The following is a 461,373-nucleotide window of genomic DNA, read 5'->3' as shown; positions in this document are numbered from 1 at the left end:
TTGATAAGCAGTCTTCACCACGGTATAGAATTCTTTTGCATATTGGCCTTGCTCACGCGGACCAAAGCTTGACTCTTTACGGCCACCAAACGGCACATGGTAATCCGTACCAGCAGTCGGTAAGTTAACCATCACACAACCGGTTTGTGCTTGCTGTTTAAACAGCGTACTCGTACGTAGACTTTGGGTGATAATGCCGCTGGTTAAACCAAAGCGGGTATCGTTTGTTGTCGCAATCGCTTCTTCTAAATCAGCAACACGGATCACACTCGCCATCGGCGCAAATACTTCTTCTTGATTCACCGACCAATCATTTTTAGTATTAATAAACAGTGTAGGCGACATGTAGAAACCTTCATGTTCCATGCTTAAACGTTCACCACCAAAGGCCAGTTCGCCGCCACTTTGACGTGCTGTATCAATCCAAGCGAGGTTAGCGTCTAATTGCTTGCCATCAACAACAGGGCCCATAAACACGCCGTCTTCAAGTGCATGACCCACTTTCAGTTGACTCATGCGCTTAATTAACGCTTCTACGTACGCATCGTGAATACCATCCATCACCACAAGACGAGAAGACGCTGTACATTTTTGACCTGCGCCCGAGAATGAACCGGCAATAGTCGCTTCAACAGCAATATTAATGTCGGCATCATCAGCAACAATCAAGGCGTTTTTACTGCCCATTTCTAACTGGCAACGCACAAAGTTTGGCGCTGTTGCAGCAGCAATTTTACGACCTGTATCAACAGAACCGGTGAAGCTCACGCCGTTTACTTCCGTTGAATTAATTAATACATTACCGACTTCAGAACCGCTACCCAGTACCAGGTTAAACGTACCTGCTGGTAAACCTTGGCGATGAATGATTTCTGTTAATGCCACTGCACTGGCTGGCGTTAGGTTGGCCGGTTTCCAGATAACACTGTTACCAAAGGCTAATGCTGGGGCGATCTTCCACGCCGCAGTTGCCGTTGGGAAGTTCCACGGGGAAATAATAGCAACAACACCCACAGCTTCACGCGTTACTTCAACCGTCACACCAGGTCTAACTGACGCGGCGCTATCACCGATTTGGCGTAATACCTCAGCTGCAAAGTACTGGAAGAATTGGCCAGCACGATAAATCTCACCACGGCCTTCTAGGAATGGTTTACCTTCTTCACTTGATAGTAAGCGACCCAGTTCATCACAACGTGCAATCAGCTCATCACCGATACCTTGTAGTACCGCTTGTTTTTGTTCTAGTGGGGTCTTTTCCCATGTTGGTTGAGCATGTTTTGCCGCCGAAATAGCCTGATGTACTTGCGCCGTACTTGCTTGTGCAAAATTACCCAGGTTTTGGCTGATATCTGACGGGTTAATGTTAGCGACAGTGCTAACACCAGCTTGCCATTCGCCGCCAATATAAAGTGAGCTTTCTGCTTGAATGCGTTGAGTTTGAGTTGTCATGTGACTTTCCTTGTTTCGGCGATACATTAAGTAATTTAGATTACATTCGTGAGTATAGTTGATCTTTTATTTTGCTTTAATTTTGCTTTAATACTGCGTTCACGATTCACTGACCGCAGCATAAACGACGAACTCGACCAGCATCTCTTCACGTGCCAGTCCCGCAACGACCATGGCAGCGCGATTGGGATAAGGTGCATCAAAATATTCGGCATATACTTTATTCACCGTTGCTAGATATTCACGGTCAGTGACATAGATTAAGACTTGCAGTACTGAACTAAGCGACTCGCCTGCACATTCTAATGTGTGGACCAGGTTATCAAAGGTTTGGCGAGTTTGTGCTTCAATGCCACCCGCAACAACTGCCCCAGTTTGATCAATCGGGATCTGCGCAGTATATAAAGTGCCATTATTTACAATCGCCCATTCGAGTGGCGCTTTAGACGCAAATAATTCAGTTTTTACCGGGTAGCTTTGAGTTGTCATGTTTATATCCATTTGTAGCTGCTTTGTTTCAATGTTGTGAATATTGCCATTTGACTCTTGATAAATCTAACGGTAAATTCTGTACGATTGATAAGAAAAACTTATCACCCCATAAAAGCGTGATCACGACATACTTTTTATCAAGACAGGCTTTATCACAACATACTTCATAGGCTATTAAAGATGGATATTAAAATACAACAATTGCGACATTTCGTTTTAGTGGTCGAAGAAGGTGGGTTCCGCGCAGCATCAAGCAGAGCGAATCGCTCTCAAGCGGCATTATCAACCTCTATCAAAGAGCTTGAACGTACCTTAGAGCAACCGCTATTTGAATCGGGCAACAAGTCAACGCTCACGCCCTTTGGTCAAATATGCTTACCCAAAGTCACCCAATTTCTGCATATTTATAAAACATTAGATAATGACTTACGGGCAGCAGCAGCAGGCCAACAAGGTCGCGTGCGTATTGCTAGTGTGCCCTCGGTAGCGGCGAAGCTCATTCCTAACGTACTGGGACGGTTTTGTAAGGACTACCCCAATGTCGAGGTCAGTTTAATTGATGATAACGCGGCTGGCGTCGAAGCCAGATTATTGTCAGGCGAAGTAGATTTAGCGTTGGGGAATTGTGCCAATTTAGACGCTGCAGCAGTTGATTTTACACCACTGATTTCAGACCCAATTGGGGTGGTATGCTTAAAGGATAATCCCATTGCACGTAATATTAACGGTATTGAATGGCGGGCATTATTGGATCAGCCATTTATTCATAACGGCACCTGTACACTGCTAGAACCAACCGCAGCAAGGGTGCTTATTGATAAAGCGCTTTACTCGGTAGAGAATATCACCTCTTTATTCTCTGTATTAAAACTGGGAATTGGCATAACCACACTGCCTAAATTGGCCTTTCCCAATAATGAAACAGACCTAGTGTGGTTACCCCTTATCGACCCACTGCTAGAACGAAAGATGGGCATCTTTCGACTTGCAGAACATACTATCTCTCCTCAAGCACAAGCGTTTTATGAACTGTGTATTAAACATCTCATCTGCTCGGATGAGTTAAGTCGCTGATAAATGCATCGAGCTTTTACTCTAGGCATTATCTAGCTCATGTTATAAATAATCTCTAGTCACTACTCAACGATTAGAATGTTGCCATCGACTGCAACGATCTTAACCCGTAGACCAACGTCAAGGAGTTCAACCGTTGCGGTTTCACTTAACCGCGCATTCCAATTAATACCGGAATGACGAACCTTACCGCCGTTCATCGTGACAACTTCGCTCACCGGTACGGTTTGTCCTATCATGTCGCTACTGGTATCTTGTACCAACCGATTGCCCTGAAATCGCTTAAGCGGTTGCCATAATAATAGAGCTACCACGCCAGACAATAGGCCTACCGATAATACTTCAAACTCCCAGCCTTGGACTATGCCAGTACTAACCAATACCCCAGTGATCAGACAACTAAGACCAAAAAACAGTAATGGCCCGCTTAACCCCGTCACACTCAACTCAACAATCAATGCTATCGCACCAATAATATAAAGTAATTGATCGTGATGGTTCTGTAAGTAGTTAATTAATGTATCCATTTAGTAAACTCCATTGATAGAAGACAAACTCACTATTCAGATAACTTCAGTGCGCTTGAAACGGCAATCGCTTGAGCAACCGTATTACCAATATTATCGCCCGTTTTACCATCGGTTAAAATCACAGAACCTTCAGATGCAATGGCTTTATGCGCAGCAATGGTATCTTGTGCTAATGTCAAACGCACCGCTTGCTGACCTTCAGCAGTGATAGCTGCAGCACCAATTACATTTAGCGCATTAGAATCCGCGTCGGCCACTAATCGAATCGCTTCGGCTTTACCCGTCGCTTCTAATATTTGTGATTCTTTACTTGCTTCAGCCGCCAGTACTTGCTCTGCTTTAGCCGCTTCTGCATCTAATACACGGGCTTGTTTCAAACCTTCAGCTTGCGTGATCGCAGCAGTCTTAACACCTTCAGCCGTGAGGATCACAGAACGTTTTTCACGTTCTGCCGCCATTTGTTTTTCCATGTCTTCTTTAATTGAAATAGGCGGTGTAATGTCTTTAATCTCGTAACGTGTTACCTGCACACCCCAAGGTTGAGTCGCTTCTGTCATCGACGCTAAGATAGATGCGTTAATGTTATCTCTGTTTTGGAAACACTGATCGAGTTCCATCGAACCAATAGCATTACGCATTGTTGTTGTCGCCAGCTGTACTACCGCTAATTTATAGTCGGTAATATTATTAGTCGCAGCCGCCGCATCAGTCACTTTCATGAATAAAATACCATCAAGTTCCAACGTAATATTATCTTTGGTGATAGCCAGTTGTGACGAAATATCTAACGACTGTTCTTTTAAGTTACGATCTGCAGCAACGCGCTGTACAAAAGGCACAATAAAGTTAAGCCCAGCTTGCAATGTGCCGCTGTAACGTCCGAAGGTATAGATGACGTAACCTCGGTTTTGCGGAATGAATAATATGCTTCTTTGAATAGTAAAGATGACGACAATAGCAATCCAAAGCCACGGGGTTAAGAGTATATCAATTGCAGTATTCATAAATGCGCTTCCTTAATGATTAAAATAAAAAATACTTTTTAAGTAATGGCTTACATCGAATTTAAATAAAAAATATATAACTGATCATAGAATAAATGATTACTGACGAGGAGACAGTGTTTATATTAAATTATCGTTGTGGTTTCAATATTTACCTCAAAAGTGTGACTTGAAACCATCGTATGTTTTATGTATTAGCCGTAACTGCTCCGACCTTTAGGCGTATACGCTCATTTTATTCGTTATGCGATAGTTTAATATTGAGTAGTCTGAGGCTGAACAGTAGTATAGGGACTCTATTTTTCGCACATCACTGTTTAGGAAGTATCATGTCATTTGTACGAGGCTGCTTAGCGTTTGTATTGTGGTTTATAAATTTATTGTTTTGGGTCATCCCAATCATTGTTTTAAGCCCTATTAAATTACTGCCAATTAAAAAACTACAATCAATTTGCTCTGCATTGTTAGTTTTCTGTGCCAGTAGTTGGATCCGCGTTAACGTAATAATCGAACGCCTTATACACCCAGTTAATATTCATCTTCACAGTGCTGATATCGAACTGTCTGAAAAAGAATGGTACATGGTACTTGCTAACCATCAATCTTGGGTTGATATCTTGATCTTACAACGGGTATTAAATAAAAAGATCCCCTTCTTAAAATTCTTCTTAAAGAAAGAGCTTATCTTTGTGCCTTTTTTAGGCATGGCTTGGTGGGCGTTAGATTTCCCATTCATGCGTCGTTATACCAGCGCACAATTAAAGAAAAACCCCAAATTACGCGGTAAAGATATCGAAGTAACCCGTAAAGCCTGTGCTAAATTCAAATCAAGCCCAGTTAGTGTGATGAATTTTGTTGAAGGCACGCGCTTAACCGCCGCGAAACATGGCAAACAAAGCTCGCCGTTCAAACATCTGTTAAAACCAAAAGCGGGAGGACTCGCGTTTGCACTTTCTGCATTAGGCGAGCATATTCACAAAATCGTTGATGTTTCGATTTATTACTCAGGCCAGACGCCAAGCTTTTGGCAATATCTGTGTGGTGAAGTAAAAGATGTTCACGTACATATCCGCGTGGCTGATATTGATGTCAAAATGCGTGGTGATTATCAAAAAGACCGTGCATTCAAAATTGGTTTTCAGCAGCACTTAACGCAAATGTGGACAGAAAAAGATGCCATTCTAGAATCAATGGCACAGAGTGACAGCACAATCACCAATAAAAGTGCTCCTGTAGTAAACAGTACCAGTAGTTAATTTTGCTCACTACAGTTTAAAAAATTCGTAGAGAACACTGATTTGTAAAAGATATAAAAGCCGCCTCATTTATTTATATATAATAAAAGAGGCGGCTTTTTTATATCCTCTATTAATCTAAACCCCGCTGTGAACTTTATGAACAAAACGACCACAACGTCGTTAATTGCCATTATTTACAGTTTCCATCCCGTCACAACAACACCGCCAACATTAACGTAACATCACTCCCCATTGGTGTTAACCATTAATACCAAACATTAGCTATTTAACTAATAACAATAAACACAAGGAATGGATACCATGCTAAAGCAATTTAGGAAGCGTGTAGCCTCATCACTTATCGTGGCAAGTATTGCAACACTCTCATCAGCAGCTTGGGCTGCTGATTTAGAGAAAATTCACTTTATTGTACCTGGCGGTGCTGGCGGTGGTTGGGACATGACAGCCCGAGGCACTGGCGATGTATTAATGAAGGCTGACTTAGTGAACAAAGTCTCTTATCAAAATCTTTCTGGTGGCGGTGGCGGTAAAGCGATTGCTCACATGATTGAGACTGCGGCTCGTCAGCAAGACACTTTAATGGTTAACTCGACACCGATTGTGATCCGTTCTTTGACTGGTATTTTCCCACAGTCGTTCCGTGACCTAACGCCCGTTGCAACAACGATTGCCGATTATGGCGCAATTGTTGTTGCAGCAGATTCTAAATTTGAAAACTGGTCACAAGTTGTTGCCGCATTTAAAGAAAACCCACGAAAAGTAAAAATTGCCGGCGGTTCTGCGCGCGGTAGCATGGATCATCTGATTGCAGCAGCGGCATTTAAAGGCGAAGGTTTTGATGCCCGTAAAGTGCGCTACATCGCTTATGACGCTGGCGGTAAAGCAATGGCAGCAGTATTGTCAGGTGAAACACCACTACTTTCAACCGGTCTAGGTGAAGTACTGGAAATGTCTAAAAGTGGTCAAGTACGTATTCTTGCTATCACAGCACCAGAACGTCTAGCTGCAGCGCCAAATGTACCAACGCTTACCGAGATGGGTAACGACACCGTATTTGCTAACTGGCGTGGATTCTTTGCTTCACCGGGTATCAGTGATGCGAAAGTTGCAGAGTGGAACAAAGTATTAAGTGAAATGTATAAGACTGACCAGTGGGCTACAGTACGTGACCGTAATGGTTGGATTGATAACTACAAAGCAGATAAAGACTTTTATGCATTCTTAGAACAACAAGAACTGCAAATGGGTGCCTTGATGCGTGAGTTAGGTTTCTTAAAATAAACTAATTCATCCCCATGATACAGCCACAGTAATCACATTCACTGTGGCTTTCTTTTAAATCGGAGCATCCATGCAATCAACACCTTTACCACGCTTAAACCGAGACCGAGTCAGTGGATTAATATTCCTCCTGGTCTGCTTAATCTACGGATACCAAGCTACCCAAATTCAGCTTTTCCCTGGTGACGAATACGAGGCCTTTACGGCACGTACTTTACCTTATTTACTTACCGCCGGTGGCATCATCATGTCACTGCTGCTTATCGTCATGTCACCCGTGACAGCTTCGAGTACTAATGCTTGCGCACAACAAGCTGCTGATGAAAGCAGTTTAGATTGGCGTCTACTCGGCGCATTCGTTGCCTTAATGACCGCGTATGGGATCGGCTTAACTTGGCTCGGATTCGTCTTGGCAACCAGCTTATTCTTATTAGTCGGTTTTTGGCTACTTGGCGAACGCCGCAAAGCGGTATTGTTTGGTGCATCTTTCCCTTTTGTAACTGTGTTTTGGTTACTACTGACCAAAGTTCTGGATATTTATCTTGAACCTGGTTACCTCTTTTTAAGCTTGTAGGACGATAATTATGTTAGATGGAATTTTAGCAGGCTTATCCACAGCAATCATGCCAACCAACTTAATGATGGTTATGGTCGGTTGTTTTGTTGGTACATTTATTGGTATGCTACCCGGTCTTGGGCCGATTTCCGCGATTGCGTTAATGATCCCCATTACTTATGGTTTAGACCCTTCTTCGGGCATGATCTTAATGGCTGGCGTTTACTATGGTGCCATTTTTGGTGGTTCAACATCATCGATTCTCATCAATGCGCCCGGTTGTTCGTCCACCGTGGTCACCGCATTTGATGGTTACCCCTTGGCTAAAAAAGGCCAAGCCGGTAAAGCATTAGCACTTGCCGCCTATGCATCATTTACTGGCGGTACTCTGTCTGCAATCATGCTATTAATCGCCGCACCCGCGTTAGCCAAAGTATCATTAAGTTTTCAATCATCGGATTATTTTTCCTTAATGCTAGTTGGTCTATCTGCCGTTGCTGCATTTGCGGGTAAAGGTCAGGTATTAAAAGCCTGGATGATGACGATTTTTGGTTTAATGCTATCAACAGTCGGTATTGATAAAGGCATTGGCGTTGAACGTTTCACCTTTGGCTTAACTGATTTGATGGATGGTTTTAGTTTCTTATTATTAGCGATGGCTACTTTTGCCCTCGGGGAAATATTATTCAGTATTTTAAAACCTGAACCAGATACATCAGCAGAAGAAAACAGTGCCCTATCTGAAATAGGTAGCATGAAGGTAACTAAAGAAGAATTCAAAGAAGTCGCCCCCGTGGCAATTCGTTCTTCTATTCTGGGTTTCTTTGTCGGGGTATTACCGGGTGCAGGCGCAACGATTGCGGCATTCCTAAGTTATGGCTTAGAGCGTAACCTTGCCCCTAAAGATAAACGTGATGAATTTGGTAAAGGTAGTATTCGTGGTCTAGTAGCGCCGGAAGCCGCGAACAATGCCGCATCAAGTGGTTCATTTGTACCACTATTAACCTTAGGTATTCCAGGTTCTGGTACCACAGCGATTATGCTGGGTGCAATGATCTCTTACGGCATCCAACCTGGCCCACGCTTGTTTGTCGATAACCCAGAGATTTTCTGGTCAGTGATCATCTCAATGTACTTCGGTAACCTAGTATTGATGGTGTTGAATCTACCGCTGATCCCGTATATTGCGAAACTATTAGCCGTGCCAAGAACAGTGTTACTGCCGATGATTATTTTCTTCTCAATCACTGGCGTGTATCTGGTTTCGTTTAATACTGTTGATGTGTTTATCATGATCTTAGTGGCGGTGATAGCGATATTCCTCAGGCTCGCGACCTTCCCCTTAGCACCGTTATTACTGGGCTTTATTCTGGGTGGTTTGATGGAAGAAAACCTACGCCGTTCATTAATGATCAGTGATGGTGAGTTAAGCTTCTTATGGGAACGTCCAATAACACTGACTTTCACTGTCATTTCAGCCTTAGTACTGATCACACCTTTACTACTGACCGCGTTTAACCGTCGCAGAGCAAAGAAGTCAGAATTTGTCGATGACTGTGATTAACAATACGGTTTGATCGGTAACGGAAACAAAAACAGCGCTCTAAGCGCTGTTTTTTTTCATCAATAAAATAGTCATTCACTAACTAATGGTTTGCATAAACAAGCATTATCTCGCTTGTTTTTTATAAGTTCGTTCTGGACGCCCGACTGTACCGTAGTTTAAATCAGCAACCAGTTCACCAGTGCTAATGAGGTGCTCTAAATAACGTCTTGCCGTAGTCCTACTTGCACCAATCAATACCCCCGCATTATCCGCAGTGATATCCTCATGGTCAGTAAACAAGCTACGTACTTTATCCAAGGTGACACTATCAATGCCTTTAGGTAGACGTGATGCAGCTGGGTTTTTAACGCTAACAGAGATCATCGAATCAACCAAATGCTGATCTAAATCATCTAGGTTACCAAATTGATTTTTCTGTTTGAGGTACTTATTTAACGATTCTTCTAAGCGCGCAAAGATCACTGGTTTTAAAATATAATCAACCACCCCACCGCGCATTGCCGCTTGTAATGTATCCGCGTCACGGTCTGCAGTAATCAAAATCACATCACATTGATGCTGCTGTTGACGTAAATCACGCAGAATATCTAAACCATTACCATCGGGTAAATACACATCCAACAAGATTAAATCGGGTGTTAATACATCGAGCAAGGTTTCAGCTTCTGCTTTCGAAGTGGCGATACCGATAACCTCTAAGCCATCTATTTTCATTAAATTACGGCGGTGGATCTCAGCGATACCCACATCATCCTCAATGATTAAGACTTTAATCGCCTTAGTTGATGTCATTTTCAATATCCTTATCAGCATGCTGTTTTGGTAAATACACCGTCATTCTTGTTCCTTTATTATCTATGCTTTCCATCATTAATTGCCCGTTATATTGGCTAATAATTTGATTAACAAGATGAAGTCCTACGCCTCGATTATTTTCTGATTTGCTCGATACGCCTTGCTTAATCAACTCTTCTTGGGCAATGTTTTTTGGTAAGCCACAACCATTGTCTTCTACTTCAATAATGATTTCATCGCCAAAATCAGAAATACTCACCGTTACTTTTTTTTCTGACTTGCTAGTATGACTGCTGTTGCAAGCATCAAAACCATTATCAATAAAATTACCTAATACCGTCACCATATCCTCTGCACGAATATGCTCAGGCAAGGCTAATAGCTGCGAGCCTTCATCAATCTCTAATAACAGCCCTAACTCTCGGGCTCTTTCACTTTTACCCAACAATACCCCGGCAATCATAGGCTCGTGGATCGCTTCGCGTAAGAACTGGATGAGATGCTGATAGCGCTCTGTTTCTTGTCCAATTAAACTCAGCACTTCTTCATTTTTACCCAAATGTATAAGCCCGCTGATGGTATTTAATTTATTGCTATGCTCATGGGTTTGCGAGCGTAATAGATCCGAATATTCGCGTACTTGCGATAACTGTTTGGTCAGTTCGCTTATTTCATCTTTAAGCCGAAAACTGGATACTGCACCAACAACTTGACCATCAACAATGAGGATCTGCCTGTTCGCCACAATTGCTTGGCCTTTAATCATCATTTCAACATTATACTCACTGACTTTACTGGTCAAAATTTCGGTCAAATTATTCTCGGGTAATACTTCATCCATTTTGCGGTTCAGTACATCTTCCGCTTGCACTTTAAAAATATCACAGGCACTACGGTTAATAGAACGTAAGTAACCATTAGCATCAATACTCACCACCCCTTCTTTAATGGTGCTGAGTGTGACTTCAAGTTCCATATACAAACGGCCGAATTCTTCCGGTTCAAAGCCAAATATCGCATTTTGAAATTTCTTGGCGGTAAAATTAGAGATCAACGCATTAGTGAGTACCACGAGCGCAATCATAATTAGCAGGAAGATAAGAAAGTGATCGGCTTTACTTTCAATGCTCGTCAATAAATAACCAACCGACACGACGCCGATAATATTACCTTTGCGATCAATAATCGGGGTTTTCCCTCTGACAGACCTGCCTAATGAACCGTTAGCAACGGAAACATAAGATAAGCCTTGTTTTAAGGCTCTATAATTATCATCACCCTTCATCGGCTTACCGACCCGCTCATTAATAGGATGAGATAACCGAATACCGTCTTTATTACCCACAACAATAAACGCCGCATTGACCGACGCGCGTAAATATTCAATTTTAGCTCGGATGAGTTCAGGATTATTGGTTTCTATCGCTTTAATGACACATGGCGATGTAGACAAAAATTTAGCGATACCAAGGGCATTATTACCACTATCTTGTTCTTCCCAGTGCTTTAAATAAGCAAATCCAGCAATCGACAAGATCAATAATTTAACAATACCGGACAAAGTCATGATCAATAATAACCGTCGTCTAAAGCTTAATTTCTGCCAATTAAACAAGGCGTTATTTTTTAAGATTGCAATCATGCCAGTAAAACCGATGATAAAGAGGAGGTAATGATAACATTAATCCGCATTTATAACTCGGTATTAGCATAAAGTCTGCTTAACCCCCTGTTCAGTAAAATAGTATTAACATGACTATAGATAGCATTCAGCTAACGCTTTGATAAGAATATAGTTAAGAATAATATAGTTAGTAATAAAACATTTACACTAATTTAACTTTTCGCGCCCTATTATCAAAAAATTTAAGGTATCATGCACCCATTAAGAGGCATATTAAATACCAATTAAAATACCTATGACAATTTAGTGCTATAGCGGCTACAGCGGAGATAAACAAGTAATGAATAAAAGAAACACTCAGGTCATTAATGAAGAAGTTTCATTTGATGTGCAAGATGAATTAGTTTCTACCACCGATACTCGGGGGGTTATTACGTACGCTAACGCCGTTTTCTGCCAAGTCGCCGGTTTTTCACTTGATGAATTAGTCGGTAAAAACCATAACATTGTCCGTCATCCCGATATGCCGGCAGCTGCTTTTAAAGACCTTTGGAGCAATTTAGAGGCCGGAAAACCGTGGCGTGGCGCGGTTAAAAACCGTTGTAAAGATGGTCGCTATTATTGGGTTGATGCGTTTGTTACGCCAATTCATGAGCAGGGTAAATTAGTTGGTTATCAATCGGTACGTAAAAACCTCGCGTTGCAAGACAAGCAAGCAGCTCAGGCGGCTTACACGACCATTAATAACGGCAAGAGCTTATTCCAATGGTACCAACGTCCGCTGTTAAAACCGTTAACCTTCTTTACGCTAAGCGCATTAATACTGTTCTTCAGTCAAACTATGCCTTACCTGAGTATGCTATTACCACTACTGCCTTTTATCATTTTCTACAATGAATTGATCACGGTACCGCGTTATTTTGCTAGTCTAAAACAGCGTTATGACAGTGTTTCTCGTTATGTATTCTCAGGGTTGAAACCACAAGGTATTGTCGATTTCCAACTGAAAATAGAAGAAGGCAAGATCCAGACTATTTTAGGCCGTGTGGTTGATAGTAGCCGCTCACTCGAAACTGGTGCTGACAACCTTACCTCTGCAGCCCACAAAGCTAAAGCAGGGGTTGAGCAAGAAACAGCGGAATTACATCAAGTCGCAACCGCAATCACCGAAATGGCATCGACAATTGCAGAAGTCTCGCAAAGTACGCTATTAACGTCGGAAAAAGTGCAACTCGCCCATGATGATTGTGAAAGCGCAACCAAAGCCATGTCAGGTACTATGGTTCAAGTGGGTCAACTCGCGATTGATGTAGCACAGTCAGCCGCATCAGCAAGCATGCTGTCGGAGGAAGCCCAAAAGATCAGCTCGATCATGTTAGAAATTCGCGGTATTGCCGATCAAACTAATCTGCTGGCACTGAATGCGGCTATTGAAGCCGCTCGCGCTGGTGAACATGGTCGTGGATTCTCAGTGGTGGCTGATGAGGTGAGAGCGTTATCAACCCGTAGCCATAAAGCGACAGAGCAAATTCAAACCTCGATTAACGAGATCCAACACACTTTAGTGCAATGGTCGGCAACCATGCAACAAGGTAAAGAGTCTGCCGAACTCTGTGTCAATGAATCACAACGCACTCAAACCATGATGCAAAATGTCTATGGCGCGATCACCGATATTTCCGATCTCGCGATTCAAATATCCAGTGCATCAGAAGAGCAGAATATGGTGTCACAAGAAATTAGCCGCAATATCGTTAATATCAGTGATGCTTCACAACACAACCTGCAACAAACTGAGTTAGTAGAACGTGAAGCAGCTGATATTAACAGTAATTCTAAATCGTTAGCCGCGTTAGGCTTAACCTTCTAACAAGTCCTTAACGGGATCATAAATGTTGTTTTATATAATCTAAAAACACCCTGATTTTAGGGGAAATAAGATCCCGTTTTAAGTACAGCGCATAGGTTGAACTCAGTCGCTCGTAAGGACTGAAGCTATGTTGCGCAAGCACATGGACCAATTCACCATTATTAAGCTGACGCCTGACAGCCCAACCAGGCATTAATGCCAAACCGGCATGGTTTAATACCAATTGCTTTTGACCATTGACCGAATTCACAATCAGTCCTTCTTTAATGGCTAGTTTACGCGGCTTATTGCCCATTAAATACCAATCACGCCAGCCACTATAACCATAACAAATACAGTTGAAATCACTCAAATCATCCGGTGTTTCCGGGGTGCTATGTTCAGCCAAGTATTGTGGTGTGGCACAGAGTAAAAAGTCATTATCCGCTAACTTAGTCGCAATTAAATTCGAGTCAGATAAACGGCCACTTCGTATGGCAATATCAACGTTGTCTTCAACGATATCGACAACCCTTTCAGTCAGCTCTAATTCAATATTTACATCTGGATAGGCTTTCATAAAACCGGGTACTAGCGGTAATACACACGACTCACCAAAACCCACGGTCATATTGATTTTTAAATTACCTTTAGGGCTTTGCTGTAAATCATTCACCGCACGATTAGCCTCATCGAGATCGGCAACAATACGCTGAGAATAATGATAATAAGTCGAACCAGCTTCAGTTAAACCAATATTACGCGTGGTTCGATTGAGTAAACGAATGCCTAACTCCGCCTCAAGTGCAGCGAGTTGCCGGGATATTGAAGAGGGTTGCACATCGAAAGCACGACTTGCTGCAGAGATACTGCCTGTTTCCACAACACAATTAAAATAGTGTAATCGCGTGATCATACTCATCTATTTATTTACCCAATGTCGTCACCGTCCCTAAATGGGTATGGTGATAAATTTAAATTGACGGTTTATTATCAACACTAAATCCGCTGTAAAACTTCTTTTGCACTATGCCACAAAATTAATTTTTATCGTTGATGCAAATTTGATCCAAATCAACCAAGGGACATATTATGTCTAAGTGGAAGTCATAATATGTCACAGTTAAAGTCATAACATGCCACTATAGGGGTAGTTACATGTCACCATTGGGGTCGGGATATCCACTGTTGGGATGGCCATAATCCAGCCCAATAATCGCTTTAATAATCATTTTATTATTTTGGAGAAAATATGAAAATTTTTGTACCTACTGAACATTTCAGTTCAGTGAGTAAAGTCGTACACATCGTTTCAGCAATCGCATTTATTGCCGCATTGTTGCTGATGTTCGTTAACCCAACCGCAGACTCTGCTGCTTTTAATCTACATCAGTCTTTGGGTCTATTAGTACTGGTACTTTATTTGGTACGTATTACCTGGATGAACTGGGCGGGTAAACCTAAAGCTCTGGGCAATAATATGGAGAAATTTGCAGCGCATATGGCGCATATGGCGCTATATGGCATCCTAGTATTCATGCCACTTAGTGGTTTACTCATCGCTTTAGCTAAAGCAAAAGATACTGTGGTATTTGGTCTATTTTCTATCCCTGGTTTTTCTGAGCGTAATTCAGGACTGATTGACTTTGCATACAGCGCACACTCGATTCTTGAAATCGTTTGTTATCTTTTAGTGGCGGCACACGTTGGTGCAGCATTATACCATCACTTTATATTAAAAGATGAAACCTTAAGCCGTATGATGGGGAAAAAATAATAATGAAAAAATTTATAAATGTAACAAAGAATGTTGCACTGGTTTTAGCTGCGAGTTTAACAACGACAGTGAGTGCTTATGATATGACTGACGGTCGTGTTAAATCAGACGTTAACTGGGAAAATGTACCAGTAGTACAAAAAACATTATTTTTCCCGGGTATGATCACTTTTGATTGGATCAATTCGCCAGCGCATAAAGGTACAACAAAACCAAGTTTTGAAACTAAAACTTGTTCTAATTGCCACCAAGGTGAAGAGGAAGGATTAGGTAATCTATTAATTAAAAATGATCGCCTAGATAAAGTTGCAGGTAAGCCCGGCTCAATAGCAGCAGAATTCCAATTTGCTAACGATTCAGAATATCTTTATGTAAAAGGTACTTGGGAAACTGAATCGCCGTTCCCGGGGCGTATGCATGATATGATCATACTTGAAGATGGTAAGTGGACCATTATTGGTGGTGATAAAGGTAAAAACCCATACACTCCCATCTACGAAGATCGTTTCTCATTAATGATTGATGACGGCAGTGTCGACCAATTTGCCCAACAAGGTTGTTGGATGTCTTGTCACCGTGGTGAGCGTGATATTGGTCAAGCAACTAAACGTGATGTATCAGCGCTACCCGTAATTGGCAAAGATGGTTTAGGTAAAAATGATATTCGTAAATATCTTCCCGATACGCGTACCGAACGTTATGGTCTAAACTGGGATAAACTTAAAACCCAAAAAGAGATCGATCAACTTAAAGCAGATGGTAAATTTGTTGATTTGATGCAATGGCGCTCAGCACGTAGTGCTCCAACAGGCGCTGCCGATGATGGTTACGTACTTGAATACCGCCTGAATGATTCCGGCAAAACAGTATTTACATGGAACTTTGACAAAAAGAAAGGCGTGCCGAAGTACATGTTCGATAAATCTGTGACTGGTTTCTATGCACTTGACGAAGCTGATTTCACTGACTTAAGCAAAAGCATTGCGCTAATCGAAGGTGTGAACACTATGCCATACGATGCAAGCAAAATTAAAGACGGTCAGTACCTACAAGGTCGTATAAATCGTGAAGGCGGCGGCTCTGCTAGTGACAACAACGAAATTGCATCTTCATGGACAGATGGTAAATACACAGTTATCTTTAAGCGTAAGCTAGATACTGGTTCTCCAGAAGACGATAAAATAATGAAAGTAGGCGGTACTTACGATTTCAATATCGCGATTCATGATGGCATGGCAACAACGCGTTATCACTTCGTTACACTTCCGTTCACTGTGGGCATTGGTGAAAACTCTGAAGGTAGTGTATTAAGTACAACGGTTAAGTAAAAATAATTAATGAGGTAAGCCAAATGTGCTTATTAATTTAATATAAACATAAACAGCGATTTTACGAAAAGTAAAATCGCTGTTTTTTACTGCTTATAAATCATTCTTACCTAAGACAGATCTTTATGCTGTTTACTGTATAAATTAGCAAAAGGTTGTGCGCTAAGCCCATGGGCAAAGATACTCATTAAAATAGTTAAGGTAACAACGGCATAAACAGTATCGAAACCGACAGTATCACCGACTTCATGCGCCACAATCAGCACATATAAAATAGACGCAATACCACGCGGCCCAAACCAAGCAATAAACACGCAGCTAGCCATGTCTAACTTGGTGCCGATTAATGAAATAATCACCGGTAACATACGTAATACAGTGAGGCTTAACAACGCATAGATAACCACGTTTAAGCTAATATCATGTAATGTTAACGGCACAAACGCTAAACCAAATAAGAAGAAACTAATAAGAATAAATAACTCGCCTTCACTTTCGGCAAACTCTTCAATATGTATTCGCGCTTGCGCACTGGTATTACCAATATATAAACCAGCAAAAAATGCAGCAATAAAGCCATTACCTAAGAATGCTTCAGCAAGATAAAATGCCAGAATAGCTAGGGCGATTGGGATCAGGTTTTGATAACTTTCTTCAATCCAATTGTACTGTATGGCTTTATTGAGCAATTTTGCCCCAAGGTAACCAATAATACCACCGACTAACATGCCAAACACGATCTGCTCGGCGACATACCAAACCCAGCTATAATCATCCGCTCTGGTTAGCCCGCTGGTTATCAACGCCACGACTGTGAGTATAATTGGTAAAACAATACCATCATTTAAGCCACTTTCGACATTGATACTCGAGCGGATCATTTTCGGTACTTTGGGATCAGATACCACCGCTTTACCTAAGGCGGCATCTGTGGGCGTAAGCAGTAGCGCCAGCAATATCATGTAAGTAACAGGTTGATCAGGGAATAGCCATATAGCCACCGCAGTACTGAAGATGATCGTCAAAGGTAGACCAATAAACAGTAATCTTGCGGGTATCTGCCACGAACGGCGCAGTAACTTAAGATCGAGCAATGCAGCATCACTAAATAATACCAACACTAACGCGATTTCCACCAGCACAGTGACAAATTCAGCGTCAATCTCAACGGCGGTAATATGTAAAGCAAACGGTGAACAAATAAGCCCTAATACGGTAAACACCATAGGACCGGATACATCAAACTGAGCGAGCTTTTTTGAGATAAAACCATAAAACAACACGATTAAGGCAATAATTAAAATAACGACATGATCGTCCATGACTAAAACTCCGACCTAAAGTGCATTGATTTCTTTTACCATCGCAATCACTTGCTGGTGGGTCTTGGCATTTATCTTTGCAGAACAACAATAATTTTCAATAACCGCATGTTGACGAACTAATTCGACAAATTCGGGCACCGAGATCTGGGCATCTAAAGCCACAAACGCGGTAGTATTAACAGTTGCTGAGACGCTCGGTAGCGAAAATAACGCCCCACTCATATCGATTAAGCGGTCTTCTAGTTCATAACACGATTGGCATAAGTCGGCGTCATTCAACCAATCGCTTAACGATGCAATGTAGATGAGTTCATCTTCACCTTGATATTTGATCACTGCGGGCCACTTTATCATTGACGTATCCTATCGAAACTAGTTTATATTACTCACTGTAACATCTTGTTATTATTATTTCATTTAACAACTTCAATCACTTAAATTTTGCTGTTAGTGATTATTCACTCACGCCTTATCTTTAATCATATTTAAATGGATCAAACAGCGTATACTCACCTTCTCATTTACCCATATAACGAAATCAAGTGGACACAGTTCCCATTACGTTAAAAAATAATTTTCGTGCCACCATGGATACAATTTTAGATAATATTCATGAGTATGGTTATGCAGTCATCGAAGATGCACTACCTGAAGGTGTTATTGAACGATTACTGACTGATTGCCTTGAAAACCAACCAGACTTTAAAGCCGCAGGAATTGGCCGTCGCCAAGACTCACAACTAAACGAACAAATACGTAAAGATAAGACCCTATGGTTAACAGGTGCAAGTACTGCGCAAGCTGACTTTATGGCACTAACGGATGAGTTGAGATTAGAAGTGAATCGCAACTTTTTCTTAGGTTTATTCGATTATGAATGTCATTACGCAAAATATGAAGTGGGTGATTTTTATAAAAAGCACCTTGATGCCTTTAAAGGTAAATCCAACCGTGTGTTTACTACCGTCTGTTATCTCAATACGCCCGATGCTGGTGGTGAATTACTCATCTATGCTCAAGACTCTGATGATGTGATCGCACGTGTAGCACCAAAAGCAGGTTCTTTAGTGGTATTTGAAAGTGAGCGCTTCCCCCATGAAGTACTTATGGCTAAATCAACACGCTACTCGATAGCTGGTTGGTTTAGAACGAACAACTCTATTGCTGGTACGATAGACCCGACGTTATAAAAAAAAAGGACGAGTGATATTACCATCGCTCGTCCTTTGCTATTCATCAACAACGCAGCTTAGCGCTCGCCTTGCACTTCAAAATCATCAGCCGCTAATAACGCACTACCATCCGCTTGAATACGCCATTGTTCGTGATGCACTACGCCGAATGCTTTATTCATAGTCCATTTAGCGGTTAATACATAGCTATCATCATTCATTGCAGTCCATTCAACTTCGGTATAATCAACGTAGCTAAAACCTTGGTCGATGATACCTTGCCAAAATGTTTGGATCTCTTCACGACCAGTGAATGTGCCAAACGGACGCGCGTGCATCACAGTGCCTTCTTCATATTGCGCTGCACAAGCTGCTGCATCTTGATTATTAAAGGCTGTCTGCCATGCTGCGATACCGGCTTTACATGCTAATAGAGTTTGTTCTTGTGTCATCGTCTTGCTCCATGAATTGTATGGCTGTTATATAAGTGTATGGCGTTACTTTAGCGTTATAATTAACAAACAAAAACAGACTAATAAGAAAACACTGTTAAGATAAACAGAACAATGGCCATAACCAACAACCAACAACGCTAGATGACATTAGGTAAGCATAAATCATGAGTAAATTGAAACAAATGACGGTATTCATGTATGTCGTCAAACTCGGTTCGATAACCAAAGCAGCGGAACAACTCGATGTGTCTAAATCTGTTGTCAGCCAGCACCTTAAACAACTTGAGTCCGAGCTTGCAGTCACCTTGCTTAAGCGAACTACGCGAAAACAGAGCCTAACGTCAGCAGGTGAGCACTTTTATCAACAATGTTGCACCATGCATGAACTGGCAGAGCAAGCATGGCAAGATGCGCAAAAATTACAGCTTACGCCACAAGGTCTAATCAAGATAACCGCACCGCATGCGTTGATGGATCATCTAGTTTTACCCGCACTGCACGAAGTATTTCATGTCTACCCAGACGTTGAACTCGAATTGATTAGTCATGATGGTCGCTCAGATTTAATGCAAGAAGGTATTGATATTGCGATACGGGTTGGGGAGTCGAAGATGAGTAACCTCAAACAAAAGCGCATTGGTGATTTTAGGGATGTGCTGTGTGGTTCAGTCGAGACGATTAACAACCACCAAACAGATATTGCGGCATTAAAATTGGCTGATAATACGAATACTAATACTGATGCTGGCAAGCAGGTTAACTCATTAGCTAAAATCCCCTACGTCGCTAACCATTGGCAAGAAAAGTCGATTCATCACCGCTTTAGCAGTAAGAAAAGTCGTAGTAATAAACTAAGCACGCCACGCTTTGAACTGAATTTTAAAACCCATCATAAGGCCAACACCCTACCCACTTGCTTAAGCATGCTAGAGCAAGGTTTCGGTGTTGGTATTATTCCGGATTTTATCTTTGCGAAACATAACAATGCGTTGGCCGAGCTGTTACCAGAGCATCAGCTCGATAAGGTCAATGTCTATGCATTGCACGCTTATCAAGCTGCGGTACCGATTAGTGTGACGATGGCAATAGAGGCTATTGCCAAGCGACTTGGGTAATTGCTAACGGATTTACAATGCTATTTACAGCGTTAGGTTTTAGCTTTTTTGCGTAGTTCAGTCACGACTTCGCCGCCTATTCCCCAGTTGTCAGTATTCACTTCGTCGATAACAACAACGGTGGTTTTCGGATTCTTCCCTAAGACATCCACCAGCAATTGCGTTGCACCAGCGATTAACTGCGCTTTTTGCTCTTTCGTTACTTGTTCATCTGTGATTTTAATATTGATATACGGCATAATTTTAATCTCCTGCATTCCTTTACAAATGAATACCTTACCTGAGCTATGTTATTAATGCTATTGCTAGTGATGGGTTTTGAGGAAATTTGGCTTAGTGTTTTCCCAAGCCACAACTGGACAAAACTGGCTTAGGCTTTAAAAATACAGTTCGCATTACATAAAGTATAATAACATTGAGATTAACGCCTTGTTATATGCACTATTTATTACTACTTAAAGCTATTTTGGCACTTAAACCAATTAAGATAGTTCCAGATACACCTTCAAGTACCCTTGAGTATTTCTGTGCTTTAGGACTGCTGAATAAAATACTTCCTAAACTGGCATAGAACAAGTTGCAACCTGTTGCCAACACACTAAATAACAAACCTAAGGTCAGTAGCTCACTTGTAGCATTAAGTCCAGTAGGGTCAATAAACTGCGGTAGAAATGCTAAAAAGAACATTGCAACCTTAGGGTTTAATACGCTAACAATAACGCCTTGCTTGAAAACATTACTTTGTTTTTCATTTGTATTTTCAACACAAATTTTAGATTCATTTCTATAGCAATTAATCAGCGATTGCACACCGAGGTAAAGCAAGTAGATTGCGCCTAAATATTTGATGATTGTAAATAAAAATGAAGAACTCAAAATTAATGCAGAAAGCCCTAAAACAGCAGCTAAAGTATGAATCAAATAGCCAACACCTAAACCCAGTGAAGCTTTAATACCAGACTTCATTTTTCCTTTCATGGTATTTGTCACAATGTAGATCACGTCAGGACCAGGAATCAGGTTTATAGATAGCGCTGCAATTACAAACAGTATTAATGTATTCATTTCCATTACGACAATACTCCAAGGGGCATATAACCGTTAATTATACGAAATTCCGTATAACGTGAATTACATTCCAATTTAATTACCATCAACAATATCAAATTAATAAGTAATTAAAAATGATTAATAAAAAATAGCCCATTTCTATCAAATAAAGGCTATTTGGCGTTATAACGCCTTACACAGAGGAAAGTAAAAGTTGAGACCGAAAGTCGATGCTTCTAGCTTCCCCATAATACCGCCCCTTTGCCTTCCTGAGCTAATATGTCTTGTGGGTTTCTTAGCTTACATTTATTAATGGATAGGCAACCACAACCAATACATTCATCAAGTTCATCCCTTAAAGCTTGTAAGCTGTTAATACGTTCGTTTAACTGTAACTTCCACGTATTTGCCATCGCCCTCCACTGTTCTTCTGTGGGTGCACTTTCTTTGGGTAAGTGATAAAGCGCAATTGTCACTTCTTGTAAAGACACGCCTAACTTTTGAGCCATTTTAATTACAGATATTCGCCTTAATACGCTGCGGTCATAGCGACGCTGATTTCCAGTATTACGCCAACTTTGAATAAGCCCTTTCTTCTCATAAAAATGCAAGGTTGATACTTTAACACCAGCCCTTTCTGCCACTTTCCCAACGCTCATTTCCATCTGATGTCCTATCTGATTTTATATTTTAATCTATGAAAGATATCACTTTACCTCAACATAGGTTGAGGTATTAGACTAGCAGCAATATAAATAAAAAGCATGGAGCATTAAATGAAAAATAGAACTATCCCCTATCTATTTGCCCGGTTTTTTGATGGTATCTCATCTGGCATGTTTATGATGGCGTTACCTTGGAGCATGCTTTTAGAAGAAGGTATGGGCTTTTTTGTGGCGATTACGGCATTAGTTTGCACTTCTTTATCCTTTGTTTTCACCCCATTTTTTGCCACTTTGATAGATCGCCATTCAAGAAAGACAATTTTGATATTGATGCAGTTAATACAAGCTACGACCGCGTTAATCGTGTTTATTACTTACTACAACGATCTTCAATCTCACTGGGTTTTGGCTTTCGCTCAGTTAATTTTTTGGTTAAGTAATGATTTAGCTTGGAGTTGTAATAATGCTTTTACACAAGAAAACTATCGTCAGGATGAATACGCTAAAATATCAAGTTATCAAGAAGTGGTGATGCAAGTAACAACGCTTGGCGCCGGCGCTCTTGGGATTGTTTTACTTGAACACTGGTCAATGCTTGAGTTTTCCTTTTTAGCTACATTCGCTTCATTCCTGTCTGGATTATGCTATATCGTGACGCCTTATCAGCGTCAGTTCAGTCCATCATTAAAAGAAGCATTCTTTAGACAGCTTGTAGCAAGTAAAGACATATTTTCTAAACAAAAACGTTTCTATACATTCCTAGCATTGTCTTGCTTATCTTATCCAGTATTAACCTTTCTGGTAAAACTTGTGCCTATCTATTTTGCTGAGCAAGATATTAGCGGTAGTTGGTTTGCGACATGGAAAATGAGCTATGGCCTAGGTGCGTTATTAAGTGGGCTCCTTATTGCTCGCCTGTTAACGCGTTATGACCATGAAAATGCGATGGTTGTTTCGATTCTAGCGATGGCGATAATACTTATTTTGATGGGATCTTACCTTTCCCCTACTTTGATTATATTACTCACTATTGTCCTTGGGTTTTTCAATTCATATAATCGTATTGCGAGAACCAATAAAATGCATCATGTTATCGTGATGGAAGAAAGAGGACGAGTTGAAGGTGGGTTAAAACTGTTTTCTACACTGGCACAAAGTTTGAGTTACGTCGTTATTGCACTGTTAAGTCACTTACAACTAACAGCCTTGGGGTTTATTATTATTGGGATAGTATTGTTGATCGCTGGAATGATGATGCTGTATTTAAAACAAAGTTTAAATATTGAAACACCTCTAAATCAAGATGGCATTATCGGTCATTAATCAGTACTCATGGGGTATTGTTGATGGGTACGTCATTCTAAACATGGTTTGTATCCCTAAAAATTAGCCTCCAACTAGCAAGCTTGAGGCTTTTTATGAACCAGCTACCAAGCTAATTTTTTAAGTGATTAACAGCGTTAACACGTAATAGAGGCATAAATGTGTTAACTGATAAACCCCACATTCTACTTACGATTAAAATACTGGGTATTTGCAAACCAGACACCAATACTCACTGCCATCATGGCAATAATGAGGCTTAACTTAACTGGTTCATCAAACACAAATAACGCGCTGATACCGGCAATAACTGGCACCATTGCCATCATAGTGCCCATGTTCGCGGCGCCAATAATCTGCACCGCGCGCACGTACAACAGCATTTGCACTATGGTCGCCATGAAACCCTGATAAAAGCTTTGTAGTAACATATCGCGCCATAATCCAGCATTAATCAATTCCAAGCTGATGTGACTCGGTAACCAAAGCAAGTAAATCGGCATGTAAATACTGCAGGTGATCATCGCTAGACTCGCTGTCGCTTGCCAAGGCGTGACTTGCCAGCGGCTTAATAATACCGAAAATATCCCCCAGCAGAATGCTGCGCCTGTCAGGCTTAAGTGGCCTATCGACAACGTCCCTTGCGCGAGAAATTCTTGTAGAAACAGCACGACAATACCCAATGTGATAATGCCAACACCTAGCCACTTACTCCAAGGATGCTTTTGCTTATTTATCACCACAGACAACACAATAATCATCACAGGGATCAAGCCAGGTAACAATACTGCAGACTGTGAACCAGGGGTGGTTTCAAAACCTTGAAAGGCGAATAACGCATACCCTAAGCCGCCAAATAGGCTGCAGATAATAAACTTGGGCTGCCATAATTTGAATCGAAATCTAAGTAACCAGAAAGGGAATACTAAAGCCGCACACGTTACATAACGAATAGCAATAACATCGTATGACAGCAAGGGGCTGATCCCGCCCATGCGTGACACTAATATAAATCCCGACCAGATCATTACCGCGCCAAATGCAGCTAAATATCCCTGTCGTGTTGAATCGTCCATAATCTATTCCTAACTAAGTTCATGTAGAACAATATAAAAGCAATGTGTGTATATTAATATTAAATTTCAGTTGTTTATAAGCATCCGACCAGAAGCTTAAACAATGATATATTATTTTATTGCTTTATACTCTGGTGAAATACTCTGTTATTCGTACTTCAATAAGGACAATCAATGAGCCTGCTGCTTATCTCTTTACTTATCATTATCTTTCTAGTACTGCGCGTCTTTAACTGTCATCGCGCCAAATCAGTCTTATTATGCTGCACCGTTTTACTCACTTTACTTATCAGCACCGGCGTCATCCCTAAATACTTATTGGATAAACTTCAGCAAGATTATGCGCAAAAACCAACAATACAGTGGCAGGATAATAACGCCATTATCGTGCTCGGCGCTGGTTTAGAAAAGGTCGGTGATAGTATTGATAATGTTGATACTATTAATAATATAGAACCGCCTTTCCATGCTTTTGGACGTATCTACGAAGCGGCAAAGCTTTACAACGAATGTATCGGTACAGAGCAGCAATGTAAGATCATTGTCAGTGGTGGTGACACGCATAAATTGGGTACTACAGAAGCCGCGGTATATAAACAACGTTTAGTGCAAATTGGTATTAATACTGCTGATATTATTACCGAAGCAAACAGCCTTAACACATGGCAGAATGCCCAATTTACCAGTGCAATACTCAGCAAAGGTGATTTCGACAATAGCGTGTTGGTTTCATCTGGATTACACATCAAACGTAGCCAGCTGTATTTCGAGCATTTTGGTGTGCGTGCAACGCCAATCAGAGCCGATTATATGTCGGCAACAGTATCATGGCTGCCACTAGGTTATAACTTTGCACTAACTGATTTTGCATTGCACGAATGGATAGGTTTTATTCGATATGATATTTACAACATGCTAGGCGCAAATCAAAAGCGTGTTCATGCTGGCGATGCCTAGTAAGGAAGGAATTACGAGTTAGGAAAGGTAACGAGCAATTCACCATGCCCATTACCTTCATCTCATTACCTTATGACTTATCTGCAACCTGCGGCGTTGGAATGTTTAACTCAGTCCAAACATGGTGGGCGAAACCGGCGCCCGCTTCTTGGTACATGTTATAAACAGGGTTAACCCCAAGTGCTCTGAGCTCATCTTCATCACTCTTAAAATGAGCCAGTGCTGCCACTTGGAAGCTACAGCGTTCCAGCTTATGTAACTGCTCTGCGGCATAATGATTACCATGATGATCTGGCATCGCTAATAACACCAATTTAATGTTGTCGGTCATTTCCAATTTATTCCAAAAATCGGTATCGAGCGCATCGGCAGTGATAACGCGGCGACCCAATTCACAATGATCTAAGGTTTTCTGATTATTATAATCAAGGCCTAACACTTTATCACCGTATTGGCTTTTCAATTCATCATAGGCACCAGCGCCAATACGCCCCATACCCATAACCAAGATCTCCGCATCACCCAGTGAAACCGGACGATCGTCAATGTGTAGATCTTTAGCCTGAAAACGTGCTAACTTATCGGTGAAACGGTTATAAATATCATCGGCATACTTATTCAATAACGAGGCAATAACAAAGCTCAGCGATACCGCCAGCGCCGTAATAATCAACCAGTCCTGCGATAACCAACCTTTATAAGTCGCTAGCGCTGCGACAATCAAACCAAACTCGCTGTAATTAGCTAGCGAGAATGCGGCAAACAGTGACGTACGCGCACGTAATTTAAATTTCGCTAAGGTCACGAAGTACAAAGCGATTTTACCAAACAATACCACAGCTAAAATAGCCGCGACGAACAAGTGATCAACGGTCGGTAATCCACCCAAACCAATACTGAGGAAGAAGCAAACAAGTAACATCTCTTTCATGTTAAACAAGGCTTTTGCCATCTGTTTGGCACTGGCATGACCCGCTAATAACATACCCGCAATCAAGGCACCAAGATCGGCTTTCATGCCTACCGATTCAAACAGTCCAGCACCAAGTACCAGAGCAAGGAAAATACCGTATAAGACCAGTAACTCACCATGACCGACTCGGTCTAACAGTTTAAACAACAGCGGTCGAATTAACGGTAATGCTAATAAAATAACTGCAAACAACGAGGGGATCTTACCGACTGATACTGTTAAAAAAACCACAGCAAAGATATCTTGCATGATCAGGATACCAATCGCGATACGGCCATATAACGAGTTGGTTTCACTCTTTTCTTCAAGAATTTTTACCGCAAATACCGTACTTGAAAAACTTAATGCAAAGGCAACCAGTACCAGCGAGAAGGTATCTAGGTTGGTAAAGAAGGTTAAACCAACTTGTTTTAAGATGAATAACACCACCGCATAGAAAGCAATGCTGGCAAAGATATGCACACTTGCCCCGCCCCATACTTCTGCTTTAAACAAGGTGCGTATATCTAGCTTTAAGCCAATCGAGAACAACAGTAAGGTAACACCCAGATCTGCAAATGTTTGCAAACCAGCAGTCGCTTCAAAGCCGTAAAAATTAAGCGCAAAACCCGCCAGTAGGAAACCAACCATAGGTGGCAACCCCGTAAGATTAACGATCATACCAAAACTGAATGCAGTGGCGATAAAGAGTAAAAGAGTACTATCCATTTACGATGGCCTATTTAAGGTGAACTAAGTGCTGATACCCTCGACATGAGAACCCTGAGCATGATTAGCGATAAACTTTTTAGAATTAAGACGTGATGTAATTTACTAATTTTAAGATAGTTTATGGATTAGAACAATCCCTTTATACTACTTAGGTATTAAATTTATATTATGTATAACCAATATTTATATTCAGCTTGTTGATTCATCATAAGCCACCAGCATTAATTTAAATACACGGTAAACAGATAATATAACAAGGTTCAAATAGCACAATTAGTGAATATAACAAATTTCACATATAACATTTGACGTATATGACAATTTACACATATACTGAACATAACAAAAAACAGATGTATGACTGAGGCTATATGCAACCAGTACAACTTTTCAAAACCTTATCTGACGAAACACGACTCAGAATTATCTTGCTCATCAATCAAGAAAAAGAGCTGTGTGTATGTGAATTAATCTCGGCGCTGACTGCAAGCCAGCCAAGTATCTCACGCAATTTAGCGCAGCTGCGTAAAGCAGAATTACTGGTTATTAGAAAATACAAACAGTGGGTTTTTTATGCCATCAACCCAGTATTAGCACCTTGGATAACATCTATTATCACACTCAGTGCTAAACAAAATAATAGCTTAATTGGCGCAGATATACAGCGCCTAAACGACATGGGCAAACGTCCTGAACGCACACAACAACACTGCGAGTAAATGATCATGGGTATATTTGAACGGTATTTATCGGTATGGGTAGCACTTGCTATCGCCGCAGGCGTTATTTTAGGGGTTTGGCAACCTGATGTATTTCAGCTAATAGCAGGTTTAGAAATTGCACACGTTAACTTGGTTGTCGCTATCTTTATCTGGATCATGATTTATCCAATGATGGTGCAAATCGACTTCTCAGCGATTAAAGATGTCGGCAAAAATCCCAAGGGATTATTCCTCACTGTATTCATTAACTGGATCATTAAACCTTTCACTATGGCTGCTTTTGCTTGGCTATTTTTCAAAGTATTCTTCGCTGATATGGTTGATCCCAGCTCTGCACAAGAATATATCGCTGGTATGATTTTACTTGGCGTTGCACCCTGTACGGCAATGGTATTTGTGTGGTCGCAATTGACCAAAGGTGACGCTAACTATACTTTAGTACAAGTGTCTGTGAACGATATCATCATGGTATTTGCATTTGCGCCTATTGCAGCATTCTTACTGGAAGTCAGCGATATCAACGTGCCTTGGGAAACCTTACTTCTCTCTGTTGTACTCTATGTGGTATTACCCTTGCTTGCAGGCATTCTGACGCGTAGGAAGTTAAACAAAGCCAATGACAAAGAAGCCATTCAGCATGTGCTCGCCAAGTTAAAACCTTGGTCTATATTAGGATTATTAGCCACCGTTGTTTTATTGTTTGGTTTTCAGGCTAACACCTTAATTAACGATCCCAAGACCATTGTACTTATTGCCATTCCGTTGGCGTTACAAACCTACATGATCTTTGCTATTACGTTTTTTGCGGCTAAAAAGCTAAAACTACCGCATAACATTGCCGGTCCAGCATGCTTGATTGGTACCTCAAATTTCTTTGAGTTGGCAGTCGCGGTTGCAATCTCATTATTTGGTCTACATTCTGGTGCCGCACTCGCTACGGTGGTGGGGGTACTTGTTGAAGTGCCGATCATGCTGTCACTCGTCGCTATTATTAATCGTAGCCAAAATGTTTTTAATTATTCAAAACCTTAATGACTACACTTTAATTAAGCTACTTTAATTACGGCACTTAAAGTAGCTTAATTTAAAAACATTATTCAAACATAAATTTAAATTATCTGTATTTTGGAGAATAAAATGACTATTAAAATCGGTATCAATGGCTTTGGCCGCATGGGTCGTCTGGCAATGCGTGCTGCGTTTAATTGGGATGATGTTGAAATCGTAAAAATTAATGATCCTGCCGGTAATGCTGAAACACTAGCGCATTTAATTAATTTCGATTCAATTCATGGCCGCTGGGAGCACCAAGCAGATTACCTAGGCGATCAAATGGTTATCGCTGATCGTTTTATTCCTTGCACACGTAATACCGCCGTTGCAGATACTGATTGGTCTGGCTGTGATGTGGTGCTCGAAGCTTCTGGTAAAATCAAAACCACAGAGCTACTACAAGCTTATTTAGACCAAGGCGTTAAACGTGTTGTCGTCACAGCGCCAGTGAAAGAAAACGGTGTGTTAAATGTGGTCATGGGTGTGAATGATGACCTTTACAATAAAGATATTCATCCGATTGTAACGGCTGCGTCTTGTACCACTAACTGTTTAGCGCCAGTGGTGAAAGTATTAAAAGAAAAGATCGGCATTAAACATGGTTCAATGACGACTATCCACAACATTACCAATACCCAAACCATTCTGGATGCGCCCCATGCAGATTTGCGCCGTGCGCGCGCATGTGGCACCTCTTTGATCCCAACAACTACGGGCTCTGCAACAGCGATCACCAATATCTTCCCTGAGTTAATCGGTAAATTAAATGGTCATGCTATTCGTGTACCACTGGCGAATGCATCGTTAACCGATTGTGTTTTTGAAGTAGAACGTGAAACCACCGCGGAAGAAGTTAACCGTTACTTCAAACAAGCTTCTAAACAAGAGCTGAAAGACATATTGGGTTATGAAGAACGCCCATTAGTATCTGTTGATTACAAAACAGACCCACGTTCGTGCATCATTGATGCCTTATCTACTATGGTCGTTAATGGTACACAAGTAAAAGTATATGCTTGGTATGACAATGAATGGGGCTATGCAAACCGCGCAGCTGAACTCGTTCGTATGGTAGGTCGCTTAGACAAATGATTAAAGCGTTAGCGGGTATTTCCCCACAAATAAAACAATATCTCATCATTACCGGTAATTATTGGGCATTCACTTTAACTGATGGTGCATTGCGCATGCTGGTTGTGCTGTATTTCCACCAGCTTGGCTACAGCCCAATTAATATCGCCATGTTGTTTGTGTTTTATGAAGTATTTGGGGTCATCACTAATTTGATTGGTGGCTGGTTAGGCGCGCGTTTAGGGTTAAACAAAACCATGAACATTGGCTTGGCCATGCAAATTATAGCATTGATGATGTTAACCGTACCCGCTGACATGCTGACTGTCGTTTATGTCATGATCGCCCAGGCCTTATCCGGTATTGCCAAAGACTTGAATAAAATGAGCGCCAAAAGTGCCATTAAATTACTGGTGCCAACAGGCAGTGACGATGCTAATGACGATAATGGTAATAATAAACTCTACCACTGGGTAGCGGTCTTAACGGGTTCTAAAAATGCGTTAAAAGGCGTCGGCTTTTTCTTAGGTGGTGTACTACTCACTACATTTGGTTTTAGAGACGCCATTATGCTCATGGCAGCCATGTTATTACTGGTGTGGATGTGGAGTTTATTCAGTTTAAAAGCCGAACTAGGCAAAGCCAAAAACAAACCTAAGTTTACCGAGATATTTTCTAAAAGTAGTTCGATAAACTTACTCTCAGCAGCGCGATTATTTTTATTCGGCGCCCGCGATGTGTGGTTTGTGGTTGCCCTGCCGGTGTTCTTAGCAACGACCTTTCATTGGGACCATTGGTGGGTTGGCGGCTTTATGGCAAGCTGGGTTATCGGCTATGGCATGGTGCAATCAATCGCGCCACGCTTCACCGGGAAAAACCCTTCGCCACGTTCAGCGGCGCTTTGGGCTGGCTATCTCGCGGTGGTGCCAGTGTTGATCGCCATCGCCCTGCATTATCAATTCTATGTGCAGTTTTCAATTATCGTCGGTTTACTTATTTTCGGTGGTTTGTTTGCCATTAACTCATCGTTACACAGCTACTTAATCGTCAGTTTGGCTGACAGTGATGGCGTGTCTATGGATGTTGGCTTTTATTATATGGCTAACGCGATGGGTCGATTAATTGGCACGGTATTATCAGGCTGGGTATTTCAAATTTATGGTTTGGAAATGTGCTTATGGATCTCGGCGCTATTTATCGCTATTTCAGCGGTGATAGCCTTAAAACTCAAAGGCTCATCATAACGTTTAGTGGGTAATAACGATTGTTATTAACAAAAGCACCGAGAAATGCTCTTAAGGATGTTGTTTGATGTAGTCAGGCTGAACGACACTTTCGACGTACAAGGTTAATGCGGCTAGCTCTTTTGAATCCCATGCAAAAATATCCGATTGCATTGGTTTTAACATACAGAATTGGACCATTTGCTCTGCAGTTATAGACATGAGTCCGGTTTGAGCTTCGACCATAGCAACATGGTGGGGATAAGGTTGTTTAAAGGTCGCGTTTAATGCCGCGCCGCCGGTATGACAAGTTTCGCAAGCAAGTCCACTTTTACCAATACTTGGGTCTTGCCATAATTGTTCGCCATAGCTTAATAAACCTTCCTGGCTACCACTATAAACGGGATCATTCGCTTGTCTCACGACACTGTTCAGTTGCTCATCGTTACAGGCTGTTAAGGTAAACACGGCCACTATCGCTAATATTATTATTCTCATAAAGTATCATTCCCTCTGTTAGACTCACCCTTAAAGATAGATGAAGTTAAACATATCGGAGTCCTAATAGCATAATAACTAAAACAATTAAGCAGCAGCACCATGTACAACCTGAAAATGCTCTAATATTAACATCATATCTTCGTTCGCTTCGATCTCAGCAGCCTGACATTCATTGGAAAAAAAGTCCCAATGAGCAGCTCGCCACCAATCAAGTGAGCGGTCGCCCTCACCTTCAGAACAAGCAAATTCAGCGGTTACATCAGCATACTTGCATTCACTCACCGCCGTTATCTCAACAATCGATGTAGGTTCACCATTCCAATCTGTTACAACTAATAAATGCCCTGCTATTGGCATAGGTTCAGCACCCTATTCATACCAATGCTTCATACTAGAAGTCGCGGTTTTAATGCCTTTACTGATGAGATCTGCACAACGGTTGGCATTCACTTCATCATTACAAAAATAATCTGCACTAAATGATTGGTAACGTTGGCGATCTATTTCTGTCAACGTGGCTAAATATTCATTCAGATATTGCTGAGTTCTCTGTTCCATACTCACTCCAAAATACAATATTTCATTTATTATCAGTATCTTAAATATTGCATTTTTAATCTTAACGCTAGTAAAAATTAACCTCGAGTATATTAACCTTCATATTCGGACACAAGTACCGAGATCAAATAAAACAAACCTAATTGTATATTCTAAAATATAACTCTATCTTCATCCTTATCCCTTAAGACTTGAGTTAACGACATGATTATTGATTTTGGATTGAAGAGTTTAGTAGTTGCGAACAGATATCTGCGCCTTGGTAATACCATCCAGCTGCCAAAATCACTGGCGACAGTCACCACAGTCAATCGTGAAGAAGAAGTTGAACCAGCATCAGTGGGTATGACGCAAGAGGGGGTCGATGTGATCTGGACAGCGGTTGAAGACATTTATAAAACAGCCACCCACCCTGCTATTTCATTATGCTTTCGCCGTCAGGGTAAAATTATTATTAGCCGTTCCATTGGTTATGCTAATGGTCACAAACCAAATCAAAAACCAGATACCCATGCTCGATTAATGCAACCTGAAACGCCTATTTGTTATTTTTCAGGCTCAAAAGCGGTGACGGCATTTTTAATCCATCTATTGAATGAAGATAAGCTCATCGACTTGGACGATGCGGTTAGCGCTCACCTGCCTGAATTTAGCCAACACGGTAAGCAAGATATCACTATCCATCAAGTCTTATCACACCGCAGTGGTATGTCGACAATGCCAAGTTCATTGGGTATTGATGCGCTTGCCAATAATGACGAAATTTGGCAACAGCTTTGTGCTAAACCGCTACCGAATTCAGAAACAGGTAAGCTCGCTTATCACGCAATAAGTAGCGGTTATATTTTAGAAAATATAATCAAGCAAGTAAGTGGGATGAGCATACAACAATTCCTTGATTTAAGAGTACGTAAACCAATGAAGATGAAATACTTTAGTTATGGGTTAGATGAAACTAAAGCCACTGATTTAGCGGATAATTATGCAACTGGTATCAATGCTATGTATCCTATTTCATACTTTATTAAGCGGGCATTAGGTGGTTCATTTTCACGTATCGCACAAGTGAGCAATACTCCCGTTTTTCAACAAGCGGTTATCCCCTCAGCAAACCTAATGGGGACAGCAGAAGAAATGGGACGTTTCTATCAAATGCTATTAAACAATGGGGTTTGGGAAGGAAAACAGATATGCCAGCCAATAACAGTACGACGCTTAACGCGAGAAAATGGCTCGTTCGAATTTGATCGTACGCTGATGATACCAATGCGTTATAGCGCAGGCATGATGCTCGGCGCAAGCCCTGTCGGTTTATGGGGCATTAATAGCGCCCAAGCATTTGGCCATATTGGTTTAATTAATAAACTATTATGGGCAGATCCAGAACGTGATATATCTGTTTCCTTAGTCAATACTGGGCTGCCTTTTCTGGCGAATCACGTACCGTCATTAATCAACTTTATGACGAGTATCAATAAGCATTGCTCACGCTAAACACTATTATTCTACTATTCTATTATTCGACAAGCTGGGTAATACGCTCACTGGCCCAGCTTTCAAACTTCCAGTTTTTAATAAACGCACAGTGCCCGCCTTTCGCTTGCAGGTCTATACTCAGCCATTTCGATTGGTGTAAGTGTTTGAGGTGGCGAGCGGGGATCATAGGATCATCTTCAGAGGTAATTATGGTTGTCGGGATCGCCAATTGACGTAAGCCGTCCTCCACCACAGAGTAAGCCTCAAAATATTCATCACGACTGGTAAAGTCGGTATAACGTTCGACAAAAAACAGGTTCATATCATCAAGCGTTTTTAATTTTTTCAATGCATTGCCATAACCTAATTGCGGATGATAGCGCAGTTTTTTGATTAACGAACGTTTCCACTTCGCGACAAAGTATTGTTCATATAATGGAAAACCAGCACTTAATTCAGCCATTGTGGTTGGCGGGTGTAATACTGGACAAATCGCAATAGCTTGATGTAATTGAATGCCTGCAACTTTAGCAATATTCGCCACACGGAGACAAAAGTTACCACCGAGTGAATAACCACATAACACATTATGCTGACCACCAAATTCTGCGCAAAGATATTTAACCGCTTCGGCTACTTCTTCTAGGCGTGATGAATTAAACAGTTCAGAGTTTAAATGATGCGTATCGCCATGATCACGAAAGTTAAGGCGAAATACATCATAACCAACATCCAGTAATTTTTGGCCACTGGATAATACATACAGTGAATCAGCACAGCCTTCCCAACCATGCAGGATAACAGCAAGCCCTTTCGATGGCGTAGTGGTGTTATTCCTGCTTAGAAAACCTTCTAACCTAACCCCTTGTGGCGTGGTGATAATATGCTGTTTTGCCAAACAGAGTAATTGGTTAGCACGTCGTTTTTCGAAATATTTTCGAGGGCCAGAGCTAGACAACATAGATTGCAGGTGGTTATTACTCAGGCCCAGTGCCGGTTTAAATTTAGTCATGCTTTTCGCTGCTACGCTCTTAACCCAAAATGAAGCCTTAACTGTACAGCATTATTCAGCGTAGGTAATTCTGTTATTTTTATATCTATATGCCGAGACGACTAAGATGAGTATATGAATATAAATACAATCAGTTATAATTAAATTTATAAACATTACAGGTTGTAGTGTGCATTCACTAAGAAAAGGATATTTCATGCGTAAATTATTCGTCGGTCTTGGCTTATTACTTGTCAGTACCTTCAGTCAAGCCGTAGCACTCGATTGGCAAGCTGTTGAAGGCAAAGCTAAAGGGCAAACGGTCTATTTTTATGCATGGGGCGGCAGTCCTGAAATAAATAACTATTTACGCTGGGCTGATAAGCGTTTAAACAGTGAATACGGCGTGCGCCTTAAACACGTTAAAGTCGGCGATATTGCCGAGGCCATCACCCGCTTAGCGGCAGAGAAAACCGCAAAAAAGAACACCAATGGCAGTGTTGATATGGTTTGGGTTAACGGTGAAAACTTCAAATCAATGAAACGTTATGACCTGATCACTGATTCATTCGCAACGCAATTACCAAACTGGCAATATGTGGATAAAACCTTGCCTGTTGATAACGATTTTTCTGAGCCAACGTTAGGCCTCGAAGCACCTTGGGGTGTCGGCCAACTGGTGTTTATTTACGATACCGAAACTCTCAGTAATCCACCAGCAAGCTTCAACGACTTACTCGCTTACGCGGTTAAGAACCCAAATAAACTCAGCTATCCAAAACCACCGTCATTCCATGGCACCAGTTTCCTCAAAGCCGCATTATTAGAATTAGCCAGCGACAATGCGCCATTATATAAATCTGTAGATACTCAGACGTTTGCTACTATATCAGCACCATTGTGGGATTATCTCGACAAATTTCATGCTGTTGCTTGGCGTCAAGGTAAGCAATTTCCAGCCAGTGCGGCTGAAACAATTCAGTTATTAGATGATGGTGAGCTCGATATAGCCATCTCGTTTAACCCTAACGAAGCGACGACATCACAGCAAAGCGGTAAGCTTAGCGAAACCACTGTTGCTTATGCTATGCAAGCGGGAGCATTATCAAACATCCATTTTCTATCAATACCTTGGAATGCTTCAGCTAAAGAAGGCGCGTTAGTGGCGATTAACTTCTTGTTAAGCCCTGAAGCCCAATCACGCAAAGGTGATTTAGCCATTTGGGGCGACCCAACAGTATTAACATCATCACATATCACCGGTTCAGCAAAAAATACTAAGTTGTTTAAATCAATTCCAGAACCACATCCAAGCTGGCAAACTGCGCTTGAAGCGGAATGGCAAAAACGCTACGGGCACTAATTGAACGCTATATTCACCACATTAAAAAAACGGTCAGTCGCCGCATTCACTTTTAACTTGATCGTGTTACTGACTGTTCTTATTAGTTTTTTACCGCTATTACCAGGGCTAGTTGGCTTGCTACTCGCTGCATTTGGCTATATTCCTGCCATCGACCAATACGCGCTATCCCTTGGTGGATTTACGCAATTACTGGCTTGGCCGGGGTTATCACAATCCGTTGTGCTGACGTTATTTGTGAGTGTGGCCAGTACTTTACTATCCGCGTTATGCTGCTTTGCGATCCTACAATCCTGCTGGCATAGCCGTTGGTGGAAGCAAATAGAAACCTTACTCGCACCGATTATGGCGCTGCCACATGTGGCTTTTGCGGTTGGTTTTGCGTTTTTGTTTACCCCGAGTGGCTTTATCGCGCGGCTACTTGGCGAGCAAATCAATTGGCAACTGATACATGACCAATATGGACTCGGCCTTATTGCGGCACTAACACTGAAAGAGATACCGTTTTTGTTGTTCATGAGTATCCCACTGTTGAAACAATTAAATATAAATACCACACTTATCACCGCACAAAGTCTGGGTTACAACAATGCTCAGGCATGGCAAAAGATAATTCTGCCACAATGGTTACCGAAGATCCGCTTCTCCTTGTTCGCCGTCATGGCATACAGTATTTCCGTTGTTGATGTCGCTTTGATCATAGGTCCAACTCAGCCACCGACTCTTGCGGTACTGGTTTGGCAATGGTTGAATGATGCTGACCTTGCAACGCTACCTAAAGCTTCAGCTGGCGCCTTACTGCTGCTATTGTTGTGTCTGGTGGTATTACTGGGGATACGCTTAACTGAATGGATAATAACGGTAAAATGTCGAACTTGGCAGTCAAGTGGACGCTTTTCGCTGCCGATTGGTGGCAAGAGTATCATTACCATCACCTATCTCATCACGCTGACGACATTGCCAATACTACTATTGTGGTCGGTGGCTCAACGCTGGCGATTTCCTGATATTACGCCGTCGACCTGGTCGTTGCGTTTTTGGCAACAAGAATGGTATTACTTATTAGACATCATCACCAATAGCATCACGATTGCGTTAGTTAGCGCCACAATCGCATTATTTTTTGCCATTGTGATACACGAGCACAGTATCAAGGCCAGCCTAAACAAGGGTAAATTTAAAGTACCCAGATTACTGATTTCAATCCCGATGCTTGCACCGCAGTTATCCTTGCTGTTTGGCATGCAAGTCGCAACTTTATATATCGCTCATCAATATTATTATTTCTGGGTCACGTGGGCGCATACTTTCTTTGTATTCCCTTACGTATTCCTTGCCCTCGATGGCCCTTGGCGCAGTTATGATCAACGTTTAGATAAAGTTGGTGCCAGTCTAGGCATGTCGCCTTTCAAAGTATGGTGGCAAATAAAGCGCCCGTTATTACTGCCCGCTATTTGGATCGCTTGGGCTGTTGGTATTAGCGTTAGTCTAGCGCAATATTTACCGACATTAATGTTAGGCGCAGGGCGGATATCAACCCTGACAACAGAAGCGGTTGCGTTATCTAGCGGACAAGATCGCCGAATCAGCGCCATCTATGCGTTACTACAATCAATAACACCATTCATATTTTATATTATCGCGATCGTGGCAAGCCGTAAAACAGGCTCTCTCGAACAGCAACGCGCTAATGCTAATTCGGCTTCATTAACATCAATCAATAGAGTAAGAACACACAATGCCTCTATCAGTAAATAATCTTAGCATTCTTGATCGTAGTGAGCGGCCGTTGTTTGCCCCCATCTCTTTCACTGTTTCACCCGGTGAAATATTAACCTTAATGGGACCCAGTGGTTGTGGCAAGTCGAGTTTGTTAAGTGCCATCGCAGGGCATAAGTCCGCTGACTTTAGCTATCAAGGTGAATGCTATTATCAACAACGATTATTAAATGAGTTACCGCCAGAAAAGCGTAATATCGGCATCTTATTTCAAGATGATTTATTATTCCCGCATTTAAATATTTGGGAAAACTTGGCTATCGCCCTGCCCAACCACATAAAAAAAACGCAACGTAAAGCACAGGCATTAAAAACACTGGCCGAGCTCAACTTAGTCGAGCTTGCGGATAAGTCGCCAATGCAAATATCAGGCGGTCAGCGCGCGCGTATCAGTATGATGCGCTTGTTGCTGGCTGAACCTGCTGTGGTATTACTCGATGAACCCTTTAGCAAGTTAGACAAATCATTACGTAGTGAATTTAGAAACTGGGTATTTACCCAGACACTCAGCAGGCAATTACCAGTATTAATGGTAACGCACGATGCTGACGATGTCCCTAACGGGAGTAGATGCCTACACTGGCCATGGAATAAGGAAACTCAAGATGCTTGACCGTTATGTGATAAAAATTATCCGCTGGCCGATTAATACCACAGCCAAACTGGTACATAAGACAGGCATAAAAGCCGATCAGGTTACCCTGTTGGGTTTTGTCCTTGGGTTAATGTGCTTTCCAGCATTGGCACAGCAAGAATACAATATTGCTTTGATATTCATACTTTTAAACCGCATACTTGACGCCGTAGATGGCGCCGTAGCGCGTATACAGGGGATTAGTGACAGTGGCGGTTTCTTAGATATAACCTTAGATTTTTTGTTTTATTCACTGGTACCGTTTGGTTTTGTGGTTGCAGACCCTAACGCGAATGCAGTAGCTGGTGCATTTTTGATTTTCGCCTTTATTGGCACAGGTACAAGTTTCTTAGCCTTTGCCATCATGGCGAGTAAACAAAATATTGAAAATCCCGTTTATAAAAATAAATCTATGTACTACATAGGCGGGTTAACGGAGGGTACAGAAACAATATTCTGCTTTATCTTGCTATGCTTGTTTCCACAGTACTTTGCTCATATCGCTTATAGTTTTGCCGCTTTATGCTGGATAACCACAGCAACCCGTATTTGGGCAGGTTATCACACCTTAAAGACAGCCAATACTGAACGACCATAGCCAGAAAGCATTGTCACTCTCATAGGGGGTTACTTAATCGTTTTCCCCAATGATTTAAGATTTTCTCTAGGTCTTTTAATTGATAAGGTTTATTGACGATAGCATCCATACCGCATGCTAAGCATTCTTCACATTCAATATTTGTGGTGCCTGCGGTTAATGCAATAATGGGTTTAGTATACCCTTGTTGACGTAATATTCGCGTTGCTTCGAAACCATCCATTATCGGCATGCGACAATCCATTAAAATAATATCCACATTGTGCTGTTCCAGGTATCTAAGCGCTTCTTCGCCATTATTTTTGATATCACAATTCAAGCCTAATTTTTTCAACATCATTTCAATGACAACTTGATTCATTTTTATATCTTCAACAACAAGTAATGTTAACTCATGAATAGGATAATCAATCTCTTCTTCAACTTGCGTCGTTTGCATATTCTTAGCGGGTATAGCCAAAGGTAGACATACCTTGAATTCAGAGCCTTTATCCAACTCACTCGTGAGTATCAATTCGCCCTGCATTTCTTGAATTAAATGCAAACAAATTGACAGCCCTAACCCTGTACCTTCATGCTTTCGATTACTAGAATTATCAACCTGTACAAAAGGTTCGAATAGATTACTTTGTTTATCGAGTGAAATACCACAGCCAGTATCGACGATATTAAATACCAACTGTTCGTTTTCCCATAAAAAATACACCGATACTTTACCTTCACTGGTAAATTTCAGGGCATTACCAATCAAGTTAACTAAAATTTGTTTTATCCGTTCGGCATCACCGAGTAACTCTAGCGGGATCTGTTCTGAAAAAAACAGCTCAAACTGTAATCCTTTATCTTCAGCACGAATAGAAAAAATATCGTCGATAACACGGCTAACACTGACAACCTCAAAAGGCTTAATCAGGAGCTCAAGCATACCGGCGCTCATTTTACTAAAGTCTAACAAGTCATTAATAATGACACGTAATAGTTCGCCTGATTGATGAATAGTGGTGAGAAGTCTTGCTTGCTGCGTATCGATCTTAGTATCAGCCATTAAGTCCGCAGAACCAAGTAAGCCATTTAACGGGGTACGTAACTCGTGATTAATCATAGCAACGAAATCACGTGTCGATTTTTCGGAGTTTTCAGCTCTGTGCATTTCTAAAATAGTACGGTCGAGCAGATATTTTCGTTGGTAGGCAACACTAATCACTTCTGAAAATAATGATAATTGTTTTTCAATCGTGTGTTGCCATTCTTTTTTAGTCTCAAGAGCAACAGAGAACACACCAAGTTTAGACTCTTCACCATCAATAATTATGTGTAACTGCCGATGATCGCTGCTCCAACGGCACGATGAAGTTTGTTCAGCGGACTCTTGCCATTGCGTCCAGCCCCCTGCATTCAATACTGTTATTTTATCAGCAACATTTATGGATTGGATCTTTAATTGCACTGCACTTATGCTATCAACATGGGAGATATGATTTAAAAGTCGTTGTAATAATGTATCTGAGATTGAGTTTTTAAGAAATAACTGGCTGAAGTCGAGAAGAATAGAATCAAGGTAAATTTTAAAGGTCAAAAATGCCATATCTTGCTCCGCTTTTTGTTGCACGTGCACTAATGTATCTTCAACCATTTTTTTGGCCAAAAACAGTTCATTACTTTTATCTTCAAGTAATTGCTCTGCCGATTTCCGACAGGCTTTTTCACGCGCAACTTTCTGCTTTAATAAAACAATTTGCCGCTCTAAATCCATTTGTTAACTCCGACCATCAAAATACCCATTGCTAGGCTATATAAATTACAGATAGCGTAATGTGAATCGAACTTCTGATTGATCTTGTTTCAATGGTTCCATTTTAATATCTACTTGTTGATTAAAATGTTGACTACAGCCTTTAATTAAGCCGAAACAAACATGCGACATGCAGCGGGCTGAAATGTAGTCCATGACCATTTCTACTTCAGTCACGGAAATAAATTTAAACTTAGGAGGGTTCGAATCGGGATACAACTTTTTCACTTCAATGTGAATGAAATCTTCGACCTTTTCGATAAAATCAAAGGTCGATAACGCTTTCCCCTCTAATCCAGGCATACTGTTATAGAGCGTCTTAAAGACAGACTCACCATACACAGCTTGTAAGTCTTCAGGCGAGATCCCTGTCAATTTACTTAATGCCATGATCAGCTTTATTAACGCTTTGTGGTCATAAGAGCCAACCGTCGTATAAACGCCTTCGTCATCGCTATCATCGAGCATGTTCTGACAAACGTCTAGACCAAACTTATCTTCCACTAACTCTAAAAACTCAGAAAAGATTATCCCTTTCATTTCTGCTACCCAGTTATTTAAAAGATACCTTTAAATATAGTGATAGATTGATTAAACCGCTAATAATGAAAGTAAAGTTTTGAGCTATAGGTACTAAATATCAGATGCTAAATATCAGTCACTAATTTTTTCAACAAACTGATCATCTGTTGCTGCTCTTGCGCATCTAACGAGCTTAATAAATTGTTATTAATAGCCAGCGGAATAGGTAATAACTGCTCTTTTAATGATCTGCCAGCATCGGTTAGATAGATACGAAAAGAACGGCGGCTATTTGGATCATCCCTACGTTCCACCAGCGCTAAAGCTACTAACTTATCAAGTGTCCGTGTCGTTGTTGAACTCTCAACTTTGGACTTCAAGGCTATTTCACGTTGAGTAACCCCCTCTTCTTCCCATAAACACATTAGCGTAGGCCATAATGCTAATGACAATCCGTGTTTTTTTAACTCAGTATCAAAGTCTTTAGACGCTTTATTGGCAACTACATTGAGTAACCAACCAAAACTATTCTGACGATCAAATTTTGTTTCCATTCTGTACCTAATATGATTATGAAAGCGCAACTATTGCCATGGTAACTAATACCGCAACAATAAGCACCAATAAGGCTTTTAAATTTGAGCCAAAATACAAAGGCAGAGTGACCGACTTGGCTTGATAGCCTGTGATCATCGCCAATACTAGCGGCTTATCACGTAACTTATAACCAATAATAGCTGCAACATGGAAAAATATAAGAGCCGGTAATAGATAAAAAAGTGCATCATGGATAATATAAAAGCCATCATATAACCAATCAGTTAACCAAACTTCTGCTAGTGGCAAATTATCAGCAAAGCCAGCAATAGCTAAGCCAGAGATGCATTGCAAAAATAAACAAAGCAACAAACCGACGACCATCCAACCTCCAGCAGGATTGTGACCGGGTGTCTCATCGCTCTGCCCACGTAAGTACTGCATAATCACTTTTGGTGAGCGAATAAATTGTTTAAATCGACTGGTATCACTGCCAATAAACCCCCATGTTATCCGCCAAGTAATCAATGATAATAACCCTAAACCTAATTGTATATGCGGTCCCTCGCCATTATAGCCGGTAATAATTAATCCTATAAATAATCCTGCTTGTAACCAATGATATAAACGTGTTGGTAAATCCCAAATTTTCATTTTCAAATGTCCGAATAAAATAAAGAGACAACAATTTACAACAAAACAATTGCACAAGCAACAGTTGCAGTGTAAATTAAATGGCAAGTCCACAAGGGCATACCTAAACATTTAATCAGGAGTAAACCATGTCAGTATCAAAACGCGTTAATGCAATAATCACAGCATTGTCACTTACCTTTAGTCTTGTTATCACATCAGTTGCAGCATCAGAAAACATATTAACCGCGTCATTAATACAAGATGTGGAACAACGCCAAGCAGCCTTTTCACAAATTGAAACACAACAAAAACAGATAGATAAAGCACTCGGTAAATCGTCACCAAACTGGCAACAACTCGAAGTATTAAGTTCAGAACTAGCAGCTAACTCTGCGTCATTACAACACTTATTCGTATCAGGGAGTCAATTTGACAGTAAAGCCAAGGGTAAAGTGTGGGATGACAATATGCAGTTTAAAGCGGCATTAGAGAAAATGAATAATAGCTTTATAAAAATGGATACGGCAATACAACAACAAGATAAGCGCACTGCAAAAGATGCATTGAAACAAGCAAATAATACTTGTCGTAACTGTCATCGCCAATATCGTTCTCGCTGGTAATTTAGTTTATCTCATCATTATCGTAATAACTTTATCACTCAATTCGGATGTAACCATGAAGACTCAAACATTAAAAAGCATACACAAAGCAGCGGCTATACTGGCATTTCTATTAATCACCTCGTTTCTAAGCAGCACCATCATTGCTGATGTGTTAGCTACGCCCGCACAAATAGCACAAGTGAAACATACTATCCTACTGTTCATTCCAGGACTCATTGCTGCCATGATGGTCACAGGTAAATCGGCAAAAATACTGTATCCGGGTGCAATGACTGGCGTATTTAAAATCAAGCAACGCCGAATGAAGCTAGCGGCAATTAATGGCACGTTAATTTTATTACCTGCCGCGATAGTGTTAGCTAAATGGTCTGCACTGGATCAATTTGATGAGCTATATTGGGCAGTGCAAATTCTAGAAATAATCGCAGGTACGACAAATTTGACTATGATTGGTTTAAATATTCGCGACGGGATACGTTTAGGCCACAATGCTAAAAAGGCGCTGTAAAGGAGGGCCAATGGGAGATGGTAGTGATATGACGGTATAAAAGTGCTCAAGGAATATGAGAGAGCACTTTTATGCATTAGGTCATGTTATAAACTAAGATTCAACTCAGTCTTTTACTTCGTTACTAACATCTTTAGCAATATCACGAGAAGCGTGGCCGATTGATGTCGTCACATCTCTTGTTGCATGACCGATGTCACGACCGACTGTTTTTAACTCTGCGCAGGCTGTTAATCCAAGTGTTAATGTTAATGCCGTTATTGTTACAACTAATTTTTTCATTTAAGGTAAATCCATCTATCAATTAAATACTACGATTAACTAAATATTACTATTAACTAAATATTACTATTAGTTAGATACTACTAAATTAGCTAAATACTAAGCTAGTTGGCGATTATATCTCGTTTAATAGCATAACGTAATCTTGCTATTTCAATAAATAAGGGTTAATAAACTCACTGACTTCACGCTGGCAAACACCCATTTCCACATCAACACCCGCATCGGTTAGTACTTTAAGACCCTTACCGCTATTGCGAGGATCTGGGTCGACAGTAGCGACAACTACACGTTTTATGTTACGACCGACGAGACTATGCGCGCAAGATGGCGTACGACCAACAAACGAACAAGGTTCTAACGTAACATAAGCAGTTACCTCTTCCAGTGAGTGCGCATATTTAGCAATAGCTTGTGCTTCCGCATGGTGTTGGCCAGGTGCTTGTGTATAACCCTCACTCACAATGACATTATCTTTCACTAAGACGCAGCCGACAGGTGGATTAGGACGGCAATTTGGTAGGGCTAGTTTAGAAAGCGCTAATGCGCGCAGCATAAACTTTTCATCATTTAATAAATCCACAACTTATCCTTATAACGTGATGATTAACCATGTAGCCATGGTTCACGTCATATCATTACAATATATACAGCGGCAGTGCGTAAACACTGATTAGCCTTTGATGGTAATCGTTTTACCAACAAAGGTCGAATCGTGTATAAAATTACAACAATTTTGGTTAAGAATAGGCTCATAAAAGCGTACTGCGGCTATTTATAATTTCTTGAATCTAGTTATGTTGGCTTATTAGGTAGTCAAGACCACTGGTGATAGCCGTAACCTGAGCTTGAATACAGTTTTCATCATCTGCTGAGGGACTATCTGGGTATACTTCGGTTGTGGTCCCATAAAGACAATCACTGAATCCAGAGCATAAACCTAATGCTTTAGTGGCATAGTTAATCACACCGAACTGAGCCAGCTTTTCACCAATAATACGCCCACTTTCATCAGCAGGGGCAATGTGCGTTACTTTACTCACGGCATTAATGATATGAGTTTGAAATTCGGTATTTGGATTAAGGGTATCACCGACTAAATAAAAACCATCGGGAATGTTCCAGTTATCATGCACAACGGCATCACGCGCTGCTAATGCAGGTCTGAACTCGCTATTATCGGTATCAGTGGTTTCATGTAAATCGATATGCGCGGTGATCTTCACATCAAGCTTAGCAATGCACTGCATTAATGCTGCTGATTCCTCTGCGGGACTGTTGTCAACGAAAGACCTGTTTGGATCAACAGCATTCGGGTTCCAGCGGTTAATCGTTTCATAACCCCAAGGGCTGACACAAGGTGCGACAATAATATTAAACTCTGCACTGTAATTTAGTGCTTGAGTTGCTATAAAACGAATTGCGCCTTGGACACCACTGGTTTCATAACCGTGGACGCCACCCGTCACCAAAATCGTCGGTTTAGTATTATCCCAATCACGTGTTTTCACCACAAATAATGGAAAACGAGCAGGATCATAAGACAAGGCACCATACTGCTCAATATCAAAATTTTGCTGTAGCGGTGTTAACTTAGCCAGCACCTCTTGTTGATAAGTGCGTACCACAGTTTGCTTGGCTAACCATGCGGCTTTATCTTCCACTGTCCATTCTTGACCTGGTGTACCAATCTCATATGCTTGTTCGTGATCCATCTTGTAACCTTCCTTAAGGATAATAATGTTGTATTTATGCATCATTATAATGCGCTATTAAGCGATGGATTAACAAGAGAAAGTTTTACGATGGGGAAATTGAATGAAATGATCACCTTGCTAAAATAAAATGCCCACCAGTTAACTGATGGGCATTACATTATCACTCTTTAATTATCAGATATAAGCACTTTAAACACTCATTATTCCGTATCAGGTACGCTCATGACTGTACTCCATAAATCACCACCAGCAGCATCACCGAGGCCTTCAAGGTCAGTACTTCGACTAAAGACTTTAACACTATAATTAATACCGTTCGTTTCAACAATCGCGAGATAGTCATTCGCGGTTTGAGCTGCATCATTTTCATCTATATAAGTCAACGCAACTTTAATAACGCCTTCTTCGAAGATTGTCCAAGTTATATCGATACTAATATCACCCGCGCCTTCGTTATAAGTGAATGTACCAGTACCGTCTTCATTGAATTGATATGTTTCAACATCATCGGCTTGGCTTAACGCATTACCTGTGGTTAATATCATACCCTTGTTAATAAAATCAGAACTGAATGCAGTAACTAATTTACCACTCTGACAAGATGTTACGGCGCTTTTGAATTCAGCGTAACTACGAGACACTAGCGGCGCATCGCCAGAGTCAAGCTCTGCACATGCAAGCACATCAATTGAGAGATCAATATCAACAAAACCGCCCCAAGAGTAAATAGATTGACTGCCATTCGCATATACTGCGAATTTAGACTGTCCATCTACATTGTCAATTAAACGAATGACATATTCTAGTGTTTGATCACCATAGTAAAGCTCTACATTGCCTTCGGCATCAGTATTCCATAGGCGGTAATATTGCACGCCATTTTGATAAAAATCAGCAGTTTTATCGATATTAAAGGTATAAGTACGCGTTTGACCTGAGTCTGGGATAATACGTGTGATCGTATTGCCCTCTAAATTCATTCCAGGTAATACATCACAGGTTGCAAGCTGAGCATTGAAATCATCAATAGAAGCGGGCTTCGCATAGCTAACGTCACAATCTTCATATTCGCCAACCAGTGGATCAAGAGGATCTTTATCATCACCATCATCAAAACCATCATTATCATCATCAGGATCGGCTATATTACCAATATTATCACCATCAGTGTCTAACCAGTCACTTGCATCATCAGGCAGATCATCAAATGCATTGGGGATCCCATCAGCATCGTTGTCAGTAACTAAATCTAAATCATTAACGCTATCAAAAACCCCGCCTATTCCCGCAAAGTCTTCTTCAGCCGTGACTTTAACTATATTTTCAATCCTATCGCTAACTACGCCCACCAGTTTATTAAACGTTGTGGCATCATCCGATCCATCGGCAATAACAAGAGTAAATTCATTCTCGTCATCAGGGAGTATTTTAGAGCTAACAATATTTTCTGCTACATAAGTAGTTGTTGCACTAATATTTGCAATGTAATCACTTAAAACATCCCCTTCAGCAATACCAAAATCATTGGCCACCTTAGCTACTGCGGCTTGTTTAGCCGCAGCTAATTGTTCATCCGTTTCACTACCATCAGTATTTTGTTCAATTTCAATACTCACTAATGTCGATAATGGTGTGATCTCTTGCTCACCGGGTGGGGCTGACATCATATAATCGAAGGCAACAGGGATGCCGCTATCTTCGTCTACGGTTTGACCACTAATGATTTGTGCGTAAATAGAATATTGTTCAGGATCCACTACATTAGTGACATCCAGTTTAGCTACGCCACCATCACCAGACAGTGCCGATGGTTCATCCACATCAAGCTGTTTATTACCGTTAGTATCAAGCCAGACTTGCGCATTTTTTAAATAACCATCAATTACTTTCACATTATAAAAAACGGACACGGGAGCCCTTACTTCACCCGAACTGCCATCGCCGCCGCCACTGTCACCGCCGCCGCCGCCGCCGCCACAACCGGCTAATAAAATAGAACTGGAAAATCCGAGAGCTATAACTAATAATTTTTTCTTCATGTTTTTATCCTTAACACTTAATAACAAGAGTCAAATGCAAACAAGAAAATGGTAAATACATACAAGATTAAAAGATCATACCATCAACACATCCTAACTATACTAGACATCGAACCAGAATCTGGCACGATACATAAGCAATACCATAGATCAAAAACCAGTGTTTAATGTTGCAGCATGGTTAATGATAGAGTTAATACGATGTGATCGTTATTAAATTTACTATATTTAACAACAGCAAGGATTACTGTAAATAACTGAACATTCGGGCCATAAGTTAACAAAAAAAAGATGAAAAAAAACCCGCTACAAGAGCGGGTTTCATTATTATTTAAATTAAAATGATTATTTACAGTAGTTCAACCGACTGCTGAGCAATAACGAATTCTTCGTTGGTTGGGATAACCATCACAGCAGGTGTACCCGCTACAGTGATCAAGCCACCATTACCAAATCGAGCGGCTTTATTTGCTTCCAGATCTTCTTTATAACCAAAGATCTTCAAGTAAGCTAATACTTCACTACGGATCGGTAGTGCATTTTCACCAATACCGCCAGTAAAGATAATGCCGTCAAGTGATTCAAGCGATACCATGTATGACGCAATATATTTAGCTACGCGATACGTAAATACTTGGAATGCTAATGTCGCGCCTTTATGGCCCTGTTCCATTGCTTCGATAATACCGCGGCAATCACTGGTTAAGCCTGATACGCCCATAAAGCCTGAATTAGTATTCAGCTCTTTAAACACTTCATCTTGTGACCAACCTTTTTTCAGCAAGAACTCAATGATACTTGGGTCTAAATCACCACAACGTGTACCCATCATTAGACCGGCAAGTGGTGTAAAGCCCATGCTTGTATCAACACTTTGACCATCACGAATCGCGCATACAGAAGCACCGTTACCTAAATGCACGGAAATGAAGCTGCTTTCTTCAATAGGTTTATTAATCATCTTAGCGGCTTCACGGCTCACGAAATAATGGCTTGTACCGTGGAAACCATAGCGACGAATACCATAGTCTTTGTAAAGCTTGTGAGAAATTGCACCGGTAAATGCTTTCGCTGGCATAGTTTGGTGGAATGCGGTATCAAATACTGCAAATTGTGGCAACACAGGGAAGGCATGCATTGCCGCTTCAATACCTTTGGCAGCTGCAGGATTATGCAATGGCGCAAGGTCTGACAGGTTACGAATTTCGTTTAAGACAGATTCATCAATTTTTACTGTGCTAGTAAACTTCTCTCCACCGTGTACAACACGATGACCAACAGCCACAATCTGTGACGTAAGACCTAGGCTTTCGAGTAGTACAACGATACGTTTAATAGCCAGCTCATGGTGATCACCTTCAGCTGTGATTGCTTCTTCAGATTTTTGCCCTTCATATTTCCAGCTAACAGCCGCTTCAGGAAGGCCAAAACACTCTCCTAATCCATTAAGAACAGTATCCCCGGTATTGGAATCGATAAGTGCGAATTTTAACGATGAGCTACCAGAGTTGATCACGAGTACAAATGAGTTAGACATGTGAGTATTGTTCCTGTTTCAGACTATTGTTGTGACTTGAGTCACTTATATTGTGACCCTATTATTCAACATTTTTTGAATAATTCAACTTTATTTTCACTTCAATGCATTAACAACTGCATTTGCGTTGATCTGAGACAGCTATAGCGCGACTAAATCAATACTCCAACTCAGGTTAATATCATCAAACATCTGTTGTAGAAAGTCTCGATATGTAGTGTTATATCCGTTACTCTGTGGATACATACATAATTCTATATACTTATTATAATAATGAAATTGACCCAACTTAATGCCTTTAAAGCTGTCATTGAATGCCAAACGGTAACAGCCGCCGCTGAACGCCTAAATTTAAGTCAACCCGCCGTTAGCCGCCTAATTTCTGGGCTGGAACAACGTATTGGTTTTAAATTATTCATCCGTAAAGGTAATCGTTTAGTACTAAGCTGTGAAGGAGAAGCATTCTATTTCGAAGTCACCAAGGTATTTGATGCGATTACGGGGTTGGATAATGCTGCAGAATCTATTCGAGCCAACCATTTTGGTAGTCTCAATATAGCAACAATGCCATTATTATCGCATGCTTTTTTGCCTCGTATATTAGCGACCGTAGTCAAACAATCACCACGCATGAAAATAGCCGTAAAAACCGACCGCTCAGAAGGCGTTGTACGACAAGTTCAGAGCCAAACCACTGATATTGGTTTTGCCTTTGTAACTCAAGCTTACCCCGGAGTAATGGCACAACAGGTAATCAGTGAATGTGTTTGCTTGATTCCAGCAACATCGCCATTAGCAGAGCTCACTGCAATCGATATTCAAGATATCGCAGGACAAGTACTCATTCGCCATGAAAAAGACTCCGCACAATTAAAAATAGATCTGTTATTACGCCGATACAACTTAACCACAATTGAATGTATAGAAGTTTCACTTGCAAGCACCGCGGCGGCATTAGTACGCGAAGGTATAGGTATTGCCATCACAGATCCTTTTACCGCTCATATGGCAAGTGAACATGATCATGTCGTCATGCGACCACTAAAATTTTCGTTACCCTTTGAATTAGAGATTTTATATCCAGCATTAAAACCCCTGCATCATCATGCCGAGTTATTTATTGAACAATTTATGTTACAGGCTGATGAGATGGGTATTCATTTAAATATTGGTGCGATGCGTGACCTACATGACAGTAATATCGACTAAGATCACAGTTAACGGTAGCAGTGAAACAAGCGTAAAATTAGATAAACCCTATTTTAATCAACATCATAATAATAAAACCATGTCGTAGCATTACATTTTTGCATACAACCAAAACCATTCGACATTGTTCAAAGCAGATGACTCTTCCTTACACTGATGACGAAATTTAATCATCGTAAAAAGGAATAATTATGTCCACTCGAGTATCTGTTATTGGTTCCGGTAACGCAGGGTTAACTGCGGCTTATCACTTTTCGTTGCAAGGTGCACAAGTATGTCTATACGGTTCAAGCGGTTTTGATCAACCGCTTAGCGATATTGAACAGCATGCTGGTATTACCGCATTAGCTGAGTTTAATAATGTTACTTTAACTTATGCCGGTTTCCAACCGATAACGAAGGTAAGTCGAGACTTGGCTGAAACTATCGCATTTTCTGAACTGCTCATTTTACCTGTACCTTCATTTGCTCAAGAACCATTATTTATTGATATGTTACCGCACCTAAGGGATGGGCAAATTATCATGCTAATGCCAGGTAACTATGGTTCATTGGTGCTCAACCGCATAAAAAAAGAACAAGGTTATCAAGATCTCGATATTACCTTTGTCGATGCGATCTCAATTCCATGGGCAACCCGTATTGTCGGACCTGCACAGTTGGCGATTTTAGGCATGAAAGAATTTTTACCTGTCGCCGCTTTACCTGCACACAAAACTGCAGAAGCAATAGCAAAACTACAGCCAATCATGCCATTATCATTAACAGCTCTGGCTAACGTGATCAGCGTCGGACTTGAAAATATTAACTTTGGTGGTCACCCATTATTAACAACCTTAAACATGGGTTTATTAGAAAACTTCGACGGTCAGTTTAACTATTACAAAGACTGCTGCTCACCATCAACGGCTAAAGCTGCTGCCGTAATGGAAAATGAGCGCATGCAAATTGGTAATGCATTAGGCTTAGCATTGGTTCCGGAGTTAGAGTCAATGAATGCATTATATGCAATGCAGTGTGAGGATGTTTACCAAGTTAACCGCACTTCCGAAACCCACGGTAAGCTAAATAGTGCGCCAAATTCAGCATCTAACCGCTATATCACCGAAGATGCGGCCTATTTATTAGTGCCTTGCCATGAGTTTGGGCGCTTAACCAATATTGAAACACCTATTGTTACGGCTTGCTTACACCTAGACAATGCTTATAACGATACAGATTATTTTACTGCAGGACGCACACTCGAAAAAATGGGTTTAGCAGGTATGTCTATAGCAGAAATCATGCACTTCGTAGCTTAATATAAAGACATACCTGTAAACTTAATATAAGGACATACCAGTAATGAAACTTAAATTTCCCTCTACCTATACGATCTTATTTCTACTCACGGTATTGATGGCTGCGTTGACTTGGGTGATCCCAGCAGGTAAATATCAAATGGAAATGAATGACACCTTGGGTAAAAAAGTACCGCAAGTAGGTTCATACCAAACCGTAGAAGCAAATCCACAAGGTATCGTTGAAGTATTAATGGCACCAGTGCAAGGTTTTTATGATCCATCAAGTTATGCAGCTCGCGCTGTCGATGTCGCCTTATTTGTTTTGATCATTGGTGGTTTTATTGCCGTTGTGACCAGTACTGGCGCTATCGATGCTGGCATAGCAGCAACAATGACACGCCTTAATGGCCATGAAAAATGGATGATCCCAATCTTAATGGGATTATTTGCACTGGGTGGTACGGTATATGGTATGGCGGAAGAAACGCTACCGTTTTATACCTTATTAATTCCAGTAATGATTGCCGCAGGTTATGACAGTATTGTCGGGGTGGCTATTATTATGATCGGTGCAGGTATTGGTTGTTTAGGTTCCACTATTAACCCTTTTGCAACAGTAATCGCTTCTAATGCAGCAGAAATCAGCTTCATGGACGGCTTTGCCTTACGCGCCATCATTTTGGTATTCGGCTGGTTGCTTTGCGTGATTTATGTCATGCGTTACGCAGCAAAAGTAAAAGCAGATCCGTCAGCGTCGTTAGTTTTCCATCAAAAAACAGATAACGAACAGCACTTTCTACACAGTAAAAGCCAACAAGTATTGACATTAACAGGTACGCGAAAAGCAGTATTAGTTATTTTCACACTATCATTTGCTATCATGGTTTGGGGTGTATCTGCAGCAGGCTGGTGGATGGGTGAATTGTCCGCGTTATTTATTGGTGCGACTATTGTCACGGGTATTGTAGGTCGTTTAACCGAAAGTGAAACAACTGATAGTTTCATTACCGGTGCTCGAGATCTGTTAGGTGTGGCATTAATCATAGCCATCGCACGCGGTTTAGTTGTGGTGATGGACAACGGTAATATAACCCATACTATTTTAAATTTTGCCGAAGGTTTACTCGGTGGTTTAAGTGATATAGCCTTCATTAATGCAATTTATTGGATTGAAGCGGTACTTTGTTTAGTCGTACCATCTTCTTCTGGCCTTGCTGTGTTGACGATGCCTATCATGGCACCGTTAGCGGACTTCGCTGGTGTAAGTCGTGAATTAGTGGTAACCGCTTATCAATCTGCATCAGGTTTACCAAACATGATTACGCCAACATCAGGTGTCGTAATGGGTGCTTTGGCAATTGGCCGTGTTGGTTATTCGTCATGGCTTAAGTTTACCCTGCCGTTAATGGGTATGCTCTCAGTGTTAGTCATGATCTTGCTCAGTCTCGCGGTCACATTTAGTTAATCGCCATCATGACCATCAACAAATCGCAGGTGCTGACTGCATGGTAAAAGGGTTATTACCCAACTTTACTAGTATCACTATTTGATTATAAAGCAACCTCCATACGAACCAATAGAATAAATTGTTTCCGCCCCTGCAGGGTAAAGCCATGACGAGTTTTCTTCGTTATGGCTTTTTATATTTATTAATATCTAAAATTCAATCATTTAAATATTAATAACTCAAAACCAGCCCAGCAATAAAACATATTAAAAATAAACAGTTCTTTATATGCTAAAAAGTAATATCTAATGATTTTTAATTCCTTTGGACAAGCTAATCACTAGTGTAATCTGCTGAAATATTCATAAATCATTGTTATTAAATAGCTTAAAAACACGGCACAAGGTAGTGCTATCCGGTTGTTTAAGCTAAACCATCCATAGGAATTTATCATGTCATTAGTTGTTATCGCTAACTTAGCGGTATTCGGTATCCTCATTTATTTATTAAATGGCCAACAACGAAAGGGTCACACTCTTTCACGTCTGGTTTTATTAGGTCTTGTTTCAGGTAGTGTATTTGGCTTAATACTTCAAGTCGGTTATGGCGAAGGCAGTAGCGTGATTAAAGAAACCCTCGCATGGGTTGATATTGTCGGTAAAGGCTACGTTGGTTTACTGAAAATGGTGATCATGCCATTAGTATTAGTATCAATGATTTCAGCTGTTGTTAAACTTGATCGCTCAGGCTCGCTGGGACAAATTAGTGGTTTAACAATTGGTGTTTTATTATTTACAACTATGCTATCAGCGCTTGTTGGTATTGGTATCGCCCAACTGTTTGGTTTATCGGCTGAAGGTCTAACAGAAGGCTCTCGTGAAATAGCCCGTGTCGCTGTGATTGAATCACGAGCAGGTCAAGTAAGTGACTTAAGTATTCCGCAAATGTTAGTGAGTTTCATCCCAACTAACCCGTTTGCTGACTTAACAGGTTCACGCTCAACATCGATTATTGCCGTAGTTATCTTTGGTATTCTAGTGGGTATTGCGGCGCTAAAAGTCAGTGCCGAAAATGCTGAATTAGCAAAACCAATTAATACCTTTGTCGATGTATCGCAAGCCATCGTCATGCGTTTAGTGAAAATGATCATGGCGATCACACCTTACGGTATCTTAGCGCTAATGATGAAAGTGGTCGCAACATCAAGCCCGACTGACATTCTTAACTTACTCGGTTTTATCGTCGCATCTTACGTGGCTATCTTATTGATGTTTGTTGTACACGGCGTATTAGTTTCATTCGTTGGTGTTAAACCAACAGAATATTTCAAAAAAATCTGGCCTGTTCTCACATTTGCCTTTAGTTCTCGTAGCAGTGCAGCAACTATTCCACTAAATGTTGAAGCGCAAATTAACGAGCTAAACGTGCCACCAGCGATTGCCAACCTATCTGCATCATTTGGGGCAACGATTGGTCAAAATGGTTGTGCGGGTATCTACCCTGCTATGCTAGCGGTAATGGTAGCGCCAAGTGTGGGCATTGACCCAATGGACTTTAGCTTCATCTTATCGCTAGTCGCAATTATCATGGTGAGCTCGTTTGGTATTGCCGGTGTCGGTGGTGGTGCAACATTTGCGGCGCTTATCGTATTACCTGCGATGGGTTTACCTGTCACTATCGCCGCACTGCTTATTTCGATTGAACCATTAATCGATATGGCACGTACTGCACTGAATGTCAGTGGCTCAATGGCAGCTGGTACTATTACCAGTCGATTGTTGAAGTCAAAACAGGACAAATCAGCAGACACGCCGATAGAACAAACAACGGCTTAATCGATAGCTATTCTAGAAAAATAGAGTAATAAAAAATGCCTATTAGTTAACGCTAATAGGCATTTTTGTATATCACTTAAAAATCTTACATTTTTCTCATTGAGCTATAAAATACAATATCTTAGTATATGGATAATGAGCCAATACAGATTAAATTAACATCGAAAATAAGGTATCACATGAAAAAGTTCCTACTCACGTTATTATTATCAACTAATGTTTATGCCAACACAGATATTGCTGATAATTTTACCTATGTCGGCTTTGGTTATAAAGCAACGAATTATTCATCAGATGCAATGACGCCGTATTTTGGCGATAAATACAATAACTCAGAAAATAAAGGGTTAGCAGGACTATATCTTGATGTGAATGCCAATATTATTGGCGATATATTTGTTGAAGGTGATGCTAATTTCCAAACCCGATTTAGCTCTGAAATAAATACCTGGTCAGCAGGGATGGGTTATGTCATTAAACGCTCATCAACATTTTCAGTGCCTGTGTCTTGCGGGGTCGTTAACCACAGTGCGAATAGAGATGAGCGGCATTATGCTGAGACCTCGGGCTACTGCAAAGCAGGGATCAAAGCTCAAATTGCTAGACATTGGATGACAGATCTTTCGTACCAATATGAAGCAGTTGAAGAACATAAGAATATGGTCAGATTAAAGAACGTTTTCCAACTCGGTTCTACCTTTGGACTCGTAGCAGGCCTTGAGTATGCGAATCGCACCCAAAGCGAGTTTAGTTATAATTTAGGGGTACAGTTCTCATTTGTATAATGAGTTCACATGACCTCACTAGCTTGTTTGTAGTGCTTAGCTCAGTATAGAAATAAAAATGCCTATTAGTTAATCCTAATAGGCATTTTTGTATATATCGCTTTATTTCTAATTTCTAATTAATATTTATATAATTTTATTTACGTATCGCGCTTATGTAAATAATGTAGTGACACTAAAAATGACGAGCGAATAACGAAAACGGAATAAATATACCATACTGGAATTAACAATATAAAATGGATTGGATACGATGAAACGGACTTTAATTGCAGGCGCTTTAATTATCACTATCGCCACGGCGGGATATCTACTCACGAAAAAACAAACATCAAATGAGCACGCAATATTAGACTACATTCCTGCAAATACAGCACTGTTTTCAGGACAATTAACCCCCTTCCCTATCAGAGCATACATTAATTCGATAAGTTACAATTATAGCCAATCACCCGATGATCTGATTACAGCTTTATACTCAAGTGAGAGTTACGACCCTGCAGATACTAAGATCAATTTTTTCTTACATTTAGTTAAAAGTTATCTAGAAAGTATGCAAGATGCAGATACTTTCATGGCTACGTTTGGTATTGCAGAGGAGGTACAAGGTTATCTGTACACCTTAGGTATGATCCCGGTATTCAAAATAGATGTCACCGACCCAGATGCGATATGGGCATTATTGGATAAGGCTGAAGCTGAAAGTGGATTTAGCCATGAGCAAAGTCAAATAAAACAGCGTGATTATCGCAGCTACCAACTTACTGACGAAACAGATCCAGAACAGTTAGCGTTAATTATTAGTCAACATAATAATATCTTAACCGTCACTTTTAATAGCAGTTTAAACCAACCATTATTATTGGAAAATGCACTGGGAATAACGCCGGTAGAGAACTCTTTAGCAAATTCAAACCTGCTCAATGATATTATTAGCACACACGGTTTTACCGAAGATGCGATCAGCTATATAAATCACCAAGCCCTAGTTCAAGCTATAACATCACCAGATAAGAACTTACTTGGTCAGCATATTGCTAAGTTAATGGTATTACAGGAGCAAGATCACCTGCAAGTCTACCAGCAACCTGCATGTAAAAAGGAACTCACCAGTATTGCCAGAAACTGGCCACGAACTGTGTTTGGTTTCCATCAATTTGACATTAATGACGATAATACAACGCTTGAGATGGCGATGGTGATCGAGAGTCACAATCAAACCATTTTAACAGCCCTAACACAGTTGGCTGGGTTTATACCTGAATACGTCAACGATCTAAATAATACCGTGTTAGCTCTTGGTATTGGCGTTGATGTCGGCAACCTATCACCCGCAATCAGTCGCGTTTGGAATGAATTACAACAACCAAGTTATATCTGCCCTCCATTACAAAAGATGCAATCCGAAATTCAGCAGAACAATCCCGCAATGCTTGGTGTAATGACGGCAATGGCTAATGGTATTAAAGGTGTTTCGGGCGCGGTACTTGATTACAGTTTAGATGAAAGTCAGAGTGAAGTGGTCATCAAAAATTTAGATACCATCATCAGTTTATCAGCCAGCGACCCAAGAACATTATTTAATATTATGGCGACGTTTAGACCAGAGCTGGCAGACGTTAAATTACCTGCAAACGGTAAAGTAGTTCCACTATCATCACTGATTCCATTTTCATCACTACCTGGCATTAATCCCCAAGTAGTCATGCATAAAGAGCATATGGTTATTTTTAGCGGTGATAAAGCCAAAAAAATCGCCATTGAACTGGGTGATAAACCAATAACAGCAACAGGGATTTACAGCCTATCAATCAATTACCGCAAAGCTTTTACGCCCTTGGTGACAGCAGCAGAACTCAGCGGTCAGGAAGTACCGCAGGAACTGAAAGATATGCAAAATTATAATTTACGCTTGAACACTGGTTTACAGATAAATGAACAGGGTATTGAGGCAAGGTCGTATATGGATTTGAAAAATAATAACTAAATGAGTTTAACCATTGTGCAGTGTTCGCATTAAACGAACATTGCATTATTATGACTGACCTTAAGTGGCAATTAACTCATACAAGCAACAATAGTTTGAGTTGATGAAAATACCGCATAATACTCACCGCCGCTCACAAGTTTTAGCTCATTTGCTAATTGCGTATCAATAGACGCATATATGAGTTGCGGGGCAAGGTTGTTATCTTGCAAACCGTTATCGATAAGCCTCATGCTAACTTCTGTTGTGTGACGATTACTGTGAATTTCATGCACAACGCCACGCAGTTGATTTTCAGGACTATTCGATGTTTTGTTTTCCTTAAGCGTAACTGCAGGCGCTTTAAATAATAATAAAATCGGCTTGCCAACAATTAAAGACAATCGAGCACAACTGCTTTGAGTTACATTGGCATTGAGTCGTAAGCCATTCGTCAGTTCGACTTGCAAACGTACATTCAAATCATCATGATTAGAATCTGTATTCGTTAGGCTATTGTCTAATGATAAGATGGTACCTGATAATTGATTACGGGCACTGGTTTTCAATGACAGGTGGGCCATCACATCCAATAGATTATTCATGGGGATCGTTTGGTCTTGTAAGGCTGCTAATACCATATCTTGCATTTGATCAGTCAGCGCATACATTTGTAATAAGCGTTCACCAAAAACGGTTAGCTTAGCGCCACCACCACCTTTCCCCCCTTTCTCACTATGCACCACGGGTTCAGGCAAGCGGGTATTCATATCTTTCACCGAATCCCACGCGGTCTTGTAACTCATACCAGCGAGCTTTGCGCCCTGACTAATCGAACCACAGACTTGTATCTGCTGTAACAATGCGATCCGTTTGGGGTTAGCAAACACTTTATCTGCAACGGAAATGGTCAATAAGGCTTTTAAATCCATGGTATATCATCTGCTTAAGAATGAGATTTGTATTGTGCGTCATCAGAAAAATAATAACAACTCTGTCGACTACGACAACCCTATGCATATGACTCTGATTAAAATCGCCCTGAAAAATAAACCTCATTAAATTACATAACAAAGAATAAACACGGTCAATAACTGTGAACCGCTCCACAAATGAGGAGTATCAGTGTCAAATAGGAGAAATTTATTCTCTTTAATCGTATAAACACTCCCATATATGAAAAAATATTCTCTCAACATAGGCGTAGAGTAAGTGTTGAAATGTAAGTAAGTGTAAGACAGCGTACGTTAACGTCAAGCACTGACGCTGCTGAGGGTATGCTTCAGCATCAATGAGGAATACCTATGACTAAGCAATGGCAGCAATATAAACAACTACTTAATACTTTTGTAAAGCCAGCGTTAGGCTGCACTGAACCTATCTCAGCCGCGTACGCCTCCGCCGTTGCGGCCAGCATGCTACCAGCAACAGCAGAACAGCTCACCGTTCACGTTTCCGATAACCTGTATAAAAATTCAATGGGTGTGTTTGTACCCGGTACCGGTAAAATTGGCTTAGCTATTGCTGCGGCAGTCGGTGCAATTGCCGGTGATCCAGAAGCAGGGCTAGAAGTATTAGCACAAATAACCCCGCCTCAAGTGACACAAGCACAAGCCCTAATCGATACCGGTAATGTCATTGTTAAACGTACCGACTCAAAAGAGTTCATTTACTGCCATGTCGAAGCAAAATGTCGAGATTATATTGCCGTTGTCGAGATCAGTGGTGGTCATACGCAAATAACCAAGACAACACTAAACGGTAAATTGGTCTTCAGTAATAACAGCTGCGCAGACCTAAATAATTCGATTGTCATGCGTACTTCAGCTGCATCCGATGCCCGTATGGGTGGTGCAACATTACCTGCGATGAGTAATTATGGCAGTGGCAATCAGGGTATTGCTGCAACGGTTCCTGTCGAGATGATTGCCAAGCATTATAAAGCCAGTGATGAACAACTCGCTCGCGCGCTTATACTAAGTCATCTCGGCGCAATTTATATTAAGCAACACTATCCACCGCTATCAGCATTCTGTGGGAATACGGTCACGAGTGCCTCGGCTGCAATGGCGATGGTTTACCTTGCTGGCGGTAATTATGAACAGTCATGTTATGCCATCCAAAATGTATTAAGCGACTGCTCAGGTATGGTCTGTGATGGCGCAAAATCAACCTGTGCAATGAAAGTAAAAACCTCAACAAGTAGCGCAGTTACCGCCTTTATGTTGGCTATGAATGATACCCAAGCATTTGACCAAGGTATTATTGCCCATGACATTGAATCAAGTATCCGTAATATCGGCCTGCTCGTCACCAATGGTATGGCTAACACCGATACAACGATCATTAATATTATGTCTGCATAGCGCTGACTCAATACGTGAAAAACTAATACAGTAGTGCAATTCGCGCTACTGTACTGCCATCATTCAAGTTACCGCTAACTTTAATAGTGAAATATGTAAATCAATGGTAAAAAAACGCGCCAATGAAGCAATAAACATATATAATCGCGCATTCATTTTCCACCTGCATATTGATATCAAACAGCTATTTTGTCTTTCGTTGGGAGTAACAATGCACAATTTATCTCCAAAGTCGTACCGACTACCACTCCAAAATAAATTGGTTGGCCTGTCTGCAATGATTATCATCGGGATAGTTGCCTTTGTATTGTTTTTTTACCACTCTTTTTCCACTAGTCTTGAAGAAGAAAAAAAAGCCCAATCCAAAAATTTCATTGAATCAGCGCTTGGTATTATCCAACATTTCCACCAATTAGAATTATCAGCAAAGTTGTCCACTTCTGATGCACAACAAATGGCGATGCGCACACTTGAATCGGCAACGTATGGTGATGATGGTTATTTTTGGATCAACGATAATAAAGGTAAGATCCTGATACAGCCTTACATGCCTAATTTAGTCGGTCTTAATATGACCAATTGGGCAGATAGTAATGGCAAATATATTTTTCAAGAATTTGACCGAGAGGCAAGGAATGGCGGTGGCTGGGTTTCATATACTTGGCCTAAACTAAATACCGCAGAAGAGTTCCCGAAAATATCTTATGTAGCCCACTATGCGGCTTGGGACTGGCTAATTGGTACAGGACTTTATCTTGATGATATGAAATCGAATATTTTCTGGGCTGTATTAAGAACCTCAGGGGTTTTACTGTTTGGTTTCCTCATCTTCATCTTTACAATTATTGTCATTATTAACTATTTCGTACATCAATTAAGTGAATTATCGGTACGCGACGCGCTCACTAATTTATATACAAAACGCTTTTTAAAAGAGATTTCACCTGCGCTGCTTAATCACAGCAAGGTAACCGATTATCACCTTACGGCAATATTCATCGATCTTGACCATTTTAAATTGGTCAACGATATACACGGCCATGACCATGGCGACAAGGTGCTAAAACAAGTCGCAACAGTAATGCGCCACAATGCCAAACAAAGCGACTACTGCATGCGTTACGGCGGCGAAGAATTTGTCCTCATAGGCTTCTTTAAAAATGAAATTTCGGCAGTGAATATGGCTGAAATGATCCGTCATCAAGTGTCTGAAATATGTTTTATAAATGACGATAATGAATTTAGTGTCACATTAAGTGCCGGTATAGCATTACATAATAGTCAGAGCGAAGAGAGTTTTGAGAACACATTAAAACGTGCAGATGTAAAACTCTATGAGGCAAAAACAGCAGGTCGGAATAGAGTCGTTATCTAACTCCCACCAAGAAAATAACATTTAGCCTTGTTAATCGACCTTAACAGGGCTAAAATTTTCCAATCGTTATATAGTCAACTATATAACGTAATGCTATTTATCATACGTCAAATAAAATAGAAATGAGAGGTTGTTAATGCCACCAAGATATCGCAATAAATTCAAGCAACTCGCGACCCTTATTTTACTTACACTCAGCTGTAACGTAATAGCTGAAGAACGCGTGCTGATCTTTGCCGCGGCATCTCTCACCAATGCCCTAACTGAAGTTGGCGATACATTCAAAGCAGACTCAATAATAAACCCAACAAACATAAACCCAGTATTTTCTTTTGCTTCATCCTCAACCTTAGCAAGACAAATCGCCCAAGGTGCGCCCGCACAGCTTTATTTGTCTGCGAACCAAAAATGGATGGATTACTTAGTCTCGCAGAATGCCGTCGCTGCTGAGTCAAGAGTGACCTTATTACGCAATTCACTGGTGCTCATCGCGCCAACCTCAAGCCCAATAAATAGCATCGCATTAACCAAAAATTGGGATATAACCCAAGCAGTTGGTGATAGTCGCATTGCGGTTGGTGATCCCGATCATGTACCCGCGGGACGTTATGCCAAACAAGCGTTAGAGAGTCTTGATTTATGGTCGCAAGCGATGCCGTTATTAGCCCGTGCCAATAACGTGCGTGGTGCGCTAGCGCTTGTTGAGCGTGGTGAATCACCGTTTGGTATTGTCTATGCCACTGACGCTCAAGTTGCTAAAAAAGTAAAAACGGTAGCGACCTTCCCTGCTACGACTCATAAGACCATTGAATATCCATTAGTCATAGTCGAACGTAATGCTAATAGCGCAACCACAGCCTTCTATCAATACTTGCAAACAGACGTTGCACAAGCAATATTTGTTAAATACGGTTTTAAGGTAGATAGCTTTGTTAAGTGATTATGAAATTGCAGCCTTGCTGCTGAGTTTAAAAGTATCTAGCGTAGCGGTATTATTCAGCCTACCTTTTGGCATCGTTTGTGCGTGGATACTCGCCCGTTGTGAATTCCCAGGGAAGTCGTTATTTGATAGTCTTATCCACCTGCCTTTGGTGTTACCGCCGGTGGTGATTGGCTACATACTATTAATCTCTATGGGCCGTCAAGGCAGTATTGGCGCGGTACTTTATGATTGGTTTGGTTGGAGTTTCAGCTTTAGTTGGCGTGGGGCAGCATTAGCCGCGGCTATAGTGTCGTTTCCGCTCATGGTACGCGCCATCCGTTTGTCGTTTGAAAGTGTTGATATACGTTTAGAACAAGCTGCGCGTACACTTGGTAGTAATCGCTTACGGGTATTTTTTACCATTACCCTGCCATTGACCTTACCCGGTATTGTGTCAGGCATGGTGCTCGCTTTTGCTCGGAGTTTAGGCGAGTTTGGTTCAACCATTACCTTTGTATCGAATATTCCCGGCGAAACTCGCACCATTCCACTGGCGATGTACTCGTTTATCCAAACACCAGGTGCCGAACATGAAGCCGCACGTCTGTGTGTGATTGCGATTGTCATTGCGGTATTGTCATTAACTGCATCACAGTGGTTAGCCAAAAAAGCCCAACAGCGAGTCGCATCATAATGTTAACCATTGATATAAACAAACAGCTCGGCGACTTAGATTTACAAGTTAATGCGCAAATTCCGATGCAAGGTATCTGCGCGATCTTCGGGCGTTCTGGTGCAGGTAAAACATCGTTGGTGAATATTCTCGGCGGTCTATCAACCCCGGATAATGGTCAGCTGACCTTAGGTGATACGCATCTTTACCATCAGCAGCAAAAGATCAATCTTGCTCCTGAACGACGTCGTATAGGCTACGTGTTTCAAGAGGCGCGGTTATTCCCCCACTACAGCGTGCGCGGCAATCTTAATTACGGCAATAAAGATAAAGACCAAGTGCATTTTGATACCGTGGTAAAACTGCTTGGTTTAGATGAATTACTGAGCCGTTATCCAGCAACCCTTTCTGGCGGTGAGAAACAACGTGTAGCCATTGGTCGCGCCTTGTTAACACGTCCACAGATGTTATTAATGGATGAGCCGCTGGCTGCGTTAGACCTCCCGCGTAAACGGGAACTAATCCCTTATTTATTACAGCTAGCCAAAACCCTCAACTTACCTATTATTTATGTTAGCCATAGCTTAGATGAGATCTTACAACTCGCTGATAGCATGCTGGTATTAGATAAAGGCAAGGTCTTGGTGAATGGTCCTTTACAAGCAGTCTGGGACAGCGCTGAAATGCGCCCCTGGTTACCCGCCAAAGAGCAAAGCTCACTGTTAATGGCTACAATCACAGAGCTGAATCAGCGCTATCGCATGAGTAAGTTATCACTCGCAGACGGTACCTACCTGTGGATTAATGGCATGCCTTTAATGATAGACAGTAAACTGCGCGTACGTATTCATGCTAATCATGTCTCACTGTGCCTGGCTCGTCCACAAGACAGCAGTATTCGTAATATTCTACCGACGACGATCGCAGAGATCATCCATTCAGAAACCAGTGATAATGTACAAGTAAAATTAGCGTTTGGTCAGGAGCATATATGGGCGAACATCACCCCGTGGGCATGTGATGATTTGGCGCTAACGGTTGGGCAAACAGTGTATGCTCAGATTAAAGGCGTGAGCATGACGGAGAGTGAATTAGCGCAGTCGTTTTGATGACTGAACTTCAGTCTTTTCTACCATAATGGTATTTTTATATTTTAGGGCGATGTTAAAAAATACCTCCTAGCGAAAACTTTCCACTATTACTCATTTCAATGATGATATTGTGGAGAATTTCCTTTTTCAGTTCAAGCTGATTTTGATTGAATTTTATACCTACCTTAAATTGACCAGAGTCTGCTAGAACACTTGTTACATCCCCCTCAAGTTCGGCTTTAATATCTGAAGATATCGATAAGTTAATGGTTATACTGTTTCCCTTAAGTATATATATGTCTTTATTTTCAAGTACTAAACCACAGCCTGAAATAGAAAAGTTTATCATTTTAGCTAGGCATTTTTTTCCATTACACTTAATATCGACAGTATATACGGCGTCAACCCGAGGCTCTTCGCGGATCTTATGGGTAGCTATATTTATCGGCATATCAAGCGAAAGCATTTTAACAGGGCGATAAATGATGGTATTAATCTTCGTTTTAAACGCAACAATATCTCGAAAGCTTGTATCTGTAATTGCCCGAACAATGATGCTAGCATTTTCTAGAAAAACTTGATCAAACCCAGAGTCTCGTCCCATCGGATATTCCAGCAGAATGAAATCATCTTTTTTATAACCGATTAAGCGAGACGTAGCTTGTGATTTAATCCCATTAGGGAGAATAACTTCAATTAGCAAGCGCATACCAATATGCATTAATTTAAGTGCACCAATATCCGGTTCAGGTTTGGTAATTTTCATATTTAACAGCTTTTTACAGAGTTTAACTTCAAGACAAGGATAATAGCTTTTATGGCTATACTTTTCAAAATAGTTAGCATAAATAATACAATAACTAATTATAAATTATAGTTTTATGTGGCAAATGACGAAAAATGGAGTGATTAATACATTTTAAACATCCTAGTGGCTGTAATAAGTTAACAACATAATTGTTTGGCAGGACGTTTATGTCCAGATCAAAGGTGTGAGCATGACAGAAAGTGAATTAGCGCAGTCGTTTTGATTTTATATTTCGCTGGAAGAAAATGATATTTTGCTATAATTAAGCTCTAGAACATATCTAATTCGTTCTTAAAATTGGTCGACTAAATCAGCCAAATGATTCAATGTCGACTCGACAATTTAACAGGCTTAAGAGGTACATGATTATGGCTAGGTATTATATTGATTGTCGCGATTATCCCGGTGATGTGAAATGCTCTGTGGCACTTGCTGCTGATTCTAAAGAAGAACTACTGAAAGCTGTTGTCGAGCATGGCACCAAAGTACACGGTTATGAAGATACGCCGGAATTCAGGGACAGTATAACTAAAGAGTTTAAACAAGGTACGCCACCCATGTAAGTGGTGGGCTTTCTGTTTGGAATAAAATGGGAATATTATATAAAACCAAGTGACTCAGGTTCAATATTGAGTCACTTGGTAGCGTCCACTAAACTTTAGCTAAGCACTCTAGATATTACCTTACTGCAATTTTTGTTCACGAAAACTTGCTAAGCAAACCACATTATCAGGTATCGTTTTCGGCTCTTGTTTGCTATCTGAAATCGACTTTGGGTAAGGGCTGGGAAAGTGGCCATTAGGTGTTTCGGGATAACTATCGCGGGATAAGCCTTTGGCAAAACGAAATAAAGCATCTTCAAGCAAACGTTTGACCGGAACAAAACGGCTATTACGCCCTTCTTTAGCAATACGTTTACGCATTTCATTAATGTGCATAGACAAACCATACGCTTCATCATCGCTATAAGCCGTTACGTCATTGTTATCACAACTTTGACGGATCCAAGACTCGGCATCACTAACATGGCCATTTACACTCAAGTCGGTATTTTTAAACCAACAAAATCCCTTATTCTGCGCGGTAAACTCAGAGGCAACGATGTCAGCAACAGACTCTTCAATCGCCCTACTGTGTAGCATCAAATTAGCCACTTCAATAAACAGTCGCCCTAAAAACAGCGCTTCGAATTCCGCTTGCGTTGGAGGAGATAAATTAGGGAAGATCATCACATACCGGCTACGGGATTCAACCGCGATAACCGTACCCTCGTGAGACTGGGGATTGTTTTTTATTACCTGACATTGCCAGGCAAGTGTTTCTGCATCTGTAGTGATCGTTTGTGTACCAATACGTTTACCGTCGACACTGATTATTCTATCTAAATCTAGTTTCATCCATTTACACAGCGCATTACTTGCCGATATTTGAATCTTCATATAAAGCCTTATGCAACACTAAATAATTCTTTCGCGAATTAACATAATAACACCGTAAATCACTTCGTATACCCCAACCATATGGTTTAATCGTTGCCATCAAGTTCCTCAAGTTTTTGACGACGAAATTGGTCTCTTAAAAGTTAAAAATACCACGCTAATTCAGCAAAAAAAGTCCATTCAGTTGACAAATATTTCGGTTCTCCATATTGAGTTACCGTCACGCCACCGTATTCAGTGCCATCAGGGCCAATTGGTACACTAAATACCATTGTTAACTGGGTATTTTGAGTGAGATTGTGTGAACTAATCAGTTGCAGCAACGCTGAAGTATCAGACAAATTAATAAGTACATTCGGGGTAAACATCCACAGTGGCGTCATTTCAATATTCACTGATGTGGTGACGTATCGTTGTCCTAACGTATAAAGCTCACCGCGTTCAAGCCGTTGCCACAATGCAGGATTACCCGCCAATGCACCTGGACTGTAATCACCGTTTTTTTGACCAAAGCCATTATAAAAATACTCCACAAAAGCAAACATATTTTTATCCAATAAAACCCAAGAATAAGATGCGTTTAGTACTGCACTCACGACATTGTCAGTATCCAGATACGTGTAAACCACATCACTACTTAATACTGTGCCTGCCACATTAGTGACATTGCTAATTGCCACAATTTGATCGCGATAATGATTAGCGATTAATAGATCCCATTCAGATTGCGCTTGAAAAAAATGATATTTAATCGCACTCGAATCAACATCGTCGGTGACATTGCCATGTTCATCTCTTCGTACAACCCATACCAACTGCACGTCATTGCCGCTATCAAACAGGTACTGACTGTAAACCATGTCGTCACCAGTTTTATATTCAGTATCAATCAGAGCCGGATCAAACGGGTTGAATAGATCCATCGGCGTATACACTAATCCATTACCCCAACTAATCGCTTGCCGCCCTATTTTTAATACCAGCGCATCTTTGCTGTAATTAACACTGACTCTATCTAAGCGCTGCGTTAAAGCAAGTTTCTCATCATCAACAAAGGTCTGGGTTAAATTAAACAAACGCTTATCATCATTGATCGGTTTGCTCCCCAAATAAACACCAAGCGGCGCATGACGCAATGCTTGTATATCACCGTAAGTCAGCAACAATTGATAATCGAGTTCCATCTGCCATGGTCCCCAATACCCATCGATGTTGAACCTTGCATCACTGTCGGCATCTTTTAGTTCAGAGTAACCAATTGCATCATAGACACTGGTTTTATCGGTATCTGATAACGCGCCGCTAAATTTCAAATGCCCTTGCACTTCAACATGCTCCGCTAGCGTCGACACCAGTGCACTGTCGTTTGCATAAACCGAAAAATTTAAAATCACGGTAAAACCGGTAAGCTGTAATATTAACTGCAAGCCTTTCACTGAATTGGCTTCGTATCAGTGCGATAATCTTGCATGATACGGCCATCTTCCATTTTTATTTGGCGGGGTGCATAATCCATCACTCTCGCATCGTGAGTAGCTAAAACAAGCGTCACCTCATGTTTCTGATTTAAACGCACCAGCAGCGCCATTAATGCAATCGCCGATTTAGAATCTAAATTTGCGGTCGGTTCATCCGCTAAAATCATCGCTGGATTACTCACAATCGCACGCGCAACGGCAACACGCTGCTGCTGACCACCAGATAGCTCAGACGGACGGCGATTGACCATATCCGCCAAACCGACCTCAGTTAAAATAGCAATGGCTTTGGCTCGACGCTCTTTGGCTGGCACGCCTTGAACCTGCATTACAAACTCAACATTCTCAACCGCACTCAGCACCGGAATTAAATTATAAGCTTGAAACACAAAACCTATTTTCTCCAAGCGTAAGTCTGCTAACGCGTTATTATCAAGCTGCATAATATCCAGCTGATCAATAAACACTTCTCCGCTATCTGGCGTAAGTAAGCCACCTAAAGTATTTAATAATGTTGTTTTACCCGAGCCAGAAGGTCCTGATAAACATAAAAAATCACCTTTTTCGATAGTCAGCTGGATATTGTCTAAGCCTTTTATTTCACTCTCACCTTGAATAAAAGTCTTACATACATTTCTACATATGATATTGCTCATCGCGCCCTCAACCTTATTGGCAATAAATTATTGCCTGTTCAATATTTAGTTAACGCGACATCATATTTATTTAATGCAACATCAATATTTATTTAACGCGACAACGGGGTCATACCGAGACGCTTTCCACGCTGGATACAAACAAATTAGTAAGCCCAGCGTAATAACCACACCGTTTGCCAGTAACATATCGGAAAAAATAAATTGTGCATGTAACACAGCGCCATAACCAAACATAGCCATGCCATCAGCCACAGCCGAAAGGTCGATACCATCGCGAATCAAATACAGCATCAATAAAGACAACGCATTACCAATTATTAGCCCCAATACCAATAGCATAGATGACTCCAACAGCAGTATTTTAATAATACCGGTACCGCGCATTCCCAACGCTCGCATTAAACCAATCTCACGGATACGCTCAAATACGGCCATCATCAAAGTATTGATAAGACCAAACGAAAGCGCTAAAAATATCACCAATATCCACACTAATGCATAACTGTCCATGACCTTAGACATCATACTTAAATAGGTATCAAGCTCTAACCAATTGAGCGTTTCCAACGATATAGGGGCATGGCTTTTTACATAGGCAGTTAACGCCGTAACATCATGATAGTTCGAGCCAAGAATCGAGATCTCTGAGATCTGATTGGGGATATGCAACATCTTTTCGATATACTGTCTATCTGCGTACACATGATGCTCTTCAAAACCCGGTATGCTCGAGCTATAAATACCGCTAATAATAAAACCTCGATCGACAAGGTTGTTATCCGGATCTTGTGACATGATCACAATACGGCGGCCGAGTTTGGTTTCCAGTTTTTCAAGCAATTTTTGACCAATAACAATACCCTTTCGATCCTGTTCTTGTGCTGTTGGCTCTGCCAAATAATGGCCAGCGATTATTTGTTCTTTGGTAAAACCAAAAGCCTGTTCTTTGTCCGCATCAATACCCAGTAAGGTCACACCACGAGTATCTCGCTCACTGGCGATCACAGCGGGCACTTTTATCCTCACCGCCCAATCGGTGACAGGTAACGCCGACATCGCCTTTCTAAACGCAGCATCAGGCATAGCAAAACTGTTAACCACGCTCGGGTCATCTCGATATGCACTGTGATGCACTTGCACAAAACCTGGCAGCGCTTTTAAGCCAGATACAACCATGTCATTAGTCATCCCTCGCATCAATGCGGTCATAAATATCATCGCCCAAACAGCCACAACAATCGCAACTAACATAATTAATGTGCGGCGATAGTTACGCCATAGATTACGCCAGGCTAATTTAAATCCACCGATTGCGGCTAATGGCATTACACAGCCCTCATCGCATTAAGCGCTGTTAACCGGCGGATCTTCCATACTGGATATAGGGTGGCAAAGCATGAGAAAAGCATCACCACTAATGGACCAGCAAAAGCACCGAACAAGGAGATCTGCGGATAAATTCTATCTGCCATATTGAATTTTTCCGTCATCTCTTCCATGCCTTCATAGGTCAATCCATTGAAATACAAGTAGACCGTAATAGCCATACCAATCGCCACGCCAAGCACCAAACCAATCAGCGCCATCACACTGGTTTCCAACATAATTAAGCGGCTAATATTGGACGGTCTTAACCCTAGCGCCATCATAGTGCCAAACTCACGAGTACGCTCTAGCACAGACATCAACTGGGTATTCATGACCGAAAAGGAAACCAATAAAATCAAGATGAAATACATAAAGATAGCCCCACCAATATCGGCTTGAATGGCTTGCTTGATACCCGGTTGCAGTGCATCCCAATCCCGTAATACCAGTTGCTGCTGAGGGTCTTTTGTCGCTATCGCATCAAGCAAAGGAGCAATTATATTTTTGGCATGGCTAAGTGCTAAAGGATCTGCTGTCTTGATCACTATGTAGTTAGCCCTGTTTTCACTATAAAAAAGCGATTGAAAATAGGGTAATGATATTTGCGCGATATTACGGTCTAACGCTGGCATTCCCGAGCTAAAGATACCAACCACAGTAACAACGCCTGCAGCGATAGAACCTTCTCGATCAGAGCCCAACAATGTCACTGTATCACCGACCGTCAATTTAAGGTTTTTGGCTAAAATACGCCCTAAAATAATAGCATCAGTATCACTCGAGGTTAAATAACGCCCCTGCTTAACGACTCCCGATATTGTTGAGGTATATTGATCAAAGGCAGGCTGTACACCTATAACTTGAGCACCAAAAGAACGGGATTCACTCGATAACAACGAAAATGCGCTACCACGTATACTCACCGCATCAGATGATAACGCTTGACGAATTTGCATGGCCAATTGGCTCACATGATTAATATCATAACGCTGCTTAGGCTGATCGAGATAACGTCGATCTTGAAGTTGTAAATGGCCACTAAACACATCCAATGAATTGTTTATCATCATATTATAGGTACCCGATTGCAGCGAAAACATAAATACCAGTAACACATTTGAAAAAACCATCGCGGAGATCGTTAACCAAGTACGGGTTTTATGACGCCATAAATTTCGCCAAGCAAACGTCAATATCATTGGCGTGGATTCCTTAAATTTGACAAGGTAAACATGCCCGCACTGATATCAATATTAAACTTGATATCCAGCGTAATAATCTCCGTCCATTCATCCGTATTATCGGCTTTAAACATCCGCATTTTGCTGGCGACAGGGCGACCATCAAAGGTTTTAATTTCAGTGGTTTTTAAGGTTTTGACAAGTCTGTCATCTTGATCCCAAAACTGCTCTTCAAGTAACACATAATCATCTCTGACTTTAAACACTTCCTTACCCCAAACCACGGGCGCATCATCATGAGGGATAGACGTGATGGTATACACTTTATGCCCATCTATCATGGCTATTTCTGTTAACAAATGTTGATAATTGTCAATCACATCGGTTGATTTACTGATATCATTATTTGAAAAATCGCCCCCCATCCATGACTGGCTCATCATTGAAGAAGGAATACGAATAACACGATTTATTTTCGGTGAAAAGGTCCACATCTGATTATCATTCGTTAACGTAGCGCTACCTTTATCTTTATGAGGTGACTCAATACGCACTAATGATTTTTTATCACCTAACGTCCAGGCCAACATGGTCATTTCACGTTGCCAATCAGCGCGATGGATAATCATGGTCATTTTAGACATAGAATTATCACCTCGCCAAAAGTCCATTGCAGATTTTATGATTTGTTGTGCAGACGGCACGGAAGGTAAAACATCCGCTGGAGTTTCACTTGCATTGACCAAGGTAAAATATGAAGAAATAGCGATAACAAGATAAACAAATCGTTTATACATAGGAATTCCTAAACGGCTCTGTACAACCAGATTTATAAGTATAGCCAACATCTTGATGAAACAAAGTATCCTAAATGTAGCAGGCGATGATGGCTTATATAGCGGTATTGTTAACCTACTCATCGAAGCGAATTGCAGTGTTTAAATCAGGCTGCTAAACTACGCCGTTAAATTACTTCGTATAATCCCAATAATATGGTTTGGGAGTTTCTACCAAGACCCTTAAATTCTTGATTATGAAGTCTGTAACTTTAAAACCTAAAATAATAGATAAAGGTAGAGACTCATGAATTACTTTAACTTGCCGAAGATTGACTTACATTGCCATTTAGACGGCAGCGTTCGCCCAGAAACGATCATTGCACTTGCTGCTGAACAAAACATTACCCTGCCAAGTAATGACATTGAAGAAATCAGAACCTTAATGATCGCCCCTGAAACATGTACAGACCTTGGTGAGTATCTACAACGCTTTGATTTACCATTATCAGTGATGCAAACAGCAGAAGGTATCGAGCGCATCTCTTTCGAAGTATTTGAAGATGCAGCACAAGAAAACGTAAAATACCTAGAACTACGTTTTGGTCCAATGCTGCACCTTGAGCAAGGTCTGACTCTTGAGCAAGTATTTGATAGTGTTGTAGCGGGGATGAAACGTGCAGAAGCAATGTATGACATCAAAGGTAACTACATTTTATCTATCTTACGCCACATGCCAAAAGATAGAATTAAAGAAGTATTGGATACCGCGGCTAAGCACTTAAACAAGGGTATTGTGGCGTTCGATTTAGCCGGTGGTGAAGCACCAGGTTTCTGCGCTGAATTTGTACCTTACGCACAATACGCCATTGAAAAAGGTTACCGTGTAACCATTCATGCTGGTGAACAAGGTGTCGGTCAAAACGTATTTGATGCAGTATCATTATTAGGCGCCGAGCGTGTTGGTCATGGTATTCATATCACTGGCCATGAAGATGCTTACGATTTGGTTAAGAACCAAAATATAGCCTTAGAAACCTGCCCAAGCAGTAATGTACAAACTAAAGCGGTTGAAAACTTAGCAAGTCATCCTGTCAAAGCCTTCTACCACGACGGTATTCAAATCACTATTAATACCGATAACCGTACAGTATCAAATACCACGATGACAGATGAAGTGCGTAAAGTGATGGAAGAGTTTAATTTAAGCCGTGAAGACTACTTCAATATTTACAAAATCAGCATTCAACATGCGTTCGCATCTGACGAAGTAAAACAGCATTTATCAACGTTTGCTGAATAATAGTAGCGTGTAATAACAAGGCGGGTGTTGCTGCCCGCCTTACAATTAATACCCACTGCTTTATACATTCCAAACTAGCATACCCCTACCCAATTACATTATGACTAACCTCTACCGTTTGTACTTAAATATCAACAACAATCAATAAACATGTCCATTGCTATCGTCTGTAATTACCGTTAAATTAAATATAAAAAAGAAGCACATCATGGAAATCGTATTTTTAGGCACCTCTGCAGGAATGCCAACCAAAAATCGTAATGTATCTGGTTTAGCTATTCGCCGAGCCAATTCTAAGCAATGGTGCTTAGTTGATTGTGGTGAAGGTACACAACATCAATTACTGCATACCAAACTGTCGCTAACTCGTTTACAAGCCATCTTTATTACACATGTGCATGGCGACCATTGTTATGGTTTACCTGGGCTGCTCGCCAGTGCAGCAATGTCAGGCAGAACCGAGCCATTGTGGATTGTGGGGCCTGCGGCCATTCAAACCTTCATCGAAGTAATGCAAACAGCCACAGATCTGCATTTAAGCTATGAACTAAAATATAAGCGTATTGATGATGCCAATTGCTCACTGGCTGATTTAACGATTGAGTTTGATATCGAAGCCGTTCAGCTCTCGCACCGCGTACCTTCTTTTGCTTATCGCTTTAGTGAAAACCGATTAAGTAATAAGCTCGATACTGACAAATTAGCGCAAGACAAGGTCACACGCGGCAAACTGTGGGGAGAATTGCAACAAGGCTTAAATGTACAACTCGATAACGGCCGAATTGTTTATGCGCAAGATTACTTATTACCGATGCAAAATCCGCGTAACATCATCGTCTCTGGTGATAACGATGATCCATCACTGCTTAATAAGATCGCTAAAACAGCCAACGTGCTGGTGCATGAAGCCACCTATACCCAAGATATAGCCATCAAAGTTGGTCCAGGCCCTCAGCATTGTTACGCTAAACTGGTCGCTCAATTTGCCAATGATGTCGGACTCGATAACTTAGTATTGACCCACTTTAGCCCGCGTTACCAAAATACAATACACAGCAGCCCTTCAATTTTCGATATCGAAAACGAAGCGCGCACTGTTTATAGTAAAAACCTTTTTTTAGCCAACGACCTTGATTGCTATAGCTTAAATAAACAAGGACAACTCACTAAGACTGCATACAAGGGCTAATAACAAATGCCTTTTCTCGTTGCTTTATATCGTGCCAAACTAACGGTGCAACAATAACAAACAACACAATGTTAGATAAAGGTAAGGCTAACCAGATACCATCAACCCCTAACCATTGTGGTAAGAAATATAAAAACGGCAGTTGAATGAGCATATTACCCACCGATATCGCTAACGCTTTTGCGCCCTTGCCTATCGCCATAAAATACACTGATGACAACACAATAATACCATCTAAAAACATCGCAAACAGGTGCAAGTGTATGCCATTTTTAGCCGCTGCAGTCAGTTCCGCACTCTCATTGGTTAAATAGTCGCTGGTGAACAAACTAATAATCAAATTAGGCATCACGTTTAAAATAACAATAAAACTAACACCCGCAATAACGGTTACTTTTACCGACAATAACAGCATTTTTTTAATATTTTCATATTGCTGTGAACCAAAGTAATAACTTACTGGCGGTTGCATACCCTCTGCAATACCTTCCGCAACCAAGTAATACAGCGTCATGATATAACCGACAATAGCAAACGCGCCGACCGTCACCGATGTACCATATTGCATGAACAAACGGTTATGCAGTGCAAATACAAAACTGGTATACAAATACATGACTAATGATGAGGCACCTAAGTTAATAATCCGAGCCGCCATACGTGGGTTAACTTTAACCAAACTGCTGTCTAATTTTAAACTTGAGTACTTAGAAAAAAAGTAAATAATACCGAGAACAGCAACCACCGACTGGGCGATAATCGTCGCCAATGCGGCGCCTTCAAGTTGCCACTGCCACAAACCAATAAACACATAATCGAGCACAATATTTAATAACGCGCCAAGGATCATTAACGCCGTCGCCACGTTGGGATTTTCATCATTGCGCACTAACATAGGGATAGCAGCAGCCATAATCGTGGCAATAGTACCGTAACCAAAGACATTAACGTAATCAAAACCAAGCGTAAAAGTAGTGCCCTCACCACCTTGAGCACGCAGTAAGTCCGCGCCCCATAGTAATAGGCCAGCAGAAGAAAAAATGGCGAATATGAGCATTAATACAAAACTGGTATTCAATGCTTGTTGCGCTGAAACCTTATCGTCTTCACCCCGCTTTATCGAAATAAGACTGCCACCGCCCATACCAATCATGATCCCGAGCCCAGAGACCACAAAGGTGATCGGCCACGCCATGTTGATCCCCGCAAGTCCTTCAACACCGACATAATGACCGACAAAAATACCATCGATAATTTGATACAGACCACTGACGAGCATTGCCGCAATCGATGGGATCGCATATCGCCAGAACGACGCTTTAATCTCTGTATCGGATGCTATGTGACGCATGTTTTTCGTTAATGGACCTGTTTGTAACTGTGATGAACTCACAAAAACCTCTTGTTGATATTGAATAGTTATTTATTTAATGGATTATGCTTGTTTTTGATAATGATGAAAGTTAGCATCCATCCGAATTACGGATAGTTAGATGCGTTTTATAACTTATCTGACCGCACTTAGATAAAGCGAGAAATAAAGTGAATTGGACTGTCGATCAATTAGAAGCATTTGTCACCGCTGTAAAACTCGGTTCCTTCTCTGCTGCAGCCCGGCATTTAGGCAAGGCTCAATCACGTGTCAGCACCGCCATCGCCAATTTAGAGGCCGATCTTGATATCATCTTGTTTGATCGCAGCGCACGATTACCGGTACTGACCCTCGCAGGTGAAGATATGTATGCCGAAGCCGAAGCGGTTTTACTGCAATGCCAACGCTTGCAATCTCGTGCGTTAACCGTATCTGGCGGTGAAGAAATATCTTTAACAATAGCGATGGATGAAGCCTCACCAATAATGGCTTTTCAGAACTTATTTGAAGACATAGCTAAGCAATTTCCATTACTTAAGATCAACATAATCACAGGTTCTCAAGCCGATATTGCCAAATGGGTTGATGAAAAAAAAGCCGACCTAGGTATTTTATTCCACTTACAAACATTATTAGAGTCGTTAGAATTTTTTTCTATCGATAAATTCACCCAGACTTTAATCGTTGCCCCCCAGCATCCACTTGCCCACATCCCCACCCCAAAAATAGAACAATTAAATCAATTTAGGCAACTCGTTATTCGCGATCGCATGGGCATAACACAGGCAAAAGCAACCTCACCTAATCATTGGCACATTGACAGTTATTATTACATCACCGAACTGGTTATCCGTGGCCTCGGCTGGGCATTAGTACCAGCGCATGTCGCTAGCATGCATTGGTATAAAGATGCTCTAACAGAACTTTCGACCAAACACATTACCGACCCATTGCTGATTGAAATGGGTCTTGTTAAACGTCGAGATCAAGCCAGTGGACCGGTCATTAACTGGATTTACCAAGCGTTAAGCAAGGATGTTACAAAATAGTTCACATATTACTTATTGGTTAATTTTACGTAAATAATCTATAATTACCCACTTAAGTATTTTTGATAAATCTAAATAAACTGTAGATAACCTGCGTTTTAGTGCAATAAACTTGCTGAATCTAGATTTTTATACCTTTTATGTTGCTTTATTGCAGTTTATTTGTCAGATTAATACTCACGTAACATATCAGTGACATTTTCTGCTGGTAATGAATGGAATCAATTTTTCAGACTGGATGTAGAATCATCGAGTTATAAGGGTCTGGTAATGTCTTTATTAGAAGTAAAAAATCTTCGCATCGAATATCCATCTCGACATGGTGTTCACGCAGCAGTGAAATCATTGTCTTTTTCTATCGAACGCGGTGAAATAGTTGGTGTGGTCGGCGAATCTGGTGCAGGTAAATCAACTGTGGGTAATGCCATTATTGATCTATTAAGCCCACCGGGTGTGATCGCAAGCGGTGAAGTATTCCTCGAAGGTAAAAAAATATCAGGATTAACACCGCAAGAAATGCGTTCAGTTCGTGGCTCTAAAATCGGCTTTATCTTCCAAGATCCAATGACATCGCTAAACCCACTGTTCACTATCGAACAGCAAATGACGGAAACCATCCTTGCTAATTTAAACGTAAGCAAAGCAGAAGCGGTTAGCCGTTCACTTAGCTTGATGGAACAAGTGGGTATCCCAGAACCTAAATTACGTATTAAACAATATCCTCACCAATTTTCTGGTGGTATGAGACAGCGTGTGGTTATCGCTATTGCCCTGTCTTGTGAACCTGATTTAATCATTGCAGATGAACCAACCACTGCACTTGACGTATCAATTCAAGATCAAATTCTAACGCTAATCCGCGAACTGTGTATCAAGAAAAACGTCGGCTGTATGCTCGTTACTCATGATATGGGCGTCGTATCCAACGTTACCGATAAAATTGCCGTGATGTACCGTGGTGACCTTGTTGAATTTGGCCCAACTAAGCAAGTGCTTAGCGACCCAGAGCATGACTATACACGCAGTCTTATTTCTGCCGTACCACGTTCAGATGTCAAACTAGATCGTTTCCCGCTAGTTAGCTACATCGAAGAAGCGGTAGAAATGAAGCAAATCGATATTAAAAACCACTGGTTAGGTCAGAGCGAAGATCAACGTGAATACACAGGTCCACTACTGAGTGTTGACGATGTAAGTCTGCGCTTTGTGACTAAAGATTCATTCTTTGAAAAGAATCGTGAATACGTACAAGCATCAAACAAAGTAAGCTTCGAGATCAATGAAGGTGAAACCTTCGGTCTAGTAGGTGAATCAGGTTCAGGTAAATCAACAATCGCTCGTATTATCGCCGGTCTGTATGCACCAAACGAAGGTAAAATCACCTTTGAAGGTATTGATTTAACTGCATTGAAATCTGAAAAAGAGCGTCGCCCAATTCGTCGTCAGATGCAAATGGTATTCCAAAACCCATACACATCGATGAACCCAAGAATGAAAGTTTATGACATCATTTCAGAACCCATTCGTTTCCATAAACTGGCCTCGTCTGAAACTGAAATTCGCCAAATTGTTCATGACCTCCTTGATCACGTAGGACTGGGTCGAATGGCTGGGGTTAAATATCCACATGAATTCTCAGGCGGTCAACGTCAACGTATTTCGATTGCCCGTGCACTCGCAACGCGTCCACGTTTATTGATTTGTGATGAACCAACATCAGCACTTGATGTATCGGTACAGGCACAGATCCTAAATTTGCTTAAAGATTTACAAGACGAGCTAAATCTAACCATGTTATTCATCAGTCATGATTTACCGGTTATTCGTCAAATAAGTGATCGTGTGGGCGTAATGCAAAAAGGTAAACTACTTGAAGTGGCACCGACTGAAGTATTGTTTACTAATCCACAACATGAATATAGCAAGCATCTTGTTTCGTTAATGCCTGAATTTAAAGGTCTACGAGACAAATTAGCTAGCTAGTTAATATTAGTCATCTGAAAAAACAACAGTTAAATAATAACAAAAATAAACACAACATATACGGGAGTCACATCCCAGCATGAAGGAGTTATGCAAATGAAAACCTTAAAGACCAAACTAGCCATTGCCCTAATGGCCGCAGGCCTAAGCTTTAGCGCTGCTGCAGCAGATATCACTGTTGCTTATGATGCAGATCCAGTATCGCTTGACCCACATGAGCAACTATCTGGTGGTACACTACAGATGTCGCACATGTTGTTTGATCCTCTAGTTCGTTTTACCAAAGATTTTGATTTTGAAGGCCGTATTGCTGAAAAATGGGAACGTGTGAATGACACAACTTTCCGCTTTCACCTACGTAAAGGCGTAAAATTCCACTCAGGTAACCAACTAACAGCTGATGATGTTGTTTGGACATTCAACCGTCTACAATCATCAGTTGATTTCAAAAACGTTTTCTCTCCATACGAAAAAATGACCAAGGTTGATGACTACACTGTAGAGATCATATCTTCAGAACCGTACCCACTAGTGCTACAAACCGCGACTTATATCTTCCCAATGGATAAGAAGTTCTACACTGGTAAAACTGACGGTAAAGATAAGTCTGAAATCGTTAAACACGGTAGCTCTTACGCTTCAACACACGTTTCAGGTACTGGTCCGTTCACTGTTACTTCTCGTGAGCAAGGTGTCAAAGTTGTATTCGAACGTTTCAACGATTACTGGGACAAGAAATCACCAGGTAACGTTGACAAGCTAACACTTGTGCCAATTAAAGAAGATGCGACACGTGTTGCTGCACTTCTTTCTGGTGACGTAGATATGATCCACCCTGTTGCACCAAACGATCAAAAACGTGTTAAAAGCGCGAATAATATTGATCTAGTAACTGTATCTGGTACCCGTATCATCTCGTTCCAAATGAACCAAGGCAGTAATCCTGCACTTAAAGATGTGCGCGTACGTCAAGCTATCGTACATGCTATCAATAACGAAGCAATTGTTAAGAAGATCATGAAAGGCTTCGGTACAACAGCTGGCCAACAAGGTCCTGCTGGTTACTCAGGCTATGACGCTGACCTAGTGCCACGTTATGACTTGAAAAAAGCAAAACAATTGATGAAAGATGCTGGTTATGAAAAAGGCTTCAAACTTTCAATGATGGCACCAAACAACCGTTATGTTAACGATGCAAAAATCGCCCAAGCGACTGCTTCAATGCTATCTAAAATTGGCATTAAAGTTGACCTTAAAACAATGCCAAAAGCACAATACTGGCCTGAGTTTGATCTTTGTTCTGCAGACATGATGATGATTGGTTGGCATTCAGATACTGAAGATTCAGCTAACTTCTCTGAATTCTTAACTATGACTAAAGATGCAGAAACTGGTCGTGGTGCTTACAACTGTGGCCAATATTCAAATGCTGAAGTTGATAAGTTAGTAAACAGCGCAAATGCTGAAACAGACACAGCTAAACGTGGCGTTATGCTACAACGTGTTGAAAATATCTTGTACGACGAAGCTGCTTTCGTGCCACTACATTGGCAAGATCTAGCTTGGGGCGCAAAATCGAATCTACAAATTGATCCGATTGTAAACGCACTAAACTTCCCGTACTTCGGTGACTTAGTAGTTAAGTAATAATTACGATTAATAAGTTGTTATTCAGTATCGGCTTATGGGTATTTAATACCTGACTATGCGGTGTTTTTATCAAGTCATAACGATAAAAACACCGATTATTTTTACAAAATATAGCTATAAAAGTTATAAATTTAATAATACTTTGGGAGACAAGGAATGTTCACATTTCTGATCAAACGCCTATTTCAGGCCTTGGTAGTAATGTTCGTGATCAGTTTGGTAGCATTTTCCATTCAAGATAATCTAGGCGATCCATTACGTGAATTAGTTGGTCAATCTGTATCAGAAGACGAACGACAAGCACTGCGTGATGAACTAGGTCTAAACGATCCGTACATGACTAAATATAGCCGTTTTCTTGTTAATGCATTACAAGGTGATTTAGGTACCTCGTATTTCTTTAAAAGACCTGCTGCAGAAGTTATTTTTGATAAGCTTCAAGCAACGCTAGAACTCGTGTTCGGCGCCGCGGTCATTATTGTATTCGTGTCGATCCCTTTAGGTGTCTACTCCGCAATTCATCCCAAAAGTGCCATCACAAAATTAATCATGGCAGTAAGTAGTATTGGTATTTCTGTACCGGTATTCTTAACTGCAATCATGCTGATGTACATCTTTTCTATCGAGCTTAATTGGCTACCGTCCTATGGACGTGGTGAAACCGTTAATGTCATGGGTTGGGAAACAGGTTTCCTCACTATGGATGGTTTCTTACACTTAATTTTACCAAGCATCTCACTGGCCTCTATCATGTTGCCGCTCTTCATCCGCTTGGTTCGCTCTGAAATGCTCGAAGCGTTAAGTTCTGAATACGTCAAATTTGCCAAAGCCAAAGGTTTATCATTAAACAAGATTTACTACGTACACGCCCTTAAAAATACCATGTTACCTGTGATCACCGTTGGTGGTGTACAGATCGGTACTATGATTGCTTATACAATTTTGACCGAGACAGTATTCCAGTGGCCAGGAACAGGTTTCTTATTCTTAGAAGCGATTAACCGTGTTGATACACCCTTAATTACGGCGTATGTGATCTTTGTAGGTTTAATCTTTGTAGTAACAAATACCATTGTAGATCTGTTATACGGGTTCGTTAACCCAACAGTAAACATTACCGGTAAAGGATAATGAGTATGAATACAGTAACATCTTCTCATGTCCCGACTCGTTGGGAACGCTTTAAAAACTCAGACCTTATCTATTATTTTTTAAGAGATAAGGTAGCAATGTTCAGCTTTGCGATCTTTTTAACATTCTTGATTGGCGCATTCGCAGCACCATTAATTGCACCTACAGACCCGTATGATATTACCAGTATTGATATCATGGATTCTGAGTTACCGCCTTCTTGGTTAGAAGACGGTGACGAACGTTTCCTATTAGGTACTGATGATCAAGGCCGTGATATTTTATCAACCATGCTTTATGGTTCACGTTTATCACTGACTATCGGTTTCTTAGCCGTTGGTGTGCAATTAATCTTAGGTATCGTGATTGGTCTATCAGCAGGTTACTTCGGTGGTCGTATTGATAGCTTCTTGATGCGCTTTGCTGACGTTCAGCTATCGTTCTCGACGATGATGGTAGCGATTATTGTCTCAGCTATCTTTAAAGCCAGTTTCGGTAGTGAGTTCTTTAGTCAATATGCCGTCATCATGCTAGTGGTGATCATCGGTGTGGCAGAATGGCCACAGTATGCACGTACTATTCGTGCGTCGGTATTGGCTGAAAAGCAAAAAGAATACGTTGAAGCAGCACAAGTGATGGGCTTAAAGTCGATGCGCATTATGTTTAGACACATACTGCCAAACTGTCTGTCCCCTATCCTAGTGATTTCAACAGTACAGATAGCCAATGCTATTATGTCTGAAGCAGCGCTGTCATTCCTAGGCTTAGGCTTACCGGTTGACCAACCTTCATTGGGTGCGTTAATCAGTACTGGCTTTAAATACATCTTCTCTGGTGCTTGGTGGATCACAGCCTTCCCGGGTGTATTGCTAGTAACACTAGTACTCGTAATCAACTTGCTTGGTGACTGGTTACGTGATGCATTTAACCCGAAGATTTATAAAGGTTAAGCAAATAAGCTTCATTGTTTATATGTAAGTAAATGATGGTAATAAAAAAGCACTGAGCGTGAATGCGTTCAGTGCTTTTTTGTATCATGGAAATAACCTTTCCTCCATCTCCATCTCCATCTCCATCTCCATCTCCATCTCCATCAATCGTAAATTGACGATACACAATAGTCCTATTAACGAAGCCTTTACGACGATGATATTGGCAATTCCAATTGAAGAAAGTACTGGTTAGATTAATGACATAACAGTATTTGATTAAACGAGATAGATGTTGGCGTTGATATTATCAGAGGGAACATAGGGAACATAGGGATAAAAAAAAAGAAGGCTCCTAATATGAATTTAGGAGCCTTCTATTCTAGGTCAATAATTTATATCGTGGTCATAGCCCTAGCGTATTATTTCAAACCATGCGTGATTACGCTTCAGCTGGAGTCATGCCTTCAGCTTCTTTACTCTTCTCAAGCATCTTACGAATAACGAATGAAGCCATGAATGCCACAATAACCATGACTACAGCCAAACCTGTTAATAGGCTAAAGTAGTCACCGTAAACTGTTTGCACAATTTCTTGAGTAATTTTTTGGCCTTTCTCTAATGCAATTGATGTTGAGAATACCGCACCAACGATACCACTCATGGCAATAGCAACTGAAAATAGACTTACCGAGAAGTTTTCAATGTGCTTAGGTGCAACAGACAAGATAAATGCTACCACCATACTACCAACAATTACTTCAGCAAATGCTTGGAAGAAGTGAATAGCTAAGAATACTTCAGGGCGGATAATAACGTCTTCACCAACGTTCAATACAGCCATTGTTAAGATACCAAATGCAATCGCCGTTAGAATGAATGAGAAACCGACTTTGGTTGCTGTGGTGAAGTTAATGTTACGTTTCTCAAGTGCTGAGAACACATAGGCGATCACTGGACCACCAACGATACACCAAAGAGGGTTCATCGCCATTGCCGCTTCAGGTGCAATTGGAATGAAACCAAATAGATCACCACGCATGGTATTGATTGTTACCATGGTCATTGATGTCATCATTTGACCGTAGTACACGAAGAAAGCTGTAGTTAATACCGTCATGATAAGGATAGTACCCATCTTTAATGCATCCGCACGTTCCGATTTAACCATCAATGAGATGAAGTAAAGGATCGCTGCAGCACCAATTGCATAAACGATATTCTGACCGATATCCATGTTTGAGAACATGAAAAATACTAAACCTATCATACCTAACGATAGCACTGTAAATGCAATCCAGTTTTTAGTACTAACCGACGCTTGATCTATCTCAGCACCCACAACTAATAAAGGTTTACGTGATACCACGAGAATAACGAAAGCAATGAAAGCCATCGCAGCTGACAACATGAAGCTACCATTAAAACCAACGATAAGTACCAACATTGGGAACAAGTACTGGCCTAAAAATGCACCGATATTATTGACCGAATAGTTAACAGGGTAACCATTTTCAAAATCTTCCTGACTGGCAAAGGTACGTTTGTATAGACTAGGGTATGACGGCGACATAAGACCACGCGCATAACTTGCCAGCGCAATACCCGCTAAGCTCAGCGGTACGTTGCCTGACGATGCCCCTAAAACGAGTAAGGTATAACCAATAGCAAAACCAAGGTAAGCAATCGTTAAAGAGCGATAGGCACCTAAGAACTTATCTGCAATGAAACCACCCGCAATTGCAAACAACGGGCCAATAGAAGAAAACGCACCTACTACCATCATGGTATCAGCTTCGCTATACCCTAAATCTTCTAAAAAGAAGCGGGTTAAAATAATCATTACACCATAGAAAGATAAGCCAAATAACATTTGGCAACACATCATAGATTTATTCAGTCGATTCCACATAACTAATCTCTTTTATTATCGATAAGTAAAGAAAGGTAAATATGACGAGATATTAACACTTAAGGAGTAACCAGTAAGAGGCGAAGATCTCATAAATAAACACAAGTTCGCTATATTTTCCTACCCAAACACTGATTAAGCCAAATATATGTAATAGCTCGACGCTATTTTGCGGATTATTATATTGCAGACGGACCATAATTAATATTATATAATGTGAGGGAATCACTAAGAAAAAATACCGATCAAGTTGATAACAATGAATGCACCAACCGCTTCCCCCTTGTTAACCAATGAGTTACATTTAAGGCGAGCAAGTATAAAATAGCCGCGATTTGGCATCTAGATTAAAAATTGCAAAGGGGTTTTCGGACGATAATGTCGAACAATGATGATTTAGAGACGGGACGTGTTGCAGCTCTATTTCAAGATTAATGAAGAAGTGATACTGGATTAAAGAAGTGGCTTAACTTTTATTATTGTAAAACCAAAAAAGCACCGAACATTTATATGTTCGGTGCTTTTTAATATGGGGCGACTGAAGGGGATTGAACCCTCGACAACCGGAATCACAATCCGGGGCTCTACCAACTGAGCTACAACCGCCATTAACTTTTCGACTTATCCCGCTAAACATTGTTAGCCAGACAGTCTATTGTTTCGACGGAGAGATTATGCAGCAGTTAGTGAGCACATGCAAGTCAGCTTATGCCACATGAACACTTTACACACCCTTCGTTTTAAATTTAAACAACACAGTTAAAGTAACGCGATAAGAGTCATTAATATCAATACGAGGAATTAGATATATACACCTAATTTCTTGTGCTATTGCTACTATCACAGTGGTCATCATAAATAGCGACCTTATAGTAAAAACGAAGCTGGTATTGAGGTAATAAAGAACATGAGTGAACAAATACTAAATATTGCGGATAACTTTTGGAACATACGCGGCGATTTTAAGATTGGCGGGATCTTAAATATAGGCACTCATGCATCAATTGTACGCTGCGAGAATGGTAAATTTGTCCTGCTTGATGCTTACACATTAACAGGCAAACTAAAAAACCAAGTCGATGCATTAACAAACAAAGGTGCGGATCTGGAAGCCATCATTAATTTACACCCTTTCCATACCGTCCATGTGCAAAAAGTACATGCGTTATACCCTAATGCTAAACTCTATGGGACTCAGCGTCACCTTGATAAATTCCCCAACTTGCCTTGGCAATCACAGCGCACTGAAACAAGTGAGTTTGCCGCGTTATTTGCTGACGATTTTGAATTCTCAGTACCGGCGGGGGTTGATTTCATTTCCAGCAACGAAAACCTACACTTTTCATCGGTACTTGCCTACCACAAAGCGTCTAAAACGATCCACGTCGATGATACTTTAATGTACTTGAAGTTTCCGAGTATCATTGGCGTGCTGAAAAAGCCAGAAGTCGCATTTCACATGACATTGCCACAGACTCTCGCAAAAAGAGCTGGTGCAGCAGCTGAGTTCCGGGATTGGACAACACAATTAATGACACAATGGCAAGATGCTGAAAACCTATGCGCTGCGCATTCGGCTACTTTTTTAGGTGATAAACATGCGTCACCAGCTATCGCCGCTAAAATAGCATTAGCGTTAAAAAAAGTAGAAAGAACACTGCAAGCCCATGAGCACAAGTTTGGCTAATACGCTTAAAACATATTATTCAGCGCTATACCAATACCAAAGCGCGTCTGACTGTGATTGTAATCAATTAGGCTTTCGCCATAGCCATTAAACACAGTGATATAACCTTTCAACTTGCCATATAAAGGTGTTGTTAGGTTTATCTGCACCGAGCCATTATTAGTAGAAAAGTTTTGGCGCATCTCCGCGCTCAGTTCATATTTACCAAATGCGTAACCGATACCATATTCGACATTACCCATATAATCTGCAATATCAGGGTTATCGTCCCCTTTTGGACTGGTACCAACTTTCTCATCTTCAGCTAGACGATACCAAGGTCTCACACTCCAAACTAAATTGCCTTGTTCATAGATAAACTCAGCGTAAACTCGATTCCATGAGCGAGAAAGGCTACCAGAACGTCCATTTGATTGATGCTCAAAACCAACCATTACTCCGGTATTAGCATCATTAGGGTGCCAATCAAGTGGTGCTACATAGAACACCTCAGGACGGTAATTTGTTTCTCGGAAGGGACTCGATATATCCTTAGCATAAACTTGCCACCAAGCTTCGATAGTGAATGCTGCATAGATACGATCGCCGTCAACAAGCAAAGAGCTGTAACTTAACGGTAACTTAAGACTTAATTGAAATTTGGATTCGACCGTCTTGTAACCATCGTCCAAGGCTTCTGCGTCTTTATAAGCTTCGGGATTAACTTCATTCGTACTGTAAACAGGTAGAATGTAATTCATTCGATGAGGAGTAAGCACAAATTCCGACGAATCATTCTGGCGTTCCTCAACAATACGTCTTGTTAATACCCCTGCTTTTACTTTTTTACCGCGGATGATGACAGTGCCATCTTCATCAAGGCTGCTTTGTGCTGCACATATCCCTCTTATTTCACCTAATGTCATTTCTGCTGGGCTGGCTGCGACTTGCTTGTCAATACACTCGCTTTCCGTGGCAGCCTGTACTTGAGCGCTCACGCCAAAAAGTAGCGGTAATAAACCCAATATTTTGTAATTTAATCGTCGCAAAATTGATTCCATTCATGGTTAATTTAAACTCTAAATATCCACTTAGAGTACACTGTTATCGATAAGATACTACCTTATTGATGCGGGTCAATCTACCCAAGACTAAACCCAAAGTTAAGCCCCCTAATCGCTCGCTATCGATTGGTATTTACAAACAAACACATAAAATTGATGAACTGTAAAAATTGTTTAAAAACGATGTTTCGTACTAAATGTGCACTGCAATTTATTTAAAATCGACCAAAATGCTGATAAAACGCTCAACTCCAGCTGAGGGTAATGATAAAACAACAAAGCATGATATATTCTACCACTGTTTTTATTTAACCTATCAATCACAGATAGCCAAACTACAAACCTTACAATGAATAGAAGTAACGTTTGTCTACATACTTAAGCTCCGCGCTTAACGCAATTTAAGAAAGCTTAAAAACCAGTATGGAAGACCCAGCCATCAATAATGATGCTGTGCACTTCTATCTGCCAGGATCCATTCATTCTGCAGCAACAGTCTGTCAATTTTTAAGTTTAATTTTAATCACACCATCAGCTTTATTATCTGTTCATTCAGATCCGCTTTAGATTGAGCGTGTTATGTAAGACTGTATAAAGACCAAGAGGTAATATGAATACTATTTATTCAATTGGTGAACTAGAATCTTTTTTGATCGCTTTTTTAGTGCTGTTTTTAGGGCATGTCTTTAATAAAAAAATATCGCTACTGCAACGATTTAATATCCCAGAACCGATAGTTGGTGGGTTAATCGTCGCAATTATCATCACCATTTTACACTTTCAAAATATCACACTAGAATTTTCTCTGCCCCTACAAAGCACATTAATGCTTATGTTCTTTAGTACCGTAGGCCTGGCAGCCAGTTACACTCAACTATTAAAAGGCGGCTCAAAGGTTTTCCTTTTCTTAGCGGTTGCCTCGCTTTACATTATTATTCAAAACGGTATTGGAGTTAGCTTAGCCACTATGCTTGGGCTAGAGCCTATCTACGGCTTAATTGCAGGCTCAATCACCTTATCTGGTGGTCACGGTACTGGTGCAGCTTGGTCGCAAACATTTTATGACCTGTACGGGATAAACACCCTTGAATTAGCAATGGCAGCGGCCACTTTTGGCTTAGTTATTGGTGGTATTATCGGTGGTCCAGTTGCCCAACGTCTGATTGCTAAAAACAACTTAGAGTCCGACTATGGTATTGGTACCAACCATCATGAACAATTTCCTGAGCTAGTCACTTACAATGAATTAGAAGAAGACCGCATCACAGGTAAAAGTATCATTGAAACACTGTTCATTTTGCTCACCTGCGTGGTAGGTGCTGGTTATGTCGAACAAGCTGTTTCGCTGCTCAACATCACTTGGTTACGCATTCCTGACTTTGTATACGCGCTATTTTTAGGTGTGATCTTTACCAATACAACGGAAGTAACCAAAAGTTATAAAGTGAATACTGAAGCGGTTGATATTCTAGGTACTGTAGCTTTATCTTTATTCTTAGCCATGGCATTAATGAATCTAAAATTATGGAATATTTTTGATTTAGCTTTACCGCTATTGGTGATTTTATCGGTGCAAGCTGTGGTATTAGCGCTATTCTCATATTTTGTGACATTTAAACTAATGGGTTCAAACTACGATGCTGCGATTATTGCCGGCGGTCACTGTGGTTTTGGTCTTGGTGCGACACCAACAGCGGTAATGAACATGGGCTCGCTCGTATCGCGTTATGGCCCTTCACCGCAAGCATTTATGGTTGTGCCTATTGTTGGCGCATTCTTCATTGATATTGTGAATTTAATTATCCTACAAGGTTATATCAGCTTTATAGGCTAAGCCAAGTGCTTATCTGGTCTGTCTATCGAGCAGATCAGATAAGTACAGCTTCACCAGTAACCTCTTTCTTAACGCTCAAATCTCACACCTAAACGCCTAATGAACAACATCGTACGCCTGCTCTGTTAGTCATCTGAGATTACTTCACTCTATAGACACGTCGAATACAAATAACGACGTAAACTACAGCTAGAATAACCGGTAAAACCCACAGTAATTTGGCTAAAGAAGGTAGAGACACTGCGCTAACTTGCTCCGCGTAAGCCAAGTTATAGGGATGAGTCAAAGAGAATATAAATACTAAGAATACTGTTTTAATAGCTGATATCAATTGCATAACCACGTCCTATTAATGAACAGTAACATTAGGCTCAGCAAGCCACTCGGGGGATATTTGCAAAGCATCAAAACAAGATTCACAGATAGGATGGCGACGACTAAAATTTAATAGTGGCATTAAAGTGACTTTTATCGCTTGGGTTGCTAATGCTTTCAAGGTGTCAGATACATACTTACCGCCCAATAATGACATCATCCATTGGTGAGGTAGCGTTAAATAGCGTAGCGCAGTATAAGGCTGGTCTTGTGCTTCATAAAGCGCGGCTAAGTTATGCTGAACAGATATCCAAGCCATCAATAAAGTTTTGTCCTCAGGCTTGTCTTTCCATTGTTGCTGTATCTGCTCAACGGCATGTTGATAATACAGCTCTGCATCTTGCCATGATTTATCATTAAAACAACGATGACCATCCGCCATCAGCACTTTCCAAGTTTTCATAACCACACCCTTAATAATAATGATTCTCATTTATATTTGATAATCATTATCGTGTAAAGGTAAATCGACATAACAATACAATTTAAACTCGAATCAATTTACGTTACTGCCTGAAGCTTGCGCCCAGATCTGGCGTTTACGATAGATAGTCGATGCACTAATATCAAGCCGTGCAGCAGCCTTGGGGATATTGCCGTGACAATGGGCGATTGCGTTTTCAATAATACTCTTTTCACTTTTCCACAAAGGCATAATATCGTCATCAACACTGTTAACGAGCATCGCTTTTCCCGGCAGGTTATTATCAGTCAGACTTGGTGATAACGTAGGTAAAGCTTCGTACGTATTATGTGTATTAGTATAATCATCGAACGTTAATAGAGACGGGTTGATTTTTTTTTCATCAGAAAGACTCATTTGCTTGATCTCGATAGGCAGCATATTACTCGTTACCAATTCACCCGTGTTTAATACCACAATTTGACGGATCACATTTTGCAACATACGTACGTTACCAGGCCAAGAATAATGTGTAATTATCTCAATAGCGCGCTGATCAAACCCAGTGAATGCTTTCCCCTCTTCCATGCCGTAATCAATGAGTAACTGTTTGGCAATCAATAAACAATCATTATTACGCATACGCAAAGGCGGCAGTTCAATCGGGATCACGTGCAAGCGATAAAAAAGATCTTCGCGGAATCGCCCTGCACTCACTTCATTCCAAGGGTGACGATTAGTCGCGCTAATAAACCGCACATCGACACACTCTTCTTGTGAACCACCGACACGCTGAAATACACCGGTTTGAATAAAGCGTAATAACTTACTCTGTAAATCTAAGTCCATTTCGCATATTTCATCCAGAAATAATGTACCGCCATGCGCCCGTGTTGCCGCACCATCGCGGTTGGATGTAGCCCCCGTAAATGCGCCTTTTACATGGCCAAATATCTCACTTTCAATTAACTCTTTGGGGATTGCGGCGCAGTTAAGCGCGACAAACGGTTTGCTTTTACGTACCCCACAATCATGCACTGCTTGGGCGCATACTTCTTTACCGGTACCACTTTCTCCGACAATGAACACCGAAGCTTTACTACTGGCAACACAATCAATAGTCTTATACACAGCTTGCATAGCTAGCGACTCACCAATAAAACCCTGGTAATTATGTTTAGGTAAGCTACTTTCATAATTAGCGACTAAATTGAGCAATTGTCTTTGTTTAAGTGCGTTACGCAAGGTAATAGATAGGCGTTTGGCATCGAAAGGTTTGACTAAAAAATCAAATGCCCCTGCACGCATCGCATCGACAGCAAGGTCAATGGAGGCATGTGCGGTGATCATGATGATACTAATGTCGGGATGACGTTGCTGTACTGTCATTAAAATATCCATCCCAGACATATCAGGTAACTGGATATCTAAAATAAGTAAATCAGGCTGCCAACGCGTAAGCTCAGCTAATGCATCTCGACCAGACTGAACATAGGTAACAGTTGCACCTTCATTGCGTAAATAAGCACTATAAATAGCGCCAATCGACGCGCTGTCTTCGACTAATAATGCAGTAAACTCCATATAATTATTCCTTGTCACCGCTATCGAGCATATTTTATCTTTAATCCTTTAACTTTAGTGATGAATAAAATATTAGTGGGAAATGTATCTGCGCCATGCTGAAAACTGTAAACCGCGCCACAAATCTCGATAAAAATAGAGTAATAACAAGGTATTTATCACCAGCAGAATAAATTCAATGACTCGATAACCACTGATCTTGGTTATATTCACGGTTAATAAGAGCATAAAAATCCCCCATGATGTCAGTAAATATGATTTACAATATGGTAAATAAACCAAGCGCTGACTCATCACATAGAAGAGTATTCCTCGTATCAATACCGTTAACACCATGGTGACCAATAAACCAGTCAGGCCATATTCACCAATTGCCCAATAACCAACAGCCACTAAATGCACCGCACAAACGCCATCAATGATCGATGCCCATCTCGCACTTTGTTTCAAAAAACAACCTATATTCAATAACTCAGAGTGAAAACGTAACGCCATAATCAGGCACATCCAAGGAATTAAACTGATGCTGTCACGGTAACTTTCAGGCAGCATAATAACCATCAAAATAGGGGCAAAAAACAGCATACTACCAGCCAATAGCATACCGATTTGCACACCGAGCACAGCATATTTAGCACCTTGTTCAGGAGCTGTTTCATGTACCTGAAAACGCCTTGCATACCACCACATCCGAAATGGTTCGAAGGCCACCGAGATCATTAAAGCAAATTGCCCCGCAGCAAAAAATATCGCTAATTGTTGTTTGCCTAAATGAATAACCACCAGCCAATTCTCGGCACCATTAAGACAGTAGACAAAGATACCGGAACAAACAATAAAGGCGATATAACGATAATGCGCCAATGAAAACTGAGCGCGCGTACCTTGTAGATGTGAACGAAAATAAATTAACACCGCAATTGCGACTGCAGAACTACTAATAGCACTCGATAGCATCATACCTGTAACGCCATAACCAGATAGCAGTAAACCAATCGAAAGCAGCGTTTGCAGCCCGCCTTGGGCAATAGAAAAGACCATAAAAGGCACAGCGCGGTGGGTCATTCTAAAATAACAATAAGGAACGGTGAGTAACGACGACAGCGATAAACTAATCAGTAATAGTTGCAGATCTAACAGCCCTAAACTAACCGGTAACCAACTCATGATTAATCCACTTAGTGGTAATGCCAGACATAAAAATGTCGCTGCGCACAATAATGACAGTCGAAAGCATTGACGCATCACCGCTTCGTTATCTGCTTTAACCTGACCACTGGCAAAACGAAATAAGATATCCCCTAAACCTAACGTCAGAAATAAACTCACCATTGAAGCAATACTGACTAAAAAATTAAGCTCTCCATAGTCAACTTGCGTCAACATACGAGTCACGATGGGCATCATGATAAAGCCCAAGCCTTTTAATACAAAAATACCAATTCCATATATAAACATCTCCCTCAAACTATTCATCTAATACAGGCTCCTTCAATTAAATGAGATAGTCGATGCGCTTGCACTTGGGCATTAAAGTATTGCTCTACTCGCTGGCGAGCAAGGATCCGCATTTGTTCACGCACGTTATTCTGGCATTGTATAAGCGCTTCAATCGCCAGCTTTAATGCCAGCACATCTTTAGAGGCCACTATGTATCCAGTATCTTCAGTCACAATTTCGCTGCACCCCATCACATCACTGGTAATAACCGGTAATCCCATCGCCATTGCTTCTTTTAATACCACAGGTCCGCTATCACGGTCACCATCTTCAGAGATGCAAAATGGCGCAACAAACCCATCATAATTAGCACCTTCCTGTGCGATCCAGTGCGGAGAACGGTAACCTAATAAGCGCACAAATGTTTTCAAGTTAAGTTTTTTGATTAAGTCGTAGAGTTTTTTTTGTGCAGGGCCTTGGCCAACAATATCAAGGTGCGGACGTTGGTTTTCAGCAATCAACGCCAACGCTTCTAACGCATAGTCGATGCCTTTTTTCTCAACTAAATGACCAAAAAATAACAATTCAAGCTGCTTATGTGGCGGTGCAGGATGCGCAAGAAAGCCTGATATATCGACACCACTGTGCAATAAATGTAAATGTGTGGCACCAAGTTGCTGATATTTATCCAGCACATCTTGGCACTCGGCGATATTGAAACTACACGCCGTTAATTTAAACTGGATATCATCATTATTTTCATAAATATCACGTCCATGCTCCACGCTCGATGTGGTGATCTTAAGCCAACTAGCGGCAACGAGTGTATACGCTAGACTGCAATGCATAAAATGGCAGTGGAAGTGCTCGCAATGATATTTATCGGCAAGATAAGCTAATTTAGTACCATAAATAAGTAAGGCGCATGTTGTCAGAGCATGTTGATGCTTGGCACAATTAAACGCCTTTGTCATCTCGAACGGGTGCTTTGCAACAAATGCCGATACCTGTTTATTTGATGCCGTGTTGACATCAATCACGGCGACATTACTGGGCAATGTCACTGCAGACTCACGTTTGATAAAGCAAAATACGGTGACTTGATGCCCCGCCTTTGCTAATGCACGTATTTCCGTTACAACAAATGTTTCAGCGGCGATAGGAAATTCAGGAACAACAATTGCGATATGTTTCATTGCTATACCCCTAAGCAAGAGAGTTAACCTAAGTATAGAAATAATAACGATAATGGCATTGTAGAAGTGAAATTATCGCTGCGCTACCGTATAATATCCTGCTCTATAGTATTAATGAGTTTCTTTGACCATGCATATTGATCCCAACTGGCGCATTCTCACGATTGGCGATGGTGATTTATCATTTTCTAATGCCTTACTTCAGCACTATGCTCCAACGCAATTAACAGCAACGATTTACGATCCCCTTGCGACCTTGGAAAATAAGTATGGTGATGATTTTTATCGACAATTAATCGCTAATAATTGCCAAGTATTAACCGGATTTGATATCACCCAACCAGAAACCTGGTCTGAAATAAACCGACATAGTTTTGATTTGGTCATTTTCCAGTTTCCATTAGTACCAGGGTTTACCTCTAAAACAGAATTTAATGACAAATGCGCAGGTGTTGGTATTAACACGCTAAATCGTCGTCTGTTACGCCAGTTTTTAATTAATAGCAGTGAGCAGTTACTCGACCCCGCCGGTCCACAACTGTGTTATATCACCAGCAAAGACGTAAAACCTTATTCTGAATGGAATATTGAACACTCGTTGATACTCAATACCGATATAAATTACCTCGGTGAAATGAAATTCGATATTGCCAACTTCCCTGGATACCGAATTCGTAATGTCGATCGTGATAAACACGTTAAAGATACCAAAGGTATTACCTATGTATGGAGTCCGCGTCCTGAATCGCAAGTAGTACAAGCGCTTAGTTCGCAGTTAGTCCAGCCGCCCATATTAGGTGATGATTGTTGTCATTATTGCCAAGCAGGTCCATTTACCTCAGAGCAACATAAACAAGCCCATGAAAGTTCACGTAAGCACTTAAGAATGAAAGATTTCGAAGCGCAGTGGCTTGCTGATTTAAACATAACTTAAGACAGAGCTAACTTAAGGCAGAATTAACACAGAAGGCCGTTATGCAAACAACAAACAAGCCCAGCATTGCCGAGAAAATAAAGCACCTAGCAAGTATTCCGGCATTATTAGACTTCTTTGAGATTGGTTTTGACAGTGGCTTAATACATGAATGGCAGGATGATTTACTCAAACGCTTCAACGGCTATGTGCTCTTAACAAAACCGCAAGACTGGTTTGATTATCGCCGTTGTTTAAAAAACGCTTACTGTAAAGTGCAACGAGGTCGGCTAGACCGTAGCAGTAAGACTCGCGCAGCTTGCCGCGGATGTACCTCTTGTGAAAGGCGCTAATGTGGTCGCTAAAACTTAACAAACACTAATAAACGGTTATTGGCTGGCATTGTATGATCATTCATCAAGGTCAGGCCTTGCGCATTCGCCAGCTGATTAATCGCCTCAATATCGCGAATACCACGCTCAACATCGATATCTTTTAACCACACATCGAAATCAGCATTACTCTGGCAGGTAAATTGTCCCAGATAGTTGAACGGACCATAGATACACAACTTGCCTCCAGATGACAAATGCTTACCAACCCCGTGAAAGAAATTGCTCACTAAAGGCCAGCTGACGATGTGCAAAGTGTTCGCAGTAAAAATACCATCCACTTTTTCAATCGGCCAAGGTTGATTAAGGTCTAATAGTAAAGGGCGTTTTAAGTTATCTAAAGACACACTATCTAACCAATGGTGTATTCCCGCATGATTACAAGCCAAGTCGCTCGTTTGCCAGGTTAAATGCGCCAGCTTATCAGCAAAATACACAGCGTGTTGAGCAGTGCCCGTACCCACTTCCAGTATTCGCTGGGATTGCATCAACTCACGCGTTAATACAGTTAAAATCGCGTGTTTATTATTTTCACAAGATTGCGAGAATGGTTTAGTCATATTACACCTACATTACGGGTTCATTAGCACCAGCAGTTTAACTGATAATCAAAATAAAAGGTGAGCGCAAGCTATACTATCACTAATAGAAAACAGTAAGTGAGTGGGGTTCATTATGTTTTTCAAACACAGAATCAATAACGATATGATAGAAGTGATAGGACAAGATGATCTAACTAATCTATTCCATAATACGGTAATAGGTCGTTATCAGGTTGGTGAAGAACAACAAGATCCTGAATCATTTAAAAAATCAGATTTACTTTTCCTATCAGGTGAAGAGTTACCACTTTGCTGGACAGACCCGCATTACCGAACACATCAGCAATAACGAAAACGGGAACATCCCTGTTCCCACTGTATGACTTTATAAGCTAGAAGCACTCTCTTATAAACTAAGAGTATTATTTTATAAGCTAGGAGTCATTGCAGCATCACTCGCAAAGCGACGACGCACCCACAGTATGCTAATAACCACTAAGATCGCAGCCACCAGCATCACAGTGCCAAGATTAAATTGATCTTTTGCGCCCATCAAAGATGCAGATAATGTCACCAGACCAGCACCTAAATTTTGCATACCACCTAATATAGCACCGGCAGTTCCGGCATGGTGTGGGAAAGGTTGAATTGCCGCTGTCGTTGCTGCTGGGAATATAATGCCAGCACCAATAAACGAAATAAAACCACCACCAATCAAGGAAACTACTGTGACGAGTCCGCTCATACCTGGAATAACAATAACCACCGCACCAATGATTAACGTCGCCATACCGATATTGAACAAATTACGTTGACCGATACGTACCGACAATGTTGCCGATAACCAGGCACCCAACAAATAACCAGGTAAAGGTAATACAAATAACCAACTGATCGTTGTAGGGTCTAGTTTTAGCACACTACCGAGTAATACACCCGCCGCCGCTTCAAATACCGCAATACCAGCAAATGTTGCGATCAAACAAAATACATAACCTTGGAATTGGCGGTTACTCAGCACATAACTATAGCTAGTCCAAACGCGCTCATTACGGCGATTTTCTTTCGGCAATGTTTCATCAAATAGCGTAAACATAGCTAACGTCACTAACGCACCAAAAACCAGTAAGAACACATAACTTGCATGCCAATCAAACGCCATTGAAAGGTAGCCACCAACAACTGGCGCCAATAACGGTGAAAATATCACCCCCATGCTAACTAAGCTATTGGCTTTATGCAGATCAGCACCATCGTAACAGTCACGCGTGACCGTTCGCGACATTGCGCCCGCGCAACCCGTTCCTGAACCTTGGATAAAACTAGCTAATAGGAACCATTCAAAAGACGGTGCAAACAGCGCCCCTAATGTACCCAGTAAAAATATCAGCATACCTACCATGATCACAGGACGTCTGCCAATGCGATCTGATAATGGCCCATAAATAAACTGTGATAAGCCATAAGGGATCAAATAAGCAGCCATAACAGCTTGTAAATACGTGGGTTGAACAGCAAAATCTGTGGCCATCGCCGCAATTGATGGCACATACATCGTTTGCGTCATTTGGCCAACAGCAGTCAGAATAATAATTAGAAATAGTAATTTTGCCATATTGGCAGAAGACGATTGTTGTAGCACAACCATACCCTCATAATAATATACGAATATAAAACGGTGATTAAGGCTAAAAACCGCAATAATTAGAGATAAACTCTAGTTGGATTGATAATGTAAAGATTGGTGACAGGCTAAATCCATATACGCAATATCTTACTCTTCATTTCAGGCGGCATAATAGTCCTGACCATCGTGTTAGGCAAGCGAAAAAGGTCGGGTATTCAGTATATTTTTAATTTTTTCGGATTAGTTTTTGTAATGTGTTTACAGGGTGTTAAAATATCGTTTAATAATATAAATAATCAGCTTTTATTCGGCATAACATACCTAAAGTAAAAATATATATTAAACTAATAATAATAAGGATAATGAAACGAACAAGTACAGTGCGGCACTCGCTGAGGAGAGAATATGAATAATAGTGATCTTATTTTTATCGCGTTTTCAATGATTACTCTAATTAATGTGGCGCGTGCAGTATCTTCGTTGCGCTGCCTACTCTATCGCATGAGAGATATAGACCCGTTACTTTATCAACGAGTAAATGGGCGAGTATTCTTTAAAACAGAAGGTAACTACTCAAAACAGATGCAATTATTTCATTACATCCATCGTAATGAGCATTTACGGCATTTTGATGAATACTTTATTTATCGCTGTAGCAAGGTCAAAAAAATATTTACATTGGCCAGCTCTCTTGTCATTTGTAATATTATTCTGATTCCAATATTAATGTATCTAGACTTGTAAAAGCGATTGCTTAAACAAGACTTCAACAAGAACGGCCTCCGAAGCGAGTATATTTAAAAGCCTATTTTTATACCGACGCTCGCTTCTAGTTTCATGTCCACATCCTCTAGCACATACAAGCTAGGACCAAGCTCTGCATACAATATTATTTTTTCGAATGGTTGCTGAAAGCCGATACCAGAGCGAACTGCTACTTTATGTTTATGGTCGTCGACAACTTGTGCCCCCAGATACACATACAGAGGCTCCAAGTTAGGTTTCTGCAATAATGTTGCGACACTAAACATCTGATCAAACGCAAAGCCGAAATCTTTAACGCCCAAAGAAAATCGCAAATCATCTTGCTGGTACTGGAACCCAGACATAGGACTACCCAAAAAGATAGCCCCTTGCTGTTTTGCAAAACTATTAAAGGGATAAATCAAAAATGAAATAAACATGATAGTTATCTTAATCTTAGCCATAAATTCCGCCTCTTATAAATCATGATTTAGTATATGCTACGTGAATAAAATTAAAACGATATATAAAAGCCTAGCTGCTAACAGCTCAACCTGCTATTACGCTGATATTTAAATCCGCAACAAACTAAACCGACCAGTTAATCTATATGCAAAAATAACGTATTGATCGCTGCAATCAATAAATTCCACAGTATGATAATAAATCATACGACCGTTTAAATTTATCGTTCAAAAAAAACCGGTCAACAACCTATTTGTAACAAGTATGTTGCAACTACTACTGTTATCTGCTGTCACTTAATATACACCACACAACTTAATGGATAGGAATAATTTATGTTATCGAATACTGCTGTAGAAAAAATCGAATTGAACGGACTCAATTGTATTGCTGATTTGATACAAGACACGTGTGAAAAATATGCCAATAGACCTGCTTATACTTGCTTAGGTAAAACCCTTACTTTTAAAGAGATCGATGAACTCTCTGCCGCATTTGCATCTTACTTACAAAACCACACTGACCTAAAACCTGGTGATAAGATTGCAATTCAATTACCCAGTATTACCCAATTTCCGATTGTAGCTTATGGTGCAACGCGCGCAGGGTTAGTCCTAGTTAATACCAACCCGCTGTATACGCCAAGAGAGATGCTACATCAATTTAATAACTCAGAAGCCACTGCGTTAGTCATTTTATCTGATCTATTACCCGTTGCAGAAAAAGTACTGCCTGATACCAACATCAAGACGGTTATTACTACTCATGCAGCAGACTTACTAGCCCCACAAGCACAAGGCTCAACACAGCTAGACACCATTTCATTACTAGATGCTATAGCACTCGGTGAGCAGAACCCTTACCTGCCAGTTGCTTGTCATATCGATGATTTAGCCGTTTTACAATACACTGGCGGCACCACGGGCTTATCCAAAGGCGCAATGCTGAGCCACAGCAATGTATTAAGTAATACCATCCAAACTAAGCACCGTTTAACTAACGAGATCACTGAAGGTGAAGAAATACTAATATCACCACTGCCGCTGTATCATATTTACGCATTTAACATCACCCTATTACTGTACTTCAGTACGGGTGCCCACACAGTATTAATCCCAAACCCACGTGATATGCCGAGCTTTGTCAACGCAATTAAAACCGTTAAATTCACGGCGTTCTCAGGTCTGAACACTTTATTTGTTGGCTTATGCACCCAACCTGAATTTAAAGCATTGGATTTCAGCCAACTAAAAATAACCACCTCAGGTGGCACTGCACTCACAAGTTCAACCGCTAAGTTATGGAAAGAAGTGACTGGCTGCGATATTTGTGAAGGTTATGGTTTATCTGAAACCGCGCCAGTAGTGACGTTTAACCGCCCAGGAGAAACCTTAATAGGCTCGATTGGTGCTGCCCTGCCCGGCACTGAGATTAAGCTACTGGATGACAATAACAATGAAGTAGCGGCAGGTCTTGCCGGTGAATTATCCGTTCGCGGCCCGCAAGTGATGCAAGGTTACTGGCATAGTGAAGCCGCTACCGCTGAAGTCATGACCAGCGATGGTTTCTTCAAAACAGGGGATATTGCGGAACAACTAGAAAATGGCTATTACAAGATTGTCGATCGTAAAAAAGACATGATCATCGTTTCAGGGTTTAATGTTTATCCCAACGAAGTCGAAGAGATTTTAGCTAACCACTCAGGTATTCTAGAAGCGGCAGTGATTGGTGTTCCACTAGAAAAAACCGGTGAAGCGGTTAAAGCATTCATCGTTAAATCAAAACAAAACCCAGATCTTGCTGAAGAAGATGTCATTTCACACTGTAAAGAATTTTTAACTGCATACAAAGTACCGAAACAAATCGTGTTTATGGATGAGTTACCAAAAACCGCCGTAGGTAAGATTCTACGTCGTGAACTACGCACTGTATAACAAGAATTACGCACGGTATAACGCGATGAGATTAAATGACGACAAGCACCAGCGGTCGTCATTTTATTTTACTGTTCGTATTCGTGTTCATGTTCATGTTCATGTTTAAACTCAATAATAAACAGTGCACCACCAAGATCACTGGTTTCAATCAGTATGTTACCGTGCATGGTTTTAACAATCGTATTTACAATCGCTAAACCTAAACCAAATCCGCCAGTTTGCCGACTTCGGCTGTTATCTAAACGGGTAAACGCATCAAGTACTTGCTCGCGCTGCTGTAAGGAAATCCCATCACCATCATCCTCGACGATAATTCGATAATACTCACCATGACTTTGGAGGCTAATTTTGACGACTGAATCTGCATATAAACAGGCATTTTTCACCAAGTTATCTACAATGAGTTGAAGGTAGCGAGGGTTACCATCCACACTAACCAAATCTATGTCGGATGAAATACATATCTGTGGATATTGACGCTGAAATTCACTTTCACGTGACTTTATTAAACAGCTTAAATCAACACTCTGATTTATGGATGATGGATTATGTTCGATCGTTTGCAACATCAAAATATCATTAGCCAAGGCTTCCATTTCGACCGAATATCGGCTCAAGTCACTATGTAATGCGGTGGTATATTCACTATGCTCTTCATCACTTAATAACCCCATCACTAACTGAATGCGTGTTAACGGCGTACGTAATTCATGCGCAATGGCATTTGCCATGACTCGTTGTTGATGCTCTGAATGTTGCAACGACTCTGCCATTTTATTGAAACTTGTTGCCATTTGATTCAAAGGCGCGGGAATTTTATTGTTTACCCGAGTATCTAGATCGCCCTTTGCCAGCGCTAAACTAGCATCACTTAACCGATAGACGTGATTGGATATATTTCTGACTGTCGAATACAGTACTAAGGCAATACTTAAAAAGATAAAACCTAATAAAAATAGCTCAGCATCATAACCCTCCCAATCTTCAGGTCCATCTATCGGTAAATTAACGCCTGTACTGTCAATAATCAGTAATAGCCCATCATTATGCGGTAGGATCACTGCAAGAAGGCCACTTTCGTCATTATGTTTATAGACGAAAACTCCCCATTTACCGACACCAACAGGCAGAGGCGGATAGTTTTTATTGGGCTCGATGTCAACAACATCTAACAATTCATGTTTGTTGTGATATTGCAGTGCATTTTTCATCGAAATATTTTCAATCGTAAAACCAGTAAACCGGCTTAGTAAGTCGACTTCCATGTTCCAAACATCTGTATCTTCAACAAAATCATCGAGTAATCTTGCCGCAAAACTAGCATCGTGAACAAATGTCACATCATCAAGGTTTTCGTAGTAATAATCCATCGACAGACTAACCACGACAATACTACCTACGATCACGGCAGTCACACTGATATACAACTTGAAAAACAGCGTATTCGGCGAATTATAACTGATGAATTCCTTCAGCTTGGTAAACATATTATTGCTTAACAAATAGGTAGCCCTTACAGCGAATTGTTTTGATTATTTGATACGGTGCAACATCATCTTTTATCTTTTTACGTAGACTTGATAAACGCATATCCAACGCTCTATCTAGGCCATCAAATTCAACGCCTTTAAGTGCGCGATAACATTCGTCTCGGCTGACAATCATCCCAGCTTGTTTAGCTAAATAGGCTAACATTTCATATTCTGCGCCAGTTAAAATTATCTCTTCATTATTACGCGTAACGAGACGTTTCAAGGTATCTATAGTTAAGCAGCCAGTATGACTTAGCGCGTTAATATTTTGATTACTTCTATTTTCACGACGCAAAAACGCTTCGATATGCGATAACAAGATATGTGGTCGCAGCGGTTTGTGCAAATAGCCATCAGCGCCAGTATCTAATGCTGACATTTCAGATATCTCTTCGCTACAAGCGGTGAGCATAATAATAGGTCCGCTATAGAACTCACGACTTTGCTTACATACTTCAATACCGTCCAAGCCTGGCATCATTATATCTAATACCACTAGGTCGGGTTGTAATCGGGCAATATCAGCGAGTCCATCTGTACCGTTATTACTCAGTGATACTTGGTATCCTTTACTGCGTAAGAACATATCGAGAAGTCGACAAATCTCTAAATCATCTTCAACAATTAAAATGTGTTTTTTGTCATCTGCTAACATATTTAAGGAAACCTTATGCCGTTATTAATTAAGTAAAGCACTATTTCTACAAAGTTCTTTATGGAGGCAATATACCACTGTGCTACTAGCAAGCCTATGCATATACCGTTCTTTGTTTGATGATGTGTAAACAGCTACACCATAATATAAAACTCAAGGTCAGCTTTCAGTCTCTAATTTGTCAGTTTTGTAAGCTTTGTCAGTGGTGAATAAGCGCTCACCCGGTATTTTTATAAACTACTGTAAATTTATCAGTGTTCACCGACGTAATATCTATACAGATTTTATAATTGCGCTAAAATAGAGTGATTATAAAAGTACTAACGACCTTTCTTCAGATTAAGAGTAACCATGCTTTCAGATAAGAGTAAAAAAGCGATTCGTGATGTTTATCAAAATATCCGAGATTCACTACCTGACTTCGCAGTCCGTCGCTCACAAAATATCCTTGTGGCAGAAATGGCAAAAACCCTCGCCGGTAATTTTGATAAAAACCGCCGTTTGATTATTGCTGAAGCTGGCACCGGTACAGGCAAGTCATTAGCTTATCTGATTGCAGGGATCCCACTGGCAACCGAAGCCAAGCAGACGTTAGTCATATCGACCGCCACCGTTGCCTTACAAGAGCAGTTAATAAATAAAGAGTTACCTTTCTTTCGCCGTCAATCGGGACTGAAATTTGAGTTTGCCTTGGTGAAAGGTCGCCAGCGTTATTGCTGTGAACAAAAATTAGCGATGCTTGCTCAAGCAGATGACCAAATAGAGCTGCTTGCTGACTTAGCTACTATCCCTAAAAAACGTGACTTCCAGCTTATTAAGCGCTTATTTACCGCCTACGCAGCTGGTAAATGGCAAGGTGACATAGACAGCTGGCCAACCCAGATCCCCGATGACATTTGGCAATTAATCGTTTCTGACCGTCACAGTTGCAGCAAATCATTTAGTGCTCATAGAAATTGCCCATTTCATAAAGCCCGTGAAGCTTTAGATCAGTGTGACGTACTCATTGTTAACCACGCATTATTATTGGCCGATTTAGAGCTCGGTGGCGGTATTATTTTACCTAAACCAGAAGACTGCTATTACGTCATCGATGAAGCGCATCACTTACCGCGCATTACTCGTGACTTTTCGTCAGCGCATGCATCGGTATTAGGGGCTAAAGCCTGGCTACAAACTATGGCAGTATCAATGCGCCAACTCACGCAGACAATTGCATCAAGTGATATTTCAGATCCTGTCACCAAACTGCTCAGTTCAATCAACAGCATCAATAAAGAATTGACTAAGATCCACAGTTTAATGTCAGCCAATGACGCGCAGTTTAGTGATGATTCTTGGCGCTTTACCGATGGTCAATTACCCGAAGCATTAGCAGAGTTAGCGGCCAACATGAATCACGAAACCAAACGTGGCGTCTCACAAACAGCAAAAATTGTGGATGTGCTTGCCGAACAATTAAAACAAGATCAACTACCGCAAGCCAAAGCCAACAAACTCATTGCTGAAGTCGGTTTCTATTTACAACGCATCGAAAACCTCCACCAAGTGTGGAATATGCTGATTAAAGAAACCAAAGGCACGCCACTGGCAAAATGGGTAGAGAAAAGCGGCAATCGCCAAGACGACCATATTTTTGCGGCCAGTTTGATTGATGTGGACAGTAAACTTGAACATATGTTGTGGTCACAGTGTGGCGCGGCGATCCTAACATCAGCAACGTTAACCTCTCTCGGCAACTTTGATTATTTCCGTCGCCAAGTTGGTCTATTCAATGATGAGTCGACACAGCATCTGCAACTCAATTCACCGTTTGAGTTTGAACAAGCAGAGCTGTATATACCGAACTTAGCCCTCGCGCCCAATGAACAAGGCTTCACTGAATTATTAGGGCAAAAACTACCGAGCTTATTACCTGACAAAAAAGCATCATTAGTGTTATTCAGCTCGTACCGTCAAATGAATCAAGTGGCTGAAATTATCCGTAGCACCACTAAACTAGAGCTATTGGTGCAAAAAGAAAGCTCACGTTCAGAACAACTACAAAAACACAGCGACAACGTCAAAGCCAATAAAACCAGTATCTTATTTGGCACCAGCAGCTTGTCCGAGGGTCTGGATTTACCCGGTGACTTATTAACTAATTTAATTATCACTAAGATCCCGTTCTCAGTACCCACTTCGCCTGTTGAAGAAGCGCAGTCAGAATGGATAACTAAATCAGGGGGCAATCCGTTTATGCAAGTGTCGGTACCCGAAGCCAGTAAAAAATTGATCCAATCTTGTGGCCGATTGCTGAGAAAAGAAAAAGATTCTGGTAGAATTACGCTACTTGATCGTCGAGTTATCAGTAAACGCTACGGACCAGCATTGCTTAATTCGCTCCCCCCTTATAAAAGAAATATAGAATTTTGATGTTAGAACTTGGTTTAGAACCTTCGGTTTTTATAATTTTATGCAGTGTCGCACTGGTTGCTGGTTTCATTGATGCCATTGCCGGTGGTGGTGGTCTATTAACAGTACCCGCACTACTCAGTGCTGGTCTACCGCCACACCTGGCATTAGGTACCAATAAATTAGCCGCGAGCTTTGGTTCCAGTGCCGCCGCAATTACGTTTTATAAAAAACGTTTATTTAATCCCAAATTTTGGTGGCGATCATTTCTGTTCACTGCCGTTGGTGCGATATGCGGTACCTTAATGGTCAACGTCATCAGCAACGCTTGGTTAGACAAATTATTACCCGTCATTATCATCTTTACCGCTATCTATTCTATTTTTAGCAAAACCCAAGAACACACAGGTGAAACCTTACCCGATGATAATCCGGCACTGCATAAGAAACAGGGCATACAAGGTTATATTATTGGTTTCTATGATGGTGTAGCGGGTCCAGGCACTGGTGCATTTTGGACTGTGTCGACAATGGCACTCTACAAACTGAATATTTTGTTTGCCTCTGGCGTTGCTAAAGCAATGAATTTCACCAGTAACTTCACATCCTTACTGACCTTTATTTATCTTGGTCATATCAACTGGTATCTGGGCTTAAGCATGGGGCTATGTATTATGATTGGCGCGATTGTTGGTGCGCATACCGCTATTCATTTTGGCGCTAAATTCATTCGCCCATTATTTATTACAGTGGTGATCATCATTGCCTGTAAACTGGCGTACCAAGCATGGCTACAATAAACCGCCAGCAGCAACAGTTAAACCAACTCGCTCAGCGTATTCAACAGCTGAGTGCGTTGAGTAAGCAAGTTAACTCCAGTCACACCACGACGATAAACTATAAATTACGTGATCGTGCGTTGTTCTATCCGGGTTTATTCATCTATAACAATCAAGATATTCATCAATACGTGGTTGAGTTAGAAAAGAGCATGACGCGTCTACAAGTCTATTTTGATAAACAAGCGGCAAAAGATAATAAGCCAAGCACATCGCGAGACAATTTATTAGTTATAAAAGATACATTAGCTATAAACAATACATTATCGATAGAAGAAGTGTTATTAGAGAAAGTAGCACATCAATTTAGGGCGATTAACGGCGTATTACAGAAGTGTCATTTTAGACGTGGTGAAGTCCAAGAACAGCAAATCAATTATGATGTTATGGCGAAGAAGTTACTGCAGAAATCACACTATTTATATGATAAATTAGCGCAACAAGTAGAGTTTGAACGCCGTTTGCAAGCAATGATAGATCAACAAAGCGATCCACTTCAATTGCAGCAAACGAAACAAAGGTTACAGCGTTGTCAGGCCGCGACAGCAAAAGTGCGACAACAACTACAACGCTATGAACAAAAGAAAGATGTTAGTTAGTTTAGATTTAATGTTACTGCTAATGTTAAACATAAACCAATTAAATACTGAGCAATTGAACGATAACCGCATGAATTAAGCTTCTACTTGTAGAAGATCCATTACCATTAACTTACGAATTACACTTACATACATTACGTTGATTTTTGCCATTTTAGTAATGTTAGTTAATGAATGACCTTCGCGTAATAACTGGATAACGTGGTGTACTTGTTCTTTGTTCATAATAGCCTCGGCATTAAATTGTTAATCAATGAATATGGGCTAATAATATCAGTTTGATTGTAATAAAATATATCGTTCTAAATTAAAAATCTTAATACGTAATATTTCATTAAAATAATCTACTAAAATAATTAAGGATTCTTTATCATGTCGTTAGAAAACGCACCAAAACATATAAAATTAGCAGTGGATCTTATTCAATTACTAGAAGAAAACCAGATGCCGACAGAAACAGTCGTTAAAGCATTAACGATCGTGCAACAAGACTTCCAACGTAAACTTGACGCAGAAACAACCAGTCTTGCCAGTTAATAAGGCGATTTCATCACATTTACCGAGCATATCCACGACTACTTAGTTACGGTGACGGCGTAATCTCCAGCCAGTAGTTCTTCCACAAAATCTGATGGTTTATCTTTATTACACAGTAAACTGACCTGCTGACGCGCCCGTGTTAAGGCCACATAAAACAAGCGGCGCTCTTCTGCATCAGGGAATCCAGACAGATCCGGTTGTAATATTTCCGCAAACGGATGGCGACGTTTATGACAAGGGAAACCATGCTCACCCGCCTCCATCGCTAAAACAATGACATTATCAGCTTCTTGGCCTTTCGCGCTATGCACCGTCATGGCTTTAATCTCCAACTGCGGATATTGCAAAGATAATGCAGCCTGTGACTTGGCATCCGGTAATTGAAAATTAAATCGCGCTAGCAATAACACTGATTTTTGTTTCCCCTCACCTTTCTGTTTCCCTGTATTGTTCGCCGCTAATTGAGCTAATTTCTTTTCTAACAACAATTCATTTGCTGGTAACAACTTATTTACTGGTAACAATTCATTTTCTGGTAATAATGTGTTCGCCTTCTTATCACTTTGCTTATTACTATTTTTCTGGTCGTTACCAAGCTGATAATAACTTATCTGCACACAGGCTTTTTTGGCTTTGCTCTGTGTGGTGATCTGCTTATCCATCTGTTCTGCATTGGCCATCACGAATTTACTGGCAACCGCGCTAATCTGATCATTGAATCGGAATGTGGTATCGAGTGGTAAGGTACAGGTTATACCAAAATAATCACTGAAACGCGTTGTCACTGCAATGTCACTGCCAGCGAATTGATAAATAGCCTGCCAATCATCGCCAACACAGAACAGCTTACTGTCGTCGTGCTGAGTTTGTAACTGTCTTACTAAGCTAGCGCGCGCTTGCGAGATATCTTGAAATTCATCAACAAGTATATGCAACCAAGGCGAGTTGAACTGGCCATTACTAACATAGTCACAGGCTTTAGTGATCATCCCATCAAAGTCTAACTCATTGTTTTCGTGTAAATCAGCCTCATAAAAGCCAAGTAGTATCTCCACAATTTCATGTGTTAACGCCGCGAAATGTGTATCAGATAAGGCATTTAACTTTTGTTTCGATTTGTCTGTCAGGGTATTTTTATACTGCATAGTCAATTCGACAAGTTGACTTAACAATTTCTTATAACCGCCCTTACCTGCTAATAACCGCTGCACTTCGGCGTCATGCTTATTCTCAGGTAACTTACCTAACCAAGCCACATAAGCGTAACAGTACTCACTAAATAAGGCCTTAAAGTCTTCATCCCGCAGATCTTTATCAAGTACTTCATTATCAAGTAAAAGCGCCGCGATGCTTTGCTTAAAGAATTGCTGCTTGGCACTATCACTACTGGCAAGCTTACTGATTTTGGGCTTACCTCCATCAACTTGTTTAATGATATCTAGCGCTAACGCATGGAAGGTCTTTACGGTGATCTTGGCATTGGGTAATCGTTCCGCGAGTCTTGTTTTCATCTCTTGCGCTGCATCTTTTGCAAACGCCAAAATCAATATCGAATCTGCAGTGGCTTGTTGAGACTCGAGTAAATAAGCACAACGCCCCAGCATGACACTGGTTTTGCCACAGCCAGCACCCGCTAGCACCAAGTTGGCGTCATTGGCAACAACACAGGCATCTCGTTGTTTTTCAGTCAGAGGATGGCTTTCAAGGTTATCAAACAAGATTTTATGGCTTTGTTTGTGCTTATTCATCACAGCTTGATTGTATTTATCCAGATTATCATCCTGACTTTGCTGCCAAAAACGCAAGTGAGCTAAAGGTAGCTTGAGTGTCGGGGGGATGTGATTAATCTGCGGCAATATTTCTAACCAATCAGCCCAAGGTGATAATTTCTGCTTTAAACTCAGCCATTTGGAATGGGGAATATAACCTTGTTCGATCACTTGTGTGAGCTGTTGATACTGTTCGAGTATCGCTGTTTCTTGGCCCGTTAGCGCATGAAAGTACAAGTCATCAATCAGTCCGGTAACATCCGCCTTGGTCACACCATTTAAACGTACGCGTTGGTCTTCCCAATTAAGAACGATGGTATCAAAGAAGGATCCCCGATAATGCTTTAATTTAGGTTCAAAGCTTGCCCACGGATAATGGTAAATTTGTTGTCGCTTAGTGGTAAAAACAGCCCCTTCAGGACGAAATGATAAGGTACGGCAGTTAGCACCAAATAATTGAGCAACATTAGAAAAAGAATAGTCAGGCAATGCAGATGTACTCAAGAATAAACAGTAGACAAAACATAGCACAATCCCCAGTATTATTTAATACATGAGGTGCAATTTATCGCTTCTTTATCGACTTTAACAAGATCTTCAACTGCCAGTCTTTCCGATAATATTTTAGCTAAGGCCACGGTCATCGACAATAAGATATACAAAGGCCAGGTAAAACCCTGAGTCAAAAATGTTCCGGCGACACAAAACGCCAACAATCCAGCAAAAATACCATCGTTACAGGTTACGATAGCATTTCGCTCACTCGTTGGTAACACCCTGCTATCAACTTCGGTGCGCCATAACCGCCTAAACAACATAGTAATAAGTGTAATAAGTAGTGCCAATCCGACAAAGCCCGTTTCAGCTAATACCTGAAACCAAGTACTGTGAACAGCATGATTTTTACCATCCCAATGTGGGCTAAACAAGTAATAATTAAGGTAGAAATTATTGATACCTACGCCGGTAAAAGGGTTTGCTACAGCCATTCCCCATGCCGCCATCCATGCATAAATACGACCCATCGCAGACTCATCAACCCCACCTTCTGCGGCACCGCCTGAGGAACGGTCAGAAACCCCCGCCATCACTAATAAAATCGGCAATAACATAGCAGCTCCCGCTACTATGTATAGCTTGTTTTTGATGCGTTTAAAGGCAAAGTAACCGGTCACAGTCATGATCCCCATCAGTCCACCACGACTCTGCGTAGCGATAATGGCCCAAAATAAAATAACATACGCAACCGCCAATAATAATCGGTGTAACTTGCCAATGTTCGGCTGCAGTAGATTAGATAAGGTAAATGACATCGGAAACATCAGTACTAGCGACAAATCATTCGGATCGCCAATTAAGGAACCTAAGTTTCGGGAAATAGTGACCCGAGTCCCCTCTACAAGGCCAATTCCTTCTAATTTATTGCTAATGGCTTTTAAGCCAATCATTGCACCTGCAACCACGTATAAATAAGTGGCAATACGAAAGTGATGGATACTGCGTACCAGCCAACAGATCGCGATCGTCATTACCCAAACTTTACTTAACACGCCGCTGAAAGTGCTAAACGCGGCATTTTTATTATAAGCGAACATGATACCAAACGTCGCCCAGCCGAGAAATAAACAGACTAAGGTGAGCTCTGTCGACCAGTATATTTTAATATTATTGCTTAAGAATATATGCCAGCCCAGTACAAAAAAAGACGCTAGCGAAAACGCCAAGGGAATACGTAAGGGCATCATCATAGGAAAGGCTTCATGAATACGAAAATAAGAAAAAATAATGAAGGTAATGACAATATAAAACGGGATCCTTAACAAGCCTATCAACACCAGTGGCGTAAGTACAAATACCACAGGTACTAACCACATTTTGGTTTTATACCACAATAAGCCAACCACCAGGGTTAGTATCACACTGAATAGTATTTGCAAACGTGGGTTAAAGGTATTGATATCTATCATTAAACATCCCTGCTTATTGACCTAATACTGAAGCGACATAATAAGTAAAGCAGGAATACAGCAAAGTGAGGTTAGCGTAGTAGAAAAATATGCTTTATTTGTAGTAAGTTAGATGTAACGAGCCAACTTCAACGTTTATCACCTAATATTAGATATACTATCGTTAACTTGGTTATATTTTAATGTCAAAAAAAGTACCACTTAGCTCATCTAAAAATATACTCTATTTATCGGCGTCTATTATTTTAATTTATATATATTATATTTTCATTCTGGTCGATGTGGAGTCTTTAGGCAGTGCTTTCAATTTTGCTAACATAAAATATATTGCAGGCGTTGCACTTAAAGCCAGTATTAGTACACTGTTTATTTTGCTTCTATCCACCATTTTCAAATCAAAGTATCTGAACTTATTATTGTTCATTATGATCAGTGTGATGTCATCCATCATGCTCTTCATTAGTATCCAATATGGGCGTTTTGAACTGGGTATTTTTATCAGTCTCATGGAAACGAATACCAAAGAAAGTATGGAAATGCTTAACTCTTTTGATATTCCATTAGTGGTACTATTACAACTTATTATCACACCCTTGCTTTTATTCAGCATAAACCTACGTCTCGTTGGTTTTAAAACCAATGTTATTATCGTGTCTACTCTGGTGTTATTAGTTGGTTTATCGTCATCACAAGCTAAAAATAATGCCGTATTTTCAGTATCCCCCGCAGGGGAAGTAGTCCTAGTTCCGATGAGTAGAGCCTATTACATTTTATTTAACATGCCTTTATTGAAAGCAATTCCGTTATCACAATCATATGCTCAATTGAAAAAAATTGAGAATAGTCCGATCACATCGGAATGGGAAAACATCACAGTTTCAACGTCATCTGATAAGAAAAATTACGTGGTTATCATTGGAGAATCAGTACAAAAGTCATCGTTATTCTCATACGGATACCATAGGCAGACAACCGAATCACTGCAAGACACAAATGGTATCACTTTAATTTCAGATCCAATTGCACCAGCCCCACAAACCGGCATGGCCTTGAGTCGAATTTTAGCCATCAATAATAAGCTCAATATTAATAATAATTTAAACATTATCGACTTAGCCAATCAGTCTGGTTTCAATACCTACTGGTTTTCCAATCAAGGTCAGATTGGCATATATGATAGTCCCATCACTAACATTGCGAATAGAACTAACTTCACCATATTTCATAATCAAAATTATCAGCAGGCAAATTCTGATTTCGTCTTAATCGAGGATTTAAAAGCGCATTTAGACAGTGATGCAAATAACGTTTATTTTCTGCATATGATCGGCTCTCATGCCGATTTCTGTGAACGGACCAAAGACTTGGTAAAACTGGAGGACTCCTATAGAGCACAGTTGAGTAATGACCAAAACTGTTATGATGATAGTATCTTAAACACCAGCCTCTTTATGAACAAGGTGGTATCGTTGCTAAAATCAACATCTTCAGATTATGAAGTGATATATTTTTCAGATCACGGCCTCGTGGATATAGCAAGAAAGCCGTATAAATCTCATGGTGTCGGTAGTTTATTTCAAAGAGAGGCGCTTGAGGTTCCGTTTATATTTATTTCCAGTAGTAAAACCAACAGTAACGTACAAAATACGACTTATTTCATGCGCGATTTCCCACATACTTTCGCAGAATGGCTAGGCGTAACCGCGACACAGATTGATTATACTAAATCAGTGTTCCACCCTGACATCAAACAAGATAAATACGTCGTGAATGACTCTTCAGAAATAATCTATTTCACAGAATAGCAGTATTGTAACCTGACGAGTCGTTATAGTGGTGGTGTTGGTAGTTGTAGCCGTGTGATGGTCGTTGTGTTAGTAATTGTGATAATTCGGTGTTCGAGTACGGTGTAAGTGCCGCCATTGCTTAAGCTGTGCAGCATAAAACAAGGTTGTATTATTCATACAGCAGGTGTGTATTCAAAACAGCTGGCATCACCCGAGTAGCTATTTACCTTTTTAATAAACCATGTAAGTTATTATTAAGTCTCAACAAAAAGAGCGAATAAAGTGATGCAATGGCCAAGCACAGTAAGCACAATAAAATAGTGATGAATTCATTGTTAAACTCATGCGCCATACCTTCCCAAGGCGTTCTTAAAAATCCATTGACCAAAAATAACGGCATGGAGATTGAGCCAAAAAACATGCAGGTTTTAAAAACGAAACTGCCCACTTTAATGTGCTTCAATATCGCGCTAAACAAAAACAGCAAGATGATAGCAAAGAAGAAATGACTAACTAAGAAAGCATATTCACTAAAATTACCGATAGTGAATGCTGCAATTGAAATACCAAGCAACCAATTTGGTAAGTTTACCGGTTTATCTTGCGCTAAATAAATGCCTAAACACAATACAGGCATGTGGCCAATCACGGTAATAAAAACGCTAACATTGCTATATAGGTAACCGTTAGTCAGCATGGATATAGCGATGCAAAGTAAACTTATAGCGATTAAAAATGCATTTCCAAAGCGCTTGAACATAACCAATATTAATGGAAATACTAAGTAAAATTGAAATATAAACGATAAAAACCACCATGGTCCAACTATCGATAAGCCTTGGTGCGGATAAAAGTTATATAACAGAGATAATTTAAAGATAAGCGGCTTGGACAGCGGGAGCAACCACTCCATCAAGCCCATTCCGCCATAAATCACATTATAGGTAAACATAAAAATAAGATAAGACAAGATTGCGAGTAAAAACATCGGATAAATTTTAACTGCGCGATCGAAAATAAACTTTATATATAATAACTTACTGTCACTTTTAGCGTACTTTTTCATTAATCCATAAGCACTTAAAAAGATAAATATTTGCACGCCAAAATGACCAAAGTAGCTAAATAATGCGCGAATAATACCGGCTGGTTCGGTCAATAAAATATCAAAAAAATTGAAGATCTTTACCGCCGTGAACTCCATTTCATTTTCGCTAGGCGTTGGGAAACGATGCATGAAGTTATGAATAACGATCATTAAGATACCCAAACCTTTAAAAACATTCGTTTCAATCTTAGTAATGCCATTCCAAATCATGTATTCCCTTAATTATGATAACCAATAGCGTTAATATTGGTTTAAGGTCGGTATAACCTGATTTATCATTACGCTATATTAAAATGATAGATCATATCTGTTATTACAACATAATAAATACAGAGACTTGCTTTATCAATAATAGATATATCGGTTATGCTATCAGCTTAAGATATGGCAAACAGTGACAATAAGGGAAGAGGCGTTGAAGGAATATTGAAAGAGCATCTTAGTATTTCTGCTCATTTTCGATTTAACAGAAGCCAGTACGTGAACGGGTTCATCTTATTCAGATCTATCATTAAACATCCTGCTTATTGATAACCTTACCTAAGTAACAGGCTAAAGAGCCTTAAACATAGATGAACACGAAACACTCCGTAATACTAAGTACTACTCATACTTATAATAACGGTAGTCTGTTTTAGAATGTGGTACTAGTTCGTAGTATGGCTGTAAAAATGTCACGACATCGACAAGTTCTGTCACTGTCATCACATCATTATAAACTTTCATTTTTGATACGCCATCAATTTGAACCATTGAATGAGGGTAACCTCGAGCTATTTTATGCGACGGATTAATAATTGAAGTCACTAAGTCTGCATACGTTTTAACAACAGTAGATGTCCCGCCAAGTCTCACAGATAGCTCGGGATTATCCATAATATCCGGTTGTTCAATACCTTTCAGCTTATGACATGATAGGCATTCATATTTTAAAAATACCGTTTTTCCATTACTTACATCACCTTTAGGCAAACTGAAACCTTTAGATGATTCAGGCCCTGATTCACAACCAACTAGAATGGTAGTTCCCAGAACTAACATATATAACGATAAATATTTCATACAATAACTCCCACATAACTTTGTTAGGTGTTGCTGCAGCTCTAGATATAATTTTAGGCTAGCATATGAACAACACCTCACTCTAAATCTTAGAAGTCGATTCTATTTTTGCATATGTTTGAGTCAAATTATTCCAGTAAGAATATGGGGAATTAAGCCTCTAGAACACCTTATTTACTCTCAATCGCTAACGGGATCTCGTCTAACAACATAGTGCCTTTAGTCACACCATCCGCCAATTTCAAGTATTCGCGGGTAAAAATAGGTCTAAATTTATCTGCATCCATCGCCATGTAACGGTTTAATTTACGATATAGCGTATAAACAAAGTTATCTCCAGTTTCGGCACGTTCCGCTGGGCTTTTACGTTTAAACTTAAACAAGCGGTCGTAAGCTTTATCATGATCTGAGTGACCCATTAATACAATCGATTCACGCATGATCATATCAGCTACCACAGGTAGGCTTGGCGGAAAATCATAAGGCAAACCATTGCTACGACGCAGTGTTGGTATCTGCTCTGCGACCTTGATAATGGCTTCAGGTGGATATTTGGTGAATGTTAGTTTCCAGATATTAAATTGCGCCGAATCGTAGTCATAATTAAATGACGGGAAGCTGCTTGCAAGCATGGTATACATAGTTGCAATGGCTTCTGTTTGTGGCTGAGTTAAACTAATTGTTTGTTCCATACACCCTACTATCAAAATTTGAAATTTCTATTTACCGCACTATTTACAGCAATAGTTATCGTACTACTTACAGTAATAGCTACCGCACTAGTGACTGCACAAGTTACCGCACTCGCACAATTATCTAGCTCTTATCTAACTAATAGCCCGTTAATCATCGTCGCCATCAAAGAAGCCCGGATCAATAAATCGAGGTGGTAATGTTTTCAATGGTGCTGTGGTTACCGTACGCTCATGCGCCATAGGCTTCACGACACCGCCGTTTTCTCCGGTCATACCGACGGTTAACTTACTAATACCCATATCAGCTAAGGCTTTATTTAAGTTACTGTCTTTACGACTCGCTCGCGATACATCTTGCTTACCATTCAGTGCTAACGATATCAGACTATGCACGCTAGTATCATCTTTGAATAATAGACCAAAAGCAAAGTTAACAGATTGATAATACGGGTCTACTTGCGCACCATCAATGGCTAATTTCAGATCGGCTTCGGTAAATACTTCCAAACGCAGTATCAGTCGGTCACGTTGCTCAGCCGTCATGCGTAAATTAATACCCACCGCAGTTTGGGTTCGTTCAAGCCAATAATTAAAGATTCGTAACGCCGGAGAATCCGCCTGGCTTACTTCCATGCTGTCCGCTAAGCTAACCAGGCTTTCGATATTGCCCGAGTTAGTAAAGATATCATTAAAGTTACGACCTTTATTGACTAAGTCACGACGGTGATCAACACCATCAACCGCACGCTTGAGCTCGGCAATCGAATGTAACATTAACAGACTGTGTAGCTTTTCAAAGTGTGCTTGTTTCGGCGCAATATATTGCGACTGCTGCAAACGTTTCGAGCTAAACCAATAATCATAAACCTGCTTAATATCCGCCATCTTTTGCGGATCTTGCCTGATTTGATGATAGTTCGGCATAAATCCACTTTGGTTTTGGATATGACGTACACCTTGACGATTTATTGTCGGCTGAAAAGGCTGACGCGCTTCAGAATTAGGATTGTGAGTAGATTGAATACTGGCTGGTGCATTGACCCTGTTCACCGCTGATACATCTTTAATATGCTGTAATTCAGTGCCATCAAGCTCATACCAATCAAACGCTGGATTACGACTGTTCAGCTGAATACATAACACTTTAATATGTTCAATAGTAAAACCTTGGCGCATGAACTCGTCACAGCGCACGCGGAATTTACCGTTATTAAAATTCAAGCGTTTTTGCGAATACTCAGCGACTAAATCAAACACTTGCTGAAAATACTGCAGACTTGGATCCGGCGCTGATACGGGGCTAGCAACCTGCTCTTTAAAGTCTTCATACATAATGGCGTTATTGATGTACAGACCAGAGTCATCTTGCTGAAGATAGTTTTTATTAATCAGTTCAGTAATGCTATGCTGTTTGTCAGATTGCAACGAGAAACGCGAAAAATCCGCAATGCGGTCTTTATTCTTTTTGCATAACATCCATACTAATAAGCGAAATGCAGCATCAGAAAGTGATGATGATTGCGCGATATGATCAGGCACGATAAAGTACGTGCTCTCCATTTTTCTATTCATAACTGTTTAACACCACAATGCCATATTTAATTACAACTGAGCAATACGCTAACCTAAAGTCTACCATAGAAGACTTACTTGCACCTTTTGATTCCTTTGCTTTTTCAGACTTTGTTACTGTTAACCCGGTATCGGCGCTAACAGTAAAAAAAGCAGATCAACTAGTGACAGCTCAAGGTTATGAAATTACATTAGATCTATTAGAACAAAGCGACGAGCGATACATTATCGAAGCCTATTATGATATCACTGATAACAGCAATATCTATGCGATAAATGAATACGCACAACCGATAAATTTATTAAAAAACCCCAGTTTCACACGTACTTGTACTATCTGTAATACCAGTACAAACCGTAGCCAAGGGCTGATATTTAACCATCCGCAACAAGGTGACTTTTGTGCGCATCTCGCTTGTGTCAAAAAGCGCTTGCCGGAATTAATGCCATTTGTAAACTATTTGCAAAAGCTACCCGCATTAGTTGCGCAGCTTGAACAACTGCAAAACAGTGTATTTAATCAAACTTATGCATCGGGTGCCCCGCTGCGTCTGTATCTAGCAATAGTCGAAGATGAAATTCGCCAACACGGTTTTGTTAGCAAACAAGACGCGATCCAGTTTCATCATGACTTTAAGCATGCGAGTTACAATAAAGCCGCGCAGTGCTATCAAACATCATCGTATCCTAAAAACCTAAGTTTTGAGTTTGTTGAAAAAGCTATTTTGTATACCAAGCAAATGAAATCAACCAGCCTAAATGACAAGTTAAAACAGCTGTGTGAGCAAAGTGTATTAGCTGAAAATGAACTTGCAACTGCAGCATTAATTATCTCTAACTACATCGTTAATAACCAAGGTTTGTTAAGCCATCAATCACCACTGGCAACCGATAAAAAACTAGCACTGCATAATGATGGCAGCCAGATCAGTGAGACATTACGGTTAAAAGGCAAACTCGGTGATTATGTACGTTGTCGTATTACTGTGAATAGCTGTAAATATCAAATAGTCACCAAGCGTTACGATATTCGCGGTAAAGATGATACCGGCCGCGTGGTGCAATTCAATCACAGCCTAGCAATTACCGAAAAATCATATATTTATATCAGTGGCTTTATCTCTAAGTTTTATCAAAACCAGTACGGCTATACCATTTCGGTATTAAAAGGCGTAAAAGTCCTCTCTTCATAACCAGATCAATACGCGTATTGCACTTACTTACTTTAATCCAGTAACGGTTAATCACGCGTAGTTCTGAATAAATACCTCTTTTTATAGATCTAGCTCGCACTTATCTGTTTTCTATGATTAAAACCACTCCAATTACCAATTTGTAGCTAGGTTTGTTCATAGGAACTTACTCAGCTGGAGGCTATGGCAATGAAAATCAACATGCCAATTACGGATACAGAACAATTTATGAAAGAAGGAGATATTCTTGTCTCCAAGACAGATCTAAAAGGTTCTATTACCTTTGTGAATAGAGCATTTATTGAATTAAGTGGCTTCACCGAAGAGGAGCTATTACGCAAAAGCCACAGTATCGTTCGACATCCGGATATGCCACCAGCCGCCTTTAAAGACCTTTGGGAAACCATACAAAAAGGTTGTCCTTGGACTGGCATCATTAAGAACAGAGTTAAAAATGGTGACTTTTACTGGGTTGTAGCAAATGTCATCCCGATTAAGAAAAATGGCCAAGTTATCGAATTCATGTCGGTAAGAACGAAGCCAACATTGCAAGAAATAAAAGAAGCTGAGCTAACCTACCAAGCGATGAATACTGATAGTCAACCACGAAAAAACCCGCTCGTTACACTCAAGAAAGTATTTACTAACGCAGGACTAAAAACCAAATTCACCATCTTAACTGCCTTTGTCGCCTTTATCTTGGTGGCCGGAGCGCTGGTTCAATATGATAAAGTCCATAAAATTGATACTGCTTGGGATAGCTATCAAGCCAACGTTTCCGCACGTGGTACAGTTATCAATGAGATAGCAACATCATTAGGCTATGGCGGGGCTGTCCATCAATTCAAAAATTATATCCTCCGTCAAGATGAAAATTACAGACAACAATTCATTCAAAGCTATACCGACTTACAGAGTCAGGTCAGTCACTACCAAGCGTTAGCTGGAATTAGTGCACAAGAACAGAGTGCATTAAAACAGATTGTCAATGTTGCAGACCAATACCGCCAGCAGCTAGATAACGTCCAATCTCTCATCGCCAATGGCGTTGGGATAAACCAGATTGACGCCAGTGTGAAGGTCGATGACACACCCGCGCTCAATGCCTTGGTACAATTACAACAAAATTATGCATCACTCACACAACAGGCCACTGATACCCTACACACCCAAATCAATGATTCATTTGTCAGCTTAGGGACAGAGAGACTCGCTACATTCCTGCTTTTAGCCTTTCTTGCTGTCATGGTGCTAAACCGCGCAATAATGAAACCAATCAAGCAGTTAATTGGTGTTTTAAATCATATTAATGAAGGTAAATACGAAAACAAGTTTGAAATTCGCAACAACAGTGAATTTGGTAAATTATTCCAAGCCATTTACATTACCCAAACCAAGCTTAACTTCGATATTCAAGAGTCTCGCTTAACCGCTGAAGAAGCATTGCGTATCAAAAATGCGCTCGACAATGTGACCGCTAATGTCATGGTGGCCGATGGTCAGCGTAATATTATCTACATGAATGAGTCGGTGAATCAATTACTGTCTCACGCAGAAAAAGACATCCAAAAAGACTTGCCTAATTTTAGTGTGGCTAAGTTAATGGGTGCCAATATCGACATATTCCACAAACGCCCACAACATCAACAACAAATGTTACAAGGGCTGTCATCAACCCACCAAGCAAATATCAGCATTGGCGGCAGAACGATGCAATTAACCCTTAATCCTGTCACCAACGCAGCTAATGAACGCCTCGGTACGGTAGTTGAATGGAATGATAAAACCGCTGAACTGGCCATTGAACAGGAGATTGATGAAATTGTGGCAGCCGCTGCCAACGGTGATTTATCCAAACGTATTAACCTTGAAGGTAAGAATGAATTCTTTACTAAGTTAAGCAGTGGCTTAAATGAATTACTGGAAAGTTCATCATTGTTTGTCAGTGATGTCGGCAGCTTGTTCTCGCGTATGTCGGAAGGTGATTTAACCCAATCCATTGAGCAAGAGTACAACGGTGAATTTCAACAAATCAAAAATGATGCAAACAACACGATAGATAAATTAACCTCCATTATCAGCCAGATCCGCGAATCTGCAAATACAGTGAGTACTGCATCACACGAGATCGCTTTGGGTAATACAGATCTGAGCCAACGCACCGAGGAACAAGCTTGTTCATTAGAAGAAACAGCCTCGAGCATGGAAGAGATCACCGCGACCGTGAAACAAAGTGCAGCGAATACCGATGAAGCGAATAAACTCGCAACAGAGGCCAAAAACAAAGCTCAAAATGGCGGTAAAACGGTACAAGACGCTGTCTCCGCAATGAAAGAGATCTTGACTGCGAGTAACCGTATTAATGACATTATTGGTGTCATTGATGAAATTGCTTTCCAAACCAACCTACTGGCATTGAATGCCGCTGTAGAAGCAGCGCGTGCCGGTGAACAAGGCCGTGGCTTTGCGGTGGTGGCAGGTGAAGTGCGTAACTTATCACAACGCTCTGCCGACGCAGCAAAAGAAATCAAAGACCTTATTCGTGACAGTGTTGAAAAAGTAAAAGTAGGTTCATCGTTAGTCAATGATTCGGGTGAGACATTACAAGAAATCGTGCATTCGGTTGAACACGTAGCGAATATGATATCTGAAGTCAGTAACGCGGCAACAGAGCAATCTAGCGGTATTGAGCAAGTGAATCTAGCCGTCAATCAGATGGATGAAGTGACGCAACAAAATGCCGCACTGGTAGAGCAAGCCTCTGTAGCAAGCTCCGCGATGTCAGAACAGGTCAATCACATGACCCAGTTAATCCAATTCTTTAAGCTAATTCAGTCAGAGCAAGAAGAACGTCAAATGCAAAATACACAACATCCTGCATCAGGACAGGGGCAACACAATCAAGGCGTACCCCGTCAACAAGGTACCCAACGTCGTTCAACAAATGCGAACTACAACCAACGCAGTGGACAGCAATCGACTGCACAGCCAGTAACGGCGCAACAGCAGCAATCCAATAACAAGGCTATAGCCGCATTATCTAATAATGACAGTTGGGATGAATTTTAACTCATCATTAAGCGCCACCAGATCCCAGGTAAACTGGTAAATCCGGTGGTTAACCATTTAACCTCACCATCTTTGATAACTAAGATGGTTGGGGTAACTTTTACTTTCCAGTCCTTACCCAAATCATAATTTTCATCGTTAAGTACAGCAAAGTTATAGCCATTGTGTTGTAAGTATTTTTTAACCCTCAAGTCTTCACCTGAGCTTAATGCCACCGTCACCACCGGATAATATACCGATAGCGTATCAACAGCAGGACTAACAAAATTACACACAGGACACCATGTTGCCCAAAAATAGACAACCACAGCTTGATCTTTACTTAACTCAGCAAGATCAACACTCTCTCCCGTCAGTGTCGTGCCTGCTAGTGCAGGTACGTTCTCTTTAGGAAAATCTTTGCCACGCCATACGTCTACAGCAGTGGTAATAACCAATGCCAGTAGTAAAAAAATACCTAATTGCTTAACCCATCCCAGCAGTCGTTGCTTCATGTAATCGTTTCCGTTGTGAATACGCATACCAATTACATTCAATAACGAATGACTTATTCAATATAATTGGAAACAGAATTTTTATTTATTACGTTTAGCCGCGAGTGCAGCTTTAACTTGTTGCTCTAATTGACCATAAGGAACCAGACCACCGACGATTTGATCGGCAAAGATTAATGCAGGCGTACCAGATAAACCAAACTCACGCATTAATTCCATATTACCGCCAATTGTTTTTTCAACGCTGTCAGCAGTATCATCTAGCCACTCATTAGTGTCGGTAATGTTACTCACTTTCTCAATTGCACTGCTGTCCAAACGGCTCGGACGTGACATTAATTTTTTATGTAACTCGGCAAATTTAGCTGGCTCATTTGCCCATACTGTTAATGCGAAGTCCGTTGCTTCTTTCGAGCTTGGACCTAAAATCGGTACCAATTTATACACAACACGTACTTCAGGGTATTCTTTAACTAATCGCTCTAACAGCGGCTCAATTTTTTTACAGTAAGAGCAATTAAAATCACTAAAGTAAGCAATGGTTAACTCTGGATTTTCAGCACCCATCCACGGGTCCATTTTGTTATTAAACAAGGCAGTATGATTGTTGTCTAGGCTTTGATATTGCTGTTCTTTCACCTTGTTCTGCTCATTTTCTTGCAGGGCAATAATGGCTGCTTTTAAGATATCAGGATTATTCACCAAGGCTTCTTTTAACATTTGGTTGAACTCTGCTTGTGGCATTGCAGTCACTTCTGTTTTTGCTGGTGCAGCCCATGCCATCTGCGTTGCTAAAATACCAATTGAAAGTGCAGCAGAGATAGACTTTGAGAGCGTTAATAATTTCGTTTTCATGGTTTTTCCTATTATCAAATTTGTTTGACCCATTGCTACAAGCATGGAGCCATTGTTTTATATTAGAGCAATTCTTTTTAAATCGTCCACCCCGCGCCAAAGCACAGGATGGAATAGAATGATTAGTCACCGCTAGCTTGCTTAATTGCATTCATCACAGCATCGTCGGTTAAGATGACCGGCAGTGGAATACCGTTTGGCGCGTTCGGGCCATAAACGATATTAAAGGGCACACCAAAACGACCATTACTTTGTAAATAATCCGTCACTTTTTCAGATCTAACGGTCCAATCACCTTTCATCGTCACCATATTTTCGGTTTGTAGTTTACTATAAACAGGATCTTGTAATACCACGCCTATTTTATTGGCTTTACAAGTAATGCACCAATCCGCTGTCACATCCACAAAGACTGTTTTACCTGCATTCACTTGCTGTTCGATTGCGGCAGTATCAAGTGTTTGCCAGACTAAATCATCCGGCAGTCCTTGCGACCATTTACTGGTTGTTAACGATGCAGCTAACATACCAGCACTACCCAGTAACAAGCCAATACTGACGCTGATAAGTACAGCCCGCTTACCTTTTAGCTTTATCATAAAGCCAATAAATACCAGACTAACAACACTAAATAGTACATAAATAACAAGTGCGGGTAAGAAACTAGATAGTAAGGTAACGAGCCACAAGCAAGTAAGCATTAACAGACCAGAAAATACGGTTTTAACCGACCCCATCCAGCGACCCGGCTTAGGTAATAGACCAACAAGGCTTGGAAAAGTTGCCACTAACAACCATGGCAACGCCATACCAATCGCCAGCGCAGTAAAGATAACAAATAAGCTAAGCGTATCAGCACCGAGTGCATAAGCAACTGCAGTCCCCAAGAATGGCGCACTACAGGGTGTAGCGAGTAACGTCGCGAACATACCTTGTAAGAAGTGTCCACGGTTACTGTCATCACCTGCGGTAGCTAGTTTGGTTTGTACATTTGACGATAAGCTAAATTCAAATGCGCCGAGCATGTTTAATGAGAACACCGCGGTAATCACCACCATGACGGCGATAAACCAAGGACTCTGGAATTGAATACCCCAACCAATCGCTTGGCCTGTTGCTTTTAATGTAAATATAAAGCCCGCAAGTAACCAGAATGACACGATAATACCGGCCGCAGAAGCGAAGAATTGCTGCCTAATCTTACCTTTCTCAACACGTGGTGCATCGATAATCGTGCTTAATTTCATGCCTAACACAGGTAAAACGCAAGGCATAATATTAAGTATCAAACCACCTAATAACGCGAATAGTACAATTCCAATTAAAGATTCACCTGTAACAGTAACGAACCCAGCAGTAACAGGCGTCGAGAATTCCAATGCTTGCTCTGTGTCTATTACTGTTAGATTTAATGGTTTGTCAATTAACTCCACCTCACCTAACCAGCTACTGGCATCAAACACCGCCGTTATTGTGTCAGTAACTTGCTCAACAGACGCTAACTTAAAGCTAGTATCAAGATCACCGTCAATTAATAATGTCGGCGTTCCAGCCCAGTCATAACCTGATACTTTTGCTTGCAACTGACTTTTTTCTTGATCCCATAGCAACTCAATCGCATTATTATCATCTACTTTTTTAGGTACTTGGACGATACTTTTATTATATAAAAACATCGCTTCTGCATCGGCTTGTAGATTTTGAGCATCAACCAACATATCGATGTTGTAATCCGTTAACACGCAAATAGTCGTACACGAAGATAAGGTTAATTTACCGGCTAATATCAGCGGTTTATTAATATCTTCTAGCTGTAACTGAATGGGGAAACTGACTGAATCCTTATAACCATAAGTATCTAAACCAAGTAATGTAAAGTGCTTTGGTACTGGCCACTGCCAATCACTGTTAACCAGATTACTCGAATCTTGCCAATCAATACTGGGGGCAATACCGCCATCACCAGGTGATCGCCAATAGGTTTTCCAATCGTCAGCAAGCTTTACTTCAAGTACAGCGGGCACGGTATTATTGGTTTTATCCACTTGCCCAGTTAGCATAAAGCGTAACTGGATCGGTGGGTGTGATGGGTCTTGTAACCAGCCCGTTGTCTGCGCCGAAATACTCGCCGAGATAAACAGTAAGCAAGTTACCAATAAGGTTTTTATTATTTTCAAATCATGTCTCCAAAAAGCACTTAAAGTCATCATAGCGATACCTCAATGCCAATTGTATTTAGTCGGTGTCAATAAACAGATAATGTCGAGTGCTATTCTAGTAACATAATAGTTATGCAGAATACAATTCTCATCAGTAATGTCTAAAGATAAGCATAATAGTTCGTTAATATACCTGAGTTACAGAAAAAGACTTAAACATTTAATATCAAATAGTTAATATCAAACAGTTAGTATAAAACGGGAATTGCTTAATCGTTTCTTTCGCTATATCTAAGGTCGAGTGGAATATTACTCGTCGAATTTACACAAAATGAGATGACGGCGTTGCGAAGGGACAAATCGAGTGGAGAGAGAAATAACATTAGGCGTCTGGCGCATAAAGTAATGGCTAAACATGATGATCATTAAAATGACCATGACCAGTTCATCCATGTGGGTACTGGCTTTCTGCAATAATTTTTCAGTCAACTTACAAACGCCATTACTGTTATCAACATAACTGGCATCGTAAAGTTCAATCTGCGCAGATGTACTGGAATTAGCTGCAGTGCTATTATTTTGATTAGCGCTTACATTGGCAGTAGCCTGACGATTTAGTTGCTTATCACTAAGCGAATCAGCATTAACAACGGGCTGGTTAAACGCATAAGCATTGTTAACCATACAAGCAATCAAAAACGTGACTATTAATAGCAAGCTTATATTGGCATTGTTTGTTGGTTTAGTTACGCGCATACATTCTTATGGTTAAGTTCATAGTTGAAAAAATAATTGAAAAAATAGCAGAATTCGTCATAGCGTTCATTTTTACCGATAATCATCAAATATGACAAGTCAGGCTTATTAAAATTACCCTTCTTTACCAAAAATAGCTATAAATCGCTGCTATATACTAAAATCTAGTGATGAATTTAATTAACTGCTGGTATTTTTGTCATTTTAGCCTAGAATCCCGCCCTCTAGTTCATTTCTCTTTATCCAGTGTTGATAACAAAACCTATCGCGATAATTAAGTAGAATGAAAAAGCACAAACAAGATACTCAAACTCGTTCTCTGATAAAATATCTTCAAGCAGTTTGAGTATATAACACTGAATAATTGCTAGGAAATAGACACATGGCTAAAGGTAAAAAGTACGATTTTAATTTGGTATTAGTAGACGGTTCTTGGACTGCTGAAATCGTTAGAAAGATCACATCTAAAAAAACAGTTGTATCAAAAAGCCAAGCTGGTTTTGCTTCAGAAGCAGAAGCACAGGTTTGGGCTGAAACTGAATTAAAAGGTTTCTTACAAAACCAAATCGACCGTAACGCACGCCGCATTCGTTTAGTTTCAGAAAGCGTTGAAGACAATGCAGAAGAGAGTGCTAAAGATAGCGCTGAAGAGTCTGACGAATCAGAAGACGACGCTTAATATCACGCTGATATAAGCAAGGTCTTAGCCATCGCTAATTATCTTAATTAGCGATGGCTATTTATATAGACAATTGCCTAAATCCACAATTTCCCCGCACTACTCCACCCTAGATCGTTTATTTCGCCATATTGAGCGAACATATGCAGCAAAGGGAAATCAAAATATAACTCTACTTACAGAGACTGTTAACAGCCTCTTATTTACGCTAAATAATGTTATTTATCAGCGTAAGTCAAAACTAAATTGCTACCGTCGATTCTAACGTCTTTGTAGCCCTTTAAATTTTCAGCAAGTACATCAAGCCCTTTTTCAGTAAGCGCTTCATCTGATAGCGTATAAGTCGTTGTGTTTTTACCAGACGTTGCATCATTATTGACTGCAGATTGAATGTTGTTTAACAGTTCTTTAAGGTCATCATTGTGCATATGTATACTCTCTATAAATGTATATTGTTTAAGTTTACTTAACATTTTTGATGGTAGGCTGTTTGCTGTTTGGTTTCAATATATTGTTTTAAATATCAATTATAAATAGACCAAGTAATAAGCGTAAATGAACATTTTCTTTCAACGGCTAATACGATATTAGAAATAGCGTTATCATCATGAAGATATTTTTACCTGCAACGATTCAATAGTGTTAAACAGAGTTTTAATATACTATTCCGCTATATTTTATATGGATAATGAATAGCAGGAAGTTGTAATAGTATGTCGGAAAAAATTGAAATACAGAATAAGCCCGCATTAATCTCTTTTATGGTGATGATGGCAGCGGTCTATTTTTTTGTTTTTAGTGGCACAGATGATTGGACACCATCAAACGCCATTGTGATCAGCCAAGAATATGATGATTACAATGATGTGCTCATTGATATTGCTTATTCATACGAGCATAAACTTTACAATGGCACCCTAGATCAAGATGATATTTATCCTAGTGCTGGACTAGAACCAAGACTTGCTCCAAAAAAAGCATTTCCAATCAAAATTAACCCTGAAGATCCAACCGAGATCTTAGTTGATTTAGAAGGCCCGAAACATATTTCAGGCATCAACTGGTTAGTGCAGAAATAACCTCAGTGTTCACCGATATTAAAAGGTCTATATTCAAAGATCGGTATTAAAAGGCCTATATTAAAAGCCAGACAGATCAAGTTTAATCTGTGTTCCTAACCAATGAACATGCTCGGTATGATCAATTAAATCATCGCCTGTCACCGCATGTATCAGCACACTCAGCTCCTGTCTATTGGCTTTAACCCAAGGTACGAAAGTAGCAAAATCATCGTGACTAAACGTAGCAGAAAAGCTCCATTGGGGATGCGGCCCCACCAAGCGAGTATTTAAATTACCGACTTCTAAGCCAAGCTCATCACGAATAGTCGTTTGTAATGCTGTGGCCAACGCCAATGATGACTCATCAAAATAGAAATGGGCATGATAACTGTCGTGGCGATTGCTTAGATCATTGCTCAGTGCATTCGTTAAATCATTGATTCGAGTATGGGTGATAGAACTCATAAATACCTCATAAAATTAAAGCGTTAAAAACAACGCAGCCAAGATAACACAGTTATTATAGCCTTAATACGTCCTTTACTTTCTTCACATTATAGTTAACAACACGTCTCTAAAACCAATATATTAAAACACTAAATGACGTTAATTTACAGTGCTTTACATTATCTTTTCGATTTACATTCTTTACCTATAATTTGCTGGTCATTGGGGTTTGTTTTACTATATGATACAGGAATACGAACAATTATCATTTGGATTTATAGTAATATGAAACTATCAGTTGTAGCTACTTTCTTTGGGTTATTATTCTCAGCCAACGCTTTATCAGAAACCATTACCGTTACCCATCAATTAGGTAAAACCACATTAGAGACTAAACCTCAGCGTGTTGTGGTGATTGGCACCGGTACATTAGATGCGTTAGATTATTTTGGTATTAAGCCCGTAGCATTAAGCAAAGCGACAACGATGCCTGATTACTTATTGAAATATAAAAGCAAAGAATTCGCCTCTTCAGGTAGTTTAAACGAACCTGACTTTGAAACTATTTACATACAAAAACCAGACGTAATCATTATTGGCTCTCGCGCTGTCGAATCTTATAAAGAACTATCAAAAATAGCCCCAACAATAATGTTCGCACCAGAATCAAATGGCTATTGGCAAAGTACCCAACAACAATGGCGTATGCTTGGTGATATCTTTGAAATTCAGCCAAAAGTTGAAGCTAAAATTGCCAGTGTTGACGCTAAAATCACTGAAATTGCCGATTACAATAAAACCAACGACGTTAAAGCATTAACGGTAATGAGCGCTGGCGGTAATATCACCACGTTTGGTGCCCAGTCTCGTTTCTCTGCAATTTATCGTGATTTTGGTTTCCAAGAAGCCGTGCCAAACATTAAAGAGTCTCGTCATGGTGATCTGATTTCGTATGAATTTATTAGTAACGTTAATCCAGCCAACCTCTTCATCATCGACAAAGACAAACTGATTAATAAAGACAAGAGCCGTACCCGCGAAGAATTTGCTAATCCCTTGGTTAAATCAACCCAGGCTTATAAAGACGATAAGCTAAATTACCTTGATATTAACGCTTGGTATATTGCACTGTCAGGTGTCACGGCAACCGACCAAATGATTGCAGATATGCAGCAATCACGCACACTGTAATTGAGGCTTACCTTGAAAAAGTTATTTTTTGTACTCGTCATTCTCAGTATCGCATCAGTGTTTATCGGTGTAGCAGATCTTTCTTTCGCGGCAATTTTAAGTGGCGATACTGATGCGATAGAACTGCTGTTAATCAGTCGATTACCCCGCCTATTGGCAATCTTATTATCTGGCGCAGGGCTGAGTATTGCAGGTTTGATCATGCAGCAGATCAGCCAAAATAGATTTGCATCACCATCAACCTCTGGCACGATTGAATGTGCCATGCTCGGCTATGTCTTAAGTCTGGTATTCCTTGGGCATGGTGATAGCTTATTACTGATATTTGGTATGGCGATTGCGGGTACCCTGCTATTCATTCAATTTATCCACCGGATTCAATTTAAAAACGCCATTTACGTTCCACTCATCGGTATCATATTTGGTAATGTGGTGTCTTCCGCTGCCACTTTCGTCGCTTATAAATATGATGCAGTGCAAAACCTATCAGCATGGACAGTGGCTAACTTTGCCAGCATTTTACAGGGTAATTACGAGCTACTTTATATTGCCCTGCCTATCTCGGTGATCAGCTACTGGTATGCCACCCGCTTGTCTGCAGTGGGCATGGGCAAAGACTTTGCCACCAACATAGGCCTGAATTATAAACAGGTGCTCTTCATCGGTATCATTCTAGTGTCTGTGATGTCTGCATCCGTGGTAATGATTGTCGGACAATTACCTTTCTTAGGTTTGATAGTACCCAATTTAGTCGCGCAATTTTATGGTGATAATTTACGTAAAAACATTCCAATTACCGCAATTGTCGGTGCTATTTTGATTTTGCTGTGTGATGTGGTTGGCCGCGTGATCATTTTCCCTTACGAGATCCCGATTTCAATGATCATCAGCATGCTCGGTGGTGTGGTATTTATCTTCTTCATTGTAAAGGGGAAGCAAAATGTCTGATTCAATGAAACTCACCGGACTGGCTGTTATCACGGTACTCTTTACGTTTCTATTCATCGGTGTTGGTTTAGACGCATCAAATTATGAATACTTTCTATCACGACGTGTACCGAAAGTATTGGCCATGATTATCGCCAGTATCGCCATTGCCCAATCATCATTGGTATTTCAAACCATCACCCATAATCGTATTTTAACACCCAGTATTATGGGCTTTGATGCCTTGTATTTACTGACTCAAGTATTGGTCGTGGTTATCTTTGGCGGCTTTAGTGTATTGCTATTAAATCCGTTTATTAACTTTGCCTTGTCGGTTTCCATCATGGTGGGCTTTTCGTTATTGCTGTTTGGTTTTTACTTCGCCAGCAATGATGGCAAGAGTAACGTCATCACCTTATTATTACTTGGCGTTATCTTCGGCCAGTTATTCAACAATGTATCTTCATTCTTTATGATGCTAGTTGATCCCAATGACTTCTTAACGATTCAAGCAAGCATGTTTGCCAGTTTCAACAACGTCAACCAAGAGTTAGTTTACTTATGCGTTGTGCCATTGCTTGTGGTCAGCGCCCTGCTATTTAAATTAGCGCCGGTATTGGATGTATTTTGGTTAGACAATGACAATGCTATCAGCCTAGGCATTGATACTCGCCACGTCACTAAACAAGTATTGATACTGGTCGCTATCATGATCTCGTTATCAACAGCCTTGGTGGGCCCAGTGATGTTCTTCGGTTTACTGGTGGCAAATTTAACCAAAGAGTTTTTTCATACCTATCGTCATAAAACATTGCTCATCGCGAGTAGTTTAATGGCTATGTCGATGCTGCTACCAGGACAGTGGATCATCGAGAATATCTTTAGCTTTTCAACCACCCTGAGTGTGGTGATCAATTTTGTTGGCGGTTTGTACTTCTTATCACTGCTTGTTCGCCAAAAAATTCAATAGATTGGCGATTAAACAATCGCAATTAGGATACATAAATCATGATTTCATTAACCAATTTATCTAAAGCCTTTGGTCAGCACAAAGTTGTCGATCAAGCATCAGCCTCATTCATTAAAGGTCAAGTCACTTCTATTATTGGCCCCAATGGCGCAGGTAAAAGTACCGTATTGTCGATGGCATGCCGTTTATTAAATAAAGACAGTGGTACAGTGATTATCGACAATCAAGACGTATTAGATTGGGATACCAAAGCATTGGCGAAAAAATTAGCGGTACTGCGTCAATCTAACAATCTCAATATGCGCTTTACAGTGCGAGAGTTAGTGGCTTTTGGGCGCTATCCTTATAGTCAGGGCAAACTGACCGCTAACGATAATGAGGTCATAGACAAGGCGATTGGCTATTTAGATTTAACCCCGATTGAAAACAACTATCTTGATGAACTCAGTGGCGGTCAACGTCAGTTAGCCTTTATCGCCATGGTGGTGGCACAAGATACTGATTATGTGTTTTTAGATGAACCACTGAATAACTTAGATATTAAACATTCATTGCAAATAATGCAGAACATTAAAACCTTAGCCCATGAGTTAGGTAAAGCAGTGGTGATCGTGATCCATGACATTAACTTTGCCTCTTGTTATTCCGATAACATTGTTGCGCTAAAGAAAGGCAAAGTTGTTGCCAACGGCACAGTCTCCGAAATCATTACCAAAGATGTATTGTCGGCTATTTACGATACCGAGTTTGATATTCACGAAATCAACGGTAAGCGTATTTGCATGTACTATGGGCAATAACGGGTTAACGGATTAACGGATTAACGGATTAACGATGAAGCACTAAAATTAAGAATGTAAGCACTAAAAATTAAAAGTTAAGGACTAGCCATGAGTAAGAAACCAAATAACAGATTATTAACGGTAATAGACAGCCAGCAGTTAACGCCAAACATGCAACGTATTAGCTTTCAAGCTGACGATTTATCGAGCTTCCCCGCAGATGCTGAAGGTGGCTACATTAAACTGCTGTTTACTGAAAATGGTGATACCGACATTTCACAATTATCACCAGACACCCGCCCCAAAATGCGTACTTATACCATCCGCCATTTACGCCAATCGCTCGATCAATTGGATGTCGACTTTGTACGTCATGAGCATGGTAAGATTGATCAAACAGTTAGTGAACACTGTGGTTTTGCCGCTGCATGGTCGCAATCAGCACGCACTGGCGATACCATCTCAATTGCAGGTCCAGGGGAAATCAAACCCATAAATCTGCACGTTGATTGGTATTTTTTAGTGGCCGATATGACAGCGCTACCGGCATTAGCGGCGCAACTCAATAAGCTCCCAGCGACAGCCACAGGTTATGCCGTCATTGAAATTAACCATGCCGATGACAAGCAAACCTTAATTAAACCAGCTGGCATAGAAGTTGTTTGGGTTGTCGCAAATTCAACTGAGACAGATCTAGCCAACCAAGTACAAAGCTTAAGCTGGTTATCAGGTGAACCTTCAGTGTGGTGTGCTTGTGAATTTTCAACCATGCGTACATTACGCCAATACTTTAGAAATGAAAAATCTGTCGATAAAGACAATCTCTATATCAGTAGCTATTGGAAATCGGGGTGCACTGAAGATGGCCATAAAATAGCGAAACGCAATGATAATGAAGCGCAGCTAAGTACTTAATAGTTGCATTTTAAGCCAAAAAAAATCAAACAGGGTTAATAGGAATGTGTTGTTAATCCCCCTTTTCACTTCATTTTCGCGTAAACTAGCCCGGTTTTGTATCATTCTAACAACGGGCTAAATCATTTTGCATACTCTATCTCAGCTAAAATCTGGTGAATTAACAGGTATTAAGCGTTTAACATTATCAGAAAAACTAACCGCTTTCCCACTCGAGATCTTGTCACTGGCTGACAGTTTAGAGATCCTCGATTTATCTAATAACCAGTTAACCACGCTACCAGCAGAGATTGCCCAGTTAACAAATTTGAAGATCTTGTTTGCATCAAACAATCAATTTGTAACACTGCCAGAAGTGCTTGGTCAATGCCCAAACTTAGAAATGGTTGGCTTTAAATCAAACCAAATTAACCAAGTACCGGAAGCTTCATTACCAGTGAAATTACGCTGGTTGATCTTAACGGATAACCGCCTTGAAGTATTACCTGACTCATTAGGTGAGCGCCCGCGTTTACAGAAGTTAGCACTCGCAGGCAACTGTTTAACTGAGTTACCTCAAACTATGTCTCAGTGTCACAACCTTGAATTGGTCCGTATTTCAGCTAACCGCTTAACAGCATGTCCTGAACAGCTGTTCGGTTTACCAAAACTGGCTTGGTTTGCCTTCTCGGGGAATCCATTTAGCCAAACTAATGTATCAATTGATAGCGTGCCGCAGTTAGCATCATCAAGCTATACACTGCAAAACGTACTTGGCCAAGGCGCATCAGGCGTGATCTCAAAAGCCGTTTGGAATGCACCACAAACCCAGTTCCCAGATGAGATTGCTGTAAAAGTATTTAAAGGCGAAGTAACCAGTGATGGTTATCCAGAAGATGAGTTACAAGCTTGTTTGAAAGTAGGTAACCACCCGAGCTTAGTACAATCATTAGCACAGGTGAAAGAAGACGGTTACTTAGCGCTGATCATGAACTTGATCCCAGCTCACTACGCTAACTTAGGGCTACCACCGTGCTTTAACAGCTGTACGCGTGATACCTTCCCTACAGACTTTACTTTGTCTATTGCGCGAATAGACAAGATGGTTTCACAGATGGATGACGTATTTGGCCATTTACACGACAACCAAGTTTGTCACGGTGATTTGTATGCGCACAATACCTTGTTTGATGTCGATGCGAATATCATCTTTGGTGATTTTGGTGCTGCGACTATGTACCACATGCTTACTGACACACAGAAAGCGCAAGTGAAGCAAATTGAGAACCGTGCATTACTGCATTTTATTGATGACTTACTAAGTGTATGTGTTGAAGCAGATCAAGACAGTGAAGTATTTAAACGCCTGAAACAGCGTGTCGGCTAATGATTGATTCAAGCACCTGTTTAACTCAGCCTAAGTAGCTAGATGTTAAACGGGTGCAGCTTTCTATTTATAATCAGCGCTTCTACTATCTACTAATGTCGACTAATCGTTTCTATTACAATTTGAATTTATTGTTTTTATAACGCGCCATTGCAGCAACGTCTTTATCAACAATCGTTTGTCCTATTGGGGCAAGCGAAATAACCGCTAACTTCAAATGTTGCAACGCAAATGGAATACCAATAATCGTCACGAAACAGGCAATCGCAGACGCCACATGACCTAGCGCTAACCAAACACCAGCAAAGATAAACCACAGCGCATTACCAACAAAACCAAAGCTGCTTGTACCGATATCTTCTGCGCGAGTTAACTCATCACGAAATATAGCTTCTTTACCAAAAGGAAAAAATGAGAAACCAGCGATAACAAAGCAAGAGCGTCCCCACGGAATGCCGACAATACTAATAAAGGCAAGTATACCAAATAACACCCACGCCAACCCCATGATCGCACCACCAAACAGAAACCAAATTATATTGCCAAGTGTTCTCATGTTATCGCCTCATCTCATTTAATCTTAATTCAATCATTTAAATACCCATAGCACATTACGTTTTAGACTACAGAAACACGCGAAGATTCAAAATTATTTATGATCAAAAATAAGAATCACAGGGTATGTAACCCTATCTTTATTTTGACCATCCATTTTAGTTACCACAACGTACCACAACATAGTTTATAAGAGTACGCTGACGCTCAATATAATTGTGCTGTCCGTCACCCTATCTCTAATCTATTCGATAATTTACCGCTGGATCTATTACCATCCCTGCGTAAACAAATAACCTTAATCTTGATACTGGTATTGAAATGAAGATAACCCAAACTCACGCTATCGCTTTTTTCAGTGTTATCTTTATGCTCATGGCCAGTATTTCATTATTTGCCGTTCAAAAATTTCAGAACTCGACCACAACTCTATTGGCGAGTCGTACAGCAGAAGTCATCGCCACAACAGTTAATCAAGCTCGTGTATCGTATAGCGCGGATATAGCACAAATCAGCTCGCACCCAGATATTACCGTCGAAACTTTATATCATGATAAACCACTATCAATACCAAACCCTGCAACATTCGCAATTGAACTCGGCCAAGCAGTATCAAACCGTGCAGCGGGGCTTATTATCCATACCTACAGTAAATACCCGTTTAAAAGCAGAACGCTAACTGGCGGCCCACAAGACCAATTTCAACATGATGCACTTGCACACTTAACCACATCATCCCCGGTATTTGAACGTACAGAAAAACTTAGAGGCAAGCCGGTTCTGCGCCATGCTGAAGCTATTTTTATGGAACAAAGCTGTGTGGATTGCCATAATCATCACCCCAACAGTCCTAAAACAGATTGGCAAGTCGGCGATATACGTGGCGCAATAGATGTGACGGTGCCTTTAGAGGGTGGTAATGATGATCTGGCCGCTATCGTTCGCTACTCTTACATCATCTTCATGGCATTTTCAGTCATTAGTTTGTTAGGTATGTTTATAACCCTTAAACGTACCCACCAGCATTCTAGAGAACTAGACAAAAAAGTAAAAATACGCACCACCATATTAAATGAGATGGCGTATACAGATTCACTCACATTAATTGCCAACCGTCGTTCATATGAAGAATTCAGTGATAACATCATTAATCAAAAATGTCCGAATAGCCTGCCGCTAGCGATCATCATTTATGATTTAGACCACTTTAAACAAATCAATGATCAGTATGGCCACGACATAGGGGATGAATGTTTAATTGCAGCTGTAAAGGCGGTTTCAGCAATACTACCCAAAGATAACAATTTTCATGCTCGCATTGGCGGGGAAGAATTTGCGATTATTTTAAAGCATGTATCAAACGATGAATTAGAACAAATAATACAGCGCGTATTAGAGAGTGTCAGGAAAGTAAAAATACCCAAACAGGCTGATATCAAGATAACCTGCAGTATTGGCGCTACGCTGGCTACAGAGCTTAATGAGCCAACGATTAAAAACATAGTTAAAACCGCTGATGATGCCCTCTATGAAGCGAAATCTTTAGGTCGTGATCAATGGATTAATAAGCCTTATGCTGTAAGTAAAAAGCTATAAGTTAGCATAATCGTATGCGCTGCAGTATTACACCAGGGTTAACACTGCAACGTTAGTCTCATATCATCAAGGCTTTTCTCGGGTCAACCACCAGCATATTAACGAAGCGACAGTCACCATCACCACACCTTGCCAAAATTTAGTTGTCAGTTCGATATTGAGTATCATTGCCGAAAAAAATGTCGATAAAATAGGGGTGAAATACGATAACGTCGCCAAAAAAACCATGTTGCCACCAAGAATACCAATATTCCAAAGTGCATAACCACTGCCCATGACAATGCCAGCAAGTAACAAATCAAACGTCGCTTCGGTAGTAAATTCCATCGCTGGTTCATTACTGATTAAATACTTGATCCACAGAGCAATCGCAGTGCCGATAAAGAACCACGTAATGCCATTCATACCGTTAGCGAGTTTTTTGGTGATATTGCAATAAAATGCCCAAATAAAGGCACCAAAGAAGGCCATCGAATAGCTAGCGGGATTGGTGGCGATATTACTGCTTAGCTGACTAATCGAAATGCCTTCATCACCGCCAACCGTCCAAGCAACGCCAAAGAACGACAAAGCGATGGCAGGATACAAGAGTTTATTCACGGGTTTGTGACTCATAAACACCGCCATTAACACAGTTAACGAAGGCCATAAATAGTTAATCACCCCCATCTCTACCGCTTGGGTGCGATCGTTCGCCATGCCTAACGCTAAGGATAAACAAATTTCATAACTCACAAACAAACCACCACCAATCAGGAGATAGCGAGTCGGGAAAAGCTTCAGTTTTGGCGCACCTAAAAACACCCATAAAAATACCGAACTAACGGTATAGATCATGGCTGCGCCACCAATTGGGCCTAACTGCTCCGCAACATTACGAATAAGCCCAACAATAGTGCTCCATAATAAAATAGCTAAACAGCCTGCGAGGGTAAATTTATGGGTGTTAATCAAGCGATAACCTTTTGCTTAGCAATCAATGAATCGTCATCGATTGTCGGAAGATAAATACTTCGAATACTTTCAATATCAACAACATTAATCTGCTGCGGTGTTAAATATTCGGTTGCGTATTGACTGTATACGCCAGTCGTTAAGAACAAGTCAAACAATTCTCTATCCAGATGGCTATCTTTTACCATATTAGCCATAATTTTCAGCGCTAAGCTTAATGATTTCGCTTCTTTGTAAGGACGATCCGATGCGGTTAATGCTTCAAACACATCAGCGACGGCAATGATACGGCCTTGCAACGGAATATCGTCACCAGCCAATTCTAATGGATAGCCTTTACCGTCAATACGTTCGTGATGACTACCTGCAATAATCGGCACATTCTTTAAATGCTCTGGGTATGGCAATTGATCCAGCATGATATACGTTTGCACTACGTGCTCATTAATATTGTAACGATCTTCAGCCGTTAACGTGCCCGCTTTAATACCCAGATTATATAATTCACCGCGATTATATTGATATTCAGGCTGCTTAATCTTAAAGTCACGTAAACCATTAGCTTGTAATTTTTTCTTCTCGTCCCAGGCATACAAATGCTCAATTTTATCGCTCAGTATGGTTTCCATTATTGGCAGCGATTGTGCGGTCTTTTTCACTTTCTCTTGGTGCGAGATACCAATGTCATCGGGTAAAGTGCGTGACCAAGTACGCTGAGCTATTTGGGCTAAACGCGTCATTTTGTCGTCTGCCATAAATTCGCTTCCCAGATTACAATCCGCCACAAAGGCAAATTCATTATCCAGAGTTTGCTTCAACTGCTCACACTCAGCTTGTGCTCGCTCTTGATCACCGCCAGCAAGCAAGGCTTGTAAATAACAGATGTCAGCATCACGTTTAAGTACTTCATAACGCATTCTTACCTCATGAATACGATCATACACAGTTTCCAGTTTGGTCGATTTATCCATGATAAAGTCAGGTGTTGATACCTTGCCGCAGTCATGTAACCAAGCCGCCAGCAACAACTCTTCCCACTGTTTCTTATCCATATCAAATTCAGAAAATGAGCCTTTATCAAGCACGACTTGCTCTGTCAACATTCTGGTTAACTCGGGAACACGCTTACAATGTTCACCGGTATAAGCTGATTTAACGTCAACCGCACTGGCTGTCATCATCACAAAGGCATGGAACAAATTAGTTTGTTCTTCTATTGCTTCCAAGTGTTCTAAGACCAGTTCGTTAAAACCGATAAACTCCTGCACAAATGCTAGGCGACCACGAATATCAGCAGTAACACCCAGATTAAAACAGATCAATAACGCGCCAGTATTTTGCTTGTTACGGTTAAACAACGGTATTATAAAACCAGAATGGTGCTGCGTTGATAGCAATCGCACCTCACCTTGGCTTAACTCATATACCGATTGCTCAAAAGCAGCAGGGTTAATATCGAACAACGCTTGTAAATTCATGTCTCCATGCTGACCAATATTTGCCGCTAATGAAAACTCAGAGCGAGACTGACGCGAATTAGTAAACAGCAAGCAATCATCTGATTTCAAAATGTCTTGAACCTGTGATACCAAAGATGATGACATCTCTTCGGGCGCCGTTGAACGCGCAACCTGTTTTAGATTTTGAATAAAGTTAAATAATACTTCTTCCATCAACAACATCGTTTCGTTTATTTGATCAATTTCGGTGATACCTGAGCTTCTATACGGGCGCCTTTTAAAACTAAAACGTTGAATATCTTCCAGTGATTTAACCAAAAATGTCAGTGGACGTACCACGTGACGAGTGGCACTGACAACAATAAACAGTGATAACACCACTACGGTTAAAGAGATAAGCAGTAAATCATTATAAAAGTCATTCGAATCAGCCAGCACCGCCTCTAACGAAACCACATTAACTAAGTACAGAATTTCATCTTCGCTCATCACCATAGGGGTAATGATTAACTGCCACTCTTGGCCTTGCCATTCAATCCGACGACTTTCACCATCATTGATATTCACCTTACTTAAGTTTGGAATCAACGTTTTTAACCCCAGATCCTGTAATGCTATTTTTTTGCTCGGGTCATCGGCTTTAATAATTTGATTACTGGCTAATAGGCTCCCTTTCGCCGTAAACAGGTATATTTTAGAATCCACTGAGTAGGCCATTTCTGCCATTACATCGTTCAGTGAATCAAGGGTGAAATCAGCGGCAATGACACTCTTACCATCGAGAGAGCGACGAGAGAAGGTAATACCAAAATGTTGGAAAAAATAAAAATAATACGGTTCGCTAACATTAATATCACCACCTTGCTTAGTTTCAATAAACCAAGGTCTTACCCGTGGGTCATAGTTTTGATTATCGTAAGGATACGCGGTAATTACCGACATATTTTTATCAAAGAAAATACGCTTTTGCTCACCATTAAACTGATTATAATCGACCATGATCACCGAGTGTTCAGGGGCGCTTAATCCCAGACGATCGCTAGTATCATAGATAGGTCGAACAACAAAGGAATTACCTTGTTCATCACCAAAGTATAACGTCGATAAATGCGGGCTTTTAGCCAAGATTTTAGCTAATGTCCCTAACCAAATAGGATCGTGTACATCTAATTTAGAGTGTACAAAATCTGTAAACGCTAAGGTATCAAGCAAGGTAGCCAAAGGTGTTCCCAGCAAGCCAATACGGCCTGTGAGCTCTTCAGCATGACTCGCAACGATGTCTTCAGAAAGGCTGGTCGTGACTTCTCGTGAATGATTAATACTGACTCGAATTAGAACGATGCTCAACAATAAGATGATAGAGATACACACAGAGGTGATAAAGGCTCTAAAAGAGAGTGATTTTTTCATTGTTAAACGCTCAATAATTGTGAATTAACGATATTAAATAAGGGGTAATTTAAATTAGCAGAATAATGCACAGCTAAGATTAACTAAGGTCAGTATTTGAGGATTGTCAGGTTAATTATCTAGCAAAGGTGCCGTATTCATACATACAGCACCTTTAAATCGCGACTTTAACGATTAAGCGAGCCAGATAAATCCAACAAACGTAATAGCGGCAGCGATTAACGTATAAGGCAATTGCGTTAATGCATGACTCATCAAGTTGCAATCAGAACCTTGCGCAGCCAACACCGTCGAGTCAGAGTAAAAACACGCCTGACTACCAAATGATGATGCTGATAATAACGCCCCTATCACTAACGGAATATCTGCATTCAGAGATTGCGCTAACGGCATTACAATTGGAATGGACACGGCAAAAATACCCCAGCTAGAACCCGTTACAAACGCTAATATAGACATAGATAAAAACACCACTGCTGGTAATAATTTCGGTGTCATAAATGGCGTTAAATGTTCAATAACATATTGTGACAACAGTAATTGATCGCTCACATCTTTAAAAATAAAAGCGGCTATAACGGTACAAATCGCCGGTAACATCGATTTAAAACCATCAATCATTTGTTCCATCATGTCGGCCAGTGGCATAATTTTTTGCACGGCATAAAACGGCAATGTAATGGCTAATGTAGCTAATAGCCCCATCAACACATCGATGTCAAAATACACCGTAAAACCGACTAATAACAAGATCGGCACAACAAAGTTATGTAACTTACCCGTGTCGTCAGCATGCTTAAATTCATCTTCAATGGCTTTAAGCGCGTATTCATCAGAGGTTTGGATCTCTTCTAAATCAACTTGAACCAAAGCTGGTACACCTTGCGCAGCCGCTAACTGTGCTTTTTTCATTGGACCAAATGTTGGCACGATACCAACAATCACTAATACCACCATGATCACCGAAAGCCAGGCGTATAACATATAGGGAATTGCTTCCATGTATACCGCGATACCCTGCCCTTCAGCAGCAATACCATTGTCGACAAGTAAACCGCCGAAAAATACCGCCCATGTCGATAATGGTACTAACACACAAATTGGTGCGGCAGTAGAATCAACAACATAAGCAAGCATTTCGCGAGACACTTTAAACTTATCAGTCACGCGCTTCATCGTCGAACCAACCGTTAATGCATTTAAATAGTCGTCGATAAAAATAGCGACGCCTAATAAAAATGTCATTAACAAAGACGATTTAGGCCCTTTGGCAAATTTCATCGCATAGCGGCCAAATGCCATCGAACCACCCGTTTTCACGAGTAACGCAATTAAGGCACCAAAACCACCGCAGACTAAAATAAGCCAACCGATAGTCTCATCTGTCATTACAGAGAGGGATATCGCAGAAAAATTGGTTAGCGCACTATGAGACTCAATTAACATGAGTCCGACAAATGAACCAATAACCAACGAAAGGATAGGACGTCGTAATACAACGGCTAACACCAAAACCACCACAGGTGGAATAAGACTTAAGGCTGTCGCTTCTGACATGCTTTAAGATCCTTCTAAAATAGAGCCAAAACGGCTAAGTAAATTAAAAGACTCAAATGGAACAGGTGTTTTTATCTGAGTTTAATGCTGCTTTACATGAGCAAAACACCAGCTGGGTAGGAGGTTGCTGGCGCTTGTTTACACTGCTTGGGACAGGGTCGTTAAAACATCGAGCGGAATTTAATCCCGTTTTGATTTGGAGTCAACAAAAAAATATATTAATTTGTAGATTATCTTATTGTTTCAGATATATGTTTATTGTTATGACTATTTATTAAAAGTATTGTTACAGATTGAAATTAGATTTGAATACAGCGGTATTCCTCACATCACAAAGGATGCGAGAAACATAAAATGATAATTAGCTACGGCTAGTTACTTCTAATAAATGATAACCAAATTGTGTTTTTACTGGGCCTTGTACTGTATTTACAGGTGCTGAAAATACAACTTTATCGAACTCTGGTACCATCATCCCTGGACCAAACTGACCTAAATCACCGCCTCTAGAGCCTGAAGGACAATTTGAATTTTGCTTCGCAACGTCAGCAAAATCAGCACCGGCTTCGATTTGTGCTTTTAGTTCATTACACTTTGCTTCGTCGTCTACTAAAATGTGTCGTGCAGTTGCTTGAGCCATGTTTTTTTCCTTTATTTTACGAGGGGATATAAATTTAAAATAAGTGTAAGGCAAAAAAATAAAAAAGGCGAGTAATGCTGAAGGTTTATAAGTTAAGCAATTGGGCTTGACTAACTTATGATCAAGATCACTTTTATCCAGAGAAAACTTACTAAGCCACTTCTCGCCATTGGTAATACTTGGTATGTGCCAATTCCAGCATGGGGTGATCTTCTGCAGTATCACCGTAGGCAAAAATGATATCAAACAAGGTTAAATCAAAGCGTTGATTGATGAACCTAACCTTGTTGTCACCGCCACAATCCCCCTGTACATAGTTACCAGTGAGTAGTGAAGACTTTGATTCCAACTCACTGCATATCAAGTCTAAATCGTGTGTTTTACACCAATAGGAAAGGTACGGATTGAGTGACGCGGACACCACAACGACTTTGTCACCGCGCGCTTTGTGCCAGCTAATCTTTTCCATTGCCGTTGGTCTTAATACAGAAGGTAAATAGTCCGCAGCAAACCTTGCACCTAGCTCAAAGATCTGCGGTTCACTACGATTACAAAAAGCGAACTTAGCCAAGAGAGGTCTGATTTTCGCCGCCGGATATAAGCCTAACTTGTGTAACAAGATAACCGGTGATAGCAGTACCATACCTGCAATTAAGCGATGTTGGGGGGTGGCGTAAAAGATGAATTTGGTAAACGCATCTTCGTGGGTAATCGTGCCGTCAAAATCAAAAAATGCGATATTCACTCTAAATACCTTTTTAGTTCAGCCAGTATCGGCGGGATTGTCGGAGCACAGACGTGAGGTATAGCTTCTAGAGCGAACCAACGAACTTCACGACATAAATGCGGTTCGGCGTTTATTAGTTCACCTTGCCAATCATCACACACGTAAACATAATGCTGACAATCCACATTAGGATCCGACAGCTGAGCTAAAAAACAAAGGTTGATAGGTTCAACACCTACCTCTTCTAATGATTCACGAAGCGCACTGACTTGCGGGTGCTCACCAAGTTCAATTCGACCACCAGGAAGGCTCCACTGCTGATCGAGAAACTCGGTATTTTGACGATAAGCAAGCAGTACTTGAGAGCCTTTAATGAAGATAATTTGGACGACATCCTGAAACATTGCTTATCCTTAAAATCGTATTTTTTTAAAATTTAAGGTTTAACGTCTAAGGCTTACAATGAAAATTCAACTTGTTACCATCGAGATCTCTAAAATAAGCACAATAGTAACCACCAGAGCGCAAGCCTGGATCACCTTCATTTTGTCCACCTAAAGCTAATGCTTTTTTATGCAGCTTATCTACGTCTTCGACCGAAGAAACACTTAAAGCGACCATGGTGCCATTGCCGTAACTAGCATCTTCACCATCGAACGGGTTTCCAATTGCGAGCATAGGTTTACCTTCACCAAAACTCCAGGCTAAAAATATTTTCGAATCTGCTACTTTTTCCGCACCCATCATCTTCATTAACGAGCTGTAAAAATAACGCGAAACATCGATATTTTGTGAGCCTAATATTACATATCCAATCATTTGTATTCTCCTATACGGAATTGAGTTCACCTTACCTTGCGATAAACAATGCAGGCGCAATAGCGGTTGTTACATACTCGCATTATTACTTAGCGACCAAGTATGTCAATATCTCCACAATTTGACTTGGCGTAGTAGCCCAAGATTGCGCCGAACCATCAACTTCTTTTAACGCATGGATCAGACTTTCATCATGTAGCGTGATGTAAGGTTTACCTAAAGCGGCGCAGTAACCTGCGTCGAAGGCTGCATTCCACTGTTTGTACTTTTCACCGAAACGTATGACCGCAAGATCACAACTTTTAATAGCCGCTTGAGTACGAATTGCATTCACTTTTGCTGATTTATGGTCTCGCCAAAATGCAGTATTTTCTTCACCTAAGCAATCGCCAGCAGCATCACTTGCTTCATGATTTGTTACCGCTGAAGTAAATTGAATATCGAGCCCTTTCTGCTTGCAGCCATTAATAATTTGTTCGCGCCAATCACTGTGAATTTCACCTGACAAATAAACAACATATTTCATAAAGCTAACCTCTTATATTCTGGTATAAAAATCTATATAGAAAAACCAACGCCCTAATATCGAGCAAGCACCTTATTGTAATCGTTAATAGAAAAGACTCATAACCAACGACGAACTTTTTCCTGATAACGGATAAATTCTGGACCGAATATATCTTTAAGCGCTCGCTCTTCAGGTTCAATCTGAAAGTGGTTCATATAAAGCACGAAGCCTACAATGCCTATACTTACCCAAGGGGATGATAAATACACAGTCCATGCGAGTAACAATAAAGCGAAACCAACATACATAGGGTTACGAGATATAGCGTAAACACCCGAGCTTACCAGCGCCGTTGTGGTTTCAGGTTTAAAAGGGTTAACTGTTGTTTTAGCTCTGCGGAAAGAAATGACACCAGTAAGGCAAAAAAATATACCAGCAGCGATAATTAGTATTGATAACATCAAACGTACTGCGGTATCCATTTCGACCGCTGGGACTATAAATGAAATGGACCACATCGCGAACGAAAATAGTCCCGCGACAAGTGGTGGCGGGACTCTATTTTTAAGTAACGTATGTTTAAGTGACGCATTCTTAAGTGCCGTATTTTTAGGTGCTTTGTTTTTAGGCTCTGGCATATTACTCTCCTTGCTTATATGTTTGGTGCTTAACCTCTACAGCCCGTCTTGGATCATCTTTTTAATGATCATTGCTTTAACGAAGTGGTCTAATTTATGGGTTTGGATCCACCAAGTAGCGACTTCCATCAGTAACTCTGGATTATCATTTTTGTTGGCAAAAAAGGCATAAAATGACAGGCCAACATTATCGCCTTTACTGTCTATTTTCTTATTACAAACGTCGATTATTTTGTTTCTTAATTGTTGTTTCATGATCTACTCATAGCTAGAAATCAATCGTCATGTTTAAGGTTTTAGAGCGCTGTTCTATTTCAAATAGTTTGATATCAAACGATCTATATCAGATGATGCAATATCAAATAAACAAGTTTTGCTCTAATTCTAACAGGCGTTTTTTTAACGACAAACCACCACCATAACCAACGAGTTCACCCTTACTGCCAATAATACGATGGCAAGGAATAATAATTGCCAATCCATTTGCGCCATTGGCACTTCCAACCGCTCTCACTGCACTTTCATTGCCAATGGATAATGCTAAATCCAGATAAGTAGCGGTTTCACCATATTTAACGTCTGCTAATCTATTCCATACTGCCTTTTGGAAATCAGTACCAACCAGCAGTAATGGAATATCAAAAACACTACGATCTCCAAAAAAGTACTCTTCAAGCTGTATCTTCGCACGCGTCAAAATCGCATCATTTTGCTCGACAAATGACGCGTTAAGGCCACGTTGAATGCGGTTATCAACAGACTCTCTCATTTTTCGGTAGCGAAAATCACACAGGCAAAGTTTGCCGCCATATGAACCAAGCACAAATTCTGCATAAGGATGTTTAAAGTATTGGATATTAATTTGAGTCAAAATGATGTCCCTATTTAGAATGACTTATCTGTATTGATAACGTTCTGCTCACTTGATTAAACGGTTACTTACCGCCTGCTATATCCATAAACGAACCTGTTACGTAAGAGGCTTCATCAGATAACAACCAAACGATGGCATTAGCGACTTCTTCTGGCCTACCACCCCGTTGTAACGGGATTTGTGAACTTAACCTTGCAACACGGTTTGGTTCGCCACCATCGGCGTGCATTTCGGTATGAATAAAACCAGGTCGAACACAGTTAACGCGAATACCACTGGCTGCGACTTCGAGTGACAAGCCTTTAGTTAAGGTATCCATTGCACCTTTAGATGCGGCGTAATCTATGTATTCGTTTGGCGCACCACTTCTTGATGCAGCAGAGGACACATTCACAATCGCACCACCACTATCCATACGTTTGATAGCTTCCCTACAACACAAAAAGCAACTTGTTACGTTGGTAGTCATGACTTTATTGAAGCGTTCTAAGCTTAAATCAACTAGACGTGATTGCGTAAATAAAATACCGGCATTGTTGACCAGATGGGTGATCTGACCAAAGCGTTGTTCGGTGGCATCAAACAATTTAACGACATCATCTTCATTGGATACGTCAGCAGCAAAGGCAAAGGCTTTACCGCCAAGTTCGGTGATTTTAGTAACTAAAGATTCAGCGTCAGCAGTGCGGGAATGGTAATTAACACAGACCGCGTAACCTTTTGAGGCTAACAGCATTGAAGTGGCGGCGCCAATACCTCGGCTACCACCAGTTACTATTACGACTTTATTCATAGCACTTACAACTCCATTTTAAGTGATGCCTACCAGCGCCTTTGTAGGGTAATCTTCTACGCAGATATTGCTAGGATATTGTTTATATTATGCAATATTCCCTATCGCTTGCTGAAGCGTACTATCCAAATTATCTAGTTCAATCTCATTTTTCAGCAATAAATAATTCAAATGACTCACAAGCAGTACCTTGATGATACTTCAATTGCCATTGTGTTCCATTTAATACCCAAATTGATGAACGTTTAGCGAAGTGACTGCTTTTACCTAACTCATCAACTGACGCTGATTTATACAGCAGTAACTGAACCGACTCTTCGAGCTGAATACATTCATAATGTTGAGAATGAATAAAACCATTCGATGGTTGCTCATTTTCCATCATTTCAATAATCGATTGGTAGTCGTAACTTATACCTGATTCACCAACCTCTCTAAAATTACAGTGAATTAACCGAGCTATATCAGCCTTACTCTGTCGGGTTTCATACTGATGTAACGCGATTTCTTGTTCGATCAAAACATCCATTTTTACCCCTAGATCAAAGTAATACAGTTATAAACTATCAATCTCGACTTACAATAACAATATGTTAAATAAACAATATCAGCCCCAAGACAAAAAAGGCGATAGTACCAATCCTATCGCCATTCAATTCATCACTCACAGATACAAGCTAAAACTAGCTCACGACTTCAAACGAACTCAGCCCTAGTCCACTACCCTTATTCACTTTAACTTGTACTGGAATACGTTCTTTCAAGGCTTCAACGTGACTAATAACGCCAATCATCTTACCTGAGGCATTCAAGTTATCCAGCGCATCCAAAGCGATATCTAACGTCTCAGCATCGAGCGTACCAAAGCCTTCATCAAGGAATAACGAGTCAATGCTGGTCTTGTGACTAACTAAGTCAGATAAGCCTAGTGCCAACGCCAAGCTCACTAAGAAGCTTTCGCCGCCTGATAAGGTTTTGGTATCACGTACTGCATCGGCTAACCAAGTGTCCACTACCTGTAAAGCCAGCGCTTCACTGCCAGACGCCAGTTTACGTTGCAGTTGATAACGGCTGTGTAAACGATCTAACTGTTGATTGGCTAAGGTAACAAGGTGATCGAGCGTTAAGCCCTGCGCAAAGCGGCGGAACTTGCTGCCGTCTTTCGAGCCAATCAAACTTTGCAGATAAGCTTTGTCATCATAGTCCGCTTCACAGTCTTTAATTTGTTGATAGAAATCAGCTAAATCGGCGCTACGTGCGGCATCATCAGCAAGGCGCTGTTTCAATTCACCTTGACGTTGTAAAACTTGATTTAGTTCGACAGTCATCACATCTAACTGCGCAATAATCGCTGCGAGTTCAAATTCCGTAACCTGCGCCTGTTGCAGTGTTAATAAACGTTCATTAGCTTGCTCAAACAATGCCTGACAACGGGTTAAGTTAGCTGTCAGTTGCGACTTAAGCGCCAATAATCGCTGCTTTTCTTCTGCAGGTAATAACGCTTGGTAAAACTCAACGTCAGTGGCGAATGGACTCGCTGCTAGCGCGTGTTGCCATGTCGCTAAGCAATCCACCGACTCTTGCTGTTGTTGTGCTAAACCTTGTTGTAACGTGGTTAACTCGCCTTGCTGCGCGTGTAACTGATTCGATAATGCAGTCGCTTGCGCTGTACTTGCTTGCTGCGCTTGTTCAGCGCTGCTTAATTGCTGCTGCATAGCCAGTCTTGCATCCACCACACTGCGTTGACCAAATAACTGCTGACGTTGCTGCTGTTTATCAGTCAAAGTCGCCGACAGGTTAGTTAACGCAATCAGAGTTTGAGCAATAACCGCATCCAGCTTAACTTGCTGCTCACGTAACGGCGTCAATTGACTGTCTGCAGCAAGGAACTGTTCGCTTGCAGTCTGCAATAACTGTGCTTGTTGTGTCCATGTTTGCATGGCTTGCTTGCATTGCGCTAACCAGTTGTCGAGTTGACTCCATTCCGGCAGTGATAAACCTAACTCAGTCACGCTATTAGCTAATGCTTGTTGTAACTCGTTTAGCACCAGCCCTTGTTGCTGCGTTCCGCTTATTAGCTTTTGCTCAACATCTTGAGCTGCTTGTAAGTCACGGTTCACTAGCTCAATTTGATGTTGCAGTTGTGCACTGTGTTTATCAAATTCAACCAATGCTTGCTGCGTTTGCTGTAATTGCACTGTTGCTGCTTTTAAACCTTGGATGCGTTGTGACAATTGCTCTAATTGCAGTGCTTGCTGCTGCACAAATGCCTGCGTACTCGCGCTATCCGCGATCATCAAATTGGCATTCAACTGCTGAGTATAATCTTGCCATTGTGCAATTAAAGATTCTAGTTGCAGCTGTAATGTCGCATTACGGCTGTTGAAGCTATCTAATTTTGTTTTTGCTACTTCCAACTGACTTCTAAGTTCGCCGCCCTCAGTTTTAATTTGCTCTAACGTTAAGTCTAATTGCGCTTTACGCTGCGCCGTTAGCGAATCGCTAATGTGCTGATATTCCGCGATCAGTGGGTGTTCTGTCGAGCCACATAACTGACACGCTTGTCCCGCTTCAAGTTGGCTGCGTAATTGTTCTAAGCTGGCAATCTTTTGTTCTTGCTCTAATAAACGCTGAACATCGTTGAATTCTTGTTTCTTAACTTTAAACAGGTCGATTTTTGCTGCGATCTCAACATTAACGCCAGTTAGCTTTTGCTCTAATGTGCCAATGCTCGCTTGATTGGCTGTAAACTCTTGCGACTCGCTAATATAACGTTGCTCTAAACCAGACAACTGCTCAACAATGCTTTGCGCGCGTGATTTCTGGCTAAACACATTCTCAAGCATAGTTAAATCATCACCCGCTAACAAGTTAGCTACTTGCTGCTGCGCCTGATTAACCGCATCGTTCACCGACTGCTGACGCTCAGAGTTTGCCATAACAGAAGTCGACAATTGCTGTTGCGAAGTTTGGCTTTGCTTTAACAGCGCTTGGTTGTCAGCCACTTGCTGATTTAATACCGTTAAGCTTTGTTGCTGTTGATTACATTGCTGGATCTGGCTTTGCCATAACGGTAAGCGTGTATTCAGCTCTGCATCTTTGCTGTGCTGCTGTTGATATGCCTGACAATCATTGACCGTTTTTTGGGCTTGCAGCGCGGTTTGCGTTAACTTAGCTAATTGCTGCTGCGTTGTTTGCTGTTCGCTATTCTGCTGCTGTTGTAGCGACTGACATTGTTGCAACTCTTTGCTTAGCTGGGCGCAATCATTATCCAATGGCATTATTTGGTCATTGATTAAAGTTTCTTGCGCTTGGCTTTGCTGCTTAACGTCATCTAATTGTGCTTGAGTGACTTTGCTTTGGTCTTGATTAGCTGTAACCGCACTTTGCGCTGATGCCACAGATAGCTGCAATGCCTGTTGCTGTTTATCTAATTCCGCAAGCTTACTGTTAGCTTGGTTTAAATGCGTAAACGGCAGATGTAATGCTTCAGCTGGCTCTGCTTTTTCTAACTTATCTAACTCAGGTTGTTGTCTTGTAGTGTCCTGCTCTGCAGTGGTTAAACTACTTTGCGACTGGCTAACACCTTGCTGTGCTTGTTCAAGCTGTTCACGCCATTGCTTTTGTTGCTGTAGCGCTGTTTGCTGCTTGGTTAAATCAGTAACTAAGGTTTCGACACCCGTTTGTTCAGTGGCAATCTCGCTGCGTTGTTCGTCATTCAGCAGATTAACGCCATCGGCTTTGGCACGTAATTTATCTAATTCTGCTTTCGCGACATTATGGCTTTCAAATACCGCTTGCGAGATCTGGCCGTAAATTTCAGTGCCTGTCAGTTCTTCTAATAATTCCGCGCGATCGTTAGCTGGGGCATTCAAAAACGCCGCAAATTCGCCTTGGGATAACAACATCGATTTACGGAATCGCGAAAAGTCTAACCCCGTAATTTCCGCCACCAGCTGTTTTTTCAATTTTACTTGGCTAGCAAGAATGTCACCCGACACCACTTCCGCCAATTCCACTTTCATTTCTTGTAAGTTGCCCTGCGCACTATTTTTAGCACGGCGTTGACTCCAGCTCGCACGGTAACCTTTACCTTGAACTTCAAATTCAACTTCGGCGGCACACTCTGCGGTATTACGCGTCATAACCTCATTTTGAGATTTCGATATCGCCAGACGCGGAGTCTCGTGATACAAGGCCAAACAAATCGCATCAAGAATGGTGGTTTTACCCGCGCCTGTAGGCCCTGTAATAGCAAACAAGCCATTACTCAAAAACGGTTCTTGGTCGAAGTTAAGCTGCCACTCGCCTTTTAACGAGTTAATATTTTTAAAGGAAAGACGTTTGATCTTCATTATTTTTCCTCCTGCGTTGCATGCTCGACTTGCTCTACAATCTGTTTAAAGGCTAATTCGATACGTGATTTACGCGCAATTTCTGCATCCGTGGTAAACTCAACGCCTTGTAAACAACGTGCAAACACATCATTCACCGACAGTTCTGATAAGGTTTCTTTCACTTGGCTATGCAAATGTTGCTCTCTGTCTTTACGTGCTCGGCGCACTTGTAATACTTCCACTGGCAAGTCTGTGGTCATAGCTTCAATACGGGTTTGTAAATCGGTAAGGTAGTCTTGCTCTTGCACTTCAATGCTTAACCACACAGGTAATGGATCGGTATGGGTTTTGAAATCGGCTAATTGCGCTTCAATACTTTCCAGATTACCTTTAATTGCCTGCATAGGTTGAAAGCGTGGAATCGCTAATTCGGTGACAGAATCGAACTTACCTTCAACAAAATTCACTAAGTTAACGCTCTTTTGCTGTTTCACTTCATCAAAGCTTAATGGGATTGGCGAGCCGCTGTAACGGATATGTTCTGATTTAGCGACTTTTTGTGCGCGATGAATATGACCAAGGGCAATATAATCTGCCGCAGGGAATTGATTCGCAGGGAATGCCTCTAATGTACCGATGTAAATATCACGTACTGATTCTGTAACCGAAACACCGAGTGCAGTTAAATGACCAGTAACGATAATCGGTACCGCGCTATTGTCTTTATCATTATGCTGCTCACGCTTTTTCTCGGCCAGTTTATACAAATTGGCGTAATGCTCTGTAATTGCCGCACCTAAGCGTTGCTGTTTTTCACTACCTGACTGCCATGCTTCACTTTGCATTACATCACGAGGCCGTACAAACGGCACGGCACACAATAATGCCCCCAGTTGACCTTGGCGGTTTTTAAGCTCTAACACTTGCTGGTCTAAATCAAGCGATACACTCGAAATAACTTGGGTATTAAGTTGTGACAATAATTGCTTTGATTCATTGAGCGTTGCTACCGAATCATGATTACCCGCTAGAATAATTAACTGACAGTTCACCTTGCTCATGGCAACAACAAAACTGTTATATAACTCACGCGCATAACTTGGCGGCGTGCCAGTATCAAAAATATCACCAGCGACAATAACCGCATCCACTTGGTGTAATTCGACCTGTTCAAGTAACCAAGCCATAAAGCAGCTGTGTTCGTTGACGCGACTTTTAGTAATGAAATGCTGGCCAAGATGCCAATCTGAGGTATGTAATATTTTCATGAAACGTGGGGTTCCTAGCGTTAAAGGTAAGCTATCGCTAGTGTAGATAAATACTGGTTTTACTGCCAGTAGTTTTGCTTAAATTTGCTTAAGTTACAAAAATTTAACATCTCATGGGTTTTATCGACGCAAAACTGTGCGAGAATGATTGAACAACTAGATACTTTAAAAGAAGTCGCGTGCATGCAGATACACCACATCAAAGGTTATATTCAAACGATTTTGTTAGTCGAATATCCCGACAAGTTAATGTTACTTGATGGTGGCTGTCGATGTGATGTGCCGGTGATTAAAACCTTCATTACCGATACCCTGCAACGTGACATCGGCGATTTAAAACTGGTATTGGTATCGCATATGCACCCTGACCATGCTGGCGGTGCACACTTATTACGTAAACAGTTTGGCTGTCAAATTGCTTCGGTAGGCTTTGAAAAACAGTGGTATCAAGGTTTCAAAGGCCGTATTGCACACAGCATAGATGTGATGCTGGCGTTATATGTGGCACGTCGTAAGGGTAAAAAATGGCAGAATATTTATTATCACCCGCATCTTAAACCCGATGTTATTTTACAAGACCAAGCACTAGTGCCTGAGTTTGATGAGTGGATGGTACATTTTACCCCTGGTCATACCGACCGTGATTTATCATTCTTGCATCAACCGACTCAACTTATGTATGTCGGCGATATGATTTTAAAACTGCGGAATAAATTTACCTCCCCCTTCCCTATCTATCAGCCCGATGCCTACAAGCAATCATTAAACAAATTATTACAACTTAACATCACCAAGATATTAATGGCTCACGACGGTTACAGTGATATTAACGCCGCAGACATCCAGCTGTTAATCAATAAGAGCACAAATCACCCGTTAACCGTCGCAAATGTAATTAAATACAAACTGGCCAAGCGCAAGACCAATCATAGCTAAGTATTATTATCGCCACTCTAAAATTCTTAGTGGTGTAATGAGAGTCGGCGAGACTATCTGACGATCTATTCTTAAGGTACGGTGTTGGTTATGGTTATCGCGATCAAACGAGATAATAACTTACATAGGTTAATATTAAGCTGAATAAGCCTACAGTTAGTACGCGCAGCTCAGCTCTCTCGGCTGGAGGTTGATTGTCCCCTGAAGCCGCGGCCATATTCTGCCATAACGTCACACTTCCCTGTGGATCAAAACACGCTTTCGCCATCAATTGAGACGGTGTTTTAGCCACTTTTCATAATCCGGTATACACGCCAATATGACCACCCGGTAATGCAAACTATTTGCTCAATATTAAAAACTTTTAAACTGATTAGTTTTGGTATCGTAATGATAACCCAATGTATCGAGTTTATTGGCGAGGGCTTCGGTAGGCATGTCATAAGACGCCGACAGATCATGCAGGTCGGGACATTCTAGTCGTAGTTTTTCGTTAACAATACCCAGTAAGATCGCGGTATCCATTTGTTCAAAATTACTTAAATCCATCTTCATCACCTATCAATAATATGTTGATAAGTTAAGTTTAGAAGAGTGCTGATAATTTTACAGGTAGTGTTAACGTATTATATTATTCTTTACTATTTATCGATGTCTTATTAAGACTTTTTAAACCAATTACTGATGAAAGAAAAACGGGTTTTCTTACGTAGCGCGAGCTTTTCCAAAATCGCTTCATCAATCCACTGTTCTGACATTTTACGGGCATTATCCAGTGCTTTACGATCCATTTTAGCTTCGATCATTTTCAGCACTTTCTTAATTTCTTTATTATCTTCGCCATTAAGTTGTGCCGCATTCAACCAAGCATAACCTAAACCGTAATGCTGCTGAATACCTTCGGCGTATACATACATCATACCTAGCTGTAATTGTGCTTTAACATAACGCTTACGCGCCGCTTCTGCGTACAGTCTAAACGCTTGGATCTTGTCCGTGTCAGTACCAAGTCCATTAAAGAACATACCTGCAAGGTTACACTCTGCCGCAGATACTTCATATTTAATCACTTCAGCTGAGTACGCATCAGGATTGCTGGTAAATGAACGCACCGCAATGCTGTACCAATAAAAAGCATCATCAAAATGGCTTCGCGCATAGCACATATCAGCCGCGGCAAGTTGAGAAAAAGGACTGCCCTGCTCTGCTTCTGAGATAATTTGTAAACCGGGATCCTTCGGCTTTAATTGCGTATTTTCAGTATTATTTGACATGCTTATACTTACCAATAAAACAAAAAGCCAGCAAACGCTAACTTATACATAAACGTGATCGCTATATACTATGTTTATATACAGCAGTTATACATTCTACCGAAACAAATCAATCCTGCCTAGTTGCTATTTCGACGTTTTTTTTTAACCAGTGACAGGCAATTGTTTAAGCGACTTTAACCACCGATTTAGCCGTGTTTGAATATACTTGTGCTATTATCGCCTAATTAAAGCTTGGTAATATCGATATAAGGACAAAAAATGTCACAGCAGACAGCAAACAAAGCCGTATTAGTATTTAGTGGTGGTCAGGATAGCACTACTTGTTTAGTCGATGCACTGCAACGTTATGACAGTGTAGACTGCATTACCTTTGATTATGGCCAACGTCATAGCCAAGAGATCGAGGTAGCGAAGAAAACAGCGGCTTATTTCGGTGTTAAAAATCATAAAATCATTAATGCTGATGTGCTTGGTGAACTAGCAATTAGCTCATTAACACGTGACGATATCTCGGTATCTCACGAGTTAATGGACAACGGTTTACCGAATTCTTTTGTCCCTGGTCGTAATATCATATTCATGACGCTGGCGAGTATCTATGCTTACCAAGTTGGTGCTAACACGGTTATCACCGGTGTATGTGAAACAGATTTCTCTGGCTACCCTGATTGTCGTGATGAATTTATCAAATCGATTAACCAAGCTTGTAACTTAGGCATGGCGAAAGAGTTTAAATTTGAAACGCCATTAATGTGGTTAAACAAAGCAGAAACATGGGCACTTGCAGACTTGCATGATGAACTTGATTTTGTGACACACCAATCTCTGACTTGTTATAACGGTGTCGTCGGTAAAGGTTGTGGCGATTGCCCTGCGTGTCTATTACGTAACAATGGTTTGAATGATTATCTGTCTAACAAGACATTGCATATTACCGCACTAAAAGGCAAATTGCCTCGCTTAGCAAGTATTCAAACTACGTCATAATAGCGCTTATAATAAGTAGCTAAACCTCAATTGCATGTTCGATTTAACTACATGCAATTGAGCCTTTCTTCAGAAACTAACAGTCCCTATTTTATCCCGTACGCTTAGACTGCAATCTAATTACACAATCTTATTAAGAGTCTTATAGGAATACGTTAAACACTAGCGCAGAGATTGCTATCAATCCCATGATGGCGACGAAGATATTACTTAAAGCACCACGGTATTTAGCCAATGCTTCAACTTTATGTACCGCATACATAGGCATCACAAACAAAATCATCGCAATAACCGGTCCAGAAAACATTTCCATCATATTCAAAATACTTGGATTCATTACTGACACAATCCAGATAGTGATAAACAGTATAAAGATAGTCAGCTTATTGATAGCCGCAGGTTTCATATTTACCTGTTTACGTATCAGACCATTTAAACCTTCTCGCGCACCTAAGAAATGCCCAAAGAATGACGATGTAATGGCAATGAAAGCGATTAAAGGACCCAAAGAAGCAATTAAGGCATTATCTTTCGCATTGGCAAGATACGATAACACCGATATGTTTTGTATTTTAGCTTCCAACAACTGCGCAGGAGTGAGGCTAAACACGCATGAAAACACAAAAAATACCACAAACGAAATAAGCATGATTGACGTACGTTTCAGGATTTGTTCTGATTTACCCACTGCTTGTTTACCATAATGGCGCTTTTGTGCCATCGAAAAGCTGGAAATCGCCGCAGCATGGCTAAACGCAAATACTGTGACGGGCACGGCCAACCATAATGTACGCGAAAACTCAGCCATATCCGTAGTCAGTGATATGTCAGGCACTTGCCAATCTTGGATCATGTAGATTGATAGTCCGGCAAGAATAAGCACCAATGGATACACTATGATCTCAAACGCTTTGAGAACTAGTTTTTCTCCCCCCATCATCACACCGACCATACCAGCAACCAATATGCCGGATAACAACACACGCGACGGTGATTCGAAACCAAGTTGATTAACGATAAAGCTATCTACCGTATTGGTTAAGCCAACACCATAAATAAGTAAGATAGGATAAATAGATAGGAAATAAAGCACAGAGATAATGCGACCGGCATTATGACCGAAATGTTCTTCAACGACATCGGTAAAATCAGCCTCGGGGTTTTTCGATGAAAGTACAAATCGAGATAAACCTCTATGCGCCCAAAAAGTCATCGGCCCCGCGAGCAGTGCCATAATGATAAGCGGCCAAAATCCACCAGCGCCTATATTAATAGGCAAAAACAATATACCAGCCCCTACAGCAGTACCAAATAAACTAAGGGTCCACTTGGTATCATGGGCATTCCAACTTTCACTAGCTGATTGAGATTGAGACTGACTACTTTTAATATTTAACACGTATTAATCCTTGATATATCGAATGCAGTTTATTTAACCAGATTTTAACTTTAAAATGGATAGCTTAACTGCTTGCACCTTAAAAATCAGTGGTATGGACAATACACAGGCTTAATATCGATGTAAAGTATTGTTAACCACAATGCAACATAGGTCACATCCAATTTACATCTTTATGGGTAGTGCTACATATATGGCCATGAAATAACGTCAGAATAGTGATAGCATCATTATATACTTTGCTATGTCCCGTTGTTCTCCAGGTAATTATTTATGTCACTAAGTACTACATCACTATCTCACGAGCAAGCCGCACGTTTTTTATCTCGGGCAACATTCGGGGCTAAAGGCAATGATATTAACAACCTAGTCAATACTAATATTACCGATTGGTTTACTACACAGTTTACGTTTCCAATAGAGAGTCATCTAACTAAAATGCGTGAGTTTGCAGACGCGACAGGCGATGCTTACAACGAAAATCCTCGTATGAGCGCTTGGTGGGATTTTACCGTCAATAGCCAAGATACCCTACGCCAGCGCCTTGCGTTTGCACTAAGTCAAATAGTGGTAGTGTCAAAAATGGCGGGCCTAATTCAGAAGGACTTGCCGAGTATTATGACCTGTTATTAACCCACGTTTTTGGTAATTTCAAAGACTTACTCAAAGCAGTTACCCTCAGCCCTGCAATGGGTAAATTCTTAACACTCTCTGGAAGTCGTAAAGCCAATCCCGCGAAGAATACTTTTCCCGATGAGAATTATGCGCGTGAAGTAATGCAACTATTTAGCCTTGGCCTATGGCAACTAACTAGCGATGGTATGATTGCGGTTGATGGCAATGGGAATCGTATTCCGAACTACACTCAGACCGATATTGAAGAACTTGCACGTGTCTTCACTGGTTGGAAAACAACTAATTACCACCACCCCATGTATGCTGATGAAAATCAACACGACAGCGATGAAAAACAAGTGTTAGGCCATCTGTTTCCTGCGGGACAAAACGCATTACAGGACGTAGAACAAGCCGTTGAAGTATTATTTCAACATGCTAACACTCCTATATTTATTGCAACATTACTGATCAAACGCCTAACAATAAGTAATCCACGTCGAGAATATATTCAACGCGTGGCCGATATTTTTAAAGATAATGGCTCAGGCATACGCGGTGATATGCAAACCATCATCAAGGCTATTTTGCTAGACGACGATTTACTCGCAGGTATTGCAATGCAAGATCACCTGCAACAAGGTGGCAGCCAACGTAACTTTGGTAAAATTAAAGAACCGCTCATTGCAATGGCAAACTTAGCTCGCGCTTTAAATGTACAAAGCAATCACCCTGCCCGTTGGTACGACTGGATCGGAACACGTAATAACTTTGGCCAAGCACCTTTGTGCGCACCGAGCGTGTTTAATTTCTATGATCCAGACTATGCCCCTAATGGCGAAATAACGGATGTCGAACTTGTGGCTCCTGAGTTTGCGATCTTAAATACCGATATTATGCGCCGAATTAACAATGCGATGTGGAACACGGTTTTATCGTATCGTAATACCAAAGAGACACAGTGGACATGGGACGAAAGCGAATTCATCAACAATATTGAGGACGTCGATGCTTATATTAATATCGTTAATCAACGCCTCTTTTCAGGTTTAATGTCAGCTGAAACCACAACAGAAATAACCCGTATATTTCTTAGTTATGAACCATCAAAAAGCACCAATCGCCTTCATGACACCTTATTTGTCGCCCAATGTTGTCCTGAATTTCGCTGCCAAGAGTAGATAATATGAAAGTAAGTAGACGTAATTTTATTAAAGGCAGTTTGGCGCTAAGTGCCGCTCCAGCCCTCAGTGCTTGTAACAGTGAAACAGACAACTCACCAGAGAATAACAATACCGGTCCCAAGGCATTGGTTGGCATTTTTCTATTCAGCGGTAATGATGCGTATAATATGGTGATGCCAATGTGATTGTTAACTCAGGTCAACTCGTTCAACCATTGATCGGTCATAATAAGAGTGATGCTTTATATCCAGAATTCCTCATGGCACACAACCTTCAGCAAACCATGTGGCAGTCTGGCGCATTAAATATGGCAGAGCGTCAAGGCTGGGCTGGACGCATGGTGGATCGAATGAATATTGCCGGTATGTACTCCCCACTGATCTCGATCAATGGGGATAAAAAATGGTTACGCAGTGATAGCCATGAACAAATGCAAATGGCGTCATCAGGTCCTGGCGATTACAAAGGTATTAACACCCAAACGTTTGAATCGATGACGACTCTGTGGGACCAAAGTTATAGTAACTTATATCCCGATAATTACGGTCCGCATATGCGTAGCCGTTATTTAGAAAATGAGAACCTGAAAGATATATTATCTACCATCGATGCTGACAAATATGTTTATCCTGATTCTAAGCTCGGTGGGCAACTAAATATGGTGGGTAGCTTATTGCGTGCTCGCGATCAGCTTGATCACACGCGACAAGTATTCATGGTCGGTATAGGTGGTTTTGATACTCATAATAATCAACTCGCAGATCATGCGGGGTTATTAACACATCTAGCAGAAGCCATGGCAGCATTTCAACTTGAGTTAGAACAAGAAGGTATTGCCGAACAAGTCACTACGTTCACTATGTCAGATTTTGGCCGCCGTATTATGGCGAATAATTCAGGTACTGATCATGGTTGGGCTGGACACCAACTCATTATGGGTGGCGCAGTCAAAGGCACTCAACAAGATAACTTCGCGATAGGTCGATGGCCTGATCTTGCGCCGAACAGTGAATACGATCATAACAAGGGGCGCTTAATACCGGAAATAGCCGCTGATCAAGTCAATGCAGAATTAGCTAAATGGTTTGGTTATCCAGCTGATTCAATCGCAGATCTATTTCCCAATTTACCGTATTTTAGCAATGAAGATAATCTGAGTTTGTTTCGATAATGTATAATGATTAGCGAGACATTATAAATACGCCAATCTAAAGTAGTGTGGAGAGAAAAAACTATAACCACTCTACTGTTGGCGTGAACATATAACCCGCGCCATACACCGTTTTAATAATTTTCGGGTCTTTATGATCAATCTCTATTTTTTTTCTCAATCGCGACATTCGCACATCAATACTACGATCAAAGCTCATTGCATTTTCACTTAACAATCGTTCTCGACTTAATATTTGCTGAGGTGCAGCGAGAAATAATTGTAAAATATCCGCTTCAGCAACACTTAGCATATAGGTTTCAGCATTACTGTGGGTCAGCGTCAAGGTTGATGTATCAAAAGACCAATCTGAAAATTTCGCACAAGACTTTTCAATACTCACCGTCTCCGCCACAATTAAGCGCCGAACAATACTTTTAACTCGGGCAACCAGCTCTCGTAAGTCAAAAGGCTTAGCAATATAATCGTCAGCTCCCAACTCTAAACCCAGTATTTTATCTGGTAAACTATCACGACCAGATAAGATCATAACACCCATTTTTTGATTGTTGAATAACTCTCTAACTAAGGTCAATCCGTCCATATCTGGCAACCCTAAATCAATAATACACAATGCCGGTGTTTTGGCTTTTACCGCTTGTAATGCTGTTTCTCCCGAGGTGAAAAATGCAGTTTCAAAATTGTATTGATCTAACTCTTGGCAGACCAGTTTACAAATATCCACCTCATCATCAATTACATAAACTAATGGTTTAGTTTGCACGTTAGGCGTCCTTATCTATCGTATTAGTTGATTCTTTCACTGCATTATCAAGTGCACAGCGCAGCTCACTCGCAGAAAATGGTTTCCGTAAAAGCACAATGCTCTCGACATTATTCAAACGTTTATCATTTTCGAAAACATAACCACTCATTAATATCACTTTACTTGCGGGCGCTTGGCGTAATAGTCCATCAGCCAATTCAAAACCAGTTTTCGAACCCGGCATACTAATATCAGACAACATGCCAAACAGGTTCGGTATCGCGGTTATCAGTTGCTCTGCTTCATCACTATCTGTCGCTTCTATCACGTTAAATCCAAAAGAGATAAGCTGTTCACGCACTACAGCACGAACATCAAAATCATCTTCAACCAGTAACATTAATTTATCTGTAAAATTACTGTCATTCGTACTGTTATCATCTTTATCCTCTCGTTTCGGCAACTTTTTATAAGCTAACAAAGGTAACAATAACGTAATTTTAGCGCCGCCATTGGTCCTATTACTCAAGTGAATAAATCCACGTGATTGTTTGATAAAACCAAATACCATACTTAAACCTAAACCAGAGCCTTGGCCCGATGATTTGGTGGTATAAAAAGGCTCAAATGCCATATGCATCGCATCAACCGTAAAACCACAACCACGATCAATTACATCAATCAGTACATATTTTCCGGGTACGACAGGCTCATCAAAATTGGTACCGGATTCGATATCGATACAACTGAGATTAATACCAATTTCTCCGCCTTCAGGCATCGCATCTTTAGCATTTAACATTAAATTAATAAGACAGTTTTCTAGCTGGCTCGGGTCAACGTTAGCTTGTAATAAACGACTAGAAAAGTACGTATCGATGACAACAGTGCTCGGTAATGAGTCTTTAATCAGTTCCACCGTGCCATCAATCAAATCAGCAATGTTAATGCGGCAAGGTTGTAACGGTTGACGACGAGAAAAGGCTAACAAGCGATTGGTAATATCACTACCTCTACGGGAGGCGCGTATAGCAGGCTCTAATTTTTTCAGCAGTATATCATTCTCTGAAAAGCGCCGTTCAGCAGCAACCAAATTACCGAGTATAATAGTCAAAATATTATTAAAATCATGAGCTAAACCACCAGCAAGCTGACCCACAGCATTCATCCGCTGAGCCTGCATTAATTGCTGCTGTACACGTTTACTCTCTAACATACTCAATTGCAATTGCTGATTACTTTTCACTAACGCTTCGGTTCGGGATGCGATGGTTAAATCCAAGTTAGTAATATTATCGCGCAACTGCGTGACCATTTGATCAAACGCGATCCCCAAAACACCAAACTCATCTTGACGTTTTATGCCACTGGTTAACGTTAAATCACCACGACTCACTTTTTTTGCCACAGCTGCAAGTTGTGTGATCGGGTATGTCACCCAATTAGAAAATAGTAACGCAAGAATAATCGCGACAAACAATGCTAACAAACCGATCAACATAATACGTTGGCTAAGTAGTTTACCGCTACTTTGCAATTCATCGACATATACTGAAGAGCAAATGTACCAGCCTAATCCTTTGATATAACGAACCAAAGATAATTTTTCATAAATATAATTACTCGGTTCAGTCGGTCTATCCCATTGGTAAATCAGTTCATTTCCAGTATCAGCGACATCGATGAGTTCTTGTAATATAGATTGCCCTGTCATTGGATTTTTTAATAATAATGCATTCGTCGCTTCAATATTATCATTAGGATGAACTAACATATTACCTTGCTCATCAAAAATAAATAAATACCCTGTTTCGGCAATAACAATATCTTCTATTGACTGCCGTAAATCAGTAATTACTTCCGCTCTACGCGATTCAGTGCCTTGTTTAACGTCATCAATATAAACACCAGTGCCAATAAAAAAGTCCCATTCCGGAAAATATTTTACATAAGATATTTTCTCAACATCTTTACTCTCACCCAGCCGTCGCCAAGGATATTGATAAAATCCAGCGCCCTCTGAACGTGCTTTTAATATTACTGTTGGGAACACCAACTCGCCATTCGAATCTCTTAAATTCGAGGCATCCATACCATAAAAATGTGGGTCGGGATGAGATAGAATTGTCGATTTTTGGTCTGCAATCCAAATATAACTTCCATTACCATAAGTAAAACTGCGGAGTCCTTCATATAGATTAGTATAGGCTTGTTGCGGGGTGAGTTGATTTAATTGAGACTCCGCGAGTGAACCAGCCACGTAAACCTCAGCAAGATCGATTACCGATTTCATATTGCGCTTATGGCCGTCAAGAGCTTCACGTTGATAAGCGGCTAAGCTAAGCTTCATTTTATTAGCCAGATCAACAACATTATTTAGTACCATACGACTAGAATTTCTTTCTGTTTCGTAAACTTTTGCATTAATTAGCGGAACTGAATAAAAATAAATGACCGCGAATAAAACCAGAAGAATGGTGACGATAGAAGAGAAGAAAACACGGGATAATTTATATTTTAACAACACTTGCTTCCTAGATATGCGTTGACTTATAAATAATTTTAACATAACGGTAACTAAATTGAGTGATTCAAGATCAAGTTAGCAACTAAAAATGACTGGTTGCCACACCAGCCAAAAGTAACAGGTAAAAATAGCAAACTAACGGTTAATATCATATATTTTGAGTTATTAACCGCCTGCAACATCCTATACAAGGCTAAGTACTAGGTTAAATCATTGGCGCGTTGACGCAGTAGAAATTTTTGGATCTTACCCGTTGAGGTTTTCGGTAACTCACCAAATACAATTGTTTTTGGGGTTTTAAAGTGCGCCATATTATCTCGGCAAAAACTCATAACTTCTTGTTCAGTAATATCCGTATTCGGCATTGGCGTAATAAATGCGCACGGCGTTTCACCCCATTTTTCATCCTTTTTCGCAACAACTGCGACATCTTGAATTTTTGGATATCGGTAAAGAATATCCTCCACTTCAACACTCGATATATTTTCTCCCCCAGAAATAATTACATCTTTTGAGCGGTCTTTTATCTCGACATAACCATCTTCATGCCAGACAGCCAAATCACCGGAATGAAACCACCCCCCAGCAAACGCTGCTTGTGTAGTCGAGGGGTTTTTCAAGTATCCTTTCATGATTAAATTACCGCGCATAAAAATTTCCCCAATTGACACGCCATCTTTTGCTACAGGTTCCATCGAGATCGGATCGGCAACCATTAATTGATCAAGCAACGGAGAACGTACACCTTGACGTGATTTCAAACGCGCTTGTTGTTCACAGGTTTTATCATTCCATTCATCGTGCCATGCACAAACGACAGATGGGCCATAGGTTTCTGTTAAACCATATACGTGGGTGACCTTAAAACCAGACGCCTCCATACCTTGAATAACGGAAGCTGGAGGTGGAGCACCTGCAGTCATTACTTTGACTTCTTGAACGATGCCAGATTTTATTGATTCATCAACACTATTAAGCATATTTAATACAATGGGCGCACCACAAAAATGCGTCACTTTTTCTGTCCGAATTAAATCATAAATGGCTTCTGCACGAACATGACGAGAACTCACACTGATCCCCGCAGTAGCGGCAATTGCCCATGGAAAACACCAACCGTTACAGTGGAACATTGGTAAAGTCCACAGGTACACGGGATGATTACCCATTTCCCATGATAAAATATTGCTAACCGCGTTTAAATAAGCACCACGATAATGATAAACGACCCCTTTTGGATCGCCAGTTGTACCCGAAGTATAATTGAGTGAAATGGCATCCCATTCATCGTCAGGCCGAACCCAAATAAAGTCGTCATTGCCTTCCGCTAAAAATTGATCATAAGTTAAATGTCCAATGAACTTACCGCCATCAAACGAAGGATCGTCAATATCAATAACAAGTGGCTTATTGGCTAACATTTTCACCGCTTTTTGAACTACCGCACTAAACTCTCGATCGGTGATCAATACCTTAGTTTCTGCGTGCATAAGAATAAATGCAATGGACTCAGAATCTAAACGCGTATTAATAGAATTCAATACGGCCCCCGCCATTGGTACCGCAAAATGCGCTTCAAAGTGCTCACTAATATTTGGTGCTATAATCGAAACGGTATCACCTTTACCAATTCCACGTTTTATCAATGCGCTAGCAAAACGGCGACAACGTTTATACACTTCTGACCACGTATGATGAATTTCCCCATTAATAGTGGCCGTTTTATTTGGGTAAACAAATGCAGCGCGTTCTAAAAAAGAGATGGGAGTTAACGCCACATAATTTGCATCCGTGGCTGGTAAATACTGATCAAAGATATTCGTTGGCTGCATATTCCCTTGCAGTTCATTTCGATTCATTGTTGATATTGACATAAATCCAATTCCTTTATTATTTATGATTATTTAGTATCAGCAGATAACGATATTTTGGCGTCTAATTCCTTTATATCGTCACTATCTTCAAACAACACATTCTCTTTACGTTTATCCGCTCCTAATAATGACGGCCTTTCAATGAGAAAATACAATACGAGGCCAACAATCACCGCATATACTGTCGATTTTGGATCTGGCATCGCTAATGTCACCGCTACAATCCCTGCCACACCACGTTCAACTGAATCTTTTAGCTGTTCCATACCAACCATGATGCAAATATAAGCTGTTAGGATCAGCGTTAACGACAGCGCAATAGGTAACACAGGTTTAAATAAAGTCACCAGTGGTAAAGCAAAAAGAGCCACTAAGCCACTGACCCAAAATGTGCCACCACCGCTATAAATAGATTCCATAGATTTACGTCCCATCGCATAACGCTCAGCAACTGTCGCATGTGCAGCGGTCCATAATGGACCAGCTAAACCAGGCCAGGGAGCAAAAAATGCATGAATCAAATTTCGTAAGCCTGTTACTAAATGTACTCGATCAACGCTTTCTTCGATCTTTTCATCAACCCGAATATGATCAACTCGTTTTACTAAAGAAAAACCAACAATGATGTCACCAAATGCAATCACATAAGCAATTAATGCCGTCGGAATGGCGAGTAAAAATACCTCTATGTTAGGAAAACCAACGGTAAAAGGTAAGTATTTAACCATTAAAGAGAAGTCTGGCTGGGTAATACCCCATTGGATATCAGGTAATGGATATTCTCCGACAGCCCAACCCACTAACATTGCGATAATCATACCGGGAACCATGCCGAAATTAGCTACTTTCTTGGCAAATGAATTACCATCAACAACGTTCTTAAAGGATAACGAGAACAGCACATACGCAGAAATAATTGCGCCGACAATCAAAGATATTGGCGTAGCGTCAATACGACCACCCAATTTTAACTCGCCCATAAGCGCTGCCATACCGGCACCAATAATGACACCAGATTTCAACGAATTAGGTATAACATCAACCAGTTTCGAACCCCATCCTGTAACACCCAAAATAAAGAAAATAATCGCGACTTCAATTTGTAGAGCAAACAGAGCTTGGATTGCTTCAGGTCCTGGTTCAAAACCTTTTAAATACAATAGTACTACCGGAATAGCGGGTGTTATCCAACCAGGGACAAGAGGCACACCAAGCATGGCAGGCAAGATATAACAAAGTCCTGCCACAAAAGTAAAAGCCAATGCCGCTTCATAAGGCATGCCAAGGTAAGTTTCTAACAATGGGATCATTGCTAATCCCACCACGAACATGAAAAAACCTTGGACCATTTCCGGCATTTCCCAGCGATAATGCACAAACGGCAATCTAATTTTAAATGGGCCCGCAGGCCAATACGGTTGCTCATGTCCATGAGTTCTGTGCTTAAGTTGCATAAATTATCCTTATTTTCCATTTCGTTTAAATATGTATAAACTGTTGGCGTTTAATGACGCTATAAACGTTGTAAAGTAAGTTAACTATGAAACTATGTCAGAAGTTTTGCTAAAATGTTACGAAATATTACGAAAGTGTATCAGTGGACAGGTCGTTTCCATAAATCAATAATGACAGGAAATAAAATGATTACATAACAACAGTTTAAATAATCACAAAACAATGATAAGCAAAATTAGACTCACCCCACAAAAACAACATAAAGAAAACAAGCTGGTAACATACAATGTTCAAGCCACATCACGCGTAAAATGATTATCTGCGATGCAATTATTTACTATAACTAGTTAACGACCAGCTGTTAATATGCTGAATTAAGGTAAGATGGGTAAGCGTTATGCAACATGAAAAAATTGAATATTGGCTTAACCCTATCTTGCCTAATATTGAGCTCAGTTCTGCGAATGTTGAAAAGTTTTCTTTCGAGCGTCATGTTCATCTTGATTACCACATTGGCATTGTCACCAGCGGCTGCCAGCAATATAGCCATCAAGGTAAGGTATATCACCTTGCGCCCGGTTTTATCTCAACCTTAAATCCAGATGAAGCGCATAACGGTGACAATATCACCCTCGGCGGTTATCAATCACATGTCATGGCATTACCTGTCGATTATGTTAATGATATAAGCCGCGAGATGGGTCAGGCGGAAACCTTCTTTAATGCACCTTTGATTAATAACCCTGCGTTATCTAATGCATTCTTACATTTACATCAATTGTTAACGACTGAACAAGATAGCGCGGCACAACTGCATATCGAAACAACGATGATGGCGTTTATCACCGAGCTCTTTATCCAAAATAGCGATGTTCACAATGGTCAAATGTCGTCACAGCAGCACACATCTACAAAAAAATTATCGGTACTGCAATTAAACTACATTAGAACCTTGTTTCATGATGAACCTGGACAAGCATTCCAATTAGATGCATTAGCGCTACAGCTTGATTTAAGTAAATTTCAGTTTTTACGCCAATTCAAGCAATCAATGGGCATGACTCCACACGCTTATTTAAAACGAGTGCGCTTAGAATATGCCAAAAAAGCCTTGATGAAGGGCGGTAATCTGTCTGACATCGCCTACCAAGTTGGTTTCTTTGACCAAAGCCATTTTAATAAAGCATTCAAAAATGCCTACCTGATCACCCCTTCACACTTTCAGCGCCGTGTGCTTTAGTCCGACATCCTGCAATTTTTTCCTATAAGCAACGCCTTTTCCGCTGCAATATAGCGGCATAATTATTATTGAAGGTTTATCCATGAACATCGAATTACTGTTATCTCTCGCTATTATCCACGCTGTCGCATTAGCGAGTCCTGGTCCTGACTTTGCGTTAGTGGTCAAACTCGCGAGCCAAGAATCAAGAAAGACCGCCATTGCCTCAGCTGTCGGTATCTCAATTGCTATTTTAATTCATACTATTTTGAGTTTGACTGGGGTGAGTCTGATAATTAAGAGCTCACAAACCTTGTATATGATCGTACAAATGCTGGGGGCAAGTTACCTAGCATGGATGGGCTTTGGCGCCGTAAAAGGCGCGCTACAACACTGGAAGGCAAGAGTATCAGTCGACAGTAATACGCCAAAGCTTAATCAATTGACGCCAACTCAAGGCTTCATGCAAGGACTGTGGACTAATCTGTTAAACCCGAAAGCCATGGTGTTTTTCATTATTCTATTTTCAGCCATGATCACACCCGATGTCAGCCTTATGACTAAATTGATGGCAACGGTTATCATGTTAGTACTTTCACTCATTTGGTTTGTATTTATTGCGTTAATTTTATCGAAACCTATCATTCAGCAGCGTGTAATAAAAGCCGCACCAGCAATAAACCTCTGCACCGGTCTGCTGTTTATGCTGGTATCAAGCGCCATCATGTATAACTTACTTGCAACTGCAATGGTATTTAGTGAAAGTACTATTTAGCAAAAACAGCAGTTAGCTTGTAGCACATACTTAAGCGATTTTTTTAGTCATATACAAGCTGTATGGATCTACGCTGTAATCAGCAAACGGTGCGCACTCATTAAAACCAAAGTCGCGATATAACTTTTGCGCAGGTATAAATGAATCAGGCGTGCCGGTTTCTAAACTGACGGTGGTAATACCTTGGTCTTTGGCTGCCGTTAAAATATGCGTGAGTAACCGCTGAGCAACCCCTTGTCGTAAATGCGTACTCGATGTGCGCATTGATTTTAACTCTGCATGTCCTGCTTCAATCACTTTTATCGCGCCACAGCCAGCAAGTTCACCCTCTATCCAGGCACTCCAAAAGGTTACATCTGGCGCTTGTAGTCCGCTAATATCTAACGAGTGCACACTTTCAGCAGGCGTATGATCAAGCATGTCTTGATGATGATCTTGTAATAACTGCGCGACTTCTTTACCTGTTAAATCATCAATTCGAATTTCCATTTCAGTTCCCTTTGCTAGTGTTCCATCTAATTAACTAATAACAACGTAATCCTTCAATAATGCACTGCTAACCAGATGGTTTCAACATTTGGATCTGTCCACGCCACTTTGTGTTTTTGGTGCGCAGGAATATTAAGGTAATCACCCGCTTTCAAGGTCACGGACGGTTTATCATCAAAGCCGATAATGGCACTACCTGCAACAACAATAACCCACTCATGTTGCTCTTGATCATACCAACCAAAATCTGGCGATGTATGTCCTTTAGAGATAATACGTTCTATTTTGACCTTGTCACTGCTAACGAGATCTTCAAATACCTCGTTACTTAGATCTTCGGGGATCGAATCAAAAATATTATGCATGTTTAATCATCCTTTAAAACAAATTTAACCCAAAGGCATTTTTCACCTGACGTAATACCTCATTAGACTCATCTTGAGAGCGTTCTGTTCCTGCTTTCAAGATCGCAATTAGCTGTGAGCGATCTGCGATGAATTCTTCTCGGCGCTGACGAATTGGCTTTAGTAGATCTTGTAAACATTCTTCTAAGATCTTCTTAACGCTGCCATCACCTAAACCACCAGCAGAATATTGCGCTTTTAAATTAGCCACATAGTCTTGATCTTGATGGAATGCATCTAAATACGTAAATACCACATTGCCTTCGATCTTCCCTGGATCACACACACGTAAATGATTCGGATCTGTATACATGGCTTTCACCGCTTTGCGGATATCTTTTTCACTTGAACTTAGCATGATGGTATTGCCCATCGATTTAGACATTTTACTTTTACCGTCGACACTCGGTAAACGTGAAACCTTACTTAATAATGGCTTACATTCAACTAAAATGTCTTGCTGGGCAATATGGTTTAATCTTCTGACGATCTCATTGGTCTGTTCCAACATGGGTAACTGATCTTCACCCACAGGTACTAACGTAGCTTTAAATGCCGTAATGTCCGCCGCCTGACTAATTGGATATGTTAAGAAACCTGCTGGGATAGAGCGGCCAAATGATTTACTTTTGATCTCAGTTTTAACCGTTGGATTACGTTCTAAACGGGAAATAGACACTAAGTTTGAATAATACATCGTTAGCTCTGCGAGTGCAGGGATCCCTGATTGTAAACAGATCGTGGTTTTTAATGGATCGATGCCTGCGGCAAGATAGTCCGCGACAACATTGAGAATATTTGATGATACTTTTTGCGGATTATGGCCGTTATCAGTAAGCCCCTGCATGTCAGCAACTAAGATCGTTTGCTGATACTGATGCTGTAGCTTAACGCGTTGTTGTAAAGAACCGACATAATGGCCGAGGTGCAAAGAGCCAGTAGCGCGATCGCCAGTGAGAATTTTTTCTTTAATATCGGTATTTAGGGCTAAATGAGATGCTTGGTTTAAAGCTATTGATTGATTGTTTTTCATTGTATATCTCCAAAATAAATTACCGGAGACATACTTACGTTTTATTCATCAGCTGCCATCCGGCGATCTGTGAACAAAAGTATTCAACACCGCTCTTATAGAAGAGAGTGCCACCAAGATGTTGTGATAAGCGTAAAAATAAGGTTTAATTTCATCTATTCAAAGTATCAGCCTGTTAAAATTATCGCAAGCGATATTTAGGCCTACTTTCAGCATTAACTTAAAAGATGGATTTACTTGCATGGAAACTATCGTCTTTCTCGACCGCGCTACAATCCCAGAACACATCACGATTCCTCAACCTAACGTTGAATGTCAATGGCAAGAATATGTGACAACGACACCAGAACAAGTGATTGAGCGACTGCAAACGGCAAGTATTGTCATTACCAATAAAGTTATTTTAGATGCGCAGATATTAAGCCAATGCCCGCAGTTAAAAATGATTGCGGTGGCAGCAACAGGCACCAACAATGTCGATTTAGACTATTGCCGCCAACACCATATTACCGTCAGTAATATCCAAGGTTATGCCACTAACTCTGTGCCAGAGCATGTATTAGCGATGATGTTTGCATTAAAGCGTAATCTCGTTGGCTATCATCAAGATATTCAAGCGGGTGTGTGGCAGCAGCAAAAACAGTTCTGTTTCTTTAGCCACCCTATTTCTGATATCGCCGGTTCAACATTAGGCGTTATAGGTAAAGGCGGTTTAGGTAATGCCGTGGCAGTTTTGGCTAAAGCCTTGGGTATGAAAGTCATTTTTTCAGAACGTAAAAATGCCGAAGAATGCCGAGCAGGTTACAGCCCATTTGCAGACGTTTTAGCACAAGCAGATGTACTGACACTACATTGCCCACTTGCAGAGCAGACGCATAATCTCATTGGTAGTGAAGAATTTAAGCTGATGAAAAATACCAGCATATTAATTAACGCAGGTCGTGGTGGATTGGTTGATGAGGAAGCATTGGTTGATGCATTACATGATCAACAAATTGCCGGTGCAGGTGTTGATGTATTTACCCAAGAGCCTGCGGATGACAGTAATCCATTGATCGCGAATGCCCACTTACCAAATCTGATTTTAACACCGCATGTAGCTTGGGGGTCGGACTCGGCAATTCAGACTTTAGCGGAGCAGTTGATTAATAATATTGAGCAGTTCGTGGCTGGCACACCACAAAACCAAGTTTAACTTTCTCGTTATAAATAGCCTAATTATAAAGAGTCTAGTTATAAATAATCTTGTGATAAATAGTCTTGTTATAAATAATCTCATTGGAATTAAGCTATAACCAATAGCGGCAATCTTGCGCTTTCAAGAAGTCTTCAGCGAATTCACCTTGTAATAGCGCTATGGTTGCCAACATCCCCGCTTGCACACAGTTTTGCGCGTAGACAGTGACTTGAGCAGGTCCACCAGCAATAGGGTAGCCGGTTTTAGGGTTCAAAATATGGCTATAACGCTGGCCATCAACCTCAATAAAACGCTGGCTGTCACCACTACTCGCTAAACCACCTTGGGCTAAGCTCACCATGAGTTTACTTGCGCCAAGATGTTGCGGATCTTCAATAGCCACTTGCCAAGCAGCCCCATTACGACGTAATTTATTAGCGTAAATGTCACCACCAAAATTAACCAAAAATGCACTGCCAATTTGTTGCAATCGCATTTCATTTTCTAATAGCTGTGCAACCTTATCAACCGCATATTCTTTACCAATACCACCAAGGTCAATTTGCATGCCTGCTGGTAGCGTTAATAACGGGGCTTGCCACTGTGCTTGTTGCCAACCAATATTGGGTAATAAAGCGTTAATTTCAGCATCACTCGGCAGCTGTATTTGCTGTTTAAAGTGCCATAACTTACCCAGCACGCCAGAGCTGATATCAAATAAACCGCCACTCAATTGAAAACATAAATCCGCCAAATTAATCAATGTCACCGTTTCGCCATCAAGTGTTACTCCCCTACCCTTAGCACGATTAAGGCGGGCAATAATATTGTCATCACGAAAGCGACTGTATTTAACTTCAATGCGTTTTGCTTCTGCATAGGCTAGCGCAGTAAGACTATCCGCTTGCGCTGCATTCACATCATCCAACAATACCTGACAGGTGCTCGCCATTACCGCGAATTCACCGAGCCAATAATCAGCTTGTCGCGTTAAGCTATAATGTTTTTTTAAAAGACGGCCTTTTTTCAAACCAGCTCCCTGCTTGTATTCACATTTACACTTATATTCAAAGCGATATTAGAATCGATATTAAAAACGATAGAAGCTCTGTAACATAACAGCGCTTTTGTCTGGATACAGATCAACACCTGACATACCCGCGCCTTTGGCCAATGATTCATCACCCGATACCTGAGTCAGGTAATATTCAAGTCGCACGCTGAACTCATTACCGGCAATCGGGAAGCCATATTTCAGACCTATGGTATAGGTTTGTAATTCACCTAATCGATAGTCAGCAGTCATGTATTCCGGTATTGGCTGGCCTTCATCAAGATAAACCTGATAGAAGTCTACGGCTTGTTGATTATAATAACGGATATGCGGTTCGATAAAGTGGCTGTTCGCCAGCGGCATCCGCCATTTGCTGTCTATGGTGTGTGAAGCCATGCCCCAGTCATCCCAAAAATAGCGATAACTGACATCGAATACTTGCCCAGACGGTTGCAGGTTATATTTGGTGCGCCAAAATAGGCTTTGCTTAGTACGCTGATCAGGGCGGCTTTCATACACATAATCATTTGCCCAACCGTCGCTATCAACCACAGACAATATTTTAAACGGATCGGTTTGATAACCACTGACATCACTAATCGAATAGTTCAATTGCATTAGCGTCTGGCGGTTAATGACTTGGGTTAATCCAAACAGTAGATCTAGGGTTTGCTTGGTCTCACTGTCTTCTAAGCGATTATCTGGATCGTCGACAGAAACACCTGGATTAGGTACGCCACCTTCCGGCTCAATAGTATCGTAGGCATAAGAAAAACCGAACGATGCTGTGGTATTACGATTATTAAAATCGCGCGCCAGTGCACTGTTAATCGACAACGCAAGGTAATCGTATTCTTTAGACACGTTTGCGCCACCAGAATATAACCACAGGCGATTTAGTTGTTGTTGATATTGAGTGCTGAGGGCAACGCGGGTATCTTGAAAAGTATCATCAAGTGGGGTTTCACCTGCGGCGGTGGTGTAAGAGCCATTACCTGAAGGACGGGTAAATGTTTGTGCTCTGTTTTGAGCAACAGCGCCATTGGGTGAAGCACCACTAAGTACATCAACCACAGCTTTAACATTAATACTACGCTCGTCATCGATTCGCTTAGTGATAGACAGTGCACCCTCATAGGCTTGAACTTGATCATCACTTTCGGCATAAATCAATAACCCAGCATCAATGTCCCAGCTATCAGGTTCTGATGTTGCAGCCATCGCTGGGGTGGCAAGTACACATGTAGCTGCAGCCAGTGTCAGCGAAATATTAGTAAAGGTTTTGTTTTTTAGTTGCATCCACAACCTCCACCCGCAAAACTACCGCCGCCACTAGAGCCTTCTTTACTGAAGTAAGTATGGTCGTCAAACCCCAGTTCCATCGGGTTCTCAGCAAGCTGCATTTCAGGTTTAGCTAACAAGTCACGTTCCCAAGGCTTTACCCCGAGTGACGAACAAGCCGTTAAACTCAATATACAGGCTAATAATAAAATCCGTCTCATAAGCCACTCCAAAAATTAACTACATTATTTTATATCAGTTATTTATATAAATTGTTTCTACTTATTTATTTCTACTCGTTTTTTTCTATCAATTCTGTTCTATCTGCTCTCATCATTACGGTAATAACGATGATATCTCGGCTTCGTATTTATCTAACTCTGATAATCTAAAGCCGACGTGTTTATACACAATCTCGCCCTTTTTATTAAGTATAAATGAATTAGGCAATCCCATGATTTTATATTGCTCAGCCACGGTACCTTGCGGATCAAATGCTATGGTTAAGTTATTCGGGTAACGTTGTAAGAATTTTTTTGCTAAAACAGCTTCTTGATCCATATTAATAGCAATAATTTCAAACCCTTGTTCGCCATATTTCGCCACCATTTCATCCATCCACGGAAATGAACGAATACAAGGCGTACACCAAGATGCCCAAAAATCCACTAACACCACCTTGCCACGATAATCAGCAAGATTAACTTGCGTGTTATCGACACCAGGTAAATTAAATGTCGGCGCTTGGATAACCTTGTTCTCAGCAAAGGTGAGAGTAGAGAAAATCAAACTGATAACAACAGAGGTAGTAATAAAGAAAGGACGAATACAGTTAAAGATAAATGAGTTCATAAGCTAATGTCTCAACAAAAATGAAGAATACCAATCACATGTGCACACGGATGTTAATGCTGTGGGTATAAACGTTCAGGTATAATAATGAAGTTAGCAGAGGATTAGTGAAAAAAATGTGGAATATGTGAAAAATAGATATAAAAAAACGCTAAGCGGTTACTGTTATCTAGTAATCGGTTAGCGTTCTCTTGAATGGATGGCGGAGGAGGAGAGATTTGAACTCTCGAGGAGCTATTAACCCCTGCTGGTTTTCAAGACCAGTGCATTCGGCCACTCTGCCACCCCTCCGCAGCAATGAGCGAATATTAGAGCAAGCTCTAGACGTTGTAAAGTTTTATTCATTACAAACACTTCGCTGTTCAGTTTACGTTTAAATATCGTTCAAAAATAAACTTACAAGCATAATAGCGCCATTTATTGATCGAGAATACGTCCCTTATCAATCCCTTATTTTGGCGTGATAATTATTGATCAAAATCAATGCACCAAAAACAAACTTCAAGCCTAATACACTACATATTGTGTCACTGATTAAAATAACATCTATATATGGTGTCACATAATAATGTCAATTTTAAACTGAAGGAGTATTTTGTGGATCTATTTGTCATAAAACGAGATGGTTGTCGTGTACCGTTTAACATTCAATGCATACAAGACGCCATTTTCGCTGCAGCTAAATCAGTGCAACAAGAAAACCGTGGTTATGCGGTCGACATGGCAAATAAAGTACATCAAATATTGATTCAACAAGATGTATCTAGCGAACATGCCATTGAGATCCATACCATCCAAAACACCGTTGAAGATGTGTTAATGCAAGAAAGCAACAAGCTCATTGCTCGCGCTTACATCGAATACCGTCATCAACGTGATATTGCTCGTGAAACACAAAGCATTCTAACCAACGAGATCAAAGGCCTTATTGAGCAAAGTAACGAATCACTGCTTAACGAAAATGCCAATAAAGACAGTAAAGTGATACCAACTCAGCGAGATTTACTGGCCGGTATTGTCGCTAAACATTATGCCAAACAACATATCTTGCCACGCGATATTGTCCATGCCCATGAAGCTGGCGACATTCATTATCACGATCTTGACTACGCCCCGTTCTTCCCGATGTTTAACTGTATGCTGATCGACCTTGATGGCATGCTAACCCACGGCTTTAAAATGGGTAACGCTGAAATTGAAACGCCAAAATCAATCACCACAGCAACCGCGGTGACAGCACAAATCATAGCTCAGGTAGCTAGCCATATTTATGGTGGTACCACAATTAACCGTATTGATGAGATCTTAGCGCCTTACGTAACAGCGAGCTTTGATAAAAATACTTTATTAGCGGAAGAATGGTCGATCCCAAATAAAGCGGAATTTGCACGTTCACGCACCGAAAAAGAATGTTTCGATGCATTCCAGTCATTGGAATATGAAGTAAATACCTTGCACACTGCGAACGGCCAAACGCCTTTTGTGACCTTTGGTTTTGGTTTGGGCACCAACTGGGAAGCGCGTTTAATTCAGCAATCGATTCTCAAAAACCGCATTGCTGGTTTAGGCCGAAACCATAAAACCGCAGTATTTCCAAAACTGGTATTTGCAATTAAAGATGGCCTAAACCATAAGCCAGAAGATCCAAGTTACGATATTAAACAACTGGCTCTGGAATGTTCAACTAAGCGCATGTATCCAGATATTTTAAATTATGACCAAGTAGTAAAAGTCACAGGTTCATTTAAAACACCTATGGGTTGTCGCAGTTTCTTAGGAACATATGAAGAACAAGGTGAGTTAATTCACGAAGGCCGTAATAACTTAGGTGTCGTTAGTCTTAATTTACCGCGTATCGCCATTCAAGCAAAAGGCGATGAGTCACGCTTCTATCAATTACTTGATGAACGTTTAGTGCTATGTAAACGCGCACTGCAAACCCGTATTTCACGTCTTAAAGGTGTTAAAGCACGTGTTGCTCCGATCCTTTATATGGAAGGTGCTTGCGGCGTTAGATTAAATGCAGATGATGACGTATTAGATATCTTCAAGCATGGTCGAGCCTCAATTTCTTTGGGTTATATAGGTTTACACGAAGCCATCAATGCGCTATTTGGTAATAATACTCACCCTTATGATAGTAAAGCGCTACAACAAAAAGCGATTGCTATGCTTAACCACATGAAAGTGGCTACTGAGCAATGGACCACAGCAACCGGTTACGCATTCAGCTTGTATGCAACGCCAAGTGAGAACCTGTGTAGCCGTTTTGCTAAATTAGATAAAACCACCTTTGGTGATATCAAAGATGTGACCGACAAAGGCTACTACACTAACAGTTTCCATCTCGATGTTGAGAAGCAGGTTAACCCATACGATAAAATTGATTTTGAAATGCCCTACCCTGCTATTAGTAACGGCGGTTTTATCTGTTATGGCGAATACCCGAATATGCAGCACAACATTGAAGCATTGGAAGATGTGTGGGACTACAGTTATACACGTGTACCTTATTACGGCACCAACACACCGATTGATGAGTGTTATGAGTGTGGTTATACCGGTGAGTTTGAATGTACCAGTAAAGGTTTTACTTGCCCTAAGTGCGATAACCACGATATCGCCAAGGTATCTGTGACCCGTAGAGTCTGTGGTTATTTAGGCAGTCCAGACGCGCGACCTTTTAATGAAGGCAAGCAAGAAGAAGTCAAACGCCGCGTTAAACATTTATAATGATTTATTAACGCTATGTAAATAGTTATAACTCATCCGACCTCAGGTTAATTAACTGGCTAGTCAATTCGTTATTGGCTAGCGTTTAAGAAGTAATTATGCATTATTCTCAATATTACCCGCTTGATGTGATCAATGGCACAGGTACACGTGTAACCTTGTTTGTCAGCGGTTGCGAGCATCAATGCAAGGGCTGCTACAACCAATCAACCTGGTCACCAGGTAATGGTTCTGTTTTCACTCAAGAGATTGAAGACAAAATAATCAAGGATTTAAACGATACCCGAATACGCCGTCGCGGATTAAGCTTAAGCGGTGGAGATCCCCTCTATCCAAGTAACTTAGAAAGTATATTAAGACTCGTAAAAAGAGTTAAAAAAGAATGTGTTGGAAAAGATATATGGTTATGGAGTGGTTATACGATAGAACAATTAACACCACAACAAAAAATGGTCGTGCAATACATAGATTATCTAGTGGATGGTAAATTTGAACAGCCGCTATTTGATCCGGCACTAAAATTTCGAGGCAGTAGTAATCAACGTATCATCGCCATTACAAAAAATGATGGCATTGCTGGATTTGAATATGCAATCTCACCAATCAACGCTTATTAAGCATCATTAAATAAGCCCTGATACCGCTATCACAAGCAAAAACAGAATTTAAAAATTATAAATTGTAAAAAGGCTTAATTCAGAATTTAATACTTTAGAGATACAAATTAACTATGGAACAAATATTCTAATCTTAAAGTCCTACAACGCACGATTAGTTACTTAATTACATATGTTGAAGCACTAAAATACCCTCCCTAGATAAGTCATTAAAAATTTAATTTTTTTGACTTTAATCACATCAAATTCATCAATGATATCGCTAAGAAACAATTATATTTTATAGAACTTAACACTAAAGTATTAATCCTTATTGTTAACAGCTTCACTAAAAATCAATCAGAAGCATAAGATTAAACTTAAGCAATTGATAAAAATAACATTAAATGATTTCATATTGAGATTAAACTTAATGATCACCCCAGCTGAAACCACCTTAAATAATATTTAGAATTAAACACTCAAATTAAGCATTATTTTGAACGATGGGCTTCAACACTTGTTAATGCAATGTAAATAAGTACACTTTGAGCTTGTAAAACATCAACGTCGTTATAATTTACTGAAATGAAGTATTTACACTAGCCGTTGATTATTTGTTAACAGGATTAACAATCAAATTAAACCAACAACTCGTCACATAATACTGACTAAGTGTTGTAAAACATGCCTATTTACAAGTTACGTTAAGGGCACATCATTGACATTCATTTTGATTTCGATGATATTACTACTACAAAAGTGATACGCAGTCATTTTGATTAACAAAAATTAAACATAGCTTAGTTGAGGATAATGGAATGAAATACTTAGTTACCGGTGGTACAGGATTTATTGGTCGTTTTTTAATTGAACGTCTAGTTGAAAGAGAAGATGCGCAAGTTTATGTATTAACTCGCCCAGGCTCAGAACACAAATTCAATGCATTACAGGATAGAGTGCATAAAAGTGTTAAAAGTCGTATCAAAATGGTTACAGGTGATATCACTAAAGCTAATTTAGGGATTGATGAACAATGGTTAGAAACACATACTGACCAAATTGATAATGTTTACCACCTTGCTGCAATCTACGATATGAAAGCTGATGCAGAATCACAAGAAACGGCAAATGTTGTTGGTACACGTAACGCTGTTGAAGCATCCGTTAACATTAAAGCAAAAAGCTTCCACCATGTAAGCTCTATCGCTGCAGCAGGTTTGTTCAACGGTACTTTTTACGAAGACATGTTTGAAGAAGCTGAAAATATGGACAACCCATATCTTCGCACCAAACATATTTCAGAAAAAGTAGTACGTGATGAATGTTCAATTCCTTTCCGTATTTATCGTCCAGGTATGGTTGTCGGCCATTCTAAAACCGGTGAAATTGATAAAGTTGACGGTCCATACTACTTCTTCAAATTATTGAAAAAAATCCGTGAAACAATTCCAACATGGATGCCTATGATCGGTGTTGAAGGCCGTCGTCTTAATATCGTACCGGTTGATTATGTTGCTGATGCCATTGATCATATCAGCCATAAAGTAGACGTTCATAGCAACTGCTTCCACCTTGTCGATCCAAAACCATTCAAGGTTGGTGAAGTACTTAATATCTTCGCTACTGCCGGTAATGCACCAAAAACAGCATTCCGTATTGATTCGCGTATTGCCAACTTCTTACCATCATCAGTGCGTCAAGCCGTTGCCCATTTACCAGCAGTAAAACAACTTACTGAAGGGGTATTAAATGACCTTGGTATTCCAAAAGACGTATTGAACTTCCTTAACTACCCAACTAGCTTCGATGACCGTGAAACTGCACGTGCATTAGAAGGTTCTAACATCAAAGTGCCACGCTTAGATGCATATGCACCAGCGGTATGGGATTATTGGGAACGTAACCTAAATGATGACCTAATCAATGACATGACCCTGAAAGGTAATGTCTGTGGTAAAACGATTGTCATTACAGGTGCAAGCTCTGGTATTGGTGAAGCGACAGCATTAAAACTAGCACCAACAGGCGCTAAGTTAATCCTTGTCGCACGTGATGTGACGAAACTAGAAGCAACACAAGCTCAAATCCAAGAACTTGGTGGCGAAGCGCACATCTATTCATGTGATATTTCTAATATGGAATCATGTGATGAGCTAGTGAAGAATGTACTTGCAGAACACAATTTTGTTGATGTGTTAATCAATAACGCCGGTCGTTCAATCCGTCGTTCAATTGATTTATCGTTTGACCGTTTCCACGATTACGAAAGAACGATGCAGTTAAACTACTTTGGTTCAATTCGTTTAATCATGGGCTTCTCGCCTAGTATGTTAGAGAAAAAGCAAGGGCATGTAATCAACATCTCTTCAATTGGTGTATTAACAAATGCGCCACGTTTCTCTGCTTATGTAGCATCAAAAGCTGCACTTGATGCATTCACACGCTGTGCTGCATCAGAGTTCTCTGACCGTAACGTCAACATGACGACGATTAATATGCCTCTTGTGCGTACGCCAATGATTGGTCCAACAAAAGTATATGACAATGTACCAACATTGGCACCATCAGAAGCGGCTGATTTAATTGCTCAAGCGATTATCCGTAAGCCTAAGCGTATCGCGACTAAAGTCGGTATTATGTCTGAAGTGCTTTACTCGCTATTTCCTAAAGTAAGCGAAATCATCATGAACACGGGTTACCGTATGTTTAATGATTCAGCTGCTGCGAAAGGTAAGCTAGAAGACAAAGATGCACCAACACAAGCAAGCACTGAGCAAGTTGCATTTGCAGCTATCATGCGCGGCGTACATTGGTAATCTGACCAGTCATAAATAGACGCTAATAAGATAATGTTGAAGGGACCATACTATATACTCAAGTGTGGTCCCTTTTTTACTCGATAATTCAATTCAGCTCGCAATAACCTAACGTCGCGTTAAAACCACCAATACAAACAGCCTTAGCATGTTAATCTATTGTTTTCTTTACAAGGATGTACAAGAATGAACAAGTCTGTCGGTTTTACCCTCATCGAATTAATGATCACTATTTCTATCTTCGCGATACTCATTGGTATCGGCGTACCCAGTTACCAAAAAACCGTGCAGCAAAGCCGTATGGATGATGCAACCACGCTAATTAATAACGCACTTAGCTACGCTAAAAATACTGCAATCGCCCATAACCGCACTTTATATATGGCAACAGCAGGGACTGTTCTGACCTTAACCACATCTGACGCTGATGTAGTCAACAAAACAACTATCACAACTGACAGTAACTCAACCTTATCTTTTATCGCTCCTGGCGTACCGATGATAATCTTCCGAGCAAATGGCACAGTCGCTGCAGGTAATATTATTCGTTATTGTAGTGGAGACTCAGGCATTGAAGTGGTGGTTGGAATTAATGGTGACCCCGTGATCACATCTGTTAGCTGCTAGTTATGTCTATTGTTAAATAGCCCTTGTTTTATTTGGTATAAATGGTAAGGCTAAATAACGACGGGACAGTTCCAGTCCAAAATTAGTTTGGGGCGATAAATGTGTTAACCAAAGTGATTAAAAGCAATTTTATTACCATCTAAATCACGGAAGTAAGCGCCATAAAAGACGTCAGGGATTCGTTGTCCAGGTTCACCATCACAGGTTGCACCCAAAGCGATTGCCTTATGATACAGTTCTTCACACTTTTCTTTTGAGCCAGGCGCAATAGCTAACATGTTACCATTACCAGAGTGTTGTTCTTCTTTATCGTACGGAATACAAATAGCAAGCATAGGCTCTTTCATACTCTTACCAATGAATATAATTCGCTCCATTTTCATTAATGTTTTAGCGCCTATTGGTGCCAATAATGCATTATAAAAAGCTTCTGACTTTTCTAAATCCGTTACACCTATTGTTGCATAGCTGAGCATAGTAATTCCTTTTTCATTATGACAAATTTCGTTATGTTAGATAGACATTTGACTACAACAGCTTAGTTAAACTAAGTCAATATACATCTGTAAAGTAAGAAATTGAACGACTAGTGGGGATTCCAGTAATGTTAACTGAAAGAGTGAGCGACGGTACGACAAAGTCCCTTGGTGTTCACACTTAATGAATAGACACTTAATGAATAGACTGCTCTAAGCCATATTTGGACAGGAATGGCTTAGAGCTATTATTCTATCGATAGCTATACACATTAGTTTTGTAGGGAAAATGAAGAGATCTAGCAGACCCCCTTCATTCTAACTAACCATAACATGCGTTATGCGCAGTGGTATTGGCCTTTTAGTTTATGGCCCAATTAGCTATACCACTACACCTGTAGTTCTTTCAGAGAACTCCTTAATAATCATTTCCATTTTGGTAATAAGCTGTTCAATATCTTGCTTTTCAATTTTAGATTTTGCCGATTTTTTGTCAAAATCACAAAGCATCAACTTGGTGGTATTTACCATTTTCCATTGAGCTAAAACCACCTCACTAGTTATCAACTTTTTCGATGGTTTTTCTATATATGCTCTAGTTTTGTTAATCATTACTGTACTCATCGTGTTAATTAATCAATTTGCTCTGCCTGTGTGATATTGAGAACCACATAAGTTCACTTGCTTATTTTAGAGCTTTTACGTTAAAAGTAATACATGTATAAACTTATGTGGTAAGAAATATGAGAAGTTTGCCGTGGGACGTTTAATTTACCCGCATGCTTGGAAGATTTTCAATTCCAGGCTGGATTCAGCGATATGCGGGCTATTGAACATGAAGGTGATAATACGCATAAAAAACTATGATCTAGTATTAACAGGATTTTAGTCTTCCACAACGGCTAAATGTGATTGAATAAACCTATGTTTTATAAGTTGTATTTAGTATATTCATATCGAAAGTATAGATGTGGAAATTATAATGTTATTCTTATTTAAAATGTTTAAAAAGAAAAGTACATCAGTCGATTTAAGTGAAAAGCTAAAATACGCGATGCTTGAAAACCCAAGCAGATAAAAATGTGAAAAGGCCTCCCAACAGGAGGCTTTTTAGATCTAGGGCTAAAATCGTCCCTGTACGGCCTATTGAACATAAAGGTGATACTACACAGGACACCTCAGTGTATTTAAATACGCGATAAAGCCTCTTAACTACCCTGTAAGGCCGCTTAATCCTTAATTCAACCATTCTATAACGCAGGTGAGTTGAACGCGTGTAGCCGTTGCAATGTGGTTCTCATTCCGTTGTTAGCTACGCGCCTAAAATCATTTCTAGTGGGAGTTACATTATCTTATTCAGCTCTTACATAGCATGCGTTATGCGCAGTGGTGCTAGCCTCTTGCTTTGGGCCAAATTCACCCTACAACTACACTGTCCCCCTTTAAGTAGTTGTAGAGTGCATTTTCATCATTTAAAATATAACAGATTATTTATTTTATCCTTAAGTTACATATATTTATAGTAGGCTTCAACTCATATGACCATGGCTAATAAAAAAAACGAAGGTTTTACGCTTGCCGAATTAGTGATTGTAATCGTTATACTCGGTATCTTAGCGGCTACTGCGCTCCCCAAATTTATTAATTTAGGATCAGAAGCGCGCGCTGCTAATTTAATTGCATTGAATGGTGCACTAAAGGAAGGCGCAACTATGGTGTATGCTAAAACGGTGATCGAAGGTTTGGATTCTGGCAACCAAACCCTGACGGTCAACGGCGGTAATATAATACTACGAGGTGGCTATCCGCGTGTTGCTAGCTCCTGCGTAAATTTTACCAGTGGTTTGAAGTACTGGATGACAGTGGAGCTAGATGACTCGATCTGTAGTGGCGGTAGTGACTCCGAGTGGTATGGTGTTGTTGATCAAAACAAGTTTCATTTTATGCCTTCCGGTTACACCAGTACTGACGAGAATTGTTATGTAACATATACAACAGCTTCTGAATTTATTAATGGTGTATGGGAAGATGCTGACTCTGCAACTGTGAGTGCGACAACTGATGGGTGTTAGTGTAGTGATTCATTGAGTTTGGCCTCCTAGTTGGAGGCTTTTTAGATCTAAGGCTAAAATCGCCCCTGAGCGGCCTATTGAATATAAAGGCGATAACGCGCAGTGTCATTTAACCACTCAAGCAAAAAGTCCCCTCTAACGCTTATTTCTAATGCTTTTGTAATATGGGATACAAGTCATTATAGGAAGGAGAGCTCCTTTGCCAGGCTAGGCTCACAATTGAACTCGCAATAGGGTTCGCGTGTGCTGTAGTGAGATGACAAATGCCTCACATGAGACTATGTATGGAAAATAAATATGAATACATTGCAGTAGAGTAGTTAAACTAATTCATAAAGGGGCAAAAATAAGTTACAAAAAAACCGCGTTAGATTCACATCTAACGCGGTTTGTTAATTATATAAGCTAGTGCATGACGCGATTAGTTATAGAATTTCTGACCTTCTTTCGCCATTGCTTTAAGCAAGTCACACGGCGCAAAACGCTCACCGTATTTATCTTGATGACGTTCTAACTTGTCAACAAGTTCAGCAATACCGATTGAATCCATGTAGTGGAATGGACCGCCTAGGAATGGTGGGAAACCAATACCGAAGATTGCACCGATGTCACCATCACGTGCGCTACGTAGGATGCCTTCATCGAGACAACGTGCCGCTTCGTTCAGCATTAATAATACTGCACGTTCAGCAAGTGCTTTAGGAGCCATTGAAGCTTGAGGTTTTAGGTTCAGTAGCTTGTAGATTGATTCATCAACTTGCTTCTTACCTTTCTTGGCTTTCTTACCGTATAGGTAGAAACCTTTCTCGTTCTTACGACCTTTACGATCATCAGCTAATAGCTTATCGAACGCAGCAGGTGCTTCAAAACGGCTACCTAGCTCTTTAGTTAAGATTGGACCGATCTTAGCACCAACATCGATACCAACTTCATCAAGAAGCGTAACAGGACCAACAGGGAAACCAAAATCAACCAAGGCTTTATCAACCGCTTCGATAGGTTCTTGTTCTAGTACCAAACGTGCAGCTTCATTCATGTAAGGCGCAAGAATACGGTTTACATAGAAACCCGCTCCATCTTTAACAACGATTGGCGTTTTACCTTGCTTACGGGCAAATTCAACCGTTGTAGAAATAGTTTGGTCAGACGTGCCTTCATGCGTAATGATCTCAGCCAGTGGCATTTTGTCCACAGGGCTGAAGTAATGCAAACCAATTACATTTTCAGGACGTTTCGCTTCAGATGCAATTTGCGTGATAGGTAAAGAAGACGTGTTTGATGCGAAAATAGTATTTTCGTTACAGTTAGCTTCAATATCAGCAACCATTTGGTGCTTCAATTTAAGATCTTCAAATACCGCTTCAATAACAATGTCAGCACTTTTCACGCCAGTGTACTCAGTCGTACCAGTGATCATAGCAAGTTGACTTTGCATTTCAGCTTTAGACATAAAGCGACGTTTAACTTTCTTGTTTAGAATGTCATACGTGTATTTTTGTGCGTTTAGCAGACCTTGTGGTGCAATATCTTTAATGCGCACAGGTACTTTCGCTTTAGTTGCAGTAACGTTAGCGATACCGCCACCCATTAAACCACCACCAAGTACGATTGCTTTTTTGACTTTCTTCGGTGCAACACCTGCAACGCCGTCTTCTTTCTTCATCTCTGTTGTAGCAAAGAAAATGCCACGTAGACATGCAGATTCAGATGTCATTGCTAATTCAGCAAAACGTTTTGCTTCAAGTTTTAAACCTGCTGCAAAACCTTTTTCTTGGCCTACTTTAACCACTTCTAAAATGGCTTCTGGTGCTGGATAGTTGCCACGGGTTTTAGATAACGTTTGCTTAGTCGCTTGATCGAACATGATGTTACGACCAAATTTATTTGTTTCAAGCAGCTTGCTAGTAAGATCACGTTTCAGTTTACGCTCTATCTTACCTTTTTTAGCTAACTTAACAGCGACTTCAAGCAATACAGTTTCCGGTACAACTTCATCAACAAGACCCATTTTCAGCGCCTGTTTACCACGAACTTGTTTACCAGTAAGCATAAGATCAAGCGACTTAGCAACACCGATTAAACGCGGTAAACGTTGAGTACCACCACTACCAGGTAATAGACCTAGCATGACTTCTGGTACACCTAATACTGTTTTAGTGCTTTCTGTACATACACGGATATGACAAGCAAGTGCTAGCTCTAAACCACCACCTAAACAAGGACCGTGAATAGCAGCAACAACAGGGATATTTAATGCTTCCAGTTCACCCATAACGCGGTGACCTTCAAGTGATAACTGTTCTGCATCTGCAGCCGTTTCACATGCATCAATCATAGTCACGTCTGCACCAGCAACAAAGCTGTCTTTCTTGCCACTGATCAGTACTAGACCTTGTAGATCTGAATTTGATTTGATCTCTTTCATCAAATCAGAAATTTCATCAGCGAACTCAGCACGTAAAGTGTTCATCGTTTCGCCGGGTACGTCCATTGTTAAGACGCCAATTTTATCTTCACGGATCTCAAGTGAAAATGTTTTATCTTGCTGACTCATTACGCACTCTCCACAATCATTGCTACACCTAAACCACCAGCAGCACATGCAGCTGTTAAGCCTAGACCACCACCACGACGTTTCAATTCATGCAATGTTTGCGTGATCATACGTGCACCAGTTGCTGCAAATGGGTGACCATACGCAAGTGAACCACCAAGTACATTGAACTTACTTTCATCAATATTAGCAACGCGCTCTGGACGACCTAATTTTTCTTGGGCAAACGTATCTGACTCTAGACATTTTAGGTTTGCTAATGTCTGTGCGGCAAATGCTTCATGCATATCAAATAATGCTAAATCATCAAAGGTAATACCAGCACGGTCTAACGCTTCAGGTATCGCATATGATGGGCCAATTAGACCATCAATATCAGCTGGTACTGCAGCATAAGCATAACTACGAATATAACCGAGTACTTCTAAGCCAAGTTCTTTCGCACGACCTTCGCTCATTAATAGTACCGCAGCAGCGCCATCTGTTAGTGGCGTACTTGTTGCAGCCGTTACAGTACCGTGTTTACGGTCAAATGCAGGACGCAATTTAGCGTAACCTTCAACTGTCGAGTTTTTACGAATGTTGTTATCTTCAGCAATAAATGACTTCATTGGCTCTGGATAAGCCGTCATTACTTCATCTTTTAACTTACCTTCTTCCCATGCTTTAGCTGCAAGAGAGTGAGAACGGTGAGCAAATTCATCTTGCGCTTGACGCGTAATGCTATAAGACTTAGCCATCTGCTCTGCAGTTTGACCCATCGTGATACCGGTACTGTATTCTGAAACCGCTGGCGCGACAGGCAGTAAATCTTTTAAGCTTAACTGACGAGCAATCTTTAATTTATCGCCAGTCGTCTTCGCTTTGCTCAAGTTAATTAACTGATGAGCCAATTTTTTAGATACGCCAATTGGCACAACTGAAGATGAATCAGCACCACCGGCAACACCACAGTCAATCGAACCAGCCATAATAGACTCGGTCACGTTTGAAATAGCTTGGAAACTTGTCGCACATGCACGCGATACACTGTATGCATCGGTACCGATGTCCATACCAGTACCTAATACGATTTCACGCGCGATGTTTGGCGCTTCTGGCATTTGCACTACTTGTCCAAATACAACTTGCTGAACAATTTTAGGGTCAATGTCGTTACGAGTAAGCATCTCATTAACAACCATTTTCCCTAAATCTAATGCTGGAACCCCATGAAACGCTGTTGCTTGTTTAGCAAACGGGGTACGTAATCCAGTGACCACCGCGATACGATCGCCGTTGCGGGTGGTTAGGCTTTGTGGTTTAGCCATCACTTATCCTCATTCCGTTAAGTAAGAGAGGTCAGACCTCATAAAATTAAGTCAATATTAACCTTTTGGTCACAATATTCAAACATTAGTTTGAAAATTGAGTATTTCATCTTAGAACTGTGACCTAAAAAAATATTGTGTGAAAAAGTAATCCTAAATAGTAGTCATATCAACCTAAACAGCTTTATCTGTCATATATATTGATATATTACTCATCATTTACATTACAAAATAGTGATTACCAGTAAAGTACTGTAAAACGTTTTTTAAAAGCTGGTTATAAAGCTTTCTATAAAATAAGTTTGAACTTTTATCGTCAACCGATTGTCGGTAAACTAGTGTTTATATTAACTTTATGCGATAGATAATTATGCCAAAATCGAACTTTAATCAATTAAGAGGCTATCTTAACAGCCAAATTCTTGGACAAGAAAAACTTGTCGACAATTTATTAATCGCGCTACTCGCCGATGGCCATATCTTAGTCGAAGGTCCACCTGGATTGGCCAAAACCCGTGCAGTCAAAGCACTTGCTGAGAGCTTGGAAGCCAACTTCCATCGTATTCAGTTCACACCTGATTTACTGCCAGCCGATTTAACCGGTACTGATATCTATCGCGCCGAAACCGGTACCTTTGATTTTCAACCCGGTCCCCTGTTCCACAATATTGTACTTGCGGACGAGATTAACCGTGCACCAGCTAAGGTACAGTCTGCGTTATTAGAAGCTATGGCCGAACAGCAGATAACGGTTGGCAACAAAACCATGTTATTACCAAAACTGTTTATGGTAATGGCAACGCAGAACCCCATTGAGCAAGAAGGTACCTATCCGTTACCAGAAGCGCAGCTAGATCGCTTTATGTTACATCTGGAAATTGACTACCCAGATAAAGCCACTGAATTAAAGATTTTACGTTTAACAACCCAAGAAGCGCTGCAACATGCCAGCGCAGCAATTGCCAAGATTAGCCAACAAGCGATCATGCAAGCAAGAACAGAAGTGCTGAACATACACCTTGCCCCTGCGCTTGAGCATTATCTTGTCGATTTGATCATGGCAACACGAAACCCTGCGACCTTGGATCCAGAACTTGCCAGTTGGATCACCTTCGGCGCAAGTCCGCGTGCCACGATCTCACTGGCTCGTTGTGTACGTGCTCGCGCTTGGTTACACGGCCGTGATCATGTACTCCCGGAAGATATCCAAACTTGCCTTTATCCGATCCTACGTCATCGCTTGTTACTGAGCTTTGAAGCTGAAGCTGACGGTATTACCGCAAACCAAGTTATTGACCGTATCCTGTCATTAATTGCATTTTCGTAAACTGAGTTAGTCTATGTCAGCAATCGAAGTTACGCTAAAAGAGCTACAACAATACAGCTACCAAACCAACAGTGTATTGGCGAATAAGACCTTAGCAAGAGCACAACTTGCTGGCGGTCACCTGTCGCCAATCAAAGGTCGCGGTATGGAATTTAGTGAATGTCGTCAATACCAACCCGGTGATGACATCCGCAGTATTGACTGGCGTATTACCGCCCGTACCGGCAAAACTTACTGCAAGTTATTCAGTGAAGAAAAAGAGCGCCCTGTATATGTATTACTTGATCTATCATCGAGCATGTATTTTGGTAGTCAGTATCGACTAAAGTCAGTACAAGCCTGCCATCTAACGGCTTTACTTGCTTGGGCGACAAAACATAAAAGTGATCGTGTCGGTGGCATTATTATCGGCGCATTCGGTCATAAAGAACTAAAACCGCAACGTCAACAGCGCGGTATTATGCAATTACTCAGTGAGACAGTGACCTTACATAATGCGCAACTCTCGCTATCTCCAGCGCAACGCATTACCGCGAGTACAGCACCACAAGACACGCTTGCCAGTGCCCTCACTCGTTTGCGCTTACTGTGTAAAACCGGTAGCCATATCATGATCATCAGTGATTTTCTTAACCTAGATGACAAAGCGCAAAAGCAATTAGCATTATTAAAACGCCACAATGAAGTTGAAGCGTGGCAAATTTTTGATCCTTTAGAGCTCGCGCTTCCTAACATTAACGCCAATGTGCGTCTTGCCGTGTCAGACGGTCAACAACAAGGCTTCGTTAGCCCAGGTAACGCTGACAGTCGTCTTAAATATCAACAACATGCTGATGTTAAGCAACAAGCCTTAAGACAAGTAATGAATCGATACGGTATTCGTCATCACAGGATCAGCAGTGGTGAATCATTACTTAGCCAGATTAAAAATAAGGGTAAATAAAGCGCATGGATCCGTTAGCACAATTAAAAGATATTCATTTACCTGCGCCAGTGTCAGCTTGGCCGTTATCACTGTATTGGTGGCTAGTTATTATCGCGCTGTTATTAATCGTTGGATTAGCGGTTTACACTGTGTTTCGCTACATCAAAAAAACACGGTTAACCCGCTTAGCCTTAGCTGAACTAGCCCTATTACAACAGCAAGGTTGTGAGGTAAACGATTTACATCATCTGCTTAAACGCATCGTATTATCGAGTTTCCCCCGTGAAATAGCCGCATCATTGCATGGTGATGCATGGTTGAGTTTCCTCGATCAACAAGCCAGTACTCATAAGCGTGTTTTCAGTGCGTTCTCAAATAACGCCGCGATATGGAGCTTGGATTTATATAGTGCCAAGCCAAACATGCTCGCTGAATTATCACACTTTAAAACGTGCCAAGACTGGATCAAGAAAACCCCGCTTATGTCTTTAGATTGCAAAATGAAGAGCAGAGTTACGAAGATAGTGAAGAACAGAGTGGAGAACAGAGTGGAGAACAGTAATGTTTGAATTTAACTGGCCTTGGCTGTTAATCCTATTACCCTTACCCGCACTGATTCGCTTTTTTAGTCAGGCTGGTCAAGCACAAGCCCCATTAGTATTACCAAATCTACCTTACATTGAGACCGCGGCAAGCACAGCAAGTAAAAAGCCGCGTGCCATCTGGCCATTAACCTTAATGTGGTTGTGCCTAGTGATCGCAGCGGCACGCCCGATGTGGATCGGTGAGCCGCAGTCCATTCCCCAGCAAGGTCGTGAAATGATGCTCGCGGTAGATCTGTCAGGTTCGATGCAGGTTGAAGATATGCAAATCAATAACCGCATGGTTGACCGCTTATCATTGGTGAAAACCGTGGTTGCTGATTTTATCCAACAACGTAAAGGCGACCGTGTCGGGCTTATTTTCTTCGCTGATAATGCCTACTTACAAGCACCACTGACGTTCGATTTGAAAACAGTAAGTGGCTACATGCAACAAGCGGTACTCGGCCTTGTCGGTGAGCAGACCGCCATAGGTGAAGGTATTGGCTTAGCCTTAAAACGTTTTGATCAAGCTGACAATCCGCAAAAGGTATTGATCTTGCTTACTGATGGCCAGAATAATGCCGGTGAAGTGAAACCACTTGAAGCGGCTAAATTTGCTCAAGAGCAAGGTGTTAAAATCTACACTATCGGTGTCGGAGCTGATGCTTATTACCAACGCACGTTATTCGGTAATCAGAAAGTCGACCCATCTCGAGATTTGGATGAGACAACGTTAAAGACCATCGCAGCACAAACTGGTGGCCAATACTTCCGTGCGCGTGATGCCGAGAGCTTAGTGGCGATCTATGCCGAACTCGACAAACTAGAGCCTGTTGAACAAGCGCAACAGCAATTTAGACCACAAACCGATCTATTCCATTGGCCACTAGCAATCGCATTATTGCTGTCAATTTTCGCCTGCTGTCTACGTCAAGGAGCGCGCCATGACTGATTTTATGTTATTACGTCCATTGTGGCTGTTGGCGTTATTGCCACTCATTGCCCTTGCTTGGTATTTCCGCAAAAACGATCAAGCGAAAGGCTGGCATGCAGTGCTGTCGCCTGAGATAGCTAAATTTTTATTGGCTCAGCATCAACCAGCAACAAAATCTAATAATTTATTTATACCGCTAGTCTGCATTTGGGTACTGACCACAATCGCATTATCAGGCCCGAGCTTTAGCTATACCGAACGCCCTGTTGCCAGTATCTCGCAAGCTAAAGTCATGGTATTAGACATGTCGCTATCTATGCGCGCAACCGATCTAAAACCCAATCGTTTGGCACAATTACGTTTTAAAAGCACCGATATTCTTAATGCCATTAAAGAAGGTGAAATAGGCTTAGTCGCCTATGCCGGTGATGCCTTTGTTATCTCGCCATTAACAACAGATACCAGCACCCTACTGAATTTGTTGCCAAATTTGTCACCAGAAATTATGCCGGTGAAAGGCTCTAAGCCAGAAGCAGGTATCCGTCAGGCAATCGAATTGTTAACCAACGCAGGTTATCAGCAAGGCCAAATATTACTGGTGACTGATGGTATAAATGCAGTTCAGGCTGATAGCATCAACGCGTTATTGGCAGATACAGACTACAGCTTATCGATTCTTGGCTTAGGCACAACGCAAGGCGCGCCGATTAAACTTATTGATGGCCAATTGCTTAAAAACAATCAAGGTACTATTGTCGTGCCGCAACTTGACGCCCGTCTATTAAAAGAAACTGCACAAACAAATTCAGGAAAAGTACAAGTGATCACCCACGGTAGCCAGCCACTCAATGATTTGTTTAATCATTCGCTCCTTTTTAAGAATAATCAGAAGACGGAACTCACCACAGAGCAACGTAATGATGATGGAATTTGGTTACTGCCTTTGATCGCGTTATTAGCGGCATTTAGTTTTCGTAAACAGCTATTTTTCAGTTTCTTCCTGGTATTTTTGCTACAACCAGAACCAAGCTATGCGACGGACACGTCGATATGGAAAAACAGTAACGAAAATGGCGCAATACTGTATCAAGATAAACAGTACCAACAATCTGCAGACACTTTCTCGGATCCAAACTGGCAAGCTAGCGCCTTGTATAAGGCTGGAGAATATCAGCAAGCTATCGATCTGTGGGCGGATGATAACAGCAGTAACGCTTTATATAATCAAGGTAACGCCTTAATGCAACTGGGTAATATTGATGACGCCACCAAAGCTTATGAGCAAGCGTTAAAATTAGATCCTGAAAATAACGATGCCAAAGGTAATCTTGAAATCGCCAAGCAAATGAAAAAGCAGCAAGACAGTCAGAGCCAGCAAGACAGTCAGAGCCAGCAAGACAGTCAGAGCCAGCAAGACAGTCAGAGCCAGCAAGACAGTCAGAGCCAGCAAGACAGTCAGAGCCAGCAAGATAGTCAGAGCCAGCAAGATAGTCAGAGCCAGCAAGACAGTCAGAACCAGCAAGACAGTCAGAACCAGCAAGACAGTCAGAACCAGCAAGACAGTCAGAACCAGCAAGACAGTCAGAACCAGCAAGACAGTCAGAACCAGCAAGACAGTCAGAACCAACAAGACAGTCAGGACCAGCAAGACAGTCAGAACCAGCAAGACAGTCAGAACCAGCAAGACAGTCAGAGCCAGCAAGATGATCAAGATAAAACGGGTTTAGCAGGTCAACAAGATGAAAGTAATGAAAATGTAGAGGAGGCTAGCAGCCAGGGGTTATCAGCAGCACAACAAACGCCATTAGAAAAAGAGCAGCAACAACGCTTACAAAAATGGCTGCGGAATATCCCTGATGATCCATCGTTATTATTAAGAAACAAAATGTATATAGAAAGTCAGCAACGTAACGCTGAATCAAATCAGCAAAACAGTTCGGAGCAAATATGGTAAAGGCAATACAAACACATCGCCGTGATTCTAAATTCTCACTCATGGCGAGCATGCTCGTTATTGCAAGCTTGCTATTTACGTTTAGCTTTCAGGCTAATGCGGCATTAAAAATGATTGCATCTGTTAATAAGAATCCGATCGTGCAAGGCAATAGTTTCATTCTTGAGATCCGTGCGAATGAAAGTATCAGTGCCAGTGATTGGGATAATTCAGCACTGCTGGCAAATTTTGTCGTAGGTAGAACATCGACAAGCAGCCAAACCTCTTATATCAATGGCAAGAAATCTCATATAACAACGTTCACTACGGTATTAATGGCTCGCACTGTTGGTCATTATACCATTCCTGCATTTAGCATTAATAACGCGACAACAAAACCAATTAACATCAGCGTTATTTCATCATCAACAGCGAATGAACGTGGCCTTAATAATCGTAATATAGAATTGAAGGTCAATGTAGCCGATAAGGCCGTCTATGTAGGGCAGCAGTTTATTTACACCACCACTTTATACATCGCCCAGAATACCGAGATGCAAGCCGGTAACATCACCGAGCCAGAAGTTGCTGATGGTACAGTGAAACAAATAGGCAAAGATGAAAATAGCAGTGAAATAATTAACGGCCGACGTTTTCAAACCATCACGCGTCAGTTTGCTATCACGATCAATACCGCTGGCGTTAGTGCGATCACACCTAGTCGCTTTGAAGGTCAGGTAAGCACCGCTAAGCGTGGCTATCGTTCTGGACCAGCAACGCCAGTCATTATCCAAGCAGACACCTTAAATTTAAATATACAGGCACAACCCAATACGTATAAAGGCGAATGGTTAGTCAGCGATTTTGTACAGCTAGACGAAGAACTGCAGCCATTGCAAGACACTTATCAACAAGGTGAGCCTATCACTCGTACCATTACATTAACCGCTGCGAACGTAAATAAATCAGCCCTTCCCGATTTAGCAATCACCTGGCCTAAAAAAGTCAAGATCTACCCTGATAAACCGCAGTTAACCAGCTTTGCACAACAAGGTAATTATTTCGCGCAACAAGTACTCAGCTTTGCCATCATTCCAAATCAAGTTGGCGAACTGACATTACCGGAGATATCTGTACCTTGGTTTAATAGCAAAAGCCAAAAACAAGAATGGGCAACACTACCAGCTAAAACAGTCACTATCGTAGCAAATGAAAATAGTGCAGCCATTATCAACAATTCTAACAGCATAGATGCTCAAGCAAGCTCAGTAACTAACAGTGACAAGCTAAATATACAAGCACCAGCAGCAACTGAATCACCAATATGGCGTTGGTTAACCTTTATCTTTGCTGGACTATGGTTATTGACCTGCGTTACTTGGTTTATGTTACGTAAAGGTCGCCAGCAGACCGTTAAACCGCAGGTAGCAGACACAGCTAAGCTCGATAATGTCTGGCCGCAATTAAAATCTGCACTGAAAAACAATGATGCGCAGCAAAGTAGCCAGCTATTACATGCTTGGTGTAAACAACAATGGCCCGAGATCAAAAATCCACGTCTAGCCTCACTACCAATGAGTCAAGAATGTCAGCAGGCTTGCCAAGATCTACTTAGCTTTAATTATGCTAAAACGACTGCGTCATCGAATTGGAATGGCCAAGAATTATTGGCGCAATTAACCAAGTTAAGAAGCTCAAAACAAGCCATAACAAAATCGCAACAATCTGGTATTAAAACCCAGCTCAATCCATAATTTTTTATCCATAATAAGACCAACTGGCGTCTATCGATGGCGCCAATTTCGTTTATGAAGATAACAACACGCCCAAAATGCTCGAAATCGAACATTCAAAACCCGACAATAAATGCTCGAACATTAAACAACCTCTCTCGAATATGAAAATGAAAGATTCATATGAGCAATTAAGCCTTTCACCTGAAAGCTTACTTGCATTAACTGAAAGTTAACAAGTGAATCTACAAATTACATACATTTATCTATTGCCCGCACTAGATATCCACCTTAAAAAAGCGCAAAATGGATTCAGTTATCGGATTTAATTATTGCTTTATTAGGGAATTGAAATGTCTATACATAAAACACTTGGTGAGTTCATCGTTGAGAATCAATCTGATTTTCCTCATGCAAAAGGTGAATTAACAGCATTATTAAGTTCAATCAAACTTGCGGCTAAAATTGTAAACCGCGAAATCAATAAAGCTGGTTTAGTTGATATAACGGGTGCAAGTGGCATTGAAAACATCCAAGGCGAAGAACAGCAAAAACTCGATATGTATGCAAACGAAGTATTTAAAAATGCTTTAATGGCACGTGGCGAAGTTTGTGGTATTGCTTCTGAAGAAGAAGATCATTATGTATTTTTCGACAATCAAAACAGCCGTAATGCTAACTATGTAGTATTAATGGATCCCCTAGACGGCTCATCAAACATCGATGTTAACGTTTCTGTTGGTACAATTTTCTCTATCTACCGTCGTATATCACCAGTTGGCGGTCCAGTATCAATGGATGACTTCTTACAAGTTGGCCGTAAACAAGTAGCTGCAGGTTATGTGGTATATGGTTCATCAACCATGCTGGTATTTACAACCGGTAATGGCGTTCATGGTTTCACTTACGATCCATCTATTGGCGTATTCTGCTTGTCACATGAAGCATTGTCCTTCCCTAAATCTGGTAAAATCTATTCGATCAATGAAGGTAACTACAGCAAATTCCCAATGGGCGTGAAAAAATACATTAAGTATTGCCAAGAAGAAGATGACACTACGAACCGTCCTTATACATCTCGTTACATCGGTTCTTTAGTTTCTGACTTCCATCGTAACCTGCTTAAAGGCGGCATCTACATTTACCCACAAACGGCACAAGCACCAACGGGTAAACTACGCTTATTATACGAGTGCAACCCAATGGCTTTCCTTGCTGAACAAGCCGGTGCATTAGCGACAGATGGTTACACACCAATCTTAGATCTAAAACCAAAAGAATTACATCAACGTGTACCTTTCTTCACTGGTTCTGTAGACATGATGGATACCGCACATCAGTTTATGGCCGAGTATAAAGATAAATAGAAAGAAGAAGCTTAGTTTCTTCTTTAAGTAATACTTTTAAGCCACGTCATCCTCTATTAAGAAGATGACGTGGCTTTTTTTGTTATAAGCCTTTGTATGTATTATAAACAATAATAAAGTAAAACGTGACAGACGTGACACTTACCAAAAATTAGTCTCAAAAAAGATTGACACGATTACTTGATCTTGATCACAAATTTAAACATTAACTTTGACTTAGCAAGTATCAGAATAAGTACTCTAATCAAACTGCCGATTGATAACAATTTAATAACAACACGTGTACCCTCAAATTAAATCATTATTTTCAAACACTTAACGCGAGCACGCCGGTTAACTATTTTTCACTAGAAACGTCAAGCCTTAATAACAAAACAACACACCCTGTAATTATTATTAATTACAAAGCATGAACAAGCAGTTACTATTTACTCATACTATCGACAACTGGTCTGACCTGAACTCTTTAGCGATAAACAAAAGGAACTTTGTTTTTCTATTCAGTGGGCTACCAGTAGCGAGTTAAACAAAATAAAACTTATAAAAATGAGTAATTAATCATGTCTAAATTTCAAAAAACAACGCTTGCTACAGCCCTACTGCTGGTAACTGCGCAATCTTCCGCTGCTGGTTTCCAAGTAAGCGAACATTCAGCATCTGGTCTTGGACGAGCTTTTGCTGGTGAAGCAGCCGTTGCCGATAACGCTTCTGTTCTTGCACGTAACCCTGCTGCAATGTCACTATTTAAACAAGCTGAGTTCACTATTGTCGGTTCTTATGTAGCACCAGATGTAAATATTGAGGGTGTCAAAGATGGTTCGCCTTACCATGGTAACAATCCAAGTCGTTTAGATGCTGATGATATCGTACATAGCGCTTTTGTGCCTGCTACGTACTTCATCCAACCAATCAATGATAAATTTGCAGTTGGTCTTGGTTTATTTTCGACTTACGGTGTAGCGACAGAGTTTGAAAAAGACTACGCAGCAGGTACGGGCGCTGGTACAACAGACTTAATGACGTTTAACATTAACCCAAGCATCTCATTTAAAGCGACTGAGCAACTAAGCTTAGGCCTCGGTTTAAATGCAACATACGGCACAGCAACAGTAGATCGTTATTTAGGTGACGTATCTGTAGGTGGTGGTAACCCTGATGATTCATACTTTGCAATGGAAGGTGATACTTGGGGCTTCGGCTGGAACGCTGGTGTGTTATTTGAATTCAATGAAGCAAACCGTATTGGCCTAGCGTATCGTTCTCAAGTCGATATGGACTTTGAAGGTACATTTACAGGTGCTACAAGTAATAATGCACCTGTAGATGCAGGTCTTGACCTACCATTACCAGCAACAGCCGAATTTTCTGGCTATCATGCATTAACAGAAAAATTTGCAGTTACATACAGCGTACTTTGGACACAGTGGAGTAAATTCGAAGAGTTGAAAGCAGTACAATCTAGTGATGAAAAAGCGTTGTTCATAAAAGATGAAACCTTTGATGATAATATCCGTTACTCAGTTGGTGCAGAATACACCATAGATCAAATCGTATTACGTGCTGGTTTCGCTTATGATGAATCAGCAGGTGAAACAACGCTGAGCATCCCTGAATCTGACCGTTTCTGGTACACAGCTGGTGCGACTTACAACGTAAATCCAGCTCTAAGCCTTGATTTTGGTGTGGCTTATATCTACTCAACGGAAGTTGATTTTACTGAATCTGCGGGTCCATTAACTTACGACTTTAAATCTTCTGGTGATGCAATTATTGCTTCGGCACAAGCCAACTACCGTTTCTAAGCTTATTTAGTTAAGCCGACTTTCTAAACGGAAGTAGTTAAATACAATAATAAAAATAGCGTCATCAGGCGCTATTTTTATTTTCTACTAACCTTAAAATAAAGCATCATTTTAAGGGAATAAATATGAGAAAAAGTTGTAGCCGTGATTCGCCTATCGTCTATCTAAGTGCTCTTCTGTGTCTCATAACTTATTACAGCCCTTTAACTTACGCAGCAAGCTATCAATCTTCAACAACCTCAGCTATCGAACTTGGCAATGCAGGTGCAGGCGGCGCGGCTGATACCACTAACCTCGCCAATATCGCCGTCAACCCTGCGATCACTGCTGCATTTAAATACCCGAGTATCGCGATTGCGGCTATTTTTGTTAAATCTGAGAAAGACATTAATGGTGAGTATTATTCAAATGGCGCGTCAGAAGCATTAGATAACACCAGTATTGGTGATAACTACGTTGTACCATCGGCCTATTTCGCCTTTCCGCTCAATAAAAAGTGGTCATTTGGCTTTGCTACTTTTTCAAATTATAACGTACGTAATAACTATGATAGTGGATACCCTGCCGGTATAGTCACCGGGCAACGTTCTTTGTTCACTTATGAAATAAATCCAAATGTCGCAGTCAAATTGACAGACAAACTTTACCTCGGCATTGGCGTTAGTGCTATCCATGGTAATTATAAACTTGCGACTAATTATGGCGCACAAAATCCAGCTAACCCAAGTCAAATATATCAAGACTTTCATGGTTCTGGGCTCGGATTTAGATATGATATTGGTGTGTTATATAAAATAAATAAACGCCATCAATTCGGTTTATCTTACCGCTCAGCAGCGGACATTGAAACTGAAGGCGATTTCACCACCCTAGCAAATAATAATGACCTCGTATTTCAAGATACCACCACACTTTCAATGGCAGTGCCAAGTGAAACAACCCTATCGGGTGTCCACCAACTTGACCCTAGATTAGCAATACAATATTCACTCGCTTGGTATGGCTGGGAAAATCTAGATTCCATTTCAGTCGCACATCCCGACTGCCCTGCTAACGCTGGATTTAACTTACCGCAAGGACAATGTTTAACTGAATCAGTAAATGCGGAAGATAGTTGGAAATTTGCGTTTGCGGTCAGTTATAAACTAAACGATGTCATCTTGCTACGTGGTGGTGCTTCAACAGAAAAATCCACCGAAAGCGCGACCTTCTCGATACCCTTTGATCAAAAAACCAACTTCAGTGTTGGATTAACCTATTTTGCGAGTCGGTCATTAAGTTTTGATATGGGCCTTACTTATGCGAGATACGAAACTACCAGAATTAAAGATACTATTGGTCTTGATGACTTCGATGTAAGTACTAAAGGCAATAGCACCATGCTTGGACTACAGCTAAATTATCAATTGATTGATTAACCAAGATAAATAGAGCATTAACTCATATTGATTATGCCTTAAAATACAGTTAACACTATTATCACTAAAACACATTAGATTGCATTAGTACTTCAAAATCACTTGAAATAAAGCCACTCATAAATAGTAAACACTAACTTCAAACGCCCATTCTAATTCGAATGGTATTACTAATAGCATGCGTCTTGCCCTCACATAAAGATCTCGCTAAATCCCTATAATGTCTCCTACCCAAGTAGCAAGCGCGTATAGACGCGTTTCGGGAAATCGTAATCGACACGGATGTATGTGCATTACCTTTATTATATAAGACAGGGATTAGTCATGAAAAAAACCAATGTGTTCAAAAAGAATGTCATATCTACATTGATAACTAAATCGATAGCTCAATCAATCGTTAAAGCAACAATAACAGCAACAATGCTAGCCAGCGCTCAAGCATCAGCAGCCGGATTCCAAGTTAATGTACAATCAGCATCAGCACTCGGTAACGCCAATGCTGGTTTTGCTGCCAATACCGATAATGCCGCTGTAATCGGGACAAACCCGGCAGCTGCAGCATCGTTTGACAAGTTTGCCTTTTCATTTGGCGGTGCATATATAGAACCGAGCGTTGAGACCACAGGTGAAAATGCTCCACTAGACCCTTATTACTCTAATTTTAATGCCGGGTTCGGTACTAATTACAGTGGAGAAAATGAGTCTGATTACGATGTCGAAGACTCCGTAAATCCTGCCGCAGTCCCTTCTGTTTATGCCGTTATCCCCGTAAGTAGCAAGCTTGCGATCGGTTTAGCTGGCTATACTAATTATGGTACCAATACTGAGTTTCCTGAAGATTACGCCGCAGGATTACTCGGAGGGTCGACACAGTTAACCACATTTAACTTGAATCCGAGCTTAGCGTTTAAATTAGGCAGTAAAATACGCTTTGGTGTCGGTGCTCAAATTGTTTATGGCTCAGCAGAACTAGAGAGAAATCTCGGTGATGCGGCAGCATTGGGGGTGATGAGTAACGTTGCTGCTTATGCTAAAACTGGTGCGAGTGCAGCTCAAATTGGTGGCGCGATTGCAGCAAACAATGCGCAGCTATCAGGTCAAGCAGCAGGCACTCAAGCATTTATCATGGAAGGTGATGATATTGGTTTTGGTTGGAATGCAGGTGTGCTATTCGATTTAAGTGATAACCATAAAATTGGTGCTAGTTATCGCTCTGAAGTCGAATTGACATTTGAAGGTGAATACTCCAACTATCAAGGGGCTGATTTAACTGGGCAATTAGATTTATCACTACCCGCTATGGCTGAACTAGGTGGCTTTCACCGCGTTGGTAATATAGCCCTGCAATACGGCGTAGTTTGGACTGAATGGAGCAGCTTCGATGGACTAAAAGGTGTAGCAACTGAAAACACTGATTTAGTATTATTCGAAAAAGCTTATAACTACGAAGACAATATTCGTTATTCAGCAGGTCTATCATATTACTTAGGCGAAACAATAATATTACGGGCCGGTTACGCATTAGATGAAGCTGCAGGCGATACTACCATTAGTATTCCAGATTCAGAACGTCAATGGTATACAGCTGGCCTCACATTCAAGGTAACTAAAACGCTTTCGCTTGATTTAGCAGCCGCCTACATCATAGGTGAAGATACATCATTTGAAGAAACAGATACTAATACCGGTTTGACGTATGCGTTTACGAATAAAGCTGAGGCGGTTGTTGCTTCTGCACAGATGAATTTAGTTTTCTAAGACCGCTTTGAGCTTATAAGATAACTGACTGTTCATAAAAATAATAATTTAGATCACTATTAATAACTCAGAACACTATTAATAATAACGAATTGGCTCTTATTACAGAGTAAGAGCTAATTCGACAATATCCACTTATAACGGGATGTTAAGCTCGCCAATAGACCAGCGGCCTTGCTCAAAACAAAAATGCTGCGCACAATAAAAATCAATTTTATGCAGAGGCTTAGCTAGCATATTCCAATCTGTAGCGCAGGCATAAATAGCTCGGATAATGCCTTTATGGCTAACACAACCCATATGCTTTACGGTATTATCATTATCCAACGAGCCTAGCCAATCGCTGACACGTTCAGCAACCAATCGAGGAGATTCCCCCCCTGCCGGTCTCAAGTCTAAGCCTAGCGCTTCTTGTTTTGCAACATTAATTGGGTCTTGCGCTCTTAATTGCGCCAATGTTTTACCTTCCCATTCCCCCCAACTCATTTCGATCAACGCAGTTTCAGACTGTGAGTCTACGCCAAGTAATTGCGCAGTTTGTTGTGCTCTTAATAATGGGCTATGAAACCACTGTAGAGATGACAAACCTGAAGGTAACTGATAAGCGCAGATTTGTTGTCTGCCAGCGTCATTCAATGGAATATCAGTACGACCTTGTAAACGTTTTTCACAGTTCCATTGGGTTTGCCCATGGCGAATAAAATATACGTTGATCATAACGACTCCGTTTTATTTGTTATAGCGTCTTGGATAACATGATAAAGCTGGTGCGCGCTGGCCTCGATGGAGTGATTCTGACTAACGTAATGGCTTGCCGCTTGTTGCATGATATTTAATTGTGCAGGTTTCCCAAGTAAAGCATCAATGGTTTCAGACATTTCCTTGGCGTTATAGGCATCTACCAAGAGCCCTGTGACGTTATCTTTGATAATTGAACTCACGCCACCCTGATTACCTGCAACAACTGCGACGCCAGATTGCTGCGCTTCTAAGAAAATCATGCCAAGGGCTTCATTAATCGCTGGCCAAACCAGCAAGTCAAAATGTGGTAATAGTTGTCGTATCTGGTTATTTTCCAGCGCGCCAGCAAATTTAACCTGCTGGTACGGCGTAAAAAGAGCACTAATTGGTGCTTGCATCACACCATCACCAACAATCAATAACTGGTAAGGCTGTTGTAACAATTCAACGACCCGGCTTAACTGCTGATAGGAGGCAAACTTATCTCCTCTGCGCATCATGGCAATAGTGATAACCCAAGGTAACTTGATGTCTAAGCCATATTTATCCGCTAAATCTTGCCTCGTTAAATTAGAAGGCATTAACTTATTTGTTGTCGCAGCAGTATTATGATTAACAAGCAGATCATCATTATTAACAGGTAAATCATCAATAAAAGCATTGAGGGTAACAAGCGGTGAAGCTGACTTTACCAGTCTATCTACATAGAAGTCGGTCAGCGCAATTTTATCCCTTGGATTAATACATACAACTTTACTCGCGAGTTTCAAGCCATCAGCCACTTGCTGGTGATACAAGGCCCAAGGACCATCAGCGCGTTTTTCAGCCCATGATGCTTCAGCAACTATGTAAGGAATATTCAGAGTTTGACAGATGATAGGACCAATTAGATCTGGCGCTTTGTAATATAAGTGATAAGTAAACCAAGCTTGAGGACTAAAGCCTTGTTGTTGCCAGCGCCGCATGACTCTGTGTGCTTCTTTTTTAGCAAGAGTAATAAGACGTTGCTGACGCTGAACATCTCCCGCTTTATCAAAAGAGCGCAACTGACTAGCAAGGTCAACATGATAACCGGCCTGCTCTAGTGCGCGGATAAATAATCGGGCGATCTTACGATCGCCCGATGGGTTTGGGTGTAAGGGCGATTTAAGCGGCGCATAAAATGCGACGCCTGTTTTTGCGCTGGTATTAGCCACGATTATCAAACAGCTTTTCTAATTGGTCGATACCAATCTTGACATCAAAACGTCGGTGCAATTGCTTTTGCCCTTCTGCGCCTAAACGTTCACGTTTTTCACCATCACGGAGTAAATCTATTAAGGCGGCTGCTAACTCGTCAACGTGATTGGATTGCACTAATACGCCATTCTCACCACTGTCAATCAGCTCTGGAATACCAGAAATATCCGTAGCGAGGCAACATACCGATTGGCTCTGCGCTTCCATTAATACGTTGGGCATACCATCGCGGTCACCATCGGCAACAATCTTACTCGCTAGGACAAATAAATCACTTTCACGATAAGCTTCAAGTACGGTTAATTGCGGCTGTGCGCCTTGCCACTCAATGTGTTGCTCAATACCGAGTTCTTTAGCCTGCTGACGTAACGCTTTTAAAATACCGCCACCACCAATATGGGTTAACTGCCAGTGTAAATCTTTTGGTAGTTTAGCCAGCGCATTCAATAAATCATCATAACCTTTCTTCGGTACCGCGCGGCCAACACTGATAATTTTTACCGGATTATCGGCAGAGCTGCCATTCACATCAGCACGGGAAACACGATCTACATGTTGAAAGCGTGTGAAGTCTAAGCCGTGATAAACCAAATGCACCTTGCTTGGATCTTTAGCGAGGGATTGTAAGTATTCATGATTAGCTGCTGTACAAGTCGATAACCATTGTAACTCTGCAAGCTTTTCTGATAAGTCCCATTGCTCAGTTGTCCAAATATCTTTGGCATGCGCGGAACAAGACCAAGGTAGAGCATTGATTAATGATGCATAGCGCGTCACTGACGCTGGCGTATGCAGAAAGTGTGCATACATTTGCTCAACACCCTCTGGCATTTCTGCGGCTAATACTAGGCTTTGACCAAAGCGACGAATGCGGCCACGGCTAGTATCACGTTTTAAATCGCGGAAAAATTGCTTAAATACTTTAATCAGTGAGAATTGAGTTCCCAACTTCCAAAATGCTTTTAAAACCCGTAATGGTTCATCATGCAAATACTCGGGTAAATACAGCACATCAGCTTCAATTTGTTGATGTATCGGGTGCGTGCTGGTATCTGTCGGATGACGTAGGGAAACTAAAGTAATATCAAATCCGCGCAATTCTAATGCGCGAATTTCTTGTGCAATAAATGTTTCTGATAGGCGTGGATAGCCTTTAAGTACTAATGCAATTTTCTTCACTACAGACTGACCTTAAACTTTTGTGATTTACAACAATAACGAGACGACTAATGCCTCGCGCCTGCCCACTCAATAAGTAATTTGGCGCTTTGTGGCGCGCCCTGATTATCGATATTAACCGTTTTAGCTGTACTGGCTAATGCATTATTAATGGCTGCTTTTAATGTGCCGATACTCAACTCGTCATTTTTAACGAATTGTAATACCTTCGCTTGTGCCAATACTTCGCTTCGCGCTAATTGCTCAGTTTCACCTTCACCTTCAAACGGTATGACTACAGCGGGTACGGCAGTCAATAACAGATCCATCACAGTGTTATAACCGGCTCTTGAGATAGACACATAAGCATTACTCAACTCTTTTAAGAAGTCATCAGCAAGATCAACAACTTGTAAGTTAGGCTGTTGCTGCGCCTTGAAAAAGGTTTTGTCGGCAGAGTCCATGTTTGGGCCCGTGATCAATAACCACTTTTTATCCGTTGCAAATCCGCTGTTATATAACGCCATCACCGCGACTAAAATATCTTTGCCTATGCTACCGCCGCCGACAGACACGACTATGGTATCTCGTGTTTTATGATCAGCTTCATCGGCATCGGTAAGCGTTGGGCAAACATAACCAGAATAACTGACTTTATCAGCGATCATGCCGGCCACAGGGAAACTTCTTTCTAATGGGTAAAATTTTTCATCACCATGCACTAATACATGTTGATAATAGGTCTGCACTAGGTTGACGTATTCTTGTTCCCTTACCGTTGAACGTCGCTGTAAAATATCGCGGATCGACGAAACAAGAACGGGCGGGTTATCCTGAGATTTAGCCCAATCAAGCAAAGGTAATAACTCAAAGCGCATTTGCCTGCGGCCAAACGGATACGTCTCTGTAACAATTAAATCAGGTTGTAGTGCTTCACAAAGCGCTAACAGTGCTTGTGTCCGCTGCTGCTGATCATCATCACTAACTGGACTGCCATCGGCTTTAACTAAACCGCTAAAGCCGGAATCGGCACTTTTAACCGCGGTCAACTGATGCATAGTCGCAGTACCAAAAGACATGCTCGGCACAGGCATGCCACCAAAGATAACATCGACATGTGCGCCCTGTTCACACAAGGCTTGAACAATAAGAGAAGAGCGACGAACGTGACCAATACCTAATAAATATTGCACATAATACATAATACGCGGAGCTGACATATACAGGATCCCTTGCGATAAACACAAATTAAAAAGAAAAAGGATTAGCTTATTTTGATACCAGCTCACCAAATCGATCTGCAATCGAATCTAAACCGTTAAGCAAGTTGTCAAGTTTATGCTTACTCGGTTTATCTTGTAGTAATAACTTATGAATACTGTCGACCATGGTTTCAGCGCAACGTTCTGAATCCAAATCAAGCATAGATAACAGCCCTACTTTAGCTGCATTACGTGCACGAATAAGTTGTTCTTCTCTTGGTTTCGTTCGTGGAAGAATCAATGCTGGTTTATCAAATGACAATATTTCACAAAATGTATTGTAGCCACCCATCGCAATAACAGCTTCAGCCTCGAACATCAAATGCTCAAGATGATTACTAAATGTAATCGCTTCAACATGTGGTAATAACTCCGCTCTGTGCAAGAATTCATTACGCTCTGTGGTTGGCATAAACGGACCTAGCACAAACAAGGCTGGCATCAATGTTGAGCAGGTCTCATAGGCACGTAATACCCAATCAATCATCTCAATACCGTCACCGCCACCACCAGGAGTAACCAGAATGTAAGGCTTATCAGGAAAGTGTATAGAATCGGTATCTACTTGCTGTGGTACCTGCCTTGGTAAATATCCCGTAAATAAGGTCTTATCTTTAACTATTTGCTTTATATCTAAGCCTTGTAACGGATCTGATACTTCAGCAGGGCCATATACCCACAGCTCATCGTAGAGACCTTCAAGTAATGGCATTACATTCTTCTTCTGCCATTCCTTTTTTAATAGTTCCGGAGAATCCATCACATCACGTAAACCGAGAATACATTTGGTATCGGTATCTTTAAAATGCGCTAACGTGCTAATGACTTCATCTTTTAAGCCACCCGGTTCTTTATCTACTAGAAAGATATCCGGTTGAAACACTTTTGAAGTATTTAAAATAATTGCTTCACGTAATGCCAATGTATCCGCTAAATCGATCAGTAAGCCGAGTGAGGTGTATTGGCCATTATGCAGTTTAATCACTCCAGGTATACGAATGAAATCCACTCGGGCTTTAAAATCAAAACGGCCAATGATCGGCGAACCAGTAATGATGAGAACAGACAAGCCCTTATAGCGGTCAACAAGCTCATGTGCGATAGTTCTGCAGCGACGCAAATGCCCAAGACCGAAAGAGTCATGACTATAGATGAGTAAACGGCTATTATTTAATTTACTGCGCACTTGAACTCTCTTTAACTAAATACAACTAAGACAAACAAGATTACCAAAAAAGAACAGCCTAAGATAGCGTACTGCTCACTTAACAACCCGTTAATAATATTAAAAATAAATCGCGAATTAATTATAATCCGAATCTATTCTATCGTTCCTTTTAATATCCGCAGACGCGCTTAATGCCGCTGCAGCACCTATTTTTTCAGCCAGTTCAGCATTTTTTTCTATGCTGTCCTTAAGGTCTTCTTTACCTTCATGTTGCGTCAACACATGTACCGAACGATGCGCAAATTCAATACCGTTGTCCTGTAATGATTCTTGTACCAGTCTAAATGCTTCACGGCGAATAACCCATTGTTCACCGGGTACACAGGTAAACTTCATTCGGAAGATAAGCGCAGACTCTTCAACTCTGGTTACCCCTTGCGATTTTAACGGCAATAAAAAATGCTGACCATATTCAGGATGCAATAACATTTTCTGTCCGACCTTCTTGATCAGCTTCCGCACTTTTTCAACGTCGGTTCGATAATCTAATCTGAACTCCAATTTCTTGGTGATCCAATCTCGAGATAAGTTTCGCACAGTCGCCATCTCACCAAAGGGTATGGTTTGCACGGCACCAAGGTGATGACGCAATGTAATCGAACGAATAGAAATACGTTCAACCGTACCGCGTAAACTCGCAGCTTCAATATACTCACCACGACGGAATGCATCATCAAGTAAAAAGAAAATACCTGAAATGACATCCTGCACCAATTTCTGAGCGCCAAAACCGACGGCGATACCGACGATACCAGCACCAGCTAACAACGGCGCAATCTCAACACCGACAATACTTAAGATCATTAGTAGCACACTGGAAAATAAGAACACCATTAAAAATGAACGCACCAATGGCAGTAAGGTTTCAGAACGAGAGGCACCACCGCCACCGCCTTCACCTTCCAGTGTCGATGTGCCACTGTCATCCATCTCAACCGGTAAATGGCGTTCTATCGCAGATTGAATAACTTCCCAAATAGCATAAGCGACAATGATAACGATAATAATATCAACAAACATTTGGATGAAGCTGCCAAAACTATTCGCTAATTTTTCCCACGCATTATGATCAAAACTAGCATCAATATGATAAAAAATCACCGCGGCAAAGATCACACGAAGCGCTATAATCACGCGATTAATAAATTTATCACAACGCTGTTCAAACGAATGACTTTGTAGCCAAGAGATGCGTTTAAGCTGACCAAGCGCGACAAAAATGAAACGGTCTAATATAGGGTAAGTAAACGTCAACCACCAAATCGGTGTGAAGTTATCAGCTTGCTTGTAATACCCCAAAAACTCATACATAGCCCAGAATGCCCAAGCCAGGAATAACCAGATGGTGAATACACTGGTCCATGTTTGGCGTAAAAATCGAGTAAAGGCAGAGCTAGTCTGTTTGCTACTTGCAAACATAGCTTCAATCGTTCTGCGATTAAACCAAATAAAGCTGATGGACAGTACATTCAGGATCATACCGGTAGAAGGGATAACCAAAGCAAACAGAATTGGATCTAACGAGAACACCACGAGAATACGCCAGAAGGTGGTAATAGTCAGATAAACAGCCATGAAGGCAAGAATTGACCAATATAGACGACTTGCCGATTCACAATCTATTTTAAATAATCGATTACCGCGAGCATAAGGCGCAAAAATCAGTCTTAATAAGACCTTAAGCGATCTTATTTTCACCACCAAGCCTAAAGCATGCAGGCTGAGTAGTCGAAATGGGTCTGTTTCTGCATAGTTATAAATAGCAATAAACGCGGCTGTTAAAGCAAAAATGGCAATACCGACATATTGAAAAAAACCACGCATTAATAAGTAATCAAGATTTTCCTTGAAACTAGTATCTTTTTCTTTGGCAACCCCCTCAGAAAAAGAGTCCATTTTGACACTGGCAATACGTTCAACAATAAAACCACAAACCAGCATCAATATAAAAATGGTAAACAAAGATGAAAAACGATCTGCGCCTTGACCATCGGTCAGATTATTAACTAATTTTTCTTGATGTTCAGGCCACAGAGCCAAGCTAGCTAATAGCTTATTTTTACGATCTCTGGCATCCATTAAGAAAATAAATCGCGCCATATCATCATTTTTATAATGATACTCTTTATTACGCTCGCGTTGTTTTGAAGGACCTAAAACACGCCAACTTCTATCTTCATCGGTTATTTTATTCTCGCGTCTATCCCGATTATTACTTGTGGGCTGACTAGCTGGTCGTTGGTCTACCGATGAATTACCTGTTATGGCATTACTTGCTGGTGCATTATTTTCAGGTACATAGTCTGCTGATAAATAAACGGCATCATTTGCATGCACTAATGGCATATTACTTAGCATTAACAACATGCCAATAAATAATGTCGCAACAATACGGCTGGAGACACTTAAACGAATAATCTTGTGCATGGCAATACCAATTATTTTTTATAAGAATGGGATAAGAATAACTATAGTATCAAAAGTTTACGTTCTAGCAACATAACTAACTAATATGTGATCACTAAAGCACTGTAAAGCAATATCCGAAATACGATAAAAAAGTATAATTAAGAAGTAAAACTAATTTAAAATATAAAAATACTACCTATATCTAATTTTTAATTAACAAACCATAAACCTAAGCGAATTTACAATAAACGCATGTTATATTTATAGAAGTAAGTTTACATATAAAAACATATTTTACAATCACACAACACTTGTGGTAAAGAAGTGTAAATGTTAATCTACCTAAAAATGTACATATTTTACAGTATACCTAACGTTACCAGCTTTGGTGTTTTGGGAAACTCTTGCAAAAATTATAATTAAAGGAATAAACAGTGAAAATTAAACTTCTAGCGATCGCAGTTGCCGGTATTCTATTATCAGGCTGTAACGATGATAACGTTGATGCATCATCTAAATCAGTTCAAGCATTCGATCCTGCAGTACAGAACATGACAGCTGTTGCAGCTTGCGATGACGGAACAACTGAAACAAGTAAAACAGATTTCACTGGTAACGCTAAATTTTTTAATCTAGCACCACAATTTTCACCAGAAACATGTTCATTCCAATTTACTGGTCTACCTGGTTCAAATGCTGTTGACGTATCAAATGGTAAGTCAATGGTAGGCGTAACGTACTCTATTCCTAAAGGAATGGCTCAAGCTAATAGTCCAATAACAGCATCTCCGATGACAACTCTGATTGCTAAAGAGTTAGCAGCAACTGGTGCAGTATATTCAGAAGCAACAGCAACAACTGTATTAACATCATTAGGCTTAGGTTCGTTACTTAATAATGGCGTGTCTGTAACTAAATTACTTTCAAATACAGAAGCAGTTTTAAAAGAATTAACTACTACTAATCCAACTGATGCGAGTCTTCTTGCAGCGACAACAGCAGTATTATCTGATGTATTAACAGCAAGCCCAGATGCAACAGCTGAAGCTCTAACAACTACAGCCTCTACACTATCTGAAAATGTAATAGCAGCAAATCCAGCTTACCCAACAAGCGCAACAGGCGATACTGTTTACGTAGATTTTGATGAAACTGAAGTTAAAGACTATGTTCAAGATGTAGAGGACAAAATAGCAGATCCATCACTTCCTGAACCTACACCACCAACACCAGATTTACCTAAAGCTAAACCAGTAGATCCACCGACTCCTCCAGCGACTGGTGGCGGCACTGGTGGCGGTACTGGTGGTAGTGGCGGTGGTAGTGGCGATTAATCGCTTTCGCTAATTAACATTTTAAGGCTCCTAAGTTAGGAGCCTTTTTTCTAACTTAAAAAATTGAAGTGATTTATGTCTATCAAAGCAAGCTTATTCACAAGCCTTAGCTTAGCAATTTCCTATTCTGCTATCGCTGAAGTTGAGAACTTACTTTCCGCCCAGAGTTTTACCGGTGCGCTATTAACGCCTAATGCACAAGTTATCGATTACGGTGATTTTTCACTATTATATGGCCAAGGTGTACCTTTTCAAAATCACATCGCTGACTTAGATAATCTATTCTTCGCCGCTGGTTTTGCGCCAGGGTTTGAAGCCGGTGGTCGTATCGTTACCCAAACTTATTCTTGTAACCTATACACAGAATCAGGTTGTGGTATACGAGACCTTTCAGCTTCTGCTAAATATCAACTGCCTTTTGTATATGATTACACAGGTTTCAATGTTGCAATTGGCGGTCAGGATATCGGTGGTGCAGCAAACAATTTTGCAACCTATTATGCCGTAGCGGATTATGAATTTGATGCGTTACCAGTGCGTTTTAGTGCTGGTTATGGTAAATCAGACATGACAATGGGTATCATGGATGGTCCTTTTGGCTCTATCGAATTACAACCCCTGTCTTTCGTACAATTTATTGGTGAATATGATTCAACAGAGTTCAATGGCGCCGTAAAAGTATTTACCCCCGAAGACTTATTACCATATGGCGCACAGGTGGCATTACAATATCAAGTGTATAACGGCCATGAGTCAGCCAATGTAAATAAAGAAAATGAAACAATGTGGGCGTTAAACGCCAGCATGCCATTTATGAACTACAACTTCACTCAAGCTGATGCGTACGCTAAAGATAAAACATTAGCCTTAAGTGACACTATACACATAGCACAAGCACAAAGTTCATCAGCTAGTCTGACAGAGCTTAAAAAGGCTTTAGTCGATGAAGGTTTTATCAACGTACAGCTCGGTAGTAAAGACGCTAAAGTTATTGTATCGCTAGAAAACCGTCGCTATAACCATAACCAAATGGATGGTGTCGGGGTCGCATTAGGAATTATTAGTAGCCACTTAGGCAATGATATTTATAACGATTTAGGTATCGAAGCTGGCAACCAAGCGTTTGAACTATTTACCTTGGTTAATGATATTCCCATGATGCAAGTGAGCACCTCAGCGGTTTGTTATCGCGCCTTTGTAAAAACTGGTGAATCTTGCACTGATATCAAGTTCTCAACTTCCATGCTAACCGAAGTAATCAAAGAAGGTAATTGGCTAGAAAGCAATAATGAGTCAGGCTTTGGTCGTACTCAAATTATTTTATCTCCAGCGTTACAACATAGAGATGCCACTGAATACGGTGTATTTGATTATTCACTCGCACTAGCAACCAACGTATATACTACATTATGGTCTGGTGCAGCGGTTGATGTTCGTCATTTACTGCCAGTTTCAAATAGTGATGATTTTGAAGATGGTGAAATCTGGGCTGACAGCCGCTATGAAAGTGAGATAGATCGGGTCTTAATTCATCAAACATTCCGTTTGCCTTTTGATGTAACTAACCAAACATCTGTTGGTATTATCAGGACCAACTACCAAGGTTTAATGAATGAAACTAACTGGACATCACCCGAGGGGCGACATAGCTTCGATTTCCAAATTAGCCAGTTTTCACATGCCGATGAGCGTGATAAAAATGGCTATTATATAGAAGACCGAGATACAGCATTATCAAGCTATACCTTATCTGTCCCCGAGTTTAGTTGGCAAGGAACTGTCGAAGGCGGTAACTATTGGGGTGGTGACTCTGGCTACAAGATCACATCAACACACTGGCTAGGTGATGCTAAGCTACAAGCTACCTATCAATCAACAACAGCTGTAAATTCGAATGAAGCGGAGGAGTTTATCTCGTTAGGTGTTTCAATACCGCTGACGTTATGGCGTGATATGAAACCCGGTTATGTGCAGCTACGCGGTACGGATCAATTTACTTATGCACTGCAAACTAGGATTGGTAAATCACATAACAATTTAAATACTGGAATGGGATCATCAATTAATCTACAACACAACTTAGCTCGTCAATATTATAATGATGACAGAATGTCGCCAAAATATTTCGAATCAAACGTATATAGATTGCGTAATGCTTATTTAAAATATTTAACACTGTAATTAGTAAAAAAAACAAGTCGATTTAAAATGTGTGCTATTTACTAACTCGATAGCACACATTCGCTTTACTCTTCAATAATAAAAATTCAAATTTATATCAGCTAACAATTTACCTATGCTTATGCCTATCATTGATTAAAGGTATATCATTATGAGAAATTATTACCTATCACACCTCTACACCTCATTATTACTATCAATATTATTCTTTCCATGTAATGCAAACCCGCCTCCCGATAACATCAATTTAATCGAATTAGTTAAACAAGGAAAATCCATTTTTTTTATTCAGCCATTTCAAATAATAAAAATCAATCAAAATCAAACGTCTAACAACTGGCAGGTGATGCTTGGAAGAAAGGATTTTAAGCAAGCAGAATTCACTTATTTTAACGACCTCGTGCAGAAGTCCATGCTGTTTACTACATTTGGTAAGTATGAAATGACAATAATATCGCAAAACATGGACGGTTGTAAGAATATTATACGTTACTCAATTATTGCTAATGTACAATAACAAGCAGGCGTTTCTATGCAAGTGTCAAAGAGTATTGTTACTAAACTAACGATTATATCAATCTTAATAATGAGCGGATTTATTTATTCTATCCAAACCCCCTATTGCGGTACTGTATTTGACGCTGCCCGTAGGAATATACTGAACGACCTTTCTATCGATAAAGTTGAAAACCTGATGGAAAAACGTAGTTTGACACTTCCCGCTTTATGTCAAATGCCAATCTCCAAATTAAACCGTTCACTAACCAAGTTAGCCATGCCTAAGCCTGATCATCCTGGTGAAGCAAAAGCTTTCCGCCACCAACAAAAATTAAGTCAGGATAAAAAGATAAATGTAGGCCAATTACAAAAAGTTCAAGCACAAATGCATAATCTTCGTCGCCAAAATTATGCCGATGCGGGAATTAACTCGATGTCATGGCAAGCTTTAGGGCCTGGTAACGTAGGTGGGCGAATTCGTTCTATCGCATTTGATCCTGATAATTCAGCTAATATTTATGTCGGTTCGGTATCAGGTGGTATTTGGTCAAGTAAAAATAGTGGTAATAATTGGCAACCTCTTGATGATTTTATGGCAAACCTTTCAGTAAGCAGCATCATTTTTGATGCAAATGATAACAATGTAATGTACGCAGGTACAGGTGAAGGCATTTTTAATATGGATCAAATTCGTGGACTAGGCATTTTCAAATCAAATAATAAAGGTCAAACATGGAGTTCATTAATTTCAACACAAAATAACACCGACTTTTACTGGGTTAATCGGCTTACTAGTCGCCGTAATAACTCCGCTATTATTGCGGCAACTCACACCGGTATTTTCATTTCTAATGATGGCGGGCTAAATTGGAACAATACCTTTCAAGGAAGAAGTAATGATGTTGATGTTAATCCCAATGACGATAATAAACTTATTGCTGGTACTTGGTCAGGGCTACTCTACTCTCAAGATAAGGGCTTAAGCTGGTCTATTGCACAAGGACTGAGTCACATCAATAATGTCCGTATAGAAACTGCGTATGCGCATTCAAACACCAATACTGTTTTTGCATCCGTCGATTATAATGGCGGAGAACTATGGAAAAGCACCAATGGTGGACAATCATATCAGTTAATTAATACTGGCTTATCCTATTTAGGCGCTCAAGGCTGGTATGATAATGCATTGTGGGTAGACCCATTAAATGAAAACCATATTATCATTGGTGGTATTGATCTATGGCGTAGCCTTGATGGAGGTATTAGTTTCAATAAAATAAGCACTTGGTGGCAAGCCCCTCTATCAGCACACGCTGACCATCATTTTATTATTCATCATCCCGATTATGACGGTATCAATAATCAGCGTTTATTCTTTGCCAATGACGGTGGCATTTATGAAACCCCTAATATTTCTCTTGCTCAAGGTGCTACTGGCTGGAAAGAACTTAATAACAACTTGTCCATCACCCAATTCTATAGCGTGGCGGTTAGCAATCACGGTAAGCTTGTAGGTGGAACTCAGGATAATGGCACTTTAGTGTATAACGGTGATAGTGAGAATTGGACCAGTACATACGGTGGTGATGGTGGCTTCTCAGCCGCAGATCCAACAGACGATAATTATTTATATGGTGAGTATGTTTATTTACGTCTTCATCGCAGTAGCAATGGTGGTATTAGCTCAAAAAGCATTTATACAAATGATATGATCAATGATAGTCCTAATTTCATTGCTCCTTTTATCCTCGACCCTAACAACCCTAGTAGGATGCTTGCAGGCTCTCGTCAACTCTGGCTAAGTGATGATATCAAAGCAGTAACTCCTACATGGAAAAGCATTAAAGTAATAACAGAAAATTTCTCCCCGATTAGTGCTATCGCAATCCCCTCCAATGACAGTAATACAGTCTATATTGGACATAACGACGGCTCAATTTTTAAAACTAATAATGCAATGGCGCTGCAACCTGAATGGGTAAATATTAGTGGGGCTAATCTACCACAACGATATTTGACACGCATAACAGTTAGTCCTGTGAATAAAGATATTCTGTTTATATCATTTGGTGGTTATGAAGAAGATAATCTATGGCGTTCTACAGATGGTGGGATAACCTGGAATAATAGTGCTGGTTCTGAGTCAGGGGCATTACCACCCGCGCCAATCAGAGCTATCGCGATACACCCAATCCAACATAATTGGATATATATTGGCAACGAAGTGGGTATATTTACCAGTAATAATAATGGTGATAGCTGGAGTTTAGAGCATCATGGTCCGGCTAATGTGTCTATAGATGAACTAACTTGGGGAGATAACTCAATGCTCTATGCTGCTACACATGGGCGGGGTATTTTTAGCGCAAATACAAACTTAGCTATTCCCAATGCTTTTTATTTTCCCGATAAATTAGATGTAGCCCTAAACAGTTTAATAGAAAGTGAAGAAAAAATCATAAGGGGATTAGCGGAAAACGCATCGATTACTATCGTCAATGGCGAGTATTCAAAGAATTGCACTGGCGATTATACTGATAGTACAGGTTATATAAATAACGGTAATACGCTTTGCTTAAGGCATATCAGTGCAGCAGACAACGGAATTAAAGTAACCACAGAACTAAAACTTGGTCCTTTAAGGTTCACGTTTCAATCACAGACCATAGCCAAGGTTGAAGATGTTAATATTTCAAAGAGTAAAAAGGGAGGTAATATTAGTCTTCTATTTTTAATGTTACTTATTATCATACTTGCTATAAAAACAAAAAACCCAGTCAATTGACTGGGTTTCATTGGTATTATATATTCAACTAATCAAGTGATTAGAAGTATACACGAGCACCTAACCAAAGAGTGTTATCAGAACCTGTAACTTCATTGTCTGAAGTATTAAATTCAGCATATGTTTTTACGTCTTTAGCGATTTCGTAATCAGCACCAACAACTAGCTCAGAACCTTCATCAGATTTTGCATCGCCGTCTAAGATGTCATACATAGCGTATACGCCAGCTTGACCTATAGCGTAATGAGCACCAAAACCGTATGCAGAAATATCAGCACTATTAACTTCTAATGCTTGGTATTGAACACCTAACGTTAATGCGTCAAGTGAGTATTGTGCGCCTACGATTAAAGCAGAGTTGTCTGATGTAGCATTAGTTGCACCAACTTTTGCATCATTTTTAATGTTGTAAGCAACACCAAGAGATAGACCAGCAACTTCGTATGTACCACCGATAGAGTAAGTATCTTGGTCGATTAGACCAACAACTACTGATGCGCCGCCGAATGCTTTAGTATATTCAAGTTGGTCTTGAGTATCAGAACCTGCGTCAGCAGATTGGTGGTTATAAACGCCATTCTCGTATGAGAAATCGTTCATTACTAGATCATCATTCAGACCCAGTTTTTTACCTAGAATCAGTTTACCATATACGTCATGTTCTAAACCAAGGAAAGCATTGTTTACATATAAAGTGTCAAGAGAATCAACGTCTTTATATTTAATTTCCATTTGACCGAATGCTTTAAGACCATTGTCTAGTTCTTTAGCTGCTTTAATATCGAAACGTGAACCAGCATCTTCAAAATTAACTTCATCAGAGCTGTCAATAGCAACGTGACCACGGAAAGAACCACCTAAAGAAACTGTAGTACCTTCGTTGTTATAAACTTCAGCAGCGTTTGCAGCGCCAGCTAGTAAAATTGCAGTAGCAAGAATAGTCTTTTTCATTTTAAAAATCCTTTATGATTTATAAGTTAACTCATTCATTACTTGAATATCTCGGTGAGATAATTCCATCTGGTAATGATTGGTTAGTCCAAGAGTTAATGTATTCTAACAAGTAGTCGTTAATCCGATATTTCATCTGAAGTAATTCAAATCAATTAAGGTTTAACAACTACGCTTAAAACTTGGTATAGATTATAGTCATAATAATTTCATGAAAACTATAAGGAAAATCAAGAAGAGGTCAAAACTAAGATCGCGGGCACATAAAGAGGTATGACAAGAAGAAATCACTTGACAATGACGAGTTCAAACACTGGTTGAAGGGTTTTATTACCAACTAAACGTTTAAAAAAGCAGCATTTATGACTATTTTATGACAGAAGCGCTAGTTTGCATTTATTCAGCTATTAGTAAGAACAGCAAAACAATCAAAAGTTCAATTTAATCTAATCTAATTCTTTAGGGTTAGCTTCTAATCCTAAAGAATAGTATAGATTTTTAACAAGGTTTGTTTCTGCTATATATAGATAAAATAATATCCGCAGTATTTAGACCCTGATCACGAAACTAAAATAGTGAGTTTTAAAATTGCTAACGTCCAGTTCCTCATTATCACAGACAAAAAAATACCCCAGCCATGCTGAGGTATTTTATAAACACAGATAGTCTATGAAGGCATAGCGTAAACGCTAAACAGAAAAGCTAACTACTTTTCAGTTGCAGGCTTTTTCTTCTTCACAACTTTCTTTTTCTCTTCTTCAACCCATTTACCAGCAATGTAATGCGCTGTCCAACCCGTGGCTTTCTTCTCCACTTCGGTCATCACATATTGCTCTTTGGTTTTACGACTAAAGCGTACAATGGCTTTATTACCGGCAGGGTCTTGCGCTGGCGCATCTGCTAAGTAATAAAACTTCTCTGAAATACGGTCTCTAAAGCGTACTAACTCTTCAATCAAGGGAGCACGGGTCTCTCGAGATTTAGGGAAAGTATTCGCCGCTAAGAAGATACCTGCAGCACCGTCACGTAGCACAAAGTAAGCATCCGACTTTTCACATTCCAATTCAGGAAGGAAAACAGGATCTTCTTTTGGCGGCGCAACTTCACCACTTTTCAGGATCTTACGTGTATTCTTACATTCTTCGTTAGTACAGCCCATGTATTTGCCGAAACGGCCATTTTTAAGCTGCATATCATACATACAACGGTCACACTCAACCACAGGGCCATCATAGCCTTTCAGCTTGAATTCACCTTTCTCTATTTCGTAACCAGTACATTCAGGGTTATTACCACAAACGTGCAGTTTACGGGTTTCGTCAATCAGGTAGCTATCCATTGCAGTGCTACATTTAGGACAGCGACGTTTTGCCATAAGCGCTTCAGTTTCAGCATTCTCATTAAGCAAATCAATCGCTTCTTCACCAGAAACTAGATTGATCGTTGTCTTACAGCGCTCTTTTGGAGGTAAATTGTAACCAGTACAACCCAGGAATACACCTGTTGTAGCAGTACGGATACCCATCTCACGTTGGCATGTTGGACATTCAATATCCGTAATAACCATTTCGTTAGAGCGCATACCGCCTTCAGCTACTTCAGCGCCAGCTGTTATCAACTGTTTCTTAAAGTCACCGAAGAATTCATTAAGTACATCAATCCAATTAAGCTTGCCTTCGGCAACACCATCAAGTTGCGACTCCATGCTTGCAGTGAAATCAAAGTTCATCAATTCTTCAAAACTTTCGGTTAGACGTTCAGTAACAATCTCACCCATTTTTTCAGCAAAGAAACGACGGTTTTCAGATTTCACATAACCACGATCTTGAATTGTCGTGATAATCGACGCATACGTCGATGGACGACCAATGCCACGTTTCTCTAATTCTTTAACCAACGACGCTTCATTAAAACGCGCTGGCGGTTTAGTAAAGTGTTGTAGTGGATCAACCGTAATCAACTCAAGCGCTTCACCGGCTTCAAGCACAGGTAAATTACTTTCATCTTCAGACTTCTTGCTCATTGGTGGCAGCGCTTTAGTCCAACCAGGGAAACGCATAGTACGTCCCTTCGCGGTAAGCTGATACTCGCCAGCAGCAATAGTCAATTTAGTTGAATCATATTGCGCAGGCATCATTTGACAAGCAACAAACTGACGCCAAATTAATTCATATAATTTCTTCGCATCATCATCCATGCCGTTCAGATCGCCTGACATAATATTTACATCAGAAGGTCGGATCGCTTCATGGGCTTCTTGTGCGCCTTTTTTAGAACCGTATACATTCGGTTCTTCAGGTAAATAATCTTTACCATATTTTGTTTCAATAAAACCGCGAGCACTTTCTACAGCGTCTTTACTCAAGTTTGTTGAGTCAGTACGCATGTAAGTAATGTAACCACCTTCATATAAACGCTGCGCTAAACCCATCGTACGTTTAACACCATAGCTATGGCGCGTACTTGCAGCCTGCTGTAGCGTTGACGTGATGAATGGTGCTTTTGGCTTACTGCTTGTTGCTCTATCATCACGTTTTAATAACGAATAACTGGCATTTTGTAAGTCAGTAACCGCTTTAGTCGCTTGCGCTTCATTAACGGGTTTAAACGCTTCACCGGCATATTTAACCGCTTCAACACGTAATGGTTCACCAAGTGAAGTCACTAAGTCTGTATGAATATCCCAAAACTCTTCTGGGATGAACGCTTTAATATCGCGTTCTTTGTCTACGATTAAACGCACTGCTACCGACTGAACTCGCCCAGCAGATAAACCACGGGCAATCTTTTGCCAAAGTAACGGCGACACCATGTAGCCAACAACACGATCTAAGAAACGACGCGCTTGTTGTGCATTAACACAATCAATGTTCAGTTCTGACGGTTGTTCAAATGCTTCTTGGATCGCGGTCTTGGTAATTTCGTTAAACGTAACACGTTGAAAACGAGAATCATCACCACCAATAATTTCCCGCAGGTGCCATGCAATAGCTTCCCCCTCGCGGTCTAAATCGGTTGCGAGATAGATAACATCTGCTTTTTCAGCCAGTTGTTGTAATTCGGCAACTACTTTTTCTTTACCAGGCAAAATCTGATACGTTGCTGCCCAATCATTTTCTGGGTCGATGCCCATACGTGAGTATAATGCTTTCTTATCACGTTTTTGCTTAAATTTCTCTTTCGCTTCAGGCGTCATGCCTTTAGTTTGTTGAGCAAGCGTCGGTGCACCCGCTCGTTTTTTGGCTGCGCCACCACTTGTCGGTAAATCACGCACGTGACCAACACTTGATTTAACAATGTAGTCTTTGCCAAGGTATTTATTGATGGTCTTCGCTTTTGCTGGCGATTCCACAATTACTAGAGATCTTCCCATACAGACGGATTCTTTTAATTTATGAATAATATGAAATTGATGAATGCTATTGATATCACATCACTTAATAATAACCAAAAAGTGATATTGAATAACTGCGTTCTATTTATATATATACATTGAATATACTTATAGTAGTCAATATTTTTTTAATTATTTTTCTAATGCTTAGAATTCATACAAAAACATACCACTAACGTAGCAATGAAAATGCAGACTAAAGCACCTAAAATAATTAAAAATCAAATAAATAAACTATCAGCCATCAAAATATCAGTTTTATACATCAATCTATTTTTTGCAATTAAGTACTTACAATTTTATAAATGTGGGTACTTACTTTGCTGTAAAAACTTATTTAAGCTTATCGACATAGCCATTGACGCAGCTTGAGCTAGTTTTTCAGCTAATTTTTTACGCACTACGTATTTTACTGTGTAAATGGTTTGCGACTTGTTGGCTTTTAATAAGTAATCATCACTGGTTTGTAAAGTATCCACTAACCCACGTTCGTGTGCATGGGTACCAAACCAATGCTCGCCTGTTGCAATCTTTTCAATATCCATCCCAGGTCGGTGAGCACTTACAAAATCTTTAAATAATACGTGCGTTTCTTCAAGCTCTTGCTGGAATTTTTCACGTCCAGACTCATCATTCTCGCCAAACATTGTTAGTGTGCGTTTAAACTCACCAGCGGTAAGCTGTTCAACATCAATATTGTTCTTTTTCAATAGACGATTGAAGTTTGGAATTTGCGCCACAACGCCGATAGAACCAACAATAGCAAACGGGGCTGCAATAATACGGTCAGCAATACATGCCATCATGTAACCACCACTCGCAGCGACTTTATCAACCGCGATGGTTAGCTTAATGTTAGCTTGTTTTAAACGTTCTAGTTGCGAACTTGCAAGGCCGTAACCATGCACAACACCGCCACCACTTTCTAAACGTACCAAGACTTCATCGTGCTCGTTGGCAACGAATAAAATAGCGGTAATTTCTTCACGCAGCGAGGCAACTTCTTTAGCATCAATACCGGCGGTAAAATCGAGTACAAATAAACGCGATTCAACATCTTCCGTTTTAACCGCCTCTTTATCTTTGGCTTTTTCTTTGTGCGCTTTTTTAAGCGCTTTCAACTCAGCTTTATGTTTTTTCTTTTCTGCCTTGTGCTGTTCTTTCTCTAATAATTTAGCTTCATCTTCAGACACAAGATGTAATCGTAACTCATCTTCAACATCTTGAAATTGTTCTGATAAATTGGTGATCTCTAAACGCCCGTTGCTCTTTTTCTGCTTAGACGAAAGATTGATAATGCTGACCACTACAAATAATAATGCTAGAACGAATGTTAGCGTTTTCGCTAAGAAAATTCCGTATTCACTTAAAAATTCCAAATCTTAATCCTCGGTCGGTTATATCTATTTTTGCTCTTTATAGCATTTACAGCATCGCATCTACAAGCTTTGCAGGTTACAATATTGTCAGATATGTCGATATGGAACCCAAAAAATGGATTATCAAGCAGAAAAAAATCTATTAGAAAACAAAACTATTTTAGTGACAGGTGCCGGTGACGGTATTGGACGTCAAGCAGCATTAACCTATGCAGCACACGGTGCGACAGTAATATTACTGGGTAAAACAGTGGCAAAACTTGAAGCTGTTTATGATGAAATCGAAGCACTTGGCGCCCCAACACCTGCGATAATTCCGCTTGATATGAAAGGCGCAACGGTTGAAAACTATAAAGACATGGCAGACACCATTGACACACAATTCGGTAAACTAGACGGTTTATTGAACAATGCGGGTCAATTAGGCGTATTAGGTCCATTTCATCAAATCGATGAAAAGAGCTATGACGAAGTAATGCAGGTCAATGTTAAAGCACAGTTATTTATGACCAGCGCGCTATTACCGGTACTTAAAAAAGCAGACAAAGCGTCTATTCTTTTCACTTCATCAAGTGTTGGCGTAAAAGGCCGTGCTTACTGGGCTGAATATGCAATTTCAAAATTCGCTACTGAAGGTATGATGCAAACCCTTGCTGACGAATTTGAAAATACCAATGTCCGTGCTAACTGTATCAACCCAGGTGCAACACGTACTGGTATGCGTTCTAAAGCCTTCCCTGGTGAAGATGAAAAAGTACTGCTCACACCTGAACAGATTATGCCGCTTTACCTTTATTTAATGGGTAACGACAGCGTAGCTGAAACAGGTAAAACATTTAAAGCACAACCAAACAGATAGTTTGCTAGCCGCAGACTGACGAATGTATTAAATGCTCAAATCCCTAACTCATGATAATGTCATTGTTAGGGATTTTTTTCTGATCTGGTCTACTCCCCCGCCGTTTATGCTAGCAGTTGTGTTAATTCCTCAATAAGATCCTTCATCTATATAAAATACTTGCCATAATAATTAATTGCTGCAATAACTAATGCTTACACTTTCTGTAAATAAACCAGAATTATCACAAAATGCCAAACAGAATTGATCATGGGGACAGGTATAAGGTTCATAGTCACCGAGGTCATAATTCTCCAAGGTTATAGTGCACCGAAGTCATAGCACACAGTTATATATAGAAAGAATTTGTTAATAAGGATATTAACCAGTGAAATTAAATTGTGATATGGGTGAAAGCTTTGGTCATTGGCAGCTTGGTATAGATGAAGCCGTCATGCCACATATTGATATGGCGAATATCGCCTGTGGTTTTCATGCCTCAGATCCACTTATTATGCAGCAAACGGTTGCACTGGCGAAACAATATAATGTAGCAGTAGGCGCACATCCTGGTTATCCCGATCTTGTTGGTTTTGGCCGTCGTCATATGCAATGTACAGCCGATGAGATACAAGCATTAATACTCTATCAAGTCGGTGCCCTCACCGCTTTTTGCCAGCAACAAAACATTCTTCTCAGTTACGTCAAACCGCACGGCGCACTTTATAACGATATGATGCAAGATGAGGCTATATTAATCGCCATTCTTAAAGGCTTAGCTGCATTTAGCGCTAACTTGCCGCTAATGCTAATGGCACAAGCAGATAATAGCCGCAGTGAAGCCCTCGCGGCTCAATTTGAGGTGCCATTACTGTTCGAGGCTTTTGCCGATCGTCGCTATACAGATTCAGGATCACTACAAGATAGACGCCAAGCTGGTGCCGTCTTTACCCAACAGAGTCAAATTGTTCATCAAGCCATACAAATTGCTGAGCAAGGTTTTGTAACAAGTAATACCGGGAAGTTAATCCCGTTGAATGCTGATACGCTCTGTGTGCATGGCGATAACGCCCAATCCATTGCCGCTATCGCCCAAATAAAATCAGCAATAGCTGTAAGTAAGGGGTGAGCGATGCAGTACCATCTCGAGATGATTGGTTATGATGCTATTCTGATCCGTTTTACAGGTGCTGATAATGCCCAGCTATTACCTGTGATCTACAACTTAAATCAGCAGCTAACAAATGCCGTGGATTTAGAAACTGTTATCACTGATGTCATCCCCTCGTACCAAACCTTACTCATTAGCTTTAACATAATGCTAATAGAGCCTCATCAGCTCATAAATAAAATTCATACTTACGTTAAGCAAGTATTACAAGCCTCTCTTCATAAATTACCCATGGCTGTTGATTTGCTCACGCTACCGGTTTGTTACCACCAAAGCCTCGCCCCTGATCTCGAGCCCTTGTCACGTCATGCAGCATTATCCATTGATGACATCATCCACATTCATTCTTCGACTGTATATAGTTGTTATGCGATTGGCTTCATGCCGAACTTTGGCTACTTGGGTGATGTTGATAAACGTATTCAAATACCCAGACACAAAGCGCCAAAGTCGCACGTAGCAGCAGGCAGTGTTGGTATTGCTGATAATCAAACCGCCATTTATCCAAAGGCGAGTCCAGGCGGTTGGCAAATCATAGGTCAAAGCCCTCTGGTACTCAGTAGAGATAATACAGTGACACTCGATAGCCTTGTGGTTGGCTGCCAAGTTAAATTTAAGCCAATATCGCTGGATGACTTTCACCAGTATCAGCACACTCACCAGCAAGAGATTCTTCTATAATGACAAACGTTTCTGCATTTGAAGTTATCAAGCCGGGAATTCACAGCTTAATTCAAGACCTAGGTCGGTTTGGCTATCAACATTTAGGTATTACGCCGGGTGGGCCTGCAGATCTTCACGCGTATCTTTGGGCAAATAAAATACTCAGCAATAGCAGTAATATGGCCAGCATTGAAATCCATTATGGATTAATGACGTTAAAAATATTGGTTGATACTCAAATGGCGATTTGTGGCGCCGAATTTGGCGTGACGATTAATAATAAGCCAGCATTTAATTGGCAAACCCATCATGTTAAATCCGGTGATGTGATCCAGTATGGTGGCGCAAAGACAGGTAAATGTGGTTATCTCGCCATTGTAGGTGGCCTGCAAACAGAAAAGATCTACCAAAGTCGTAGCACAGTAATCAGAGATGAATTGAGTCAAGTAACCAGCTCTCCACTATATCAAGGGCAGCTCTTACCAATAACAACAATGCGATGTGCCAAAACAGCAGGATTACAAACAGAAATAGCAGTGCCTCGACATTATATCCCCAATTACGCAACGCCCCTTAGTTTGGGCTTATCACCTTGCTATCAATGGCCGCTGCTGACGTCAAAACAGCAGCATCAACTGCTATCCAATAAATATCAAATCAGCACACAAGCAAATCGGATGGGTTATCAACTAATAGGTGATGTGATAACTGACCTACCAACATCATTAATTTCAGAAGGCATTGCATTAGGCTCTGTGCAGCTTCCCGCAAATGGATTGCCAATTATCTTACTTCAAGACAGACAAACCATAGGTGGTTATCCGAAAGCTGGGGTTATTTCAGCGTTAGATTGCGGTAAATTATCACAACGCCAACAAGGGTCAGAAATTACGTTTAGACTCGATAACCCGCTTGTTTCACGTTATAAAATGCAAGCTTTCAAGCGTTTTTTCGATTTTTAACCATGTCTATTTCCATTTTATAAGCTTAATATTTTAATAAACGAACACAAAACAGTCAATCAGTTCAGTGATGGAGTTCACGTATTTAGCTTTAAATAAAAATAATTACGTTATGTTATGAACATTTAACAAAATATAATATCACTCAAAAAATACGTATCTCAAATTTACAAATCCCTCGTTTTATTAAAAAAAATCCATCTAAGAGCCCAGTCTGTACTAGAATTTAGCTTAAATCTCCTCAAAACTGTAGGTTGTGTTACTTTTGTTAACTTAGTGTCACAAAGTATGGTCCAAACAGATAATAACGGGTTATTTTGCTGTATCATAAGTATTGCATTATTTATTTTTGCTGATTTAATACACCAACTTGAATTTACGGATTCAATTTCATGGCCACAGAATGCCCTGAAGTAAACAAGCGACTAATGACTTATAAAAAGGAACACAACATGTCTATTACAAAAACAATTGCAAAATCACTTGCTATAGCAGGTTTAACAGTAGCAGCTGCGGTACCAAGTATTGCAACAGCAAATACAAGTGACTTTATTACAATCGGTACTGGTGGTGTTACAGGGGTTTATTATCCTGCCGGTGGTGCAATTTGTAAATTTGTAAACCGCAACCGTAAAGAGCACAACATTCGTTGTTCAGTAGAAAGTACTGGTGGTTCAGCTTATAACATCAACACTATGCGAGCTGGTGAACTTGATTTCGGTGTAGCACAATCTGATCAACAGTTTTATGCTTACAAAGGTTTAAACCAATACGCAAAACAAGGCGCTTACACTGACTTACGTGCAGTATTTTCACTACACGCTGAAGCACTAACTATTGTTGCTCGTAAAGATTCAGGCATTAAAGACTTTAAAGACCTTAAAGGTAAACGTGTAAACGTAGGTAACCCAGGTTCAGGCCAACGCAGCACAATGGATGTTGTAATGAAAGCTTATAACTGGGACAACAGTGCGTTCTCACTAACATCAGAACTTAAAGCAAACGAACAATCTCAAGCTCTGTGTGATAATAAAATCGACGCATTTGTATTCTTCGCTGGTTTCCCAAATGGTTCAATCAAAGAAGCAACAACAACGTGTGACGCGGTACTGGTAACGGTTAACGATTCTACAGTTGAAAAACTAATTGCAGAAAACCCTTACTACAGCCAAGTGGTTATCCCTGGTGGCACTTACACTGGTACGCCGAAAGACACAGTAACATTTGGTGCGCGTGCAACAATCGTTACACCAAAATCAATGCCTAACAAAACGGTATATGAATTAACTAAAGCTGTATTCGAGAACTTCAATACATTTAAACGTTTACACCCATCATTTGCATCGCTAACAAAAGAAGACATGGCGACTGCAGCACTTAGCGCACCCGTACACCCTGGCGCAGCGCAATATTACAAAGAAGTTGGCCTAAAATAAGCTAACTTTTAGTTAAAAATAGTAAGGGGACATTGTCCCCTTACTATTTTATATAAGATGATTTTACCCAGCTTTATAATCATAATTTAATTTTACTACTCTTACTCACGTTACTGGCTATTCTTATACTATGGATTAGTTAAGATCATTAGCAGTATCGCCTTTCTTACATTAAGAGTTCTGTAACTATTAATTATTCTACTAACGAATAACCGAGCCACTTCGTGTGATAAAAAATCACAGAATGATGGAGGACAGATGTCTAAAACAGAAAATCAAACCACTAGCATGGATGCTGAACTGCAGGAAATGCTTGCACAATCAGATACTGGTGCACGCGATCCTAAAGGTATTGCTAAAAATATATTGTTAATAGTGCCATTTATATGGGCGTTATTTCAATTATGGTATGCTTCTCCTCTGCCGTTCATATTAAACTTTGGTATTATTAACGATACTGAGGCACGCTCGATTCACTTAGCTTTTGCTATATTTTTAGCGTTTACAGCTTACCCAGCAATGAAATCGTCACCGCGTGACCATGTGCCGTTGACCGATTGGGTTTTTGCATTCGTAGGCGCGTTCTGTGCTGCTTATCTTTTCCTATTTTATAATCAACTGGCTGATCGTGCTGGTGCACCTACTTTCTTTGATACTGCAGTTGCAACAACGGGCATGTTATTACTGCTTGAAGCAACCCGCCGTTCTTTAGGTCCACCACTGATGATCGTGGCAGCGGTATTTTTAACTTATACCTTTGCCGGTCCATATATGCCCGACATTATTGCCCATAAAGGTGCAAGTTTAAATAAAACCATGTCTCACCAATGGTTAACAACCGAAGGTGTATTTGGTGTGGCAGTTGGTGTATCAACCTCATTTGTCTTCTTGTTTGTATTGTTTGGTTCATTACTCGATAAAGCAGGTGCCGGTAACTACTTCATTAAAGTGGCATTCTCATTACTTGGTCACATGCGTGGCGGTCCTGCAAAAGCAGCCGTTGTGGCATCTGGTTTAAGTGGTTTAGTATCAGGTTCTTCAATTGCAAACGTAGTAACAACAGGTACCTTTACAATTCCACTGATGAAACGTGTTGGTTTCCCTGCAACAAAAGCGGGGGCAGTCGAAGTTGCAGCATCAACCAATGGTCAGTTAACACCACCGATTATGGGTGCCGCTGCATTCTTGATGGTGGAATACGTTGGTATCCCTTACATCGAAGTAATTAAAGCAGCTATTTTACCCGCGCTTATTTCTTACATCGCGTTAATTTACATCGTGCATTTAGAAGCATGTAAAGCCGGTATGGAAGGTTTACCGCGTCGCCACAAACCTACACTAGCGCAGAGCTTATTCTCGTTTATGTCTGTCGTGGTACTCATCATCGTCCTCAGCTTTGCGGTTTATTACGGTATCGGTTGGACTAAAGAAATATTTGGTGCTGGCGCAACTTGGATTGTCGGTATTGCCACTGTAGCGATTTATGTTGCGCTGGTTAAATACTCAACAAAGTTCCCTGAACTGGCCATTGATGATCCAGACAGTGAACTACTTGAGCTACCAGAACCGGGACCAACTGCAAAAGCAGGTTTATATTTCCTACTACCAATTGTGGTATTAGTCTGGTGTTTAACGGTAGAACGTTTCTCTCCAGGTCTGTCGGCATTCTGGGCAACGGTATTCATGATCTTTATTGTGATAACCCAACGTCCATTACAAGCTTACTTCAAACAAAGCCAACCAATACCAAGTGCGGTTAAAGCCGGTTTTGTTGAGTTGTTTGATGGCATGGTATCGGGTTCTCGTAACATGATCGGTATCGGTGTGGCGACAGCTGCAGCGGGTATTGTTGTTGGTACGGTAACGCTGACCGGTATTGGTCTAGTGATGACTGAGTTTGTTGAGTACATCTCAGGCGGTAACATTATGCTGATGCTGGGCTTTACAGCACTCATTAGTTTGATCTTAGGCATGGGTTTACCGACAACAGCAAACTATATCGTGGTATCAACATTGATGGCACCCGTGATTGTTGAATTAGGTGCTCAAAATGGCTTGATCGTACCCTTGATCGCAGTGCATTTATTTGTATTCTACTTTGGTATTCTGGCTGATGATACTCCGCCTGTTGGTCTCGCAGCGTTCGCCGCAGCCGCCATTGCAAAAGCAGATCCAATTAAGACTGGTATCCAAGGTTTCATGTACGACATTCGTACCGCGATCTTACCTTTCATGTTTATCTTTAACACCCAGTTATTATTGATTGGTGTGGACTCTGTGGGTCATTTACTACTGACCATCTTCTCGGCTACAACCGCGATGCTGGTGTTCTCAGCTGCGACCCAAGGTTACTGGTTAACAAAATCAAAATGGTATGAAACCATCGGATTATTATTAATCACGTTTACATTATTCCGCCCAGGCTTCTGGTGGGATATGGTGTACCCGCCAATCGAAGAAGTAGGTCCACAGCATATCGAGCAAGTACTTGCTGAGTTACCTAACGGTGCCGGTATACGTTTACGTGTTGAAGGTGAAACACTAGACGGCGCGTTCCAAACTAAGATTGTCCAGCTACCTTTTGCTGAAGATGCGATCTCTGGTGCAGAACGTCTATTGAGTACTGGTTTAGAATTACGCTTTGAAGAAGACAAAACGATTGTTGATATGGTTGGTTTTGATTCTCCAGCTGAAAAATCAGGCATTGATTTTGATTGGAACATCCTAATGGTGGAACGTCCATTAGACCGCCCAGCTAAAGAGTTCCTGTTCATTCCAGCATTATTGCTACTTGCAGGTATTGCATTTGGTCAGCGTCGTCGTATTGCTACCAATAAGTAATTATCATCCATAACATGAAATGCGGTGAATTTTCTGACACTGCATTTCATTTATGATGAACTGCTATTAGTACTAATTACATAACTCATTTTAAATAAGTAACTTATTATGTATAAAACTATTTTATTACCGGTTGATCTTAACGAAGAAGGCTTTAGTCACGTCGCTGCGAAGCACGCTTGTGCTCTGGCAAAGATGTCTGGCGCAACAATACATTTATTAAATGTATTGCCAACGTCGCAATTACCTATGGTATCGGCACACTTCCCTGCTTCCGTTTTGCAAGAGATCCGTAAGTCAGCCTATGCGTCATTACAAGATTTTGCCAAAAATCACATTGATGACAGTATTGCAACACAGGTACATATGGCGGAGGGCAAGCCATCAAAAGAAATTATTAAAGCTGCCAATAAATATAATGCCGATTTAATTGTCATGCCGAGTCATAAACGCGCTAAGTTAGAACTTGCCGTTATTGGTTCTGTAGCAGCAAGAGTTGTCAGTTCAGCATCAATGAGTGTAATGGTTGTTAAACCACAATAAACATGTTTATGAGCAGTATTATCTACTGCTCATGATTTCAAGCCCCCTATGTTTCACTGTCATTATTTATTAGTTAATCCCTTCTAATTCTTTCACTTCCTCTGTTTTTTAGTTACTATTACGCAATAATTTTTTGCTACTTCACTGAAATTGAAAAAGGATATTCATGTCAGTTTCTGTATTAATCTGTGATGATTCAAACCTAGCTCGTAAACAAATGGCCAGAACACTTCCTCCTTATTGGGATGTGGACGTTAGTTTTGCATCCAACGGTGCCGAAGGTATTGATGTAATCAGAGCAGGTAAAGGTAGCATCGTATTTCTCGATCTCAATATGCCGGTAATGGATGGTTACCAAGTTTTAGAAGCCATCCAAAAAGAGCAATTGAACGCACTTGTCATTGTTGTATCTGGTGATATTCAAGCCGAAGCTCATCAACGCGTTACCACATTAGGTGCATTAGCATTTATCCAGAAGCCGGTAACAAGTCAGCAAATAGAAACCATCCTAATCAACTATGGCATTGTCGAAAAAGACGAGTTTGCCCAAGCTGAAGCACAGTTGATGGCGAAACAAATAGCAGAAAAAAGACAACTAGATTTAATACAATCAATTCCAGAGACATTACCTGCACTCGGCGCTGAGCTAGACCTTTCACCTGAGTTCCGTGATGCACTGCAAGAAGTCGCCAATGTGGCGATGGGCCAAGCAGCAGAATTGTTAGCGCGCTTACTCGATGTGTTTGTACTATTACCGGTACCAAATGTAAATATCTTGGAAGCCAGTGAATTAACCATGGCGTTGTCGGCGGCATCAGAACAGGCATCAATATCAACAGTATGCCAAGGCTTTATTTGTGCCGGTATTTCTGGTGAAGCGTTACTGTTATTTCATGATTCAAGCTTCGGTGACATGGCCAAATTGATGGGCATTGAAAATCAAGATTCAAACTTCCAAGAGAAAGAAATTCTCATGGATACCGCCAATATCCTCATTGGTGCATTCTTACAAGGCTTTAGCCAGCAGTTGAATGTGAGTTTCAGTCAAGGTCACCCTTCTGTTCTTGGTCAGCACAGTACAGTGCAAGAAATGATTAACGCCAACAACTTCCGTAAACAAAAAACCGTTGCGATTGAAATTAACTATCAAATTGAACATCATAATGTGCAATGCGACCTGTTATTGCTTTTTACGGAGAAATCATTGCCAAGTTTGCTTAATAGCCTTTCTTACCTCATCGATTAACTGAGCTTATCTTGATGATTTATTTAAATACAAAGCGATCAAATAACCAGACAGTTACAAGGAATTGTTAACATGGATAATCAAAGTTCATTGAGTGAGTTTCATTGGATCATGAATATGGTGCAAACCATTGACGCTGGTCTTGTGGTGCTAGATAAAGACTTCAAAGTTCAACTTTGGAATGACTTTATGAGTAACCACAGTGGATTAAGTGCAAGGGATATGCAAGATTCACCGCTGTTTTCACACTTCTCTGAACTACCTGAAACATGGTTACGCAGCAAGATTGAATCGGTATTTTTACTCAAAAATAACGCCTTTACCAGTTGGGAACAACGTCCGTATATTTTCCGTTTTAGTAACTACCGTCCAGTCACCGGTATTTCTGAATTTATGTTTCAGAATATGACGATCATACCATTAGCCTCATTAACTGGTGAAGTCACACACGTCAGTTTGATTATTTATGATGTAACCGATATTGCTATTAACCGATTACAACTTGATAAAGCCAATGAGAAATTAGCACGCCTAAGTCAAACGGACTCGCTCACCCAGTTAAATAACCGTCACAACTGGAATACCCTCATTGCTAACGAATTTAAGCGTGTTAAACGTTACGAACAAGTATCGACGTTAATGATGCTAGATATAGATCACTTTAAAAAAGTAAATGATACCTACGGCCACGTGGCTGGCGACAAGGTGATTGCTGAAGTATCAAGAGTGATCCGAGAAAGTGTTAGGGAAACAGATTTTGCCGCGCGGTACGGTGGTGAAGAATTTGCGATTTGCTTGACGAATACATCAGCCGACAAGGCTATCATACTCGCTGAACGCCTGTGTAAAGCGATAGAAAGCGCTTTAGTCATAGAAGATGGTAACGTTATACAAGTAACAATATCGATTGGTATGGCTGAATTTACAGCGAATACCGATACAGTAGATACTTGGACTAAGAATGCTGATAGCGCATTGTATAAAAGTAAAGAAAATGGTCGTAATCAATACTCTATTTTCTAAATTTTTTATAAACAGTTTTCTAAATCATATGATGAAAAGAGACTAATTACAGTCTGTTGAAACGAAAAAGGTATAGCGTACGCTATACCTTTTTTATATTTGTGACTTTAAATTTAGCTAACTATTCTGCTGCAGCTTGAGCTTTTTCAGCACTTGGTTCTTGCTGAACAGTTTCGCTTGGCTGAGCCGCTTCTGTTTCTAATGCCATTTTTTCACGTTCAGCTTTAGAAATGTAACGAGGCTTATTAGAGCTTGGCGCTAATTTAGCATTGGCTTTTTTAGCTTTTTTCTTTAATGTTGAAACAACTTTTTTCTTTCTATTCATTATATTTGATCTTACTACTTGTCTTCAGGTCGATGTTTTATTTGCAGTCCTGCAAGGAAGTTACGTAATACTTGATCTTTACATTCACGGAAGTGTTTGTGATCAGGTTTACGGAAAAATGCACTTAGTTCATGCTTACCTAAACGGAATCCAGCAATTTCTAATAATTCAAGAACGTCTTCATTCTTAAGATCTAAAGCAATTTTTAATTTACGTAAAACAATATTGTTATTGATTACATGCTCAGGCTCAGGTTGTGGGCCGTCTTTTTTACCGCGATTCGCATTAATTAGACCATTTAAAAAAGTAGCCATCTGCGTATCATTAAAACGCACACACGCTGGATCTTCATCTTTCTTTAACCAATCGCTGATTTCGCCACGTGTAACATCTGCTTCAGCTTGTTTGAACAAGGTGATCATTTTGTCGTCACTGAAATTAAAAGTGTAGCGAATACGGCGTAAAATATCATTATTGGTCATTAATTAGTCCTAATAAGGCTAGCGTGATGTCGTTATGACTCACAATTTAAGTTATGGCGCACAGTATAGCAGATAACCGATAGCTGATAACAGGCTAGTTACGCGATATCCTGAGTGCGCATTTAATCATCTAATAGCCAGTGTCTTATTTTGCTATATACATCAGGATGATACAATAAATCCATGTGACTCATATCACGACCAACCCACTGATTCTGCTCAGGGAAAGTCAGATGGAGTAAATCATCATTGTGACGACCTAGCGCACTGTCGACATTCACTAAGCCATCACCAATTAAACCATCGCCGACTATGGTTGACTGCTTATTTTTCACTGCCGCAACGGTATAACAATGCACACCATTGGGTAACGCTAATGATCCACGGTCGTCCGCAGTATAACTAAAGCGATCTTTTCCCTGCCAGTCTTCATCAATAATCGAACCGTAACGTAAATCAGTAATACCAGCACTACGAATTTGACCTAGCTTAGCAAACGGTAAGCTATATGGATTTGAGCCCAATAAAATATCAATCAGGTTACCGCCTTTTTCAAGCGCTGCACCATGATGTGGCGTACCTAAAAATACCATTTTATGCACTTGTGCCAACCAAGTGTGTCCAGCTTCTTCACCGTAATGAAAGGCACTGCGAGAGACTAAACCGCCCATGCTGTGAGCAAGAATAGACAGGGATAATGGTTGTGGTGAAATCGTCACTAAATACTCTAGTAGCGCGGCTAAATCGCGGCCATTTTCAGAAATATGGCGACCGGTATTATAATGTAAGTAAATCGGTTCATAGCCAAGATCACGTGCTAATTCAATACCATGATCGTGTTCATCAACTTGCCACTGCAAATCATTCATACATAACCCGTGTACCATCAGCAATATCTTGCCATCAGATTTTTCGATCAGATTACGTAAAGCCACATCAGTTAATGCGATACCATCACGGCGTAATTGCATGATCACGGCAAGCGGGTTTTGACGTTCCAGTAAATAGTCACCTAATACACCATTAAGCATCGAAATAGCGACTTCGCGTTTTAGTGATGACTCATGCTGGCCCAAAACAGAACCAAATTGCAATAAAGAAAGATCAATTTTATCACCAACGAACGCGGTGACACTGCGAATATTACGATATACAAATCCGGTCACACCCCGGGTTTTTGTTGGTGTGTTTTTATCATTAAGGCCAAGGCTTAAAATTGTATAATGCAATGCTTCAACAATGTCAGTTAAACCAGCCACGGCGTCTACCGCAAGCTGATTAACACCACGAATGTCATTTGCACGATCGGAATGAGATAGTTTTATTTCTAGTTTTTTTGATTTTCTGCGGGTGTTAAACATACAGCACCTTTGTATTTAGCGTTAGCAACGAATTAAAATCATTACTCTGTTGTAACGCTAAATACTTGAATGCGCAATCTAGGTTTTAGCAGCGTTCGCTTGTCGTTGTAATAAAAAGGTTGCAGAGGCTGACAATAAAATGCCGGGGACCACTTGCATACTGATACTTTGACCATTCACCGACAGTGACAACAACGCGACGACAGCAGGGTTCATATAAATATATGCCATGACTCGAGTCGGCCCCAATGCCACGGTCGTTTTTTGATATAAGTATACTGTCATCAGTGTTGCACCTATCACTAAATAGGCCATGTAAAATACCGATTCACCTTGGATCAAATGCCACTCTAGCGGTAATCCAGATATCAATAGCGCTGCTCCCATCCAGATACAGCCACCAAGTAAGGTACTAAATACCATGACAATCAATTCATCACCACGGTATAAACGCTTCATCGAAATTGAATAACAGCACATAGATAAACAGCCCGCGATAAACAATAAATCACCGTTATTAAGTGAGAAATCCAGTAATCGAGACAAGTCTCCAGCGAAAATAACCCAGCAAGTGCCTAACGCACCGAGCAGGTAAATCATCAACTGTTTCGCTTTGATTTTATCTTTAAATACCAATACGCATAATATAGCGGTAATGAATGGCACCAAGGTATATAAGGTACCGGTATTCAACGTCGTGGTTATTTTCAATGCTTCAAACTGACAGATAAAAAACAATGAATAAAATAGACTAATCACCATCGAGCGCGGCAAGGTTCTTAACACCTTATTACGCCATTTTTTGGTGAATAAAATAAACGGTAATAACACACTCACCGCACCAGTAAAGCGCAGCAAGGTTAAAGAGAATGGGTTTACTAGCCCTGCTAGATGAGCAGATGCTAAAAATGAACCTGCCACTAAGGTAGTCGCAAGTATCACTAAAAGATGAAATTTTATATTTGATTGTGCCAAGCCAAGGCCTTACTTTAGAATAATGAATCGTATTTTTCGGCAAGGTTAGCACGCAAACAACATAATTTCACTCGGTACTTCAGAAGTGTAAAGGTTTTCTAGTTAAAATTAGTTTTTGTTTGATAAAAAATAATTTAAGCCAACCCTATGAAGATGAGGCTAACCAGTTTGACGTATCCTGCCAAACAGATTCAGGCATAGATCGCTTGAAGAACCCAAAATGATCTATTGATCTCACGCCCACTTGCTTCGGGTCCACCACTATCATATCTGATGGTGCATTTTTAAAATGCTGTTGCAGCGCTTTAACACAACTCGGCGGTGCAAATCGGTTGTCATCCGCCATGGCATAAAAACGCATATTTCCAGTATAACGGTGATAACCATCGTGTAACTCGTTACCTTGATCATCAGTATAGAAGGGTTTTCGGCCAAAACGACTCCAATCGCGGATCACGTGCTTGGGTAAGTATTCAGCACCTAACACCCATTTTGGTAAGCCCTTATTAGCACTGTAAAATAAAGGCAGCACACAATAAAAGAATAACACTGATAATGGCTGATCTTTACGACCCCAATTTTTCCAATGGATCTGTTGTGCGGCAATATTAAGGAATGATTCATAACGATTATTATTCGGCGTAATACCCAGCAGCTGGCCGCCAATAGAATGGCCAACGCCTGCTATTTTAAGCCTGGGATAATGGCTTTGTGTCCAGGTCAGCACCGCATCCATATCCAGCTGACCCCAATGTATCATACTGGCTGGTTTCGCATTCACACTCGCTTGTTTACTATCGCCAATACCACGATAGTCATAAGTGATGATGGTAAACCCCTGCTTACATAAAAACTCGGCATAAAGTTGATAATACTTACGTAATACCCCTGTCGCACCATTTATAATCACTACGCGTCCATTACTGAACTCAGGTTTAAACTCACTCGCGACAAGTTGGTAACCATCAAGAGTTTCGATTTCTACTGTATTTAGCATGATATTAATCCATTAACGACAAAATAACTGTAAGTCACGTGCGTGTGTACAATGCCCGTTTATATAAGACTATTTAAGCAAAGCATGCTTGGTTTAGCATTGGCTGTAATGACAAGGCAACTTTTAGGCTTTATTGACCTAGGTTCGAAAATTGATATAACACCATACGAACATCTTCTTATCTGTAATCATTTCCCTTACTATGCGCCTAATAAAATGAGGTTCTTAAAATCAGCTTAGTAAAATCAAAAATATGTCACTTGTAAAATAAACCTGTTAGGAATATATGATGCTCTCAGATATTGAAATTTCAAATCAAACAAGCCCTCAGCCTATCGCTGATATAGCCAATAGACTAGGTATCCTTACTCATGAACTAACAGCGTTCGGTGATGCTAAAGCCAAAGTAGACCTTGCTTTACTTAAGCGCTTAACAGAGAAAAAAGACGGTAAACTAATCATAGTCACAGCGGTTACCCCGACACCACACGGTGAAGGTAAAACCGTCACGACGATTGGCTTAACACAGGGGCTTGCGCACATAGGTAAAAAATCATGTGCTTGTATTCGTCAACCAAGCATGGGACCTGTATTTGGAGTCAAAGGCGGCGCCGCTGGCGGTGGTTACGCGCAAGTGATTCCGATGCAAGAGATGAATTTACACTTAACAGGTGATATTCATGCTGTAAGCAGTGCCCATAACCTCGCCGCTGCAGCGCTGGATGCACGTTTATTTCATGAGACTCGATTAGGCGCAGTTGAATTTACCCGTCAATCCGAGCAGGTAGCCCTTAATATTGACCCACAACAGATCCTTTGGCGTCGGGTAATCGATCATAACGAACGTAGCTTGCGTCATATTACCGTTGGTCTTGGTCCTGTTAATGGACCCGCGCATGACTCTGGCTTTGATATTACTGCTGCATCAGAATTAATGGCGATCTTAGCGTTAAGTCATGATTTAACCGACATGCGCAAACGTATTGGTCGCTTAGTACTTGCGCTTGATTCCTCAGCCAATCCAATTACCGCTGAAGACCTTGGTGTTGCCGGTGCAATGACCGCTATTATGGTCGAAGCAATTAAACCCACATTAATGCAAACGATTAACGGCCAGCCCTGCCTTATTCATGCCGGTCCATTTGCCAATATCGCCCACGGTAACTCATCTATCATCGCAGATAAGATCGCCCTTAAGCTGGCTGATTTTGTCGTTACCGAAGCTGGTTTTGGCTCCGATATGGGCTTTGAAAAATTCTGTAACATTAAAGTCAGAGAGTCAGGTAAAAAACCAGATGCAGCAGTGCTGGTTGTCACGCTAAAAGCACTTAAGGCGAATAGTGGTGTCGAGAGTTATATAGAGAGTGATGCTGATATTAACGAACCTGATATGCCCAGACTACAAGCCGGGTTTGCCAACTTAAATTGGCACATCAATAATGTTGCTAAATACGGTGTGCCTGTTGTTGTCGCCATCAATCACTTCCCTACAGATACCCAAGAAGAACTCGATTGGTTACAACACGCAGTATCTAAAACAACGGCGTTTGGTTGTGAAATCAGTCAGTCATTTTCCCAAGGCGCCAGTGGTGCAGAACAACTTGCAAAAACAGTGGCAGCCGCGACTGAGCAAGCCAGAAATTTCAAATTCCTCTATGATGTAAATACCAGTATTATCAGTAAATTAATGACATTAGCTGAAGTTGGATACGGTGCCAATAACGTTAGACTCACGGCTCAAGCAACTGAGCAAATGCAACGATTCGAGGCACTTGGTTTCTCTGATTTACCACTGTGTATTGCGAAGACGCCGATGTCTATTAGTCATGATCCAAGCATTAAGGGGGTTCCAGACAATTTTGACCTGCCAGTTAGCGAGTTGAGGTTGAATGCTGGTGCAGGTTTTATTACCGCGCTTGTTGGTAAAGTGATGACAATGCCAGGACTGAATATCAAACCAAATTATCATAATATCGATATTGATGACGCTGGCAATATTATTGGATTAGATTAATACAAGCCGCTTATCCCTGCTGCACGATTTAGTTATCTCTGCTGCGCTAGTGTGTACTAGTAATAACCAATAACAGGGATAAGCGAGCAAGTTATAAAAAAACATAAACTGGGGGTAATTTCAATCTGGTTTCACTCTTCGCAGCAGTGTACAATGCGCGGCTTGTGTGATTTTATTGGAAATAAATTATGTTTGTCGGTTTTGACTACGGTACTTCTAACTGTGCCGTTGGGTATGTTAACAATGCTAATCCTGAACTTGTTTCTCTTGGCCAGAACAGTTCGTATCTCGCATCAACATTGTATGCTTCGCATCGAAATATGATCCCTAACTGGGTCGCGCGTAACTTACCAGACTCAGTAGCAAAACCAAATTATCTGCAATTACGTCGCGGACCAATTCAAGCTGGTAGCAACCTTATTCATGAAGGTTATGAAGACCAGCTGTTCTTTGGCCAAGAAGCACTTGATACCTATTTAGAAGATCCAGAAGATGGCTATTACATTAAGTCGCCAAAATCATTCTTAGGGGCGACAAGTTTAAGCCCTGCACAACTGGCTCTGATGGAAGATGTCGTCACGGCGATGATCTGTAATATTAAAAATAAAGCTGAAACACAGTTAGATAAGCAAATAACCCAAGTTGTGATGGGTAAGCCAGTTAACTTCCAAGGCATCAGAGGCGAAGAAAGTAACCAACAAGCGTTGTCAGTGTTAACCACTGCAGCTCAACGTGCAGGTTTTAAAGATATTGAATTTCTGTATGAACCCCTTGCAGCTGGCTTTGATTACGAACAAAGTCTCACGAAAGAAAAAACCGTGCTTGTGGTTGATATCGGTGGTGGTACTACGGATTGCTCATTACTCAAAATGGGACCGGAAAACTATGGTCTTAGCGATCGTTTCCAGCATGTTTTAGGCTATTCAGGTGAACGTATTGGCGGTAACGATTTTGACATTCATTTTGCACAAAAATCATTAATGCCATTATTTGGTCTAGGCTCTGATCTAATCAGTGGCTTACCTATGCCAGTCAAACCCTTCTGGGATGCTGTTGCGATTAATGATATCGGCAGTCAGACTGACTTTTATAGTCAGCGTAGCCTTATTGGTTTACAAGGTTTATATAAAAACGCCGAACAAAAAGAATTAATTTCTCGTTTACTCAAAGTGCAACAGCAAAAACAAACTTACCAAGTGGTTAATCTTGCAGAGCAGATGAAAAAGCAACTGTCACAAGATAGCAGCACAATTGCAGATTTAAGCTTTATTGAAAATGGTTTAACCTTACCGTTAGCCCGTCAAGCGCTAGAAATTGCAAATGCGCCACAACTAACCAAAATCAAAGCTCTCATGGATGAAACGATCACGCTGGCTCAAACAACACCAGATGTTATCTTTGTCACTGGTGGTACGGCGAAATCGCCAATAATTTTCCAATATATCCAACAGCATTATCCAAATTGTGAAATCATTATTGGTGATCACTTCGGCAGTGTAACTAAAGGTTTAACCCGCTGGGCTGAGAAGATTTTTGCTTAATAAACGCTTAATAAGTTTTTAACTGGTAACAAAAAGGGCTGTTTAATACAGCCCTTTTTAGTATTTAAATTAATGTTTTTTAAAAAGTGAAGCTTAAACTCACAGACGCACCAACTTGGTTATCACTACCGTAAGAACCTACAACATCAAGATTCAAGGTGCCTAATGGGCTAATACCAATACCGGCAGTTAACGAATCCTCCATTGTACTAACAGGTATCATTTCACACTCGCCAGAACTTGTACCAAGCGATTTACAGCTAATGCTAGGTCTACATTACAAGCATTGGTAAAGTTTAATCTAAATGCAGGTTTTGTTCCCTCTGCAGATTGATAAAATACCGAACTAGGCACAACAGCAACACCCACCGCAAGCATGTCTTTAGCTAATGAGTCGACGTTACAGTCTAGTGGTAATGACAGCCAAATGAACATGCCACCTTCAACGGATTCAAACTGACAATTTTCAGGTAATTGTTGGGTTAATAAATCCGCTAGATATTGATAGCGTTGGCGGTATAACTGACGTAGCCCATCTAAGTGTTTAGGAAAGTCAGCGTGCTGTAACAGATCCAGTAATACTGCCTGCATCGGCTGACTTGAATGTAAATCCGCACCTTGTTTTACTCGCTCTAGTGCCGAGATCCACGCTTTAGGGCCACTCGCTAATCCTAAACGAATACCCGGTGTAGCGATCTTAGAATATGAACGCAGTACAATCGCATGTTCAGGACAGAAGCTAGAAACTAGTGGTAACTCAGTACCTGAGAAACGTAGTTCACGGTAAGGCGCATCTTCAATCAATGCAACGTTATATTGTTGGCACAATAACGCGACTTTTTGACGTACTTCAAGCGACCAACATACACCGGTTGGATTATGAAAATCAGGTACCGCATAAAACATCTTAATAGTTTTATTGGCAAAGCATTGCTCTAACTCTTGCAAATCAGGGCCATCTTCGCGCTGTTGGATACTTTCAATGCTCGCTTGTGCTAGGCCAAATACCTGCAGAGCACCTAAGTAGCTAGGCGCTTCCATCACCACTTTATCGCCAGCGTCTAAAAATGCACGGGCAATTAAATCCAGTCCTTGCTGCGAGCCAGTACACACTAACGCTTCTTGCTGATCAGATAATTGGTAACATTCACGGAAGTAAGTTAATAACGGACCATAACCTGCCGTACTGCCGTATTGGAATAATTCTGCGCGCGCAGTCAATTGCTGAATACTCTGCTCCATTAGCGCTAATGGAAAGTGATCACCATCAGGTAACCCCCCCGCTAATGAGATGACGTCTGCCGAGTTAGCGACACTCAAAATTTCTCTGATGTAAGATGGTTTAATTGCCTGTAATGATTGCGCTAACTGCATAGTCTATCTCTCTAGTTATTTTATGTTTATTGATATTAATCGCTAACAATACATATGATTTATAGTTTTTTAGTTAAATTAACTTTGAAAACCAATAAAATAGTGATTAATAACGATCTAACTAACATTCATAGTACGGATATAAATTTGACATAGCATGTCCGTTTATGCGCTTATAGGTGTCCATTTATGCTTTTATAAGATCACTATGCCTATAACACCGCTTTTGAGCCCCTCAGCAAATCAGCAGAGATCACGTATCAATGATGTGCTGAACTTTATTCATAGTGATATCAGTGCCGAATTGCCTGCAAGGCAGCTAGCAGAGATAGCCGCTTATTCTGAACAACACTTCCATCGGGTGTTTAAGAATGTCGTCGGTGAATCAGTCCACCAATACATTCGCCGTAGTCGTTTAGAATTTGCGGCTAACCAGTTAATGTTTGATACCAGTAGCTCTGTGGTCACCGTGGCAACTAAATCAGGCTTTGCCTCGGTATCATCTTTCAGCCGGGCATTCAAAGCCACTTTTGCAATGTCACCAGGTGAATGGCGCAGTAAAGACTTAGCCACCAGCACACCACCCTATTTACGTAACCCGGAAATTGCCGCAGCGTATGCACGTATTCAAAGTCGGGTATTACCTCGAGTACAACTGATTGAATTACCAGAAAGGCATGTGGCTTATGTCCGTCACCAAGGTTATGACCGTTCGATTCGCTTAGCTTGGCAAACACTGGTAGCGTGGGCAAATGTAGAAGGGCGAAGTTATCAGCAACAATTCGGCTTGCACCACTCTAACCCTGCGTTTGTCGGTTTAGAACAATGTCGCTATGTGGCTTGCTTAGCCATAGACAAACCCTTGTTACGTCGCGGGACCGTGAATAGCATGGTGATCCCGGGCGGTTTACATGCGGTGTTTAAGCTGACCGGTAAGTATGGTGAATTACTGCCTTATTTAAGTAAGATCATTGAGCAATGGTTACCGTCATCAGGGTTTAAGATGCTATCGACACCAGCCTATGTGCATTACCAGAAGAACCATTTTTTAGAAGATGATGAGCAATTCGAATTACAATTTTGCTTACCAGTATCAACCTTCTTTTAGTGCGGCGGTTTTAGTGAGGGAGTTTAGGGCAACTGTTTTGAGAGTAGGTATGAAACGCCAGATAGCAAAAAGCCGGAACCTAAATTAATAAGTTCCGGCTTCTCTAATAGATGGCGGAGGAGGAGAGATTTGAACTCTCGAGGAGCTATTAACCCCTGCTGGTTTTCAAGACCAGTGCATTCGGCCACTCTGCCACCCCTCCGCAGCAGGACGAATAATAGGGTAAACGCTGTTGTTTGTAAACATACGCCACTGAATAAATTATAAATTCAGATTAGGCAGTTAAATAAACAACCAATTGTATAAAAACAAAGCTAACCTTCAATGTTTTAACACTAACATTCAATATTTTACGTTAGCAGTAAGTTTCCATATAGGTATAAGCATGAGAAACCATTTTGGCGCGTTCTAAACCGTCACTTGCTTGTGGTGTTGAATTTATAACTCACTGCGGGATATATGAATAGCAAACCTGTAGATAGCAAAAAGCCGGAACCTAAATGAATAAGTTCCGGCTTCTCTAATAGATGGCGGAGGAGGAGAGATTTGAACTCTCGAGGAGCTATTAACCCCTGCTGGTTTTCAAGACCAGTGCATTCGGCCACTCTGCCACCCCTCCGCAGCGAGACGAATAATAGAGGAACTTCAGTATCATGTAAATAAATGACTCTGAATAAGCTGAAAATAGTTACAATCCCAAATGACGATGCTCAACTTGCAAACAAATAGTCTCTATTTAGCCCGACACAGGCTGTTTCACTATTCTAACCTCCCCCTACTGCTGTTGTTTTTATCTATCGCGTATTGCTATTTCCCATAGATAGTTGCTATTTATCCGTCGATGTCGCACCAATTTTATGGATCGAAATATCAGCGCCATGGTATTCAGATTCTTCATCAAGACGAATACCGACCAATTTATCGATCAAACCATAAACGAGGAAACCACCAATAAGTGCAATGACAGTACCCGCTATCGTACCAACAATCTGCGCCATGATGCTAACACCACCGATTCCGCCAAAGGCTTCGCTACCAAATATACCCGCAGCAATCCCACCCCAAGCACCGCATAATCCGTGCAACGGCCAAACACCAAGTACATCATCAAACTTAGGAAATTTATTCTGCACCAAGGTAAACACAGCAACAAACAGACCACCTGCGACACCACCGACAACCAGCGCACCAATCGGGTGCATGATATCGGAACCAGCACAGACCGCAACTAAACCAGCTAAAGGACCATTATGAATAAAGCCCGGATCTTTATTACCAACTAACATCGCAATGAGCGTACCGCCGACCATCGCCATTAAGCTATTCACCGCCACTAAACCGGAGATGCCATCTAAGGTTTGCGCCGACATAACATTAAAGCCAAACCAACCCACGGTCAGGATCCAAGAACCTAAGGCTAAGAAAGGAATATTTGAAGGTGCGAACGCAATTACTCGGCCATCGCGATAACGACCTTTACGTGATCCCAGTACCATGATTGCAGCAAACGCGATCCAACCACCAACACTATGGACGACCACTGAACCAGCAAAATCATGAAATTGAGCGCCAAACGTGGTGCCTAACCAAGCTTGAAAATCATAATTACCATTCCAAATCATGCCTTCAAAGAAAGGATAAACAAACCCGACAATCAGCACTGAGGCGATTAGCATCGGATAAAATTTGGCTCTCTCTGCCACACCACCGGAAATAATCGCCGGTATTGCCGCTGCAAAGGTAAGCAAGAAAAAGAATTTAACTAATTCATAACCATTATTCTGGGTTAGTTCATTAGCACTGGCAAAAAAATCCATGCCATAAGCGATTTGATAACCGACAAAAAAGTAAGCTAATGTCGACATGGCAAAATCAGTCATGATTTTAACCAACGCATTTACTTGGTTCTTATGGCGAACCGTACCCACTTCTAAAAATGCAAAACCAGCGTGCATGGCCAAAACCATGATTGCACCCAGCAAAATAAACATGGTGTTAGAGCTTTGCACTAACGTCTCTACTGCACTATTAACGTTTTCCAATTTTTGCTCCCTCTTTTAGTATCAGCGTCATCCAGTACGCTGATATCTCATCCCTGTAAACACAGAATCAACGGTATTTAAATAACACCTTGATCACATTAACTATACATCAAGTAACTATCATGTCTATAGCAGCGCTATCTGCTATATGAAATGAGGGATAACACCGAATATAATACCTAAAAAGGCGTAACCTAAGTTACGCCTTTCATCAACTACAGCACTTAATTTTAGTCATTAAGCCATTTGTAGTAACAAGGTAAATACAAACACAGTCACCGCAAATGCAAAGCCATAACTCAGTACTTGCTGCCAATCTCGACCACGCTTAATACCTAAATCATGTAATGCATGGAAGATACGGTGTAAGGTGTGCCATAGCGGCAACGCAATTAACACCAATATAATACCGGCGCCATACCAAGTGGTCGCAAAACCATGCAGGGTTTGATAATTAAAGTTGCCTTGATCTATGATCCCTAACGGAATTAACAGCCCAGTAATTAAAATCATCACCGGCGTTAAAAACGCAGTTAACATGCCACCAGCACCAAACAATCCCCAAAATATCGGTTCATGCGATCGTACGTAGGTTTTCTTGTTCATCTCAGACATATTAGCTCCTTACACCATGATAACGAATAGACAAAAAACAGTCGCAGCAATAAAGGCCGCGTAATGTCCAGAGACAATGAACTTGTCATCAAGAGGTTTGCCTTTAATCCATAAATCAACCGCTTTAGGCGCTAAAGAAAACCAGGTTATTGTATGATACAGCGCCAGTGCTAATGCCATAAGATGCACAATAATCGCCACAGGGCTTTGTAATGACGTCATCCAGGCATTAAAAGCGACTTCACCTTGGCTTAATCGCAATACCCCCCACGCCAGTATTAAACTATAAATAGTAATGAATACACTACTGCCTTCGCGGATCATGTATTTCGTATAAAAAAGTTGCTTCATCCACCAGTCAGTAGGTAGCTCTTGTATATAAGGTTTACGTTTACTCATTGCTGTTCCTCTTTATGTACTGATCAAGATGTACTACTTACTGTTCAGGTTTAAACATGCCAATTAGATAGTCTTTACTGCTCTCAACTTTCAACAGCTGAATTGCACCGGCAGGATCAACCCCTTTTGGACAAACAACTGAACAGTAACCAACAAAAGTACAGCCCCAAACACCTTCTTCTTGATTAACAATTTTCATGCGTTCTCCTTTGCCAGCATCACGACTGTCACGGTTATAACGCGCAAGCAATGCAAGTGCTGCTGGACCGGTAAATTTCTTGTCTAACGCATACTGCGGACACGCTGAATAACATAGGCCACAGTTGATACACATGGAGTACTTTTTATATTTCTCCATTTGCTCTGGTGTTTGTTTATAAGCACCGTCAGATAAGCATTTCTTTTCGTTTGATGCGGTTTTTTCAGGGATAATATAAGGCTTTATCTCTTCCAGTTTCTTAATGAAATCATCCATCACGGCGACTAAGTCACGTTCAATCGGAAAGTTAGCCAAGGGTTCTAAAGTGAGTGTCTTAGGATAATAATCACGTAAGAACGCTTTGCAACCCAGTTTCGGAACACCATCAACCATCAAACCACAACTGCCGCAAATCGCCATACGGCAAGACCAGCGGAAACTAATTGTGCTATCAAGATGATCTTTAATATATTGCAGCGCTTCTAACACTGACATATCGGCTTTGTAAGGCACTTCAAACGTTTGCATAAACGGTTTTTCATCCATTTCAGGACGGTAACGCTGAATATCAATTTTCATACTTGGCTGAGTCATTATTTTGCCTCCTGCGCTAATTTCTCACCAGCAGCACCATAGGCACGGACTGCAGGTTGGCTCTTGGTGATTTTCACTTCGCTATAATCAATTTTTGGAGCTTTATCAGCTTGATAGTAAGCCATTGAATGTTTTAAGAATTTGTCATCGTCACGCGCTTCAAAGCCATCAATACGTTGATGTGAACCACGAGATTCTTGACGTAAAATCGCACTGTGCGCCATCGCTTCCGCAGTATCGAGTAGATAACCCAGCTCAATGGTGTATAAGAAATCAGTATTGAACACGCTAGATTTGTCTTCGACCTTGACGTTTTTATAACGCTGCTTTAGCTCAGCTAATTTATCAATGGTCTTTTGCATCGATTCTTCGGTACGGTAAATACCAACGCCCTCTTCCATACAATCGCCCATCTCTTGGCGGATAACAGCTGACTTTTCGCTACCATCACTGTGCAGTAAATCATTCATGCGTTTAATCACCGCTTCCGCTTGTAGTTTCAGTGGCGCGATATCTTGATGTTGATTATTTTTAGCATATTTAGCGGCTTCTTGACCTGCAAGTTGGCCAAATACAGCCAGCTCTGTCAAAGAATTAGAACCTAAACGGTTCGCGCCATGTAAACCGACCGACGCACATTCACCAATGGCATATAAACCAGCCAGAGAGGTGGCTGTTTTAGCATTAGTAGCAATACCACCCATGGTGTAATGCACCGTAGGACGTACTGGAATTGGTTCATGAACTGGATCCACACCAACATACGCTTTTGCTAGTTCACGAATGAAAGGCAAGCGTTCATTGATTTTCTCTTCGCCTAAATGACGTAGGTCTAGATAGACATAATCACCACGTTCGCCTTCAACAACGCGGCCTTTTTGTTGCTCTTGCCAGAAACATTGACTCAGTTTGTCGCGTGGACCGAGTTCCATGTATTTATTCTTGGTTTGGCCAACTGGCACTTCAGGTCCTAAACCATAATCTTGCAGATAACGATAACCGTCTTTATTAACTAAAATCCCGCCTTCACCACGGCAACCTTCGGTCATTAAAATACCGCTGCCAGGTAAGCCTGTTGGATGGTATTGCACAAATTCCATATCGCGCAGTGCGATACCATGGCGATAAGCCAATGACATACCATCACCCGTCACAATACCGCCGTTGGTATTGTAGCTATACACACGTCCTGCACCACCGGTAGCCATAATCACTGACTTAGCTTGGATAAGTTTGACTTCACCTTCGGCGATATCAAGGATCACGACACCTTGGATCTTGCCATCTTCAACAATTAAATCTAAACAAAAATGTTCATCGAAGCGGGTGATTTTAGGATGCTGGACAGACGTCTGAAACAGAGTATGGAGAATATGAAAGCCACTCTTATCTGCTGCAAACCAAGTACGTTCGATTTTCATGCCGCCAAATGCACGCACGTTTATCGAACCGTCGGGTTTACGGCTCCACGGACAGCCCCAATGTTCTAATTGAGTAAGCTGTTTCGCCGCGTTTTCGACGAAGTATTCCACGACATCCTGGTCACACAACCAGTCACCACCCGAAACCGTATCATTAAAATGATTATCTAAAGAGTCATGGTCCTGTGCTACACCAGCTGCACCACCTTCGGCTGCAACGGTATGACTACGCATTGGATAGACTTTGGAAATAAGCGCGATATCAAGTTCAGGGTTATTTTCCGCTATTTCTATCGCAGCTCGTAATCCAGAGCCCCCAGCACCAATAATGGCAACATCGGTTTTAATAATTGTAAATTTATGCATTTTCACCCACATCAAAAGTTTATGAACCTTGGTTTATCAAGGTCACTCTAATTGCGAATAACGCATCGACTTAACACCTATTTACAAGCCTGATTAAGTCGCACGTTATATTGTTATTGTTATTTTTTTTGTTGTTTATTTTCAGCTAATTTGGTTAATACCCGCATTAATAATTTAATACGCGGTGCAATTGACTCAAGTAACAAATACTCATCCGCGCTATGGAAACCAGCACCGATTGGCCCGAAACCATCGAGAGTAGGTACACCAAGAGTTGCAGTATTATTGGCATCCGAACCTCCTCCAGCTTCTTTCCAGTTAATCTTAATCGCTAATTCTTGTGCTGATTCCTCAACCAGCGTCATCAATGCTTTAGTTTGCTCTGTTGGCACCATTGATGGTTTATACGCTTCACGCTCTAACTCAATCGAGACACCGTCAATGAAAGGCGCTTGAGTCATGCCATTTAAAGCCGTATCAACTTGGTCGTATTCGCTGTTATCCCAAAAACGCACATCGGCGATAGCCGTTGCTAAATCAGGCACAATATTCGCACCTGCACCACCAGCAACTACACCGACATTTAACGTTGTGCCAGATTCAAAATTAGTCATCGCATTAATTGCTAAGATCCAGTTGGCCATTTCTGTGATAGCACTACGACCCTTCTCGGGTTCATTGCCAGCATGCGCCGCTTTACCCTTGAAGATCATTTTATAACGCGCCATCCCTTTACGTGCTTTAACCAAACCACCGTCAGCACGTGCAGCCTCAGCAACCAGTACATTCTTCGCCTGCTTAGCAGTATCTTGGATCCAATCCACTGAATATAACGAGCCAGTTTCCTCGTCAGGGTTCATACACACGCAGATCGACAATTCATTCAGCACAGATTGTTCAATATTGCGCAGGGCGTAGACCACATTAAGTAAACCTGACTTCATATCTGAAACACCAGGACCGTAAGCTTTTTCAGCATCCGTTGTCATCGGACGCGCAGCTGCGGTGCCAATAGAAAAAACGGTATCCATGTGCCCAAGCATCAGCACATCAATATGCTCAGCGTCAGGTTTATTACGAATTTCTAAGCCAACGCCAGCTTTACCACAATCCACTCGTTTAACTGACCAGCCGTTCATGGATTCATATTTCATTGCCATTTCATTGGCAATAAAGTCAATACCTGCAACAGTGTAAGTACCACAATCAACATTAATAAGCGGTCGTAATTCTTCTAAATAATCATTTAAAGACAAATTCATTATATACCTCTTAAAGGATAATATTCATGACTAGCATCGCACCAAAGGCGTTAACTATTGAAATCGCGATCATGATGGGCTGCTCATCGACATCCATGTGCCAATTAATATCGCCGCGGCGTCAGCAGATAAACCAAAAAAGGAAAGAATCGCCTGTTAACGATGTAATCATGCCCCTCACAAAGGGTAACCACTAAGAGGTATTCTGAACGAGTTGTTATTTAGACATTTGATTTAAATCAATAAAAACAGCTAAAAACAACCACGCTTGAATTAGGTTCAATATTTGTGATCCACCTTTAATTACAGCTTTATATATCGAATAATGACCGTTACTTAACATTATTATCAATCACTTATCGATTTGATAACGATAAACCTCTTTAGCTATGGTTTGTTTAGTAAAATTGCGATTACTCCCTATCTATTCAATATGAGGCAGATCTAAATAGCATTATTAAAGGCAAATGATATTTTCTAGACGAGCCGTAAACTAGCCTAAAAAGCAAACAACTAATGGTGTAGTTAGTGCAATATTTAGCTAAGGGTGTAGCGACTTATAGACATGAAGTGTTTATAGATTTGTACTGTTTATAAAACAGTATTAGTGAGGTGGTAATAATAGGTATATGTGCAGCAGGATGTCGAATAACACCAATAGCAAAACGCTCATAAAAAAGCACCAACGCTGCATTTCAGTGTTAGTGCTTTCAATATAATAAATAGCAGAACTGTAATCGCCCAACAAAGCGAAAAATCAAAACATGATGGCGTTACTTTTCAGTAATATCAGTGTTCGTCATCTTAAGCGATGACCAAGAATGCCCTGATAACACCAATAATCCAGCAAGAATACCTAAGTTTTTAATGAAGTTTTGCATTTCATGCGCGCCTTCAAGACCCGCTAAATTCCAGAAGTCATGTAAGTTAACATTAATCACCAGCACCAAACCTGCCAGTAATAACGCTACAATCGCAGTATAGCGATTAGCAATCAGTAAGATCGCAGCCACAATCTGAAACACACCAGCCGCAGCAAGTAATACCGGCACGAATGGCATGCTATGTTTTTCCATTAGACCTATGTGCATATCCCAAGATACAAACTTCATAATGCCTGGAATTAAGAAATACAGTGCCAGTAAGATACGGCCAACGGTTAATAATACTTTATTCATCTTATGCTTGACCCTTTACGCTAAGTTGCACATCGATATTACCGCGTACCGCATTTGAATAAGGACAAACTTGATGTGCAGTTGCAACTAATTTTTCAGCATCCGCTTGTGGCAAGGCTAATTCAATAGCAAGGCTAACCGTTAATGCAAAGCCGCCCGTGGCGTTAGGACCAATGCCTACTTCAGCAGATACCGGCGCAGCCGTAATGTTGATTTTCATTTCGCGTGCTACATGTAAAATAGCATTCGAAAAACAAGCCGAGTAGCCCGCAGCAAATAACTGTTCAGGGTTTGTTGCACCACCCGTACCACCCATTTCTTTTGGATAGCTTAATGCTAACGATAACATACCATCATCTGTTGCTACTTGGCCGTTGCGACCGGCTGATGCTGTTGCAGTTGTTGTATATAGTGTTGTCATCATTCATTCCTATAAGTAAGATCTAAAATAACGCCCATTTAGATTGCGCGCAACTCAATTGTGCTTACTATAGTCTTGATGGCAGGTAATTACAACTAGATTGCGCGCAATTTATATGTTTGGTTTTATTATCATAGATAATAAAAAGCCCGATCATGACTGGCATGATCGGGCTTATATAATTACAACGAAAATTTATAGACTTGCTACGTGGTCAAGCAGTTGTTGGTTATTGGCAACAGCAACTAAACGGCCTTGGTTGTAAAACGCAACATCATTATTGGCTAAACGTTTACCCGTAATTGATTGTTGACTACCGTCTACGTAAGTAACGTGCATTTGTAGGCTGTCATCATCAAGTACTTCCATCGAAGTTGATTGCACCGACACTTGTAGATTTGTCAATGGTGCACTGCGTAATGAAGAGTCGATACTACCATTCACTTTCATCCATGCTTCAACTGGGGTATCAGCAACAGCTGGGCCTTTTTTGGTGATAGGATTAGTACCAGTCCAGAACTCAATGCTGTTAAGCACTACCAAATCGACTAATGACGTAACACCATAGATAGGTGCAGCCAGCATGTAGATCCCTGCACGGCCATAACGGTTATCAACGGCTTTTAAATTTACGCCCACTGCTAACTTCGTCAGACCCATTTGACCAATACAACCCGTTAACCCAGATACTGATGCTGCGATAACCGTTGCACAAATCAATTTTTTCATTTTCATGTTACTTTCCATTCGCTATTTATACTATTTTAATAAATACTACTTTCATAAATACGAATTATTTCAATGTCGTATTTATTACTTTTCTTGAGCCGTGAATTGCCCTAAAGCAATACCGACATTACTGTATAAAGTTAAGATATTATCAATCACTTTATAATTATCAGTTGCTGATAATGCGGTTAAAAACTGTGTTTCCAAATTCATTTGTTGAAAGCACATTTTCTTTGTGGTTAATAATTGTGTCAGGTTAACGTTACTCGTTAGTACATCATAACGACCATTAAAACGATTACAGCCAGCAAAACCTATCACCTTGTTATCATCTTGAGTAAATACAAGGTAAGGCTGTTGCTGTGTCACATCCGCAGTGATCGCTTGCGTACCTAACATCGATAGATGCCACTGCGTATCAACCAAACTCGCTAGTCCGTCATCCTTTACTGCGGTGCGTACTTGTGACACTAAAATTTCAGTTGCTTTTAATCCCTGATCCGCAAACGCATCGACTTGCTCGGTATTGGTAAACAATAACTGACCATCGAGGGTGATCTGCGCACGTAAGGCATAACGATGCTGCGGTTTAATGTCTGCAGCGTTATAACTTAAATCCAGTTGATATGGTGGGCTACCCGCTGCCGTAATGGTTTGTTTAGCAATCACCTCTGCTGGTGCATCCATTTTAGAAACATCTTCTAAAACTAAGCTAACTTGCGCGCCAGGTGGCAGGGCTATACGCTGTAAATAGAATACGTTTGCAGTCAATGTCTGTTGTTGAAGGGTAGCGGCTTGACCTGCCTTAGCGGTTTGCTGATCAGTCGTTGCACAGCCACCTAAACTGATTAATAAAGTCGTGATAACAGCCACCGTTAATGCTGTTTTACGATTTAGTCGATGTTGATTTTTTTGCATGTAAATAGCTACCTTTAAAGAATATTTTCCACTTATTACTTGAACCCAGTATCACACTCTCGAGATTAGAACTAACCGCATTAATTAGCAAACGATAAAACACTTCAAGACATAAAATTAATTAAACCGAACCAGGTTAAAATAAGATGGAGATATGATTAAATACTCATTGGAGATGACGATAGGAAAAATAGCAGTTAAAACTTGAAACGGCATAATACACAATAAAATAAACCATGCAATAGCACTAAGTATGATTAATATATTATCAATCGATAAAACCGAGATTATTTCGGTATAATACTCGGGCAGATCAAATTATGCCTCAGTACTAAGCCTCTGTAAAACAAAGGCTCACGAAACAGAAGGGATCTTAAGGTATTGCAGGTGTTGTAGATGTAGAAGGTTTCGTCGATGCAGCTGGTGTACTCGTCGCGGTAGCAGAGGATGCTGACGCAGGTTCAGAACTGTTATCAACAATCGCTGCCGGCTGTGGGACAGCCTTAACCATTAACTCAAATAACTGCCCTGACAGCTTATCTCGCTCAGGTAAATCTAGCGTCGCCGAATATAACGGTTTGCCAGCATTTTCAATTCTAGCTCTGACAACATACTGGCCATTATTATCAAATGCGGCAGGGTCGTACTGCAGAGAAATATTATAAGGTGGTGGTGTCGTGGCAGCGATTGTTTTCTGTCCCAACATTGAACGACTAATATCCGTCTGAGACACATCTTCAAGTGTCACGGTGATCGTAGACGATGCAGGTAAACTCGAGCGTTCTAAGTAAATAACCCGCACTTCTAAATTTTTCTGCTTCGGCGCAGTCACTACGGTATTAACCTGATCTTCAAATACCACGCCCCATACTGGAATATCTTTAATCTGCATGGGCGTTACTTTTAGCGGGTTTTGCTCAAGCAAGGTAAAGTTAGCGGTTTTACCAACAACGATAGAGCCAATTTTATCTTCCAGTCTTAAGGTATGAGCGGCATTAATAGTAATGGCTTGCATCGCTTGATAAGCGCTAATACGTTCACCTTGTGAAACCTTGTTGCCTTGCGATGTGATTCGGTTAACAGCCGTCCACACTAAGGTTAACGGCTCCATTGGTGCCATTGAAAAGTCAGAATGAAATGACACCGGTATATTGTTTTTCATTAAACTATTAACACGTACTAAATTCTCTGCACGTTCACGACCCAACCCAACGTCCGAGTATTTATCCGCTAACGCCCATAAATAATAAGGATTTACCGATGTTTCAACATCCAAGTCAGCTAATTGCTTAACCTGATCTTGAGTAAAGTATCCCATGTGGTGTAATGTCAGACGATGATCTTCACGTGCAACTCGAACTTGATCGGCTTTGTTAAAGTCCAATACTTGTTGGATACCGAGATCGCCATTAGCATGTACATGGATCTGATACCCCTTGTCCCAATAGAAGCTTAGCTGCTGCTGAAATAAATCCAGCGGCGTCATCCACTCACCTTCATGACCATCCAGATAGCCGTCTTTCATCTGCATTAACTGAGAATAGATTGCACCATCTGAAAATAGCTTTACTTGCTTAGGTAAAAATTTGATATTGTCAGTATTATACTCATCTTCTAAGGTTTCAATAAATGCTAAGGCTTTATCGTTACTCTGGTCTTTGGCGTTATATAAATACGTGCCGCTTGGAATTAAAAACACATCATAAGGCGGTTTTTGATCCATTTCAGATTTTAATAACTGGTACTCTAAATCAAAATTAGAGCTTGGAAAGCCAGGTTCAGCGATAGTGGTGATGCCATTTTTAAGTACTAGCTGTGACATGATCTTGAGCCCTAACTTATAACTGTCAGGGTTAATTAAATCTGCTGCAATTTTAGGTACTAATGCTAGCCAACCGCCTTCATAAAAATGGCCTTTGTTCCAATCGACTTGTGGGTTGTCAGCAAAATCGGCTTGTTTCAGGCCAAATTTTTTGATCGCGGCATCGTTTAAGAATACTTCATGAAAAGAACGGTGAATGATGGCAACGGGTTTATCTGGTGACAATTCAGTTAATATTTGACGGGTTAATTCACCATGCCAAAGTTGATGGTAACCCCAAACAAAGAACACCTTATCTTCGTCGGCATTGGCATCAATCGATTTTTTTAAACGCTCAAGATAAGCGAAATGACCAGATACACCTTTTTTAACTTCGTTAGGTAAAACCCAATCATAAGGTGCAATGATTTCATTAGGCAACATGATCGCGGCAATAGAAGGATGTACGTGCGGTTCGATAAAACCCGGCAACATAGTTTTACCGCTAATATTAATCAGCTTGGTATTATCACCACTGAGATTCATCGCCTCGATCTTTGTGCCGACAAAAATGATCTTCGTATCTTTAGTCGCAACGGCTTCAACATAACTTGGTAGCACCCCAGTCATTGTCAAAATATCACCGCCAAAATAAATGGCATCGGCAATAACAGGCTGTGCTTTAATGGGTAAAGGCACTTCCATTGGTGCTTGTAACACGGTCTTATCGGCGGCTTTTATGTCGCTTACTTTTGGCGTTTCGTTATCTTTTGGTGGAGTGGCAGTCGTCAGCTCATTAGGGACTGTATTCGTCTCAGCCTTTACCGTCGCCGTTGCATTAACTTGTAGGCTAAACAGCAAACCGCACAATAGGGTTACTTGCATAACCCATTGCACAAAAACAGAAAACGATTGAATAGGGCTAGTTAAGCCTTGAGTTGACATTACGCCACTCCCTTTATAACTCAGTGAAAGTTGGCATAAAATAACATATCAGTCACTATAAAACCATAAAATCACCGTCAGAGAAGGACTGTTAACCCACCACTCTTTCTAATTGATGTTCACTTTGTGCGACAAACTTACCTATTTCCGCGTATGCCTCATCGGCCTCTTCCAAATCAAATAAATGCCAGACATGGAGCATGTTAGACCATGTTTGCAAACGCACATCAGAACCTTGTGAGCGAGCTTTATTGGTATAACGACGCGAATCATCAACCATCATTTCGGTATCACTGGCTTGGATTAAAATTGGCGGTAAATCAGCTAGGTTGGCGAAAATGGGGGATATCTTCGGGTTACTCGGATTCATACGAAATAATATAGTTACCCAGATAAGTAATATGAATTGCGGAAAGTGCTGGAACTTACCCATGAATGGATTTAATAAAAAGTCAGTTTTGGCATTATAACTTAAACTGCCATAGCTGAAGGTACTGTCAATACAGGGACATATCGCAATAGCCGCATCAACTTGACGGATATTTTGGTGTTTAAGCCAACCAATAAGAGACAGGCTTAAATTACCACCGGCGGAGTCACCCGCAACGTAAATACGGTGGCATACTTGCTGCTGATAAGGATTATGCTCTAGTAACCATTGATAGGCATTACGGCAATCTTCAATGCCCTTAGCTCTTTTACCATCGGGGATCATGTCATAATTAACCGCAAACACAGCAACACCAAGCTCACGAGATAAACGTTCGGTGACCACGCGGTGACTTTTAGCACTACCTACGACAAAGCCACCACCGTGAATATAAAGTAAGCGCTTATTTACATCACTATTTTTACTGATTATCCACTCGCCCATCACGCATTTTCCTTGAAACTGGGTAGCAACAGGAATGATTTCACAATCTAATTCAACATCCCCTAAACGATCAATTTTTTTACGTAATGCATAGAGATAGTTACTCGGTTTAGTAAAGCTAATGGGCTGTTGAATGCTTGCGAGTAGTTCCAATGCTTGCGGATATTTATGCGAAGGTGTTGGACGATAGAAAGTTGCACTTAAATCGGTGCTGTCATATTGGCGTAGATCCTCACCGTACAAATTACGAATAAACAATAAAAAAGCAAACACGACAATAGCAACAATCAAAAACCACATATATTGAAAACTCCCAGTATTTAAACGACTCGGCTCAGTCATTCAGCCGACATAAATCAATAACAGTATCAACACAAAAAAACAATTGGTAAAGAGTAATAAATAATAACAACTGTGACATAACCACAAAATCAAAATAACAATATGAAGCTATGTCACATAGCACTATTTTGTATTAGTTTAAAATAACCAAGTCATCAATTTGCACATTCGCCGTGGGCTGTCTATCAACTGTCATCAGACTCGCTTGTTGATCGTAAAGCTTGGTTACTTCCACTTTGCTACTGCTATTGGTTTCTTTTTTACGGCTAATACCAAATTGATCAACATAACTACCAGTGTGTTTAATCATAAATTGATCACCTAATTTTAGACCATTGTTACGACCAATATTAATGTTCACTTCATTACCATCAACCGCAATCACTCGCGCTTCAACCAATTTACATTGCAAGCTGGCATCTAAATCGAATAACACATCGTCAATAATTAACTGCAACGATATACCAAACTCAGAGCGCCAAAATTTTAGCGTATCAGTATCAACAACTCGGTGTTTAGCAAATTCCCACTTAGTGACTTTACTGTAATTACGATCAAACAATAGATTACCGTTAAAACCATCAAACACTTGTATATTCAAACGGAAATTACGCTCAGGTAAATCACCAGCGAATATCTTTGCTATGCCATTCACAGCCGGTTTAAAGGTCGACAGATCCGTAATCGAACCCAGAATAATATATTGGCTATCTGCAGACTTGCTTATCTGCTTCACTTCGTGTGACGTTAGGTTTCCACGCAGCGGCAAAGAACTGCCGCTAAAACCAATATTTTGATTAATAAATTCACGGGCATCAAAAGTTTGACTATTTTTGCGTAGACTTTGATATAACAAACGACTAAATGACTCATTGATATTATAGATACCACCGTAACTTGCTTGTTCACGATGGCGGATATCAAAACGTAATAGCGACACTGATTTTTGATAACCCGCGCTTAGACACTTATTGCGGTCAGCCACAATATCAGTCACTATTTGGACGGTTATTTTATCTCGTTTTATCGATTCACTTTTTAAGCGAATATCTCTGACTTCACCATCCATACGTACTTGAAATCTATCCGATAATATTTTACCACCATTAAAAGATTGTAAGCTTGAAACCGATGCTCCGGCATAGAGTAACGCTTGTTTCAAGGCATTACGTACCGCCAACTCACGTGCAATGTCCACATCATTGTCAATAATAATCGCCTCACCCTCAACCTCATACCACTCAGCATGTAAGGTGAACGAACAACAGACCAATAATAGTAATAGCAGTTTTCTCATTTTTTAATCGCATATGAATTCTGGAGATGTCTATTTTAAAAGCAACATTTGTACCAGATCAAATATTTATAAATATAAATTCATCTCTACGTTAATTTAATGGTTAAAAACGCTATTATAGTAATAATTTAACGATAAACATATTTTGGCAAGAAATTTGCTTACATTTATACATTAATCACGTATTTAACTGGCCATACAGAAATTATTGTCAATGGCTAGGCTCGCACATAGCGTAAATTTAGGAACCAATATGAAGCGTTTTTTACTGCCGTCATTAGTGGTTGTGTTGACTTCAGCATGCACTGTGATTGAAGAACCAGGTCACGTATTGCTAACAGGTGCTAATACCAAAGTGCAGCCAGTCGTTATTAAACAAGTTATTATCCAGCCTGTTTATCAATCGAATGGTCATAATGCAAATATGGCACAAAGTGTGCTTACTAAAGAACAGTACAACAATATATTTAGAAGTCCTTATACCTATCCTTATCCCCGCGACGTTTCAGCCAGCGGTAAATAACGGTTTAATGACAATAATTAAAGCACTTAAGGAAGTAATATGAAAAAGGCAGTCATAGCTATCAGCCTAATTACCCTACTCACTGGTTGCGCATTAAAGCATCCGGTGACCCCAGAAGCAGAGAAGGAAACACCGCCTCATTCAACGTGGGATGGTAATTCTTATGAACCAAAATATCCAAGAAGTTTGTTACCAAACCAACCGATAAACTATACCCAAGAATTAAGTTTTATCGTGCGCGGTTTAGCGGATCAGTTGATCGTCAATGATTTGTCGATTATTCCGAATAATGAACCGATTGCTGTCACTTCCTTCGTAAATCTTGACGATCTATCGACAACAAACTGGCTTGGCCAAACATTATCAGAATCGTTTATTCATGAATTAACTATTCGTCGTATTCCAGTGATTGATTATAAAACCACAGGTACCATTAGCGTTACCGGTCAAGGTGACTTTGTATTTACCCGTGATTGGAAAAAATTACGTGGTCAATTACCTGTTTCTCGCATCCTCACAGGCACCATGTCACGTAACAGTGAAGGTGTGATAGTAAATATGCGCGTGATCAATATGGAATCAGGTTTTGTTGAATCTACCTCACAGGGTATCATCCCTAACCATTTAGTCATTGGTGGTTCAAATAGTATGGGGCCGCTAGAAGGTCGTGGACGTTATATTTATCGTTCTGGTTCAGCGCCTTCGGTGCGTATTACTAAGTAAGGTTTATCAATGAAATATCTACGTTTACTGATACTTGCAACTCTGGTTAGTTTAACAGGCTGTTCACTATTAGAAAAAAATACGGTTTATGATATCAAAGAACCAAAATCATTCCCTGTACTTAAAGCCGTTGGCTATGCAGCTTTAAGTTCTCAGCCGGGCAATAGTGACAGTGAACGTATGCTTAATGCAATGCGAGCCTCTAAATTAGATGCTTATCGTGAATTAGCAGAGCAAGTCAGTGGACAGGAGATTTACAGTGATAGCAATTATAAATCACGTTCACTGCAAGGTGAGTCAATCGAAGCATCGGTATCCGGTATTATCCGTGGTGCTCGAGTCGTACAGACTTACCCTGTTAATGACGATGTCTATGCGACCGAGTTAGAACTCGATTTTAAACGGGTTTTTGAGCTCTATGAAAATACCTCATCAATGCCAACGCGCGTGCAAAAGACCCGCTATTAAGCACTGATTATAAAAATAAGTTAAAAAAATACCGCGTTAGCTTAAACTAACGCGGTATTTTTATCACCCCAGCATTAAATCCACTGAGTAAAACCCGCCCCATAATAAAACCACCAGCGACGTTTGTGCTAGCTGTGCGTTTAACTGCTTGCCATCGCGTTGATATATCGCCACACACAAGGCTAATTGCACCGGTAATAACAGCAGCATCACCAGCCCCTGATAATGATCAACAAGCAATAATAACGACGGTAATAACACCGTCATACAATAAAGGTGCTTACTGGCTTTTACGCCTAACCGCGTTGCTAAAGTAAATTTTTGGGCTCTGCGATCCGATGCGACATCACGAATGTTATTCACTAGCATGATAGCCACAACCAAAAAGCCGATTTGACTAGCAGGAATAAATACATCAAGCGTTAGTACTTGAGTTTGTAAATAATAACTACCGACGACTGCCAGCCAGCCAAAATAAAGAAACACGGCGACTTCACCGAGCCCATGTGACGCCAGCGGGCGTGGCCCACCACTATAAACATATACACCAAGCAAAGATAACAGACCTAACACGACGTAAGCCCAACCACCAACATAGATAAGATAACAGCCGCTAACAATAGCCAGTAAACACATTGCGATAATGCCAAGGCGTAAATGCGCTGCAGATATAAGTCCTTTTTGTAATGCACGATCAGGTCCTAACCTGTCATCACCATCAACGCCACTCTTACCATCGAAATAATCATTAGAAAGATTCACGGCAATTTGTAATGCCATACAGCAAACCATGCACAATATGGCTATATAAAAACTGAAATTAACCGGAGAGTCGAACCATGCCAGCGTTTGCCCAAGTAAAATAACTGCCAGTGCCACCAGTAGTGTTTTTGGACGAGTAACAAGAAACCAAGAAGATAATGTAGTCATAACATTTAGCACTGCGGGAAATAGATAAAATGAGCATAAAATACCTATTTAGTAATGTCCACTTTTATTCTATGAATAACAGGGTCACCGCAACAGCAATGACCCTGTTATCTCTGTTGCGATGAACTCAGCCACCATTTAGGCCAACAAATCAACATTCAGACCAACAAACCAGCTAAGCTTAAACAATAGCCTAGGCATAATTCACTCACCTCACATCCGCTTAGATCTTTCTCGATCTGCCTAGATCTTGTTGACGATATTGTCATAGGTTTCAAAGCGCCGTTTAATTTTACGAATGTAATTAACGGGTTCTTGCCCACGCACATAACCATATCGGGCTTTAGCTGCATACTCAGATTTAGACAGCAACAACATGGCTTTTTCAACATGGCCAAACCAGACATCATCGCGCCAGCCTTTTTGTTTCGCCAAACGCATGGCATCACGAACATGCCCAGCTCCGGCATTATAAGACGCCAGCGTAAACCAGATTAGCTGATCTTCTTGCACTTCGTCTTTGCGCATACGTTCACGTACCCAGTTCATATAAAGCACACCGGCTTGAATACCCCGCTCTGGTACATGCACATCCAAGATGCCTAACTCTTTGGCGGTCCTTGGCATTAATTGGAATAGACCTTTGGCCCCAGCCATAGACTTCGCTTGCGGATTAAAACGACTTTCCTGATGCATCTGAGAAACCAATAAGCGCCAATCAAAATCATGCTGACGGGCATATTTCTTCACTATGTCATCATAAGGCGATAATACGCCAGAATCATTCTGCAGTGCGTAACCTTTATAATGGCTATCTAAGCGTTTCTGATTTTTAAAGTATTTATTATAAATGACATTATAAAATAAGCCCTTGTAGTGCTTCTTAATAAAAGCATTAGATTTTGCTAACAGCTTATCGTTACCCGACGCCACAGCCCAACTTTGTGATTTAGGTGCACCTAACGCCATTAACGATTGGATATCATCACGAAAGGTCATCTCAATATCAACAATATGACTATCGGCAATCGTCATTTCGTATTCTTTTTCCCCCACCTTATCTAGAATAAGCTCAGTTTCTTGGCTTTCAGGTACGCCGACTAAGTTAATACCAGCAACGGTTTTCTTTAACTCGACGGCGCTTTCCCAATACGAACTCGATGGACGGATATAAATATTACTGTTCACCAGTTCGCTTTGATCATTTATCTCGGCGCGATCCTTATGCGCAACAACCAATTCAGAGGCATAATGATAAGGTCGCGAGAAGGCAATGCCTTTATTACGTCGCTGTGCTGTAGGGGTTAAAAAACCCAGCGCAATATCGGCTTTATCTTCAAGTAGGTAATCAAGCAAGGCCACATTGTTCGGCGCGACGATCATTTCATAACGTAATTTATGCTCTTTGGCAAAGCGCTTAGCTAATTCATAATGAAAACCGAGCAATTCTCCACGCCAAATGTAATAAGAAGAAAGATTGTTACGTAACACAAAACGGACGGTTTTAGTGGTTTGAATTTTTTGCCATTGGTTTGCGTAGTTATGCTGTTTTTTCGGTTTTTCTTTAGCTATTAGATTTTGTGTTGTCAGAAATTGATTCAATTCAGTTAACAAGGCTTTATTGCTCGGCGCCACCCCCCAAGCTAGTTGACGCGTTGCGCTGGCTTGCAAGCTCATCTTAATATCATCACGGTAAGTACTTGCTGAACTAATTAAATTCTCATCTTGAATACTAATATCGTATTCGCCACTGGCCAGCTTATCGTATAAAACTTCATGGCTAATGCCGCTATCGACTAAACGAATTTTCAGCTTGGGATAGACCTTTTGTAACCCTAATGCCGTTGATTCATAGCTCTTGCCCTTTTGAATCACTATTTCACGACCGTTTAAGTCTTTACCCGATTTTAAACTTTTGCTTTGACTGCCCATCACCAAGTATTCTTTGGTCAACAAGAAAGGATCGCTAAAACTCACCCGTTTTGCGCGTTCACGCGTGTTCGTTAAATTAGCGGCAATCACATCACCTTCACCGGCGAGCAGCATTGGAATAAGATCTGCGAACTTGGTCACCCGGATATTGTCAATTTCCAGTTTTTTTTCATCAGCGAATTGCTGCAGGTAATCTAATTCAATATCTTGAGGGTGGCCTCGGCGCGGGAAGATAATTTCGCCGCCACTCCAGGTTAATATGCGTAATGTCTTTTGAGTGGGCTTAGGAATAGGTAAAGCGGTGGCTGGAACATTAATACTAGATTGATTTAAAGGCTCGACATTAGTCGCAGTATTGGAACTTGCCTCTGAATTTAATTGTGAAGATACGATAAACGTATCTAGAATAAATATAACGAGCAGCACGAAATATATTTTCTTTGCAGTCTTACTGACTAGAATTTTATACATTACATTCCTTTATAATGTTTATAGGACAACTCGAGTATTTTACGGCTATCAGATTATGTTACTATCGACATCCTTAAATCCACACTCTCTATAGGACTCTCTTTTATGCTTATCTCTTTTTTTGTTGGCGTTACTTTGGTTATTTACATTAAGCAAAAAGCACTAACACCACATTCACACGACACCATAGTGGTATTAATTACCGATGGTTATAAAGCACTGTTCGATGACATTAAAAAAGTAATGAAATAGTTACACAGTAATAGCAGAATCGTCAACAGTATCTTACTTTAGTTCAACAAAGTTCACTTAATCGACAAAAAAACCAAGTAAAACACAGAATAAAGTTGTTATGACTAAGAATTTTATAATTCAAGGCATGAATGGCTTTACTTTTATTATGCGACCGATAAACTGACCTCTCTTAACGGTGCTAACTGACGCTGAATATGCAACTGGTTATGCTCCATATTACGATACAGAAAGCAGAGGACGTCGATTTTGAGTAATACTGAATCATTAGATACCCCCACTTTAGGCCAGAAATTATGGTTTAACTTACCCCTTTGGCAAAAAATTGTGATCGGTATGATCCTCGGTATTACCGTGGGTATTATCTTCGGTGAAGATGCAGTGATCCTTAAACCAATTGGGTCGTTATTTGTAAACACCATTAAGATGTTGATTGTGCCACTGGTTTTCTGTTCAATCATTGTTGGTATCACCTCAATGCAAGACACCAGCAAAATGGGCCGCATTGGTTTTAAAGCTGTGTTGTTCTACTTGCTTTCTACTGCTGTCGCGATCACCATTGGTCTCGCGTTAGGTAATTTACTGCAACCCGGTGCAGGTTTAGACCTTATCGCCCAACAAGCAGAAGTTGTAAAAGCAACACCTTCCCTCACAGATACCCTGGTAGGATTAGTACCAACGAATCCAATAGGCGCGCTTGCTCAAGGTCATATTCTGCAAATTATCGTATTCTCTGTTGCCCTTGGTATATCTCTGACACTGATTGGTGAAAAGGGCAAACCTGCTGTTGCCGTTTTTGAAAGCCTTGCCGAAGCCATGTACAAATTGACAGACCTAGTGATGAAGCTTGCACCCTACGGTGTATTTGCATTAATGGCATGGGTCGCGGGTAAATATGGTTTAACATTATTATTACCATTAATGAAAGTAATTGGTGCGGTTTACCTTGGTAGTATTTTACATGTACTTGGTGTGTACAGCGCTTTAATTCTATTCATCGCCAAGCTGAGTCCAGTCCAGTATTTCCGCGGTATTGTTGATGCTCAGGTAGTAGCATTCACCACTACATCGAGTGCCGGTACCTTACCTGTATCAATGAAATGTGCGCGTGAAAAATTAGGTGTATCAAAAGGCGTATCAAGTTTTGTACTGCCATTAGGCACGACCATCAACATGGATGGTACAGCGCTTTATCAAGGTGTAACGACATTATTCGTGGCGCAAGCATTTGGTATTGATTTAGGCATGCCTGAATATATCACCATTATCTTAACAGCAACATTGGCATCCATTGGTACCGCAGGTGTGCCTGGTGCAGGTCTTATCATGCTAACGTTAGTACTTACTACCGTTGGCTTGCCTGTTGAAGGTGTGGCGCTGATTGCCGGTATCGACCGTATTCTTGATATGGCACGTACCACAGTGAATATCTCCGGTGATATCGCTGCATCAGTGATCATCGCGAAATCAGAAAAAGAATTAGATACCACGATTTATAACGCTAACTAGTTATAACGTAATATCGCGGTAGGGTTAAATCTAAACCGTACAAACAACAAAGCCACTGATGACAATCCAATAAAAAGGAAATGACATCAGTGGCTTTTTTGTTTAAAACTCAGCTTACATAAATGCTAATTTAGCAATGAATATAGCCGTTAATACCCAGATACTAATCGATACTTCGCTCGCTTTACCTGAACCTACTTTCAAGAACGTGAAGGCAATAAAACCAAGGGCAATACCATTAGCAATCGAGAACGTGAACGCCATCATGATCGCAGTAATACAAGCAGGAACATAGTCGGTAAATTCATCCCAGTTCACTTTACTCAATCCACTCATCATCAAGAATGACACAAAGATAAGTGCACCAGCCGTCGCATAGCTAGGAATAATTAACGCGATATCAGTAAAGAAGGTTGCCGCTAAAAATAGCACACCTACGGTTACTGCCGTTAAACCAGTTCGACCACCTGCAGCCACACCTGATGCACTTTCAACATACGATGTTACTGGTGGACAACCCACACAAGCACCTAATACACTTGAAACGGAATCAGCTTTTAATGATTTTTTCAGGTTTTCAATTTCACCTTTTTCATTAATCAGATTGGCTTTATCCGCGACGCCCATTAAGGTACCAGCCGTATCAAACATGTTCACAAATAAGAACGAGATGATGACACTGATCATACCAACATTAAAGATGCCTTCAGCGTTATAGAACAGGTGTTCAAAATCCATCGCCATGAAGATTGGCGCAATGCTTGGCGGCGAAGAAATAATTGACGCTGGCGCAGAAACAAGACCCAGTGGAATACCAGCAAGTGTCGTCACTAACATACCGATTAATACCGCACCAAATAGATTACGACGAAATAACGAGCCAATAATTAAAAATGTTAATGCAGCCAGTAAGACACTCGGTTCTTTAAAGTTACCTAAAGTAGTCAGCGTTGGTTCAAAAGAAACCACGATACCGGCATTTTTAAAGCCAATAATACCCAAGAATAGACCGACACCCGCCGTCATCGCATAGCGTAAACTCTGCGGTATACTGTCGAGTATCCATTCGCGGATCTTATAAAAGCTCATCAAGGCAAAGAGTACACCCGATACAAATACCGCCGCCATCGCAACCTGCCAGGTATAACCCATGTCAAATACAACAGTGTAAGTAAAGAAAGCATTAAGCCCCATACCCGGCGCAAGACCCACTGGCCAGTTGGCGTATAGACCCATCAACATACAACCAATTGCAGCACCAATACAGGTAGCAACAATCAAGGCATCTTTATCCATGCCAGTCTTTGCCATTAGATCGGGGTTTACAAAAATAATGTAAGCCATAGTAACAAAGGTCGTTAAACCTGCCATAAGCTCAGTTTTTACCGTAGTGCCATGCTCAGAGAGTTTAAATAACCGCTCCAGTATGCCACTTTGAGGTGAACCCTGTAACTCAGATCCTTGTTGTGTTTTATCCATCATACTTCCCTTGTTGTATTCGGCTTTACCGATTTTCCGTTTTTATAATAAGTAGGTTTATTACTGTATATTTCACTGTGCTTGCAAGATATGTTGTTACTGTTTCAAGCTAGCTACCGCGATAAGTAGAATAGCTAAACGGTGAGACTAACAGCGGCACATGATAATGCGCTTGGGTATCGCTAATACCAAAACGGATCACAATATCATCTAAGAAAGCCGTTTCAGGCACAACTGCGCCACGCTCACGAAAATAATCAGCCGTATCAAATTGTAACTGATACTTACCAACACGCAGTTCTTCACTGGTTAATAATAAAGAATCGGTGCGACCGTCGCTGTTCGTTACTGCAGAAGTAACAAGCTCTAATTGCTCCGCTTCCACTCGATATAACTTAATACTGATACCTGCGCCAGGTACGCCATTCGCTGTATCAAGCACATGTGTACTGAGTCCACTCATAATCAAAATACCTTACTGTCACGATTAAATATTGCTGTTTAAATATCGTCTAAACTTAAGATTGAACACATAGATCGATACAAAATGTTAATTTTATGTTTCACATGATTGCAGAAAAACGATGGAAAGTTAAATTATTAATCTCTTTTTTTATTTTGAAATACAAAAAAACACGGTCAACATCTAACAATAATCAGTTTTAGAGAGATAAAATCGACAATAAACCAACAAATGTGTCGGTTTTAGGTGGAAATGTAAATATTGCAAACTTGTTACACAAATAGATGGATCTTGTACACAATAATTGCAATAATTGTTCAACAGCATGGTTACTTATTAACAACTAAATAAGTAATTGTAGAGCATATGCATAACAAGGAGTCATGATGACTGTTGCCTATCCCAGAGATCTTATTGGTTATGGCCAAGCGGTACCACACGCTAATTGGCCTAACAAAGCACGCTTGGCAATCTCATTTGTGCTTAATTATGAAGAAGGTGGCGAACGTTGTGTATTGCATGGCGACAGTGAATCTGAAGCCTTTTTATCCGAAATGCCAGGCGCAGTCCCACTACAGGGTGTACGCAATCTCAGTATGGAGTCTTGCTATGAGTATGGCAGTCGAGTCGGTGTATGGCGTTTACTCAATCTATTTGCTGACTACCAAATACCACTGACCGTATTTGCGGTCGCCATGGCATTAGAAAGACACCCGGATGTAGCAAAAGCTTTTGTCGCTGCCAACCACGAGATCTGCAGTCATGGTTATCGCTGGATTGATTATCAATATACCAATGAAGTCGAAGAACGCGAGCATTTACATAAAGCCATCGACATCATTAAAGCATTAACAGGTAAACGTCCATCAGGCTGGTATACCGGTCGATTGGGCCCAAATACTCGCCGTTTAGTCGCAGAAGAAGGTGGTTTTTTGTATGACTCAGATGCCTATGATGATGACCTACCCTATTGGGTTAAAGCCAATAATCAGCCACATCTTGTTATCCCTTACACTTTAGATGTTAACGATATGCGCTTTGCAACACCACAAGGTTTTAATAGTGGCGAGCAGTTCTTTCAATACTTAAAAGATAGCTTCGATACCCTGTATGCCGAAGGTGCTGAGTCACCAAAAATGATGTCGGTTGGTTTGCATTGCCGTTTAATCGGCCGTCCAGGACGTATTGCCTCACTCAAGCGCTTTTTAGACTACGTAAAACACCATGATGATGTGTGGTTATGCACACGTGAACAAATCGCCAATCACTGGATTGAAAATCATCCATATCAGGGATCTTAACATGACACATTTTAGTACTTGCATCCCAAGTCAGCTGACGCAATCCGATTTTGTCACCATTTTTGCTGATATTTATGAGCACAGTCCTTGGGTTGCAGAACAAGCTTATCAACAATACCAAGCGCAAAAAATTAATGACAATATCGATGAAATTGCCTCACTACAGCAATGTATGGCAGATATTTTACTCGCAGCTGGCCATGAACAACAGCTTGCATTAATCAATGCTCACCCAGATTTAGCTGGCCGCGCAGCGGTAAATGGTGAACTCACCGCCGCTTCGACCTCAGAGCAAGCCGGTGCGGGGATAGATCAATGTAGCACCGAAGAATTTACCCGTTTCACGCAACTCAATGATGCTTATAAAGCGAAATTCAATTTTCCGTTTATCAAAGCCGTGCGTGGTGCCAACCGTTTTTTAATCTTAGCTGACTTTAAACATCGTATTCAAAATGATACCGACACCGAGTTCAAGCAAGCATTATTAGAAATAAACAAGATAGCCGCATTTCGCTTAAACGATTTATAACAGGGATGACAACAATGACTACTGAATTAAACTTTGATCGCCATATTAACCTTGCTGATGAAAAACTCGGTGCTGAAGCCATTTTTGCTACTGATGATTTTTTTGCCGATAAACAACGTATGCTTAAAACAGAAGCCGCAGTATTTGTACCCGATCTTTACGATGACAACGGTAAATGGATGGACGGTTGGGAATCTCGTCGTAAACGTCATGAAGGTTATGATTACTGCATCGTTCGTTTAGGTTTGCCAGGTTCAATTGAAGGTTTGAATATTGATACTGCAAACTTTACCGGAAACTACGCACCTTCAGCCTCTGTTGATGCTTGTTTTGTGGCTGACGGTCAAGATCCACAAGCAGAAACACAGTGGACAGAAATCCTCGGTTCAGAATCACTGCAAGGTGATAGCGAGCACCTATTCAGCCTAACAAGCGATACAGTTTATACCCACGTACGTCTTAACATCTACCCTGATGGTGGCGTAGCACGTTTACGTGTTTACGGTAAACCAAGTATTAACTGGGATAACATCAGCGCCGATCAAGAAATTGATTTAGCGGCAACCGTTAACGGTGGTCGTGCGATTGCCTGTAACGATGAACACTTTGGGGTCATGGGTAATTTATTAAATCCAGGCCGCGGTATCAACATGGGTGACGGTTGGGAAACTGCACGTCGTCGTACACCGGGCAATGACTGGGTAATTATCGCACTGGGTAATAAAGGCAGTGTTAATCGCATCGAAATCGATACCGCACACTTTAAAGGTAACTTCCCTGATTCAGTCAACATCCAAGCAGCTTGTGTGGCTGGCGGTACAGAAGAACAGATCCAAGCGCAAAGCTTATTCTGGCGTGAACTGTTACCAGCACAAAAATTATCTGCAGATAATATTCATAACTATCAACAGCAAGTGAATGCCCTGGGTGATATTACCCATATCCGCGTCAATATTTATCCAGACGGTGGTATTAGCCGTGTGCGTATGTTCGGAACCGTATCGAAATGATGACTGACATGATCACACTGGAGCCATTAACCGCAGATGCGTTTAAGCCTTATGGTGATGTTATCGCAACAGCTGACCGTGATCATTTCATGATCAACAATGGATCAACCCGTCGCTATCATCAGCTTGCCAATGTCGATATCGAGGCAGAAGGTGGCCGAGCGATCATCAGCATTTTTCAAGCTACACCGCTAGCTTACCCGCTATCAGTGACCATGATGGAGCGTCATCCACTCGGTTCACAAGCGTTTATTCCTTTGTTTGGTAATAGCTATTTAATTTTAGTAGCTGCGCCGACTGGTGATCTTAATGATGATCGCTTAGACAGCCAAACCATTCGCGGTTTTATCAGTGATGGCACGCAAGGCGTCAACTATCACAAAGGTGTCTGGCACCACCCTATCCTCGCATTAACAGACCAAGATCAGTTCTTAGTTGTTGATCGTGCAGGCCCAGGTAATAACTGCGAAGAAGTTCATTTTACTGATAGTGAAATACGGGTATTTGAAAAACCAGTAAATTGATTTTAAGCACTAGTACATATATTAATACACGCATTAAGACATATATTTAATAAAGCGTAATTGTATCAAACGGTACTCGTACGCAACTATAATAACAGGGAGTATTTATGGATCCGCATATTACGGAATGGCTGAATCTTGCGATTCGATGGATGCATATGATTGTTGGTATCGCGTGGATCGGTGCCTCATTCTATTTTGTATGGCTAGAAAACCACCTTAACCGCGTTAACCCAAAAACGGGCCTAGCTGGCGATCTTTGGGCTATTCATGGTGGTGGTATTTATCACTTAGAAAAATACAAACTCGCACCAAAAACAATGCCAGAAACATTACATTGGTTTAAATGGGAAGCGTATACCACTTTCATTAGCGGTATTTCACTACTCACTGTGGTGTATTATTTCAATGCCCAAGCTATGCTGATCGCACCAGAGTCTGGCTTAGTAGAATGGCAAGGTATTGCCATTGGTATCGCAACTATCGTGGTGGGTTGGATTGTTTATCATCTATTGTGTGAGTCACCACTCGCACAAAAGCCAGCCTTGATGGGCGCGGTATTAATGCTCATGATCATTGCTGTCGCCTATGGCTTATCACTGGTATTCACAGGTCGCGCGGCTTATATCCATGTCGGCGCCATGATCGGTTCGATCATGGTCGGTAATGTATTCTTTGTTATCATGCCAGGACAACGTAAAATGGTCGCGGCAGTATCGAAAGGTGAAACGCCGGATCCAAAAGATCCAGCTAAAGCACTATTGCGCTCGCGCCATAATAACTACCTGACATTACCCGTGTTATTTATCATGATCAGTAATCACTTCCCAAGTACTTATGGCAGTGAATACAACTGGTTAATATTAGCGGCTATATCTATTATCAGTGTATTAGTGCGTCATTACTTCAATACGCGCCACCAGCATCAGAAATACGCTTGGACTTTACCGTTCGCCGCTTTTGCGATGATCACGTTAGCATATGTGACTAAACCAACAGTGGATAACAGTGCGCCACAAGTTGCATTTAGTCAAGTACAAAACATTGTCGTAGCACGTTGCGCAATGTGCCATGCGACCAACGGCGTGGCACCAATGGCAGGTGTACACCTTGATACACCAGAGAACATCAAGCTGAATTCAGACCGGGTATTATCGGCAGTACGCAACCGCGTCATGCCACAGGGTAATATCACCAAAATGACTGGTGATGAACGTACTACCGTTATCAATTGGATCAATCAAGGCGCGAAAATATAGCGCAGCTATAATAACGCAGCCATGTAACGCAGTAAGCTAATCCCTATTCATAAGTTATGAGTAGGGATTTTTAAATTAAAATGGAACAAAACCCTACTCTAAATGTCTTAGCGCTATATAAAATTACGATAAGACCTCCTATGGAACAATTAAACAATCAGCTCTTTTTAGCCATTAACCAATTTGCAGGCCAAAATCAATTCATTGATTACATTTTCATATTCCTTGCAGAAGGAATGCCTTACATCTTTATCACATTAGTTGTCTTAGTGTGGTTTCGTAGTGAAGAAAGGATTAAACGTTACCTCATTGCAGCAACCTTGACCTCTGTTGTGGGTATCGCGATCAATCATGTTATTGCGCAAGTTTATTTTCATCCACGTCCATTCATGAATGATCTTGGTACGACATTAGTTCAACACACTGCAAACTCATCATTCCCATCTGACCACACAACGTTTATGTTTTGTATCGCATTTAGTTTATTGTTTCATCAAGCAACAAAAAAATTAGCATTGGGATTGACAGTATTCGCGGTTATCGGTGGGTTATCTCGGGTGTATATTGGTGTACATTACCCTTTCGATATCGCAGCTGCGTCAGTTATTGGCGTGTTATCAGCAATAATAGTACATACAGTTCGCCATAAACTTGCAGGCTGTTACAACCTGATTATTGCTACGGCTGATCGCTTAACTAGCCGACTGTTATAAGTACACGGCATAACAAAGGTAGTTATAGATAGATAGGTACGAGCAATAGTGCTCGTCATATTAATAGAAATAAACGTAGCGTTACCAGCAGTCTTTAAGGGGTGCTGGTTATTACGCTTCGCTAACTAAGAAGCGCATGATCTCTTCCATGTCTAAATTAAAATCATCCGCTCTTACCGACTGCGCAATGCCATCATCAACCACAGACAAGTCAATCTGATTCGAATGTTCAAAATCACCCTTATCCAAACTGTAAAACGAATTCACTTTAGGGCGAATAGGATCGGCTTGGTTATAACCTTCAACAATCGCCAAACGATTAGAATTCAATTTAACCAGTGAACCAACAGGGTAAACCCCCATACACTTGATAAAAGCATTAACCAAGCTTAAATCTAATTGCCCATCTTGGCCTAAACTACGTAAAATACCGAATGCTTTTAATTGAGTCGAACCTTCTTTATAACAGCGATTTGCCGTTAATGCATCGTAGATGTCACAAATAGTCAATATGCGGCCATAGCGAGAAACTTGCTGTCCAGACAAACCATAAGGATAGCCTTCACCGTTTAACTTTTCATGATGCAAACCTGCAACATCTAGGCTGATCTTAGAAATACCCGGAATGGATTTAATAATATCGATAGAGTGATTGACGTGTAACTTCATAATGCCAAACTCATCAGTCGTTAATTTCCCCGGCTTATTGAGGATCTCATCTGGCGTGCGTATCTTGCCAATATCATGTAAAAAAGCACCAATTGCCAATTCTCTAATAATGGTTTTTTCAATACCAAGATAACGACAGAATAACGCCATTAGCATAGATACAGCAAAAGAATGTTCTAACAAATATTCATCTTTTTTACGGATATTGATCGCACACATTAGCGCGTCAGAATCGGTAAATAACGTATCGATTAACTCAGTAGTGAGCGTTTTAACTGAACAAAGGTCAATCTCTGATCCTTCTTCGATATGCTTAAACAGCTTTATCTGTACATCTTTAGAGGTTGAAATAAGTGCTTTAGCTTGGATCATTTTCACGCTGAACTCTTGTTTACGTCCAGACGTATTTGCCCTTAAGGCAGCTGCATCCGCAGCCATTTTCGCATCAAACTTTTCGGTATCCACTAATACGCGTTTAATACCGAGTTCAATCAATTTATTAAGTACTACATCATTTTTAATCCATTCTGATGTTGTCAGCCTAAAACTGCCTGTTTGCACGGTGATTTTTTCAATGTAAGTACCCGCAGAAATATCGGCAATATCTTGTTCTATAAGCATAATAATCAGTGACTCAAGAAATGATGAATAGTGTTATAACCCGCTACCTTAACACCATAGAACGAGTAAATATAGCGAATACCACAGCCCTTGTTTATAGTGATGCTTTCGTCTCTATTTTGTGCGCTATATGCATATTTTGCAACTTTACCACTAAGTACTTTATATAACCGATACTTACCCAAATAACGACAGCCGTTGCGCCCCATAATTCAAACAAAGCCACCACATGTAGCTGAGCAATATAATGTTCAGCAATCCCGATACTGGCAAACCAATCACTGGTGCTATATAAGGCTTTAGCACTGATCACTAACGGAAAGGTAAATGCAGCAAAACCGGGATTAAAAGCTAAACGGGATAAGTGTAATAGCGCCATATAAATAACCACGGTCATCAACAATGCAATACCTAATAATACCGCAACGATTACCGGTGATGGTTGAGCCATAAAGGCCAAATAGCCTGTTAAACATAAGCTTGCTGGCGCGGCTAATATAGCAATTGATGGTTTCGCACTGGCAGGGATTTTTTCACCAAAAATAAGACGATTAATCATAACCGGTAATAGCACCGCATAATTAACAATACCGAATACTAAAATGGCATAACAAATCGGTTTAAACAATTCCGATTGCGGGCAAGTAAATACCGCAACAATTAAACCTATGGGTGGCACAAACCAGCTTGGCACCATATGCTGTAATTGCATATCTTGAAAACGATGGTACAGGAACAGCACTAAAAATATGAGGTGTAACACTATCGCCGCTAACCACAGAAAAGAAGCGGTGGCAGGATAAGCAGCCGTTAGCGAACTTGATACCACCATGGTAGCCATGGCAAATGTCGGCACCACACTACCAACAACATGATGAGAAAGATCATTCCACAGTGTTTGTGGGTGAATGATAAAGCGTAATAACAAAGTAAGTAAGATCACCGCTGCGATCGTTGCTGTGGTATTTTGCACATAACCATTAAAGCCATATACCGACTCCCACAGCGCACCTAGAGATGAGATACCGAGGGCAAGACCTGCGACAGGTGTTGGTAATAGTTTAAAGTTAATTCTAATTTGGTTTAACATAATGCACCTCACTTATTGATGCTGCTATTATAACCCTAGCTTTAGGTTAATAAAATCTGTATATTTTTAACATTGAGTTAATAAAAGTTGAACAAGCATGAATCTATCGTTAAAACAATTACGTGTCTTTGTTGCTGTCAGTCAACAACAGAGCATTACCCACGCTGCAAAAAGCTTATTTCTCACCAAAGCAGCGGTTAGCATGGCGCTCAGCGAACTCGAAAACCAATTGGGACAACGACTGTTTGATCGTACCAATAACCGCTTACACCTCAATCCACACGGTCAACGTTTATTACCTATTGCTGATGAATTACTGCACCGCGCTGCGAGCATTGACACCTTATTTCAACAATCCGGACAGTTAATCGGTGAGCTTGCCATTGGCGCCAGCGAAACTATCGGTAACCAACTCTGCCCTTGGTTACTTGCCCAATTCAGGCAGCAGACCGCACACACGCAACAAACGCTACATATCAGTAATAGCGCCAACATTGCTGAAATGATATTACATTATCAACTGGATATCGGCATTATCGAGGGTGACGTAAACCACAATGATATAGAAACAATCCCCTGGATCAAAGATGAAATGTGTATCATTGTTGCAGCTGATCACCCTCTACTAGAAAGCACCGGCTTAACGCTGGCTGATTTAGCAGATACCGCGTGGGTATTACGTGAGTCAGGCTCTGGCAGTCGCGCTTTCTTTAAAAGTCACGTTGCACCGTCGATCTCGCAATGGCAGATAGCCTATGAACTCAATTCTATCGAAGCACAGTTAAACTTTGTCGCGGCAGGATTAGGGATAGCTTGTGTCTCTAAATTTAGTGCGATACACGCGTTAGACAATGGTCGTGTACGGATATTACCACTGAAGCATAAATTAGAACGACAGTACAAGATCATCATGCACAAGCAGAAATACAAAAGTGAGTTAATATCCGCATTTATCGACTTTAGTCAACAATGGGATAGCAGCACCTTAAGCACTCATTAGCGCAGCATAAATCGGCCATAACCACCAGCTACAAGCAAAAATATACACTAATCTTAATATTAATATTAATTTAGGTTGATAGCTTAAGGTAATTGAATGTTGAATGAACGCATATTACATACCTCGTTTCGGCAAGGATTATGGTTTAGGTTATGCTTTGGACGATGGCTTGGATTAGTGCTAGGAATAGGAATAACAATCACTAGTCATGTAGTGCTTGCTCATGACTCGTCTGTACACACCACACAAGAAGCACCCTCGCAGGATATTATTGTTAATCAGTTAACCGTCGGGGTTGGCAGCCAATCACAGCATGGCCCAGTACGCTCAGGAGAAACGCTGTCTTCGATAGCCAAGCAACGCGCACCGAAAAATATGTCACGTGAACAATACATGAATATGATTTTTCAGCTTAATCCGCAGGCGTTTATTAACAACAATAAAAATAAATTAAAAACCCAGAGTTTACTCACATTACCTAATTATCAAGATAACAATAATACGATGGGTGATGCCAGCATTGTCAAACAACGCACCCAGTTTAATGAGAAAAATATTCAACTGAAGGATTATACTTCAACATTAAAGCTTAAATCGAGTTCAGGATCCGCAGCATATTTTCCGCAAATCCCTATTCGCGTCGTAGCACCGAATACATTAAACCAACAACAAAAACAGGCTAAGTTACAAGCGCAGATGCAACAAACCCAACAAACAGTAATACACGAGCAAGTATCGTTATTGCAACAAATTAGCCAACTACAACAACAGCTGAGCATAACGAAAGCAAACATAGCCGAACTCAATCACACTCAACAACAACTCACCGTCAAAAATCAAAATTTGCTACTGCAACTACAAGATATACATGTAAAATATGATCACATCATCAACAATTATACTTTTAGTCCTAAATTTTAGCTAAAAAAAAGGAGTAGCAATCGCTACTCCTACTGTAATAATTTATTAAATTATTACGCCTGAATACATAACCAACCTAGCTGGAAATTTCAGGATAAAGTATACTTACTTCTTTGATATAAAATAGTCAAATAGCTGTTGCTAGGCAAACGGTCGAAAGGAATAAAAACACCTCTGCCAAATAAGTAAACATAATACTCAAACTCGTGCGAAGCTTGAGTATCCGTGCTATGACCATTAAACAAAAAGCTAACTTCAAGGTCAAGTTTTAATGTGTGTTTGTTAAATTTTTGTGAGTCTTTATAACTTTATATCAGTAATTACGAAGGGATGAATATAAGTATGTCTACCATACGGAAGAAAAACGAAGCAAAGATTTTAAAGGCTGCCAGTCAAGTATTTGCCAGTGAAGGTTACGCAGCAACAAAAACCATTGATATCGCGAAACTTGCGGGTGTACCGAAGGCCAACGTCTATTATTATTTTGGTAATAAAGAGACACTGTACTCAGCTGTATTGGAAACCATCATTGAACCATTACTCAGCGCCACTCATCCAATTGAAACTATCGATAACCCTGCGATAGCTTTAACCGAATACATTAAGACTAAGCTACTAATCTCACGAGATTACCCTTATGCATCGAAAGTGTTTGCTAATGAGATAATGCGCGGTTCACCATTATTATCGCCTGAAATACGCCAACGTTTAATGAACCAGAGTACTTTTTTACTGGATAAATTTAGCCAATGGATTGCTGCGGGTCAGATGGATAACGTATCGCCACACCACCTATTATTTATGATCTGGTCTTCAACACAAACTTACGCCGACTTTAGCTGGCAGATTAATGCCGTCATGGGCAAAACATCGCTGTCAGCCAATGATTATGATGATGCCGCACACCTCATTAGTCAACTGGTCCTAAAAGGCTGTAATGTACAGTCTTGTGACAGTACTTCGGTTTTGTAATAGTACCTCGGCCTTGTAACTCTATTTCGATCTTGTAGTAATAGTCGAGCTTGTAACAGTTGTCGAGCTCAATTGCCGTTAAAAAAAATTAGCGGATCGGAGTTAATATTAATTTTTTGATATCCCCTAAGCCATTTTTAATACGTCGAATTTGAGGGTTAAGCCAAAACGCATAACCCTCATAACACAAGGCATTGATAAACTGCCTTTGGGTACGGTAATAATCCGCATAGCCTTCTTTTAATTTCGCATCAGCCAAAGCAAAGGTATGCTTACTTAACCCAAGATCACGCTGTTTATAATCATTAATTATTTGCTCAATACACTTTAGATGTTGTAAACGCTTACTATCAGTTTGGGTTATAGAATCACTACGCATAAGATAACCAGTATAACTTTTGGTCAAGGCCGCCACTTCAAAATGTTCACAAATTTTTAGCCATAACTGCCAATCTTCGCAATAGCTCATATCAATATCAAACAATCCAACAGTCTTAAAAACAGATGCTTTTACCATCACAGTTGATGTACCCACCACATTATGAGCCAGTACTTGCGCTAAAGGTTGTTTGATATAATGGCTAGGCGTCGTCACCTCTGTAAATTGATTCCAATAACCGAAGCAATCAACAATATACTGATATTGTTGATTCACATGATCATAATTAGTAAATGACATAGCAACACTGGGATTTGCCTCATGCAAGGCTAGCTGCGCGGTTAATTTTCCGGGGTACCAATAGTCATCGGCATCTAAAAATGCAATATACTCGCCGGCGGCTTGTTGTATCGCGATATTACGGGCGCCTGCTGCACCAACACCGGTAGTGGCAATAACCTTAACGCAAGCCTGTTGCTGACTTAAGGTATCGAGGTATTGAGCCGTCTCATCGGTGCTATTATCGTTAACAATAATGATTTCAACATCACTTCGGCCTTGCTGTAAAATACTCGCGATGGCTTTCGGCAAATAGGCCAAACAATTATAGCTAGGAATAACTACAGAAACTATATACACCATAACACCACTCCTTATGTTAGCTGCCGACACCTGCGTTTAGCGCCCTGCAAAACAATCCCATTTATACTATTATTTATCAAAGGCTTCATTTTTATTTAAGCCGTGTTGCTAAGCCTAGTTAATAAATGCATTTTTGGATGCTATATCGATAATATGATGAGTATCCAAATAAGAGGATCTGCGTCATGAAAATAACGGTTATGGATAATCGAATACAGCAAGAAGGATCTCAAAATGAAAAAAGTGGCATTTTTAGCACCCTCATACCCCGTACTGAGTGAGACATTTATTCGCACCGAGGTGGATTCAATCAAAGCCTGCGGCCACCACGTTTGTGTCATGACTTTTATTAAATACAATGACTGTAGCGAGTTTAGCTATGACACCCATGTTATCGGTGAGGACGTTCCCCTTGCTTTATTAACAAGCCTTAGTCCCACGGGCATATTAAGCGCACTGTCTTTTATTGCCAAACAGCGTTCTATGCCTAAATTATCTTTATTTCGATACAGTCTCAAACTGGCGCTACAGATGCGTAAAGAAGAGATTCATCATGTCCATGCCCACTTTGCACAGCACACCAGTGCACATGCCATTGTTGCCGCAAAAATGATGGGGATCACCAGCTCTTTTGTCGCCCATGGCCATGATCTTTATGAAACACCTTTTGATGTTGATTTAAAGGTCAATAGCAGCAATTTTGTTGTCGCTGTATGCAAAGATATGGAAACAGATTTAAAGAAAATGAACCTTGATAAAATAAAATTATTGCATTGTGGAGTTAAAACCAATGAGTTTAAACCTCCACTTTTATCACCAACCGGCTCCCAAAATGGCACCCCTATTAAACTGGTATTTTTAGGTCGGTTGGTCGAACAAAAAGGGCTTAATTACCTGTTGCAAAGTCTGGGTGAGTTAAACACCCCGCACTTAGTGACTTTAGATATTATTGGTGATGGCGAGCTGCGTTCAAGCCTGCAGCAGCAAGTATATCAATTGGGTTTATCGAAGTTTGTACGCTTTCACGGGTCTAAATCACCACATTGGGTCAGCCAAAACCTCGCCACCTTTGATTGTCTCGTCGCGCCATTTTGCATGTCACATTCAGGTTGTGTTGATACAGGTCCATTAGTATTAAAGGAAGCAATGGCTGTCGGCGTTCCTGTAATAACCACTGATTTAATGGGTTGCAAAGAGATAGTCGCCCCTGGCACTGGATTGATTGTAAAACAAAAAAGTAGCCAATCGCTGAGTAATGCGATCACTGAATTTATCCATTACTCACCAGAAAAACGTCAAGATATGCAGCGTTTAGCACGTTTAAATATAGAAAATAATTTTGATGCCTTGAATCAGGCTAAAAGTCTATCCAATTGGATTGAAAATTGTGCCAGCTAATCCGTGGTCAGAAAGAAATGCTACAGAGGCAAAGTTAACGAGATAAAATGAATGTAGGTAGATAAATAGCGCAGTAAACAAATCTTCTTACTGCGCTATTATTAAATGGAACGATTCAGAGCGTACGATTAAGCCCTATAACTAGGCTCCATTCATTAATAATTACAGGCTACTGTAACGGTTTTCACCATATACGTAAGTTTCACATACCACACGATCATCACCCATTAGCATTAATGCAAACAAGGTTTCTTCTAACGACGTCGAGTTATCCATACGGAACTTAAGCAACGGCGTTGCCGCTAAATCTAATACCACGAAATCAGCTTCTTTGCCTACGGCTAAATTACCAATTTTATCTTCTAAACGTAATGCTTTTGCACCACCTAAAGTAGCTAAATAAAGTGATTTAAACGGGCTTAGCGCCTGTCCTTGCAACTGCATTACTTTATATGCTTCATTCATCGTTGATAATAACGAGAAACAAGTACCCGCGCCCACATCCGTGCCCATGCCGACATTAACACCGAATTTTTCTAGACGCGGTAAATCGAGCAGACCCGAACCTAAGAATAGGTTTGAGGTAGGACAGAAAGCAACTGCAGAACCAGTATCAGCCAAGCGTTGACATTCACTATCACACAAATGAATACCATGCGCGAATACCGAACGCTCGCTTAACAGACCATGATGATCATATACATCAAGGTAGTTAGTGCGCTCAGGGAATAACTCTTTAACCCACTCAATTTCTTTTAAGTTTTCTGATAAATGCGTATGCATATATAAATCTGGATATTCACTTAACAAACGCGCCGCAACATCAAGCTGCTCAGGGGTACTTGTCGGTGCAAAACGAGGCGTTACCGCATAGTGTAAGCGACCTTTATGGTGCCAGCGTTCAATCAATTCTTTACTGTCTTCATAACAACTTTCAAGGGTATCGGTTAAGAAATCTGGCGCGTTGCGATCCATCATTACTTTACCGCAAATAATACGTAAGTTACGTAATTCTGCTTGCGTAAAGAAGCTATCAACTGACTCTTTATGTACAGTACCGAATACTAACGCTGTCGTGGTACCGTTACTCATTAATTCTTGTAAGAAGATCTCAGCCACTTTCGTCGCATGCTCAGGATCATCAAACTTACCTTCTGCAGGGAAAGTATAATTATTTAACCAATCTAGTAATTGCTCGCCATATGACGCGATCATACCCGTCTGTGGATAATGCACATGGGTATCAATGAAACCCGATGTAATGATCTTATTTTCAAAGACTTTAACATCGATATCACTGCTTTCATTAGCCAGGATGTCATCAGCGTTACCGATTGCTTGGACGATACCATTTTCAATAATCAGGGCACCATCAGCGAAATATTCGTACGAATTTTCCATACCGACTTTATCGGGATCACCCAAGCTATGTAATATTGCTGATCGGTATGCTGTTCGAATTGTACTCATTTAAAACTTCCTTCATTATGCTGCTGCATCAAATCTCGCGCTATCCTAATACTCTCATGATAGCCTGTCTATAATAATACACTGTCGATGACTAGGCTAACTTAGCTATGTCGTTATTTACTTGCACTAGATTAGGCTTTTGTTTGCTTTCTAACGCCCGTCCTTGATAAATTGCAATCAATTCACCAGCGACTGAAATAGCTATTTCAGCTGGGTGTTTTCCGGCTACCGCACTGATACCAATCGGGCAGATCATTTGATTAATCTGCTCATCGGTAAAATCACGAGCACGTAATCTATACTGAAAACGCTTTTTCTTGGTCTGCGAGCCAATCAGGCCAAAATACTTAGCATCACCGCGTTTTAAAATGGCTTTGGCTAAATCAAAATCCAGCTGATGATTATGCGTCATGACCAGATAGTAACTGTCTGCTGGCATATCACGGACATCGCCAACCGGATCATCACTCAGTAGCTTGGTGACATTGTCAGGTAATTGCGCCGGAAATTGTTCTTCGCGCTCATCAATCCAAGTAACACGGAATGGCAAGGTCGCTACAACATGCAATAAAGCTTTCGCCACATGCCCAGCACCAAACACCACTAAGTGCTGTAGTGACTGGCCAATCGGCTCAAACATCAAGGTCGCACTGCCACCACAACACTGACCTAAGCGCGCACCTAAATCAAAGCGTTCGACGACCAGTGACTCTTTAGCATCCACGAGCATCTCGCGCGCCATTTTAGTGGCTAAGTGTTCTAAATGACCGCCGCCAATCGTGGCATAGAGCTTATCTTGCGTGACCAACATTTTGGTCCCTGAATCTCGCGGTGTTGAACCGTGATGCTCAAGCACCGTTACCATGATGCATGCTTCACCGCGCTGCTTTAGCGCCGCAAGTGGGTCAATCCAATTGTCTTCAAACATCATCAATCTCCTTACTAAACAGCTTAGTGACACCATTACACGTTTAAACCTAAGCGGTAACAGTCGTTACTTTTGATTCACTAACGAGTGCGTCTTTTACCTTATCGGCCTGATTGTGGGCATATAAATAGTCTTCGGCGTCTTGTACTGCCCACAGCACGCGTTCTGGTGTGGCAGGGGTATCTAGATGTGGCATATATCGATGGTCAGCCACACTCGCTGCCGCATCACGTAATGCACTCCATACTGACATACCCAGCATAAATGGCGGTTCACCCACGGCTTTAGAATTGTAAACGGTTTGCTCAGGGTTACTGCGGTTTTCAACTAACTGAGTTCTAAAATCAATCGGTGTATCGGCAATAGCTGGGATCTTGTAACCCATTGGGCCATTAGTGGCTAATTTACCTTTGTCATTCCAGACTAATTCTTCCGTGGTTAACCAACCCATACCTTGAATAAAACCACCTTCAATCTGGCCTATATCAATATCAGGATTAAGTGACGCGCCAACATCATGGAGAATATCCACACGCAAGGTTTTGTACTCACCTGTTAAGGTATCAATCAGCACTTCAGAACAAGATGCACCATAAGCAAAGTAATAGAATGGGCGCCCTTTAGCTGTAGCGTGATCGTAATAGATCTTCGGTGTTTTATAGAAACCGGTACTCGATAGCGAGATCTGATTGAAATAAGCCAGCTGGATAAGATCTGCAAACGTCATGATCTGTTCACGAATAGTCACGGTATTATTACTGAAGACAACCTCTTCGTCTGTCACGCTAAAATGTGCCACACAGAAATCAATCAAACGTTGCTTAATAGTACGCGCTGCATTTTGTGCTGCTTTACCATTTAAGTCAGTGCCTGATGATGCAGCTGTTGGCGAAGTATTCGGTACTTTACCGGTATTCGCGGAAGTAATTTGAATGTTTTCAATATCCACTTGGAATTCTTGTGCAACAATCTGCGCCACTTTGGTATTAAGCCCTTGGCCCATTTCAGTACCACCATGGCTTAACTGCATACTGCCATCAGTGTAAACATGCAATAATGCCCCCGCTTGGTTCAAGAAGGTCGCCGTAAAGGAAATACCAAATTTAACCGGTGTTAGCGAGATACCCTTTTTCAAAATAGGGCTGCTTTGATTGTATTCATCAATCGCTTTACGGCGCGCCGCATACTCACTCGTCGCTTCAAGATCCGCCACCAGCTCATGAATAAAGTTATCTTCTACTTTTTGATAGTAGTGGGTGACATTGCGATCTTCAATACCGTAAAAATTCACTTTACGTACAGCTAATGGATCTTTACCTAATTTACCGGCTATTTCATCCATGATATGTTCAATTGTGATCATACCTTGCGGGCCACCAAAACCACGGAATGCGGTATTTGAGGCGGTATTAGTTTTGCAGCGATGACCAGTGATCGTCGCATCACCTAAATAGTATGCGTTGTCGGAATGGAACATAGCACGATCCGTGATCGAGCTAGAAAGGTCCGGTGAATAACCACAGTTACTGGCGACGATAATTTCAATACCATTGATTTGACCATCGTCATTAAAGCCAACTTTATATTGATTAAAGAACGGGTGACGTTTACCTGTCATCATCATATCTTCAACACGGGGAAAACGGATCTTAGTTGGTCGCCCGGTTAGCTTAGCAAATACGGCACATAGACACGCGGGTCCCGCAGCTTGGGTTTCTTTACCACCAAAACCACCGCCCATACGGCGCATATCAATGACAACTTTGTGCATAGGTACGCCTATCACTTCGGCCACCAGTTTTTGCACTTCGGTTGGGTTCTGCGTTGAGGCATAGACGATCATACCGCCATCTTCCGTTGGCATCACTGACGCCGCTTGCGTTTCTAAATAGAAATGCTCTTGGCCACCAACATGAATGCTGCCTTCTAAAATATGCGTTGCTGCAGACAAGGCTGCTGCCGAATTACCACGTTTTTGTTGATGTGATTCAGTCACAAAGCTTTTCTTCGCTAACGCTTCTTCGACACATAAAATGGCGGGTAATTCTTCATATTCGATGATTGCCGCTTGCGCTGCTTGACGGGCAATCTCCATCGAACTTGCCGCTACCGCAATCACTGCTTGGCCAAGATATTCGACTTTACCATCGGCCAATAATGGATCGCCCGGTAAGATCGCACCTATGTCTAATTCACCCGGTACATCTTTGGCTTGAATAGCTAATTCAACACCGTCAAATTCATAACAAGGCGTTAAATCGATCTTAGTAATATTAGCGTGTGCAACGTCGCTCATACGCACATACACATGCAATTGATTGGGATATTCTAGGCGATCATCCACATAAATCGCTTCGCCTGTTACCTGAATAGCGGCACTGTCATGTTTAACATTTTTACCGACACCAGTTTTGATCGAACCATTCGCTTGAGCTAACAATTGCTGCTGTGATAATTGTACTTTATTGTGATTAGACATAAGACGTTACCCGCGTTTCAATTGTGGTATTTTGCAATTCTAAATAGAATTTCTTCAGTAGATTTTTAGCTGTTAATGAGCGATATTCTTTACTGGCACGGAAATCAGAGAGTGGAGAGAAGTCTTTCGCGAGTGCTTGCATAGCCGCTGCTACATTGTGGTATTCCCACGTTGCGCCAAGTAAGATTTTCTCTGCATGTTGCGCACGCAGTGGTGTCGCGGCCATGCCACCGAAGGCAATGCGAATATCAGTAACAACATTTTTTTTCAAGGTAATATTAAACGCGCCCAGTACCGCAGAAATATCATCATCCAATCGTTTAGATAATTTATAAGTACGGAACACCTGCTCTGCAGTCGGTAATGGAATAATAATTTTAGTAATAAATTCAGCTGCTTTTTGTGCAGTGATTTTATAACCAACAAAGTAATCTTCCAGCTCCATCAAACGTACATCATCACCACAACGTAGTTCAACTTGTGCATCAAGTGCAATTAACGCAGGTGGTGTATCGCCAATCGGTGAAGCATTACCAATGTTGCCACCGATAGTACCTTGGTTACGCACTTGCAGCGATGCAAAGCGATGTAAGAGTTCACCAAAATCAGGAAAGTATTGCGCTAGCGTGCTGTAGCTATCGGTGAGACTTCTAGCCGCGCCAATTTCGATATGGCTATCAGTCACTGTAATGTCTTTCATCTCTGCCACATTACCAACCGAGATAAGCGTATTAATAGGGCGGTGGAATTGCGTCACTTCCAACGCTAAATCGGTACCACCGGCAACAATACGAGCATCAGGGTGTTTCACTAATAGGGCCGCTAAGTCAGCCACATTATTTGGTGAATAAGCCGTATGGCCGTTACCTGAGAGTGTTTGTGTGCCGCTACGCTCAATGGTATTAAGTTGCGCAACAGTTTCAGCTTCTAAACGCTCAAAAGCATCCACAATATGCGCTTGTTCAGCTAATGCCATCGCTGAATCGATAATAGAACGATAACCAGTACAACGACATAAGTTACCTGCTAGCGCTTCAAAAATGGCCTGTTTATCGGCTGATGGGGTATTTTTGCTTAATGCAAACATCGACATGACAAAGCCAGGGGTACAATAACCACATTGGGTACCGTTATAATCAACAAGCGCTTGTTGCACCTGATGTAGGGTACCGTCTTTTGCTTTCAGGTCTTCGACAGTAATTAATTGCTTACCGTGTAAAGCGGATACGAACGTAATACACGCATTTACCGATGTATAACGGATCCTTCCATCAACAACATCACCGAGTACAACAGTGCAAGCACCGCAGTCCCCTGATGCACAACCTTCTTTAGTACCTTTCTTCGCTTCTTCTTGGCGTAAGAAATTAAGTACCGTGGTATTGGGTGAAAGGTCAGATATCTGACACATCTTTTGGTTAAGTAGAAACTTAATCAAGTCGTACCTCCTGCGTTGTTCCATAACGTTGACATTGATTGCTATTATTTTTGTTATTAGCTGTGTTTTAAATCATTACTTTTAATCATTAATGTGCTCTAAAATCTTAAACCTGACTCGAGAGTCAACTTATTGTTACATAAAAATAACAATTGAGACACATTTTAATCGAATGATTTAGCGCTTATATAGACAATTATAGTGAATATTAGCTAAGACAATAGGAAAGAGAGGCAGAAACAATAATGCCAAGTTACGCTGAACTTGGCATTTTTTGTATACAATATGATGAGTAATAACTTATTTTATTTTTTGTTTAATACATTAGAAAAGACAACATGCAGGTCACTTGAAACCGTTTCACCATCTAAATTCAATTTAGATTCAATGTGATCTAAATGCTCACGCATTAGTAAACAGGCTTGTTCCGTGTCTTTCGCTTCAATCGCATCAAGTAAGCCACTGTGCTCGTCTAATACGCAGTGAGTACTCGTCGCCACTTCATACTGGGCAATGATTAACGAACTAAGTGATACCAAACTACGTTGGAAGTTAAATAACGGCGCATTACCCGACATTTCTGCCAGTTTTAAATGAAATTCCCCCGATAAACGGATAGCCTTACCCAAATCACCTTGCTTGGTGGCAATATTTTCAGCGACGATTAACTTACGTAAATGATTGATCTGTTTACTAGTTGCATTTTTAACAGCCAGTTTAGTTATCGCGTCTTCCAAGGTATGGCGGGCAATAAATACTTGTTTTGCTTCTTCAACGGAAGGCGATGCCACGACAGCGCCACGGTTAGGGCGGATCACCACAACTTGTTCGTGCGATAAACGTAATAGTGCGCGACGTATAATAGTCCGGCTGACACTAAAAATATCACCCAGCGCTTCTTCATTTAACTTAGTACCAGGCGGCAGACGACGTTCAAGGATAGCATCAAAGATATGCGCATAGACTATATCGTCTTGAGGCATAGAGCCTGACTTGCCTTCTGCTGCAACAGAACTACTGAGATCAGACATTATTTTCACCATTGTTAATCCAACTTGGTTATCTCAATACAAGTAAGTACCGTTATAACCTGATATTTATTGATATAAAGTCATAATATGTTAACGCTGTGTAACAATCTAGCCTTATCTTGTATACCATCTCAAAAAAATTGAAAACAATATTTAAACTGACTTTATATATTTCAGTAGAGACACTACCACGTTAAAAATGAGAGATTAAAAAACCGATGATTAAGGGCCATCGGTTTTATTTTACAACATGGCTTCTTATCAGCTAACGTTTATCGGTTCAGTAACTGATCAACCGCAACAGCGAGCGCGACAGTCGCACCTACCATAGGATTATTACCCATGCCAATAAATCCCATCATCGCAACGTGAGAGGGCACTGACGAACTGCCCGCAAATTGTGCATCTGCATGCATGCGTCCCATGGTATCTGTCATACCATACGATGCTGGACCCGCGGCAACATTATCAGGATGTAAAGTACGTCCCGTACCACCACCAGAAGCAACTGAGAAATAAGGATGACCCGTGCGAATACATTCTGATTTATAAATTCCAGCGACAGGATGTTGGAATCGCGTTGGATTTGTTGAATTACCCGTAATACTCACGTCGACACCAGCAGCGTGCATAATAGCGACACCTTCACGCACATCATCCGCGCCATAACAAAGGATATAGCCACGAGGTCCAGTTGAAAATGAACGACGGCTCACTTCTTTTAATTCATTGGTATCATAATCAAATTGTGTTCTAACATAAGTGAAGCCATTGATACGCGAGATAAGATAAGCGGCATCTTTACCTAAACCATTGAGGATCACTTTCAACGGTGATTGGCGTGATTTATTCACATTCAGCGCAATTTTGATCGCGCCTTCTGCGGCAGCGAAAGACTCATGCCCAGCAAGGAATGCAAAACATTGGCTTTTCTCATTCAATAATCGCGCTGCAAGTGCACCGTGGCCTATACCTACTTGACGTTGTTTGGCGACACTGCCCTCTTTCGTAAATGCTTGTAGCCCTTCACCTATAATATTAGCCGCCTCTTCAGCTGAACTCGCCTGGCGATATAACGCTAATGCTGTGCCAATGGTATATGCTTCCGCTGCACTATCGAATGCGATAGGCTGGGTTTCCATCACTAACGCTTTAGAGTCAATGCCTTTAGCTAGGCAGTATTGATAAGCTTCATCAATTGAAGACAAGTTGATTTCGTTTAGTAATGCTGTAATTTGGTTTGTAATAGTGCGATTAGTCATAATAGTGCCCTCAGGTTAAGCTTCACGTGGATTAATGGTTTTAACTGCATCGTCAAAGCGACCATACTTCCCGGTAGCAGATTTCATTGCTTCATCAGCTTGAAAACCCTTGCTAACCACTTTCATCATTTTCCCGAGGTTGACGTATTCATAACCAATCACTTCATTATTCTCATCTAAGCCTAATTTAGTGACATAGCCTTCGGCAATCTCCATGTAGCGAACGCCTTTTGCACTGGTGCCATAGCTAGTGCCAACTTGACTGCGTTGAGTTTGCCCGAGGTCTTCTAAAGCCGCACCAATTTCTAACCCACCTTCAGAAAAAGCAGATTGCGTACGACCATAGGCAAATTGGAGGAATATTTCACGCATTGCCACATTAATAGCATCGCAGACCAAATCTGTATTCATGGCTTCAAGTATTGTTTTACCGGTAATTATTTCAGCTGCCATCGCCGCTGATTGCGTCATACCAGAACAGCCAATCGTTTCAATTAAAGCTTCTTCAATAATACCTGCTTTAACATTAAGCGTAAGTTTGGCTGCACCTTGTTGCGGAGCACAAGTGCCGACACCATGACTTAAACCAGAGATCGCAATCACTTCTTTAGGATTGATCATTCGACCTTCGATTGGAATTGGCGCAGATGCGTGGAGATCGCCGCGTTGAATCGGGCACATTGATTGGATTTCAGAAGAGTAGTGCATACAATTATCCTATTATATTTAGGAAAACAAGGCATCATCACATGTTAAATAACGGTTCAGTTAATAGTATGCATAACGCAGCTCTATTACTTCGATGCTATTTTACAGATTCACTTGTTCTCAAATTTAATAGGAGTCATCAGCCAGAGATTGGCGGTTAAGTAGGTGGCACCCCATCACCTTATGCCGTTATTTTAGAACTTAAGCACCTTTTTTAGCAAGCGTTGCTTTAGACCGGTTTTTTATATTAAACCTTTTTTATATAAGCACCGTGATTACCTTAGCAAGGTTTACTAACCGTACTCTCTAATTTTTAATGGCTTGCTAGCATCATAACTGTTTAATACATCTAATAGGTTTGCCGTGCTCAACGAAATGTCAGAGGGGGATGTAGGATCTTGAGTAAATTCAGCAGCTTGAGCAAGTTCACTCAAAGTAGGCTTAATTAACGAATCATGCGCTAATTTTTGCTGTAATAAATGCGAACTGTTTTGTACCACAGATTCCGGCACATATTTAGTATCGCCGACAGCCACAGCGACTTCTGGCGAAAAGCAGATTTCTAAACGCATTGCAGCCATATTGTTACTCGCCGCATATTCATTCAAGCGAACCATACGGGCAGCATCGTACGCTGACGTATCAACGACAGGTTGTTTAATTTCGATTTGTTTCTGATCACTAATGTCAGATGACAACATGCTTAATAGCAAAGCAAATTTTGCTCTATCACCATTTACAGCACATTTATTTAATTGTTGGCCAAGTTGCAGCTCATCAATTAAGGCATGTTGTCGTATCGATTGAACGTAAATAAGGTACCTCTTGAACAGAATTGCGCGCAGAACAACCAAATTTTGCCGCGAAATAATCAACTAGTAAGTTATCGGCCTGTTTTTCTAAATATTTAGCGGTTTATTCGAATTTTTTGTTCACAAACAGACATTTTCTGATATTATCCGTTCCGTACTTGTGGAGGGGTTCCCGAGTGGCCAAAGGGATCAGACTGTAAATCTGACGGCTCAGCCTTCGAAGGTTCGAATCCTTCTCCCTCCACCACAATTTATACTATGTTGCTTAGCATTATTGGCTAATGCACTATTTAATAGATAATAGCGACATAATGAAAGACAACATCTATATCGTTAGATGAAAAAAGTATTCGTGGAGGGGTTCCCGAGTGGCCAAAGGGATCAGACTGTAAATCTGACGGCTCAGCCTTCGAAGGTTCGAATCCTTCTCCCTCCACCAATTATTAAGACTATGTCGCTCGCATTATTGGCTAATGCACTATTAATCAAGTTAATAGATAAAGCGACATATTGAAAGACAACATCTATATTGTTAGATGAAAAAAGTATTCGTGGAGGGGTTCCCGAGTGGCCAAAGGGATCAGACTGTAAATCTGACGGCTCAGCCTTCGAAGGTTCGAATCCTTCTCCCTCCACCATTATTAATACTATGTTGCCATCAATGCATTATTGGCTAATGCACTATTTATTAGTTAATAGCAACATATTCAAAGACAACATCTATATCGTTAGATGAAAAAAGTATTCGTGGAGGGGTTCCCGAGTGGCCAAAGGGATCAGACTGTAAATCTGACGGCTCAGCCTTCGAAGGTTCGAATCCTTCTCCCTCCACCAACATTCTACTTTAATGATCTTACATTGTGGCCAATGTAGCTAAACATCGTTATCGTAAAATACCCATCTAGCAATAGATGACAAAAATAGAGAAAAATGTGGAGGGGTTCCCGAGTGGCCAAAGGGATCAGACTGTAAATCTGACGGCTCAGCCTTCGAAGGTTCGAATCCTTCTCCCTCCACCACTCTCTATACTTTTCAAATACTCTCTTCTTAATTACATATTATCTAATATTAATTTTCTATCTTTTCTGAACTATTGCTTAAATCTCAATTTATCTATCAATATTATCAACGATATCTTATCTTAGAGATCTCCAACAGCTCTATTATCCCAGCTTTAATGTTATATCATCAACATTTACAACACTGTCTAGTTACTGATTTTCCCAAGTAAAAACTAACGGCTTTCACCGCTAGAATAACTCAAGATTTAAACATCCAATTCCGTATTAACAACCGCTATCCAAAACAACAATTTTTTCTATGCTATTTGGCTGATAAATAAGTTGGCAATAATCTCCAGCTTTTTTGTCATATGTGTAATTATCACCAATAACAATAGCTAATACACGGTGAAGTTCAGAACCATAAGCACGGCTTGTATTGGTAACTTTATACTCATCATCCAAACTGAGTAATCGTTTTATTGAATCTTGATAAGCAATTGGATAACCATTACACGTCAAATAACCTTCAACTTGAGCAGATTGATCTTTATCAGAACTATTTTCATTATCCGCCTTTGTGTCGTAACACTTACCTTCTAATCCTAAAATTAACGCCTTATAATAAATCAAATCAATAGCGATCCGTAATTCTGCTGCCACGCTGGCAATCTTGGATTTTTTTGCATCCCCGGATAAATTAATAAATTTAGGCACTGCAACTGCCGATATAATCGCAAGGATAACGATAACAATAGCCAGTTCAATAAGAGTGAAACCTTTCGTCCGAGACGCCATACAACCCTTTTATTTTAATTAACAAATTAGATTGTAGTATCACTACAATCTTTAACGGCCGCATTATAAGCTAACAAGCAGTAACCATAAAGTATTTTATACGCATTCAAAGTATGGTTATTGATAGGTAACGCCAACCAGCTTAAGTCATTTTGTCGCACAAAAAACACCCAGTTTACTGTTTCGCATAACAAAATACGGCACCTCTCAAGACAGTATTATGCATACCTGCTATTGTAGTTAATGCTATTCATTAGCCTCTAAACTTACCCACTACTCTTGAGCATTAAATAAACATGAATCAAAATTTTGACTATCGAAATAAACGCGTGCTCATTGTTGATGACCAACGTGCTTTTCAGATCATGCTCAAAACCATGTTAATTAATTTTGGTGCGAAGGATGTAACACATGTAGGCAGCGCTGAAGATGCTTTAAAATTGTGCCGCAATAATACTTTTGACTTGCTGCTCGTTGACTACAACCTGGGATCAGGTATGAATGGCCGTCAGTTATTTGAAGCATTAAAAGCAAATAATCTACTACCTATCCACACCGTGTTTTTCTTGGTCACTGGTGACAATTCTAAGGCAATCGTGTTAAGCGCGATTCAAATGACACCTGATGATTATTTGATGAAGCCATTTTCACAAAATGAGTTAAATTTACGCATTCAAAAGGCCTTCAATAAAAAAGATGCCCTGCTACCTATCTATCAAGCGATTAAAGATGATGATTTCGCCCAAGCAATGGATGAATGTGACAACGCAATCATCTATTCTGCTCGTTACCGTAATTACTGTCGTTTGTTTAAAGCAGAGCTGTTAATTGAAAAAGAAAGGTATGCTGAAGCACGTATTATCTTAGAAGACTTTATAGAAGACCACCCGCATACCCAAGCACAGTTGTTGCTAGGTCGGGTTTATTATCTAGAGAAAAAATACCAACAAGCCATCCCATTATTAACCGAAATCATCAAATATAATCCGATGATACTCGATGGCTATGATTGGTTAGCACAATGCTTTAAAGATGGCGGTGACACCGAAAAAGCGCTAGAAATAGTGCAACGTGCAATCAAGCATTCGCACTTGTCATTAGAGCGCCAAGGCTTGTTAGCAGAATTAGCCCTTGATACCAATATGAACGCGATAGCTAAAGAAGCCTTTTTCGCGATCCTAATGCAAACCAAAAACACCATACATCAAAACCCGCAGCATCTGATTAACTATGTGCAAGCTATCATCCTAGTGGCTAAACACGAAGAAGATGGCTTTAAACAAGGCCGCTTGCTACAAGAAATTAGCGGATTGTTTCATCGTTCTTCCCAGCAACACCCTTATGTAGAAGAAGGTGAACTGTTAGCGCTTGAAGGTTACAGTTTAGCGTCAATTCATAATGTCAAAGGCAACCAGATTAAAGCCAAGAACACTTTATTGAAAAGCAATGAAACGTATTTGGTTGAACCCGAAAGCACACCAGAATGGTTAGGACCGCAGTTAGTTAACTTACTGTCTGAATTAGAAGAATTCGATCTTGCCGAAAAACTCAAACCTTATATCCAACATGGCAATGTGCACAGCGAAAAATTACTTGCTAGCATCAGTGGTGTCGAAAACAGTAAAGAAGTTAAATTTCAGCATCACAACAAATTGGGTATTGAAGCCTTTACTGAAGGCAATCTTGAAGTCGCACTGGAACACTTTGAAACGGCGCTGTCTATCGCCCCACTCAATACCGGCGCTGCGTTAAACAAAGTACAAGTATGCTTAGCCCTATTAGCTAAAATTGAACGTCCGTGGCCAGACATCACCAAAAAAATCAGTGATACGCTTATCGAACTCGAAGACTTCCCGCTATCTGAGCAACAAGCAGAGCGTAAAGCTGAGCTAAGAAAAGAATTCAATATTCAGCGAATGCAGGAAAAAAGAAGAATGAATAATTAAAAATCCCCAGTTGAACTGGGGATTTTTATAAATCATATTGATCTAATTTAAGTATTTAAATCAATAATGGTTTAACGCTGTCTTGGCTCAATTAACGTCGAGTATAGTGGATATTTTTCATCGTAATAACACTATCAGTAATACCCTGATCAGAATAGAATTTTTCAAAATCATTTGAATCATTTACTTTTTCCATTGTCACTGGATCTTGTGCTTGCAGGTAGTTACCAAATTTAAAGTAAGCAGCTGAATCATCCTTCACATCTAATGACGTGTCAGTATTCAAAGCTGATACAGAAACTTTACCATAGTTGTTAACAACACGTAAGTTGAACGTATCACCACTGATGATCGTTCCCAACGATACCTTTTTTTCAGAACCATCATCATTTCTCAAACGAACATACACATCAAATATACCATCAACTGCAATACTATTTTCAAAACCTGATTCACTAGTGTCTGAAATATAAACTTTCATTAACGTACCAGTATCGCTGGCATGATGTTGAGCTACAATAGTTTTAGACCCTTTCGACATATTTACAGTTACATCAGCCTGAAACTCTTCATAGGTAGCACTCATCGCAATACGAAGTTCTTTTTTTACTTTTAGCTCATTTCTCCAACCGTTACCATTCGGCGTTGTATGTTTTGACGTAAGTGCATCAAAGCTCAGTTGAGTGCTATTAGCATAAGGAGAATCTCCTTCTGTATCAAAAATAGTCTGAAGATATTCGTGGTCGGTACATTGATCACAAGGGTCAGTTGGATCCGTTGGGTCCGTCGGGTCCGTCGGTTCTGTTGGATCAGAGCCGCTGCCGCTATTAATTTTTACTTCGGTAAGGCTATTCCAACTATTTTTAGAATTTCCGTTACCTACGATACGAATGTAGCGAGCCTCAGTCTCAACGATATCAATATCTTGAAGTGAAATGGTATCTTTAGGACTTGTACCCGAGAAGATATTGTTCCAATTTGACAGGTCTTCCGATGTAAGAATATCCAGTTGCGTCGATCGTATATCACCTTGATGAAAGGCAATTTGCATATCTTTCACGGTAGTAATATTACTCAAATCAAATTGAATCCATTCTCCTTCGCCTTTAGCAGACCAGCGGGTAGATAAATTGTCATCGAGTGTATTAGCCGCTACATTACCATCATCACTACTGGCAGTGGCCACAATGTCATCCTTACCACCATCACCACCAGCCGTATTGATTTTTACTTCTGTAATACTATTCCACATATTAGTTGAATTACCATGGCCTACAATTCGAACATATCGTGCAGCTGTATCTGACACATTAAAGTTTTGAAGTTCCGAATTCTTTGAATTAGTACCAGAAAAAGCAATGTCCCATTGAGATTTATCCTCAGATAACAAAATATCAATATATGTATTACGTTCATCGCCTTTATGAAAAGCAATATCTAGGTCATCCACTGTTTTAATGCTGCCAAGGTCAAACTGAATCCACTGATCATCACCTAAAACAGACCATCGAGTAGACAAGTTTTCATCTAATGTATTAGCCGCTACATTGCCATCATCACCACTCGCGGTAACTGTCACTGCTGCAAAAGCAGGTGAAAAAAGAACCGGACTAATGAATAACCCAGTAAGCAATGTTGATTTTAGTACTTTCATTTTATATATAATTCCTTCAAGCAAAATACGCCGTTGTGAGATTACTTGTGCAATCTCACAACGGCAGTTGAGCATTAATAAATTTAACTGAACAGGAAATGAATATTGTTGTGACAACAGCAGACAAGTGAGCAGTACATTACGTAGACTATTATCGAATAAAATACGAGCTGCAATCCTATCTTATTCTCAGATTTCGATCAAACTTTTAAGTATAAAAGAGTATATGTTAATAACAAAAAAGTATAAGTCATTATTATAATAGGTTTTTTTATCGTACTTTTATCAAAATAACCATCAGGTATATATATTACGTTTGAATATAGATAAAGACCTTATTCAGTAGCAATAAGGAAGGTAAACGCTTAAATATCCGCATATATTAATGGTTTTGAAATGACATATTATAAATTTTTAGCAATGTTGTATGCTGAACTCACAAGTCAATCAAGAAGGAACATCATCGAAAAAAATAAAAAAATGCACCGTTTTATCTGAATTTATATTTGGATTTACCCAAAAGTGATATATAGAAAGTAGCACTAGCTATAATTAGAAATGGAATGGAATGTTTCCTAGAACAGTACTATGATTTCAGTAACCCATTTTAGGCTTATAAAACACACCTACTTTACAACCAAGTTAGTCCGTATCAACTTAGCGTTAAGTATGAATGGTGGGTATTAAACTATTGTTAACAGGGTATCACGCATAAACATGGACACGTGGTTAGAAATAGTATTTGAACTAAAGGATTGCTAAATTCAACAGAGGTCCATAAATGTATATTTCAAAACGTGTTAATACGATTAAAAGCCAGCACTTATGCGGTTTTAGAAAATATTTTGTTTTATTACTCGGATTATTAACCTCTTCCTTATTCGCCGCATCTAGTTGGGCCTGCACTGATAGTAATGTACGTTTTTCGTCTAGCAGCTACCGTATTTATTTAGAAAATGGGGCTATATGCACTCTATCTGACATCGACAGTATAGTTGTTAATAAATACAGTTCAGTCACTCAAGACCAATTGCTTGAGCAAACATCCCCCGGGGATTGGTTACTAAAAGCCGAAATGAGAATCGAAGATGGTTCGACTCTTGTAATACATGGAACGAGCATAGGTGGGGATGCAAACTCTCTGCTTCTACTTAGCGAAAATGGTGCTCAACCTTATCACGTAAAGATCCAAGCTAAACACGGTATGATCGATATCAACTCTACATCGATCAGTAGTTGGGATCCAACCTCGCTCGGCCCCGACACCGATCAAACTAATGGTCGTGCTTTTATTCACGTGAACTCCATTGAAGAAGGTATAACCATCAAAGAGTCACGCATGGATATCATTAACAGTGAAGTATCTTATCTCGGTTTTGCCAATGCTGAGTCATACGGCTTGGTTTGGAAGATACGAGGGGGTAATACTGACCCCACTATATATGATCGTCTGGATGTATACGGCGATATTAAAGACAGTTACATACATCACAATTACATGGGCATGTATTCTTATGGTGCCTTTGCCATGATAATCGACAATAACGAAATAGCATTTAACACATCTTATGGTATTGATCCCCATGATGATTCAGACGAACTCACCATTAGTAATAACGATGTCCACGATAATGGAAATCATGGCATAATTTGCTCACGTCGCTGTAACGACCTAATCATCACTGGGAATAAATCTTACAGAAATAAACATGGCATCATGTTGCATAGAGATACTAATGATTCGTTAATCGCAGACAATATTATCTATGACAATGCAGATAATGGCATAGCCATTTATGAGAGTCATGGAAACACGATCCGTAATAATACAATCACGGGTAATAAACATGGTATTAAGCTCTCGATGGGTAGCCATGATAATATTATGGAGTTAAATACAATAGAAAGTAATAGCGATAATGCGCTTTATCAATACTCAGGCAATGATACGCCAGAGACTACCAACGGACGTCCTTCAAATAATATTTTTACTAACAACATTATTAAAAACAATGGCCAATTAATTAAACTGCGTGACTCCGACGATATTATTATTGTATCTAATACGTTTGAAGGCCCGACCGACATAGACATATACGACTCTACTAATATTCAAATCCATGACAACAACCACCTGTTTTCTGAGATAGAAATCAAAATCTATGGCAGCGATACCATTGCAACAGACACAAGTATAGAAGTTGATGAACCGCTTAAAGTTAAACTCAATGATTTTTCAACGCTTGAACTAATCAGTAATATTGGGCGAATATTTAATGCCGAAGAACAAGGTGATACGACGAGAATCAAAGATACACTTAACAATGGCTACTACGTAACATCATCGTCACTAGTACTAGATTCAGAGCTTATTGGTACTACATCAAACGTAGAAGCGCTGCCATTTTGGGTCACACTACCGGCAGGTGAAATCGAAATCAGTGACGTTACGTTCAACAGCAGTTCTCAGAAGTGGATAGTACAGTCTATAAGTGAACAACCGGATGTTGAATACCGTATTGCAGATCTATTGGATGGTGCAGATTATATCCTTCTCAAAGATAACGTCCCGCTAAAAACGTTAACAGCAATCGGAGGGGAAGTTACATTTACTGAGCCTTCAACAACAGCAACTGCCTATGAACTGCGTAATACGGCTGTGATTAATTATATACCCGTGTTTGCGGATACTTATGTCAGAGACGGTTTCCCTGATACCAATTACAATGACGTCGGAACATTAAATGTCAAACTATCAAGTAGTGGATATAACAGAGAAGCATTCTTAAAATTTGATATATCTGCTTATTCGACTCCAGTTGAGAACGCGAAACTTACTTTTTATGGTGCCCTATCGAGTTCAGGCTCATCAACTACTGATATATATACCACGGATTCCACCTGGTCTGAGACATCAATAACTTGGAATAATAAGTCTTTTCCTGCCTCATTTATTGACGGTGTAACCATTGATACGACTAGTTTTAAAACTTATGAAGTTGATATTACCGACTATTTAAACAGTTTAATAAATGCAAATAAAACCGAAGCAGCATTTATATTTATTAATCGAAATAGTAGCAGAGCTGTCTCTCGAATAAGAGCAAAAGAGCATGGCTCAGATACAGAACCGCAAATACAAATTCAATTTTAACCTTTGAAAACACCTTGTAGTAGCCAACATTAATTGGTCACTACAAGGTAGCCTATCACAACACCACAAAGTAAGTTACTCGTCAGAAGAAGGATTGCTTTATTCTACCGATATAATAGCCAAATTAACCATTAAATAAATCAGTTTATTCGTCATTCCCGTGAGCAATGAGAAGTGATGAAAAGCTAACTTCGAATACACCACCAGCCTCTTTGTCTGCTTGCACATAGTTACCCGCTTTAAAGTAATACACATGATCATCCCATACAGAACTCATGCCATTCTCTCCAAAATTAACCGATTGTGTTACTCCATTAACGGTTATGTTGAGAGTATTTTCTTCAAGGCTAATTTGATAGTTAAATTCATTCAACCCCACTACATCAAACGCGAGGCTAAAGGGGTCACCCGAAGAAGGGTCTTTATTAATAATCGCTCTTACTGCTTTTGTAGGGCCATCCCATTGCAGTTTAAGCAATGCTTTAGTTGAATCTTTAGCGTGTATTTGACCAATAACCGTTTGTGGATCGTCAGGCCAATAATCAACCACTTTCAGGCTAGCTGTCAAGACATGTACGCCTTCATTGTTCCAATTTGCTTCACTCGTGCTTTCACCTGGTATCCAATGATAGAGCTCACGCAGTTCAGAACGTACATATGAGGAGTTCACAGTGCTTGCACCTCCAGAAAGTGGAGTTCGAAAGACCATACCGCCATCCATACCAGTATAAAAAAAGTCGGGGTCTTCAAATCCTAAATCAAGTGGCACAACATTAATAAGAATACCTCCGGAAGGTAAAATTTCAGCTGCAGAGCTACCACCCGAGCCAAAATAGTCGTCCTGCGATACCGGGAGCGTGAGCTTCCATACCGATAAATTGAAATTCTCTGACGGCGGTACGGCAGGGTCAGGTTTTAGAATAGGGTCTGGGTCTGGGTCTGGTTTTAGAATAGGAGCAGGTTCGAGGTTTGAATCCCCTCCACTATCTTGGCAGGAAATTAATATTAGGATGAACAGAAGTGATATAGATCGTGATTTTTTATTAATTGAAAAAAAATGACTGTCCATAGGTATTTACCAAATTATTATACGCTAGAGCTTTTCGTCGAGAAGGTCCTTTTCTGAAGCGTCATAATAGCGCTAGGATGGGTAGGTATTAGACAGTTTAGTTGAAGCGAACTGATATTTCCAACAGATATAACGGGGAATAAGCGAACATAATCGCACTTTAACAACCGCGATTTAAAGGTAAATAATCGCTAGATTACCGCCTAATCGACTGGAGACTAGGGGTTTTACTTTTTCAATCATGTCTTTCACATTGTCATCCACGTCACCAATTGCGCTATAAATAGCAAGCCAAGATAAACGTCCCGATACAAAAAAATTATATTCAATTTGTTTATAACCTGTTTCTCTTTCAAAAAGTAACGGATCATGAACACTTTTAATCACCACCGAATATAATCTTGCAAGTGCATTCTGGTTAACAGAAAACGGCTTATCGTTATTTGCATCTAAAAATGCAGCGATACCAACCAACGGCATTAGTGCATAGTTATGATACATTGTCGCTCTAGTCTGGCGACGAAGTTCATTAGGCAGGAAGCCGTCCGCATCGACCTGTTGCATCGCGGTTCTAAAAACCGATTGAGACCAATTATATAAGTCCATTCTATCAAGTATGGCTGACGTTGTAATAACGCTCCACGCGGCCCAATAATCATGATTATTCACTTTATTGATGGGCCGGTTAGAATAATCCTTCATGACTTGCTCCGCCAAATCAGTCAGCCAAATTTTCACTTCGGCATACTTTTTAGGCTCATGCTTATTCAACATTATATTTAATTTTAGTAGGCTTGATGAAATAGCAGCCAATGTCCATTTACGCACCGCTTTGCCAGTATGATTATCAGTTTTTTCAAGTAGACTGCTATTATATTTCCAGTCGAGTAACCCGTCCACAAGACAATGCAGGGTACCAAGTCTTTTACCTCGACTAACAATATCGTCTGTTTTTTTAGACACAAAAAACTGTAATTGCCGGATACTCTTTGTCATTTTTTCGTAATCTAATTCGGCCTTTTTGTTTACCTTATCTCGGGCACTATCACTGCCTTCATATCGGCTATGGAAATTCAGCGTCGACGTATAAGGTGCCGGGTAAACACACGGTTTATCGTTACCTTCTTTTAAAATTAGCGATTCTTGCACTGAAATATACCCGCGTGGAATAGAGACCGCGGCATCACATACGCTACATACCATAATTACAGGTACTGCCAACCAGAATGTCCGCATTCTATCCCCTCCTCGTGCATATTTTAAGTTCAATGCCTTTCTGACTCACCTTTCTTTTATATTCTATCGCGCTTGCGTTTCCAATTTCAGTAATTTCAAGCGCGATCAGGCTGCCTGACGGGGAGAGCAAATTGTTCGAAAATTCAAAAATAAAAGACCCTCCGGTATCAGCTCGCTCATTCTTTTTCAATTCAACACTCTTCACTTGTCCGTCAGAATACCAAGCCCGATATTTAACACGATTTACGCCTGCCGTTGGAAAGTCGAGTTCAAAAATCAAATCTCGTAACCTGACGCCTTGCGCCTTCTCTCCAAAATAAAGTGCCGTACTCCCAGAATCCGGATCGTATTCAGTAAAGGACTTGTGCAGCAGAGGATGTTTTTTCTTACAGCCACCTTCAGCCAGTGGCACTAATTGGGCAAATGTATTATCGTTGTCTAATGGGTAATAAGACGATATATCCCAAATAATCACCTTAGGTGGATGCTTAAACAGCGCTTGACTGTCAAAGTAACGTAGCCATGCACCCAGCAAGCCGCCATTTTCCATCGCGTAATTATCAACAGGGATTTTTAATTCATTGCGTAAAAAACCCAAAAAGTTCAGATTGGGCAAAGCCGTAAAACTGCCACCAATAAGCACAACTTGAGTATCTGCGTGATCACTCGATAAAGCGCTATCTGTATTTAATTCTTCATACCCGTAGCCTTGTACATATTCAGTTATGTATTGATCACGACATAAATGTTTAACCCCTAAGCCGATATCACTACGTATCGCATAACTGCCCTGTTTCGTAATAACAACATCACTTTTATGCGAAAAATCCAGTGATAACGATTGTCTCAGTGTATCAGCTACATATTCAGCGGTAATTTTTGCACCTGTCGGCGACCAATGCGAATCCCGTTTATAATAAAATGTTTGATCTCCACGGTATTTTTCTATCATCGCTTCAAAGTCTGGCACGATAACCCCTAACTTACGTATTTTCGCTAACGTCTCTCCATATGACTGCTTTGCCCTGTCATAATTAAATGAGCCATCTGGAATATTATCTGGGTTTATCAACCCTCGAGTTGGGATATACATCAACACGAGCTCTGTACCTTGGTTATTGAGAGCGGCCTTTAAACGAGCCAAACCATGGTATTCCTCTGCTTGTCTAAAGTCTTCAACAAGATCACTTTCAGAACGGTACACCCAACCATTGGTGCCTTCGACCAAGTACTTGTTCAAGCGTGTCCACTTACTCGTATAGTTACCGGTTACACTCGCTGCAGCGCATAAACTATCAACGTGTTCGATCTGATAAGAATGTGGCACAGCTGCAGAAACACTTAACGATGAAGACGACAGTATCAGAGCCATTATTAGAAGAACAAATCGCATATCATCGTGCCTCTTCATTTATTTTAGATAAAGAGACCACTTTATTTTCGACCAACATTGCTTTCACTATTTGGTTATGGAATCTCTCAATATCACCACCGAACCCCAAGCGTAAGCGGTTACTTCCATTGTCTTCTAATGTTAGATTATAAAAAGACACAAACTCGCTGCTTTTCGAATATACCGAGCCACTTTTATTATTCGCAATCACCCCCCCTGAAATATAGCCTGATGACTTAGTCTCAAAAGGATCTAGTTTCAGATCACGATGGAGGTGTGTTTTTAGCGAGGCAGTATCAATATAAACACCAAATTTTTTGTTTGATAAAATGTAGTTATCTATCAACCTAAAATACTGACTATTACGCACCCTGATACCATGAGCTTTGTTTTTATAACTTTGGTTATTAGCAATAATATTATAACCTGATTCATATAGAGTGATACCATCACTGCCATTCTCAAACGTTTTGTTACTAACAATAATATTGCGCTGACTTGAGCGGTCTAACATGATGCCTGATTTGTTATTTTTATATGATTTATTATTAAATATGTAACTGTCACTCACATCACGTGAAATGATGATGCCGTGTTTTACCTTTGTGCCATAAACCTCGTTATTGGCGATGATTAAATGGCTAGTGATGTCATGCGGATCAATGCCATAAATGATATTGTTTCTATACACATTGTGGGCAATGACAATATCTTCAGCCTCGTAGCAATAGAATCCATAGTAAATATCTTCAAATACGGAATGGATAAACCAACCTTTTGGCGACTTTGAAAAATCGAAATCCTTACGTTGAAACATCGATTCCGCCTCTTTCACTTTGTAGCGACTTAGCGTGAGACCGAATGATTTAGGCGCAAAATAACCTAAACTCGATACAACCGATTCACTGATGTAGGTATTACTCCCTCCCCAACCGACAACAAAAGGACGAAACGATTTTTCATTCTGAGTATAAAACGCAGGCGTGTTTGTAGATTCCCGCCAGCCAACTAATTTAGCGTTCGAGATATACAGCGTGCCGCCATTGGAAACAAAACTGCCGCGATCTTCTGACAGTTTCAGAGTGGCATTTTCAATAATCAAGGTAGCTCCGATACCGACAACAATCGGTAATTTAGCCAAGTAGGTCTGGTTCTTTTCTTTCACTAAAAATTTAGGGTAAGCTCTGTGCAGCGCGTCCAATTCCACGGTGCCACTTTTTACAGTCAAACTTTTAGGAATGTTCTTTTGTTTCTTCGCTATATTCCAAAAACTTTCTCCCGCATATAGCATCCGCACTTCAACCTGGCCAAGCAGATTTGGGTTGGTCACACGTCCTTTTTTCAGCGTACGGGAATACGCCATTTTCTTTTTCACCTCGGCAGGCGTATAACCTGATATATCGGGAAGATCATAAGCAATATCAGATTTTGGTGTGCTGTTCGTATTCACAACAAACTGTTCATCTGCGGCCGAAATATTAAACGTCGCCACCAGCATCGTGAATAAAAATGTTAAATCTAACCATTTGTATATACGCATACTTAAAAAACTCCCACCATTTCTAATGCCACACGGTATACGGTTTTATCCGCATCGGAATTAAATGCATCACCAGGTTGAAAACGAGATAAACGCAGTTGCCAGTAGTTTATTGGAATAAAGAACTGCTTATCTTTAAGGTTATGTTTGATTGCAACATCGCCCCCATATCCAACATCGTTCGACGTTTTATTCATCTCTAACGGTTCACTATTCCTGTAAATAGAGTACATCACGTCATCACGCTGAAGATGGGCAAACGAAGTAGCTACCTGAACCCCATTGGTAAACGAATAAGCGGCGAAAATGTTGGTATAAATTAGGTTCGTTAAATCGGGGCGTAATGCCTCGCCGTATCGGTAAAAAGACTGGTCATTACCAACAAACTTAGATCGGTTTGTATGCAGTCCGGTTTGTACAAACATATTCGACTCCCCCGAGTCAAAACCACCACTGCCCTGCGAATAGGCCATCCCGATTGAAAAGGGGAATTGTTTAAAATCGTAGCGAATGCCGGCATCGATAGCCCACGCTTTAATCGCTTGGTCATTAAACGTTTGACCTTGATTGCCGACAAAGTCGCTTTCACCCGTTAAACTGATGAATTCAACATTATAAGCCCAAGGCGAACGACTGCGTCTGTCAATCCAATTGGAGCCTAGACCCAAACCAAACCAGAGCCAATCGCCATTCGCACCGTCTGGGGCCCCCGTTTCGACGTTCGATGTTAGGTTGCTATTGTCCTGATGGGTAAACATAAATCGTGCAAAAACAGTATGGTAAGCTTTCCAGTCATAACCAGAATCAATAAATAGCCGAGTTCTATTTTTATCCAGTTCGCTAAGTTCATTATTACTACGATAAGTATCAAAGCGCTGACCAACACCAACCTGAACGTGAGATTTAGTGCTGTAAACGTTCCACACTACCGACTCAATTTGAGTATCCCACCAAAGGGCACTTGATGATTTGACCTTCTGTAATCCAATGCTAAGCGCTTCGTTAGGGTATTGAGATAAACCAGAAAAACTAAACCATAATTGTCGAAGATGTAGGTAATTGTCAGTGTCCGATGTTTGTGTTGTCCTACCCGTATCATTATTGTCGAACGTTCTTATTTGGCTATTAGCTGCAAAAGCTCTTACATCGCTATAATAGTGCCAGTCTTCGTCAATGTTGCCATACACACGAACACCCAATTCAACGTATCCACCATCTTCTTTTTCTTGGTCAGAATTTACTATTTCAGGGTCGCGTTTTACTTCGGCTCCGACTTTATATTGGTACTGAATCGTATTATCCGCATAGCATCCAAACGACACTAATAGTACAGATAAAGCCAACTGCGTTATTAATGCATTTTGCATAACATTCCTTGCGGTGTATTAAATGATGATTTATATCGATTTTTCTTCTTTTAAAAGCGATTCAGAAAGTGCTTTATCTCTGCTATTTTCAGAATCATGTAGTAACTGAATCAGTCGGCTATTTTCTTCCGGTTTTGCTATTCCAGAATCCATGGCCATGTTCGAAAAAACCCAAACATAAGTGGGATTTGCTTTGATTCCCGGCGAACCGTGGAAAGCGATGGCAAGCTGCTTATAACTTTTGGCTTCATTCAACCGAGCGGAGTAAAGAAGTAAGTCAATACCTTGCTGAAGTTTACCCGCTCCGAGTTTGCCTGATACATACAGCGTTCCCAGATAGTATGCGCCAAGTGCATCATCACTAATAAATCCAAGATAATGTTCTGCTAATATCGGATCATCAGGTACGCGATATCCTTTTAGGTACAACTTCCCGAGCATCAACCTTGCTTCACGACTGCCATTATCCGCGCGATCGATAAGCCCATAAAGAAGCACATCGTTTGACATTAATATGGTCTGTTCGAGCTCATAACGTGCGCTCAATAAAAATAATCTATCGGAATCAAGATCTATCTCAGCAAGCTCAACGCCTTTAACTAACAAACTTTCACCAAATTCATCTTCGATTAGGATACGGCTACAACGGAAAACATCTTCATCCGTTATCAGACCTTGCTTATAATTAGCCGTTATAATAGTGGCCCGTTTACCAATAGCATCAACATCTCCTTTTTGTTTTTCTAGCTTAAGATAGAGTTGATGGCAGACGGCTAAATCACTTTCAGGTGTACTTGGTTGTGAACAAAGAAAATCAATATCAGCGATATACTTTTCCGGAAACGGATAATTATTTAAAAACATCATAGCTACGTCCCTATATTGCTCAATACCTTGCTTTCTCCATTGATCAAAAAGTGGATCAATTTCTCTCACATCATAAGTGTCTCTATGCCACGAATAAAAACGAGCTAAAAGAACCGATACATCGCCAAACCTCACTTGTCGTTGCCAAAGCGATCGGTATGTGGGCTCCTTGTATTTACTGTTCACACGACTCATTTTGTTCATCCATCGTAAGTACGCCAGTTCGAATTCAGGATCTTCTTTAAGCAATTCCTGATAATATTTACCGGCGAGCTTTTGCTTTTCAGGATCAGTGCTATTAGCATAAAATCGTGCCAGCCCCGCGGTTGCCTCGTAGTAACCCGCACTATTGAGAGACAATAGCATCTCTTCAGATTTACTATTCTGCCCCTGCTCATTTAGCACTCGAGCATAGTCAACATCCAGCATAGATGTGCAACCAACACAGCTTAAAATAAAACACACAACAGTCAGTAGTTTATTCATCATTCAACCTATTTGACACCATCAATCATCTTAAAATAGAGGAGAAATCAATATCACCAAATTCAAAATTGTTACCAATAGAAACCTGCACAGGATGTGACATATTTTCGATATCAATCACTTGGTCCGGACGAATTATAGCGATAATAGCATTAGGTCGTTTTGGATCATCAGACAACGCGACGTCTTCAATCTTCCCTGTATAGTGGGTTTTATCACCGGGAATGGATAGATTGACAGTCTTATTTATGGTTACAATTTCAACGTCAGTAAAGTTAAAATAGGCCGTCACATAAGGGCTGGCATTGACATCGGCAACTTGAAAGAGAACATCCCCCTGTTGCGTAAATTCTCGATCATTTTTACTGGCACTGATAATAAGGCAGTTACACGGATTTTTAATCAAACTGTTGAGTTCTGTCGGTAAAATATCTTTTAACTCTTCACTCGTAAACTGCGTATTATTTACCGAATTGATAGCTTCGTATACTGACGATGTAATAACTGCAAGTGGGACACCTTTTCCAACCGGCGTATTAATATCCGCGACCAATTCGTAATAACCACTTGTCGGTGCGATGACAGGCTCTTTATCTATGTCAACCATCGCCGATACTGAATAGGTGATGAAATAGTGCTGGTAAAGATTCAGAACAATATAACTAAATGCACTTAAACCGACACACGCAACCAAGCCCGTAACAACGAGAGCTCTGAATTTCCTCAATCCAGATAAGGCACCTGAACTACCATTTTTTCGTTCTTTGGTATAATTATCTCTACTCATCGTGGTCAAAATATCCGCATTACTGGCCAAGTCTCCCGCTAAATACTTGCTGATAAACATTCTGATGAGTGAATTCTCCTCCTCTCCAAGTGAATTGAATTCACAACCAGCTTTGTCATTCTCTTCCGATAAGTATTTCACCGTAAACGCGATAGGAACCCTGAACTCAACAGTGTTAATTTTAAATAACAGAACGCCTTGATAAAGATAACCAGAAATTAACTCATTAGTCTTAATATCAATTGAAAAGCCACTGGCCGAGATATCTGCAATAGAGAACGTATGTAATGCCCCCTCTTTGTCTTTGATTGTTAGCCTCACGGGTAATTTAACCCTCGCGTGACGACGTTGAGTCTCAGTTTCATGGATTAAATTAATTGTTGCCGTTGACATAGTAGGTCCCTTTATCTAAGCGACGAACTAAACTGGGACGGGTGTATGAATGCGTACTTTGCATCCATACTAAAATCAGGCTTACTTTTCGGTACATAATATGAACTCCAGTAATCTAAGGTTCTAATAATTCGTTAGTAAATATTAATTTATGCTGTTAGTTTGCAAACTAAACAATGTATAACAGCATTGCGGTGAATATTGAGACCGCTGAAAAGGTCATTATTGGCGTTGAGAATTTATTAAATTTAGCCTGAAACGGGTCTTCATGCGCTTTCAGTTTGGTTTTCTGTCGTGTCCAAGATTGCCTATCAAGACGAAAAACGACATATATTTTCAACACAGAGCCCACGATCTGATTAAAATAAAGCATTAATGGAAACGCGGGACTTATCTTATGACCAGAAACCAACAGCATAAGTGTCACCACCGAACGTGTAATGGCAATCCAAAGGATATAAATAACGAGATATATCGGTGAATATTTGAATGCAGCAACAATAGAGGCTGACAAACCAAATATACTCGTCCACATCGATATTCTCTGATCCCACAACACGTAATAAGTCATCGGGCCGAGTAAAGACAACCCGAGTCCTGTCGCTCTCGAGTTTTGTCTTAACGAATTACCATACCAACGAAACATCAGTTGTCTCGACGCCCTAAAAAAGTTTTTATCCGGTGGATGTTCCACCGTATTGATGATGGCATCAGGAACATAATAGGTATCCCAGCCTTTACGCATTAATGAGAACCAGCTAGATTTGTCATCACCCGTTAAAAATTTAAATTGTCCTAATCGCCAATGATTTAAATGATCTTTCTCAACATCTTCGATAAACGCAGGGTGGGTAACAACCTCTGCCCGAAACATTGACATTCGTCCTGTCAGCGTAAGCACGCGTTTCGATAACGCCATTGAGCACATATTAATGTGGCGCTGAGAAAAACGGAGCTTATGCCACTGGCTCATCCAATAACTTCCCAGCACATCACAAAACTCGTTTGTAGTAAGGGCTCCGATATTGGGATATAACGAAAAATAAGGCACGCAGTTTTTTACCACCCCTTTCTCCAGAACCGTGTCACCATCAACGACTGCTACCAGGGCTGTTTTATCGGGCATATCCCGAGAAATAGTACGAAAACCATATGCAAGACCATCTCGCTTACCAGTTCCAGGAATGCGCACCACCCTCAATTTAATACTTTCATCCGGTTCAAGCTCTGCCCAAAGCAATTTAAAAATAAGCTCATCACTCGACTCCACAATTGAAGCGATAACCGTACAGGGATAACCACAGCACATAGCTTCTTCAATAATTGATTTGTAGACCATCGCGGTTGTCTTCGCATCGATCCTAAAACTCGTCACCATCAGGTAAATATGTGAAGGTGATTGTTTTTCTAACGCTTTTAATGCCTGTTTTCTTTGTATTGGAAAGACGATGTAAAGGAAGATTACACCGCGGATAAAATGCATAATCACAACACTATAACGCCAAATACCGATAGCACCGATGATGAGTAAATAATCTGGATGATCTTGTTGAAATACGGTTGGAGGCACAACAAGCGCCAAGCTTCCAATCACAGACAACAATAACGACCATCCAATTATATTTTTAAAAAATGTATTGAGTGTCATATTCAAACTACCAGCAGATGCCTTGCGTATGGTCATCTGATTTACCCTTGATTAAGCCACAAAGGTCGAGAACAACATGATGTTCTGAAATTTTTTCCAGCAAAGCATGAAACGATTTGTCACTATTACCTATAATGACCAATTCTGAGGAATGTAGCATATCCTCTTTACTCTGCTGCAATAGCGACGAAATATGTGGGATTTTATTCTCCAAGTATTCTTTGTTTGAACCATGAATTTTGGCGTAGCTAACGTTCTCATCGTAAATTTTGACTGTATAACCTTTACCTAAAAGCATTTCTGCCAATTCTACATGCGGTGATTCTCGTAAATCATCAGTACCCGGCTTGAATGAAAGACCATACAAAGCCACTCTTTTCTTACCTGTATTTTCGATAATATGGAATACGTTCTTCACGTGGTTTTCATTACTCTCCATTACGGATGCGATCAGCGGATGCTTAACATTAAGCTGTGAAGCTCGATAATTTAACGCCCGCACGTCTTTTGGTAGACAAGAACCGCCAAAGGCGAATCCAGGTTTCATGTAATAGGCTGAAATGTTGAGTTTGGTATCGGTGCAAATAATATCCATCACCTTACGTCCGTCCACGCCTGATGCTTTGGCGATGCTGCCAATCTCATTTGCAAACGTTACTTTGATGGCGTGCCACACATTACAGGTATATTTAACCATCTCGGCAGTCTCAATGCTTTCGATAAACAACGGCGCATCTAAATCACTATATAGCTCCGTTAACTGCTGAGCAGAAACCTCATCGAGGCAACCTACAACAGTCATTGGGGGATGATCATAATCATCTATAGCAGTACTCTCCCTCAAGAATTCGGGGTTCACCGCTAAGCCAAAATCGACACCAGCTGTCATTCCGGTCGCGCTTTCAAGTTCCGAACGTATAACCCCCATGACGGAACCAGGTAATACAGTACTGCGAATAACAACCGTGTGATGGCAGCCTTTTACTTTTATTGCTTCACCTATTTGTTTACATACATTTTGGACATAACCAAGATTTAAATCACCGTTAGGTTTAGAAGGTGTAGGGACTGCAACAAATGAAATATCAGTCTGCATTACCGCGTCAAGGGCATTTATAGTTGCGGATATTTTTTTACTCTTCACGCCCTTAAGTAATAACTCTTCCAACCCTTCTTCAACAATTGGTGAGCGACCTGCATTGATGATGTCAACTTTTTCCTGGACAACATCGACACCAATAATCTGATGTCCTCGATTTGCCAGGCAGGCTGTACACACTGCACCGACATATCCCATTCCAAAAACACTTACCCGCATAACACTTTCCTCTAACAAGACAAAGGCTTGAGGTTGAATTAACTAAATATCCTAAAATATCAGCCTAATTAACCACCTCCGTTTGAAAGTTAGCAAACAAATATCATAGTGCAAACTAAATTTAATAATTCAAAAATAAATAGCATCTAACCCTCTGAAAAATGACCATGATTATATAAATAGCACTTATTGGAACAGCTGGAGCACGCTTAGCGCAGCTATCATCACTGCAAAGGTAAGCTACACTTGTCGTAATACTTAATGGGGATAAACATACTTTCAAGCAATCCTCTTAATACACAAAGTCAATATTTATCAAACGCTTGAAAATTAAAAACATCAAATTAAAGACAATGAACTGCTTAGGGATATGCTAATTCGATTAATATACACAGTACTACAAACACAAACGATACCAACACCTTCGCTCGTCTTAAGTTAGTTAAAGCTTAAACGTTTGGAGTAACCAGATAAATATTATGACTTTATTTTAATATTTTGGAGATATGATGATTTTACCTGTAATAATGGCTGGCGGTAATGGCTGTCGTCTATGGCCTTTGTCTCGAGAGCTTTATCCTAAACAATTTTTAACCGTATCAGGTGAACAATCCATGCTGCAACAAACCGTAGCTCGATTAACTGGACTTGCACATCAATTACCATTGGTAATTTGCAATGAAGAGCATCGTTTTATTGCCGCTGAGCAATTACATTTAGGGGGGTTTAAACATAGCGGTATTATATTGGAGCCTGTTGGACGTAATACAGCCCCCGCTATCGCATTAGCAGCACTGCAAGCATTAAAATTCGCTAAAAATGATGAAGAACCAATTCTATTAGTATTATCGTCAGATCACTTAATTAAAAATACGGCCGCGTTTCAATCAGCCGTCAATAAAGCCATACCATTTGCTGAAGATGGGCAGTTAGTTACATTTGGTATTGTGCCAACAAGCCCCGAAATAGGTTATGGCTATATTAACGCTGGTGCTATGAAAGGTGATGCATTTACCGTTAATAAATTTGTAGAAAAACCTAACTTAGAAACCGCACAAGATTATCTTGATAGTGGCCATTATTATTGGAACAGCGGTATGTTTTTATTTAAGGCATCCCGCTACATTGAAGAGTTAAAACTGCATCACCCTGACATTCTAACGGCATGTGAAATGTCGTTAGCTGAAACAAAATCAGATATGGGTTTTATCCGTATTAACAAAGCAGAGTTTGAGCTGTGTCCTAATGATTCAATTGATTACGCAGTAATGGAAAAAAGTGATGATGTCGTCGTGGTACCAATGGATGCGGGCTGGAGTGATGTAGGTTCATGGTCCGCACTGTGGGATATCGCCGTTAAAGACGAAAATAACAACGTAACCAAAGGCGATACCCTTACCGTAAATACATCAAATAGCTATTTGTACTCTGAAAACAAACTCATTGCTGCTGTGGGCATTGATAATCTAGTTATCGTTGAAACAAAAGATGCCATCTTAGTGGCTCATAAAGATCAAGTGCAACATGTGAGAAACATAGTGAGCGATCTCAAACGTGCCGGTAGAACTGAGCATAAGATACACCGAGAAGTATATCGTCCATGGGGGAAATATGACTCAGTCGATTGTGGACCGCGTGATCAAGTTAAACGTATTACCGTGAAGCCGGGGGCAAAACTGTCCATCCAAATGCACCATCACCGCGCCGAACATTGGGTTGTCGTATCGGGTACAGCGAAAGTCACCAATGGTGATAAAACCATCTTGTTAACAGAAAATGAATCGACCTATATCCCTATTGGCCAGGTGCATGCGTTAGAAAATCCAGGGGTATTTCCACTTGAATTAATCGAAGTGCAATCCGGCTCATACCTTGGCGAAGATGACATTATTCGCTTTGAAGATCTTTATGGTCGCTGCTAGACATTTATCCTCGTTTCTAATAGTAGAGATAATATGTAATGACAAAATTAACTTGTTTTAAAGCTTATGATATCCGAGGACAACTGGGGTCAGAACTGAATGTTGATATCGCCTATCGTATCGGCCGGGCGTTTGGTCAGTACTTGTCATCAACACAAAGCAGTCCTAAAACAGTCGTTGTTGGCAGTGATATACGTTTAACCTCCGAGGCACTTAAGCAAGCGCTTGCAAACGGTTTAATGGATGCCAACGTTAACGTTATTGATATCGGCATGACAGGTACCGAAGAAATTTACTTTGCTACTAAATACTTAGGTACTGATGGTGGGGTTGAAATCACGGCCAGTCATAACCCCATGGATTACAATGGTATGAAGCTGGTTCGCGAAGATGCTAAACCCATTAGCGGTGATTCAGGGCTTCGAGACATTCAACGAATAGCAGAACAAAATGAATTTCCCGCAGTCACCAAACGTGGAACCTTAAGCCAAAATTCAATTTTGATTGCGTATGTGAACCATTTAATGACGTACATCACACCCCAAAATATTGCACCGATGAAAATAGTAGTTAACTCTGGAAATGGTGCTGCTGGCCATGTGGTTGATGAAATAGAACAACGCTTCCATTCACTTAATATACCCATACAATTTATTAAAGTGCATCATGAAGCGAATGGTCACTTTCCGAATGGTATCCCTAACCCACTATTACCAAATTGTCGTGCCGATACTACCAAAGCCATACTTGAGCATCATGCTGATATGGGTATTGCTTGGGATGGAGATTTTGATCGTTGCTTCTTGTTTGATGAAAACGGTGAATTCATCGAAGGCTACTACATTGTCGGATTGTTAGCAGAAGCATTTTTACAAAAAGATGCTGGCGCAAAAATCATTCACGACCCTCGATTAAGCTGGAATACAATTGATATTATCGAAGCAAATGGCGGTACCGCTATCATGTCAAAAACCGGTCATGCATTCATTAAAGAACGCATGCGCAAAGAAGATGCTGTGTACGGTGGCGAAATGAGTGCTCACCATTATTTCCGTGACTTTGCTTATTGTGATTCAGGTATGATCCCTTGGTTACTCGTTACCGAGCTGCTGTCAGTAAAACAAATGAAATTATCAGAGACAGTCAAAGCGCGTATTGAAGCATACCCCTCATCAGGTGAAATAAACTCTAAGTTAACGGATCCACAAGCTTCAATTGCATGTGTTCGAGCTAAGTTCGAGTCCGATGCACTTATTGTCGATGAAACCGACGGTATTAGCCTGGAGTTTGGTGATTGGCGTTTTAATTTACGCTCATCGAATACCGAACCAGTTGTCAGGTTGAATGTAGAGTCTCGCCGTAATATACCTTTAATGACAGAGAAAACCTTAGCCATTATGAAAGTATTACATGATCATTAATACATTATTTTTATAACAAGGTTTAGGTGAGGAAGGTACTCCCTAAACTCAAATTTCCGATCATTTACTTATCCCTCCAGAACTTCCACCATTTTCTGCTATTTCATCGCCAACCAGTGACACTTTAACGATGATAGATCCTGATTGGCGTATCGGCATTAATAACTCATCCTAATAAATAAGCAATACGAAAAAATGCGTCCTAACCAACAATAAATTAATTTATAATTAAAAAATATGTATTTAAAAACATCTAAACAGGTCACATGATATAGTGATAAAAAGCTAGGTTTAACCGATTCACCAACACAGGAAATTAATAGCCATGGAAGCTGTCAGTAACGGTGAAAAAGTCATTCGGAGACTTTATGAAATCACCAAGAATTATGATCTTGGTTTTGAGACTCAAATTGAACAAATCCTGAAAATGGGTCTGGAACGGTTTAACTTAGATATTGCGATCTTATCTAAAATAGACAATAACCGCTATGTGATTAAGCATTGCGTGGTTCCCGCAGATGTGGAATTAGTCTCTGGGGTCGAGTTGGATTTAGACACTACCTATTGCCACATAACCTGTCAGGCTAACAGCCCTATCGCGCTTGAATATGTCGGTAAACACGATCAGTACGCCTCTCACCCCGCTTACCAATCATTTGGACTTGAGTCTTATATTGGCATGCCGATCAAACTAAACGGCAAGCTTTACGGTACCCTTAACTTTTCTAGCCCCACGCCTTACGACAGAAAGTTTGCAGCGGTTGATATTGATGCCATACAGTTGATGGCCTCTTGGATTGAAGTTGAAATTATTAGACGAAATCAAGAAAAGCGTTTAATAGATCTCAATTTAGCATTAGAGAAAAAAGCCTACGAAGACAGCTTAACTCTGATCCCTAACCGCCGTGCCGTGTTTAAACACATTAACGCCGATTTAAACAGAGTCAGTCGCGAAAAAAGTAACGCAGCATTAGCGATCATCGATATTGATTTATTTAAAAATATTAACGATACCTACGGACACAAAAAAGGCGATGAAGTATTAATAAAGGTCGCTGAATCGATTGATAATGACATACGCGATTATGATTTCGTGGCGCGATTTGGTGGTGAAGAATTTTTACTGTGGTTACCTAATTGCGACATGAGCATCGCCACTATGGTGTGTGATCGTATCAGACATAATATCGAAGCATTATCCTTGTGTGAAACCCCGATCACCATCTCTATTGGTATCACTTGTTTTGGTGCTGATATGATTCAAAAAAAACAAGCAAAAGAGAGAGTCGATGAGCTTATTTTACAGGCCGACAAAGCCCTGTATAAAGCCAAAGACGCAGGCCGAAATTGCATTAAGTTTTATGACATAGCCTAAAGTCGCCCCATTTCTGCACAAATGAAAAAAACTTTAAAATTTGGCTCGCAACTGAGACGCGAATAATGGAAGCTATGGACATAACAGGTTTGCAGATAACAAAGGGTTAAAAAACCAATGAAAATAATATCATTTAACATCAATGGCCTTCGCGCTCGATTACACCAACTACAAGCGATTATCGACAAGCATTCGCCTGACGTAATTGGCCTACAAGAAATCAAAGTACACAACGAAATGTTCCCAGTAGCAGCCGTTGAAGAAATGGGTTATCACGTATTTTTCCACGGTCAAAAAGCCCACTACGGTGTAGCTATGATGGTGAAGAAGAGCACAGTTGCAGACCTAGAAGCAATTAAAGTGCAATACGGTTTCCCAACCGATGACGAAGAAGCGCAAAAGCGTATGATCATGGTGACGTTTGCGCAACAATCTGGCAAACCAATCACAGTACTAAACGGTTATTTCCCACAGGGCGAGAACATCAGCCACGAAACCAAATACCCGTACAAGCGTAAATTCTATCAAGATCTAAACATCTACCTTAACGACAATCACACTGCAGAAGACGATCTGATCGTGATGGGTGATATCAACATCTCACCAGCAGAGAAAGATATCGGCATCGGTGAACCAAATGCCAAGCGCTGGTTAAAAACAGGTAAATGTAGCTTCCAACCAGAAGAACGTGAATGGTTAGCAAAACTGCAAGGGTTTGGCCTACACGATACATTCCGTACTATTAAACCAGAAGTAAGCGATCGCTACAGCTGGTTTGACTACCGTTCAAAAGGTTTCCCTGACAACCGTGGACTGCGCATTGACGTGATCTTAGCGACGGCGGCATTGAACGCTAAAGTGGTTGAAAGTGATGTCGATTACGAATTACGCGGTATCGAAAAACCATCAGATCACGCGCCAATCTGGACTACGTTCGGATAATAACGCTTATAAAGTTTTAGCTCGCGAAACTTATAACCAGTACAATAGCTTAGGCGAATATGACCTAGGCTATTTAACATATCAAAAACACATTTTAGAAATATGTGTCTAACCTTAATGTTACCCCGACATTCAGATATCAGATGCAATAATGACGATGCAGTGGACGAAGATATGCGCAAAGGCTAACACCTTAATTTTCTGTGTTTTAGTTAACACATCTCCCGCTAATGCCCAATATTCCGCTAACATACAGTCTCACTCTCCAGAATCAACATCGTCTAGCACCATCGCCCAACAACAGCTTAATATTCATAGCCAGCCGAGCTTTGAAGACCTTCCCCAGCTATTAGCAAAACGTACTATCAAGGTACTTGTCGTTAATCATCCCGCTTATTATTTTATTTACCAAAGTCGCCCGCGTGGGCTTGCTTATGACATGATGCGTGAATACGAAAAGCACTTAAATCAGAAGCACTTCAAAGACACAAAGTTAAAACTTAATATCCTGTTTATCCCGGTACCAAGTAGCCAAATCGTCAGCTTACTTGCGCAAGGTTATGGTGATATTGCCATCGGCCCATTAATGACCCCATTACGCCTACAGAACCAAGTTACCCACACCGAGCCCATCTATACCGACCATCAGTTATTGCTCGTCAGCCACAAGTCTACAAAAGAATACAAGGATATAAAGCAGCTTTCAGGGAAGGAAATATGGATACGCCGTAATAGTATTTACCATCAGCAGTTACAACATATCAACAAACAGTTATTCCAACTCAACAAACCGCCCATCGACATCAACATTGCCATAGACGAACTTGAAGACTTCGAAATTTTAGATATGGTCGACAACAAACAGATATTCATGACGATGACCTCTAACCACAGTATGCGTTTGTGGAAAAGGTTATACAAAAACATCAAATTGCATCCCCAGCTAGCAGTCGGCAGTCGTATTCCCAGTACTTGGGCGGTACGCAATCACACGCCACTACTAACTACTAGTTTAAATCAGTTTATTGCCAAGCATAAAAAAGGCACCAAGATCGGCAACATCCTACACCGCCGCTATTTGGTGAGACACCCTTGGTTAAAAAAAGTCATTCACCAACAGTTTGAAAACCGCTATTTAGAAACCGAACAGCTCATTAAAAAATACGCTAAGCAGTACAAGTTCGACTGGCAGCTTATTCTCGCGCAAGCCTACCAAGAGTCGCGACTCAACCAAAAAGCCATTAGCCATCGCGGCGCTGTCGGGGTAATGCAAGTATTACCTACAACCGCTAACGAACCTTATATCAATATTAAAAACATCAACAAGATGGATGGTAATATTCATGCGGGCGTGAAGTATTTACACTTTATGCAGCAACGTTATTTTAGTCACGACAATATCACCGAGCTCGACTCGCTATTACTCAGCTTTGCCGCTTATAACGCCGGGCCAGCTAAGTTGATCCGCTTAAGAAGACGGGCGTTAAAGGAAGGCTTAAATCCCAACATTTGGTTTAATCATGTCGAGAAGATTGCCGCTGACGTTATCGGCAGAGAAACGGTGGATTATGTGAACAACATTTATAAGTTTTATATCACCTACCTGCTCGCTTCCCGTTACCAAATTAACGAAGCACAATTAGCACCACAACAAGTGGCGAACACCCGCTAGCTAAACCCGTAAAGCAGATAGCACTGTAAAACAGATGCCCCGTAAATAGATAGCACCGTACAGATAGCTCTTGCGGATGAGTGTGAACAAGCGCTGTTGAATAACGCGTAAAAGAGAGGAATAAAGGACCGTCATGGATATCCACAACGGCCAACTATTTTATAACAGTCTCGTTATTACTGCCGAAGTTACTTATTAAGCAAGGTGCCTAAACGCACGTTTTTCTAACCGTCTGAATACCGCAAAGATAGCAAAACATAAACACAGGTAAATACCGCCAGCAAAGATAAATGCTTCAAACGGGGCATAAAAACGTGAATACACATTGTAACCCGCGCCAGTGATATCAACCAAGGTGACGACACTGGCGATTGATGTGGCATGCAGCATAAAGATAACTTCATTACTGTACGCAGGCAGTGCACGACGAAACGCCGATGGCAGAATAATACGACGTAAGATCTGCCAATAATTCATCCCGTACGCTTGCGCAGCTTCGATCTCGCCTTTATCCGTTGTCACTAAGGAACCACGAATGATCTCGGTGCTGTATGCCGCGGTGTTTAATACAAACGCTAACAAACAAGGATAAAACGCATCTTCTAACAAGAACCAAATCGGGCTCTCTTGAATACCATCAATCATGGTCACGCCATAATAAATCAGATACAGCTGGATCAATAACGGCGTACCACGGAACACATAGGTAAATAACCAAATAGTACGCGATAACCATACATACTGACTGGTACGTATGATCGCTAACGGCACCGCCAAAAAGAAACCAATCACCACAGATAAGAAAGTCAGTTGTATCGTTAATACGGTACCATCCCAATACTCATTTAAGGTACTAGGGGTAAACATTTCATTTTGCTCAAGCAAAGCAACCAGTTGATCTAACATATTAATGACCCTCTACGCCTTTGCTATAGTGATGTTCTAAATATTTCAGCACAATTTCACTTACCGTGGTAATGGCTAAATACACAAACGCCACAGGAATGAAGAACAGGAAAGGTTCGTAAGTAGTCATCGCCGCTTCTTTGGCTAACTTAACCATATCCGACAAGCCAATCACCGAGACCAGAGCAGTGGTTTTAACCAATACTAACCAGTTGTTACCAATACCCGGCAATGCAAAGCGCATCATTTGTGGGAACATCACTCGACGGAATACCTGCCAGTCAGACATGCCATACGCAGTTGCCGCTTCTAATTGACCTTTATCGACAGATAATAATGCGCCACGGAATGTCTCGCCCATGTAAGCACCAAAGATGAAACCTATCGTCAGCACGCCCGCACTAAACTCATCGATGTTCAGGTACATACCATCTTCATAAAATGCCGATAAAGTTAACCAACCTTGTTCAATATAAAATGCATTGATGGCATAGGTTTCGTGTAATTCGTATAACCATTCAGAAAAATTATTCAGCCCGACCTGTAAGCCAAAATAAATCAGCATCATTAACACCAGATCTGGTACACCACGAACCAAGCTAGTATAAGCAAGCGCAATTGCAGAAGATATTTTACCGCCAGAATAACGTGCAACGGCAGTAATAAGCCCCAGCAATACGGCGATAATTAATGAAAAGATGGCGAGTTTAACGGTCAATATAGCGCCATTAAAAATACTTGGGCCATACCCTTGAAGATCTAACATAATATTCCCAGAAAGCAGTGGGTGCCTAGTCTTAACTAATCGTCTTAACGAATAGCTTTAACTAAGCCCCCATTTTATCGTCTATCTATATTCGTAAAACGAAAAAATAAAGCGTCGTAAAACGAAACGATAAAGAGACTACATTTTAATACTGTAGCTGAAGTATTTAGCTTGGATAGTCTCATACGTACCATCGGTTTTGATTTCTGCTAATACTTTATTAAATGTTGCAGCGAGTGACTTATCACGTTTACGCAAAGCAACACCCATGCCGTTACCAAGTTGGAATGTATCGCCAACGGCAGCATAAGCACCTTTCTTCTCAGGGATCAGTAACGTGGTATCACCCACTGGGAAATCCAGCAATACCATGTCTAAACGACCGCCTTCAAGATCTAGCAATAAGTCACCGCTAGTATTGTAACGTTTAATTGTATTCTGCTTAGCAAAGTGATCGGTTACGTAAGTATCTTGTACTGTACCGCGCTGTACACCAATACGTAATTCTTTAAATGCTGCTTTATCTGCAACATCCAGTTTAAAGTCTGCTGCTGCAAACCAACCACTTGGCGTATTGTAGTAAGGTTCAGAGAACAATACTTGCTTCGCACGCGCTTCAGTAATCGACATTGACGAGAAGATAGCATCGTATTTACGTGATAATAGGCCTGGAATGATACCGTCCCAAGATTGTACAACCCAAGTACAATTCCAATTAGCGCGTTTACAAACTTCATTACCTAAGTCGATTTCGAAACCTGTTAGCTCACCATCTGGAGTTTTATATTCAAATGGCTTATAAGGTGAGTCAACACCTAGACGAACATCAGTCCATTCTTTCGCTATCACAGCTGAAGAAAGTAATAAGCTTGTTGCAACACTTGCTGCAATGACAGTCGCTAATTTTTTCATACGTATTTCCCTATTATTATAATTGGGTCAATCAATGACCCGTGCTTGTGTTGTTTGTTATTTCTTTTTAGTTATTATTTTAATTATTAATATTTTGGTGCCAAAAATTGCTTCACACGTTCTGATTTCGGATTATCGAACAATGCTTTCGGATCGCCCTGCTCTTCAATCTGACCTTGGTGCAAGAAGATAACCTTAGTCGATACATCACGGGCAAAGGCCATTTCATGGGTGACCACTAACATAGTACGGCCTTCTTCAGCCAAATTTTGCATAACCCGTAACACTTCTCCGACTAATTCCGGATCTAACGCTGAAGTTGGTTCATCAAATAACAGCACTTCCGGTTCAACCGCCAGTGCGCGGGCAATAGCCACACGTTGTTTTTGACCACCAGATAGCTGACTTGGGTAATAGTCTTTTCTTTCCCATAAATCCACTTTCTTCAGATATTGTTCTGCGCTTGCCAGAGCCTCACTACGAGAGAGTCCTAAAACCTGAATTGGTGCTTCAATCACATTTTCAATTACCGTCATATGCGACCATAAATTGAAGCCTTGAAATACCATGGCTAAACGTGAACGAATACGTTGCACTTGTTTTTTATTGGCGATAGTTCGATTGCCATCGCGATCAGTAACCATCTCGATTAATTCGCCATTTACCGAGATATCACCTGCTGTTGGCATTTCTAACAAATTGATACAGCGTAAGAATGTGCTTTTACCTGAGCCTGATGAGCCGATAATCGAGATGACATCGCCTTTATTCGCAGTCAGATCTATGCCTTTAAGGACTTCATTGTCACCAAATGATTTATGTAAATTCTTGATGTCTAATGTGGGACTGCTACTCATTCTATTCATCCTAAATACGCTTTATAACAATATAAGACATGTGCAATACTTAAATTCAAACTATGATTAAAGACTGCAACATAAAAACAGCACTTAACATAACAAATTAGCCATTCACATAACATAAAACGGTTTAAATTTAGTCATTAACTCCAGATTAGTTCTCACTAGCGGTTTTATTACCCACGTAAACACAAAGTGCAGGATTTAACGTTGATTATATATAGCACTACACACTACCGCTATATTGGTATTTATGAAGGTTTATGTTACCTTGGGCAAATAATTAAACTTTATATTATAATTTTAAAATAAAGTTAATAAAAATACGCACTAACTGTAATTAAGTTACACCCAGAATGGGTTAAACAGATCGATCATGTTACTTTTCGTAATAAAAAAACATAAAAGTACATAAAATTGATCTAGATCACTTTGCAATTACTCCTAGTTAGGTAATAATGAACTCAGGTTATTGATTGAGACGAAGCAATGAAAACAGTAAACCCATTTGATGCAATTCTACCACCCGAGCTGCTAAAGAAAGCAGAATCTATCGGTGTAGCAAAAGCAACTAAAGCCCCTAAACAAGCGTTCATGCTTGCGATTACCGCCGGTGTATTTATCTCCATCGCATTTGCCTTCTATACTACGGTAACAACCGGTACCACCGATGTTGCTTATGGTTTAAAAAAATTCATTGGCGGGTTTGCATTTAGTCTTGGTCTATTACTTGTCGTTGTATGCGGCGGTGAACTTTTTACCAGTTCAATTCTGACTATCATTGCCCGCGCTAATAACAAGATCACTACTCTGCAATTAGCAAAAAACTGGGCCGTTGTTTACGCCGGTAACTTTGTTGGTTGCATCTTCTTTGTCATCTTAATGTTCTTAGCAAAACAGCATCTGGTCGCCGATGGCGCTTGGGGCATCAACGCTATGAAGATTGCCCAGCACAAATTGCATCACACCTTTATTCAAGCTGTCACACTCGGCATCCTTGCAAACCTACTTGTTTGCCTTGGTATATGGATGAGTTTTGCAGCACGCTCAATTACCGACAAATTTATCGCGGTGGCTTTGCCCGTGACTATGTTTGTCGCATCTGGTTACGAACACAGTATTGCTAACATGTTTATGGTGCCACTGGGTTATGTTATCGCCAACTTTTCTGGACCTGAATTCTGGTTACTCTCCGGCGCTAACCCAGCAGACTTTACTGATTTAACAATAGCTAACTTTGTATTTAATAATCTTATTCCTGTCACCATCGGCAACATTATTGGCGGTGGCGTATTGGTTGGCCTGACTTACTGGGCTATCTACTGCAAAAAAGAATCTTAATGTCTGTTGGCAACAACAGATAACGAACTTTGAAATTAAATTTTTAATAGATTAGGTGTACTTATGACTGAACAAACAATATTTGATCAAGCTTGGAAAGGTTTCACTACTGGTGAATGGACTAACGAAGTTAATCTACGTGATTTCATCCAGAAGAACTACACTGAGTTTACCGGTGATGAATCTTTCCTAGCTGACGCAACTAAAGCAACAGATACGCTTTGGAACAATGTCATGGAAGGCATCAAAATCGAAAACAGCACCCATGCTCCACTTGATTTTGATACATCAGTACCATCAACAATTACTTCTCATGCTGCTGGTTATATCGACCAAAGTTTAGAAACAATTGTTGGTTTACAAACTGAGAAACCATTAAAACGTGCAATTATCGCTAATGGCGGTATCCGTATGGTTGAAGGTTCTTGTAAAGCATACGGCAAAGAATTAGACGCAACAACGAAGAAAATCTTCTCTGAATACCGCAAAACGCATAACCAAGGTGTATTTGACGTATATACAAACGACATCATGAAATGTCGTAAGTCAGGTATCCTAACGGGTTTACCAGATGCATATGGCCGTGGTCGTATCATTGGTGATTACCGTCGTGTTGCTGTATACGGCATCGACTTCCTAATGAAAGATAAATTTGCACAGCAAAAATCATTAGAAGCGAAGTTCTATTCAGGTGAAGACCTAGAAGCAACAATGCGTTTACGTGAAGAAATCTCTGAGCAGTACCGTGCCCTAGCACAAATCAAAGAAATGGCGGCAACTTACGGTTTCGATATTTCTGGCCCAGCAACAAACGCAAAAGAAGCGATCCAGTGGACTTACTTCGGCTACCTAGCTGCTGTTAAATCACAAAATGGCGCAGCAATGAGCTTCGGTCGTGTAACTACGTTCTTAGATGTTTACATCGAACGTGATTTACAAGCGGGTATCATTACTGAAACTGACGCTCAAGAAATGATTGACCACTTAGTTATGAAACTACGTATGGTACGTTTCCTACGCACACCTGAATACGATGAATTATTCTCTGGTGACCCAATCTGGGCAACAGAAACTATCGCAGGTATGGGTACAGATGGTCGTTCACTAGTAACTAAATCATCATTCCGTGTACTACACACACAATACACTATGGGTCCTTCACCAGAGCCAAACATCACTGTATTGTGGGCTGAACATTTACCATTAGCCTTCAAACGCTACTGTGCGAAAGTATCTATTGATACATCATCAATCCAGTACGAAAATGATGATTTAATGCGTACCGACTTCGACAATGATGACTATGCAATTGCATGTTGTGTATCACCAATGATCGTTGGTAAACAAATGCAGTTCTTCGGCGCTCGTAGTAACCTTGCTAAAGCATTGTTATATACAATCAATGGCGGCGTAGATGAAAAACTAAAAATCCAAATTGGTCCTAAAGCAGACAAGATCACTGATGATGTACTTGATTACGCAGATATCACAGCGCGTTATGACAAAGTGATGGATTGGTTAGCAACAACATATGTTACTGCACTAAATTCAATTCACTATTCACACGATAAATATTCGTATGAAGCATCACTAATGGCATTACATGACCGTGACGTAGAACGTACAATGGCATGTGGTATCGCCGGTCTATCTGTTACTGCTGATTCACTTTCTGCAATTAAATATGCAAAAGTTAAACCAATCCGTGATGAAAACGGTATTGCAGTCGATTTTGAAATCGAAGGTGATTATCCTAAATTTGGTAACAACGATTCACGTGTTGATGATATCGCTTGTGAACTAGTTGAAACTTTCATGAAGAAAGTTGCTAGTCACAAAATGTACCGTAATGCAAAACCAACACAGTCAGTACTAACAATTACATCAAACGTTGTATACGGTAAGAAAACCGGTACAACACCAGATGGCCGTCGTGCAGGCGCACCATTCGCACCGGGTGCAAACCCAATGCATGGTCGTGATGAGAAAGGCGCAATCGCAGCCCTAACATCAGTTGCAAAACTACCGTTTGAATACGCAAAAGATGGTATTTCTTATACTTTCTCTATCGTACCAAACGCACTAGGTAAAACAGACGATACACGTCGTACTAACCTAGCTGGTTTAATGGATGGTTACTTCAAGCACAGCAGTGCAATTGAAGGTGGTCAGCACTTAAACGTAAACGTGATGGATCGTTCAATGTTACTAGACGCGATTAAGCACCCTGAAAAATACCCACAACTGACCATTCGTGTGTCTGGTTACGCGGTACGTTTCAACTCGCTAACGCCTGAACAACAACAAGACGTGATCACACGTACATTCCAACAGTCATTCTAAGACTGATAGGAATAGCACTATAAAATGTAACCCTAGGTTGTTTTTATAGTCACAGAAACAAAAGCCTTACACATGTAAGGCTTTTGTATTTATAATAAACGTATAGCCTTATCTTTTGGAAATATTATGTCGCTTATTAAGCCTATTGATTCTACCGAGTTATGTAGCACAGTCGGACGCATTCATTCTACCGAATCTTTTGGCTCCGTAGATGGACCAGGTATTCGTTACATCGTTTTCATGCAAGGCTGCTTAATGCGTTGCCTGTATTGTCACAACCGTGATTCATGGGATTTGCATTCAGGTAAAGAAACTACCGTTGATGAATTAATGCGTGAACTTGTTTCATACAAAGCATTTATGCTAGCAACTGGTGGGGGTGTAACAGCATCAGGCGGCGAAGCAATGCTACAGCCTGAATTTATCCGTGACTTTTTTACTGCAGCGCAAGCCGAAGGTGTTAACACTTGCTTAGATACTAACGGCTATATTCGAAAATACAGCGACGTGATTGACGAAGTACTCGATGTAACTGATTTAGTCATGTTGGATTTAAAACAAATGAACGACGAAATACACCAAGAATTAGTGGGTGTAAGTAACAAGCGTACGTTAGAATTTGCAGAATATTTAGCCAAACGTAACCAGAAAACATGGATACGTTATGTTGTTGTACCTGGTTATACCGATGATGATGAATCTGCACATGCACTGGGTAAATTTATTCAACACATGGATAACATTGAAAAAGTTGAATTGCTGCCTTATCACGAACTCGGCCTGCACAAATGGAAAACCATGGGCTTTGATTACCCACTCGATGGTGTGCCGCCACCAAGTAAAGACACGATGGACCGCATTCAAGCTATCTTATTAGAATACAGAGATAATGTAATTTATTAATCGTCCAAACAGCATTCTATTTCAAACCGATCCTAGCACTATGCTATGATCGGTTTTTTGTTTTAGCCTTTTTGCTAACCGTCATCAGAATAATGAGATCACATGAACTACCTTTGCCCTATCTACCTTTGCCCCATCTGCGCTAGCCCTTTATCCGCACACGACAAAAGTCTAGCTTGCGAGCAACGCCACCAATTTGATCTAGCAAAAGAAGGTTACGTTAACTTGTTGCCGGTACAAAACAAAAAATCAAAGAATCCTGGTGACAACAAAGAGATGATGCAAGCCCGTCGTGAATTTCTAGACCAAGGCTTTTATCAATCATTATCTGATAAGGTAAATAGCATTGCTCAGCAGGCTTTAGCGACTGTAGAGACACCTAACATCCTCGATTTGGGCTGTGGCGAAGGTTATTACACCCACCGCTTAGCGCAGGCTATAACGAATGCTAATGATGCGACTACCTCAAATGTGGATACCAAGGTAGTGCTACAAATTTCCGGTTTAGATATTTCTAAATCTGCGATCCGCTATGCAGCCAAACGCTATAAGAGCATCAGTTTTTGTGTGGCCAGCGCCTACGCGACTCCTTTCGCTGATGCTAGCCAAGATTTAGTCACGCGTATTTATGCACCATCACAAAACGACGAACTGGCTCGTATTATCAAAACAGACGGTTATTTACTCACAGTGACACCGGCTGCCGAGCATTTGTTTGAGTTAAAACAAAAGATTTATCAAACACCTGAAAAGCATGACATGACGATTGAAGAAATTGCAGGGTTTGACGTGGTTGAACAACAACGTTTAACAGACCAGATAACCCTAACACAGGCTAAAGACAGCAAGAATTTATTGGAAATGACACCACTGGCGTGGAAAATGAGTGATGAGCAAAAAGCAGCGCTCTACGCGGCTGACTTAACGCTAACATTGGACTTTAATATTACCCTGTATAAACGCACGGCTTGATTTCCAGACAAAAATTCAGACAAAAAAATACCGATATTAGCTTTAATATCGGTATTCATCTCGAGACTCAGTGTTTATGTAACGATTAATACGACCTTACACAGCTGCATATCGTCTATTACTTAGCCATAAACGCTTTATCCATACGCTTGAATGCACTTTCTAACACATAAGCTAATTCACTGTAATGCGGATTTTTTTTGGCTGGTTCAAGTTCACAACCTTGCGTCACTAAACCTTGATATAACTCGTGGTACCAGGTTGCCAGTGACACAGGTAATAGTTCTTTCGAACGTTTACCTAACCAAAACAGACCTTGCATTGGCAATGTAATTAATAGCAATGCAATCGCAATACTCGCTGGTAGTTGCTGCATATCCCCATAGAGATACTGCATCATCACCGTTAGAATAGCTAATGGCGGCATAGTCTTAAAGCCAAGCTGCGTAGCAGCAATAATTCTATTCTCAGGAAAAAGTGCAGCCAATTCTTTTTTCATCGGCCAGCGCTGCATATAATGTTGACCTTTATAAAGGGTATCTTTAAATACACTCATCAGCATCCTCCCGTAAAAGATAAATTTTCTATAATTCAAACCATACACTATGTCATGGTGCAGGTAAAATAGTATATGAATGTTAAGTTAATGGTTTAGATCAACTTTATTACAAATATACTTTGAGATATCGTCCTATAGCAAGTAAACTATGAAGCAGTTAACACTTTTAGGGAAAATGTGAGTGATATAACTCACAGTTTTAGAAAGTTGTCATTTCTTTAAGATGGATACTTAGTAACGAACATTCGTCGTATCACTACGACATCGTACGTAAAAATGACAGTGTCAGCCAATTTACTAAGCACAGATAACGTCTGTGCTTTAATAAAGATACGATACCTAAGCCAATATCGCTAGGTATTGCTATCAGTTATTTTATTGATTATTTCATAATAGGTTTTTACGCATGAATAAACTCGTTCTAGTTCTAAACTGTGGTAGCTCTTCTCTTAAATTTGCAGTTCTTGATTCAGTATCAGGTGATGAAAAATTATCTGGTCTTGCTGAATGCTTTAATTTAGAAAACGCACGCATCAAGTGGAAACTTGACGGCAATAAAGGCACAGCCGATCTAGGCGCATTTGCTTCTCACAAAGAAGCTGTAGCATACATCGTAAATAACATTCTTAACGAAAAACAAGAAATGAGCGACGCTATTGTAGCGATCGGTCATCGTGTTGTTCACGGCGGCGAAAAATTCACTTCATCTGTAATCATCGATGACACTGTAATGCAAGGCATCGAAGACTGTGCAACATTAGCACCGCTTCATAACCCGGCTCACCTTATCGGCATCCGTGCTGCACAAGCTGCATTCCCAACGCTTCCACAAGTTGCTGTATTCGATACTGCGTTCCACCAGACTATGCCTGAAAAAGCATACCTATACGCATTACCGTACAAACTATACCGCGAAAATAACATCCGTCGTTACGGTATGCACGGTACTAGTCACCTATTCATTACTCGTGAAGCTGCTGCGCTTCTAGGTAAAAAAGTTGAAGAAACTAACATCATCAACTGTCATTTAGGTAACGGCGCATCTGTTTGTGCAATTAAAGACGGTAAATCAGTAGACACAAGCATGGGTATGACTCCGCTTGAAGGTCTAGTAATGGGTACGCGTAGTGGTGATATTGATCCAAGTATCATTAATCACCTAGTTACACAGTGTAACTACACACTTGCAGAAGTTAACAGCATGCTAAACAACGAAAGTGGTTTACTAGGTGTTTCTGAAATTTCTAGCGATTGCCGTGCTATCGAAGATGGTTATGCAGAAGGTCAAGTTGGCGCTGTTCGCGCAATGGAACTTTCTTGCTACCGTCTAGCTAAATACATCGCTTCATACGCTGCTGCTTTAGGCCGTATCGACGCTATCGTATTTACTGGTGGCATCGGTGAGAACTCTGATGTTATCCGTGCTTTAGTATTGAACCAACTTTCAATCTTCGGTATCGAAGTTGACGCTGCTGCAAATACAGCTGCACGTTTTGGTTCAGAAGGTACGATCACTACAGCAAACAGTAAAATTAAAGCTATGGTTATCTCTACTAATGAAGAACTTGTTATTGCTCAAGACGCAGTAAGCTTAATCTAATTAGACTGTTAACTTAACTAAGTTTAACTTTTTATAAGAAAGGTGTGATCGCACCTTTCTTTCTTCTCAATCCCAATATAAGGGGACGCTAGTGGCTCGCACTATAATGCTTATCCCAGTTGGCGTAGGCGTAGGCGTAACTTCTGTTAGTCTAGGTATGGTTCGTGCGTTTGAACGCAACGGCCTAAACGTTAACTTTTTCAAACCTGTTGCTCAACCTCGCCAAGGCGAAAAAGGTCCTGAGTTATCAACTGAAATTATCCGTCAAGGAACGAATGCATCACCTGCAACGCCGTTCACTTTATTACACGCTGAAAAATTAATCGGTGCTGGTAAAACTGACGTGCTTCTTGAAGATATCGTTGAGCGTTTTGAATCGCACATGGTTGACGCTGAAATCGTTGTTGTTGAAGGTCTAGTACCAACATCAAAACAACCATTTGCTAACGATGTAAACTACAACATCGCTAAAGCACTTGACGCTGAAATGGTATTTGTGACTAACCCAGGCACAGATTCTTCAGAACAGCTTAAAGATCGTCTAGAGATCGCTTGTTCAAACTTCGGCGGCAGCAAAAACAAAAACATCATTGGTTGTGTGATCAACAAAGTTGGCGCACCACTTGATGAAGCTGGTCGTAGCCGTCCAGATCTTGCAGAAATGTTTGAAGCAAACGCAGGTAATGCTAGCCATAACCTAGAAGTGCTACAAGTATTTGGCAAAAGCCCAATGCCTATCCTGGGTTGTATCCCATGGAGCGCTGAGCTAATTGCACCACGTGCAAAAGATCTAGCTAAACACTTAGGTGCTGAAATCCTAAACGAAGGCGACATCGAAGAACGTCGCCTAGTGGGTATCACTTTCTGTGCACGTTCTATCCCGAACATGCTTGAGCACTTCCGTCCAGGTGGCTTATTAGTTACTTCTGGTGATCGTGCTGACGTTATTGTTGCTGCATGTCTTGCTGCAATGAACGGCGTTAAAATCGGTGCATTATTATTAACTGGTGATGTTCGTCCAGACGCAAGTGTATTAAAACTTTGTCAACAAGCAATGGCAACTGGTTTACCAATCATGCTAACGCCAACGAACACTTGGCAGACTGCATTAACGCTTCAAAACTTCAATCTTGATATCCCTGCAGATGACAAACAACGCATCGAAGCAGTTCAAGAATACATCGCAAGTCACATCGACAAGCAATGGATTGAAACGTTAACTGTTGGTACACAACGTACTCGTCGTTTATCACCGCCTGCATTCCGTTACCAGTTAACTGAATTAGCGCGTCAAGCGAAGAAACGTGTTGTATTACCTGAAGGCGAAGAGCCACGTACAATTGAAGCGGCTAACATCTGTGCTGAACGCGGTATCGCGACACCAGTATTGCTTGGTAACCCAGCTGAAATTAAACGTGTTGCAGAGAGCCAAGGTATCATTCTTTCTGACGGTGTTGAAATCGTAGATCCAGTAACATGTCGTGAAAAATATGTTGCTCCTATGGTTGAACTGCGTAAAGCGAAAGGTCTGACTGAAGTAGTAGCACGTGAACAACTACAAGATAGTGTTGTACTTGCGACTATGATGTTAGAACAAGCTGAAGTTGATGGTCTTGTATCTGGTGCCGTTCATACGACAGCAAACACAATCCGTCCAGCACTACAGTTGATCAAAACAGCACCGGGTTCAAACCTAGTGTCTTCGATCTTCTTCATGTTGCTACCTGATCAAGTGTTAGTGTACGGTGATTGTGCAATTAACCCAGACCCAGATGCTTCTCAACTAGCTGACATCGCAATTCAATCTGCGGATTCTGCTAAAGCATTCGGTATCGACCCTCGCGTTGCTATGATCTCTTACTCAACTGGTTCATCTGGCCAAGGTAGTGATGTAGAGAAAGTACGTGAAGCAACTAAACTTGCTCAAGAACGTCGTCCTGATTTGATCATTGATGGTCCTCTACAGTACGATGCAGCTATCATGGAAAATGTAGCGAAAAGCAAAGCGCCAAACAGCCCTGTTGCTGGTAAAGCGACTGTATTTGTATTCCCAGATCTTAATACTGGTAACACAACTTACAAAGCAGTACAGCGTTCTGCAAACCTAATCTCTATTGGTCCAATGCTGCAAGGCATGCGTAAACCAGTAAATGATTTATCACGTGGCGCATTAGTAGACGATATCGTTTACACAATCGCTCTTACAGCAATTCAAGCTAAGCAATTAAGCAACTAGTCTGAAAACCTGTTAAACGTGTATTAAGGCTTCCCTCGGGAAGCCTTTTTTGTTTATTTGACCTCATCAAACTCACCAACGAGACAGCTTAGTTTTTCATAAAGAAAATCAATTTATTAACTGCAATATTTCGATATTTATCTTCTTCAATAAATAAACCATGTAATGCGCCTTCAACCACTTCAATATAGCTATGAGGACAACTTTCATTAAACTTGTCTTGCGCTAAATTACTCACCACATATTCATGTTCCGCTTGTAATATCAACACTGGAATATCCACTTTATGGGCATTAATTAACACTTTTTCACACGCTTTAATGGATTCTTGGATCCATTTAGTACTCGGGCCATTTAACTTTAAATTTGGTTTTTCATTATAGCTATTGGTATAACGTGAATAGCGTAATTTACTCTTACTCATGAGGTTTTTATCAAATTCAGGAAAATCATAAAAAGAACGACCTAAAGCGTAATTAGGTTTCTTAGTAAAACGCTCGAAAATTGAGTTGCTTGAGGTATCTAACTTACTTTTAATGGATAAACCAAGACCAAACATAGGCGTACTCAACAATAACTTTTTCACTTTGTGTTGATAGAATTGAATGTATTGAGTACAAATATTTGCGCCCATAGAGTGTCCGACTAAGTAACAATCACCAGCGCTATTCGGATAAACAACTTTATCCATAAATAGTTGTAAATCAACGATGTAATCTTGAAACTCATTCACATGTCCTAGGTCTAGATCCTCTCCCCATCGCCCAGATTCACCTTGACCTCGATGATCATAGGTATAAATATTATAAAGATGCGACAGCTCATAAATGAGTTCTAAATAGCCCCAATAAGATTCATTTCTACCGTTAACAATCACCAAGGTATCTTTTTTATTATGTGGATTATAATTAATCCAATTGATTCTGACTTTGTCAAAACCAATAAAACTACCACGTGTTAAGTCTTTAATTACCTCATTACAGGCCTTATCAGTGGTATCAACATCATCGGTTGTTTTGAGGGGGAAATCGGCCACATTGGCAAGTTCAAATTGATCTTTATGGATTTTATCCGCAATGAGATTAAGATATTTTTTACCCATTTCAAAACCTAACGCGTAATCGCTATCAACTGCTTTTTTAGATGAATGGACTAAAGATGTTTGTAAATGCGTTGCTGGGTGGATCTCATAAATAACAACATCATCGGGCGGATTTTCTAAGAATGCTTGATCCGCACGGTACGCGTCTTCATGGATCATTAATAAGTGGCTTAAATTTTTAAGTTTATTGGGACCCACTTTTTTTAAAAAGTTCAACCACTCATGGTTATAACTAGCATCGACAGGAATCGTTCTAATCACAACAATATGTTTATAACCAAGCTTATATGCTTTTCGAACCGGGATAGGCGCCGTAACGCCACCATCATACCAATCGTCATTGTCAATTTTGATCGGATTAACCGTTAATAAAGGAATAGCACACGTCGCTTTTAAGGCTTTCTGCCAACTGCCTCTTTTTAAATCTAAGCATTTAGCTTGCATACTATTTATATTGGTAGCAACGCAATATAACTCGCGGTTCTCTAATTTTTTTAATCCAGTATCCCAATCCAGCGCCAAATGTGTTTCTGTAGCATGAATTAACAAATCCAAATTCAAGCTGTTTTCACCACGAAATACATTCTTAATATTAAAAAAATCTGGATCACGAGTCACTTTATTAATGACCTCATAAGCATGTCTATATTGGCCACAGACATAAGATGCCAAATTTAACGCACCTGCTGACGTACCAATAAAACAGTCAAACGGATTATAATTGGCTTTCAAAAATGCATCTAATACACCGGCGGTGAATACACCTCTCTGTCCACCACCTTCACAAACTAATGCAAATTTATCAACATTTTCATGGCGCAAAGGATAAGCGTCAGTATCGACTTGAGAAATAGAAAAATAATTAACCATAAATTTATATACCGGTGATTTGATTTAACATTTAAAGTAACCTACTCCAATCACTATACCACGATCACCACTGATGAGAGAGCCTTCCAGTAGGTACACTTCATCTATAAAGTGCTCACAATGAGGCTTAAATTAATCGATTTTCTGCTCATAAAATTTATGCATTCACAGCGTTTCCATAATCGCGCTTACAGCGATTCAAACTCAGTAATTAACGTCTTAGCCTCAAATTAAAAATAACGTTCTCAAGGCTTCTGAGGGCGATTTTTTATATAACAAAATAAGCTAAATTAACCAGTCTTTAGTTGCATTTAATTTCTAATTTTTTCTTGATTTTTCAACAAGTCAGACAATTTACATAAAAAAACATTTAAATACAACAACTTAAAACAACCACACAAGTTAACACACATGTTTATCCACAGATTCTGTGGATAACCTAACAGAAACATGGGTTATAGGTAAAACAATGCCTAAATATGATAGATTTAGTCCACAACCTTATTTTTATACTTAAAGTTATACACAGGGGGATAGATTGAACCGTATTATATACACATGTATCTTCACCCTGTGTATAACGTCATCATTAACCTGTGAGGCGAGGTGTGCGGAGCGTTCAGGTCACATACAAGGATAAAATATCATATGGTTTTAGAGGAGGGTATTGAGAATAACCTAGGTATGAAGTGCCATAAGACAGGCATAAAAAAAGCCTCAATCGAGGCTTCTTTAATTAACAGTTTGTTATCGCTAATCTACTTAATCGTGCAGATTAGTTTACGCCTGCTTCATCATCAAGTTGGTCACGTAGTTCCGCTTCCAATTCTTGTTTCAATTCGTCTTGAAGTTGATAATACGATAAATCGTTTTCATTATAGTCCATCATAACCACCTTACTAGTACTAAAGAGTACATCGTTAAATATGTCGATAATCGATAACCCGTTTATCACACTTCTCTGAACAACCCTTTGCTCAGCTCATGTATTAATCCTAACACAGCATTTTCAGTCCGCAATATTTGTCGTTCACCGCAAAAAGTTTGATCACCGTCAATAAATCCATTCTGTAATTATTTATCAACATTTTGCTTGTGCGCTCTTCATATGAAAGCAAACTAACGATATAAGGAAGGAGTCACGGCCTCAAAACACAACAGATTGACTAAAACTGAACGATAATAAACAAAATAGAACAACTTGATATAAGTTATACCAAAAAGTAATATAGTGGTATTTTGATGCTAAAATAATAAAGATTAGCGATTACTCTGCTTTAGGCGAGTAAATGAAGATTAATACTTTAAGGCCTTTACCCGCTTCTGCTTCTTTAAATACAGCTGGCGTTGGCAGTTGTTCTTGGAACACACAATCTGGGCAATGCTCGGCAACATTATCAAATAAGAACTGTTCACCTAGCTCAGGAGCGTTCAAACATAACATTACTTTACCACCCGGCTTCATCAGCTCCGGAATACGTTTGATGATCTTGCTGTAATCACGCTTAATATCCACACTGCCCTTTTGGAACGACGGTGGATCCGAGATCAACAGGTCATAAGGACCATGCTTACGTAAACGTCCATATGATTTAAAGATATCAACACCTTCAAATTTAACCCGCTTAAGATCATGACCATTACTGCGGTGATTATCACGCCCCATAGTAAGTGACGTGCGACTAAGGTCAACGTTCATCACCTTATCAGCCCCGCCCGCTAACGCAGCCACAGAGAAAGCACAGGTATAAGAAAACAAGTTCAATACGTTAGCATGCTCAGACTGTTCTTTAACCCACTGACGGCCATTAGCCATATCAAGGAACAAACCAGTGTTTTGCGCACGACCAAACTCAAGGTTAAAGGTCATGCCGTTTTCAGTGATCTCGGTACGGTGACATTCTTCACCAAGGAACAATGACGTCGGTGCACGCTCACGACAGCGGAACTGCACTAATACCGTTTTACACTGTTCACCAAGTTGTGCTTGCAGCGCTTCTGCTAGCAGCATTAAGTAATCGTTTTGTTCTTCTTTGTATAACGTAATAAGTGCAACCGGTGACAACCAATCAATGTTGATGTGCTCGAAACCCGCATACGTGTGGCCACGACCATGGAACAAGCGACAGGCATCTTCTGCTACAGCAGAAAAATCAATAAACTCAAGCGGCAATTTCACATCAGCCTCGGACATAGCGACAGTCACAATCTTATTCACCTTAATTAATCTTGGAAAATAAAAAGGGATGCACACTGTACATCCCTTTCTTCAATGTCAGGCATTATACCTGACTAGTGCTAAAATGCGATCTAGGCACTCAGTTATTTTTTCACCTCAACATCACTGCTGATCAGTATCGACATCCAGTTCTGATCATTGATTGTTTCTAAACCAATTTTGACAATCATCGTCAGTGGCACTGCCAGCAACATGCCCACAAGTCCAAGCAACCAACCCCAGAATATTAACGATAAGAATACAATCAAGGTCGATAAACCTAAGCCTTTACCCATGAAGCGTGGCTCTACCAAGTTACCCATGACTAAGTTAATAGTCACATAACCAGCAGCAACTGCACCCGCTTGGGGTAAACCCAGTTGTAGAGTAGTTAAGATAACCGCAGGTACTGCCGCAATTAACGAGCCGATATTCGGCACATAGTTAAGTAAGAAAGCAATTAAGCCCCATAACAAATAGAAATCAACATCCATGATGAACAGCATCAAGCCAACACAAAGACCGGTCGCAATACTCACTAAGGTTTTAATCGCCACGTACTTGTTCACTGAATCTAAAAACTTGTCTAGTTGGGCTAATTTGAAATCGGGATCTTTAAACATGAAATGCAGTTTTTTCGGTAACACTTCACCTTCAAATAGCATGAATACCACCGTTAATAAGATCAGGAATATGTTTGCCATTACGCCAGATAAACTACTAACCATACTCGAAACCATAGTAACAGCAGTACCAGGGTTAAAGTATTCCAGTAAGGTATCTGATGATATTTGGATATTGTATTTATGTAAGAACGTCACTAATTCGCCGTAATGACCACGAATTTGGCTTTGATAGTCGCCAATATTACTGGTGAGTTGTTGCACACTTGAACCAATCACACTGGTGATCGTCAGGCCCATCATGATCGCGACAATCAACACCATAAAAATAGCAATTCCGCGCGGAATACGACAACGAATAATAAGGTTAACCAATGGATTACAGATAATGGCAATGAATATAGCCAGTAAAAATGGAATGATAATCGGCGTGGCTATTTTGATACCACCAAGGATAATAATCACCGCAGCTATCATCACCAAATTACGCATTTGGCTATTTTCTTTTAAAATTAGTTTCATAGTTACTCATTAAGGTGCTACAGGGAGCTAATAGTTGTCAGTAGTCTACGACATGATTGATGAATATAACCTTAACAAGATAAAAACACTAATGATATTATATTGATGCAGGTACTCGATTTACATTTCAGATCCGCGTGTAAACATCAAAAACAAAGACATTTATTACGATGAAATAACAGCAATGGATGACACAGGCAATAGCAATAAAGATAGGTAATGACAAATTAATAACGTAACGAAGAGTAAAATAGGAGTGATGTTTTAGAATTGTAGAAAGCAATAGAGTAATAGAGTAATAGAGTAATAGAGTAATAGAGTAATAGAAATACTTTGAAGTAGAAATGGTGGAGCCAAACGGGATCGAACCGATGACCTCGACACTGCCAGTGTCGCGCTCTCCCAACTGAGCTATGGCCCCATTTCTACAGCAACGTTTGCTGCTGTAGGGATAATATGCATCTGCCGTTTTAGTGTCAATATTTTAAAGTTAAAAAACCAACACCAAACGACCGAAAGTATATTATTTACACACCCTTAGGCGTTTTCACGTGCAGTAATGAATGCTAACGCTTTGTCGATACCAGCAAGGCTACGTTCTTTACCAATAAGCTTTAGTGTTACATCTAATGACGGTGATTGACCGGCACCAGTAATAGCAACACGTAATGGCATACCAACTTTACCCATACCGACTTCAAGTTCAGTCGCAGTATCGTTGATTGCAGCGTGTAATACTTCAGCATCGCTCCAATCTGCAATCGCAGCTAGTTTCTCTTGAACTTTAAGTAATGCTTCTTTTGCTACAGGACGTAAATGTTTCTTCGCCGCTGTTGCATCAAATTCAGCGTAGTCTTCAAAGAAGTAACGGCTAGATGCAGCAAGTTCTTTCAGTGTCTTAGCACGTTCAGCAAGTACTTTAACAATTTCAGCTAGCGCAGGACCATTAGTCGTATCAATGCCTTGATCTGCCATGTGCCACTCAAGGTGAGTTGCAACATATTCAGGTGCTAGTGTTTTAATGTAATGTTGGTTTACCCATTGTAGCTTCTCAGTATTAAACGCTGAAGGCGCTTTGTTTACATCGTCTAAGCTAAACAGTTTGATCATTTCTTCAGTGCTGAAGATTTCTTGATCGCCATGTGACCAACCTAAACGTACTAAATAGTTTAGTAGTGCTTCTGGTAGGTAACCGTCATCACGGTATTGCATAACACCGACAGCGCCATGACGCTTAGATAGTTTAGCGCCGTCATCACCAAGGATCATAGCAACGTGAGCGTACTGTGGAACAGGAGCGCCTAGTGCTTTTAAGATATTGATTTGACGAGGTGTATTGTTTAAGTGATCTTCACCACGAACAACATTAGTAATGCCCATATCCCAGTCATCAACAACTACACAGAAGTTGTATGTCGGTGAACCGTCTGTACGGCGGATGATTAGGTCATCTAATTCTTTGTTAGCAAATTCAACTTTGCCACGGATCTTGTCATCAACGATAACAGAACCTTCTTTCGGGTTACGGAAACGTACAACGAAATCAGCACCGGTGTCTTCGATATCACCATGGCTACATTTACCATCGTAACGTGGGCTTTCTTTCGCATCCATTTGCGCTGCACGTAACGCGTCAAGACGTTCGCGTGAACAATAACATTTGTATGCTTTGTCTTCTGCTAGTAGTTGATCAACTAACTCGTTGTAACGATCGAAACGTTGAGTTTGGAAATAAGGACCTTCATCCCAATCCAGACCAGCCCACTTCATGCCTTCTAAGATCGCGTCAACCGCTTCTTGAGTAGAACGTTCTAAATCAGTATCTTCGATACGCAGTACAAATTCACCACCTTGGCTTTTTGCATGCAACCAAGAATAAAGCGCTGTACGTGCGCCGCCTACGTGCAAGTAGCCAGTTGGGCTAGGTGCAAAACGAGTCTTAACAGTCATAAGTCTCACAATACCTTTTACATTATTTGATTCGCTTAACCCACGACAGGTTAAGCACATGATGCTGCGCATTTTACCATTAAAGCTAAAACTAACAATACACGAACTAAAATTAACTACCCTAGTTCTGTTATAAACTACCCTAGTACCGTCATTAAATAACTATGTGCAGCGATTAACTAACCATGAGATGCCAATAGCGCCAGTAAATCATCTTCAGACAGAATATCGATATCTAACTCTTGCGCTTTAGTGAGCTTAGAGCCTGCAGCAGGACCAGCCACTAACGCCGTAGTCTTCTTCGACACACTGCCTGCAACTTTAGCGCCTAAGTCTTGTAACCGCGTCTTAGCATCAGCACGCGAAATATTAACCAGCGTACCAGTGATCACATAAATGGTGCCTAACAGTGGTTGTTGGCTTTGTTCTTTAACCGCCACATCATCCCAGCTCATGCCCGCTTCGATAAGTTGGTCAATTACCGCAAGGTTATGCTCTTCACGGAAGAAGTAGAAGATGTGCTTAGCAACGATCTCGCCGACATCGCTAATCAATACTAAACGTTCAACCGAGGCTTTTTTGATGAACTCTAAACTTAATAGATCATTGGCAAGGTTAGCGGCTGTCGCTTCCCCTACTTCACGGATACCCAGTGAATATAAGAACTTCGCCAATGTCGTGTGTTTTGCGACTTTCAATGCTTCGAGTAAGTTAGTTGCCTTTTTTGGTCCCATGCGATCTAACATAGTTAACTGACCAAAAGTAACACCAAACAAGTCTGCAGGGGTTTTAATTAACTCGGCATCAACCAGTTGTTCCACCATCTTGTCGCCTAAACCATCAATGTTCAATGCTTTGCGTGAGGCAAAATGTTTAATTGCTTCTTTACGTTGAGCACCACAATACAGACCCGCAGTACAACGCACTGTCGCTTCGCCTTCGATACGTTCGACTTCTGAATCACATACAGGGCATGTTGCAGGGAAGACGATGTCTTGCGCATCATCAGGGCGGCGTTCTAACATGACGCGCGCCACTTGTGGGATCACATCACCTGCACGGCGAATAATCACCTGATCTTTTATTTTAATGCCTAAACGCGCAATTTCATCCGAGTTATGCAGCGTGGCATTACTCACAGTCACACCACCAACGAATACCGGTTCGAGACGTGCCACAGGGGTGATTGCGCCAGTACGGCCAACTTGAAATTCAACATCCAGCAAGGTGGTAATTTCTTCTTGTGCAGGAAACTTATGCGACGTTGCCCAGCGTGGTGCTCGTGCAACAAAACCGAGTGTTTTTTGCAATGCTAAATCATCTACTTTATACACTACACCATCAATGTCATACGACAGTGAATCACGACGTTCACCAATGTTCTCATAAAAGTCTAAGCAACCTTTATAACCCATAGCCACAGTCACATCAGCACAAACAGGGATACCCCATTGCTTCAGTTTCTGTAAGTTTTCAGCATGCGAATTTGATAAGCCTTTACCCTCAACTTCACCTTCAACAACACCTAATGAATAAGCATTAAAGGCTAACGGACGGCTTGCGGCAATCTTAGGATCAAGTTGACGTAAACTACCTGCAGCGGCATTACGCGGGTTAACAAAGGTCTTTTCACCTTTCTTCTTGGCATTGATATTTAATTGTTCAAAACCGGCTTTAGGCATGAACACTTCACCACGTACTTCTAAGCGCGCAGGGAAGTCATCGCCACGTAAACGTAGTGGAATTGATTTAATGGTTTTTACATTTTCAGAAATATCTTCGCCGATTTGCCCGTCGCCACGGGTTGCAGCACGCACAAAGTGACCATTTTCATACAAAATACTGGCGGCAAGACCATCGAGCTTTGGTTCACAGCTAAATTTAATCTCAGTTTTAGTCAGCAAACGATCTTGTAAACGTTTTTCAAACGCCAGCAACTCCTCTTCAGAAAATACATTATCCAATGACAACATCGGTATTTCGTGCTGAATTTGGGTAAAACTAGTAAGCGCTTCACCACCGACTTTTTGAGTTGGCGACGTAGCTAAAGCAAGTTCAGGGAATTCGGTTTCTAGCTGTTTTAATGCATGCAATAGTCGGTCATATTCCGCATCCGGTACGCTTGGATTATCTAATACGTAATACTGGTGATTATACTCTTCTAATTGAAGCGTTAAGGTTTGAATCTGTTTTGCTTGTTCTGTCATCTTTATTTCCAAAGATAAAAAATTCCGAAGATCAAAAAAAGCCCCACCGAAGTGAGGCATTTATCTGGATACTGTGTTTATTTTACTAATGCTTTATTTATTTTGCTAACGCACTGTGTATGCTACTAATGAACAGCTTATTTCGCTAATGAACGGTTTTCTAATTTGCGAATAAACACTTGTTCTTGTTCAATGGCGTCTTCTGTTAATGGGTGACGTGTGGCATCCATTAATAAACCATCAACACCGTCGGCAATGCGCTCTGCCGCACTTAACATCAGGCCATAATTGTGTGATGCTTTACCTGCACACGGGAACATCATGAACAAGGATACCCCTGGAGACTCAAATTGCTCCATGGTATCAATATCGAAAGTGCCTGGTTTAACCATGTTCGCAAGGCTAAAGATAACAGCACCTTTACCTGCAGCATCAACATGGCGGTGGAAGATATCCATTTCGCCAAATTTGAAACCAAAGGCAGACAATTCTTGTAGCAATTCTGCACCAGCAATACTCTTGCCTTCACGCGCCATAATATTAATTACGAATACAGCTTCTTCAACGGCTTCATCTTGTGCTGAATCATTGGCGGCATCGAGAGATGCACTTTGCTGCTGTTCGTCTGCTGCGAGAGAATTATCGATTACAACATCAATCTCGGCATCAATAGCCACATTTTCAGCGTCATCGACAACATCGTAACTTAAATCACTTTTCACACGTTCTACTGTCTCTGCGTTTTCCGTGACAGTAGGCATTTCGACATCGATTGCCGAAAACGACGCAGTTACTATCGTCTCTGTTGGCGCAGCGTCTGTGCTCGCTTGCGGCTCGTTATTTTTTAACGGCCGGCTTGATGATGAGCTGCTATTCACAGCACTAAACTGCGGCTCAATTTTTCCAACCGACACGGGAGCAGGTTTATCGCTCTCGAAATTCATTGTCGGTTCTACCGATTTAGTCACAACGCGTTTATCACCGATACCATCAAGGTCAAATCCTTGGTTATCTTTAACGTTCTGATCAAGTTTCTTTAACGGTTTATCTTTTAATGGTTTTACTTGATTCTTTTTATTTGACCAGAGGCCATGAGTAATTAAAGCAGCAATTGCAATAAACCCTAAAATGATGAGAACAAGTCGCAAATCTTGCATAACAGCCTATCTCTTAATGTTAATTGTCTGTAAGTTCTACCGCAGCCGATATATCGACAGCGACGATTCGAGAGACCCCTGGTTCATGCATGGTCACTCCTATTAATTGCTGAGCCATTTCCATGGCCAACTTATTATGACTAATATAAATAAATTGTACTGTTTCTGACATCTCCTGAACCAGTTTACAAAAACGCCCGACATTTAATTCATCGAGTGGTGCATCAACTTCATCTAACATACAAAATGGCGCTGGGTTTAACCTAAATATCGCAAACACTAACGACAGCGCAGTCAGGGCTTTTTCACCACCGGAAAGTAATGAAATACGCGCATTCTTCTTGCCTGGCGGTCGCGCCATAATCGTTACACCCGTGTCTAATAAATTACTCGATGTTAGCTCTAACCAAGCCGCACCACCACCAAACACTTTAGGGAATAACGCTTTAAAATCAGTATTAATCTTTTCAAACGTAGTCGCAAAACGCGCCTTCGTTTGTTTATCAATTTTAACAATCGCAGCTTCTAACGTCTCAATGGCTTTTTCTAAGTCATCGGTTTGTTCGTCTAAATATTGTTTACGCTGCGATTGCTGTTCAAATTCTGCGACAGCTGCAAGGTTCACGGCTCCTATCTTTTGTAATTGCGCTTCAAGCTGTTTCAGCTGTTGCTGATATTCTTTTAGCGTTAATATATTAACACACTCACGTTTCAATGTGTCTACATCAACATGGTCATCCGCAATTTGTTGATATAATAGCTGTTCTCGTGCTTTGTTGTTCGCTTGTTTTAAATCTAACTGTTGGACTTTGTCTTTCACTTTTAAGTTACTTGTCATTATCCTAGCACGTTTTTCTTCTATATTACGCTTGTCATTAATGAGTTTAGCGCGTGTAGATTTCTTCGTATTATTGTCATTTTCGATAGCAATTTGTTTCTCAGCAGCAATCGTCCGTGCAGTTTCTAGCTGCTGTAAGCTTTCAGCATATAATGAGTTATCACCTAATGCAGCAATATCTTGCAAAATAGTTTGATATTGTGCGTCTGTCTTAGCAATAAGTTGCTGTTGCTTCTCTATTTCAACGGTAAATTTGGTTTTAACTAACAATAATTGTTGAACTTGTTTTCCCAGCACTTGCTGTTCTTGTAAAAACTTAGCTTTATCTGCTTTCGCCGCTTCCGCTTGTTGAATCAAGCTATCATCGTTGCTTAACTGTGCAATCGCTGCTTGTGTCGACACTATCTGGTCATTAAAGCGCTGCACTTCTTCTGCTTCAATAGCTAATAAGTTAGCCAGTGTTAATAAGCGGGTATTTAACTGATCATACGTCAGTTGCCACTGTTCTTGCTGTTGCTGCAATAACCCCAGTTCCACCGTTAGCTGCTTCACTTCACTTTGCTTCTCATGCAAGTTACTTTGCACTAGTTCAATTTGATGCTGGTATTCGCCTTGAGTCACCCGAAGCGCAATTAATTGCTTGTGCTGTTTGTCCATCAAGGTTTCAATTGTCAATAAACGTCCCTGCAGCTGTGACGCTTGCAGTTGCATTTCAATACGCCCTTGCGGTGATGACTCGTTAGCTTTGGCATGCTGTGACAACCACACACCTTCATCGGTAAACCAATCGCCATGCGCAGTGATATAGCTATATTCACTGTGGCTTTCAGCGCCCGCTTTAGCGTCGTTAATATTGGTAACACACGTTACTTGGTTTAACTGCCGATTAAATAAATTATTTTTAACCTTCGCGGCTAACGAACCGCTACGCGCGACACATTGACTGGGTTTGAACCATTGCAATGCGGGTAATTCATTCACATCAAATTGAGCAAGTTGTTGATCGCTAATACAGTAAGCGTCTAACCAATTTGCAAGCACCTTCTCAACAGCGGCTTCCCAACCGGGCTCAACATCTAGTTGTTGTAATAATTTTAACGGAATCGAATCGAAATTACATTCTAACCAAGCATGGGCGTGATCTGCATGCTCAGATTTACGTAATAATTCGGCAATCACACTCAGCGAACTGTTAATTTCAGTTTGTTCTGCAACACTGTGAGTGATGTTGGCTTCGAGCCCAGCCACTTGTTTATTGATCCCTTCGAAGCCATTATTCAACCCGGCTAATTCATGCGCAAGTTGAGTCTCTTGAGATTGTAGCTGTTGCTGTTCTGCGGCTTTAACATTGATTAATGCTTGCTTGCTGTGCTGAGTAAGTTGCTGCTGCTCTGCTATTAACTCAGTACGTTGTAATTTACTTTTATTCAGTACTGATTCGGCGCTTTTTACCGCATTGGTCAACACGTCAAGTTTACTGCTAAAGCGTTGCTCTTTTTCAAGGTATACCGCATGTTGGGCAATCGCTTGGTCACTGCTCACGGTTGCTGATACTAACGATTGCTCAATCACTAATAATTCCGCAGACAGTCGGCTGTAGTCCGTTTCTGTCGACAGCGCTTGCTGCTGATGCGTTTGTAACTGGGCTTGCTCTTCTGTTAATAACAACTGTAGCTTGTCACTTTGCAATTGGTATTCTTGTTGTTTACCTGCCGATTCTTGTTTGCGCGCTTTGTGATGCAGTAACTTCTGCTCAATCTTGGTTAGCTCTGTGCCTTGTAAATAAAACGCTTGCTGCTGATTCTCAATTAATACCGCGAGTTCATTTAACTGGACGTCAAAGTCGGTGATCTGAGTTTGCAGCTTAGTCGTCGTCGCAGTGAGTTTCTCTTGTTCATTCATCAGCACTAATTTTTGCTGGGCAAGCTGATTAATCGAACGTTCAACATCATAGATCTGCACTAAACCAAGACGACTTTTGGCTTCACGCTGCTGTTGTTTTAAGGCTCTAAACTGTTGAGCAACCGCTGACTGTACTTTTAACTTGTCAATTTGAGTACCCAGTTCAATACGGATATCTGCCAATCGATTGAGGTTATCTTTAGTTTGATTAATACGTTGTTCGGTTTCGCGACGTTTTTCTTTATATTTAGAAATGCCGGCCGCTTCTTCGATAAAATGACGCAGTTCATGGGGTTTCGATTCAATTAAACGCGAGATCATGCCCTGCTCGATGATCGCATAACTGCGCGGCCCTAAACCAGTGCCTAAAAACAGTTCAGTGACATCTTTACGACGGCATTTGTTACCATTGAGATAATACTGATTAGTGCCATCACGGTATAACTCACGACGAATAGACACTTCATTATGTTGTAATAAAGCATGATCAATACGTTGTTTGGCATTATCGAATAACAGTTCCACACTGGCTCTGGAGACAGGCGAACGCGCCACTGAACCGTTAAAAATAACGTCAGCCATGGCATCACCACGCAAGTGCTTAGCCGAGCTTTCGCCCAGCACCCAGCGTACTGCATCAATAATATTGGACTTACCACAGCCATTAGGGCCTACAACCGCAGTCATATCAAAGGGGAAAAGCAGTTCGGTGGTATCAACAAACGACTTAAAACCAGATATTTTGATCTTTTTAAGGTACATAGCAAACAACGCATATAGAATAACCAGAAAACTTTAGCAGATGTGCCTGCAATATTAAAGATACGTCTGAGGAGAATATAAAAGCTGCTGCTTTTTACTGCACTTTTTACGTCAATCGGAGTCTCTTTTAGTGCAATGATAGATGTACCATAATAACCGCATGATAAGATATGCGACTTACACCACTTACATAGGCTTCATAGAATATGCTTTCAGTAAAACCATCGTTATCTGGGTTTCAATATTTCTTACAAGGTTTCGACTTGATCCGTCAACCTAAGTTAAGACCTTTTGTATTGATCCCATTATTAGTTAACCTCATTTTGTTTGCGGTTAGCTTTTACTTCTTATTTCAACAAATCGACGTTTGGCTGCTACAACTTGAAGCAAGTTTAGACTGGTTGAGTTGGTTAGTTTATATTATTAAACCCCTCGCCTTTATTGTCATATTACTGGTATTTGGCTTCTTTTTTGGTGCTATTGCCAATATTATCGCCGCGCCGTTCAATGGCTTATTAGCAGAGCAAACCGAGCTGTTATTAAATAATAAACCGCTACCAGAAATGAGTATCAAAGATATTTTGTTAGATATTCCGCGTGTACTAACGCGAGAGCTAAAAAAGATCAAATACTACATCCCGCGTGCAATTGGTTTACTGTTGATGTTTTTCATTCCGGTTGTCGGCCAAACCGTAGCACCGGTACTGTGGTTTATCTTTACCGCTTGGATGCTAGCGATCCAATACGCTGATTACACTTTTGATAATAACAAAGTGGGCTTTGATGAGATGCGCAGTGAACTGTCAGCAAATCGCATGCAGTCTTTAAGCTTTGGTTCTATGGTGGCATTGTGCCAATCAATCCCAATCGTGAATTTCATGATCATGCCTGTTGCCGTCTGTGGCGCGACAGCGATGTGGGTTGATAATAGCGGTAAATAGTAGCGATAAGTCATAACTAGTCGGTAGTGAGAATTGAAAGTTAATAGTTAATAGTTAATAGTTAATAGTTAAAAAATCCCCAGTTAATCACTTAACTGGGGATTTTTATTTTTTATTGCTTATGACTTATTGATAGCACTTAAATAGTCGCATCTAAGTCATTTAATCCATGACTAACAGCGTTTTAATACCAACGAACCCACTGAATAGCCCGCACCAAACGAACAGATTAATGCCAAATCACCACTTTCCACACCGTCTTGGTGTAAATGGAAAGCAATAATAGAACCTGCTGACGCGGTATTTGCGTATGTATCTAGAATAATAGGTGCTTCAGTTGCTGATGGATCACGACCCAATAACTTCTTAGCCAAATAATTATTCATGTTGATATTGGCTTGATGTAACCACAAACGTTTAAAGTCACTTGCTTGTAACTCTAAACCGCTCAGTTGTTCGGTGATCAAGTTATAAACCGTCGGTAATACTTCTTTAAATACCTTACGGCCATTTTGCATAAAGAAACTTGAATCAGCGTTAATATCAGCGCCTTCACTACGGCTTAAATAACCTAAGTTGTTGCGGATATTATTTGAATACTGGGTAAACAATTTGCTATCAATGATCTCGTAGCACTTTTCACTCGTTGCTGTGGCTTTATCTTCAATCACAACGGCAGTACACACATCACCAAAAATGAAGTGGCTGTCACGGTCTTTAAAGTTTAAATGCGCAGAACAGATTTCAGGGTTAACCACTAATGCCGCTTTACTACGTCCAGACTTAACCGCATCCATCGCACTCGCAATGGCAAACGTTGCCGACGAACACGCCACACTCATATCATAAGCGAAACCATTAGCACCAAGGAAATGCTGCAGTTCAACCGCCATTGCAGGATAGGCACGTTGGAACCCTGACGCAGCAAAAATAATTAAATCGATATCTTGTGCTTCTTTATTGGCAGCGGCCAATGCTTGCTTTGCTGCAACCAGCGCCATTTGTACCGTAATACTTGGCTCATCATCGCTAATCGGTTGAAATACCGGACGCATAATCGCAGGATCTAAAATGCCCGCTTTGCTCATTACAAAACGACTTTTAATGCCCGAGGCTTTTTCAATAAATTCACTGCTTGAGTGTGCTTTCGCCGTTACTTCACCGGCTTCAATAGCTGCGGCATTGTCAGCATTAAAATTATCAACGTAACAATTAAAGCTCGTTACTAGTTCATCATTACTGATTGCATCAGGAGGGGTAAATAAACCACTACCACTAATTACTACATTACTCATTACATTGTCCTTTAGCGGCTAAATTGGGATACAGAGTTCACTAAACTAAAGCAAACAGTTAACTAGATCTAGTTGCACATCCGACATAAATGAAAAATGATGCCTTGCTAACCGCATTTATGATTTAAAAAAACGGCGCAAACGCTAAATTAATCTATCAAGATGAACTAATCTCGCGAATTTGGTCTATATATAGAAAGGACTCAATACCATAGACACACATATTAATGCTTATACAGGCTTAATGAAGTGGTGGCTAAAATGGAATTTAAACACTATGCATAACTAATCGTTATAAGCTCTTATCATTTTAGAACCTAACGATATAACAAAACAGCATTTTCAATTTTCAAACTTATCAGTATGCTTAAGCTATAACTTAGTAAGTAACTTAGTAAATACGTATAAGCTACGAGTAATCATTTATATAGGGAAATCCCATGAGCCAAATTTTACAAGACAACAGCCTATCTATTGGTAATACACCTTTAGTTCGTTTAAACCGTGTGACTACAGGTAACGTATTTGCAAAAATAGAAAGCCGTAATCCAAGTGCAAGTGTTAAGTGCCGTATCGGTGCTAACATGATCTGGCAAGCAGAAAAAGACGGGCTGTTAAAAGAAGGAATTGATATCGTTGAGCCGACAAGTGGTAATACAGGTATTGCGTTAGCATTTGTTGCCGCAGCTCGTGGGTATAAACTAACATTAACGATGCCAAATACCATGAGTCTTGAACGTCGCAAGCTACTTAAAGCATTAGGCGCTAATCTTGTATTAACAGATGGTGCGAAAGGCATGAAAGGCGCGATTGATAAAGCCGTTGAAATTCGTGATGCAAATCCTGAAACAACTATTTTATTACAACAATTTGAAAATCCAGCTAACCCAGCGATCCATGAACAAACAACAGGTCCAGAAATCTGGGACGCAACGGATGGTGAAATTGACATCTTAGTATCAGGTGTAGGTACCGGTGGTACGATTACAGGCACAAGCCGCTACATTAAACTGAATAAAGGTAAAGACATACTATCTGTTGCTGTTGAGCCAACTAACTCACCTGTGATCACTCAAGCGAAAGCCGGTGAAGCACTTACACCAGGTCCGCATAAGATCCAAGGTATTGGCGCTGGTTTTATTCCAGGTAACTTAGATTTAGAAATGGTTGACCGTGTTGAACTCGTATCAAACGAAGATTCTATCGAAATGGCGCAACGTCTAATGAAAGAGGAAGGTATCTTAGCGGGTATTTCTTCAGGTGCAGCAGTTGTTGCTGCAGCACGTTTAGCAGCATTGCCTGAATTTGCAGATAAAAATATCGTAGTTATCCTACCATCGTCAGGTGAACGTTATTTAAGTACAGCTTTATTCGATGGCGTATTTACTGAGCAAGAGCTCCAACAATAGTCACAATGATACTGTAATCATCACAACGACGCTGTTGTAGTTACATTGCATTAACATGATTAACAAAAGCCGCACTAGCGGCTTTTTTTTGTACAAGCTACTTTATTTACATTGGTTGATAGCCGTCACACTTTCCCTTTTTTGTTGTAATTAAACTACAACTTAAGCCTTAATTAGGGGTAATATACTTACATCGCATTGTTTTGTAGTAAAACTTACGAAAACATGATCTATAGCCATATTTATTATTAAAAAAAGTTATTTTACTCTGTAAAATTAGATTACACTTACATTTATGGTTATAGTTAAACTCTATTTTTAGAATCGTTATTTTTAAGGAAAAGTCATGTACCAAAAATCAGTTGTTATTATCGCACCAAACGGTCTTCACACTCGCCCTGCTGCTCTTTTCGTAAAAAAAGCAAAAGAATTCGAGTCAAAAATCACAGTTGAAGCTGGCGGTAAATCTGCAAGTGCTACAAGCTTATTTAAATTACAAACGTTAGGCCTTTCTAAAGGTGTAACAATGACTATTTCTGCAGAAGGTACTGACGAGCAAGCTGCTATTGAAGCACTAGTTGCTCTAATGGATGTTTTAGAATAGACCACATCCGTTATTAATGTATTTTTTGTATTGAAGTAAGGAAAGGTTATGATATCAGGCATTCTCGCCTCACCAGGTATTGCTTTTGGTAAAGCACAATTATTCATTAACGAAGAAATTGTTCTTAACCAACAAACTATTGAAACTGCACAGATCGATGAACAAATAGCTATCTTTTTAGCTGCTAGGGATAAGTCTGCTATACAGCTTGAAGCTATCACGGAAATGGCACGCCAAACATTTGGCGATGAGAAAGCTGAAATCTTTGAAGGGCACATGATGCTGCTTGAAGATGAAGAGCTAGAAGAAGATATCGTAACCTTTATTAAGAAAAATAAAGCATCGGCAGATCTTGCTATTCACAGCATCATTGAAGAAAACGCTGAAATGATGGCTGCATTGGACGACCCTTACTTAAGAGAACGTGCTGCGGATTTCCGTGATATCGGTAATCGTATAGTAAAAAATGCCCTCGGCATGGAAATCGTTTCATTAAGCGCAATCGAAGAAGAAGTTATTCTTATCGCAAGCGACTTAACACCATCAGAAACAGCACAGATTAACCTAGAAAAGATCTTAGGTTTCGTGACTGATTTAGGTGGCCGTACTGCACATACATCAATCATGGCTCGTTCATTAGAACTTCCAGCGATTGTTGGTACAGGTAACGTAACTGAAATCATCAAATCAGGTGACTTCGTTATCCTTGATGCAATTAACAATAACGTTATTGTTAACCCATCAGAAAACGTAATCAAAGAATACCAAGCAACTCAGGCACAGTATCTTGCTGAAAAAGCTGAGCTGCTTAAAATGAAAGATTTACCTGCAATCACACTTGATGGTCACCATGTTGAAGTATGTGGTAACGTCGGCACAGTAAAAGATTGTGCCGGTGTAATTCGTAACGGCGGCGAAGGCGTTGGTCTTTACCGTACAGAATTCCTATTCATGGACCGCGATAGCTTACCAACTGAAGATGAACAGTTTGAAGCATACAAAGCGGTTGCAGAAAGCATGAATGGTCAATCAGTGATCATTCGTACAATGGATATTGGTGGTGATAAAGACCTACCGTACCTAAACTTACCAAAAGAAATGAACCCATTCTTGGGTTGGCGCGCGATCCGTATCTGTTTCGACCGTCCAGAAATTATGAACGCACAGCTACGCGCTATTTTACGTGCCTCTGCATTTGGTAAAATCCGCATTATGTTCCCGATGATTATTTCTGTAGAAGAAATTCGTCTACTTAAGGACATTCTTGCGACACTGAAAGCTGAACTAACAGCTGAAGGTCACGCATTTGATGCTGCAATGGAAACAGGTGTTATGGTTGAAACACCAGCAGCTGCAGCAATTGCACACCACCTTATTAAAGAAGTAGACTTCTTTAGTATTGGTACTAACGATTTAACGCAGTACACACTAGCGGTAGACCGTGGTAACGAGATGATCTCAGCCCTATATAACCCACTGACGCCAGCGGTACTTACGCTGATTAAACAGGTTATTGATGCTTCACATGCAGCAGGCAAGTGGACAGGTATGTGTGGTGAACTTGCGGGTGATGAAACTGCAACACTACTATTACTTGGCATGGGCTTAGATGAGTTCTCTATGAGCGGCATCTCAATCCCGAAAGTGAAGAAAACAATCCGTAATGCTAATTTTGCTGATACTAAAGAGTTAGCAGACCAAGCATTAAGCTGTGCAACTGCAGGTGAAATCGAAGAGTTAGTCGCTCAATTCACTAAACAGCGCGCTGCTTGCTAATTATTTCAGTTGTCATAGCATCTAATCTCTAAAGATAATGTTATGATAACAACGTAAAGTCATTGGTTATGCACACGTTCATCACCAATGACTATGTCTACCAAATTCTAGGAGTTAAAAATGGGATTATTCGATAAATTAAAAAAACTGGTTTCAGACGACAGTAAAGACAGCAATACGCTACACATTGTTTCTCCACTTGCCGGTGAAATCGTTGCTATCGAAGATGTGCCAGATGTTATCTTTGCTGAGAAAATTGTTGGTGACGGTATCGCTATCAACCCAACTGGTAACAAACTAGTTGCTCCAGTAACAGGTGAGATCGTAAAAATTTACGAAACTAACCACGCATTCGCAATTCGTTCTGATGAAGGCCTAGAAGTTCTAGTGCATTTCGGTCTAGATACAGTTGAGCTACGCGGTGAAGGCTTTACTCGTATCGCTGAAGAAGGTCAACATATCAAAGCTGGTGAAACCATCATTGAATTCGATCTTGAGTTATTGAAAGCAAAAGCTAAATCAGTAATTACACCATGCATCATCTCAAACATGGATGAAATCAAAAGCATGGAAAAATTCTCTGGTTCAGTTGTACTAGGCGAAACTATTGTTCTTAAAGTTATTAAGGACTAGTACTTAACGTTATTGAAGACTCGTTCTTAACAATAACCTAAGTATGCAAAAAAGAGCTATAAGTAGCTCTTTTTTTTCGCCTGCATTTTAGTGTTTATCACATGCGAACTCTCAGAAAATATATTCTACAGCGCACTCTCACATCTAAATCTATCCTACCTCTACCTACCTACCTACAATAAGTTAACCCGCCATAGATAACTGCATTACAGTACAGTTTCGCCCTTCCCTTTTAGCTTGGTATAGCGCTTTATCAGCTTCTTCTTCCAAGGCAAAGATATTGACGCTTTGACCAACAGCAATGCCAATACTAGCAGTCACCTTTATCTCTAGCGTTTCTTTGGTACTGGTATGTTCCATTATAGAGAGGCGGATCTGCTCGGCTAGATTGTCCATTGCTTTGGCTGATATCAAGGGAGAATAGATACTAAACTCTTCGCCACCGGTTCGCGCATAAACACACGTAGAACCACAGGCATTACTAATAATCATCGCAATATCTTTAATCACTAAATCACCAGCCGCATGACCATATTCATCGTTAATAGCTTTAAAATGATCGATATCCAAAATCATTACTGCAGCTTCTTTATGCGGGGATAAAGCCGCAATAGCATGTTGATAACCACGACGATTATAAATATTAGCCAGAGGGTCAATAAAAGACATATGCTGTAATGAAAAGGCATTACGCTGGGTACAGAACATCAAATAACAGAAGGTAAGAAAACACTGAGTCATTAACAAGTTAATACACGCAATCGCCGTGGTGATCTCAATGCAATTCAGGAAACTATCCTCTTGCGTTAACATCGCCAGTCTCGCCACATTTAATAGCAATGATAAGACACAGGTCAATATACAAATAAGTCGCGTCATACCATATTGCTTGGCTTGATAACTTAATAAATAACAACTATTAAAAATCAAACTGATACTAACGGATACGGTAAGAACAAACGTAGTATAGAATGCCGGCATTTCGATGGTTGACTCATAAAAATACAATGGCACTATAAACAAGCATTGTGCCGCATAGAGCCAAAATAATGATTGTTTGATTTGTAGAAAACGATGAAAACCATGGGGGATAAGACAAACAGCAACACAGAGTAATATATTTGGCCGCATGGCATTAAGCCAACTATGGCTGGCATAATTATCCAGCTTAAATAACCATAATTGCTCTGCCATAATAAAGCCGTAGCCCAAGATAAGCAGGGTAGAGGTAAGCCAGTAACCAACCCCATCATAGCGGCGATTACCAACCCAAATACATAACATGATGACAGCTAAAAATGACAGTCCTATTGCAGTAAATATTACGATGGTAAACAGGTCAAGTAAGACTAAAGGCATGGGATTCATTAACGATTCATTAAACTCTAAAAAGTAAGATTGACTGGCTATTCAAGGTAGAGAATTTACCGTACAAGCACACGTTAAGCAAGTCGATTGGTTATTGCCTAACCAGCCATTTCCCTACTATGACTGATTAGGCTATATTTATTAAAAATACACTTTAATCAGGTATCACTCAGTAAGTTCTCTAATATCAACTAACCTTAAAGTAACGGGTAGCGCGTCTCACATACCGCTATTTGTTGGAAACAAAAAAGGAAGCTATGAAGCTTCCTTTTTTCGTGTTCAGATGTTGTTAAGTGGCTAGGACTTGATGCTACTTAATGACTTTTGATACTTTACCTTGCTCGAATTCATAAACAATCGTACCGAATCGATTTTGCCAAAATCTCCAGCTATCGAGTTTTAGACTGGCGGTTCTATGTGCTGGCGGAAAGCCTCGGCTAATGATAACGGCATCTTTCGTCATGCCAATAACAACGTCGCCTTGCTCAATTGCCGTTTTTTCTAATGCGCTAAATTGCGTTAAGTTAACCTGTTCCAATGCAAAGGTACGAGTCATCAACGCAGGTACATCTACTTTAGTAAATTTCTCAATATTCTTCAGCTTAATACTGCGACCATCATAGTTAAAGGTTACTGTCGAAGCATCAACATCGGTAATTTGTACTACTGAGTTAACCGGTATATGTTCGCCGCGTTTGTAGTTGGTGGCGATCACATTACCTTTCTCAGTCCACATCCCCACTTGCGTATAAAGCGTGGTATTGTTGTCGATCAGCTCTTGCTGTGCAGCTGGTAACTGCACAGTTGCACAACCACTCATCACGACAGTAACTAACGCCAATCCAAGCAGTTTCATTTTATTTATCATGTTCATCCTAGCCTCTATTATATTTTAATATCTAACTGTTAATATTTAAATCTTAAAGACTCTGGCAACATCTTGTAATGACGTGGCTAATTGCGCCTGCTCTCTCGCTGTCATGGCAATTTGATTCGCCCCAGTTGCCGACTCCATCGATTTTTGCTTCACGTTGACAATGTTTTCAGCAACATCTTGAGTCACGACCGATTGCTCTTCAATGGCAGTGGCGATTTGTTCTGTCATCGCAAAAATGTGGTTTACGGCGCCGGTAATATCTTGCAAGGTTTTTGCAACATCTTTCGATTTACTTACCGCGTCGGTGGCTTTACTTTGGCTCACCTCAATCACGTTAAAGGCTGCATTAACATCACTTTGCAATGCGCTAATATAGCTTTCAATCTCTGCGGTCGAATCCTGTGTTCGTTTCGCCAGGGTACGCACTTCATCAGCAACAACGGCAAAACCACGCCCTTGTTCACCAGCTCGCGCTGCCTCAATCGCCGCATTCAAGGCTAACAAGTTAGTTTGGTCAGCAACCGATTTAATCACATCAACCATATTAGTGATGTTATTACTACTTTCATGTAGATGATTAATACGTTGCGCTAAACTATCAATCTCACTCGCAAGCGACTCAATTGACAGTGAGGACTGTTGCACAATCTCATATCCGCCAGTTGCTTGTGCATCTACTTCTTTAGCCGAATCCGCAGTCAATTGGGTATTTTGCGCCACTTCTCGCACAGTTGCCGATAACTCTTCAATCGCAGTCGCAATCAGGCTAATGCCATCTTGTTGCTCAGCGAGTGATGTAGAGCTATAAACACAGGTTTGCGCGGTTTCTTCGGCGGCAGATGCGAGGGTAATACTTGATGTCGAAATGTTATCCATCGCGCCAGCAAATTGCGATAACGTCAGATTAAGCGCATTGGCAATTTGACCTAACTCGCTTTCACCTGCAAGTTGCGTTTGCACTGTCAGATCATTGTTGTCACGGACTTGCGTCATCACATCCATTAGCTCTTTTACCCGCGCTAATAAATCTCGCACCGTAATAAAACTAATTACCGCTGAAATAACAATAATCAACAGGCTAAATACGATATTCATGGTCAGGGTTGTCATCGCGTTATCACGATTAGTATCAACTAAATTCAATAGTGATAATTCGAGCTCATCTTGGATCACCTTCAACTGACCAATACGCGCACTTGATTGCGCAAACCAATATTCAGCATCGACATTAAAGCCACTTGATTTCGTTTCCGCAATATTTCTTAACTTCATCACTTCTTTAGCCGCGGCGCTATTTAACTGCTGCTCAAAGAATTGCTTATTGCTGGGCGTTGCAAAGGTTTTAAAATTCGAGAAGTAAGTATCTTGCTCAATCACTAAACCAATAAATTTAACAAAACTACCGGTGCCGAAATGATCTTTAGAAAAGGTATTACTCAATACAGCACGCTCGATACCGGCACGCTCTTTACCTTGTAAAAAGTTATAATAGGCAACGGTCTCAGCGGTAATACTTGCATCGCTACTGATATCAACAATCAAGCCTGACACACTCAACAGCTTGGCATTTAACTTGGTGTAATAACCTAACGCCGAACCCAGTTGAATATTCTGCGCATCGACTTTATTACGAATACCTGTAAGCATAGCAAGGTCTTGTTGAATGCTCGTTTGTAATTGCTTAATTTGACGGTTGGTGATTTCGTTTTGTTGTAAGAAACGCATCAGTTTAGCGTGTTTAACATCGGTATCAACACGTTGCTTACGCAGTTTACTGCTAAATTTAGCGCCGTTAGAACCAATAAATCCAGCGGTCATACCACGTTCTTTTTGTAACTCATGGACTAACTCACTGTACTCAACAGAAAGCTCGGTGTACTGGGTTAAAACAGACATTTCGTTATTGGTTGCGATGCTTTGTGAAAGCGAAGAGACACTCAGCCACAAAAAGCCCAACATAGGTAAAGCCAATAACATAATAATTTTATGCTTAAACGAGATATCTGAAAATTTCATCACAGTTCCTGATTCAAAAAATAGCACCACGCTCGGTGAGCACACTGCAAAATACAAGATAAGAATGATACCTATTTATTTCCTCATTGTATAAACAATAATAAAACATAATGATATACATCAAATTTACTTAAGGTAATTAATGTTAAATACCTCAATAGTCTTAGAACGTAAATTAGACTATCCTCACAGAAATGCCCAACATACAATAGCTATTAACTATCAAAATGAAATATTTAATCGACTGTACCTATGCTTCTGTATTTTGCATAATAGCGCCATCAACACGGAGCACGTCTTCGTACCCAAATTTACAATAAAATAAGCGCGACAAACGACATACGTTTTCGCCATACGCTTTCTAAGGCTAAATTATGAATATGATAAATGTAGATGTAGCAGTAATTGGTGGTGGTACAGCAGGACTTGGCGCATATCGCGCAGCAAAATCGCATTCAAACAGTGTCGTGATCATCGAAGGTGGTCCATATGGAACAACGTGTGCCCGTGTTGGTTGTATGCCATCAAAACTGCTAATCGCCGCTGCAGAAAGTGTGCACCACATTGCAAAAGCGCCAGGTTTCGGTATCCACCCACAAGGCGAAACCTTGATTAACGGCGTTGAAGTCATGGCGCGAGTCAAAAGTGAACGAGACCGCTTTGTTGGTTTTGTTGTAGAAGGTGTAGATGAGATCCCAGCGCAAGATAAAGTAGCTGGCTACGCCACGTTTTTAAACAACAATACCTTACTCGTTGGCGACCACACGCAAATTAATGCCAAACGTATTGTCATTGCGACCGGTTCACGCCCTGCTTACCCTGCGGTATGGAATGAATTAGGCGACCGCTTAGTTATCAATGATGATGTCTTTGAATGGGATGATTTACCTAAATCAATCGCTGTATTTGGCCCTGGTGTCATCGGTTTAGAGTTAGGACAATCATTAAAACGCCTTGGTGTTGACGTGATCATGTTCGGTTTAGGCGGTCAAGTGGGTCCATTAACAGACCCTGAAGTTATGGCTTATGCGAATAAAGCCTTTAATGAAGAGTTCTATCTTGATGCAGACGTTAAAGTAGAAAGCATGAAGCGCCAAGGTGACCATGTTGAAATTAAATACTTAGATGATAACCAAGCACTACAAACAGTGAATGTTGAATATGTACTTGCAGCGACAGGCCGCCGTCCCAATGTCGATAAAATTGGTCTGCAAAATACCACACTCGAACTCGATGAACGTGGTGTACCAACCGCTGATTATTACACTATGCAAACATCGGTAGAAAGTATCTTTATTTCTGGTGATGCTAGCAACCAAATTCCGCTATTACACGAAGCAGCTGACCAAGCGCGTATTGCTGGTGATAATGCCGGACGTTTCCCACAAATTAGAGCAGGTCTACGCCGCAGCGTTATCTCGGCAGTATTTACCGACCCACAGATTGCCATGGTAGGGGAAACATACAAACAGATCATTGCGCGTTTAGGTAACTGTGGTTGTTTTGAAACGGGTAGCGTGTCGTTCGAAAACCAAGGCCGTTCTCGTGTAATGTTACGTAATAAAGGTTTGTTACACGTTTATGCTGAACACGGCACAGGTCTATTCTTAGGCGCTGAAATGATAGGACCAGATGCAGAACATTTAGCCCACTTATTAGCATGGGCACATCAACAAAAAATGACGGTTTCAGAAATGTTAGACATGCCATTCTACCACCCAGTAATAGAAGAAGGGGTGAGAACAGCATTACGTGACCTCAACGCAAAACTACACCTAGGTCCAGATATGATTAAACATTGTATGGATTGTGGCCCAGGCTGTTAGTCACTCGCTACGCTAAACATTAGACTTGGCGATGAGACTTGCCGCCAAGCTATCGCGGTAACGCATTGTTGCTTTTAGTGTATTGTGTACCGCGGCAGTATTTGATTGGCTATGTTGTTGAACATAGTCAGTCATACGCTTAATTTGTGCGCTTAACTCATCAATGGTTAACTTGGTTTGCGCTTGCTCAGTGTTAGCCACAGCCAAGCGACCTTCAACTAAACTATCTTCAACTACATTCCCAGTCTCTAACTTATCCATAATCATGCTCCTCATCCTTGCTCTTTTCCTTGTCATCCTGCTATTTCAGCAGCCAATATCCTAATAGTGCATTCTTCAACAACTATAACATAGTATATTTTTGTTTAATTTAGTCTAGGCTATCTCATTAAAAAACCGAGGGGAAATAGTAAAAAATTATAATTTATACCCATTTTAACAAGGCTATTTCAGCGTCTCAACAGGCGAATATTACAATATCAATTATACTGTCATATTATGTTATTTGAAGTATTAAGCTGTAACAGATTTATTTACGGGAGTTAGATTATGTTTTCGTTATTTATCAAAGTCATTTCGCCTTTCTTTATATTTCTAGGCTTGCTGGTCTTATATAGCTACGCCACCGGACAAGATAGCCGACAACTTATCGAAGCCTTCATAGATCTGATCAGTATGGTTGTTAATTATATCTCAGAAGTATTTAGTCGACCTTAATCGCGGTTAGCTGAACCTGCTATATACGGGAAAATAGACATCACGATATGGCCTGTTTAGCGGCGCTGATAATCTGTTCTGAGACTTGTTTATATAAACCTTTTAACAAGATCCAGCGATGCCAATAGAGTGGTATTGTTAATTGGATCTCGGTTAATTTAACCAGCGTGCCAGATGCTAGCTCACCTTTAATTTGCAACTCAGGGATCAAGCAATAGGCTACCCCTGCATTTGCCATCGCCACAAACGCCTCTGACGAACGTACGATATGGCAAGGGTAGCTGCCACCAGCCAAACTAAAATGCTGTTGAATAAACTTAATGTGCATATCATCCTTATGATCAAACGATACAGCGGGTGCTTTGCGCAAGGCTTGTTGCGTGACCCCTTGGGGTAAATACTGCTGCACAAATTCTGGCGTTGCCACCAACGCATAATTAAGCTCACCTAATAACGTTGCTTCACAACCTGGTAGCGGCTTACTTTGTAAACTCAGCGCACCAAAGGCTTCACCGGCTTTGACTTTATCTAGGGTTCTCGCTTCATCCATAATATGCAGGTTCAGCTCGATCGGATATTGCTTTAACAATGGCGCGAGCGCAGGAATAAACCACGTTGCTAAACTGTCAGCATTCACTGCAATCGCCATCACTACCGACTTATCCGTCGATGTTGCACTAATACTCGGTAATAATTCTGCTTCTAAATGCTGCACTTGCTTATAATGCTTTAACAAACGCTGGCCAATATCTGTCGCGACTATCGGTTGACTACGGATCAACACTGGCTGCGCCACAAATTCTTCCAACAACTTGATCCGCTGCGATACTGCAGGTTGTGAGATACACAATACATTCGCCGCCCGCTCAAAGCTTTGCTGCTCAATCACCACCTGTAAGGCATGTAATAATTTATAATCCACCGTGTACTCCTCTTTGCTATTGGCTTTACATCAAATCAATATAAGCTTAACTTATCAATCATAATAATTATTAATTATACTTATCACCCAATTTTTTGTAATCTCGACAGCCTAATTTCTAGAGGTTCGTTATGATAACAGCAACAATTCAAGGCCTACTGCTTGGCGGTAGTATGATCATCCCCATCGGCGCACAAAATGCCTACATCTTAAATCAGGGAATAAAGCGTAATCACCATTTTTTAACCGCGACTATTTGTATTATTTGTGATGCATTGTTAATTAGTGCGGGTGTGTTTGGTGCGGGCAGCTTGCTGGCATTAAATCCCGACTTACTGCAAATCATCACTTGGGGCGGCATTGTATTTTTAACCACGTACGGGGCATTATCATTTCGCAGTGCATGGCATTATCAATATGGTAAAACAACATTAGATGGCAGCCATAAATCCCGTAAAATGGTGATCATGGCAACACTGGCGGTCACCTTGCTCAACCCACACGTGTATTTAGATACCGTGGTGGTATTAGGCAGTGTCGGCAATCAATTCACTGGTGATCATCGTTTGGCCTTTGCCGCAGGAACCATCTTAGCCTCAATCTTATGGTTTTATGGCTTAGCCTTTAGCGCCGCAAAGTTTTCAGTTTGGCTCAACCAACCAAAAGTACAACGTGTTATCGACATCACAGTCGGGGGTATCATGTGGTTGATAGCCAGTAGCCTATATCGCAACCTCGCCTAATCTAAACATCAATGACATATTGCTTGGCTTGCTGTTTTAACAATTGCGTGAACAGCAAGCCAGCAGGCCCCAAGGTTTTTTTATTGGCATACACCAAATATAACGACAGATCGATACGTACTTGCTCTTCCATCCTTAACTCAACCAACTCGCCACGCTTAAGATAGTCTCGAATACGGCTGATGGGTAAATTAGCGTGTCCTAATCCCTGCTTGACCAAGTTCAACGACTCATCAAAACTGCTTACCGTCCAACGCTGCTGTGAACCTAACCAACCTGCATCACGACTGCGTAATCGACTGGAGTCACTCACCACTATTTGCGCATACGGTTTTAAGTCAGCCAGTGCTAAAGGTTTATCTGCCAAGGCCAAAGGATGCTGGCAATGCACAAAACGCGATAACTGGACCTGGCATAACTTCTCACCACTAAAACCCGTCGGTATTTGACTGCTCACAATCAAATCGGCCGTACCATATGTAGCCGCATCCGTTACCCCTGACAATGAACCGCGTTGAAAATCAATGCTGGTGACGTTGCAAGATTTAACAAATAAAGCCAAGGTTTCCGTGAGTAAGTTTTGTGGAAATACTTGTGTCGTCATGACTTTTAACAACGGTTCCCAACCAGCGCTGTATTCCCCCGCCAATTGTTCAATACTAGCCGCCTGCATTAATAGCTCATCCGCTCGACTGAGCATTTTCTTACCCATAGCCGTCACGACCGAACGACGACCTTGTTGCTCAAACAAACGCACACCAAGGTTATCTTGCAACTTTTGGATCGCATAACTTATCGAGCTTTGACTCTTAATTAAGTAATCAGCCGCACCTTGGAAACTCCCCTGCTCGACCACGACCTTAAAGATATACCATTGCTCTAGACTGACCGTAGGCTCTTTCATCATCATCCTTATAAGCGTATACATCATTCATCTAAAATATCGATGATATAGATTGGATTTACCCGGTTAATTAATTTTTAAATTGCCGTAAGCTTACTCTACAACATAAAAGAGGAATCGAAAAATGAAAATATTGCATATAGATAGTAGCCTGCAAGGCAACACTTCAACATCATCAAAGATTGCCACAAAACTAATCGAAAAATTAGATGTAGAAAATGCACAACAGCAACAAATCACTTATCGAGACCTCAATGTTTCGCAAGTACCTCACTTAACTGACGCTATTTTTAACGCATTTCACACACCAGAGTCTGAACGCAGCATAGAACAACAAGCGGCGGCCGCGGTGTCTGATGAACTAATTGATGAAATCAGCGGCAGCGACATCTTAATTATCGCCGTACCTATGTATAACTTTGGGGTGCCATCAACATTAAAAGCTTGGATTGATCATATCGCCCGTGCCGGTAAAACATTTACCTATACTGCCGAGGGACCAAAGCCATTACTTAAAATGCCAAAAACTTATGTGATAGCAACGCGTGGCGGTATGCATGCCAACACACCTGCTGATACACAAGCGCCTTGGCTAGAGCAAGTATTAAAGTTTGTCGGCGTACAAGAAGTCGAATTCATTTTTGTCGAAGGCGTGGCAATGCACTCTGCCGATGATGTATTAATCAATGCAGATACGCGTATTAACCAGTTACTGAGTGCTTAAAACGATTTAAACACACTGACGAGAATATATTTGTTCACTATACTTTGCGCTTACAGAGAAAAAGGCCGATAATCAGCCCATCTATCCAAACCGAACTAAATACTAGCTCAGTTTGGATATATTCCTATAACACCAGACAAAAGTTGAACATAAATGCGTTTAGATAAGTTTATTTGCCAAAGTACTAACCTGACCCGAACGCTTGCCAAGCGTGAGATTGCACGCAGCAACGTGAAAATTAATGGCGAAGTTGTACGTAAAGCAGACTATAAAGTAACAGCAGACATGGATGTTTGGTTTAGTGGTAAATCATTAAGCCAACGCCCACCGCGTTATATCATGATGCATAAACCAGTAGATGTAATTTGCTCAACAGTAGATGAAGAACACCCATCTGTGATGAATCTAATTGAAGCAGACAAGCGTGAAGAACTACACATCGCTGGTCGCCTTGATGTTGATACTACTGGTTTAGTATTAATCTCAGATGACGGTAAATGGTCACACCGCGTTACATCACCTAAACGTGCATGTAACAAACGTTACCGTGTACAGCTTGCATCACCAATTGCAGCAACTGCAGTTGCTGATTTCGAAGCTGGTATCCAATTGCGTAGCGAAGACAAACCTTGTCTGCCTGCAAAACTAGAGATCGTAAGCGACCAAGAAGTATTGCTTACAATCCAAGAAGGTAAATACCACCAGGTTAAGCGTATGTTTGCCAGCCAAGGCAACAGCGTAGTTGGTTTACACCGCGAACAAATCGGTGACATCGTATTAGACCCAGCACTAGAATTAGGTGAATGGCGTTACCTAACAGACGCAGAAGCTAAAAGCATCTAATCTGTTAATCGCACGATGAAAAAAGCCCACATTAATTACCTTAATGTGGGCTTTTTTATTACCAAAGTTTTTTATATTGCAGAGCGTATTTTGTTCTGACTCTAAGCCTTTAGCTATTTAGCTTCTAATCGCCTCACTTTGTACGCACAACGTCTTGCCCCTTCGACAATATGCTCTTCGCGTTCAACGGTCGCGATTCCTGCTAACAAACTTTGAAATAAATTCAATTCAGAACGACAAAAGTTAAGACATTTCGATGCTGCTGCACAAATCGGACAATGGTTTTCCATCAGCCAATACACTGTGCCCTCGTCTTCGCTAATACTATCGGCATCATTCAGCACCACCGTCGCCATGTAACCTTCTTCACTGCGTAATTCAGCCAGCGCTTCAAGCTTACTCAGTAAGTCAGGTTTGACCGCCAGTCTTTCGCTATATGAAACAAAAGAGGCTTGCTCACGATGTGCGATTAGCTGTTCAAGGCCTGCATCGCCAAATATCACTTGGACTGAATCAATAAGCTGTACGGTCAACTCTTCATGACGGTCTGAAAAATGGCTATTACTCTGCGCCGTTAACGACCAATAACGGGTTGGTCGGCCGCGTACGGCTTTCTTATCTTCAAAGCTAATATCGCCATCATCGGCTAATGCTTGTAAATGCTGGCGCACACCCATAGTGGTTAAACCTAATTCACTGGCAAGCACCTTGGCGGTTAATGCCCCTTCAACTTTTAATAAGCTGAGTATTTTCTCACTGGTTTTTTCTTTCATGTTAACTCCAACTATTCCAAGCCCAATGACGATAACGATTAATAGCCAATAATCACGACAGCAATCACATCGACTGTTATATACACACTCATACAAACAACGGGGCAGTGCCCTCAGACACTTTTATAGCTGTATTATTGCCGATATAAATATTAAGTAAACTTTTTTATTTACTTTATTTTGGTTTAAGACTTTACAAACTTAAGTAAAGGTATTACTTTATTAAACAATTAATAAACAAAAAGGTTTACTAAAGATGAAGTTAGTTATCGTCAGTGGCAGTCAACGACAGCATTCAGAAAGTGCCAAGGTAGCAGCTTATATTGCCAGCGCAGCAAGCCAATATAAAACAGTTCAGCATATCGAACTGTGTAAATACCAACTACCCTTTTGGAATGGCGATGACGAAAGTAAATCAGCCCCGGGTTGTGATTGGCCACTAATCAGCGAAGCGTTAGTAAAAGCCGATGCATTCGTGCTTATCACACCGGAATGGGAAGGCATGGCAACGCCGATATTGAAGAATTTTTTAATGATGTGTGCACATGATGACACCGCACATAAGCCTACACTGTTAGTGTCTGTCGTCAGCGGTATTAGTGGTGGATATCCGATAGCAGAATTAAGAATGAATGGCTGTAAAAATAATAAGTTAGTGGCTATACCAGACCACTTAATAATACGTAATGTCGGTGATGTATTAAATGCAAGCACAGATGATGTGCCGGTTAGCGAACGTGACCAGAGTATTCAACATCGTATTGGTTACAGCTTGCATATATTACATCAATACAGTCACGCGCTAGGGCAAGTGCGTCAGTTGCAGCAGCAACAACCTTATGCTCAGCAAGACAAATACAGTAATGCCATGTAGGCACACAGTTTGAAAATATATTTTATACATAATACAAGGACATCATTATGATACACCTAGAGCACGTTAATTTAATCGTACGCGATATCGAAGAAACACTGACTTTTTACCGCGCCGCATTTCCGCATTGGTCAATACGCGGAGGTGACAAAGGTGAATGGTCAGGCAAACCAAGAAACTGGGTCCATTTTGGTGATGATTACCAATACTTGGCATTTGGCGATAACGGCGTTGGTGAAAATCGCGACTTAGCTGGGCACCAAGTAGGGCTTGCTCATTTCGCCTATGTTACCGATGATATTGCAGGCGTAATAGCACGCTTAACCGAGGCTGGTTTTAGTATTGCCAAAGATGGTATGGATGATGATTACCGTAAAAATATTTACTTCCTCGACCCAAATGGCTACGAAGTTGAGTTTGTACAATATAATACCGACATACCCAGTTTAAGAAATCGCTATTAATACCTTCAATCTGCTTACCTCAACATTGATACCGCCAATTTATATATAGGGTGGTATCAATTAGAACAAACATAACCATCTACAAAACTTGTTGAAGACAAAATAAAACATCATCAATACAGACATATAAAGAATTTAATACCACAATAAATCATCTATACCTCTTTGGAGACCAGAGCAATAATTATGTGATATATACATCCCGTTTTTGTGACTTAACTCTCATTATAAATTTGAAACTTTGCATAAATGACAAATATAAGTGAATATGGTGTCGTCTACTCAGCCCTATAATCATCTAAGATCACAGTAATGACAAATTCCAAACATCAAACTCTTCGTAAAGCGGTTATGATCCCCTTTACCTTGCTGCTTTTGCTTACTGTGGCCGTACTTACTTTTGTCCAAAATAGTAATTATGAGCGTATGCTCGATGAAATCAGTACCAAATTACTCAGCTCATACTCCGAAAATGTTAGCAACAATCTCGACCGATTTTTAGCACAGCCTTTTAATACCACATTAACGCTCGCCGATAGCATTCAACGTAACCAGCTTGATGATGCTGCCGATTTAAGTAAAATCGAAAACTACCTGCATGCCGCTATCACTGACATTTACAGCTCGCAACAACAAATAAGTACCATTGCATTTGGTAGTGAACAACAAAACTACGTCGGTTTTCGTCGTCATAGTGATAAAAGTATTACCTTAATGCTGCAAGATCAGCGCACTAATAATACCCTCCAATTTTACAGTGGCATGAGCAGTAAAACCGTCCTTAATAGCAGTATCAATGGCTACAATCCAACTGTTCGACCTTGGTATGCCCCTTTTGCGGCAGCTAGAACCGCCGGTTGGGCAAATATATACAGTAACGTAGATGCCGAAAAAACTTTCACCATTTCCAGTGCTGCGCCAGTCATACGCAACAATGAATTAATAGGTGTGGTTGCCACAGATATCGATTTGCTGCAGTTATCGCAATTTATTAAACCTGACAGCAGTGAGTTCGGTGGGCTGACTTATATCACCAATGCCGATGGCGCTTTAATTGCTAACTCTTTGCAAGCTCCGTTAATCGACCCAGACAATCAACATATATCAGCGGCCAATAGCGACAGCACATTGATTGCGATTAATGCAGCGCAAATTATTCAGCAGCAATTAGACACTGGCAAACGCTCCGCGACATTCGAATTCAGCCATAAACGGGTACGTTACTTCAGTCGTGTCAGCGCCTATAACAATAACAATTTACAATGGTATATTGTCGTTACACTACCAGAAGACGTATTGTTAGGCGGGTTACCGAGTCAGCAACGTTTAGGCGTCGCTGCAGCATTAATCCTCGCAATTTTTGGGCTCTTGATAGGCTTGTATTTACTGCGAGCTATAACCCAACCGATTATGGATATTGCTGAGATATCACAGCACATTGACCATAATAACTGGGATGTCAGCATCAACGAAAGCATCAAGTTACATGAAACAACCCAACTTATTTCCGCGTTTAAATCGATGTCATCACGATTAGAAAACTCCTTTACCACATTACGTAAGCAGCTATTATTTGACACCCTCACCGGGCTATTAAGTCGCGATGGTTTTGTAGAGCAATTGAATCATCCAGTTTCTCAAACTAAAGGGATATTGGTGCTATTGGGGCTACGCTCATTTCGTCATACCAATAATAGTCTGGGTCAGAACAAAAGTGACAAACTGCTTGTGGCCATCGCGTCCCGCTTAAAACAACACGTCGCAGACAATGTCAGCATTAGCCGTATTGATAAAGATAGTTTCGCGGTATTTTCGCCCAACTTTAGCGACCTCGAGAACAGTAAGTCTTTTGCCGAAGCCTTATTAGTTGACTTTAATCGTCCCTTTATCATTAATGGCACCGAAGTCTTAGTTGGTGCCAACGCCGGGATCATGAGTGGTAAATTTAGCGATATTGATATCGATGAATGGCTACGAAATTCAAGTTTGGCATTAACCTATGCCGTTAAACAAGAGCAAGTACGCTGCTGCCACTACCAAGATTACATGATCACCGCATCACAAGAGCACACCCGTATCACCGTGGATTTACAACGCGCTATCAGCAATAATGAATTTGCAGTTTACTATCAACCGGTCATTGATTTAACTAACGATACCATCGCTGGCGCTGAAGCATTAGTACGCTGGCACAGTCCTATTCGTGGACTTGTTTCACCGCTAGATTTTATTCCCGTGGCTGAAGACACAGGCATGATTGTCGATATTGGTAAACAGATCTTATTACAGGCCTGTGCTGACACTAAGATGCAAATAGACAGTGGTCATTGGCCTGCCAATTTTGCACTTCACGTTAATATGTCAGTGCGAGAATTACTGCACCCAAATTACGTCGCAACAGTGAAAAAAATTCTAGCGGCCACCCAATTACCCGCGGTAAACCTGACACTGGAAATCACCGAATCACGTTTGGTAAGCCAGCCATTATTGACCAACCAACTACTTGGTCAACTACGTGATTTAGGCATACACATAGCGATCGATGATTTTGGCACCGGTTATTCTTCACTGGCTTACTTAACGCAATTACAGTTCGATGCATTAAAGATTGATCGCTCTTTTGTGAGTCAAATGCTCGACAGTGATAACCACGCCGCTATAATTTCCGCTATCATCACCATGACCAGTACATTCAATGCCGAAATTGTCGCAGAAGGTGTAGAAACAGCCGAACAAGCTGCCCACCTAAAACAATTAGGCTGTCGTTATGCCCAAGGTTTTTACTACTCACGCCCGAAACCATTAGCAGAATGGGACATAGGCGATGGTGCTAGCTATGCACGTCAACAGCGTAATGTTTCAAGCTAGCTAGTTAAACCTTATTTATAAGCCACGTTAATGCTTAGTAAATACACCTGTACGCTTAATTGTACTTATTGCTCACAAAACCAGGATAAATAGAACGCCCTTCCGAAAATGGCTAGCGTATTAAGTAAATATGCGATCTAGCTTGAACAAATAATTAAAAAGATGCGATAACCTGCGCCTCCAATAACAACTAATTAACATTCGTAATTGTCAATTACAGGCCATGAAAATTAATAACTGTGATTTGATTGCGACACATAATGCTTGGAGTTTTAAATGCGCACGATTTTCACGTTATTAATATCAACACTGAGTTTTAACAGTTTTGCTCTCGATTCAACCTATTTACAATGTTATGGCGTCAAAGACAGCTTCGAATCACGCTCCGATCTGATTAAAAAATCATGGGCAGTCAACGCCAACAACCAATACCTCAAACTTGACGGTTATTGGAAAGACAACGGCTATAATGCGGATACCGAAAACTACTTTGTCGTTAAAGCGATTGACTCACAGCCCGTCACATCCGAGCAAGTACACAGTGTATTAGCTAATATGTGCAGCAATACCTTAGTAAACAAATATTCCGCTGACTACATTAGCAATATCACTTACTTTGCTGCCGACAGCTCGGTCGGTTATGAATATCCCGTCATGACCGAAACAGACGCGCTAACAATCAATCATACCGAGCTACCAGTGGCGTATAACAACATGCTGCGTTATGCGTTTGCATCCAGTTATGTCTACAGCACAGAGCAAGGCGCGGCAGCATTCGCATTTACTGACAACGCCACGTTCCAACAATTAATGCTCAATGAAAACAGCGCCGAGCTTGAGGTTATTGATACTTATGTCGGTGACAGTGGCGTGCACGGTGTGGCGATTAAAGTACCTGCGGTACCGAGTAAGAACCTAGAGCAAGAAATTATCATTGCCTTTAAAGGGACCAGTAATGGGGGCGATATACTGCAAGACATCGAACTGGTACTGGCTAATCTCTCAGAAACAGATGAAGACTGGCAAGTTGACGCATATAACTTTACCCAACAAATCTTAGCGCAATACCCAGCGAATACAGCGTCATTAACCCGTGGTTATAAAGCGTCAAGCGCAGCTACAAGTTATAATGTGGTATTAACAGGTCACTCACTTGGTGCCTATACGGCCATTGATGCAAGCGTAAGAACGGGCGTACTAGCACGGGTATTCTCATCACCTGCAACGCGTATTATCGAAAAATACATTCATGCCTTTGCCAATAAAATGCGTTACAACAACGTCATTAATATGGTGCGAGAAAAAGATCCAGTCGCGACACTCTCTGGCCGTCACAACGAAAACATGATTTATTTCCCGAAAGCACCAGGAACAAATCCAGCTGACAGTCATTACCTAACCCCATTCATTAATGACATATTAATGCCACTCGCAAACGGCCAAGCAAGCGATGCTAACAAGGCGACTCATGTTTACATCACACCTGACACGACCATTGGAGCAGGTCTCACAGAGTTAGTTAATATCTGGGATCATACCAACTAACACGATGTAGATAGTATCCATATATAATAAACAAAAGGGGGGCATATCGCAGATGATATGCCCCTTTGCTGTATTAAATTAATTAAAGGAATATTAATACTCTATTACTACATTGTCATTGAAGCAGCATATATTTATATTGTTAAATGCAATACCAAAACATGTTTTGTAAGCACTATGATTGAATCAACTAAAGAAAGCCTAGATAAAGCCAAAGAAGAAGTAACCCAAGCACTTGAAAAAATTAAACGTATGGCCCACCTCGACGATGAAAAAGCCAAACGTATCAAGAGTCTGATAGAAGAAACCAAAAAGCGCTTATAAATTCTGCATCGTTTACCAAGCTAGATTCAAAAATCAAATTTGCTGAAACGACAACTCAATTACGACGCAAAGATATCCAGTAAGAATTGAATGATCAGCGCATTGGCAATATCAATAAAGAACGCGCCCACCAGCGGCACCACGACAAAGGCTTTTGCCGATGCGCCAAACTTCTCGGTTACTGCCGTCATATTGGCGATAGCTGTTGGTGTCGCGCCTAACGCCAGTCCGGCATAACCTGCTGACATCACTGCGGCGTCATAATCTTTGCCCATCAAGGGAAACACCACAAAGATAACAAAACCAGTAACAATCACCACTTGTGCAGTAAGCATGACTAAAATCGGTCCGCCTAACCCGCCTAGCGTCCACAGCTGCAAACTCATTAATGACATGGCTAGGAACAAACCTAAACTCAAATCAGAAATCAAAGCTAATGACCGACTGCGTTCAGGCCAAGTCAGGTTTGGCATAATCAACGGGCCTAAGTTAATAACGATGATACCGGCAAATAAACAAGTCACGAACTCAGGTAAGTGTAAACCTAACGCTGCGATCCCGACATTTAACCCCAGTCCTAAACCAATGCTGATACTAATAATCAATATAGAATTGAGCATGTGATGGTAATTAATCGGCGCTTGAGTCGGTTCAGGCGCGTCACTATCTGTCGACGTATTTGTACCTTTTTGTTTAGCCTGTTGTTTAGGTTGGTGCAGCGTACCAACCGTCAACTCAGGCTCTTTACTTGGCTCTAGTTTATAATGGCTAATGAGGTATTTGGCAATCGGGCCACCAATCACACCACCGAGGATCAAACCAAAGGTCGCGCAGGCTATGCCTATTTCCATGGCATTACTGATATTGTATTTTTCCACAAACAGCGGTGCCCACGCAATTGCAGTACCATGGCCACCACTGAGCGAGACTGAACCACCGATAATACCGACTTCCGGTAATTGCTGGGTAAACTGCGCCACGGTTAAGCCAGTTAAGTTTTGTAAAAATAGATAAATGACCGCGATAACCAGCAAGATGATTAACGGTTTACCGCCTTTAAGCAGCGTTGAAAAACGCGAGGACAAACCAATAATAGTGAAGAATACAATCAATAAAGTATCGCGTACTGCTAATGAAAACTGTAATTCGATATCAAATACGCCATAGAGAATGGCAAAAAGAATGGATGCAATCAAGCCACCGGAAACAGGCTCGGGGATATTATACTCTTGTAACAGCGCGACCTTGCGTGTCAGGAATTTACCCACAAACAACACCAAAATCGCGACAATAACCGTTTGCCTTACATCCAACTCCATCAGATACCCCTTTAGTTAACTACCCATTTAGATATGGTATATATCGTTAACTTAGAGATTACCTGCTGATATTTGAATGTTCAAACCATAAACTTCAATTAATCGACTTGAAACCAATCAATATAATGGCTTGGCATCACCTCAAATTCACGGCTTAAATCGGCAACCACAGACTCAGAGATCACATCGTCTTTATTGGCCATTTTCGCGTTAAGTTCGTCAGCATGAATACCCGTGGTTAAAAACAAACTAGCGATACCTGCTGTATTGGCGCCGCGGATGTCATGTTCTAAACTATCACCAACCGCAATAGCATTATCCCAGCCGCCTAATAAGGTATGACACATGGCATACACTTCCGCTTGTGGTTTACCATGCCAATGTACCTTACCACCCATTTCAGCGTAAGCATTAGCAATTGAACCAGGGCAAAGCTTAAGACCACCATCTGGACTCATAGCGACAAGATCAGGATTACTCACCACCATTTCTAAACCACGGGAAAAAGCAATATCCAGATCGGCTTGATAATCAGCAACAGTGCCACGTTCAACGCCGTAACACATGATAAAAGTAGCATCTTCAATTGCCACGCTAGTTAAACCGCAGTCTTCTAGCACAGTACCGTTAATACCCTCGCCCCAGCCAAACACCAAAGCATTGCTACCCAAGTGGTCAAATTTACCTTGCTTGAAATTGTGGCGCATGTGATCGCCAGATGTCAGTACATCAATATACAGATCACGACTAATACCGGAATCAGTTAAACGCTGATAAGAGAAATTGTGGGTATTACCACTGTTCGATAAGATCACAACTTTTTTGTCATGCAGTTTTAAAAATTCTAATGTCGCTATCGCATTAGGAAAGGCATCACCGCCATTGTGCAGTACGCCCCATTGATCCAAGATAAAGGTATCAAAATCGTTAATAATGTCTTTAAGACCGGAAATCATTTTCACTTTGTCATTTCTCCAACAGCATCTGCCATTAATCTAGAATCATGAATAGCTCGACTCATGAATGGCTTGAATAAGATAACTTAATTATACCCGAGCTACTTCAAGATGCACAATCAGCAAACCGAAAGGAGAGGATATTCAAGGCATGAAGTTGAGGATTTAGTTATTCTAAATCAAGACTTCATATTGTGCCTTATACCGATATCCCTGCTTGTCTCTGATATAGCATCTTGAAGTAACTTCGGTATATACTGGCAGTATAACGTTTACAGAAAAAACCAAAGCAAATAGGAATTGAAATGACGACTGTGATGTATGGCATTAAAAATTGCGACACCATTAAAAAAGCCAAAAAATGGTTAGAAGCAAACGAACTTGAATTCACATTTCACGATCACCGCGTTAATGGCTTAGATAAAGCACAACTGATCACTTGGTGTGAAACACTGGGTTGGGAACAAGTGTTGAATAAACGTGGCACCACGTACCGTCAATTAAGCGATGAGCAAAAAGCTGGGCTGACAGAAGCGACTGCGATTGAATTGTTAATTGAACAGCCAGCGATGATCAAACGTCCAATTCTGGATGTAGATGGTCAATTGACATTAGGCTTTAAAGCCGACAGTTATGCGGTCCTCTTCGCCAAATAACACCAAATACTTAAAGCATTGGCTTACCGCGTAAGTCAGTGCTAACAATATACTGTAAAAAGTGCTGTAAAAAGGAATTACTCATGTCAGATAGCTTAGTACTACAACTTGCCAAAGATCTACTTAGTCGTGAATCAGTGACACCCGAAGATGCCGGTTGTCAGCAAATGATGATCACCCGTCTTGAAGAATTAGGTTTCACCATCGAAACGATGGTATTTGAAGATACTACTAACCTTTGGGCTCGTCGTGGTACCACCGCACCAGTATTTTGTTTTGCTGGGCATACCGACGTTGTACCCGTAGGTAAAATTGAAGATTGGGACACAGACCCATTTGTACCCACAGTTATCGATGGTTACTTACACGGCCGTGGCGCTGCAGACATGAAAGGTTCTATTGCTTCTTTCTTAGTGGCAGTGGAAAACTTTGTGAAAGCCCATCCAGATCACCAAGGTTCGGTTGCGCTATTGATCACCAGTGACGAAGAAGGCCCGTTTATCAATGGCACAACCCGTGTAATTGATACCTTAGAAGCCCGTAACGAAAAAATCGATTGGTGTATTGTTGGCGAACCATCAAGCACCAACAAAGTCGGTGACATCGTTAAAAACGGTCGTCGAGGTTCATTAACTGGCGATATCGTAGTTAAAGGTATTCAAGGTCACGTGGCTTATCCACACCTTGCCGAAAACCCTATTCACAAGCTAGCGCCAGCCTTGTCTGAACTAAGCCAAGTGGTATGGGATCAAGGTAATGACTACTTCCCTGCGACAACACTACAAATCACTGATATTCGCAGTGGTGCGGGTGCCAGCAACATAGTACCAGGCGAAGCAACGTGTCAGTTTAACCTGCGTTATTCAACCGAGCTAACAGCGGATTTAATCAAATACCGCATTGAAGCTATCTTTGAAAAATACGGTTTAAACTACCAGATCAGCTGGATCCACAGTGGCCAGCCTTTCTTAACGGAACCGGGCAACTTGTTAAATGCCATCAGCGATTCGATTGAAAGTGTCTGTGGTTATGCCACTGAACTGTCAACATCAGGTGGTACATCAGATGGTCGTTTCATCGCACCAACTGGCGCACAGGTAGTTGAATTAGGACCGGTTAACGCGACAATTCATAAAGTAAATGAATGTGTGAAAATCTCAGATATCGAGCAATTAGCGGAAATATATGAGCAAACACTGGTTAAACTATTAGCTAATAAATAGTTAAATACATAGCTAATAAATAGCCAAATAAGCATTTAGTTTAACGTATTAATGGCTTGAACATCTCGGTTCAAGCCATTTTCCATCTGCATGTTTATCTGCTTAATAGCCACTAGCCAGCCAGTTAAAACCACAATAATTACCATTAATACCTCACAATCACCTAGCTTAACCCTAGCCTGCACTATAAAAAACCGATAACCCCATCACATTCCATAACAAATTTTATAATTCATTAACAAATAGTAAAACTCAGTGTTTACAATGCATTAACATATCTAATATACTCATTACGCTATTTTCTACCTCTTTTTGAAAAGCTCCTCACGTCGCTCATTAATTGACTTTAATCAATGTCTGGCATATTGTTTATGCAGTTGCATAGTTTTGCAAAATGATTAATTTGTTAATGTCATGTTTACTAAGACATGGTTTCATAAAAGGAAGTTGTATGGCTTTAATCCAAGCGCCAAATTCAGTTGTTATGGTTCGACCGTGGAAATTTTTCTCGAATCCAGAAACTGCAGTGGATAATGCTTTTCAAAAAACTGGCCTCGATGAACAAGATTCATTGGAGTTAGATCGCAGCGGCATATCGCTACAAGCAAAAAATGAATTTGATATCGTGGTCTCAGGATTAAACGAACACGGCATAAACGTCCATGTATTTGATGATTTTGGTGATCGTGAGACACCAGATTCTGTATTTCCAAACAACTGGTTCTCGACCCACAGTGGCGGCCACATTGCTTTGTACCCAATGTATTCACACAATCGCCGCCGCGAACGCCGCAGTGACATTATTGAAATGTTAAAAGCGCATTATCGCGTGCAAGATGTTATCGATTTCTCTGGTTTAGAGTGGGATAACCTGTTCCTTGAAGGCACGGGAGCGATGGTATTAGACAACGTCAACCGTATCGCTTATACCGCTAAATCAAACCGTTCTAGCGAAGTAATTCTGGAACGCTTCTGCGCCATCTTCCAATACGAACCTATGGCGTTCGAAACAGCAGATGCGTCAGGCACTGCGATTTATCATACCAATGTGATGATGTGTGTGGCCTCTAAATACGCGCTTATTTGCTTGGACATGATCCCTGATGCAGCACGTCGCGCCGCGGTTAGACAACGTTTAGAAGAATCAGACATCGAAGTCATTGAACTGAGTTTCGACCAAATTGATAACTTCGCTGGTAACGCCATCGAATTGACTGGCAATGGCAAAAGCCACTTGGTGATGTCGCAACGTGCTAAAGACGCGTTAACACCTGGTCAAGTTGAGCGTATTGAACGACATTCAACAATCTTAGGCTTTAGCGTACCGACTATCGAATTAGCCGGTGGCTCAATCCGCTGCATGATCGCAGGGATCCACCTAAGCGCAAGAAACTAATTTAGGCCTGAATACGCAGTTAATATTAACCGTGTTCAGTCAGTAATAATTCTAATTAAAAAAATATGACTTATGGAAAAGGAAAAGGTTATGGAAACCAGTTATGTAAAATCAGCGACAGGTGAACTGAAGCAAGTATTACTTTGTTCGCCAACTTACCTTAATCTTTCGCCAATCAACAAGATTGCGGAAGATTGGTTAGAGAAAGGCGAAAAAATTGATCAACAAAAATGCTTAAGCGAACACCAACAGCTGATTGATATCTACGAGCAAAACGGCATTAATGTCGAAGTACTAGAGCCGACTGAACATTTATCGAGCCAGGTATTTGCCCGTGATTTTGGTTTCAACATCAAAGAAGGTTATGTGCTTGGCCGCTTTAAAGAAAAAGTGCGTCACGCAGAAAGCTTATTGTATGCAGAAAAACTGGCAGAACTGGGTGTACCTATCATAGCCACTTGTCATGAAGGTATTCTTGAAGGCGGTGATTTTTGGCAGCTGGATGAAAAAACCTTAGCCATTGGTACGCTACAACGTTCTGATGAAAAAGGCATTCAAAGCATTCGTGAACAGCTTGAACCATTAGGCTATACCATTATTTCGGTTAACTCGAAACCAGAATACCTGCACCTTGACATGATCTTTAACATTGTCGGTGAAAAGACTGCCGTGACTTATTACGACGGTTTACCACCAGAATTCCAACATTACCTTAATGAAGCGGGTTACGACCTGATTAAAATTGAGGAAGCAGGTGTATTTAAGCACTTCTGTAACCTGCAAGCATTGGGTAACAAACGCATTATCTCGTTAAGCGCTAATACTGACGTAAACGCACAATTACGTGAACGTGGTTTCACGGTATTTGAGTTGCATTCGACTGAGATTTTGAAAACTGGCGGTGGTCCACACTGCATGACGTTCCCACTAGAACGTCACTAATAGTTAATCAGGCAGTGTGTAATCTGGGTGTTGTGATGAGCAATAGCCTAGATATTATCTAGCTTAATCGAAAGAATAGCAGACGCACTGTCGATACCGATATTGACCAGCTCATTATCTTTGAATTTGTAGGCGGCCATGCTGCCTTCTAGCCATAAACCATCAATCAAGGCATTGATTTTAATCGCTAGGATTTCACATTGATGATGATTAACGGTGATGTTATCAGTGGCTAATGCTGCACTAATCAACGGCGCTAATATCTTCGTTGTTTTAGCATACTCATTAGTACGAATGGCTGCCATTTCTGGATCGATGTACGTCATCGGCAAGAAATTAGCCCATAACAATACGGTACGTGGTGACACAATTGGCGCTGATAGAGCCACTTGAATAAAGTGCTGTAATCGAGTTTTGGCGCACACGTCAGGGTCGTTAATTTCGACACCGGCGTTAACGTACATGATCTCGAGTAATGCTGAATACGCCGCGCGTAGCATCTCGTCTTTACCGGAAAAGTAAAAACGGATCAGACCGTTAGTGACATTGGCATATTCAGCCACATTACGTACTGTGGTTTTTTGTAAACCTTCGTTAGCAATGCAATCTAGTGTGGCATTGATTAACTCTTGTTTACGGTTTTTACCTTTAGTTCCTTTGGCTGGCATAGGCAGGTATTTAATCCGTATTTAAGTATAAGAAGTGTCTATAAGACAAATTAATCATACCTCTAGGGCGTGACGCTGGCAATTTATTATATTAAGCTAAACCGAATAAAAATAGCACTTAAACCAATACATATAACACTTAAACCGATACATATAACAAGTGTGTATCTCACCATTAAACGTATTAGATAAACCACTCATTGATTTTTATAATCATGATTGTAATGGAAAAATTCGATTTTTCTCTTTTACCTTAGACGGAATTTAACAAGGATCACCATGATTGTTTTAGAGATAAAAGATATTAAAGCGATAATCGAAAAAGTTGGCTACCAAGACTTTTTTGCTCAGCTTAATGATACATTGACTGAAGATTATAAGAATTGGCATGACTTTGATAAAAGTCCACGTGTTGCTAACCATGTCCAAGACGGTGTGATCGAATTAATGCCGATTTCGAATGCCGAAATGTACTCGTTCAAATACGTAAATGGCCACCCAAAAAACCCATCACAAAACAAAATGACGGTAATGGCGACAGGTCAATTATCGTTAACTGAGACTGGCGAACCGCTAATGTTCTCAGAAATGACATTGCTTACAGGTTTCCGTACAGCGGCTACTTCAGCAATGGCTGCGAAGCACTTAGCGAAGAAAGATTCTGAAGTATTGGCATTGATTGGTACTGGCGCACAAAGTGAATTCCAGTTCTTAGCTTACTCGTTCATCTTCGATTTAAAAGAAGTACGTTTCTTTGATACTGACCCTGCAGCAATGCGTAAATTTGAACAGAACATGGCGCGTTTTGATATTCGTTTAACGCCATGTAAAGACGCAAGAGAAGCGGTTCAAGGTGCAGACCTTATTACGACATGTACGGCAGACAAGAAATACCAAACAGTATTAACGAAAGACATGATCAGCAAAGACGTATTCATTAACGGTCTTGGCGGTGATTGCCCTGGTAAAACTGAAATCGAAAAAGAATTAGTAGAAAGCGCAACGATTGTGGTTGAGTTCCTACCACAGTCACGCGTTGAAGGTGAGATCCAACAACTGGGCCCAGACTTCACTTGTACAGAACTACACGAAATTGTGAAAGGCGAAACGACGCTGAACGTCGCAACAGACGGCACTATCTTGTATGACTCAGTAGGCTTCGCACTAGAAGATTACTCAGTACTACGCTTAGTTTACAAACTGGCTAAGCAACACAACATCGGTAGCGAAATGGAATTAATCCCAGATCTAAGCGATGTGAAGAACTTGTTCTCACTACTATAGAACTGGTTATCAATAGCTGTTTATCAGTCGTATTGAAAAATGATTACCCTAGCCTGTCGCGGCTAGTTGGAAGTTGTTAAGTCTTTGGCCAAACATCCGCAGTTAGCATCCAATACTGCGGGCGTTTTGGCCTTTTTTTTGCGTCCTATCAACATCTTTAGCCGTTTAAAGCCGCATCTGTACGCGTTAAAAATTATTTTAAATTTTATTCACACCGTCTAGAGCCGCGTAAATACTGACTTTCAGGTCAAGAAATTAACCTTTCCCCCCTTGCAGCTGAAAATAAAGCCTTTACAACATATCAGTCCTTGAACTAATATCTATTCGTATAGGCGCGTTGATGAAACGCGACTTCCTCGCACACACGATTCGCTTGTACCGCTTAAACTAAAATCCTTATAATTTTTTGCACAGTACCATCCATGAACCCATTCATTTAGGGTTTTCCTTGCGCCTGCTATATAGCGTCGCGTAAGAATAAGAGCCTGTGCAAACAAACAGAAGATAGATGTCATGCGCATAGAACAAGAATTGAAGCTAGGTTTTAAAGATGTACTTTTCCGCCCAAAACGTTCAACTCTAAAGAGTCGTTCACAAGTAAGCTTAGAGCGTACATTCACTTTCCCTAACAGCAAGTACACTTGGACAGGTGTACCGGTTATTGCTGCAAACATGGATACTGTAGGCACATTTGAAGCGGCAAAAGAACTTGCTGCACACAAAATGCTAACAGCTGTACATAAGCATTACACTGTTGCCCAATGGAAAGAGTTCCTAGAAGCAAACCCAGAAATCTTTGACCACATCTTTGTATCAACTGGTACATCTGATTCAGATTTCGAAAAACTTCAACAAGTTCTAGCATTAGATGAGCGTTTACAGTTTATCTGTATCGATGTAGCTAATGGTTACTCAGAATTTTTCATTGAGTATGTGCGTAAAGTACGCGCTGCATACCCAACTAAAACGATTATGGCTGGTAACGTAGTTACTGGTGAAATCACCGAAGAACTTATCCTGTCTGGCGCAGATATCATCAAAGTTGGTATCGGTCCTGGTTCAGTATGTACTACACGTGTTAAAACAGGTGTTGGTTACCCACAACTTTCTGCAATCATCGAATGTGCAGATGCTGCACACGGTTTAGGTGGCATGGTTGTTGGTGACGGTGGTTGTTCTTGTGCTGGTGATGTTGCTAAAGCATTCGGCGGCGGCGCAGACTTCGTTATGCTTGGCGGTATGTTAGCTGGTCACGACGAAAGTGGCGGCGAGCTGTGCGAAGTTAATGGCAAGAAAACCAAAAAATTCTATGGCATGAGCTCAACAACTGCGATGAACAAACACGCAGGTGGTGTTGCTAAATACCGTGCTTCAGAAGGTAAAACTGTAGAAGTTCCTTACCGTGGTCCAATCGAAAACACTGTTTTTGATATCCTAGGTGGCGTGCGTTCTACTTGTACTTATGTTGGCGCTGCGTCATTAAAAGAATTAAGTAAAAGAACGACTTTTATCCGCGTACTTGAGCAAGAAAACAACGTATTCGGTAAAGAATAAATTGGTGTAAATATGCAATTTTAATATTGCGTATTTAAGCTAACAAAGGCGAGCATTGATGTGGATTTATTTAATTATAAATGTTCCATTATCATGCTCGCCTTTTTGCGTTTTGGAGATCGAAAAACTGAATAATCATTATTTAATCCAAGCCTTTTAAAATTTAAAAAGGTGCACAATCGTGGCAATACAAATAAAATAAACAAAGTGGGTTATGTAAGCAAGCGCATTGATGATGCAGACGCTGTTGACGATATCCTGCAAGATGTATACATCAAGGTCAGCAGTTCACCTAAATGTGATCCCTTATTGGAGCAAAAATGAATACCAAAGCAAACGCAATGATCCCACAACACGTAATTGAAGAAGCCACAGAATGGGCTATCATGCATGGTGTCGCGTTTCGTCAAGCAGACAACACAGCAAGACACTGCCCTTTTAGCATTGCGCCAATGACAATGAAGCGTGAAGTATATGCGCACTTACGTAAAGTAACGCCGCTGATCACCAAGCTAATCAGCAACCTGTCTGAAGACCACGACTTTCTACAATCGTCATTACAAGACATGGCCAAAGCCGATCCCTTTTTCGGACGCTTATTAGCCCTTCATCAGCAAGCGCATGGTGATAAGAACCAACGTCTAACGCCAGCACGCACACCGTTACTGTTAATGCGCACAGATTTTATGGATGATCGTCAACACGGCGCTAAAGTCATCGAATTTAATGGTATCGCAGCGGGCATGGCACCCTTTGGCCAACGTGCGACAGAATTTCACGCCTTTATGGCAAATCAATGGCCAGCGGTTTATCGCACATGGTCTGAAACGAGCTCTGAAAATAGCCCTGCTACGCCAGCAGATAATCAAGGGCTCGAGCAACTCGCTTATGGTATTGCTCAAGCAGCTAAAAAAGTCCAAGCGAAATTTACTGCCGACACGCCCCAATCTAAACCGACCTTCTTAATGGTTATTCAAGCAAATGAAGATAATGTTTACGATCAGCACTTACTTGAAATAGCATTACAGAAGAAAGGATTTCGCACAGTAAGGCGGACGTTTGAACAGCTCAGCACCCAGCTTGCTACAGGTGATAATCAACGCTTAATACTAGAAGGTGTCGGTGCTATCGATGTGGTGTATCTGCGCGCTGGCTATCAGTATGCTGACTACTATTCTCCAGAGCGTAATGAATCGGTATGTTGCCAGACGTTAAGCCAGACAAGATTGTTTATCGAACAACATCATGTAGCGATGAATGCCACTATCGGTCAGCAGTTAGCCACCAGCAAAACCATACAAATGCTACTCACGATAATGCCAGCTCAAGACTATCTGCGCTGGGGGCTGACGCTGGAAGAAGCGCTGTTAGTCAAAAGTGTGCTTGCGGAAATGAAGCCAGTGAATAACAACACCATCACTTGGTTTAACACCCAAGCCGACAAACAACAATGGGTATTAAAGAATCAAGGTGAAGGTGGTGGGCACTGTATTTTTGGTGACGATATTAGCGAGAAATTGAATCAACTTGTACCAGAAGAATACGACGCATGGGCGTTAATGTTACGTTTGCATCCGCATGAACGCGAGACGCCAACCATGGCAGTACGCGATGGAGAACAAACTCAAATAGACGATTTAGTCAGTGAAATAGGTCTGTTTACCGCCTATTACAATGGTGAGCCAGTAACGGAATCTGACGGTTATGCTGGTTATTTAATTCGCAGTAAACCTGCGAGTGAGAATGAGGGCGGGATCCACAGTGGCAAAGGTATTTTAGATTCCCTTTCGCTGATTGATTGAATCCATGTTGAAACTCATACCAAGTCTATAGCGGCGCTGTCGAATCGTAATGCGGAAAGTACGATTGTTAAAGTTATGGCGATTTTGACACTGTTTTAGTATTGCGTATTTAAGCTAACAAAGGCGAGTAATGATGTGGGCATCGCCTATTATCATGCTCGCCTTTTTGCGTTTAGGAAAACGAGACTACTGAATATTTAGTAAGCAGCTCACCTTATCAAGACCTTCAAAAGGTTCTAACAATCAAACCGATAGACCAAACTTATCAAGTTAATTCAATGGCTTACAAATACCCACAAAGTATAGTAAACATAAATTAAGCTTGTCCTAGATCAACGTCCTTCCTAAGTTAACGAATTATATTGGGCGCAGAAAATAAACCAGATTGGATTAATTAAGGATGATATTTATGAAAAAATTACTTGTACTTAGCCTCGCATCAGCAATGTCTTTTTCAGCAATTGCTAATGAAAATGTAATTAACGGGATGGATTTTGGCCCTCTAGCCCAGCTTGTTGGGACTTGGGAAACAATGGAAGGAGCTGGTGTTGATGTTGCACCTGCAAAAATAGGTTCAGAACAAGGAGCAGGCTCTCTTGCAGTGAGTCCTTTTTTAGAAAAAATGACGTTTGAAGCGGCTGCAGACGCCCAGAATGCAAGCGAGCAATACTTAGTGGCTTTATATTACAAACAAGAAGTATTTAGAAAGTCCGATGGTTCTAAGTTTCATGATCAACGTGGTTATTTTATCTATGATGCTAAAAATCAAATGGTATACAACTCATTTTGCATACCACGCACTACCTGTGTCACAGCTGAAGGCGTTGCAGGCAAAACAATGACACTTACAGCACCAGACCGAGGGATAGCTGAAGGCTCATATATGACAGGAAAAGCCTCAACAACAGGCTTTAGCATGAACATCAAAATTGAAGAAAATAAACTAACTTATTCACAAAATACCATGTTAGATATTTACGGTCAGTCAATGTCTCATACCGATAGCAGTACACTAATCAGAGTTACAAAATAACGTTAGGACAAAGCAATCCAACTTTATAGTGTTATGCCCGAGTTGGACTGCTCATTTATCTATACAAAGAATTACTAATCTTCAAAGTCTGAAATAAGTAAGTTCACTACAGCAAAGCAATAATCCACGCACGATCCCAATATCCACAGAACCAAGCGACTCCCTAAAAAGCAGGGGCATTTATTTAGTAGTAGCCTAAAAGTATTTCGCCATACCCCGCTACAATTTTCAACTAATGCTGTAATCATTCGCTAGTTTAAGATCCAAGTACTTCTTAATTACAACATCGATACGGATCCAATTACTGTTCGGCTGCGATCTCGACACTTTATAGTGGCTGCGATGTTCAAGAGTGGTAAATTCCGCTATCTCTAATTCTTTAAGCCCGCCTGTATAACCAACGAATAACTCTTCACTAGCGATAAGCTCAGGTAACGCTTTAAGTAGCTCATCTATATTAGCTATTAGACGATAATCACCTGCATTCTTACTTAGCTCCTTTTCACTTCTTTTAACTGCATTTTCGAGGATCTTAAAGCAGTAATTAATATTACTTTGATGTTCTTCACCTAATGTATTTCGCAATATTTCAATCACTTCAGTCCACGTACGTTGAGGTATTGTAGACAATAATCCATCTTCGTCTTTCACCTTATTAACCGTCAACAAAACACATTGAATGTCGCAATGACTATATTGGGTGTCGTCTAATACCAGACTGATAGCTTCACGCTGTTTAGCCACTTGCTCAGCTAGATCGACGACAGTTGGCGCAGTAAAGAACTTAGCCTCAATAACGAGGATCTGATTGCCCCACCTCAGAAATAAATCAGGAACCGCAACCCGTCCTTTATCTTTAAATATTGTCGTTATTTTTTTATCTTTATTTTCTTTGTCTTGCTCTTCCGATTTTGCCACATCTCTTAAAGGATCAAGTTCAGTAACGATTTCGATATCAGTTGAAAAAAAATCAGCAGGCATAATATCAAAGTCTTTGAACAGCGCTTTTAGCCCTGCAAACTCATTGACCATTAATAAATGTGACAGTAATGTCGCGGTAAAATAACGCTCACTTCGAGCTGTTTCGTCAAATCTAATTTTAGACATCTGTTATCTCTTATTTACATGGTATTTATGTGGGGTGGCAAGGTACATTTCCTTACACTTAACAGATCTACCCTATGCCTATTTGTTGGTATAAGAAAGTAAATAACAGGTATTATTGAATTAAATTTTCAACTAATGGCAAACAGAATAATACGATATGGAATAGTAAGTTATAACTATGAAAGGCATGATTAACTGCCATAAAATCAGCAGTTTAATGGGTTGAAAACAACCGGCACGATATTAAATATCGATTCAGCAATTAAGCTAACAGCAGCGAGTATATATATTGAGAGATAATTTCATTATTGTGCTCGCCTTATTAAGACTGCGGCAGGATAAAGCAATCCAACGTGATGGTGTTACACCCTATTTGGACTGCTTATTTATTCTATGTAAAGAAAGACTAATCTTCAAAGTCTGAAATAAGTAAATTCGCTGCTGCAAAGGCCGCGTTATCGCGAACATCGTCAGGTAAAGATTCGTTACTCGCAACATCGTTTAACGCTTTAACCGCACAACCAATCGCTTTTGGAATATAACCCTGATCGCCACTGCCAATTAATGAATACAGTTCACGGATTTTGTCACAACACTGATAAACGTTCATGGTAATACCTTATAAAGAAGAGTTATTTAAAACAACGATAGCGCCATTTTACCCTTTGCGATAATTTAATGTCGAGCGTTAAGGTGGATTGATTAGAGATGCGTTGATCTTGGTTAGTAAACGCATAGCAACACTTCCTATATAAAGTGCTGACATACACTTACAACTCAATTATTTACACAATTGGAACACAGATATAACATCATGAGCCATGCTTTATTTAGGTTATATATTGATGTTTCGTATACAAAAGATTGTGTTCATATGTTTATTCGTTAATTTACTAGCGTCATGCGCTTATCATGAATACAATCCATCAAAACCTGATGACTACGCGAAATATTGGTGCAAGGAAGAGCACAGAAATAATTCCGTACTCGCTGTTCTAAATACAGATCAGGGGCGCGAAGATACAACCCCGGACAATTGTGATATCTATTACAGATAGCAGGCTGACATAGCTAACACGTTAAGCTACATACCTTACTGTTTAACCAGTTTAGTTGGGATCACATCATCAACACCAAGCGTTAAGTTCACTGTTTCAGTTGGCGCTTCAGCATACGCTTGTTGCTCGCCATGTTGATTGAATGAGAGTTCGATTTTAGAATCAAAAAGGCGCATTTCATTAAGCTGAACTCGGTCGCCAATAAAATAAGAATCTAAGTGTTGGATGGTTTGATTATCAAAGTTTTGCTCAAACAAGCCAACATAAGTGAATACCCCACTACCTTGGTTGCTGATAGTAAATGGCGCGACAAAATACATTTTATTGTCCGCTGTCATCGGGCCTAAAACATTGATGAGCATGTAATCTAGCAATACCTCACCACGTTCTTCATCGATCTGATAATCACCCTGCGCTTTACCTTGCTGCGTGCCGAGGCCAATTATCGATGTCAGTTTAACGCCAGCATCTGTATCAGGCAGCTTAATAACAAAATCACTGCTGGTCTTCATGCTAAATAACGTCAATATCACTTCAGAATGATAACCGGGTGCCTTGCTAGTGTTATCACCCATATAACGCGTTACACTCACTAATGCCAACACACTGACACAAATCAATGCGATATAAATTAACTTTTTCATTATTAACACCTTCCTTCGATTTACCTGTAGATATAATACAGTGAAAAGCATTAAAAAAGCCCTCAATAAAGAAGGCTTCTTTTCAATGAACTACTACAGATTATTTACACGCTATGATTACTGTTCGTTAAAACATACTTCTTGGAAGTTATTCCATTCACTCACACCTGGTGCAACTTCCATACAGCCTTTCTTGGTATCCATTACCGCAGTTAACGTGGTAATAAAGTCCGACCCGTATGCTGCATGCTGAGCAATTGGCTTGGTATTAAGTACATATTTGGCGGCATCTATATTACCCTCTGGGGTATTATCAATAAATTGCTGCGCAAACTCCGCACGCCATTCGGTATAAGCGGTTGCGATTGTACGTTGTTTACTTTTCTCAGCCATCCCTACAGATTCCGCGAAAGCTTGCATGACACCTGCTTTTTCTGAGTGGTTAGCGTGGCCAACACCTGCAGCACGTTTAATCACGTAATTACCTTCACTTAGCATTTCAACGCCGACCGTACCACCTTGGCTATCAGCGAAATTAAAGTGTGATGCCACCACGGTTCTATGTTTTTCTAGGATTTTCACCGCTTCATCCACGGATTTAGCATGTCGAACGATATAGTTTTGCAACGCGCCGAGCTCTATAGCCATCGGCGAGTCTAGACCAACACCTTTAGAGTCGGTGCCTTGAAAGTTGATCACCACCCCGATATCTTTACCTAATGTTTGCCCTGAACCATAGAAGCCTGACGCCATTACTTGGATAAAATCATCCGCTTGTAAAACCCAATAATTACCACCAGATAAGGATGGGGTATCGTTCACCTGCCCTACTACACCCGTACCATCGAAACTAATGGTGGTACAACCTTTCAACGAAGCCGCCACCGCAGAAGCTAATGCAGCGTCCAATTGACTTAGGGTGAGCATCTCTTCGACCGAGACCCCGCCAACTTTTGCCAAGGCTTCGACAATAACAAAGTACTCTGGGTTTAACTGGCGAGAATTATCTAGCACCTGTTTTGATTGCTTTTCAAACTGAGTAAAATCGACCCCCGCCAACTGATAAACATGTTTGGCATCTTTAATACCACGTCGAACTTGCTCACCAATCTGCGTCTCAAATACCTTTGCGTAATCAGCGGCTGCTACACCTCTAATATCAACTATCGGCATGTTGGTTTGCTGAACAAAATTCTCTGGCGCATAATATGGCTGCTGTACATTCAAGCCTGCTACAGGCTCTAATGAAATAGCGCTAGCCGCCCCAGATAACATAGATAGTCCTACTGTTGCTGCAATAATCGTACGTTTAAAAGTTAGCATAATTCAGTCCTCATTAATTGATAGCCTTGGGATTCCCCTTAAGCATTGAAGCCATACTATCGAAACATTTGTCCATTATTCGGATGAAATGCTATGCTAAATTCCAGATATCCGGAAAGGCACAAATTATGGCAGAGATAGAAACTGAGGGCTTTGAGTTCTTCGGCGTGGAAGAGCGAGAATTCCGCATGATGGTGATTGAGCGCATCGAAACCATGATGGTACATTCAAAGCTATCTAAGAATACACTGGCGCAAAAAGCGAATCTTGGCCGCTCGTCATTTTATGAAAAGATGGATCGTGAAGGACGCAGTCATTTTACCCTGCTAGATATTTTCCGCATTGCCAAAGCACTTGATATCAGTATTCTGCAAATATTCCCGATGACGGAACTTGAACGGCAGCATGGCGGGCAATTACCTCTCTCAGCAAGTACGTTGCATTTTCTCGACCAAATGCTTGCGGCACCAAAAGAAGACATTGAGTTTCTGAGTGATGTGTATAAAAACCTGCAACAACGTGACCAGAAAGATATCTAAGCTAACAGACTGTATTCGTAGAACTTGCCAAGCGATTCGCTAAACCAAGATCCAAAAAGCCCCCAATAATGGAGGCTCCTTTTAATGAATCTTAATAACTAACCACGACATCAGTTAATTAAGTATTCAGTTTATTCGTATTCAGAAGCGTAAGTTTCTTCATATGTGTGCGAGTAAAGCTCAAACAAATTGCCAAACGGGTCTTCTAAGTACACCATTTTTGCTTGTTTGCTGTCGTCTTCTGGATGGTAGCGATGAACGTCCATACGTACTTTACCGCCATATTGTTCAGTACGCGCCATAGCACCTTCGAAGTCATCTGTTTGAAGACAGAAGTGGAAGATACCTAGGCGAGTAAAATCAACTTCATGACGTTCTTGGCGCTCTTTCATTTCAAACATTTCAACACCAATGCCGTCAGTCGTGACTAAGTGAGCAATGTTAAAGCCTTTAAAGCCTTCACCAAACACAGCAACACACATTTTACCAATGGCTGTTTCACGCTCTTCAAGTACTTTAGTGTTATTCATTACAATTTTAAGACCAAGCGCTTTAGTGTAAAACTCAACGGCTTTGTCCATGTCGCCAACCATAATACCTACATGATTCATCTTCATAATATGCTCACTTTTTTTGTTAGTTAGTTGCTTGTCTGTTTTGATGGAGTGAGTATAGGCAATGGCTATGATTAAGTGAAATTATCAATTTTAATGTTTTTGATAATTTTTTGTAATGATTATTTATTGAAATGATAAAGAGGGGTCGAGTCCAGATTATCTAAGTGTCAGTGCATCAGAGATAAATTAATTAGCAATAGGCTAAATTAATCACTACCTGAAACAGTGTTATATCGAATTAATTTTTTGCATAACGTTCGCAAAAGTTGTTGCTCATCAGACGCTAAAGGAGAGAAATAGTCAGCCGTTATTTGCTCTAAACAATGACTCGCTTGCTCTTTGGTCTCCATGCCCTTTTCAGTCAAACCGATATATCTGGCTTTTTTGTTCAGTTCATTTTTATGTACTTCAATAAGACCTCGTTTAATTACATGGTCTACTAAACGCTTTGTCACCGAGCGTTCGCGGTGTAGAGCATCGGATAATGCTTGCTGAGGGACGATCCCCAAGTGTGCGAGCACGCGAAGCAAGCCTAGCATTTCGAGTGTAATATCAAATTCAGTAGTTAATTTTTGATTCGCTTGCGTACGAAATTGTTTACTGGCAAGCCCCAGCATAAACGAGGTGCTTTCATCCAATTCAGGAATGTTGGTGATTTCTTTGCTCATTATTATCTCGAGAACGTGTTAGTTGATGAAAAATAAAAAGGATGCTCAAGGTTACTGTAAGCTCCCATGCTCGTAGATATGTATTTTCTAATCCCAGTGTTGTATTACCGATATACAACTGAATAGGCAACATCGTAGCTAATAATACATCAGCATGAAGATCACGAGAAGGACCTTCCGATGTGATCATACATTTAGTAATTATAAATACTAACGTACCTAAACCTAATGCATAAAAAATAATCGTGTTTTGATGACCTGCCATCATGATGGTAAAGATAGCTGCAATGGCACAACCGCCAATTTGGCTAATAAAACGCAAGAGGACAACAGATTTAAATTTATCACGAGTAAATTGGATTGAAGCCGCGATCACAGGCACCATACAGAAAGTGGCAGAAAGTAAGTCGACAATCATCAGAAATGCAAGTCCACCACCAATTAGGCCCCCTGATACAAAACGATGTTGATAAGTAATAATTTGTTTTTTGAATGCAGGTGGTTTAGCCACTTTATCAAAAGGAAATAAAGTCACCATTGTCTTTGCAACGACCGCCGTAATCATCATAGAGATAAGGATCTCATGAATACGCATCGTCATATCAAAACTGCCTTGCTGTGAAAACACGACAATTAATATCCAGTTAAAAGTAGGCATTAGCATACCGCCCAACTTAATTGGCGTATCAGCACGGCGGCGCATTGTATCAAAAAACACTAAACTTATAGTCCAGATGATAAATGGGTGATCATAAAAAATTTCAGAAATGGCCAAGGCGCAGGCTGCAGCCAACAGTGTAGGCAAAAACATCTTTCCTATCCCTTGCCATGAAAAATCTTTACCCTTAGTCATCAGAATCGTTGGGTAAAGCGCTAAATATACCGGTGAATCAAGATCGAAAAATTTACCCATCAACATGCATAATGTAATAGTCAATGTCACTCTCAAGGTTGCATTAACATCTGAATTTTTAATCAACATATTGTCACCTCCGATTATTTAGTAGATATATCTGAACCAAGCCACTAACTTTATCCATGTGTAGCCAATAGTGTCGATGATGGTATTGCCGTTACTGACAATGACACTCGCCCGAGAGCCTGCGATTAAAGCCGTATTTGCATCTTTGATATGAATTCGAGTTCGGATCTTTTGCTGTTCACGGATCCAACGGGAATCATTCGTGACGGCTGATAGTTGACTTGTTGAAGTCGATGAATCAAAAATAGCCCGATCTTGATTGGTGATCTGCCCAGAAAAAACCTGTCCCGGGATCGCATCAAATGTGATCCATACATTAGCACCAGCCTGTAAATGAACGATCCCTTTTTCATTAAAATCAGCACTTAGCCACGTACTTTCTTCGTTAATCATAAATAATGACACGCTGCCTTTATTCACATAACTTCCTGACTGTAATTGCAAATTGCTAATAGTGCCTGAGAATTGAGCGGTAACATTGGTACGAATAAGATCGAGTTTTGCTTTTGCTAGTGCTGTTTCAGCTATCTCAATCGCTGAACTTTTATTTTTATTAGAAAGCTCAGCTTTAATGCGTAAAACTTCAGCATTTGCAGCTTCCACAGCACTTTTGGCAATGCTGGCATTCATATGACTCTCATCAAAATCTTGTTCGTTGAGCAGGCCTTTACTGAGTAATCTCTGACTACGAGCGTACTTAGTTTGTGCATTATCCCATTCGAGATTACGTTGAATAAGACTTTGACTTGCAGATTTCAGCTCTTGCCATTTAGCCGAATCTAATTCTTGGGCGCTATGCAGTTCCGCTTCTGCTGACTGCACATCCAGTTGGTAGTTCTGACTGTTTATACTAAATAATTTATCGCCGGCTTTAACATCTTGGCCATTCTTTATATTGACCTCGGTGATAACACCAGACACTTCAGGTGCAATATTCGCGATTGTTTTGTGTATCGTCGCTTGCGTGGTAAAAGGCGATATATTATCTGAAGTAATCAAAAAAATGGAGAAGCCTACCGTGATAAAACACACTGCATATATTATAAATTTATAAATTGAACTTTTCAATATTGTTACCCGTACAACAAAAACATGTACTCAGCATACTCTTTTTTGTTGTATGTGCAACTAAAAATGATTGAATGTATTTTATGTTGTGATTGTCTTGCTAACTGTATACAGATTCAGGAGTGCAATTAAATTAAACTCAAATGCAAGTGAATATCATTAAGATTTGTAACCGTTTGTATTTTTCTATCATGAATCACATTACAGAGACACTGAAACACGAATAACTACTTCTTAACTAATTGTTATTATAAGATAATCCATAAAACATAAATATGTTTATAGATCCAATAACCAACCTGCTGCTATATCCCTTCTATAACGATAAATTATTAACGAGTTATTTTAACCATGATGTTCTGTAGAAAATTATTATTAGTTACCTTTGCCCTATTCGCTCTGTCTAGTTGTGCAACTGCCCCGAATCAAAATCAGCCGATGACGACGATCAGCAGCGATACCTTTGATAACGGGTTCTTTTATGCCATTCACTCTAAGCCACAAAGCGCTGATAAAATTGAGCTACGCTTGATGATAAAATCAGGGTCGTTAAGTGAAACCAATGCACAGTCAGGGTACGCGCACCTACTTGAACACATGGCCTTTAATGGTACAAAACACTACCCTAAATTAAAAATTGACGAGTTATTTGAAAAGTCGGGATTAGTTGTCGGTAATGATATTAATGCCTATACCTCGTTTGATGAAACGGTTTATACCTTGTCTATCCCTAAAGCTAATAAGCAGTTACTGGCTGATGTGCTGTTGTATTTCCGCGATATTTTAACTGATATCGAATTGGAACAAGGCGAATTGGATAAAGAGAAAGGCGTGGTAGAAAATGAGTACCATCTAAGTACCCAACAAGAACAATCTTATAACTATGCATTGTTTCGTGACTATATCAAAGACAGTGAATACGAAAACCGCTTACCAATCGGCACAATTGAAAGTATTAAAAACAGTACAGTTACCTCTGTTAACGAATTTTACACAGCTTGGTATCGCCCGAACAATGCCAAATTATTGATAACCGGTGATGTCGATAGTGAGCACGCAGCGCAACTGATCACAGAGTTGTTTGCCAGCATCGAGAAATCAACAAACGACACTAAACAACCGGTATTAACGCCACCAGCATTTAAAACTCAGACACAGGCTTACAGCAGTAAAGTAATTGATTATTCACAAACAGACCTGTACTTCGAAGTGCCTAAATTAGCAATTACCGACAGCCAAGATCTCAGTCAGGCTTTCAAATTAGATATGCTAAACATGCTGTTCAATTATCGTTTGGATGCGACCAACGGCCAACGCGAAGGCGCCTTCAATCATGTCGGCATTTTCTATGATGTTTTGTTAGGTGATAAAGCGGTCGAAAATATTTCAGTAAGCCATCAAAAAAATGAAAGCCAACAAGCGGTTGAATTTATTGCCCAAGAGCTAGCTCGCATCCAGCAATACGGGTTCAGCCAAGCTGAATTTGACCTGCAATTAGCGCAGATAAAATCAGATCAAGCCCAGCTTAGCAATCACTACATCAATCAAGACGCGGTGCAATTAGCAGACGCGACGATATCCGCTTGGTCAACCGGAAATATGGAATTCACCTTGGAGCTTGAGCAGCAGGCCTATCAGTTATTATTGAGTACGGTCAGCCTTGAAGAACTTAATCAATTAGCCAATGATCTTATCGGCAGCCCGCGTCAAATGACCTTCGCTACGCCTTATCAAGCACATAAGCCTGATTTGTTAGCAGCCGATAAACTCTTTGCTTATGCCCTTACTCAACCAATTAAAAATATCGTTCTTAACATTGAGACACTTACCTTACCAATCGCTAAAAAAAGCGCAGCAGAAAGTGATATTCTCAGTGAAAGCTTTGATGCCAAACAGCAACTGACACAGTGGCAATTAAGCAATGGTGTGAGTGTGGTGTTACAGCCAGACCACAGTATTAAAAATGCAATTCAGATGAGCTTTACAGCGCCCGGCGGTAGCAATGCATTTACCAAGCAACAGCGCGCTGCCAATTACTTGCTCATCAGCAGTTATTTGAATAGTGGTTTAGAGGGATTATCAGCGCAAACGATAGGCCAAAGGTTTGAACAAGAACGTATCGATATCATGCCAATTGTTGATACTAACGGTCATGGTTTCAACATGTATTCGGTTAATGATCCCAAAAGTTTGGAACTGTTGTTCTCGATGTTATACAGCAGTGTCACCAATGCAAAAGTTAATGAGCATGAATTTGCGTTAGAAAAACAAGCTGCCATTGAATACCAACAAAACAACCTAGCGCTACCGGCAACTGCAACGTGGATAAAAACAGGTAATATTTTATTCCCTCACAATCCGCAGCAGGCACAAATTTCAGTGCAGGAATTAGCGAAGGTAGAGCAGCGTGACATTGAAGCGCTTTATCAAACGCTGTTTAGTAACGCTAATAACTATAAGTTAACTATCGTCGGCGACTTTGATTCGGCGCAATTAAAGCCACTGATATTGCAATATGTGGCGACGTTGCCCAAAGGTAAAGAGAGTAGTTTTGACCACCCTGTTCAATCATTAATAACCCATGCCAGTGTGATTAATGAAACAACCTACCCGCAAGATAATGGTCAGGTATTGTTTTACACTGTCACCGATACCCCCAACCCAAGTATCAAAGCGGTTTATCAGGCCGAGCTCATGCAGGCTATGCTTAGCCAAACGTTAACTAAGATCGTCAGAGAACAATTATCGTTAACCTACTCTCCTTACGTGATGGTTCGCGACCAAGCAGCAGGTCAGGCATTTACTGAAGTAATGATTGAGTTAATCACTAAAGTTGAAGATATCGAAACAACGCAACAGGTTGTCGATGACATAATTGCAGGTTTACTGACTAACGGTATAACCCAAGCACAGCTGGATGAAAACAAAAAAATAATAGCGCAGGATCTGGCTTCTTCATTAAATGAGCCAGCGAGTAAACAATGGCTGTTACACCGAGATCATTTGTTTAATTATCCGTTAGGATCAACTGAAGATGCACCTGCAATATTTGCCAGTATCTCGGTAGCAGACATGAACCAGTTTATTCGCGTCTACTTAGATCCAAGTAAAACCATGCGCTTGACTAACAGACCGCAACAATAAGCACGATTAATGAATCAACACATCACCCTAGCTGAACAAGCTACATATAGGTTAAATAGGCTACTTGGTGATGTGTTCGACTCTGCGAGTAAACCCTACCGATATGATTAAACAATAATTTCCACGCGATTCCATTCTGGATCTAATACTACACATTCATAATAACCATCGCCGGTTCGACGTGGACCATCGAGCACCTCATAACCATTAGCGCGAAAGTTAGCGGCCATTGCATCCACCTTTGCCTCTGACCCGACAGCAAAAGCGATATGAGCGAGTCCGGTGAGCTGTGGGAATACATCGGCTGCAGATATCAACACAGAATCCATTTGCATCAACTCAATACGAGGTCCATCGGGCAGGGTCAGAAAATAAGAGCGGAAACCTTTGCTCGGGTTTTCGTATTTGTCATTACTTTTAGCATTAAAGAAGTGGGTGTAAAAATGTTTCATCTCTTCCAAATTTTTGCACCAAATCGCGACATGTTCAATTCTCATTTTACTTCCCCACGTAGCTGCTTTTCCAGTTCTGAAAATGACATAAATTCGTTCATGCTAAAGATAGCTTCGATTTCAACAGCACTCCTGCTAGTTTGCAGACGAGACTGGTAATACTCGGCTAGTGCATTGCTTGATGCATGATCTGATGTAATGCCTGATGTGTTTTGAAAGAGTTTTTTGATTGCTTCTAGCATGTTCATACCTCTGTTTTTTTAAGCGCTTACGCTTTGTTTAAACTATGAGGTAAGTATCCTCCAATAATAGGAAGCAAAAAACAGAGTGAATAATATTATTTAGTTCCGGTTAAAGTAGTGACCTTGCTAATAAGTCCTTTTAAATCCAGTTCACACCCTAAACGAGGACGTTATTATGATTGCGCGGTGCCTGTTTTATGCGTATACGCTCAGTTAAGCGGTGAAGCTTAATATCATCAAGTTGCTAGATCGGCATGCCGAGATAATAAATCGCTTTAATCTACATATCTAAAATAAGTTCCCCCTCTTATACCTCCAACTGCATATAGCTAATTGTAATAACAATCAATTAATTATCAGATAAAAAATCTACCTACAATTCAAGTTGTGCTATATCCATCTAGTTTTTGTGAATTTTGGTATGAGATTATGCGCCTAAATTAAGTTGCCTTTTATCATATTGTTACAGGGGGAATTATCTATATTTATATACGATTAAAATAACAAAAACTCACATATCATGTGTCAATAAAGAGGGATTTTGGAAATGAATAACATCAAAAAATTTGTACTTTCTGCTATTACAGTGGCTATTATTATGCCTTCTGCGCTTGCTTGTACCAGTGTGATGGTCGGTAAAGATGCATCTGAAAATGGTTCGGTTATTATCTCGCGTAATGAAGATTTTTCTTCTAATAACTGGGCTAAACATATGAAGATTTACCCAGCTAAAGCGTATAAAGAAGGCGCTACAATCACGCTATCGACAGGCTTAAATATACCAGCACCGGCAAAAACATTACGTTATACAGCAATGATTGATTGGGATGGATTTAGTTATAAAACACCCGACAATGGTAAAGTATATGAGCAACGCGGCGTTAACGAAATGAATGTGGCAATGACTGCAACCAACAGTGCCGAAATCAATAAACGAGCTTTGCAAGCTGATCCGCATACAGACGGTATTGTTGAACAAAATATGGTGGGTATTGTGCTTGGGCAGGCAACATCGGCTAAACATGCGGTACAGATTTTAGCTGATTATATTAAGCTATATGGTGCGGGCGAAGGTTATGGCGTGCAATTTGCTGATTTAGATGAAGCTTGGTATATGGAAGTCGGTGGCGGTCATCAGTGGATTGCAGTCCGAGTACCTGATGATAAATATCTTGTTATCGCCAATGGTCTACGCATTAACGGTGTTGATCTCGATAGCAAAACCGTGATGCACTCTGAAGGTCTGTTTGATACAGTCACGCAGAATAAGTTATTACAGAAACCAGATCGTCATAGTTTTAATTTTGCTAAAGCTTTCGGTAATATTGGCGACTTTTACAATATAGATCGTGAGTGGAATAGCCAGAAAATATTATCCCCTTCAATCAAGCAGAAAACACGGTTAAAACAGTATCCATTATTTTTGTCTCCAGACGATAAAATTTCGATTGAAGATATAGCACAAGTATTGCGCGCAGATTATAAAGGCACTGAATTAGAAACAAAAGGGGTTAGACCAAGCGGAGTAGATCGTAATAGTGAAGCGCACATTATTGAGATGTATAGTGATATGCCAAAAGAACTCGCTGCCGTTATTTGGCAAACACCGAGCAATGTGAAATACAGCCCGTTTATTCCTTTTTACAACGTGATGAAAACAGTACCTGCAGAATATGCCAGTGGCACAGATAACTATGATGATAAATCGTCGTGGTGGAATTTCCGCACACTAGGAACACTGGCGAGCAAGAGTGTGTTGAATGGCAAATATGAGGAGGTAGTAAATGAAACGTGGCGAGATCTAGAATCGCAATTTACCACATCTTTGCCTTTTGTTAACAACATGCTTAAAACGATGTACAAACAAGATGCGAATTTGGCGATCAACTTTGCCAGTGATTATTCTTATGGTTCATTGCAAACGACCTTGGATAAAGCGAGTCAATTGAAATCGGCATTGATGACTGAACTTACCCATAGTACTGAGAAGAAATACGATCCAGAAGAATTTAAGAAGATCTCTAATTTATAAGCTTAACGGCTGAATAAATTGGTAATAACAACATGTGGCGATGTAATCCTTATGCTTCATCACCACATGCTCGATTCTTACTTCTCCCCTCACTTTGTTGATCGTTCTGCTCATTGAATGGCATTATTTAGTTCCTTATTAAGTCATAATCTTGGTTATAATAGCTTTAAACCCTGCTTACGTACTAAACGAGGAAATAACGATGACGCGGTGGCTATTTTGAATAACGATAAGAAAATTCTGCACTTTTCTCGGTTAACTAAGCTGGGTGCGAAACAAGCAATAGCAATTACCTTGCAGGAAGTGGCTGAGGTCATGTTCACCAGTACCCGACATTGTCGCACCTTGTTAAACGAGCTGCGAGATTTAGGCTGGTTAGAATGGACCCCAAAGGCCGGGCGTAATCAACGTTCTCGACTTTACCTTGTCTATACACTTGATGAGCTGAAGGCAGAACTAGCGCAGCAGATGATAGCAGTTGGTAAATATGAAAAGGCGCTGGCGTTTATCGATCACGATCAGCAGCTGTTTGGCCAATTGCTGCAAAACACATCGGGCGCGGTACAACGTGAAGGTCGGTTACATATTCAGTTAACTTATGGGCGTTCTTTTGCGGCTCTGCTGCCGCATATCGCACTAAGAAACAGCGAGCGTTTTCTGCTACGTCAGGTGTATTGCTGTTTGGTACAGTGTGATAAAGATGGCATTATCACCCCGCAACTGGCTCATCATTGGGTTTACAACGCAGAGTTACAGCGCTGGCGATTCTATTTGCGCCCAGCACTGACTTTCCATGATGGCAGCGCGATTAACGCCGAGAAGATTGCCGAGTTATTTAATCGTTTAAAACAACTGGCGACATACCAAACTGAGTTAGCGCATGTCAGTCATATCACGGCGATAAACCCACTGTGCATTGATTTTCAATTAGACCAACCCGATCCAGGGTTTGCTGGCCTGCTTGCTGATGTGAAATATTCGATTCAGCCCTGCTTTCAGCTACAGTTACAACCTCACCCGAACTCTAACCCGAATTCTAACCCAAACTCTCAGTTTAATACCGCGAATGCTATTGTTGGCAGTGGTGCATTCAGAGTGCAAGAGCATACGCAGCAGTATTTACGCTTACAGGCCTACGATAACTATTATAGTCATCGCGCACTCACCGATACAGTGACAATTTGGCAGGTGTCATCACCGCAAACGGACTTACCTTGCACCACGGAAATACAGGCGAATGTGGTACAAAAAACCAGTCAAATCCGTTCAAACTATGCAACGAACAGCCTTGAGCAAGAAAATCGCAGTCTTAAACAAGAAAATAGTAGCCTTGAGCGAGACATTGACAGCCTTGAGCGGAAAACAAGAAGTGATGAACAGGTAATTGAAAGCGCGCAAAAGAGCAGAATAGAATATGGCTGCTTGCTGGCTATGGTCAACAGCAAAGCCGAGCTTTCTCTGCTGCAACGTAAATACCTAAGCCAACTGCTCGCCGCTGATAAACTGATGGCCGAATTAAAACTATCAGCCAATCCGATTGAAGCTATTCCAGCATACAACCTACTGTCTAGCTGGTTAAAAGTCATCTCGATAGGTACAACACAGCAGCCTTTAGCAAGTAAACTGACCATTGCTATATTCGAGCACCATACGTTGAAGGAATGCGCTCAGGCGATGGTAGCGCTACTTAAGCAGGTGGGTATAAATTGTCAGGTTAACGTCTATGCCTTTGAGGAATTTGTACAAAAAGCCAGTACTAATAGCCTAAGCGAAGACCTGATATTAATCAGTCTGGATTTGGACGACAACCTGCCGACCTCGGTATTTCATTGGATGTTATCGAACTCGATACTCAATCAAAGCTTGTCTGCTGAAGCCAGTACTTGGCTGCAAACAAAGCTTATCAACATTCGCCAACAGCAGCCATTAACCAACTACCTTACCGAATTGGAATCGATTAGCACGGCTATGATCACGGAGCACTGGATGATACCTATGCTCCATCACAGACAAACCCTGTATTTCCAAGGGGTACTCAAAGGCGTATCGATAAATGTCTGGGGCTGGCCTGACATACAAGACGTTTGGTCTGAAGAATTGATTAACATTTAGCGCTGAGATTTAATGTCCTTTGCGTAACCAAACATCGCCACTCCACAGTTCAAAGATGACTTTCCGATGTTGCGCGCCGCCTAAATCATGGTTGGTAATAGTAAAGCCATGTTTTTGTAATAAGTAAGGCGCTATTAATGCGTTCTTACAGGCTATTTGTTGGCATGAGAATGACTTAAAACACTTACTGTAATTCGGTGTACAGGGCGGAGTGTCTGTTATTTTTGAAAACATATTGCCGCCACCAAATATTTTGGTCTGATATTCAGATGGCAAGGTACCAGCAGCTTTAATATCCTGCAAAAACATTTTCATTGCATCTTCAGCATACTTACCATTGAGCTCCAAAGGATCTGTTCTGAACGGAGTGGAAGGCAACATATAATGGCACATCCCACCAATTAATTTTTGCGGATGCCAAAGCGTGATAGCAACACATGAGCCTAATAAAGTGCTGATGCGCGCCTGTTTATCACCGAAATAAAACTCACCAGGCAATAAAAACACATCAATTTTGTCGTTGTCATTGTTCATGATTTCATAAATATAGAGGGTTGCACTATTTTTAATCGGTTACTAATACCCACTAAACTTTCTGAATGGCTGACAAACAGATAGCCGCCCGGTTTGAGCAAATCGAGTATCTTATTAACCACGTGAATTCTCGTATCATTATCAAAATAGATCATCACATTACGTAAAAAAATCACGTCGAACTTACCGATGTCTGGTAAGGCATTAATAAGGTTAATTTGTTTAAACTGTATTCTATCCCGTAATGCTTTCTGGATAAGAAACGTGCCTTCTTGTGTGCCTAAACCTTTTAAGCAATATTTGTGTAATAACTGTTTTGAAATATTGTGAGCACGCTCTAGTGCATAATGACCGGAGCGTGCTTTGCCTAGTACTTGCAGATTGATATCCGATGCAACTATCTGCCATGGCGTAGTGCCTAGCCCTTCAGCTAAAGTCATTGCTAGGGTATAAGGTTCCTCTCCCGTTGAACTGGCTGCGCACCAAAGGCGAAAGTTTTGTCCTTTGCACGCCTCTGTTAATAATTTATTTTTAAGAAATTCAAAGTGCCTAGGTTCACGAAAAAAATAAGTTTCGTTAGTGGTTAATAGATCGACGGCCATTTGCGCTTCAACGTGCTCATTTGGGCTTGTTATCATCTTAAAATAAGCCGCATAACTACCTAAATTATAATGCTTTAAACGACAGGCTAAACGACCTTCAACTAATTTCATTTTCGTTTCTTTAAGGTCTATCCCGGCGATATTGTGCAACCAAAGCTTGAATTTTTTAAACTCAGCAGCATTAATAGATATAGGATGATAATTCATTGTATTGGTACTTAATTTATTAAAAAAGTGAAGTCACTTATGATGACTGAGAATCAACGCATGAATAGCGGTAAAGCTGCGCGGGCAAAATAAACCCTGTACGCGCAGCATAATAAAGCCTTTTAAATAGGCTATTCGACCAGGTTTATATCCAGCACAGGTTCACCTCCTACGCTTGCTAATGAACTCATTTCATTAACCGATAGCACTCTGCTAATATCGAGGATAATCACAAAATCGTCGTTCACTTTACCCATTCCGCTAATAAAATCAGCGCGAATGTTGGTGCCAAAGCGTGGTGCTGGCTCAATATCTGTCGGTAGTATTTCCAGCACTTCAGAGACAGAATCAACAATAATGCCAATATCCATTTTTTCGTTATCATTGACGGTTTCAATAATCACGATACAACTTCTACGTGTTGGTACTGCCGTCTCTCGACCAAAGCGAGCAGATAAATCGATAACAGGTACAACCGCGCCGCGAATATTAATAACACCGCTTATAAACTTAGGCATCAGTGGTACTGTAGTAAGGTTCGCATACTCAATTATTTCTTTAATCCCGAGGATACCAATAGCAAACATCTCTCCTCGCTGCAGAAAAGTGAGGTATTGACCACTCTCCTCCATAGCGGAAAAAGCATTTTCTTGTGCTGCCATTTTTTTCAGGGTTCCAGATTGAACTAATGAACTCATTGTCACAACTCCTTAAAACTTGGCAAATTCAGACTCATCTAAAGCGTTATTCATTGCTGCAGGTACAGCGGTTCTCACTGATGCTCTAGGCAGACTCGCTGAGGTTTGTGAAAAACGATTAAAAGCCTTAGAAGAATGACCTGTTTGTGCCGTAATTTTAAAGAAGTCCATAACGGATTGCAGTTGCTGCGCTTGACTACTCATCTCCTCTGCAGTTGCTGAAAGCTCTTCACTGCTTGATGCATTTTGCTGAGTGATGGTATTTAATTGACCCATGGCACTGTTAATTTGACCCACACCTTCTGATTGCTCTTCAGATGCAGCACTGATTTCCTGTACCAAGTCAGATGTTTTATTAATTGATGGTACGATTTGCCCCAATAGTTGGCCCGCCGTTTCCGCTAATGTCACACTACTTGAAGCAACAGAACCTATTTCTTGTGCTGCTACTTGGCTGCGTTCTGCCAGTTTTCGTACTTCGGCTGCGACAACAGCAAAACCTTTACCGTGCTCACCGGCTCTAGCCGCTTCAATCGCTGCATTAAGGGCTAATAAGTTAGTTTGGTAGGCAATGTCATCAATAATACCGATTTTCTCAGCAATTTGTTTCATTGCTGAAACAGTTTGTTTAACGGCTTCACCCCCTTCAACAGCTTCTTTAGCTGCTTGCGATGCCATGCCATCGGTCACTTTCGCATTTTCGGTGTTTTGCGTAATGGATGCTGTCATCTGTTCCATTGAAGCACTGGTTTCTTCAACACTTGATGCTTGCTCATTTGAAGATGAACTCATTGATTGCGCTGTCGCACTCACTTCTTCAGATGCACTGGCAAGGCTATTTGAGGTACCGCGAACTTCAGTAATAATGCTTGATAGTTTTTCGACCATCACCATCATAGCCCGTAGTAGTTGCCCTGTTTCATCATTACTTGTCACTACGATCTTAGAGGTTAAATCACCTTCCGCTAATTGATTGGCAACCGTTACCGCTTCACGGATTGGACCGGTAATAACACGTGTTATCAATAATGCTAAAATAATGCCTAAAATAACTGCAATAGAGCTCACTATAATGACTAATTCTTTAGCCTGCTCATTTGATTCATTTTGTTCAGAACCCAAGATATCAAGTTCATCTTTAAGGCTTAATTTAATATCATCCACTGATTTAGCGACATCTCTGCCTGCAGCAGCGACGCTAGCTTGAAGCTCATCACGCTCAAAGCTAACCGAAACAATTTTCTTGAAAGCCGCGAGGTATTGATTACTATCTTCTCCGAGCTTGACTGCTAAAGCGAGATGTTGTTCATTACTTAGTTCTTGTTTTAGCTCAGCAATAACCTCCTGATAAGCAGAAAACTCTTTACGCGCTCTATCCAGCGTCGTTTGCTCATGACTTTTTAAAAATTGAGTGATCGCCAACCTAGCTAATAATAAATGGCGTGTTGCACGCGCCGCATCATAAGCACTGTCCATATTACCATCTGCTTTAGTACCCGTTAAAATAGCTGAGATGTCTATTATACTTTGCGAACCCACTTGTTTCAGCACGCCGTTAAGCAGTTCTTTGCTGTGGTTCACGTTTGTTATAATATTGCTAAAGATGGTGTCATACTTTTGTATCTGAACTTCGATCTCAGCAAACGTGGCTTTATCATCTTTGTGCTGAGTAAATTTTTTCGCTTCAGCAACCAGTTCTTGAAGCTTTGACGATTGTACTTGTTGGCTGGCAAGCGAGTCTTTACTTGTAGTATGAATATAATCTAATGCAGACATGCGCATGCCCACTAAGAGTGACTGAATCCCACCAGCATTGTCGTTAGTCGTGGCTTCCGAAGCATAAGTCTTTAAGCCGGAAGAGGCACGATTTAAGGCATTGTAAGAGATCGCTGCGGTGATAACGAGCAGTAGCAATATTAAGCCAAAGCCAACGCCTAAACGCATTCCAATTTTCATATTTTTAAACATATTTATTACCTGCTAATTTCAATTATGAATTTAAATCTGTTAATTAATCTTTAACTGTATTGAATGGCTGTATTCATGAAATTTGTTTTAATTCATGATGTTCAGCATCTTGAACCAGTTGCTGAACATCGAGGATCAGTGCGACCTCACCACTTCCGAGTATGGTCGAACCACCTATACCTCTAATTTCACTAAACAGTTTCCCAAGGGGTTTGATCACGGTTTGAAACTCCCCCATCAATTGATCAACAACCAGTCCCGCTTTTCGGCCGGCATAATGCACCACCACTATGTTAGCCCGTGCATCTTGCTTATTTTCTACCGCTGGGTACTTGAAATGCTCGGTTAATTTCACCAGCGGTAATGCTTCGCCACGCAAGTTAAAGTAGTTGCTATCGTGCTTATAATTACCTGGGATTTGATTAAAATCGGTATATTCCACACATTCAATAACCATATCCAGAGGCACCACATAGGAGTCACCTTTTACCCCCACTTGGAAACCATCAATAATAGCCAGAGTCAGCGGTAAGCGAATACGTACAACCGTGCCCTCGCCCTCTTCACTTTCTAAATCAATAGAGCCGCGCAATGCCAGAATATTACGTTTAACCACATCCATGCCTACACCGCGACCGGAAATGTTAGAGACGGAATCAGCGGTTGAAAAACCCGGATGAAAAATCAAGTTATGAATGTCATCGTCACTAAGCACTTGCTCTGCGTCGACAATGCCTTTGGCAATCGCCTTCTCTAATAACAACGCTTTGTTAAGTCCTTTGCCATCATCACTTATTTCAATCACAATACTGCCTGAATCATGGTAAGCATTGAGATGAATTTTACCTTGGGGATCTTTACCTGCTGCAATACGTTGTTCTTGCTTTTCGAGGCCATGGTCTAACGAATTTCGTACTAAGTGCATTAACGGGTCGCCTATTTTTTCGACGACCATCTTGTCAAGTTCAGTCTCAGCCCCGGTGATAACCAGCTCAATGCTTTTCTCAAGTTGCCCGCTGACATCTCTTACTACCCGCTGGAAACGGTGAAATGAGTCACCAATCGGCACCATGCGTAAACTTAATGCGTTATTACGAATACTGTCGACTAAGCCATCGACAATACCACTGGCTTCTTCAAGCTCAGTTTGGTTGGATTTATTCGCCAACAAAGAGGCGGATGCACTGGCAATAACCAGCTCTCCGACCATATTGATAAGCTCATCAAGTTTGTCTGAATTAACCCGCACAATATGTGATTCGGCATTTTTTTTAGCCCGCACATGCTGCTGTTTTTCAACTGCCGCCCCGACAACCTCTTGAGCAACAACACCTTGATTAATTAAAATTTCGCCTAACACAGTTGCCTGGCCAGCATCATCGTGTAACTGCTGAGTGTCTAGGGCGCTGTTTAATTCTTTTTTGGTTAACACATCACTTTTAACTAAGATTTCCCCCAACAATTGATCTTCCTCGGGTAATTCTTGGATCAGTTTAATGTAACGACTAATGGCACTATTGGGTGGAATAATCCGTATATCACAGTCTTCTTGTACAAACTCAAAAACAGATTCAATCTCTTCTTTGCTGCAGTCTGAGGTTAAGGATATTTCAAAGCCCAGATAGCAAGCTTCGGGATCAATATCCTTTAATGCGGGGATTTTTTCGGGTAACACGGTAAGATGAGTAATGCGGCCAATTTGCTGTAAATATTTAACAAATGAGATAGGATCCATGCCTTGCTTAAACACATCAACGCCAAAACGTAAGGATATATGCCAGTTATTATTCGCCGTCACTTGCTCATCACTACTTAAGATCTCAACTCTGTTTACAGATACGGCGCTTATCATCTCTGCGGGGGCTTGCTGCATGAACCCATTGAGTTGTGAAATTAACTCACTACTCGTTGCTAATAACGCGGTACAAACCTGACCATCATTAGCAATCACTTCATTCACAAGCACAGACATATGATCGCCAGACTTGAGTAATACTTCGATAATTGTTTTAGTAATGACTATTTCACTGTCGCGAATTTTATCCAGTAAACTTTCAGCAACATGGGTGAAGGTAACCACATCATCAAAACCAAAGACCCCCGACGTACCTTTAATCGTGTGCGCGGCTCTAAAAACCGCGTTGATCGACTCCATATCATCTGGGTTACTTTCCAAATGCAATAAGGCATCTTCCATGGCGGCCAATAGCTCTTCAGCTTCAACTAAAAAAACTTGTTTAACGGCATCCAGATCACTACTCATGTTAAATTCCTGTTGTGATTATTACCTGTTCAAATACTGTAACGCAGTGCCGCATCTATTGCGGGCGACCTTAATTCTTAATGTTCTCGTTTTTACAGTACAACCGGATCGCCGAAAAACTGGGTCATATTAAACAACGCCAAAAGGGCAATCACCTCACGGCTGTGTGCGGTATATATCATTGATTTTTTTTGTTTAAGGGCATCACGTTTAAGTGCTACCATCAGCTGTAATCCAGCGCAGTCTATTTCTGTAACCTGAGATAAATTGACTTCAATTTTTTGATGTTGCGTTAAAGCCGTTGCAAATAGCACTTGTATTTCCAACGCTTCATAAATGGTCAAATTTTCAGGTGTTAATACGGTGTGTTTCTCACTCTCTGTATTCATATTCTGAGCATCCTCGCAATCCTATGGAAGTATCAACTTGGCAACCGCCGTTAACATCTGTTCCGGCTTAAAGGGTTTGACGACCCAAGCTTTAACTCCCGCAGCTCGGCCTCGGTCCTTCATCGCACTGCCCGCTTCCGTGGTTAGCATGATCACAGGGGTAAATTTGTAGCGAGGTAATTTTTTCATGGCGGTGACAAAAGTAAGACCATCCATAATCGGCATATTGACATCACTCACCACTAAATTGATTTTGGTGCCATCACACTTTGCTAATGCTTCTTGACCATTAGCTGCCTGGATAACCGTGTAACCTTTACTCTGCAGAGATATTGCAACCACTTGTCTTAGTGAAGTGGAATCATCAACAACTAAAATTGTTGCCATATTATTGTCCTTTAAACTATCTAAATATGTTGTACTAAGCAGCGCGGTAAAATGCCCACATAGCCGTTATTCTTAATTTTATGATTTACAGACCCGAGCGGTAATAAGCTAAAATCGCACTTGGAAACTGCGCTAAGCTAAGCTCTTTTTCAACCGCACCTCTTTTCATTGCTTCTTTGGGCATGCCATAAACAATACAGCTTTTCTCGCATTCACCTAAGGTGGCACAGCCTGCATCTTTCATCTCTTTTAAGCCGCGGGCACCATCATCGCCCATGCCAGTCAGAATAATACCCAGCGCATTTTTTCCGGCATAACGAGCAACAGAACGAAATAACACATCAACCGAGGGTTTATGCCGGCTCACAAGAGGACCATCCTTAACCGCTATCTTGTATAAAGCACCACAGCGACTAATCAATAGGTGTCGATCGCCTGGGGCAATGTATACATGTCCCGGCAGTATGGTGTCATTGTCCTTAGCTTCGACAACGTCCATTTCACAAAGGCTATTGAGACGAGCAGCAAAAGCCTCGGTAAAGGCGACTGGCATATGTTGCACAATCACAATGCCGGGTGATACCCGAGGAAGTTGCGTTAAGATGGCTTCAAGCGCCGTCGTACCGCCTGTTGAAGAGCCGATGGCAACAATACGCTCTGTTGTACGTACCATTGCACCTGCATTCGGTAAACTTAACATTGCATCTGCGGTTAATTTCTTGGATACATTTGCTGTTATAGGCTGACATTTAGCTATTTTTGCTTGTGCGGCAGCCAACACGGCGTGAATGATTTCAGCTGCTGATGTACTTAAAAATCCTTTCACACCCAGTTTAGGTTTAGTGACAATTTCAATGGCACCTAAAGACATTGCCTGCATCGTCGTATCTGCTCCTTTTTCAGTTAAGCTTGAACACATAACGACAGGGGTTGGACGCTCCGACATGATTTTTCGCAAGAAAGTGATGCCATCCATTCGCGGCATTTCCACATCCAGAATAATAACGTCAGGCCATTGTTTGTGCATATGGCGCATTGCAAAGATAGGATCCTGCGCAGCCGCACACACTTCCATTTTCGGATGAGCATTTATTATTTGAGTCAATACTTGCCTGACAACCGCAGAGTCATCAACCAGCAATACTTTAATTTTAGGCATAAACAGTTGTCATTTTACCAGCGTCGCCAGTCACTACGTAAGGCACTAAACACACGTTAGAAAAATTCGATCTCATCGCCAGCACCTTCTACTACATCTGATTTTTCAACGGTACTGCTCGCATGTAAACGTCTTTGCTCTGTGGTGGTATAACCTCGGCTCATCTCTGCTAACCAACTGGTTTTATCAATCTTTTCAATTTCATTCGGATTTGCTAACAACAATGAAAAACGGCCTATTTCGCCTTTGGTATGTTCAAGTATTTGCGCTACGCGGTCTTGAAATTGCAAACAAACTAACACATCATTGATTTCATCACGGATCTGCTCACCATGATCTTTTAATAGCCCTGTCGAGTTAGCAAATTGATTGATGATCCGTTCTAATCTTGAGATAACATCATGGATAAGTTGTTGCGCTTCCTTTGATTTTATTTTTTCATCTGCAAGCTGCTTTTCGGTAACATCAACCGTAGAGTCTATCGCGGCACAAATACTCTCCACTTTACCCATCATTTTCTTGCCAGTATCAGCTGAACCCTGCGACAAGGATCTGACTTCTGATGCAACCACTGCAAACCCAAGTCCATGTTCACCAGCACGGGCCGCTTCAATCGCTGCATTTAATGCTAATAAATTAGTTTGACTGGCAATACCTTGCACATCCGTTGCCATGGTTTGTAATTCTTCGGTAAAAACCTGCAGTTGTGTCACTTCACTTAATAGCTCAATTTTTGATGAGAGAATTAATTGAAAATTACTGTTTAATGAATTGAGCTGCGCTTCACTTTGACTCATCACATCTGTGATGCCCTTACCGGAATTATCAGATTCCAATGCCCCCACTTCTTGCAACGTATCTCTTAGTGCTTGCACTATCTCAGAAAAGCGCATGACCAATGCATTAACCGCGTCGGTCGATTGTGCGATCACATCATCAATTTGCCCTTGCCATAGCGGTAAAATCGTTTGGCACAGGTCACTAAATTTATCAAATTTTTGGTCTGCTTGATGATCGTGCGCGACGAGTTCCTCTTCGGCCAGTTTGATCGTAGCCACTAAAGTGCAGTGCTTAACATGAACAAGACGAGCTACGCCAAAGGATGCTGCCATGATCAAAAATGCAAAAATGATTGCAGCGAGTGCCAGCCCCGCTTGCAACAAAAACATGGCTGCTGAAAGAATACCGAGGGTAATGACTGCTGACGTAGATTGGTTAAAAAAAGCTGGCTTGTTGACTGTCATCTATTTTCTCTTTAACTATGCACTGATGATTTGAACCGAAACAATGTCATCAAGCATATCTCGCCGTACATTGGTCATTTCAATTTGTTCAATGGTATAGCCACTCCATTTCTAGAGACACCCCATAAAGGAGGGGGAAAGAAGGGGGGTAAAGGAGAAAATAGTGAAAAACGGGGGGGTGGACTAGCGAAGCCTAAAGGCAAACAATATAATCGGCTTTATAATGAGGGGCTTACAATACGAGTTTGTTAACTGGACAAAACATTGGTTATTTAACGACTACCTTCTTATCAGCCGTAAGCACGCATCTATAACGGTACTGTTTCTGTCACTAATGTTTTGCTTCTATTGTTTATGCGGTGTTTGTTTTGAAATAGGCCCAAGGATTGGTTGATTCATGTTAATAGGATATATGTGTGCTTAATTATAATGAAATAAATAAAATTTTTAATCGAAGTGAAGATACATCGACTTATCTTGATGCACTTTACAATGCCGCAAGCAATAGTTACCTAGGACTATCTCGATTATCAATTATTTTGATTAAAGATGATCAAGCGTCTAATTATTTCATTAGAGATAGGCTTGCTACAGATTGTAATCATGATATTTTTGTAACAAAAATAAATGAAAATAGCGACATTTTAGGCATGATAAAGGCAAAGTCAGCACGGGTGGTTGATGATATAACAAGTTTAACATTAAATTCGAGAACTCTTCACTTATGGAATAATGGCCATCGCAGTAGCTTTTCTTACCCCCTCATATCGAAAGGGAAAACGATTGCCATGGTATTTTTTAATGCCTCTGAATTAGCTTTTTTTTCGAAACGTTCGATACAAAAAGATATGTTGTTTCTATCAAGCCTTATTCATTCTCTGATCGTTCGTCAATTTGAAAATAAATATTTCGTTGATGTCGCCCTAGCCGTCGCCTTAGATATAGGGCATGCCAAGGATCCTGAAACCAAAGAGCATCTCAATAGAATGGAACGTTATAGCTCAAAGCTTGCGTATTTATTAAGTGATAATGAAGAGATTACTCATGAATTTATTCATCGTATCGAGTCTTATGCTACTTTTCACGATATTGGTAAGTATAAAGTTCCCGATAATATTTTATTCAGCAATACCATTTACACCCCTGAAGAGCGGGAAGTAATGAATCTACACTGCACTCATGGCATTGATATTATTAACAATGTACTTAAACATTTCCCTATGAACATGCATAATTCTGTAGAGTTTCGTTTTCTAAAAAATATTATTCTTCATCATCATGAGCATTTCGACGGTAATGGTTACCCGATGGGATTAAAAGGATATGCGATCCCATTGGAAGCGCGAATTGTGATGGTTGCGGATGTGTTTGATGCGTTATTAAGTAAGCGTTTATACAAACCAGCCTGGACTATTGATCATGCAGCTACTTATATGAAAGACAACTCAGGTACTATGTTTGACCCTGATTGCGTCCAAGTTTTACTCGATAATTTACCTGATTTTATTGAAATTTATGAAACCAATTTAGATTAATATCGAGCAACGTTAGATCATCGGAGATTCAACAGTCACCACGACCTCTACGCATGGTTGAGGTTAGGTATATGACAGAATTAGCCTCCCCTCCCCCCCTTCCCACCTCTTAAGGGGGTGTTTATCGAACGTGAGCACAGATACAATTAAAAATTGGAAATTATTGTGCCGCTGAATTATATGCTAAACGGAAAAGTTGGGTCATCCCACTGTATTTAGAGAAGTACTTATGAGCAAAGAAAGACTGTTTACAGAAAGTGAAATTCTACTGTCAACTACTGACTTAGATAGCAACATAAAGTATGCAAATAAAAATTTCTGCGATATAGCTGGGTATTCGCTACATGAAATGCAGGGAAGCACACATAATATAGTGCGCCACCCCGATATGCCCAAAGCCGCATTTAAAGATTTATGGACGTTTGTTCAATCCGGTCAATCTTGGATGGGGCCGGTTAAAAACAGCTGCAAAAATGGGGATTATTACTGGGTTAATGCTTTTGTTACCCCTATAAAAGACTCTCAGGGAAAAATATTTGAATATCAATCTGTTCGAACGCTACCAAGCAGAGACGTAGTCGAACGAGCTTCTCAGGTTTACAAAAAAATTAATGCTGGCACTCCGCCAATACAGTTAAAATTCAGCACTGATTTAACCTTATGGTTTCAGCTGTTTCTTATCCTCTCGTCTGTATTTTCTGCACTAGTTGCAAGCTTTAGCGATCTCAGTTTGTTGCTTAGCCTGCCTATGGTTGTAACATCAGTTCTGTTTACAGGATTGTTTTTTTACTGGCGATTAAAATATAAACTTTTGCTCTGTGAAGCAAAATCAATTTTCAACAATCCATTAATGAGCTTTATCTATTCCGGAAATAATGATGTTATCAGTACAATAAATTTGGCATTGAAAATGCGTAGTGCTGAGCTTAGAGCTGTTGTTGGTAGGGTCTGTGATGTTTCAGAAAACATTACTAAAACGGCTAAAGAATCATCTGAATGCGGTATCAATGTATCAACTATTTTATCACAACAAAACAATGAAACTGATCAGGTCGCAACAGCGATGAACGAAATGTCAGCGACAGTTAGAGAGCTCGCTCAGGTAGTTGAAAATGCAGCCCAAGCATCGCAACAGGGATTAAATATTTGTAATCAAGGACAACAAATTGTCCAGGAAACAATTACCGCCAACAATGGCTTAGCTGAGCAGTTAAGTGAGGTTGAACAAGCTATGGGACGTTTGGTAAATGGAACTAAATTAATTGAAACGGTGTTAAATGAAATTAGTGGCATTGCAGATCAAACTAATTTATTAGCATTAAATGCGGCAATTGAAGCAGCGCGAGCTGGGGAGCAAGGGCGTGGTTTTGCCGTTGTTGCAGACGAAGTTCGTGCATTGGCTATGCGCACTCAACAATCAACAACCGAAATTAATAAATTGTTAGTACAATTACAATCTGAGTCTGGTTTTGCGAATACGACAATGGAAAAAAGCTCTGATCTTTCCGAAATCTGCGTGAAACTGTCCGGGAGAACGGGTGAATCATTGACGAAAATCATTTCCGAAGTGAGTGAGTTAGCTAATCTTAATATACAGATCGCAACAGCAATAGAAGAGCAATCTTTAGTCAGTGAAGAGATTAATCGCAATGTCGTTGCTATTTCAGATATGGCGTCAACCAGTGAGAGACATGGCCATAAATCTGTTGACCTATCAAATGAATTGTTAGATAAACTCGAAGAACAGCAAGCTTTAGTCACACAATTTATCTAAATCTGATTTTGAAAACATCTCGTTAGCCTTAATCGCAGCTTCTCGTCGGTTATTCACGTTAAGTTTCTGATAAATATTTTTCAGATGGCTTTTAACAGTTTCAGTGGAAACAAACAGCTTTCTGGCAATTTCCTTACTCTGTAATCGCTGTGTCAATAACTTCAGGATCGTAAACTCCCGATTCGTCAGTGAATTAAGCAAATCAGTACTGGTTTGTTTTATCACTAAACGCTTGGTAAGTTGATGCTCTTGGTTTATGTCATCGACGTTGGCTGATATTGCTGCCGGAGCTGAATTAGTTTTTCCATCCGGAACTAATTCAGCTTTAGACGGCTCTTTACAGCGATTTCGAAAACCTGATACGACGATATCGGTAACCGCGCTACTCAGATACATTTGCTCAGCCATCACCACAAAAATCGCCTGTATTAGTTCTTCAGGTAAACTTTCTTTAAGTAAGTACCCAGCAGCGCCAGCATCAAGCATACCTTCAACATAATGCTTAGCGGAATGAATAGACAGTGCGATCACTTTACTTTCTGGAGATGTAGCGACAATCTGTTTCGTTGCCTCAATACCATTAAGCTTGGGCATACTAATATCCATCACCACGATATCAGGCTTTAATGCCTTCACCTGCAAGAGTGCTTCTTCACCATTACTTGCTTCTCCAACCACAACAATCTCACTCTCTTCCTGCAACAGAAGCGATATGCCTTTGCGTAATAAAGCGTGATCATCAACTAACAAGATTTTAATCAATTTACTCTCGTTATTATTTTGCATTTTATTGCGATCCTATCTCAATAACTGGTAGTGTAATTATCACAGTACAACCTTCGTGGGGTTTAGAATGAATTAACAACTGCCCCCCTAGATCAATCATCCGTTCTTGAATACTAAATAAACCAAATCCGCCATCGACACTGACGTTTCCAGCCTGCTCACCCGCCACAAACCCAATACCATTATCTTTAACCGTGACCTGATAACAGCCTGATTTTTCTTCTAGGGTAACCACAACTTCTGTCGCCTTGGCATGTTTAATCACATTGATCAGTAGTTCACGAACCATTCGAAATATAATAGCTCTAAGATCAAGACTGACAAAGTCTATTTCTAATCGATCAACAACCTCAATATCAAGACCATAACTCGACTTGTAAGCTTGTTCTTTCCACTCGTTAATGGCCGCAGCTAAGCCTAATTCATTGAGCGATGGCGAGCTAATTTCAAAAATAAGATTACGGGTATCTTGAATGACAGTTAATATCAATTTAGAACAGTTATGCACTAATCCTGCTGTTTTTTTGTCATTCGGCAAGCGTTTCAGCACCGCAGCTAGTTGCAGTCGTGTTAATGCTAATGACTGTCCAACATTATCGTGTAAATCTGCAGCTATATGACGTCGTTCTTGTTCTTCGACAAGGGCTAATTGTAGCGCTAATGACTTTAAACGTTGCTGATAATTAATCAGCTTTTGTTCAGATTCTTTCAGCTCTGTCACATCTTGCAAGATACCAAACATCCAAGTTGGGTTGCCTACATTATCACATTCGAGTGTAACGGTATTATCTGTCGAAACATGACGAACACTTCCCCCAGGTTGGATAACACGAAAATTGACTCTTTCGTTATACTGATTCTTTAGCAAGTTAAACGCGGCCTGATTAAAGTAGTTACGATCATCTGGGTGAATGTACTCAATTAGCACTTGGTAGTTTAACAACGTACCAATAGGTAGACCCAAAATCCGATAAATTTCGTCGGAACAATTAAATAGATCATTAACCAAATCCCATTTCCAATAACCTAAACGAGCGATCTTTTGTGCTTTGAGTGATTCTCTTTGGCTGACAAGCAAAGCATTATGAGCTTGCTCACGCTCAGTGACTTCCTGTTGTAGCGCTACGGTGCGACTATTGACTAACTTACGTAAACTACGATTCCAAGTGACAAAAAACAACACTATAAGAAGTGCGATGCAGATAATTGCGAATATCCACAATAACACCTTAACAACACCAAGGCCTTGCACCTTATAGTTCAAAGCAACATACTTATTACGGATGGCTATTTTTTCTTTTTCACTAATACTAAGCAACGCAATATTTACAATTTCGGTCAACTCGGGCCAATCTTTACGGTTGCCCATCGCAAAATATTCACTTTCTAACGAACTAGAAGCATCAATATGAATATTTGAAAAACCACGTTTCTGAATAATATAAGCCGCATTAGTCAAACTGCCGACAAACGCATCAACGTTGCCGTTTGTTAGCGCTTCTAGCGCCAATTCATTTGAATTGTATAAAGCTAAGGTAATATTGGGATATTGTGCCGATAACAAATGCTGTACATTACCGGCTTTTAACACCGCCACCAACTTCCCTGACAGCCCTTGCAGATTAACGGTAAAATCGCTGTTATCTCGAGCCGCAATAACGGTTGGGGATTCAATATAATTATCGCTGAATAACATATATTCTAGTCGTTCAGGACGGGGCACGATCAAAGCCGTTAGATCAACATCTTGTCCACGCTTGAAGCTTTCCAGAAGTTTACTAAAAGGTTGCGTCGAGACTTGATAATGAAACTTAATGCCCGTGCGCTGAGCAATTAAGTTCAGGTAGTCAATAGCGATACCTTCAGGAGGTCGACCCGCTTTAATTATCATATAAGGCGGCAAGTCGCTCACCCTTACCCGCACCATATTCTGTTCCGCTAGCCATTCTTTCTGTTTCATGGTTAACGCCAGTTGTGGCTTTTTAATCGTTTTCGAATAAAGCTCAATCCATTTATTTTTAATAATTTGGTGCTGCTGCTTTGAAATAGCAGCAAAAGCCTTATTCAGTATTGTTGTAAACTCTGGCCAATCTTTACGCACCGCCACATACAAATCACCGTGCATGCTTTTAGGCAGTCCAGCAACTTTAAGTCCGGTGATTAAACTTTTATCAATGATATAACTAATTGTTGGCAGGTTTTCAAGTAAGGCGTGAATCTCTCTATTTACTAGTGCATGTACGATTTCCTCATGGGTATCGTATAAAACCAGATTAATATCGGGATAATTTTCATTGATGAAGCTAATAGAATAATCGCCCGCCAGTACACCCACTCTTTGATTCATCAAGTCATCTAGATTGGTGATCCCTTGGGTCTCTTTATTCACAAAGATGGCGTATTGAAGCGTCGTATATGGGCCAGCAAAATCAAGGTGTTTCTCCCGTTCTCTATTTTTCAACGAAAGACTAAGGCCATCCAACTTATACGTTTTTGCCAACGCCTGCATTTCACTCCAATCGCCCGAGACCATCTTAATCTTAATCCCCAGAAGCTGAGCAATAAGCTTCAAATAATCAGGAGCAATACCTATCGACTTGCCATCAGCATCAATAAAATTTAGCGGCGGATATATCCCGCCGCCCAAGGTGATAACCGGATGTCCAGCTAGCCAAGCCTGCTCATCTACTGTTAAAGCTAACCTTGGGGTGATTGTGTCTGGCAATGGTTCATTAGCAGTATGGGCGAATACTGTCGATGAAAATAAGATCAGCACACACAATCCAAATACAAATACTAACGTAAATACAAATGCAAAAATCGGAAGACAAGCCCGATTATGTAAGATACGTTTACAGTTGCATTTATCCATAATTTTCCATTGTCATATATAAAAACATATTGAAAGCACTTACTCTACCTCAGGCGCAAAAGAAAACCAACAAGCGCAAAGAGGCGTTTAGTTTCCCTTGCTATTTAATCCTAACTGGCTTGTGGCGACGTGAATGCCTTTGCATCATGTCTGTCAATTAGATTGTTTACCGCCCAACCGGCTCCGGATGACCAGTTCGCCATCCATTCAGGGATATTTCCAGCAGGCATAGGTCTTGCTATGCCATAACCCTGCATCAATTCACAGCCAAGCTGTAGTAATGCGGCGCTATGCGCTCTCGTTTCAACCCCTTCTGCAATGACTTCACGTTTGAATGACTTAGCCAAGCCAACCACACTCTCGACAATCATTAAATCATCAGGATTAATCAACATATCCCGTACAAAGCTCTGATCTATCTTAATAAGGCTAGCAGGTAAATGCCTCAGATAGGTCAGTGAAGAATAACCGGTACCAAAGTCATCTAAAGCAAAACTGACACCGAGATCAATACAGTCATGCATGATTTTAGATACCTGCATTACATCCGCCAACGCACTGGTCTCAAGCACTTCTAAAAGTAAAAATCGTGGTTCAACCTGCGGCCATGCTGACAGTAATACTTGTAAGCGCTCTGCAAAGCCATTTTGTTGTAGTTGTAATGCGCTGATGTTGACGCTGACAGGTATATTTAATCCCAACGCTTGCCACGCAGCAATTTGACTAAGTGCGGTCGCAATGACCCACTCACCAAGCTCGATGCTGATGGGATAATTTTCAATCAAGGGCAAGAATTCGCCCGGTAGAAGCAGTTCTCGCTCCGGGTGTTGCCAACGGATTAACGCTTCAGCACCAATCACGGTTCCCTTTCTAAGGTTAACCTTGGGTTGGTAATACAAGACAAATTCATCTTTTTGCAAAGCCATACGGATACGATCAAAATTTACACGCCGAGTATCCATTCGCTTAGAGGTTATCAAGTCAAAAACGAAATAACAGTTCTTACCTGCTTTCTTAGCTTCGTACATAGCTTGGTCAGCATGCCGTATAAGCAGATCTGAGTCTGAGTGATCTTGCGGATAAAATGTAACACCAATACTCGCTGAGACTTGTAACCTTATCTTACCCACAGTAACAGTGTCAGATATAGCCAGTAACAGCCGTTCTAATATTGATTTACAATCATCCTTATTTTCTAACTCCGTTAGCACCGCTACAAACTCATCGCCACCGATTCGAGCAAGCGTATCGTGTTCACGTAACGTCCCTCTCATGCGATGTGAAAGTGCGATTAAGAGTTCATCGCCGACATCATGTCCATACCTATCATTAACTGTTTTGAATCCATCTAAATCAATAAATAACACGGCTAACAACTGCTTATTGCACAGGCACTGACGCTTTGCGCTGGATAGGCGTTCTCTTAATAGTGTACGGTTAGGTAGGTAGGTCAAGGGGTCGAAATGTGCCATTTTTTCTAGTTTTTTCTGATGCTCTTTAATATGCGAAATATCGCTAAAGAGTGCTACACAGCGGGTTATGTCCCCATCATTATCACGCACAAGATTAATAGACAGAAGTTCTGGATAGATTTCGCCATTCTTACGGCAGTTCCAAATTTCACCGCGCCAATGATCTTTCTCTATTAGCGTTTTCCACATCTCAGTATAGAATGCTGGCGTATGCCGACCTGATTTGAGCATGCGCGTGTTCTTACCAAGCACTTCTTGACAGCTATAGCCGGTGATGGCAGTGAACGCGTTATTGACATCAATAATATTGCCTGCCGGATCTGTGATGGCAATACCTTCACTAGCATAGGTAAATGCACTGGCTGCAAGTTTCAGCTTTGCTTCAGAACATTTAAATTCAGTAATATCAATATTCGTGCCGTCAATCCTAATTAGCTTGCCGGCATCATTATGAAGTACTCTCACCATGCTCTTTATATGGACAAAATTGCCATTTGGCTGAAGCACTCGAAAATCTATTTCAAGCTGTTTACCATCATGAAGCAATGCTTGAACTTCACTATTTCCACGTTCGCGGTCATCGGGGTGTAAATGTTTTTCCCAAGCAATGACTGCCTGTGAGAAGTATTCATTGCGCATATGATCAAATGCGAATATTGAAGCACCTAACATACTTTCTTGGGTTAACAGATTCCAGTGCCACATTCCCATGCCATTTGCGGCGATGAATGCAAGATTTATAGATATCACGTTGACCTCTGATGGTAATTAGCTTTGGCAATAAATAACGATTAGCGTGAGCTAATAATAGCCAAGTCAAAGCCAACTTCCCACCCCCTCCAAAGGGGTGTTGGAGGGTGAAAAATGGGGGGGTTAGCTAGCTAAGCCTAAAGGCAAAGAATATAATTGGCTTGCATGATAAAGGTTTTACAATACGGCTTGCTAACTGAACAAAGCGTTGGTTATTTAACGACGACTTCCTCATCAACCGTAAGGATGCAGTCCCTTAGTGGAGAGCTATTATATCTAGTCAAATGGCAACCATAGACAAACATAGAAGTTGGAAAAGCCAATGCTCAAGAACACAAATATAACAACGAGAAAAGGCCAGAAGGTAAATGAAGTAATTACCTCACAACACCTCAGATCTATTATTGATGACATGCACAATATGATTGGCTATTGGGACAATGACTTACGCTGCCGCTACGCTAATAATGCCTACTGCGAGTGGTTCGGAAAGCAGCCCAAGGATATTATCGGGATCTCGTTCCGGAAACTGACGGGTGAGCACCTGTTTTCCCTGAATGAGCCCCATATTCGCAGAGTCCTAGCTGGCGAACCGCAACACTTTGAGCGGACCCTAAGCAAAACCGATGGCAGAGTGGGTTATATCATCGGACACTATACCCCCGATTTTGATGCCGATGGTGCTGTCAGAGGATTTGCGATTCAGGCCAGCGAGGTGACGGCGCTAAAGGAAACAACGGAAGAACTCAAACTGGCTGCGTGCGTCTTTGATAGCACTGGCGATGGTATCGTCATAACTGATGTCAATGGTATTATTTTGTCGGTTAACCCAGCCTTCATCGAGATAACTGGCTATACGGCTGAGGAGGCTGTTGGGAAAAACCCTCGCATTCTCAAATCAAACCGGCACGACATGGCATTTTATGCCTCTATGTGGCAGGGGATAAAAACTAAAGATCGGTGGAATGGCGAAATATGGAACCGTCGTAAAGACGGTAGCCTTTACTTAGAACGCATGGCCATCCGAGTGGTTAACGACGTGGACGGCAAGCCTGTTCGTTATGTATCGGTATTCAGCGACATTACTGCACTTTGGCATCAAACTGAACACATAAAGCACTTGGCTTTTCACGATGCCTTGACCGACTTGCCAAATCGTACCTTATTGATGGAGCGGTTAGACCAAAAACTTATCAGCTCCAAGCGTAAACAGTGCAATTTGGCACTGATGTTTCTCGACCTAGACGGATTCAAGTTCGTCAACGACCAATTTGGCCACAACGTCGGAGACGATGTATTAAAAGAGATCGCGAAAAGGCTTTTAGCACTGCTTAGACAGTCAGATACAGTAGCCCGCATGGGCGGCGATGAGTTCATTTTAATCCTCAACAACCCGAAAGGAAAAGACGAGATTACGCATCTCGCCAACCGTATTGTCAGTTCGATTAATAAGCCTATGGATATTCGCGGTGAAGTGTTCCAGATAGGGGTATCTGTAGGTATTGCCATGTACCCCACCGACGGACGGACATCCGTTGATTTAATCAACAATGCCGACAGGGCAATGTATGTAGCCAAAGCCTCGGATAAGAATAATATTAGTTTTTTCTCGCCTTTACCGTCTTATCGCAATAACGAATAAAATGAAAATGGAAGTCAGTCTGTACTTTTTTGTTCGTTCTCACGTTTAACCAGCACAAAGGTTAGGTACATTTTAGTTGGCAACGAACAAGCAAATCCCAAGGCAATACAAGCTGCACAGATCATAATGCCCACCACGCCATGTTGCTGAGTAAAATCAGTGTACGACAATAAGTAATGACCAAACAATATCAGTGAGATACCAATCGCAATAAAGATTTGCAGAATACGGATAAGCTTTTTATCTGTCATATCATCAGGTCCATCATAATTCGATTACCAATGTAGCTATTGTTTGGCTAACCGAGTCTGAGTGTAATGATCTAACGCAACATATATCAATATGGGAGGGAGGTTATTATAAATTAGAGACTTAGGTCAAGTCGCGCCCTATTAAGAGCGCCTAACTTGATACAGGTAATCGCGATTACGTGAGAACTAGCCTTTCAGATCCGCAACGCTTTGCGAACCATTTCTGGTTCTTACTTGTAAGGTATCTAACGCTGTACCCAAATCAGCAACATTAAAGCCGATGCTAAATTTATTATTAGGCAGATATTGATGTTTTACACTGAACTTACTCAGCATCAAGCCCATATTACTTTCAGGCATAAGTTTTGCTACGACAACACCAAATAACAGGAATGTTTCGCCACCATCAGAATCGTTGTCGCCAAGACCTTTAATTGCCGTCACTTTGCAAAAAGTACTTACTTTTTTAGTGCTTGTAACCACACATACGATACTACCTTCTCGCAGTTCCTTCCAAGCCGCATTTTTAATATTGCCCAGTTGTTTTGCTGAGATATCAAAGATGACATCTGACTCTTGTGGGTAGCATTTTTTGTAATTTTTATTATGTACGTTACTTAGCAAAAACATGTCTATTTCCTAGTTATATACAACGCTGTTACGAAACAGGTTGTTAGTAAATTAAGTACCGATTTTGGTTATTTCGGCCGCATCAAAGGTGAGATGAGAGAATTTAGGTATCGTGTATTTTATGACGTTCATTATACATGGCTTTGCCTGCTGAGGCTATGAGCGCCTCGAGCATAGTGCCGTCGTCAGGATAGGTGAAAACCCTTGTTAGAGTTTTCATTTTTTGGCTGTCGGCCGTGTCGCATAGGCAATACTCCCTGTAACAGCGATTATTGGAACCGCAATGTAAGTGAGTAAAACGCCAACAAAGCTTACAAAATAGAGGGTTACCAGATAAACCACTAAAGTGAGGAGAAATATTACAGAACATTTATCATGTAACCAGTTTTTCATTTATTTCTCTTCTTTTACATTTCAAATGCTGTAACTTCATCTTACCAACCTCAGGCTAAAAGGTAAACGATCTGAGGCCATTGATACTGCCAATAACACACTGGCGTGCAACTATAAATACATTCAAAATCAGGCTTTAAAAACACGCACAGTGTTAAACAAGACGGTATTCGCTGTTTCTGACATCTGCTCTTCTAGCGTTTATGCATAGGTACATAATCTCTGACTTGGTTGCCGCAATAGACTTGGCGCGGGCGGGCGATCTTTTGCTCCGGATCGAGCAGACATTCTTGCCACTGTGCCAACCACCCTGCAGTGCGGGGAATAGCAAACAGCACAGGGAACATGCCAACCGGAAAGCCCATCGCCTGATAGATCAAACCAGAATAAAAATCCACATTAGGGTAAAGGTGACGCGAGATGAAATAGTCATCTGCCAGCGCGATCCGCTCCAATTCCAGCGCGATATCAATCAGCGGATTAGCCCCAGTCACAGCAAAAACATCATAGGCTATTTTTTTACAGATCTTGGCTCGAGGATCGTAGCTTTTATACACCCGATGGCCAAATCCCATCAGCCTGCCGCCCTCTCCTGATTTCACTGATTTTATAAAATTAGGCACTTGGTCAACCGAACCTATGTCGTTCAACATTCGCAGTACCGCTTCGTTAGCGCCACCATGTTGCGGTCCATAGAGTGCAGCAATAGCTGCGGAGGAAGCCGAAAATGGGTCAGTATAAGAGCTGCCTACCGCACGCATGGCACTGGTACTACAATTCTGTTCATGGTCAGCATGCAAAATAAACAGCACATCAATGGCTTTTTCCAACACTGGGTTGGGCTGATATTTTAATTCGCTTATTTTCCACAACATATTCATGAAGTTGCCGACATATGACAAATTATCATCGGGATAAACATAAGGCAGGCCACGACTATGGCGATAAGCAAACGCGGCGAGTGTGGGCATCTTAGCAATTAACCGCCAAACCTGCTTTTGCCTGCAGCTTTCATCATGAATATTTTTAGCATCGGGGTAGAAAGTCGATAGCGCGCCGACGGTTCCCACTAATGTTCCCATGGGATGGGCATCATGTCGAAAACTGTTTATCAGCTTTTTGATATTTTCATGCACAAAGGTATGTAGGCCAATGTCTTTGCGCCATGCCGCCAACTGCACTGCATCAGGCAACTCACCGTATTGCAGTAGATAGGCGGTCTCCAAATAAGTGCTGTGTTCCGCTAACTGCTCGATGGGATAACCTCGATATTGCAGCGTCCCTCTCTCTCCGTCGAGAAAAGTCACACTGCTTTTACATGACGCGGTATTGGTGTAACCCGGATCATAGGTCAACAGGCCAAAATCATCTGCAGATGCTTTGATCTGCCGAAGTTCTAGTGCATTAATGCTGGCACCGTAACCGGGGTAAGTGCCGTATTTAATCGGTATTTCGTAACTTATACCCGTGCGGTTATCGATAATAGTAAGACTATGAGCATTCATGATATCCCCTTCCTTCCGAACTTTCTTAGCCGATATATAGGCGAGCAAAGGCCAAGACGCATACTCTGAAGTCTAGTATTTTATAGCCGCTTTACAATCAATAATGGCATTCCGACGGGAGACAATTATTGGAATTAATCACCCTTATTTTCTGGCGTTTGATGATGATGACGAAGTTAGCCATTGGTGCGGTTCTATTGGCCATTGTCAGGGCGGTATATTAACCACAGTCACCGATATTGTCGGCTTCGCCGAATTGTTAAGTTTAGGTACGCTATTCTTACTGTAAATTGCGCACTTAACTTTAAACTAAGGAACAGCTAGATGAAATTTAGTTTTAATGTAGAGGACGCGAGTCAAATTTTTGTGGGGGCATTTGCACTTGCTGTGCCCATCGCATTTTCTGAAGAGGCATGGAAGCTCGGAGAAACCCTACCAATCCCTAATTTGCTCATGCTGTTTACACTGTCACTGGTGTTTCTGAGTTTATTTACTTATCAGAGTGTTTTTCAACGAGACATTCAATCACGAAAATTGGTGTTCTTCTTACGGATTGTGATTGCTTATGTGATCACGGCGTTAGTGGTGGGTTTAGTGCTGTTCTGTTTAAATAAATTGCCGCTAATGGAGGATCCGCTAATAGCGCTGAAGCGAATTATTGTGATCACCATGCCAGCATCCATGGGCGCTATTATTGTCGATAGTTTTGATAAAGAATGATAGTTTGATAAGAATAATCGTTTTAATAAAGAGACGAACGCTCAAGTGAAAATGGAATAAAAAAACGCTTATCAACTAACAACTAGCTGATAAGCGCATAAACTACATATGAATAAACTCAAACTAGTTGACTACAATGAGTCAACTATCGAGCTTCATCTATCTAAGCACGATAAGTGGTACTCGACAGTTTTCAATCATACGCATGGTATTACTGCCAAGGAAAAAACTTCTCACCTTGGAATGGGCAAATGCGCCCATCACCACCAGCTCAATAGCATGCTGTTGTTTGTAATCCATTAGCGCAACAGAAATATCCCCTTCCAGATACGTGGCAATAACGTTAAACCCTTCTTTCTCAAGTCTTGCTTGAGCCAGTTCAAACTTCTGCTGCTGTGCTTTTTCACTGTTTTTAATCGTCACTAAATGACACGTCATGCCTTTGAGCAAACCGCCTTCAATAATGCGTTGCACAGCTTTGTCTGCCGTTTCACGACCATCATAAGCCAACATGAAATTCGTTGGTTCGGTGAAGTCCTGCGGGGCAATCACAATAGGCGTATGTACTTGGCGGATCAGGGTTTCGATATGTGAACCTAAGGCTTTAAAATCACCTTGATGACCATTACCACTGCGTCCGACTATCATTAAACGTGCATCGTTTTCTAAACCCACTAGAGCTTCAATAAAATCACCATGGCGTTGGATCTGCTCTATATCCGTCAGACCCGCGGTGTTGGCTCTATCGACAGCACTACCTAACATCTCATTACCTAGCTGAATGGCGATCTTGCCACGCTCGGCATCCAGCTCAATCATTTTGTTAAGCAAGGCTGAACGTGCGCCTAAGCCAATAGAACCGCTTAAATCATCGGCGCCATGTTGTTGTTTTTTATCGATGGCATGCAGAAAAACAATGCCATTAGTCAAACGTTTTGACGCCCAGATCGCGGTATCAGAGACAGCCTGAGCCAGTTTAGATCCATCAATACATGCTATTATTTTGTTCATTGTGTTCTCCTTAGTGGCCAGCCATCATTTTTTCAACAGCAGCGGGATCATTATGAATTGCAAATTTATCAATCACGGTCGCAGTGGCATCACTCATGCCGACAATATTAACGCTTGCACCTTCGCGGCGGAACTTAATCACCACTTTATCAAGCGCACCAACGGCACTGATATCCCAGAAATGGGCGTGCGATAAATCGATAACCACGTTATCAACCACTTCTTTAAAATCAAAGCCATCAACAAACTTATCCGCCGACGCAAAGAATATCTGTCCCGTTACTTGATAAGTACGCACTTGCTGCTCTGTTTGGGTATTTTTGATAACCATAAAGCGGCTGATCTTGTGCGCGAAAAATAATGCAGACAGTAATACACCAACAAATACACCAATGGCTAAGTTATGGGTACCGACAACAGTAATAACCGTCGCTAGCATCACAATACTGGTTGATAACGGGTGAGTTCTTAGATCTTTAATCGAGCTCCACGAGAATGTACCAATCGATACCATGATCATCACAGCAACCAAAGCAGCCATCGGAATTTGCTTAAGCTCGTCGCCTAAGAAAACCACCATGAACAGCAAGAATATACCCGCTGAAAAACTCGATAATCGACCGCGACCACCAGATTTAATATTAATGATTGATTGACCGATCATGGCGCAACCTGCCATACCACCCATTAAACCAGCGCCGATATTAGCAATACCTTGCGCTTTACATTCACGGTTACGATCACTTTTAGTGTCCGTTAAATCATCCACTATGGTTGCTGTCATCATCGACTCTAAAAGCCCGACCACAGAAAGACCTAACGCATAAGGTAAAATGATCCATAGCGTTTCCAGAGTAAGTGGTACTTCTGGCCACAGGAAGATAGGTAACGCATCAGGTAGCTCGCCCATATCACCAACAGTACGGATATCTAATCCAATTACCTGTGATAACACGGTAAGGAAAATGATGCACACTAAAGGTGAAGGAATACTTTTACCAATAACGGGAATGTAAGGGAATAGATAGATGATACCTAAGCCACCCGCTGTCATTGCATAAACATGCCAAGTGACATTGGTTAATTCAGGTAACTGCGCCATAAAGATTAAAATGGCCAGAGCATTTACAAAACCAGTGACTACTGAGCGCGACACAAAGCGCATTAAGCTGCCCAGCTGTAAATAACCTGCGAGTATTTGCAATAGACCTGTTAGCAAGGTCGCGGCGAGTAAGTATTCTAACCCGTGTTCTTTAACGAGCGTCACCATCAACAGCGCCATAGCACCAGTTGCAGCTGAGATCATACCGGGTCTGCCACCTGTGATAGCCACAATAGTCGCAATACAGAACGACGCATACAAACCCACTTTAGGGTCAACACCAGCAATAATAGAAAACGCGATAGCTTCTGGTATCAAGGCTAACGCCACAACAATACCGGCTAAGATATCGCCTTTAATATTACCTAACCAATCTTGTTTATTTGACAAAAAAATCATACTTATCCTTGTTTAGATGCATCTATCACGCACGTAAAAACATGCGCTGATGCACGGACATTTCGTTTAAACAGGCCATTAAATCGAGGGAGTTATGCTATTTCAGTCACAGTAAATGACCTTCAATAAGGATCAATGCCACAACGGCAAACCACATTCAATTTAGTGTACATTTAAACGATAAATAGCGATGGCGATCGAGCCATGCTGGGGAAATAGTGCTCATCAACAGTTAGCCATATTATCATCGACTGATATACGCACTAATGCTAATAGAGTTCAATTTATAATAATCTTACGATGCGTAAGAGACTGACTTTATTACTTAAATATAAAAGTTATAAAAATCATATAAATTGCTTAGAGGGGGATTCTAGGATTATGGCGGCGTCATCTCGGTACCTTTGATTTAGGGAATTAAGCGTATTAACTGATTTGTGTTTTTATCGTGATGAGTAATTTAGAAAGCACCGCTTTCTCTTCATCAGAAAGCACATTACAAACATCATTTTCAATTGAATCTGCAATCTGCCACAGTTCTTTCATAATAGGCTTGGCTTTAGTTGTTAATTTTAAACGAAATACTCGTCTATCTTCCTTATCATTCAAACGCTTGACTAAGCTATGCTGTTCTAACAAATCTATTTGTCTTGCTAGCGTAATCGGTTTTACATTTAAAATTTCGGCTAAATCAACTTGTCGACAATTCTCATTTTCAGACAGATGAACTAATACACGCCACTGAGAATGGGTAATACCGATACTTTCAGCTTGTTTATTAAAACGTTGTCGAATAACGTGACTGATTTCATAGCTAAGAAACCCAAATTTAGAATGTATCATGATTCAGCGGCATATAATAAGGAAGGCTTATTATATGCCTTGTGTAAGTTTAAAGTAAAGGCCCTATTTTGACTTGACGCATAAAAAAACCATCAAAGGCTGCCCTTTGATGGTTTTTATATTGTAGTTCGATTAACGGTTTATATCCCGCTAACCTATTACTGCAATATTATGCCTCAGCTTCTTCACGTTGCTTTTCTGACACATCGCTGATGTTGGCATGCGCTTTTGCAATCTTCACTGCAGCCACTTTAAATTCCGGGATCTTGGCATGCGGATCCGTTGCTGTGGTAGTCAAACGGTTCGCAGGTGACTCTGCAAAATGGAATGGCACAAACACCACGCCCTCTTGCATACGCTTAGTCACAAATGCCGGCGTTTCAATACTGCCTCGGCGTGTCGATACCGTGAGCATTTCACCATTACTAATCCCTAATCGCTCAGCATCCGCAACCGAGATCATCGCCCGTGGACCAGCAAGGTTATCTAAGCCCTTGGTCTTACGTGTCATGGTGCCGGTATGGAACTGTTCCAGTAAACGCCCCGTAGTGAGTATTAGTGGATACTCGTCATCGGGTAGTTCGGCTGCATAACGAAATGGTACTGCGACCATCTCACCCTTACCGCGGGTGAACAGCTCGGTGTGCATCAATCGGGTACCTTCAGATGCATTGTCCGCACAAGGCCATTGCAGACCATCTTTGCCGACACGATGCCAATGAATGCCGGCATATTGAGGCGTCAATTTTGTAATTTCTTTGGTAATATCTTCAACCGATTGATATGCCCAGTCACTGCCCATGGCATTAGCAATATCTTGAATGATAACCCAATCTTCTTTCGCGGCACCCGGTGGTTTCACAGCTGGCGAAATACGTTGTACACGGCGCTCGGTATTGGTGAAGTGACCAGACTTTTCTGCAAACGAGCATGATGGTAAAACTACATCAGCATACTGAGCAGTTTCAGTTAAGAAGATATCTTGCACGACGAGGAAGTCCAATGCTTCAATGCCTTCAATCACATGGGCTTGGTTTGGATCGCTCAGTACGGGGTTTTCACCCATCACGTACAATCCTTTCACCTCTTCGTGACAGGCAGCATCAATGATTTCGGTGAGCGTTAAACCCGCTTGTTTGGGTAAATCAGCTTTGTTCCAGGCTTTGGCGAATTTAGCCTGCACTTCAGGGTTCGTGACTTTTTGATAGCCAGGAAAATCACCAGGCAACGCGCCCATGTCACAGGCACCTTGCACATTAGACTGACCGCGTAATGGGTTAATACCGCCGCCTTCAATACCTATGTTGCCACACAGCATTTGCAGGTTGGCAACAGAGCGCACATTATCATGACCGGTTGTATGCTGGGTGATACCCATCGAATAATACACAGCGGTACGTTCTGCGGTGCCGATCATCTCTGCCATTTTAAGGACATCCAGCGCTTTTACGCCGGTGATCAATTCGACTTTATCCGGCGAATAACTGTCGGACATGACTTCAGCTTTTAACGCCGCAAAACCTTCAGTGCGATCGCTAATGTAAGCCTTATCGTGCCAATCGTTTTTAATTATTTGCTGCATAATGCCGTTCATTAACATCACATCAGTACCCGGTCGGTGCGCGACATACAACTGCGCATGATCTGCAATATCGATACGTTTCGGATCAGCAACAATCAAACGCGCTTTACCATGACGAACCGCTTGTTTGATGTGCGAAGCAATGATCGGGTGCGCCGATGTAGTATCTGAGCCAATAATAAACACCAGATCTGAATGTTTGATACTGGGAATATCATTGGTCATGGCGCCACTACCAATCGATGCTTCAAGGCCAGTTACGGTAGAGGCATGACACAAGCGTGCACAGTGATCGACGTTATTGGTTCCTAATTCTCGACGAATGAATTTTTGGAAGGCAAAGTTATCTTCATTGGTGGTTTTTGCTGATGAGAAGCCCGCTAATGCATTACCGCCATGCTGGATTTTAATGGCATTAAACTTGGCTGCCACCAGCGTGATAGCTTCTTTCCAGCTAGCAGGTTGGAGTTCGCCATTTTTACGGATCAGCGGCGTGGTTAGACGTTCAGGGCTACTAACAAAGTCAAAACCAAAGCGCCCTTTCACGCATAACATGCCTTGGTTTACCGGCGAATCTTTCACCCCTTGCACGTAACGGATCTTGTTCTGCGCTTCGTCAACGAACATAGTCAAATTACAACCCACACCACAATAGGTACAAATGCTATCGACTGGTTTGAGTATTTCAATGCGGCCTTGGGATTTATCACGGCTATCGACCAAAGCACCGGTCGGGCATACTTGCACACAACGTCCACATTGCACACAGTCTGAATCCCCCATGCTGAAACCGCGTTCAAAACCTGGGCGACTTGCTGAGTTAGTGGCTGAATTAGTGGTAGAATTGATGGTAGAAGCAGCGTCGTCATTTTTCATGAAGCTCAGCACACCGTGAACGGCTTGCTCGTTACAAGCATCGACACATTGGCCGCAACTGATACAGCGGTTGGCATCAAAGACGATGAACTCTGAACTATCATCCACAGCAAACTTCTGACAGCTCTCTTGGCTACTGTCGGTATAAATATCGCTATCTGCAACCTTGTACTCAGTCGCAAAATCACGTAATTGGCAATCGGTATTAGCCTGACAACCACACTCTAAACAACGCGCCGCTTCGCGCATGGCTTCATCGTTGTCAAAACCAGTTTCTACTTCAGCAAAGCTTAATTCACGTGCTTGTGGACTCAACTCAGGCATCACCGAGCGCATCGCTTGTTTAATACTGTCAAATTGCGCAGTATCAACCTGTTTGAGCTTGCGGGCTTTTTTTGAATTAAATTGTTTAACCGGGATGTTTTCCATATCACCATCGAAGAAACGATCGATAGCTTCTGCGGCAATACGCCCATCGGCAACAGCTTCAATTGCTGTTGCTGGGCCGCGACGAAAATCACCGATACTAAAGACATTACCCACACCCGAGTGCATGGTATCTGAGTTGGCATCTTGGGTATTCCAACGAGTTAAAGGCAAATCTAAACTTTCTTGCTCCATGAAGCTCAAGTCAGGTTTTTGCGATACCGCCGCAATCACAGTATCAAAGGCTTCGGTAAAGTATTCACCGGTTTGTTCTGGGCGGCGGCGACCTGATGCATCGGGTTCACCTAAGGCCATTTTTTCTAATTTTACTTCGCGTACACGGCCATTGGCATCGGCAATGTTTTCAACTGGGTTAGTCAGGAAATGAAATTTTACGCCTTCGTGCTCAGCTTCCAGTATTTCATAATCTTCGGCTGGCATTTCGGCGCGGGTACGACGGTAAATCAAGGTAGTGTCAGCGCCATCACGCACTGCAGTTCGCGCACAATCAATCGCGGTATTACCACCACCAATCACAGCCACTTTTTTACCTGTGGTGTAATTGCCGTCAGTGACATAATCTTTTAGGTAATCAACGCCCAAATAGCAGCCATCGAAATCACTGCCTGTGTATTGCATGTCGACCGCTTGCGACGCGCCAACCGCTAAACACACCGCATCATAGTCTTGAGTAAGTTCTGTCAGGCTAAAATCACGACCCAATTTTTTATTGGTCAGCAGCTGCATGCCATTACGACACATGATCTCAATTTCTTTCGCCAAAATGGCTTTTGGTAAGCGATACTCAGGGATGCCATAACGCAGCCAACCACCCGCATCCGGCATTGATTCAAATACCGTCACGTCATAGCCTTCGTTGGTGAGGTAATAACCACAAGTCAAGCCTCCGGGACCACTACCAACAATGGCAATAGATTCACCTTTCCCTGGTTTTTTTACTGGCACGTATTGTTCTTGCGATTCTAAGTCGATATCTGCTGAATGACGTTTTAATTGACGAATGGCGACCGGCTCATCGACCAAACCTCGGCGACACTCAGACTCACAAAATGCTGGGCACACACGGCCAATGGATAACGGCATAGGCAAAGTACGTTTAATCACTTCGACCGCTTTAGCATGATCGTTTTGGGAAATGTGGTACAGGTAAGATTGAATATCAACGCCAGCAGGACACGCGGTCTGACATGGCGCTTCACAATCGGCATAGTGGTCTGAAAGAATACGGTTAAGCGATTTTTGACGTAATGACGATAAGGTGTCAGAAGCTGTTGTTATTGCCATGCCCTCGGCAGCTTGTACTTCACAAGCACGCTTAATACCTTGCCCGGCGATGTCGACAACGCAGAGATCACACGGCACTTTCTCGCCGCTTTTATTCAAGCCACACAATGAGGGGATGTCAATATTACAGTCGGTAGCGACTTCAAGCAGGGTTTGCTGGGCATTGACGGCAAATGGCTGTCCGTTAAATGTAACGTTTATCATAGGTGGCCTCTTTAAAGATCTCTGAACTGCATTATTTAATTTATGCTGCTAATTTAGCAAAAACAGTGATAGATGCTTTGATTTGAAACACTGTCCGCTGTGATTTTTTAAACACTGAAGATATATGCGTTGTTAAACCAAGCCGGATTTAGCCATGATGAGAGAAAATCTAAGCTGAATCTCACGTTGCTGAATCATCATGACATTATTTATCAAAAACTTATTTCATATCAAGTGTGCATTAAATAATCGTCTCTTGTGCTCGAACTGAGAAATAGTTCAATTTAACGAACTTGTTTATAAGATACTTTCCTACCCATAAAGTTATATACTAGGTGGTATTATGTTGTATTTTGAATTTCTGTTTTTATTAGTCGTGCTCTATATCGGTTCCCGATATGGTGGCATAGGGTTAGGGGTTGTTTCTGGGATTGGTTTGGTGATTGAAGTCTTTGTCTTCAAAATGCCACCGACCTCTCCGCCTGTCACGGTAATGCTGATTATCTTGGCTGTGGTAACCTGCGCCTCGATCCTCGAAGCCGCTGGCGGGCTTAAATATATGCTGCAAGTTGCTGAGCGTATTTTAAGAAAGAACCCGACACGCGTCACCATCATTGCGCCTTTTGTTACTTATACCATGACATTTTTGCTTGGTACTGGTCATGCGGTATATTCAATTATGCCGATCATTGGTGATGTTGCACTTAAAAATGGCATTCGTCCTGAACGCCCAATGGCTGCAGCGTCTGTGGCATCGCAAATCGGTATCACAGCGTCACCACTCTCTGCTGCTGTGGTGTTCTATTTAGCCCAATTAGTGGATATCGATTCGTCAATTACCCTACTGTCGATCCTAATGGTCACCGTGCCTTCGACTTTATTTGGTACCTTAATGTTGTCGCTGTATAGCTTACGTCGTGGCAAAGAATTAGACGATGATGAGGAATACCAAGCGCGCTTAAAAGATCCTATCTGGCGTGAAAAGATCTTAAATACCACATCAACCTCTCTAGATGAAAAGTTACCGACTAAAGCACGTAATGCGGTACTTATCTTTTTAGGTGCGATCGTATCTATCGTGGTGATCGCTATGTTCCCTGAAATTAGGACTATCAGCGAAGGTGCTGCGCCAATTAAAATGTCGGTAGTGATCCAAATGATGATGTTGGCGTTTGGTGGTGTGATCTTATTAGCAACTAAAACCGACCCGCGCAATGTACCCAATGGCGTGGTATTTAAATCAGGTATGGTCGCGGCCATCGCTATTTTTGGTATTGCCTGGATGTCAGATACCTACTTCCAATACGCAATGCCACAATTCAGAGCCGGTATTGTTGATATGGTTACCCTGCATCCGTGGACGTTTGCGCTAGCTCTATTTATCGTCTCTGTGGTAGTTAACTCACAAGCGGCAACTGCGCGGATGATGTTACCCGTAGGCTTGGCGCTGGGACTCGAACCTGCGTTGGTGATAGGGTTAATGCCTGCAGTATATGGTTACTTCTTTATTCCCAACTATCCATCAGACATTGCCACGGTGAACTTTGATACTTCAGGCACCACCAAAATTGGTAAGTACTACTTTAATCATTCGTTCATGTCGGTGGGTTTAATCGGCGTTATTTCAGCTTGTCTGGTTGGTTATGTGTTAGGGCAGATCGTGATTGGTTAAAACGCCAATTAATCTAATCTAATAAAGAAGATCTAGTTAATAAAATTGCGTTAATAAAAAAGCCATTAAGTATTAATACTTAATGGCTTTTTTATTACTTTTGATTAGATCTAATTTAATAAGATGAAAAATTATCTTAGTTTAAATTGTCCTACGATTGATTTAAGTTGCTCGTTTGCAACAGCCACGTTTACCGATTCTTGCGCGGTAGATTGACCATTGATCGCTAACTCTTGCGCCATTTCACGGATCGCAGTCATGTTACGTGTTACCTCAAGCGACACACTACTCTGTTCTTCCGCTGCTGTGGCTATTTGGGTATTTAAATCATTTATTTGCGTAACAGAAGTAGCAATATGATCCAAATCATCAGCAACTGCATAAGTGCTTTCTGCAGCTTGTTGACAGGTTGTTTGGGTCATATTCATCGCTAAAATTGCAGAACTAGAACCCGCCGTTAATGCATCCAGCGTCTCTTTAATTTCCGCAGTGCTCACTTGTGTTCTCGCCGCCAGAGCTCGCACTTCGTCAGCGACGACAGCAAAACCACGACCTTGCTCGCCCGCTCGCGCCGCTTCAATTGCCGCGTTAAGTGCAAGTAGATTAGTTTGTTCTGCAATAGCACCAATCACATTCAGTACTTTCGTAATAGCTTGGGTATCGTTCTCAATATCTTGAATACTTTTTGATGAACTTTCTACATTTTCAACCAACTTAGATACAGTTGCTGTTGTAGTGCTCACCGTTACTTTCGACGTATCAACCTGCTTATTCATGGCATCGGTAAATTGCGACGCTTCTTCAGCATTACTGGCAACATCATTGGCCGTGGCACTCATTTCTTCTACTGCCGCGGCGATTTGGTCAGTTTCAATTGAATGCGCTTCCAATACTTGATTATTGGTCGTCGTTTGTTGCTCTAACTTGCCAACACTTTCAGAAATATGCAGTGAAGAGTTATCAATCTCTAACATCAAGGTTTGTAGGTTCATAATGAAGGTATTAATACCTGCGGAAATATCACCTAAATCATCGTTGCTTTCAACGGGTAAACGACGTGTTAAATCACCATTACCTTTAGATAAATCCGTCACGACTTCTTTCAATGAAATGATCGGACGATAAACAATATTCAGTACGGTAATAGTCAAGAATAAGCCGATTGCGAGCATAATAGCAGAAACCACAAAAGCACTTTCTAACGCTTCATCTACTTCGGCATAGGCTACTGATTTATCAACACCAATAAATAAGTACCATTTTTTACCATTAATAAGAGTAATTTCTTGGGTAAAGGCGAGTTTATCAACACCACCTAAAGTATAATTCGTGGTGTTCGCATGTCCACTTAACATACCCGTTTTAACATTACCCATACCAACATCAGAGAAATTAACACCTGTTCTCAATGTCATTGAATTTGATGCTAAGGCATTACCATCGCTATCCATGATCGCGGTAACAGAACCAGGATAGTTAACATTTTTAACGGTTTCTTCAAGAATGCTTAAACCAATATTACCTAATAGCACACCGTTACCTATATTACGCACCACTGAAATAACCGGAAGACCTGTGCTTTTTGCATTATAAACATCAGTAATATCTAGCGTTGCCGTATTTTTACCTAAGTTATACCAAGGACGTTGACGCGCATCATAACGTTCAGTGATCGCGACGCCATCAACCCAACTTGAGTTTAGCGCGGTAGAATAAGTGACACCATCATCAAAAGCGAAAAACACACTAGCAAAACTATTAGTGTCTTTTATGAGTCGCGCAATGGTGACGTAATCGTCACCCAGGCTATTGGACTTGTATTTTTGGCTAATGGCATTAAGTGCATCAGTTTTTGTTGTGAACCAATCTTCAATTTTATTGGCTTCGTAGCTGACGATTGAGCTAGACAGCAGGTTCACATCTTCGATGGTTTTAGATTTAATTATATTATAAGAAATGATATTTGAAACCAGTAAAATAGCGGTCAGTAAGATAACTACCGACAATATGATGAGTCTTTTGAAACCTAAATTTTTTAACATTATTTTATTCCACAATTAGATAGATCAGAGGTTAACTGCTGAAATAATTTACATCCATGAAAATTAGCAGCGGTAGTGTCTAACGCACTTAAAATAGGATTTAAGTTAACCCATATTCTTCGTTACGCTCTTCATTCTCTGTTTATCACGTCCTAATAACGAGAATGTTCTGAATAATCCATCAATGACATAAGGCAGCGTATCGGCCGCTCTCCGTGAAACATTAATTAAAACGATAAAATAATTAATGTTTAATTATTAATGACAGTTCACGTGATAGACCTAATGATGTTTGTCCAAGCCAACTATGATCGCGGTGAGATAAAAAATAAATAAAGATAGAGACTGAAGGTAGAAGATAAAAACAGAAAATAGGAACAAAAAAACGTCACCAAATTACTGTAAAATAAAAGGGTAACGCTCTTTGTGCGGGATTAAACTTCTAAACTTCTTCTAGCACTCTAGTCTCTACGTTGCCTTTTTTTGCTTCTGTTTCAACCTCTTTAAGTAGCGCAGTAAAATGACGAAGTACTGGCGGCTCGTAAGTAAAGTCTAGGCCCTTTACGTTGGCAGCGTTTTCTTTCACTTTTTCGAATGCTTCAATAACGAAGTCCATGTGTGTTTGCGTATACGTCGCACGTGGAATGGTCAAACGAAGCAGCTCTGCAGGGCAAGCATGTTGCTCACCAGTAGCTGGATCACGACCTTGTAACAACGAGCCGATCTCAACAGCACGGATACCGGCTACTTTATATAATTCGCACGCTAAAGCATGGGCAGGAAATTGACCTGCAGGGATATGCGGCAGTAATTTACCGGCATCAACGAATGCAGCGTGACCACCCGCTTGTTGGCATACAATGCCGATACTTTCTAATCCATTAACAAGGTATTGCACCTGACCAATACGATACGCCAACCACTCCTGACGCATACCATCGTAAAGACCAACCGCAAGACGTTCCATCGCGCCGCCTTCTAGGCCACCATAAGTCGGGAAACCTTCTTGAACCACGCACAAAGTACGACATTCTCGATAAGCATCCATCATCGAATCATCTTTAAAGCAAAGTAGCCCGCCCATTTGTACCATGGCATCTTTTTTCGCCGACATAGCGAGAACATCAGCATACTTGTAAGATTCACGTGTGATCGCTGCAATTGTCCAATGTTTATAATCCGCTTCACGTTGCTGAATGAAGTAAGCATTCTCAGCATAACGGGCAGAATCCATCACCACTGGAATGTCATATTTTTGCGCTATTGCATACACAGCTTTTAAGTTGGCGATAGAGACGGGCTGGCCACCCGCAGAATTACAGGTAATGGTACTGACAATATAAGGGACATTAACAGCGCCCGCGTCAAGGATCGCGTCTTCTAATTTAATAAGGTCGAAATTACCTTTGAAATCGGCATTAACAGCAGTATCGAACGCTTCTACTGTGTAGACATTTTTAGCGACGCAGCAGTTTACTTGCGTGTGCCCTTGCGTCGTATCAAAGAAATAGTTCGACAGTGCGACCATCTTATTGCGGTCAAAGTTTTTTTCCATTTCACGTTTTTTAATCAATACCGGGATGTAAATTTGCTCGGCGCCACGACCTTGATGAGTCGGAATAGTATGTTCATAACCAAAAATATCTTTCACTGCATTCGCCAGTGCGTAGTAACTACGACTCCCGCTGTATGCTTCATCACCCCGAAACATCGCAGCTTGCATTTCTTGGGTGATCGCACCGGTACCACTGTCGGTCAGTAGGTCAATAAAGACGTCTTCACTATCGAGTAAAAATGGATTCATACCCGCTTTTAAAATGGCTTTTTCACGATGTTCACGCGTCGTACGCTTCACAGGTTCAATAACACGGATGCGGAATGGTTCTGGCAGATGTTTAAAATTTTCCATAAGAATACCTTCGTGGGTAATTGGTTGTTTAAATAATACGAAGTTGATTTAAGGTTATGTTAAGGCGAGGTTAAAAATCGCCTATAACCTATAGAAGTTATTCTGAAGACAAGCGGCAGGTAAGCTGATGATCGATGTTATACCAGGCTAACAGTGTTAGCGCTGGGATATGCTCTATGGTGAGGTGTATGCTCATTTATATACTTCTCTTTGATAAAAAGTAACATGTCAGACTTATCTATAAGTGTATTTTACATCAATGAATAAGTACATGTTTACACCTCTAAAATGTGATTAGCCCTAAGCTTTAGCAAACAAGTAAGTACGGTAACCACCAATTAAGTTACGGGCTTTAAAACCATTATTTACTAATTGGCGATAAGCCACGTTGCCACGCAAGCCTACCTGACAATAGATAATGATCTCTTTGTCTTTTGGTAACTCATGCATACGTTGACGTAATTCATCCACTGGAATATTGATCGCGTCACCAATACGTCCTAACTTTTCCAGTTCACCGGGATTACGTACATCAAGCAATAATTGGTTGTCGGTTAAGTTATCTATTTCATCAAAGTGGATCGCGGTTGCATCGCCTTGCATTAGGTTGTGTGCAACAAACGCCGCTTGGTTTATCACGTCTTTAGCACTACCAAAAGGTGGCGCGTAAGTTAACTCTAAATGCTGTAACTGCTCAACCGTCATGCCTGCACGTTGAGCCACTGCCATGATATCAATACGTTTATCGATACCGTCTTTACCCGCTGCTTGCGCACCTAAAATTTTGCCAGTGATAGGATCAAACAACATCTTGAACGAGACCATTTCAGCACCAGGGTAATAACTGGCATGGCTCGCGGTATGCACATAAACTTTTTCGAACGCGATACCATCACGTTTTAATTGCTTTTCATTTTTACCTGTTGAGGCAATCGCTAAGTCAAAGATCTTACAGATAGCCGTACCTTGGGTGCCTTGATAATGTTCATTACGGCCTAGCATGTTGTCTGCAGCCATACGACCTTGACGGTTCGCGGGTCCTGCAAGTGGCACTATCGTGGCTTTGCCAGTGACAAAATCGAGTTCTTCAATCGCATCACCCACGGCATAAATAGCCGGATCACTGGTCTGCATTTGGCTATTGGTTTTAATGCCACCAAGCTCTCCAATTGCTAAACCCGCTTCTTTAGCGAGCGTCGTTTCTGGACGCACACCAATTGCCATGATTAGCAGTTCAGTCTTTAACGACTCGCCATTACTCAGCGATAGGTTCAAATGACCGTTAATATGTTGATGATTGCTATTTTCACCAGACTCTTCGTTGGCTATATGAATTTCAGGCACATATTCAACACCAGACAATGCCGTACCAAGACGTAAATCGATGCCTTTTTCACGAATTTCGACATGTGCAAAACCTGCCATTTCCTTATCGACAGGCATCATCACTTGGTCTGCAAGTTCTAATAATGTGGTTTTGATACCACGTTGCTGAAATGCTTCCATCATTTCTAAACCAATAAAACCACCGCCGACAACAGTGGCATGTTCAACGTTATTGGTTTCAATGGTCTGAAGGATGCGGTCCATATCTGGGATATTACGTAAAGAGTGTGTAAGCGGATTATCAATACCAGCGATTGGCGGCACAATAGGACCTGCACCTGGGCTTAATAATAGAAAATCGTAACTTTCAGTGTATTCACGACCATCAAGTAAGTTTTTAACTGTCACCGTTTTACCTGCACGGTTGATGCTGGTAATTTCATTCATTACTCGCACATCAACATTAAAGCGTGCTAAAAAGCTGTCAGGTGTTTGCAGCAGTAACTTGCTACGGTCAGTAATATCACCGCCGATGTGATAAGGCAAACCACAGTTAGCAAAGGAGACAAAGGGGCCCCGCTCAAACATAATAATTTGCGCATCTTCACTTAAACGACGAGCGCGGGCAGCCGCCGAAGCACCACCAGCAACACCACCTACAATTACGATCTTTGTCATAGCTATTTACTCCAAACGGAAACGTTAATTAATTTTTATAAAAATCTTAATCTTTAAAACTATAAACCACGTTTTAAACTGATGACCACTATAGAGTACTTAATTAGTAAAGTCTAATACAGCAAACTCTAATAAAGTAAAATCTAAACAAGGATTGACTACATTAGCTTTGAACAAGTAAACTGAAGATCTTAAATTTAATCAGGGTAAGTGCTAACAATGGAATTAATAGACATGCAAGAACGCGCTACAGAAGTGGCCGATTTATTAAAAACCATGGCACATCCAGAAAGATTAATGGTGTTATGTCAGTTGGTTGAGGGCGAGATGAGTGCCAGCCAATTGCAGGAAAATTCGACGCTAAGCCAGTCGGCATTCTCACAGCATTTAGCGGTATTAAGAAAAAACAACATAGTGAAGGTACGTAAAGAATCGCAGTCAGTATTTTATACTTTAGCGGATGAGCGTATTGAAGCCTTGATAGGCAGTTTTTATAACATTTTTTGTGACTGATAAAACTACATAACCAGCCTAACTCATTGTTATACTATGAATTAGGCTAGTACTTATTGTGAACGGCTTATATCTATTTATATTTATTGGTGTCTATTTGTATATCGCATATCGTTGGGTTATGCATTAGCTAACTGCGTCGCGAGCATGATCTGTTTTGCCATCAACTGGTTTAGATCCAGTCCCACGATCTCACCATCAAGTACCCGCCATTTACCGGCAACCATGACTTTATCGGCTTTGGTTGCACCGCAAAGTAATAACGCCGCAACAGGTGTACCCGCGCCAGCAAAACGAATTTCATCAAGTTTAAATAAAGCAATATCAGCCTGTTTGCCAACGGCGATCTCACCAATATCATCACGGCCTAAGCAGCCTGCAGAACCTTTGGTCGCCCACTCAAAGGCTTTTTGATGGGTGATTTCACTGGCACCATAGCGCAGTCGTTGTAATAACAACGCCTGGCGTACTTCACCTATCATGTTAGAACCGTCATTAGAAGCCGAGCCATCAACCCCTAAACCGACAGGGCTACCCGCGGCTTGTAATGCTAATGTTGGGCATTGTCCTGACGCCAATATCATATTAGACGATGGGCAGTGACAAACACCAACGCCTGCATCACCTAATCGGGTTATTTCTTGGTCATTAAAATGAATTCCGTGCGCTAGCCATGTGCGGTCGTTTAACCAGCCAACACGTTCGAGGTAATCCACCGGTCTAACACCAAACATTTTAATACAAAAATCAGTTTCGTCATGGGTTTCAGCTAAATGGGTATGTAATCGCACATTGTGTTCGCGGGCTAAATCACCAGTAGCTGTCATCAGCTCTTCACTCACCGAAAACGGCGAGCAAGGTGCCAGCGCTATACGTGTCATCGCGCCGTCTTCATATTGATGATATTCCTTAATTAAACGTAGGCTATCATCTAAAATTTCAGTGTCGGTTTGAATGGTGGTGCGCGGTGGTAAGCCTCCTTGATCTTCCCCTAAGCTCATTGAACCACGGGTTAAATGCACACGAATGCCGAGCTTTTTGGCTTGCTCAACTTGGATGTCGATAGCATGCTCTAAACCATCTGGAAATAAGTAATGATGATCGCTGGCAGTGGTACAACCCGACAGTAATAATTCACTCAGGGCAATTTGGGTGGAAGTGGCGATCATCTCTGGGGTTAACTTAGCCCAGACCGGATATAAACTTTGTAACCAAGGGAATAATTCTTTGTTTAATGCCGCAGGAAAAGCGCGTGTTAGGGTTTGATAGAAATGGTGGTGGCTGTTAATTAAGCCGGGGATCAGGACATGCTGACTAGCATCAACAATATCATCGACTGGGTTAATCGGCTCTGCGCCAACACGGACCAATTCAACAATGATGTCGTTTTGAATAACGATACCGCCAGCATAAGCGGGATCTAAACAGTCGAGTGGATTCTTGATCCACAGGCGCAATGATTTAACTTGCATATAAGCTCCTAATTGTCAGGATTTAAAAAATAATAAAGACTAAACAGTCCTAATTAATCAAACCCGGATGTAGGAGCCAAAAGTGCACAAACCGGAAAGGTACACAATCAGTTGATTTAAAATCACGGCTATTTACATAGCCTCCAGTCCATCAAGTAACGCGCTAAACGCTACCTGATAAAGTAATAACAACAAAATACGCGGGTAAAGTCAATGGTTATACTGTTGCACTATTTTCCTCAGTAGCCTCTGACTTTACTTCTGATGTAGCCTCATCTTCTGCTATTTTTCGTTTGCATGGCAGGATCATGCTCATCAAGATTGCCGATAAGCCAGACACTGTCACTGAAGAACTAAAGATACTCTTAAACAAGGGTGAAAATGAGCTAGTTACTTCAGGTACAGCAACAACACCTAAACCAAGACCAAAAGAGACAGCCATGATAAGCAAGTCGCGACGATCGAGATCAGCAGTGGCTAAAATTCGAATACCCGCAGAAGCAACAGTGCCAAACATAACCAGTGTCGCGCCGCCTAATACCGGTTTAGGTAATGTTTGCAATACCGCACCAATCACCGGAAATAAACCCAGTAAAACAAACAGGCCACCAATATAAAAAGCGACATAGCGACTTGCAACACCGGTTAACTGAATAACACCGTTGTTTTGGCTAAAGGTCGACATTGGAAAGCTACCAAAAATAGACGCTAAGCAAGAGTTAATACCATCACCTAACACACCACCTTTGATACGCTCGATATAAACAGGCCCACGCGTCGGTTCATTAGAGACCATCGAGTTAGCGGTTAAATCACCGGTAGTTTCGATAGCGGTTACAATAGAAATAATCGCCACAGGAATAAACGCAGCCAGCTCAAAATCAAAACCATATTTAAACGGAGACGGTACCGAAATGACAGCTACATCAGCAATATCACTGTTAACCATGCCCATGAAATAAGCCGCAATATAACCCACCACCATGCCAATCATGATGCCAGAAAGACGTAATACCTGATTACTTGAACGGTTAATGAGGATGATAGTACTTAAAGTAATGGCACCTACAATGAGATATTTTGAATCGCCAATGTGTTCATTGCCAAAACCACCAGCAATATCTGTCATACCTACTTTGATCAAGGATAAACCAATCGTCGTAATAACAATGCCTGTTACCACGGGGGTAATAATATGCTGTAATTTATGAATAAAACGGCTTAATATAATTTCCACAAAAGAGGCAACAAAACAGACACCAAAAATCATCGCTAAAATATCTTCTGGACTACCACCGCGGTTTTTAACAATAAAACCAGCGGCCAGTACGGCACTTAGAAAAGCGAAACTCGTTCCTTGCACACACAGTAAACCTGAACCGACGGGTCCAAAACGTCGAGCTTGTAAAAAAGTACCGACCCCAGACACAAATAACGCCATTGAAATAAGATAAGGTAATTCACTGCCTAATCCTAATACACCGCCAATAATCAACGCTGGCGTAGTGATGCCCACAAAGCTGGCTAAAATATGCTGAAAAGCAGCAAATAGCGCTTTTAGTGGCTCGGGGCGATCGTGTAATCCATACAACAAATCATTTTTATTACCTTCCATGTTCATACCTACCTCAATCCATTTGTAATTCTGCTGCTGCCATAACGCTATGATAAAAACTATAACGGTTAAATACTGTACACAACATTAGAGCAAAGTTGCAACAAAATGAAATTCAAATAAATGGCGTTCAAACTAAAAATAGGTAGTTTTAACATGAATTAAATCAAGCTAATTAAAATAAAAACATTAAAATCAATGGGATGACTTAAAAAACTTGTTAGATCACACTTTTTAAATAAAAGTAAATTAAATGTTAAATGAATGTATTGATAAATGTGTTAATGCGGATTTTTCTTTGTTTAATGTTAAAACGGAACAATGTAAAAGTTATTTCAATACAAAATTAATTAGAATTGAGTTCAAATTAACTTAGAAATGTGAACACTTGGTTTATGTAAACACTGGCATATAAACCAATAAAGACGAGCACAATATCACTATTGCCTCGCCTTTATTTGTCTCTAAACTTAAAAACCTGTAACTGCTACGCTTAGCTAGCACTGTATTCAGGGTAATCAGTCAGCCCAGCTTCGCCACCACCAAATAAGGTATCAGGGTTGTGCGCTGCCAATGGGTAGTTATTTTTAATCCGGTTTGGTAAATCTGGATTAGCGACAAAAGGACGACCGAAACCAACCATATCCGTTAGCCCAGCATTAATTGCTGTAGCGCCTTTTTCACCGTTATAACGTCCAGCGTAGATAATCACACCTTGATACACTGCACGTACAGACAATTTAAATGCGACAGGTGTTTCGGGGGCATCATCCCAATCGACTTCGGCAATATGAATGTAGGCGACTTTGTGATTATTTAACACTGCAGCCGCTGAAGTATAACTCTCCACTGGCGTTGCATCGACAGTACCGTTTAATGAAGTGAACGGAGCAAGACGTACACCAATGCGGTCAGCGCCAATCGCTTCGGCCATAGCGGCAACAACTTCACTTAGGAAACGTAAACGATTTTCGATACAGCCACCGTATTCATCAGTACGATTGTTGGCTTCAGAATCGATAAACTGGTTAATCAAATAACCATTCGCCGCATGTAACTCAATGCCGTCAAAACCAGCTTCAATGGCATTTAATGCCGCTTGACGATATTCAGCAATGACGTGCTTAATGTCTGCTTTAGTCATCTCGCGCGGTTCAACCACGTCAACAAAACCAGCTTCGTCAGTGCCGTTATCAATGAATACTTTTACATTTTCAGCTTTCATGGCTGACGACGAAATCGGCTGCATACCGCCAATATTATCTGGATGCGTTACGCGGCCTACGTGCCAAAGCTGCGCAAAGATAGTGCCGTTTTTAGCGTGCACAGCATCTGTTACTTTTTTCCAACCTGCAATTTGTGCTGGAGAATAAATACCCGGCGTCCAAGCATAACCTTGACCCATAGGGGAAATTTGCGTGCCTTCAGCAATAATAAGACCAGCTGAAGCACGTTGGGCATAATAATCGGCCATCATCTGATTCGCTACATTACCAGGCTGAGTGGCACGAGAACGCGTCATTGGCGGCATTACGATGCGGTTCTTCAGCGTAAGTTTACCAAGTTTAATTGTTTGAAATAATGCGTTTTTCATGTTGTCATTCCTGTTAATTAGCGGACGTTAAACAAGCCCTTTGCGGCCTGCTTGGTGTCGATAACAGCAGTGTATAGAAAAACATTTTCATAATAAAATTATTATATTTGATGGTTTTGATAAATTTTTGTAATGATTAAACCTGAGATTGTCAGTCGGTATTAAGTCCTTTCATCTTTTGGCGTATCCATCACCACTAAGGTGGTGATTGAGTAGACTTGTGAGATCTCACCGAGCACACCGGAATGAAAGCGTTTATAAGACGTTAAATCCTCAGTCTCAACCCGGAGTAAATATTCACTGGAGCCAGTCACATTGTGACACTCGGTTACCTGCCCCGCTTCCATGATGCTATCTTCAAAGCTGCGTTGTGATTTTTTACTGTGACTCGATAAACCTATCGTGACATAAGCAATAAAACCAATACCCAGTTTTTTGGCATTAAAGACCGCGCGATAGCCTTGAATAACATCGCTGCGTTCCAGCTCTTGCACACGGCGTAGTGTGGCAGAAGCAGATAATCCGATGCGCTCTGCAAGTTCAACATTGGACAATCTGCCGTTTAATTTAAGTTCGCGCAAGATCCTGTCGTCAAATCTATCCATAGTAACCATTCCTTGTGTATTTTCGTCAATCCGAGCAAATATAGGCACAAAATTTACCGCATAGTCACTTAAAATACAACTACACATTAACGTGACAATGCGAGTATAAAATGGAATATCAACAACTTATGGCACTTATGACCTTTGCGCTGGTTTCAACCGTCTCTCCAGGACCAAACAACATTATGTTAATGACCTCGGGGGCCAACGTTGGTTTTATGCGCACGATACCGCACATGCTGGGCATTATTGTGGGTTTCAGTGTGATGGTAATATTGGTTGGTTTTGGCTTGATGGGTTTATTTACCAGCTATCCTGCTGTGCAGCAAGGATTACGCATAGTCAGTATTTTTTATCTACTGTATTTAGCGGTTAAGATCGCCACCAGTAAAGCCATGACCAGCGCAGCAACTGACTACCGACCTATGTCGTTTCTGTCAGCCGCTAGCTTTCAATGGGTAAACCCGAAAGCATGGACTATGGTGCTCACGGCAATTAGCGTGTATGCAGCCTCGACTAAACTGCAAGATATTTTGCTGGTAACGCTGGTGTTTGCACTTATCACTGTGCCTTCCGTTGGCCTGTGGACAGCGGCAGGGAAAAAATTACAGAGCGGCTTACAAGCACCAAACCGTATTAAGCTGTTTAACTACAGCATGGCGGGCTTGCTGGTGTTTTCAATTGTGCCGATGCTTTGATTGTTTCGAACTAATTAATAGTACCAAACTAGTTAATTTTACGAAAAAAGATATCAGAGCTAGCATTGTTATCATCCTGTATTAGGTTACTAGCAAGAGATTGAAACACCACATAGTTACCATCGGCACTAATAGCTGGTCGACTACTGTGCGAGTTACCTTGGCTACCATAGCTGGTAATACTGACCAGCTCGGTCATGCCTATATCACGATAATGGATAAAAACATCAGAGACGTGATTGTTATCGTCTGCTATTAAGGTGCTGGCGAGGGATTGGAACACGACATAGCGGCCATTAGCGCTAATGCTGGCGATATGACTGTTAGCATTGCCCTGAGTACCGTCCATAGCGACACTGACCCGAACGGTTAGACCAGTCTTGCGGTCATGAACAAAAACATCTTCAACTGCATTGGTATCTTCTGACACTAGGTTGCTCGCGCGGGAGTCAAAAGCCACATAACGGCCATCAGCACTGATAGCTGAAAAAATACAACCTAAGTTCCCCTGACTACCATTATTAGAGACACTGACCAACTCAGTAATTTGGCTATTGCGGTCGTGAACAAAAATATCACTCATACCATTGCTATCATTAAACACTAAATTACTGCTATCGGCAGTAAACGCGACAAATCGGCCGTCAGCACTGATTGCGGGATGATAGCCGTCACCCTGACTGCCATTACTGGCGACACTAACCCGTTCAGTGATCCCCGAATTACGGTCATGAACAAAGACATCGGCTTTGATATTAGTATCATCTGGCACCAGATTACCAGCCAGAGAAGTAAAAGCCACATAGCGACCGTCAGCACTTATGGCGACTTGCTCACTACTTGCATCACCTTGACTGCCATCACTGGCAATACTGACCCGTTCGGTGATACCACTATCGCGGTCATGAACAAAAACATCTTTACTGCCGTTACTGTCGTTCAGTACCAGATTGTTGGCCTCTGCGATAAAAGCCACATAACGACCATTGCCACTAATACTCGGATCAGAGCTGCTCGAATTGGCTTGCCTACCGTTACTCGCGACACTGACCCGCTCGGTGATACCGCTGTTACGGTCGTGAACAAAGACATCTGCAACCATGTTGGTGTCATCTTGCACGAGATTGCTAGCAAAAGAAGTAAAAGCCACGTAGTGACCGTCGGTACTGATCGTAGATTCAATACTGTCCGCGTTCCCTTGACTACCATCAATGGCGACAATAATTTTCTCGGAACTGCATGCAGATAAAAAGGTGGCGCATAGTCCAAATAGCAGCACCCTCCAAGCAGCAATTCGTAAGGTGAATATGTTCATGATTCTCCCCTTTTGGGGATAAGGCTTAGATTTTGAGTATAGGAAAAATAGCGACCCAGTCAATGTTGGTTTGAACAGGATATCACTGCTAATCAAGGTTTATCACTGGCCATGATTATGTCAATCTATGAGATATAAAAACAATCAATATCAATTTCACAGCCAAGAAAACGAGTTATTCGACCACGTACTGATTTAGTATCTGCTGACCGATCTCGGCAATCACCTGGTTTCGTTCAGCCATTGATAACTCGGTTTCTGTTAGGTAAATACTGATGATAAGCGGTTGACGTTCTGCATGCCAAATCACAGCGGTGATACCGCGCGAACCATAGCCACCAGCACCGGAACGATCAGCAATAGACCAGCCTGGTGGTAGTACCGAACGCAATAAAGGATCTGATACCTTGTTGTCTTGCATCCATGTTTTAAGCTGCGTTTTGTCCCGATTAGACAGCACATTAGCAAACAGTAATTTGTTTAAGGTATTAACCATGGCATTCGGTGTCGTGGTATCACGCACGTCGCCAATCTTAGCTTCATTCAACTCTGGTTCAATGCGATCTAGTTGAGTCACATTATCACCTATGTCACGTAAGAAAGCGGTAACACCCTCAGGGCCGCCAACATGTTGCAAGACGATATTTACCGCAGTATTATCACTGGTTAGCATCGTCGCTTCACATGCTTGTGCTACTGTAATACTGCTACCGACAAGGGGTTTAGTAACTGGTGACCAAGGGATTAATGCCTCCGATTTCAGCAAGATTTTAGTGCTAGTATTCAACTCACCATTAGCTGATGCGCTTAGCATTTTCGCACAAGCTAGGGTTTTGAATGTGCTCATCATCGGAAAGCGAGCATCGCCATTGTAGTGCCAAATTTGTTTATTTTCGGTATCTAAAACAGCAGCGCCAATGCGACCAGAAGTGCGTAGTTCAATTGCAGAGAGTGAATCATTTAATGTCGTGGCAGAGGCCATCGCACTAGAAAAAACTAAGCTAATGCATAATAATATGTTTTTCATGGTATGTAGTTTCACTTGATAATTAAGATGGTAACCTCCGGAGGATACACAATCTGGATTTAGTTTTCGAATAAATACATTTCGGAGACTGGATTCACCGATTGATTAGCTGATAGGCTTACTCTTCTCTATCTGCAGCTAAATTCACAGTGATTCATTTAGCATTAAACTCCAGGCTGTCATACTTTTAAATGCATTGATAAAACCTAAAGATGAAACCTCCCATTCAGTACCACTCCAATAATGCTGGATCTTGAAGTGGTACAGTGAATTGTACCAACGTTTTAATAGTAAAAAGCGCTGATAAGCACTAAAGGATAATTTGGTTTGTAAGTCTAATCACTGCAAACCAAATTATCTAAAGCAGTGCTAACTCTCGTTATCGTCACTTTTGTTAACTTCAAATTCTAAAATATCGCCTGGCTGACACTCAAGTACTTCACAAAGTTTATCAAGTGTCGATAATCGGACAGCTTTTGCTTTACCGTTTTTTAATATCGATAGGTTTGCTTCTGTGATCCCAACTTCTTGAGCTAGGTATTTTAAGCGCATTTTTCGCTTAGCCATTATTACATCTAAATTAATACAAATAGTCATTCCAGCTCCTTAAATTGTATGGCAGTTTTCATCGGCAAGAATATAACCTTCTTTCATCACCCATGAAATAATCAAGATAATAAAGCCAAATACTAATGTTAAAAAGTCCACGCCTTCAAATCCGATAGCTAATATGCGCTCACCGGGAGGATTATTAAACGACAAGATAACAGACATCAATGCACCATAAACAACCGAAGCTCCAACCCAATAAAATAAACAGTAACCTAACTTTTGGTAACCCATCACATTATCAAGTGTAAAAATCTCATTACGTTCATAGCTACGAAATAAATTAATCAATACTCTCAAAGCGTACATAATGATGCTACAAAGAAATAAGCTCGCGATTACAGCTAATATTCGCGTTGTTAGCGTCAGTGGCAATTGTGTTAAATAGTCGATATCAATACTGATCTGAACAATACCGAATGATGTAAGAAAATCATAAGGTGTATCAACCGTTAACCAGTAATAACAAATCACGATGGGGGTTAGAACAAAAAGACTTTGAAAAAATATACGTGCACGACGGCTTTGTTTTTGAATTTTTGACATAATAAGTAATCCTGTTAAGTAGATAACTGGATATTAAAGTACAAAACAATGAAATTCAATAATTAATTATCGATTTACGATAATTAATTATTGATAAATGATTTTAATAGTATCGAATCTAAATCATACATGATTATTAATTTTACGTATTATTTACGCGAAAAATATCAAGGACTCACTCATGACTTACGATGAATTCAATAAATTTTGTGGTTCATTAGCAGCCACTACCTATGTGATGCAGTGGAACAATTCGCATGTTTGGAAGATTGGCGGCAAGGTGTTCGCGATTGGTGGATTGGGCAAAGATAAACAACCTGCATTTATTTTTAAAACCTCAAATCTTAACTTTGATTTTTTAAGTGAACTCGCCGGTTATAAACCCGCCCCCTACTTTGCTTCCCGCGGTATGAAGTGGATACAGCATAACGACAGCACGGCACAAACCGATGAGGAGCTAAGCTATTACCTTACAGAGTCATATCGTATTGTATCGTTAGGTCTCACCAAAAAATTACAAAAACAGTTAGACTTAAATCAATAACCAGTAACCAAGCCCCCATAGCTTAACAAAGCCAACCTGAACGCATAATTTATCCAAAACTGTGAAAGTGGGAAATTAATCATCTGGATAATTTAGCCAAACAGGTTCAAAATTATCCATCAGATTAATTAATGATGGCGTACATATGGATAGTAGTAATAACAAGGACGACACTCTGGCTCGCAATATAGGCAGACCAACAAAATCTTCCGACACCAATATCCGCCAGCATTTAATGACTGTGGCATTTGATCTATTCGCCGATAATGACTACAACCAAGTCAGCACCCGAAAAATAGCCATCGCGGCCAATACCACACCAGCAATGATCCGTTATTACTTTCAAAATAAAGAAGGCCTGTTTCATGCGGCTATGTCACAGTATCGTCAGCCAATACTCGATATATTAAAACAATATGCCGCGAAGCCATCACTCGAAAATTTGCATCATATTTTTACGATTTACTATACTACAATGCAAGAAAACAAAAACTTACAGCATATTGTTAGACGTAATATGCTCAGTAAGAATAACCCGCAAATCAAAGCACATATTATTCAAGAAGGACCTCAGCAAACCTTTAAATTAATTAAAACCATGCTGACTCGATTACAAACCAAAGGTCATATCAAACCAGAACTAGACCCGGAATTATTAACTATCCAATTCCTTAGTCTGTGTATCTACCCTTGTGCATTTAAGCCGTTAATAACCCAAATAATTTCGACCAAAATGGACATGGCGTTTTACCAAAACCTCGCCCAGCAGAACTATAATATGTTAATCAACTCAATTACGACGGAGCAATACAATGAAGAAATCTAAACTACTGTGGCTACCTATCGGCGTTGCAACAGGGTTAGGTATCATGGCGATCAATAATACCATCATGAAAAAGGACGTGGTATTAGAAGTAATTGAGCCAGCACAAAGCGTCTATGTCAGCCAGATCCAAACGCAGAGCATTGCCCCTGCAGTAAAAGGCTACGGTAATGTGGTAGCTAAAAATAAGTGGCAAGCCATTTCCGAAGTGAACGGTAAGGTGCTTTATAAGAATCCTAAATTACAACGCGGTACCTTCATTAATGCCGGTGTCGAATTGATCCGTATCGACCCAACGTCTTATCAGTTAAACCTGAATACCGCACAAGCAAACTTAGACAATATTAACTCCGAAGTTGAAAAACTGGATATTGAAAAGCAGCGGTTAACCCGTTCATATCAAGTCGAAAGCAAAACCTTAGCGTTGGAAGAAAAAGAATACCAGCGTAATATCAAACTGAATAAAAAAGGCACTATCTCGGCATCGAGTTTAGAGCAACAAGAACGTGTGGTATACAACACCCAACTGCAATTAAATGACTTAAAAGCCCAAGTAAAACAAATTCCGGCTTTAAGACGATCTCTTGAAGCACAAATATCACAAGCGCAAAGCCAAATTGATCAGGCCAAACTGGATTTAGAACATACAATTATAACCATGCCGTTTAATGGCCGTATCATCGATGTTAGCGCCGAATTACAACAATTTGTTTCTACTGGCAACAGCCTGATTTTAGCGCATGATGTATCTAAGCTCGAAGTCGAAGCGAAAATGCCCACCAGCCAACTAAGCCGTTTAATACACAGCTTGAAACAAGACCGAGAAATATTGGATAACCTCAACGCCGTACCGGATATTGCGATTGCCAATTTAACTGCACAGATCACCTTGCGCAACTCATCATCAGAAACCCATTGGCAAGGTAAGGTCACCCGTATTCTAGGTGAGATTGATGCTCGGTTAGGCACTGCAGGGCTAGTGGTGGAAGCCGACTTTGATTTCCTTGAATTCGTTAAACGTAACGATCCCAATGACAGCCCTATTATCTCGGGTATGTTTGTTGAAGTGACCGTTAACGGACAAGCACTGCCGCAATTAACCGTGCCACTACAAGCCTTGCATAACAACCGTTTATATCTGGTCGATGACGATAATAGACTGCAACTACAAGAGGTCGAAGTATTGTTCATTCGTGATCAAGTCGCAGCAATTAAAGCCGAGGGACTTAGCGCTGGCCAGCAAATTGTATTATCCGATATTATCCCTGTTGCCAATGGCTTAAAGCTCGCGCCAACAGTATGGACTGAGGATAAATAATAATGATCCAGTTCTTTACCAAGCACCCGACGGCTGCCAATTTAGTCATGGTGATGTTTCTCGCTTTAGGCGCGATCACACTGCCCGATATGAAACGAGAAACCTTTCCCGACTTCTCGGTAACCATAGCGCAAATTACCGTTCCCTACCCTGGCGCCAGTCCAGAGGATGTCGAACAAGCCATTTGTTTGCCGATTGAAGATGCCCTTGATGGTATTAATAATCTTAAAAAACTTACCTGTAGTGCCAGTGAAGGTGTAGCGGTCACGACTGCAGAGATGACTCATGATGGTAATGGCACCACCTTCATTTCGGATATTAAAACCGAAGTGGATGCCATTGACCAGTTCCCAGAAGAAGCAGAAACCACAATCGTAAAACAACTGATGACTTACGATGATGTGGTCAGTCTGGTGATTTACAGTGACATGGAGAAACAAGAACTCAAACTGTATGCCGAAGATGTGAAGCGCCGTCTAAAACGCTTAAAAGGCATAGCTCAAGTTGAAATTAATGGTTTCTCTGATCCGCAACTACGGGTTGAACTGGACTTGTTAGCACTGCGTCAACTCAACGTCTCTGTGCAGGACGTTGCCACTCAGATCGGCAAACAAAATGTGAAGATGCCCAGTGGTAACTTAAATACCCCGAGTAGTACTATTTTACTACGCTTTGATGCCCAGCGTTATACCCCGCGAGAACTCGGTGACATCATCGTTTTGAGCAATGAAGATGGCAGTAAGATCCAGTTAAAAGATATAGCTACTATCACTCAGCGTTTTGAATTAGATGAATCGAAAATAACGGTGAATGGTAAACAAGGCACCATGCTCGATATCAAAAAATCGAAAGCCGATGACTCGCTTGATGTACTTGAAGAAGTGCAGCAATTTATTGAAGATGAAAAGTTAAAAACACCTGATAGTGTGGAGTTCTCACTCACCAAAGACATGGCATCCGTAGCCAAAGATCGTCTCGACCTATTACTATCAAATGGTTGGCAGGGTTTCATTCTGGTGTTCTTGGTGATGTGGTTATTCTTCCCTTGGCGTTATGCAATATGGGTAGCGATGGGATTACCAGTGTCATTTCTGGCCAGCATGTATGTACTGTCGTTGGTGGGCATCAGTTTAAACCTGATGTCGATGGTAGCGCTGTTAGTGGCTATCGGCCTGTTGATGGATGACGCCATCGTATTATCCGAAAGTGTCGCGCATGAATTATCGAAAACGGAAGACAAACTAGCTGGCATAGTCAAAGGCGTCGACCGAGTTAAAAATGGGGTGTTCTCTTCATTTTTAACCACGGTAGCGATCTTTGGTTCACTGGCCTTTCTTGAAGGTGACATGGGTGAAGTGCTGAAAGTGATCCCGATAACCTTAGTGATCACCTTGAGCGTGTCCTTGGTCGAAGCATTTTTAATCTTGCCACATCACTTGTACGCGTCAGTTAAAGACGTCGATGACAGTATTGCGGAAAATAGCTTTAAAGGTCGTTTTAATAAAAAGTTTGAGCACTTTCAATTTAATATTTTACCAAAAATTATTGGCACCGTTGTCGACCGTCGCTATATGGTGACAGCCGGTATTATTGCCTTGTTTATTGGCACTATCTCGCTAGCATCCAGTGGTATGTTGCGCTTTTCAGCCTTTCCCGAAGTCGAAGGGGACTGGGTGCAGATCACCGTACTAATGCCCCCAGGCACTCCGTTAGAGAAAACCGATAAAGTCGTCGCCCGCATTAGCAATGATATAAAGATCACCAGTGCCGAGTTTGGTGAACAGCCCGATGGCGAATCACTGCTAAAATATATCACGGTACAAAGTGGTGAAAACCCTGACGCAGGTGAAACTGGTGAGCATGTCGCGACGATCTTTGTGGATCTACTGACATCAGAAAAACGTAATACCCTGATGGCTGATTATTTAAGCTCATTACAACAGCAAATTGGCACAATTCCTGGGGTAACCAACCTGATTATTCGTGAGCCAGCGATTGGGCCTGCGGGTCGTGCCATTGATATTGAACTCAGCCATCCTGATATTCAAACCTTGAAAGATGCCGGTAATGAATTGAGTAATTATCTGGCGCAATTTAATGGCGTCAGTAACATGATCTCTAATCTACGTGATGGTAAACCAGAATTGCGCATGTCCTTACTGCCCGGCGCGGAAACCTTCGGCGTTACTGGACAAGATATTGCCATGCAACTGCGCGCCGCATTCTTTGGCATTACTGTTGATGAGTTACAGATTGATGGTGAGAATGTGGAATTAGATGTACGACTGGCCGAACGTTATCGTTCCGACCTCGCTTATTATGAAGACTTCCCGTTTACTTTAGCCGATGGTAGTCAAGTACCGCTCGCCAGCATTGTCAGAGTCGAACATGGCCGTGGCGTGAGCCAGCTAAACCGCATAAATAATATTCGTACTATGTCGTTAAAAGGTGATATCGACAAAGAAAAAGCCAATACCGTAGAATTGATGACCCAGATGAGAAAAGACTTTGTACCTATCTTGACCCAGAAATACCCGGGTATTGAAGTACGTCTTGGTGGTGAAGTTGAATCAACCGCTGAAACGGGTAATTCGATGGTGAAGAGTTTCTCGATTGGCTTGTTCGTGGTATTTGCGATATTGAGTTTTCAGTTCCGCAGTTACGTGGAACCAGTGATTGTGATGTTAGCTATTCCGCTCGCGCTTATCGGGGTATTCTGGGGGCATTTCATGTTGGATTATGATCTGACTATGCCATCAATGCTGGGCTTTACTTCATTAGCAGGGATAGTAGTGAATAATTCCATCTTGTTGGTGCAGTTCATCAAAGAAAACTTAGAGAAAAGTAATGATATTCGCCAAGCGGCGATCCATGCGACCACTAACCGTATTCGCGCTATTTTAATCACTACAGCTACAACCGCCGCCGGACTGATGCCGATACTACTGGAGCAAAGTATCCAAGCACAGGTGATTATTCCGCTGGTAGTAGCACTGATCTTTGGTTTACTCGCATCAACTCTGCTAGTCATTCTCATCTTACCGGCCTTTTATGCCATTTTAGATGACTTTGGCTTAACAGAGCGTCACAAAGAAACATAAAAACCAATATGGATAGCCTTACAGTTAATAAGCCTGCACCAAGGCTGATTGGCCGTAAGCCTATCTAATGTCACAGGTGCTCGCACCTTCAGCTTTAGCTAGATTCTGTAGTTTGGCTAACGCGTTCAACTTCTGCTAACGCCTGTTTTGTGGCTACACTCTCTAATCTTTGTGGTCTGGCTACACTCTCTAATCTTTGTGGTCTGGCTAAATAGTAGCCCTGAAAATAATCTGCACCCGATTCTATACAACGCTCAAACACAGCTTTAGTCTCGATACCTTCGGCAATGGTCTTGGCCTTAATTGAATGACCGATACTCACTGCATGATGAAATTTGCTGTACTTAAATGCCGCTAACAAATCGACAATACTTTTATCAATTTTCAAATAATCAGGTTTAATACTTCTTACTCTCGCTTCTGTCGAATAAGCGCTACCATAATCATCTATGGCAACTTCGATGCCAAAGTCGGCTAGTTTCTGTATGCCATTTAATACCGATTCAAGGTTACGTCCTTCAAACTCAATGATTTCATAAACCAACTGCGTCGGTGATACACTGATCTTTTGTAATCCCCTGATTAAGGTATCAACCGCAATTTTATTATTAGACAGAATTTCAAATATAACCGGAGTAACATTAATGAAGAGTTTTTTATCGGAATGGCATGAACAAGAGAAGTTTAACATATGGATAATGGCACAAGTTAACGTTGCAATAGCGCTTGTTTCATCATCATGGCTAATAGACCTAAAGTAATTATGGGGGTTAACCGCAGCGCCATTAGCATCAAAAATTCTGGCTAATGCCTCGACACCGTATATATTATGCTCGCGATCAAAAATGGGTTGAAATACACTGGTAAAAGTTAAGTCTTGGTAGCTGATATAAAAGCCATTCTCAGCGTCTTGCTCAATACGCTCGATGATATTTTGGTGAAGCCTGGCGTAATCTTTCATAAAGTCCATGTACAGTACCGTTATCCCTGTTAGCTATAAACCTAGTTTTCGCGGGGAAACCATAACATGAAAAAAGAGTCTGCCAACTCGACGCTTACATTCTCTTACATTGCAGGTTATTTTCACTTAAAATTATGACGCACTGCACAAACATCTGATTTAATGACTAATTAAAAATATAATGTTAAATAAACATGTGGACATAAAATAGCCAGAAACAAAATGCATCTGGCCTAGGTCTGTATTCATACTATGTTTGCGAAGCGCAGGTTTTTATAGACAGATCATTATGCACAGATTCCGATATTTTCGGTGACATTGTCAAACCAAGCTTGGCCGTCACAATCTAACTCTGCATCAAATTGACGTGCTAGCATTGACTGTACTTTTTTAATTGCATCACTGGCAATAAGTACTTTTTCACCGGCGATATTATCATTCTTCAAAGCAAGCTCGTTGGCATAATCCAACAAGTCTCCAGCTGAGTCTAAGTTAAAAGAAGCAGTGTGTAAGACATCTAAACTTGCTTGGGTGTAGTGACATGCACGTATATAGCTAATCTCTTGCTTTATACGTGAGATAAGAGCCAAGCCGTCTTGCGTTAATATATGAAATTCCACCGTTAGCCTCTCAATTAAATTTAAATCTGCTGGATTATAGTCCTCATCCTCAAAAACCAGAGGTTGAATATAATTAAATTTTAGTTAAAACAATGCAACTGGTCATAAAAAATAACATATGATTACAAATAGAAAGATAGCTGTTCAATTAACAACCTGCCAGTATTTATACAAACATAAATAGCAGTTTATCCATCTTGTCATTATGCGATTTTCCTGATTAAAGTGAAGCATAGAAAGACTGAAAAACCATTCTAAATTAAGCTTTATATTTCTGTAAAACTAAATCCACAATTTGTATGCATTTTCTAATTTAAAACCCTATTCTGGCTCCATCAAATCGAAACGCACCCAGAAAGGATAAGAACCATGACACAATTAAACGTAGTTGATACAGCTAAGAAACTTTGGAGCAGCAAAGACGAAATCGCTAAGAATATTTGGTTAGCAGGTCTTGGTGCATACGGTAAGAGCATTGATGAAGCAAACAAAGTTTCAGACAAATCTTCAACATTATTCGAAGAACTAGTTGCTAAAGGCACTAAGATTGAAGAATCAGCGAAAGAAAAATTGTCTGATAAAAAAATCTCTACAGATGTTTTAGAAACACGTGTAAACCAAGTATTCACTAAAATTTCTGGTGTTGATAGCACTAAAGTTGACGCGCTAAACGCTAAAGTTGACGAATTAACGAAAGCAATTGCTGAACTTAAAAAATAATTGTTTTGAACGTTAAATAGCACTTTATAACGTTGATAGAAATGGTGAGCCTAGGCTCACCATTTCTCGTTTCAGACTCTTTAAAACAAAACAAAGCATAAGTTCACATCATATTTACCATTTTCCACTCAAAAACCAAGCCATAAAGTATATTATCGAGCTGATTGAATATTGACCACAAAGTCAGTTACCTGAAAAAACTTTAATATTACCCTGTTATAACTCTAAATCTCTTCAAAGCCCTATAAGTAGTAGTTCCCCATCACAATACTGACTGTTTACACCTTAGATATAATCCTGTTTTGAATGTTCACTTAGCACAAAAAAATTGACAACCGCGTCAACATCTTTAAGATGCCCCGCAAGCAATGTGACGTTGTATAATTTTGGCAATATGGGCCTTAAGTCTCTACTCTGAAACCGTAAATTTCAGACCTACAATGAAGCAGGATAATTGTACCTTTTTATCGGTATGGTTCCCCTACCCAAGTTTATACTTCGGAATATTGTCATTTAAAATCAACCAACTTAATAGTAATGGATGTTTATTAATGGACAAGTACTTCCTCCTGTCTGCGCGTGGCGCAACTGTAAAAAATGAAATCTACGCCGGTTTAATTACCTTTTTAGCGATGAGTTATATCTTAGCAGTGAATCCGGCAATCTTAGGAAGCATCGACGGGATAGACAAAGGCTCAATTTTTACCGCTACGGCACTGTCTGCAGCTATCGCAACATTCATTATGGGTGCGTTTTCTAAATACCCTATTATGTTAGCGCCGGGCATGTCGATGAATGGCTTCTTTAAAGCTATCTTACTCGGCGGCGGTATCTCGTTACTTTGGCATGAAGCACTGTTTGCTATTTTCCTTTCTGGTTGTCTGTATTTAATTTTAAGCTTAACACCTGCCCGTAAAATCATGATTGAGGCCATTCCAGAAGATTTAAAACTCGGTATTGCCGTTGGTCTAGGCTTGTTTGTTTCGTTTCTGGGTCTCAAAAATGCCGGGATCATCGTCAGCAACCCGTTTATTTTGGTCAGTATGGGCGATGTGTACGACCCGAAAGTATTCATTGCTCTGGTCAGCATCTTTATTGCGATTGGTTGCTTAGTTCGCGACATGAAACTAGCGACGGTTATTTCGTTTATCTCGTCGATTATTTTAAGTTTATTAAGCGATCACTTCTTAGGTAGTAACTTAATAACCATTCCAACCGAAGTGTTTTCAATGCCGCCAAGCTTAGCGCCAACATTCGGTGCTATCTTTGACTTGTCACAACTGACAATGCCAAAACTAACTGATTTAATCTTCTTAGTCATTATCTTCTTTATTGTCGATTTCTTCGATGGGCTAAGTACCATTGTCGGTGTTGGTCGTGATGCTGGTATTATCGGTAAAGACGGTAAAGTACCAAACGCGAAATCAGCATTAATTGCTGACTCAGGTGGTACGATTATAGGGACAATATTAGGCACAACATCGATTACTGCTTACTCTGAATCAGCAGTGGCCTCATCGTTAGGTGCGAAAACGGGTATCAGTGCTATCACGGTTGCCGCGTTGTTCTTAATATCGATGTTCTTATTCCCAGTTTTCTCAATCTTTACCACTGCGATTGTGGCTCCGGCACTGGTTGTTATCGGTATTTACATGATTAAGAACTTGGCTAACGTCAACTGGGATAAGAAAGAATCTGCAATACCGGTATTCTTTATCATGGTATTTAGCTTGTTAACCTTCTCGCCTGCAAACGGCATGGCAATGGGCTTCATCAGCTACTGTTTCGTAATGCTAGTGCAAGGTGATGGCAAAAAAGTACATCCAATTATTTACTCACTAGCACTACTATTTATTGTTTATTTAGCACTTTCATAATTTAGGGACGAACACATGAACTTATTAGAAAAAGCGATTTTAGAGCACGGTAAATCAGTTAACAACGTAGCCCTAGACGCAAGTAGCTTCTTGACTAAGCAAATTGATATTCAAATTTTAGATTGGTGTGCATCGCAATTAGCGATCCACTTTCAAGACGCTAAAATCGACCGTATTTTAACAATCGAAAGCGGCGGTATTGCGATTTCAACATTGGTGGCATTAAAACTAAATGTGCCATTAGTGGTGATGAAGAAAAAGCGCAGCATGTTAGATCCTGAAAATGTACTAACAACCAATGTATTTAGCTTTACGAAAAATTCTTCATATGAATTGAACTGTAATGTTGAACACATTAATGACAATGACCGCATATTATTTGTTGATGATGTATTAGCACACGGTAATGCGGTTGAAGGTACGTTAGCGATCTTAGCGCAAACAAGTGCAACATTAGTTGGCGTGGGTATTTTGTTTGAAAAATCATTCCAAAGTGGCGCGGCAATGCTAGCAGAGAAAGGCATTGATACCTTGTCATTAGCGCGTATCAGTTCACTAGAGAACGGCATTCATTTTTAACTAAATGGCGGTTAACGAGTAGAAAACAAACCAAAGGGGAGAAACAATCACTGTTTCGCCCCTTTTGGGTTTCTATAAAGTGATTTTAATGTGTCTTACTGCATCACTTCATCAAGAATAGCTACTTAACCGATAGCATTAAATCATCAACGATCTGGCTTGGTATCAGCAAACGTAAATCACTCAGACACGTGCTCGCATCTATACCTTGCTGTAATTGTAACTCGCACAAAGCGTACAAATATTTAGGCTGTGGATTAACCTGATAAGCCTGTGATAATAGCTCAACCGCCGCCATAGGCTCTTGTGCTTTAGTAAGTAATGCCAAGGTATAACTTACTTGTGCATCCTGGTTATTTAATTCATGAGCGAGTTTAATATTTGCAATTGCAGCACTGCTATTTTTTTCACGATAGTGCGCTAAACCTAAACTAAAATACAATTCACTGCTGGCAACACCTTGTTGAGTAACCTGAGTTTGCACTACATCTTCTAATAAAATGATTGCTTGCTGGTTTCTGTCAGTGGCTTTTAATAACTCCACATATTCTAAATACATGAAATTATGGTTATTATTCATATTACGATTTAATAGCACAGTAAACACTATCTCAGCTTGCTCATAATCACCACGCACACGGTATAAATAAGCGCGCTGTACCAATGCAGCATCATCATTTGGCAGTGCCAACATATATGCTTCAATTTGTTCACCGAGTACTTGTCGTTGGCCCTCATTCAAAACAGGCCATAAGGTAACAACGGCCAGTGCAGCTTCAAATCGCACGCTTTCTACAGCATCATTCAGTAGCGGCGATATAATGTCCCAACGCGCTGAATGCTGCCAATGTTCGACCGCAAAAATAGCAGCTCGTCGTAATTCAACCGCGTCATCGCGCGTTGCTCGACCAATGGCAATGATAGCATTTTGATCGCTGATATTACCCAATTCCATTGTTGCAGCAACACGCTGCTGGATTGGCGCCTCTTTATTTTGTGAAATTTCAGACAAGGTTACGCTGTTAAATTCTGTCGCGCTGACATTCATAGTTAATAATAATGCGATAAATAAGCTAACAGCCAACTGCACTGCAGCCATAACAACTCGAACAGGCATTTCAATTGTTTTCTTAAAAGCATATTTCATCATGAATCATTCCTTGTTTAACCTATGCTAAATATTTAATAAGCTAAATAGTTAATTTAAGTACGTCAGACTTTATTAATACCTCATGTAATAACAAGATAGTCTCAGTCTCTGGTAAGCCCTTATCTTGCATCCAATGGTAAGTAGCTTGGCTTATTTCCTCTACAGTAAATTTACCGCTTTGATTGCTTTCATCACCTTTAATACTTTCCTGTTCTTTAATAAGGGGTAAATAATCAAGTTTCACTAATAATTCAGCGAGTTCATTCATTGCAGCTGGCTGGATCTCAATGTCTTTCAAATCGGAAGTCCACAGCAGGCTTAATACATCATGATTTGCTTTGGCTTGTTTGTAGCGTGTCATCGCTGTTTTATACGGTGCGTCACATACCGCATCATCAGGCGCCTTTTGACAGATATTAAAATACGTTGCGTACATTTTATATTCTAGTGCCATGGTCGCGAATGATTGGTCGATCAACGGCTGTACGATATCGTCAGGGAAATAGGCAGATCCTTGCTTCGTTTTTTCGGCCATTATGTCTGTAGTTTCTAGTGCCGAATTATCTGTGAACATTGCTGTATTTTGGTCATTATCTTGCACCAATGACGTCGTGTTTGAGCAGCCAACCAACAATAGGCTCGCGGCACTGAATAGCGCTGTAATGAGTATTTTTTTCATTGCGTGTACCTTTATTTAAATTTGATTTTCATGGCGTCGGCGTTAATTTTTTTATGCACCTTATAGCCCATAGTCACTACGATCATCATGATGTATTGGTCGATATGACTGAAGAATTGCTTCCAACCGCCACACAGGTAATTTAAGCCAGATTCACCATCTAAAGTTTTGATAAAACGGTTTTTAGGACATTCACCGAAACACGCAAACTGATATTCACATTCGCGACATTGTTTCGGTAACGTAGCCTCTTTCACACGGCCAAATTGTTCCTGTCCCGCTGAGAATTGCATATCTTCTAGGGTTTTATCTTTGATGTTACCTAGCTTATATTCTGGATAAACATAGTGATCGCATGAGAATACGTCGCCATTGGCTTCTATAGCCAGACCTTTGCCG

At 40.8% G+C, this 461,373-nt stretch carries 394 protein-coding genes, 10 tRNA genes, 1 pseudogene and 3 riboswitches (2 of these 408 only partly in view); of the genes and pseudogenes, 179 read left to right on the top strand and 226 right to left on the bottom strand.

Annotation, left to right across the window (positions count from 1 at the left end):
• Together CXF93_RS05680 and CXF93_RS05675 are read right to left on the bottom strand one after the other, a co-directional pair.
• A protein-coding gene (locus CXF93_RS05680) for an aldehyde dehydrogenase family protein (protein WP_017220578.1) crosses the window boundary here: on the bottom strand, positions 1 to 1,452 show its 5' portion. Its footprint begins 12 nt before the window's first position; only the first 1,452 of its 1,464 coding nucleotides appear in the window; its start codon is at positions 1,450 to 1,452; its stop codon lies off the left edge, out of view.
• A gap of 99 nt (positions 1,453 to 1,551) precedes the next feature.
• The gene (locus tag CXF93_RS05675; RefSeq protein ID WP_369832195.1) at positions 1,552 to 1,941 is read right to left on the bottom strand and encodes a RidA family protein; all 390 of its coding nucleotides are present in this window, start codon (positions 1,939 to 1,941) and stop codon (positions 1,552 to 1,554) included.
• 183 nt (positions 1,942 to 2,124) lie between these two features.
• Between CXF93_RS05675 and CXF93_RS05670 the strand changes: the two genes are divergently transcribed.
• Positions 2,125 to 3,018, top strand: coding sequence for a LysR family transcriptional regulator (locus tag CXF93_RS05670; protein WP_017220576.1), 894 nt, complete (start codon positions 2,125 to 2,127; stop codon positions 3,016 to 3,018).
• Positions 3,019 to 3,080: 62 nt separating this feature from the next.
• On the opposite strand, the gene CXF93_RS05665 is transcribed toward CXF93_RS05670, so the two are convergent.
• Both CXF93_RS05665 and CXF93_RS05660 read right to left on the bottom strand, forming a co-directional pair.
• On the bottom strand, positions 3,081 to 3,545 hold the full coding sequence (locus tag CXF93_RS05665; RefSeq protein ID WP_017220575.1) for an NfeD family protein: 465 nt from the start codon (positions 3,543 to 3,545) through the stop codon (positions 3,081 to 3,083).
• 32 nt (positions 3,546 to 3,577) lie between these two features.
• Positions 3,578 to 4,552: a slipin family protein gene (locus CXF93_RS05660; RefSeq protein ID WP_101061445.1), complete on the bottom strand. Its 975-nt coding sequence runs from the start codon at positions 4,550 to 4,552 to the stop codon at positions 3,578 to 3,580.
• A gap of 329 nt (positions 4,553 to 4,881) precedes the next feature.
• On the opposite strand from CXF93_RS05660, the gene CXF93_RS05655 reads away from it, so the two are divergent.
• From CXF93_RS05655 to CXF93_RS05640, 4 genes are all read left to right on the top strand, one after another.
• Positions 4,882 to 5,808: an acyltransferase gene (locus CXF93_RS05655; protein ID WP_101061444.1), complete on the top strand. Its 927-nt coding sequence runs from the start codon at positions 4,882 to 4,884 to the stop codon at positions 5,806 to 5,808.
• A 303-nt stretch (positions 5,809 to 6,111) separates the two neighbouring features.
• Entirely contained in the window at positions 6,112 to 7,092 is a 981-nt protein-coding gene (locus tag CXF93_RS05650) for a tripartite tricarboxylate transporter substrate binding protein (protein WP_101061443.1), read from the top strand.
• A gap of 70 nt (positions 7,093 to 7,162) precedes the next feature.
• Positions 7,163 to 7,666, top strand: a complete 504-nt coding sequence (locus tag CXF93_RS05645; RefSeq protein ID WP_101061442.1) for a tripartite tricarboxylate transporter TctB family protein — start codon at positions 7,163 to 7,165, stop codon at positions 7,664 to 7,666.
• A gap of 10 nt (positions 7,667 to 7,676) precedes the next feature.
• Positions 7,677 to 9,212: a tripartite tricarboxylate transporter permease gene (locus tag CXF93_RS05640; RefSeq protein WP_101061441.1), complete on the top strand. Its 1,536-nt coding sequence runs from the start codon at positions 7,677 to 7,679 to the stop codon at positions 9,210 to 9,212.
• A gap of 105 nt (positions 9,213 to 9,317) precedes the next feature.
• Here the strand turns inward: CXF93_RS05640 and CXF93_RS05635 are convergent, their stop codons facing one another.
• Together CXF93_RS05635 and CXF93_RS05630 are read right to left on the bottom strand one after the other, a co-directional pair.
• On the bottom strand, positions 9,318 to 10,007 hold the full coding sequence (locus CXF93_RS05635) for a response regulator (RefSeq protein WP_101061440.1): 690 nt from the start codon (positions 10,005 to 10,007) through the stop codon (positions 9,318 to 9,320).
• Positions 9,994 to 11,652, bottom strand: a complete 1,659-nt coding sequence (locus tag CXF93_RS05630; RefSeq protein WP_232784118.1) for a sensor histidine kinase — start codon at positions 11,650 to 11,652, stop codon at positions 9,994 to 9,996. The genes CXF93_RS05635 and CXF93_RS05630 overlap by 14 nt, the downstream gene beginning before the upstream one ends.
• A gap of 322 nt (positions 11,653 to 11,974) precedes the next feature.
• On the opposite strand from CXF93_RS05630, the gene CXF93_RS05625 reads away from it, so the two are divergent.
• Entirely contained in the window at positions 11,975 to 13,504 is a 1,530-nt protein-coding gene (locus tag CXF93_RS05625; protein ID WP_101061438.1) for a methyl-accepting chemotaxis protein, read from the top strand.
• 16 nt (positions 13,505 to 13,520) lie between these two features.
• Here the strand turns inward: CXF93_RS05625 and CXF93_RS05620 are convergent, their stop codons facing one another.
• The gene (locus CXF93_RS05620) at positions 13,521 to 14,405 is read right to left on the bottom strand and encodes a LysR family transcriptional regulator (protein WP_101061437.1); all 885 of its coding nucleotides are present in this window, start codon (positions 14,403 to 14,405) and stop codon (positions 13,521 to 13,523) included.
• A gap of 330 nt (positions 14,406 to 14,735) precedes the next feature.
• Between CXF93_RS05620 and CXF93_RS05615 the strand changes: the two genes are divergently transcribed.
• Both CXF93_RS05615 and CXF93_RS05610 read left to right on the top strand, forming a co-directional pair.
• Entirely contained in the window at positions 14,736 to 15,260 is a 525-nt protein-coding gene (locus CXF93_RS05615; protein ID WP_101061436.1) for a cytochrome b, read from the top strand.
• A gap of 2 nt (positions 15,261 to 15,262) precedes the next feature.
• Positions 15,263 to 16,588 carry an ethylbenzene dehydrogenase-related protein gene (locus tag CXF93_RS05610; protein ID WP_101061435.1) on the top strand — a complete coding sequence of 442 codons (1,326 nt, stop codon included), beginning with the start codon at positions 15,263 to 15,265 and terminating at the stop codon, positions 16,586 to 16,588.
• Positions 16,589 to 16,698: 110 nt separating this feature from the next.
• Here the strand turns inward: CXF93_RS05610 and CXF93_RS05605 are convergent, their stop codons facing one another.
• Positions 16,699 to 17,910 carry a sodium:proton antiporter gene (locus CXF93_RS05605; RefSeq protein WP_101061434.1) on the bottom strand — a complete coding sequence of 404 codons (1,212 nt, stop codon included), beginning with the start codon at positions 17,908 to 17,910 and terminating at the stop codon, positions 16,699 to 16,701.
• 15 nt (positions 17,911 to 17,925) lie between these two features.
• Positions 17,926 to 18,267, bottom strand: a complete 342-nt coding sequence (locus CXF93_RS05600; RefSeq protein ID WP_101061433.1) for a DUF4144 family protein — start codon at positions 18,265 to 18,267, stop codon at positions 17,926 to 17,928.
• Positions 18,268 to 18,500: 233 nt separating this feature from the next.
• Between CXF93_RS05600 and CXF93_RS05595 the strand changes: the two genes are divergently transcribed.
• On the top strand, positions 18,501 to 19,103 hold the full coding sequence (locus tag CXF93_RS05595) for a 2OG-Fe(II) oxygenase (protein ID WP_101061536.1): 603 nt from the start codon (positions 18,501 to 18,503) through the stop codon (positions 19,101 to 19,103).
• Positions 19,104 to 19,162: 59 nt separating this feature from the next.
• Here the strand turns inward: CXF93_RS05595 and CXF93_RS05590 are convergent, their stop codons facing one another.
• On the bottom strand, positions 19,163 to 19,537 hold the full coding sequence (locus CXF93_RS05590; protein ID WP_101061432.1) for a nuclear transport factor 2 family protein: 375 nt from the start codon (positions 19,535 to 19,537) through the stop codon (positions 19,163 to 19,165).
• Positions 19,538 to 19,704: 167 nt separating this feature from the next.
• Between CXF93_RS05590 and CXF93_RS05585 the strand changes: the two genes are divergently transcribed.
• On the top strand, positions 19,705 to 20,655 hold the full coding sequence (locus tag CXF93_RS05585; protein ID WP_101061431.1) for a LysR family transcriptional regulator: 951 nt from the start codon (positions 19,705 to 19,707) through the stop codon (positions 20,653 to 20,655).
• A 32-nt stretch (positions 20,656 to 20,687) separates the two neighbouring features.
• Here the strand turns inward: CXF93_RS05585 and CXF93_RS05580 are convergent, their stop codons facing one another.
• The 3 genes from CXF93_RS05580 to soxR all read right to left on the bottom strand — a co-directional run bounded on the left by CXF93_RS05580 (position 20,688) and on the right by soxR (position 22,370).
• Positions 20,688 to 20,894 carry a 2-hydroxymuconate tautomerase family protein gene (locus tag CXF93_RS05580; protein ID WP_101061430.1) on the bottom strand — a complete coding sequence of 69 codons (207 nt, stop codon included), beginning with the start codon at positions 20,892 to 20,894 and terminating at the stop codon, positions 20,688 to 20,690.
• A gap of 202 nt (positions 20,895 to 21,096) precedes the next feature.
• Positions 21,097 to 21,726: a LysE family translocator gene (locus CXF93_RS05575; protein ID WP_101061429.1), complete on the bottom strand. Its 630-nt coding sequence runs from the start codon at positions 21,724 to 21,726 to the stop codon at positions 21,097 to 21,099.
• 215 nt (positions 21,727 to 21,941) lie between these two features.
• Positions 21,942 to 22,370 (bottom strand): redox-sensitive transcriptional activator SoxR, encoded by a 429-nt coding sequence (gene soxR, locus CXF93_RS05570; RefSeq protein WP_101061428.1) that lies wholly within the window; start codon positions 22,368 to 22,370, stop codon positions 21,942 to 21,944.
• A 111-nt stretch (positions 22,371 to 22,481) separates the two neighbouring features.
• Here soxR and CXF93_RS05565 point away from each other — a divergent pair, with 111 nt between their 5' ends.
• Complete coding sequence (locus CXF93_RS05565; RefSeq protein ID WP_101061427.1) at positions 22,482 to 23,693, top strand: MFS transporter; 1,212 nt, start codon at positions 22,482 to 22,484, stop codon at positions 23,691 to 23,693.
• Between the two features lie 185 nt (positions 23,694 to 23,878).
• On the opposite strand, the gene CXF93_RS05560 is transcribed toward CXF93_RS05565, so the two are convergent.
• Entirely contained in the window at positions 23,879 to 24,769 is an 891-nt protein-coding gene (locus tag CXF93_RS05560; RefSeq protein ID WP_101061426.1) for a DMT family transporter, read from the bottom strand.
• Positions 24,770 to 24,943: 174 nt separating this feature from the next.
• On the opposite strand from CXF93_RS05560, the gene CXF93_RS05555 reads away from it, so the two are divergent.
• Entirely contained in the window at positions 24,944 to 25,726 is a 783-nt protein-coding gene (locus tag CXF93_RS05555) for a YdcF family protein (RefSeq protein ID WP_101061425.1), read from the top strand.
• 70 nt (positions 25,727 to 25,796) lie between these two features.
• Here CXF93_RS05555 and CXF93_RS05550 read toward each other — a convergent pair whose 3' ends face one another.
• The gene (locus tag CXF93_RS05550) at positions 25,797 to 27,407 is read right to left on the bottom strand and encodes a cation:proton antiporter (RefSeq protein WP_101061424.1); all 1,611 of its coding nucleotides are present in this window, start codon (positions 27,405 to 27,407) and stop codon (positions 25,797 to 25,799) included.
• Positions 27,408 to 27,781: 374 nt separating this feature from the next.
• Here CXF93_RS05550 and CXF93_RS05545 point away from each other — a divergent pair, with 374 nt between their 5' ends.
• From CXF93_RS05545 to arsJ, 4 genes are all read left to right on the top strand, one after another.
• A complete protein-coding gene (locus CXF93_RS05545) occupies positions 27,782 to 28,129 on the top strand; it encodes a metalloregulator ArsR/SmtB family transcription factor (RefSeq protein WP_101061423.1) in 348 nt (115 codons plus the stop codon).
• 6 nt (positions 28,130 to 28,135) lie between these two features.
• On the top strand, positions 28,136 to 29,164 hold the full coding sequence (gene arsB / locus CXF93_RS05540) for an ACR3 family arsenite efflux transporter (protein ID WP_101061535.1): 1,029 nt from the start codon (positions 28,136 to 28,138) through the stop codon (positions 29,162 to 29,164).
• Between the two features lie 105 nt (positions 29,165 to 29,269).
• The gene (locus CXF93_RS05535) at positions 29,270 to 30,277 is read left to right on the top strand and encodes an ArsJ-associated glyceraldehyde-3-phosphate dehydrogenase (protein ID WP_101061422.1); all 1,008 of its coding nucleotides are present in this window, start codon (positions 29,270 to 29,272) and stop codon (positions 30,275 to 30,277) included.
• A complete protein-coding gene (arsJ, locus tag CXF93_RS05530) occupies positions 30,274 to 31,500 on the top strand; it encodes an organoarsenical effux MFS transporter ArsJ (RefSeq protein ID WP_101061421.1) in 1,227 nt (408 codons plus the stop codon). Before CXF93_RS05535 ends, arsJ begins: the two co-directional genes overlap by 4 nt.
• 51 nt (positions 31,501 to 31,551) lie before the next feature.
• On the opposite strand, the gene CXF93_RS05525 is transcribed toward arsJ, so the two are convergent.
• The 3 genes from CXF93_RS05525 to CXF93_RS22215 form a co-directional block, all read right to left on the bottom strand.
• Positions 31,552 to 31,977 carry a lipoprotein gene (locus tag CXF93_RS05525; protein ID WP_101061420.1) on the bottom strand — a complete coding sequence of 142 codons (426 nt, stop codon included), beginning with the start codon at positions 31,975 to 31,977 and terminating at the stop codon, positions 31,552 to 31,554.
• Positions 31,978 to 32,064: 87 nt separating this feature from the next.
• Positions 32,065 to 32,337: an ASCH domain-containing protein gene (locus tag CXF93_RS22220; RefSeq protein ID WP_232784117.1), complete on the bottom strand. Its 273-nt coding sequence runs from the start codon at positions 32,335 to 32,337 to the stop codon at positions 32,065 to 32,067.
• Between the two features lie 12 nt (positions 32,338 to 32,349).
• A complete protein-coding gene (locus CXF93_RS22215) occupies positions 32,350 to 32,538 on the bottom strand; it encodes a hypothetical protein (protein ID WP_232784116.1) in 189 nt (62 codons plus the stop codon).
• Positions 32,539 to 32,760: 222 nt separating this feature from the next.
• Between CXF93_RS22215 and CXF93_RS05515 the strand changes: the two genes are divergently transcribed.
• Complete coding sequence (locus tag CXF93_RS05515; protein WP_232784115.1) at positions 32,761 to 34,032, top strand: serine hydrolase; 1,272 nt, start codon at positions 32,761 to 32,763, stop codon at positions 34,030 to 34,032.
• A 22-nt stretch (positions 34,033 to 34,054) separates the two neighbouring features.
• Here the strand turns inward: CXF93_RS05515 and CXF93_RS05510 are convergent, their stop codons facing one another.
• On the bottom strand, positions 34,055 to 35,026 hold the full coding sequence (locus CXF93_RS05510; RefSeq protein WP_101061418.1) for a YheT family hydrolase: 972 nt from the start codon (positions 35,024 to 35,026) through the stop codon (positions 34,055 to 34,057).
• 196 nt (positions 35,027 to 35,222) lie between these two features.
• On the opposite strand from CXF93_RS05510, the gene CXF93_RS05505 reads away from it, so the two are divergent.
• Genes CXF93_RS05505 through CXF93_RS05490 form a run of 4 tightly spaced genes read left to right on the top strand, consistent with a single transcriptional unit; the run spans position 35,223 to position 39,379 of the window.
• Positions 35,223 to 36,368 (top strand): ABC transporter substrate-binding protein, encoded by a 1,146-nt coding sequence (locus CXF93_RS05505; RefSeq protein ID WP_101061417.1) that lies wholly within the window; start codon positions 35,223 to 35,225, stop codon positions 36,366 to 36,368.
• A complete protein-coding gene (locus tag CXF93_RS05500; protein ID WP_101061416.1) occupies positions 36,369 to 38,126 on the top strand; it encodes an ABC transporter permease in 1,758 nt (585 codons plus the stop codon).
• Complete coding sequence (locus CXF93_RS05495) at positions 38,107 to 38,760, top strand: ATP-binding cassette domain-containing protein (protein ID WP_101061415.1); 654 nt, start codon at positions 38,107 to 38,109, stop codon at positions 38,758 to 38,760. The genes CXF93_RS05500 and CXF93_RS05495 overlap by 20 nt, the downstream gene beginning before the upstream one ends.
• Positions 38,753 to 39,379 carry a CDP-alcohol phosphatidyltransferase family protein gene (locus CXF93_RS05490; protein ID WP_101061414.1) on the top strand — a complete coding sequence of 209 codons (627 nt, stop codon included), beginning with the start codon at positions 38,753 to 38,755 and terminating at the stop codon, positions 39,377 to 39,379. Before CXF93_RS05495 ends, CXF93_RS05490 begins: the two co-directional genes overlap by 8 nt.
• A 19-nt stretch (positions 39,380 to 39,398) precedes the next feature.
• Here CXF93_RS05490 and CXF93_RS05485 read toward each other — a convergent pair whose 3' ends face one another.
• From CXF93_RS05485 to CXF93_RS05470, 4 genes are all read right to left on the bottom strand, one after another.
• The gene (locus CXF93_RS05485) at positions 39,399 to 41,132 is read right to left on the bottom strand and encodes an ATP-binding protein (RefSeq protein ID WP_101061413.1); all 1,734 of its coding nucleotides are present in this window, start codon (positions 41,130 to 41,132) and stop codon (positions 39,399 to 39,401) included.
• A gap of 45 nt (positions 41,133 to 41,177) precedes the next feature.
• On the bottom strand, positions 41,178 to 41,711 hold the full coding sequence (locus tag CXF93_RS05480; protein WP_101061412.1) for a heme NO-binding domain-containing protein: 534 nt from the start codon (positions 41,709 to 41,711) through the stop codon (positions 41,178 to 41,180).
• A 107-nt stretch (positions 41,712 to 41,818) separates the two neighbouring features.
• The gene (locus CXF93_RS05475; RefSeq protein ID WP_101061411.1) at positions 41,819 to 42,247 is read right to left on the bottom strand and encodes a MarR family winged helix-turn-helix transcriptional regulator; all 429 of its coding nucleotides are present in this window, start codon (positions 42,245 to 42,247) and stop codon (positions 41,819 to 41,821) included.
• A gap of 16 nt (positions 42,248 to 42,263) precedes the next feature.
• Positions 42,264 to 42,884: a cytochrome b/b6 domain-containing protein gene (locus CXF93_RS05470; RefSeq protein WP_101061410.1), complete on the bottom strand. Its 621-nt coding sequence runs from the start codon at positions 42,882 to 42,884 to the stop codon at positions 42,264 to 42,266.
• A 128-nt stretch (positions 42,885 to 43,012) separates the two neighbouring features.
• Between CXF93_RS05470 and CXF93_RS05465 the strand changes: the two genes are divergently transcribed.
• Complete coding sequence (locus CXF93_RS05465; protein WP_101061409.1) at positions 43,013 to 43,489, top strand: cytochrome c; 477 nt, start codon at positions 43,013 to 43,015, stop codon at positions 43,487 to 43,489.
• Between the two features lie 55 nt (positions 43,490 to 43,544).
• Entirely contained in the window at positions 43,545 to 44,000 is a 456-nt protein-coding gene (locus tag CXF93_RS05460) for a hypothetical protein (protein WP_101061408.1), read from the top strand.
• A 105-nt stretch (positions 44,001 to 44,105) separates the two neighbouring features.
• Here the strand turns inward: CXF93_RS05460 and CXF93_RS22060 are convergent, their stop codons facing one another.
• The 5 genes from CXF93_RS22060 to CXF93_RS05440 form a co-directional block, all read right to left on the bottom strand.
• Positions 44,106 to 44,282 carry a hypothetical protein gene (locus CXF93_RS22060; RefSeq protein WP_198551591.1) on the bottom strand — a complete coding sequence of 59 codons (177 nt, stop codon included), beginning with the start codon at positions 44,280 to 44,282 and terminating at the stop codon, positions 44,106 to 44,108.
• Positions 44,283 to 44,430: 148 nt separating this feature from the next.
• The gene (locus CXF93_RS05455) at positions 44,431 to 44,865 is read right to left on the bottom strand and encodes a bifunctional diaminohydroxyphosphoribosylaminopyrimidine deaminase/5-amino-6-(5-phosphoribosylamino)uracil reductase RibD (RefSeq protein WP_101061407.1); all 435 of its coding nucleotides are present in this window, start codon (positions 44,863 to 44,865) and stop codon (positions 44,431 to 44,433) included.
• Between the two features lie 208 nt (positions 44,866 to 45,073).
• A complete protein-coding gene (locus CXF93_RS05450; protein WP_101061406.1) occupies positions 45,074 to 45,997 on the bottom strand; it encodes a M14 family metallocarboxypeptidase in 924 nt (307 codons plus the stop codon).
• Between the two features lie 203 nt (positions 45,998 to 46,200).
• Complete coding sequence (locus CXF93_RS05445) at positions 46,201 to 48,039, bottom strand: hypothetical protein (RefSeq protein ID WP_101061405.1); 1,839 nt, start codon at positions 48,037 to 48,039, stop codon at positions 46,201 to 46,203.
• A 349-nt stretch (positions 48,040 to 48,388) separates the two neighbouring features.
• Complete coding sequence (locus CXF93_RS05440) at positions 48,389 to 49,576, bottom strand: acetate/propionate family kinase (protein ID WP_101061404.1); 1,188 nt, start codon at positions 49,574 to 49,576, stop codon at positions 48,389 to 48,391.
• Between the two features lie 273 nt (positions 49,577 to 49,849).
• On the opposite strand from CXF93_RS05440, the gene CXF93_RS05435 reads away from it, so the two are divergent.
• From CXF93_RS05435 to CXF93_RS05410, 6 genes are all read left to right on the top strand, one after another.
• Positions 49,850 to 50,785, top strand: coding sequence for a LysR family transcriptional regulator (locus CXF93_RS05435; protein WP_101061403.1), 936 nt, complete (start codon positions 49,850 to 49,852; stop codon positions 50,783 to 50,785).
• A gap of 191 nt (positions 50,786 to 50,976) precedes the next feature.
• A complete protein-coding gene (locus CXF93_RS05430; RefSeq protein ID WP_101061402.1) occupies positions 50,977 to 52,086 on the top strand; it encodes an NAD/NADP-dependent octopine/nopaline dehydrogenase family protein in 1,110 nt (369 codons plus the stop codon).
• Between the two features lie 43 nt (positions 52,087 to 52,129).
• Entirely contained in the window at positions 52,130 to 53,533 is a 1,404-nt protein-coding gene (locus CXF93_RS05425; RefSeq protein WP_101061401.1) for a YfcC family protein, read from the top strand.
• A gap of 434 nt (positions 53,534 to 53,967) precedes the next feature.
• Complete coding sequence (locus CXF93_RS05420) at positions 53,968 to 55,350, top strand: L-cystine transporter (protein WP_101061400.1); 1,383 nt, start codon at positions 53,968 to 53,970, stop codon at positions 55,348 to 55,350.
• 179 nt (positions 55,351 to 55,529) lie between these two features.
• Positions 55,530 to 56,135, top strand: a complete 606-nt coding sequence (locus CXF93_RS05415) for an outer membrane beta-barrel protein (protein WP_101061399.1) — start codon at positions 55,530 to 55,532, stop codon at positions 56,133 to 56,135.
• Between the two features lie 253 nt (positions 56,136 to 56,388).
• Positions 56,389 to 58,122: a hypothetical protein gene (locus CXF93_RS05410; RefSeq protein WP_101061398.1), complete on the top strand. Its 1,734-nt coding sequence runs from the start codon at positions 56,389 to 56,391 to the stop codon at positions 58,120 to 58,122.
• A 71-nt stretch (positions 58,123 to 58,193) separates the two neighbouring features.
• Here the strand turns inward: CXF93_RS05410 and CXF93_RS05405 are convergent, their stop codons facing one another.
• Positions 58,194 to 59,033 carry a TOBE domain-containing protein gene (locus tag CXF93_RS05405; protein ID WP_101061397.1) on the bottom strand — a complete coding sequence of 280 codons (840 nt, stop codon included), beginning with the start codon at positions 59,031 to 59,033 and terminating at the stop codon, positions 58,194 to 58,196.
• A gap of 372 nt (positions 59,034 to 59,405) precedes the next feature.
• On the opposite strand from CXF93_RS05405, the gene CXF93_RS05400 reads away from it, so the two are divergent.
• From CXF93_RS05400 to modC, 5 genes are all read left to right on the top strand, one after another.
• A complete protein-coding gene (locus CXF93_RS05400; RefSeq protein ID WP_101061396.1) occupies positions 59,406 to 60,467 on the top strand; it encodes a serine dehydratase subunit alpha family protein in 1,062 nt (353 codons plus the stop codon).
• Between the two features lie 211 nt (positions 60,468 to 60,678).
• Positions 60,679 to 61,842, top strand: a complete 1,164-nt coding sequence (locus CXF93_RS05395) for a diguanylate cyclase (RefSeq protein WP_232784114.1) — start codon at positions 60,679 to 60,681, stop codon at positions 61,840 to 61,842.
• 136 nt (positions 61,843 to 61,978) lie between these two features.
• Positions 61,979 to 62,782: a molybdate ABC transporter substrate-binding protein gene (gene modA, locus CXF93_RS05390; RefSeq protein WP_101061395.1), complete on the top strand. Its 804-nt coding sequence runs from the start codon at positions 61,979 to 61,981 to the stop codon at positions 62,780 to 62,782.
• Positions 62,772 to 63,458 carry a molybdate ABC transporter permease subunit gene (modB, locus tag CXF93_RS05385; protein ID WP_101061394.1) on the top strand — a complete coding sequence of 229 codons (687 nt, stop codon included), beginning with the start codon at positions 62,772 to 62,774 and terminating at the stop codon, positions 63,456 to 63,458. Before modA ends, modB begins: the two co-directional genes overlap by 11 nt.
• Positions 63,458 to 64,546, top strand: a complete 1,089-nt coding sequence (gene modC / locus CXF93_RS05380) for a molybdenum ABC transporter ATP-binding protein ModC (RefSeq protein ID WP_101061393.1) — start codon at positions 63,458 to 63,460, stop codon at positions 64,544 to 64,546. Before modB ends, modC begins: the two co-directional genes overlap by 1 nt.
• Before the next feature lie 55 nt (positions 64,547 to 64,601).
• Here modC and CXF93_RS05375 read toward each other — a convergent pair whose 3' ends face one another.
• Complete coding sequence (locus tag CXF93_RS05375) at positions 64,602 to 65,294, bottom strand: flagellar brake protein (protein WP_232784113.1); 693 nt, start codon at positions 65,292 to 65,294, stop codon at positions 64,602 to 64,604.
• A gap of 410 nt (positions 65,295 to 65,704) precedes the next feature.
• Between CXF93_RS05375 and CXF93_RS05370 the strand changes: the two genes are divergently transcribed.
• Positions 65,705 to 65,899, top strand: a complete 195-nt coding sequence (locus tag CXF93_RS05370) for a DUF1059 domain-containing protein (protein ID WP_101061533.1) — start codon at positions 65,705 to 65,707, stop codon at positions 65,897 to 65,899.
• A 120-nt stretch (positions 65,900 to 66,019) separates the two neighbouring features.
• Here the strand turns inward: CXF93_RS05370 and CXF93_RS05365 are convergent, their stop codons facing one another.
• The 6 genes from CXF93_RS05365 to CXF93_RS05340 all read right to left on the bottom strand — a co-directional run bounded on the left by CXF93_RS05365 (position 66,020) and on the right by CXF93_RS05340 (position 72,258).
• Positions 66,020 to 66,775 (bottom strand): hypothetical protein, encoded by a 756-nt coding sequence (locus tag CXF93_RS05365; RefSeq protein ID WP_101061391.1) that lies wholly within the window; start codon positions 66,773 to 66,775, stop codon positions 66,020 to 66,022.
• 143 nt (positions 66,776 to 66,918) lie between these two features.
• A complete protein-coding gene (locus CXF93_RS05360; protein ID WP_157824420.1) occupies positions 66,919 to 68,202 on the bottom strand; it encodes a hypothetical protein in 1,284 nt (427 codons plus the stop codon).
• A 5-nt stretch (positions 68,203 to 68,207) separates the two neighbouring features.
• Positions 68,208 to 68,909, bottom strand: coding sequence for an ABC transporter ATP-binding protein (locus CXF93_RS05355; RefSeq protein WP_101061389.1), 702 nt, complete (start codon positions 68,907 to 68,909; stop codon positions 68,208 to 68,210).
• Between the two features lie 81 nt (positions 68,910 to 68,990).
• Positions 68,991 to 70,238, bottom strand: a complete 1,248-nt coding sequence (locus tag CXF93_RS05350; RefSeq protein ID WP_101061388.1) for an FtsX-like permease family protein — start codon at positions 70,236 to 70,238, stop codon at positions 68,991 to 68,993.
• Positions 70,238 to 71,479, bottom strand: coding sequence for an FtsX-like permease family protein (locus CXF93_RS05345; RefSeq protein ID WP_101061387.1), 1,242 nt, complete (start codon positions 71,477 to 71,479; stop codon positions 70,238 to 70,240). Before CXF93_RS05345 ends, CXF93_RS05350 begins: the two co-directional genes overlap by 1 nt.
• The gene (locus CXF93_RS05340; protein WP_157824419.1) at positions 71,476 to 72,258 is read right to left on the bottom strand and encodes an outer membrane lipoprotein-sorting protein; all 783 of its coding nucleotides are present in this window, start codon (positions 72,256 to 72,258) and stop codon (positions 71,476 to 71,478) included. Before CXF93_RS05340 ends, CXF93_RS05345 begins: the two co-directional genes overlap by 4 nt.
• Before the next feature lie 157 nt (positions 72,259 to 72,415).
• A riboswitch (purine riboswitch) is annotated at positions 72,416 to 72,515 on the top strand.
• A gap of 29 nt (positions 72,516 to 72,544) precedes the next feature.
• Between CXF93_RS05340 and add the strand changes: the two genes are divergently transcribed.
• Positions 72,545 to 73,540 (top strand): adenosine deaminase, encoded by a 996-nt coding sequence (add, locus tag CXF93_RS05335; RefSeq protein ID WP_101061385.1) that lies wholly within the window; start codon positions 72,545 to 72,547, stop codon positions 73,538 to 73,540.
• 208 nt (positions 73,541 to 73,748) lie between these two features.
• Complete coding sequence (locus tag CXF93_RS05330; RefSeq protein ID WP_101061384.1) at positions 73,749 to 74,729, top strand: ribonuclease Z; 981 nt, start codon at positions 73,749 to 73,751, stop codon at positions 74,727 to 74,729.
• On the opposite strand, the gene CXF93_RS05325 is transcribed toward CXF93_RS05330, so the two are convergent.
• The gene (locus tag CXF93_RS05325; protein WP_101061383.1) at positions 74,707 to 76,122 is read right to left on the bottom strand and encodes an MATE family efflux transporter; all 1,416 of its coding nucleotides are present in this window, start codon (positions 76,120 to 76,122) and stop codon (positions 74,707 to 74,709) included. The genes CXF93_RS05330 and CXF93_RS05325 overlap by 23 nt on opposite strands.
• A 149-nt stretch (positions 76,123 to 76,271) precedes the next feature.
• On the opposite strand from CXF93_RS05325, the gene CXF93_RS05320 reads away from it, so the two are divergent.
• The 5 genes from CXF93_RS05320 (at position 76,272) to CXF93_RS05300 (ending at position 82,864) form a co-directional block, all read left to right on the top strand.
• Entirely contained in the window at positions 76,272 to 77,150 is an 879-nt protein-coding gene (locus CXF93_RS05320) for a LysR family transcriptional regulator (RefSeq protein WP_101061382.1), read from the top strand.
• 270 nt (positions 77,151 to 77,420) lie between these two features.
• A complete protein-coding gene (locus CXF93_RS05315) occupies positions 77,421 to 79,133 on the top strand; it encodes an ABC transporter ATP-binding protein (RefSeq protein WP_101061381.1) in 1,713 nt (570 codons plus the stop codon).
• 96 nt (positions 79,134 to 79,229) lie between these two features.
• Complete coding sequence (locus CXF93_RS05310) at positions 79,230 to 80,780, top strand: ABC transporter substrate-binding protein (protein ID WP_101061380.1); 1,551 nt, start codon at positions 79,230 to 79,232, stop codon at positions 80,778 to 80,780.
• A gap of 159 nt (positions 80,781 to 80,939) precedes the next feature.
• Positions 80,940 to 81,914, top strand: coding sequence for an ABC transporter permease (locus CXF93_RS05305; protein ID WP_017220500.1), 975 nt, complete (start codon positions 80,940 to 80,942; stop codon positions 81,912 to 81,914).
• Between the two features lie 5 nt (positions 81,915 to 81,919).
• Positions 81,920 to 82,864 carry an ABC transporter permease gene (locus CXF93_RS05300; protein ID WP_101061379.1) on the top strand — a complete coding sequence of 315 codons (945 nt, stop codon included), beginning with the start codon at positions 81,920 to 81,922 and terminating at the stop codon, positions 82,862 to 82,864.
• Here CXF93_RS05300 and CXF93_RS05295 read toward each other — a convergent pair.
• The 3 genes from CXF93_RS05295 to CXF93_RS05285 form a co-directional block, all read right to left on the bottom strand.
• On the bottom strand, positions 82,839 to 83,030 hold the full coding sequence (locus tag CXF93_RS05295; protein ID WP_101061378.1) for a hypothetical protein: 192 nt from the start codon (positions 83,028 to 83,030) through the stop codon (positions 82,839 to 82,841). The two genes, CXF93_RS05300 and CXF93_RS05295, sit on opposite strands and share 26 nt — an antisense overlap.
• Before the next feature lie 255 nt (positions 83,031 to 83,285).
• Complete coding sequence (locus CXF93_RS05290) at positions 83,286 to 84,755, bottom strand: peptide MFS transporter (RefSeq protein WP_101061377.1); 1,470 nt, start codon at positions 84,753 to 84,755, stop codon at positions 83,286 to 83,288.
• 530 nt (positions 84,756 to 85,285) lie between these two features.
• A tRNA-His gene (locus CXF93_RS05285) sits at positions 85,286 to 85,361 on the bottom strand.
• Between the two features lie 301 nt (positions 85,362 to 85,662).
• Here CXF93_RS05285 and CXF93_RS05280 point away from each other — a divergent pair.
• Complete coding sequence (locus CXF93_RS05280) at positions 85,663 to 86,442, top strand: hypothetical protein (RefSeq protein ID WP_101061376.1); 780 nt, start codon at positions 85,663 to 85,665, stop codon at positions 86,440 to 86,442.
• 5 nt (positions 86,443 to 86,447) lie between these two features.
• Here CXF93_RS05280 and CXF93_RS05275 read toward each other — a convergent pair whose 3' ends face one another.
• Positions 86,448 to 87,482 carry a phospholipase A gene (locus tag CXF93_RS05275; RefSeq protein WP_101061375.1) on the bottom strand — a complete coding sequence of 345 codons (1,035 nt, stop codon included), beginning with the start codon at positions 87,480 to 87,482 and terminating at the stop codon, positions 86,448 to 86,450.
• 613 nt (positions 87,483 to 88,095) lie between these two features.
• Between CXF93_RS05275 and gltS (CXF93_RS05270) the strand changes: the two genes are divergently transcribed.
• On the top strand, positions 88,096 to 89,319 hold the full coding sequence (gene gltS / locus CXF93_RS05270; protein WP_101061374.1) for a sodium/glutamate symporter: 1,224 nt from the start codon (positions 88,096 to 88,098) through the stop codon (positions 89,317 to 89,319).
• 139 nt (positions 89,320 to 89,458) lie between these two features.
• Here gltS (CXF93_RS05270) and CXF93_RS05265 read toward each other — a convergent pair whose 3' ends face one another.
• The 5 genes from CXF93_RS05265 to CXF93_RS05245 form a co-directional block, all read right to left on the bottom strand.
• Positions 89,459 to 89,656, bottom strand: coding sequence for a hypothetical protein (locus CXF93_RS05265; protein ID WP_101061373.1), 198 nt, complete (start codon positions 89,654 to 89,656; stop codon positions 89,459 to 89,461).
• A gap of 12 nt (positions 89,657 to 89,668) precedes the next feature.
• Positions 89,669 to 90,097 carry a hypothetical protein gene (locus CXF93_RS05260; RefSeq protein WP_101061372.1) on the bottom strand — a complete coding sequence of 143 codons (429 nt, stop codon included), beginning with the start codon at positions 90,095 to 90,097 and terminating at the stop codon, positions 89,669 to 89,671.
• A gap of 93 nt (positions 90,098 to 90,190) precedes the next feature.
• Positions 90,191 to 91,681, bottom strand: a complete 1,491-nt coding sequence (locus CXF93_RS05255) for a sigma-54 dependent transcriptional regulator (protein WP_101061371.1) — start codon at positions 91,679 to 91,681, stop codon at positions 90,191 to 90,193.
• 72 nt (positions 91,682 to 91,753) lie between these two features.
• The gene (locus CXF93_RS05250; RefSeq protein ID WP_101061370.1) at positions 91,754 to 93,157 is read right to left on the bottom strand and encodes a lipopolysaccharide biosynthesis protein; all 1,404 of its coding nucleotides are present in this window, start codon (positions 93,155 to 93,157) and stop codon (positions 91,754 to 91,756) included.
• Positions 93,154 to 94,317 carry a glycosyltransferase gene (locus tag CXF93_RS05245; protein ID WP_101061369.1) on the bottom strand — a complete coding sequence of 388 codons (1,164 nt, stop codon included), beginning with the start codon at positions 94,315 to 94,317 and terminating at the stop codon, positions 93,154 to 93,156. The genes CXF93_RS05250 and CXF93_RS05245 overlap by 4 nt, the downstream gene beginning before the upstream one ends.
• Before the next feature lie 130 nt (positions 94,318 to 94,447).
• On the opposite strand from CXF93_RS05245, the gene CXF93_RS05240 reads away from it, so the two are divergent.
• Complete coding sequence (locus CXF93_RS05240) at positions 94,448 to 95,251, top strand: class I SAM-dependent methyltransferase (RefSeq protein WP_101061368.1); 804 nt, start codon at positions 94,448 to 94,450, stop codon at positions 95,249 to 95,251.
• 41 nt (positions 95,252 to 95,292) lie between these two features.
• On the top strand, positions 95,293 to 95,583 hold the full coding sequence (locus CXF93_RS05235) for a nitrogen fixation protein NifW (protein ID WP_101061367.1): 291 nt from the start codon (positions 95,293 to 95,295) through the stop codon (positions 95,581 to 95,583).
• 8 nt (positions 95,584 to 95,591) lie between these two features.
• On the opposite strand, the gene CXF93_RS05230 is transcribed toward CXF93_RS05235, so the two are convergent.
• Positions 95,592 to 96,182 (bottom strand): DUF938 domain-containing protein, encoded by a 591-nt coding sequence (locus CXF93_RS05230; RefSeq protein ID WP_101061366.1) that lies wholly within the window; start codon positions 96,180 to 96,182, stop codon positions 95,592 to 95,594.
• A gap of 115 nt (positions 96,183 to 96,297) precedes the next feature.
• On the opposite strand from CXF93_RS05230, the gene CXF93_RS05225 reads away from it, so the two are divergent.
• On the top strand, positions 96,298 to 96,513 hold the full coding sequence (locus CXF93_RS05225; protein WP_101061365.1) for an acetyltransferase: 216 nt from the start codon (positions 96,298 to 96,300) through the stop codon (positions 96,511 to 96,513).
• Positions 96,514 to 96,591: 78 nt separating this feature from the next.
• Here the strand turns inward: CXF93_RS05225 and emrD are convergent, their stop codons facing one another.
• Positions 96,592 to 97,812: a multidrug efflux MFS transporter EmrD gene (gene emrD, locus CXF93_RS05220; protein ID WP_101061364.1), complete on the bottom strand. Its 1,221-nt coding sequence runs from the start codon at positions 97,810 to 97,812 to the stop codon at positions 96,592 to 96,594.
• 384 nt (positions 97,813 to 98,196) lie between these two features.
• Between emrD and CXF93_RS05215 the strand changes: the two genes are divergently transcribed.
• Positions 98,197 to 98,535, top strand: coding sequence for a hypothetical protein (locus CXF93_RS05215; RefSeq protein WP_101061363.1), 339 nt, complete (start codon positions 98,197 to 98,199; stop codon positions 98,533 to 98,535).
• 53 nt (positions 98,536 to 98,588) lie between these two features.
• Here CXF93_RS05215 and CXF93_RS05210 read toward each other — a convergent pair whose 3' ends face one another.
• Complete coding sequence (locus CXF93_RS05210) at positions 98,589 to 98,999, bottom strand: hypothetical protein (protein ID WP_101061362.1); 411 nt, start codon at positions 98,997 to 98,999, stop codon at positions 98,589 to 98,591.
• 336 nt (positions 99,000 to 99,335) lie between these two features.
• Between CXF93_RS05210 and CXF93_RS05205 the strand changes: the two genes are divergently transcribed.
• Positions 99,336 to 100,934 (top strand): AMP-binding protein, encoded by a 1,599-nt coding sequence (locus CXF93_RS05205; RefSeq protein WP_101061361.1) that lies wholly within the window; start codon positions 99,336 to 99,338, stop codon positions 100,932 to 100,934.
• Between the two features lie 68 nt (positions 100,935 to 101,002).
• On the opposite strand, the gene CXF93_RS05200 is transcribed toward CXF93_RS05205, so the two are convergent.
• Both CXF93_RS05200 and CXF93_RS05195 read right to left on the bottom strand, forming a co-directional pair.
• Positions 101,003 to 102,424, bottom strand: a complete 1,422-nt coding sequence (locus tag CXF93_RS05200) for an ATP-binding protein (protein ID WP_232784112.1) — start codon at positions 102,422 to 102,424, stop codon at positions 101,003 to 101,005.
• Between the two features lies 1 nt (position 102,425).
• Positions 102,426 to 103,124, bottom strand: coding sequence for a response regulator transcription factor (locus tag CXF93_RS05195; protein WP_101061359.1), 699 nt, complete (start codon positions 103,122 to 103,124; stop codon positions 102,426 to 102,428).
• A gap of 351 nt (positions 103,125 to 103,475) precedes the next feature.
• Here CXF93_RS05195 and dinG point away from each other — a divergent pair, with 351 nt between their 5' ends.
• From dinG to priC, 3 genes are read left to right on the top strand one after another with little or no spacing between them, the layout of a single operon-like run.
• Positions 103,476 to 105,539 (top strand): ATP-dependent DNA helicase DinG, encoded by a 2,064-nt coding sequence (gene dinG, locus CXF93_RS05190; RefSeq protein ID WP_101061358.1) that lies wholly within the window; start codon positions 103,476 to 103,478, stop codon positions 105,537 to 105,539.
• Positions 105,539 to 106,318 (top strand): TSUP family transporter, encoded by a 780-nt coding sequence (locus CXF93_RS05185; RefSeq protein ID WP_101061357.1) that lies wholly within the window; start codon positions 105,539 to 105,541, stop codon positions 106,316 to 106,318. The genes dinG and CXF93_RS05185 overlap by 1 nt, the downstream gene beginning before the upstream one ends.
• Positions 106,306 to 106,956 carry a primosomal replication protein PriC gene (gene priC / locus CXF93_RS05180; RefSeq protein WP_101061356.1) on the top strand — a complete coding sequence of 217 codons (651 nt, stop codon included), beginning with the start codon at positions 106,306 to 106,308 and terminating at the stop codon, positions 106,954 to 106,956. Before CXF93_RS05185 ends, priC begins: the two co-directional genes overlap by 13 nt.
• A gap of 75 nt (positions 106,957 to 107,031) precedes the next feature.
• On the opposite strand, the gene CXF93_RS22055 is transcribed toward priC, so the two are convergent.
• Entirely contained in the window at positions 107,032 to 107,181 is a 150-nt protein-coding gene (locus CXF93_RS22055) for a hypothetical protein (RefSeq protein ID WP_198551590.1), read from the bottom strand.
• A 147-nt stretch (positions 107,182 to 107,328) separates the two neighbouring features.
• Here CXF93_RS22055 and rsmS point away from each other — a divergent pair, with 147 nt between their 5' ends.
• Complete coding sequence (gene rsmS, locus CXF93_RS05175) at positions 107,329 to 107,493, top strand: pleiotropic regulatory protein RsmS (protein WP_101061355.1); 165 nt, start codon at positions 107,329 to 107,331, stop codon at positions 107,491 to 107,493.
• Between the two features lie 38 nt (positions 107,494 to 107,531).
• On the opposite strand, the gene CXF93_RS05170 is transcribed toward rsmS, so the two are convergent.
• Together CXF93_RS05170 and CXF93_RS05165 are read right to left on the bottom strand one after the other, a co-directional pair.
• Positions 107,532 to 109,769 (bottom strand): UvrD-helicase domain-containing protein, encoded by a 2,238-nt coding sequence (locus tag CXF93_RS05170; protein WP_232784111.1) that lies wholly within the window; start codon positions 109,767 to 109,769, stop codon positions 107,532 to 107,534.
• 38 nt (positions 109,770 to 109,807) lie between these two features.
• A complete protein-coding gene (locus tag CXF93_RS05165; RefSeq protein ID WP_101061353.1) occupies positions 109,808 to 111,232 on the bottom strand; it encodes an O-antigen ligase family protein in 1,425 nt (474 codons plus the stop codon).
• A 182-nt stretch (positions 111,233 to 111,414) separates the two neighbouring features.
• On the opposite strand from CXF93_RS05165, the gene CXF93_RS05160 reads away from it, so the two are divergent.
• On the top strand, positions 111,415 to 113,037 hold the full coding sequence (locus CXF93_RS05160) for a phosphoethanolamine transferase (protein ID WP_101061352.1): 1,623 nt from the start codon (positions 111,415 to 111,417) through the stop codon (positions 113,035 to 113,037).
• A 205-nt stretch (positions 113,038 to 113,242) separates the two neighbouring features.
• Here the strand turns inward: CXF93_RS05160 and CXF93_RS05155 are convergent, their stop codons facing one another.
• The 4 genes from CXF93_RS05155 to CXF93_RS05140 form a co-directional block, all read right to left on the bottom strand.
• Positions 113,243 to 114,337 carry an acyltransferase gene (locus CXF93_RS05155; RefSeq protein ID WP_101061351.1) on the bottom strand — a complete coding sequence of 365 codons (1,095 nt, stop codon included), beginning with the start codon at positions 114,335 to 114,337 and terminating at the stop codon, positions 113,243 to 113,245.
• 393 nt (positions 114,338 to 114,730) lie between these two features.
• Positions 114,731 to 115,189, bottom strand: coding sequence for a c-type cytochrome (locus CXF93_RS05150; RefSeq protein ID WP_101061350.1), 459 nt, complete (start codon positions 115,187 to 115,189; stop codon positions 114,731 to 114,733).
• 170 nt (positions 115,190 to 115,359) lie between these two features.
• Positions 115,360 to 115,881, bottom strand: coding sequence for a hypothetical protein (locus CXF93_RS05145; RefSeq protein WP_101061349.1), 522 nt, complete (start codon positions 115,879 to 115,881; stop codon positions 115,360 to 115,362).
• Positions 115,882 to 116,031: 150 nt separating this feature from the next.
• Positions 116,032 to 117,456: a hypothetical protein gene (locus tag CXF93_RS05140; protein WP_232784110.1), complete on the bottom strand. Its 1,425-nt coding sequence runs from the start codon at positions 117,454 to 117,456 to the stop codon at positions 116,032 to 116,034.
• Positions 117,457 to 117,473: 17 nt separating this feature from the next.
• Here CXF93_RS05140 and CXF93_RS05135 point away from each other — a divergent pair, with 17 nt between their 5' ends.
• A complete protein-coding gene (locus CXF93_RS05135; RefSeq protein ID WP_101061347.1) occupies positions 117,474 to 118,649 on the top strand; it encodes a hypothetical protein in 1,176 nt (391 codons plus the stop codon).
• 183 nt (positions 118,650 to 118,832) lie between these two features.
• The gene (locus tag CXF93_RS05130; RefSeq protein WP_101061346.1) at positions 118,833 to 121,718 is read left to right on the top strand and encodes a methyl-accepting chemotaxis protein; all 2,886 of its coding nucleotides are present in this window, start codon (positions 118,833 to 118,835) and stop codon (positions 121,716 to 121,718) included.
• Here CXF93_RS05130 and CXF93_RS05125 read toward each other — a convergent pair.
• The 4 genes from CXF93_RS05125 to CXF93_RS05110 form a co-directional block, all read right to left on the bottom strand.
• Positions 121,715 to 122,212: a protein disulfide oxidoreductase gene (locus CXF93_RS05125; RefSeq protein ID WP_101061345.1), complete on the bottom strand. Its 498-nt coding sequence runs from the start codon at positions 122,210 to 122,212 to the stop codon at positions 121,715 to 121,717. The genes CXF93_RS05130 and CXF93_RS05125 overlap by 4 nt on opposite strands.
• 81 nt (positions 122,213 to 122,293) lie before the next feature.
• Complete coding sequence (locus CXF93_RS05120; protein ID WP_101061344.1) at positions 122,294 to 123,067, bottom strand: DsbA family protein; 774 nt, start codon at positions 123,065 to 123,067, stop codon at positions 122,294 to 122,296.
• A 122-nt stretch (positions 123,068 to 123,189) separates the two neighbouring features.
• Positions 123,190 to 125,277: a protein-disulfide reductase DsbD gene (locus CXF93_RS05115; RefSeq protein WP_232784109.1), complete on the bottom strand. Its 2,088-nt coding sequence runs from the start codon at positions 125,275 to 125,277 to the stop codon at positions 123,190 to 123,192.
• 258 nt (positions 125,278 to 125,535) lie between these two features.
• Positions 125,536 to 125,982, bottom strand: a complete 447-nt coding sequence (locus CXF93_RS05110; RefSeq protein ID WP_101061343.1) for a hypothetical protein — start codon at positions 125,980 to 125,982, stop codon at positions 125,536 to 125,538.
• Between the two features lie 382 nt (positions 125,983 to 126,364).
• On the opposite strand from CXF93_RS05110, the gene CXF93_RS05105 reads away from it, so the two are divergent.
• Complete coding sequence (locus CXF93_RS05105; RefSeq protein WP_101061342.1) at positions 126,365 to 126,661, top strand: DUF3622 domain-containing protein; 297 nt, start codon at positions 126,365 to 126,367, stop codon at positions 126,659 to 126,661.
• 218 nt (positions 126,662 to 126,879) lie between these two features.
• On the opposite strand, the gene CXF93_RS05100 is transcribed toward CXF93_RS05105, so the two are convergent.
• A complete protein-coding gene (locus tag CXF93_RS05100; RefSeq protein ID WP_101061341.1) occupies positions 126,880 to 127,089 on the bottom strand; it encodes a hypothetical protein in 210 nt (69 codons plus the stop codon).
• Positions 127,090 to 127,374: 285 nt separating this feature from the next.
• Here CXF93_RS05100 and CXF93_RS05095 point away from each other — a divergent pair, with 285 nt between their 5' ends.
• A complete protein-coding gene (locus CXF93_RS05095) occupies positions 127,375 to 127,740 on the top strand; it encodes a hypothetical protein (RefSeq protein ID WP_101061340.1) in 366 nt (121 codons plus the stop codon).
• A 60-nt stretch (positions 127,741 to 127,800) separates the two neighbouring features.
• Here CXF93_RS05095 and CXF93_RS05090 read toward each other — a convergent pair whose 3' ends face one another.
• Positions 127,801 to 128,187: a DOPA 4,5-dioxygenase family protein gene (locus CXF93_RS05090; RefSeq protein ID WP_101061339.1), complete on the bottom strand. Its 387-nt coding sequence runs from the start codon at positions 128,185 to 128,187 to the stop codon at positions 127,801 to 127,803.
• Positions 128,188 to 128,454: 267 nt separating this feature from the next.
• Between CXF93_RS05090 and CXF93_RS05085 the strand changes: the two genes are divergently transcribed.
• From CXF93_RS05085 to CXF93_RS05060, 6 genes are all read left to right on the top strand, one after another.
• Entirely contained in the window at positions 128,455 to 129,360 is a 906-nt protein-coding gene (locus CXF93_RS05085) for a siderophore ABC transporter substrate-binding protein (protein WP_101061338.1), read from the top strand.
• A gap of 12 nt (positions 129,361 to 129,372) precedes the next feature.
• Positions 129,373 to 130,308: an iron chelate uptake ABC transporter permease subunit VctD gene (gene vctD, locus CXF93_RS05080; protein ID WP_101061337.1), complete on the top strand. Its 936-nt coding sequence runs from the start codon at positions 129,373 to 129,375 to the stop codon at positions 130,306 to 130,308.
• Positions 130,301 to 131,257: an iron chelate uptake ABC transporter family permease subunit gene (locus CXF93_RS05075; RefSeq protein ID WP_101061336.1), complete on the top strand. Its 957-nt coding sequence runs from the start codon at positions 130,301 to 130,303 to the stop codon at positions 131,255 to 131,257. The genes vctD and CXF93_RS05075 overlap by 8 nt, the downstream gene beginning before the upstream one ends.
• Positions 131,258 to 131,295: 38 nt before the next feature.
• Positions 131,296 to 132,057, top strand: a complete 762-nt coding sequence (locus CXF93_RS05070; RefSeq protein ID WP_101061335.1) for an ABC transporter ATP-binding protein — start codon at positions 131,296 to 131,298, stop codon at positions 132,055 to 132,057.
• Between the two features lie 90 nt (positions 132,058 to 132,147).
• Complete coding sequence (locus tag CXF93_RS05065) at positions 132,148 to 132,954, top strand: siderophore-interacting protein (protein WP_101061334.1); 807 nt, start codon at positions 132,148 to 132,150, stop codon at positions 132,952 to 132,954.
• Positions 132,955 to 133,081: 127 nt separating this feature from the next.
• Complete coding sequence (locus tag CXF93_RS05060) at positions 133,082 to 134,320, top strand: leucine-rich repeat-containing protein kinase family protein (RefSeq protein ID WP_101061333.1); 1,239 nt, start codon at positions 133,082 to 133,084, stop codon at positions 134,318 to 134,320.
• 115 nt (positions 134,321 to 134,435) lie between these two features.
• On the opposite strand, the gene CXF93_RS05055 is transcribed toward CXF93_RS05060, so the two are convergent.
• On the bottom strand, positions 134,436 to 134,876 hold the full coding sequence (locus CXF93_RS05055) for a YccF domain-containing protein (RefSeq protein WP_101061332.1): 441 nt from the start codon (positions 134,874 to 134,876) through the stop codon (positions 134,436 to 134,438).
• A gap of 320 nt (positions 134,877 to 135,196) precedes the next feature.
• Here CXF93_RS05055 and CXF93_RS05050 point away from each other — a divergent pair, with 320 nt between their 5' ends.
• Positions 135,197 to 136,471: a diguanylate cyclase domain-containing protein gene (locus CXF93_RS05050; RefSeq protein WP_101061331.1), complete on the top strand. Its 1,275-nt coding sequence runs from the start codon at positions 135,197 to 135,199 to the stop codon at positions 136,469 to 136,471.
• A gap of 66 nt (positions 136,472 to 136,537) precedes the next feature.
• On the opposite strand, the gene yddG is transcribed toward CXF93_RS05050, so the two are convergent.
• The 15 genes from yddG to sbcD all read right to left on the bottom strand — a co-directional run bounded on the left by yddG (position 136,538) and on the right by sbcD (position 152,456).
• The gene (gene yddG, locus CXF93_RS05045; RefSeq protein WP_101061330.1) at positions 136,538 to 137,425 is read right to left on the bottom strand and encodes an aromatic amino acid DMT transporter YddG; all 888 of its coding nucleotides are present in this window, start codon (positions 137,423 to 137,425) and stop codon (positions 136,538 to 136,540) included.
• Positions 137,422 to 140,295 carry an HD domain-containing phosphohydrolase gene (locus tag CXF93_RS05040; RefSeq protein WP_101061329.1) on the bottom strand — a complete coding sequence of 958 codons (2,874 nt, stop codon included), beginning with the start codon at positions 140,293 to 140,295 and terminating at the stop codon, positions 137,422 to 137,424. Before CXF93_RS05040 ends, yddG begins: the two co-directional genes overlap by 4 nt.
• A 174-nt stretch (positions 140,296 to 140,469) precedes the next feature.
• Positions 140,470 to 141,852 (bottom strand): Na+/H+ antiporter NhaC family protein, encoded by a 1,383-nt coding sequence (locus CXF93_RS05035; protein ID WP_101061328.1) that lies wholly within the window; start codon positions 141,850 to 141,852, stop codon positions 140,470 to 140,472.
• Positions 141,853 to 142,213: 361 nt separating this feature from the next.
• Positions 142,214 to 142,492, bottom strand: coding sequence for a peptidylprolyl isomerase (locus CXF93_RS05030; RefSeq protein ID WP_101061327.1), 279 nt, complete (start codon positions 142,490 to 142,492; stop codon positions 142,214 to 142,216).
• Between the two features lie 151 nt (positions 142,493 to 142,643).
• A complete protein-coding gene (locus CXF93_RS05025) occupies positions 142,644 to 143,237 on the bottom strand; it encodes an HAD-IB family phosphatase (protein WP_101061326.1) in 594 nt (197 codons plus the stop codon).
• The gene (locus CXF93_RS05020) at positions 143,234 to 143,623 is read right to left on the bottom strand and encodes an NUDIX domain-containing protein (RefSeq protein WP_101061325.1); all 390 of its coding nucleotides are present in this window, start codon (positions 143,621 to 143,623) and stop codon (positions 143,234 to 143,236) included. Before CXF93_RS05020 ends, CXF93_RS05025 begins: the two co-directional genes overlap by 4 nt.
• Before the next feature lie 46 nt (positions 143,624 to 143,669).
• Positions 143,670 to 144,038 carry a VOC family protein gene (locus CXF93_RS05015; protein WP_101061324.1) on the bottom strand — a complete coding sequence of 123 codons (369 nt, stop codon included), beginning with the start codon at positions 144,036 to 144,038 and terminating at the stop codon, positions 143,670 to 143,672.
• Between the two features lie 85 nt (positions 144,039 to 144,123).
• Positions 144,124 to 144,564: a YtoQ family protein gene (locus CXF93_RS05010; RefSeq protein WP_101061323.1), complete on the bottom strand. Its 441-nt coding sequence runs from the start codon at positions 144,562 to 144,564 to the stop codon at positions 144,124 to 144,126.
• 98 nt (positions 144,565 to 144,662) lie between these two features.
• Positions 144,663 to 145,184, bottom strand: coding sequence for an isoprenylcysteine carboxylmethyltransferase family protein (locus tag CXF93_RS05005; protein WP_101061322.1), 522 nt, complete (start codon positions 145,182 to 145,184; stop codon positions 144,663 to 144,665).
• A gap of 36 nt (positions 145,185 to 145,220) precedes the next feature.
• Positions 145,221 to 145,439, bottom strand: coding sequence for a DUF6500 family protein (locus CXF93_RS05000; RefSeq protein ID WP_101061321.1), 219 nt, complete (start codon positions 145,437 to 145,439; stop codon positions 145,221 to 145,223).
• A 103-nt stretch (positions 145,440 to 145,542) separates the two neighbouring features.
• Positions 145,543 to 146,055 (bottom strand): methylated-DNA--[protein]-cysteine S-methyltransferase, encoded by a 513-nt coding sequence (locus CXF93_RS04995; RefSeq protein ID WP_198551589.1) that lies wholly within the window; start codon positions 146,053 to 146,055, stop codon positions 145,543 to 145,545.
• A 64-nt stretch (positions 146,056 to 146,119) separates the two neighbouring features.
• Positions 146,120 to 146,851: a glucose 1-dehydrogenase gene (locus CXF93_RS04990; protein ID WP_101061319.1), complete on the bottom strand. Its 732-nt coding sequence runs from the start codon at positions 146,849 to 146,851 to the stop codon at positions 146,120 to 146,122.
• 145 nt (positions 146,852 to 146,996) lie between these two features.
• Positions 146,997 to 147,380: a DUF4440 domain-containing protein gene (locus CXF93_RS04985; RefSeq protein ID WP_101061318.1), complete on the bottom strand. Its 384-nt coding sequence runs from the start codon at positions 147,378 to 147,380 to the stop codon at positions 146,997 to 146,999.
• Between the two features lie 154 nt (positions 147,381 to 147,534).
• Positions 147,535 to 151,206 (bottom strand): AAA family ATPase, encoded by a 3,672-nt coding sequence (locus tag CXF93_RS04980; RefSeq protein WP_101061317.1) that lies wholly within the window; start codon positions 151,204 to 151,206, stop codon positions 147,535 to 147,537.
• On the bottom strand, positions 151,206 to 152,456 hold the full coding sequence (sbcD, locus tag CXF93_RS04975; RefSeq protein ID WP_101061316.1) for an exonuclease subunit SbcD: 1,251 nt from the start codon (positions 152,454 to 152,456) through the stop codon (positions 151,206 to 151,208). The genes CXF93_RS04980 and sbcD overlap by 1 nt, the downstream gene beginning before the upstream one ends.
• Positions 152,457 to 152,600: 144 nt before the next feature.
• Here sbcD and CXF93_RS04970 point away from each other — a divergent pair, with 144 nt between their 5' ends.
• Positions 152,601 to 153,392, top strand: a complete 792-nt coding sequence (locus CXF93_RS04970) for an MBL fold metallo-hydrolase (protein ID WP_232784108.1) — start codon at positions 152,601 to 152,603, stop codon at positions 153,390 to 153,392.
• A gap of 103 nt (positions 153,393 to 153,495) precedes the next feature.
• Here the strand turns inward: CXF93_RS04970 and CXF93_RS22210 are convergent, their stop codons facing one another.
• The 3 genes from CXF93_RS22210 to CXF93_RS04960 form a co-directional block, all read right to left on the bottom strand.
• The gene (locus CXF93_RS22210) at positions 153,496 to 153,684 is read right to left on the bottom strand and encodes a hypothetical protein (protein WP_232784107.1); all 189 of its coding nucleotides are present in this window, start codon (positions 153,682 to 153,684) and stop codon (positions 153,496 to 153,498) included.
• A 62-nt stretch (positions 153,685 to 153,746) separates the two neighbouring features.
• Positions 153,747 to 153,941 carry a DUF4250 domain-containing protein gene (locus CXF93_RS04965; RefSeq protein WP_017220407.1) on the bottom strand — a complete coding sequence of 65 codons (195 nt, stop codon included), beginning with the start codon at positions 153,939 to 153,941 and terminating at the stop codon, positions 153,747 to 153,749.
• A gap of 110 nt (positions 153,942 to 154,051) precedes the next feature.
• Positions 154,052 to 154,666, bottom strand: a complete 615-nt coding sequence (locus tag CXF93_RS04960; RefSeq protein ID WP_101061315.1) for a tetratricopeptide repeat protein — start codon at positions 154,664 to 154,666, stop codon at positions 154,052 to 154,054.
• Between the two features lie 261 nt (positions 154,667 to 154,927).
• Here CXF93_RS04960 and queC point away from each other — a divergent pair, with 261 nt between their 5' ends.
• Positions 154,928 to 155,656 carry a 7-cyano-7-deazaguanine synthase QueC gene (queC, locus tag CXF93_RS04955; protein WP_101061314.1) on the top strand — a complete coding sequence of 243 codons (729 nt, stop codon included), beginning with the start codon at positions 154,928 to 154,930 and terminating at the stop codon, positions 155,654 to 155,656.
• A 142-nt stretch (positions 155,657 to 155,798) separates the two neighbouring features.
• On the opposite strand, the gene CXF93_RS04950 is transcribed toward queC, so the two are convergent.
• Positions 155,799 to 157,055, bottom strand: a complete 1,257-nt coding sequence (locus tag CXF93_RS04950) for an HAAAP family serine/threonine permease (RefSeq protein WP_101061313.1) — start codon at positions 157,053 to 157,055, stop codon at positions 155,799 to 155,801.
• A 273-nt stretch (positions 157,056 to 157,328) separates the two neighbouring features.
• Here CXF93_RS04950 and CXF93_RS22350 point away from each other — a divergent pair, with 273 nt between their 5' ends.
• From CXF93_RS22350 to CXF93_RS04940, 4 genes are read left to right on the top strand one after another with little or no spacing between them, the layout of a single operon-like run.
• On the top strand, positions 157,329 to 157,688 hold the full coding sequence (locus CXF93_RS22350; protein ID WP_255418820.1) for a DUF1800 family protein: 360 nt from the start codon (positions 157,329 to 157,331) through the stop codon (positions 157,686 to 157,688).
• Positions 157,679 to 158,851 (top strand): DUF1800 family protein, encoded by a 1,173-nt coding sequence (locus tag CXF93_RS04945; RefSeq protein ID WP_255418827.1) that lies wholly within the window; start codon positions 157,679 to 157,681, stop codon positions 158,849 to 158,851. The genes CXF93_RS22350 and CXF93_RS04945 overlap by 10 nt, the downstream gene beginning before the upstream one ends.
• A gap of 5 nt (positions 158,852 to 158,856) precedes the next feature.
• The gene (locus CXF93_RS22045; protein WP_198551588.1) at positions 158,857 to 159,039 is read left to right on the top strand and encodes a twin-arginine translocation signal domain-containing protein; all 183 of its coding nucleotides are present in this window, start codon (positions 158,857 to 158,859) and stop codon (positions 159,037 to 159,039) included.
• On the top strand, positions 159,036 to 160,025 hold the full coding sequence (locus tag CXF93_RS04940; RefSeq protein WP_198551587.1) for a DUF1501 domain-containing protein: 990 nt from the start codon (positions 159,036 to 159,038) through the stop codon (positions 160,023 to 160,025). Before CXF93_RS22045 ends, CXF93_RS04940 begins: the two co-directional genes overlap by 4 nt.
• A 61-nt stretch (positions 160,026 to 160,086) precedes the next feature.
• On the opposite strand, the gene CXF93_RS04935 is transcribed toward CXF93_RS04940, so the two are convergent.
• From CXF93_RS04935 to CXF93_RS04920, 4 genes are all read right to left on the bottom strand, one after another.
• Positions 160,087 to 160,788 (bottom strand): response regulator transcription factor, encoded by a 702-nt coding sequence (locus CXF93_RS04935; protein WP_101061312.1) that lies wholly within the window; start codon positions 160,786 to 160,788, stop codon positions 160,087 to 160,089.
• Between the two features lies 1 nt (position 160,789).
• Positions 160,790 to 163,294, bottom strand: a complete 2,505-nt coding sequence (locus CXF93_RS04930) for a cache domain-containing protein (protein ID WP_198551586.1) — start codon at positions 163,292 to 163,294, stop codon at positions 160,790 to 160,792.
• Between the two features lie 203 nt (positions 163,295 to 163,497).
• Entirely contained in the window at positions 163,498 to 165,171 is a 1,674-nt protein-coding gene (locus CXF93_RS04925) for an acyl-CoA synthetase (RefSeq protein WP_232784106.1), read from the bottom strand.
• Positions 165,172 to 165,197: 26 nt separating this feature from the next.
• On the bottom strand, positions 165,198 to 166,625 hold the full coding sequence (locus CXF93_RS04920) for a solute carrier family 23 protein (protein WP_101061310.1): 1,428 nt from the start codon (positions 166,623 to 166,625) through the stop codon (positions 165,198 to 165,200).
• A 398-nt stretch (positions 166,626 to 167,023) separates the two neighbouring features.
• On the opposite strand from CXF93_RS04920, the gene CXF93_RS04915 reads away from it, so the two are divergent.
• Together CXF93_RS04915 and CXF93_RS04910 are read left to right on the top strand one after the other, a co-directional pair.
• Entirely contained in the window at positions 167,024 to 167,866 is an 843-nt protein-coding gene (locus CXF93_RS04915; RefSeq protein WP_101061309.1) for an AraC family transcriptional regulator, read from the top strand.
• A gap of 82 nt (positions 167,867 to 167,948) precedes the next feature.
• Positions 167,949 to 168,620 carry a LysE family transporter gene (locus tag CXF93_RS04910; RefSeq protein ID WP_101061308.1) on the top strand — a complete coding sequence of 224 codons (672 nt, stop codon included), beginning with the start codon at positions 167,949 to 167,951 and terminating at the stop codon, positions 168,618 to 168,620.
• 30 nt (positions 168,621 to 168,650) lie between these two features.
• Here CXF93_RS04910 and CXF93_RS04905 read toward each other — a convergent pair whose 3' ends face one another.
• The 3 genes from CXF93_RS04905 to trpS are packed head-to-tail and all read right to left on the bottom strand — an operon-like array spanning position 168,651 to position 170,546.
• Entirely contained in the window at positions 168,651 to 169,109 is a 459-nt protein-coding gene (locus CXF93_RS04905; RefSeq protein ID WP_101061307.1) for a GNAT family N-acetyltransferase, read from the bottom strand.
• A gap of 53 nt (positions 169,110 to 169,162) precedes the next feature.
• Complete coding sequence (locus tag CXF93_RS04900) at positions 169,163 to 169,474, bottom strand: cupin domain-containing protein (RefSeq protein ID WP_101061306.1); 312 nt, start codon at positions 169,472 to 169,474, stop codon at positions 169,163 to 169,165.
• A 13-nt stretch (positions 169,475 to 169,487) separates the two neighbouring features.
• Positions 169,488 to 170,546, bottom strand: coding sequence for a tryptophan--tRNA ligase (gene trpS, locus CXF93_RS04895; RefSeq protein ID WP_101061305.1), 1,059 nt, complete (start codon positions 170,544 to 170,546; stop codon positions 169,488 to 169,490).
• Positions 170,547 to 170,787: 241 nt separating this feature from the next.
• Between trpS and CXF93_RS04890 the strand changes: the two genes are divergently transcribed.
• Complete coding sequence (locus CXF93_RS04890) at positions 170,788 to 171,741, top strand: D-2-hydroxyacid dehydrogenase (RefSeq protein WP_101061304.1); 954 nt, start codon at positions 170,788 to 170,790, stop codon at positions 171,739 to 171,741.
• A 94-nt stretch (positions 171,742 to 171,835) separates the two neighbouring features.
• Here the strand turns inward: CXF93_RS04890 and CXF93_RS04885 are convergent, their stop codons facing one another.
• From CXF93_RS04885 to CXF93_RS04865, 5 genes are all read right to left on the bottom strand, one after another.
• The gene (locus tag CXF93_RS04885) at positions 171,836 to 172,753 is read right to left on the bottom strand and encodes an FAD:protein FMN transferase (protein ID WP_232784105.1); all 918 of its coding nucleotides are present in this window, start codon (positions 172,751 to 172,753) and stop codon (positions 171,836 to 171,838) included.
• Positions 172,754 to 172,813: 60 nt separating this feature from the next.
• Positions 172,814 to 174,076 carry a DUF3570 domain-containing protein gene (locus CXF93_RS04880; RefSeq protein WP_101061303.1) on the bottom strand — a complete coding sequence of 421 codons (1,263 nt, stop codon included), beginning with the start codon at positions 174,074 to 174,076 and terminating at the stop codon, positions 172,814 to 172,816.
• Positions 174,067 to 174,279, bottom strand: coding sequence for a DUF4266 domain-containing protein (locus tag CXF93_RS04875; protein WP_101061302.1), 213 nt, complete (start codon positions 174,277 to 174,279; stop codon positions 174,067 to 174,069). The genes CXF93_RS04880 and CXF93_RS04875 overlap by 10 nt, the downstream gene beginning before the upstream one ends.
• 115 nt (positions 174,280 to 174,394) lie before the next feature.
• A complete protein-coding gene (locus CXF93_RS04870) occupies positions 174,395 to 174,910 on the bottom strand; it encodes a TlpA disulfide reductase family protein (RefSeq protein WP_101061301.1) in 516 nt (171 codons plus the stop codon).
• Between the two features lie 200 nt (positions 174,911 to 175,110).
• Positions 175,111 to 175,201: transfer RNA gene (locus CXF93_RS04865), tRNA-Ser, on the bottom strand.
• 306 nt (positions 175,202 to 175,507) lie between these two features.
• Here CXF93_RS04865 and nrdD point away from each other — a divergent pair.
• The 4 genes from nrdD (at position 175,508) to CXF93_RS04845 (ending at position 181,685) form a co-directional block, all read left to right on the top strand.
• Positions 175,508 to 177,643, top strand: a complete 2,136-nt coding sequence (gene nrdD, locus CXF93_RS04860) for an anaerobic ribonucleoside-triphosphate reductase (RefSeq protein WP_101061300.1) — start codon at positions 175,508 to 175,510, stop codon at positions 177,641 to 177,643.
• A 98-nt stretch (positions 177,644 to 177,741) separates the two neighbouring features.
• Positions 177,742 to 178,260, top strand: coding sequence for an anaerobic ribonucleoside-triphosphate reductase-activating protein (nrdG, locus tag CXF93_RS04855; protein WP_101061299.1), 519 nt, complete (start codon positions 177,742 to 177,744; stop codon positions 178,258 to 178,260).
• A gap of 800 nt (positions 178,261 to 179,060) precedes the next feature.
• The gene (locus CXF93_RS04850; RefSeq protein ID WP_101061298.1) at positions 179,061 to 181,058 is read left to right on the top strand and encodes an SDR family oxidoreductase; all 1,998 of its coding nucleotides are present in this window, start codon (positions 179,061 to 179,063) and stop codon (positions 181,056 to 181,058) included.
• 186 nt (positions 181,059 to 181,244) lie between these two features.
• A complete protein-coding gene (locus CXF93_RS04845; RefSeq protein ID WP_101061297.1) occupies positions 181,245 to 181,685 on the top strand; it encodes a GspH/FimT family pseudopilin in 441 nt (146 codons plus the stop codon).
• 104 nt (positions 181,686 to 181,789) lie between these two features.
• Here the strand turns inward: CXF93_RS04845 and CXF93_RS04840 are convergent, their stop codons facing one another.
• Together CXF93_RS04840 and CXF93_RS04835 are read right to left on the bottom strand one after the other, a co-directional pair.
• Positions 181,790 to 182,161, bottom strand: a complete 372-nt coding sequence (locus tag CXF93_RS04840; protein ID WP_101061296.1) for a VOC family protein — start codon at positions 182,159 to 182,161, stop codon at positions 181,790 to 181,792.
• A 381-nt stretch (positions 182,162 to 182,542) separates the two neighbouring features.
• Entirely contained in the window at positions 182,543 to 182,773 is a 231-nt protein-coding gene (locus CXF93_RS04835; protein ID WP_157824418.1) for a hypothetical protein, read from the bottom strand.
• 926 nt (positions 182,774 to 183,699) lie between these two features.
• On the opposite strand from CXF93_RS04835, the gene CXF93_RS22420 reads away from it, so the two are divergent.
• Positions 183,700 to 184,233: a type II secretion system protein gene (locus tag CXF93_RS22420; RefSeq protein WP_304442114.1), complete on the top strand. Its 534-nt coding sequence runs from the start codon at positions 183,700 to 183,702 to the stop codon at positions 184,231 to 184,233.
• A gap of 421 nt (positions 184,234 to 184,654) precedes the next feature.
• Here the strand turns inward: CXF93_RS22420 and fadJ are convergent, their stop codons facing one another.
• A complete protein-coding gene (fadJ, locus tag CXF93_RS04825) occupies positions 184,655 to 186,787 on the bottom strand; it encodes a fatty acid oxidation complex subunit alpha FadJ (RefSeq protein ID WP_101061294.1) in 2,133 nt (710 codons plus the stop codon).
• Positions 186,787 to 188,097 carry an acetyl-CoA C-acyltransferase FadI gene (gene fadI / locus CXF93_RS04820; protein ID WP_101061293.1) on the bottom strand — a complete coding sequence of 437 codons (1,311 nt, stop codon included), beginning with the start codon at positions 188,095 to 188,097 and terminating at the stop codon, positions 186,787 to 186,789. The genes fadJ and fadI overlap by 1 nt, the downstream gene beginning before the upstream one ends.
• 370 nt (positions 188,098 to 188,467) lie before the next feature.
• On the opposite strand from fadI, the gene CXF93_RS04815 reads away from it, so the two are divergent.
• The 10 genes from CXF93_RS04815 to CXF93_RS04770 all read left to right on the top strand — a co-directional run bounded on the left by CXF93_RS04815 (position 188,468) and on the right by CXF93_RS04770 (position 201,878).
• On the top strand, positions 188,468 to 189,424 hold the full coding sequence (locus tag CXF93_RS04815; RefSeq protein ID WP_101061292.1) for a MoxR family ATPase: 957 nt from the start codon (positions 188,468 to 188,470) through the stop codon (positions 189,422 to 189,424).
• A gap of 13 nt (positions 189,425 to 189,437) precedes the next feature.
• Positions 189,438 to 190,367: a DUF58 domain-containing protein gene (locus tag CXF93_RS04810; protein ID WP_101061291.1), complete on the top strand. Its 930-nt coding sequence runs from the start codon at positions 189,438 to 189,440 to the stop codon at positions 190,365 to 190,367.
• A gap of 5 nt (positions 190,368 to 190,372) precedes the next feature.
• A complete protein-coding gene (locus CXF93_RS04805) occupies positions 190,373 to 190,918 on the top strand; it encodes a DUF4381 domain-containing protein (RefSeq protein ID WP_101061290.1) in 546 nt (181 codons plus the stop codon).
• Positions 190,911 to 191,885 carry a VWA domain-containing protein gene (locus CXF93_RS04800; RefSeq protein ID WP_101061289.1) on the top strand — a complete coding sequence of 325 codons (975 nt, stop codon included), beginning with the start codon at positions 190,911 to 190,913 and terminating at the stop codon, positions 191,883 to 191,885. The genes CXF93_RS04805 and CXF93_RS04800 overlap by 8 nt, the downstream gene beginning before the upstream one ends.
• The gene (locus CXF93_RS04795; RefSeq protein ID WP_101061288.1) at positions 191,878 to 193,821 is read left to right on the top strand and encodes a VWA domain-containing protein; all 1,944 of its coding nucleotides are present in this window, start codon (positions 191,878 to 191,880) and stop codon (positions 193,819 to 193,821) included. Before CXF93_RS04800 ends, CXF93_RS04795 begins: the two co-directional genes overlap by 8 nt.
• Positions 193,815 to 195,554, top strand: coding sequence for a BatD family protein (locus CXF93_RS04790; RefSeq protein ID WP_101061287.1), 1,740 nt, complete (start codon positions 193,815 to 193,817; stop codon positions 195,552 to 195,554). Before CXF93_RS04795 ends, CXF93_RS04790 begins: the two co-directional genes overlap by 7 nt.
• A gap of 332 nt (positions 195,555 to 195,886) precedes the next feature.
• Positions 195,887 to 196,900, top strand: coding sequence for a class 1 fructose-bisphosphatase (gene fbp, locus CXF93_RS04785; protein ID WP_101061286.1), 1,014 nt, complete (start codon positions 195,887 to 195,889; stop codon positions 196,898 to 196,900).
• Positions 196,901 to 197,460: 560 nt separating this feature from the next.
• A complete protein-coding gene (locus tag CXF93_RS04780) occupies positions 197,461 to 198,702 on the top strand; it encodes an outer membrane protein transport protein (RefSeq protein ID WP_101061285.1) in 1,242 nt (413 codons plus the stop codon).
• Positions 198,703 to 198,827: 125 nt separating this feature from the next.
• Positions 198,828 to 200,120, top strand: coding sequence for an OmpP1/FadL family transporter (locus tag CXF93_RS04775; RefSeq protein ID WP_101061284.1), 1,293 nt, complete (start codon positions 198,828 to 198,830; stop codon positions 200,118 to 200,120).
• A gap of 324 nt (positions 200,121 to 200,444) precedes the next feature.
• A complete protein-coding gene (locus tag CXF93_RS04770) occupies positions 200,445 to 201,878 on the top strand; it encodes an OmpP1/FadL family transporter (RefSeq protein WP_101061283.1) in 1,434 nt (477 codons plus the stop codon).
• Between the two features lie 135 nt (positions 201,879 to 202,013).
• Here the strand turns inward: CXF93_RS04770 and CXF93_RS04765 are convergent, their stop codons facing one another.
• From CXF93_RS04765 to CXF93_RS04740, 6 genes are all read right to left on the bottom strand, one after another.
• The gene (locus tag CXF93_RS04765; protein WP_101061282.1) at positions 202,014 to 202,595 is read right to left on the bottom strand and encodes a histidine phosphatase family protein; all 582 of its coding nucleotides are present in this window, start codon (positions 202,593 to 202,595) and stop codon (positions 202,014 to 202,016) included.
• The gene (locus tag CXF93_RS04760) at positions 202,592 to 203,815 is read right to left on the bottom strand and encodes a glycosyltransferase family 4 protein (RefSeq protein WP_232784104.1); all 1,224 of its coding nucleotides are present in this window, start codon (positions 203,813 to 203,815) and stop codon (positions 202,592 to 202,594) included. Before CXF93_RS04760 ends, CXF93_RS04765 begins: the two co-directional genes overlap by 4 nt.
• Positions 203,808 to 205,037: a glycosyltransferase family 4 protein gene (locus tag CXF93_RS04755; RefSeq protein ID WP_101061281.1), complete on the bottom strand. Its 1,230-nt coding sequence runs from the start codon at positions 205,035 to 205,037 to the stop codon at positions 203,808 to 203,810. Before CXF93_RS04755 ends, CXF93_RS04760 begins: the two co-directional genes overlap by 8 nt.
• Positions 205,038 to 205,084: 47 nt before the next feature.
• A complete protein-coding gene (locus tag CXF93_RS04750) occupies positions 205,085 to 206,236 on the bottom strand; it encodes a glycosyltransferase family protein (RefSeq protein ID WP_101061280.1) in 1,152 nt (383 codons plus the stop codon).
• 49 nt (positions 206,237 to 206,285) lie between these two features.
• The gene (locus tag CXF93_RS04745) at positions 206,286 to 207,464 is read right to left on the bottom strand and encodes a glycosyltransferase family protein (RefSeq protein WP_101061279.1); all 1,179 of its coding nucleotides are present in this window, start codon (positions 207,462 to 207,464) and stop codon (positions 206,286 to 206,288) included.
• 117 nt (positions 207,465 to 207,581) lie between these two features.
• On the bottom strand, positions 207,582 to 209,933 hold the full coding sequence (locus CXF93_RS04740) for a mechanosensitive ion channel family protein (RefSeq protein WP_101061278.1): 2,352 nt from the start codon (positions 209,931 to 209,933) through the stop codon (positions 207,582 to 207,584).
• Positions 209,934 to 210,349: 416 nt separating this feature from the next.
• Between CXF93_RS04740 and CXF93_RS04735 the strand changes: the two genes are divergently transcribed.
• The 3 genes from CXF93_RS04735 to CXF93_RS04720 all read left to right on the top strand — a co-directional run bounded on the left by CXF93_RS04735 (position 210,350) and on the right by CXF93_RS04720 (position 216,713).
• Positions 210,350 to 211,249: a serine/threonine protein kinase gene (locus CXF93_RS04735; RefSeq protein WP_101061277.1), complete on the top strand. Its 900-nt coding sequence runs from the start codon at positions 210,350 to 210,352 to the stop codon at positions 211,247 to 211,249.
• A gap of 75 nt (positions 211,250 to 211,324) precedes the next feature.
• A complete protein-coding gene (locus CXF93_RS04730) occupies positions 211,325 to 213,430 on the top strand; it encodes a YjbH domain-containing protein (RefSeq protein ID WP_101061276.1) in 2,106 nt (701 codons plus the stop codon).
• A gap of 532 nt (positions 213,431 to 213,962) precedes the next feature.
• Positions 213,963 to 216,713, top strand: coding sequence for a hypothetical protein (locus CXF93_RS04720; RefSeq protein ID WP_101061274.1), 2,751 nt, complete (start codon positions 213,963 to 213,965; stop codon positions 216,711 to 216,713).
• A 40-nt stretch (positions 216,714 to 216,753) separates the two neighbouring features.
• Here the strand turns inward: CXF93_RS04720 and CXF93_RS04715 are convergent, their stop codons facing one another.
• From CXF93_RS04715 to sohB, 3 genes are all read right to left on the bottom strand, one after another.
• A complete protein-coding gene (locus CXF93_RS04715; RefSeq protein WP_101061273.1) occupies positions 216,754 to 217,665 on the bottom strand; it encodes a porin in 912 nt (303 codons plus the stop codon).
• 706 nt (positions 217,666 to 218,371) lie between these two features.
• A complete protein-coding gene (gene topA, locus CXF93_RS04710; RefSeq protein WP_198551584.1) occupies positions 218,372 to 221,038 on the bottom strand; it encodes a type I DNA topoisomerase in 2,667 nt (888 codons plus the stop codon).
• A 320-nt stretch (positions 221,039 to 221,358) separates the two neighbouring features.
• Positions 221,359 to 222,438: a protease SohB gene (sohB, locus tag CXF93_RS04705; protein WP_101061271.1), complete on the bottom strand. Its 1,080-nt coding sequence runs from the start codon at positions 222,436 to 222,438 to the stop codon at positions 221,359 to 221,361.
• 115 nt (positions 222,439 to 222,553) lie between these two features.
• On the opposite strand from sohB, the gene CXF93_RS04700 reads away from it, so the two are divergent.
• The 9 genes from CXF93_RS04700 (at position 222,554) to CXF93_RS04660 (ending at position 233,161) form a co-directional block, all read left to right on the top strand.
• On the top strand, positions 222,554 to 223,297 hold the full coding sequence (locus tag CXF93_RS04700) for a YciK family oxidoreductase (RefSeq protein WP_101061270.1): 744 nt from the start codon (positions 222,554 to 222,556) through the stop codon (positions 223,295 to 223,297).
• A gap of 367 nt (positions 223,298 to 223,664) precedes the next feature.
• Entirely contained in the window at positions 223,665 to 224,405 is a 741-nt protein-coding gene (locus tag CXF93_RS04695) for a 5-oxoprolinase subunit PxpA (RefSeq protein ID WP_101061269.1), read from the top strand.
• 3 nt (positions 224,406 to 224,408) lie between these two features.
• Complete coding sequence (locus CXF93_RS04690) at positions 224,409 to 225,128, top strand: allophanate hydrolase subunit 1 (protein ID WP_101061268.1); 720 nt, start codon at positions 224,409 to 224,411, stop codon at positions 225,126 to 225,128.
• A complete protein-coding gene (locus CXF93_RS04685) occupies positions 225,128 to 226,072 on the top strand; it encodes a biotin-dependent carboxyltransferase family protein (protein WP_101061267.1) in 945 nt (314 codons plus the stop codon). Before CXF93_RS04690 ends, CXF93_RS04685 begins: the two co-directional genes overlap by 1 nt.
• A gap of 452 nt (positions 226,073 to 226,524) precedes the next feature.
• Positions 226,525 to 227,508 (top strand): TAXI family TRAP transporter solute-binding subunit, encoded by a 984-nt coding sequence (locus CXF93_RS04680; protein WP_101061266.1) that lies wholly within the window; start codon positions 226,525 to 226,527, stop codon positions 227,506 to 227,508.
• 258 nt (positions 227,509 to 227,766) lie between these two features.
• Positions 227,767 to 230,349: a TRAP transporter permease gene (locus tag CXF93_RS04675; protein WP_101061265.1), complete on the top strand. Its 2,583-nt coding sequence runs from the start codon at positions 227,767 to 227,769 to the stop codon at positions 230,347 to 230,349.
• Positions 230,350 to 230,457: 108 nt separating this feature from the next.
• Complete coding sequence (locus CXF93_RS04670; protein WP_101061264.1) at positions 230,458 to 230,892, top strand: universal stress protein; 435 nt, start codon at positions 230,458 to 230,460, stop codon at positions 230,890 to 230,892.
• Between the two features lie 166 nt (positions 230,893 to 231,058).
• Positions 231,059 to 232,138, top strand: a complete 1,080-nt coding sequence (locus CXF93_RS04665; RefSeq protein WP_101061263.1) for a response regulator — start codon at positions 231,059 to 231,061, stop codon at positions 232,136 to 232,138.
• Positions 232,139 to 232,210: 72 nt separating this feature from the next.
• Positions 232,211 to 233,161, top strand: a complete 951-nt coding sequence (locus CXF93_RS04660; RefSeq protein WP_101061262.1) for a GGDEF domain-containing protein — start codon at positions 232,211 to 232,213, stop codon at positions 233,159 to 233,161.
• A gap of 121 nt (positions 233,162 to 233,282) precedes the next feature.
• On the opposite strand, the gene CXF93_RS04655 is transcribed toward CXF93_RS04660, so the two are convergent.
• The 5 genes from CXF93_RS04655 to CXF93_RS04635 form a co-directional block, all read right to left on the bottom strand.
• On the bottom strand, positions 233,283 to 233,486 hold the full coding sequence (locus CXF93_RS04655) for a DUF2986 domain-containing protein (protein WP_101061261.1): 204 nt from the start codon (positions 233,484 to 233,486) through the stop codon (positions 233,283 to 233,285).
• A gap of 14 nt (positions 233,487 to 233,500) precedes the next feature.
• The gene (locus CXF93_RS04650; protein WP_101061260.1) at positions 233,501 to 233,968 is read right to left on the bottom strand and encodes a DUF1456 family protein; all 468 of its coding nucleotides are present in this window, start codon (positions 233,966 to 233,968) and stop codon (positions 233,501 to 233,503) included.
• Positions 233,969 to 234,090: 122 nt separating this feature from the next.
• Positions 234,091 to 235,329: a triacylglycerol lipase gene (locus CXF93_RS04645; RefSeq protein WP_101061259.1), complete on the bottom strand. Its 1,239-nt coding sequence runs from the start codon at positions 235,327 to 235,329 to the stop codon at positions 234,091 to 234,093.
• A 78-nt stretch (positions 235,330 to 235,407) separates the two neighbouring features.
• Complete coding sequence (locus tag CXF93_RS04640; protein WP_101061258.1) at positions 235,408 to 236,304, bottom strand: DMT family transporter; 897 nt, start codon at positions 236,302 to 236,304, stop codon at positions 235,408 to 235,410.
• Between the two features lie 145 nt (positions 236,305 to 236,449).
• Positions 236,450 to 237,301 (bottom strand): alpha/beta fold hydrolase, encoded by an 852-nt coding sequence (locus tag CXF93_RS04635; RefSeq protein WP_101061257.1) that lies wholly within the window; start codon positions 237,299 to 237,301, stop codon positions 236,450 to 236,452.
• Between the two features lie 289 nt (positions 237,302 to 237,590).
• On the opposite strand from CXF93_RS04635, the gene CXF93_RS04630 reads away from it, so the two are divergent.
• Complete coding sequence (locus CXF93_RS04630; RefSeq protein WP_101061256.1) at positions 237,591 to 239,315, top strand: formate--tetrahydrofolate ligase; 1,725 nt, start codon at positions 237,591 to 237,593, stop codon at positions 239,313 to 239,315.
• A gap of 188 nt (positions 239,316 to 239,503) precedes the next feature.
• A complete protein-coding gene (gene yegD, locus CXF93_RS04625) occupies positions 239,504 to 240,856 on the top strand; it encodes a molecular chaperone (RefSeq protein WP_101061255.1) in 1,353 nt (450 codons plus the stop codon).
• A gap of 79 nt (positions 240,857 to 240,935) precedes the next feature.
• Here the strand turns inward: yegD and CXF93_RS04620 are convergent.
• A pseudogene (locus CXF93_RS04620) lies at positions 240,936 to 241,064 on the bottom strand (conjugal transfer protein TraF); the annotation flags it as partial.
• Positions 241,065 to 241,075: 11 nt separating this feature from the next.
• On the bottom strand, positions 241,076 to 242,230 hold the full coding sequence (locus CXF93_RS04615; RefSeq protein WP_101061254.1) for a PLP-dependent aminotransferase family protein: 1,155 nt from the start codon (positions 242,228 to 242,230) through the stop codon (positions 241,076 to 241,078).
• Positions 242,231 to 242,438: 208 nt separating this feature from the next.
• Between CXF93_RS04615 and CXF93_RS04610 the strand changes: the two genes are divergently transcribed.
• Complete coding sequence (locus CXF93_RS04610; RefSeq protein WP_232784103.1) at positions 242,439 to 243,338, top strand: GyrI-like domain-containing protein; 900 nt, start codon at positions 242,439 to 242,441, stop codon at positions 243,336 to 243,338.
• A gap of 111 nt (positions 243,339 to 243,449) precedes the next feature.
• On the opposite strand, the gene CXF93_RS04605 is transcribed toward CXF93_RS04610, so the two are convergent.
• From CXF93_RS04605 to CXF93_RS04535, 15 genes are all read right to left on the bottom strand, one after another.
• A tRNA-Ser gene (locus tag CXF93_RS04605) sits at positions 243,450 to 243,540 on the bottom strand.
• A 326-nt stretch (positions 243,541 to 243,866) separates the two neighbouring features.
• Positions 243,867 to 243,957, bottom strand: a tRNA-Ser gene (locus CXF93_RS04600).
• 208 nt (positions 243,958 to 244,165) lie between these two features.
• Positions 244,166 to 245,380 carry an ammonium transporter gene (locus CXF93_RS04595; RefSeq protein ID WP_101061253.1) on the bottom strand — a complete coding sequence of 405 codons (1,215 nt, stop codon included), beginning with the start codon at positions 245,378 to 245,380 and terminating at the stop codon, positions 244,166 to 244,168.
• 237 nt (positions 245,381 to 245,617) lie between these two features.
• Positions 245,618 to 245,995, bottom strand: coding sequence for a fumarate reductase subunit FrdD (gene frdD / locus CXF93_RS04590; protein WP_101061252.1), 378 nt, complete (start codon positions 245,993 to 245,995; stop codon positions 245,618 to 245,620).
• A gap of 9 nt (positions 245,996 to 246,004) precedes the next feature.
• Complete coding sequence (locus CXF93_RS04585; RefSeq protein ID WP_101061251.1) at positions 246,005 to 246,394, bottom strand: fumarate reductase subunit C; 390 nt, start codon at positions 246,392 to 246,394, stop codon at positions 246,005 to 246,007.
• A gap of 37 nt (positions 246,395 to 246,431) precedes the next feature.
• Positions 246,432 to 247,187 carry a succinate dehydrogenase/fumarate reductase iron-sulfur subunit gene (locus CXF93_RS04580; protein ID WP_101061250.1) on the bottom strand — a complete coding sequence of 252 codons (756 nt, stop codon included), beginning with the start codon at positions 247,185 to 247,187 and terminating at the stop codon, positions 246,432 to 246,434.
• A complete protein-coding gene (frdA, locus tag CXF93_RS04575) occupies positions 247,187 to 248,974 on the bottom strand; it encodes a fumarate reductase (quinol) flavoprotein subunit (RefSeq protein ID WP_101061525.1) in 1,788 nt (595 codons plus the stop codon). Before frdA ends, CXF93_RS04580 begins: the two co-directional genes overlap by 1 nt.
• A gap of 119 nt (positions 248,975 to 249,093) precedes the next feature.
• Positions 249,094 to 250,236 (bottom strand): M20 family metallopeptidase, encoded by a 1,143-nt coding sequence (locus tag CXF93_RS04570; RefSeq protein WP_101061249.1) that lies wholly within the window; start codon positions 250,234 to 250,236, stop codon positions 249,094 to 249,096.
• A gap of 773 nt (positions 250,237 to 251,009) precedes the next feature.
• Positions 251,010 to 251,414 (bottom strand): DoxX family protein, encoded by a 405-nt coding sequence (locus tag CXF93_RS04565; protein ID WP_101061248.1) that lies wholly within the window; start codon positions 251,412 to 251,414, stop codon positions 251,010 to 251,012.
• A 1-nt stretch (position 251,415) separates the two neighbouring features.
• Positions 251,416 to 251,835: an organic hydroperoxide resistance protein gene (locus CXF93_RS04560; RefSeq protein WP_101061247.1), complete on the bottom strand. Its 420-nt coding sequence runs from the start codon at positions 251,833 to 251,835 to the stop codon at positions 251,416 to 251,418.
• A 195-nt stretch (positions 251,836 to 252,030) separates the two neighbouring features.
• Positions 252,031 to 252,570: a DUF3332 family protein gene (locus CXF93_RS04555; protein WP_101061246.1), complete on the bottom strand. Its 540-nt coding sequence runs from the start codon at positions 252,568 to 252,570 to the stop codon at positions 252,031 to 252,033.
• A 78-nt stretch (positions 252,571 to 252,648) separates the two neighbouring features.
• Positions 252,649 to 253,482 (bottom strand): YbaY family lipoprotein, encoded by an 834-nt coding sequence (locus tag CXF93_RS04550; RefSeq protein WP_101061245.1) that lies wholly within the window; start codon positions 253,480 to 253,482, stop codon positions 252,649 to 252,651.
• Between the two features lie 373 nt (positions 253,483 to 253,855).
• Positions 253,856 to 256,228 (bottom strand): amidohydrolase family protein, encoded by a 2,373-nt coding sequence (locus CXF93_RS04545; RefSeq protein WP_101061244.1) that lies wholly within the window; start codon positions 256,226 to 256,228, stop codon positions 253,856 to 253,858.
• A gap of 91 nt (positions 256,229 to 256,319) precedes the next feature.
• A complete protein-coding gene (locus CXF93_RS04540; RefSeq protein ID WP_101061243.1) occupies positions 256,320 to 257,402 on the bottom strand; it encodes an alpha/beta hydrolase in 1,083 nt (360 codons plus the stop codon).
• 175 nt (positions 257,403 to 257,577) lie between these two features.
• Positions 257,578 to 258,741, bottom strand: a complete 1,164-nt coding sequence (locus tag CXF93_RS04535) for a flagella assembly protein FlgT (protein ID WP_101061242.1) — start codon at positions 258,739 to 258,741, stop codon at positions 257,578 to 257,580.
• A gap of 253 nt (positions 258,742 to 258,994) precedes the next feature.
• Between CXF93_RS04535 and CXF93_RS04530 the strand changes: the two genes are divergently transcribed.
• Genes CXF93_RS04530 through CXF93_RS04520 form a run of 3 tightly spaced genes read left to right on the top strand, consistent with a single transcriptional unit; the run spans position 258,995 to position 260,455 of the window.
• Positions 258,995 to 259,264, top strand: coding sequence for a hypothetical protein (locus CXF93_RS04530; protein ID WP_101061241.1), 270 nt, complete (start codon positions 258,995 to 258,997; stop codon positions 259,262 to 259,264).
• A gap of 39 nt (positions 259,265 to 259,303) precedes the next feature.
• On the top strand, positions 259,304 to 259,987 hold the full coding sequence (locus CXF93_RS04525) for a FlgO family outer membrane protein (protein WP_101061240.1): 684 nt from the start codon (positions 259,304 to 259,306) through the stop codon (positions 259,985 to 259,987).
• A gap of 9 nt (positions 259,988 to 259,996) precedes the next feature.
• Positions 259,997 to 260,455, top strand: a complete 459-nt coding sequence (locus CXF93_RS04520) for an LPP20 family lipoprotein (protein ID WP_101061239.1) — start codon at positions 259,997 to 259,999, stop codon at positions 260,453 to 260,455.
• 63 nt (positions 260,456 to 260,518) lie between these two features.
• Here CXF93_RS04520 and menA read toward each other — a convergent pair whose 3' ends face one another.
• Together menA and CXF93_RS04510 are read right to left on the bottom strand one after the other, a co-directional pair.
• Positions 260,519 to 261,385 carry a 1,4-dihydroxy-2-naphthoate octaprenyltransferase gene (menA, locus tag CXF93_RS04515; protein WP_101061238.1) on the bottom strand — a complete coding sequence of 289 codons (867 nt, stop codon included), beginning with the start codon at positions 261,383 to 261,385 and terminating at the stop codon, positions 260,519 to 260,521.
• A 243-nt stretch (positions 261,386 to 261,628) separates the two neighbouring features.
• Positions 261,629 to 263,788, bottom strand: coding sequence for a transporter substrate-binding domain-containing protein (locus tag CXF93_RS04510; RefSeq protein ID WP_101061237.1), 2,160 nt, complete (start codon positions 263,786 to 263,788; stop codon positions 261,629 to 261,631).
• Positions 263,789 to 263,893: 105 nt separating this feature from the next.
• Here CXF93_RS04510 and CXF93_RS22040 point away from each other — a divergent pair, with 105 nt between their 5' ends.
• Both CXF93_RS22040 and CXF93_RS04505 read left to right on the top strand, forming a co-directional pair.
• Entirely contained in the window at positions 263,894 to 264,040 is a 147-nt protein-coding gene (locus CXF93_RS22040; protein ID WP_198551583.1) for a hypothetical protein, read from the top strand.
• Positions 264,041 to 264,289: 249 nt separating this feature from the next.
• Positions 264,290 to 265,549: a dicarboxylate/amino acid:cation symporter gene (locus tag CXF93_RS04505; RefSeq protein WP_101061236.1), complete on the top strand. Its 1,260-nt coding sequence runs from the start codon at positions 264,290 to 264,292 to the stop codon at positions 265,547 to 265,549.
• Positions 265,550 to 265,663: 114 nt separating this feature from the next.
• Here CXF93_RS04505 and CXF93_RS04500 read toward each other — a convergent pair whose 3' ends face one another.
• Together CXF93_RS04500 and uraH are read right to left on the bottom strand one after the other, a co-directional pair.
• Entirely contained in the window at positions 265,664 to 267,028 is a 1,365-nt protein-coding gene (locus CXF93_RS04500; RefSeq protein WP_101061235.1) for an NCS2 family permease, read from the bottom strand.
• A gap of 109 nt (positions 267,029 to 267,137) precedes the next feature.
• The gene (gene uraH / locus CXF93_RS04495; protein WP_101061234.1) at positions 267,138 to 267,491 is read right to left on the bottom strand and encodes a hydroxyisourate hydrolase; all 354 of its coding nucleotides are present in this window, start codon (positions 267,489 to 267,491) and stop codon (positions 267,138 to 267,140) included.
• A gap of 386 nt (positions 267,492 to 267,877) precedes the next feature.
• On the opposite strand from uraH, the gene puuE reads away from it, so the two are divergent.
• The 6 genes from puuE to CXF93_RS04465 all read left to right on the top strand — a co-directional run bounded on the left by puuE (position 267,878) and on the right by CXF93_RS04465 (position 272,827).
• Positions 267,878 to 268,792, top strand: a complete 915-nt coding sequence (gene puuE / locus CXF93_RS04490) for an allantoinase PuuE (RefSeq protein WP_101061233.1) — start codon at positions 267,878 to 267,880, stop codon at positions 268,790 to 268,792.
• 1 nt (position 268,793) lies between these two features.
• A complete protein-coding gene (gene uraD / locus CXF93_RS04485; RefSeq protein ID WP_101061232.1) occupies positions 268,794 to 269,321 on the top strand; it encodes a 2-oxo-4-hydroxy-4-carboxy-5-ureidoimidazoline decarboxylase in 528 nt (175 codons plus the stop codon).
• Between the two features lie 14 nt (positions 269,322 to 269,335).
• Positions 269,336 to 270,331, top strand: coding sequence for an allantoicase (gene alc / locus CXF93_RS04480; protein WP_101061231.1), 996 nt, complete (start codon positions 269,336 to 269,338; stop codon positions 270,329 to 270,331).
• Positions 270,331 to 270,855, top strand: a complete 525-nt coding sequence (locus tag CXF93_RS04475) for an ureidoglycolate lyase (RefSeq protein ID WP_101061524.1) — start codon at positions 270,331 to 270,333, stop codon at positions 270,853 to 270,855. The genes alc and CXF93_RS04475 overlap by 1 nt, the downstream gene beginning before the upstream one ends.
• 107 nt (positions 270,856 to 270,962) lie before the next feature.
• Positions 270,963 to 272,114, top strand: coding sequence for a urate hydroxylase PuuD (locus tag CXF93_RS04470; RefSeq protein WP_101061230.1), 1,152 nt, complete (start codon positions 270,963 to 270,965; stop codon positions 272,112 to 272,114).
• 140 nt (positions 272,115 to 272,254) lie between these two features.
• Complete coding sequence (locus CXF93_RS04465; protein ID WP_101061523.1) at positions 272,255 to 272,827, top strand: undecaprenyl-diphosphatase; 573 nt, start codon at positions 272,255 to 272,257, stop codon at positions 272,825 to 272,827.
• A 111-nt stretch (positions 272,828 to 272,938) separates the two neighbouring features.
• Here CXF93_RS04465 and CXF93_RS04460 read toward each other — a convergent pair whose 3' ends face one another.
• The gene (locus tag CXF93_RS04460) at positions 272,939 to 274,117 is read right to left on the bottom strand and encodes an HD-GYP domain-containing protein (protein ID WP_101061229.1); all 1,179 of its coding nucleotides are present in this window, start codon (positions 274,115 to 274,117) and stop codon (positions 272,939 to 272,941) included.
• A 94-nt stretch (positions 274,118 to 274,211) separates the two neighbouring features.
• Entirely contained in the window at positions 274,212 to 275,207 is a 996-nt protein-coding gene (locus tag CXF93_RS04455) for a TDT family transporter (protein WP_101061228.1), read from the bottom strand.
• A gap of 97 nt (positions 275,208 to 275,304) precedes the next feature.
• On the opposite strand from CXF93_RS04455, the gene CXF93_RS04450 reads away from it, so the two are divergent.
• The 3 genes from CXF93_RS04450 (at position 275,305) to CXF93_RS04440 (ending at position 278,100) form a co-directional block, all read left to right on the top strand.
• On the top strand, positions 275,305 to 276,207 hold the full coding sequence (locus CXF93_RS04450; protein ID WP_101061227.1) for a LysR substrate-binding domain-containing protein: 903 nt from the start codon (positions 275,305 to 275,307) through the stop codon (positions 276,205 to 276,207).
• Positions 276,208 to 276,384: 177 nt separating this feature from the next.
• Positions 276,385 to 277,128, top strand: a complete 744-nt coding sequence (locus CXF93_RS04445; protein WP_232784102.1) for a FimV family protein — start codon at positions 276,385 to 276,387, stop codon at positions 277,126 to 277,128.
• Between the two features lie 342 nt (positions 277,129 to 277,470).
• Positions 277,471 to 278,100 (top strand): TetR/AcrR family transcriptional regulator, encoded by a 630-nt coding sequence (locus CXF93_RS04440; protein WP_101061226.1) that lies wholly within the window; start codon positions 277,471 to 277,473, stop codon positions 278,098 to 278,100.
• An 88-nt stretch (positions 278,101 to 278,188) separates the two neighbouring features.
• Here the strand turns inward: CXF93_RS04440 and CXF93_RS04435 are convergent, their stop codons facing one another.
• Complete coding sequence (locus tag CXF93_RS04435; protein ID WP_101061225.1) at positions 278,189 to 279,121, bottom strand: glycosyltransferase family 2 protein; 933 nt, start codon at positions 279,119 to 279,121, stop codon at positions 278,189 to 278,191.
• A 234-nt stretch (positions 279,122 to 279,355) separates the two neighbouring features.
• On the opposite strand from CXF93_RS04435, the gene CXF93_RS04430 reads away from it, so the two are divergent.
• Positions 279,356 to 280,519 (top strand): glycosyltransferase family 4 protein, encoded by a 1,164-nt coding sequence (locus CXF93_RS04430; RefSeq protein WP_101061224.1) that lies wholly within the window; start codon positions 279,356 to 279,358, stop codon positions 280,517 to 280,519.
• Positions 280,520 to 280,681: 162 nt separating this feature from the next.
• Here the strand turns inward: CXF93_RS04430 and guaD are convergent, their stop codons facing one another.
• The 8 genes from guaD to CXF93_RS04390 all read right to left on the bottom strand — a co-directional run bounded on the left by guaD (position 280,682) and on the right by CXF93_RS04390 (position 290,689).
• Positions 280,682 to 281,989 (bottom strand): guanine deaminase, encoded by a 1,308-nt coding sequence (gene guaD, locus CXF93_RS04425; RefSeq protein WP_101061223.1) that lies wholly within the window; start codon positions 281,987 to 281,989, stop codon positions 280,682 to 280,684.
• A 91-nt stretch (positions 281,990 to 282,080) separates the two neighbouring features.
• Positions 282,081 to 282,920: a xanthine dehydrogenase accessory protein XdhC gene (gene xdhC, locus CXF93_RS04420; protein WP_232784101.1), complete on the bottom strand. Its 840-nt coding sequence runs from the start codon at positions 282,918 to 282,920 to the stop codon at positions 282,081 to 282,083.
• Positions 282,921 to 282,966: 46 nt separating this feature from the next.
• A complete protein-coding gene (gene xdhB / locus CXF93_RS04415; protein ID WP_101061221.1) occupies positions 282,967 to 285,396 on the bottom strand; it encodes a xanthine dehydrogenase molybdopterin binding subunit in 2,430 nt (809 codons plus the stop codon).
• Entirely contained in the window at positions 285,389 to 286,834 is a 1,446-nt protein-coding gene (gene xdhA / locus CXF93_RS04410) for a xanthine dehydrogenase small subunit (RefSeq protein WP_232784100.1), read from the bottom strand. Before xdhA ends, xdhB begins: the two co-directional genes overlap by 8 nt.
• Before the next feature lie 305 nt (positions 286,835 to 287,139).
• Entirely contained in the window at positions 287,140 to 287,865 is a 726-nt protein-coding gene (locus tag CXF93_RS04405) for a GntR family transcriptional regulator (protein WP_101061521.1), read from the bottom strand.
• Positions 287,866 to 288,137: 272 nt separating this feature from the next.
• Positions 288,138 to 289,127 carry a GGGtGRT protein gene (locus CXF93_RS04400; protein ID WP_101061219.1) on the bottom strand — a complete coding sequence of 330 codons (990 nt, stop codon included), beginning with the start codon at positions 289,125 to 289,127 and terminating at the stop codon, positions 288,138 to 288,140.
• A gap of 15 nt (positions 289,128 to 289,142) precedes the next feature.
• Positions 289,143 to 289,835: an iron-sulfur cluster assembly scaffold protein gene (locus tag CXF93_RS04395; RefSeq protein WP_101061218.1), complete on the bottom strand. Its 693-nt coding sequence runs from the start codon at positions 289,833 to 289,835 to the stop codon at positions 289,143 to 289,145.
• A gap of 123 nt (positions 289,836 to 289,958) precedes the next feature.
• A riboswitch (Fluoride riboswitch) is annotated at positions 289,959 to 290,025 on the bottom strand.
• Between the two features lie 103 nt (positions 290,026 to 290,128).
• Positions 290,129 to 290,689 carry a VC2046/SO_2500 family protein gene (locus CXF93_RS04390; RefSeq protein WP_255418816.1) on the bottom strand — a complete coding sequence of 187 codons (561 nt, stop codon included), beginning with the start codon at positions 290,687 to 290,689 and terminating at the stop codon, positions 290,129 to 290,131.
• Between the two features lie 120 nt (positions 290,690 to 290,809).
• Between CXF93_RS04390 and CXF93_RS04385 the strand changes: the two genes are divergently transcribed.
• From CXF93_RS04385 to CXF93_RS04365, 5 genes are all read left to right on the top strand, one after another.
• Positions 290,810 to 290,894, top strand: a tRNA-Tyr gene (locus tag CXF93_RS04385).
• Positions 290,895 to 291,001: 107 nt separating this feature from the next.
• Positions 291,002 to 291,086: transfer RNA gene (locus CXF93_RS04380), tRNA-Tyr, on the top strand.
• Between the two features lie 114 nt (positions 291,087 to 291,200).
• Positions 291,201 to 291,285 (top strand) — tRNA-Tyr (locus CXF93_RS04375).
• A gap of 111 nt (positions 291,286 to 291,396) precedes the next feature.
• A tRNA-Tyr gene (locus CXF93_RS04370) sits at positions 291,397 to 291,481 on the top strand.
• 100 nt (positions 291,482 to 291,581) lie between these two features.
• A tRNA-Tyr gene (locus tag CXF93_RS04365) sits at positions 291,582 to 291,666 on the top strand.
• Between the two features lie 267 nt (positions 291,667 to 291,933).
• On the opposite strand, the gene CXF93_RS04360 is transcribed toward CXF93_RS04365, so the two are convergent.
• A complete protein-coding gene (locus CXF93_RS04360) occupies positions 291,934 to 292,446 on the bottom strand; it encodes a prepilin-type N-terminal cleavage/methylation domain-containing protein (RefSeq protein WP_101061217.1) in 513 nt (170 codons plus the stop codon).
• A 296-nt stretch (positions 292,447 to 292,742) separates the two neighbouring features.
• Between CXF93_RS04360 and CXF93_RS04355 the strand changes: the two genes are divergently transcribed.
• Positions 292,743 to 294,392, top strand: coding sequence for a response regulator (locus tag CXF93_RS04355; RefSeq protein ID WP_101061216.1), 1,650 nt, complete (start codon positions 292,743 to 292,745; stop codon positions 294,390 to 294,392).
• 91 nt (positions 294,393 to 294,483) lie between these two features.
• Here CXF93_RS04355 and CXF93_RS04350 read toward each other — a convergent pair whose 3' ends face one another.
• Positions 294,484 to 296,046 (bottom strand): discoidin domain-containing protein, encoded by a 1,563-nt coding sequence (locus CXF93_RS04350; protein ID WP_198551581.1) that lies wholly within the window; start codon positions 296,044 to 296,046, stop codon positions 294,484 to 294,486.
• 781 nt (positions 296,047 to 296,827) lie between these two features.
• On the opposite strand from CXF93_RS04350, the gene CXF93_RS04345 reads away from it, so the two are divergent.
• A complete protein-coding gene (locus CXF93_RS04345; RefSeq protein WP_101061214.1) occupies positions 296,828 to 299,200 on the top strand; it encodes a NosD domain-containing protein in 2,373 nt (790 codons plus the stop codon).
• Positions 299,201 to 299,345: 145 nt separating this feature from the next.
• Here the strand turns inward: CXF93_RS04345 and CXF93_RS04340 are convergent, their stop codons facing one another.
• The 9 genes from CXF93_RS04340 to CXF93_RS04300 form a co-directional block, all read right to left on the bottom strand.
• Complete coding sequence (locus CXF93_RS04340; protein ID WP_101061213.1) at positions 299,346 to 300,269, bottom strand: polysaccharide lyase family 7 protein; 924 nt, start codon at positions 300,267 to 300,269, stop codon at positions 299,346 to 299,348.
• Positions 300,270 to 300,443: 174 nt separating this feature from the next.
• On the bottom strand, positions 300,444 to 301,505 hold the full coding sequence (locus CXF93_RS04335; RefSeq protein ID WP_101061212.1) for an alginate lyase family protein: 1,062 nt from the start codon (positions 301,503 to 301,505) through the stop codon (positions 300,444 to 300,446).
• Between the two features lies 1 nt (position 301,506).
• Complete coding sequence (locus tag CXF93_RS04330) at positions 301,507 to 302,898, bottom strand: alginate biosynthesis protein AlgX (RefSeq protein ID WP_198551580.1); 1,392 nt, start codon at positions 302,896 to 302,898, stop codon at positions 301,507 to 301,509.
• A gap of 1 nt (position 302,899) precedes the next feature.
• Complete coding sequence (locus CXF93_RS04325; protein WP_101061210.1) at positions 302,900 to 304,438, bottom strand: NosD domain-containing protein; 1,539 nt, start codon at positions 304,436 to 304,438, stop codon at positions 302,900 to 302,902.
• 2 nt (positions 304,439 to 304,440) lie between these two features.
• Positions 304,441 to 305,805 (bottom strand): hypothetical protein, encoded by a 1,365-nt coding sequence (locus tag CXF93_RS04320; RefSeq protein ID WP_101061209.1) that lies wholly within the window; start codon positions 305,803 to 305,805, stop codon positions 304,441 to 304,443.
• Positions 305,806 to 305,835: 30 nt separating this feature from the next.
• The gene (locus CXF93_RS04315) at positions 305,836 to 307,161 is read right to left on the bottom strand and encodes a hypothetical protein (RefSeq protein ID WP_157824415.1); all 1,326 of its coding nucleotides are present in this window, start codon (positions 307,159 to 307,161) and stop codon (positions 305,836 to 305,838) included.
• 22 nt (positions 307,162 to 307,183) lie between these two features.
• Entirely contained in the window at positions 307,184 to 308,338 is a 1,155-nt protein-coding gene (locus CXF93_RS04310; protein WP_101061207.1) for a PilZ domain-containing protein, read from the bottom strand.
• Between the two features lie 169 nt (positions 308,339 to 308,507).
• On the bottom strand, positions 308,508 to 309,908 hold the full coding sequence (locus tag CXF93_RS04305) for a glycosyltransferase family 2 protein (RefSeq protein WP_304442113.1): 1,401 nt from the start codon (positions 309,906 to 309,908) through the stop codon (positions 308,508 to 308,510).
• An 85-nt stretch (positions 309,909 to 309,993) separates the two neighbouring features.
• Positions 309,994 to 311,304: a nucleotide sugar dehydrogenase gene (locus CXF93_RS04300; protein WP_101061206.1), complete on the bottom strand. Its 1,311-nt coding sequence runs from the start codon at positions 311,302 to 311,304 to the stop codon at positions 309,994 to 309,996.
• A gap of 509 nt (positions 311,305 to 311,813) precedes the next feature.
• On the opposite strand from CXF93_RS04300, the gene CXF93_RS04295 reads away from it, so the two are divergent.
• From CXF93_RS04295 to CXF93_RS04275, 5 genes are all read left to right on the top strand, one after another.
• Positions 311,814 to 313,226, top strand: a complete 1,413-nt coding sequence (locus CXF93_RS04295; RefSeq protein ID WP_101061205.1) for a mannose-1-phosphate guanylyltransferase/mannose-6-phosphate isomerase — start codon at positions 311,814 to 311,816, stop codon at positions 313,224 to 313,226.
• 38 nt (positions 313,227 to 313,264) lie between these two features.
• A complete protein-coding gene (locus tag CXF93_RS04290; protein ID WP_101061204.1) occupies positions 313,265 to 314,647 on the top strand; it encodes a phosphomannomutase CpsG in 1,383 nt (460 codons plus the stop codon).
• 325 nt (positions 314,648 to 314,972) lie between these two features.
• Positions 314,973 to 316,022, top strand: coding sequence for a sensor domain-containing diguanylate cyclase (locus CXF93_RS04285; protein WP_101061203.1), 1,050 nt, complete (start codon positions 314,973 to 314,975; stop codon positions 316,020 to 316,022).
• Between the two features lie 117 nt (positions 316,023 to 316,139).
• Entirely contained in the window at positions 316,140 to 316,964 is an 825-nt protein-coding gene (gene xthA / locus CXF93_RS04280) for an exodeoxyribonuclease III (protein ID WP_101061202.1), read from the top strand.
• Between the two features lie 151 nt (positions 316,965 to 317,115).
• Positions 317,116 to 318,636: a lytic transglycosylase F gene (locus tag CXF93_RS04275; protein ID WP_101061201.1), complete on the top strand. Its 1,521-nt coding sequence runs from the start codon at positions 317,116 to 317,118 to the stop codon at positions 318,634 to 318,636.
• A gap of 195 nt (positions 318,637 to 318,831) precedes the next feature.
• On the opposite strand, the gene CXF93_RS04270 is transcribed toward CXF93_RS04275, so the two are convergent.
• From CXF93_RS04270 to CXF93_RS04255, 4 genes are all read right to left on the bottom strand, one after another.
• On the bottom strand, positions 318,832 to 319,542 hold the full coding sequence (locus CXF93_RS04270) for an ABC transporter permease (protein WP_101061200.1): 711 nt from the start codon (positions 319,540 to 319,542) through the stop codon (positions 318,832 to 318,834).
• 1 nt (position 319,543) lies between these two features.
• Entirely contained in the window at positions 319,544 to 320,308 is a 765-nt protein-coding gene (locus CXF93_RS04265) for an ABC transporter permease (protein WP_101061199.1), read from the bottom strand.
• A gap of 138 nt (positions 320,309 to 320,446) precedes the next feature.
• Entirely contained in the window at positions 320,447 to 321,220 is a 774-nt protein-coding gene (locus tag CXF93_RS04260; protein WP_101061198.1) for a transporter substrate-binding domain-containing protein, read from the bottom strand.
• An 86-nt stretch (positions 321,221 to 321,306) separates the two neighbouring features.
• Complete coding sequence (locus CXF93_RS04255; protein ID WP_101061197.1) at positions 321,307 to 322,077, bottom strand: ABC transporter ATP-binding protein; 771 nt, start codon at positions 322,075 to 322,077, stop codon at positions 321,307 to 321,309.
• A gap of 492 nt (positions 322,078 to 322,569) precedes the next feature.
• Here CXF93_RS04255 and focA point away from each other — a divergent pair, with 492 nt between their 5' ends.
• The 4 genes from focA (at position 322,570) to rlmA (ending at position 327,639) form a co-directional block, all read left to right on the top strand.
• Positions 322,570 to 323,421, top strand: a complete 852-nt coding sequence (gene focA / locus CXF93_RS04250) for a formate transporter FocA (RefSeq protein WP_101061196.1) — start codon at positions 322,570 to 322,572, stop codon at positions 323,419 to 323,421.
• A 63-nt stretch (positions 323,422 to 323,484) separates the two neighbouring features.
• Positions 323,485 to 325,764, top strand: coding sequence for a formate C-acetyltransferase (gene pflB, locus CXF93_RS04245; protein WP_101061195.1), 2,280 nt, complete (start codon positions 323,485 to 323,487; stop codon positions 325,762 to 325,764).
• A gap of 126 nt (positions 325,765 to 325,890) precedes the next feature.
• Entirely contained in the window at positions 325,891 to 326,667 is a 777-nt protein-coding gene (pflA, locus tag CXF93_RS04240) for a pyruvate formate lyase 1-activating protein (RefSeq protein WP_101061194.1), read from the top strand.
• 102 nt (positions 326,668 to 326,769) lie between these two features.
• Complete coding sequence (gene rlmA / locus CXF93_RS04235; protein WP_101061193.1) at positions 326,770 to 327,639, top strand: 23S rRNA (guanine(745)-N(1))-methyltransferase; 870 nt, start codon at positions 326,770 to 326,772, stop codon at positions 327,637 to 327,639.
• 118 nt (positions 327,640 to 327,757) lie between these two features.
• Here the strand turns inward: rlmA and yfbV are convergent, their stop codons facing one another.
• Positions 327,758 to 328,195 (bottom strand): terminus macrodomain insulation protein YfbV, encoded by a 438-nt coding sequence (gene yfbV, locus CXF93_RS04230; protein ID WP_101061192.1) that lies wholly within the window; start codon positions 328,193 to 328,195, stop codon positions 327,758 to 327,760.
• Between the two features lie 409 nt (positions 328,196 to 328,604).
• Between yfbV and CXF93_RS04225 the strand changes: the two genes are divergently transcribed.
• Complete coding sequence (locus CXF93_RS04225; RefSeq protein ID WP_101061191.1) at positions 328,605 to 329,798, top strand: acetate kinase; 1,194 nt, start codon at positions 328,605 to 328,607, stop codon at positions 329,796 to 329,798.
• A gap of 106 nt (positions 329,799 to 329,904) precedes the next feature.
• A complete protein-coding gene (gene pta, locus CXF93_RS04220) occupies positions 329,905 to 332,034 on the top strand; it encodes a phosphate acetyltransferase (RefSeq protein ID WP_101061190.1) in 2,130 nt (709 codons plus the stop codon).
• A gap of 88 nt (positions 332,035 to 332,122) precedes the next feature.
• On the opposite strand, the gene CXF93_RS04215 is transcribed toward pta, so the two are convergent.
• The 8 genes from CXF93_RS04215 to smc form a co-directional block, all read right to left on the bottom strand.
• Positions 332,123 to 334,006 (bottom strand): alpha/beta fold hydrolase, encoded by a 1,884-nt coding sequence (locus tag CXF93_RS04215; RefSeq protein WP_101061189.1) that lies wholly within the window; start codon positions 334,004 to 334,006, stop codon positions 332,123 to 332,125.
• A gap of 1,267 nt (positions 334,007 to 335,273) precedes the next feature.
• Complete coding sequence (locus tag CXF93_RS04210; protein WP_101061188.1) at positions 335,274 to 336,212, bottom strand: class I SAM-dependent methyltransferase; 939 nt, start codon at positions 336,210 to 336,212, stop codon at positions 335,274 to 335,276.
• A gap of 116 nt (positions 336,213 to 336,328) precedes the next feature.
• Entirely contained in the window at positions 336,329 to 337,369 is a 1,041-nt protein-coding gene (locus tag CXF93_RS04205) for an AI-2E family transporter (protein ID WP_101061187.1), read from the bottom strand.
• A 345-nt stretch (positions 337,370 to 337,714) separates the two neighbouring features.
• Positions 337,715 to 337,790, bottom strand: a tRNA-Ala gene (locus tag CXF93_RS04200).
• Positions 337,791 to 337,906: 116 nt separating this feature from the next.
• Positions 337,907 to 339,319: a glutamate--tRNA ligase gene (gene gltX, locus CXF93_RS04195; protein WP_101061518.1), complete on the bottom strand. Its 1,413-nt coding sequence runs from the start codon at positions 339,317 to 339,319 to the stop codon at positions 337,907 to 337,909.
• Between the two features lie 179 nt (positions 339,320 to 339,498).
• Positions 339,499 to 341,526, bottom strand: a complete 2,028-nt coding sequence (ligA, locus tag CXF93_RS04190) for an NAD-dependent DNA ligase LigA (RefSeq protein WP_101061186.1) — start codon at positions 341,524 to 341,526, stop codon at positions 339,499 to 339,501.
• Positions 341,527 to 341,663: 137 nt separating this feature from the next.
• Complete coding sequence (gene zipA, locus CXF93_RS04185) at positions 341,664 to 342,683, bottom strand: cell division protein ZipA (protein ID WP_101061185.1); 1,020 nt, start codon at positions 342,681 to 342,683, stop codon at positions 341,664 to 341,666.
• Between the two features lie 19 nt (positions 342,684 to 342,702).
• Positions 342,703 to 346,185 (bottom strand): chromosome segregation protein SMC, encoded by a 3,483-nt coding sequence (gene smc / locus CXF93_RS04180; protein WP_101061184.1) that lies wholly within the window; start codon positions 346,183 to 346,185, stop codon positions 342,703 to 342,705.
• 206 nt (positions 346,186 to 346,391) lie between these two features.
• Between smc and cysZ the strand changes: the two genes are divergently transcribed.
• Positions 346,392 to 347,126, top strand: a complete 735-nt coding sequence (gene cysZ, locus CXF93_RS04175) for a sulfate transporter CysZ (RefSeq protein WP_101061183.1) — start codon at positions 346,392 to 346,394, stop codon at positions 347,124 to 347,126.
• A gap of 173 nt (positions 347,127 to 347,299) precedes the next feature.
• On the opposite strand, the gene CXF93_RS04170 is transcribed toward cysZ, so the two are convergent.
• The gene (locus CXF93_RS04170) at positions 347,300 to 348,421 is read right to left on the bottom strand and encodes a beta-ketoacyl-ACP synthase III (RefSeq protein WP_101061182.1); all 1,122 of its coding nucleotides are present in this window, start codon (positions 348,419 to 348,421) and stop codon (positions 347,300 to 347,302) included.
• A 440-nt stretch (positions 348,422 to 348,861) separates the two neighbouring features.
• Between CXF93_RS04170 and cysK the strand changes: the two genes are divergently transcribed.
• From cysK to crr, 4 genes are all read left to right on the top strand, one after another.
• Positions 348,862 to 349,830: a cysteine synthase A gene (gene cysK / locus CXF93_RS04165; RefSeq protein WP_101061181.1), complete on the top strand. Its 969-nt coding sequence runs from the start codon at positions 348,862 to 348,864 to the stop codon at positions 349,828 to 349,830.
• Between the two features lie 346 nt (positions 349,831 to 350,176).
• Complete coding sequence (locus tag CXF93_RS04160; RefSeq protein WP_017220636.1) at positions 350,177 to 350,434, top strand: HPr family phosphocarrier protein; 258 nt, start codon at positions 350,177 to 350,179, stop codon at positions 350,432 to 350,434.
• Positions 350,435 to 350,482: 48 nt separating this feature from the next.
• Entirely contained in the window at positions 350,483 to 352,210 is a 1,728-nt protein-coding gene (ptsI, locus tag CXF93_RS04155) for a phosphoenolpyruvate-protein phosphotransferase PtsI (RefSeq protein ID WP_101061180.1), read from the top strand.
• Between the two features lie 120 nt (positions 352,211 to 352,330).
• Entirely contained in the window at positions 352,331 to 352,843 is a 513-nt protein-coding gene (gene crr, locus CXF93_RS04150) for a PTS glucose transporter subunit IIA (RefSeq protein WP_017220638.1), read from the top strand.
• A 183-nt stretch (positions 352,844 to 353,026) separates the two neighbouring features.
• On the opposite strand, the gene CXF93_RS04145 is transcribed toward crr, so the two are convergent.
• The 3 genes from CXF93_RS04145 to CXF93_RS04135 all read right to left on the bottom strand — a co-directional run bounded on the left by CXF93_RS04145 (position 353,027) and on the right by CXF93_RS04135 (position 357,104).
• Complete coding sequence (locus CXF93_RS04145; protein WP_232784099.1) at positions 353,027 to 354,211, bottom strand: GGDEF domain-containing protein; 1,185 nt, start codon at positions 354,209 to 354,211, stop codon at positions 353,027 to 353,029.
• Between the two features lie 310 nt (positions 354,212 to 354,521).
• Positions 354,522 to 355,079 (bottom strand): hypothetical protein, encoded by a 558-nt coding sequence (locus CXF93_RS04140; protein WP_101061179.1) that lies wholly within the window; start codon positions 355,077 to 355,079, stop codon positions 354,522 to 354,524.
• Positions 355,080 to 355,124: 45 nt separating this feature from the next.
• A complete protein-coding gene (locus tag CXF93_RS04135) occupies positions 355,125 to 357,104 on the bottom strand; it encodes a methyl-accepting chemotaxis protein (RefSeq protein WP_101061178.1) in 1,980 nt (659 codons plus the stop codon).
• A 374-nt stretch (positions 357,105 to 357,478) separates the two neighbouring features.
• Here CXF93_RS04135 and CXF93_RS04130 point away from each other — a divergent pair, with 374 nt between their 5' ends.
• A complete protein-coding gene (locus CXF93_RS04130; protein ID WP_101061177.1) occupies positions 357,479 to 358,930 on the top strand; it encodes a dihydrolipoyl dehydrogenase in 1,452 nt (483 codons plus the stop codon).
• Positions 358,931 to 358,942: 12 nt separating this feature from the next.
• Here the strand turns inward: CXF93_RS04130 and CXF93_RS04125 are convergent, their stop codons facing one another.
• A complete protein-coding gene (locus tag CXF93_RS04125) occupies positions 358,943 to 359,191 on the bottom strand; it encodes a hypothetical protein (protein ID WP_101061516.1) in 249 nt (82 codons plus the stop codon).
• A gap of 288 nt (positions 359,192 to 359,479) precedes the next feature.
• Between CXF93_RS04125 and CXF93_RS04120 the strand changes: the two genes are divergently transcribed.
• A complete protein-coding gene (locus CXF93_RS04120) occupies positions 359,480 to 359,647 on the top strand; it encodes a chromosome replication initiation inhibitor protein (RefSeq protein WP_101061176.1) in 168 nt (55 codons plus the stop codon).
• Between the two features lie 40 nt (positions 359,648 to 359,687).
• Here CXF93_RS04120 and CXF93_RS04115 read toward each other — a convergent pair whose 3' ends face one another.
• Complete coding sequence (locus CXF93_RS04115) at positions 359,688 to 360,569, bottom strand: LysR family transcriptional regulator ArgP (protein WP_101061175.1); 882 nt, start codon at positions 360,567 to 360,569, stop codon at positions 359,688 to 359,690.
• A gap of 131 nt (positions 360,570 to 360,700) precedes the next feature.
• On the opposite strand from CXF93_RS04115, the gene CXF93_RS04110 reads away from it, so the two are divergent.
• Positions 360,701 to 361,312: a LysE/ArgO family amino acid transporter gene (locus CXF93_RS04110; RefSeq protein ID WP_101061174.1), complete on the top strand. Its 612-nt coding sequence runs from the start codon at positions 360,701 to 360,703 to the stop codon at positions 361,310 to 361,312.
• Between the two features lies 1 nt (position 361,313).
• Here the strand turns inward: CXF93_RS04110 and CXF93_RS04105 are convergent, their stop codons facing one another.
• Entirely contained in the window at positions 361,314 to 362,216 is a 903-nt protein-coding gene (locus CXF93_RS04105) for a LysR family transcriptional regulator (protein ID WP_198551579.1), read from the bottom strand.
• Positions 362,217 to 362,340: 124 nt separating this feature from the next.
• Here CXF93_RS04105 and CXF93_RS04100 point away from each other — a divergent pair, with 124 nt between their 5' ends.
• Together CXF93_RS04100 and rsuA are read left to right on the top strand one after the other, a co-directional pair.
• Positions 362,341 to 362,940 (top strand): FMN-dependent NADH-azoreductase, encoded by a 600-nt coding sequence (locus CXF93_RS04100; RefSeq protein ID WP_101061172.1) that lies wholly within the window; start codon positions 362,341 to 362,343, stop codon positions 362,938 to 362,940.
• A 153-nt stretch (positions 362,941 to 363,093) separates the two neighbouring features.
• Positions 363,094 to 363,783, top strand: coding sequence for a 16S rRNA pseudouridine(516) synthase RsuA (gene rsuA, locus CXF93_RS04095; protein WP_101061171.1), 690 nt, complete (start codon positions 363,094 to 363,096; stop codon positions 363,781 to 363,783).
• A gap of 113 nt (positions 363,784 to 363,896) precedes the next feature.
• Here the strand turns inward: rsuA and CXF93_RS04090 are convergent, their stop codons facing one another.
• The gene (locus CXF93_RS04090) at positions 363,897 to 364,556 is read right to left on the bottom strand and encodes a metalloregulator ArsR/SmtB family transcription factor (protein ID WP_101061170.1); all 660 of its coding nucleotides are present in this window, start codon (positions 364,554 to 364,556) and stop codon (positions 363,897 to 363,899) included.
• Positions 364,557 to 364,812: 256 nt separating this feature from the next.
• Here CXF93_RS04090 and CXF93_RS04085 point away from each other — a divergent pair, with 256 nt between their 5' ends.
• The 5 genes from CXF93_RS04085 to CXF93_RS21955 all read left to right on the top strand — a co-directional run bounded on the left by CXF93_RS04085 (position 364,813) and on the right by CXF93_RS21955 (position 370,631).
• On the top strand, positions 364,813 to 365,430 hold the full coding sequence (locus tag CXF93_RS04085; RefSeq protein ID WP_101061169.1) for an NAD(P)H-dependent oxidoreductase: 618 nt from the start codon (positions 364,813 to 364,815) through the stop codon (positions 365,428 to 365,430).
• Positions 365,431 to 365,477: 47 nt separating this feature from the next.
• Complete coding sequence (locus CXF93_RS04080) at positions 365,478 to 365,894, top strand: VOC family protein (RefSeq protein WP_101061168.1); 417 nt, start codon at positions 365,478 to 365,480, stop codon at positions 365,892 to 365,894.
• A gap of 312 nt (positions 365,895 to 366,206) precedes the next feature.
• Positions 366,207 to 368,762, top strand: a complete 2,556-nt coding sequence (locus CXF93_RS04075) for an EAL domain-containing protein (RefSeq protein ID WP_101061167.1) — start codon at positions 366,207 to 366,209, stop codon at positions 368,760 to 368,762.
• A gap of 276 nt (positions 368,763 to 369,038) precedes the next feature.
• The gene (locus CXF93_RS04070) at positions 369,039 to 370,307 is read left to right on the top strand and encodes a hypothetical protein (protein ID WP_101061166.1); all 1,269 of its coding nucleotides are present in this window, start codon (positions 369,039 to 369,041) and stop codon (positions 370,305 to 370,307) included.
• Positions 370,308 to 370,484: 177 nt separating this feature from the next.
• A complete protein-coding gene (locus CXF93_RS21955; RefSeq protein ID WP_157824413.1) occupies positions 370,485 to 370,631 on the top strand; it encodes a hypothetical protein in 147 nt (48 codons plus the stop codon).
• Positions 370,632 to 370,690: 59 nt separating this feature from the next.
• Here the strand turns inward: CXF93_RS21955 and gltS (CXF93_RS04060) are convergent, their stop codons facing one another.
• Together gltS (CXF93_RS04060) and CXF93_RS04055 are read right to left on the bottom strand one after the other, a co-directional pair.
• On the bottom strand, positions 370,691 to 371,950 hold the full coding sequence (gene gltS, locus CXF93_RS04060; protein ID WP_101061164.1) for a sodium/glutamate symporter: 1,260 nt from the start codon (positions 371,948 to 371,950) through the stop codon (positions 370,691 to 370,693).
• Positions 371,951 to 372,048: 98 nt separating this feature from the next.
• Positions 372,049 to 372,906: a TIGR01459 family HAD-type hydrolase gene (locus tag CXF93_RS04055; RefSeq protein ID WP_101061515.1), complete on the bottom strand. Its 858-nt coding sequence runs from the start codon at positions 372,904 to 372,906 to the stop codon at positions 372,049 to 372,051.
• 305 nt (positions 372,907 to 373,211) lie between these two features.
• Here CXF93_RS04055 and CXF93_RS04050 point away from each other — a divergent pair, with 305 nt between their 5' ends.
• From CXF93_RS04050 to CXF93_RS04035, 4 genes are all read left to right on the top strand, one after another.
• On the top strand, positions 373,212 to 373,562 hold the full coding sequence (locus CXF93_RS04050) for an ArsC family reductase (RefSeq protein ID WP_101061163.1): 351 nt from the start codon (positions 373,212 to 373,214) through the stop codon (positions 373,560 to 373,562).
• 83 nt (positions 373,563 to 373,645) lie between these two features.
• Positions 373,646 to 374,785 carry a succinyl-diaminopimelate desuccinylase gene (gene dapE, locus CXF93_RS04045; protein ID WP_101061162.1) on the top strand — a complete coding sequence of 380 codons (1,140 nt, stop codon included), beginning with the start codon at positions 373,646 to 373,648 and terminating at the stop codon, positions 374,783 to 374,785.
• A gap of 451 nt (positions 374,786 to 375,236) precedes the next feature.
• Entirely contained in the window at positions 375,237 to 376,181 is a 945-nt protein-coding gene (gene ctlX / locus CXF93_RS04040; protein ID WP_101061161.1) for a citrulline utilization hydrolase CtlX, read from the top strand.
• Positions 376,182 to 376,271: 90 nt separating this feature from the next.
• Positions 376,272 to 377,123 (top strand): dimethylarginine dimethylaminohydrolase family protein, encoded by an 852-nt coding sequence (locus CXF93_RS04035; RefSeq protein WP_101061160.1) that lies wholly within the window; start codon positions 376,272 to 376,274, stop codon positions 377,121 to 377,123.
• 47 nt (positions 377,124 to 377,170) lie between these two features.
• Here CXF93_RS04035 and CXF93_RS04030 read toward each other — a convergent pair whose 3' ends face one another.
• Complete coding sequence (locus CXF93_RS04030) at positions 377,171 to 377,791, bottom strand: TetR family transcriptional regulator C-terminal domain-containing protein (protein ID WP_101061159.1); 621 nt, start codon at positions 377,789 to 377,791, stop codon at positions 377,171 to 377,173.
• 279 nt (positions 377,792 to 378,070) lie between these two features.
• On the opposite strand from CXF93_RS04030, the gene CXF93_RS04025 reads away from it, so the two are divergent.
• The 4 genes from CXF93_RS04025 (at position 378,071) to CXF93_RS04005 (ending at position 383,464) form a co-directional block, all read left to right on the top strand.
• Positions 378,071 to 379,075 carry an ornithine cyclodeaminase gene (locus CXF93_RS04025; RefSeq protein WP_101061158.1) on the top strand — a complete coding sequence of 335 codons (1,005 nt, stop codon included), beginning with the start codon at positions 378,071 to 378,073 and terminating at the stop codon, positions 379,073 to 379,075.
• A 513-nt stretch (positions 379,076 to 379,588) separates the two neighbouring features.
• Positions 379,589 to 380,629: a GMP reductase gene (locus CXF93_RS04020; RefSeq protein ID WP_101061157.1), complete on the top strand. Its 1,041-nt coding sequence runs from the start codon at positions 379,589 to 379,591 to the stop codon at positions 380,627 to 380,629.
• 320 nt (positions 380,630 to 380,949) lie between these two features.
• Positions 380,950 to 382,431, top strand: a complete 1,482-nt coding sequence (locus tag CXF93_RS04010; RefSeq protein ID WP_101061156.1) for a glutathione synthase — start codon at positions 380,950 to 380,952, stop codon at positions 382,429 to 382,431.
• A 409-nt stretch (positions 382,432 to 382,840) separates the two neighbouring features.
• Complete coding sequence (locus CXF93_RS04005) at positions 382,841 to 383,464, top strand: heme-binding beta-barrel domain-containing protein (RefSeq protein WP_101061155.1); 624 nt, start codon at positions 382,841 to 382,843, stop codon at positions 383,462 to 383,464.
• A 228-nt stretch (positions 383,465 to 383,692) separates the two neighbouring features.
• On the opposite strand, the gene CXF93_RS04000 is transcribed toward CXF93_RS04005, so the two are convergent.
• From CXF93_RS04000 to CXF93_RS03985, 4 genes are all read right to left on the bottom strand, one after another.
• A complete protein-coding gene (locus CXF93_RS04000) occupies positions 383,693 to 384,571 on the bottom strand; it encodes a hypothetical protein (protein WP_101061154.1) in 879 nt (292 codons plus the stop codon).
• 406 nt (positions 384,572 to 384,977) lie between these two features.
• The gene (locus CXF93_RS03995; RefSeq protein ID WP_101061153.1) at positions 384,978 to 385,181 is read right to left on the bottom strand and encodes a YaeP family protein; all 204 of its coding nucleotides are present in this window, start codon (positions 385,179 to 385,181) and stop codon (positions 384,978 to 384,980) included.
• Positions 385,182 to 385,664: 483 nt separating this feature from the next.
• Complete coding sequence (locus CXF93_RS03990) at positions 385,665 to 386,273, bottom strand: hypothetical protein (RefSeq protein ID WP_101061152.1); 609 nt, start codon at positions 386,271 to 386,273, stop codon at positions 385,665 to 385,667.
• A 117-nt stretch (positions 386,274 to 386,390) separates the two neighbouring features.
• Complete coding sequence (locus CXF93_RS03985) at positions 386,391 to 387,596, bottom strand: C45 family peptidase (RefSeq protein WP_101061151.1); 1,206 nt, start codon at positions 387,594 to 387,596, stop codon at positions 386,391 to 386,393.
• A gap of 128 nt (positions 387,597 to 387,724) precedes the next feature.
• On the opposite strand from CXF93_RS03985, the gene CXF93_RS03980 reads away from it, so the two are divergent.
• A complete protein-coding gene (locus CXF93_RS03980) occupies positions 387,725 to 388,135 on the top strand; it encodes a helix-turn-helix transcriptional regulator (RefSeq protein WP_101061150.1) in 411 nt (136 codons plus the stop codon).
• A 131-nt stretch (positions 388,136 to 388,266) separates the two neighbouring features.
• Here CXF93_RS03980 and CXF93_RS03975 read toward each other — a convergent pair whose 3' ends face one another.
• The 4 genes from CXF93_RS03975 to CXF93_RS03960 form a co-directional block, all read right to left on the bottom strand.
• Positions 388,267 to 388,752, bottom strand: coding sequence for a VOC family protein (locus tag CXF93_RS03975; RefSeq protein WP_101061149.1), 486 nt, complete (start codon positions 388,750 to 388,752; stop codon positions 388,267 to 388,269).
• A gap of 206 nt (positions 388,753 to 388,958) precedes the next feature.
• Entirely contained in the window at positions 388,959 to 389,420 is a 462-nt protein-coding gene (locus CXF93_RS03970; RefSeq protein WP_101061148.1) for a MarR family winged helix-turn-helix transcriptional regulator, read from the bottom strand.
• On the bottom strand, positions 389,392 to 390,402 hold the full coding sequence (locus tag CXF93_RS03965) for a DUF2955 domain-containing protein (protein WP_101061147.1): 1,011 nt from the start codon (positions 390,400 to 390,402) through the stop codon (positions 389,392 to 389,394). The genes CXF93_RS03970 and CXF93_RS03965 overlap by 29 nt, the downstream gene beginning before the upstream one ends.
• Before the next feature lie 18 nt (positions 390,403 to 390,420).
• Complete coding sequence (locus CXF93_RS03960; protein ID WP_232784098.1) at positions 390,421 to 391,401, bottom strand: HlyD family secretion protein; 981 nt, start codon at positions 391,399 to 391,401, stop codon at positions 390,421 to 390,423.
• A gap of 420 nt (positions 391,402 to 391,821) precedes the next feature.
• On the opposite strand from CXF93_RS03960, the gene CXF93_RS03955 reads away from it, so the two are divergent.
• Positions 391,822 to 394,614 (top strand): pitrilysin family protein, encoded by a 2,793-nt coding sequence (locus CXF93_RS03955; protein ID WP_101061145.1) that lies wholly within the window; start codon positions 391,822 to 391,824, stop codon positions 394,612 to 394,614.
• Positions 394,615 to 394,721: 107 nt separating this feature from the next.
• Here CXF93_RS03955 and CXF93_RS03950 read toward each other — a convergent pair whose 3' ends face one another.
• Positions 394,722 to 395,111, bottom strand: a complete 390-nt coding sequence (locus CXF93_RS03950; RefSeq protein WP_101061144.1) for a VOC family protein — start codon at positions 395,109 to 395,111, stop codon at positions 394,722 to 394,724.
• Positions 395,108 to 395,308, bottom strand: coding sequence for a hypothetical protein (locus CXF93_RS03945; RefSeq protein WP_101061143.1), 201 nt, complete (start codon positions 395,306 to 395,308; stop codon positions 395,108 to 395,110). The genes CXF93_RS03950 and CXF93_RS03945 overlap by 4 nt, the downstream gene beginning before the upstream one ends.
• Before the next feature lie 547 nt (positions 395,309 to 395,855).
• On the opposite strand from CXF93_RS03945, the gene CXF93_RS03940 reads away from it, so the two are divergent.
• Positions 395,856 to 397,340 (top strand): C69 family dipeptidase, encoded by a 1,485-nt coding sequence (locus CXF93_RS03940; RefSeq protein WP_101061142.1) that lies wholly within the window; start codon positions 395,856 to 395,858, stop codon positions 397,338 to 397,340.
• A 117-nt stretch (positions 397,341 to 397,457) separates the two neighbouring features.
• Positions 397,458 to 399,452: an SgrR family transcriptional regulator gene (locus CXF93_RS03935; RefSeq protein ID WP_101061141.1), complete on the top strand. Its 1,995-nt coding sequence runs from the start codon at positions 397,458 to 397,460 to the stop codon at positions 399,450 to 399,452.
• 9 nt (positions 399,453 to 399,461) lie between these two features.
• On the opposite strand, the gene CXF93_RS03930 is transcribed toward CXF93_RS03935, so the two are convergent.
• The 9 genes from CXF93_RS03930 to CXF93_RS22415 all read right to left on the bottom strand — a co-directional run bounded on the left by CXF93_RS03930 (position 399,462) and on the right by CXF93_RS22415 (position 408,903).
• Positions 399,462 to 399,986, bottom strand: a complete 525-nt coding sequence (locus CXF93_RS03930) for a chemotaxis protein CheD (protein WP_101061140.1) — start codon at positions 399,984 to 399,986, stop codon at positions 399,462 to 399,464.
• Entirely contained in the window at positions 399,983 to 400,795 is an 813-nt protein-coding gene (locus CXF93_RS03925) for a protein-glutamate O-methyltransferase CheR (RefSeq protein ID WP_101061139.1), read from the bottom strand. The genes CXF93_RS03930 and CXF93_RS03925 overlap by 4 nt, the downstream gene beginning before the upstream one ends.
• 131 nt (positions 400,796 to 400,926) lie before the next feature.
• Positions 400,927 to 401,493, bottom strand: coding sequence for a chemotaxis protein CheW (locus CXF93_RS03920; protein ID WP_101061138.1), 567 nt, complete (start codon positions 401,491 to 401,493; stop codon positions 400,927 to 400,929).
• Positions 401,494 to 401,505: 12 nt separating this feature from the next.
• Positions 401,506 to 403,461 (bottom strand): methyl-accepting chemotaxis protein, encoded by a 1,956-nt coding sequence (locus tag CXF93_RS03915; protein WP_198551578.1) that lies wholly within the window; start codon positions 403,459 to 403,461, stop codon positions 401,506 to 401,508.
• A 73-nt stretch (positions 403,462 to 403,534) separates the two neighbouring features.
• On the bottom strand, positions 403,535 to 405,724 hold the full coding sequence (locus tag CXF93_RS03910) for a chemotaxis protein CheA (protein WP_101061137.1): 2,190 nt from the start codon (positions 405,722 to 405,724) through the stop codon (positions 403,535 to 403,537).
• A gap of 92 nt (positions 405,725 to 405,816) precedes the next feature.
• Positions 405,817 to 406,113: a lipid asymmetry maintenance protein MlaB gene (locus tag CXF93_RS03905; protein ID WP_101061136.1), complete on the bottom strand. Its 297-nt coding sequence runs from the start codon at positions 406,111 to 406,113 to the stop codon at positions 405,817 to 405,819.
• A gap of 21 nt (positions 406,114 to 406,134) precedes the next feature.
• Positions 406,135 to 406,500 (bottom strand): response regulator, encoded by a 366-nt coding sequence (locus tag CXF93_RS03900; protein WP_101061135.1) that lies wholly within the window; start codon positions 406,498 to 406,500, stop codon positions 406,135 to 406,137.
• A gap of 85 nt (positions 406,501 to 406,585) precedes the next feature.
• Positions 406,586 to 407,659: a chemotaxis response regulator protein-glutamate methylesterase gene (locus CXF93_RS03895; RefSeq protein ID WP_101061134.1), complete on the bottom strand. Its 1,074-nt coding sequence runs from the start codon at positions 407,657 to 407,659 to the stop codon at positions 406,586 to 406,588.
• A gap of 56 nt (positions 407,660 to 407,715) precedes the next feature.
• The gene (locus CXF93_RS22415; protein ID WP_101061133.1) at positions 407,716 to 408,903 is read right to left on the bottom strand and encodes a methyl-accepting chemotaxis protein; all 1,188 of its coding nucleotides are present in this window, start codon (positions 408,901 to 408,903) and stop codon (positions 407,716 to 407,718) included.
• 416 nt (positions 408,904 to 409,319) lie between these two features.
• On the opposite strand from CXF93_RS22415, the gene CXF93_RS03885 reads away from it, so the two are divergent.
• Together CXF93_RS03885 and CXF93_RS03880 are read left to right on the top strand one after the other, a co-directional pair.
• A complete protein-coding gene (locus tag CXF93_RS03885) occupies positions 409,320 to 410,438 on the top strand; it encodes an HD-GYP domain-containing protein (RefSeq protein WP_101061132.1) in 1,119 nt (372 codons plus the stop codon).
• Positions 410,439 to 410,667: 229 nt separating this feature from the next.
• The gene (locus tag CXF93_RS03880) at positions 410,668 to 412,212 is read left to right on the top strand and encodes a PAS domain-containing methyl-accepting chemotaxis protein (protein WP_101061131.1); all 1,545 of its coding nucleotides are present in this window, start codon (positions 410,668 to 410,670) and stop codon (positions 412,210 to 412,212) included.
• Here CXF93_RS03880 and CXF93_RS03875 read toward each other — a convergent pair.
• The 3 genes from CXF93_RS03875 to CXF93_RS03865 form a co-directional block, all read right to left on the bottom strand.
• The gene (locus CXF93_RS03875; protein WP_101061130.1) at positions 412,192 to 412,998 is read right to left on the bottom strand and encodes a response regulator transcription factor; all 807 of its coding nucleotides are present in this window, start codon (positions 412,996 to 412,998) and stop codon (positions 412,192 to 412,194) included. The two genes, CXF93_RS03880 and CXF93_RS03875, sit on opposite strands and share 21 nt — an antisense overlap.
• A 1-nt stretch (position 412,999) precedes the next feature.
• Complete coding sequence (locus CXF93_RS03870) at positions 413,000 to 415,870, bottom strand: transporter substrate-binding domain-containing protein (protein ID WP_101061129.1); 2,871 nt, start codon at positions 415,868 to 415,870, stop codon at positions 413,000 to 413,002.
• A gap of 110 nt (positions 415,871 to 415,980) precedes the next feature.
• Positions 415,981 to 418,047, bottom strand: coding sequence for a bifunctional diguanylate cyclase/phosphodiesterase (locus tag CXF93_RS03865; protein WP_232784096.1), 2,067 nt, complete (start codon positions 418,045 to 418,047; stop codon positions 415,981 to 415,983).
• A gap of 367 nt (positions 418,048 to 418,414) precedes the next feature.
• Here CXF93_RS03865 and CXF93_RS03860 point away from each other — a divergent pair, with 367 nt between their 5' ends.
• Positions 418,415 to 419,734 (top strand): sensor domain-containing diguanylate cyclase, encoded by a 1,320-nt coding sequence (locus CXF93_RS03860; protein ID WP_101061127.1) that lies wholly within the window; start codon positions 418,415 to 418,417, stop codon positions 419,732 to 419,734.
• A 14-nt stretch (positions 419,735 to 419,748) separates the two neighbouring features.
• On the opposite strand, the gene CXF93_RS03855 is transcribed toward CXF93_RS03860, so the two are convergent.
• From CXF93_RS03855 to CXF93_RS03845, 3 genes are all read right to left on the bottom strand, one after another.
• On the bottom strand, positions 419,749 to 419,985 hold the full coding sequence (locus CXF93_RS03855) for a hypothetical protein (protein WP_101061126.1): 237 nt from the start codon (positions 419,983 to 419,985) through the stop codon (positions 419,749 to 419,751).
• A gap of 186 nt (positions 419,986 to 420,171) precedes the next feature.
• Entirely contained in the window at positions 420,172 to 420,615 is a 444-nt protein-coding gene (locus CXF93_RS03850) for a hypothetical protein (protein WP_101061125.1), read from the bottom strand.
• A 587-nt stretch (positions 420,616 to 421,202) separates the two neighbouring features.
• Positions 421,203 to 422,513, bottom strand: coding sequence for a citrate synthase (locus tag CXF93_RS03845; RefSeq protein ID WP_101061124.1), 1,311 nt, complete (start codon positions 422,511 to 422,513; stop codon positions 421,203 to 421,205).
• A gap of 103 nt (positions 422,514 to 422,616) precedes the next feature.
• Here CXF93_RS03845 and CXF93_RS03840 point away from each other — a divergent pair, with 103 nt between their 5' ends.
• Positions 422,617 to 422,802, top strand: coding sequence for a hypothetical protein (locus CXF93_RS03840; protein WP_101061123.1), 186 nt, complete (start codon positions 422,617 to 422,619; stop codon positions 422,800 to 422,802).
• A 35-nt stretch (positions 422,803 to 422,837) separates the two neighbouring features.
• Positions 422,838 to 423,233: a DUF2391 family protein gene (locus tag CXF93_RS03835; protein ID WP_101061122.1), complete on the top strand. Its 396-nt coding sequence runs from the start codon at positions 422,838 to 422,840 to the stop codon at positions 423,231 to 423,233.
• A gap of 159 nt (positions 423,234 to 423,392) precedes the next feature.
• Here CXF93_RS03835 and CXF93_RS03830 read toward each other — a convergent pair whose 3' ends face one another.
• The 4 genes from CXF93_RS03830 to fdhF all read right to left on the bottom strand — a co-directional run bounded on the left by CXF93_RS03830 (position 423,393) and on the right by fdhF (position 430,981).
• The gene (locus CXF93_RS03830; protein ID WP_101061121.1) at positions 423,393 to 424,244 is read right to left on the bottom strand and encodes a universal stress protein; all 852 of its coding nucleotides are present in this window, start codon (positions 424,242 to 424,244) and stop codon (positions 423,393 to 423,395) included.
• 10 nt (positions 424,245 to 424,254) lie between these two features.
• Entirely contained in the window at positions 424,255 to 425,745 is a 1,491-nt protein-coding gene (locus tag CXF93_RS03825) for a SulP family inorganic anion transporter (protein WP_101061120.1), read from the bottom strand.
• A 426-nt stretch (positions 425,746 to 426,171) separates the two neighbouring features.
• On the bottom strand, positions 426,172 to 426,588 hold the full coding sequence (locus CXF93_RS03820; RefSeq protein ID WP_101061119.1) for a MarR family winged helix-turn-helix transcriptional regulator: 417 nt from the start codon (positions 426,586 to 426,588) through the stop codon (positions 426,172 to 426,174).
• A 169-nt stretch (positions 426,589 to 426,757) separates the two neighbouring features.
• Entirely contained in the window at positions 426,758 to 430,981 is a 4,224-nt protein-coding gene (gene fdhF / locus CXF93_RS03815; RefSeq protein ID WP_101061118.1) for a formate dehydrogenase subunit alpha, read from the bottom strand.
• Between the two features lie 343 nt (positions 430,982 to 431,324).
• Here fdhF and CXF93_RS03810 point away from each other — a divergent pair, with 343 nt between their 5' ends.
• Positions 431,325 to 432,653: an anaerobic C4-dicarboxylate transporter gene (locus CXF93_RS03810; RefSeq protein WP_101061117.1), complete on the top strand. Its 1,329-nt coding sequence runs from the start codon at positions 431,325 to 431,327 to the stop codon at positions 432,651 to 432,653.
• A 131-nt stretch (positions 432,654 to 432,784) separates the two neighbouring features.
• Here the strand turns inward: CXF93_RS03810 and CXF93_RS03805 are convergent, their stop codons facing one another.
• From CXF93_RS03805 to CXF93_RS03795, 3 genes are all read right to left on the bottom strand, one after another.
• Positions 432,785 to 434,695 (bottom strand): methyl-accepting chemotaxis protein, encoded by a 1,911-nt coding sequence (locus CXF93_RS03805; RefSeq protein WP_101061116.1) that lies wholly within the window; start codon positions 434,693 to 434,695, stop codon positions 432,785 to 432,787.
• A gap of 442 nt (positions 434,696 to 435,137) precedes the next feature.
• Positions 435,138 to 436,604: a tryptophanase gene (gene tnaA, locus CXF93_RS03800; RefSeq protein ID WP_101061115.1), complete on the bottom strand. Its 1,467-nt coding sequence runs from the start codon at positions 436,602 to 436,604 to the stop codon at positions 435,138 to 435,140.
• 300 nt (positions 436,605 to 436,904) lie between these two features.
• Positions 436,905 to 438,608, bottom strand: a complete 1,704-nt coding sequence (locus CXF93_RS03795) for an FAD-dependent oxidoreductase (RefSeq protein ID WP_101061114.1) — start codon at positions 438,606 to 438,608, stop codon at positions 436,905 to 436,907.
• 219 nt (positions 438,609 to 438,827) lie between these two features.
• Here CXF93_RS03795 and CXF93_RS03790 point away from each other — a divergent pair, with 219 nt between their 5' ends.
• Positions 438,828 to 439,121 carry a metalloregulator ArsR/SmtB family transcription factor gene (locus tag CXF93_RS03790; protein ID WP_026006087.1) on the top strand — a complete coding sequence of 98 codons (294 nt, stop codon included), beginning with the start codon at positions 438,828 to 438,830 and terminating at the stop codon, positions 439,119 to 439,121.
• A gap of 119 nt (positions 439,122 to 439,240) precedes the next feature.
• Here the strand turns inward: CXF93_RS03790 and CXF93_RS03785 are convergent, their stop codons facing one another.
• From CXF93_RS03785 to CXF93_RS03770, 4 genes are all read right to left on the bottom strand, one after another.
• Positions 439,241 to 440,593, bottom strand: coding sequence for an 8-oxoguanine deaminase (locus CXF93_RS03785; RefSeq protein ID WP_101061113.1), 1,353 nt, complete (start codon positions 440,591 to 440,593; stop codon positions 439,241 to 439,243).
• Between the two features lie 217 nt (positions 440,594 to 440,810).
• Positions 440,811 to 442,208, bottom strand: coding sequence for a uracil-xanthine permease family protein (locus tag CXF93_RS03780; protein ID WP_101061112.1), 1,398 nt, complete (start codon positions 442,206 to 442,208; stop codon positions 440,811 to 440,813).
• Positions 442,209 to 442,701: 493 nt separating this feature from the next.
• Complete coding sequence (locus CXF93_RS03775) at positions 442,702 to 443,802, bottom strand: alkene reductase (protein ID WP_101061111.1); 1,101 nt, start codon at positions 443,800 to 443,802, stop codon at positions 442,702 to 442,704.
• A 161-nt stretch (positions 443,803 to 443,963) separates the two neighbouring features.
• The gene (locus CXF93_RS03770) at positions 443,964 to 444,407 is read right to left on the bottom strand and encodes an Lrp/AsnC family transcriptional regulator (RefSeq protein ID WP_101061110.1); all 444 of its coding nucleotides are present in this window, start codon (positions 444,405 to 444,407) and stop codon (positions 443,964 to 443,966) included.
• A gap of 110 nt (positions 444,408 to 444,517) precedes the next feature.
• Here CXF93_RS03770 and CXF93_RS03765 point away from each other — a divergent pair, with 110 nt between their 5' ends.
• Positions 444,518 to 445,105: a LysE family translocator gene (locus tag CXF93_RS03765; protein ID WP_101061109.1), complete on the top strand. Its 588-nt coding sequence runs from the start codon at positions 444,518 to 444,520 to the stop codon at positions 445,103 to 445,105.
• Positions 445,106 to 445,133: 28 nt separating this feature from the next.
• Here the strand turns inward: CXF93_RS03765 and CXF93_RS03760 are convergent, their stop codons facing one another.
• The 4 genes from CXF93_RS03760 to CXF93_RS03745 all read right to left on the bottom strand — a co-directional run bounded on the left by CXF93_RS03760 (position 445,134) and on the right by CXF93_RS03745 (position 448,602).
• A complete protein-coding gene (locus CXF93_RS03760; protein ID WP_101061108.1) occupies positions 445,134 to 446,420 on the bottom strand; it encodes a PD40 domain-containing protein in 1,287 nt (428 codons plus the stop codon).
• A gap of 175 nt (positions 446,421 to 446,595) precedes the next feature.
• Positions 446,596 to 447,447: a class A beta-lactamase gene (gene bla / locus CXF93_RS03755; RefSeq protein WP_101061107.1), complete on the bottom strand. Its 852-nt coding sequence runs from the start codon at positions 447,445 to 447,447 to the stop codon at positions 446,596 to 446,598.
• Between the two features lie 369 nt (positions 447,448 to 447,816).
• Positions 447,817 to 448,044 carry a helix-turn-helix transcriptional regulator gene (locus CXF93_RS03750; RefSeq protein ID WP_101061106.1) on the bottom strand — a complete coding sequence of 76 codons (228 nt, stop codon included), beginning with the start codon at positions 448,042 to 448,044 and terminating at the stop codon, positions 447,817 to 447,819.
• A 9-nt stretch (positions 448,045 to 448,053) separates the two neighbouring features.
• A complete protein-coding gene (locus tag CXF93_RS03745; RefSeq protein WP_101061105.1) occupies positions 448,054 to 448,602 on the bottom strand; it encodes a DUF2975 domain-containing protein in 549 nt (182 codons plus the stop codon).
• A 181-nt stretch (positions 448,603 to 448,783) separates the two neighbouring features.
• Here CXF93_RS03745 and CXF93_RS03740 point away from each other — a divergent pair, with 181 nt between their 5' ends.
• The 4 genes from CXF93_RS03740 to CXF93_RS03725 all read left to right on the top strand — a co-directional run bounded on the left by CXF93_RS03740 (position 448,784) and on the right by CXF93_RS03725 (position 454,388).
• Positions 448,784 to 449,146 (top strand): MmcQ/YjbR family DNA-binding protein, encoded by a 363-nt coding sequence (locus CXF93_RS03740; protein ID WP_101061104.1) that lies wholly within the window; start codon positions 448,784 to 448,786, stop codon positions 449,144 to 449,146.
• 145 nt (positions 449,147 to 449,291) lie between these two features.
• Positions 449,292 to 449,972 (top strand): TetR/AcrR family transcriptional regulator, encoded by a 681-nt coding sequence (locus CXF93_RS03735; RefSeq protein ID WP_101061103.1) that lies wholly within the window; start codon positions 449,292 to 449,294, stop codon positions 449,970 to 449,972.
• Positions 449,959 to 451,287 carry an efflux RND transporter periplasmic adaptor subunit gene (locus CXF93_RS03730; protein ID WP_101061102.1) on the top strand — a complete coding sequence of 443 codons (1,329 nt, stop codon included), beginning with the start codon at positions 449,959 to 449,961 and terminating at the stop codon, positions 451,285 to 451,287. The genes CXF93_RS03735 and CXF93_RS03730 overlap by 14 nt, the downstream gene beginning before the upstream one ends.
• A gap of 2 nt (positions 451,288 to 451,289) precedes the next feature.
• A complete protein-coding gene (locus CXF93_RS03725) occupies positions 451,290 to 454,388 on the top strand; it encodes an efflux RND transporter permease subunit (protein WP_101061101.1) in 3,099 nt (1,032 codons plus the stop codon).
• A gap of 94 nt (positions 454,389 to 454,482) precedes the next feature.
• Here CXF93_RS03725 and CXF93_RS03720 read toward each other — a convergent pair whose 3' ends face one another.
• Together CXF93_RS03720 and CXF93_RS03715 are read right to left on the bottom strand one after the other, a co-directional pair.
• Positions 454,483 to 455,358, bottom strand: coding sequence for an EAL domain-containing protein (locus tag CXF93_RS03720; protein WP_101061100.1), 876 nt, complete (start codon positions 455,356 to 455,358; stop codon positions 454,483 to 454,485).
• A gap of 278 nt (positions 455,359 to 455,636) precedes the next feature.
• Positions 455,637 to 455,969: a hypothetical protein gene (locus CXF93_RS03715; protein ID WP_101061099.1), complete on the bottom strand. Its 333-nt coding sequence runs from the start codon at positions 455,967 to 455,969 to the stop codon at positions 455,637 to 455,639.
• 369 nt (positions 455,970 to 456,338) lie between these two features.
• On the opposite strand from CXF93_RS03715, the gene CXF93_RS03710 reads away from it, so the two are divergent.
• From CXF93_RS03710 to CXF93_RS03700, 3 genes are all read left to right on the top strand, one after another.
• Positions 456,339 to 456,689, top strand: a complete 351-nt coding sequence (locus CXF93_RS03710; RefSeq protein WP_101061098.1) for a phasin family protein — start codon at positions 456,339 to 456,341, stop codon at positions 456,687 to 456,689.
• Positions 456,690 to 457,045: 356 nt separating this feature from the next.
• A riboswitch (purine riboswitch) is annotated at positions 457,046 to 457,147 on the top strand.
• 93 nt (positions 457,148 to 457,240) lie between these two features.
• Positions 457,241 to 458,566: an NCS2 family permease gene (locus CXF93_RS03705; RefSeq protein WP_101061097.1), complete on the top strand. Its 1,326-nt coding sequence runs from the start codon at positions 457,241 to 457,243 to the stop codon at positions 458,564 to 458,566.
• A gap of 15 nt (positions 458,567 to 458,581) precedes the next feature.
• Positions 458,582 to 459,145, top strand: a complete 564-nt coding sequence (locus CXF93_RS03700) for a xanthine phosphoribosyltransferase (RefSeq protein WP_101061096.1) — start codon at positions 458,582 to 458,584, stop codon at positions 459,143 to 459,145.
• Between the two features lie 121 nt (positions 459,146 to 459,266).
• Here CXF93_RS03700 and CXF93_RS03695 read toward each other — a convergent pair whose 3' ends face one another.
• The 3 genes in view from CXF93_RS03695 to CXF93_RS03685 are tightly spaced (at most 40 nt apart) and all read right to left on the bottom strand, a layout consistent with a single transcriptional unit that may run on beyond the window.
• A complete protein-coding gene (locus CXF93_RS03695; protein ID WP_101061095.1) occupies positions 459,267 to 460,295 on the bottom strand; it encodes a hypothetical protein in 1,029 nt (342 codons plus the stop codon).
• 40 nt (positions 460,296 to 460,335) lie between these two features.
• Positions 460,336 to 460,974 (bottom strand): hypothetical protein, encoded by a 639-nt coding sequence (locus CXF93_RS03690; RefSeq protein ID WP_101061094.1) that lies wholly within the window; start codon positions 460,972 to 460,974, stop codon positions 460,336 to 460,338.
• 11 nt (positions 460,975 to 460,985) lie between these two features.
• Positions 460,986 to 461,373 carry the end of an anaerobic sulfatase maturase gene (locus tag CXF93_RS03685; RefSeq protein ID WP_101061093.1) on the bottom strand. 944 nt of this gene lie beyond the right edge of the window, so the window shows 388 of its 1,332 coding nt (coding positions 945-1,332); the start codon falls outside the window, past its right edge — the gene reads right to left on this strand; its stop codon occupies positions 460,986 to 460,988.

The organism is Moritella sp. Urea-trap-13 (genome assembly GCF_002836355.1).
Lineage (GTDB): Bacteria > Pseudomonadota > Gammaproteobacteria > Enterobacterales > Moritellaceae > Moritella.
Note: the sequence above shows the minus strand (reverse complement) of the source record. Positions and strands in the feature narration are given on the sequence as shown.

What these genes read in the sequence shown, in the direction of transcription:
- CXF93_RS05675 (WP_369832195.1), bottom strand. Translation starts at nt 1,941, where the DNA reads ATGACAACTCAAAGCTACCCGGTAAAAACTGAATTATTTGCGTCTAAA.
- CXF93_RS05670 (WP_017220576.1), top strand. Translation starts at nt 2,125, where the DNA reads ATGGATATTAAAATACAACAATTGCGACATTTCGTTTTAGTGGTCGAA.
- CXF93_RS05665 (WP_017220575.1), bottom strand. Translation starts at nt 3,545, where the DNA reads ATGGATACATTAATTAACTACTTACAGAACCATCACGATCAATTACTT.
- CXF93_RS05660 (WP_101061445.1), bottom strand. Translation starts at nt 4,552, where the DNA reads ATGAATACTGCAATTGATATACTCTTAACCCCGTGGCTTTGGATTGCT.
- CXF93_RS05655 (WP_101061444.1), top strand. Translation starts at nt 4,882, where the DNA reads ATGTCATTTGTACGAGGCTGCTTAGCGTTTGTATTGTGGTTTATAAAT.
- CXF93_RS05650 (WP_101061443.1), top strand. Translation starts at nt 6,112, where the DNA reads ATGCTAAAGCAATTTAGGAAGCGTGTAGCCTCATCACTTATCGTGGCA.
- CXF93_RS05645 (WP_101061442.1), top strand. Translation starts at nt 7,163, where the DNA reads ATGCAATCAACACCTTTACCACGCTTAAACCGAGACCGAGTCAGTGGA.
- CXF93_RS05640 (WP_101061441.1), top strand. Translation starts at nt 7,677, where the DNA reads ATGTTAGATGGAATTTTAGCAGGCTTATCCACAGCAATCATGCCAACC.
- CXF93_RS05635 (WP_101061440.1), bottom strand. Translation starts at nt 10,007, where the DNA reads ATGACATCAACTAAGGCGATTAAAGTCTTAATCATTGAGGATGATGTG.
- CXF93_RS05630 (WP_232784118.1), bottom strand. Translation starts at nt 11,652, where the DNA reads ATGATTGCAATCTTAAAAAATAACGCCTTGTTTAATTGGCAGAAATTA.
- CXF93_RS05625 (WP_101061438.1), top strand. Translation starts at nt 11,975, where the DNA reads ATGAATAAAAGAAACACTCAGGTCATTAATGAAGAAGTTTCATTTGAT.
- CXF93_RS05620 (WP_101061437.1), bottom strand. Translation starts at nt 14,405, where the DNA reads ATGAGTATGATCACGCGATTACACTATTTTAATTGTGTTGTGGAAACA.
- CXF93_RS05615 (WP_101061436.1), top strand. Translation starts at nt 14,736, where the DNA reads ATGAAAATTTTTGTACCTACTGAACATTTCAGTTCAGTGAGTAAAGTC.
- CXF93_RS05610 (WP_101061435.1), top strand. Translation starts at nt 15,263, where the DNA reads ATGAAAAAATTTATAAATGTAACAAAGAATGTTGCACTGGTTTTAGCT.
- CXF93_RS05605 (WP_101061434.1), bottom strand. Translation starts at nt 17,910, where the DNA reads ATGGACGATCATGTCGTTATTTTAATTATTGCCTTAATCGTGTTGTTT.
- CXF93_RS05600 (WP_101061433.1), bottom strand. Translation starts at nt 18,267, where the DNA reads ATGATAAAGTGGCCCGCAGTGATCAAATATCAAGGTGAAGATGAACTC.
- CXF93_RS05595 (WP_101061536.1), top strand. Translation starts at nt 18,501, where the DNA reads ATGGATACAATTTTAGATAATATTCATGAGTATGGTTATGCAGTCATC.
- CXF93_RS05590 (WP_101061432.1), bottom strand. Translation starts at nt 19,537, where the DNA reads ATGACACAAGAACAAACTCTATTAGCATGTAAAGCCGGTATCGCAGCA.
- CXF93_RS05585 (WP_101061431.1), top strand. Translation starts at nt 19,705, where the DNA reads ATGAGTAAATTGAAACAAATGACGGTATTCATGTATGTCGTCAAACTC.
- CXF93_RS05580 (WP_101061430.1), bottom strand. Translation starts at nt 20,894, where the DNA reads ATGCCGTATATCAATATTAAAATCACAGATGAACAAGTAACGAAAGAG.
- CXF93_RS05575 (WP_101061429.1), bottom strand. Translation starts at nt 21,726, where the DNA reads ATGGAAATGAATACATTAATACTGTTTGTAATTGCAGCGCTATCTATA.
- soxR (WP_101061428.1), bottom strand. Translation starts at nt 22,370, where the DNA reads ATGGAAATGAGCGTTGGGAAAGTGGCAGAAAGGGCTGGTGTTAAAGTA.
- CXF93_RS05565 (WP_101061427.1), top strand. Translation starts at nt 22,482, where the DNA reads ATGAAAAATAGAACTATCCCCTATCTATTTGCCCGGTTTTTTGATGGT.
- CXF93_RS05560 (WP_101061426.1), bottom strand. Translation starts at nt 24,769, where the DNA reads ATGGACGATTCAACACGACAGGGATATTTAGCTGCATTTGGCGCGGTA.
- CXF93_RS05555 (WP_101061425.1), top strand. Translation starts at nt 24,944, where the DNA reads ATGAGCCTGCTGCTTATCTCTTTACTTATCATTATCTTTCTAGTACTG.
- CXF93_RS05550 (WP_101061424.1), bottom strand. Translation starts at nt 27,407, where the DNA reads ATGGATAGTACTCTTTTACTCTTTATCGCCACTGCATTCAGTTTTGGT.
- CXF93_RS05545 (WP_101061423.1), top strand. Translation starts at nt 27,782, where the DNA reads ATGCAACCAGTACAACTTTTCAAAACCTTATCTGACGAAACACGACTC.
- arsB (WP_101061535.1), top strand. Translation starts at nt 28,136, where the DNA reads ATGGGTATATTTGAACGGTATTTATCGGTATGGGTAGCACTTGCTATC.
- CXF93_RS05535 (WP_101061422.1), top strand. Translation starts at nt 29,270, where the DNA reads ATGACTATTAAAATCGGTATCAATGGCTTTGGCCGCATGGGTCGTCTG.
- arsJ (WP_101061421.1), top strand. Translation starts at nt 30,274, where the DNA reads ATGATTAAAGCGTTAGCGGGTATTTCCCCACAAATAAAACAATATCTC.
- CXF93_RS05525 (WP_101061420.1), bottom strand. Translation starts at nt 31,977, where the DNA reads ATGAGAATAATAATATTAGCGATAGTGGCCGTGTTTACCTTAACAGCC.
- CXF93_RS22220 (WP_232784117.1), bottom strand. Translation starts at nt 32,337, where the DNA reads ATGCCAATAGCAGGGCATTTATTAGTTGTAACAGATTGGAATGGTGAA.
- CXF93_RS22215 (WP_232784116.1), bottom strand. Translation starts at nt 32,538, where the DNA reads ATGGAACAGAGAACTCAGCAATATCTGAATGAATATTTAGCCACGTTG.
- CXF93_RS05510 (WP_101061418.1), bottom strand. Translation starts at nt 35,026, where the DNA reads ATGACTAAATTTAAACCGGCACTGGGCCTGAGTAATAACCACCTGCAA.
- CXF93_RS05505 (WP_101061417.1), top strand. Translation starts at nt 35,223, where the DNA reads ATGCGTAAATTATTCGTCGGTCTTGGCTTATTACTTGTCAGTACCTTC.
- CXF93_RS05495 (WP_101061415.1), top strand. Translation starts at nt 38,107, where the DNA reads ATGCCTCTATCAGTAAATAATCTTAGCATTCTTGATCGTAGTGAGCGG.
- CXF93_RS05490 (WP_101061414.1), top strand. Translation starts at nt 38,753, where the DNA reads ATGCTTGACCGTTATGTGATAAAAATTATCCGCTGGCCGATTAATACC.
- CXF93_RS05485 (WP_101061413.1), bottom strand. Translation starts at nt 41,132, where the DNA reads ATGGATTTAGAGCGGCAAATTGTTTTATTAAAGCAGAAAGTTGCGCGT.
- CXF93_RS05480 (WP_101061412.1), bottom strand. Translation starts at nt 41,711, where the DNA reads ATGAAAGGGATAATCTTTTCTGAGTTTTTAGAGTTAGTGGAAGATAAG.
- CXF93_RS05475 (WP_101061411.1), bottom strand. Translation starts at nt 42,247, where the DNA reads ATGGAAACAAAATTTGATCGTCAGAATAGTTTTGGTTGGTTACTCAAT.
- CXF93_RS05470 (WP_101061410.1), bottom strand. Translation starts at nt 42,884, where the DNA reads ATGAAAATTTGGGATTTACCAACACGTTTATATCATTGGTTACAAGCA.
- CXF93_RS05465 (WP_101061409.1), top strand. Translation starts at nt 43,013, where the DNA reads ATGTCAGTATCAAAACGCGTTAATGCAATAATCACAGCATTGTCACTT.
- CXF93_RS05460 (WP_101061408.1), top strand. Translation starts at nt 43,545, where the DNA reads ATGAAGACTCAAACATTAAAAAGCATACACAAAGCAGCGGCTATACTG.
- CXF93_RS22060 (WP_198551591.1), bottom strand. Translation starts at nt 44,282, where the DNA reads ATGAAAAAATTAGTTGTAACAATAACGGCATTAACATTAACACTTGGA.
- CXF93_RS05450 (WP_101061406.1), bottom strand. Translation starts at nt 45,997, where the DNA reads ATGGATCACGAACAAGCATATGAGATTGGTACACCAGGTCAAGAATGG.
- CXF93_RS05445 (WP_101061405.1), bottom strand. Translation starts at nt 48,039, where the DNA reads ATGAAGAAAAAATTATTAGTTATAGCTCTCGGATTTTCCAGTTCTATT.
- CXF93_RS05440 (WP_101061404.1), bottom strand. Translation starts at nt 49,576, where the DNA reads ATGTCTAACTCATTTGTACTCGTGATCAACTCTGGTAGCTCATCGTTA.
- CXF93_RS05435 (WP_101061403.1), top strand. Translation starts at nt 49,850, where the DNA reads ATGAAATTGACCCAACTTAATGCCTTTAAAGCTGTCATTGAATGCCAA.
- CXF93_RS05430 (WP_101061402.1), top strand. Translation starts at nt 50,977, where the DNA reads ATGTCCACTCGAGTATCTGTTATTGGTTCCGGTAACGCAGGGTTAACT.
- CXF93_RS05425 (WP_101061401.1), top strand. Translation starts at nt 52,130, where the DNA reads ATGAAACTTAAATTTCCCTCTACCTATACGATCTTATTTCTACTCACG.
- CXF93_RS05420 (WP_101061400.1), top strand. Translation starts at nt 53,968, where the DNA reads ATGTCATTAGTTGTTATCGCTAACTTAGCGGTATTCGGTATCCTCATT.
- CXF93_RS05415 (WP_101061399.1), top strand. Translation starts at nt 55,530, where the DNA reads ATGAAAAAGTTCCTACTCACGTTATTATTATCAACTAATGTTTATGCC.
- CXF93_RS05410 (WP_101061398.1), top strand. Translation starts at nt 56,389, where the DNA reads ATGAAACGGACTTTAATTGCAGGCGCTTTAATTATCACTATCGCCACG.
- CXF93_RS05405 (WP_101061397.1), bottom strand. Translation starts at nt 59,033, where the DNA reads ATGGATTTAAAAGCCTTATTGACCATTTCCGTTGCAGATAAAGTGTTT.
- CXF93_RS05400 (WP_101061396.1), top strand. Translation starts at nt 59,406, where the DNA reads ATGACTAAGCAATGGCAGCAATATAAACAACTACTTAATACTTTTGTA.
- CXF93_RS05395 (WP_232784114.1), top strand. Translation starts at nt 60,679, where the DNA reads ATGCACAATTTATCTCCAAAGTCGTACCGACTACCACTCCAAAATAAA.
- modA (WP_101061395.1), top strand. Translation starts at nt 61,979, where the DNA reads ATGCCACCAAGATATCGCAATAAATTCAAGCAACTCGCGACCCTTATT.
- modC (WP_101061393.1), top strand. Translation starts at nt 63,458, where the DNA reads ATGTTAACCATTGATATAAACAAACAGCTCGGCGACTTAGATTTACAA.
- CXF93_RS05375 (WP_232784113.1), bottom strand. Translation starts at nt 65,294, where the DNA reads ATGAAAATTACCAAACCTGAACCGGATATTGGTGCACTTAAATTAATG.
- CXF93_RS05370 (WP_101061533.1), top strand. Translation starts at nt 65,705, where the DNA reads ATGGCTAGGTATTATATTGATTGTCGCGATTATCCCGGTGATGTGAAA.
- CXF93_RS05365 (WP_101061391.1), bottom strand. Translation starts at nt 66,775, where the DNA reads ATGAAGATTCAAATATCGGCAAGTAATGCGCTGTGTAAATGGATGAAA.
- CXF93_RS05355 (WP_101061389.1), bottom strand. Translation starts at nt 68,909, where the DNA reads ATGAGCAATATCATATGTAGAAATGTATGTAAGACTTTTATTCAAGGT.
- CXF93_RS05350 (WP_101061388.1), bottom strand. Translation starts at nt 70,238, where the DNA reads ATGCCATTAGCCGCAATCGGTGGATTTAAATTAGCCTGGCGTAATCTA.
- CXF93_RS05345 (WP_101061387.1), bottom strand. Translation starts at nt 71,479, where the DNA reads ATGATATTGACGTTTGCTTGGCGAAATTTATGGCGTCATAAAACCCGT.
- CXF93_RS05340 (WP_157824419.1), bottom strand. Translation starts at nt 72,258, where the DNA reads ATGTATAAACGATTTGTTTATCTTGTTATCGCTATTTCTTCATATTTT.
- add (WP_101061385.1), top strand. Translation starts at nt 72,545, where the DNA reads ATGAATTACTTTAACTTGCCGAAGATTGACTTACATTGCCATTTAGAC.
- CXF93_RS05330 (WP_101061384.1), top strand. Translation starts at nt 73,749, where the DNA reads ATGGAAATCGTATTTTTAGGCACCTCTGCAGGAATGCCAACCAAAAAT.
- CXF93_RS05315 (WP_101061381.1), top strand. Translation starts at nt 77,421, where the DNA reads ATGTCTTTATTAGAAGTAAAAAATCTTCGCATCGAATATCCATCTCGA.
- CXF93_RS05310 (WP_101061380.1), top strand. Translation starts at nt 79,230, where the DNA reads ATGAAAACCTTAAAGACCAAACTAGCCATTGCCCTAATGGCCGCAGGC.
- CXF93_RS05305 (WP_017220500.1), top strand. Translation starts at nt 80,940, where the DNA reads ATGTTCACATTTCTGATCAAACGCCTATTTCAGGCCTTGGTAGTAATG.
- CXF93_RS05300 (WP_101061379.1), top strand. Translation starts at nt 81,920, where the DNA reads ATGAATACAGTAACATCTTCTCATGTCCCGACTCGTTGGGAACGCTTT.
- CXF93_RS05290 (WP_101061377.1), bottom strand. Translation starts at nt 84,755, where the DNA reads ATGTGGAATCGACTGAATAAATCTATGATGTGTTGCCAAATGTTATTT.
- CXF93_RS05280 (WP_101061376.1), top strand. Translation starts at nt 85,663, where the DNA reads ATGAGTGAACAAATACTAAATATTGCGGATAACTTTTGGAACATACGC.
- CXF93_RS05275 (WP_101061375.1), bottom strand. Translation starts at nt 87,482, where the DNA reads ATGGAATCAATTTTGCGACGATTAAATTACAAAATATTGGGTTTATTA.
- gltS (WP_101061374.1), top strand. Translation starts at nt 88,096, where the DNA reads ATGAATACTATTTATTCAATTGGTGAACTAGAATCTTTTTTGATCGCT.
- CXF93_RS05265 (WP_101061373.1), bottom strand. Translation starts at nt 89,656, where the DNA reads ATGCAATTGATATCAGCTATTAAAACAGTATTCTTAGTATTTATATTC.
- CXF93_RS05260 (WP_101061372.1), bottom strand. Translation starts at nt 90,097, where the DNA reads ATGAAAACTTGGAAAGTGCTGATGGCGGATGGTCATCGTTGTTTTAAT.
- CXF93_RS05255 (WP_101061371.1), bottom strand. Translation starts at nt 91,681, where the DNA reads ATGGAGTTTACTGCATTATTAGTCGAAGACAGCGCGTCGATTGGCGCT.
- CXF93_RS05250 (WP_101061370.1), bottom strand. Translation starts at nt 93,157, where the DNA reads ATGAATAGTTTGAGGGAGATGTTTATATATGGAATTGGTATTTTTGTA.
- CXF93_RS05245 (WP_101061369.1), bottom strand. Translation starts at nt 94,317, where the DNA reads ATGAAACATATCGCAATTGTTGTTCCTGAATTTCCTATCGCCGCTGAA.
- CXF93_RS05240 (WP_101061368.1), top strand. Translation starts at nt 94,448, where the DNA reads ATGCATATTGATCCCAACTGGCGCATTCTCACGATTGGCGATGGTGAT.
- CXF93_RS05235 (WP_101061367.1), top strand. Translation starts at nt 95,293, where the DNA reads ATGCAAACAACAAACAAGCCCAGCATTGCCGAGAAAATAAAGCACCTA.
- CXF93_RS05230 (WP_101061366.1), bottom strand. Translation starts at nt 96,182, where the DNA reads ATGACTAAACCATTCTCGCAATCTTGTGAAAATAATAAACACGCGATT.
- CXF93_RS05225 (WP_101061365.1), top strand. Translation starts at nt 96,298, where the DNA reads ATGTTTTTCAAACACAGAATCAATAACGATATGATAGAAGTGATAGGA.
- emrD (WP_101061364.1), bottom strand. Translation starts at nt 97,812, where the DNA reads ATGGTTGTGCTACAACAATCGTCTTCTGCCAATATGGCAAAATTACTA.
- CXF93_RS05215 (WP_101061363.1), top strand. Translation starts at nt 98,197, where the DNA reads ATGAATAATAGTGATCTTATTTTTATCGCGTTTTCAATGATTACTCTA.
- CXF93_RS05210 (WP_101061362.1), bottom strand. Translation starts at nt 98,999, where the DNA reads ATGGCTAAGATTAAGATAACTATCATGTTTATTTCATTTTTGATTTAT.
- CXF93_RS05205 (WP_101061361.1), top strand. Translation starts at nt 99,336, where the DNA reads ATGTTATCGAATACTGCTGTAGAAAAAATCGAATTGAACGGACTCAAT.
- CXF93_RS05200 (WP_232784112.1), bottom strand. Translation starts at nt 102,424, where the DNA reads ATGTTTACCAAGCTGAAGGAATTCATCAGTTATAATTCGCCGAATACG.
- CXF93_RS05195 (WP_101061359.1), bottom strand. Translation starts at nt 103,124, where the DNA reads ATGTTAGCAGATGACAAAAAACACATTTTAATTGTTGAAGATGATTTA.
- dinG (WP_101061358.1), top strand. Translation starts at nt 103,476, where the DNA reads ATGCTTTCAGATAAGAGTAAAAAAGCGATTCGTGATGTTTATCAAAAT.
- CXF93_RS05185 (WP_101061357.1), top strand. Translation starts at nt 105,539, where the DNA reads ATGTTAGAACTTGGTTTAGAACCTTCGGTTTTTATAATTTTATGCAGT.
- priC (WP_101061356.1), top strand. Translation starts at nt 106,306, where the DNA reads ATGGCTACAATAAACCGCCAGCAGCAACAGTTAAACCAACTCGCTCAG.
- CXF93_RS22055 (WP_198551590.1), bottom strand. Translation starts at nt 107,181, where the DNA reads ATGAACAAAGAACAAGTACACCACGTTATCCAGTTATTACGCGAAGGT.
- rsmS (WP_101061355.1), top strand. Translation starts at nt 107,329, where the DNA reads ATGTCGTTAGAAAACGCACCAAAACATATAAAATTAGCAGTGGATCTT.
- CXF93_RS05165 (WP_101061353.1), bottom strand. Translation starts at nt 111,232, where the DNA reads ATGATAGATATCAATACCTTTAACCCACGTTTGCAAATACTATTCAGT.
- CXF93_RS05160 (WP_101061352.1), top strand. Translation starts at nt 111,415, where the DNA reads ATGTCAAAAAAAGTACCACTTAGCTCATCTAAAAATATACTCTATTTA.
- CXF93_RS05155 (WP_101061351.1), bottom strand. Translation starts at nt 114,337, where the DNA reads ATGATTTGGAATGGCATTACTAAGATTGAAACGAATGTTTTTAAAGGT.
- CXF93_RS05150 (WP_101061350.1), bottom strand. Translation starts at nt 115,189, where the DNA reads ATGAAATATTTATCGTTATATATGTTAGTTCTGGGAACTACCATTCTA.
- CXF93_RS05145 (WP_101061349.1), bottom strand. Translation starts at nt 115,881, where the DNA reads ATGGAACAAACAATTAGTTTAACTCAGCCACAAACAGAAGCCATTGCA.
- CXF93_RS05140 (WP_232784110.1), bottom strand. Translation starts at nt 117,456, where the DNA reads ATGAATAGAAAAATGGAGAGCACGTACTTTATCGTGCCTGATCATATC.
- CXF93_RS05135 (WP_101061347.1), top strand. Translation starts at nt 117,474, where the DNA reads ATGCCATATTTAATTACAACTGAGCAATACGCTAACCTAAAGTCTACC.
- CXF93_RS05130 (WP_101061346.1), top strand. Translation starts at nt 118,833, where the DNA reads ATGGCAATGAAAATCAACATGCCAATTACGGATACAGAACAATTTATG.
- CXF93_RS05125 (WP_101061345.1), bottom strand. Translation starts at nt 122,212, where the DNA reads ATGAAGCAACGACTGCTGGGATGGGTTAAGCAATTAGGTATTTTTTTA.
- CXF93_RS05120 (WP_101061344.1), bottom strand. Translation starts at nt 123,067, where the DNA reads ATGAAAACGAAATTATTAACGCTCTCAAAGTCTATCTCTGCTGCACTT.
- CXF93_RS05115 (WP_232784109.1), bottom strand. Translation starts at nt 125,277, where the DNA reads ATGATGACTTTAAGTGCTTTTTGGAGACATGATTTGAAAATAATAAAA.
- CXF93_RS05110 (WP_101061343.1), bottom strand. Translation starts at nt 125,982, where the DNA reads ATGCGCGTAACTAAACCAACAAACAATGCCAATATAAGCTTGCTATTA.
- CXF93_RS05105 (WP_101061342.1), top strand. Translation starts at nt 126,365, where the DNA reads ATGGCTAAAGGTAAAAAGTACGATTTTAATTTGGTATTAGTAGACGGT.
- CXF93_RS05100 (WP_101061341.1), bottom strand. Translation starts at nt 127,089, where the DNA reads ATGCACAATGATGACCTTAAAGAACTGTTAAACAACATTCAATCTGCA.
- CXF93_RS05095 (WP_101061340.1), top strand. Translation starts at nt 127,375, where the DNA reads ATGTCGGAAAAAATTGAAATACAGAATAAGCCCGCATTAATCTCTTTT.
- CXF93_RS05090 (WP_101061339.1), bottom strand. Translation starts at nt 128,187, where the DNA reads ATGAGTTCTATCACCCATACTCGAATCAATGATTTAACGAATGCACTG.
- CXF93_RS05085 (WP_101061338.1), top strand. Translation starts at nt 128,455, where the DNA reads ATGAAACTATCAGTTGTAGCTACTTTCTTTGGGTTATTATTCTCAGCC.
- CXF93_RS05075 (WP_101061336.1), top strand. Translation starts at nt 130,301, where the DNA reads ATGTCTGATTCAATGAAACTCACCGGACTGGCTGTTATCACGGTACTC.
- CXF93_RS05070 (WP_101061335.1), top strand. Translation starts at nt 131,296, where the DNA reads ATGATTTCATTAACCAATTTATCTAAAGCCTTTGGTCAGCACAAAGTT.
- CXF93_RS05065 (WP_101061334.1), top strand. Translation starts at nt 132,148, where the DNA reads ATGAGTAAGAAACCAAATAACAGATTATTAACGGTAATAGACAGCCAG.
- CXF93_RS05055 (WP_101061332.1), bottom strand. Translation starts at nt 134,876, where the DNA reads ATGAGAACACTTGGCAATATAATTTGGTTTCTGTTTGGTGGTGCGATC.
- CXF93_RS05050 (WP_101061331.1), top strand. Translation starts at nt 135,197, where the DNA reads ATGAAGATAACCCAAACTCACGCTATCGCTTTTTTCAGTGTTATCTTT.
- CXF93_RS05040 (WP_101061329.1), bottom strand. Translation starts at nt 140,295, where the DNA reads ATGAAAAAATCACTCTCTTTTAGAGCCTTTATCACCTCTGTGTGTATC.
- CXF93_RS05035 (WP_101061328.1), bottom strand. Translation starts at nt 141,852, where the DNA reads ATGTCAGAAGCGACAGCCTTAAGTCTTATTCCACCTGTGGTGGTTTTG.
- CXF93_RS05030 (WP_101061327.1), bottom strand. Translation starts at nt 142,492, where the DNA reads ATGGCTCAAGCAACTGCACGACACATTTTAGTAGACGACGAAGCAAAG.
- CXF93_RS05020 (WP_101061325.1), bottom strand. Translation starts at nt 143,623, where the DNA reads ATGTTTCAGGATGTCGTCCAAATTATCTTCATTAAAGGCTCTCAAGTA.
- CXF93_RS05015 (WP_101061324.1), bottom strand. Translation starts at nt 144,038, where the DNA reads ATGATTGGATATGTAATATTAGGCTCACAAAATATCGATGTTTCGCGT.
- CXF93_RS05010 (WP_101061323.1), bottom strand. Translation starts at nt 144,564, where the DNA reads ATGAAATATGTTGTTTATTTGTCAGGTGAAATTCACAGTGATTGGCGC.
- CXF93_RS05005 (WP_101061322.1), bottom strand. Translation starts at nt 145,184, where the DNA reads ATGCCAGAGCCTAAAAACAAAGCACCTAAAAATACGGCACTTAAGAAT.
- CXF93_RS05000 (WP_101061321.1), bottom strand. Translation starts at nt 145,439, where the DNA reads ATGAAACAACAATTAAGAAACAAAATAATCGACGTTTGTAATAAGAAA.
- CXF93_RS04990 (WP_101061319.1), bottom strand. Translation starts at nt 146,851, where the DNA reads ATGAATAAAGTCGTAATAGTAACTGGTGGTAGCCGAGGTATTGGCGCC.
- CXF93_RS04985 (WP_101061318.1), bottom strand. Translation starts at nt 147,380, where the DNA reads ATGGATGTTTTGATCGAACAAGAAATCGCGTTACATCAGTATGAAACC.
- CXF93_RS04980 (WP_101061317.1), bottom strand. Translation starts at nt 151,206, where the DNA reads ATGAAGATCAAACGTCTTTCCTTTAAAAATATTAACTCGTTAAAAGGC.
- sbcD (WP_101061316.1), bottom strand. Translation starts at nt 152,456, where the DNA reads ATGAAAATATTACATACCTCAGATTGGCATCTTGGCCAGCATTTCATT.
- CXF93_RS04970 (WP_232784108.1), top strand. Translation starts at nt 152,601, where the DNA reads ATGATTGAACAACTAGATACTTTAAAAGAAGTCGCGTGCATGCAGATA.
- CXF93_RS04965 (WP_017220407.1), bottom strand. Translation starts at nt 153,941, where the DNA reads ATGGATTTAAGTAATTTTGAACAAATGGATACCGCGATCTTACTGGGT.
- CXF93_RS04960 (WP_101061315.1), bottom strand. Translation starts at nt 154,666, where the DNA reads ATGTCAAATAATACTGAAAATACGCAATTAAAGCCGAAGGATCCCGGT.
- queC (WP_101061314.1), top strand. Translation starts at nt 154,928, where the DNA reads ATGTCACAGCAGACAGCAAACAAAGCCGTATTAGTATTTAGTGGTGGT.
- CXF93_RS22350 (WP_255418820.1), top strand. Translation starts at nt 157,329, where the DNA reads ATGTCACTAAGTACTACATCACTATCTCACGAGCAAGCCGCACGTTTT.
- CXF93_RS22045 (WP_198551588.1), top strand. Translation starts at nt 158,857, where the DNA reads ATGAAAGTAAGTAGACGTAATTTTATTAAAGGCAGTTTGGCGCTAAGT.
- CXF93_RS04925 (WP_232784106.1), bottom strand. Translation starts at nt 165,171, where the DNA reads ATGTCAATATCAACAATGAATCGAAATGAACTGCAAGGGAATATGCAG.
- CXF93_RS04920 (WP_101061310.1), bottom strand. Translation starts at nt 166,625, where the DNA reads ATGCAACTTAAGCACAGAACTCATGGACATGAGCAACCGTATTGGCCT.
- CXF93_RS04915 (WP_101061309.1), top strand. Translation starts at nt 167,024, where the DNA reads ATGCAACATGAAAAAATTGAATATTGGCTTAACCCTATCTTGCCTAAT.
- CXF93_RS04910 (WP_101061308.1), top strand. Translation starts at nt 167,949, where the DNA reads ATGAACATCGAATTACTGTTATCTCTCGCTATTATCCACGCTGTCGCA.
- CXF93_RS04905 (WP_101061307.1), bottom strand. Translation starts at nt 169,109, where the DNA reads ATGGAAATTCGAATTGATGATTTAACAGGTAAAGAAGTCGCGCAGTTA.
- CXF93_RS04900 (WP_101061306.1), bottom strand. Translation starts at nt 169,474, where the DNA reads ATGCATAATATTTTTGATTCGATCCCCGAAGATCTAAGTAACGAGGTA.
- trpS (WP_101061305.1), bottom strand. Translation starts at nt 170,546, where the DNA reads ATGAAAAACAATCAATCAATAGCTTTAAACCAAGCATCTCATTTAGCC.
- CXF93_RS04890 (WP_101061304.1), top strand. Translation starts at nt 170,788, where the DNA reads ATGGAAACTATCGTCTTTCTCGACCGCGCTACAATCCCAGAACACATC.
- CXF93_RS04880 (WP_101061303.1), bottom strand. Translation starts at nt 174,076, where the DNA reads ATGCAACTAAAAAACAAAACCTTTACTAATATTTCGCTGACACTGGCT.
- CXF93_RS04875 (WP_101061302.1), bottom strand. Translation starts at nt 174,279, where the DNA reads ATGAGACGGATTTTATTATTAGCCTGTATATTGAGTTTAACGGCTTGT.
- CXF93_RS04870 (WP_101061301.1), bottom strand. Translation starts at nt 174,910, where the DNA reads ATGAACTCATTTATCTTTAACTGTATTCGTCCTTTCTTTATTACTACC.
- nrdG (WP_101061299.1), top strand. Translation starts at nt 177,742, where the DNA reads ATGCATTATTCTCAATATTACCCGCTTGATGTGATCAATGGCACAGGT.
- CXF93_RS04850 (WP_101061298.1), top strand. Translation starts at nt 179,061, where the DNA reads ATGAAATACTTAGTTACCGGTGGTACAGGATTTATTGGTCGTTTTTTA.
- CXF93_RS04845 (WP_101061297.1), top strand. Translation starts at nt 181,245, where the DNA reads ATGAACAAGTCTGTCGGTTTTACCCTCATCGAATTAATGATCACTATT.
- CXF93_RS04840 (WP_101061296.1), bottom strand. Translation starts at nt 182,161, where the DNA reads ATGCTCAGCTATGCAACAATAGGTGTAACGGATTTAGAAAAGTCAGAA.
- CXF93_RS04835 (WP_157824418.1), bottom strand. Translation starts at nt 182,773, where the DNA reads ATGATTAACAAAACTAGAGCATATATAGAAAAACCATCGAAAAAGTTG.
- CXF93_RS22420 (WP_304442114.1), top strand. Translation starts at nt 183,700, where the DNA reads ATGACCATGGCTAATAAAAAAAACGAAGGTTTTACGCTTGCCGAATTA.
- fadJ (WP_101061294.1), bottom strand. Translation starts at nt 186,787, where the DNA reads ATGAGTCAGCAAGATAAAACATTTTCACTTGAGATCCGTGAAGATAAA.
- fadI (WP_101061293.1), bottom strand. Translation starts at nt 188,097, where the DNA reads ATGGCTAAACCACAAAGCCTAACCACCCGCAACGGCGATCGTATCGCG.
- CXF93_RS04815 (WP_101061292.1), top strand. Translation starts at nt 188,468, where the DNA reads ATGCCAAAATCGAACTTTAATCAATTAAGAGGCTATCTTAACAGCCAA.
- CXF93_RS04810 (WP_101061291.1), top strand. Translation starts at nt 189,438, where the DNA reads ATGTCAGCAATCGAAGTTACGCTAAAAGAGCTACAACAATACAGCTAC.
- CXF93_RS04805 (WP_101061290.1), top strand. Translation starts at nt 190,373, where the DNA reads ATGGATCCGTTAGCACAATTAAAAGATATTCATTTACCTGCGCCAGTG.
- CXF93_RS04800 (WP_101061289.1), top strand. Translation starts at nt 190,911, where the DNA reads ATGTTTGAATTTAACTGGCCTTGGCTGTTAATCCTATTACCCTTACCC.
- CXF93_RS04795 (WP_101061288.1), top strand. Translation starts at nt 191,878, where the DNA reads ATGACTGATTTTATGTTATTACGTCCATTGTGGCTGTTGGCGTTATTG.
- CXF93_RS04790 (WP_101061287.1), top strand. Translation starts at nt 193,815, where the DNA reads ATGGTAAAGGCAATACAAACACATCGCCGTGATTCTAAATTCTCACTC.
- fbp (WP_101061286.1), top strand. Translation starts at nt 195,887, where the DNA reads ATGTCTATACATAAAACACTTGGTGAGTTCATCGTTGAGAATCAATCT.
- CXF93_RS04780 (WP_101061285.1), top strand. Translation starts at nt 197,461, where the DNA reads ATGTCTAAATTTCAAAAAACAACGCTTGCTACAGCCCTACTGCTGGTA.
- CXF93_RS04775 (WP_101061284.1), top strand. Translation starts at nt 198,828, where the DNA reads ATGAGAAAAAGTTGTAGCCGTGATTCGCCTATCGTCTATCTAAGTGCT.
- CXF93_RS04770 (WP_101061283.1), top strand. Translation starts at nt 200,445, where the DNA reads ATGAAAAAAACCAATGTGTTCAAAAAGAATGTCATATCTACATTGATA.
- CXF93_RS04765 (WP_101061282.1), bottom strand. Translation starts at nt 202,595, where the DNA reads ATGATCAACGTATATTTTATTCGCCATGGGCAAACCCAATGGAACTGT.
- CXF93_RS04750 (WP_101061280.1), bottom strand. Translation starts at nt 206,236, where the DNA reads ATGTCAGCTCCGCGTATTATGTATTATGTGCAATATTTATTAGGTATT.
- CXF93_RS04740 (WP_101061278.1), bottom strand. Translation starts at nt 209,933, where the DNA reads ATGCACAAGATTATTCGTTTAAGTGTCTCCAGCCGTATTGTTGCGACA.
- CXF93_RS04730 (WP_101061276.1), top strand. Translation starts at nt 211,325, where the DNA reads ATGTCTATCAAAGCAAGCTTATTCACAAGCCTTAGCTTAGCAATTTCC.
- CXF93_RS04720 (WP_101061274.1), top strand. Translation starts at nt 213,963, where the DNA reads ATGCAAGTGTCAAAGAGTATTGTTACTAAACTAACGATTATATCAATC.
- CXF93_RS04715 (WP_101061273.1), bottom strand. Translation starts at nt 217,665, where the DNA reads ATGAAAAAGACTATTCTTGCTACTGCAATTTTACTAGCTGGCGCTGCA.
- topA (WP_198551584.1), bottom strand. Translation starts at nt 221,038, where the DNA reads ATGGGAAGATCTCTAGTAATTGTGGAATCGCCAGCAAAAGCGAAGACC.
- CXF93_RS04700 (WP_101061270.1), top strand. Translation starts at nt 222,554, where the DNA reads ATGGATTATCAAGCAGAAAAAAATCTATTAGAAAACAAAACTATTTTA.
- CXF93_RS04690 (WP_101061268.1), top strand. Translation starts at nt 224,409, where the DNA reads ATGCAGTACCATCTCGAGATGATTGGTTATGATGCTATTCTGATCCGT.
- CXF93_RS04685 (WP_101061267.1), top strand. Translation starts at nt 225,128, where the DNA reads ATGACAAACGTTTCTGCATTTGAAGTTATCAAGCCGGGAATTCACAGC.
- CXF93_RS04680 (WP_101061266.1), top strand. Translation starts at nt 226,525, where the DNA reads ATGTCTATTACAAAAACAATTGCAAAATCACTTGCTATAGCAGGTTTA.
- CXF93_RS04675 (WP_101061265.1), top strand. Translation starts at nt 227,767, where the DNA reads ATGTCTAAAACAGAAAATCAAACCACTAGCATGGATGCTGAACTGCAG.
- CXF93_RS04670 (WP_101061264.1), top strand. Translation starts at nt 230,458, where the DNA reads ATGTATAAAACTATTTTATTACCGGTTGATCTTAACGAAGAAGGCTTT.
- CXF93_RS04665 (WP_101061263.1), top strand. Translation starts at nt 231,059, where the DNA reads ATGTCAGTTTCTGTATTAATCTGTGATGATTCAAACCTAGCTCGTAAA.
- CXF93_RS04660 (WP_101061262.1), top strand. Translation starts at nt 232,211, where the DNA reads ATGGATAATCAAAGTTCATTGAGTGAGTTTCATTGGATCATGAATATG.
- CXF93_RS04655 (WP_101061261.1), bottom strand. Translation starts at nt 233,486, where the DNA reads ATGAATAGAAAGAAAAAAGTTGTTTCAACATTAAAGAAAAAAGCTAAA.
- CXF93_RS04650 (WP_101061260.1), bottom strand. Translation starts at nt 233,968, where the DNA reads ATGACCAATAATGATATTTTACGCCGTATTCGCTACACTTTTAATTTC.
- CXF93_RS04645 (WP_101061259.1), bottom strand. Translation starts at nt 235,329, where the DNA reads ATGTTTAACACCCGCAGAAAATCAAAAAAACTAGAAATAAAACTATCT.
- CXF93_RS04635 (WP_101061257.1), bottom strand. Translation starts at nt 237,301, where the DNA reads ATGCTAAATACAGTAGAAATCGAAACTCTTGATGGTTACCAACTTGTC.
- CXF93_RS04630 (WP_101061256.1), top strand. Translation starts at nt 237,591, where the DNA reads ATGCTCTCAGATATTGAAATTTCAAATCAAACAAGCCCTCAGCCTATC.
- yegD (WP_101061255.1), top strand. Translation starts at nt 239,504, where the DNA reads ATGTTTGTCGGTTTTGACTACGGTACTTCTAACTGTGCCGTTGGGTAT.
- CXF93_RS04615 (WP_101061254.1), bottom strand. Translation starts at nt 242,230, where the DNA reads ATGCAGTTAGCGCAATCATTACAGGCAATTAAACCATCTTACATCAGA.
- CXF93_RS04610 (WP_232784103.1), top strand. Translation starts at nt 242,439, where the DNA reads ATGCCTATAACACCGCTTTTGAGCCCCTCAGCAAATCAGCAGAGATCA.
- frdD (WP_101061252.1), bottom strand. Translation starts at nt 245,995, where the DNA reads ATGTCTGAGATGAACAAGAAAACCTACGTACGATCGCATGAACCGATA.
- CXF93_RS04585 (WP_101061251.1), bottom strand. Translation starts at nt 246,394, where the DNA reads ATGAGTAAACGTAAACCTTATATACAAGAGCTACCTACTGACTGGTGG.
- CXF93_RS04580 (WP_101061250.1), bottom strand. Translation starts at nt 247,187, where the DNA reads ATGACTCAGCCAAGTATGAAAATTGATATTCAGCGTTACCGTCCTGAA.
- frdA (WP_101061525.1), bottom strand. Translation starts at nt 248,974, where the DNA reads ATGCATAAATTTACAATTATTAAAACCGATGTTGCCATTATTGGTGCT.
- CXF93_RS04570 (WP_101061249.1), bottom strand. Translation starts at nt 250,236, where the DNA reads ATGAATTTGTCTTTAAATGATTATTTAGAAGAATTACGACCGCTTATT.
- CXF93_RS04565 (WP_101061248.1), bottom strand. Translation starts at nt 251,414, where the DNA reads ATGAATAAAGTATTATTAACCGTTGGCCGTATCTTACTGGCACTGTAT.
- CXF93_RS04560 (WP_101061247.1), bottom strand. Translation starts at nt 251,835, where the DNA reads ATGACAACACTATATACAACAACTGCAACAGCATCAGCCGGTCGCAAC.
- CXF93_RS04555 (WP_101061246.1), bottom strand. Translation starts at nt 252,570, where the DNA reads ATGAAAATGAAAAAATTGATTTGTGCAACGGTTATCGCAGCATCAGTA.
- CXF93_RS04550 (WP_101061245.1), bottom strand. Translation starts at nt 253,482, where the DNA reads ATGCAAAAAAATCAACATCGACTAAATCGTAAAACAGCATTAACGGTG.
- CXF93_RS04545 (WP_101061244.1), bottom strand. Translation starts at nt 256,228, where the DNA reads ATGTCAACTCAAGGCTTAACTAGCCCTATTCAATCGTTTTCTGTTTTT.
- CXF93_RS04540 (WP_101061243.1), bottom strand. Translation starts at nt 257,402, where the DNA reads ATGTGGTTTTTGATTGTTGCTATTGTCGTGTTTGCTTTTTTATTGTTT.
- CXF93_RS04535 (WP_101061242.1), bottom strand. Translation starts at nt 258,741, where the DNA reads ATGAGAAAACTGCTATTACTATTATTGGTCTGTTGTTCGTTCACCTTA.
- CXF93_RS04530 (WP_101061241.1), top strand. Translation starts at nt 258,995, where the DNA reads ATGAAGCGTTTTTTACTGCCGTCATTAGTGGTTGTGTTGACTTCAGCA.
- CXF93_RS04525 (WP_101061240.1), top strand. Translation starts at nt 259,304, where the DNA reads ATGAAAAAGGCAGTCATAGCTATCAGCCTAATTACCCTACTCACTGGT.
- CXF93_RS04520 (WP_101061239.1), top strand. Translation starts at nt 259,997, where the DNA reads ATGAAATATCTACGTTTACTGATACTTGCAACTCTGGTTAGTTTAACA.
- menA (WP_101061238.1), bottom strand. Translation starts at nt 261,385, where the DNA reads ATGACTACATTATCTTCTTGGTTTCTTGTTACTCGTCCAAAAACACTA.
- CXF93_RS04510 (WP_101061237.1), bottom strand. Translation starts at nt 263,788, where the DNA reads ATGTATAAAATTCTAGTCAGTAAGACTGCAAAGAAAATATATTTCGTG.
- CXF93_RS22040 (WP_198551583.1), top strand. Translation starts at nt 263,894, where the DNA reads ATGCTTATCTCTTTTTTTGTTGGCGTTACTTTGGTTATTTACATTAAG.
- CXF93_RS04500 (WP_101061235.1), bottom strand. Translation starts at nt 267,028, where the DNA reads ATGGATAAAACACAACAAGGATCTGAGTTACAGGGTTCACCTCAAAGT.
- uraH (WP_101061234.1), bottom strand. Translation starts at nt 267,491, where the DNA reads ATGAGTGGACTCAGTACACATGTGCTTGATACAGCGAATGGCGTACCT.
- puuE (WP_101061233.1), top strand. Translation starts at nt 267,878, where the DNA reads ATGACTGTTGCCTATCCCAGAGATCTTATTGGTTATGGCCAAGCGGTA.
- uraD (WP_101061232.1), top strand. Translation starts at nt 268,794, where the DNA reads ATGACACATTTTAGTACTTGCATCCCAAGTCAGCTGACGCAATCCGAT.
- alc (WP_101061231.1), top strand. Translation starts at nt 269,336, where the DNA reads ATGACTACTGAATTAAACTTTGATCGCCATATTAACCTTGCTGATGAA.
- CXF93_RS04475 (WP_101061524.1), top strand. Translation starts at nt 270,331, where the DNA reads ATGACTGACATGATCACACTGGAGCCATTAACCGCAGATGCGTTTAAG.
- CXF93_RS04470 (WP_101061230.1), top strand. Translation starts at nt 270,963, where the DNA reads ATGGATCCGCATATTACGGAATGGCTGAATCTTGCGATTCGATGGATG.
- CXF93_RS04465 (WP_101061523.1), top strand. Translation starts at nt 272,255, where the DNA reads ATGGAACAATTAAACAATCAGCTCTTTTTAGCCATTAACCAATTTGCA.
- CXF93_RS04460 (WP_101061229.1), bottom strand. Translation starts at nt 274,117, where the DNA reads ATGCTTATAGAACAAGATATTGCCGATATTTCTGCGGGTACTTACATT.
- CXF93_RS04455 (WP_101061228.1), bottom strand. Translation starts at nt 275,207, where the DNA reads ATGTTAAACCAAATTAGAATTAACTTTAAACTATTACCAACACCTGTC.
- CXF93_RS04450 (WP_101061227.1), top strand. Translation starts at nt 275,305, where the DNA reads ATGAATCTATCGTTAAAACAATTACGTGTCTTTGTTGCTGTCAGTCAA.
- CXF93_RS04440 (WP_101061226.1), top strand. Translation starts at nt 277,471, where the DNA reads ATGTCTACCATACGGAAGAAAAACGAAGCAAAGATTTTAAAGGCTGCC.
- CXF93_RS04435 (WP_101061225.1), bottom strand. Translation starts at nt 279,121, where the DNA reads ATGGTGTATATAGTTTCTGTAGTTATTCCTAGCTATAATTGTTTGGCC.
- CXF93_RS04430 (WP_101061224.1), top strand. Translation starts at nt 279,356, where the DNA reads ATGAAAAAAGTGGCATTTTTAGCACCCTCATACCCCGTACTGAGTGAG.
- guaD (WP_101061223.1), bottom strand. Translation starts at nt 281,989, where the DNA reads ATGAGTACAATTCGAACAGCATACCGATCAGCAATATTACATAGCTTG.
- xdhC (WP_232784101.1), bottom strand. Translation starts at nt 282,920, where the DNA reads ATGATGTTTGAAGACAATTGGATTGACCCACTTGCGGCGCTAAAGCAG.
- xdhB (WP_101061221.1), bottom strand. Translation starts at nt 285,396, where the DNA reads ATGTCTAATCACAATAAAGTACAATTATCACAGCAGCAATTGTTAGCT.
- CXF93_RS04405 (WP_101061521.1), bottom strand. Translation starts at nt 287,865, where the DNA reads ATGTCTGATCTCAGTAGTTCTGTTGCAGCAGAAGGCAAGTCAGGCTCT.
- CXF93_RS04400 (WP_101061219.1), bottom strand. Translation starts at nt 289,127, where the DNA reads ATGACTAATCGCACTATTACAAACCAAATTACAGCATTACTAAACGAA.
- CXF93_RS04395 (WP_101061218.1), bottom strand. Translation starts at nt 289,835, where the DNA reads ATGCACTACTCTTCTGAAATCCAATCAATGTGCCCGATTCAACGCGGC.
- CXF93_RS04360 (WP_101061217.1), bottom strand. Translation starts at nt 292,446, where the DNA reads ATGGCGTCTCGGACGAAAGGTTTCACTCTTATTGAACTGGCTATTGTT.
- CXF93_RS04355 (WP_101061216.1), top strand. Translation starts at nt 292,743, where the DNA reads ATGAATCAAAATTTTGACTATCGAAATAAACGCGTGCTCATTGTTGAT.
- CXF93_RS04350 (WP_198551581.1), bottom strand. Translation starts at nt 296,046, where the DNA reads ATGAAAGTACTAAAATCAACATTGCTTACTGGGTTATTCATTAGTCCG.
- CXF93_RS04345 (WP_101061214.1), top strand. Translation starts at nt 296,828, where the DNA reads ATGTATATTTCAAAACGTGTTAATACGATTAAAAGCCAGCACTTATGC.
- CXF93_RS04340 (WP_101061213.1), bottom strand. Translation starts at nt 300,269, where the DNA reads ATGGACAGTCATTTTTTTTCAATTAATAAAAAATCACGATCTATATCA.
- CXF93_RS04335 (WP_101061212.1), bottom strand. Translation starts at nt 301,505, where the DNA reads ATGCGGACATTCTGGTTGGCAGTACCTGTAATTATGGTATGTAGCGTA.
- CXF93_RS04330 (WP_198551580.1), bottom strand. Translation starts at nt 302,898, where the DNA reads ATGCGATTTGTTCTTCTAATAATGGCTCTGATACTGTCGTCTTCATCG.
- CXF93_RS04325 (WP_101061210.1), bottom strand. Translation starts at nt 304,438, where the DNA reads ATGCGTATATACAAATGGTTAGATTTAACATTTTTATTCACGATGCTG.
- CXF93_RS04320 (WP_101061209.1), bottom strand. Translation starts at nt 305,805, where the DNA reads ATGCAAAATGCATTAATAACGCAGTTGGCTTTATCTGTACTATTAGTG.
- CXF93_RS04315 (WP_157824415.1), bottom strand. Translation starts at nt 307,161, where the DNA reads ATGATGAATAAACTACTGACTGTTGTGTGTTTTATTTTAAGCTGTGTT.
- CXF93_RS04310 (WP_101061207.1), bottom strand. Translation starts at nt 308,338, where the DNA reads ATGTCAACGGCAACAATTAATTTAATCCATGAAACTGAGACTCAACGT.
- CXF93_RS04300 (WP_101061206.1), bottom strand. Translation starts at nt 311,304, where the DNA reads ATGCGGGTAAGTGTTTTTGGAATGGGATATGTCGGTGCAGTGTGTACA.
- CXF93_RS04295 (WP_101061205.1), top strand. Translation starts at nt 311,814, where the DNA reads ATGATTTTACCTGTAATAATGGCTGGCGGTAATGGCTGTCGTCTATGG.
- CXF93_RS04290 (WP_101061204.1), top strand. Translation starts at nt 313,265, where the DNA reads ATGACAAAATTAACTTGTTTTAAAGCTTATGATATCCGAGGACAACTG.
- CXF93_RS04285 (WP_101061203.1), top strand. Translation starts at nt 314,973, where the DNA reads ATGGAAGCTGTCAGTAACGGTGAAAAAGTCATTCGGAGACTTTATGAA.
- xthA (WP_101061202.1), top strand. Translation starts at nt 316,140, where the DNA reads ATGAAAATAATATCATTTAACATCAATGGCCTTCGCGCTCGATTACAC.
- CXF93_RS04275 (WP_101061201.1), top strand. Translation starts at nt 317,116, where the DNA reads ATGACGATGCAGTGGACGAAGATATGCGCAAAGGCTAACACCTTAATT.
- CXF93_RS04270 (WP_101061200.1), bottom strand. Translation starts at nt 319,542, where the DNA reads ATGTTAGATCAACTGGTTGCTTTGCTTGAGCAAAATGAAATGTTTACC.
- CXF93_RS04265 (WP_101061199.1), bottom strand. Translation starts at nt 320,308, where the DNA reads ATGTTAGATCTTCAAGGGTATGGCCCAAGTATTTTTAATGGCGCTATA.
- CXF93_RS04260 (WP_101061198.1), bottom strand. Translation starts at nt 321,220, where the DNA reads ATGAAAAAATTAGCGACTGTCATTGCAGCAAGTGTTGCAACAAGCTTA.
- CXF93_RS04255 (WP_101061197.1), bottom strand. Translation starts at nt 322,077, where the DNA reads ATGAGTAGCAGTCCCACATTAGACATCAAGAATTTACATAAATCATTT.
- focA (WP_101061196.1), top strand. Translation starts at nt 322,570, where the DNA reads ATGAAAACAGTAAACCCATTTGATGCAATTCTACCACCCGAGCTGCTA.
- pflB (WP_101061195.1), top strand. Translation starts at nt 323,485, where the DNA reads ATGACTGAACAAACAATATTTGATCAAGCTTGGAAAGGTTTCACTACT.
- pflA (WP_101061194.1), top strand. Translation starts at nt 325,891, where the DNA reads ATGTCGCTTATTAAGCCTATTGATTCTACCGAGTTATGTAGCACAGTC.
- rlmA (WP_101061193.1), top strand. Translation starts at nt 326,770, where the DNA reads ATGAACTACCTTTGCCCTATCTACCTTTGCCCCATCTGCGCTAGCCCT.
- yfbV (WP_101061192.1), bottom strand. Translation starts at nt 328,195, where the DNA reads ATGAGTGTATTTAAAGATACCCTTTATAAAGGTCAACATTATATGCAG.
- CXF93_RS04225 (WP_101061191.1), top strand. Translation starts at nt 328,605, where the DNA reads ATGAATAAACTCGTTCTAGTTCTAAACTGTGGTAGCTCTTCTCTTAAA.
- pta (WP_101061190.1), top strand. Translation starts at nt 329,905, where the DNA reads ATGCTTATCCCAGTTGGCGTAGGCGTAGGCGTAACTTCTGTTAGTCTA.
- CXF93_RS04215 (WP_101061189.1), bottom strand. Translation starts at nt 334,006, where the DNA reads ATGGTTAATTATTTTTCTATTTCTCAAGTCGATACTGACGCTTATCCT.
- CXF93_RS04205 (WP_101061187.1), bottom strand. Translation starts at nt 337,369, where the DNA reads ATGAAACTAATTTTAAAAGAAAATAGCCAAATGCGTAATTTGGTGATG.
- gltX (WP_101061518.1), bottom strand. Translation starts at nt 339,319, where the DNA reads ATGACTGTTAAGACTCGTTTTGCACCTAGCCCAACTGGCTACTTGCAC.
- ligA (WP_101061186.1), bottom strand. Translation starts at nt 341,526, where the DNA reads ATGACAGAACAAGCAAAACAGATTCAAACCTTAACGCTTCAATTAGAA.
- zipA (WP_101061185.1), bottom strand. Translation starts at nt 342,683, where the DNA reads ATGCAAGATTTGCGACTTGTTCTCATCATTTTAGGGTTTATTGCAATT.
- smc (WP_101061184.1), bottom strand. Translation starts at nt 346,185, where the DNA reads ATGTACCTTAAAAAGATCAAAATATCTGGTTTTAAGTCGTTTGTTGAT.
- cysZ (WP_101061183.1), top strand. Translation starts at nt 346,392, where the DNA reads ATGCTTTCAGTAAAACCATCGTTATCTGGGTTTCAATATTTCTTACAA.
- CXF93_RS04170 (WP_101061182.1), bottom strand. Translation starts at nt 348,421, where the DNA reads ATGAGTAATGTAGTAATTAGTGGTAGTGGTTTATTTACCCCTCCTGAT.
- cysK (WP_101061181.1), top strand. Translation starts at nt 348,862, where the DNA reads ATGAGCCAAATTTTACAAGACAACAGCCTATCTATTGGTAATACACCT.
- CXF93_RS04160 (WP_017220636.1), top strand. Translation starts at nt 350,177, where the DNA reads ATGTACCAAAAATCAGTTGTTATTATCGCACCAAACGGTCTTCACACT.
- ptsI (WP_101061180.1), top strand. Translation starts at nt 350,483, where the DNA reads ATGATATCAGGCATTCTCGCCTCACCAGGTATTGCTTTTGGTAAAGCA.
- crr (WP_017220638.1), top strand. Translation starts at nt 352,331, where the DNA reads ATGGGATTATTCGATAAATTAAAAAAACTGGTTTCAGACGACAGTAAA.
- CXF93_RS04145 (WP_232784099.1), bottom strand. Translation starts at nt 354,211, where the DNA reads ATGAATCCCATGCCTTTAGTCTTACTTGACCTGTTTACCATCGTAATA.
- CXF93_RS04140 (WP_101061179.1), bottom strand. Translation starts at nt 355,079, where the DNA reads ATGATAAATAAAATGAAACTGCTTGGATTGGCGTTAGTTACTGTCGTG.
- CXF93_RS04135 (WP_101061178.1), bottom strand. Translation starts at nt 357,104, where the DNA reads ATGAAATTTTCAGATATCTCGTTTAAGCATAAAATTATTATGTTATTG.
- CXF93_RS04130 (WP_101061177.1), top strand. Translation starts at nt 357,479, where the DNA reads ATGAATATGATAAATGTAGATGTAGCAGTAATTGGTGGTGGTACAGCA.
- CXF93_RS04125 (WP_101061516.1), bottom strand. Translation starts at nt 359,191, where the DNA reads ATGGATAAGTTAGAGACTGGGAATGTAGTTGAAGATAGTTTAGTTGAA.
- CXF93_RS04120 (WP_101061176.1), top strand. Translation starts at nt 359,480, where the DNA reads ATGTTTTCGTTATTTATCAAAGTCATTTCGCCTTTCTTTATATTTCTA.
- CXF93_RS04110 (WP_101061174.1), top strand. Translation starts at nt 360,701, where the DNA reads ATGATAACAGCAACAATTCAAGGCCTACTGCTTGGCGGTAGTATGATC.
- CXF93_RS04105 (WP_198551579.1), bottom strand. Translation starts at nt 362,216, where the DNA reads ATGAAAGAGCCTACGGTCAGTCTAGAGCAATGGTATATCTTTAAGGTC.
- CXF93_RS04100 (WP_101061172.1), top strand. Translation starts at nt 362,341, where the DNA reads ATGAAAATATTGCATATAGATAGTAGCCTGCAAGGCAACACTTCAACA.
- rsuA (WP_101061171.1), top strand. Translation starts at nt 363,094, where the DNA reads ATGCGTTTAGATAAGTTTATTTGCCAAAGTACTAACCTGACCCGAACG.
- CXF93_RS04090 (WP_101061170.1), bottom strand. Translation starts at nt 364,556, where the DNA reads ATGAAAGAAAAAACCAGTGAGAAAATACTCAGCTTATTAAAAGTTGAA.
- CXF93_RS04085 (WP_101061169.1), top strand. Translation starts at nt 364,813, where the DNA reads ATGAAGTTAGTTATCGTCAGTGGCAGTCAACGACAGCATTCAGAAAGT.
- CXF93_RS04080 (WP_101061168.1), top strand. Translation starts at nt 365,478, where the DNA reads ATGATACACCTAGAGCACGTTAATTTAATCGTACGCGATATCGAAGAA.
- CXF93_RS04075 (WP_101061167.1), top strand. Translation starts at nt 366,207, where the DNA reads ATGACAAATTCCAAACATCAAACTCTTCGTAAAGCGGTTATGATCCCC.
- CXF93_RS04070 (WP_101061166.1), top strand. Translation starts at nt 369,039, where the DNA reads ATGCGCACGATTTTCACGTTATTAATATCAACACTGAGTTTTAACAGT.
- CXF93_RS21955 (WP_157824413.1), top strand. Translation starts at nt 370,485, where the DNA reads ATGATTGAATCAACTAAAGAAAGCCTAGATAAAGCCAAAGAAGAAGTA.
- gltS (WP_101061164.1), bottom strand. Translation starts at nt 371,950, where the DNA reads ATGGAGTTGGATGTAAGGCAAACGGTTATTGTCGCGATTTTGGTGTTG.
- CXF93_RS04055 (WP_101061515.1), bottom strand. Translation starts at nt 372,906, where the DNA reads ATGATTTCCGGTCTTAAAGACATTATTAACGATTTTGATACCTTTATC.
- CXF93_RS04050 (WP_101061163.1), top strand. Translation starts at nt 373,212, where the DNA reads ATGACGACTGTGATGTATGGCATTAAAAATTGCGACACCATTAAAAAA.
- dapE (WP_101061162.1), top strand. Translation starts at nt 373,646, where the DNA reads ATGTCAGATAGCTTAGTACTACAACTTGCCAAAGATCTACTTAGTCGT.
- ctlX (WP_101061161.1), top strand. Translation starts at nt 375,237, where the DNA reads ATGGCTTTAATCCAAGCGCCAAATTCAGTTGTTATGGTTCGACCGTGG.
- CXF93_RS04035 (WP_101061160.1), top strand. Translation starts at nt 376,272, where the DNA reads ATGGAAACCAGTTATGTAAAATCAGCGACAGGTGAACTGAAGCAAGTA.
- CXF93_RS04030 (WP_101061159.1), bottom strand. Translation starts at nt 377,791, where the DNA reads ATGCCAGCCAAAGGAACTAAAGGTAAAAACCGTAAACAAGAGTTAATC.
- CXF93_RS04025 (WP_101061158.1), top strand. Translation starts at nt 378,071, where the DNA reads ATGATTGTTTTAGAGATAAAAGATATTAAAGCGATAATCGAAAAAGTT.
- CXF93_RS04020 (WP_101061157.1), top strand. Translation starts at nt 379,589, where the DNA reads ATGCGCATAGAACAAGAATTGAAGCTAGGTTTTAAAGATGTACTTTTC.
- CXF93_RS04010 (WP_101061156.1), top strand. Translation starts at nt 380,950, where the DNA reads ATGAATACCAAAGCAAACGCAATGATCCCACAACACGTAATTGAAGAA.
- CXF93_RS04005 (WP_101061155.1), top strand. Translation starts at nt 382,841, where the DNA reads ATGAAAAAATTACTTGTACTTAGCCTCGCATCAGCAATGTCTTTTTCA.
- CXF93_RS04000 (WP_101061154.1), bottom strand. Translation starts at nt 384,571, where the DNA reads ATGTCTAAAATTAGATTTGACGAAACAGCTCGAAGTGAGCGTTATTTT.
- CXF93_RS03995 (WP_101061153.1), bottom strand. Translation starts at nt 385,181, where the DNA reads ATGAACGTTTATCAGTGTTGTGACAAAATCCGTGAACTGTATTCATTA.
- CXF93_RS03990 (WP_101061152.1), bottom strand. Translation starts at nt 386,273, where the DNA reads ATGAAAAAGTTAATTTATATCGCATTGATTTGTGTCAGTGTGTTGGCA.
- CXF93_RS03985 (WP_101061151.1), bottom strand. Translation starts at nt 387,596, where the DNA reads ATGCTAACTTTTAAACGTACGATTATTGCAGCAACAGTAGGACTATCT.
- CXF93_RS03980 (WP_101061150.1), top strand. Translation starts at nt 387,725, where the DNA reads ATGGCAGAGATAGAAACTGAGGGCTTTGAGTTCTTCGGCGTGGAAGAG.
- CXF93_RS03975 (WP_101061149.1), bottom strand. Translation starts at nt 388,752, where the DNA reads ATGAAGATGAATCATGTAGGTATTATGGTTGGCGACATGGACAAAGCC.
- CXF93_RS03970 (WP_101061148.1), bottom strand. Translation starts at nt 389,420, where the DNA reads ATGAGCAAAGAAATCACCAACATTCCTGAATTGGATGAAAGCACCTCG.
- CXF93_RS03965 (WP_101061147.1), bottom strand. Translation starts at nt 390,402, where the DNA reads ATGTTGATTAAAAATTCAGATGTTAATGCAACCTTGAGAGTGACATTG.
- CXF93_RS03955 (WP_101061145.1), top strand. Translation starts at nt 391,822, where the DNA reads ATGATGTTCTGTAGAAAATTATTATTAGTTACCTTTGCCCTATTCGCT.
- CXF93_RS03950 (WP_101061144.1), bottom strand. Translation starts at nt 395,111, where the DNA reads ATGAGAATTGAACATGTCGCGATTTGGTGCAAAAATTTGGAAGAGATG.
- CXF93_RS03945 (WP_101061143.1), bottom strand. Translation starts at nt 395,308, where the DNA reads ATGCTAGAAGCAATCAAAAAACTCTTTCAAAACACATCAGGCATTACA.
- CXF93_RS03940 (WP_101061142.1), top strand. Translation starts at nt 395,856, where the DNA reads ATGAATAACATCAAAAAATTTGTACTTTCTGCTATTACAGTGGCTATT.
- CXF93_RS03935 (WP_101061141.1), top strand. Translation starts at nt 397,458, where the DNA reads ATGGCATTATTTAGTTCCTTATTAAGTCATAATCTTGGTTATAATAGC.
- CXF93_RS03930 (WP_101061140.1), bottom strand. Translation starts at nt 399,986, where the DNA reads ATGAACAATGACAACGACAAAATTGATGTGTTTTTATTGCCTGGTGAG.
- CXF93_RS03925 (WP_101061139.1), bottom strand. Translation starts at nt 400,795, where the DNA reads ATGAATTATCATCCTATATCTATTAATGCTGCTGAGTTTAAAAAATTC.
- CXF93_RS03920 (WP_101061138.1), bottom strand. Translation starts at nt 401,493, where the DNA reads ATGAGTTCATTAGTTCAATCTGGAACCCTGAAAAAAATGGCAGCACAA.
- CXF93_RS03915 (WP_198551578.1), bottom strand. Translation starts at nt 403,461, where the DNA reads ATGTTTAAAAATATGAAAATTGGAATGCGTTTAGGCGTTGGCTTTGGC.
- CXF93_RS03910 (WP_101061137.1), bottom strand. Translation starts at nt 405,724, where the DNA reads ATGAGTAGTGATCTGGATGCCGTTAAACAAGTTTTTTTAGTTGAAGCT.
- CXF93_RS03905 (WP_101061136.1), bottom strand. Translation starts at nt 406,113, where the DNA reads ATGAATACAGAGAGTGAGAAACACACCGTATTAACACCTGAAAATTTG.
- CXF93_RS03900 (WP_101061135.1), bottom strand. Translation starts at nt 406,500, where the DNA reads ATGGCAACAATTTTAGTTGTTGATGATTCCACTTCACTAAGACAAGTG.
- CXF93_RS03895 (WP_101061134.1), bottom strand. Translation starts at nt 407,659, where the DNA reads ATGCCTAAAATTAAAGTATTGCTGGTTGATGACTCTGCGGTTGTCAGG.
- CXF93_RS22415 (WP_101061133.1), bottom strand. Translation starts at nt 408,903, where the DNA reads ATGACAGTCAACAAGCCAGCTTTTTTTAACCAATCTACGTCAGCAGTC.
- CXF93_RS03880 (WP_101061131.1), top strand. Translation starts at nt 410,668, where the DNA reads ATGAGCAAAGAAAGACTGTTTACAGAAAGTGAAATTCTACTGTCAACT.
- CXF93_RS03875 (WP_101061130.1), bottom strand. Translation starts at nt 412,998, where the DNA reads ATGCAAAATAATAACGAGAGTAAATTGATTAAAATCTTGTTAGTTGAT.
- CXF93_RS03870 (WP_101061129.1), bottom strand. Translation starts at nt 415,870, where the DNA reads ATGGATAAATGCAACTGTAAACGTATCTTACATAATCGGGCTTGTCTT.
- CXF93_RS03865 (WP_232784096.1), bottom strand. Translation starts at nt 418,047, where the DNA reads ATGTGGCACTGGAATCTGTTAACCCAAGAAAGTATGTTAGGTGCTTCA.
- CXF93_RS03860 (WP_101061127.1), top strand. Translation starts at nt 418,415, where the DNA reads ATGCTCAAGAACACAAATATAACAACGAGAAAAGGCCAGAAGGTAAAT.
- CXF93_RS03855 (WP_101061126.1), bottom strand. Translation starts at nt 419,985, where the DNA reads ATGACAGATAAAAAGCTTATCCGTATTCTGCAAATCTTTATTGCGATT.
- CXF93_RS03850 (WP_101061125.1), bottom strand. Translation starts at nt 420,615, where the DNA reads ATGTTTTTGCTAAGTAACGTACATAATAAAAATTACAAAAAATGCTAC.
- CXF93_RS03845 (WP_101061124.1), bottom strand. Translation starts at nt 422,513, where the DNA reads ATGAATGCTCATAGTCTTACTATTATCGATAACCGCACGGGTATAAGT.
- CXF93_RS03840 (WP_101061123.1), top strand. Translation starts at nt 422,617, where the DNA reads ATGGCATTCCGACGGGAGACAATTATTGGAATTAATCACCCTTATTTT.
- CXF93_RS03835 (WP_101061122.1), top strand. Translation starts at nt 422,838, where the DNA reads ATGAAATTTAGTTTTAATGTAGAGGACGCGAGTCAAATTTTTGTGGGG.
- CXF93_RS03830 (WP_101061121.1), bottom strand. Translation starts at nt 424,244, where the DNA reads ATGAACAAAATAATAGCATGTATTGATGGATCTAAACTGGCTCAGGCT.
- CXF93_RS03825 (WP_101061120.1), bottom strand. Translation starts at nt 425,745, where the DNA reads ATGATTTTTTTGTCAAATAAACAAGATTGGTTAGGTAATATTAAAGGC.
- CXF93_RS03820 (WP_101061119.1), bottom strand. Translation starts at nt 426,588, where the DNA reads ATGATACATTCTAAATTTGGGTTTCTTAGCTATGAAATCAGTCACGTT.
- fdhF (WP_101061118.1), bottom strand. Translation starts at nt 430,981, where the DNA reads ATGATAAACGTTACATTTAACGGACAGCCATTTGCCGTCAATGCCCAG.
- CXF93_RS03810 (WP_101061117.1), top strand. Translation starts at nt 431,325, where the DNA reads ATGTTGTATTTTGAATTTCTGTTTTTATTAGTCGTGCTCTATATCGGT.
- CXF93_RS03805 (WP_101061116.1), bottom strand. Translation starts at nt 434,695, where the DNA reads ATGTTAAAAAATTTAGGTTTCAAAAGACTCATCATATTGTCGGTAGTT.
- tnaA (WP_101061115.1), bottom strand. Translation starts at nt 436,604, where the DNA reads ATGGAAAATTTTAAACATCTGCCAGAACCATTCCGCATCCGTGTTATT.
- CXF93_RS03795 (WP_101061114.1), bottom strand. Translation starts at nt 438,608, where the DNA reads ATGACAAAGATCGTAATTGTAGGTGGTGTTGCTGGTGGTGCTTCGGCG.
- CXF93_RS03790 (WP_026006087.1), top strand. Translation starts at nt 438,828, where the DNA reads ATGGAATTAATAGACATGCAAGAACGCGCTACAGAAGTGGCCGATTTA.
- CXF93_RS03785 (WP_101061113.1), bottom strand. Translation starts at nt 440,593, where the DNA reads ATGCAAGTTAAATCATTGCGCCTGTGGATCAAGAATCCACTCGACTGT.
- CXF93_RS03780 (WP_101061112.1), bottom strand. Translation starts at nt 442,208, where the DNA reads ATGGAAGGTAATAAAAATGATTTGTTGTATGGATTACACGATCGCCCC.
- CXF93_RS03775 (WP_101061111.1), bottom strand. Translation starts at nt 443,802, where the DNA reads ATGAAAAACGCATTATTTCAAACAATTAAACTTGGTAAACTTACGCTG.
- CXF93_RS03770 (WP_101061110.1), bottom strand. Translation starts at nt 444,407, where the DNA reads ATGGATAGATTTGACGACAGGATCTTGCGCGAACTTAAATTAAACGGC.
- CXF93_RS03765 (WP_101061109.1), top strand. Translation starts at nt 444,518, where the DNA reads ATGGAATATCAACAACTTATGGCACTTATGACCTTTGCGCTGGTTTCA.
- CXF93_RS03760 (WP_101061108.1), bottom strand. Translation starts at nt 446,420, where the DNA reads ATGAACATATTCACCTTACGAATTGCTGCTTGGAGGGTGCTGCTATTT.
- bla (WP_101061107.1), bottom strand. Translation starts at nt 447,447, where the DNA reads ATGAAAAACATATTATTATGCATTAGCTTAGTTTTTTCTAGTGCGATG.
- CXF93_RS03750 (WP_101061106.1), bottom strand. Translation starts at nt 448,044, where the DNA reads ATGACTATTTGTATTAATTTAGATGTAATAATGGCTAAGCGAAAAATG.
- CXF93_RS03745 (WP_101061105.1), bottom strand. Translation starts at nt 448,602, where the DNA reads ATGTCAAAAATTCAAAAACAAAGCCGTCGTGCACGTATATTTTTTCAA.
- CXF93_RS03740 (WP_101061104.1), top strand. Translation starts at nt 448,784, where the DNA reads ATGACTTACGATGAATTCAATAAATTTTGTGGTTCATTAGCAGCCACT.
- CXF93_RS03735 (WP_101061103.1), top strand. Translation starts at nt 449,292, where the DNA reads ATGGATAGTAGTAATAACAAGGACGACACTCTGGCTCGCAATATAGGC.
- CXF93_RS03730 (WP_101061102.1), top strand. Translation starts at nt 449,959, where the DNA reads ATGAAGAAATCTAAACTACTGTGGCTACCTATCGGCGTTGCAACAGGG.
- CXF93_RS03725 (WP_101061101.1), top strand. Translation starts at nt 451,290, where the DNA reads ATGATCCAGTTCTTTACCAAGCACCCGACGGCTGCCAATTTAGTCATG.
- CXF93_RS03720 (WP_101061100.1), bottom strand. Translation starts at nt 455,358, where the DNA reads ATGGACTTTATGAAAGATTACGCCAGGCTTCACCAAAATATCATCGAG.
- CXF93_RS03710 (WP_101061098.1), top strand. Translation starts at nt 456,339, where the DNA reads ATGACACAATTAAACGTAGTTGATACAGCTAAGAAACTTTGGAGCAGC.
- CXF93_RS03705 (WP_101061097.1), top strand. Translation starts at nt 457,241, where the DNA reads ATGGACAAGTACTTCCTCCTGTCTGCGCGTGGCGCAACTGTAAAAAAT.
- CXF93_RS03700 (WP_101061096.1), top strand. Translation starts at nt 458,582, where the DNA reads ATGAACTTATTAGAAAAAGCGATTTTAGAGCACGGTAAATCAGTTAAC.
- CXF93_RS03695 (WP_101061095.1), bottom strand. Translation starts at nt 460,295, where the DNA reads ATGATGAAATATGCTTTTAAGAAAACAATTGAAATGCCTGTTCGAGTT.
- CXF93_RS03690 (WP_101061094.1), bottom strand. Translation starts at nt 460,974, where the DNA reads ATGAAAAAAATACTCATTACAGCGCTATTCAGTGCCGCGAGCCTATTG.